General features: G+C 40.5%; 346 protein-coding genes, 3 tRNA genes, 1 rRNA gene and 9 pseudogenes (1 of these 359 running past the window's edge). 158 read left to right on the top strand and 201 right to left on the bottom strand.

The window, feature by feature from the left end; genetic code table 11:
- Nucleotides 1-217 precede the first annotated feature (217 nt).
- The 3 genes from ACE1CI_RS22020 to ACE1CI_RS22010 form a co-directional block, all read right to left on the bottom strand.
- Nucleotides 218-293 (bottom strand) — tRNA-Ala (locus ACE1CI_RS22020).
- Nucleotides 294-310: 17 nt separating this feature from the next.
- Nucleotides 311-384: transfer RNA gene (locus ACE1CI_RS22015), tRNA-Ile, on the bottom strand.
- A gap of 116 nt (nt 385-500) precedes the next feature.
- Nucleotides 501-1,989: ribosomal RNA gene (locus ACE1CI_RS22010) — 16S ribosomal RNA — on the bottom strand.
- 301 nt (nt 1,990-2,290) lie between these two features.
- Here ACE1CI_RS22010 and glyQ point away from each other — a divergent pair.
- The 4 genes from glyQ (at nt 2,291) to ACE1CI_RS21990 (ending at nt 6,184) form a co-directional block, all read left to right on the top strand.
- On the top strand, nt 2,291-3,196 hold the full coding sequence (gene glyQ, locus ACE1CI_RS22005) for a glycine--tRNA ligase subunit alpha (RefSeq protein ID WP_413265269.1): 906 nt from the start codon (nt 2,291-2,293) through the stop codon (nt 3,194-3,196).
- Between the two features lie 75 nt (nt 3,197-3,271).
- Nucleotides 3,272-3,751: a DUF4079 domain-containing protein gene (locus ACE1CI_RS22000; RefSeq protein WP_413265268.1), complete on the top strand. Its 480-nt coding sequence runs from the start codon at nt 3,272-3,274 to the stop codon at nt 3,749-3,751.
- 15 nt (nt 3,752-3,766) lie between these two features.
- A complete protein-coding gene (locus ACE1CI_RS21995) occupies nt 3,767-6,058 on the top strand; it encodes a ComEC/Rec2 family competence protein (protein ID WP_413265267.1) in 2,292 nt (763 codons plus the stop codon).
- Between the two features lie 39 nt (nt 6,059-6,097).
- Nucleotides 6,098-6,184, top strand: a tRNA-Ser gene (locus ACE1CI_RS21990).
- A gap of 107 nt (nt 6,185-6,291) precedes the next feature.
- On the opposite strand, the gene ACE1CI_RS21985 is transcribed toward ACE1CI_RS21990, so the two are convergent.
- A complete protein-coding gene (locus ACE1CI_RS21985) occupies nt 6,292-6,930 on the bottom strand; it encodes a histidine phosphatase family protein (protein WP_413265266.1) in 639 nt (212 codons plus the stop codon).
- 114 nt (nt 6,931-7,044) lie between these two features.
- On the bottom strand, nt 7,045-7,707 hold the full coding sequence (gene purN, locus ACE1CI_RS21980) for a phosphoribosylglycinamide formyltransferase (protein ID WP_413265265.1): 663 nt from the start codon (nt 7,705-7,707) through the stop codon (nt 7,045-7,047).
- Between the two features lie 18 nt (nt 7,708-7,725).
- Between purN and ACE1CI_RS21975 the strand changes: the two genes are divergently transcribed.
- Nucleotides 7,726-8,616 carry a carbohydrate ABC transporter permease gene (locus tag ACE1CI_RS21975; protein WP_413265264.1) on the top strand — a complete coding sequence of 297 codons (891 nt, stop codon included), beginning with the start codon at nt 7,726-7,728 and terminating at the stop codon, nt 8,614-8,616.
- A 37-nt stretch (nt 8,617-8,653) separates the two neighbouring features.
- On the opposite strand, the gene ACE1CI_RS21970 is transcribed toward ACE1CI_RS21975, so the two are convergent.
- From ACE1CI_RS21970 to ACE1CI_RS21925, 10 genes are all read right to left on the bottom strand, one after another.
- The gene (locus ACE1CI_RS21970) at nt 8,654-10,051 is read right to left on the bottom strand and encodes a type IV pilus twitching motility protein PilT (protein ID WP_413265263.1); all 1,398 of its coding nucleotides are present in this window, start codon (nt 10,049-10,051) and stop codon (nt 8,654-8,656) included.
- A 148-nt stretch (nt 10,052-10,199) separates the two neighbouring features.
- The gene (locus ACE1CI_RS21965) at nt 10,200-11,516 is read right to left on the bottom strand and encodes a class I SAM-dependent methyltransferase (RefSeq protein ID WP_413265262.1); all 1,317 of its coding nucleotides are present in this window, start codon (nt 11,514-11,516) and stop codon (nt 10,200-10,202) included.
- A complete protein-coding gene (locus ACE1CI_RS21960; protein WP_459564079.1) occupies nt 11,509-12,429 on the bottom strand; it encodes an SPL family radical SAM protein in 921 nt (306 codons plus the stop codon). Before ACE1CI_RS21960 ends, ACE1CI_RS21965 begins: the two co-directional genes overlap by 8 nt.
- Before the next feature lie 20 nt (nt 12,430-12,449).
- Nucleotides 12,450-14,666 (bottom strand): ATP-binding protein, encoded by a 2,217-nt coding sequence (locus tag ACE1CI_RS21955; protein WP_413265260.1) that lies wholly within the window; start codon nt 14,664-14,666, stop codon nt 12,450-12,452.
- A gap of 204 nt (nt 14,667-14,870) precedes the next feature.
- Nucleotides 14,871-15,626 (bottom strand): urea ABC transporter ATP-binding subunit UrtE, encoded by a 756-nt coding sequence (gene urtE, locus ACE1CI_RS21950; protein WP_413265259.1) that lies wholly within the window; start codon nt 15,624-15,626, stop codon nt 14,871-14,873.
- A 39-nt stretch (nt 15,627-15,665) separates the two neighbouring features.
- Nucleotides 15,666-16,472 carry an urea ABC transporter ATP-binding protein UrtD gene (gene urtD / locus ACE1CI_RS21945; protein ID WP_413265258.1) on the bottom strand — a complete coding sequence of 269 codons (807 nt, stop codon included), beginning with the start codon at nt 16,470-16,472 and terminating at the stop codon, nt 15,666-15,668.
- A gap of 346 nt (nt 16,473-16,818) precedes the next feature.
- Complete coding sequence (urtC, locus tag ACE1CI_RS21940; protein ID WP_413263696.1) at nt 16,819-18,000, bottom strand: urea ABC transporter permease subunit UrtC; 1,182 nt, start codon at nt 17,998-18,000, stop codon at nt 16,819-16,821.
- A gap of 177 nt (nt 18,001-18,177) precedes the next feature.
- Nucleotides 18,178-19,335 carry an urea ABC transporter permease subunit UrtB gene (gene urtB / locus ACE1CI_RS21935; RefSeq protein ID WP_413263695.1) on the bottom strand — a complete coding sequence of 386 codons (1,158 nt, stop codon included), beginning with the start codon at nt 19,333-19,335 and terminating at the stop codon, nt 18,178-18,180.
- 93 nt (nt 19,336-19,428) lie between these two features.
- The gene (urtA, locus tag ACE1CI_RS21930) at nt 19,429-20,769 is read right to left on the bottom strand and encodes an urea ABC transporter substrate-binding protein (RefSeq protein WP_413263694.1); all 1,341 of its coding nucleotides are present in this window, start codon (nt 20,767-20,769) and stop codon (nt 19,429-19,431) included.
- A 159-nt stretch (nt 20,770-20,928) separates the two neighbouring features.
- Nucleotides 20,929-22,725, bottom strand: coding sequence for a hypothetical protein (locus ACE1CI_RS21925; protein ID WP_413263693.1), 1,797 nt, complete (start codon nt 22,723-22,725; stop codon nt 20,929-20,931).
- A 382-nt stretch (nt 22,726-23,107) separates the two neighbouring features.
- Here ACE1CI_RS21925 and rsmA point away from each other — a divergent pair, with 382 nt between their 5' ends.
- Genes rsmA through ACE1CI_RS21910 form a run of 3 tightly spaced genes read left to right on the top strand, consistent with a single transcriptional unit; the run spans nt 23,108 to nt 25,294 of the window.
- Complete coding sequence (gene rsmA, locus ACE1CI_RS21920) at nt 23,108-23,938, top strand: 16S rRNA (adenine(1518)-N(6)/adenine(1519)-N(6))-dimethyltransferase RsmA (protein ID WP_413265603.1); 831 nt, start codon at nt 23,108-23,110, stop codon at nt 23,936-23,938.
- 32 nt (nt 23,939-23,970) lie between these two features.
- Nucleotides 23,971-24,915 carry a 4-(cytidine 5'-diphospho)-2-C-methyl-D-erythritol kinase gene (ispE, locus tag ACE1CI_RS21915; RefSeq protein WP_413265606.1) on the top strand — a complete coding sequence of 315 codons (945 nt, stop codon included), beginning with the start codon at nt 23,971-23,973 and terminating at the stop codon, nt 24,913-24,915.
- Nucleotides 24,916-24,949: 34 nt separating this feature from the next.
- Nucleotides 24,950-25,294, top strand: a complete 345-nt coding sequence (locus tag ACE1CI_RS21910; protein ID WP_413265602.1) for a DUF3082 domain-containing protein — start codon at nt 24,950-24,952, stop codon at nt 25,292-25,294.
- A 55-nt stretch (nt 25,295-25,349) separates the two neighbouring features.
- Here the strand turns inward: ACE1CI_RS21910 and ACE1CI_RS21905 are convergent, their stop codons facing one another.
- Nucleotides 25,350-25,613 (bottom strand): hypothetical protein, encoded by a 264-nt coding sequence (locus ACE1CI_RS21905; RefSeq protein ID WP_413265601.1) that lies wholly within the window; start codon nt 25,611-25,613, stop codon nt 25,350-25,352.
- 451 nt (nt 25,614-26,064) lie between these two features.
- Here ACE1CI_RS21905 and ACE1CI_RS21900 point away from each other — a divergent pair, with 451 nt between their 5' ends.
- On the top strand, nt 26,065-27,747 hold the full coding sequence (locus ACE1CI_RS21900) for an HD domain-containing phosphohydrolase (protein WP_413265600.1): 1,683 nt from the start codon (nt 26,065-26,067) through the stop codon (nt 27,745-27,747).
- Between the two features lie 672 nt (nt 27,748-28,419).
- Nucleotides 28,420-28,644: a DUF2811 domain-containing protein gene (locus ACE1CI_RS21895; RefSeq protein WP_496615692.1), complete on the top strand. Its 225-nt coding sequence runs from the start codon at nt 28,420-28,422 to the stop codon at nt 28,642-28,644.
- Between the two features lie 210 nt (nt 28,645-28,854).
- Here ACE1CI_RS21895 and ACE1CI_RS21890 read toward each other — a convergent pair whose 3' ends face one another.
- Complete coding sequence (locus ACE1CI_RS21890; protein ID WP_413265605.1) at nt 28,855-29,580, bottom strand: response regulator transcription factor; 726 nt, start codon at nt 29,578-29,580, stop codon at nt 28,855-28,857.
- A 103-nt stretch (nt 29,581-29,683) separates the two neighbouring features.
- A complete protein-coding gene (locus tag ACE1CI_RS21885) occupies nt 29,684-30,403 on the bottom strand; it encodes a response regulator transcription factor (RefSeq protein WP_413265598.1) in 720 nt (239 codons plus the stop codon).
- A gap of 367 nt (nt 30,404-30,770) precedes the next feature.
- Between ACE1CI_RS21885 and ACE1CI_RS21880 the strand changes: the two genes are divergently transcribed.
- Nucleotides 30,771-31,379, top strand: a complete 609-nt coding sequence (locus ACE1CI_RS21880; RefSeq protein WP_413265597.1) for a CPP1-like family protein — start codon at nt 30,771-30,773, stop codon at nt 31,377-31,379.
- A gap of 163 nt (nt 31,380-31,542) precedes the next feature.
- Here the strand turns inward: ACE1CI_RS21880 and ACE1CI_RS21875 are convergent, their stop codons facing one another.
- The 3 genes from ACE1CI_RS21875 to ACE1CI_RS21865 form a co-directional block, all read right to left on the bottom strand.
- A complete protein-coding gene (locus ACE1CI_RS21875; RefSeq protein ID WP_413265596.1) occupies nt 31,543-32,244 on the bottom strand; it encodes an HAD family hydrolase in 702 nt (233 codons plus the stop codon).
- Nucleotides 32,245-32,407: 163 nt separating this feature from the next.
- Nucleotides 32,408-33,508 (bottom strand): 4-hydroxyphenylpyruvate dioxygenase, encoded by a 1,101-nt coding sequence (gene hppD / locus ACE1CI_RS21870; RefSeq protein ID WP_413265595.1) that lies wholly within the window; start codon nt 33,506-33,508, stop codon nt 32,408-32,410.
- Between the two features lie 60 nt (nt 33,509-33,568).
- Nucleotides 33,569-34,285 carry an SDR family oxidoreductase gene (locus ACE1CI_RS21865; protein ID WP_413265594.1) on the bottom strand — a complete coding sequence of 239 codons (717 nt, stop codon included), beginning with the start codon at nt 34,283-34,285 and terminating at the stop codon, nt 33,569-33,571.
- Nucleotides 34,286-34,450: 165 nt separating this feature from the next.
- On the opposite strand from ACE1CI_RS21865, the gene ACE1CI_RS21860 reads away from it, so the two are divergent.
- The 4 genes from ACE1CI_RS21860 (at nt 34,451) to ACE1CI_RS21845 (ending at nt 38,257) form a co-directional block, all read left to right on the top strand.
- Nucleotides 34,451-35,518: a D-alanine--D-alanine ligase family protein gene (locus tag ACE1CI_RS21860; protein ID WP_413265593.1), complete on the top strand. Its 1,068-nt coding sequence runs from the start codon at nt 34,451-34,453 to the stop codon at nt 35,516-35,518.
- Between the two features lie 141 nt (nt 35,519-35,659).
- Nucleotides 35,660-36,517: a hypothetical protein gene (locus ACE1CI_RS21855; RefSeq protein WP_496615691.1), complete on the top strand. Its 858-nt coding sequence runs from the start codon at nt 35,660-35,662 to the stop codon at nt 36,515-36,517.
- Nucleotides 36,518-36,795: 278 nt separating this feature from the next.
- Entirely contained in the window at nt 36,796-37,374 is a 579-nt protein-coding gene (locus tag ACE1CI_RS21850) for a peroxiredoxin (RefSeq protein WP_413265591.1), read from the top strand.
- 91 nt (nt 37,375-37,465) lie between these two features.
- On the top strand, nt 37,466-38,257 hold the full coding sequence (locus ACE1CI_RS21845; protein WP_413265590.1) for a sulfite exporter TauE/SafE family protein: 792 nt from the start codon (nt 37,466-37,468) through the stop codon (nt 38,255-38,257).
- A 141-nt stretch (nt 38,258-38,398) separates the two neighbouring features.
- Here ACE1CI_RS21845 and ACE1CI_RS21840 read toward each other — a convergent pair whose 3' ends face one another.
- From ACE1CI_RS21840 to ACE1CI_RS21825, 4 genes are all read right to left on the bottom strand, one after another.
- Nucleotides 38,399-38,590 (bottom strand): type II toxin-antitoxin system RelE family toxin, encoded by a 192-nt coding sequence (locus ACE1CI_RS21840; RefSeq protein WP_459564090.1) that lies wholly within the window; start codon nt 38,588-38,590, stop codon nt 38,399-38,401.
- Between the two features lie 64 nt (nt 38,591-38,654).
- The gene (locus tag ACE1CI_RS21835; protein WP_413265589.1) at nt 38,655-38,867 is read right to left on the bottom strand and encodes a RelB antitoxin-like protein; all 213 of its coding nucleotides are present in this window, start codon (nt 38,865-38,867) and stop codon (nt 38,655-38,657) included.
- A gap of 131 nt (nt 38,868-38,998) precedes the next feature.
- Nucleotides 38,999-39,229 (bottom strand): hypothetical protein, encoded by a 231-nt coding sequence (locus ACE1CI_RS21830; RefSeq protein WP_413265588.1) that lies wholly within the window; start codon nt 39,227-39,229, stop codon nt 38,999-39,001.
- A gap of 126 nt (nt 39,230-39,355) precedes the next feature.
- Complete coding sequence (locus tag ACE1CI_RS21825) at nt 39,356-41,128, bottom strand: S8 family peptidase (protein ID WP_413265587.1); 1,773 nt, start codon at nt 41,126-41,128, stop codon at nt 39,356-39,358.
- A gap of 346 nt (nt 41,129-41,474) precedes the next feature.
- Between ACE1CI_RS21825 and ACE1CI_RS21820 the strand changes: the two genes are divergently transcribed.
- The gene (locus tag ACE1CI_RS21820; protein ID WP_413265586.1) at nt 41,475-41,888 is read left to right on the top strand and encodes a hypothetical protein; all 414 of its coding nucleotides are present in this window, start codon (nt 41,475-41,477) and stop codon (nt 41,886-41,888) included.
- Nucleotides 41,889-41,943: 55 nt separating this feature from the next.
- Here ACE1CI_RS21820 and ACE1CI_RS21815 read toward each other — a convergent pair whose 3' ends face one another.
- The 3 genes from ACE1CI_RS21815 to murD form a co-directional block, all read right to left on the bottom strand.
- Nucleotides 41,944-42,285 (bottom strand): hypothetical protein, encoded by a 342-nt coding sequence (locus ACE1CI_RS21815; protein ID WP_413265585.1) that lies wholly within the window; start codon nt 42,283-42,285, stop codon nt 41,944-41,946.
- 95 nt (nt 42,286-42,380) lie between these two features.
- Complete coding sequence (locus ACE1CI_RS21810; RefSeq protein WP_496615690.1) at nt 42,381-43,952, bottom strand: ATP-binding protein; 1,572 nt, start codon at nt 43,950-43,952, stop codon at nt 42,381-42,383.
- 241 nt (nt 43,953-44,193) lie between these two features.
- Complete coding sequence (murD, locus tag ACE1CI_RS21805) at nt 44,194-45,543, bottom strand: UDP-N-acetylmuramoyl-L-alanine--D-glutamate ligase (protein WP_496615689.1); 1,350 nt, start codon at nt 45,541-45,543, stop codon at nt 44,194-44,196.
- 122 nt (nt 45,544-45,665) lie between these two features.
- Between murD and ACE1CI_RS21800 the strand changes: the two genes are divergently transcribed.
- Entirely contained in the window at nt 45,666-45,920 is a 255-nt protein-coding gene (locus ACE1CI_RS21800; RefSeq protein ID WP_413265582.1) for a hypothetical protein, read from the top strand.
- Between the two features lie 100 nt (nt 45,921-46,020).
- Nucleotides 46,021-46,302, top strand: coding sequence for a hypothetical protein (locus ACE1CI_RS21795; protein ID WP_413265581.1), 282 nt, complete (start codon nt 46,021-46,023; stop codon nt 46,300-46,302).
- Between the two features lie 382 nt (nt 46,303-46,684).
- On the opposite strand, the gene glyS is transcribed toward ACE1CI_RS21795, so the two are convergent.
- Both glyS and ACE1CI_RS21785 read right to left on the bottom strand, forming a co-directional pair.
- Complete coding sequence (gene glyS, locus ACE1CI_RS21790; RefSeq protein WP_413266689.1) at nt 46,685-48,835, bottom strand: glycine--tRNA ligase subunit beta; 2,151 nt, start codon at nt 48,833-48,835, stop codon at nt 46,685-46,687.
- Between the two features lie 176 nt (nt 48,836-49,011).
- A complete protein-coding gene (locus tag ACE1CI_RS21785) occupies nt 49,012-50,379 on the bottom strand; it encodes a TAXI family TRAP transporter solute-binding subunit (RefSeq protein ID WP_413266690.1) in 1,368 nt (455 codons plus the stop codon).
- Nucleotides 50,380-50,520: 141 nt separating this feature from the next.
- On the opposite strand from ACE1CI_RS21785, the gene ACE1CI_RS21780 reads away from it, so the two are divergent.
- Complete coding sequence (locus ACE1CI_RS21780) at nt 50,521-51,720, top strand: pentapeptide repeat-containing protein (RefSeq protein ID WP_413266691.1); 1,200 nt, start codon at nt 50,521-50,523, stop codon at nt 51,718-51,720.
- 113 nt (nt 51,721-51,833) lie between these two features.
- Here the strand turns inward: ACE1CI_RS21780 and ACE1CI_RS21775 are convergent, their stop codons facing one another.
- Both ACE1CI_RS21775 and ACE1CI_RS21770 read right to left on the bottom strand, forming a co-directional pair.
- Complete coding sequence (locus tag ACE1CI_RS21775; protein ID WP_413266692.1) at nt 51,834-52,721, bottom strand: ABC transporter ATP-binding protein; 888 nt, start codon at nt 52,719-52,721, stop codon at nt 51,834-51,836.
- Between the two features lie 80 nt (nt 52,722-52,801).
- The gene (locus ACE1CI_RS21770; RefSeq protein ID WP_459564125.1) at nt 52,802-53,605 is read right to left on the bottom strand and encodes an ABC transporter permease; all 804 of its coding nucleotides are present in this window, start codon (nt 53,603-53,605) and stop codon (nt 52,802-52,804) included.
- A gap of 29 nt (nt 53,606-53,634) precedes the next feature.
- Here ACE1CI_RS21770 and ACE1CI_RS21765 point away from each other — a divergent pair, with 29 nt between their 5' ends.
- Together ACE1CI_RS21765 and ACE1CI_RS21760 are read left to right on the top strand one after the other, a co-directional pair.
- Nucleotides 53,635-55,584 carry an FAD-dependent oxidoreductase gene (locus ACE1CI_RS21765; protein ID WP_413266694.1) on the top strand — a complete coding sequence of 650 codons (1,950 nt, stop codon included), beginning with the start codon at nt 53,635-53,637 and terminating at the stop codon, nt 55,582-55,584.
- Nucleotides 55,585-55,694: 110 nt separating this feature from the next.
- Complete coding sequence (locus tag ACE1CI_RS21760) at nt 55,695-56,753, top strand: aromatic ring-hydroxylating dioxygenase subunit alpha (protein ID WP_413266695.1); 1,059 nt, start codon at nt 55,695-55,697, stop codon at nt 56,751-56,753.
- 227 nt (nt 56,754-56,980) lie between these two features.
- Here ACE1CI_RS21760 and ACE1CI_RS21755 read toward each other — a convergent pair whose 3' ends face one another.
- Nucleotides 56,981-57,628 (bottom strand): Uma2 family endonuclease, encoded by a 648-nt coding sequence (locus ACE1CI_RS21755; protein ID WP_413266696.1) that lies wholly within the window; start codon nt 57,626-57,628, stop codon nt 56,981-56,983.
- 56 nt (nt 57,629-57,684) lie between these two features.
- Between ACE1CI_RS21755 and ACE1CI_RS21750 the strand changes: the two genes are divergently transcribed.
- The 6 genes from ACE1CI_RS21750 to ACE1CI_RS21725 all read left to right on the top strand — a co-directional run bounded on the left by ACE1CI_RS21750 (nt 57,685) and on the right by ACE1CI_RS21725 (nt 59,671).
- Nucleotides 57,685-57,891 (top strand): RelB antitoxin-like protein, encoded by a 207-nt coding sequence (locus ACE1CI_RS21750; RefSeq protein WP_413266697.1) that lies wholly within the window; start codon nt 57,685-57,687, stop codon nt 57,889-57,891.
- A 130-nt stretch (nt 57,892-58,021) separates the two neighbouring features.
- Nucleotides 58,022-58,303: a hypothetical protein gene (locus tag ACE1CI_RS21745; RefSeq protein WP_413266698.1), complete on the top strand. Its 282-nt coding sequence runs from the start codon at nt 58,022-58,024 to the stop codon at nt 58,301-58,303.
- A gap of 17 nt (nt 58,304-58,320) precedes the next feature.
- Complete coding sequence (locus tag ACE1CI_RS21740; protein WP_413266699.1) at nt 58,321-58,665, top strand: helix-turn-helix domain-containing transcriptional regulator; 345 nt, start codon at nt 58,321-58,323, stop codon at nt 58,663-58,665.
- Entirely contained in the window at nt 58,637-58,957 is a 321-nt protein-coding gene (locus ACE1CI_RS21735; protein ID WP_496615688.1) for a transcriptional regulator, read from the top strand. Before ACE1CI_RS21740 ends, ACE1CI_RS21735 begins: the two co-directional genes overlap by 29 nt.
- Nucleotides 58,958-59,022: 65 nt before the next feature.
- Nucleotides 59,023-59,349 carry a type II toxin-antitoxin system RelE/ParE family toxin gene (locus ACE1CI_RS21730; RefSeq protein ID WP_413266701.1) on the top strand — a complete coding sequence of 109 codons (327 nt, stop codon included), beginning with the start codon at nt 59,023-59,025 and terminating at the stop codon, nt 59,347-59,349.
- Between the two features lie 4 nt (nt 59,350-59,353).
- Nucleotides 59,354-59,671 carry a transcriptional regulator gene (locus ACE1CI_RS21725; RefSeq protein ID WP_413266702.1) on the top strand — a complete coding sequence of 106 codons (318 nt, stop codon included), beginning with the start codon at nt 59,354-59,356 and terminating at the stop codon, nt 59,669-59,671.
- 21 nt (nt 59,672-59,692) lie between these two features.
- On the opposite strand, the gene ACE1CI_RS21720 is transcribed toward ACE1CI_RS21725, so the two are convergent.
- The 4 genes from ACE1CI_RS21720 to ACE1CI_RS21705 form a co-directional block, all read right to left on the bottom strand.
- Complete coding sequence (locus ACE1CI_RS21720) at nt 59,693-60,301, bottom strand: hypothetical protein (RefSeq protein WP_413266703.1); 609 nt, start codon at nt 60,299-60,301, stop codon at nt 59,693-59,695.
- A gap of 223 nt (nt 60,302-60,524) precedes the next feature.
- Nucleotides 60,525-61,358, bottom strand: a complete 834-nt coding sequence (thiD, locus tag ACE1CI_RS21715) for a bifunctional hydroxymethylpyrimidine kinase/phosphomethylpyrimidine kinase (RefSeq protein WP_413266704.1) — start codon at nt 61,356-61,358, stop codon at nt 60,525-60,527.
- Between the two features lie 319 nt (nt 61,359-61,677).
- Nucleotides 61,678-62,967, bottom strand: coding sequence for a cell division protein FtsZ (gene ftsZ / locus ACE1CI_RS21710; RefSeq protein WP_459564124.1), 1,290 nt, complete (start codon nt 62,965-62,967; stop codon nt 61,678-61,680).
- A gap of 133 nt (nt 62,968-63,100) precedes the next feature.
- A complete protein-coding gene (locus tag ACE1CI_RS21705) occupies nt 63,101-64,078 on the bottom strand; it encodes a cell division protein FtsQ/DivIB (RefSeq protein ID WP_413266705.1) in 978 nt (325 codons plus the stop codon).
- Nucleotides 64,079-64,429: 351 nt separating this feature from the next.
- Between ACE1CI_RS21705 and ACE1CI_RS21700 the strand changes: the two genes are divergently transcribed.
- Nucleotides 64,430-65,659: an urease accessory protein UreH domain-containing protein gene (locus ACE1CI_RS21700; RefSeq protein WP_413266706.1), complete on the top strand. Its 1,230-nt coding sequence runs from the start codon at nt 64,430-64,432 to the stop codon at nt 65,657-65,659.
- Nucleotides 65,634-66,290 (top strand): hypothetical protein, encoded by a 657-nt coding sequence (locus tag ACE1CI_RS21695; protein WP_413266707.1) that lies wholly within the window; start codon nt 65,634-65,636, stop codon nt 66,288-66,290. The genes ACE1CI_RS21700 and ACE1CI_RS21695 overlap by 26 nt, the downstream gene beginning before the upstream one ends.
- Nucleotides 66,291-66,395: 105 nt before the next feature.
- Here the strand turns inward: ACE1CI_RS21695 and ACE1CI_RS21690 are convergent, their stop codons facing one another.
- From ACE1CI_RS21690 to ACE1CI_RS21675, 4 genes are all read right to left on the bottom strand, one after another.
- Complete coding sequence (locus ACE1CI_RS21690; protein ID WP_413266708.1) at nt 66,396-66,842, bottom strand: orange carotenoid protein N-terminal domain-containing protein; 447 nt, start codon at nt 66,840-66,842, stop codon at nt 66,396-66,398.
- 157 nt (nt 66,843-66,999) lie between these two features.
- Nucleotides 67,000-67,479 carry an orange carotenoid protein N-terminal domain-containing protein gene (locus tag ACE1CI_RS21685; protein ID WP_496615686.1) on the bottom strand — a complete coding sequence of 160 codons (480 nt, stop codon included), beginning with the start codon at nt 67,477-67,479 and terminating at the stop codon, nt 67,000-67,002.
- Between the two features lie 130 nt (nt 67,480-67,609).
- Nucleotides 67,610-68,656 carry a cobalamin biosynthesis protein CobW gene (gene cobW, locus ACE1CI_RS21680; RefSeq protein WP_413266710.1) on the bottom strand — a complete coding sequence of 349 codons (1,047 nt, stop codon included), beginning with the start codon at nt 68,654-68,656 and terminating at the stop codon, nt 67,610-67,612.
- A 114-nt stretch (nt 68,657-68,770) separates the two neighbouring features.
- Nucleotides 68,771-69,478, bottom strand: a complete 708-nt coding sequence (locus tag ACE1CI_RS21675) for a HupE/UreJ family protein (RefSeq protein ID WP_413266711.1) — start codon at nt 69,476-69,478, stop codon at nt 68,771-68,773.
- A gap of 230 nt (nt 69,479-69,708) precedes the next feature.
- Here ACE1CI_RS21675 and ACE1CI_RS21670 point away from each other — a divergent pair, with 230 nt between their 5' ends.
- Both ACE1CI_RS21670 and ACE1CI_RS21665 read left to right on the top strand, forming a co-directional pair.
- Nucleotides 69,709-70,617 (top strand): FecR family protein, encoded by a 909-nt coding sequence (locus ACE1CI_RS21670; RefSeq protein WP_413266712.1) that lies wholly within the window; start codon nt 69,709-69,711, stop codon nt 70,615-70,617.
- 175 nt (nt 70,618-70,792) lie between these two features.
- Complete coding sequence (locus ACE1CI_RS21665) at nt 70,793-72,655, top strand: CHASE2 domain-containing protein (protein WP_413266713.1); 1,863 nt, start codon at nt 70,793-70,795, stop codon at nt 72,653-72,655.
- Nucleotides 72,656-72,720: 65 nt separating this feature from the next.
- On the opposite strand, the gene ACE1CI_RS21660 is transcribed toward ACE1CI_RS21665, so the two are convergent.
- The 17 genes from ACE1CI_RS21660 to ACE1CI_RS21580 all read right to left on the bottom strand — a co-directional run bounded on the left by ACE1CI_RS21660 (nt 72,721) and on the right by ACE1CI_RS21580 (nt 91,009).
- Nucleotides 72,721-73,368 carry an SH3 domain-containing protein gene (locus ACE1CI_RS21660; RefSeq protein ID WP_413266714.1) on the bottom strand — a complete coding sequence of 216 codons (648 nt, stop codon included), beginning with the start codon at nt 73,366-73,368 and terminating at the stop codon, nt 72,721-72,723.
- A gap of 25 nt (nt 73,369-73,393) precedes the next feature.
- On the bottom strand, nt 73,394-74,056 hold the full coding sequence (locus tag ACE1CI_RS21655) for a hypothetical protein (protein WP_413266715.1): 663 nt from the start codon (nt 74,054-74,056) through the stop codon (nt 73,394-73,396).
- A 216-nt stretch (nt 74,057-74,272) separates the two neighbouring features.
- A complete protein-coding gene (locus ACE1CI_RS21650; protein ID WP_413266716.1) occupies nt 74,273-74,596 on the bottom strand; it encodes an antibiotic biosynthesis monooxygenase family protein in 324 nt (107 codons plus the stop codon).
- A gap of 450 nt (nt 74,597-75,046) precedes the next feature.
- Nucleotides 75,047-76,057 carry a dihydroorotate dehydrogenase-like protein gene (locus ACE1CI_RS21645; RefSeq protein WP_413261941.1) on the bottom strand — a complete coding sequence of 337 codons (1,011 nt, stop codon included), beginning with the start codon at nt 76,055-76,057 and terminating at the stop codon, nt 75,047-75,049.
- Between the two features lie 126 nt (nt 76,058-76,183).
- Entirely contained in the window at nt 76,184-79,843 is a 3,660-nt protein-coding gene (gene nifJ, locus ACE1CI_RS21640) for a pyruvate:ferredoxin (flavodoxin) oxidoreductase (RefSeq protein ID WP_413261940.1), read from the bottom strand.
- 783 nt (nt 79,844-80,626) lie between these two features.
- Entirely contained in the window at nt 80,627-81,241 is a 615-nt protein-coding gene (locus ACE1CI_RS21635) for a CP12 domain-containing protein (RefSeq protein WP_413261939.1), read from the bottom strand.
- Between the two features lie 377 nt (nt 81,242-81,618).
- Nucleotides 81,619-82,113, bottom strand: coding sequence for a hydrogenase maturation protease (locus tag ACE1CI_RS21630; RefSeq protein ID WP_413261938.1), 495 nt, complete (start codon nt 82,111-82,113; stop codon nt 81,619-81,621).
- Nucleotides 82,114-82,143: 30 nt separating this feature from the next.
- A complete protein-coding gene (locus tag ACE1CI_RS21625; RefSeq protein ID WP_459563992.1) occupies nt 82,144-83,310 on the bottom strand; it encodes a SpoIIE family protein phosphatase in 1,167 nt (388 codons plus the stop codon).
- The gene (locus tag ACE1CI_RS21620) at nt 83,297-83,815 is read right to left on the bottom strand and encodes a PAS domain-containing protein (RefSeq protein WP_413261936.1); all 519 of its coding nucleotides are present in this window, start codon (nt 83,813-83,815) and stop codon (nt 83,297-83,299) included. The genes ACE1CI_RS21625 and ACE1CI_RS21620 overlap by 14 nt, the downstream gene beginning before the upstream one ends.
- Before the next feature lie 15 nt (nt 83,816-83,830).
- Complete coding sequence (locus ACE1CI_RS21615; protein ID WP_413261935.1) at nt 83,831-84,085, bottom strand: (2Fe-2S) ferredoxin domain-containing protein; 255 nt, start codon at nt 84,083-84,085, stop codon at nt 83,831-83,833.
- Nucleotides 84,086-84,167: 82 nt separating this feature from the next.
- Complete coding sequence (locus tag ACE1CI_RS21610; protein ID WP_459563991.1) at nt 84,168-85,595, bottom strand: Ni/Fe hydrogenase subunit alpha; 1,428 nt, start codon at nt 85,593-85,595, stop codon at nt 84,168-84,170.
- Nucleotides 85,596-85,625: 30 nt separating this feature from the next.
- A complete protein-coding gene (locus tag ACE1CI_RS21605; protein ID WP_413261934.1) occupies nt 85,626-86,204 on the bottom strand; it encodes a thermonuclease family protein in 579 nt (192 codons plus the stop codon).
- A 106-nt stretch (nt 86,205-86,310) separates the two neighbouring features.
- Entirely contained in the window at nt 86,311-86,859 is a 549-nt protein-coding gene (locus ACE1CI_RS21600; protein WP_413261933.1) for an NADH-quinone oxidoreductase subunit B family protein, read from the bottom strand.
- A complete protein-coding gene (gene hoxU / locus ACE1CI_RS21595; protein ID WP_413261932.1) occupies nt 86,847-87,563 on the bottom strand; it encodes a bidirectional hydrogenase complex protein HoxU in 717 nt (238 codons plus the stop codon). Before hoxU ends, ACE1CI_RS21600 begins: the two co-directional genes overlap by 13 nt.
- 61 nt (nt 87,564-87,624) lie before the next feature.
- On the bottom strand, nt 87,625-89,247 hold the full coding sequence (gene nuoF, locus ACE1CI_RS21590) for an NADH-quinone oxidoreductase subunit NuoF (protein WP_413261931.1): 1,623 nt from the start codon (nt 89,245-89,247) through the stop codon (nt 87,625-87,627).
- Nucleotides 89,248-89,291: 44 nt separating this feature from the next.
- Complete coding sequence (gene hoxE, locus ACE1CI_RS21585) at nt 89,292-89,816, bottom strand: bidirectional hydrogenase complex protein HoxE (protein WP_413261930.1); 525 nt, start codon at nt 89,814-89,816, stop codon at nt 89,292-89,294.
- Nucleotides 89,817-90,388: 572 nt separating this feature from the next.
- Entirely contained in the window at nt 90,389-91,009 is a 621-nt protein-coding gene (locus ACE1CI_RS21580; RefSeq protein ID WP_413261929.1) for a L,D-transpeptidase, read from the bottom strand.
- Between the two features lie 651 nt (nt 91,010-91,660).
- On the opposite strand from ACE1CI_RS21580, the gene ACE1CI_RS21575 reads away from it, so the two are divergent.
- The 6 genes and pseudogenes from ACE1CI_RS21575 to ACE1CI_RS21550 all read left to right on the top strand — a co-directional run bounded on the left by ACE1CI_RS21575 (nt 91,661) and on the right by ACE1CI_RS21550 (nt 96,981).
- On the top strand, nt 91,661-92,122 hold the full coding sequence (locus ACE1CI_RS21575) for a hypothetical protein (protein ID WP_413261928.1): 462 nt from the start codon (nt 91,661-91,663) through the stop codon (nt 92,120-92,122).
- A gap of 162 nt (nt 92,123-92,284) precedes the next feature.
- Entirely contained in the window at nt 92,285-93,658 is a 1,374-nt protein-coding gene (locus ACE1CI_RS21570; RefSeq protein WP_413261927.1) for a MurT ligase domain-containing protein, read from the top strand.
- A gap of 17 nt (nt 93,659-93,675) precedes the next feature.
- A complete protein-coding gene (locus ACE1CI_RS21565) occupies nt 93,676-94,239 on the top strand; it encodes an SH3 domain-containing protein (protein ID WP_413261926.1) in 564 nt (187 codons plus the stop codon).
- A 61-nt stretch (nt 94,240-94,300) separates the two neighbouring features.
- On the top strand, nt 94,301-95,347 hold the full coding sequence (locus ACE1CI_RS21560) for a retroviral-like aspartic protease family protein (RefSeq protein WP_413261925.1): 1,047 nt from the start codon (nt 94,301-94,303) through the stop codon (nt 95,345-95,347).
- Nucleotides 95,344-96,151: pseudogene (locus ACE1CI_RS21555) on the top strand (type 1 glutamine amidotransferase). The gene ACE1CI_RS21560 and the pseudogene ACE1CI_RS21555 overlap by 4 nt, the downstream one beginning before the upstream one ends.
- A gap of 344 nt (nt 96,152-96,495) precedes the next feature.
- Nucleotides 96,496-96,981, top strand: a complete 486-nt coding sequence (locus ACE1CI_RS21550) for a DUF29 domain-containing protein (protein WP_413261923.1) — start codon at nt 96,496-96,498, stop codon at nt 96,979-96,981.
- Between the two features lie 59 nt (nt 96,982-97,040).
- On the opposite strand, the gene ACE1CI_RS21545 is transcribed toward ACE1CI_RS21550, so the two are convergent.
- The 10 genes from ACE1CI_RS21545 to ACE1CI_RS21500 all read right to left on the bottom strand — a co-directional run bounded on the left by ACE1CI_RS21545 (nt 97,041) and on the right by ACE1CI_RS21500 (nt 111,688).
- A complete protein-coding gene (locus ACE1CI_RS21545) occupies nt 97,041-97,499 on the bottom strand; it encodes a nitrate reductase associated protein (protein ID WP_413261922.1) in 459 nt (152 codons plus the stop codon).
- Complete coding sequence (locus tag ACE1CI_RS21540; RefSeq protein WP_413261921.1) at nt 97,486-97,962, bottom strand: phosphate-starvation-inducible PsiE family protein; 477 nt, start codon at nt 97,960-97,962, stop codon at nt 97,486-97,488. The genes ACE1CI_RS21545 and ACE1CI_RS21540 overlap by 14 nt, the downstream gene beginning before the upstream one ends.
- A 14-nt stretch (nt 97,963-97,976) precedes the next feature.
- Nucleotides 97,977-100,196 carry a molybdopterin oxidoreductase family protein gene (locus tag ACE1CI_RS21535; protein WP_413261920.1) on the bottom strand — a complete coding sequence of 740 codons (2,220 nt, stop codon included), beginning with the start codon at nt 100,194-100,196 and terminating at the stop codon, nt 97,977-97,979.
- A gap of 116 nt (nt 100,197-100,312) precedes the next feature.
- The gene (locus tag ACE1CI_RS21530; RefSeq protein ID WP_413261919.1) at nt 100,313-101,833 is read right to left on the bottom strand and encodes a NarK family nitrate/nitrite MFS transporter; all 1,521 of its coding nucleotides are present in this window, start codon (nt 101,831-101,833) and stop codon (nt 100,313-100,315) included.
- 118 nt (nt 101,834-101,951) lie between these two features.
- Nucleotides 101,952-103,886 carry a ferredoxin--nitrite reductase gene (locus ACE1CI_RS21525; RefSeq protein ID WP_413261918.1) on the bottom strand — a complete coding sequence of 645 codons (1,935 nt, stop codon included), beginning with the start codon at nt 103,884-103,886 and terminating at the stop codon, nt 101,952-101,954.
- 719 nt (nt 103,887-104,605) lie between these two features.
- Nucleotides 104,606-105,439, bottom strand: a complete 834-nt coding sequence (locus ACE1CI_RS21520) for a nitrate ABC transporter ATP-binding protein (RefSeq protein ID WP_413261917.1) — start codon at nt 105,437-105,439, stop codon at nt 104,606-104,608.
- A gap of 99 nt (nt 105,440-105,538) precedes the next feature.
- Nucleotides 105,539-107,572, bottom strand: coding sequence for an ABC transporter ATP-binding/substrate-binding protein (locus ACE1CI_RS21515; protein WP_413261916.1), 2,034 nt, complete (start codon nt 107,570-107,572; stop codon nt 105,539-105,541).
- Between the two features lie 133 nt (nt 107,573-107,705).
- Nucleotides 107,706-108,548 (bottom strand): nitrate ABC transporter permease, encoded by an 843-nt coding sequence (ntrB, locus tag ACE1CI_RS21510; protein WP_413261915.1) that lies wholly within the window; start codon nt 108,546-108,548, stop codon nt 107,706-107,708.
- A gap of 88 nt (nt 108,549-108,636) precedes the next feature.
- Nucleotides 108,637-110,007: a CmpA/NrtA family ABC transporter substrate-binding protein gene (locus tag ACE1CI_RS21505; protein WP_413261914.1), complete on the bottom strand. Its 1,371-nt coding sequence runs from the start codon at nt 110,005-110,007 to the stop codon at nt 108,637-108,639.
- 133 nt (nt 110,008-110,140) lie between these two features.
- Nucleotides 110,141-111,688, bottom strand: coding sequence for a ferredoxin--nitrite reductase (locus ACE1CI_RS21500; RefSeq protein WP_413261913.1), 1,548 nt, complete (start codon nt 111,686-111,688; stop codon nt 110,141-110,143).
- Between the two features lie 352 nt (nt 111,689-112,040).
- On the opposite strand from ACE1CI_RS21500, the gene ACE1CI_RS21495 reads away from it, so the two are divergent.
- The 6 genes from ACE1CI_RS21495 to ACE1CI_RS21470 all read left to right on the top strand — a co-directional run bounded on the left by ACE1CI_RS21495 (nt 112,041) and on the right by ACE1CI_RS21470 (nt 114,851).
- Nucleotides 112,041-112,358 carry a Mo-dependent nitrogenase C-terminal domain-containing protein gene (locus ACE1CI_RS21495; RefSeq protein WP_413261912.1) on the top strand — a complete coding sequence of 106 codons (318 nt, stop codon included), beginning with the start codon at nt 112,041-112,043 and terminating at the stop codon, nt 112,356-112,358.
- A 47-nt stretch (nt 112,359-112,405) separates the two neighbouring features.
- Nucleotides 112,406-113,623: a HEAT repeat domain-containing protein gene (locus ACE1CI_RS21490; RefSeq protein WP_413261911.1), complete on the top strand. Its 1,218-nt coding sequence runs from the start codon at nt 112,406-112,408 to the stop codon at nt 113,621-113,623.
- 114 nt (nt 113,624-113,737) lie between these two features.
- Entirely contained in the window at nt 113,738-113,884 is a 147-nt protein-coding gene (locus ACE1CI_RS21485) for a type II toxin-antitoxin system VapC family toxin (RefSeq protein WP_413261910.1), read from the top strand.
- Between the two features lie 35 nt (nt 113,885-113,919).
- Nucleotides 113,920-114,300, top strand: a complete 381-nt coding sequence (locus tag ACE1CI_RS21480) for a type II toxin-antitoxin system HicB family antitoxin (protein ID WP_413261909.1) — start codon at nt 113,920-113,922, stop codon at nt 114,298-114,300.
- Between the two features lie 36 nt (nt 114,301-114,336).
- The gene (locus ACE1CI_RS21475; RefSeq protein WP_413261908.1) at nt 114,337-114,684 is read left to right on the top strand and encodes a hypothetical protein; all 348 of its coding nucleotides are present in this window, start codon (nt 114,337-114,339) and stop codon (nt 114,682-114,684) included.
- Complete coding sequence (locus tag ACE1CI_RS21470; protein ID WP_413261907.1) at nt 114,681-114,851, top strand: hypothetical protein; 171 nt, start codon at nt 114,681-114,683, stop codon at nt 114,849-114,851. Before ACE1CI_RS21475 ends, ACE1CI_RS21470 begins: the two co-directional genes overlap by 4 nt.
- Nucleotides 114,852-115,029: 178 nt before the next feature.
- Here the strand turns inward: ACE1CI_RS21470 and ACE1CI_RS21465 are convergent, their stop codons facing one another.
- The 3 genes from ACE1CI_RS21465 to ACE1CI_RS21455 are packed head-to-tail and all read right to left on the bottom strand — an operon-like array spanning nt 115,030 to nt 117,093.
- Nucleotides 115,030-115,575 (bottom strand): hypothetical protein, encoded by a 546-nt coding sequence (locus ACE1CI_RS21465; RefSeq protein WP_413261906.1) that lies wholly within the window; start codon nt 115,573-115,575, stop codon nt 115,030-115,032.
- 2 nt (nt 115,576-115,577) lie between these two features.
- Nucleotides 115,578-116,420 (bottom strand): AAA family ATPase, encoded by an 843-nt coding sequence (locus ACE1CI_RS21460; protein ID WP_413261905.1) that lies wholly within the window; start codon nt 116,418-116,420, stop codon nt 115,578-115,580.
- Nucleotides 116,407-117,093 (bottom strand): hypothetical protein, encoded by a 687-nt coding sequence (locus tag ACE1CI_RS21455; protein ID WP_413261904.1) that lies wholly within the window; start codon nt 117,091-117,093, stop codon nt 116,407-116,409. Before ACE1CI_RS21455 ends, ACE1CI_RS21460 begins: the two co-directional genes overlap by 14 nt.
- 189 nt (nt 117,094-117,282) lie before the next feature.
- On the opposite strand from ACE1CI_RS21455, the gene ACE1CI_RS21450 reads away from it, so the two are divergent.
- Nucleotides 117,283-117,771 (top strand): helix-turn-helix transcriptional regulator, encoded by a 489-nt coding sequence (locus ACE1CI_RS21450; RefSeq protein WP_413261903.1) that lies wholly within the window; start codon nt 117,283-117,285, stop codon nt 117,769-117,771.
- A gap of 183 nt (nt 117,772-117,954) precedes the next feature.
- Here ACE1CI_RS21450 and ACE1CI_RS21445 read toward each other — a convergent pair whose 3' ends face one another.
- The 4 genes from ACE1CI_RS21445 to ACE1CI_RS21430 form a co-directional block, all read right to left on the bottom strand.
- Nucleotides 117,955-118,224, bottom strand: a complete 270-nt coding sequence (locus ACE1CI_RS21445; protein ID WP_413261902.1) for a type II toxin-antitoxin system Phd/YefM family antitoxin — start codon at nt 118,222-118,224, stop codon at nt 117,955-117,957.
- A gap of 121 nt (nt 118,225-118,345) precedes the next feature.
- Complete coding sequence (locus tag ACE1CI_RS21440) at nt 118,346-118,747, bottom strand: hypothetical protein (protein WP_413261901.1); 402 nt, start codon at nt 118,745-118,747, stop codon at nt 118,346-118,348.
- A 19-nt stretch (nt 118,748-118,766) separates the two neighbouring features.
- Nucleotides 118,767-119,198: a restriction endonuclease fold toxin-2 domain-containing protein gene (locus tag ACE1CI_RS21435; RefSeq protein WP_413261900.1), complete on the bottom strand. Its 432-nt coding sequence runs from the start codon at nt 119,196-119,198 to the stop codon at nt 118,767-118,769.
- Nucleotides 119,191-119,643, bottom strand: coding sequence for a type II toxin-antitoxin system ParD family antitoxin (locus tag ACE1CI_RS21430; RefSeq protein ID WP_413261949.1), 453 nt, complete (start codon nt 119,641-119,643; stop codon nt 119,191-119,193). The genes ACE1CI_RS21435 and ACE1CI_RS21430 overlap by 8 nt, the downstream gene beginning before the upstream one ends.
- 178 nt (nt 119,644-119,821) lie before the next feature.
- On the opposite strand from ACE1CI_RS21430, the gene ACE1CI_RS21425 reads away from it, so the two are divergent.
- Nucleotides 119,822-120,067, top strand: coding sequence for a UPF0175 family protein (locus ACE1CI_RS21425; RefSeq protein ID WP_413261899.1), 246 nt, complete (start codon nt 119,822-119,824; stop codon nt 120,065-120,067).
- Entirely contained in the window at nt 120,064-120,549 is a 486-nt protein-coding gene (locus ACE1CI_RS21420) for a PIN domain-containing protein (RefSeq protein ID WP_413261898.1), read from the top strand. Before ACE1CI_RS21425 ends, ACE1CI_RS21420 begins: the two co-directional genes overlap by 4 nt.
- A gap of 191 nt (nt 120,550-120,740) precedes the next feature.
- On the opposite strand, the gene ACE1CI_RS21415 is transcribed toward ACE1CI_RS21420, so the two are convergent.
- Together ACE1CI_RS21415 and ACE1CI_RS21410 are read right to left on the bottom strand one after the other, a co-directional pair.
- A complete protein-coding gene (locus ACE1CI_RS21415) occupies nt 120,741-121,055 on the bottom strand; it encodes a hypothetical protein (RefSeq protein ID WP_496615681.1) in 315 nt (104 codons plus the stop codon).
- A 70-nt stretch (nt 121,056-121,125) separates the two neighbouring features.
- On the bottom strand, nt 121,126-121,506 hold the full coding sequence (locus ACE1CI_RS21410) for a papain fold toxin domain-containing protein (protein ID WP_413261896.1): 381 nt from the start codon (nt 121,504-121,506) through the stop codon (nt 121,126-121,128).
- Between the two features lie 229 nt (nt 121,507-121,735).
- Between ACE1CI_RS21410 and ACE1CI_RS21405 the strand changes: the two genes are divergently transcribed.
- Entirely contained in the window at nt 121,736-122,320 is a 585-nt protein-coding gene (locus ACE1CI_RS21405) for a Uma2 family endonuclease (protein WP_413261895.1), read from the top strand.
- A 174-nt stretch (nt 122,321-122,494) separates the two neighbouring features.
- On the opposite strand, the gene ACE1CI_RS21400 is transcribed toward ACE1CI_RS21405, so the two are convergent.
- From ACE1CI_RS21400 to ACE1CI_RS21390, 3 genes are all read right to left on the bottom strand, one after another.
- The gene (locus ACE1CI_RS21400; RefSeq protein ID WP_193983165.1) at nt 122,495-122,632 is read right to left on the bottom strand and encodes a photosystem II reaction center protein K; all 138 of its coding nucleotides are present in this window, start codon (nt 122,630-122,632) and stop codon (nt 122,495-122,497) included.
- Nucleotides 122,633-122,694: 62 nt separating this feature from the next.
- A complete protein-coding gene (gene tgt, locus ACE1CI_RS21395; protein ID WP_413261894.1) occupies nt 122,695-123,813 on the bottom strand; it encodes a tRNA guanosine(34) transglycosylase Tgt in 1,119 nt (372 codons plus the stop codon).
- Nucleotides 123,810-124,262, bottom strand: a complete 453-nt coding sequence (locus ACE1CI_RS21390) for a hypothetical protein (protein WP_413261893.1) — start codon at nt 124,260-124,262, stop codon at nt 123,810-123,812. The genes tgt and ACE1CI_RS21390 overlap by 4 nt, the downstream gene beginning before the upstream one ends.
- A gap of 508 nt (nt 124,263-124,770) precedes the next feature.
- Between ACE1CI_RS21390 and cobS the strand changes: the two genes are divergently transcribed.
- On the top strand, nt 124,771-125,574 hold the full coding sequence (gene cobS, locus ACE1CI_RS21385) for an adenosylcobinamide-GDP ribazoletransferase (RefSeq protein ID WP_413261892.1): 804 nt from the start codon (nt 124,771-124,773) through the stop codon (nt 125,572-125,574).
- 150 nt (nt 125,575-125,724) lie between these two features.
- Here cobS and ACE1CI_RS21380 read toward each other — a convergent pair whose 3' ends face one another.
- From ACE1CI_RS21380 to ACE1CI_RS21370, 3 genes are all read right to left on the bottom strand, one after another.
- On the bottom strand, nt 125,725-126,174 hold the full coding sequence (locus tag ACE1CI_RS21380) for a PPC domain-containing protein (RefSeq protein ID WP_413261891.1): 450 nt from the start codon (nt 126,172-126,174) through the stop codon (nt 125,725-125,727).
- A gap of 142 nt (nt 126,175-126,316) precedes the next feature.
- Nucleotides 126,317-127,015 (bottom strand): ComF family protein, encoded by a 699-nt coding sequence (locus ACE1CI_RS21375; RefSeq protein WP_413261890.1) that lies wholly within the window; start codon nt 127,013-127,015, stop codon nt 126,317-126,319.
- A complete protein-coding gene (locus ACE1CI_RS21370) occupies nt 127,015-128,049 on the bottom strand; it encodes a tetratricopeptide repeat protein (RefSeq protein WP_413261889.1) in 1,035 nt (344 codons plus the stop codon). Before ACE1CI_RS21370 ends, ACE1CI_RS21375 begins: the two co-directional genes overlap by 1 nt.
- A gap of 435 nt (nt 128,050-128,484) precedes the next feature.
- On the opposite strand from ACE1CI_RS21370, the gene ACE1CI_RS21365 reads away from it, so the two are divergent.
- The 6 genes from ACE1CI_RS21365 (at nt 128,485) to panD (ending at nt 133,347) form a co-directional block, all read left to right on the top strand.
- Nucleotides 128,485-129,906 (top strand): aspartate ammonia-lyase, encoded by a 1,422-nt coding sequence (locus ACE1CI_RS21365; RefSeq protein WP_413261948.1) that lies wholly within the window; start codon nt 128,485-128,487, stop codon nt 129,904-129,906.
- 185 nt (nt 129,907-130,091) lie between these two features.
- Entirely contained in the window at nt 130,092-130,370 is a 279-nt protein-coding gene (locus ACE1CI_RS21360) for a hypothetical protein (RefSeq protein WP_413261888.1), read from the top strand.
- Between the two features lie 274 nt (nt 130,371-130,644).
- Nucleotides 130,645-131,607 (top strand): Npun_F2552 family protein, encoded by a 963-nt coding sequence (locus ACE1CI_RS21355; protein WP_413261887.1) that lies wholly within the window; start codon nt 130,645-130,647, stop codon nt 131,605-131,607.
- Nucleotides 131,608-131,924: 317 nt separating this feature from the next.
- Complete coding sequence (locus ACE1CI_RS21350; protein WP_413261886.1) at nt 131,925-132,107, top strand: TLTLP motif-containing protein; 183 nt, start codon at nt 131,925-131,927, stop codon at nt 132,105-132,107.
- Nucleotides 132,108-132,302: 195 nt separating this feature from the next.
- Complete coding sequence (locus ACE1CI_RS21345; protein ID WP_193984409.1) at nt 132,303-132,812, top strand: inorganic diphosphatase; 510 nt, start codon at nt 132,303-132,305, stop codon at nt 132,810-132,812.
- 139 nt (nt 132,813-132,951) lie between these two features.
- Nucleotides 132,952-133,347 (top strand): aspartate 1-decarboxylase, encoded by a 396-nt coding sequence (gene panD / locus ACE1CI_RS21340; protein ID WP_413261885.1) that lies wholly within the window; start codon nt 132,952-132,954, stop codon nt 133,345-133,347.
- Nucleotides 133,348-133,477: 130 nt separating this feature from the next.
- On the opposite strand, the gene ACE1CI_RS21335 is transcribed toward panD, so the two are convergent.
- The 4 genes from ACE1CI_RS21335 to ACE1CI_RS21320 all read right to left on the bottom strand — a co-directional run bounded on the left by ACE1CI_RS21335 (nt 133,478) and on the right by ACE1CI_RS21320 (nt 136,641).
- Nucleotides 133,478-134,059, bottom strand: a complete 582-nt coding sequence (locus ACE1CI_RS21335) for a molybdenum cofactor guanylyltransferase (protein ID WP_413261884.1) — start codon at nt 134,057-134,059, stop codon at nt 133,478-133,480.
- A 35-nt stretch (nt 134,060-134,094) separates the two neighbouring features.
- Nucleotides 134,095-134,436 (bottom strand): hypothetical protein, encoded by a 342-nt coding sequence (locus tag ACE1CI_RS21330; RefSeq protein ID WP_413261883.1) that lies wholly within the window; start codon nt 134,434-134,436, stop codon nt 134,095-134,097.
- A 27-nt stretch (nt 134,437-134,463) separates the two neighbouring features.
- On the bottom strand, nt 134,464-135,537 hold the full coding sequence (locus ACE1CI_RS21325) for an anthranilate phosphoribosyltransferase family protein (protein ID WP_413261882.1): 1,074 nt from the start codon (nt 135,535-135,537) through the stop codon (nt 134,464-134,466).
- Nucleotides 135,538-135,675: 138 nt separating this feature from the next.
- Nucleotides 135,676-136,641, bottom strand: coding sequence for a LysR family transcriptional regulator (locus ACE1CI_RS21320; RefSeq protein ID WP_413261947.1), 966 nt, complete (start codon nt 136,639-136,641; stop codon nt 135,676-135,678).
- A gap of 323 nt (nt 136,642-136,964) precedes the next feature.
- On the opposite strand from ACE1CI_RS21320, the gene ACE1CI_RS21315 reads away from it, so the two are divergent.
- The gene (locus tag ACE1CI_RS21315) at nt 136,965-137,528 is read left to right on the top strand and encodes an HdeD family acid-resistance protein (RefSeq protein ID WP_413261881.1); all 564 of its coding nucleotides are present in this window, start codon (nt 136,965-136,967) and stop codon (nt 137,526-137,528) included.
- 313 nt (nt 137,529-137,841) lie between these two features.
- On the opposite strand, the gene ACE1CI_RS21310 is transcribed toward ACE1CI_RS21315, so the two are convergent.
- The 6 genes from ACE1CI_RS21310 to ACE1CI_RS21285 form a co-directional block, all read right to left on the bottom strand.
- Nucleotides 137,842-138,417: a TMEM175 family protein gene (locus tag ACE1CI_RS21310; protein WP_413261880.1), complete on the bottom strand. Its 576-nt coding sequence runs from the start codon at nt 138,415-138,417 to the stop codon at nt 137,842-137,844.
- A gap of 69 nt (nt 138,418-138,486) precedes the next feature.
- Entirely contained in the window at nt 138,487-138,657 is a 171-nt protein-coding gene (locus tag ACE1CI_RS21305) for a hypothetical protein (protein ID WP_413261879.1), read from the bottom strand.
- Between the two features lie 375 nt (nt 138,658-139,032).
- On the bottom strand, nt 139,033-139,428 hold the full coding sequence (locus ACE1CI_RS21300) for a type II toxin-antitoxin system HicB family antitoxin (RefSeq protein ID WP_413261878.1): 396 nt from the start codon (nt 139,426-139,428) through the stop codon (nt 139,033-139,035).
- Nucleotides 139,418-139,816, bottom strand: coding sequence for a helix-turn-helix domain-containing transcriptional regulator (locus ACE1CI_RS21295; RefSeq protein ID WP_413261877.1), 399 nt, complete (start codon nt 139,814-139,816; stop codon nt 139,418-139,420). The genes ACE1CI_RS21300 and ACE1CI_RS21295 overlap by 11 nt, the downstream gene beginning before the upstream one ends.
- A gap of 3 nt (nt 139,817-139,819) precedes the next feature.
- Nucleotides 139,820-141,085: a glycosyltransferase gene (locus ACE1CI_RS21290; RefSeq protein WP_413261876.1), complete on the bottom strand. Its 1,266-nt coding sequence runs from the start codon at nt 141,083-141,085 to the stop codon at nt 139,820-139,822.
- Nucleotides 141,086-141,159: 74 nt separating this feature from the next.
- Nucleotides 141,160-143,853 (bottom strand): zinc-dependent metalloprotease, encoded by a 2,694-nt coding sequence (locus tag ACE1CI_RS21285; protein WP_413261875.1) that lies wholly within the window; start codon nt 143,851-143,853, stop codon nt 141,160-141,162.
- A gap of 204 nt (nt 143,854-144,057) precedes the next feature.
- On the opposite strand from ACE1CI_RS21285, the gene ACE1CI_RS21280 reads away from it, so the two are divergent.
- Nucleotides 144,058-144,549, top strand: a complete 492-nt coding sequence (locus ACE1CI_RS21280) for a DinB family protein (protein ID WP_413261874.1) — start codon at nt 144,058-144,060, stop codon at nt 144,547-144,549.
- 80 nt (nt 144,550-144,629) lie between these two features.
- Here the strand turns inward: ACE1CI_RS21280 and ACE1CI_RS21275 are convergent, their stop codons facing one another.
- From ACE1CI_RS21275 to ACE1CI_RS21265, 3 genes and pseudogenes are all read right to left on the bottom strand, one after another.
- Nucleotides 144,630-145,337, bottom strand: a complete 708-nt coding sequence (locus tag ACE1CI_RS21275; protein WP_413261873.1) for an LmeA family phospholipid-binding protein — start codon at nt 145,335-145,337, stop codon at nt 144,630-144,632.
- An 8-nt stretch (nt 145,338-145,345) separates the two neighbouring features.
- Nucleotides 145,346-145,864 carry a DUF29 family protein gene (locus ACE1CI_RS21270; protein ID WP_413261872.1) on the bottom strand — a complete coding sequence of 173 codons (519 nt, stop codon included), beginning with the start codon at nt 145,862-145,864 and terminating at the stop codon, nt 145,346-145,348.
- 96 nt (nt 145,865-145,960) lie between these two features.
- Nucleotides 145,961-147,915, bottom strand: a pseudogene (locus ACE1CI_RS21265) (ABC transporter ATP-binding protein/permease).
- Nucleotides 147,916-147,985: 70 nt separating this feature from the next.
- On the opposite strand from ACE1CI_RS21265, the gene ACE1CI_RS21260 reads away from it, so the two are divergent.
- The gene (locus ACE1CI_RS21260; RefSeq protein ID WP_413261870.1) at nt 147,986-148,366 is read left to right on the top strand and encodes a hypothetical protein; all 381 of its coding nucleotides are present in this window, start codon (nt 147,986-147,988) and stop codon (nt 148,364-148,366) included.
- A gap of 114 nt (nt 148,367-148,480) precedes the next feature.
- Here the strand turns inward: ACE1CI_RS21260 and ACE1CI_RS21255 are convergent, their stop codons facing one another.
- From ACE1CI_RS21255 to ACE1CI_RS21235, 5 genes are all read right to left on the bottom strand, one after another.
- Nucleotides 148,481-148,699, bottom strand: coding sequence for a type II toxin-antitoxin system HicB family antitoxin (locus ACE1CI_RS21255; RefSeq protein ID WP_413261869.1), 219 nt, complete (start codon nt 148,697-148,699; stop codon nt 148,481-148,483).
- Nucleotides 148,696-148,917 carry a type II toxin-antitoxin system HicA family toxin gene (locus ACE1CI_RS21250; protein WP_413261868.1) on the bottom strand — a complete coding sequence of 74 codons (222 nt, stop codon included), beginning with the start codon at nt 148,915-148,917 and terminating at the stop codon, nt 148,696-148,698. Before ACE1CI_RS21250 ends, ACE1CI_RS21255 begins: the two co-directional genes overlap by 4 nt.
- A 156-nt stretch (nt 148,918-149,073) precedes the next feature.
- The gene (locus ACE1CI_RS21245) at nt 149,074-149,589 is read right to left on the bottom strand and encodes a DUF29 family protein (RefSeq protein WP_496615679.1); all 516 of its coding nucleotides are present in this window, start codon (nt 149,587-149,589) and stop codon (nt 149,074-149,076) included.
- A gap of 33 nt (nt 149,590-149,622) precedes the next feature.
- Nucleotides 149,623-150,138, bottom strand: a complete 516-nt coding sequence (locus tag ACE1CI_RS21240; RefSeq protein ID WP_413261866.1) for a DUF29 family protein — start codon at nt 150,136-150,138, stop codon at nt 149,623-149,625.
- A 19-nt stretch (nt 150,139-150,157) separates the two neighbouring features.
- Nucleotides 150,158-150,781, bottom strand: coding sequence for a class I SAM-dependent methyltransferase (locus ACE1CI_RS21235; protein ID WP_413261865.1), 624 nt, complete (start codon nt 150,779-150,781; stop codon nt 150,158-150,160).
- A 111-nt stretch (nt 150,782-150,892) separates the two neighbouring features.
- On the opposite strand from ACE1CI_RS21235, the gene hemH reads away from it, so the two are divergent.
- On the top strand, nt 150,893-152,056 hold the full coding sequence (hemH, locus tag ACE1CI_RS21230; protein ID WP_496615678.1) for a ferrochelatase: 1,164 nt from the start codon (nt 150,893-150,895) through the stop codon (nt 152,054-152,056).
- Nucleotides 152,057-152,148: 92 nt separating this feature from the next.
- On the opposite strand, the gene ACE1CI_RS21225 is transcribed toward hemH, so the two are convergent.
- Nucleotides 152,149-153,798: a cyclic peptide export ABC transporter gene (locus tag ACE1CI_RS21225; protein WP_413261863.1), complete on the bottom strand. Its 1,650-nt coding sequence runs from the start codon at nt 153,796-153,798 to the stop codon at nt 152,149-152,151.
- Between the two features lie 37 nt (nt 153,799-153,835).
- Here ACE1CI_RS21225 and ACE1CI_RS21220 point away from each other — a divergent pair, with 37 nt between their 5' ends.
- On the top strand, nt 153,836-154,843 hold the full coding sequence (locus ACE1CI_RS21220) for a glycosyltransferase (protein ID WP_496615677.1): 1,008 nt from the start codon (nt 153,836-153,838) through the stop codon (nt 154,841-154,843).
- Between the two features lie 71 nt (nt 154,844-154,914).
- Here the strand turns inward: ACE1CI_RS21220 and ACE1CI_RS21215 are convergent, their stop codons facing one another.
- Nucleotides 154,915-156,054 (bottom strand): glycosyltransferase, encoded by a 1,140-nt coding sequence (locus ACE1CI_RS21215; protein WP_413261861.1) that lies wholly within the window; start codon nt 156,052-156,054, stop codon nt 154,915-154,917.
- A gap of 142 nt (nt 156,055-156,196) precedes the next feature.
- On the opposite strand from ACE1CI_RS21215, the gene ACE1CI_RS21210 reads away from it, so the two are divergent.
- Nucleotides 156,197-156,661 (top strand): SitI3 family protein, encoded by a 465-nt coding sequence (locus tag ACE1CI_RS21210; protein ID WP_413261860.1) that lies wholly within the window; start codon nt 156,197-156,199, stop codon nt 156,659-156,661.
- A 77-nt stretch (nt 156,662-156,738) separates the two neighbouring features.
- On the opposite strand, the gene ACE1CI_RS21205 is transcribed toward ACE1CI_RS21210, so the two are convergent.
- Nucleotides 156,739-156,921 (bottom strand): type II toxin-antitoxin system Phd/YefM family antitoxin, encoded by a 183-nt coding sequence (locus tag ACE1CI_RS21205; RefSeq protein WP_413261859.1) that lies wholly within the window; start codon nt 156,919-156,921, stop codon nt 156,739-156,741.
- A 76-nt stretch (nt 156,922-156,997) separates the two neighbouring features.
- Nucleotides 156,998-158,284 (bottom strand): Glu/Leu/Phe/Val family dehydrogenase, encoded by a 1,287-nt coding sequence (locus ACE1CI_RS21200; protein ID WP_413261858.1) that lies wholly within the window; start codon nt 158,282-158,284, stop codon nt 156,998-157,000.
- Nucleotides 158,285-158,578: 294 nt separating this feature from the next.
- Between ACE1CI_RS21200 and ACE1CI_RS21195 the strand changes: the two genes are divergently transcribed.
- On the top strand, nt 158,579-159,154 hold the full coding sequence (locus ACE1CI_RS21195; protein ID WP_413261946.1) for a DUF4126 domain-containing protein: 576 nt from the start codon (nt 158,579-158,581) through the stop codon (nt 159,152-159,154).
- 27 nt (nt 159,155-159,181) lie between these two features.
- On the opposite strand, the pseudogene ACE1CI_RS21190 reads toward ACE1CI_RS21195, so the two are convergent.
- Nucleotides 159,182-159,753, bottom strand: a pseudogene (locus ACE1CI_RS21190) (Uma2 family endonuclease).
- An 88-nt stretch (nt 159,754-159,841) separates the two neighbouring features.
- A complete protein-coding gene (locus ACE1CI_RS21185; RefSeq protein ID WP_413261856.1) occupies nt 159,842-162,220 on the bottom strand; it encodes a dynamin family protein in 2,379 nt (792 codons plus the stop codon).
- A gap of 283 nt (nt 162,221-162,503) precedes the next feature.
- On the opposite strand from ACE1CI_RS21185, the gene ACE1CI_RS21180 reads away from it, so the two are divergent.
- On the top strand, nt 162,504-163,073 hold the full coding sequence (locus ACE1CI_RS21180; RefSeq protein ID WP_413261855.1) for a hypothetical protein: 570 nt from the start codon (nt 162,504-162,506) through the stop codon (nt 163,071-163,073).
- 306 nt (nt 163,074-163,379) lie between these two features.
- The gene (locus ACE1CI_RS21175; RefSeq protein WP_413261854.1) at nt 163,380-165,326 is read left to right on the top strand and encodes an ABC transporter ATP-binding protein; all 1,947 of its coding nucleotides are present in this window, start codon (nt 163,380-163,382) and stop codon (nt 165,324-165,326) included.
- A gap of 245 nt (nt 165,327-165,571) precedes the next feature.
- Here the strand turns inward: ACE1CI_RS21175 and ACE1CI_RS21170 are convergent, their stop codons facing one another.
- The 3 genes and pseudogenes from ACE1CI_RS21170 to ACE1CI_RS21160 all read right to left on the bottom strand — a co-directional run bounded on the left by ACE1CI_RS21170 (nt 165,572) and on the right by ACE1CI_RS21160 (nt 167,457).
- Nucleotides 165,572-166,441: an MBL fold metallo-hydrolase gene (locus tag ACE1CI_RS21170; protein ID WP_413261853.1), complete on the bottom strand. Its 870-nt coding sequence runs from the start codon at nt 166,439-166,441 to the stop codon at nt 165,572-165,574.
- A 12-nt stretch (nt 166,442-166,453) separates the two neighbouring features.
- Nucleotides 166,454-167,192: pseudogene (locus ACE1CI_RS21165) on the bottom strand (WecB/TagA/CpsF family glycosyltransferase).
- Nucleotides 167,193-167,325: 133 nt separating this feature from the next.
- Nucleotides 167,326-167,457: a hypothetical protein gene (locus ACE1CI_RS21160; protein WP_265583098.1), complete on the bottom strand. Its 132-nt coding sequence runs from the start codon at nt 167,455-167,457 to the stop codon at nt 167,326-167,328.
- Nucleotides 167,458-167,785: 328 nt separating this feature from the next.
- On the opposite strand from ACE1CI_RS21160, the gene ACE1CI_RS21155 reads away from it, so the two are divergent.
- The 5 genes from ACE1CI_RS21155 (at nt 167,786) to ACE1CI_RS21135 (ending at nt 173,023) form a co-directional block, all read left to right on the top strand.
- On the top strand, nt 167,786-171,025 hold the full coding sequence (locus ACE1CI_RS21155) for a phosphorylase b kinase regulatory subunit alpha/beta (protein WP_413261945.1): 3,240 nt from the start codon (nt 167,786-167,788) through the stop codon (nt 171,023-171,025).
- Nucleotides 171,022-171,456 (top strand): DUF29 domain-containing protein, encoded by a 435-nt coding sequence (locus tag ACE1CI_RS21150; protein WP_413261851.1) that lies wholly within the window; start codon nt 171,022-171,024, stop codon nt 171,454-171,456. The genes ACE1CI_RS21155 and ACE1CI_RS21150 overlap by 4 nt, the downstream gene beginning before the upstream one ends.
- A gap of 192 nt (nt 171,457-171,648) precedes the next feature.
- Nucleotides 171,649-172,116 carry a helix-turn-helix domain-containing protein gene (locus ACE1CI_RS21145; protein ID WP_413261850.1) on the top strand — a complete coding sequence of 156 codons (468 nt, stop codon included), beginning with the start codon at nt 171,649-171,651 and terminating at the stop codon, nt 172,114-172,116.
- A gap of 1 nt (nt 172,117) precedes the next feature.
- Nucleotides 172,118-172,684, top strand: coding sequence for a VapC50 family PIN domain-containing toxin (locus ACE1CI_RS21140; protein ID WP_413261849.1), 567 nt, complete (start codon nt 172,118-172,120; stop codon nt 172,682-172,684).
- Between the two features lie 63 nt (nt 172,685-172,747).
- Nucleotides 172,748-173,023, top strand: coding sequence for a hypothetical protein (locus ACE1CI_RS21135; protein ID WP_496615676.1), 276 nt, complete (start codon nt 172,748-172,750; stop codon nt 173,021-173,023).
- Nucleotides 173,024-173,051: 28 nt separating this feature from the next.
- Here ACE1CI_RS21135 and ACE1CI_RS21130 read toward each other — a convergent pair whose 3' ends face one another.
- Together ACE1CI_RS21130 and ACE1CI_RS21125 are read right to left on the bottom strand one after the other, a co-directional pair.
- Nucleotides 173,052-173,615 carry a Uma2 family endonuclease gene (locus ACE1CI_RS21130; protein WP_413261847.1) on the bottom strand — a complete coding sequence of 188 codons (564 nt, stop codon included), beginning with the start codon at nt 173,613-173,615 and terminating at the stop codon, nt 173,052-173,054.
- A 103-nt stretch (nt 173,616-173,718) separates the two neighbouring features.
- Complete coding sequence (locus ACE1CI_RS21125; protein WP_413261846.1) at nt 173,719-174,306, bottom strand: 2-hydroxychromene-2-carboxylate isomerase; 588 nt, start codon at nt 174,304-174,306, stop codon at nt 173,719-173,721.
- 170 nt (nt 174,307-174,476) lie between these two features.
- Here ACE1CI_RS21125 and ACE1CI_RS21120 point away from each other — a divergent pair, with 170 nt between their 5' ends.
- The 3 genes from ACE1CI_RS21120 to ACE1CI_RS21110 all read left to right on the top strand — a co-directional run bounded on the left by ACE1CI_RS21120 (nt 174,477) and on the right by ACE1CI_RS21110 (nt 177,890).
- Nucleotides 174,477-175,853 carry a sensor histidine kinase gene (locus ACE1CI_RS21120; RefSeq protein ID WP_413261944.1) on the top strand — a complete coding sequence of 459 codons (1,377 nt, stop codon included), beginning with the start codon at nt 174,477-174,479 and terminating at the stop codon, nt 175,851-175,853.
- A 196-nt stretch (nt 175,854-176,049) separates the two neighbouring features.
- Nucleotides 176,050-176,922 carry a DUF2267 domain-containing protein gene (locus ACE1CI_RS21115; RefSeq protein WP_459563990.1) on the top strand — a complete coding sequence of 291 codons (873 nt, stop codon included), beginning with the start codon at nt 176,050-176,052 and terminating at the stop codon, nt 176,920-176,922.
- Nucleotides 176,923-177,056: 134 nt separating this feature from the next.
- Nucleotides 177,057-177,890, top strand: coding sequence for a hypothetical protein (locus ACE1CI_RS21110; protein ID WP_413261844.1), 834 nt, complete (start codon nt 177,057-177,059; stop codon nt 177,888-177,890).
- Here the strand turns inward: ACE1CI_RS21110 and ACE1CI_RS21105 are convergent.
- Together ACE1CI_RS21105 and ACE1CI_RS21100 are read right to left on the bottom strand one after the other, a co-directional pair.
- Nucleotides 177,887-179,017 (bottom strand): tetratricopeptide repeat protein, encoded by a 1,131-nt coding sequence (locus tag ACE1CI_RS21105; protein WP_496615674.1) that lies wholly within the window; start codon nt 179,015-179,017, stop codon nt 177,887-177,889. The two genes, ACE1CI_RS21110 and ACE1CI_RS21105, sit on opposite strands and share 4 nt — an antisense overlap.
- Nucleotides 179,014-179,664, bottom strand: a complete 651-nt coding sequence (locus ACE1CI_RS21100; protein WP_413261842.1) for an RNA polymerase sigma factor — start codon at nt 179,662-179,664, stop codon at nt 179,014-179,016. The genes ACE1CI_RS21105 and ACE1CI_RS21100 overlap by 4 nt, the downstream gene beginning before the upstream one ends.
- 223 nt (nt 179,665-179,887) lie before the next feature.
- Between ACE1CI_RS21100 and ACE1CI_RS21095 the strand changes: the two genes are divergently transcribed.
- Together ACE1CI_RS21095 and ACE1CI_RS21090 are read left to right on the top strand one after the other, a co-directional pair.
- The gene (locus tag ACE1CI_RS21095; protein ID WP_413261841.1) at nt 179,888-180,487 is read left to right on the top strand and encodes a glyoxalase-like domain protein; all 600 of its coding nucleotides are present in this window, start codon (nt 179,888-179,890) and stop codon (nt 180,485-180,487) included.
- A 368-nt stretch (nt 180,488-180,855) separates the two neighbouring features.
- Nucleotides 180,856-181,407, top strand: coding sequence for a GNAT family N-acetyltransferase (locus ACE1CI_RS21090; protein ID WP_413261840.1), 552 nt, complete (start codon nt 180,856-180,858; stop codon nt 181,405-181,407).
- A 161-nt stretch (nt 181,408-181,568) separates the two neighbouring features.
- On the opposite strand, the gene ACE1CI_RS21085 is transcribed toward ACE1CI_RS21090, so the two are convergent.
- Nucleotides 181,569-181,694 (bottom strand): hypothetical protein, encoded by a 126-nt coding sequence (locus ACE1CI_RS21085; protein ID WP_496615673.1) that lies wholly within the window; start codon nt 181,692-181,694, stop codon nt 181,569-181,571.
- 175 nt (nt 181,695-181,869) lie between these two features.
- Here ACE1CI_RS21085 and ACE1CI_RS21080 point away from each other — a divergent pair, with 175 nt between their 5' ends.
- The 5 genes from ACE1CI_RS21080 to folP all read left to right on the top strand — a co-directional run bounded on the left by ACE1CI_RS21080 (nt 181,870) and on the right by folP (nt 187,647).
- Complete coding sequence (locus ACE1CI_RS21080; RefSeq protein ID WP_496615672.1) at nt 181,870-182,415, top strand: hypothetical protein; 546 nt, start codon at nt 181,870-181,872, stop codon at nt 182,413-182,415.
- Nucleotides 182,416-182,786: 371 nt separating this feature from the next.
- A complete protein-coding gene (locus tag ACE1CI_RS21075; RefSeq protein WP_413261838.1) occupies nt 182,787-184,937 on the top strand; it encodes a polyribonucleotide nucleotidyltransferase in 2,151 nt (716 codons plus the stop codon).
- 196 nt (nt 184,938-185,133) lie between these two features.
- Nucleotides 185,134-185,601, top strand: a complete 468-nt coding sequence (locus ACE1CI_RS21070; RefSeq protein ID WP_413261837.1) for a DUF29 domain-containing protein — start codon at nt 185,134-185,136, stop codon at nt 185,599-185,601.
- A gap of 350 nt (nt 185,602-185,951) precedes the next feature.
- Entirely contained in the window at nt 185,952-186,677 is a 726-nt protein-coding gene (gene tpiA, locus ACE1CI_RS21065) for a triose-phosphate isomerase (RefSeq protein ID WP_413261836.1), read from the top strand.
- Between the two features lie 124 nt (nt 186,678-186,801).
- Nucleotides 186,802-187,647, top strand: a complete 846-nt coding sequence (folP, locus tag ACE1CI_RS21060) for a dihydropteroate synthase (RefSeq protein WP_413261835.1) — start codon at nt 186,802-186,804, stop codon at nt 187,645-187,647.
- On the opposite strand, the gene ACE1CI_RS21055 is transcribed toward folP, so the two are convergent.
- From ACE1CI_RS21055 to aroA, 3 genes are all read right to left on the bottom strand, one after another.
- Nucleotides 187,648-188,448, bottom strand: coding sequence for an SPFH domain-containing protein (locus ACE1CI_RS21055; protein ID WP_413261834.1), 801 nt, complete (start codon nt 188,446-188,448; stop codon nt 187,648-187,650).
- 61 nt (nt 188,449-188,509) lie between these two features.
- On the bottom strand, nt 188,510-190,132 hold the full coding sequence (locus ACE1CI_RS21050; RefSeq protein ID WP_413261833.1) for an alpha/beta hydrolase: 1,623 nt from the start codon (nt 190,130-190,132) through the stop codon (nt 188,510-188,512).
- A gap of 368 nt (nt 190,133-190,500) precedes the next feature.
- Entirely contained in the window at nt 190,501-191,853 is a 1,353-nt protein-coding gene (gene aroA / locus ACE1CI_RS21045; protein ID WP_413261943.1) for a 3-phosphoshikimate 1-carboxyvinyltransferase, read from the bottom strand.
- A 99-nt stretch (nt 191,854-191,952) separates the two neighbouring features.
- Between aroA and ACE1CI_RS21040 the strand changes: the two genes are divergently transcribed.
- Nucleotides 191,953-192,441: a hypothetical protein gene (locus ACE1CI_RS21040; protein WP_413261832.1), complete on the top strand. Its 489-nt coding sequence runs from the start codon at nt 191,953-191,955 to the stop codon at nt 192,439-192,441.
- Nucleotides 192,442-192,568: 127 nt separating this feature from the next.
- Here the strand turns inward: ACE1CI_RS21040 and ACE1CI_RS21035 are convergent, their stop codons facing one another.
- The 4 genes from ACE1CI_RS21035 to ACE1CI_RS21020 form a co-directional block, all read right to left on the bottom strand.
- Nucleotides 192,569-192,958, bottom strand: coding sequence for a hypothetical protein (locus ACE1CI_RS21035; protein ID WP_413261831.1), 390 nt, complete (start codon nt 192,956-192,958; stop codon nt 192,569-192,571).
- 173 nt (nt 192,959-193,131) lie between these two features.
- Nucleotides 193,132-194,274 (bottom strand): DNA replication/repair protein RecF, encoded by a 1,143-nt coding sequence (gene recF, locus ACE1CI_RS21030; RefSeq protein ID WP_413261830.1) that lies wholly within the window; start codon nt 194,272-194,274, stop codon nt 193,132-193,134.
- A 192-nt stretch (nt 194,275-194,466) separates the two neighbouring features.
- Complete coding sequence (locus ACE1CI_RS21025) at nt 194,467-197,244, bottom strand: cation-translocating P-type ATPase (RefSeq protein ID WP_413261942.1); 2,778 nt, start codon at nt 197,242-197,244, stop codon at nt 194,467-194,469.
- Nucleotides 197,245-197,894: 650 nt separating this feature from the next.
- The gene (locus tag ACE1CI_RS21020; RefSeq protein ID WP_413261829.1) at nt 197,895-198,767 is read right to left on the bottom strand and encodes a lipid kinase; all 873 of its coding nucleotides are present in this window, start codon (nt 198,765-198,767) and stop codon (nt 197,895-197,897) included.
- Nucleotides 198,768-199,010: 243 nt separating this feature from the next.
- Between ACE1CI_RS21020 and radC the strand changes: the two genes are divergently transcribed.
- A complete protein-coding gene (radC, locus tag ACE1CI_RS21015; RefSeq protein ID WP_413261828.1) occupies nt 199,011-199,742 on the top strand; it encodes a RadC family protein in 732 nt (243 codons plus the stop codon).
- 447 nt (nt 199,743-200,189) lie between these two features.
- Here radC and ACE1CI_RS21010 read toward each other — a convergent pair whose 3' ends face one another.
- From ACE1CI_RS21010 to ACE1CI_RS21000, 3 genes and pseudogenes are all read right to left on the bottom strand, one after another.
- Complete coding sequence (locus tag ACE1CI_RS21010) at nt 200,190-200,312, bottom strand: hypothetical protein (protein WP_413261827.1); 123 nt, start codon at nt 200,310-200,312, stop codon at nt 200,190-200,192.
- 639 nt (nt 200,313-200,951) lie between these two features.
- A pseudogene (locus ACE1CI_RS21005) lies at nt 200,952-201,152 on the bottom strand (cation efflux transmembrane domain-containing protein); the annotation flags it as partial.
- Nucleotides 201,153-201,186: 34 nt separating this feature from the next.
- Nucleotides 201,187-201,372, bottom strand: a complete 186-nt coding sequence (locus tag ACE1CI_RS21000; RefSeq protein ID WP_413261825.1) for a hypothetical protein — start codon at nt 201,370-201,372, stop codon at nt 201,187-201,189.
- Between ACE1CI_RS21000 and ACE1CI_RS20995 the strand changes: the two genes are divergently transcribed.
- Together ACE1CI_RS20995 and ACE1CI_RS20990 are read left to right on the top strand one after the other, a co-directional pair.
- On the top strand, nt 201,371-201,721 hold the full coding sequence (locus ACE1CI_RS20995) for a hypothetical protein (protein WP_496615669.1): 351 nt from the start codon (nt 201,371-201,373) through the stop codon (nt 201,719-201,721). The genes ACE1CI_RS21000 and ACE1CI_RS20995 overlap by 2 nt on opposite strands.
- Before the next feature lie 64 nt (nt 201,722-201,785).
- Nucleotides 201,786-202,220: a hypothetical protein gene (locus ACE1CI_RS20990; protein ID WP_413261823.1), complete on the top strand. Its 435-nt coding sequence runs from the start codon at nt 201,786-201,788 to the stop codon at nt 202,218-202,220.
- Nucleotide 202,221: 1 nt separating this feature from the next.
- On the opposite strand, the pseudogene ACE1CI_RS20985 reads toward ACE1CI_RS20990, so the two are convergent.
- The 8 genes and pseudogenes from ACE1CI_RS20985 to ACE1CI_RS20950 form a co-directional block, all read right to left on the bottom strand.
- Nucleotides 202,222-202,839, bottom strand: a pseudogene (locus tag ACE1CI_RS20985) (RNA-guided endonuclease InsQ/TnpB family protein); the annotation flags it as partial.
- A 279-nt stretch (nt 202,840-203,118) separates the two neighbouring features.
- The gene (locus ACE1CI_RS20980; protein WP_413261822.1) at nt 203,119-203,358 is read right to left on the bottom strand and encodes a DUF4327 family protein; all 240 of its coding nucleotides are present in this window, start codon (nt 203,356-203,358) and stop codon (nt 203,119-203,121) included.
- 317 nt (nt 203,359-203,675) lie between these two features.
- Complete coding sequence (locus ACE1CI_RS20975) at nt 203,676-205,373, bottom strand: glycoside hydrolase family 3 N-terminal domain-containing protein (RefSeq protein WP_496615667.1); 1,698 nt, start codon at nt 205,371-205,373, stop codon at nt 203,676-203,678.
- Complete coding sequence (gene rbfA, locus ACE1CI_RS20970; protein WP_413261820.1) at nt 205,370-205,807, bottom strand: 30S ribosome-binding factor RbfA; 438 nt, start codon at nt 205,805-205,807, stop codon at nt 205,370-205,372. Before rbfA ends, ACE1CI_RS20975 begins: the two co-directional genes overlap by 4 nt.
- Nucleotides 205,808-205,855: 48 nt before the next feature.
- A complete protein-coding gene (locus ACE1CI_RS20965) occupies nt 205,856-206,062 on the bottom strand; it encodes a DUF751 family protein (protein ID WP_413261819.1) in 207 nt (68 codons plus the stop codon).
- Nucleotides 206,063-206,231: 169 nt separating this feature from the next.
- Entirely contained in the window at nt 206,232-208,859 is a 2,628-nt protein-coding gene (locus tag ACE1CI_RS20960) for a response regulator (RefSeq protein ID WP_496615666.1), read from the bottom strand.
- 168 nt (nt 208,860-209,027) lie between these two features.
- A complete protein-coding gene (locus ACE1CI_RS20955; RefSeq protein ID WP_413261817.1) occupies nt 209,028-209,873 on the bottom strand; it encodes an HD-GYP domain-containing protein in 846 nt (281 codons plus the stop codon).
- On the bottom strand, nt 209,870-210,235 hold the full coding sequence (locus ACE1CI_RS20950) for a response regulator (protein ID WP_413261816.1): 366 nt from the start codon (nt 210,233-210,235) through the stop codon (nt 209,870-209,872). The genes ACE1CI_RS20955 and ACE1CI_RS20950 overlap by 4 nt, the downstream gene beginning before the upstream one ends.
- 488 nt (nt 210,236-210,723) lie before the next feature.
- On the opposite strand from ACE1CI_RS20950, the gene ACE1CI_RS20945 reads away from it, so the two are divergent.
- On the top strand, nt 210,724-211,668 hold the full coding sequence (locus tag ACE1CI_RS20945; RefSeq protein WP_413261815.1) for an AEC family transporter: 945 nt from the start codon (nt 210,724-210,726) through the stop codon (nt 211,666-211,668).
- Here the strand turns inward: ACE1CI_RS20945 and ACE1CI_RS20940 are convergent.
- Complete coding sequence (locus ACE1CI_RS20940) at nt 211,636-212,181, bottom strand: phosphoribosyltransferase (RefSeq protein WP_413261814.1); 546 nt, start codon at nt 212,179-212,181, stop codon at nt 211,636-211,638. The two genes, ACE1CI_RS20945 and ACE1CI_RS20940, sit on opposite strands and share 33 nt — an antisense overlap.
- Nucleotides 212,182-212,267: 86 nt before the next feature.
- Nucleotides 212,268-213,110: an Rpn family recombination-promoting nuclease/putative transposase gene (locus ACE1CI_RS20935; protein ID WP_413261813.1), complete on the bottom strand. Its 843-nt coding sequence runs from the start codon at nt 213,108-213,110 to the stop codon at nt 212,268-212,270.
- A 113-nt stretch (nt 213,111-213,223) separates the two neighbouring features.
- On the opposite strand from ACE1CI_RS20935, the gene ACE1CI_RS20930 reads away from it, so the two are divergent.
- Nucleotides 213,224-214,681: an MFS transporter gene (locus ACE1CI_RS20930; protein ID WP_413261812.1), complete on the top strand. Its 1,458-nt coding sequence runs from the start codon at nt 213,224-213,226 to the stop codon at nt 214,679-214,681.
- A gap of 220 nt (nt 214,682-214,901) precedes the next feature.
- Here ACE1CI_RS20930 and ACE1CI_RS20925 read toward each other — a convergent pair whose 3' ends face one another.
- The gene (locus tag ACE1CI_RS20925) at nt 214,902-217,613 is read right to left on the bottom strand and encodes a sensor histidine kinase (protein ID WP_413265418.1); all 2,712 of its coding nucleotides are present in this window, start codon (nt 217,611-217,613) and stop codon (nt 214,902-214,904) included.
- A gap of 438 nt (nt 217,614-218,051) precedes the next feature.
- Here ACE1CI_RS20925 and ACE1CI_RS20920 point away from each other — a divergent pair, with 438 nt between their 5' ends.
- The gene (locus ACE1CI_RS20920; protein ID WP_413265419.1) at nt 218,052-218,717 is read left to right on the top strand and encodes a HEAT repeat domain-containing protein; all 666 of its coding nucleotides are present in this window, start codon (nt 218,052-218,054) and stop codon (nt 218,715-218,717) included.
- Nucleotides 218,718-218,853: 136 nt separating this feature from the next.
- Nucleotides 218,854-219,414, top strand: a complete 561-nt coding sequence (locus ACE1CI_RS20915) for a phycobiliprotein lyase (protein WP_413265420.1) — start codon at nt 218,854-218,856, stop codon at nt 219,412-219,414.
- A gap of 128 nt (nt 219,415-219,542) precedes the next feature.
- Here the strand turns inward: ACE1CI_RS20915 and ACE1CI_RS20910 are convergent, their stop codons facing one another.
- On the bottom strand, nt 219,543-220,283 hold the full coding sequence (locus ACE1CI_RS20910) for a hypothetical protein (RefSeq protein WP_413265421.1): 741 nt from the start codon (nt 220,281-220,283) through the stop codon (nt 219,543-219,545).
- 316 nt (nt 220,284-220,599) lie between these two features.
- On the opposite strand from ACE1CI_RS20910, the gene ACE1CI_RS20905 reads away from it, so the two are divergent.
- From ACE1CI_RS20905 to nagB, 5 genes are all read left to right on the top strand, one after another.
- A complete protein-coding gene (locus tag ACE1CI_RS20905; RefSeq protein ID WP_496615664.1) occupies nt 220,600-221,901 on the top strand; it encodes an ATP-binding cassette domain-containing protein in 1,302 nt (433 codons plus the stop codon).
- Nucleotides 221,902-222,711 (top strand): ABC transporter permease, encoded by an 810-nt coding sequence (locus tag ACE1CI_RS20900; RefSeq protein ID WP_413265423.1) that lies wholly within the window; start codon nt 221,902-221,904, stop codon nt 222,709-222,711.
- A 46-nt stretch (nt 222,712-222,757) separates the two neighbouring features.
- Nucleotides 222,758-224,362, top strand: a complete 1,605-nt coding sequence (locus ACE1CI_RS20895) for a GldG family protein (RefSeq protein ID WP_413265424.1) — start codon at nt 222,758-222,760, stop codon at nt 224,360-224,362.
- 35 nt (nt 224,363-224,397) lie between these two features.
- Nucleotides 224,398-225,348, top strand: coding sequence for a hypothetical protein (locus ACE1CI_RS20890; RefSeq protein ID WP_413265425.1), 951 nt, complete (start codon nt 224,398-224,400; stop codon nt 225,346-225,348).
- 122 nt (nt 225,349-225,470) lie between these two features.
- On the top strand, nt 225,471-226,271 hold the full coding sequence (gene nagB, locus ACE1CI_RS20885; protein WP_496615663.1) for a glucosamine-6-phosphate deaminase: 801 nt from the start codon (nt 225,471-225,473) through the stop codon (nt 226,269-226,271).
- Nucleotides 226,272-226,296: 25 nt separating this feature from the next.
- On the opposite strand, the gene ACE1CI_RS20880 is transcribed toward nagB, so the two are convergent.
- The 3 genes from ACE1CI_RS20880 to ACE1CI_RS20870 form a co-directional block, all read right to left on the bottom strand.
- Nucleotides 226,297-227,478: a CO2 hydration protein gene (locus ACE1CI_RS20880; RefSeq protein WP_413265427.1), complete on the bottom strand. Its 1,182-nt coding sequence runs from the start codon at nt 227,476-227,478 to the stop codon at nt 226,297-226,299.
- Between the two features lie 95 nt (nt 227,479-227,573).
- Nucleotides 227,574-229,085: an NADH-quinone oxidoreductase subunit M gene (locus ACE1CI_RS20875; RefSeq protein ID WP_413265428.1), complete on the bottom strand. Its 1,512-nt coding sequence runs from the start codon at nt 229,083-229,085 to the stop codon at nt 227,574-227,576.
- Nucleotides 229,086-229,228: 143 nt separating this feature from the next.
- Complete coding sequence (locus ACE1CI_RS20870) at nt 229,229-231,115, bottom strand: NAD(P)H-quinone oxidoreductase subunit F (RefSeq protein WP_413265429.1); 1,887 nt, start codon at nt 231,113-231,115, stop codon at nt 229,229-229,231.
- 288 nt (nt 231,116-231,403) lie between these two features.
- Here ACE1CI_RS20870 and ACE1CI_RS20865 point away from each other — a divergent pair, with 288 nt between their 5' ends.
- From ACE1CI_RS20865 to ACE1CI_RS20820, 10 genes and pseudogenes are all read left to right on the top strand, one after another.
- The gene (locus tag ACE1CI_RS20865) at nt 231,404-231,712 is read left to right on the top strand and encodes a carbon dioxide-concentrating mechanism protein CcmK (RefSeq protein WP_073591589.1); all 309 of its coding nucleotides are present in this window, start codon (nt 231,404-231,406) and stop codon (nt 231,710-231,712) included.
- Nucleotides 231,713-231,834: 122 nt separating this feature from the next.
- Nucleotides 231,835-232,176 carry a carbon dioxide-concentrating mechanism protein CcmK gene (locus ACE1CI_RS20860; RefSeq protein WP_413265430.1) on the top strand — a complete coding sequence of 114 codons (342 nt, stop codon included), beginning with the start codon at nt 231,835-231,837 and terminating at the stop codon, nt 232,174-232,176.
- Nucleotides 232,177-232,179: 3 nt separating this feature from the next.
- Nucleotides 232,180-232,483: pseudogene (gene ccmL / locus ACE1CI_RS20855) on the top strand (beta-carboxysome shell vertex protein CcmL).
- 121 nt (nt 232,484-232,604) lie between these two features.
- Nucleotides 232,605-234,245: a beta-carboxysome scaffolding protein CcmM gene (ccmM, locus tag ACE1CI_RS20850; RefSeq protein WP_413265464.1), complete on the top strand. Its 1,641-nt coding sequence runs from the start codon at nt 232,605-232,607 to the stop codon at nt 234,243-234,245.
- Between the two features lie 119 nt (nt 234,246-234,364).
- The gene (gene ccmN, locus ACE1CI_RS20845) at nt 234,365-235,075 is read left to right on the top strand and encodes a beta-carboxysome scaffolding protein CcmN (protein ID WP_413265432.1); all 711 of its coding nucleotides are present in this window, start codon (nt 234,365-234,367) and stop codon (nt 235,073-235,075) included.
- A gap of 77 nt (nt 235,076-235,152) precedes the next feature.
- Nucleotides 235,153-235,899, top strand: coding sequence for a beta-carboxysome assembly protein CcmO (gene ccmO / locus ACE1CI_RS20840; RefSeq protein WP_413265433.1), 747 nt, complete (start codon nt 235,153-235,155; stop codon nt 235,897-235,899).
- A gap of 265 nt (nt 235,900-236,164) precedes the next feature.
- Nucleotides 236,165-237,094 (top strand): LysR family transcriptional regulator, encoded by a 930-nt coding sequence (locus ACE1CI_RS20835; RefSeq protein WP_413265434.1) that lies wholly within the window; start codon nt 236,165-236,167, stop codon nt 237,092-237,094.
- A gap of 108 nt (nt 237,095-237,202) precedes the next feature.
- Entirely contained in the window at nt 237,203-237,781 is a 579-nt protein-coding gene (locus ACE1CI_RS20830; RefSeq protein WP_413265435.1) for a Uma2 family endonuclease, read from the top strand.
- A gap of 6 nt (nt 237,782-237,787) precedes the next feature.
- Nucleotides 237,788-238,144: an element excision factor XisI family protein gene (locus ACE1CI_RS20825; protein ID WP_496615661.1), complete on the top strand. Its 357-nt coding sequence runs from the start codon at nt 237,788-237,790 to the stop codon at nt 238,142-238,144.
- A 117-nt stretch (nt 238,145-238,261) separates the two neighbouring features.
- Nucleotides 238,262-240,802 carry a DUF8810 domain-containing protein gene (locus ACE1CI_RS20820; protein WP_413265437.1) on the top strand — a complete coding sequence of 847 codons (2,541 nt, stop codon included), beginning with the start codon at nt 238,262-238,264 and terminating at the stop codon, nt 240,800-240,802.
- Here the strand turns inward: ACE1CI_RS20820 and ACE1CI_RS20815 are convergent.
- From ACE1CI_RS20815 to tnpA, 3 genes are all read right to left on the bottom strand, one after another.
- A complete protein-coding gene (locus ACE1CI_RS20815) occupies nt 240,799-241,218 on the bottom strand; it encodes a type II toxin-antitoxin system VapC family toxin (protein ID WP_413265438.1) in 420 nt (139 codons plus the stop codon). The genes ACE1CI_RS20820 and ACE1CI_RS20815 overlap by 4 nt on opposite strands.
- Nucleotides 241,215-241,505 carry a hypothetical protein gene (locus ACE1CI_RS20810; protein ID WP_413265439.1) on the bottom strand — a complete coding sequence of 97 codons (291 nt, stop codon included), beginning with the start codon at nt 241,503-241,505 and terminating at the stop codon, nt 241,215-241,217. Before ACE1CI_RS20810 ends, ACE1CI_RS20815 begins: the two co-directional genes overlap by 4 nt.
- A gap of 64 nt (nt 241,506-241,569) precedes the next feature.
- Complete coding sequence (gene tnpA, locus ACE1CI_RS20805) at nt 241,570-242,016, bottom strand: IS200/IS605 family transposase (protein ID WP_413265440.1); 447 nt, start codon at nt 242,014-242,016, stop codon at nt 241,570-241,572.
- Nucleotides 242,017-242,513: 497 nt separating this feature from the next.
- Between tnpA and ACE1CI_RS20800 the strand changes: the two genes are divergently transcribed.
- The gene (locus ACE1CI_RS20800; RefSeq protein WP_413265441.1) at nt 242,514-243,482 is read left to right on the top strand and encodes a M48 family metallopeptidase; all 969 of its coding nucleotides are present in this window, start codon (nt 242,514-242,516) and stop codon (nt 243,480-243,482) included.
- An 83-nt stretch (nt 243,483-243,565) separates the two neighbouring features.
- The gene (locus tag ACE1CI_RS20795) at nt 243,566-245,155 is read left to right on the top strand and encodes a mucoidy inhibitor MuiA family protein (protein WP_413265442.1); all 1,590 of its coding nucleotides are present in this window, start codon (nt 243,566-243,568) and stop codon (nt 245,153-245,155) included.
- A 184-nt stretch (nt 245,156-245,339) separates the two neighbouring features.
- Here ACE1CI_RS20795 and ACE1CI_RS20790 read toward each other — a convergent pair whose 3' ends face one another.
- The 4 genes from ACE1CI_RS20790 to ispG form a co-directional block, all read right to left on the bottom strand.
- Nucleotides 245,340-245,831 (bottom strand): helix-turn-helix domain-containing protein, encoded by a 492-nt coding sequence (locus ACE1CI_RS20790; protein ID WP_413265443.1) that lies wholly within the window; start codon nt 245,829-245,831, stop codon nt 245,340-245,342.
- A gap of 265 nt (nt 245,832-246,096) precedes the next feature.
- Nucleotides 246,097-248,145, bottom strand: coding sequence for an elongation factor G (locus ACE1CI_RS20785; protein WP_413265444.1), 2,049 nt, complete (start codon nt 248,143-248,145; stop codon nt 246,097-246,099).
- Between the two features lie 411 nt (nt 248,146-248,556).
- A complete protein-coding gene (gene ctpC, locus ACE1CI_RS20780; RefSeq protein ID WP_496615660.1) occupies nt 248,557-249,855 on the bottom strand; it encodes a carboxyl-terminal processing protease CtpC in 1,299 nt (432 codons plus the stop codon).
- Nucleotides 249,856-249,984: 129 nt separating this feature from the next.
- Nucleotides 249,985-251,202 (bottom strand): (E)-4-hydroxy-3-methylbut-2-enyl-diphosphate synthase, encoded by a 1,218-nt coding sequence (gene ispG, locus ACE1CI_RS20775; protein WP_413265446.1) that lies wholly within the window; start codon nt 251,200-251,202, stop codon nt 249,985-249,987.
- Nucleotides 251,203-251,375: 173 nt separating this feature from the next.
- On the opposite strand from ispG, the gene ACE1CI_RS20770 reads away from it, so the two are divergent.
- From ACE1CI_RS20770 to ACE1CI_RS20740, 7 genes are all read left to right on the top strand, one after another.
- A complete protein-coding gene (locus ACE1CI_RS20770; RefSeq protein ID WP_496615659.1) occupies nt 251,376-251,948 on the top strand; it encodes a competence protein CoiA family protein in 573 nt (190 codons plus the stop codon).
- Between the two features lie 16 nt (nt 251,949-251,964).
- The gene (locus tag ACE1CI_RS20765) at nt 251,965-252,609 is read left to right on the top strand and encodes a hypothetical protein (RefSeq protein WP_413265448.1); all 645 of its coding nucleotides are present in this window, start codon (nt 251,965-251,967) and stop codon (nt 252,607-252,609) included.
- 52 nt (nt 252,610-252,661) lie between these two features.
- Entirely contained in the window at nt 252,662-252,889 is a 228-nt protein-coding gene (locus tag ACE1CI_RS20760) for a DUF433 domain-containing protein (protein WP_413265449.1), read from the top strand.
- 2 nt (nt 252,890-252,891) lie between these two features.
- Nucleotides 252,892-253,254 carry a DUF5615 family PIN-like protein gene (locus tag ACE1CI_RS20755; RefSeq protein ID WP_413265450.1) on the top strand — a complete coding sequence of 121 codons (363 nt, stop codon included), beginning with the start codon at nt 252,892-252,894 and terminating at the stop codon, nt 253,252-253,254.
- 123 nt (nt 253,255-253,377) lie between these two features.
- Nucleotides 253,378-253,710 (top strand): DUF433 domain-containing protein, encoded by a 333-nt coding sequence (locus ACE1CI_RS20750; protein WP_413265451.1) that lies wholly within the window; start codon nt 253,378-253,380, stop codon nt 253,708-253,710.
- A 5-nt stretch (nt 253,711-253,715) separates the two neighbouring features.
- Entirely contained in the window at nt 253,716-253,904 is a 189-nt protein-coding gene (locus ACE1CI_RS20745; RefSeq protein WP_413265465.1) for a DUF6888 family protein, read from the top strand.
- Nucleotides 253,891-254,109 carry a DUF6887 family protein gene (locus ACE1CI_RS20740; RefSeq protein ID WP_413265452.1) on the top strand — a complete coding sequence of 73 codons (219 nt, stop codon included), beginning with the start codon at nt 253,891-253,893 and terminating at the stop codon, nt 254,107-254,109. The genes ACE1CI_RS20745 and ACE1CI_RS20740 overlap by 14 nt, the downstream gene beginning before the upstream one ends.
- Before the next feature lie 163 nt (nt 254,110-254,272).
- Here ACE1CI_RS20740 and ACE1CI_RS20735 read toward each other — a convergent pair whose 3' ends face one another.
- Nucleotides 254,273-254,485, bottom strand: coding sequence for a hypothetical protein (locus tag ACE1CI_RS20735; protein ID WP_413265453.1), 213 nt, complete (start codon nt 254,483-254,485; stop codon nt 254,273-254,275).
- Nucleotides 254,486-254,711: 226 nt separating this feature from the next.
- Between ACE1CI_RS20735 and ACE1CI_RS20730 the strand changes: the two genes are divergently transcribed.
- Nucleotides 254,712-255,125 carry a globin family protein gene (locus ACE1CI_RS20730; RefSeq protein WP_413265454.1) on the top strand — a complete coding sequence of 138 codons (414 nt, stop codon included), beginning with the start codon at nt 254,712-254,714 and terminating at the stop codon, nt 255,123-255,125.
- Nucleotides 255,126-255,199: 74 nt separating this feature from the next.
- The gene (locus ACE1CI_RS20725) at nt 255,200-256,612 is read left to right on the top strand and encodes a protein kinase domain-containing protein (protein ID WP_496615658.1); all 1,413 of its coding nucleotides are present in this window, start codon (nt 255,200-255,202) and stop codon (nt 256,610-256,612) included.
- 22 nt (nt 256,613-256,634) lie between these two features.
- Here the strand turns inward: ACE1CI_RS20725 and ACE1CI_RS20720 are convergent, their stop codons facing one another.
- Nucleotides 256,635-257,066, bottom strand: coding sequence for a hypothetical protein (locus ACE1CI_RS20720; protein ID WP_413265456.1), 432 nt, complete (start codon nt 257,064-257,066; stop codon nt 256,635-256,637).
- An 87-nt stretch (nt 257,067-257,153) separates the two neighbouring features.
- Here ACE1CI_RS20720 and ACE1CI_RS20715 point away from each other — a divergent pair, with 87 nt between their 5' ends.
- Nucleotides 257,154-257,561, top strand: coding sequence for a helix-turn-helix domain-containing protein (locus tag ACE1CI_RS20715; protein ID WP_413265457.1), 408 nt, complete (start codon nt 257,154-257,156; stop codon nt 257,559-257,561).
- Nucleotides 257,561-258,955, top strand: a complete 1,395-nt coding sequence (mnmE, locus tag ACE1CI_RS20710; RefSeq protein WP_413265458.1) for a tRNA uridine-5-carboxymethylaminomethyl(34) synthesis GTPase MnmE — start codon at nt 257,561-257,563, stop codon at nt 258,953-258,955. Before ACE1CI_RS20715 ends, mnmE begins: the two co-directional genes overlap by 1 nt.
- Before the next feature lie 28 nt (nt 258,956-258,983).
- Here mnmE and ACE1CI_RS20705 read toward each other — a convergent pair whose 3' ends face one another.
- Nucleotides 258,984-259,352, bottom strand: coding sequence for a response regulator transcription factor (locus ACE1CI_RS20705; RefSeq protein WP_413265459.1), 369 nt, complete (start codon nt 259,350-259,352; stop codon nt 258,984-258,986).
- A gap of 257 nt (nt 259,353-259,609) precedes the next feature.
- The gene (locus ACE1CI_RS20700; RefSeq protein WP_413265460.1) at nt 259,610-261,133 is read right to left on the bottom strand and encodes a SagB/ThcOx family dehydrogenase; all 1,524 of its coding nucleotides are present in this window, start codon (nt 261,131-261,133) and stop codon (nt 259,610-259,612) included.
- Nucleotides 261,134-261,429: 296 nt separating this feature from the next.
- On the opposite strand from ACE1CI_RS20700, the gene ACE1CI_RS20695 reads away from it, so the two are divergent.
- The gene (locus ACE1CI_RS20695; protein WP_413265461.1) at nt 261,430-261,963 is read left to right on the top strand and encodes a pentapeptide repeat-containing protein; all 534 of its coding nucleotides are present in this window, start codon (nt 261,430-261,432) and stop codon (nt 261,961-261,963) included.
- Between the two features lie 24 nt (nt 261,964-261,987).
- Here the strand turns inward: ACE1CI_RS20695 and ACE1CI_RS20690 are convergent, their stop codons facing one another.
- A complete protein-coding gene (locus ACE1CI_RS20690) occupies nt 261,988-263,706 on the bottom strand; it encodes a response regulator (RefSeq protein WP_496615656.1) in 1,719 nt (572 codons plus the stop codon).
- 471 nt (nt 263,707-264,177) lie between these two features.
- Here ACE1CI_RS20690 and ilvC point away from each other — a divergent pair, with 471 nt between their 5' ends.
- Nucleotides 264,178-265,173 carry a ketol-acid reductoisomerase gene (ilvC, locus tag ACE1CI_RS20685; protein ID WP_413265463.1) on the top strand — a complete coding sequence of 332 codons (996 nt, stop codon included), beginning with the start codon at nt 264,178-264,180 and terminating at the stop codon, nt 265,171-265,173.
- Between the two features lie 150 nt (nt 265,174-265,323).
- Here ilvC and ACE1CI_RS20680 read toward each other — a convergent pair whose 3' ends face one another.
- The 4 genes from ACE1CI_RS20680 to ACE1CI_RS20665 all read right to left on the bottom strand — a co-directional run bounded on the left by ACE1CI_RS20680 (nt 265,324) and on the right by ACE1CI_RS20665 (nt 268,066).
- Nucleotides 265,324-265,542, bottom strand: a complete 219-nt coding sequence (locus ACE1CI_RS20680; RefSeq protein ID WP_413266470.1) for a hypothetical protein — start codon at nt 265,540-265,542, stop codon at nt 265,324-265,326.
- An 87-nt stretch (nt 265,543-265,629) separates the two neighbouring features.
- On the bottom strand, nt 265,630-266,205 hold the full coding sequence (locus ACE1CI_RS20675; protein WP_413266469.1) for a pentapeptide repeat-containing protein: 576 nt from the start codon (nt 266,203-266,205) through the stop codon (nt 265,630-265,632).
- Between the two features lie 95 nt (nt 266,206-266,300).
- On the bottom strand, nt 266,301-266,783 hold the full coding sequence (locus ACE1CI_RS20670; RefSeq protein ID WP_413266468.1) for a GNAT family N-acetyltransferase: 483 nt from the start codon (nt 266,781-266,783) through the stop codon (nt 266,301-266,303).
- A gap of 131 nt (nt 266,784-266,914) precedes the next feature.
- Complete coding sequence (locus ACE1CI_RS20665) at nt 266,915-268,066, bottom strand: RpoD/SigA family RNA polymerase sigma factor (RefSeq protein WP_413266467.1); 1,152 nt, start codon at nt 268,064-268,066, stop codon at nt 266,915-266,917.
- Between the two features lie 846 nt (nt 268,067-268,912).
- Here ACE1CI_RS20665 and priA point away from each other — a divergent pair.
- Together priA and ACE1CI_RS20655 are read left to right on the top strand one after the other, a co-directional pair.
- Nucleotides 268,913-271,555, top strand: a complete 2,643-nt coding sequence (priA, locus tag ACE1CI_RS20660) for a primosomal protein N' (protein ID WP_413266466.1) — start codon at nt 268,913-268,915, stop codon at nt 271,553-271,555.
- A 309-nt stretch (nt 271,556-271,864) separates the two neighbouring features.
- Nucleotides 271,865-272,716 (top strand): XDD3 family exosortase-dependent surface protein, encoded by an 852-nt coding sequence (locus tag ACE1CI_RS20655; RefSeq protein WP_413266465.1) that lies wholly within the window; start codon nt 271,865-271,867, stop codon nt 272,714-272,716.
- Nucleotides 272,717-272,984: 268 nt separating this feature from the next.
- Here ACE1CI_RS20655 and ACE1CI_RS20650 read toward each other — a convergent pair whose 3' ends face one another.
- The 4 genes from ACE1CI_RS20650 to ACE1CI_RS20635 form a co-directional block, all read right to left on the bottom strand.
- Complete coding sequence (locus ACE1CI_RS20650; RefSeq protein ID WP_413262205.1) at nt 272,985-273,512, bottom strand: hypothetical protein; 528 nt, start codon at nt 273,510-273,512, stop codon at nt 272,985-272,987.
- A 130-nt stretch (nt 273,513-273,642) separates the two neighbouring features.
- Complete coding sequence (locus ACE1CI_RS20645) at nt 273,643-274,395, bottom strand: tetratricopeptide repeat protein (protein WP_413262204.1); 753 nt, start codon at nt 274,393-274,395, stop codon at nt 273,643-273,645.
- Between the two features lie 84 nt (nt 274,396-274,479).
- Entirely contained in the window at nt 274,480-275,163 is a 684-nt protein-coding gene (locus tag ACE1CI_RS20640) for a response regulator (protein WP_413262203.1), read from the bottom strand.
- Complete coding sequence (locus tag ACE1CI_RS20635) at nt 275,163-276,251, bottom strand: sensor histidine kinase (RefSeq protein ID WP_413262202.1); 1,089 nt, start codon at nt 276,249-276,251, stop codon at nt 275,163-275,165. The genes ACE1CI_RS20640 and ACE1CI_RS20635 overlap by 1 nt, the downstream gene beginning before the upstream one ends.
- 319 nt (nt 276,252-276,570) lie before the next feature.
- On the opposite strand from ACE1CI_RS20635, the gene kdpA reads away from it, so the two are divergent.
- From kdpA to ACE1CI_RS20595, 8 genes are all read left to right on the top strand, one after another.
- On the top strand, nt 276,571-278,256 hold the full coding sequence (kdpA, locus tag ACE1CI_RS20630) for a potassium-transporting ATPase subunit KdpA (RefSeq protein WP_413262201.1): 1,686 nt from the start codon (nt 276,571-276,573) through the stop codon (nt 278,254-278,256).
- A 77-nt stretch (nt 278,257-278,333) separates the two neighbouring features.
- Nucleotides 278,334-280,427, top strand: coding sequence for a potassium-transporting ATPase subunit KdpB (kdpB, locus tag ACE1CI_RS20625; protein WP_413262200.1), 2,094 nt, complete (start codon nt 278,334-278,336; stop codon nt 280,425-280,427).
- Nucleotides 280,428-280,444: 17 nt separating this feature from the next.
- Nucleotides 280,445-280,681: a K(+)-transporting ATPase subunit F gene (gene kdpF, locus ACE1CI_RS20620; protein ID WP_413262199.1), complete on the top strand. Its 237-nt coding sequence runs from the start codon at nt 280,445-280,447 to the stop codon at nt 280,679-280,681.
- 1 nt (nt 280,682) lies between these two features.
- The gene (gene kdpC / locus ACE1CI_RS20615; RefSeq protein WP_413262198.1) at nt 280,683-281,291 is read left to right on the top strand and encodes a K(+)-transporting ATPase subunit C; all 609 of its coding nucleotides are present in this window, start codon (nt 280,683-280,685) and stop codon (nt 281,289-281,291) included.
- Nucleotides 281,288-282,406, top strand: a complete 1,119-nt coding sequence (locus tag ACE1CI_RS20610; RefSeq protein ID WP_413262197.1) for a sensor histidine kinase KdpD — start codon at nt 281,288-281,290, stop codon at nt 282,404-282,406. Before kdpC ends, ACE1CI_RS20610 begins: the two co-directional genes overlap by 4 nt.
- Before the next feature lie 185 nt (nt 282,407-282,591).
- Complete coding sequence (locus tag ACE1CI_RS20605; RefSeq protein WP_413262196.1) at nt 282,592-283,791, top strand: anhydro-N-acetylmuramic acid kinase; 1,200 nt, start codon at nt 282,592-282,594, stop codon at nt 283,789-283,791.
- A 35-nt stretch (nt 283,792-283,826) separates the two neighbouring features.
- Nucleotides 283,827-284,270 carry a hypothetical protein gene (locus ACE1CI_RS20600; protein ID WP_413262195.1) on the top strand — a complete coding sequence of 148 codons (444 nt, stop codon included), beginning with the start codon at nt 283,827-283,829 and terminating at the stop codon, nt 284,268-284,270.
- Nucleotides 284,271-284,870: 600 nt separating this feature from the next.
- Nucleotides 284,871-286,445, top strand: a complete 1,575-nt coding sequence (locus tag ACE1CI_RS20595; RefSeq protein WP_413262194.1) for a serine/threonine-protein kinase — start codon at nt 284,871-284,873, stop codon at nt 286,443-286,445.
- Between the two features lie 359 nt (nt 286,446-286,804).
- On the opposite strand, the gene ACE1CI_RS20590 is transcribed toward ACE1CI_RS20595, so the two are convergent.
- The 5 genes from ACE1CI_RS20590 to ACE1CI_RS20570 form a co-directional block, all read right to left on the bottom strand.
- The gene (locus tag ACE1CI_RS20590) at nt 286,805-287,002 is read right to left on the bottom strand and encodes an NblA/ycf18 family protein (RefSeq protein ID WP_413262193.1); all 198 of its coding nucleotides are present in this window, start codon (nt 287,000-287,002) and stop codon (nt 286,805-286,807) included.
- A 428-nt stretch (nt 287,003-287,430) separates the two neighbouring features.
- Complete coding sequence (locus tag ACE1CI_RS20585; RefSeq protein WP_413262192.1) at nt 287,431-288,171, bottom strand: Stp1/IreP family PP2C-type Ser/Thr phosphatase; 741 nt, start codon at nt 288,169-288,171, stop codon at nt 287,431-287,433.
- A gap of 42 nt (nt 288,172-288,213) precedes the next feature.
- Nucleotides 288,214-289,902: an ABC1 kinase family protein gene (locus ACE1CI_RS20580; RefSeq protein WP_413262206.1), complete on the bottom strand. Its 1,689-nt coding sequence runs from the start codon at nt 289,900-289,902 to the stop codon at nt 288,214-288,216.
- 311 nt (nt 289,903-290,213) lie between these two features.
- Complete coding sequence (locus tag ACE1CI_RS20575) at nt 290,214-290,552, bottom strand: DUF6825 family protein (RefSeq protein WP_413262191.1); 339 nt, start codon at nt 290,550-290,552, stop codon at nt 290,214-290,216.
- 77 nt (nt 290,553-290,629) lie between these two features.
- Complete coding sequence (locus ACE1CI_RS20570) at nt 290,630-291,205, bottom strand: TetR family transcriptional regulator (RefSeq protein WP_496615655.1); 576 nt, start codon at nt 291,203-291,205, stop codon at nt 290,630-290,632.
- Nucleotides 291,206-291,297: 92 nt separating this feature from the next.
- On the opposite strand from ACE1CI_RS20570, the gene ACE1CI_RS20565 reads away from it, so the two are divergent.
- Nucleotides 291,298-291,858: a carboxymuconolactone decarboxylase family protein gene (locus ACE1CI_RS20565; protein ID WP_413262189.1), complete on the top strand. Its 561-nt coding sequence runs from the start codon at nt 291,298-291,300 to the stop codon at nt 291,856-291,858.
- A gap of 90 nt (nt 291,859-291,948) precedes the next feature.
- Here ACE1CI_RS20565 and ACE1CI_RS20560 read toward each other — a convergent pair whose 3' ends face one another.
- The gene (locus ACE1CI_RS20560) at nt 291,949-293,583 is read right to left on the bottom strand and encodes a protein kinase domain-containing protein (RefSeq protein ID WP_496615654.1); all 1,635 of its coding nucleotides are present in this window, start codon (nt 293,581-293,583) and stop codon (nt 291,949-291,951) included.
- Between the two features lie 180 nt (nt 293,584-293,763).
- Here ACE1CI_RS20560 and ACE1CI_RS20555 point away from each other — a divergent pair, with 180 nt between their 5' ends.
- Nucleotides 293,764-295,533 carry an iron uptake porin gene (locus ACE1CI_RS20555; protein WP_413262187.1) on the top strand — a complete coding sequence of 590 codons (1,770 nt, stop codon included), beginning with the start codon at nt 293,764-293,766 and terminating at the stop codon, nt 295,531-295,533.
- Here ACE1CI_RS20555 and ACE1CI_RS20550 read toward each other — a convergent pair.
- The 6 genes from ACE1CI_RS20550 to ACE1CI_RS20525 all read right to left on the bottom strand — a co-directional run bounded on the left by ACE1CI_RS20550 (nt 295,530) and on the right by ACE1CI_RS20525 (nt 299,516).
- A complete protein-coding gene (locus tag ACE1CI_RS20550) occupies nt 295,530-295,652 on the bottom strand; it encodes a hypothetical protein (protein ID WP_413262186.1) in 123 nt (40 codons plus the stop codon). The genes ACE1CI_RS20555 and ACE1CI_RS20550 overlap by 4 nt on opposite strands.
- Before the next feature lie 99 nt (nt 295,653-295,751).
- A complete protein-coding gene (locus tag ACE1CI_RS20545; RefSeq protein ID WP_413262185.1) occupies nt 295,752-296,099 on the bottom strand; it encodes an S-layer protein in 348 nt (115 codons plus the stop codon).
- A gap of 184 nt (nt 296,100-296,283) precedes the next feature.
- Nucleotides 296,284-297,567 carry a pentapeptide repeat-containing protein gene (locus tag ACE1CI_RS20540; RefSeq protein WP_413262184.1) on the bottom strand — a complete coding sequence of 428 codons (1,284 nt, stop codon included), beginning with the start codon at nt 297,565-297,567 and terminating at the stop codon, nt 296,284-296,286.
- Nucleotides 297,568-297,573: 6 nt separating this feature from the next.
- Complete coding sequence (locus ACE1CI_RS20535; protein ID WP_413262183.1) at nt 297,574-297,828, bottom strand: HlyD family efflux transporter periplasmic adaptor subunit; 255 nt, start codon at nt 297,826-297,828, stop codon at nt 297,574-297,576.
- A 156-nt stretch (nt 297,829-297,984) separates the two neighbouring features.
- A complete protein-coding gene (locus tag ACE1CI_RS20530; RefSeq protein WP_413262182.1) occupies nt 297,985-299,145 on the bottom strand; it encodes an NAD(P)/FAD-dependent oxidoreductase in 1,161 nt (386 codons plus the stop codon).
- Between the two features lie 20 nt (nt 299,146-299,165).
- Nucleotides 299,166-299,516, bottom strand: coding sequence for a DUF952 domain-containing protein (locus ACE1CI_RS20525; RefSeq protein ID WP_413262181.1), 351 nt, complete (start codon nt 299,514-299,516; stop codon nt 299,166-299,168).
- A gap of 281 nt (nt 299,517-299,797) precedes the next feature.
- On the opposite strand from ACE1CI_RS20525, the gene ACE1CI_RS20520 reads away from it, so the two are divergent.
- From ACE1CI_RS20520 to ACE1CI_RS20490, 7 genes are all read left to right on the top strand, one after another.
- Nucleotides 299,798-300,040, top strand: a complete 243-nt coding sequence (locus tag ACE1CI_RS20520; protein WP_413262180.1) for a hypothetical protein — start codon at nt 299,798-299,800, stop codon at nt 300,038-300,040.
- Between the two features lie 168 nt (nt 300,041-300,208).
- Nucleotides 300,209-300,604 carry a GFA family protein gene (locus tag ACE1CI_RS20515; RefSeq protein WP_413262179.1) on the top strand — a complete coding sequence of 132 codons (396 nt, stop codon included), beginning with the start codon at nt 300,209-300,211 and terminating at the stop codon, nt 300,602-300,604.
- 60 nt (nt 300,605-300,664) lie between these two features.
- The gene (gene leuB, locus ACE1CI_RS20510) at nt 300,665-301,765 is read left to right on the top strand and encodes a 3-isopropylmalate dehydrogenase (RefSeq protein WP_413262178.1); all 1,101 of its coding nucleotides are present in this window, start codon (nt 300,665-300,667) and stop codon (nt 301,763-301,765) included.
- 79 nt (nt 301,766-301,844) lie between these two features.
- Nucleotides 301,845-302,108, top strand: coding sequence for a hypothetical protein (locus tag ACE1CI_RS20505; RefSeq protein WP_413262177.1), 264 nt, complete (start codon nt 301,845-301,847; stop codon nt 302,106-302,108).
- A 334-nt stretch (nt 302,109-302,442) separates the two neighbouring features.
- Nucleotides 302,443-304,266, top strand: a complete 1,824-nt coding sequence (locus tag ACE1CI_RS20500; protein WP_413262176.1) for a PAS domain S-box protein — start codon at nt 302,443-302,445, stop codon at nt 304,264-304,266.
- A 14-nt stretch (nt 304,267-304,280) separates the two neighbouring features.
- On the top strand, nt 304,281-306,380 hold the full coding sequence (locus tag ACE1CI_RS20495; RefSeq protein WP_413262175.1) for a GGDEF domain-containing response regulator: 2,100 nt from the start codon (nt 304,281-304,283) through the stop codon (nt 306,378-306,380).
- A 3-nt stretch (nt 306,381-306,383) separates the two neighbouring features.
- Entirely contained in the window at nt 306,384-307,205 is an 822-nt protein-coding gene (locus ACE1CI_RS20490; RefSeq protein ID WP_413262174.1) for a prepilin peptidase, read from the top strand.
- Here ACE1CI_RS20490 and ACE1CI_RS20485 read toward each other — a convergent pair.
- Nucleotides 307,202-307,327, bottom strand: coding sequence for a hypothetical protein (locus tag ACE1CI_RS20485; RefSeq protein WP_413262173.1), 126 nt, complete (start codon nt 307,325-307,327; stop codon nt 307,202-307,204). The two genes, ACE1CI_RS20490 and ACE1CI_RS20485, sit on opposite strands and share 4 nt — an antisense overlap.
- Nucleotides 307,328-307,687: 360 nt before the next feature.
- Here ACE1CI_RS20485 and accD point away from each other — a divergent pair, with 360 nt between their 5' ends.
- The 6 genes from accD to ACE1CI_RS20455 all read left to right on the top strand — a co-directional run bounded on the left by accD (nt 307,688) and on the right by ACE1CI_RS20455 (nt 311,911).
- On the top strand, nt 307,688-308,629 hold the full coding sequence (gene accD, locus ACE1CI_RS20480; RefSeq protein ID WP_413262172.1) for an acetyl-CoA carboxylase, carboxyltransferase subunit beta: 942 nt from the start codon (nt 307,688-307,690) through the stop codon (nt 308,627-308,629).
- A 208-nt stretch (nt 308,630-308,837) separates the two neighbouring features.
- Nucleotides 308,838-309,125, top strand: coding sequence for a hypothetical protein (locus tag ACE1CI_RS20475; protein ID WP_413262171.1), 288 nt, complete (start codon nt 308,838-308,840; stop codon nt 309,123-309,125).
- A gap of 117 nt (nt 309,126-309,242) precedes the next feature.
- Nucleotides 309,243-309,734: a photosystem II cytochrome c-550 gene (gene psbV, locus ACE1CI_RS20470; RefSeq protein ID WP_413262170.1), complete on the top strand. Its 492-nt coding sequence runs from the start codon at nt 309,243-309,245 to the stop codon at nt 309,732-309,734.
- A 286-nt stretch (nt 309,735-310,020) separates the two neighbouring features.
- Nucleotides 310,021-310,440: a plastocyanin gene (gene petE / locus ACE1CI_RS20465; RefSeq protein WP_413262169.1), complete on the top strand. Its 420-nt coding sequence runs from the start codon at nt 310,021-310,023 to the stop codon at nt 310,438-310,440.
- A gap of 160 nt (nt 310,441-310,600) precedes the next feature.
- The gene (petJ, locus tag ACE1CI_RS20460) at nt 310,601-310,933 is read left to right on the top strand and encodes a cytochrome c6 PetJ (protein ID WP_413262168.1); all 333 of its coding nucleotides are present in this window, start codon (nt 310,601-310,603) and stop codon (nt 310,931-310,933) included.
- A gap of 264 nt (nt 310,934-311,197) precedes the next feature.
- Complete coding sequence (locus ACE1CI_RS20455; RefSeq protein ID WP_413262167.1) at nt 311,198-311,911, top strand: rhomboid family intramembrane serine protease; 714 nt, start codon at nt 311,198-311,200, stop codon at nt 311,909-311,911.
- Here the strand turns inward: ACE1CI_RS20455 and ACE1CI_RS20450 are convergent.
- The 5 genes from ACE1CI_RS20450 to ACE1CI_RS20430 form a co-directional block, all read right to left on the bottom strand.
- Nucleotides 311,908-314,103: a GumC family protein gene (locus ACE1CI_RS20450; protein WP_413262166.1), complete on the bottom strand. Its 2,196-nt coding sequence runs from the start codon at nt 314,101-314,103 to the stop codon at nt 311,908-311,910. The two genes, ACE1CI_RS20455 and ACE1CI_RS20450, sit on opposite strands and share 4 nt — an antisense overlap.
- 401 nt (nt 314,104-314,504) lie before the next feature.
- A complete protein-coding gene (locus ACE1CI_RS20445) occupies nt 314,505-315,800 on the bottom strand; it encodes a polysaccharide biosynthesis/export family protein (RefSeq protein WP_496615653.1) in 1,296 nt (431 codons plus the stop codon).
- 12 nt (nt 315,801-315,812) lie between these two features.
- Nucleotides 315,813-316,523, bottom strand: coding sequence for a cyanoexosortase B system-associated protein (locus tag ACE1CI_RS20440; protein WP_496615652.1), 711 nt, complete (start codon nt 316,521-316,523; stop codon nt 315,813-315,815).
- Between the two features lie 371 nt (nt 316,524-316,894).
- Complete coding sequence (gene crtB / locus ACE1CI_RS20435; protein WP_413262163.1) at nt 316,895-317,797, bottom strand: cyanoexosortase B; 903 nt, start codon at nt 317,795-317,797, stop codon at nt 316,895-316,897.
- Between the two features lie 153 nt (nt 317,798-317,950).
- Complete coding sequence (locus ACE1CI_RS20430) at nt 317,951-319,096, bottom strand: DegT/DnrJ/EryC1/StrS family aminotransferase (RefSeq protein ID WP_413261152.1); 1,146 nt, start codon at nt 319,094-319,096, stop codon at nt 317,951-317,953.
- Between the two features lie 867 nt (nt 319,097-319,963).
- Between ACE1CI_RS20430 and ACE1CI_RS20425 the strand changes: the two genes are divergently transcribed.
- A complete protein-coding gene (locus ACE1CI_RS20425) occupies nt 319,964-320,932 on the top strand; it encodes a chemotaxis response regulator protein-glutamate methylesterase (protein WP_459563976.1) in 969 nt (322 codons plus the stop codon).
- A gap of 602 nt (nt 320,933-321,534) precedes the next feature.
- Complete coding sequence (locus ACE1CI_RS20420; RefSeq protein WP_413261154.1) at nt 321,535-324,216, top strand: COR domain-containing protein; 2,682 nt, start codon at nt 321,535-321,537, stop codon at nt 324,214-324,216.
- 83 nt (nt 324,217-324,299) lie between these two features.
- On the opposite strand, the gene ACE1CI_RS20415 is transcribed toward ACE1CI_RS20420, so the two are convergent.
- The 3 genes from ACE1CI_RS20415 to ACE1CI_RS20405 all read right to left on the bottom strand — a co-directional run bounded on the left by ACE1CI_RS20415 (nt 324,300) and on the right by ACE1CI_RS20405 (nt 325,000).
- Nucleotides 324,300-324,533: a type II toxin-antitoxin system HicB family antitoxin gene (locus ACE1CI_RS20415; RefSeq protein WP_413261155.1), complete on the bottom strand. Its 234-nt coding sequence runs from the start codon at nt 324,531-324,533 to the stop codon at nt 324,300-324,302.
- The gene (locus ACE1CI_RS20410; RefSeq protein ID WP_413261156.1) at nt 324,533-324,769 is read right to left on the bottom strand and encodes a type II toxin-antitoxin system HicA family toxin; all 237 of its coding nucleotides are present in this window, start codon (nt 324,767-324,769) and stop codon (nt 324,533-324,535) included. Before ACE1CI_RS20410 ends, ACE1CI_RS20415 begins: the two co-directional genes overlap by 1 nt.
- Before the next feature lie 84 nt (nt 324,770-324,853).
- Nucleotides 324,854-325,000: a hypothetical protein gene (locus ACE1CI_RS20405; protein WP_413261157.1), complete on the bottom strand. Its 147-nt coding sequence runs from the start codon at nt 324,998-325,000 to the stop codon at nt 324,854-324,856.
- A gap of 62 nt (nt 325,001-325,062) precedes the next feature.
- Here ACE1CI_RS20405 and ACE1CI_RS20400 point away from each other — a divergent pair, with 62 nt between their 5' ends.
- Both ACE1CI_RS20400 and ACE1CI_RS20395 read left to right on the top strand, forming a co-directional pair.
- On the top strand, nt 325,063-325,290 hold the full coding sequence (locus ACE1CI_RS20400) for a hypothetical protein (RefSeq protein WP_413261158.1): 228 nt from the start codon (nt 325,063-325,065) through the stop codon (nt 325,288-325,290).
- Nucleotides 325,287-325,568, top strand: a complete 282-nt coding sequence (locus ACE1CI_RS20395) for a type II toxin-antitoxin system RelE/ParE family toxin (RefSeq protein WP_413261159.1) — start codon at nt 325,287-325,289, stop codon at nt 325,566-325,568. Before ACE1CI_RS20400 ends, ACE1CI_RS20395 begins: the two co-directional genes overlap by 4 nt.
- Nucleotides 325,569-325,669: 101 nt before the next feature.
- Here ACE1CI_RS20395 and ACE1CI_RS20390 read toward each other — a convergent pair whose 3' ends face one another.
- Nucleotides 325,670-326,149 carry a GNAT family N-acetyltransferase gene (locus ACE1CI_RS20390; protein WP_496615651.1) on the bottom strand — a complete coding sequence of 160 codons (480 nt, stop codon included), beginning with the start codon at nt 326,147-326,149 and terminating at the stop codon, nt 325,670-325,672.
- An 84-nt stretch (nt 326,150-326,233) separates the two neighbouring features.
- Between ACE1CI_RS20390 and ACE1CI_RS20385 the strand changes: the two are divergent.
- A pseudogene (locus ACE1CI_RS20385) lies at nt 326,234-326,554 on the top strand (Uma2 family endonuclease); the annotation flags it as partial.
- Here the strand turns inward: ACE1CI_RS20385 and ACE1CI_RS20380 are convergent.
- Complete coding sequence (locus tag ACE1CI_RS20380) at nt 326,438-326,854, bottom strand: Uma2 family endonuclease (RefSeq protein WP_459563975.1); 417 nt, start codon at nt 326,852-326,854, stop codon at nt 326,438-326,440. The pseudogene ACE1CI_RS20385 and the gene ACE1CI_RS20380 overlap by 117 nt on opposite strands.
- A gap of 111 nt (nt 326,855-326,965) precedes the next feature.
- Nucleotides 326,966-328,099 carry a geranylgeranyl reductase family protein gene (locus tag ACE1CI_RS20375; RefSeq protein WP_413261161.1) on the bottom strand — a complete coding sequence of 378 codons (1,134 nt, stop codon included), beginning with the start codon at nt 328,097-328,099 and terminating at the stop codon, nt 326,966-326,968.
- Between the two features lie 485 nt (nt 328,100-328,584).
- Here ACE1CI_RS20375 and ACE1CI_RS20370 point away from each other — a divergent pair, with 485 nt between their 5' ends.
- Nucleotides 328,585-328,764, top strand: coding sequence for a family 2 glycosyl transferase (locus ACE1CI_RS20370; RefSeq protein ID WP_413261162.1), 180 nt, complete (start codon nt 328,585-328,587; stop codon nt 328,762-328,764).
- 119 nt (nt 328,765-328,883) lie between these two features.
- On the opposite strand, the gene frr is transcribed toward ACE1CI_RS20370, so the two are convergent.
- Nucleotides 328,884-329,432 (bottom strand): ribosome recycling factor, encoded by a 549-nt coding sequence (frr, locus tag ACE1CI_RS20365; RefSeq protein WP_413261163.1) that lies wholly within the window; start codon nt 329,430-329,432, stop codon nt 328,884-328,886.
- Complete coding sequence (gene pyrH, locus ACE1CI_RS20360) at nt 329,419-330,147, bottom strand: UMP kinase (RefSeq protein WP_413261164.1); 729 nt, start codon at nt 330,145-330,147, stop codon at nt 329,419-329,421. The genes frr and pyrH overlap by 14 nt, the downstream gene beginning before the upstream one ends.
- Nucleotides 330,148-330,280: 133 nt before the next feature.
- Here pyrH and ACE1CI_RS20355 point away from each other — a divergent pair, with 133 nt between their 5' ends.
- A complete protein-coding gene (locus ACE1CI_RS20355; protein WP_413261165.1) occupies nt 330,281-331,177 on the top strand; it encodes an alpha/beta fold hydrolase in 897 nt (298 codons plus the stop codon).
- A 129-nt stretch (nt 331,178-331,306) separates the two neighbouring features.
- Here ACE1CI_RS20355 and ACE1CI_RS20350 read toward each other — a convergent pair whose 3' ends face one another.
- The 3 genes from ACE1CI_RS20350 to ACE1CI_RS20340 form a co-directional block, all read right to left on the bottom strand.
- The gene (locus ACE1CI_RS20350) at nt 331,307-332,713 is read right to left on the bottom strand and encodes an LCP family protein (RefSeq protein WP_413261166.1); all 1,407 of its coding nucleotides are present in this window, start codon (nt 332,711-332,713) and stop codon (nt 331,307-331,309) included.
- Between the two features lie 212 nt (nt 332,714-332,925).
- Nucleotides 332,926-333,300, bottom strand: a complete 375-nt coding sequence (locus ACE1CI_RS20345; RefSeq protein WP_413261167.1) for a hypothetical protein — start codon at nt 333,298-333,300, stop codon at nt 332,926-332,928.
- A gap of 266 nt (nt 333,301-333,566) precedes the next feature.
- Complete coding sequence (locus tag ACE1CI_RS20340) at nt 333,567-335,156, bottom strand: S8 family serine peptidase (RefSeq protein ID WP_413261168.1); 1,590 nt, start codon at nt 335,154-335,156, stop codon at nt 333,567-333,569.
- Nucleotides 335,157-335,343: 187 nt separating this feature from the next.
- On the opposite strand from ACE1CI_RS20340, the gene rpe reads away from it, so the two are divergent.
- Nucleotides 335,344-336,045: a ribulose-phosphate 3-epimerase gene (gene rpe / locus ACE1CI_RS20335; protein ID WP_413261169.1), complete on the top strand. Its 702-nt coding sequence runs from the start codon at nt 335,344-335,346 to the stop codon at nt 336,043-336,045.
- Between the two features lie 254 nt (nt 336,046-336,299).
- Here rpe and ACE1CI_RS20330 read toward each other — a convergent pair whose 3' ends face one another.
- Entirely contained in the window at nt 336,300-337,355 is a 1,056-nt protein-coding gene (locus ACE1CI_RS20330; protein WP_413261170.1) for a hypothetical protein, read from the bottom strand.
- Between the two features lie 513 nt (nt 337,356-337,868).
- Between ACE1CI_RS20330 and ACE1CI_RS20325 the strand changes: the two genes are divergently transcribed.
- A complete protein-coding gene (locus ACE1CI_RS20325; RefSeq protein ID WP_413261171.1) occupies nt 337,869-338,807 on the top strand; it encodes a PEP-CTERM sorting domain-containing protein in 939 nt (312 codons plus the stop codon).
- A gap of 73 nt (nt 338,808-338,880) precedes the next feature.
- Here ACE1CI_RS20325 and ACE1CI_RS20320 read toward each other — a convergent pair whose 3' ends face one another.
- The 4 genes from ACE1CI_RS20320 to ACE1CI_RS20305 form a co-directional block, all read right to left on the bottom strand.
- On the bottom strand, nt 338,881-339,018 hold the full coding sequence (locus ACE1CI_RS20320) for a hypothetical protein (RefSeq protein WP_413261172.1): 138 nt from the start codon (nt 339,016-339,018) through the stop codon (nt 338,881-338,883).
- Between the two features lie 55 nt (nt 339,019-339,073).
- Nucleotides 339,074-340,444, bottom strand: coding sequence for a diguanylate cyclase domain-containing protein (locus tag ACE1CI_RS20315; protein WP_413261173.1), 1,371 nt, complete (start codon nt 340,442-340,444; stop codon nt 339,074-339,076).
- Nucleotides 340,434-343,301 (bottom strand): ATP-binding protein, encoded by a 2,868-nt coding sequence (locus tag ACE1CI_RS20310; RefSeq protein ID WP_413261174.1) that lies wholly within the window; start codon nt 343,299-343,301, stop codon nt 340,434-340,436. The genes ACE1CI_RS20315 and ACE1CI_RS20310 overlap by 11 nt, the downstream gene beginning before the upstream one ends.
- A gap of 305 nt (nt 343,302-343,606) precedes the next feature.
- Nucleotides 343,607-344,146, bottom strand: coding sequence for a hypothetical protein (locus tag ACE1CI_RS20305; RefSeq protein WP_413261175.1), 540 nt, complete (start codon nt 344,144-344,146; stop codon nt 343,607-343,609).
- 276 nt (nt 344,147-344,422) lie between these two features.
- Between ACE1CI_RS20305 and ACE1CI_RS20300 the strand changes: the two genes are divergently transcribed.
- The 3 genes and pseudogenes from ACE1CI_RS20300 to ACE1CI_RS20290 form a co-directional block, all read left to right on the top strand.
- Nucleotides 344,423-345,538 (top strand): RNA-guided endonuclease InsQ/TnpB family protein, encoded by a 1,116-nt coding sequence (locus ACE1CI_RS20300; RefSeq protein WP_413261176.1) that lies wholly within the window; start codon nt 344,423-344,425, stop codon nt 345,536-345,538.
- Between the two features lie 601 nt (nt 345,539-346,139).
- A complete protein-coding gene (gene ltrA / locus ACE1CI_RS20295) occupies nt 346,140-348,026 on the top strand; it encodes a group II intron reverse transcriptase/maturase (protein WP_496615642.1) in 1,887 nt (628 codons plus the stop codon).
- A gap of 95 nt (nt 348,027-348,121) precedes the next feature.
- Nucleotides 348,122-348,256 (top strand): annotated as a pseudogene (locus tag ACE1CI_RS20290) (RNA-guided endonuclease TnpB family protein); the annotation flags it as partial.
- Nucleotides 348,257-348,509: 253 nt separating this feature from the next.
- Here ACE1CI_RS20290 and ACE1CI_RS20285 read toward each other — a convergent pair.
- The 3 genes from ACE1CI_RS20285 to ACE1CI_RS20275 form a co-directional block, all read right to left on the bottom strand.
- Nucleotides 348,510-349,034 carry a hypothetical protein gene (locus ACE1CI_RS20285; RefSeq protein WP_413263910.1) on the bottom strand — a complete coding sequence of 175 codons (525 nt, stop codon included), beginning with the start codon at nt 349,032-349,034 and terminating at the stop codon, nt 348,510-348,512.
- 23 nt (nt 349,035-349,057) lie between these two features.
- Complete coding sequence (locus ACE1CI_RS20280; RefSeq protein WP_413263909.1) at nt 349,058-349,492, bottom strand: hypothetical protein; 435 nt, start codon at nt 349,490-349,492, stop codon at nt 349,058-349,060.
- 85 nt (nt 349,493-349,577) lie between these two features.
- On the bottom strand, nt 349,578-349,766 hold the full coding sequence (locus ACE1CI_RS20275) for a CsbD family protein (RefSeq protein WP_413263908.1): 189 nt from the start codon (nt 349,764-349,766) through the stop codon (nt 349,578-349,580).
- A gap of 635 nt (nt 349,767-350,401) precedes the next feature.
- Here ACE1CI_RS20275 and uvrB point away from each other — a divergent pair.
- Nucleotides 350,402-352,399 carry an excinuclease ABC subunit UvrB gene (uvrB, locus tag ACE1CI_RS20270; protein WP_413263907.1) on the top strand — a complete coding sequence of 666 codons (1,998 nt, stop codon included), beginning with the start codon at nt 350,402-350,404 and terminating at the stop codon, nt 352,397-352,399.
- A gap of 50 nt (nt 352,400-352,449) precedes the next feature.
- On the opposite strand, the gene ACE1CI_RS20265 is transcribed toward uvrB, so the two are convergent.
- From ACE1CI_RS20265 to ACE1CI_RS20255, 3 genes are all read right to left on the bottom strand, one after another.
- Entirely contained in the window at nt 352,450-352,869 is a 420-nt protein-coding gene (locus ACE1CI_RS20265; RefSeq protein ID WP_413263906.1) for a hypothetical protein, read from the bottom strand.
- Nucleotides 352,870-352,873: 4 nt separating this feature from the next.
- Entirely contained in the window at nt 352,874-353,212 is a 339-nt protein-coding gene (locus ACE1CI_RS20260) for a hypothetical protein (protein ID WP_413263905.1), read from the bottom strand.
- Nucleotides 353,213-353,273: 61 nt separating this feature from the next.
- Nucleotides 353,274-353,627 carry a hypothetical protein gene (locus ACE1CI_RS20255; protein WP_413263904.1) on the bottom strand — a complete coding sequence of 118 codons (354 nt, stop codon included), beginning with the start codon at nt 353,625-353,627 and terminating at the stop codon, nt 353,274-353,276.
- Nucleotides 353,628-353,784: 157 nt separating this feature from the next.
- Between ACE1CI_RS20255 and ACE1CI_RS20250 the strand changes: the two genes are divergently transcribed.
- Nucleotides 353,785-354,270 carry a helix-turn-helix transcriptional regulator gene (locus tag ACE1CI_RS20250; RefSeq protein WP_413263903.1) on the top strand — a complete coding sequence of 162 codons (486 nt, stop codon included), beginning with the start codon at nt 353,785-353,787 and terminating at the stop codon, nt 354,268-354,270.
- A 43-nt stretch (nt 354,271-354,313) separates the two neighbouring features.
- Nucleotides 354,314-354,637: a DUF433 domain-containing protein gene (locus ACE1CI_RS20245; protein WP_413263902.1), complete on the top strand. Its 324-nt coding sequence runs from the start codon at nt 354,314-354,316 to the stop codon at nt 354,635-354,637.
- A gap of 84 nt (nt 354,638-354,721) precedes the next feature.
- On the opposite strand, the gene ACE1CI_RS20240 is transcribed toward ACE1CI_RS20245, so the two are convergent.
- Nucleotides 354,722-356,065, bottom strand: coding sequence for a cytochrome P450 (locus tag ACE1CI_RS20240; RefSeq protein WP_413263901.1), 1,344 nt, complete (start codon nt 356,063-356,065; stop codon nt 354,722-354,724).
- A 163-nt stretch (nt 356,066-356,228) separates the two neighbouring features.
- Between ACE1CI_RS20240 and ACE1CI_RS20235 the strand changes: the two genes are divergently transcribed.
- Together ACE1CI_RS20235 and ACE1CI_RS20230 are read left to right on the top strand one after the other, a co-directional pair.
- On the top strand, nt 356,229-356,909 hold the full coding sequence (locus ACE1CI_RS20235; protein ID WP_413263900.1) for a Coq4 family protein: 681 nt from the start codon (nt 356,229-356,231) through the stop codon (nt 356,907-356,909).
- 31 nt (nt 356,910-356,940) lie between these two features.
- Nucleotides 356,941-357,157, top strand: partial view of a cytochrome P450 gene (locus tag ACE1CI_RS20230; RefSeq protein ID WP_413263899.1) — the 5' portion only. 1,178 nt of this gene lie beyond the right edge of the window; only the first 217 of its 1,395 coding nucleotides appear in the window; the start codon lies at nt 356,941-356,943; its stop codon lies beyond the right edge, outside the window.

Below are 357,157 nucleotides of genomic sequence, written 5' to 3'. Positions count from 1 at the left end.
TATTGGTAATTATCTACCTGCTATTTGTTTCTTTACTTTCTCTTTTACTATGCAGTTTTCTAGGTTCTCACTGGCTGATGTCGCCAGCATTCTCTCTGGTTTTTCACCCTAAGAGGTGCTAACTTCATCGCATACTCACTTGATCTAGTCTATCATTCTCGCCTTGAGTTGACAAGCTTTTTGACTGACTTTTTTGGTTTCGGTTCAGTACTTTTTTTGGTGGAGGTAAGCGGACTCGAACCGCTGACATCTGCCGTGCAAGGACAGCGCTCTACCAACTGAGCTATACCCCCACAATGCTGTTTTTAGGTGGGCCATCCTGGACTTGAACCAGGGACCTCACCCTTATCAGGGGTGCGCTCTAACCACCTGAGCTAATAGCCCATTCACCCAACCTGAACATAGTTTGAAAGCCTGACCATTCTCGTTCGACCTGGGTTGGACCTGTACTGTGACTTATTTACAAGTTTTCGGTCATCAGTTAGGTTAGGTCTCCCTAAAAAGGAGGTGATCCAGCCACACCTTCCGGTACGGCTACCTTGTTACGACTTCACCCCAGTCATCAGCCCCACCTTCGGCATCTCCTTCCTTTGCAGGTTAGGATAACGACTTCGGGCGTGGCCAACTCCCATGGTGTGACGGGCGGTGTGTACAAGGCCCGGGAACGAATTCACCCCAGTATGCTGACCTGGGATTACTAGCGATTCCGCCTTCATGTAGGCGAGTTGCAGCCTACAATCTGAACTGAGCCACGGTTTATGGGATTAGCTTAACATCGCTGTTTAGCTGCCCTTTGTCCGTAGCATTGTAGTACGTGTGTAGCCCAGGACGTAAGGGGCATGCTGACTTGACGTCATCCCCACCTTCCTCCGGTTTGTCACCGGCAGTCTCTTCAGAGTGCCCAACTGAATGCTGGCAACTAAAGACGAGGGTTGCGCTCGTTGCGGGACTTAACCCAACATCTCACGACACGAGCTGACGACAGCCATGCACCACCTGTGTTCGCGCTCCCGAAGGCACTCCTCCCTTTCAAGAGGATTCGCGACATGTCAAGTCCTGGTAAGGTTCTTCGCGTTGCATCGAATTAAACCACATACTCCACCGCTTGTGCGGGCCCCCGTCAATTCCTTTGAGTTTCACACTTGCGTGCGTACTCCCCAGGCGGGATACTTAACGCGTTGGCTACGGCACTGTGAGGGTCGATACTCACAACACCTAGTATCCATCGTTTACGGCTAGGACTACAGGGGTATCTAATCCCTTTCGCTCCCCTAGCTTTCGTCCTGTGAGTGTCAGTTGTGGTCCAGCAGAGCGCTTTCGCCACCGGTGTTCTTCCCAATCTCTACGCATTTCACCGCTACACTGGGAATTCCCTCTACCCCTACCACACTCTAGCTCTTCAGTTTCCACCGCCCCTCAGTGGTTAAGCCACTGGTTTTAACGGCAGACTTGAAGAGCCACCTACGGACGCTTTACGCCCAATAATTCCGGATAACGCTTGCATCCTCCGTATTACCGCGGCTGCTGGCACGGAGTTAGCCGATGCTGATTCCTCAAGTACCGTCAGATCTTCTTCCTTGAGAAAAGAGGTTTACAACCCAAGAGCCTTCCTCCCTCACGCGGTCTTGCTCCGTCAGGCTTTCGCCCATTGCGGAAAATTCCCCACTGCTGCCTCCCGTAGGAGTCTGGGCCGTGTCTCAGTCCCAGTGTGGCTGGTCATCCTCTCAGACCAGCTACCGATCGTCGCCTTGGTAGGCTCTTACCCTACCAACTAGCTAATCGGACGCGAGCTCATCTTCAGGCAATAAATCTTTCACCTTTCGGCACATCGGGTATTAGCAGCGGTTTCCCTCTGTTGTCCCCATCCTGAAGCTAGATTCTCACGCGTTACTCACCCGTCCGCCACTAGCTCCGAAGAGCCCGTTCGACTTGCATGTGTTAAGCAGACCGCCAGCGTTCATCCTGAGCCAGGATCAAACTCTCCATTTGATTATTTGATTGACTCAATTCGTTTCCAGCTACGCTAGAAACTCTTTATTAATTTCTTTGACGAGCTTGGCTTTTTTTGGCTTTCAAACTATACTTTTTTCTAGGTTCGGGCGCGTCTTGAGTGCTTCACTTGCGCTGGGCTTCCTCTCGACCGCTTTACTAATGTATCAATCCCTAAAGGGTTTGTCAACACTTTTTCTAAACTTTTTTTGGGAAGTCCTCAAAGTCGCATCTGGCGGCAGTTTTAGGGCAAAATGGTTGAGTGGGAGAAACAGTTGAAGTACTCAAGTAAGGACAAGTTGTGAATTTTCAATCAATTATTGCTACTCTGAATCGGTTCTGGAGCGATCGCAATTGTCTAATCGCTCAACCCTACGACATCGAAAAGGGTGCTGGGACAAAGAATCCTCATACTTTTCTCAGGGCACTAGGGCCAGAACCTTGGTCTATTGCTTATGTAGAACCTTGTCGTCGTCCGGGTGATGGACGTTATGGGGAAAATCCAAATCGGTTTCAATATTATTATCAGTATCAAGTTCTAATTAAGCCATCGCCAGATAATATTCAGGAAATTTATCTTGATTCTTTGAGAGCTTTGGGGATTCGCCCGGAAGATCATGATGTGCGGTTTGTGGAGGATAATTGGGAGGATGCGGCAGTAGGTGCTTGGGGGACTGGGTGGGAAGTTTGGTTGGATGGGATGGAAATTACCCAGTTTACTTACTTTCAGCAGTGTGGGGGAATTGATTGTCGTCCAGTTTCGATCGAAATTACTTATGGATTAGAACGGTTAGCGATGTATCTCCAGCAAAAGTCGGCAATCACCGAAATTCAATGGACAGATGAGATTACTTATGGAGATGTGCATCTGCAAGGGGAAATAGAACAGTGTACTTATAACTTTGAAGCTTCTAATCCAGAGTTGCTGTTTACTTTGTTTGGTTTGTATGAACAGGAAGCAGAACAGTTAATTGCTAGAGGATTGGTTCTGCCTAGCTTGGACTATGTTCTAAAGTGTTCTCATACTTTCAATTTGCTGGATGCTAGAGGTGTGATTTCTGTCACTGAAAGAACTCGCTACATTGGCAGAATTCGGAATATGGCAAGACAAGTGGCACAGCTTTATGTGCAACAAAGAGAAAAACTAGGTTTTCCATTGTTGAAGTCACAAACATCTCTGCAAGCACCTGTGGAACTGGTATCTTAATTATTTGGTGAAGCAAGCTGGAAAATTTTGGGGAAAGCTGCTCACTGTTGGTTATTGATGGGATAGTTGGAAAGTATGGCTAATCTGAATGAGCTTTTAGAACCGATCGCAGCACAGTTTAGAGCTTTGGGTATTCCTGAACCGATCGAGCATTGGGGACATCCAGCGATGATGGCGATCGTTATCTTTGTTATGGGTAGCTTCGTCGGGTTAGCAGGATGGCGCGGACGAGTAGTTGCAGATCAAGAAACTGCTCTGAAAAGCCGCTCTGACCATCGTAAACTAGCACCTTGGATGTTTTTATTCTTGGCGCTGGGCTATACTGGAGGACTGTTGTCTTTGGTAATGCAACATAAGCCAATTCTGGAAAGCCCTCATTTTTGGACTGGTTCAATTGTGTTAATTTTGCTGGGCATTAATGGTGCTATTTCTGCCAGTAAGTTTGGGGGTAACAAATCCGCACTTCGCACAATTCATGCTTATCTAGGAAGTGCAGCACTGTGTTTGTTATTTCTTCATGCAGTGTTGGGATTAAAACTGGGTTTGTCCATCTAAAACTAAACTTTTTCCATGAATTCAGCCACTATTGCTTTTATTCTTTGTTTAGCCTATATCGTTGGCTTGCTATCTACAGTATTTCCTTTTCCTTGGGGAGGATTTACTGTACTAATTTTGGGAATTATAGCAACGCTAGTTGTGCCTAGATTGTGGCGCAAAGGGCCGAAACGTTGGATTTGGTTGGTAGCTGGAGTTGTGGGATTAGTAGCAGCTTTATATTTTCAGGCGAGGGTTCCGCGACCTGCAACTAATGATATTAGCCGGGAAACTGGTGCTATCGAACAGTTGGTTACAGTTAGGGGTACGGTGGAAAGTATGCCTCGCCTGACTCGCACGAGAAAGGCACAATTTTGGTTTCAAGCAAGTCAACTCAATGAGGTAATTGGTAAAGATAGCCCAATAGATTTGGGTAAAGAAGTTTCGGGAAAATTGTATGTAACTGTACCTTTACTGCAAGCAACTGGGTTACATCCTAACCAAAGAATTGCGGTTATGGGTAGGTTGTATAGACCTAAGTTAGTTAGTAATCCTGGTGGTTTTGATTTTCGCACTTATTTAGCTCAAGAAGGTGCTTTTGCAGGTTTAGCAGGTCGAAAAGTTGAGTTTTTGACTGAAGAAACAGGGCCGAAAGTTGGTTGGTGGGCAATTAGACAAAGAATTATTCGTGCTCATACTCGCGGTTTAGGGGTTCCTGAAGGGCCTTTGGTGAGTGCGATGGTTTTGGGTAGTCAGTCAGTTAATTTCTATCTGCCTGTGGAGCTTAAGGATCAGTTTACTCGAATTGGTTTGGCTCATACTTTGGCGGCTTCAGGTTTTCAGGTATCGTTAATTTTATATGTGGTTTTGTTGTTGACTAAAGGCTTATCTGTACGATCGCAATTTATCGCCGGAGTAATCGCTTTAGGAATTTTTTTGGCTTTGACTGGGCCACAACCACCTATATTAAGAGCAGTAGTAATGGGAGTTGCGGCTTTAATTGCTCCGTTGCTGCAAAGGAAAATTAATCCTATAGGTTCTTTGTTACTTGCGGCAACTTTTCTACTTTTGTTAAATCCTACTTGGATTTGGGATTTAAGTTTTCAATTAAGTTTTTTGGCAACTTTGGGATTGTTGGTAACAGTACCAGCAATTGTTAAAAGATTGGATTGGATGCCGCCAGTTTTAGCGGCGGCTATTGCTATTCCCATTGCTGCTTCTATTTGGACTTTGCCTTTACAATTGTATGTTTTTAAAATTATTTCTCCTTATAGTATTGCGATTAATATAATTACAACGCCATTTGTAACTATTCTTAGTATTGGTGGTTTTATTAGTGCAATTTTAGGGGTGCTTTGGCCGAGCGCAGGTGGTTCACTTGCTTGGTTCCTTTATTACCCTACTCATTTGTTGATTTCTTTAGTAGAATTCTTTTATGATTTGCCGGGAAATTCGGTTGCGGTAGGGGCAATTTCTCAATATCAACTATTGGTTTTGTATATTTTAATTGCCTTAGTTTGTTTGTTTAGATGGTGGCGAAATTATTGGTGGTTCGCTAGTTTGTTGGCGGTAACTGTGATAGTGATTCCTGTTTGGCAAACGCAAACGGCTTTGTTTCAAGCAACTATTTTAGAAGCTGATAAACAACCTGTTTTAGTAATTCAAGATAAAGGAAAGGTAACTTTAATTAATAGTGGCGATGGGAGTACAGCTAGATACGATATTATTCCTTTTTTACAACATCAAGGAGTGAATCAAATTGATTGGGCGATCGCTACTGATTCTTTAAATGATAAAAGTGGTTGGTTAACTATTCTCGGACATTTACCCATTGCTAACTTCTACAGTAATTCATTTACGGAAAATGGTTCTCCGGGACAAAAAGAAATTCAGCATATTTTGCAAGTACGTCAGGGAAATTATCAACCTTTAATCCTGGGTCAAATTATGACTTTTGCCACTACTTCAGCCCGATTGATTAATGCTGAAGCTCCTATGTTACAACTTTTGATTGATGGAGAAAATTGGTTATTCATTGGAGCAATGAAAGCAGAGGAACAAAAACAATTATTGCTCGCAGAAAAGTTTCCCAAAGTTGATGTATTGTGGACACCCGGAGAACGAATTACAGCAGAATTGTTAAAGGTAGTACAACCAAAAGTAGTGATTGTTTCTGCGGATACGGTTGATTTAGAAACTGAAGCTAATGTTAATCAAGCAAAAATTAAGTTATACATTACTGGTAAAGATGGCGCAGTTCAATGGAAACCCAGTGGGACGTTTGAAACAACTTTGGAATTGACGGAAGGTTATAGTGCTCTGCTCTAAAATTAAGGAAGAATGATATAATAATTTATGCTTACCTGTGGAGAGGTGGCAGAGTGGTTGAATGCGGCGGACTCGAAATTCGCTATGGCGGCAACGTCATCGTGGGTTCAAATCCCACCCTCTCCGTTGATTACCCATAATGTAGAGAGGTGATAGAGACGTTATATATAACGTCTCTACTACAGGGTTTTGGATTAAGGATATTATGGCCGATCGAAGGGACATGATATTCATTAAGTTTCCGCACGAGACTGCAACGCTTGATTGAGGTGAGAGCGATCGCCTAATCTTTGGAGTAATGGCCCATAAGTACTAAACTTCACTACACTCACTGAACCTACTCGTACTTCCATGCGATCGCGATAACGTCCTAAATCAATTCCTAATAGATTACAAAGAAGAATCCGAATCGTGGTTTTATGAGCGACAATCAAAACATTGCCAGTAGAAAATTGCGCTTCAATTTCTGCGATGACTGATATTGCTCGGCTCACTACTTCTACTGCGGTTTCGCCGTCGGTGGGAGGATTCCAAGAAGGTTCGGTCATCCAATTAATGTAATCATCAAGATGATGCTCTCTCACCCAATCTGGTGTGTTTCCTTCCCATTTGCCAAAATCCATCTCTTTGAGCCCTTCTCTCAATTGCATTTCGGCACCGATGGCTGCACATAGGGGTTGAGCCGTTGCGATCGTTCGTTTCCTGGGACTGACATAAATTCCTGCCCAAGGTAAATTTTGATAAGCTGCGGCAAAAGCTTCAGCCATTTGCTTTCCTTCGGAAGTGAGTTCGGGATCGAGACTCCCGCAGTAAGCTCCCGTCTTGGTATAAGGTGTTTCCCCATGTCGGAGAAAATATAATGTCAAAGTCATTGGGCAAAGCTCTTTTAAGTGGAAGAACACTTTAAGAAGACAGTAGGGAAAAAGGCTTTTATGTTCAGCTTTTTACCAGGAGGCGCGATCGCACAACGAGAAAGTAATTTAGCATTACCAATCAGCAGATTGAGCAGCTGCTAAAGCGATTCCAGCTACAATAATTTTGTGTTCCTGTACTTGAATTCGAGAGTGCAAAGTTTCTGGGGTATCATCGGGGAACACGGGAACGGCGGCTTGAATTAAAATTGGGCCACTATCGACTTCTGGTACGGCGATGTGAACTGTGCAACCTGTAATTTGTACGCCAGCGGCTAAGGCTTGTTCAACGCCATGTACACCTTTAAAGCTGGGTAACAAGCTGGGATGAATGTTAATGACTCGTTTGGCGAAAGCATCTAAAAGTGTTGGTGTGACGACGCGCATCCAACCTACCATGACTACCCATTCTACTTGATGCAGGCCCAGTGTTTCGACTATTTGTGCGTCGCAGTCTTCGCGACTTTTAAAGTTACGATGATTGATCAGGACGGCGGGAACTCCCCAACGTTGTGCCCTAGCAACTACTTTGGCTTCGGGATTATTATAAATGACGACTTGGACTTGGGCGTTTAGCTGTTTGTCTGCGATCGCTTGAGCAATAGCTTCAAAATTTGTGCCACTCCCAGAAGCCATGATACCTAATTTTAGGGGTTCACCTTGAATAAAAAGGTTGCTCGGAATCGAGGGTGAAATTAAGCTAGGGGTAGAATCAGCTGATGCGTTGTTGAGAGTCATAGCAAATGGGAGGCAATTTTGCGGCTAAAAATATATGGTAAATCCTGGTTAGACGATGATGCGATCGCTGCATGGATTTTTTTAACTCCAGCACTTATATTACTTGGTGTTTTCATTTTATGGCCGATCATCTATCTGTTTTATCTTAGTTTTACTGCTGGGAATTTTACTGCGGCTGGTGTGCGTTGGGTAGGCGCGAGAAACTACTTGCGCCTGATTCTCACTTCTGACTTTTGGCAAGTCATTGGTAATACTATTTACTTTACTTTAGCTACTGTGATTCCCAGCTTAATTATTCCTTTAGGTTTGGCGGTGTTGTTGAATCGATCGCTGGCGTTAAGAGGAATATTACGCACAGCTTATTTTATTCCTTCTATTACTAGTTTAGTAGCAGCTGGGTTAGGATTCCGTTGGTTATTTCAACCTGATGGGCCTGTTAATAGTTTATTAAATTATTTTGGTGTTAGTCCAATTCCTTGGTTAGGCAGCACTACTTGGGCAATGCCTGTACTAATTCTCTTAAGTATTTGGAAGCAATTGGGTTTTAATTTAGTAGTATTTTTGGCAGGATTACAAGCTATTCCTCTCAATCTTTATGAAGCTGCCCAGTTAGATGGTGCTAATGAATGGCAGCAGTTTTGGCATATTACTTTACCTGGTTTAAAACCTAGTTTAGTCTTTGCTACTGTGACTACGGCAATTTTTACTTTGAGAAGTTTTGAACAAGTTTATGTGATTACAGGTGGTGGACCTTTAAATTCTACTAACTTGTTAGTTTACTATATTTACGACCAAGCTTTTGCTCAATTTGATTTTGGTTATGCGGCAGCTGCGGCTACAGTTTTGTTAGCAGTAACTCTAGTTTTGGTGTATCTGCAATTACGAGTTTGGGGCGAGGAACAGGGGTAGGGGCGATTCATGAATCGCCCCTACTCCTGTTCCCTGTTTAAATTTCTCCGCCACTGAGTAAAATTCTCATTTCGTTGGGTTTATCTGAGGCTTCCATTGCTGTTTCTTCGGTAATTCGACCTTCTAAATAAAGGTTATGAATTGATTGCAACATGGTACACATTCCATCGTAATTTCCTTTTCTCATAATTGATTCTGTTTCTTCTACTTCTCCGCGTTTAATGTAATCTTTGACGGTATCGGTGTTAATTAAAATTTCCTGAATGGGGGCGCGTTTACCGTCAGTAGTTCGCAATAAAGCTTGAGCAATTATTGCGGCTAAGGATTCGGAAAGTTGACTGAGCATTGGCTCTTGTTCGTCTGGTTCATAAAGGTTTAAAATTCTTTCAATGGTTTTAGTGGCGCTGTTGGTGTGTAATGTACCGAATACTAAATGTCCGGTTTGTGCGGCTTTGAGTGCGGTGTTGACGGTGGCTCGATCGCGCATTTCCCCAATTAAAATTACGTCGGGATCTTCTCTTAATGCTGCTTTTAATGCTCGATCGAATTCGGCTGTGTGAATGCCTACTTCTCGCTGACTAATTACAGATTTGCGATCTTCGTGAACAAATTCGATCGGGTCTTCAATGGTAATAATATGTCTCTGCATGGTACGATTAATATAATCTACCATAGCTGCTAAAGTTGTAGATTTACCCGACCCAGTAGGGCCAGTAACTAATACTAATCCTTTGTGGTAATGGCAAATAGTTTGGAATACTTCTGGTAAACCTAATTCTTCAATACTGGGAATTTTTAAGGGAATTAACCGCAACACCATTGCCGAACCTTTGAGGGTTTTAAAAATATTTATTCGCACTCGCGCAAAACCATAACTTGCAGCACCATCAAAATCTAAGGTTTCTTGAAATTGTTTAATTTCTGATTCTGTCAGGATTTCATTCAGCCAATTCATAAATGTAGCTTCATCAGTTACGGGATAATTACTGGCTTCCATTTGTCCGCGATTGCGAAAACGTGGGGCTTTACCTACACATAAATGAATGTCAGAAAAGCCTTTTTCGTAGGCTTGTCGCACCAATTTTTCTAAAGAAACCTTATTTGGCTGAGAATGAGAAATTGGCTGAGAAATTGGCTGAGAAATTGGCTGATTTGCTATTTCAGTTTCGGCTGTTCCTGTTGGGCCTATTTGAACTGATAATTCTAGGCGGTCGTTGTCTAATAAAATTGCTAATTGGTGTTTCCCCGGTTGGTGCAATGCTAAATCAAAACGCCAAGTTCCTTCACTACTAATAGCTGGAGTTGTGACTTTAAATTGATTGTTTATAACTAAGATTAAAGGTTTACCAGCATGGATAGCATCAGCTGTTCCTATTACAGAAAAGCGTTGTAATGGTGGAACTGGTAGGGAGGGGGCTTTAACAATTTTGAACATAGAAGATATTTGATGTGCTAGTTTTTGGTTGTTGTTGGCGATCGGTGTAGATACCCTTTGTTTTATACTGATGAGATTGCAAGTTTAACATATCAGGTTTATGCGTGAAAGTAGATAGTCAAGTAACATGATATCTTGTACTGTAATCTTAGTTGGCACATTGGGCTAAGATTACATAGTCATCTAGTGTGTAGTTAGAGTCAAAATTGAATTTAAAGTAGTGACGCAACAACGGACTCATAAATTTCTGGCAAGCTAAATTTTCTCTAGCAAATTGTCCGAAATTAGCAATTGGTTGTCTGCTATCAGTGGAACTTAAATACTTATACCAAACTAGATTTAATCCTAAATCTGCGACAAATTTTTTAACTACAATTTCTTCTTGTTTAGGAGCTTCACTTGTTAAAACGCTATAAGCCTTAAATAATTTTTTATCCTGAATTATTAACAGGACATAACCATCTTTTTTCAGATTATTGGTAAATATTTGTTGATAAATACTTTGGGATTTGCTTCTAGTTTCTGGATCGTAAAAGAAACAGTGACAAATCACTATAAAATCGAAAAATTTTGGCGGAATTTTTCCCGCTTCTGAATTATAATCAAAAATGTTAGAAGTGTCAAAACGAAAATAAGCATTTGTAGCTGTTTTTTGTTGTTCTATGTACGATCGCCAAAACTGCAATCCGCGATACTGAAAATGCTTTTGCTGCTCCAAAGAATAGTAGCAAATATGTAGAGGATCTAAAGGTAAGTAGCTGCTAATACTCTGTAATAATAAAGCTAATCCATAAGCAATTGTACCAGAACCAGCAGCTATATCAAGGATATTAATTTTAGTAGGTAATAAGCCTACTTTGTAAATGAGAAACCAAGCTAGATAAGCACAATAAACATTATCTAAAAAATACCTCATTAAATAAACATGGGGACTCAGTTCAAATTTATATTGAGGATCTTGTCCAGTTTTCAGCAAATTAATGTCTTCAATTGCGTCTTCAAGCAATAAAGAAAAATTCTTTTTCTCGCTCAATCGGTTAAACTCATCTTTAATAAAATCAGCTAATTTTGCTTCAAATTCATCAAAAATACTCCGATCTATTCCCGTACATTGAAGCATATTTGCATCATGCTCAATTAACTTAAAATCTTTAGACAAAGATTCTATAAATTCTGGTATAGAACTTAATAAACTAGTGGAAAATTGAGAGGAATTTATTTCTAAATCTTCCAGCTTTTGGCGAAATTCGCTTAATTGTCGGTATTGTGCAGCGCTTTGTTGTCGATAAGTACGAAAATTATTCTCGGTCTGTAGCTTATCACGAAATAATTTCTCTATCCCAGTTAACTTTACGCCTGATTTCTCTATTTGGCGTAAAATTTTTTCTGCTTGGTTAGTGTTTCCCTTATATAAAGCTAGACAGAACTTAACAGAACGCCACAAATTAACCATTAAATTAATCATAACCAAATCCTTCTTTACCTTCTTTAATTTCTACTCCACACAGGAGAGAGTTTAGTTTTTCCTTGAATTTTAAATAACTAGTTTTTTCATCATCATACCACCAGGAATACTTTTGTTTAATAGCTAAAGCTTCTTCCCTAGTTCCGGCGACGAGAGAACGTTTACTAGTGGCGTGAAATTCTTGAATTACTATGCGGTCTACAATTTCTAATTTTTTAATAAACTTTATTTGCTCTTCGGGAAAAGTTGGGAGTAAAGGAGTAATAGTAACTGAAAATCTGATTTCGTGATTTTTTCGATAAGGAATATTATGTTTGAGTTTACCAATAGCTTTTAGTCTAGCAGGGATACTTGGCGATCGCGGTTCAAAATCTTTCCTAACTTGTTCGCTGCCAGTGGGAATGCTCAGATTAATTCGTAATTTTTGAAAGTTTTGCAAAATATCAATATCCCTAGTAATCATGGGACTGCGAGTTTGAATTACTAAAGTTGGTTGATATTTAACTAATATTTCTAACAAGCAACGAGTTAGTTTTTCTTTCGATTCAATTGGTTGATAAGGATCGGTGACTGTACTCATGTAAATTATGGGAGGTCTTTGAGGGTTTTTCTCATACCAATTACTTAGTTCTTTTTCTAGAATTTCCGCCGAATTTTGTTTAATAATTACCCAGTTTCCCCAATTCTTTCGCATTTGTGAATTAGGACTAAATGCAGCAGCATAGCAATAACTACAACCGTATTGGCAACCTCGATAAGGATTAAGTGTGAAATCATAGTAATCAATAAACCCTGTGGCTTTGTTCAGGAGTGATTGTGCATTTTTAGCATAAACATTGACATTGCCAAACTTCTCTCGTACAGCGATACTATATTTACCTTTACAGTATCCTTCGTATTGTGTTTTAAATATTTTTAAATTTACCATTTTTTTTAATTACTTTTTATTGGCAAGAAAATTACAAATTCTGTACCCTGTTCAGGGTCAGAATTAACATCTATTGTCCCTCCATGTTTGTCAATAATTTGATAGCAAGCAGAAAGTCCTAACCCAGTACCTTTGCCTACAGGTTTGGTCGTAAAAAAGGGGTCAAATATTCTACTTATAACATTGGGAGGAATTACTGGGCCATTGTTCCAAAATCTAATTTTTGCCCATTCAGCATCTATTTTTTGAGTTTGCACAATAATACTAGGTATAAAATTTGTTGATTTATCTTTTAATTGCTTTTCAATCCCTTCTTTAATAGCATCAATAGCATTGGTAATAATATTCATAAATACTTGATTCATTTGTCTGGGATAACACTCTATTAATGGCAAATAACCATACTGCTTAATTATTTGAATGTCTGGATATGGTTCGCCTAAGTGGAAGCGATTTTGTAAAATTAGCAAAGTGCTATTAATTCCTTCATGCAGGTTAACTAATTTCATTTCGGCTTCATCTAAGCGAGAGAAATTCCGTAAAGCTAGGACGATTTGACTAATGCGATCGGACCCTGACTGCATTGAAGAAATGATTTTAGGCAAGTCAATCATGATAAAATCAAGCTCTATCTCTTGAATATATTTTTCAATGTCTGGATCGTCATAACGTTGCTGATAAAGTTTGACGATATTCAGCAAATCTTGACTATAAGTGCTGACATAACTAAGGTTGGCATGAATAAAGTTAATTGGGTTATTAATTTCATGGGCAACTCCAGCTACTAATTGTCCCAAGCTAGACATTTTTTCAGTTTGAATTAGTTGAGCTTGAGCTTTTTTCAGGTTACTTAAAGCATCAGTTAACTGATCGGCTTTAATTGTTAATTCTGAGTTTAGTAGTTTTAATTGTTCGGAAGCTGTTTGTAATTCTTGATTTTTTCGCCAAATTTCTTGGGTTCGCCGTTCAACTCTTTCTTCTAAAGTTTGACGTGCAATGTCTAATTCTAAAGTGCGTTCTTCTACTCTTTTTTCTAGATTATTAACGAGTGATTTGATAGATTCTGCCATTTCTTGATAAGCGCTGGCTAACTGTCCTAGTTCGCCACCAGCACCCACACCTGGAATAGGGGTATTTAAATCACCTGCGGCTAAGGTTTTGCTCCGTTTCGCTAATTGATTAATTGGTACTCCAATCTGTTTTGCTAATAAGTTGGCTACGGTTATAGAAAGTATAATTGATAAGATTAACCCTATAAAAACTATGCGGGCAAGGGCTAGGTATGCTTGTTGAAAATATTGAGAATTGATTTGGATTTTGACGATCGCAACCAAATTATCTCTAGATTTTAAGGGAGCATAAATAGTATTTTGTCCGATGTGGCGATCGATCTGATATAGAGATTCTCGGTTTTTAATGACAGGTAAAAGTTCTGGAAGTGAGAAATATTGATTTTCCCAATTATTATCATTTTTCTCAATAGAAATGATTGATTGACCATTTAAAGAAATAATTTTTAATTTAGTAGTAGGTTGAGAGAAAGTTAAAAACTTTTCTAACCAAGCTTTGTCTAAAGTTTTACCAATTATTAAACTTCCTTGAGAATTTCCCGAACCATCTGTACGGAAAACGGGAGATACTACTAAAATTATTAACTGCCGATCTGCGATGATGACTAATTCTTGGACTAATTTTCCTTGAACCGTCATAGCGGCAATTTTTTCTTGCAGGATAGGCGATCGCAAAGCTTCTCCTTTTTGCTCTAAAATTTCGCCTTTACTATTTACTACTTGGACAATATCGACACCCGCAGATATTGCCAATGATTCACTAACTTCGGCTTTAATCCAAGGAATGTTTTGCTGAGGAATAGCGTCATATAAATCTGTCCAATAAGCAAAACCTTTAGCCACATCTTGTAATCCTTGAGCAGTAGCAGCTGTGTATCCCCGAAAAGCTAAAACTTGATCGTCAAGTCGTGTTTTTTCTAAATCAATTAAAGGCTGATATACAAATTGCCAAGCTGCACCAAGTAAAAATAAAATTGGTAATAGAGATGCTCCAAAGGTAAAAAACAAAATTTTAGTTTGGAGCCTTTGCAAAATTCTAATTATTTTTATCTTAATCTGCCTATATTTCACTATATGAGTTTCCGCCACTTTTCCGGGAATATGTAAGTACATTTGCTTGGTAGATAGGCAAAGACTGCAATTTAATAACATAATACCAGCCAAGCAAAGCTTGCTGGCAAGACCGTTATCAGGATCTATAAACTCAATTATTACTTTAATAAAACAATTTATGAAAAAAATTCATCAAAAGTTCACAGTAATTATTATTTTTTATTATGTATAAAACATCCTTGTAAATAATAATTATTTATAAAATATTGATGCGAATTTTGATATAATTTACTTATTTTACAATTATACTGCCAAAAACTTTTGAATTACATCTTGGCTGAGTTCGCTAGTGACACCAGAAGCGACAATACCACCTTTTTGCATAGCGTAGTAGCGATCGGCTTGGCGGACAAAGTGTAAGTGTTGCTCAACTAAGAGTACCGAAATCCCTGTAGTTTGCACAATGCGGCGCACAGCGGCTTCAATTTCCAAAATAATCGAAGGTTGAATTCCCTCGGTAGGTTCATCTAATACTAACAGGCGAGGATTTGCCATTAATGCTCTGGCGATCGCTAATTGTTGTTGTTGTCCGCCGCTTAAATCTCCACCCATCCGCCACAGCATTGTCTTTAAAACTGGGAACAATTCAAAAATTTCTTCCCTAATTTTTTCGTTACCTTTTCTCCCTTTTGGTAATGCTTCAAACCCTAGTAATAAATTTTCTTCCACTGTTAAGCGAGGAATAATTTCCCGACCTTGAGGAACATATCCAATTCCCATTTTTGCTCTGCGATCGGGAGTTTTATTAGTAATAGATTCCCCAGCAAAACTTATAGTCCCAGTACGAGGTTTAAGTAACCCCATAATGGTTTTTAATAAAGTAGTTTTCCCAACTCCATTACGCCCAATTAGACAAACCATCTGTCCACTAGGAATGTTGATATCTACATTCCTGAGAATGTGACTTTCTCCGTAATAAACATTTATGCCAGAAACTTGCAGTAAGATTTCTGTAGGGGAGATTGGTTGGGGTGCGATCGCGTTATTTATTGATACCATTTTTGCTAACTCAAATCAAATTTTTCAAATTATAGCTAATCAATCATCAACACTAAATGAAACTTCTTCGACTTCTTCTTCTTTCTCTTCTGGCATTTCCTCTTCTTGTTTACCCAAATAAACTTCAATCACTCGCGAATCATTTTGCACCTCTTCAATATTCCCTTCACATAACACCGTACCTTGATGCAAAACCGTTACCTTATTATTAGCAATTTGCCGCACAAACTCCATATCATGTTCAATCACAATAATCGAATGACTTTCTGCCAAAGCCAACAGTAATTCACCCACATTATAGGTCTCTTCATCAGTCAACCCTGCTGCTGGTTCATCTACCAACAATAAATCTGGCGACTGCGCCACCAACATTCCAATTTCCAACCTTTGCTTTTCTCCATGAGAAAGTAAACCCGCAGAAATATTTGCTTTGCTACTCAAACCAATAGTTTCTAATAAACCCGTAACAGTGCGGTATTCATCACTTGAATTTCGTCGCACTAAAGTAGCGAAAACATTTTTATTGCGGTTACAAGCAAGTTCTAAATTTTCTCTAGGTGTCAGGTTGAGATAAACGCGAGGTGTTTGAAATTTGCGCCCTATTCCCAAACGAGCAATTTCATGTTCGGCAAAACTCCGAATATTTTTACCTTTAAAATATACCTGTCCTTCTGTTGGTTTCGTCTTTCCACTAATCACATCCAAAAAAGTAGTTTTTCCCGCACCATTTGGGCCAATTACTACTCTTAATTCCCCCTGGTTTAAGTTAAACTTCAAGTCTTTCAGCGCCTTAAAGCCACCAAAGCTTACAGTAACATTGTCAATTTCTAAGATTTTCGCGTTCATGGTAATTATTCATCAATCATTGGTCATTTGTAGAAATTTTTCCCATATTTGTAGGATAGGCATCTTGCCTGTCATCTCTGTTGCCTGTCATCTCTGTTGCCTGTCATCTCTGTTGCCTGTCATCTCTGTTGCCTGTCATCTCTGTTGCCTGTCATCTCTGTTGCCTGTCATCTCTGTTGCCTGTCATCTCTGTTGCCTGTCATCTCTGTTGCCTGTCATCTCTGTTGCCTGTCATCTCTGTTGCCTGTCATCTCTGTTGCCTGTCATCTCTGTTGCCTGTCATCTCTGTTGCCTGTCATCTCTGTTGCCTGTCATCTCTGTTGCCTGTCATCTCAATCCCCAGTCCCTATTTCCCAGTTAATTCTTCCCTTTCTTGCTGCACTTCGGGTTCATTTTCTAAACTAGGATAAGTAACAGCTTGCTTTTGCATTCTCAATAATCTTCTAATTTGGTTAATACCTTGAGAACGCCACCAACCAACTAAACCATCAGGTAGCAACATTACTACTAATAAGAATAATGCACCTTGAAAAAATAGCCAAACTTCGGGAAATTGTTCGCTTAACAAACTTCTGGCAAAGTTAACTAAAATTGCGCCGATAATTGCCCCTATTAATGTGGCGCGACCTCCCACTGCTACCCAAATTACCATTTCAATAGAAAAGGCAATATCCATTGCTTTAGGAGAAATTAACCCAGTTTGGACAGTGTACAATGCGCCAGCAATTCCGGCGAGTCCGGCGGAAATTGCAAATACTAAAACTTTAAATCCTGTGGGGTTGTATCCCGAAAAACGCACCCGACTTTCATCATCCCGAATTGCTACGAGTAAGCGTCCAAATCTCCCAGTTGTTAACCAGCGACAAAAGCCATAAGTTAAAGCTAAAAGTATGATTGTCAGTGCGTAAAAAGTGAATTGAGTTTGGGGTGCATTAACTTCAAAACCCAAGAGAGTTTTGTAATTTGTTAAACCATTTGTGCCGTTAAATAGTTTCTGTTGTCCGTTGAAGAAGTTGAAAAAAACGATCGTCGCTGCTTGCGTTAAAATCGAAAAATAAACGCCGCGAATTCGGTTACGAAATACTAAATAACCCAATAATGCTGCTAGCAAAGCTGGGATAATTATTACTGCAATAATAGTCAGAGGAAAAGAGTAAAAAGGTTGCCAAAACCAGGGTAATTCTTGCACGCCGTAAAGACCCATAAATTCTGGTAAACGTCCAGGTTCTAAAGGTGCTAATTGTAGGTGCATTGCTAAGGCATAACCACCCAAAGCAAAGAATACCCCATGACCTAAACTCAGCATTCCTGTGTAACCCCAGATGAGGTCAATTCCCAAAGCGACAATTGCTAAAGCGAGAAAACGTCCGAGTAAACTGACGCGAAATGCTTGTCCGATAACGGTTAGTAAAGGGGGGATGAGAAAGATGGTAATTAGTGCGATCGCACCCACAATTCCCGCTTCTATTAAAATAGACTTGTGTTTAGTAGAACCGGGATTTAACTTAAAACCCTGAAATTTTGGCATTGTATCCTTTGCAGCTACAGGTTCAACAACAGTTTCCTTAACTTGCCAATTTTCTGTTCTTTTCCGCACGCGAGGAAAGTGATAAATCTTCCGACTATTTGACTTATTTTCATTTTCTAGCATTCTCCCCTCCTAACTAATTAACTGACTCTAATTATCCAAAACTTCCCAACACAATTAAGCATCTACCGTGCGACCTTTTTGCGGGAACAAACCAGCCGGACGCACTTGTAAAAAGATAATAATTAAAGCAAATACCATAACTTTTGCCATACTAGTAGTTGCAAAGAAAGCAAACAAATCTGCTAAAGGTGGAATTGGTGATAGTAAAGGTGCTAAAGCATTGGAACCAATAATATAACTAACAGTACCAATTGCCAGTGCTGCCACAATACTACCGACTAATTTTCCGACACCACCAACAACTACCACCATGAATGTATCTACAATATAATTTTGTCCGGTATTTGGTCCGACAGAACCTAACAAACTAATCGCACAACCAGCCACTCCAGCTAAACCCGAACCTAGCGCAAAAGTTAAAGCATCTACTTTTTGAGTGGGAATTCCTAAACAAGAACTCATGCTGCGATTTTGCGTAACGGCGCGAATTCTTAAACCCCATGCTGTACGTTGGAAAAAATAATAAATTCCCGCCACACATAAAATAGTCAGAAAAATGATAAATAACCTCGTATAAGGAAGTCGTAAAGCACCAATATTTAAACCATCCTGTAACCATTTAGGTGCAGTAACGTTAACATTTTGAGCACCAAACCAAGGCTGAGTCACAGCTAATTTGTAGGTTTGGGCTAAAACCACACCTATTACTACCGATATAGCTGCTGATAAAGGTAGTATTATTGTGAAAAATAAGTTGCGAATTCTGTCAAAATCTGGGCGACGAGACACCACCCACCAAGCACCAAAAAACAACAAACAAAATAATGTAAGACCAATTACTAAAACCCAGTTAACACTGCGAACAAATTGTTGCAGTATTAAACTCACACCCCAAGTTGCTAGCAAAGTTTCTAATGGTCTACCGTAAAGAAATCTAACTACACCTTTTTCTAATAATAATCCCACCAAAGCCGTCACTAAAAAAGCCATTGGTATGGCAAAAATAATATATGTTTCAGATAAAGGACTTCCCAACCCCCTGAAAACATTTTGCACCACAAAAGTTGTATAAGCCCCTAGCATAATTAACTCGCCGTGTGCCATATTAATTACGCCCATTAACCCGAAAACTACGGCTAGACCCAATGCCGCAATTAATAAAACTGAGCCAATACTAATTCCGTTAAATATTACATTCAAAAATTCTACCACTGCACCTTTACCTCCAAAAACAAGTTAGATAAATTTCCCTATTCTGAGCCAATAAAATGGGTGAGCCAAGCCCACCCAAAAACAATTTATTTTTTAAGTTTTAACCTGGAATTTTCCTCCTTTGCTGGGGTCAGACCAATCGCAAGAATACCCCTTAGTTTCTGCTACAAACTGATTCCAGGGTATAGGCTTAACAGGTGCGGTGCTAGCAGAGACAATTTTAAACAAGCCATCTTCGCCTACTTCACCAATGCGAACCGTCTTATAAATATGGTGATTAGTGTCCATAGTAACCTTACCCTCTGGCGCAGCTAAAGTTTGTCCTAAAGCTGCTTTTCTCACTGCTTCAATGTCAGTAGTTTTAGCTTGTTCCACTGCTTGTTTCCACAAGTAAACAGCTATATAAGCTGCTTCCATTGGGTCGTTTGTGACTCTATCCGCGCCATATTTAGCTTTGAAAGCTTGAACAAACTTTTGATTTTCTGGTGTATCAACTGTTTGGAAATAATTCCAAGCGGCATAATGACCTTTGAGGTAGTCAACTCCAATGGCTTTGACTTCTTCTTCCGCAATACTAACGGACATAGAAGGATATTTATCTGGTGTCAATCCAGCATCTTTCATTTGTTTGAAAAATGCTACATTACTATCGCCATTGAGCGTATTGTAAATTACTCCACCGTTGGGTAAAGCTTGTTTGATTTTGCTGATAATTTGGGTAACTTCGGTACTACCTAAAGGCAAATAGTCTTCCCCAACAATTTTGCCACCTTTAGCTTGTACTTGCGCTTTAATGATTGTGTTTGCAGTCCGGGGGAAAACGTAATCTGAACCGATTAAGAAAAAGTCTTTTCCTTTATTTTGCAACAGCCAATCTACAGAAGGTTCAATTTGTTGGTTGGGTGCAGCGCCAGTGTAGAAAATGTTGTTGGAACATTCCTGTCCTTCGTATTGCACAGGATACCAAAGCATATGTTTCTTTTCTTCAAAAACTGGCAATACTGCTTTGCGACTAGCAGAAGTCCAACAGCCAAAAATAGTCACCACTTTATCTTGGTCAATTAATTTTTTAGCTTTTTCAGCAAAAGTCGGCCAGTCAGAAGCACCATCTTCAACTATTGGTTGAATTTGTTTGCCTAAAACACCACCAGATTTGTTAATTTCTTCAATTGCTAATTGTTCAGCATCGACAACACTCTTTTCACTAATTGCCATTGTGCCGCTTAAAGAGTGCAAAATTCCTACTTTAATTGTGTCTCCGGTAGCAACTACTGGCGATGCTGTAGGAGTTGTGTTTGCTGCGGGAGTTGTGGCTGCGGGAGTTTGTGTAGTTGAGGTTGTGCTACTACTACCACAAGCTTTCAATAAAATAGTTGTCCCTAATGTGGCAGAACCGTACAAAATAAACTTGCGCCGACTAATTTCTCTGCTCATCCTTTTCGCTCTACTCCTAAAGTTAATCAGTCTATAGATAGGGGTTTCGGTAACTGAAATTTGCTATGTTAGACTGTTTATTTCAGTATTTTAGTATATTTGAATACAAAACTTGTGCGAGTAACAATTTTTTCTAACTCTTAAGAATTTTTTTGTAATTCAAACTAACTCATCAGTTACTACTCGCCGCAAAATCTCTGTTACTTCGGCTGCCATTCTGGAATCAAGTTGTACAGCATTTTTACTTGCACCTCTAAGAGTTAAAGCAAAACTTCTCAATTTAGGTGAATTATTTTCAGTCTGTGAAATTTTATCAATGAATTGTATCAGCATCACATAAACGATTTCGTATCTATTCCTACTATTGCTATAGCCATTTCCCAATTTAGAAATAATTACTGGGGAACTAACAAATTTATCTAATCCTAATTGCTTAATTGCCAAATCAGTATAACGACAGGCATCGGTTCCCATTGCCCTAACCATACATTCTAAACTATTCCATTGGGCATTTGGTAGTTTTATTTCTAAGGGTAGATGTAGATGCCAACCTAACATGGTAATGCAGCGAGTTAAGTCATAAGCGGTGACTAAATTTTCACCGGGAGTACCTTCTAAGGTGCTAGATAATACAACTTTTTTTTGCTTTAAATCGTAAATTTCCGGGCGAGAAAGATAAGGTGATTCACCGTATCCGCCCCGAAATTCTAAGTTTTTGTTTCCGGTAATTTTTTTCACCCAATTTTCTAATCCTTCGCGAGTCTCGAAGCGCTTAAACATAGCTGCTAAGGAATTAGAACTAGCGATGCGATCGCCATAACTAACCACATCCCAGGCTAACTCATAAAATGGTACATCTCTTTTGCGCCGATCGCGATCGCGAATCACACAATTATCAATATCAGTATTGGGTGAATTAGCATTGACTCTAGAGACAACATGGAGAATGGGTAAAATTTTTGTCGCACTCCAAAATTGTCCTTTTGTTAAAGCATTTCTTCCTAACCAATAAGTTAGCAAATTTCCCGTCTCAAAAGTTGCTACACAAACACAAGCTTCTTGAATATCTTCATGCAAAAATTTCAAAGCTTTTTCGTCAATTTTTGGCAGTTCTCCCACTGGCGGATAAGGACTAAATTTTTCGGGCTTTTCCGAATCTTTACCCCCCACATTTTGGCGATAATCTTTAGTTGATAACCGTTCGGGATAATTTTTAATTTCTTCTTTATAGGGAGAAGTTTGTACACCTTGATATAACAAAGCAAGGTTGTCTTTGTTGGCTCCTTTATTCAGCCCAATACTGATAAAATTTTTATAAATCTGCAATCTGTCTTTCGCCTGTTCCAACTGCATTGGCAATTGATTAATTTCAGGGGTTTCTATTTCGGTAAATGGAGCAATTGAATTGCCAGCAATTGCTTGCATAATGGCGTTAGTAACTTTTGTTCTGGCATCATTCATTGCTTTAGCAATTAGTCTTCCTGCCACAACTTTAGCATTGTAGTCATCAGCAGCCAAAAACTCTCCGCCAAATGCGATCGCCCATTTCTCCCAATTATTAACTAACTTCTTTACTTCCTTATCTGCTATTTGCTGACTTTTGAAAATTGCGTAAAAAGCCGCTATTGCTTCCTCATTACTCACGGGATTTGTCGGTGGAGTCACGGGCGCTTGTACTGTTTCACCCGCCAAAGCTAACTTAAGTGTTTCCGCAACTTTAAACTTAGCCTTTTCTATTTCTGAAGCTAGCTTTTTACCAACCAAAATTTTAGCATTATTTTCTGTTGGTTCAAACGATTGACTATCAAAAGCCCTTGCCCACCTCTGCCAATAAACTTTCAATTTTAAACCTGCATCATCAGCCGCAGCTACATCATTATTAAATAACCTGTTAAACTCATTTAATCCGTCACTATTACTAATTGTCGCAGGTTCTAAAATTGGAGAAGTAGACATTAACAGCACCTCTGAACAAGCTATTAGTTAAGATTTTTACCTATTCCTGTAGCGAGCAAATTTGATTGGTAAAAAAGATTGATTTTTGCACCAGGAAGACAGGAAGGACAAGAAGAAAGAGTTTTCGCGATCGCTTTGGGATTGCCATAGCTCAAAAACAATCGCTATATGCCTGTGATACGCTACAATTAAGTAGGTAGATATAAATAAAGTGAAAACTGAGGCGGGCAGGATGCCCACCCCACAAGAAAGCTGTAACTGTTGTGGGGTGGGCATCCTGCCCGCCCCATCCAAACATAACTATTATCACTTTATTTATTTACTCCTACTTAGTATCTTCCCATATTTTTGCACCAGCGAAGCTCCCTAATCTAAAATTATCATGTCATTTCGTCCTCGGAAACAATTTGGGCAACATTGGCTGAAGAGTGAAAAAGCCTTAAATGAAATTGTCAAAGCAGCCCAAATAAGTAAAAGCGATCGCATTTTAGAAATTGGCCCCGGAACAGGCAATTTAACCCGTTATCTTTTACCTTTAGCCGAATCAGTTGTAGCGGTAGAGATCGATCGCGACTTGTGCCAAAATTTAGCTAAAAGCCAGGGAAAAACCGAAAACTTTCTGCTGTTACAAGGAGATATTCTCACCTTAAATTTAGAAGCGCAATTAGAAAACTTTCCTCAATTTCAAAACCCCAATAAAGTAGTTGCCAATATTCCCTACAATATTACCGGGCCAATCCTAGAAAAACTGTTAGGTAAAATAGCTAAACCCGTAACCAAACCAAAAGATTTAATTGTATTATTAGTGCAGAAAGAAGTAGCCCAGAGATTATACGCTCAACCATCATCAAAAGCTTTTGGAGCCTTGTCAGTTAAAGTACAATACTTAGCAGATTGTGAGTTAATATACTCCGTACCAGCCAAAGACTTTTATCCACCGCCAAAAGTAGATTCAGCCGTAGTCAGGCTACATCCGCAAATTCGTTATCCTGCGGAAAATCCCAAATTTTTAGATAACTTAGTCAAACTCGGTTTTGCAGAAAAGCGGAAAATGTTACGAAATAATTTAAAAAGTGTGGTGGAACGCGATCGCTTGACCGAAATACTGGAACAATTAGAAATAAATCCCCAAGTTCGCGCCGAAGACCTCAGCGTGCCACAATGGGTAGAACTAAGCAACAGACTAGCAGTATCCGCAACAGTGGAAACTTAAGCTTTGCCTGCAACCTAGAAACTGTCAAACAAATGCGTTCTTACACCTTAATTGCCCCAGCCAAAATCAATCTTTATCTAGAAATCTTAGGGATGCGCCCCGATGGATATCACGAATTGGCAATGATTATGCAAAGCATAGAATTAGCCGATTATATTGAAATTAATGCCAACGGTACTGACAATATCCGCCTGCATTGTAACCATCCCGAAGTACCATTAGATACCACAAATATCGCCTATCGTGCAGCTAAATTAATGGCAGAACAATTCCCCGAAGCTTTTGCGAAATTCGGTGGAATTGATATTGAAATAGATAAGCGAATTCCCGTTGCTGCTGGGTTAGCAGGAGGTTCCACAAATGGCGCAGCAGTATTAATAGGTTTAGACTTAATGTGGAATTTAGGATTAACCCAATCAGAGTTACAAGAATTAGCAGCATTACTCGGTTCTGATGTACCTTTTTGCATTGCCGGAGGCACAGCAATTGCTACAGGGAGAGGAGAAATATTATCCCCATTACCAGATTTAAATAACCTCTACGTTGTCTTAGCAAAATATCGTAGTTTGGGAGTTTCTACAGCTTGGGCTTATAATACTTACCGGGAAAAATTTGGTAATAGTTATGCCTGTGATACTTCGAGAATGCAAGAACGATCGACCAAACTAAATTCAGGCGCTTTAGTAAGTGCGATCGCTCATAAAGATAGCATAAAAATCGGTCAATCTCTTTACAACGACCTAGAAAAAGTTGTCTTACCAGCCCATCCCCAAGTAGAACAACTACGCCAAGCCTTTCAAAAACAAAATATTTTAGGCACAATGATGTCAGGATCGGGCCCTTCAGTATTCGCCCTCGTTGAATCAGATACCCAAGCCCAAGAGGTAAAAAATTTAGTAGAAAATGACCTGAAAAATCCCGATTTAGACTTCTGGATTACCAAATTACGCCCCGCAGGAATCACCGTAGAAAATTAACTTAATTTGCTCAAAACTTTTCCTTCTTTTAATTATGAACGAACCAACACCCACCGAAAAACCCAATACTTCTGCAACCGAAACCAACACCAACCCACCCAGCATTCTCCGCTGTATAATTGGTGCAATAGTTGCCGCAACAATGGCGATCGGATCTTTCTTTATTAATTCTTCTATTGCTCAATATTTTGTCGATCGTCCAATTCATTCCCCCAACTATCTAGTTGTTAACATTACCTCTGCCGTTCGTACCTTAATTATCGGCATCAGCACCCTAGCAACAGGCGTTTTTAGCTTAATCGCTTTGGGACTTTTAGCCCTAGCCATTCAAGTCACCATCCAACAATTAAAGCAACAAACACCCTCAGCAAAAAACTAAGTTTAATGAAACACCTACGTCTTTTCTGCATGACGTAGGTGAGACAGGATTTCACTTAAACTTTTTCACAAAACTGACTTATGTGCAGTACAGCTTCACCATGATCGGGAATCCAAGCTAACCATGAGTCTGGGGAACACTGACACAACAACAATGCTTCGTCAAAACTGAAAGAACTCGGAACTTCAGAAAGTTTCACCCAGGTAGACGGTTGTAATTCCTGGGTGAACAGATTTTTTTCATTTTCTGTTAACCAATCCCAGGAATAGGAAGGCAAACCTGTACCAACCTGCGACTTACAAATGTCGAGTTTCATCATCCTTCCTCATAATCAAGGTAAACAGTCCATTGCCGAGGCTTTACCAGCCTTCGCTGGAACTGTTTCCCTCAGCCAATGGTCTAAAATCTAATTAATTCTGTATTTAAAGTTACAGAATCTTGGCTAAACAGGTCAAGCAACTGTGTCATAACTTAACATTTGGGCTGTGAGGTGCGATTAATGTTTAATTTTTATAGATAAAAATTCCTGTGATACGGATCTTGTCAACAATCCAAAGAGATAAGATAGGTGTAACAGAGAAGTACTGGGTGCATTTAAAGCGATCGCAAAAAATATTTTGCTGCAATGGTAAAAGCCAGAAACTATTTTGTGTTACAACTAAAAGGATTGCTCAAAATTAGCTAATTTAAAGATTTCAGTCCAACCAATTCAATAAACTTAGAGAGTTTTTTTGAATTGTCAATAGTTCTAAAAGTCAGGGAAAAAATTCATGATATTTCTGAATGGCAAACTTTCTTCCCTCCCACAGCAGGAGAAAATCTTAGAAACTGGCGATCGAATTGAATTAATTGAGCAATTATTGGCAATTGGTACAGCCCTTTCCAGTAGCCAAGATTTAGGAGAATTACTCAATCTTATTTTAACAAAAAGTCGCGAAATTACTTGCTCTGACGCAGGCAGTCTTTATCTTATAGATCAAAAAGATAACATTCCTAAACTAATATTTAAAGCCGCCCAAAATGATTCCCTACCACAGGCAACATTTAAAGAATTTGCCATGCCAATTACTCAAAAGAGTTTGGCTGGATATGTGGCTCTCACGGGAAAAAGTTTAAACTTACCAGATGCTTATCATTTACCTAAAAAAGTTCCTTACCAAATAGACAAAACATTTGATGAGAGTTTTGCTTATCGCACGCGATCGGTTTTAGTTTTACCAATGCAAGACCAAAAAGGAGAAATTATTGGCGTAATTCAACTGATAAATCGCAAAATTAAACGAGATATTGCCATCACATCAGAAAATGCCGATACTGTTATCAAACCCTACTCTAACTGGGAAGAAAGCATAGTCAGAAGTCTCGCTTCTCAAGCCGCCATCTCTATTGAACGCAATCAATTACAAGAAAGCATTCAAAACTTATTTGAAGGATTTGTTAAAGCCTCAGTGCATCTAATTGAACTACGCGATCCCACAACATTTGGTCATTCGGAACGAGTAGCTGAACTCACCGTCCGCTTAAGTGAGGAAGTTAGCTCAATTACTAGTGGTAAGTTTAAAAAAATTTATTTTAACGACTGTCAAATTCAAGAAATTCGCTACGCCGCTTTATTACATGACTTTGGGAAAGTCTGTGTTCCCGAAAGGATTTTACAAAAGCGAAAAAAGCTTTATCCAGAACAACTAGACTTATTGCGCCACCGCTTCGCCCTAGCACAACGTAGCCTAGAATTAGAATGTGCAGAAACTAAATTTAAGCAACTGCTTAACTCTCCATTCCATCGCCATAAACCCAACAATAATCAATTGAATTGTCCTCACTGCGATCGCCTAGAAAAACTTGATACAGAACTAAAATTAAAAATCGCTAAACTTAATAGTTACTGGAAATTATTATTAGAAATTAATGAACCAGAAGCAATTGAAACCAAACAATTTCAGGCATTATCAGAAGAAGCATTGATTGAATTAACAGAGTTATCTGAATATAAATATCGTGACATTGATGGTCAATTAAAACCACTGGTTTCTTTAGAAGAAATGGAACAGTTAATGATTCCAAGAGGAAACCTGACACCGGAAGAAAGAAAAGCGATCGAAGCGCACGTCATCCACACCTACAAATTCCTCGAACAAATTCCTTGGACGAAAGACTTAAGACAAGTACCATTAATCGCCGCCGGACACCACGAAAAATTAGATGGCAGCGGCTATCCTCAAGGTTTAGAAACAGGAGAAATTCCCCTGCAAACTCAAATCCTAACCATAGCCGACATCTACGACGCTTTAACCGCGAGCGATCGACCCTACAAACGCAAACTACCCGTAGAAACCACCCTGCAAATCCTCAAACAAGAAGCCCACAAAGGCAAACTCAACACCGACTTAGTAGAACTCTTCCACCAACGCCAAGTGTTCCAAATCTTAGGTCACACCTTGAGCATTGACTAGTAGGAGCAGAGGGGCTCTTTTGGGCTCTTTTGGGCTCTTTTGGGCTCTTTTGGGCTCTTTTGGGCAGGGGAGCAAGGGAGAATTTAAAACTTAAAACTCTTCCTATCTTCCTAACTCTCTCACTCTCTCACTCTCTGACTCAAAACTTCCCCAACTCTTCCTAACTCTCTGACTCTCTGACTCTCTCACTCAAAACTTCCCTAGTCCCCAATTTTTGCAATTCTTATTCTTAACCAAAATTTTCCCCACAGATTTCACACCGTTTCCACAAACCACTTCCGGTTTTTCCACAATATCCACTTAGTTTTCCACAGGGGAGAACGAACAGATCGGCACTTCCCGTCTAACTGGGGAATTTTCCCAAAGGGAACATAGTAGGGATGCTACACGCAAAATTGGTAAAGGAATGTAACGAAAATTGGCCTGTAAAGCTCATTATTTCGTGAAGCTTAAATTTTAATGCAGGTGTTTGTAACATTTCGCATCATTGACAACCCCTCCCCCCGATCGCAGAAAATGATGCGACCACCATATATTCAACAGCCAATCATCAATAGCCAATTGTCAATAACCAATAACTAGTTGCCAATAAATCTGTAAGTTTTTCACTAACTACCAGCCACCAGCAACTCAAAATATCCGCCTTCGACCCATAACCTATAGAGGAATCCTATGAATACCAACGTTTGTATGCTTGCCGAAATCCCCGAAGCGCTACACGAATCCCTCAAAAGCTACCTAGAAACCCACCCAGACTGGGATCAAGACCGAGTTTTCACCGCCGCCCTCTCACTGTTTCTCCTCCAAAATGGAGACAACCAAAGCCCAGAAGCATCACGCAGCTATCGTCGAGCCGCCCAAGTCTACTTAGAAACCCTCTTCCGCCATTCAGCTTAGTGGAGGTAGGGAGGTAGGGAGGTTAGGGGAGGTAGGGAGGTTAGGGGAGGTAGGGAGGTGGGCCCAGTTGAATAAGTAGTTAGTTAAATTATTTTCCCCCCATCCCTCCATCTCCCCATCTCCCCATCTCCCCATCTCCCCATCTCCCCATCTCCCCATCTCCCCATCCCCCCATCCCCCCATCTCCCCATCTCCGAGAGTCCCCCTGCCCTAATGCTGAGAAGCCTCAGAAATCTCCATCTTGTAACCCACTCCATGCACCGTTTTAATGTACTTAGGTTGACTGGAGTTGCTTTCTATCTTTTTGCGAATTTGACCAATATGAACATCCACAACTCGATCTTCAGCGCCTTCCATTCCGTGATGTTCGTATCCCCAAACTTCTCGCATTAATTCCTTACGTCGCCAAACTCGATTCGGATGGGTTGCCAAAAAATGCAACAAATCGAATTCTAAGGGAGTTAAAGTAATAATTTGGTCATTTAAAGTAACTTCCCGACTCGTCGGATCGATTACCAAATTTTCCAGTACTAAAGCTTGAGATTTAGCAGCAGCATGAGTACTTGGTTCTGCTCGTCGTAATAATGCCTCTACTTGTTTTTCTAAAACCTCAACATAAAAAGGTTTAGTCATATAAGCATCAGCCAATTCCAAACCAGCAATTTGGGATTTAACATCCGTCAAACTGGTTAACAGCATCACCATTACACCCATGCGACTTTTCATCTGTTCGCAGAGTTTGAACCCAATAGTATCTGGCAAAATTACATCCAGAATTACTAAATCTGGTTGAAATTGCTCGAACATTGCCAAAGCTGTCGTACCGTCTATGACCGACTCAATTTGATAGTTTTGTTTACTTTGTTTTAAGAACCTATGAATTAAATTTCTGGTTCCCGGATCATCTTCAACAATAAGTATTTTTTTGGAAGCCACATCAGTTTTCATAGCCATATTAAGTTCTCAAGCAGCACAAGCGAAATTAGCAAGATTTTTAATGAAGGGGCTGGTTGTAGCACCAGCCAGAACCCGAAATTAATTACTGCTGAGATTTATTATTTGCCTCAGTGGTTTCGGGAACCTCAAACTTGTAGCCCACACCCCGAACCGTCTGAATCATCACTGGTTGATTCGAGTCTACTTCTAGTTTTCTCCGAATTTGACCGATATGAACATCAACAACCCGCTGATCTCCTACATATTCATAGTCCCATACAGCTTGGATTAGTTCCGATCGCCGCCAAACTCGTCCTGGATGACTTGCTAAAAAATGTAACAAATCAAATTCTAAAGCTGTCAAAGGCACGCTGGAATTGTTGAGTGTTACTTCACGACGTACAGGATCGATCATTAACTGATCCAATACTATACGTTGCTGTTCTCCAGTAGTTACCGCTCGCTGGCGCTTCAATATCGCTGCTACCCTAACTCCCAACTCTTTTAAGCTGAAAGGTTTGGTTATGTAATCATCTGCACCTTTGGAAAACCCGGTAATTTTATCAGCTTCGTCTCCCCTACTGGTGAGCATTAGCACAAATACACCAGTCCGACTTTGCATTTCTTGACACAGGTTATATCCATTCGCGTCAGGTAAGTTTACGTCTAAAATCACTAAATCTGGATTGAATTGCTCAAATAAAGTCATCGCTGTCTTACCATCAGCCGCCGACTCCATTTGGTACTGTTTACTCAAAAAACGCTGTATTAGGTTCCTGACAGCAGGATCGTCATCAACAACAAGGATTTTGGGGAGAGCCATAGCCACCACTTTACACTGAGAATTAAATACGCAAGATGCAAACCGAAGAAGCAAAAATACTAATTAGGGAGAAGTAATTAAAGCAACTTGGCTGAATATTGATTTCCGATATGAATTGTGTAAGAGCATTTTAGATGATTAGAGGGTTTCATAGTAGTCCACTATTATTCTTCCCTCTATAGCACCACACTAAACCATAGATTAAAATGTTTTCCCATTTCGGTTAACAGGCTAGACTAGTCAACAACTAAATGCTAGCTGCAACCAGCTATATCAGGGGAGAATGTAAGTGATCGTAAAACTACAAGCAGCTTGGAGTGGAGCCAAAGCTGTGGCTAAATGGGATGTCTAGGAGGTTAGGAGGAAAATGAGTGTAGAAAATCCTTACGAGCAACTTGGAATTCCAGAGAATGCTACTTTCGATGAAATTCAAACGGCTCGTAATCGTTTAACCCAAGAGTATAGTAACGACCCGAAACGACAAGAAGCTATTGAGACTGCTTATGATGCCATCTTGATGGAGCGGTTAAGGATGCGTCAGGAAGGTAGAATTCGCGTTCCTGAAGGAATCAGGTTTGCTGAACAACGCTTTTCTCAAGCTCCCCCAAGTGCACCGCCTATCTCGGTAAAGCAGCCTCCGGCTTGGCTGCAAAATTTTCTGGATACTCCTAGTCGAGCAGATGTTTTGTGGACGACGGGTGCTTTTCTGGTTTTGGCTGGGTTGAGTGTTTACTATGCCTCTTTCGCTTTGGCTTTAGGAATATTTGCCAGTCTTTATTTTCTGTCGCGCAAGGAACGTAAGCTAGGGCGATCGGTACTGCTTTCTTTGGCAGGGCTGAGTTTTGGCTTGGTTCTCTGGGGGGTGTTTGCTAGTTTACTGACAACACAAATCAACTCTTTGCCTTTGACAGGAGATACTTTAGCTGCTTGGATCTCTTTTTTGAGTCTTTGGTTGGTAAGTAGTTTTCTCCGTTAAGGCTGTGGCAGGGGGGTAGGGGACGCGGTGACGCGGGGACGCAAAGAAGAAGAGATGAGGTATATGGGGAAACAACTCAAAACAAACAAGCTTTTCCAACTCTCTCCCTAACTCAAAACTCTCCCCACCTCTTAACTGTTTTTTTATTTTCTATATTCAAGGTTTATTGTCTGGCTTTTTTCCTAGATCGATCGAGCAAGTAATCTACTGCTTCGCTGAAATCGTTAACTATGAGGTCGGGATGGAAGGCTTCTAGGGAGGTGCGATCGCGAATTCCACACAAAACACCTATCACCTTAATTCCGTGCGTTTTAGCAGCCACTATGTCGGCTTCAGTGTCACCTACCATCCAAGTATCACTAGCAAGTGGCAGTTTCCCTAATGCTTCTCCCATCAGTATCGGTTTGTCGTCTATATCACGACCTTTGGGGTAATCGTTGCTGAGGCGATAGCAGCGATTTTCGGGGAAAAATCTCCCTAAGTCGAAGCTCTCAAAGGCATAGTCTAATTCTTTCATGCGTCTCATGGTTAACACCACTAAGTCTATTCCCGCCTGTTGGACTTTCTCTAAAGCGGCAATGGCTCCTGGCGCTAATTCGTCATATTTAAAGTAAGGCTGAGTATGGGCGGTTTTTTTCCTTATTTGAGCAAATTCTGCGGCTTGTTGTTCCTCTAAGCCAGAAATCACTCCAATCTCTTTTTCAGGAACTCGCGCTCTTTTTAACTCCCAAAATTGGGTCTTAGTCAAATGATTCACTTTCTGATCCTGACGGCGAGTTTTTTCTAGGCATAGTTCGTAAACTCGATAGTAACGTTCGGAAATGTCCACTATTGGCCCATCGAAGTCAGTAATCAGTCTTAACATAAAATCTCGCTATTGTTAATTTTTTTTAAAGTTTATATTGGGACTGGGAGGAAGAGGTAGGGGGTGGGGAGGTGGGGAGGTGGGGAGGTGGGGAGGTGGGGGGAGTAGAAGAGGTAGTTGAATTGTTTCCTCCTGCTCCTGTGCTCCTGTGCCCCTCTGCTCTTCAAGACTGGCTTCGCTTGATTTGTTCTCTTTCTATTGCTTGAAATAGGGCGCGAAAGTTGCCTTCTCCGAATCCTTGGGCTGGGATTTTTTGACCTTGAATATAACCAAAGCGGCGTTCGATTAATTCAAAGAAAAAGGTAGGTTTTCCGAAAATTGGTTGGGTGAAGATTTGCAGGAGCAAGGGAACTATTTCTGATTGATTGTTGTTACTATCTTGCTGCCAATCGACTAGAATTTGTTGTGCTTGAATTTCTTGTAGTTCTATTGGAGTTAAAGGAATATTTTGTCTGTTTTGTAGCTCCGTGTAGTAATTATGTGGTAATTCTAAAAATTTTAAATTGGTCTTTTTAAAAAATTTAGTTGCTTCTATTAAATTTGAAGTTTGTAAAGCAATATGTTGAATTCCTGACCCTTGGTTAAAGTCTAAGAATTCTTGAATTTGCGAATTTGCTGATGCTGGTTGATTGATGGGAAATTGAACTAATTTGCTGGGGTGAACTAGTACTTGGCTGTGTAATGCTGACCAATCTGTTTGAATGGCAAAGGTTTGTTGACGTTCTAATTCTAGTACTTTTTCGTACCAGTTTACGGCGAGTTCTAATTCGCCAGCTGCTACGTTTAAAACTACGTGATCGATGCCTGTAAATGTGACTGGCGTTGAAGAGTTAGAAGATGATTGGTTTTGATTTTGCCAGTTTTCAATTCTTAATTCCCAGTTTCCTTTACCTTCGATTAATGTATGAGTCAAGTTTCCCCAGGCGGAGATTTTGCCCCATTTAAGTTGGGGTTGTTGAACTATTGGTTGTAACAGCTTTGCGCCGTAATTAATAGCTTTGTCTATTAGTTTTTCGAGGTTTTGAACGCGAAAGGCGACATCGGCTACCCCAGGCGGATGCGATCGCAAAAACTGGGCTACTGGACTTTCCGGTAATAGCGGCGAAGAAAGAAAAAAGCACACTGCTCCATTTTTGACTACTTCTATTAGAGTGTGATTTTGCCATACTCCTCCACCAACAGCTTGAAATCCCATTTGGCGAATAAACCAATTTCGCCATTGTGGTGCATCTTCAACATAGAAATGTATGTGGTCAATTTTCATCCCAGCTTGTCTCTTGTTAATTTCTACCTCACAAAAGATTTATAACAAATGACGATGGGATTAGAAAAATAAATGGCTTTCTGGCTGAATATTAATTTCCATTGGTACTGCTTGCGGTTCAGCAGAAAGGGCAAATAAAATTGCTTCGGCTGCGGTTTGGGCACTGAGCATTTTTGTGCGATCGACCTTTAAACTAATTGTGTCCCAAAAAGGAGTATCCACACCGCCAAAGTAAAATAAGGTGAACTTAATACCGAAACGTTTTAGCTCATCCGCCATACACTTGCTGAAGCCGACTACCCCAAATTTAGCAGCACAATAAGCTGATGCCATTGCCATTGAATGTTTGCCTAAAATGCCGATTACGTTGCAAATATGTCCAGATTTTTGCTCTTTCATGTATTTGGCAGCACTTTGGCAAGTGTAGAAGCTGCCTTTTAAATTTACACTCAGCATAGCCTCTAAATCTTCTGGTGTGAGGTGATTATACTGTTTTAAGATTCCTGCGCCAGCAGCGTTAATTAAAACGTCGATTTTACCAAAGTTGGCGATCGCTTTCTCCATTAAACTTTCTACCTGAGAAGGATTAGTAATATCACAGGTAACTGTTATAATTTTTCCCTTTTGGCTTGAGTCTAAACCAGAAACCAAAGCATTTAATTTCTGGCTGTCTCTAGCTGCTAGTACCAGTTTCGCGCCTTTAGATAACAATTTTTGGGTTACAGCTGCACCGATTCCACCTGTAGCACCAATCACCACAATTACTTTGTCTTGCATATCCTTTACATTTCTTTACATAATATTTATTTTACTGGTTGTTGCAAAGAAAGGGGACAAGAAGATAACTCAAAACTTTCCCAGTACCTAATCCCCAGTCCCCAGTCGCCAATTGCCGCTTTTGTGTTACCCTAGCTGCGATGAGGAGTGTCGGAGGTGTTTGTGATGAAGAAGTTGCGTGTGGGATTGCTGTTTGGTGGTCGTTCTGGGGAACATGAGGTATCGATCGTGTCTGCTTGCGCGATCGCAAAAGGTATACTGGCAGAGGGAAACTCCCAAAAATACGAACTGCTGCCTTTTTACATCCAAAAAGATGGGATTTGGCAAGGTGTGGAAGTTTCCCAACAGGTTTTAGATTCAAAACAGCCTCTACAAACAGCCAATGATTCTGATAGTTTGAAAGCGAATCTTTGGCAGTTTCCGCCACAAGTCACTGAGGTTGATGTTTGGTTTCCGATTCTTCATGGGCCGAATGGGGAAGATGGAACTGTGCAAGGTTTGTTGAGTTTAATGCAAGTTCCTTTTGTGGGAACGGGGGTTTTAGGTTCAGCTGTGGGAATGGATAAAATTGCCATGAAAATGGCTTTTTCCCAAGCGGGATTGCCACAAGTAAAATATATGGCAATTAATCGATCGCAAGTTTGGTCTAATCCTTGTGTTTTTCCCAAGTTGGGCGATGAGATTGAAGCTAAATTAGGTTATCCTTGCTTTGTGAAGCCTGCGAATTTGGGGTCTTCGGTGGGGATTTCCAAAGTGCGATCGCGCTCCGAATTAGAAGTAGCATTAGATAATGCCGCAAGTTATGACCGCCGCATCATTGTAGAAGCTGGAGTAAAAGCGCGAGAAGTTGAATGTGCGGTTTTAGGTAATGATAATCCCCAAGCTTCTGTGGTGGGAGAAATTACTTACGATAGTGATTTTTACGATTACGAAACTAAATATACAGAAGGCAAAGCAGATTTATTTATTCCGGCTAAATTACCTCCAGAAATTACTGCCAAAATTCAAGAAATGGCAATTCAAGCTTTTCAAGCTGTGGATGCGGCTGGTTTGGCTAGGGTAGATTTCTTTTATGTAGAATCGACCGGGGAAGTATTGATTAATGAAATTAATACATTGCCTGGTTTTACATCTACTAGTATGTATCCGCAAATGTGGGCGGCTAGCGGTGTTCCCTTTGCAGAATTGGTCGATCGCCTGATTCAAGCAGCTTTAGAGAGGTTCCAGAAATAAGGAATTTGGGGAAGTAGAAAGACAAATTTTTAACATTAATCGAAAAATGTCTCAGTAATTTCACTGAATTAGTCAAGGAAGCAGAACTCGATCTACAGTTGCCGAGATTTAGTTCCGAGCATACAATTTTGTTTTGAATAGGTGCAACTATCAAAAAGTGGCATGGCAAAAAACCAACTGGCACAGCAGCGATCGCCTGAATTACCTAGATTTAAGAAACCAGGACTGAATCAGCAAGGTAGAAGACCTGTATCACCGATTCAGCGATCGCCGCGATTGAAGAAAACTCCCAAGAAACAGACGATAGATGAACGACGTAAAAGAGTCAATCCAGGACTGTATCAACCTCTTCCCTGGAATCAATTGGCGGTGCAATTAATTCAGAAGCGTCCGCTGCTGCTACTGCTGACTTTTTGTGGTGGAATGCTGATAGCAGCTGGATTAGCACTAATTGGGATGACTTTCCCAGAACAAGGAGGTAAGTTAAAGTATCAACCTACTCCGGCTGCGACTGCGGTAAGTCCTGGGGCCGAAAGTGCGATCGCTACTCCTGAAAGTTTACCTAATCCTACAGCGACGGAAAGTTTACCTAATCCTACACCGACGGCAGAAAATGCACCTGCAACAACAGTAACTCCACAAACCCAACAAAATCCACCATTAGGATTGTATGTGACGATTGGTGCTGGTTGTGCGGTTGGTGGTTGGTTGTTGTACAGAAGACGGTTAAAGCTGGCTGCTAAAATGCGGCGCAAACCGTTGCCAAAATCGCTTGCTAGAGAAATTCAAGGAAAAAGCCCCGGAAAGCAAAATAATACTAAACCTGCCAAAAGAACGGCACCAGGTTCGAGAAAGCCTTTAGTTGCTAAACCAGGGAAAATTCCTGTAGCAGATTCAATTGTCAGATGGCCTAATGGACAGAGTTTACCGCGTAATAGCAACAAATTATTGAAAGATACGACAGCTTCAAGAAGGAAGCAGTCTATCTCTTCTGGTTAACCATTTATGGTAAGCGATCGCTAATCTGAAAGGTAGAGCAAGAAAACGTCTTAATTCAAAACTATACTTTTGCCTTCAAAAAGTCTTTTACGAATTTCTGGATTTTTTTCCTGACCGTTATAGGTTACAGGGGAAGTAAGGAATGGTAGATGCACCCTGATAAGACTAACATCCCTCGGCTGGTTGGGTCGAGGGTTTTTTATTTCCTCTCAATTATTAAAGCAGAGTAAACATCATTAAAATTAATAGTTAGATTCATAGTTTCAGGTGCCAAAGAAATGCAGAATTTTGATGAAGCCCCGAAAGATGTGCTTGTTGAAGTTCCGAAAAACCTTCCTGCACCGATAGATGATGGAGCTTGTAATCATTTGCTTGGACTAACGCTTCCCTCAGTCAACCTTGCTTCAACGAGAGGTAAAGTAGTTAATTTGTCAGAAATTCCCGGTTGGCTGGTCATTTACTGTTATCCTATGACGGGGAAACCTGGAAGAGTTATACCTGACGGCTGGATACAAATTCCTGGTGCAGCGGGTTGCACGCCTCAATCTTGCTCATTTCGCGATCGCTACAGTGAGTTAAAAGCGCTAAACTGTCAAATATTCGGGATGAGTACTCAAAGTACTGAAGATCAATTAGAGGCAGCAGAACGGTTACATTTACCATTTGAGTTATTAAGTGATGCTGCATTCGAGTTTGCTGAAGCACTGCGGTTGCCTATGTTTGAGGTGGAAGGGATGCGCCTTCTCAAGCGAGTCACGCTCATTGTTAAAGACGGAAAAATTGTTAAGTATTTCTATCCTGTTTTCCCGCCTGATAAAAATATTGATGGTGTGCTTTCTTGGTTGCGGCAAATTTGAGTTTTAGGCATAAATCAATTAATGTTGCTGATTACCCCATTTTGCAACCAATTCATAGATAATATTTTTGTCTTAAAATTTGCCAAGTTCGATGCGAAATATTTGGGCGTTTGTGTGGGGCAGTTTGGTTGGTGTGTTGGGGGGATTGATTGGTTTAGGTGGTGCAGAGTTTCGCTTACCGATTCTAGTTGGGGTTTTTAACTACCGCACGCTGCAAGCAATTATTATTAATCTGTTAGTTAGCTTAGTTACAGTTACTTTCTCTTTTATCTTTCGTAGTGGTGCGATCGGGCTAAATAATGTTGTGAGTAACTTGCCTATTATTATCAATATTTTGGCAGGTTCTTTAATTGGTTCTTATTTCGGCGTTCAGTATGCAACTCGAATTAATGAACGAACTTTGAATCGAATTGTGGTAATTTTCTTGATTATAATCAGTTTTATTTTAATCGGGCATGAACTGATTTTCACTACTCAGACTTGGCAACTTCCCAGCATAGTGAAAATTATTGCGAGTTTTTTAGCGGGAATTGTAATTGGCGTATTTAGTAGTATGCTAGGTGTGGCTGGTGGTGAATTGATTATTCCAACGATTATTTTAATTTTTGGGGTTGATATTAAACTGGCTGGAAGTTTGAGTTTAGCTATTAGTATTCCGACTATTTTGATGGGTTTGTTTAAGTACAAAAAACAGAAAAGGTTCGAGGATATTAGTTCAGAGCGATCGTTTATTATTACGATGGGAGCAGGTTCAATTTTAGGGGCATTTATTGGTAGTAATCTTTTGAGATTTGTATCGAGTTCGCTGTTACATATAATTTTGGGGGTAATTCTGCTGATTTCTGCGTTTAAGTTAGCTACGCACAAGAAATCAGCAGTTTAACTTGTTGGGTTTAAGGATCGATCGCCTGAAAAGATTTTACCTCTTTTGTAAAAGAGCCAAATCTTTTCCGCATTGCTTTGATTTTAAATTAGGGTTGGCGATCGCGCAGCCAATAGTACAATTCTAAAAAAGGAATAAAGTTTAAGGAAAAATTCTGTAAATGTCTTTTCGATGAGCTATTCTTTCGCAAATTAAGGTGTTTGTATCTTGTTCAACTGTGATACCAATCCGATAGTCACCCACCCGAATCTTATATTTATCGCTATAACCTTTTAGTTTTTGTAGATATCCTAACTCAAAAGGATTTTCTGATTCCAGTTCTTGAAAAACAATAGGTTAAACACGGTTTTGAATCTCTGTTGGTACGGCAAGTTCTTTCAAGAATCTCTTAGTGTATTCAACTTTCCACATAATTACCCTTTAGGGATTTATAGTATTGTAATGCTTCTTCCTTGGAAAGCCGTTCTTCATTCTCTGATTCTTCTATTAACTTTGCCAAACCGTAATCTTCTAAAATTTCCTCAATTTTTTCAAATTCAGCTATGGGAATTTGCACGGCAATAGGTTGCTGATTTTCGTCTAAAACAATGTTTTTATGGATTTTCAGCATTGTTAGTAATTCGCAATTGTGTAGTTAAATTATAAAGCATTAAGAAAATTCCCTCCGTCTGCGGCGGACAAGGGAAAATATAAAATAATCAAAATCGGGCAACCGTGCGGTTAATTTTTACCTTTTGGGTTTTAAGAGTCGATCGCCTCAAAAGATTTTACTTCTAAAATGGGACCGATCATCGCGAAACTCATCACATCATCGCGGACTTCGCCTTTAACTTCAACTTTTAAGCCATTTTTGAGCATTTCTTTGGGGGAAGCTTGGTAAATTTCGTAGGTTTTACCATCATCAGCGACTAATGCCCAAGCGCCTGTGCCTATGGCTTTACGTTCGATCGTACCTTTAAGAGTGATGCTCATGGTAGTTGGTAGGTGGGTGAGTGAGTGCTCTCCAGATCCCCGACTTCTTGAAGAAGTCGGGGATCTAGTTTAAGTGAGTGCTGCCAGATCCCCGACTTCTTCAAGAAGTCGGGGATCTAGTTTAAGTTATACTGCTGTGCGTTGCTTTTCGTCTTTCATTGCTAAACGGGCGAGTCCGAAGCAGAGTAAGGCGTTGATGATTAGGAAAGTTCGGGCGATCGCACCATCTCCCAACCATAATAAACCCGGATCGACGACTGCACTCACCGCCAAACAAGAAGCGACTCCTAAACTTGAACCAATGGCAAACCATTTCCAGCTAGGATGTCCTAAGAACAAAGCGACTAAAATCACAGGAATTAACACACTAGCCAAAATGGGATTTAACAGCGTTCCTCCAGTAATTGCATTGCCCATTTCGGGAATAGAACTACCCATAACACGGAACGGCCATTGCGGTAAATCGAAGACGTAGAAACCTCGTAAGAAGAAGAGTCCAGAACTACCAAAAATTAAACCACTACCTAGCGACCAACTCCAAATCGGTAAATAGTTCCGCAAAAACCAAGCTAACAGATAAGAACCAAGTACCATTGCAACTTTCGGTAAAAGTGCAACTGCGCCACCATCGATCCAAAAACGCAGGTTGAGATAACCATTTTCTCTTAACCAGCGGAAGAAGTCGCGGAAAGTAATTTGTCCTTTTAAGGCAAGTTTAACTGCACCAGCAGCATCTAAATGTCCTGCGCCAAAATGGTTTAAAGGATCTTCTTGTACTTTACGAACGGACTGTATTAAAACTTCCCGAATTTCATCTGGTGTTTCCACACCGCTAGCTTTCACCAATGCAGCGACAGCAGCAACGTGGGGAGATGCCATACTAGTTCCTTGGAAACCTGCAAACGTGGAAGCGCCTGTTTCAGGATCGATCGTTTCTTGCAAAATTTGACCGTTTTCGCTACCACCAGGGGCGGAAATATCTACACCTGCGCCAAAGTTAGAGTAAGGGGCTTTTTCTCCCGAAGGGCCTGTAGCCGCCACACTGATAACATGAGGATAACGGGCGGGATAAGATGCGGAGTTGCGGCTTTCGTTTCCGGCGGCGGCAACTACTACTACGCCTTTATTGTAAGCATAGTTTACTGCTTCTTCTAATACTTGACTTTCGCCAGCACCACCTAAACTTAAGTTAATCACATCTGCACCGTTGTCGGCTGCAAACCTGATAGCTTCAGCAATATCGGCAACTGTACCACCGCCATAAGCACTTAATACTTTTAGCGGCATAATGCTGGCTTCATAAGCGACACCAGCTACACCATAATTATTATTGGTAGATTGTGCGATCGTACCTGCAACGTGAGTACCATGTCCGTTGTCGTCGGTTGCTTCTTCTTTGTCGTTAACAAAGTCGTAGCCTTTAACAAATTTGGTCTGTTCCAAGTCGGGAACAACGGTAACGCCTGTATCAATAACGGCGACTGTCATTCCTGCGCCTTTAGTTTCTTCCCAAGCTGACTCGACGTTAATGCTGCGTAAGTTCCACTGCTTTACGTAGTCGGGGTCGTTGGGTGCTTCCAAGGTTTTATATTGGTAATTTGGCTCAATAGTTTCGGTTTTTTTGCCAATTTCCGAGTTTCTCAAAGCTTTGAGTAAGTTTTTGTCGCCTTTGACTATATATACGTTGTCTGTGCTAGAAAATTCACTGTTGAGGCGAGGTGAAACTTTGTATTGTTGGGAAATAGTTTCTAAACTTTTAGTAATTTGGGCTGCGGGTATATCTTCCCGAAAGTCCAAAACAATAGAATCGTATGTGCCTTGGTTTGCTAGACCCTTAAAATTAGAGAGTGCCCAAATCAAACCGACGGCAAATAAGCAAATAAACAGAAGCTTTCTCATGTCAAACCGCCAGGAGTAGCGTTAATGTGATCACCAAGATAACTCATGGTGGGGGTGATTGGGGACTGGGGATGACAGGATGACAGGCAAGATGCCTGTCCTACAAGATGCCTGTTCTACAAGATGCCTGTCCTACGGGACTAGGAAATATAGGAATGCTATTTAATTTGTAAAGTCCTCCTTTTCTTCTCTTTTTCTTTCCTTCGCGTCCTTCGCGTCTTTGCGGTTCAAAAAAAATCTTTGTCACAAATCGATAAGATTGCTATAGATTTAAGATTAAAAGGGATCGCAAGAAGAATATAAACTTCTCCCAATCCTCAATCTCCAATCCCCAATCCCTAAAATTATGGAAAGAGGTCTGTTTTGGTTGCCTTTGCTGGCATTATTTATTTGGTTAGCTTGGGCGGGTTGGAATGAATATCAAAAGTTAGAAGCTTACCGTATTTGGGCCCAAAAGTTCGATCGCGCCAAGTATGATATTTATGCGGTGCTTGGGCAAAAGGGTAGCGATCTAACTTGGGGAAAACCGACGCGCAAAGCACCTATAAATTTGCAAACTTTTTCGCTTAAAGATGTAGAAAGTATTCGGGTAATTGTGGACGATCGCGCCTACAATTTAGCCCAACCCCCAGAGAAAGGTGGTACTATTTCTTTGGAATTTCTGTTTTCTAATTCTTCTAATTCCGTGCGAATTCCCTTTACACAACTAGCTTTAGCGGTGCAGTGGGGAAATGCTTTACAGCAAGATTTGTCTGGTTAGTTAATCGATACAAAAAGAGGACTAAAGTTAGGACTTTAGTCCTCACAACGAACTGTTACTGTCCAGTGACTTTTTCTACGATTGATTTGGCTTCTTCAATTATTCCTTTATCTGGTTGAGTTTCTTCGTAAGCTTCTAGGTTTTCTTTGTATTCTTTTTCTAAACCTTTGGGATCGTTAAGGGCATTAATTTCTTCTTCGTAACTTTTTTCCCTGGGGAGTTTTGATGAATTAGAATTGTCAATTTGTGTTTGCATCGGCTGCCTCAGTGTGGGTGCTTCTGCTAAACTTGCTTGAGATGGGAAAAGTACTAAGGCTGATACACTAAGGAAAACTATTAAAGTTGAAACCAAAACTTTGTGCAAGGCTTTCTTTAAGCTATAAATAATATGGCTCATACTAATCGACTCCTAATTTCTTTGTCCAAAATAATAGTATTTTTGATTTAAAAACCTCGCTTCTACCCAAAGATACATTCAAATAGTCTCGAAAATTACAGATTGTTAACTAATGGCAGTTTTACTGTGAAGGTTGCGCCTTTTCCTTCTCCTTCACTTTGGACGTAGATAACTCCGCCATGTAATTCTACGATATGACGGACGATCGCTAATCCCAGCCCTAAACCGCCATACGATCTAGTAGTTGAACCATCAGCTTGACGAAAGCGATCGAACACGAAGGGAAGAAATTCTGGTTTAATACCTATACCTGTATCTATCACTTCAATAATTACGAACTTGAGGAGAGAAGATGCACAAGAATGTTTTTGTTTTTCCGTTGTCTTTTCCCATTCTTCTATTCTCAAGTTTATCTCAATGCTGCCGCCAACTGGTGTAAATTTAATGGCGTTGGATATTAAGTTCCAAATCACTTGTTGTAAGCGATCGCTATCTCCTAAAATTTTATCGTTAACTTGATTTTGGACAAAATTTAGTTGAATTTCTTTGGCAACAATAGATGGTAGAGAAATGTTAATTACTTTCTCTATAATTGTAACGATATCAATTAAGCTAATTTGTAAATGTAGTTTTCCGGTGACAATTTGTGAAACATCAAGGATATCTTCAATTAACTGTTTTTGCGATCTAGCGTTGCGTTCGATTGTTTCTAAAGCTTTAGCGACAATGGTATCACTTAGTTTACCACTCCGCAAGACTTGTGACCAACCAAGGATGGCGTTTAATGGGGTGCGTAATTCATGGGAAACTGTGGTTAAGAAATCATCTTTAATCCGATTTATTTTGGCTAATTCTTCGGCTTGTTTAACTAAGGTTTCTTGCATGAGTTTGCGATCGCTAATTTCTGTAGATATTCCACAAATTCCGTAGGGTATTCCCTCGCAATTATACAGGGGGCATTTTAAAGAAATAACTGTCACAGGTTGAGAGTTAAGTATGGCAAATTCTTCAAATTCTAAAGGCTTTCCCGATTCAATTACTTTTCGATCGTTACAACGATAAGCTGCTGCTGTTTCATCTGGTAAAAAATCATAATCTGTCTTGCCTAAAACTTGTCCCCTAGAAATATTAAAAATAGTTTCGCATTTGTGGTTAAATAATAGATATCTACCATCTAAATCTTTAATATAAATAGCAGTAGGAGAATTTTCTACTATTGTTTGCAACCAGGATTGAGTTTGCCACAATGCTGCTTTTGTTTGCTCAATTTGAGTCATATAATCCAAAGATTGTTGTTGATTTTGCGGTATTTCTACCGTTTTTTTCAAGGTAATTTTGTTTTGTAATAAAGTTAAGGGAGTGATGAATAAAAAACTTTGAATTAAGAAAAGAGAAGCTTGGACAAATTCTTCTCCGCCTAAGAGTAAAGAGTTGATGGGAGGCAGAAAAAAATATACTATTGCCAATCCTGTCAACGCAGTAGCGAAAATAGCAGCTTTTAACCCGCCATACCAAGCAGTAATGATTACGGGAGAGAAAAATAGTACAAAAGCACTTGTTGTCACATCAATTACCTGATTCAGAAAATACATTACTGCCAGAATCAACGCCTCTATTAAAAGAGTGATACCATATAGCTGAAAGCCGGAAAAGGCAATTTTTTGCATAAATCTCTGTATATCAACTATTGTTTTTTAGGCGATACACCCTATGTTTTCCTAAACACAGAGGACTTTTGCATCAATCATAAAGCTGATTTTTTATTTATGCTTCATCTACCCATTGGCGTATGTATTTTACTTGCTTAAAATTCTGTAACAAATTAATTGATTTACGGGAGAATATAGGTCACTCTTTACTACTCTCCCCAAGATTCAAACAGAACAATATTAAATATCTTGAATGAAGTTATTTAAATATTTCTTGACAAATTCGCCGGAAATGGTCGCCTCTTTCTTCAAAACTTGTGTATTGATCGAAGCTAGCACAAGCCGGAGAAAGGAGTACAACTTTAGCCTGATATTGTTTTGCTAGTTCGGCTGATTTAGGAATAGCACGTTCCATTGTTTCGACTATTTCATAATTAGTATAGCCAATTTCATCGAGTCGTTTGGCAAAGGCGTTTGCAGCATCACCAATGAGTAAAACTGCGGCTGTTTTAGCTTTAATCATACTCATCCAGCCTGTGTCATCTCCAGCTTTGGCTTCGCCGCCTGCGATGAGTATTGCTGGGGCCATAACTGCATTTAATCCTACTTCGGCTGCATCATAATTGGTGGCTTTACTATCATTAATAAAGTCAATTCCTTCCCAAGTACAGATGTGTTCTAAACGGTGGGGAACTCCGGGGAAGTTGTTGATGGTTTTGGCGATCGCATCTTTCCCAATCCCCGCCAAACGCGCCGCAGCTACTGCCATTAAAAGGTTTTGGAGATTATGATCTCCCACCATTTTTAAAGCATTAGCTGGAACAATTTTTTCCTCCTCAAAAATCACCCAGTCATCTTCGATATAAGCGCCTTTACCACTAATTAACTCTGCTTTGCCTTTAACATTTGTCCAGTAAGCATTGGCAAAGCGTTTTGGTGCATTATTTTGTAAATAAGGATCGTTTCCGTTAAAAATTTGCTGCTCAGATTGCACTAATAAATGTGCCTTAATGTTAAAGTAATTTTCTAAGGTTTTGTGGCGACTTAGGTGATCGGGAGTAAAAGTTGTCCACACACCAATCCGAGGTGCAACTGATGCGGAAGACTCGATTTGATAGCTGCTAATTTCGGCAATTACCCAATCTGGAGGAGTTTCGGCTAAGGCTAATTCACAAGCAGCAAAACCGATATTACCGCAAGCGGGAGCATTAAATCCAGCCGCTTGAAATATCGCTGCAATTAAAGCGGTAGTAGTAGTTTTGCCGTTAGTTCCGGTAATAGCTACCCAAGGAATATTTCGCAGATATCGCCATGCTAATTCCATTTCGCCGATCGCTTCAATTCCCAATTCTCTGGCGCGGATTAAAATAGCTGCATCCCAAGGAACTCCCGGACTAACTACTATGAGATTGGGTAATTCGGGACTGTCTAATTCTAGGGAATAACCTAATTTAACGTCAATTCCTTCGCTGTTTAACTGTTCTGCTTGCTGTTGTAAGTTGGGGTTGTTGTTGCGATCGCTTACTGTAACTTGCCAACCTACTCTTTTCAGCAGTCTTGCAGCAGCATTTCCCGATCTTCCCAAACCAATGATATGAGCAATAGGCATAAGTTAAAAGGTTATTCCCTGATTTTTCCCGTTTATAATATTACAGCCTAATGCGCTTTTGCAATTCACTCTGTTAAAACTCAAGTGAAAACCTCTAACTTTTTTAGGGATAAGCTGTAACTATGAATACCAAGCGTCCAAAAATTACCCCGATTCTCAGTACCATTTTCCAGCAATTAGCTTTGGTGTTGCTGCTGATTACCTCTGCAAATGGTGTATTAACAGGATGTACAAATCCATTGCAAAAGCAGCCGGAATTAAAGGAAAACTCTTCTGAAGGAAAGTCGGTTAATCAACAACAGCAAAATAAATATGACGACGATGATGATGATGACAAGAAGGAAAAGTCAAAAGGTAAAGGTTCAGATGATGATTAATCAGACTTTTTGCCTACGTCTTAAGACTCTTGGCTGTTGCTATAACCCTGTTTAAATTGAGGAGAAAACCGCTAAGTTTTTTTCAGGATAAGCTGTAACTATGAGTACAAATCATCCAAAGATCGCGCCCATTATCAGTAGCATCTTCCACCTATTTAGTTTAATGTTGCTGCTGAATACTGCTGTAACTGGCGTATTAGCAGGAGAGGCAAATCCATTGTCAAAGCAGCCAGAGTTAAAGGTAAATTCTTCTGAACAAAAGTTAGTAAATCAAGAAAATCGCAACAAAGATGAGGATGACAAGAGAGAAAATTCACGAGGTACAGATGACGATAATGACGATGACAATGACAATGACAATGATGATAAAAATGATGATTAAAAACCGCTGAGACGCAGAGAAGGAAGAGAGAAGAATGTAGAGACGTTTCATGAAACGTCTCTACATTTTTTTGACATAAAAATTAAAGAGGAGTCATCAAGGCAGATTTAGGATTAAGGTAAGTGTAAATAAATAAGTGATAATAGTTATATTTAGATGGGGCGGGCAGGATGCCCACCCCACAAGAAAGTGTAATTTTTGTGGGGCGGGCAGGATGCCCACCCCACAAGAAAGTGTAATTTTTGTGGGGTGGGCAGGATACCCACCCCACAAGTGTAATTCTTGTAGGGCGGGCAGGATGCCCACCCCACAAGAAAGTGTAATTTTTGTGGGGTGGGCATCCTGCCCGCCTTAGTTTTCATTTTTATTTATATCTACCTACTTAACTCTTCACAATCGGGCCAAAATCTGCCAATACTCGCGCATGATTTCGTAATAATCCTAAGAGGTTTAAACGATTGCGGCGAATCTCCATATTTTCATCCATTACTAACACACTTTCAGGCCCATCAAAAAATGTGCTAACTGTGGGTGCAATGTTACTTAAAGCATCTACCAATTGTTGATAATTGCGTTGTGCTTGGGATGCTTTAGTTTGGGGAACTAGTTGGACGATCGCATCATAAAACGCCTGTTCTGATGACTTTTGAAATAACTCAGACTTCACAACCGAAGTAGGTTCTAATTGTTGTTTATCTAAATCTCCTTGTGCTGCTAAACGAGTGGAACGGTTCACAGTTTCGTAAATTTCATCTAACTTCCCATTTTGGCGAATTTGTTGTAAGAAATCAGCCCGATTTCTCACATCTAATAAATCTTGCAAGGCGCGTTCTGTGTATTCTGGATCATTTTCTCCCAAAACCGCATTCACTAAATCGTAATCAATTCCCCTTTCCTCTTGTAATAGGGTGCGAATCCGTTGAATGAAGAAATCTTGCAATTGAGATAGCAATTCAGCCGAGTTTGTTTTAGGGAATTTTACTGCAAAATCAGCTACATTTTGCTCAATTAATTGTTGTAAATTAATTGCTAATTCTGCCGCCCAAGTAATGTTAACGATCGCATTTGCTGCCCGTCGTAAGGCAAAAGGATCGGAAGAACCTGTGGGTAACATTCCTAAGCCGAAAATACCTATTAGGGTGTCTAGGCGATCGCTAATTCCCACCACTTGACCTGTGATAGTTTCCGGCAATTTATCCCCTGCACCACGAGGTAAATAATGCTCAAAAATACCTGTTGCAACTGCTTCAGTTTCCCCACTCGCAGCCGCATATTTTTGCCCCATTACTCCTTGTAATTCTGGGAATTCTCCCACCATTTGAGTAACTAAATCCGCTTTACATAATAAAGCCGATCGCTGAATATTGTTGCTAGTTTCGGAATTTAATTGCAGTTGTTCGGAAATTTGTCCAGCTATCTTTTGAATCCGAGTAACTTTCTCGCGTACCGAACCCAAGTCTTCTTGAAATGTGACTTTTTCCAATTGCGGCAAATAACTTTCTAAAGGCTTCGTAGAGTCAACCTTAAAAAAGTATTGTCCATCAGCTAACCTAGCGCGAATTACCCTTTCATTTCCCCTAGCAATGATATCTGCTTTCGCTGGATCGCCGTTAGAAATGGTGATAAAGTAAGGCAATAACTCTCGATATTCAGCAGTTTTGAAAATCGGGAAATAACGCTGTTGAGTTACCATTACTGTAGTAATTACTTCGGCGGGTAAATTCAAGAAATCTGCATCAAAATTACCAACTACAGCAGTAGGAAACTCTACTAATTCAACAACTTCGGCTAACAAATCGGGATAGATTTCGGCAAAACCATTTTGTTGAGTACCTGCTGTTTGAATTTGTTCGTTAATTTTAGTTTGACGCTGTTCGGGACTAACTAGAACAAAAGCAGATTCTAGGGATTTAACGTAATCTGTAGCGTTGGGAATTGATACAGCTTTGGGATGTAAAACGCGATGTCCTGGGGAAGTGCGATCGCTTTTTACCGTCTCCGAACCATTGACTATTTCAATTGGTAAAACCACATCATCTAATAAAGTAACCAACCAACGAATTGGGCGAGAAAATCTAATATCGCCATCTCCCCAACGCATTAACCGCTTACCTTCTAACTTAGAAATCCATTGGGGAATTAACTGGGTTAAAATCTCCGCTGTAGAACGTCCGGGAATTGTTTTCTGAACAAAAATAAAATCGCCTTTTTCTGTGGGACGAACTTCCAAAGCATCTAATTCTACACCTTGCTTTTTGGCAAAACCTTCTGCTGCCTTCGTTGGTTGACCATCCTTAAAACCCGTTGCTGCTGGTGGCCCTTTTACCTCTTCTACTCTATCAGCTTGCTGGGTGGGCAAACCTTGAATCAAAACAGCGAGACGGCGCGGAGTACCGTAAATATCAATTTTCTGGGAGTTTAAGAATTGTTCCGCCAGAGTGTTGGGAATCATGCTTTGCCATTGCTGGATAGCGCTGGAGACAAAGCTGGCAGGGAGTTCTTCTGTACCGACTTCTAATAGGAAACTAGGCATAGACGGAAATGTTAGTAGACTAGCTAAAACAGTTTATCGCGATTTGATGCCTGAGATTATGTCTGGCTAATCAGCTAACTCAACACCTTGTAGAGACGTTATATATTTGAAGAGACGTTATATATAACGTCTTTACTTTACTTAAATTTAGATAATCGATCGGTAACTTTTCCAGTTTAAGCTGGTATTTTCGGAATGCGATCGCTTTTTTCGTTAGGTACATCCGTTTGATGTGCAATTACATCCCTGGTTGCCTTGTAAGCTTCACTAAGAGTCCGAAAAGATTCTTGGGAAATTTTTTCGTCAATCAAATCTGTAGCAGCTTGAGCAAATACTTTATCCAGTTCTTCTAGACCGACTGTGGCTGGTATTTGCTTTTCTTGTACTGATTTCATTAATCCAATAATAGTAGAAATATGGCGATCGGATTCATTTTTACGCCGTTTTTCTAGCCATGATTTCAATTCCCAAAACCAAGAACCAACTAACAAAGCTACAGTTAAGATTAATGCTAAATAATCGGCATTTTCTTGAATAAAAGAAGGTTGATCTCGCTCGAAATATGCCAGCGAACCTGGATGAATAGGGATACCCGTTCCACCCGTAGTAGTCGGTTGAGTAATACTAGCAACTAAAGGTCGCACATCAGCAAATTCATCGGGAATATTATCAGCAATTTCTTGACGATGACTATCCAAAACTTCGGTAATTTGCCGCACAACTTCACTATCAACTTTGTCGCTGGCTAACAACAGTCTTCGCACAGCAATTGTGGGCAAATTTACATCCGGTATTGCTGGACTACTCCCTTGAAATACACCTTTGGGAATCTCCGCAGGTTCAAATGCTGGATACTTAATTCGCAAAGCAGCAGCCTGATCTAAAGGCAACAACCGGGCATTATATTTCTGCACTAAATCGACAATATTCCGGTTGCCTAGAGCTCGGACTCGAAAGAAAGCATCAGCTTGATTTTGCCGAAAAGCTTCGTCAGATTCTTTGCTGTTATTTCCCACAAAAATAAAGTCTTGTTCTTGCAGTCCATAATGTGCAGCAACTTGGAGAAAAGAGCGATATTGTCCACCCTTTTGCCACAAAGCAATCCGCTTACCTTTAAGGTCAGCAAAATCCTTAATTTCAGAATTTGTCTTAACTGCTAATTGAAAGATATCTGGATACAAAAAAACCACAGTGCGAGCAGAACGTCCAGCCGGAATATCTGCTTGAGCAGTAGCTAATTGTGCCTCTCCTTTCTCCAACTTTTCGATATTTTCCTCTGTTCCTTTAGTTTCTACAACATCAATTTGGATCTTGGGATTTTTGGCTTCTACAACTCGCTCGATCGCTTTACTAAGAATATAACTTTCGCCATCTTTGCTTCCAGCTACTAATGTTAATCGATAGGTTTTAAAGTTATTAGCCACAAAAAACCAAACTAAAGCAGCAATTAACCCAATACTTAAGCATCCCAAGCTCAGGTATATTAAATTAATTGAGGATAGAAAATTTTTAGGGAATTTTTTCTGCATAGGACTTTGATTCACAATACTTTTCCAATACAGGCAATAAGTATAATTTTACCCGCTAAAAATACAGTTTGTCCGATCGCGACTCAAATCGGTTCCTGACAGCAGCTAAACCAAGCCGTATATTTAAGCAAGAGTTAGGCAACAAGGGCGAAAGTCATGGCTAATTGGTTACACAGCACTTTGCTCTGGATGGGGGTAAATGTTTGGAATAGTTGGCGCAAAAATTTTCCACAGGTAGAGCCTGATTTATATGGAATTAATCTCAATGGAGCAAATCTTAAAGGAATCAACTTAAGCGGTGCTAACCTCGGCCCTGCTGGGTTGTTCAGCGCCGATTTAACTGGAGCAGATTTAACTGGAGCATATTTAAATGGAGCCTGTTTAAATCGAGCCAATTTGAGTGAAGCCAATTTAAGCGGGGCATTATTACGTGCTGCCGATCTCACCAGAGCTAACCTTACAGGCGCAAACCTGAGCGGAGCATACCTCAGCAGAGCAGACCTTTCCACTGCATTGCTCAGGGTGGCGAACATGGCAAAAGCAGACTTGACGGGAGCATTTTTGCGCGGCGCATACCTAACAGGCGCAAATCTCCGAGGTGCGTATCTTAGCAGAGCCGACTTTACGGGTACTTATATGCGAGCGGCTAACTTGAGCGAAGCCGATTTAACTGCTGCTGCTTTCAGTGGAGCCGATTTAACTGCTGCTTTTTTAATCCGAACTCAAGCCCTTTATACTAATTTTAATAAAGCCAAATTTACGGGAGCTTGCATTCAAGATTGGAACATTAACAGTGCTACTTTATTAGATGATATTGTTTGCGATCATATTTATCTAGAGTATCATCAACAAGAACGTCGCCCAATTACAGGAGAGTTTGCACCGGGAGAATTTAGTAAGTTATTTCAAAAAGTTTTTGCTACTGTTGATTTAATTTTTCTACATGGTATTGAGTGGCAAGCTTTGTCTCTTGCTTTGGAAAAATTTAATACTGAAATGGTAGGTAATGAAATATCTATCCAAGCAATTGAACAAAGATTAGATGGTGCTTTTATAATTAGGTTTAAAGTTCCTTGTGAGACTAATATAGCTAAAATTGAGAAAGTTTTAAAGTTACAGTATGAACTGGCTTTGCGAGATATTGATAAAGAATACGGTGAACAATTACAAAGCCAATCTGATGATATTGCCATTCATCGCCAACAAGGTGCTAATTTAATGGAAATTGCTAAGACTATGGCTAATAGACCGATCGATCTAAAAAGCCTGACAAATTCTGAAAATTTCCATCTTTCTGAGCCTGAGTTAGAAAGTGAAAATCGGAATAATCATGCTCAGGATTTTAACTTTAATTAGTGGGACTGGGGACTGGGGACTGGGGACTGGGGACAAGGGGAATATAATTGAATTATCTCTTCAACTCTCCCCACCTCCCCACCTCTTCTTCCTAGTCCCTAATCCCCAATCCCCTATTTAGTCACTTCTAGATAGATATGTTCCAAACTGATTGGTTTACGGGAAATGGAAGCAAGGGAAATACCATCGAAAGCAGCAATAATTTCTTTTAATTCTAAAGTTTCTGGGAGCCACAATGCTAATTCATTGCCGTAGCGTCGATGAGGAAAACCTAATTCTGTGGCGCGTGCGATCGCACTTTCCTCATCTTCCGTTTGGATCGTGACTATCTCCTTTGCCGGAATCAATTTCTGTAACTGGGACAAACTTCCTTCCGCCAGAATTCGCCCATTTTTCAAAATCCCAATTCTTTGACAAAGACGTTCGGCTTCATCGAGTAAATGTGTAGTTAACAAAATAGTAATTCCCTGATTTCTCAAATTGCGAATTAACTCCCAAACTTCGTAACGTGCTTCAATATCTAAACCAGTTGTCGGTTCATCTAAAATTAGTAACTTCGGCTGATGTACTAACGCGACTGCAATATTTAAGCGCCGTTTCATGCCACCGCTGAGAGTTTCTACAGGACTAGTTGCGCGATCGAGCAAATTAACAGCCGCTAAACATTTTTCAACTTGTACCTGACGAACTTTTCGCCCTAAACCGTAAATTTGAGCAAAAAAATCCAAGTTTTCTTTACAACTCAAAGTTCGATAAAGTAAATTTTCTTGAGGCGCAACACCAATAATTGATTTATTTTTTTCCGAAACAGGTTGATTGTTAATTTCAATCTTGCCACTATCTGCCTTAAGCAAATTACAGATAATATTAATCGTCGTCGTTTTACCTGCACCATTTGGTCCGAGTAAACCGTAAATTTCGCCCAAATTAATTTGTAAATTCAAATTTTGCAGAACTTGACGCTTCCCGTAAGACTTATTGATATTTTCAATTAACAGCATATTTTCCTTGATTCACTTAGCTTTGCTCAGATCCCCGACTCAGATTCCCGACTTCTTTAAGAAGTCGGGGATCTGGAGATTCATAACCTTCTCTCTACACGCAACATCCGACGATAAGATAACCAACCTGCACCAATCATCAAAATAGCAAACCCAAATAGAAACCAAAAATGGAAAGAAATTTCTGTTAATCCATTGCCATTAGCAGACACACCGAGTAGTGCTTCAGTCATGTGATAAATTGGATTAAATTTAGCCAAGTTTAGCAGAAATTGCGGAAAGATAAAACTGGGAATAAATGCGCCTCCTAAAATCAATAAAGGTACACCAAAAGTTGCTACTAAAGCATTAATATCATCAGCACGACGAGCCAATTGTGTACCGAGAATAAATCCCACACCAACATAAGAGATAATACTGAGTAGAATAATCATTGCTCCCAAAAGGAGAGAGCCGTGAAATTTAGCATTCCAGAAAGAGGCGATCGCATACACCAACAAAGTTTGACCAACACCTATGCAACAGTGAGCGCCGAAAATGCCCAAAAAATAAGAAGTTCCACTCAAAGGAGAGATAAACAAGCGCTTGAGCGTTTGCTGCTCTCGTTCCGCTACTACCGTAGTCACAGTACCTCCCAAGCAGCTAAAAAACAGCGCCGCGCCTACCAAAGTAGTCGGTGCGGCATTTTCAAAAGCCAAAGTAGTCGGTGTCGCATTTTCAAAAGCAAAAGCCATTGACTGTTGAGCGCGTTCTGCAAAAATAAATCCGTTGAGTAAAAGCAGAGCAATGGGAAAAACACTCCAAAAAATCAGGCTACGTCGCCGTCGGAATAATTCGATTAAAATGCGCTGAGTTACAGCCAGCGTTTCCCGCCAATATTTGATCATCATGTGAGGAGTTAGCAAAGTAGTTCATGAATCAATTATCAAGATACGCCCAATTACCGACAATTTCGCGACGTACTTTCATAAAAATGTTCGGTGTCGGTGCAGTTGGTGGTGTAGTAGGGTATTCCCGTTTTTCTAAGCCACAGCCAAGCATTTTTCAACAGGATACCCTCGATTTACCCCGTTGGACAAATAAACCAATTAGCGTCACCGTAGTAGGTGGAGGTTTAGCTGGATTAGCTTGTGCTTACGAATTAAGTCAACGAGGTTTTCAAGTTACGCTATTAGAAAAATCGCCGCAATTAGGAGGAAAAATTGCCAGTTGGCCTATTCAAATAGGCGAAGAAACTTTCATGATGGAACATGGGTTTCACGGCTTTTTCCCCCAATATTATAACCTAAAAAGTTTAGTCAAAGAACTGCAAATAACTGACAATTTTCTGGATTTGAAGTTTTACTCAGTCGTTTATCGAAATGCTAAATATCAACCAGAAGTATTTCGCCCCAGTCATTCGGCTTTTCCCTGGAATATAGTTGATTTAGCTGTGGCTTCTCCTAACCGTTTACGCTGGGGAATTAACCTGACAAAATGGGAACATTGGCAAGTTTTTCGCGCCATTACCGGATTTCAAACTGAGAAAACTTTTCAACGCCTTGATAATATTTCAGTTGCGGAATGGGTAGAAAAAGAATTTCCCCAAGGATTGTATGATTTATACTTCCTTCCCTTTGCGAAATCGAGTTTAAATGCTCCCGACGAGATGAGTGTTGGTGAGTTAATGCAATTTTTCCACTTTTACTTTTTTGGCAATCCTGAAGGTTTAGCTTTTAATGGTACTAAACAGGACATGGGAACAAGTTTAGTTCAACCGATCGCCCAAGCAATTAAAAGTAATAACGGCACAATTATTACAGATGCAACCGTTAAAGAAATTAACGCCTCCCAAGGCAAAATTGATTCCTTAACTTATTATCAAGGTAACAATAGTAACGACGTTCCTTTTTGGGTAAGTCGCAATCAATACATTGCCGATCGCCAAGTAGAATATTTTGGTGCAGGGGATGAAGTTTTTGCTGTTAAAAGTAATAGCAATGAAGCGATTTCCTTAACTTGTACTCACCAAGGTTGTACCGTACAAAAACAGGCAAATGGTGAATTTCACTGTCCTTGTCATGGTGCAGCTTTTGATAAAAATGGTAAAGTTATTAAAGGCCCCGCTCAAAGAGATTTGGCAAAGTATAGAGTTGTCGATCGCAAATCCAATCAACTCCAACTAATCGCCACCACAAACAACTCCAACTTAACCACATCAACTAACACCATTCAAACAGATTACTACGTTTTTGCCACCGACGTTCCCGGAGTTCGTCAATTATTTACCCGCATTAATGGCGACGTTAATGATAAAGTAAAAGCCCAAATCGAAAAACTACCAGTAGCAGATCCATTTGCGGTTTGTCGTTTTTGGTTCGATCGCGATTTCCAGTGGGAACAAAGTTGGTTTACCTCTTTATCCGGTTATCGCCTAACTGATAGTATCACCCTCTATCATCGCATTCAAGACCAATTTATTGAATGGGCAAATAAAACCGGAGGAAGCGTAGTCGAATTACACGCATATTGCTACAAAGAAAAAGAGTTTCCCACTCAAGAAGCATTACTCACAACATTTGAACAAGAACTATACGAAATAGTCCCCGAACTTCAGCAAGCAAACATTCTGCATCGAGAACTAGTAAATCAAAAAAACTTCTCCGGTTATCCTCCGAATAGTTATGCAGAACGTCCCCAAACAACCACCGAAATATCCAACCTTTTATTCGCCGGAGATTGGGTAAAAATGCCCTTCCCCTGTGGTTTAATGGAAAGAGCAATTAGCAGTGGACTACTAGCAGCAAACGAAATTTTGCACCGCCAAGGATTGCAAAAACGCACCCTATTTACAGTCAACCCCGAAGGGTTACTAAAAATTTAAAATCACTCCAGATGAACACAGTAAATATATAAATATTATCTGCGTTCATCTGCGTTTATCTGCATTCATCTGCGTTTAAAAATTTAGCCTTTAATCAGGTTTATAAACTTATGACTTCCCTATCTTCAACCAATAATTTCCAAGACATTCGGAAGTTAGGAATTAATCTCAATCATTGGTATGTCGCTGCTCAAATTAGCGAATTAAAAAGCCAACCTTTAGGCGTTACTTTGTGGAATCAACCAATAGTAATTTACCGAGACAACACAGGTAAAATTCACGCTTTAGAAGATAGATGTCCCCATCGCCAAGTTAAACTAAGTCACGGAAAAGTTATTAATAATCAATTAGAATGCGCTTATCACGGTTGGCGGTTTAATGCTACTGGTGAATGCGCCGAAGTTCCCTATTTAGCAGCAAATCAAAAACTACCCAATTGCAAAATTCGTTGCTATCCTGCGATCGAAAAAGATGGATTTATCTGGGTATTTCCTGGCGATGAAAGCTTATCAAATTTAGTTTCACCTTTAGCATTACCAGAATGGGAACATCTTAATTATATTGTCAGTTATACAGGTTTTGATTGTCCATCTCACTATTCATTTTTAATCGAAAACCTAATGGATATGTATCACGGACATTTGCACCAAGACTTACAAGCTTGGGCAAATCCTGTATTACAACATATTGATGAAGATGATAACAAAGTTCAGGCTCATTATCAAGCCCAAAGCTATTACAAAATCAACAGAGAATGGGCAGTTTTACAGTTATTTATTCCAGCTTTACGACAGTTACATCCTGAACCTTTAGACGTGAGTTATATTTATCCTCATTGGGTAGCAACATTAGGGAATGATTTTAAAATTTGTTGTTTGTTTTGTCCGGTAAGTGAAACAAAAACTCGCGCTTATTTAATCCATTTCACTTCTTTAAATGCCTTTGACAAATTACACATATTACCTGTGGGGTTTCGCCGCTTTGTCAAAAACCTTTCCTTTAATGCAGCCAAAGGTTTGCTTAATAACTTAGTGCGTCAAGATTTAGTGATGATTCAAGAAGAACAACAGTCTTATTTGCAACATCCAGAAAGAAAAAATTATGAATTAAACAAAGCCTTAGTAAGCGTACAAAAACTAATCAGAACCCAAATCGAAAAATCAATATAAATGTAGGGTGCGTTACGCTGCGCTAACGCACCATTCCTGCTAACTGAGATGTTGCACCTGCGTTTTAGCCCGCCTGCGAATCAATTCGCTTTTCTTATAGCTCAAGTCCATTTTAATGGACTAAAAGCTTTTGAATACTAACTATTTAGTCCTCTTTAGAGGAGTTTAGCTACTCGCGGTGCGAATTGATAAGGCAGGCGGATTTTGGGACTGGTGCAAGATCTAAGCTAAGAATTCCCTTGTTCTCTCACCCATTTACGAAACTCTCTCAGCATTCGACTTGTTCCCATTGTCTGACTCATTTCCAGAAAACGGGAAAACTCCTCAATTATGGGAAAATTAGGAAATGTAGGACTGTTTGGAGATTCAAGATATTTCCCTGATTGGAGTAGGTAAATTTGCAGCTTTCCGTTTTCATATCGCCAGATTTCCGGTACTCCTAATGCTTGATATGCACTAACTTGAGTTTTGGAAGTAACATCTATTTCTATGGCTAAATCTGGTGGGGGATCGACTGTTAAATCTATGCGAGTTTTGCCAATCATTTGAGCATAATTTTGAATATAAAAGCAGTTATCAGGTTCAATACCTGCCGCCATGTCCTCTCGCTTGAAAGTTGTCGAACCAAAACATTCTCGATCGATTTCTAGTTCTTCCAACAAAATTTTTACTATGTCACCAATCGTTTCTTTGTTTACCTCATGTTCTGGTAATGGCACCCTAATCTCCAAAGTTCCGTTAAAATAAGCTAATCGAGAAGAACGTTTTTCGCCTAATTCTTCTAAAATTGCCTCAAATTCCTGCCAATTTACATCATGAAATAACACCCGATGTCCCGGCGGTACACCCAGTTGTCGCAATTGTAGAGTTACCATTTTATTGTCCTAAATTATGTTTTATAATGCAATTATACAATTCCTAATTAGCAAGAATGCTGAAAATTTATAAAAACATTGTTTTCGACGAAAATCAGCAACCAATTGCCGTGCAAATTCCCATTGCTGAATTTGAAAAAATTGAAGAGATTTTAGAAGATTACGGTTTGGCAAAGTTAATCAAAGAATCGGAGAATGAAGAAAGACTTTCCAAGGAAGTAGCTTTAAATAAATACAGACACCTTAAAAGCAAGCAATCATAAGGATCTTTTTCTTAATTCATCACACTTATCGCTAAAATCAGCGTAAATTATCCTACTAGAGAATGCAACCCGGTGCTAATATTAAATTTAAACTATAAAAAGAAGTAGTGATATATGGCGAACTCTAGTTGTGATTGGCTTTATCTCAGGTCGTGATTTATCACTTCAGGCAGCTACAGAGTTTTTAACAGCATTAGGTATAAATGTTGGAACTGGTTTTGTTTTACGTGAAGTTGCTAGAGGAGTAGTCAAACTAATACCTGGTTTTGGTAACGTTGTCTCTGCTGGTGTTGCAGGTACAGGTACAAAAATTCTCGGTCAAGCTGCTATTGCATACTTTATTGATGGCACTCCTATTGCAGTTATTAAGGAACAAATGGGTTTAAAAATGTTGCTTCCTAATGATCAATAGTGGACTGCAAAGAAATTATGAAAAACATGAAAATGCCAACGAGTAATAGTTACCGTGAAGATTTGATTCAATTTCTCAAAGATCCAGAACACGCTGCTGGTTATATTGAAGCTATTTTAGAAGAAGAAGATCCTGAACCTGAACTTCTCCGAAATGCACTGAGAAAGGTTATTGAGGCTTGGGCAAAAAGCGATCATCGCCTTTCTCCATCAACAAAACAATTGCATGAAAAGCTCGATCGAATGCTAACCGAAAGTAATGCTACTGAAATTTACACTTTTGTAGAATTACTAAATGCACTAGGTTTTCGATTGGAAGTACAATGTAAAAATTATGAAAAATCTGAAAATGCCGACCAGTGATAGCTACCATAAGTTTCTAATAGAGTCTCTGAAAAATCGTGAAGAAGCTGCTGGTTATATTGAAGTAGTTTTGGAAGAAGGCGGCGATCAACCAGTATTATTGCGAAAGGCAATTAGAAATGTGGTTGAAGCTTGGGAAAGGTGCGATCGCCTTTCTCCATCAACAAAACAGTTGCATGAAAAGCTCGATCGAATACTAACCGAAAGTAATGCTTCAGAAATTTACACTTTTGTAGAATTACTAAATTCACTAGGTTTTCAAGTAACTATTTCACTGAAAGAAACTAAATGAGTTCCCGAGTTTGATATGATGCGATTTTTCGTGAAATCAGACAATTATGGAACTACAATAAAATCATGGAAGCCCAACCAAGGGAAATTCAGCGTTACGTTACACCAGATGGCAAAATTCCTTTTACGGAGTGGTTGAATTCGCTTCGGGATATCAAGGCTCAAATCAAGATACGTGGGAGGCTTGAACGAGTTGCGCTAGGTAATTTAGGAGACTATCGTTCAGTGGGAGAAGGAGTTTTTGAGCTTAGAATTAACTATGGCCCCGGCTACCGAATTTATTTTGGACAAGTAGGATCTATTATTATCCTTCTACTCTGTGGAGGGGATAAAAGCACTCAAGATCAAGACATTAACACAGCTAAGGAATACTGGGCAGAATATAGGAGTTAAGACAATGCTTAAAACTAAAAGTGTTAGTTACCATGAAGATTTGATTCAATTTCTCAAAGATTCTGAACACGCTGCTGGTTATATTGAAGCTATTTTAGAAGAAGAAAATCCTGAACCGGAACTTCTCCGAAATGCACTGAGAAAGGTTATTGAGGCTTGGGAAAGGTGCGATCATCGCCTTTCTCCATCAACAAAACAGTTGCATGAAAAGCTCGATCGAATCCTAACCGAAAGTAATGCTAGCGAAATTTACATTTTCATCGAATTACTAAATGAACTGGGTTTCCAAATTACAATTACACCCAAAGAAACCCAATCCTAACTAGCTAATAGCTACTAAAAATTATCTTTTAATCAAAAGTGGGCGCATAAATAAATAGCCAGCACCAAAAGCGGTGACTACAATTAAAACGATCGCCAAAGTCAACCACCAACCATTAATTTCTGCATTGCGGTCTAACTCACTATTCCGCCGATAACGCCCTTGCGCTTGTTCTGTCACCAATTTTTCTTGAAAAATGGGTATCATAGACTCGCCATCGTCAAAAGCTTCTACTCCCAAAGTGGGGGAATTTGCTGGTGAATTTGGGTAAGGACGTTTATTTAATTGTCGTAGATAAGAAATATCTATCGAATCCGATCGCATTTCTGGATGAATAAAATCCGGCTGACGAATTCCCGGAACCGAAGCATCAGCTACCTGCTTTAGATATAGAGCACAATGAACAACCTTTTCAATTTCCCGGCGCAATTGTTGATTTTGTTCATACAACTGCTGATTTTGGTTATTCAACGATTCCAGCATCACCCTTGTCGCTTGCAACTCGGCTGCTAGTTCGCGATAAATAGAAATTGGTACCGACCGAGCATTATTTCCAGCTGATGTGGGGATATTCTGACCACCATTTCCTGTATTTTGGTGGGGTTGCTTGGGATTGAAATTTGGCATCATAAGTTTTGCTCTAACTTAAAGTTAGGTCAGCCAGAGGCAACCTGTTTAACAGTCTCTCGACTAAGCTTAATTGCTTAGATTTCCACTACGCCTAAGAATAGTCCCACTCAGGATAACATAAGAGCGATCGATTCCATAAATTTGTTTTTATAATTCGAGGGAACAGGGAACGGGGAACAGGTATAAAAAAAGTTCACCGTCTAGGTTTCCACATAACTTTATGTCAATAGCGTTCTGGCGACTGCGATAACAGAGGAAAGAAGTGTCCTACTGGCCCTTGGCCTTTGCCGATACTGAGGGCGTAGTTTAAAGCAGTGGTAACATAATCTTTGGCTAATTGCACGGCGGTTAATAAATCTTTTCCTTGTGCTAGATTAGCGGCGATCGCAGCTGCTAAAGTACAACCAGTGCCATGAGTGTTGGTTGTTTCCACCAGCGATGTAGTTAGAGTTAAAAGCTGCTCACCATCAAACCAAACATCCACACCCCGCAAATCTCCCGACATTCCACCACCTTTGACCAAAACCGCTTTAGCCCCCAGTTTGTGAATGCCTTTAGCCGCTTCCTCCATATCTGCTAAACTTTTAATTTCCAAACCGCCCAGCATTTGCGCCTCGTAACGATTAGGAGTCACAATTTTTGCTTGGGGAATCAACTGCTCGCGCAAACAAACAACCGCAGCATCATCAATTAACTGAGCTCCGGCGCGAGATACCATTACTGGGTCAACTACCAAATTATCAATTTTTAACTCTTTGACTTGTTGAGCTACAGCCTGAATGATCTCCTGATTGAGTAACATTCCAGTTTTTGTAGCTTGCACCCCAATATCAGCCACTACTGCCTGAATCTGAGCCACTACAGCCGCCGCAGGCAAGGCATCAACTCTGTTTACGCCTAAAGTGTTTTGGGCTGTCACACAGGTAATGGCGCTAGTTCCGTGAACGCAGTGAAAGGCAAAAGTCCTTAAATCTGCTTGAATTCCGGCTCCGCCGCCACTATCTGAACCTGCGATCGTCAAAGCTACTGGTACAACCAATGCTGTTTCCTTCGTCATAGCGGAAGAAGTTTCAAGTTGTTGGGGCAGGTCGAGAAACCCAATTCCTTTATGTTTTTCCGTAACTCTCAGCCTGGGTTTTTCCCCTGAGAAATTACCTGCGAAAACTCAAACAAGGCGGTTTCTCGATATTTTTATATTTTGCCATTGCACCCAGAAGCATAACTGAATTCTTGATGCTTACCCTACCAGAAACGGGAATTAACAGGCAATACCAAACCTTACCAACTCAACTACATAACTGTTTACAATTCTCCCAAATCCTGCTACACATCAATCACCGCGCCAGGAGCGTCAGGAGCCTCTCAAAGAAAAGATATTAAGTGTCTCTCTTGGGACGATTTCTGCGGAGAAACTCTGGAATATCTAATCCAGTTTGTTCTAATGGAGGTGGTTGCCTTTCTGGTTCAGGTCTGAGATTAACGGCAGTTGCAGGTTTAACTGGTGGCTGATTTTGTTGCCTTGCAGTTGGGCGTGTTTGCCCAGCCGCTTGTGGCTGCTGAGCTTCCCCACTAAACCCTGTGGCAATTACCGTAATTCTGACTTCTCCTTGCATTTTGTCATCAATCACCGCGCCAAAGATGATGTTAGCGTTGGGATCAACAACGTCGTAGATAATTTCAGCTGCTGCATTCACTTCATGTAAGGTGAGGTCGCTACCACCAGTAATGTTAAATACTACACCTCTTGCGCCTTTGACGGAGGATTCTAGTAAAGGCGAAGAAATGGCTGTAGAAGCAGCTTCGCTAGCCCGTGATTTACCAGAGCCCACACCGATACCCATTAAGGCCGATCCAGCATCTGCCATGATTGCCCGGACATCAGCAAAGTCTACATTTACTAATCCGGGGATAGTGATGATATCGGAGATGCCTTGCACACCTTGACGGAGGATGTCATCGGCGGTGCGAAATGCTTCTTGCAGGGGGGTATTTTCGGGCACTACGGAGAGGATGCGATCGTTGGGGATAATAATCAACGTATCCACCCGACTTTGTAAAGCGGCAATACCTTCTTCTGCTTTATTAATGCGTTGTCGTCCCTCAAAGAAAAAAGGACGAGTTACTACACCTACTGTCAAGGCACCCGCTTCTTTGGCGACATCAGCTACGACTGCTGCTGCACCCGTACCTGTTCCACCACCCATGCCAGCAGTAATAAACACTAAATCTGCGTTACCAACAGCAGCAGTTAGTTCATCACGAGATTCTTCTGCTGCCTTTTGACCAACTGCTGGATTACCACCAGCACCTAAACCACGAGTTAATTTTTGTCCGATTTGCAAGCGTCTGGGGGCAGATGATAAAGCCAGGGCTTGAGCATCGGTGTTAATTGACCAAAATTCTACTCCAGAGAGGTCGCTGGCAATCATGCGGTTGACGGCATTGCTGCCACCGCCACCAACACCTATCACTTTAATTTTGGCTACCCGACTCGGTACGATTTCGCCGCTGCGTGCTTCTTCAGCCATATCTTTGGGTTCGCGAACTTGACCAAACTGAAATCCAGTCATCATATAAGGATTACTAGCATCCATTCCTGGTGCCACCTGTTGTCCCTCTGCTTGGGAAACTTTTTTTGCGAGCCCCTGTCTATTATTAAGAATCATTGGAATCAAAAAATAGTGCCTAAACAACTTTTCAATTCTAGGTAGCTCAAGTCAACTATAGGCTAAGGTGGTTGAAAAACCAATAAATAGTGACAAGCTGATTGATTATATAGCAACTTTTGCTAACCATAGCTTATCGCTGTCTGTTAAGGTTTAGTGTTCGTTTTGAGCGTATCTTTAGGTTTTGCGCCGACTCTGAGTCGAGTTGAGTCGTTGGATATTGTAATTGAACAGCGGGTGAATTGGGGTCGCTTAGGTCAATGTAAGCAACTGGGTGTCCATCAACTTCCTTTGACAAGTGGCGCATTTGGTCTAATACTGCGAGTTGGTCGGCGAACTGAGAACCATATATTCCCAAATGCACGGTACCGATGTCGGTTTTCAGGATTACATTAGCTGGGTTTTGCCAGTCTATTTCAGAAATTTTGACGGGGGAGCGACGCAATACTTGATACATTTCTGCCCAATGGGGTAAATATTTTTGGCGATCGCCAATTATTCGCAGTGTGGGCAGCGGCAGGGGTTGTCCGGCAGAATTGTAGTTTTCTATTGGTATCCAGGTTCCTTTGGCATCTATTAATCCCACTGGTGTTGTTAGAGCTAGTAGAGGTGGGGGAGGGGTTGTTTCCTCTGGTTTACTTGTTTGATTTGAATTTGCTTGATTTGTCAGGGATGGGGTTTGGGAAGTTGGGGGTGTGCTGGGATTTACCGAGACGGCTGTTACCACTGGTTCCCGTTCTTCGACTTTGACCGTTAAACTGGGTGGAAATAGCTGGCGGCTGACTGATGCTTTGGCTATCAGTGCTTGCTTTGTTTCTAGTTGTTGAGCTACTGTTTTTGGCTCGATTCGTAGTAATGACTGGGGATAAGTCAAGGATAGCAAAGAGCGAACTCCTTGGTCGGAAAGAATTTCATTGCCTTCAATGTTGACTTGTTCGGGTTGTTTGATCACCCATACTGGTTGAGTGGCCCCCCAGCCTAATCCACCTGCTAAACTACTAATTGCTAAAATGCGCCAAATTCCACAAACTAGCTGCCGTCTTCTTTGACGACGCAGTGTTTTTCGCCTGTGGGACAATTCTGATGAACTAACCGATAGGATGCTGGTCATACTAATGCCTCGAATGCCTGAAGTAATGCTGCTAATTGATTTGCTGTTGCTGAGTTTTAGTTAGTAACTATTCTGGAGATGGTTTTGATTTTAGGGGTAATGGGGATGGGGAATATTAAAAATTGTGTGAGTTTGGCTATCGATTACTTAATTATTTTGCCATCTATCTGTTGATTGATTTCCTTTCACCGATTTGATGTCAACAGTTCGCTTATATCCCTCGTTTTTAAACGAGGATTTTACGCATCACTCTGATAAGTTTGGCAATAGGGGGATTTTCGATCGACAGCGATCTTCAGCTAAAATCACTTTGATTGTGAGTTTACGAATCTCCGGGAGTTTAAGACCAAAATGCTCGACTTGCTGTTGATGACTGCTTTGGGTTTCTTGGGAAGTTTTGGTCATTGTATCGGGATGTGTGGGCCTTTGAGTGTGGCTTTTTCCCTTTCCCAGAAGCCAAAGCTGGGTGCGAGTTGGCGACAACAATTATATTTTCATAGTTTGCTCAATTTAGGGCGAATTTTGAGCTATGCCTTGGTGGGTGCGACTATTGGGGCTTTTGGTTCGGTTTTGATTGCTAGCGGACAAATGGCGGGAATCGATAGTGTGTTGCGGCGATTTATTGCTGTGTTGACGGGGATCATGTTGATTTGGTTTGGTTTGGCGCAGGTGAAGCCGGATTTTCTGCCTCCGATTCCGATTTTTCACCCTTTGACTCAGGGGAAGTTGCACGATCGCTTAAGTAAAATTATGCTAAACCTCTCTTTCCAAAATCGTTGGTGGACTCCGGCTATTTTGGGGATGGTTTGGGGTTTTATTCCCTGTGGTTTTCTCTATGCTGCCCAAATTAAGGCGGCAGAAACTGGTAATCTTTGGGTTGGTGCAGGGACAATGTTGGCTTTTGGGTTGGGAACTCTGCCGATGATGTTGGGGGTGGGAGTTTCGATTTCTGGTGTGAGTGCGAATCGGCGCTCTCAGTTGTTCCGCATGGGTGGTTGGATTACGATCGCGATCGGTGTTTTAACTTTACTACGCACTGGTGATACGATGATAGACTTCACCAGTCACGGCGCTTTACTATTTTTAATGTTGGCTTTAATTGCTCGTCCAATTAGCAGAATTTGGCCCCATCCTTTGCGATATCGCAGGGCTTTGGGTGTGGGGGCTTTTGTATTAGCTTTAGCTCATGTTGCTCATATTTTAGATCATACTTTGAGTTGGAATGTTTATGCGGTTTCGTTCATGTTGCCTTTGCATCAATTGGGTGTGGTGACGGGCATTGTCGCGTTAATATTAATGATTCCGGCAACGGTGACGAGTTTCGATCGCTTTCAGAAAAATTTAGGCAACCGTTGGCGACAAATTCATTTATTAGCTGTGCCAGCTTTTCTGTTGTGTGCGATTCACGCTGTAGTGATTGGTTCGCATTATTTAGGTGGGTTGCAATGGAGTTGGGAAAATAAGTTTAGAACGGTGATTTTAATATTAGTTAGTGTTAGTGTTTTGTTGGTGCGATCGCGCCAATTTTGGTCAATCTTATCTTTAGAAAAATTCTATGCTGCACCGCTTAAGGCTGAATAAAACTTTGGCGACCATCCTATTTTTCGGATTAGCCATTACTCCGGTTTACGCACATACTGTAAAAGTCGCTGAAGATGTGGGCGGAACTTTACATATTGAACCCAATGATAATCCGAAAGCGGGTGAATCTTCAGAAACTTGGGTAGCGCTAACTCGGAGAGGAGGAAAAATAGTCCCGCTAAAAGATTGTAACTGTAAAATTGAGGTTTACAGTAAACCTCGCACTAAAGCATCTGCTCCTTTGTTAAAACCTGCTTTAAAACCTATTTCAACTTCTCAATATCAAGGCATTCCGGGAGCAGATATTGTATTTCCTAAAGCGGGAAATTACGAAATACAATTAAGCGGCTCTCCGAAAACAAATGCAAATTTTAAACCGTTTAAATTAACTTTCTCGGTGACTGTGGCTGCTGGTAGAACTGTGGCAGCACCAACACCTAGCCCCAAAGCGGTAAATTCGCCAAATCAAACAAATCAAAAGATGCAGAAAAATACCGGAAAAACTGATAAGAATGCTGAATTAAATACAGAGAAAAAACCAGGAATTAATCCAGCATTACCTTTAATTATTACTGGCGCAAGCATCGCCGGAATTGGCATACTTGGGGCAGTTTTGCAAAAGAGAAAATAGGCAGGCAGGGGAGATAGGGAGGTGGGGAGGTAGGGAGGTAGGGGGAGTATTTTTTTCCCATCTCCCCATCCCCCCATCTCCCTATCTCCCTACCTCTACCTTCGGTTAGCCCATTTTGGCAGAGGCGCTACTCATGAAGCTGGTTTGGCTTTCAAAATCGAGTTGTTTAGCTTGATCTAAGACCTTTTGTGCTTCCGAAGAAAGTTGATAATTTGGAGGCATAGGAATGACGCTTTCTTCTTCCATTCCTTGAGCTAACACATACCAAACGCCCAGTCTAGCACGGGGATTTAAAGCGCGATATTCGCGAGTAATTTCGTTGTCTGCTCCGGTAACAATGTCGCGTTGTGCTTGCAGTTGTTCGTCGCGAGACATTTGCTGGATTCTATGAAGAATTGCTTGAGAAAGTTCTAATCCCGCTGTTTTAGGATCTGGGGTAATACCGCCTTTCATTTCTTCGTAAACAAACCACAATACAGCTAATTGATCGTCTGCATTTAAGCGGCGTAAAGAGTCAACGATTTGTTCGACATTAGCTTGAGTATAAGTCATTTGATTCTCCAAAAATTATGTTTGTTGTAACGACTTTAGTCGTTCTTTTTTCTGTGTTTGAACACGCTCAGTGTTCACAACGAACTTGTTTGTTGTGACGACTTTAGTCGTTGCTTTTCCTTTGTTTGAACACGCTCAGTGTTCACAACTAACAGTGCTAAATTCGAGAACCGCCCGCTGGTTCTGTTCCCATTGGTAAAACTGCACCACGCAGGAAATCAATTTGTTCTTGGAAACTTAAGCCTTCAATTCTGCCTAATAAGTCTTTTCCGGTTTGGGGAAGTTCATAGTTAGGAGGCATGGGGATAATAGTAGCGTTCTCCATTCCTTGCGCTAAGAAATACCAGAAAGCTAACTTTGTTTCGGGACTCAAAGAACCATATTCGCGGCTAATTTCAGTGTTAGCTTTGGTGGCGATATCGCGCATTACTTGCAATTGTTCTTGATGGGGAAGTGCTTTAACTTGGTTGAACAAACCTTGAGCAATTTCCGATCCAGAAGCGCCGGGAGCGGCTGGTGTAATTGATTTTCCTAACTTGGTGTAAACGACCCAAAGTAAACCCAGTTGGTCGTCTACATTCAAGTTTTTTAGTGCTTCTTTACCTTGGTCGTAAGCGCTTATATTGCTGACTGTCATTGGTGTTTTGCTGATTGTTAACGAACATTTACATATTGAAACAAACAGCAAGATTAATACCCCTACAAAAGGACAGAGACTTTGCAGGGGATCAAAGAAAAGCAAGTCTTTCTCAAGACAGATGAAGGTATTAAACGGCGATTTTTTGCAGTTCTTTGGTGATTTCTGTGGTTTCTAAATCTCGCCCAATTAGGACTAATTTGGTTTGTCTGGGTTCGGTTTTTTGCCAAGGTCGGTCGTAAAAGTATTCTAAGCGATCGCCAACTCCCTGCAATACTAAACGCATGGGTTTGTTTGGCACGGAAACAAAGCCTTTAATCCGGTAAATCTCTAATTTTTGGACTAGGTTTTGTAATTTTTCTACTAGTGTTTGGGGTTGGAAGTTACCTTCTAAAACAAAGTGAACTGAGTTAATGTTGTCGTCGTGTTCGTGTTCTTCTTCTGTGTCATGGTGACTAGGACGAGTTTCTAAATTATCTTCTACTGCGGCATTAAAACCTAACAATAGTTCTGGATTTATTTCGCCTTGTTTACAAGGAATTAATTTGACAGCAGAACGTAATTGTTGTTTTAACCATTTCTCAACTTGATTTTGAGTTTGGTTGTCTATTTGGTCAACTTTACTGAGTAGTACTAAGTCAGCACAAGCTAATTGGTCTTCAAATAATTCTTCGATCGGTGTTTCATGATCTAAATTGGGATCGGCTTGTCTTTGAGCATTTAAAGCGTTGAGATCGCCGACTAAATTTCCTGAAGCAAGGGCTTGGCAGTCTACTACTGTAACTACACCATCTACGGTAGCACCTGTGCGAATTTCCGGCCAACGGAATGCTTGAATTAAGGGTTTAGGTAAGGCTAATCCTGATGTTTCTATTAAGATACAGTCTAAGTTTTCGCGACGTTTTAATAATTCTTGCATTGTGGGCAAAAATTCTTCTTGAACGGTGCAACAAAGACAACCGTTGGTAAGTTCAACAATGTTGTTATTTACTTGTTCTGGTTCTTCTTCACAAAGTTGGCAGGAACGCAGTAATTCTCCATCGATTCCAAGTTCGCCAAATTCATTGACGATAACGGCGATTTTTCGACCTTGATTATTTTGTAATAAATGGCGAATTAAAGTGGTTTTGCCACTGCCGAGAAATCCGGTAATAACTGTAACAGGGATTTTGTGCATTTTTTTATTATTGATTGATTATTAGTCATTGGTCCTTAGTTCTTGATGAAGAACTACTGATTGATTTTACAACTAACCATTAACGAATCACAAATGACCAATGACTAATGACTATTAACTAACTAAGGAATTCGTGAGGAAGACTACGCCGATCGCGGAAATGGCAAAGCCTGCTAGTCTGAGGGGTGAAATGGTTAAGTTGGTGAATTTTTTAGTTACCAGGTTGCCAATGGTGAGGGCGAGGAGGGCGATCGCAAATTGAATGATGCTAAATCCCAAAAGATAAGCAAATAATGCTGTCATTTCTGCGCCAACAATTGATTCTCCGTAAGCGTATCCGTGAAATAATCCGGCAACAGTAGCTAAGGCAACTAACCAAATTAAATTCAGTTGTTTTTGTGCGGCAAGCAGAACACCAAAAATTATCACTGAACAGGCAATAAAGATTTCGTTTCCTGGTAAGTTAAGTTGCATTAAATGTAGTCCGGTTCCTGCTAAAGAAGCGAACACAAAACCAGCAGGAATTAATACACCTCTGGATAATCCTACGGCTAAAAATCCGATCGCAACGATGAAAGCAAAATGATCTAAGCCAATGATTGGGTGGGCTAAACCTGAGATAAAACCTTCAAAGAAGTTAGCAGGCATTCTCCCGCCCATTGCATGGTGCGCCATTGCTTTTTGGGTGACGCTGAAAAATCCAATTACCACTAAACTAACGATTGAAATAATGCTGAGTTGTGGTGTGAACTTTTGCTGATGCGGAAAGGGAGAAGCTGAAGTGGTAGAAGATTTACAGACTGAAAGGGAGTTTTTGGACATAATCTGTTCCTCACAGAGCGATCGCGAAATCACTGTCGATGGGTATGCTGATTACAGTAGCTACCTAGCGACAGCACCAACAAGCTTCGGTATTTTACCGCACTATTTGTTCTTTAGGAAAGTTTCCACTGGCATTTTTCTTTATAAGTATTGCAAATAGTTTTCTAAGGGTCGTTTGGTGGGGAACTATTATCATTGATTTAACTTCAGTATATTTGTAAATCGAAAAAATGAGGAATCCTGTCAATTGGTTTAGATCATCTAGGGCGGCAATCTTAGCTTTTTTGTTATTAGCAGGTATTTTAGTTGCCGTTTCGCTTCCGGTTTTTGCTGGCGGCCCTCCCAGGCGAAGTCAACAACAAATCAGTCAAGAACGTTTTTTGGAATGTACTGAGGTTAGTGGCGATGTGACTTATTACAAAAATGGTTTTCTCAAGCAAGTACAACGTCAAGCAAAAGTTGGCGATCGCATTTCTAATCCGGGCGAGGGAATTAGAACTGGCGCTAATTCTAGTGCCACTTTAGCAACTGATAATGGAATTGCTAATAGTAGAATGTCGCAAAATTCTAATTTGACTATTAGAAATTTGGGTAGACAACCTAATGGTGCTACTACTACAGAATTAAGGATGAATCAAGGGCAAGTTCGCTCAAAAGTACGCCGTTTTACCAATCCTAGATCTAATTTTACAATTCAAACACCTACTGGGGTTGCTGGTGTAAGAGGGACGGATTTTCTCGTCATAGTTCAGCCAGATGGCGAAACACAAATTATCACTGTTGAAGGGTTAGTGGCAGTCAGTGGAGGAAAGCAAAATCAGGAAGTTACCGAAGAAGTGGGGGCGGGAAATTATGTGATCGTCAGGCCAGGAAATGCACCGACAAAGCCTGCTTCATTTAATGGTGATGCCAGAGTTAGTTTAGAAGTTTTACCAGCACCGGAAACTGGCAAAGTCCGGGTAAGTGGTGTGGTAAATCCGATTAATTCTGTTTTTCTGGAAGGGCAGAGTTTGCCAATTAGTCCTACGGGTGAATTTGAAACTGTTGTTTCTTTCCCTGCACAAGGAGTTCTGAGATTACTGGTGCGTACTCCTTTAGGTGAAGAACAAGTTTATGAGTTGAAACTCCCGGAAAATTAAAGATAATGGACTAAGTTGAAAATGCAAAATAACCAATCAAATTTTGCATTTAATCGTCAGGGTTGCATTGAGATTGCTAATTTAAGATGTGAAATTGCCAATTAATAATATGAGGCGATTTAACATCTTAACTTTAGAATAATCGGGTTTTACCAGCAATTTCAAAGTAGTAATTATGCTATCTAAACAATTAATTTGTGGACTGCGCCGTTACTTTTGCCATAGTTCGCCCTGGCTGACTGGTGCAGCAGCAACAATTATATCTTTGGGAATGTGGCAATTAAATGCTTGGCAACCTCTGGAAAGAGTGGGTTACAAATTGCTATTTCAAATGCGGGAAACGGGGGTTTTACCTCAACAGGAATGGGATAGCAGAATAGTTGTGATTGCGATCGATGAAAAGAGTGTACAGAAATATGGTCAATTTCCTTGGCAACGCGATCGCTATATTCCCCTATTAAATGCTTTACAAAAATCTCGTCCAGCGGCGATTGGATTTGATATTAAATTTGTCGATCGTAGTGATAAAGATGCTGAATTTGCCCAAGCGATCGAGCAAAGTGGTAATGTAGTGTTAGCCAGAGCATGGGACGAGCTAGGAAATCCTTTAGTACCTGTACCAAAATTAAGTGAAGCTGCTAGTAATCAAGGACATATTTCTCGTCAAGTTGATGGGGATGGTATTACTCGTAAAGTGCCAATTTGGATCAATAGTGAAGAATTTTCTATTCCTAGTTTGGGCTTGGCGATGATTGAAGTTTCTAATTTAAATCAGACAAAGAAACCAATTTCTTTACCCCAACCAAGGACATATCTAACTTTCCAAAACATCTGGTTAAATTGGCCGGGAACTGTAGTTTCTTTACTCAATAATTCCCAGCAATCATCTCCACTTACCTATTCTTTTGTAGATGTAGCAGAAGGTAGAATACCTAGTGAAAAATTTACTGATAAATTTGTGTTAATTGGTTTTACTGCCATAGGTTTAACCGATCCATTGCGAACTCCTTACAATACAGAACCGCCTACATCTGGGGTTTACCTCCATGCAGCCGTAATTGATAATTTGCTCAACAAAAGGTGGTTACAAATATTACCAGATATCCAGGAGTTTGGGTTATTACTTTTCTTAGCATTTGCAGCTAGTTGCCTATTTTTTGGAAGTGATTTAAAGACTAGAATAATTCTAATTTTTATCTTACCGATCGCTTGGTTGGCAATAGCAACTTTAGTTTTTGTTTTTTATCAATGGTGGATACCGATCGCCTCACCCATCGGTACAATCTTAATCGCAGCAGTTGGTTTACAATTGCGAGAACAGTATGAAAAACAACAATTAATGAGTTTATTTGCCAAGCACGTTTCGCCGGAAACAGCGGAATTAATTTGGCAGCGCAAAGAAGAAATAATCGAAGATGGAAAACTGCAAGCGCAAGAATTAATAGCTACTGTATTATTTATGGATATTCGGGGATTTACTACTATTTCCGAAAACCTCAAACCGCGAGAATTACTCAGTTGGCTGAATCAATATTTAGATACAATGACTAATTGTATTATGGATCATGGTGGAGTCGTAGATAAATACATCGGAGATGCAATTATGGCGGTTTTTGGTGTGCCTTTTCCTAACACTAAACCAGAGGGAATTCGCCAAGATGCGCTGAATGCGATCGCCGCTTCCGTTGCCATGCACAAACGCTTAAGACAGCTAAATAGACGTTTAAAATCTCAAGGTAAACCTGTAATTGAATTTGGCATTGGGATTCACACAGGAATGCTAATTGCTGGGAGTGTGGGAGGAACAAGACGCTTAAATTATTCCGTAGTTGGAGATACCGTTAATGTAGCATCTCGATTAGAATCAATGAATAAAGAATTAACGGCTGATAAACCATTCAAAATTTTACTAACAGATGAAACTTTTAGTTATGTTAGCGATCGCTACCGAGGAGAACAAGTAAAAACCATACAACTTCGCGGTAGACAACAAGAAACCATGATTTACACTATTTTAGGGATAAAAAAATCAAAATAATTAGACATCTTCAAAAACGATTTTAGAGACGTTGCATGGAACGTCTCTAAATTTTACAAGGGTTGCTAAAATTCCTTACAAAATTGAAGGTTGCCTTTGCTTCCTAACATTCCGTTAGAAACCCAACCCTCAATCGGAGAATTAACTTTAATCCAACTACGTCCATCCTGAATTTTCGTTTCCGGTGGAACTTTGGAAATCTCCACAGTTTGCCCATTTTTTACTCTTCCCACAACGCGAGAATTAGCATCTGCTTCCGCACGAATTACCAAACCATCATCTTTTTGTACCCTTACTTTACGGCAATAAACATCACTAAAAGTTAAACCATTTTTCAGCGCAGTTACAGATTGAGTAAGTTTAAACTTATCATCTTGCCAACAGCCAACTTCTACTGTACCGATGCCGTAGCGATCGACATCATTACTAACTCGAAACCAATAAGTTTGCGACTTTCTTTTCTCGGCATCTGGCGCACCAACTTCCCCAAAACAAGCATTTTCAAACTCCATCATCCCGCCTAAATCGATATGAGAAAGTCCAATCTCGAAATCGGCAGTTTTAATTTTGTCCCAACGTTGCCATAAACTCCAACCAGTTTCAGGTTGATTTTTTGCCCCATTAGGATCGCCTGGTTTAGCATTAACAGGTAAAGCGATCAAAAGTAAAACAGAAGAAAATGCTGCTGCCTTAATTAAAGGTTTTTGGCTCATAAATAGTCTAACTTTCCGCCGCTAACTAAATACTTTGATCTAAATAAACTATCATTTGTTGTATCCGCATCCCTAAAGGTTGCCAATTAGGATTTGATGAAGAGAAAGTGGCATCTCCCATAACTGCTTGATACTGTCGAGGAAAATTTTTCGCTGCATCAGGTGCAGGTGCTACCTGTAAGTTTAATTTGCCTTTATAATTCGATAATTTAGTATTTTCCAGCAAAATTGTGCCGCTATAATCCCAAGCAAGTCCGTAAAGCTGAAACTCACCTAATTGTTTTCTTAATTCGGCAAGGGAAGTGCCTATACCGATGCCTTGAGGCGTTTTCCAAGCTGAACCAAAATCGCGGATAGTAGCAGGTTTAGTACGTTTTGCATCAGTCCAGACTACTGTAAATGAACGTTGTGTACCAAGGTTAACGCGAGTAGCAGCAAATTCCCCGATTCCTTCAGGGCCAGAAATTTTTCTATCTTGTAATGTTGAGGCACCAAATAGTTTAACTAAATCTTGGCGGCTGGTATTTTTAGTAATTGGGCCAACTCTTTCTCCGGGAATTACTAAGGTGTCTTTTAATGGGTTACTTTGGGCAATTGTCAATTGATTTGTTGGGGTTTTAGCTACTGCTAAATAATGGCTTGAGTAACCGATTAGTAATGTTAAGCTGACAATTACAAGGTGTTTCATAGTTTGATTTAATGGGTTTAAGTTTTAGATGTAAAACTCAAGGTTTTTGTTCCCACTATTAAAGATTTTCTTTGAACCGCTCCAGGCGCTCCAGAACGCAGAGGAAAGAGAAGGAGTAGTTTAGAAGTTAAGTTAGAATCGATTGATTAACAATTTAAGTCAAAGAAAATCTGAGACTTTCTTTGACCAAACAAGTTTGTTAATTAAATCAAAATATCACTCTTTTGGTAATATTTCGCTGACAACTTCATAAAAGTCGGTTACTGGCGTAGCAGCAAACAAAGGTGACATTTGTTTCAAAATTTCTTGATAGGCTTCCGATTGATTTTCGCCCATATCTTGTTCGCTTTCCCAAAAGATTATGGCTATACCTTTATCAGTGTTGGGAATTTGTAACAAATATGCGCCCTGGAAACCACGATCGTAAGTAGAGATTGCTTTTTCGTAAAGTTGTTTGGCTTCTTCAAATTTACCAGGTTTGAATTCTCCTACAGCTACGTAGGCAAACTTATGTCGCAAAAAGTCTAGAAATTCTGACATATTCTACTCCTCTTTTTGTGGTCAATGCACAAGGTTTAAGTTTATCTTATAAGTGTAATTTGGTGAAGTGCTGACTGTTAAGAGATTTTTTACCACAGATGTCCGCAGATGAACACAGATGTTTTTTTATTGGTGGCGAAAGCTTTTTTTATAACGCAGATGAACCGCAGATGTTTTTTAGAGATTTTTTGATTTTCGCAAAGGTTTGACTCTTAATTAAAAATAATGTCTTTTGCGTTTCGCTTCTACCTTCTAAGTAGGTGTAAATAAATAAATTGATAATAGTTATATGAGGATGGGGCGGGCAGGATGCCCACCCCACAAGAAAGCTGTAATTCTTGTGGGGTGGGCATCCTGCCCGCCTCAGTTTTCACTTTATTTATATCTACCTACTTATAAGAAATTCCCAGGTTTTTTTAATTGCCTGGGAATTCAAGAAAATCCTAACTATTATGAGAGAGCAATAGCAGGTTTGTAAGTTTGAACTGCCCGCATATATTGGGCGCGTTCAAAGGCTGATTCGTCTGGACAGTTGATTTGACTCATGCTACCAATCATCTGTTTGACTGATTCGTATTCATGTTCAACCATCCAGTGTTTCATTTCGTTTTCAATGTCGCGAATATGGGCAATTCCATGACGCATTAATACTGAACAAATTTGGGTGATTTTTGCTCCTGCCATGAGCATTTTAATCACTTCTTGTCCTTTGTGAATCCCGCCTGTTGCCGCTAATTCTGGGCTAATTCTTCCGTACAAAATCGCTATCCAACGCATCGGTAAACGCATGGCTTGGGGTGTACTTAAAAGAACGTTTGGGCGAACTTCTAATTCGTCAATGTCGATGTCTGGTTGATAGAAACGGTTGAATAAAACCAGTCCATCTGCACCTGCTTCTTCCAGTCGTTTTGCCATGTATGCCATGTTGCTGAAGAAAGGACTTAATTTGACAGCAACGGGAATTGTTACGGCTGATTTTACGGCGCTAACAATGTCAATATAATTTTGTTCGACTTGTGCGCCTGTCATGTGAAAGTCAGTAGGCACATAATAGATGTTTAATTCGAGTGCATCTGCGCCTGCTTGTTGAATTTGACTGGCAAATTCTGTCCATCCGCCAATAGTGCTACCGTTGAGGCTGGCGATAATTGGAATGTCAACCATTTGTTTGGCGCGGCGAATATGATTTAAATATTCTTCTGTGCCAACGTGGAAGATTTCTGGTTCGGGAAAATAGGTCAGTGCTTCGGCAAAAGATTCGGAATGATAAGTTAGATGATGGTCTAATTCTTGGCGTTCTTGCCGAATTTGTTCTTCAAACAAAGAATGCAAAACTACGGCACCTGCACCCGCATCTTCCATTTTTCTAATGTTGTCTACATTCTCGGTGAGGGGTGCTGCGGCTGAAGGTACAATAGGCGATCGCAACGTTAATCCCAAATAATTAGTAGTTAAATCCATTCTATTTCTCCTAATAAAATCAGGCTAGTCTTTAAGTTAGGGACTGGGGACTGGGGACTGGGGAGTAGGATCAATTTTTCAATTATCTCCTCTGCCCCTCTGCCCCTCTGCCCCTCTGCCTTTCAACTAGCTTTTCAACGCTTCGGGTTTTCCGCCTGTTGTTTCTTCGCCTTTGTCGGTACTTTCACTGTTTTTGCTATGACCATTATGACCGCTACCGTTAGTAGTTTGTAATTGACGGGCGGCTAAATATTGGTACATTTCCCAACGAGAATTTACGTCTTGTTGTGCTTCTTGAAGTAGCCGTTTTGCTTGTTCCGGTTTGCTGGCTGTTAGCATCTTAAACCGGGTTTCAGCATACATATATTGCTCGAGCGGAAGTTTCGGCGATCGACTGTCTAATTGCAGCGGATTTTCACCTTTAATTGCTCGTTCTGGATTGTAACGATACAACAGTTTGGCACCAGATTCTACTGCTGCTTTTTGTTGCTGCATACCAGTGGTCATGTTAATACCATGAGCAATACAGTGAGAGTAGGCAATAATTAATGATGGGCCGTCGTAAGCTTCTGCTTCTAAGAATGCTTTCAATGTATGTTCATCTCTTGCGCCCATTGCTACGTTAGCAACATAAACATTGCCGTAAGTCATAGCAATTAAACCGAGGTCTTTCTTAGCAGCAGGTTTACCAGCAGCGGCGAATTTTGCAACAGCACCACGAGGGGTTGCTTTGGACATTTGTCCACCAGTATTTGAGTAAACTTCGGTGTCCAAAACTAAGATATTTACGTTACGTCCGCTAGCAATTACATGGTCTAATCCACCGTAACCAATATCATACGCCCAACCGTCTCCACCGATGATCCAAACACTCTTTTTGACGAGATAATCTGCTAGAGATTTCAGTTGTTTTGCTTTGGCTTTAACGCTGTTATCCGATGTCGAATTAACTACTTCGTCTAAGCGTTGTTTTAAGGCTGCAACTTTTTCTCGTTGTTCCCAAATGTCGGCTTCGTTCTTTTGTTCGTTGTTGAGGATTTCGCTTGCTAAAGTTTCGCCAATTTCGCTGGCTAATTTCTTCAGTAATTCAACGGCAAATTCGGTTTGTTTGTCGATCGATACGCGGAAACCTAAACCAAATTCGGCATTATCTTCAAACAAGGAATTCGACCAAGCTGGGCCACGTCCATCAGCATTTTGTGCCCAAGGTGTTGTCGGTAAGTTACCACCATAAATTGAGGAACAACCTGTGGCGTTGGCAACGATCATGCGATCGCCAAATAACTGACTAACTAATTTCAAGTAAGGTGTTTCACCACAACCGCCGCAAGCACCTGAGAACTCAAACAAAGGTTCTTGCATTTGTTGTTGATTAATCTTGTTCAACTTCAATTCGCGACGGTCAGGATTTGGCAGATTTAAGAAGTAATCCCAATTTTCCCGTTCTGGTTCTCTTAATGGCAATTGTTCTGCCATATTAATCGCTTTCAGTTTGGGTTGAGATTTATTCTTCGCTGGGCAAACATCCACACAAACACCGCAACCTGTACAATCTTCTGGTGCTACTTGAATGGTGAATTTTAAGCCTTTCCAATCGTGGTCTTTAGCGTTGGTACTCTTGAATGTTTCCGGTGCGTTTTCTAATTCGCTTGGTTCGTAAACTTTGCTGCGAATTACGCTGTGTGGACATACCATCACGCACTTACCACATTGCACGCAAACATCGGGGTCCCAAACAGGAATTTCTTCGCAAATATTGCGTTTTTCCCATTTCGATGTTGCTGTGGGATAAGTGCCATCAATTGGCATGGCGCTAACCGGAAGTTCGTCGCCTTTCTTAGCAATAATTTGTCCTAATACTTCGCGTACAAATGCGGGTGCAGTGTCGGGTACAGGGGGACGGATAACTATTTCGCTATCGATTCGATCGGGAACTTTAACTTCAAATAAATTATCCAGACTATTGTCGATCGCTTTCATGTTTTTCTCGACAATTTCTGGCCCTTTCTTACCGTAAGTTTTCTTAACGGATTTCTTGATTTGCGCGATCGCTTCTTCTCTGGGTAACACTCCCGAAAGGGCAAAGAAGCAAACTTGCATTACTGTATTAATCCTTCCTGCCATGCCGCTTTCTCTAGCAACTTTGTTGGCATCGGAAACGAATAATTTCAGTTTCTTGTTGATGATGGTTTCTTGGACAGTTCGAGGTAATTTACTCCAAACTTCTTCCGGCCCAAAAGGACTATTTAACAGGAATGTTGCCCCTGGCTTGGCAATATTCAACATTTCAAACTGTTCTAAAAATCCCCATTGGTGACAAGCTACAAAATTCGCTTGACTAATTAGATAAATTGAGCGAATTGGATTTGGCCCAAAGCGCAAGTGAGATACTGTTACCGAGCCAGATTTCTTCGAGTCGTAAACAAAATAACCTTGGGCGTAGTTTTCTGTTTCTTCGCCAATAATTTTGATCGAGTTTTTGTTCGCGCCAACGGTTCCATCAGCACCTAAACCATAGAATACTGCTCGAACTACGCTATCTGGTTCAATGCTGAATTCTGGATCAAATTCTAAGCTGGTGTGGGTAACGTCGTCGTTAATTCCCACTGTAAAATGATTCTTTGGTTCGGCAACAGCGAGATTATCATATACAGCTTTAATCATCGCTGGGGTGAATTCTTTGGATGATAAACCGTAGCGTCCACCGACTACTTTAATGCCTGTCCGATTTTCTTCGGTTAAAGCAGTAATTACATCTAAATAGAGAGGTTCGCCACCTGCGCCCGGTTCTTTGCAACGGTCTAAAACTGCGATCGATTTAACCGTTTCGGGTAATGCTGCTACTAAGCGCTTGGCATCCAACGGACGATACAATCTAACTTTTAATACACCAACTTTTTGACCTAAATTGTTGAGATAGTCGGCGGTTTCATGGACGGCATCGCAACCAGAACCCATTAAAATAATCACTCTTTCCGCTGCGGGATCGCCGTGATATTCAAACAGTTGATATTGCCGTCCAGTTAGTTTGGCAAAATCATTCATTGCCTTTTCGGTAATGTCTACACAAGCTGTATAAAATGGGTTAACTGTTTCCCTTGCTTGGAAGTAAACGTCGGGGTTTTGTGCAGTTCCACGTAGTACTGGACGATCGGGTGATAATGCTCTTTCGCGATGAGCAAATACTAACTCATCGGGAATTAGCGATCGCATATCATCTTCGGTCAACAATTCTAATTTTTGGACTTCGTGAGAAGTGCGGAATCCGTCGAAGAAATGTAAGAAAGGAATCCGTGATTCTAAACTAGCTGCGGTGGAAATTAAAGCGAAATCATGTGCTTCTTGTACTGATGCGGAACACAACATTGCAAAACCAGTGGAACGCGCTGACATCACATCGCTATGATCGCCAAAAATTGAAAGTCCTTGGGCAGCTAAACTACGGGCAGCAATATGAAATACTGTAGGTGTTAATTCGCCAGCAATTTTATACATATTGGGGATCATTAATAATAATCCCTGAGATGCCGTGAATGTTGTTGTTAACGAGCCCGTTTGTAGCGCCCCGTGAACTGCACCAGCAACGCCACCTTCGCTTTGCATTTCTACTACTGATGGCACTGTTCCCCAAATGTTGGGTTTGTTTTCTGATGTCCACGCATCCGACCATTCTGCCATCGGTGAAGAAGGTGTAATCGGATAAATGGCAATTACTTCATTTAAACGGTAAGCGACATAAGCTACTGCCTCGTTACCGTCGATCGTTGCGTAAGTTCTTGTAGTCATTATCTCAAACCTTTGTTAGCCACTAGGTTTTGCTTGTTTTTTTTTTACAGAATTCCGTTGGTAATTTTTCTCTGCCTAAATTCTGTAATCCTTGTTTATCTTTGGCTAAAATCACCCATATTTTTAGTCACCACACTGTAAGAAACAGGTGATTATTAAGCCTTTATAAAACAACTTTGCAGTTGTTTTTTTTATTGATAAACCTGGTACGAAATCAACCCAATCCTTTACTCATAAGCATTATTGGAGAATTTTTTCTTAGGGTAGTTCCCTTATTCCTCCTTCTTTTATCATCTAACCAAAGATGGATTATGGGCACAACTTTTTAGTATTTTTTAACGCTTATCAAGGTTTGGTAACAATTTATAATATCTACCAAAATAAATATCATCTTTAATCCAGATAGCCGACCTCTTGAAGAATTTGAGTATCTAGAATCATTTGCTACTAATAGCAGCAAAATTTATCAGTGTTTTTTCGGCTACTTCTTAGTTAACAAAACTTAGCCCAAAGCCTTCATGAACCTGATTTTAATGCAGGTACGTTGTTGCGCTTTAGCGCTATCATCAAGAGTGGTAATAACGCAAGTTGCTAGTTATTAATTCTTTCGGAGTTCCCCCCTTGAGTAAGGGGGGTTAGGGGGGATCTTGGGCTGTGATTACTAGGTTTTGATCCCCCCAACCCCCCTTAATAAGGGGGGCTAAGAAAGAGCCAGACTTATAACTAGCAACTTGAGTTAATAAGAACCCTAAAGCGCAACAATATACCCATTATCCAGTCTGATTAGACATCGTACATCCGAGCTTCTACAGCGTCTGGAAATTCCTCGCAATACTTATCAAATGAAGTTTTGTCCAGCTTTCTAGCACGTTGATGAGCAGCTTCTGCTTCGAGTTCTTCTACTATATCCCAAGCAACAGCACATTCTCTAGATTTTGGGCCTTTTTCGGCACAAATAGCACGGGCATTGGCAACTGCTTTTTCAATTTCCTGTTCGAGGAAAGTTTGTTTCGGACGTTCTACAAAGTCGCCTTTGCTGAGAATATCAGTAATGGAAATTATACCCAACAATTCATTTTTAATTACGGGTGCGATGCGAATATTGGTATTAGCAAATAACCGCGCCACATATTCTACACCCAGGTCAGGATTGACTACAACGCAAGGCTTGGTCATAATTTCATAGACGCGCACTTTTTTCGGGTCTACACCAAAAGCTGTTACTTTGTAAACAATATCGCTATCTGTAACTATGCCGTAAGCATCTTGGTCGTGGCGACGTTCCACAATCAAGGTGTGCAACCCTTTTTCTCGCATCAATTTGACTGCTTCCTCTGCTGTCGCCGAACCACGAATAGTGACGACTTCTTGGGTCATAATATCTGATGCTTTTAACATTTTTCTACCTCTTATTCGGACGATCGCCATTAGTAATTATTCCTGAGATATGAGTCTCTTGTCAAAAACTAATGGCTAAAAAATTTAGTAGTAAATTGATGAGTAATGTGTTCTTACAAACAACTACAAAAAGTTACCATTTGCCAACCTGTATGGACAGAAACTTCAGGGATAGTTGTTTGAGGAACTACTCGTTAAATGTTAGCGATCGCTCGTTTAACTTCTTACTTAGATCATAAAGCCGCAGCACAAAGTAAATTACCGACCTTTTCAATAATTAACAATTTGATGCTTGCCTAGTTAATTTGGACGATCGCTATATGATGATGCGATCGCTAAAAACCTAACTGGACAAATTTTGCGGGCATTTTTAAACATTAAACTTCCTGCTGATGAGTTTGCTGAATTAAGATAAATTTAATTTTTTCTAAAGCTTGAGAAACGCCTTGTTCGGCAACTGGAGAAAGAGTTTCTCCCATTTCAAAGTTAACAGCTGGTACGTTAATACACCAAGCATGGGGATGGGAATTGTAAAGGGTTTGGGAGAGGGCGAGAAGCGATCGGGGATCGACATTATGGGTCATGCTTTTTCCCGTTTCTTCTGCTTCTATTGTTAATACTTGCACCTCCTGAACATCGGGTAGTTGACAAGCATCGACAAAAATCACACCGTAAACATCTTTAATTGTCTCTGCTATTTCCGGCGTTAATTGATGCAAAGCTAAAGATTTAACATTTGGTATTCCCCAAGCTTCTACTTCATTGGCAACGCGAGGGCCAATGCCATCATCACTGCGTAGATCGTTGCCGTAACCAATGACAATGAAAGACTTATTTAGAGTCTGTAATATTTCTGAAAGATTAGAATTCATCTTATTAAAAAGGTATTACTAACTCTTATGTTAACAATATTCCACACTAACTTCCTTTTGTTTTGCTTGCAATATTTTTACTAATTCCTCGACTAAACTGCGGCGAATCGAAATGTTTTTAGGCAATAGGGGATTTTGATAAAAATCATTGATTTTTTGTCCCACTAAAAACAAGATAGAATCAGCATCTAAAATTTCTCTGGCTAACATTACTGCGCCATTACTATCTACTGGTATTCTTGATGGATCGCAGTTGCTGTCTCTTAGGAGTTCGATCGCCTTAGAAATTGTTAATATGCCTTCTGTGACTAAATCTATTTCTTTTAATTTGCCGATCGGAGGCAGATCTTTTCGCATTGTCGCAATATCCATTTCAATAGTTTCACCCAGATATTTAGCCACAATATTACCTGTAGTCCCACCACAAATTATCTTCCGCCCGTCAAAATTTAACAGTCTATCTACATAAGTTTTATCTTTAGCTTTTTCCAAAGGTGGACCACTAAATACCATTAAAGGATTTCTCTTCCGCAGATATAACCCCACAAATGTAGCATCATCTCCCATCTTTCCTCGATAAAGAGAATGGGTTTCACTAATTACATGATGGACAATATTTCGGGCTGTATTCACTTGTCTAATAAACAAATCTTCAATATATTTAGAAATACTTTCCCAACCCCAGCCAAAGTTAAGTGTTTCTCCTAACCCAGCGTAAAGTACACCATCACTAACAGCGCCCAAAAAATCGCCCCTTTCCAAATCACCCTCACAAAAGGTAATTTTCTTATCTAAAATTTGTTCTTTCTTTGATTCTAATTGAATCAACTTACCTTTTTTAAAATAGAGAATGGGAGGATTATCAAAATTAATTACTTTAAACTTATTAGTTTCGTGGTCAATTTGAATTACCGTAAATGTAGCATAAGCAATTTTTCTTACCTGACAGATTGGTAAAGTGCCAATTACAGTCTTAATTACCTCTTCAAGTGGCACATCAGCATTCAACATCGTGATCAGAATCTCTGCGGTGAGAGTAGCAAGAATATTTGCTTTTACGCCACTTCCCAAACCATCAGATAACACAATAGTTGTCTTTGTTCCAGTGCGGCGAAATTTGACTTTATCGCCGCAAAGTTCTTCCCCCTTTTTATTTAGACTGAGGTCGCAAATATCCAAAAAATTATCCATCTTCAGAAATCTCCCGTTCTAACATTTTGACTATTTTAAACAAACTAACCTTGGTTTCTGCCGTTGTTTCTCCTAGTAATCCTGCAATTTGTTGGACTACTTTCATTTGATTATCTACCACTTCATTTACTTTAGCTAATGTCTCGCTTTTCAGTTTAATCATTTCTTTTTCGCGATGGATTTCATGGGTAATATCCACCATGATACAAGCGATGAGGTCTTCATCTGGAATGGGAAAGATTACCTCTTTTACATACATATCAAGTTCTGAGTATTCGGTTTCAGGCACTCGAATTACTTGCTTTTTTTCCCATGCTTTTTGGAAATCTTTTACATCATTGAGAACTACTGTTGCTGGTTGACCAATGATGTCCTCTCTGTCTACTTGAAACATTCGGCAAAATGCTGGATTGACCAGAGTAATTTGCATTGCTTGATCGATTACAATTAAACCATTTGGGTCATATTCCCAAAGGAGTTCCCACAGAGTCTTTTCAGTTTTTTTCAACACATCACCGCCTCCTTTCTAAACAATATTTGGCAATATTTCTTCAGTAAATTTTTGCTCAATGTTATCTGGACTAATTTTGATAAATACCTTTTCTCGGAATTTCATGACGATTCCATCACTACAAGTTTCTAAGCAAAAGGAACCTTTTAACTCTACTTTGTCTTCCAAGTGATATTCAGTAATCATACTTTGGAGTTTTGGCAATACTTCATAAACTCCTAATTGATGACAAGCGGAACCCATACAAAGGTATAAATTTTCTTTTTTCATATTTTTTGGGTAATTGGTAGTGGGTAGTGGGTAGTAGGTAATGGGAATATTTTCCAACTACCAACTACCCAATACCTACTACCTAATTACGATAAACTTCGTTAACAACTTTGCCATCTGCGGCGATTAATTCGATATGCAATGGCATTTGTCCGACTGCGTGAGTGGAACAACTTAAGCAAGGATCGAAAGCACGAATTCCTGCTTCTACGCGGTTTAACATTCCTTCGGGAATTTCGTTGCCGTGAATGTAATGTTTGGCAATTTGGGCGACGGTTTTGTTCATCGCTAAATTGTTTTGTCCGGTAGCAATGATCAGGTTAACTTTTTGAATTAAACCGTTTTCATCTACTTGATAATGATGGAATAATGTGCCTCTTGGTGCTTCGCTAACACCAACTGCTTCTAAGTTATTAACACCTGCATCGGCGCGAACTCGACTGGAAACTACGTCGGGATCTTCTACTAATTGTTCGATTTTATCGATCGCAGCCAATATCTCAACCAATCTCGCATAGTGATAAAAGAAGGAAGAATTAGCGGCTTTTCCACCTGCGCGATCGCGAAATTCTAGCAATTCTTTGTCTGCTGCTGGCGTACCAATGTAATCACAAACATTCAGTCTTGCTAATGGCCCTACACGATACATTCCATCAGGATAACCTAAAGGTTTGTAATAGGGAAATTTGAGGTAAGACCAAGTTTCCACTGCTTCACCAATGAAGTCCTTGTAATTATCTTCACTCAGTCCATCAGCAACAACATTGCCTTGACTATCAACAAAACGTAGGTGTCCGTCGTAATGTTCCCACTCGCCATTTTTGCCGACTAAACCCATATATAAAGATGGGAAAAGACCGAAAGCTTGGACTTCTGTTGTGAGATTATCTAGCATCCCTTTAAACAGATTTAAAGCTAATTCTATGGTTTGGCGAGATTCGGGTAAGCGATCGCGAATCCACGTCCTTCCTTCTTCGGAAAGAGGCGATCGCACACCACCAGGAACCGCCCAAGCTGCGTGAATTTTCCTCGCGCCTAACCATTCGATAATTTGTTGTCCAAACTGACGCAAACGAATACCTTTTCTCGCTAATTCTGCATCAGCAGCAATTAAACCAAACACATTTCTAGTTGCGGGATCGCTATCCCATCCTAACAAGAAATCGGGGCTACTGAGATGGAAAAAACTTAAAGCGTGAGACTGAGTAATTTGTGCCAAATTCATCATTCGGCGCAATTTGTCTGCTGCTGGGGGAATCTTAACTGCTAAAATTTTGTCGCCAGTTTTTGCGGAAGCTAACAAGTGACTTACTGGACAAATGCCGCAAATTCTGGCTGTAATTCCTGCCATTTCGCTCATCGGACGACCTTCGCAGAACTTCTCAAAACCGCGAAATTCGACTACATGAAATCGGGCATCATCTACTTCACCAGCATCATCTAAATAAATCGAAATTTTGGCGTGTCCTTCTATGCGCGTAACTGGGTCAATAACTACTGTTTTGGACATAACATCCTCTTGAATCTTTGCTCTACTTGCTTAACTACGACAGGGGTGATTTTCTCTACTTTGTGTCCAAGGTCGTTGGGGATTCCACACTCCTAAACCTACTTTTCTTGCTGATGCTTCTGCACTCAATAAAGCATTGCGAGAACTAGGACAAACATTGAGATGTTTACAATAAGCGACAGCTTTGCCTTCTTTTACCATTTGAATACTTACAGATCTTCCGCCTGTAAATACTTCTGCAACTATGCGATCGCCCGCAGTTGTTTCTGTATCTCTCAAAGTAATATTTGTTCCGCGAGGCAGTAATTCTCCAAGTCGGTTTTTAGCTTGTTGATAGAAAGGATTTTGCCCTCTTTCTGGCGTATCAATGCAGGCAATTCTAATTCTACATTGTTGAGTATTTCCGTTGATTGGTAATCTGCATTGCGCCATTCTTACATCTAGGGTATCGCCATCTATAACGTTAAGAACTGTTGCCGACTGCGTTCTCACAGAAGCTAAGGAAGTGCTGCCCCAAAATTGGCTAGTTATGCCACCGATGAGTAAAAGTAACAGCAAAGTAATTAGACCTTGCCAAAAAAGGTGCTTTTTGTAGTTTTTCCTACTCATAAAAATCCTCTTTTTTTACCCTTTTACTATCAGTGGGCTTTACTTGTCATTCATTTGTCATCTGCCATTAGTCAGAGATTTACCAATGACTAATGACCAATGACAATTAACCAAATTTGAGCATTTCTCGCCCTTCCATTACAGGTTCTTCTCCTCTTAAAAGTGGCTCTAGTGCGGCTTTAATTCTGGGTGCAGAAGGCGGACATCCCGGCAAGAACATATCAACTTTAATTACTTCATGAACGGGACGCACTTTATCAAGTAATTCAGGAACAATACCGGGGAAATTTGGCAATTGTGGAGTTATATCGCCCAATTCCAAATAACAGCGTCTTAACACCGGATCGGTCCCTTTGATCATGTTTCGCATTGCTGGAACGTTAGCTGTAACAGCACAATCACCGAAGGAAACTAAGAATTTAGTTCTTTCTCTAACTTTGAGAATTAACTCTAAATTTTCCTCATTTGCGATCGCACCTTCCACAAAACAAACATCCACATTTTCGGGATATTCTTTAATATCTGAACCGACAGGACTGTAAACCACATCGACTTTTTCGGCTAAATCAATTAACCATTCATCTAAGTCGAGAAAAGACATATGGCAACCAGAACAACCAGCCAACCAAACTGTAGCGAATCTTATCTTGTCCATTGTTTCAACTCCCGTGCGGTAACGATGAAATCTAACTTGCTGCGATCGCGATCCATTTCTCCCACAGTTGCGCCTTTACGGAAGATCGCCCCAGTCGGACAAGCTTCCACACATTTACCGCAACTAGTGCAAGCATCCACCGTGCCCCAAGGTTGATTTAACCCAGTAATCACCTTAGCCGCTGCACCACGAAAACCCACATCCCAAACGTGAGCACCTTCAATTTCATCGCAAACTCTCACGCATCTTGTACACAACACGCAGCGGTTATGATCGATGCCAAACTCATCATGAGAAACATCAACATCGCGTTCCGGGAAACGATAGGGGAAACGAGAATGATCCATCCCCATTTCTATTGCCAAATCCTGCAATTCACAATTCCCATTCGCCACACAAACCGCGCAAACATGATTACCTTCAGAAAACAACATTTCGATAATCATTTTGCGATATTCCTTCAGCTTCGGAGTGTTTGTTTGCACATCCATTCCTTCCGAAACTTCCGTCACACAAGCAGGTAAAAGCCGATTAATTCCTGCAACCTCAACCAAACATAACCGACAAGCACCAATATCAGAAACACCATCCAAATGGCACAAAGTCGGAATTCTAATCCCCGCTTCCTTAGCCGCTTGTAATAACGTCGCGCCCTCTTCGATCGCTATTTCCTTCCCATCAATCTTCAAAGTCTTAACAGACATAAACCCTCCATTTTCTTCTCTGCGCTCTCTGCGTCTTTAGCGGTTCAAACTCTTAAAAACCCTAACCATGAACAGCAACCTTTCCATTAAGAACCCCCTGCTTCAACAAAGCCAAATATTCCTCACGGAAATAGCGCAAAGTGCTCAAAACAGGATTTGGTGCCGACTGACCTAAACCGCACAAACTAGTAAACTTAACCATGTCGCAAAGTTCTTCCAACTTCACCAAATCAAGCTCAGTCGCTTCGCCCTTCAAAATCTTAGTTAAAGCCTGATACATTTGCACCGTACCAGCGCGACAAGGGATACATTTTCCACAAGTTTCGCCCCGACAAAATTCCATATAAAATTGGGCAACTTCCACCATACTTGTCTGTTCATCCATCACCACCATACCGCCAGAACCCATCATCGATCCGACTTTAGCGAGTGATTCATAATCAACAGGAGTATCCAATAAAGAAGCAGGAATACAACCGCCAGAAGGCCCACCTGTTTGCACAGCTTTTACTTCGCCGCCAGGAATTCCGCCGCCCATTTCCTCAACAATTTCGCGCAAAGTAATGCCCATTGGCACTTCAATTAAACCGTTGTTTTTCACTTTCCCAGTGAGAGCAAAAATCTTGGTGCCTTTGCTTTTTTCGGTGCCAATACTTGCGTACCATTCTGCACCTTCGCGGATAATTACGGCGATATTAGCGAAGCTTTCTACGTTATTAATTAAAGTTGGACAATCCCAAAGTCCTGATTGTGCTGGGTAAGGAGGACGAGGGCGAGGATTTCCTCTGCCGCCTTCAATGGATGCAATTAAAGCTGTTTCTTCGCCGCAAACAAATGCACCTGCACCGATGCGAATGCTCACTTTAAAGTCGAAATTTGATTCAAAGATTTGACTGCCTAAAATGCCGTATTTTTTTGCTTGTTTGATGGCAGTTTCTAATCTTTCAATGGCTAAAGGATACTCGGCGCGAACGTAAATGTAACCTTCGCTTGCGCCAACGGCATAAGCTGCGATCGCCATTCCTTCCAAAACTCTGTGGGGGTCGCTTTCTAAGACCGATCGATCCATGAATGCACCGGGATCGCCTTCATCACCATTGCAAACTACATACTTTTGTCCGGGTGGCATTTTCGCCACAGTCGCCCATTTCAAACCTGTAGGATAACCTGCGCCACCTCGACCCCGCAAACCGCTTTTAGTAATTTCTTCTACTACTTGTTGCGGTGTAAAATCATGAATTACTTTATATAGTGATTGATAACCACCAGCAGCGATATATTCTTCTATTTTTTCGGGGTCAATTTTACCGCTAGTTTCCCGCACAATTCTTACTTGACGAGCAAAAAATGGATGTTTTAAATCGCCTTCTGGTGCAGTAGGAATACCACCACCATTTAAAGCATTAATAATACTTTCTGCATCGTTGGGTGTAACTTGTTCGTAAAGTTTTTCTTGGGAGTCAATTTCTACTAATGGGCCATTGCCACAAAAACCCATGCAACCTACGCCGACAACTTGTACGCGATCGCTCATTCCATGCTCTTTAACCGCCGTTTCCAAATTCTTTTTTACACCCATTGAATTGGCAGCACGGCAACCTGTAGAAGTGCAACAATGAACGCGAATTTCCTTCTGATTAGCACGTTCTTTTTCCGCAATTTCTTGCAATTCTGTGATATCCATAGTCGTTAAATCACTTCGTAATTTTTACTTGATTTAATTAGCAATTACCCCGGATTAACATCCCAGCCTTTGATTTTTTCTAGCGCTTCTTCTGGCGTAACTTTACCCGCTACTGTGCCGTCAAAAACTACTGCTGGCGCAATGCCACAAGCACCAATACAACGTGCTGACATCAGCGACATTTGTCCATCTGGAGTTGTTTCGCCTTGATGAATTCCAGTTTTTTGTTCTAGTGCTTCTAAAACTTGTCCGCTACCTTTTACATAACAAGCAGTACCCAAGCAGACTACACAACTATGAGCGCCACTCGGTTTCAAAGAAAATAGATGATAAAATGTGGCAACACCATAGACACGGCTTAAAGGTAACTTCAATCCTCTGGCAATATAGACTAATACATCTTCTTCTAAATAACCAAATGATTCTTGCGCTTTATGTAATACTTCAATTAAGGCATCTTGACGGTATTGATTACGCTTCATCGTAATGTCTAATGCCTTGAAACGCTTATCTCCACTTGGATGTTCTTTTGTTGATTTTTGTGGGTTTTTAGTTGTCGTAGATTGCATAGTTTATATCCTTACGGTTTAGAGCTAGTATCTTTTAACGCTCAAAGCTTTTTTGTAGCTCATAACACATTCAACAATCAAACTCATCTGACTTAATCTTTTCTTTCTTTTTTGTTAGTCAATTGTTTAAGAAAAGATGGATGTTTAGCTGTCTAACTGGGCTTTTACTGTAGGTGAACTTGAGATTGTATGCTTGTGTTGCTCCTGTTCCTATAACTTAACTATCACTTTGGCATCTAACTTTAGTTTTGCATAATTACTTTCATCTGTGCCTATTTAAACAGTATTACTTAATGTTTGTAAATTTTATGTTGTAAATATCAATAATGATTTTCAGTAAATAATAATTTAATGTAGTAAAATAGAGACTTAATAAATTAAGAGTCAGCTTAGTAATATTTCTAAATAAACAACATTTATGTAGTTAAAAACAAACAGCTAAAGACTTGTAGCATAGACGACTTATACAAATAAACCCTGCACTTTAATATAGTACAGGGAAAAGGGAAAACAGATTAGTAATTTTTAATGTCCAGACAAGAGTTACAGATTATAAAGTTCTTGGTTAGAACTTAGTGTTCTACTACTACTGTTGTGCCTACTTGCACTAATTCAAATAAAGCTACTACGTCGCGATTTCGCATTCTCACACAACCGTGAGAAACTGCTTGTCCCATCACCCGTTCATTGGGAGTACCATGAAAACCAATGGTGTTTTTGCCATCAGTCCAAAAACCAATCCATCTCACACCTAAAGGATTATTTGGGCCAGGGGGAAAGACTTTCCCATTCCAAGGATGTTGCCAAGCTGGATCTTTAACCATTTGTATGATTTGGAATTTGCCTGTGGGAGTTTCCCAACCAGGTTTTCCGATCGCAACGGGAAAACTGGTTTTTACCTGATTATCTCGGTAAACATAAACGCGACGTTCTTGTAACTTAATCTTCAACCAAGTATCTTCAACAGGACTAACAGGGGATGGTTGCACAGTACCGGGAGTTTGACTTGGTAATGGAGTTGTGGGTACTGTGTGACTTTCAGGTATGGGCTGACTTTTAGTAAGTTCTACTCCTTTATTCCTGAAGATAGACGCTGTAGCCTGCTGTTGACTCCCGAATGAGAAAAACGTTGTACTAAAGCAGATTAGCAGGAAGCTCTTGGTTAATGCTTCTCCTCTCACCATTTTTTTCATTTGTTATTCCTAGCAAACGATATAACGAGACTTCAGACCTATGTCAGTTTCTCCGTTAGATCTTATAGTATTGTGAAATATCCTCAAAGAAGTAAAGCCTTGTGTCGTAAAGACCAAGGTGTAATATCCTTTTAGAATCCCCCTTGTTTCCCACCAGGGGAGATGTCAACAATCTCGGTTAGCTTTCCACCAAAATGTTCTAGCTTATATGCTAAGAAATTGATTCGCGATCGCTCAATTTATAATTTGCTTGTCATTGATCCCCAACTAAGCTATTGGTTGGAGTAAAACCCTACGAAGTAAAATCGGATATATTTGTCTATGGTTTTATGAACTATTAATGCTTTTTTGGTCAAAGATCCGCTATATTTATGAAGTGGTATTTGCTTTAGTCTAGCTGTTTGCGGTTCTAAATAGAGCTAAAAAAGCCAGGTATTAAAACCTGAACTTCTATCCGTGACCAATGTCTCTAAGTTAACAGTTCCCAAAACAGAAACTACCTCTGGGGATGGGTGAATTGTTAGTAGATATGCTCCGGGTAGCTACGAAGAATCAAGCAAAAGAGTTCTGTCTGTAGCAAATTCGTCTCCAAGTGAGGTTGTAATGGATGTGAGGAAAGTGAACGCATTGATGAGTAGGGGGGTATTGCTATTGCTGACCCTACTAGCAGTGCATCCAGCGATCGCTGCTGAACCACCTAGTACGAAACAACAAAGTCATTGTGACTCCCAACAAGGGCAAAAAGAAAATCGCCTGAAGTTAAACACGGGAGAGAAGCTGATTGGCAGAATAGTCAGCATTGTCGGCGATATAGCTACAATTAAAGCGGAAAATGGTCAATTTGAAGATGTCAGGCTGGATTTGGTGGATGCCGCAGTCCTGCCATTGCGACCGGGAACGCTGGTGGAAGCCACAAGATTACAGTGCGGTTACGAAGTGAGATTGTACAGACCACCAATTGCGGTAACACCGCCGCCACCACCGCCGCCACCGCCGCCGCCGCCGCCACCACCGCCGCCGCCGCCGCCACCACCGCCAGAGGAACCACCACCGCCGCCACCACCACCACCACCGCCGCCACCACCACCGCCGCCAGTTCGCGGTCTTTGGTAATCAGGAGTGGATTTGGTGTACTAAATTCAACAATTGCTTGAGAAGTGATACCGTCAATTAGAAAGGCGGTGTCACTTCTTAGTTTTTGCGGGAATGCCAATCATCTGTAGCAAACTTCAAAAGAAGCGATATAATCCCAACTGAGTTTGTAGGTTTGTAGTAATGACTTTAGTCGATCGCAAGGATGGGGTAGTGAAAATTAATTTGGTGGATCAACTGCGATTGAGTGTGGCGGTTTCAGCTGCAAATACAATTACTTATATAATTCGATCGCTAAAACTAGGTGCAGCGAGTGTTTTACCGGGAGAAATTGCGAGTCGGATTCAACCGCGAATTTTATCTTTGCTGAGTCGCCAAGTGAAGTACGGCGTGATTATGATTGCGGGTACGAATGGGAAAACTACAACTTCGCGGTTGCTGCGAAAGATGTTAGAAAATCAGGGTTGGCGAGTTGTACATAATGAAGCTGGCGCGAATTTAGAAAATGGTTTGGCGACGGCGTTAATTGAACGGACTAATTTGTTTGGTAAGTTAAAGGCAGATTACGCGATTTTAGAAGTTGATGAAAATGTAATTCCCAAGGTTTTACCGAAGATTCAACCGAAGTTTATTTTGTGTTTGAATTTGTTTCGGGATCAGTTGGATCGATATGGGGAAGTTGATACGATTAGTCAACGTTGGTCAAAGGCGATCGCAACTCTACCCCAAGATACAGTAATAATTGCTAACGCTGACGATCCAACTTTATCTCATTTAGGGCAGAATTTACAGCAGAAAGTTCTATTCTTTGGTTTAAGCGAACCGCAATATTATTTAGATGAAATTCCCCACGCGGTAGACTCGATTTATTGTCCAAGTTGCGGTCAATCTTTAAATTATCAAGGGGTTTACCTTTCCCATTTGGGAGATTTTGATTGTCCGAATTGTGGATTTAAAAAGAGCCAAGTTAATATTGATAGTAGCAAATGGCCGCAAATTCTCATCGGACTTTACAATAAATATAATACCCTAGCCGCTACGTTATTAGCACAACAAATCGGCGTTGCAGAAAGCGTAATTTTAGAGACAATTAAAAACTTTCAAGCTGCTTTTGGACGGGCGGAAGAGTTGGAAATTTCGGGTAAGAAAGTGCGGATATTATTAGCTAAAAATCCGGTGGGGATGAATGAGACAATTCGCACGGTGAATGAGATTAAAAAAGCTGGGGGTGCAGCTACTACTTTGATGGTTTTAAACGATCGCATTCCCGATGGTACTGATGTGTCTTGGATTTGGGATGTTGACACAGAAAAGTTAGTGGCATCGGGGGGAAATATTGTGGTTAGTGGCGATCGCGTTTATGATATGGCGTTACGGATTAAGTATAGCCAAACTAACGGGAACAATGGCTGTAAATTGATCGTCAAAGAGGATTTGTCAGAGGCGATCGCTACTGCCTTAGAACATACTCCAGTTGGTGAAACTTTACACATTTTACCAACCTATTCGGCAATGTTGGAAGTGCGAGGATTGCTGACAGGTAAACAAATCCTTTAATTTTTCTAGAGTCTTTTATGAAAATTACGTTGTTGGCTAATCTATTATTAGGTGTTGTCGTCGGTTGGCAAAATCCCAACCTGTTTTTAGTTTCCCAATCTGTACCCACAGCATTACAAAAACAGGTAACATCTAATCAGAAAGCTTGTCAAATTTACGGTTATGTGATCGATAAAGATCCTCAAGGTTTGAATGTCCGCGCCAACCCAAATACTAAGGGAAAAATTTTGGGAAAATTGCCGACAAATACTGATGGAGTGTTAGTTGATGTGATTGCTTCTCAAGGAAATTGGTTAGCAATTAATAAAGCGGAAGATGCAAGTGGGAAAGTAGTTTTTCAAGGCAAAGGTTGGGTTTATGCTTCCAAATTAGGCACTACTACTCGCGGTTATGATAAAAAGAAAGTTTCGGTTTATTCTAGACCCGATCGCGGTAGAAAGGAAATAGGAACAATTCCTTCTAATACGGCAGTAAGATTGTTAGGATGTCAAGGTAAATGGGCGTTTGTTGGTTATCAAAGAGTTCAAGGTTGGTTAGCAGTTGACGATCAATGTGGTAATCCTTTAACTACTTGTTCTTAGTTTTTTGAACCACTCCAGACGCAGAGGACGCAGAGACGAGAAGAGAGAAACTAAGAAAAATATGAGGAAATTAAAGTTATTCATAATTCCATCTGTGTTCATCTGTGTTCATCTGTGTTTCATCTGTGGTTTAATAGAAAATATTTCCGTTTCAGCTATTAATCTGAATCTTAAAACAAGCATTGCACTTTCTAAGTTATCGCAACTAAAAGCGATCGTTCGTCTGCAAAACATGGAATTACCTCCGCCAAAAGTTTCAGGCGAAGCGACTTTACCAATGCGTTTAGTTGCAGGCGGACAAGTGTGGACAATTGACTTAAAATTAGGGGGAAAATCTGGCAGATATTTAGTAGATACAGGTGCAGCAACTTCCATGATTGCAAGTCAATTAAGCAGAGAATTAAATTTAAAAGGAACTGCAATTCCCGGAGAGAGAGTACAATTTGCTGTGGCGGGAAATGACTGCTTAAATATGGATGCTACTTTGCATCGTTTACCAACTATAAATGCTCAAAATGCACAAATTAACGATCTAATGGTTTTAGAATTGTCAAAGGCGGTAATTCCTGATGAATTAACAGGTGTTTTGGGAATGGACTTTTTTAGTCAATTCGATTTAATTATAAATCCCAACAAACAACAATTACAACTTTTGTCGCCTTCTGTGTTACCCACAGCAGAGAAAAATCGCGCAATTCCCCTGCAAGGTAAACTAGGAGTTATGTTAGCAGAAGTGGAAATTAATGGGAAAGGGCCTTTTACCTTTTTAATTGATACTGGCGCGGAAAGTATTTTTATTTCCCAGGAAGTTGCGGATAAATTAGCCGTTGATTCCAGTAAAATGCAAGATATCAGCGTGCAGGGTTTTTGCGGTTTAGAACCTGCGAAATCTCTCACACTTGACCAAGTTAAAATACAAAATTACCAACTAAACAATCTGGAAGCAGTAGTTTTAAATACTTCCGTGTTGAAAGTGCTTGCAGTAGACGGAATTTTAGGGCAGAATTTCTTAAACCAGTTTGTCCAACACTGGCGATTTGAACAATCAGTAAACGGAAAATTTCCCCAAAGAGGTAGTTTAGTTTTAACCCCATTAAAAACACAATGAACAATCAACAGATGGAATTAAAAATTGGCTGGCTTTTATCCAACACTGATGAGTACTTATGGCGATCGCGGAAACGTCATCTGCATTCAACAACGTGCTCAATGGCAGGGATTTAATGTACAAGTAATCCCTCTAGATTTACAAGCATCAGTAACAGAAATTCATCAAGTTGATTTGTTAGTTGGTGGCGGCGCACAAGACAGACAACAAGAAATAGTCATGCGCGATTTAAAAGGTGCCAAAGCAACAGCGTTGCGCGAAAAGATAGAAGCAGGAACACCCGGAGTTTTTACCTGTGGTGCACCACAATTGTTAGGTCATTATTACGAACCTGCGTTAGGTCAAAGAATTGAAGGTTTAGGATTATTTGACTTTGTAAGTAAGCATCCCGGAATTGAAGCAAAACGTTGTATTGGTAACGTAGTTTTTGAAATTACGGCATCGAAATTAGCTGAAGAATTAACCGCAATGTTAGGTAAACCTCCTGTAATTATTGGTTTTGAAAATCATGGCGGAAGGACTTATTTAGGCAAAGTTGAAGCGTTAGGAAAAGTCATCAGCGGTTACGGGAATAATGGCGAAGATGGTATGGAAGGGGCATTTTTTCATAATGCGATCGCCACCTATTCACATGGCCCAGTTTTACCGAAAAATCCCTTTTTAGCCGATTGGTTAGTTAAAACAGCGTTACAACAAAAATATCAGACAAATGTTGAGTTAAAATCATTAGATGACGGGTTAGCAATGCAAGCACGGGAAGCAATGTTTAAAAAGTTAGGAGTTAGCGAATTAGCCGCTTATTAGCCAGGTTCGTTGTAAGCACTTCAGTGCTATTCTGGAGGAAAGAAACGACTAAAGTCGCTACAACAAACCAGGTTCGTTGTAAGCACTTCAGTGCTATTCTGGAGGAAAGAAACGACTGAAGTCGCTACAACAAACCAGGTTCGTTGTGGGCACTTCAGTGCTATTCTGGAGGAAAGAAACGACTAAAGTCGCTACAACAAACCAGGTTCGTTGTGGGCACTTCAGTGCTATTCTGGAGGAAAGAAACGACTAAAGTCGCTACAACAAACCAGGTTCGTTGTAAGCACTTCAGTGCTATTCTGGAGGAAAGAAACGACTAAAGTCGCTACAACAAACCTAATTATATGAACCCACCGCAATTAAGTATCTCTAAATCTTCGGATTTGTACGAAACAGATTTCTATGCTTGGACTATCGAACAAGCAAAATTTTTGCGAGAAGGTATATTGGATAGTTTAGATCTTCCGAATTTAGCTGAGGAGATTGAATCTTTGGGTAAACAAGATCGCAGAGAATTAAGGAACCGTTTAAGAGTTTTAATCGGACATTTGCTGAAGTGGGAATATCAACCAGGTAAACGTTCTAAGAGTTGGTCAAATACTATTTACGAACAACGCTATCAAATTAAACAACTGATAAAAGAGAGTCCTAGCTTAAAACCTTACTTAGAGGAAGCTGTGGTTGAAAGTTACAGCGATGCTTTGGATTTAGCTAGTCGCGAAACTTCCTTAGATGAAAGCCTTTTTCCTCAAGAATGCAGTTACAATTTAGAGCAAATACTAGACAAAGACTTTTTCCCTGGAGAATCAACAGAATCAGAATTAAAGTAACCTGTTTAATTTATATAAAAAATCCCAGTCCCCAATCCCTAGTCCCCAGTCCCCAGTCCCTAAATCAATTTAAACTCTTTCATTGCTGGCAAAAAGTTGTGATTTTCATGGCTGGGACGGCTAAGTTTAATTAAAGCAAAACGCTGTACAGGTGATAAACTTTCCCATTGTTCGATCGCCATATCTACCCCTACTTCCTTGGCTTTTTCTAACACCTCAGAAGGAATGTTCTTATTATCCATCCAAGCTGGATTTTCTTCAATTGGTAATTCGGAAGCGGGTGCGCCAGTTTGTTTAACTACTAATTCTTGGAGAAATTCGCGATAGGTTTTTATTTCATTTGCGGTTGCACAAGGTAAGTCTACCAGTGCTTCTCTTTCTGCCAAGTTAAAATGATTCCAATGTGACAATTTTAACTTGATTCCGCAAGTGTCCAATTTATACCTTACTACCATTGGAATACAGCGCAAAGTATTAACAAAATCTGCCTCGAATTGAAAGAATTTAGTGGTGGTCATGGGAATTCTTATTCATAAAGCGAACTATCAAGAAACTAATTGATAAAGCTAAAATGGCGATCGCCAACCCTATCAATTCTACTCCATCAACTTTATCTAAATCTAAAATAATGATTTTTCTAGCTACAGCAACTAGAGAAGTGATAATAACTAATTCTACCTGAACAGCATGATTTTTCAGGTATGCGGTAATATTTTCTAACAATTCTAAAGCGATTAAAATATTTAAAAAAAAGCCAAAGACTTTAATAACAGTGGTCGTAAAAAAACCTACTGGTTGCTGAAAAAATAAGTCTTGCCATAAATAAACAATTAAGTCTATAACTGAAACTAAAATAACCAATATCATTGCCAAGGAGAGGACTTTGGAGACTAGGCTTTCTATAACTTTAATAAAACCTAGAAACTCCTCATCGCTACTCATACGTTTCGCTTGTTTGGATAAATTCCTGAAAAATCCCATTTTTTACGTCTGCTTTACACAGAAGGTAACGGTGAAAGCATACTAGATTTTGGGGATCTCAGTAAAGTATCAGCAGAGAGATTATCTGCTGTAACCTTTGCCAATTGTACGGCGCAGGCTTTTAATTCTGGTTCAAAGGAAATGGGACAAGCTTCGGGATGGGTTAAAACGTTGGCTTCTGCGTCTTTTGCCCAAAGTGCGCCCCAGTGCATCGGGACGAAGACTGTTCCGGGGGCAATTGCTTGGGTGACTTTGGCGGGAAAACGGGCAACTCCGCGCCGACTCCGTACTTCGACTAATTCTTCATCTTGAATCCCCAATTTTGCGGCATCGCGGGGATGAATTTCGATGAAGGGGTGGGGGTGCATTTGGGTGATTTTCTCAATTCTCCCGGTGCGCGTTTGGGTGTGCCAGTGTCCGTAAAGTCTGCCTACTGTTAAGACTAAGGGATAATCTGGGTCTGGTGGTTCGGCTAGTCCGCGAGAGTGGTATGCTGCAAAGCGGGCGCGTCCGTCGGGGGTGTGGAAACGATGGTCAGTGTAGAGTCGGGCGGGTGCGCCTTCTAGTAGATTACCATCAGCGGGATGAGGCCATTGTTGCGGGCCTTGGGCTTTTAATTTGGCGTGACTTAACCCTGTCATGTCGCAGGGTCGCCCTTTGGTTAATCGGGCGAATTCGGCGTAAACTTCGGCGGAATTAGTAAATTTAAATTGTTCGGTAAAGCCTAAACGTCTGCCAACTTCAGCGAAGATTTCCCAGTCGGCTTTGGTTTCTCCGGGTCGATCGCGAAACGCCGAACAAAGTGTAACTCGCCGTTCCGAATTTGTCATCGTTCCCGTTTTTTCACTCCACTGGGCAGCGGGTAATAAAACATGGGCATAAGCAGCGGTTTCTGTTGGATAATAGGCATCTTGATAGACGGTGAAAGGCGATCGCAACAATGCCTTTTTCGTCCTTTCTAAATCTGGCATACTCACCGCCGGATTTGTTGCCGCAATCCACAAAAATCCTACTTCTCCTGTTTCTAATCCTTCAATCATTCCCCAAGCAGTAAGACCAGGTTTAGCCGCAATTCTTCCAGGGGGAAGTCCCCAAAGTTCTTCAATTTCAGCGCGATGTTGGGGATTTTTCACCATGCGATAACCTGGGAGAATGTGACACAAACCGCCAGCTTCTCTGCCTCCCATTGCATTAGGTTGACCAGTCAAAGAAAAAGGCCCTGCCCCTGGTTTTCCTATTTGTCCGGTCATCAAATGTAAGTTATTAATCGTTTGAACTTTAGCCGTTCCTTCCGAAGATTGATTAACACCCATTGACCACATCGACAACACACTTTTTGACTGTCCCCAATAACGGGCAGCAGTTTCTAAATCTTCCAGTTTAATGCCGCATTTTTTCGCGACATATTCAGGCGGATATTGACTAATTACTTCTGCATAAGCGGGGAAATTTGCCGTACATTCATCGATAAATTGGTGGTCAATGTAACCCCAACGTAACAATAAATGGGCAATTCCATTCATTAAATCTATATCAGTTCCGGGTTTAATTGCTAAGTGTAAATCTGCGGCTTCGGCTGTGGTTGTGTGTCGCGGATCGACGACAATCATTTTGACTTTGCCGTTGCTTTTTTTGTGATATTTCCGCAGACGATTAAATATAATTGGGTGACATTCGGCGGTATTAGTTCCGATTAAAAACGCGCAATCTGTCAATTCTAAATCATCATAACAACAGGGTGGGCCATCGGCACCAAAACTTTGAATATATCCCGATACTGCTGAGGACATACAAAGGCGAGAATTGGCATCAAAATTGTTAGTACCGAGACAGCCTTTGATGAGTTTTTGGGCAACATAATAATCTTCAGTTTGGAATTGCCCGGAACCGTACATACAGATAGCATCTTCGCCTTGAGTGTAGCGAACTGTTTGAATTCTTTTAACTATGGTGTTGAGTGCTTCATCCCAAGTTACACGGCGAAAAGGTTGGTCTAAAGTTTCTCGCATCATGGGATAAAGTAAGCGGTCTTTGTTTAAAGATTCAGCAATTGTTGCACCTTTAACACATACCATACCTTGACTTGAAGGGTGGTTGCGATCGCCTTGTACTTTCCAACTTGGATATCCTTGACTGTCTCTATTTACAGGTTTTCCAGGTTGTGCTGGTGGAGAAACTTCTAAACCGCAGCCTACACCGCAATATGGACAAAGTGTTTTAGTTGAGTCAGTCATAAGCTTTTCGCTGTAATTTGGTAGTTGGTAGTTGGTAGTTGGTAATTGGTAATTGGTAATAAGTAGTTGTACTGTCCTTACCTATTACCTATTAACTATTACCTATTCACCGTTTACTATTCTTCTTCTGGTCTGTAAATTAGTTTGGGAAGAGGTTTAGTTGCTGGCGCTTCTGTTGCTGTTTCTTCAGCGTAGTGTGCAGCAAAAGAACCTTTTGGTTCTTTCAAATAGAAGGCACATAACAGACAACAAACTAGTGCAGAAATTCCCATTGTGGTAAACAAAGTTGGGGCATCAGTTAAGCTAAAAACTGTGAGAAATACCACGCCGCCGAAGTTACCATAAGCGCCAACATTGCCAGAAACTTGTCCGGTAATTTCCTTTTTAATTAGGGGAACTATGCCGTAGGTTGCGCCGCATCCAGCTTGGGCGAAGTAAGCACATAACATGGTAATTGCGATCGCAAATGGAATCGACCAACTAGCATTGATACTATGGGCTAATAAATAACCAATTCCTACTCCACCTGCAATAGCTGTCATTGTCCATTTCCGGCTACCCAATTTGTCAGAAATTAACCCACCGCTAGGACGAGAAACTAAGTTTAAAAACGGGTAACTAGCAGCAATCATTCCAGCCATAACGTGCTCCAAAGAAAAGGTTTTTTCAAAAAACCCAGGTAACATGGAAACCGCTGCTAATTCTGAACCAAAAGTCACTACATAACACAATTCTAACAAAGCAACTTGGCGAAATTCGTAACGTTCAGCAGGTTTATAAGTTTTGTGTCCTTCTAAAAGGTCTTTGTTAACTTCCCAAGCTTTGAAAGTCTGATAAGCAAACAAGAAACCTAATAATAACCAAACAAACACCATTTGTTCCGCATTAAAAAAGTGAATTTTTGGTTGGGCTAACCGCCAAGCTAATAAACCGAGAGCAAAAATTAACCCAAAATTTGATAGAAGCATTGCATAATAACTGCGAACGCTTGTTACTTCCATCGCCCCACTTTTCTTGGGTTTTTTGTAAGTTACTCCAGCCGGAGTGTCTTGCACATTATGATAATAAATCCAGCCATAAATTGCGGCAACTATGCCTGTTAATGCGATCGCTAAACGCCAATTAGTTGCGCCACCACCTAAAAAAGCAGTAGAAAGTGCAATTGTTGGTAAGGCAAATTCTGCACCAAAGGCACCAAAATTACCCCATCCCCCATAAATTCCTTCCGCAATTCCGATTTCTTTAGGTGGGAACCATTCTGACACCATGCGAATCCCAACTACGAACCCTGCGCCAACAATTCCCATTAGCAACCGACTAACGACTAATTGACCAAAATCTTGGGACATTGCTGTTGCCAAACATGGCACAACTGCAAACATTAATAAGGCGGAATAGGTAATGCGAGGGCCAAATTTATCTAGTAACATCCCAATAATAATTCGCGCTGGGATTGTTAAAGCCAAATTACATATTAATAAGGTTTTAATTTGGGCTTCTTCTAGTTGTAATTCTTTCCCGATCGTAGTGGCAAATGGCGCAAAATTGAACCAACAAACAAAAGTTAGAAAAAAGGCAAACCAAGTAAGATGTAATATCTTGTATCGCCCTTTCAAAGACCACATTTCTGTTAACATTGAAAACTTCCTTCAAATCATGCAAGACAAAAAATTAGCAAAATTCTCTCTACCTCGCGTCGCTTTGATTTATTAAGCGAGGCAAATTGAATATTAAACATCGAAAATTGTTCAGTGATTAAGCATCAATCACTACCCGCCCAACGGGGTGAGAAATGCAAGTTAAGATAAAACCTTGCTCTTTTTCGCTATCACTTAAAGCATTGGGTTCGCCTTCGTATTCAACTCCACCTAGTAAAAGTTTTTGTTTGCAGGTGCCACAATTTCCCGATCGACAACTGCTAGGAATCTCAACACCTTCTGCTTCAGCTACTTCTAAGATAAATTGTTCGCTACTAGCATTAACTTCCTTACCTGATTTCGCGAAAGAAATCACCGTTGGTTGTACAGGTTCAGATCTTTTTACCTTTGGTACTTTAACACCTTGAGCATCTGTTTCTTCATCAAAGGTGATGGTAACTTTCTGTTCTTTGACTTCAATTTCGGCAGAATGTTCGGTTGTTGTTGCTATGCCTTCTTTGGGAATAGCCGCAAATTTTTCGCTCAGAATTTCTCGCAAAAGTGGTTTCAAATCTGCACAAGGAATGCCTTTTCTTACACAAGTTCCTAAATGGGCATCTTTACCAACTTTTCCGCCCATATAAAGGTCAACGCCTTCGACAGTTTTCCCATCTTTTCTAACTTTAGTTCCCATCAAACCAATGTCAGCGACTTGGGGTTGTCCGCAAGAATTTGGGCAACCAGTCCAATGAATTCTCACTGGTTTAGTTAGTGTTAATTCAGCATCCAATTCCTTAATCATTGCTAAGGCGCGATTTTTAGTTTCAATCAAGGCAAAACCGCAGAATTGTGCCCCAGTACAAGAGACTAATGCCCGATTTAAAGGTGTTGGATCGATGCTAAATTTTTGCAGAATTGGTTCGGCTAAAAATGCCTCCAATTTGTCATCTGGAATATTGGGTATAAGCAGATTTTCTTCAACTGTGAGGCGAATTTCTCCATTGCCATAAACATCTGCGACTCTGGCAATTTCAAACATATCTGGGGCAAATAAACGCCCGATGGGAATATGTAAACCAACGAAGTTTAATCCGGGTTGTTTTTGTTTGTAAACGCCAATGTGATCGCGTTTTTCCCACTCAATTTCGTCTTTGGCTGCTGCTTCTGCGAGGGGTTTTCCCATTCGGTTTACTACTTCAGTGCGAAATTGCCCTAAACCCATTTCATCAATTAACCACATTAACCGGGCTTTTTGCCGATTGGCGCGTAAACCTTTGTCGCGAAAAAGTTCTAAAATTGCTCTGCACAAAGCGACAACATCAGAAGGAGGAACCCAAGCATTTAAGGGAATCGCAGCATCGCAACGTTTAGCAGAAAAGAAGCCGCCAACTAATACATTAAAGCCAAAAGTTTCGTTTAAAAATGCGGGAATGAAGGCAATGTCGTTGATTTCGGCGTGAATGGAATTGTCGCGGCATCCTGCGATCGCAATATTAAACTTCCGAGGCAAATTCGTAAATTCTGAGTTACCTTCGCCATGATTAGTAATCATGTCTTGCACTTGGAAGCAAAGTTCTCTGGTGTCGAACAATTCATCACCATCAATCCCCGCCACAGGCGATCCGGTAATGTTACGAACGTTATCCATTCCTGATTGCACGCTAGTTAAACCAACGGCTTTCATTTTGCGGAAAATATCCGGTACATCTTCAATCCGAATTCCCCTTAATTGGAGATTTTGTCTGGTAGTAATATCAGCATTTCCATCACTACCATAACGTTGCACAATTTCGCCTAAAACCCGCATTTGATCGCTGTTAATAATGCCGTTTGGTAAGCGCAAACGCATCATGAATTTGCCGGGAGTAACAGGACGGAAGAAGATTCCCAGCCATTTTAAGCGGTGTTCGCGATCGGTTTCATCCATCGCTTCCCAACCAATTCGGGCAAATTCTTCTAATTGTTCCTTGACTGCTAAACCGTCTTTTTCCGCTTTGAATTTTTCAAACTTATTTTGAGTGCTAGTTGTTGGTGGCGTGACAGTACTTGTCATCAGTTATTCCTCCCCTTAATTCCTTTATTTTGCTTCAAATTCGTAAATTAAAACTTTAGTTACTAAGACCTATTTTTCGTTTTATGTTATTCGGCAAATCAGGCTTAGTTTGTAGATTTTGTTACAACTTTCTAGCTTCTGCCTAGTAAATCTATCTTTAGACAGAATGTTTCTTTTGGTGACAGGATATTTCATAAATAAAGGATAGGAAACTGTTGAGTTAGAGAAAGATTTATTTAATTTTGTAAATCTTCTCCTTCTGTTTAAAACCCGCTACATTTCATTAATTTCTGTGATTTCGTAGCCTTATGTTCTTAAGTTTAGAGAATAAACAGAGGTAAACGGTATCTTTAGTAACAAAAAATCTATCTTAATGAATATGTTGCATGAATAAATTGCTGTTTCTACATGATTTGGGGATAGGGGATAGGGGACTGGGGACTGGGTGAGTTTTCCGTTAACTGAGATATTGCACTCCTGGAGGTGGAACCTCCCAAATCCTCGTTCCCAGGTTGAACCTGGGAACGAGTAATGGAGGCTCTGCCTCTTGGTGCAAGATCTCAGTTAAGGAGAAAGTTAGACCAGGATTGACAAGATTTACAGATTGACCAGATTTGTTGATTAATCTTGAACATCATGTAAATCCATCAATCCTGATCCTGTTTTGGGTTAATGAACTTCCCCTAGTCCCCAATCCCCAATCCCCAGTCCCCCAGACCCTACTCAACGTGGGCAAAGCGACGGAAGAGGAAGTCTAGGGCGTAGTTCCGCAATTCGTAATATTGGGGGTCTTCCATGATGCGGGCGCGATCGCGTGGGCGCGGGAAGGGAATATCCATCACTTCGCCAATGTTGGCAGCAGGGCCATTTGTCATCATGACTAAGCGATCGGCAAGGAACAATGCCTCATCAATATCATGGGTAATCATCAATACGGTAGTGCGATGATCTCGCCAAATACTCAATAATTCTTCTTGCAATTCTTCCTTAGTAATTGCATCCAAAGCGCCGAAAGGTTCATCTAAAATTAGGATTTCAGGACGGATCGCTAAAGCGCGGGCGATCGCAACTCTTTGCTTCATTCCACCTGATAGTTGATTCGGGCGTTTGTGGGCAGCTTCGGTTAATCCCACCATTGCCAAATGTTCTTCAACAATTTCGTGTTTTTCCGCTTTAGATTTGTTCGGAAAAGCGGTTTTTACTGCCAAATAAACATTTTCGTAAGCTGTTTTCCAAGGCAAAAGCGCGTAATTTTGGAAAACCATCATGCGATCGGGCCCTGGTTTTGTAATTAAATTTCCCCGCAGCCTAACTTCGCCTTCACTTGGTTTATTAAACCCAGAAACCATGTTTAATAAAGTCGATTTACCGCAACCGGAGTGACCGATAACGCAGACAAATTCTCCTTCATAAACGGTAAAGTTAACATTTTCTAAAACCGGATACAACCCATTAGGAGTAGGGTAAGTTTTGGAAACTTGATCGATCACCAAAAAAGGTTCGCGAGTGATTGTTTCTTGAATTTGAATGCTAGTGTTATTGGCTGTTTGCATGGTTGTTATTTGTTATTGGTCATTTGTTATTGGTCATTTGTCACTTGTCATTTGTCATTTGGAGGAATTATTCACCAATAACCAATGACTCATGACGATTTAAGCTGCTTGGGATTGAGAATCATCAATGATAATTTCTTGAACGCGAATTTCTCGGTGAATGGTCAAGCGTTGTAAATAACCGATCGGATCGTCAGGATTAAACACCATGCGATCGAACAATTCAAAACTTTGGCGATCGGGTTCAATATCCGGCATTCCTACTTGACGCGCCGCTTCACCAAATAAGTCAACTCGACGGACTCTTTCTAAAATTTCAATCCAATTTTTCGGGAAAGGAGTAATACCCCAACGTGCTAATTGAGTAAGAATCCATAGACCTTCAACTCTTCCCGGACAGTTGGTATTATCAAAGTGAAATTGATTGAATCTCGGTAAAAGTTGCGCTGGTTCATCTGTGCCTCGGTTGTAAGCAGTTAAGAAACCGGGGCGGGTATATTCAAGTGCAGATCCAACATATTGAGGACGACAAATTAAGCCTAAAATTTCTTCGCGGTTGCGGCGATCGTCACAATATTCACAAGCTTCTAACAAAGCTTTAACTAAAGCAATGTGAGTCTGAGGATTTTGATTTACCCAGTCTTCACGCATTCCCAAAACTTTCTCTGGATGTCCTGCCCAAATATCTAAATCAGTGGCAATTACATAACCCACTTTTTCGTGAACTGCGCGAGAATTCCAAGGTTCACCCACACAATAACCGTCAATATTTCCTGCTTTCAAATTAGCCACCATTTGCGGTGGAGCAATGGCTGTTAAAGTCATATCTAAGTCAGGATCGATGCCACCGGAAGCTAACCAATAACGCAGCATTAAGTTGTGCATAGAAGCATTATGCACCATACCCATGACATGACTTTTTTGCGGAGTTTCTGCGATCGCTTCTTTTAAATGGGCTAAAGTTCTGACTCCTTGGTCATAGAAACTTTTCTTCAATGTAATAGCATTGCCATTACGACTGAGAACTAAAGCAGTAACAATTGGTACTCCCGTTTCGCCACCTCCTAAAGTCATTGCTAAAGGCATTCCGGCAACCATTTGGGCTGCATCTAAACGGCGAGTAGCAACACCTTGGGCGATCGCTTTCCAACTAGGTTCTCTGACTAATTTGACTTCTTCAAATCCATGTTTTTTGAAGAAACCTTTTTCTTGGGCAACTACTAATGGCGCACAATCTGTTAAGGGAATAAAGCCAATTTCTAAAGTAGTTTTTTCTAAACCATTACTTGAAATAAATGCTTTACCGGAAGCAGGTAATGCTGCTTTTTCTGGCTGTTTGGCTTTCCGTCTTTTATCCCGTTTCTGTTGATTTAAGAAGTAAATCATTTCGTTTCGCATCGAGTAGTAATTGGGATGATTTACGACTTCTAAACGATGGCGAGGGCGGGGAATTCCTACTTCTAAAATTTGCCCAATGTGGGATTCTGGCCCATTGGTTAACATCACAATGCGATCGGACAACAACAAAGCTTCATCCACATCATGAGTTACCATTACGCAGGTAACGTGGCTTTCTTCACAAATTTGCATTAATTGTTCTTGTAAGCCACCCCTAGTTAAAGCATCTAAAGCGCCAAAGGGTTCATCTAATAATAGTAATTTCGGGCGAATTGCTAGGGCACGGGCGATCGCAACTCGTTGTTTCATGCCTCCAGATAATTCACCGGGGCGTTTATCTGCGGCATTTCTTAAACCTACTAAATCAATGTGATGTTGGACAATTTCTTTACGTTCAACCGCAGTTTTATCTTTTAAAACTTTGTTTACTGCCAGGGCGATATTTTGCTGCACAGTTAGCCAAGGTAGCAAAGAATAATTTTGAAATACTACCATGCGATCGGGCCCTGGTTTTGTCACTTCTCGCCCTTCTAAAATGATGCCGCCTTTCGTAGGACGATCTAACCCGGCAATCATATTTAACAGGGTAGATTTACCACAACCAGAATGTCCAATTAAGGAAACAAATTCACCCTGTTTAATTTTTAATTCGATGTTTTTTAAGGCGATGTAGCTGCCGCCATTGGGTAGGGAGAAAATGCGATCGACGTGATCTACTTCAACAAATACTGACATGGTGATTGGTAGTGGGTAGTGGGTAGTTGGTAGTTGGTGATTGGTGATTGGTGACTAGCTAGGGACAAGGGGAAATGTCTTAAATCAAAACTATCTAACTCCCCAAACTATCCCTAACTCAAAACTAAAAACGTTACTTCTGTTCTGCGGGTACAGAAATCGAAGCGATGTAGGCAACGAATCTATCTAGTAATAAACCGACAATGCCCACATAAATTAACGCTAAAATCAGTTGGCTAATTTGCGAATTATTGTAAGCATCCCAGATGAAAAAGCCAATTCCTACGCCACCGACTAACATTTCTGCGGCAACGATCGCTAACCAAGATAAACCAATTCCAATTCTTAAACCTGTGAAAATGTAAGGAACTGTTGCCGGAAAGAGAACATTTAAAAAGTAGTCAAAACCCGAAAGTTGCAAAACTCTGGCGACGTTTCTGTAATCTTGGGGTAATTGTTGAACGCCGACCATTGTGTTAATAATAATCGGCCAAATTGAAGTAATAAAAATTACGAAAATCGCGGAAGGTTCGTTTTGGTTAATTGCAGCTAACGCGATCGGCAACCAAGCTAGAGGCGGAATCGTCCGCAAAACTTGGAAAATTGGGTCTACAGCTTCGTAGAGGAATTTATTTGCGCCAACGACAATCCCAACAAAAACGCCGACAATCGCAGATAAAGAAAAGCCGATCGCTACCCGTTGTAAGCTAGCAATTATTTGTAATCCTAAACCTTTGTCGGTACCACCATTATCAAAAAAAGGATTGATAATGTAAGGGTTAAATGTGTCATTAAAAACTTGAATCGGTCCTGGTAATCCTTTGGAACCGGGAGGACAAAGGAGTTGCCAAATTACTAGAAAAACGATAATTGCAACCAGTGGACGAATAACTTTATTTGAATTCTTGCGCCAAAATTTAGTAAAGCTATTTTGGGAGGGGCGGCGATAAACTGTACCGTTAGTTCTGGATGTCATGCTGTTTCCTGCGATTGGGTAGTTGGTAGTTGGTAGTTGGTAGTTGGTAATGGGTGAATTTTTATTACCCATTACCGAAAATTAGCGATTAAGCTTTCTTAATTGCGAGACTTTTCAAGTATTCTTGAGGGTTTTCTGGGTCGAATTTCACCCCATCAAAGAAGGTTTCAATTCCGCGAGAGGTACTGGTAGGAATTTGGGCTTCGGGAACTGCGATCGCTTTCGCTGCTTCCTTCCACAAATCTTCCCGGTTCACTTTATCAATTAATTGCTTAGTGTTAGTATCAGCCGGAATATATCCCCAGCGAATATTCTCAGTTAAAAACCACAAATCATGACTCTTGTAAGGATAAGAAGCATTATCAGCCCAGAATTTCATTACCAAAGGACTGTTTTGTACAACCGGACGACCATCGCCGTAATCAATATTTCCCTTGGAACGTTCAATAATATCTTTTGCTGGTACACCAGTCCACTTTTTCTGAGAAATAATTTGGCACATTTCTTCTTTATTTTCTGGCTTATCGCACCATTGTTGAGCTTCCAAAACAGCCATTAATAATGCTTTGGTTGCTTTCGGATTTTTATCTACCCATTCTTGGCGCATCGCAAAAGCTTTTTCTGGGTGATCTTTCCACAATTCACCTGTTACTAATGCACTGTAACCTAAACCTTGGTTAACTAATTGCGCGTTCCAAGGTTCACCAACACAAAAAGCTTCCATATTTCCAGTTTTCATATTAGCTACCATTTGCGGTGGTGGTACAGGAATTACGGAAATATCTTGTTCGGGATTAATACCACCAGCAGCTAACCAATAACGCATCCAAAGATCGTGAGTTCCACCAGGGAAAGTAATCGCTGCTTTCAGGTCATTTTTACCAGTAGATTTGGCTTTGCTGAAAGCATCTTTTAACCCTTTGCTATCTAACCCGACTTTAAACTCTTTGTAGCTGTTAGCAATAGAAATTGCTTGTCCGTTAGTATTTAACCGCGCCAAAATGTACATTGGGACTGGCTGTTTAGTTTTGGTTTGTCCCAAAGTCATAAAGTAAGGCATTGGGCTTAAAATATGCGCCCCGTCAATCCCTCCATTGGCAGATCCCGTTTCTAAATTATCGCGAGTTACAGGCCAAGATGCTTGTTTGAGAACTTCCACATCTTTCATGCCATATTTGTCAAAAAATCCCTTTTCTTTGGCAATGATTAAAGGTGCGGAATCAGTTAAAGCAATAAATCCTAATTTAGCAGTTGTAACTTCTGGTGCATCAGCAGAACTTACGTTTGCTGCTGGTACTGCACTTGGCGAAGGATTAGTAGTTGTATTAGTACTTGCTGTGGTATTGGTATTGCTATTCGCAGCGTTATTTGTGCCAGAAGTACAACCATGTACTAATAATGTTCCGGCGGCGGTAATACCTGCGGTGAATAAGAATTTTCTTCTGGAATACTTGGACATTTGCTTTAACTCCGGTGATGATTTGAGTGAGAGAGAGGGAATTTTTTCATGCCAAACTCCGGGCTAGCAAAATTTAGCTAATTTTAATTATTCTTGCTAGAGAGTTTGGTAATTTAAGATGCAAAATTAGAACTTATTTGGAAAATTCTGGCTTGATTTCCGCATCAAAGTGTTTAATTAATAACTCGCGCAATACGGGTTTTAAGTCTTCACAAGGAACACTTTTCCTAATGCAAGTTCCTAAATGGGCATCTTTGCCGACTTTGCCACCCATGTAAATATCTACACCTTCTAAGGTTTGACCGTTTTTTCTGACTTTTGTACCCATTAAACCGATGTCGGCGACTTGAGGTTGTCCGCAGGAATTTGGGCAACCTGTCCAATGAATTCGCACTGGTTTAGAGAGAGTTAATTCAGTGTCTAATTCCTGCATTAACTCAACAGCACGGTTTTTAGTTTCAATGAGTGCGAAGTTACAAAACTGTGCTCCGGTACAGGAAACTGATGCCCTAGTTAATGGTGTAGGATTGATGGCAAATTTTTTGATGATTGGTTCGGTTAAAAATGCCGCTAAACAAGCATCGTTAATGTGAGGAATAATAATGTTTTGTTCAACTGTGAGGCGGATTTCTCCTTTACCGTAAACATCTGCAATTCGGGCAAGTTCCAACATATCTTGGGCAAAAAGTCGCCCGACGGGAATGTGTAGCCCAACGTAATTTAATCCTGGTTGTTTTTGGCGATAAACTCCAATATGATCGCGTTTTTCCCAGATAATTTCGTCTTTTGGCGCGGCTTCTTTGAGGGTTTTTCCGAGTTGTTTTTCAACTTCGCTGCGAAATTTGTCAATTCCCCATTCGTCAATTAACCACATTAATCGGGCTTTTTGACGGTTGGCGCGAAGTCCATTGTCTCGGAAAACTTCCAAGATTGCCCGACACAAGGAAACAACTTCTTCTGGCGTTACCCAAGCATTGAGGGGAATGGCTGCGTCGCAACGTTTGGCGGAGAAAAAACCACCGACTAAGACGTTAAAACCAAAAGTTTCTCCCGAAAATGCCGGAATAAAGGCGATATCGTTGATTTCGGCATGAACCGAGTTGTCCCGACATCCGGCGATCGCAATATTGAACTTCCGAGGTAAATTAGTAAACTCCGGGTTCCCCTCACCTTTGTTGGTAATCATGTCCTGCACTTGCTGGACTAATTCTCTAGTATCGAACAGTTCCTCTGCATCGATTCCGGCTACAGGCGAACCTGTAATATTGCGTACATTATCCATCCCAGATTGTACGCTTGTCAAGCCGACACTTTTCAGTTTATAGAAAATTTCCGGGATGTCTTCCAGGCGAATTCCCCGTAGTTGCAGGTTTTGCCTGGTAGTGATATCAGCGTTACCATCGCTACCATAGCGCTGCACAATCTCCGCAATAACACGCATTTGCACCGCACTAATGATGCCGTGAGGTAAACGCAATCTTAACATAAATTTACCAGGCGTAACAGGGCGGAAAAATACTCCTAACCATTTCAGCCGATAGTCTCGATCGCCTTCCTCCATTGCTTCCCAGCCAATTTTGGCAAAGTCTTCTAGTTGAGCTTTAACTGCTAAACCATCTTTTTCGGACTTAATTTTTTCAAATTTGTTCAGACTCGCCCTTTCTGTGGCTGTAACTACCATTTTCTCTTCCTTTAGTTAGTTGTTTTGGTTTTAGAGTTCATATTTATTAGATTTATGCGGCAACAAATTTTGTTAAGCAATGTTGTCTTCGATTGACTGTTCGTTGTTAATAAGCTATCTGGGCTAAATATGAATTTTCGTATCAATATTTACAAAATTATTTACAAAATGAAACTTTTACATTGCCAAGATGCTTTTTTTACATTGTGAATTGGCGATCGCTCTTACCATGCAAATATCGAATATATGTGATTCGCTTATTACATCGATCGCAGATTAGCGTAACAACCTATACAAAACTTCACTAAAAGGTGACTTACCTTGGGAGCATAAGGACTAGGGAAAAGATTTCATGTTACGTTCTGGTACTTTTGAGAATTCTGCTTTCTATTCACATCAGCAACTTTTCGATAACTTATTGCAGCCTGTTTCACATTGGCTAGAATCTTTAGAAGTGAAAGAAGCAAAAATTGCCCGCTTTCTATGTCGATTAATTCCAGCGCATTGTATATTTGAGCGAGATGTAAAATTATTAGGGCGAACTTTATTCCATATTCCAGCATTTTGTAAGCTGAATCCGTTTTACACACAGTTAATGGAATTGCGTTTTCGGGCTTTATGCTTTTTGGCAGATGAATGTGGCGAAGATGTTTCTCAATATTGCCAATAACTCAGTTTGAAGCATAATTGTTAGCAATTAAAAGGGAGTTTGGGAAATTGGATTTTTTAGCCAAAGCGACGATCGCAGCAGAACAAGAAAATTGGTCATTACTCAACCAATGCTTACAACATTTGCTACAGTCCAAAAGTTTAGTAGCAAGTAATAATCAGCAAATTCTCAATTGGGCTTTAGAGAGTTTAACTTGGGGAGATTTTCAGGAACGTTGGGATGTAGCGAAGATTTTTCCTAGTTTGGGTAAACAAGCGATCGCACCTTTAATCAATATTTTAGAAGATGAAGAAGCCGATGAAGAATTACGCTGGTTTGCAGCGAGAATTTTAGGCGAATTTAATGATTTATCTGTAATTTCCGCTTTGGTCGAACTGTTAAAAAGTTCAGAAAGTGAAGAATTAAGTGCAATGGCGACGACAGCTTTAGCTAATCAGGGAAAAAGTGCAATTACTGCTTTAACAGATTTGTTAGAACAAGAAGAATGGCGACTTTTAGCAGTGCGAGGACTTGCCCATATTCGCACCAAAGAAACAATTACTCCTTTATTATCTGTGGTGAACGACTCAAAAGTATTAGTCAGGGCAATGACAATTGAAGCTTTGGGTAGTTTTCACGATCCGCTAGTTTTACCTGCGCTATTAGAAGCTTTAAAAGATGTAGCAGCGAGTGTGAGAAAGGAAGCGATAATTGCTTTAGGTGTTCGCAGCGATCTAAAAGATCGGTTAAATTTGGTCAGTGTTTTAAAGCCTTTATTGTGGGATTTTAATCTAGAAGTTTGTCAACAAACTGCGATCGCTTTAGGACGTTTGGGAACTGATGAAGCTGCTGAAGCTTTGTTTTCTTTGTGGCAATCAAAAGTCACACCTTTACCTTTACAATTACAAGCAATTCGCGCTTTGGGTTGGGTGGAAACCCCACAGGCGATCGCCTATTTAAAGCAAGTTTTTCTGCAAGATTTTGCTGGTTCCGATCGACAGTTAGATTCTCAATTGTTGATTTGGCAAGAAGTAATTACTGTTTTAGGTCAAGTGCAAGCAGCTAATTTAATTCCATTAGCAACGCAGGTTTTAATTGAATTGTTAAATTCCTCACATCCAGCCATGAATTTTGCAGAAATTCGCCAAAAATTAGCTAATAGTTTAGGTTTATTGGCAGATCCCCAAGCGGTAGATTCTTTGCAATCTTTATTGTCCGATCGAGATACAGTAGTGAGGTTACACGCGATCGCCGCTTTGAAAAAATTGCTTTGTGCGATCGGCTAGGTTTAGAAATTTTTGAGTGATGAACTCTGAGTTTTAAGTGATTTTTTAATTAACCGCAAAGAGCGCAAAGGACGCAAAGAAGCATTGATAGAAATTTGATATGAAGCAGGAGAGTTGGTTAGTGCGATCGCTATTGGTATGCAAGATTTAGGGATTGCAGCGATCGCAATTTCCAGAAATGGAATTTTAGTCACCTGCGATCGTCGAGATTTTGAAAGAATCCCTGGTTTAGTTTTTGAAGATTGGACAGTTTATACTTAATAAAATTATAAAAATTATGGCAGAGGTTTCAAATCATGAAAGCTAATTTATTAAAAGATTATGGGGAAAATCTATCTGAATTAACTTACTCAGTAATAATTGAACAGGAAAAAGAAGGAAACTATAAAGCTACTGTCTGGGGTTTAGCCGATTGTCAAGCAACTGGAAATACAAAGGAAGCGGCGCTAACAAATATTAACCAGCTTTTAACAGCAAGGTTACAAAACGCTGAAATTGTTGTCCAAGAAATGGCTTTACCTAAGTCAGAAAATCCTTGGATAAAGTTTGCGGGAATGTATAAAGATAATCCTCTTTTTAATGATATGCTTTCGGAAATGGAAGCTTATCGACGCGAAGTTGACGAAGAATTAGAGGAATATTACCGGAAAATGGATGGGGAGGATAACAACAAGTGAGTATGATAGATAGTTGTTACCTAAAAATTACTCTAAATGCCTATTCCGCCAGAAATTGAAGCAATTATTAATCGTCTCAACCAAGAATTAAATAGTATTGAACAAAAATCAAGAGAGGGAAGCAACTTAGTCAGAGCAATTTTATCGATTTTCCCAAATAATGCTATAATTATTCAATATTTTGCTTATCTAAACGCTGCCCTACTCTTTGTAGAAACTTCTAGAAGACAAATTCAGATTACGGTTGAGCTAGTATCCCCTGATGATGTAACAGCAACAGAAATTCAAGAAGCTGGCGAAGATTTGGGAAGCATATTGGGACGGGCGTTGGAAACTAAAATAAGGGTGGAAAGGATTATTAATAACTTGGAGGAATTACAATGAAACAATTACCGGATGAAAAGAAACTTCTTGAATTGCTTGAACTTGCCAAAGATTTTGAACAGCAAGCAAGAGAAATGTGTGAATTATCTACAGAAATAGCTTATAAATGGCAACGTCGTCTGGAATCAAGGAGATCGGCAAAGCAGCAAGTAAGTGAGGTTAAGTAGTGGGAAAAAAGAGCGATCGCAAATCACATAAAATTTCTGAGCGATCGCATTAAAATATCAAGAATGAATGCGGGAAATTAGGGAAGGTAGGAGAGAGAAAGTTAGTGAAATTGGGTAGGGTGGTGATGGTGCGATCGCAATTTCCAAAAACGCAATTCTAGTCACCTGCGATACTATGCTAATAGTCTACAAAACGAATAAATACATCAAGTTCAGGGAGTTCTTGGATTTTTTCTGACCATTGTACAGTAGGTTCCTCCGCCCACTTAATTGATCCCCTTGGTGCAAGTCCAAGAGCGCTTCTTACTTCCTTAAGCTTGGCCTCATCAGCGTACACGGATCTTGTGTAAATTACTCCCCATTCTTTAGTCAGTAATTTTTCATTTACAAAATCATTGAATATTATAATAGGTTCATATACTTCCATAGCTGTATCATCTATCCATTTATTATCTATAGCAACTGTCGCTCTCTCGCAAGATAACTGATATTTATATTCATCCCAGTCAACTTGTAGCGTTATCTGTGCCCGACACAACTTTTGAACATCGAAACCATAAATGTTAACTTTTTTTATCCAAGCATTCTCTAATCCCTTCTCTAAGCGTTCTAGTGTTTCAAGAGATATGTCTGTGGTTTTCCGAAGTAGATATCGGAACTGAATCTTGAGTATTGCTAACCTTGCAAATGTTTTAGCTTTACTCCGTGTAACTGTAGTAGCCATTATTACCTCTGCTGCAAATGGTTGACAAGTTGTCCTGATTGAAGGAGTTCTTTACCTGCTTGTAGGAGATGCTCCAATAGAATGTTTGGTATAGTTAAGCTATGCTCACGACCACTAATAATTTCAATAGCTTTTCGATCACCGCCTATTTTTTGAATTTCTTTCCATAGCTGTTCATCTATGAGGATGGTTCTGAGGTGTGAGAAAAAAGCTATTGGCTGAGAATCAAATTCTTTAACTAAAGTCTGACATTCCGCAAAACTAATTTCTGGAAATATGCCAGCAACTATTTGAGTTTTCTCATTTAGTTGTGGTCGCCATTCAAAAGCAGTCATTCTCCCAGCACGAACAAGAGGTTCATACAACTTAGTGAAATCATTGCCAGTTATGATGATTGGAACACGCTTAGTTGTTCTACCTTCCACAGAAGTTGGATAGTCTACTAGGTGCATTAACTCACCAAAAACAGTTTGTCTGTTGATGGTATACTGAACCATTTCTCCCCAAGTTCCTAAGCCTGTGTCTATATCATTGATCAATACAACAGCCGCTTTATACTTTCCTTCTTCAAGGCAATGACTTGCTTTCAAGTATGTATTTCGCACAAGTTTTGCTGGTTCTCCAGCATCACTGCTTTCTAGTTGTCCACCAGATATCAAAAATGCCTTTGCGCCAATTTGGTCTAGAACGCATTCACACTGGTATGTTTTCCCATATCCTGATGGCCCATGAATGCCTAACAAAAGTGGAACACGGCTTATGTCTTGTTTCAAAAGATTTTTAACAATATGAAGAACGATCGCTTGTCTAAAGCGATCAGGGATATGAATATTATTTGTCATCATCTAGATACTCCCCAGCACGGCGACGACGAATTCTCTCATCCATTTCTCTAATTTTTTTTATCAAACGAGTCTCGACTACTTCTTTGCTTTCCTCACCAACAAGTTTTATTACGGTAAAATGCTTCTGAGATGAGGCTTCTTCTGTTGGTGTAGATTTGGAATTTTTTTCCTCTCCTTGCCTTATAGTTTGATTGTCTTCTATTGGCTCGCTAACAGGTTTTAATAAAGTGAAATGCTTTTGGAATGAAGCTTCTTCAGTTGGTGTAGATTTAGAATTTTCTTCCTCCTGATGCTGCGTGGACAACTCCTTTTCTTCTCGCCTTTTGGCTATGATATCGTCTAGTCGTTGCAGCCGCTCTTGTAATTGCTTATTAATATCTCTGTCTTGAAACGGTAGTATCGGCTTTTTGACTGGTTTCGCCAGTTGTATAAAATCACCCGAAACTTTTAAATCCTCATCTCTACCTGACAGAATTTCGATTTCTTCCATTACTTGGCGTACTAGTGTCTTCACGTCTTGATACTTAACAGTAGACTTTTCTTCAAGTATGGCTGCGGCTACCTCTTTTCTAATTTCTGTCTTTCGTACCTCTTTAATCTTGTCACCAATTAAATCAGATATTACTTTAATAAGGACTGTTTTTGCTATATCAAATATTAACGATAACTCCATGTGATAGTTCTCCTGGTTCGCAATATCAGTCCTTGGCAATATTGACATTAGCTTTATTCTTCTTTGAAGCCACACATCGAACACTAGTAAGCTTTGTTACTGATTATAAGCTAACTATGCTTAGATATATCCTGATAAAGATTAGAAACTATGTTAGGATTCCATCAGGAATTTTTGAAATTACCAGCTATGGCATCTAATAATGAGGAATTTGCTCAAGCAGCAAATCACTGGGATCTGGAAACTCTGTACGCAGACTTAGCTTCTATTAAGGGGAAACGTTTAACACCTATGGAAAAGCTACACCTGCGGGGGTTGCTTTGTGGTTATAGTCCCTCTGAGATAGCGGAAAAACTGGGTAAGAATGCTAAGGGAGTCGAAACCGATCTGTGTGCCACTATTTATAAATACGTTAAAAGTTTGCTGGATAAATTTAACGAAAAGATAGAAAACTGGAGAAATATTTCAGAATGGCTTGAGGATGCAGGGTATAAAAGTCGGTCTTCTGCTAAAGTTCCTGTCAGTAGCTTGTTACCAGAAAATAGTGTTGTTAATATAACCAATATCAATATTGAGCAAAATCAATTAGTCATTGTTATTAACTTAAGAATACCAACTTCACAAGGTTCAGAATTGCCAATACCAGAGCTCGACTTAAAAAACGGAACTGATAACTAGGTTTTTGCTTCAATTCAAATGTGCGTAAGGTGAAGTGGCGGCTTTTGTTCGATCGCACACCCTCCCCAATCCTTCAATCAAAGTTCGATCGCACTGAATCATCTCAAATCAAAAATATTAACACGCGATCGCTAGTAGCTTCACGTATATAGAAAGGAGCTAAAAAACTAGTATCTAAGTAAATCAATACCTAGCCTCACTTCGTAGAGTTTGCAAAGTTTCTAAGCTGCTAGTTGTAGCTATTGGTTGACTTTTCCTAAGTTGAGATCTAGATTTCAGCTTCCCCTTAATCTTTCCCCGAACGCTTGAACAATCTATTGATTCTTGATCGATAGTACATAACTTAGCGATCGCCTTTCCTTCACGAGTAATAATTACCTCTTCTCCTTGTTCCACTTGACTGAGAATTTGGCTCAAGCTTGCCTCAAAATCAGCAACAGTTAACTTTATCATCAAATTATCTCCCTTTGCCCATCTCTTTTTATATTGTACGATCGCGTAGCGTGCTCTCTTGCATATCGCACTCCCTCCCCAATCCTTCAACCAAAGTGCGATCGCATATTACCATCTCCCATTACTTCCCACCGCCAACTCTCTCTAAATTAGTACTTTCAAAAGCTGCCAAAATTTCTGACTCTGTTGTTCCTTCCTGTAATTCAATATAGTAATTGTATCCTTGGTCGTAAAAAATTAGCCTCTGACTTTTAGGAACTAAAGAACGAAACCAAATTGCAAATTTAGCACAATTTTCTAAATAGCCCTCTAAACTTATTCCCTGTCCATCTCGGTGTAAAGCTCCATCGAGCTTTAAGCTCTCTCCTGGGATTTGTGTAAACCATTCTATCTGATAATAATCATCAGAGTTATTAACTTCCTGAATTTGAATATTTGACCACTTTTTTAAAATATTGTTAACAAAATCTTCACGATTTATTTTCCAATCTGTTTCTTCTGGCGGAGTTATTAAGTATTCCATTAGTATTTCTCCTCTTGCATTAAGACCTAACAACAACAGAACCAGGGAGCTTATATTTACTCAGCAAACTTTTAAAAAACGGTACGGCTTCTTCAATATTAACAATTACCTGCAATTCCACTACTGGCGTATTAACATCATTAATTACTGCCGCATACCGCCGAAATTCGTTTTCTACATCATTAACTGCCTTAGTACGTATAAAAGGTGGTATGTTTGAATCACTCACATAAGGGCTATTTTTGGGATTTTCCACAAATTTTGCTTCTAGTAATTGCCCCGCTTGAGCATTTATCCCATCAGCCCATATTTGTTCTTCTCCATCCCTCACTTGTACTTCTTCTGAACCGCAATATCTAATTTGAAATTGATAGCGTTGATTATAGCTGGGAGTTGCTCTTTTAGGAAAATCTTTCATCCAGTTTTCAACACTGGTAGTATAGTCATCCATTAGGAGTATAGTCTAAATCTTTACTGTCAAGTTTACGATAATATTCTTCCATTTCTGCGTCGAGTTCCCGACGATAAGCTTCTATGTGAGCTAATACTTCATCAAAGTATGGATTGTCTTTAGCAGCACCAGCAAATCTTAACCAAGGGTTGTCTGCATGGCGAGGTTCAACTTCCAAGGGAATAATTTCTGCTTCAATGCGTCGGATATCTTCTTCAAGTTCAGCAAAAAATTCTTCTCCATCAACTACTTCACCACGTTCTGATGCTTCAATACCTTCTCTGATTTTTGCCTTCAATTCTGCCAAACGTTCTGATTGAGTGCGATCGCGTTCTCTTAATAACCACAAAGCTTCTTCTACTACTTCATCTGCTGATGAATATCTCCCGCTTTTTACCCGTTCATCGATAAATTCTTCTAGCTCTTTTCTTAAGGATACATTTATAAATTGCTCCTAATTTACTCATCTCTTTTTAGTTATAATATCGCATTTTACATTATCAGTTCGATCGCGTAGCGTGCCGTAAGCGTATCGCCCACCCTCCCCCATCCTGTAATCAAAGTGCGATCGCACTAATCCTCAAAACTACTAAAATACATATAAAGCAACAAACTTATCGATTATGACCCTCACCATACCCGATGACATCCTGACAGCAGCAAAAATAACAGAAGAAGAATTAAAACTGGAAATTGCTATTCTTCTCTATCAACAAAAGAAACTCAGCATTGGTAAAGCGCGTCACCTAGCTGGAATGCACTTAATTGAATTCCAGAAAGAACTATCTCGTCGGGAAATCTGCATCAACTACGATGTCGAAGACTTGCAAGCTGATATAGAAACCTTAAAAGAACTAGGATATTTGTGACAGTCGTTAGCAATACTTCTCCCATTACCAACTTAGCAGCAGTAGGACAACTCAACCTGTTGCAACAGCTTTTTGAAACCATTATCATTCCCCAAGCAGTTTATGATGAAATGGCTAGTTTGGGATATTCAGTTCCAGGTACGATCGAAGTGCAAACTTTTCCCTGGATTCAAACTCAACAAGTCACCAATCGCATCCTTGTTACACAGCTTCAGACAGAAATTGATCCGGGTGAATCTGAAGCGATCGCACTTGCTATAGAATTATCAGCAGAACAACTTTTAATAGATGATTATTTGGGTAGAATAGCAGCTTCTCGGTTAGGACTTAAAATAACTGGAATATTAGGAATACTACTCACCTCTAAACGTGAAGGATTAATTTTAGCTGTCAAACCTTTGATGGATGATTTAATTACACAAGCAGGTTTCCGAATTAGCGATCGACTTTATACTAATATTTTGCAAATTGCCGGAGAGTAAAAAAATCTGAAACAAGCGATATCGTTAGCTGCGTATTGTAAGTTAAATAGCTGGTTTCGTTCGCTCGCACTCCATCCCCAATCCTGCAATCAAAGTGCGATCGCATATTACCATCTCTCATTAATTTTTACCGCCAACTCTCTCTAAATTGGCACTTACTCAAAACTCCTAAAATCCCAATTCTTCAACTATTATTTTACTTGAATATACTCATCACCTGTTAAACTTTTCCGGCATTGTCTAAATTCTTCAAATAATTCAAAAAAACTATTTAGTGCTTCCCGCTCATCCTGAGAAAAAAACAAAATTATATTAGCCCAAGATTGAGAAGATTTTATCCCAAATTTTTCCTGAATCCATTCTTGAAATCCATCTAGCGGGTTTTCCACTGTCAAAGGTACGCCAAGCTGGTACTGCGCTACATTATATCCAGATAAAAAAGCTTGAAGACAAACGATTGATGGTCTACCTAAATAAGCAGCTGGTTTCTTTTTGATTTTTTCCAAAATATCACCTAGATAATCCATCGCCGACTTCCTTTCCTTCCGCTTATCAACTATCTAAATTATAAACCAATTAAAACTCTGTTTCTATCACCGTAAATTTGCCATTAAAATCTTCTACCAAAGGCCCGCCAAAACTATTGAGCCATTCTTGTTTAGGAATTCCATCAGGATAGAGGTTGTCAAAAACTGTTTCAACTCTTCCTAATTCATTTTCTATCTGTATAACTATGCCTTGATGAAAACCATTGAGAGCAATTTGTCGATCGCTTCCTATCGGATTAGTAATAATTGCAAAAGGTAATCTATCGGTATTAGTACTAATTTTTATTAATTTACCTTGAATTCCTTCTCTTTGCAAATACCTTTGGATATATTGAGAGCATTCCAGACATTGAAAATTTCTATAGGTTCTAGCAATCTGCCTAATCTCTTCAATTTGCTCCTCAGTCATAGCGATAATTACTTAAAATATCTAAACACATTGTTTCCCTGACTCAGCTTGCTGCATTTCTGTTATCCGCGTTACTTCTAGTAATATAAATGGAACCTGTAGGAATAGCGATCGCAGCTATCATAAAAATACAGAAGTAGGGACACGGCATAATTCAGCTTTTTTTCTGTAACGAGATATATATGATGCCTTGTCCCTACCCTAATTAAAAAACCTCTAAACTTTAACTATGTTTCCCACAATAACTGACAAAGTACATTGGATAACCGCTGACTTGGAACTATTCCCCAATGATGGCAAACGCTATGAAATAATTAATGGAGAATTATTTGTGACAATAGCACCTGACTGGAAGCATCAAGAAGTCTGCGTAAAAATTGCTACTGAGTTAGAAATTTGGTCAACTCAGACTAATAGCGGGAGAACTGCTTTCGCCCCAGGAATTATTTTTACAGATGCAGATAATGTGATTCCTGATGTAGTTTGGGTTAGTAAAGAAAGGTTAGCAGAAATATTAGATGAAGCCGGACATTTAACAGGTGCGCCAGAATTGATTATTGAAGTTCTTTCTCCCGGAGAAAAGCAGGAAAGAAGAGATCGAGAATTAAAATTAAAGCTGTATTCCTCTCAAGGTGTAAGAGAATATTGGATATTCGATCGCCAACAAATCAAAATAGAAATTTATCGTCGGGAAAACGGAATTTTAAGATTAGCTGTTACTTTATATCAAGAAGATAATTTAACTAGTCCTCTTTTACCGGGATTTAGTTGTCCTGTGGGGCGATTATTTAGTAGTGTGATTCAGGTGAGTTAGTGCGTGCGATCGCATATTGAGCAATTTTCAGGTAAGTGAGGTACAAAGAAACCCGGTTTCTTCAAGAAACCGGGTTTCTGGGTGTGGTTTCTCAGTCGCCACCCCAAAAAAATGCGACTACCCGAAAACTCCGAGTAGTCACACAAATCTTTTGAAATCAAACTATTTAACTCTTTATCTAAAACCAACCGCAGCTTGCCAAACGAAAGCCAACAGTAAGAAAAACACGGGGATAATCGGGAGAACATCCACCAGTGGATCGAACGCCGAAAAAGCTTCAGGCAATTTTGCTAGTAAGAGCGCCGCTTCCATCAATTAACCTTCCTTTCCAACACAGTTTTAAGAATTGCCATATATCTTAACATGATAGGGTTCTAAAGAGATGGAGTTGGTGCAAGCCATTGGGCAAAATCTTCTGTAAAGCTACCACGCAAAATCCCTTCTCTAATTCTTTGAGTAAACCGCACTAACTCGGTAATATTGTGAATCGATAGCAGTGTATAAGCTAAAATCTCCCGACTTCGCACCAAATGACAGAGATAGGCGCGAGTGAAGTTCTGACAAGTATAACAATCGCAACTTTCATCCAAAGGCGTGAAATCTTCCCGAAACCGGGCATTTTTTAAATTCCAACGTTCGCCGCCCACCACAACCGTACCATGACGCGCCCAACGAGTCGGAATCACACAATCAAATAAGTCTATACCAGCTGCGATCGCTTGTACCATTTCCCGATAAGTTCCCACCCCCATCAAATAGCGGGGTTTTTCTGCGGGTAACATAGGTGCAGTCGCCCTAACAATCTTTTCTATTAATTCTGGAGGTTCTCCCACACTCACGCCACCGATCGCATAACCTGGAAGATCCAACTGGGTTAATGATACCGCAGCTTCCTGGCGCAAATCTAAAAACACTCCCCCTTGCACAATTCCAAACAACGCCTGATCTTGACGCTGATGAGCACTTATACAACGTTTCAACCAGCGGTAAGTTCTTTCTGTTGCCAATACTACATCTTCTCTGGTTGCTGGATAAGGCGGACATTCATCAAATGCCATAATTACATCCGCCCCTAGCGCATTTTGAATCTGAATAGATTTTTCCGGCGTTAACTCAATGATTCTGCCATCTCGCGGAGAACGGAAAGTCACACCATTTTCTGTTATTTTTCGTAATTCGCTTAAACTAAAAACTTGAAAGCCACCGGAATCAGTTAATATTGGCCCATTCCAAGCCATAAACTTATGCAAACCGCCTGCACCAGCCACAATTTGTTCCCCTGGTTGCAAATGCAGATGATAAGTATTCGCTAAAATCATCTGCGCCCCAGTCGCCTGCAACTGTTTCGGTGTCACAGTTTTTACAGTTGCCAAAGTTCCCACAGGCATAAAGCGGGGCGTTTCTACCTTACCATGAGGTGTCGAAAAAACTCCTGCTCTGGCTTGACTATTAGCACAGCAAGCTTGACAAACAAACGAAAAACTGCTATTCAAAATGTATCTTCACCTTCATCGTCAATCTGGAGATCCCACTTTGCTGAAAGCACTTGATCTACTACAGCTTCCAGGTCAGCAGCATTTAGATTAGCACTAGAATGGTCTTGCAGCAGATTGGTAAGAGGAATCAGTCGTAAACGGCGATGGTCTTGCACTAAATCGAAATAAGATTCACCTTCGGCAGACACTTTTAATTCTAAGTAATCAAAACTATCAACATTGAGGTAAAGTGCATGATTAGCTACCAGAGTGGAGCGTTGCGGATCGGAAAAGACTTCTAGGACATAGCCTTCACCCTGACTTTGTAGATTACCTTCTATCAGATGCAAATAACGAACATGACGCAAATCCATCAGGAGTCGTCGCATATCCAGTTTATTGACTACAATTCCGGTATCTATAATGCAGGGGGCTGGTAGCCGTTTGGAAGATTGCTCGTAACTCATAACCAAAAGCCTCTTATCTAATTCAGTCTTTATCTTGGCAAGGAAGTTGTATAACTCACAACAGGGGTGAAGCCCTACAGCCTTACTGAACTTTTAAAAGATGAACTTTGTCACCGATGCAATTTTAGTGTTGCCGATGGGCATACTAAACTTAGAAGCCAAGAAAATCCTGTTCAGTAACCCAACTAATTAGGTAACAATTGCCTACTACGATCGCTTCGTAGTAGGATTCTTCGTTAGGGATTTCCCTCAGACCTAAATTAGGTGACGAGATCATCTTATCCTAGAATTTTTCCGCAACCCATCATCAGATTTACCGAAATTACCGATCGACTTTTCTCCGTACTATAAAGGGGCAGGGGGGCAGGGGGGCAGGGGGGCAGAGGGGCAGAGGGGCAGAGGAGCACAAAGGAAAACTCAAAACTCAAAACTTACCCAGTCCTCAGTCCCTAGTCCCCAGTCCCCAGTCCCCAATCCCCAATTACCAATGACAAATGACAAATGACAAATGACTAAGAACAAACATTGGACTAAACAGGTGTTGGGATTTTTGCAGCAGCAAACGGCAACGTTAGCGGCTGCGATCGCATTTTATACCTGTTTACCTGTGCCAAATAGTTGGACGTTAGCATTTCGCGGTATCGCCCGTCTTGCACCTTTGATCGGATTGATGATTGGGGGAATACTGGGATTGTTAGATTCTGGCTTGCAGCTGTTGGGAATGCCAGTTTTAACCAAGTCGGTGATAGTAATTTTAGCGGGAATTGGTTTAACAGGTGGTTTGCACCTGGATGGGGCTATGGATACCGCCGATGGACTAGCTACACCCGATCCCAAAAGGCGCTTAGAGGTGATGTCAGATAGTCTGACAGGGGCATTTGGGGCAATGGCTGCGATCGCGATCATTTTACTCAAAACTGCTGCACTGCATGACATTCAATCCCATCGTTGGTTAGCTTTAATGGCAGTAGCAGGTTGGGGACGTTGGGGACAGTTAGTGGCAATTATCTGTTACCCTTACCTTAAGCCCACTGGTAAAGGCGCTATTCATAAAGAATCAAATCTTTCTGCCCGTGACTTGATACCGGGACTGTTGTTACTTTTGAGTTTGAGTGGATTTTTGTTAATTGTAGATAGCGATCGCTGGTTGATGTCAGTGGGAATGGCGTTTGGTGGAAGTGCGATCGCAGTTTTAACAGGTGCTTGGTTTAATTACAAATTAGGCGGTCATACAGGCGATACTTATGGGGCAGTTGTAGAGTGGACAGAAGCTTTGTTACTCTGCCTATTAGCCGGAATCTTTCCCAAATAATTACTTATCAGAAGGCACAAGGCACAAGGGAGAAGGCACAAGGCAGAAGAAAGTTTTGACGATCACCTTGTCCCCTTTTCCTTTTATCTTCCTGAACTATTTCAATTCTCAACCAATAACAAATGACAAATGACCAATGACCAATATCAATTAAATTGGTTTGAGGCGCATTACGCTTAACTTAAAATTACCTCCAGCTGTTTCGCCAAAAGCACGCACCCGAACGATGTAAGTTCCCGAATCTTTAATTCGAGTAAATAACAGTGAGTTTGTGGTTCCATCTGGGCCATCATCATTTTCTACCACAGTTACACCATTTCTCATCAGGGTTACAATGGTGTCAAAATTGTCCGAACTGAGATCGATCGCAATATTATCTCCAGCATTCAACTCTATACTATAGTCTCTAGCAAATCCGCCTTGTCCTGTAGGAATATCTTTTTCGGAGAGCGAATCTGAAACTTCACCGTTAGCTGGTAAAGGAAGGGGGTTGTATAGTTGCTTTTGAGCTTTGACAGTCGGAGCAGTATTTGCCAGAATCAGCAAAGTTGCAGGTAAAACGAGAAAGTAGCTAAAACGAGCTAAAGAATTCTGCATCATGATGAAGCGCAGTAACCTCGCAAAAAAAGCATAAGCTTGTCAATTGTGCCATATAGAAGAAGGCAGAAGGTAAAAGCCAACAGAAGCAATAGTTTCCCCAATTAAGAATGTACTAACCTCAACTTCACTGGCGATATTTTCTTTATCTGAGAGTCAAGGACTGTGCCACAAATTTTTCCGAGGTAGCGATCGCCACTATCCCACAAACTTTAATATTAGATTTACGCAGGGTATCAGCTGCCTCTAGTGCTGTAGCTCCAGTCGTATAAATATCATCTAACAACAACACTTCCGCTTTCGGATGTCGCTGGCGAAAACCTTTCCCAATTTTAAAAGCTCCTACTAGACTTTCTCTTCTTTCAATGGCAGATTTACTATGTAGCGCCTCTGTTTGTGAGATGCGTTCTAAACCATCTTTTTGTAAAGGTATATTAGTTATCTGACAAAAACTTGCTGCTAATAATTCTGCTTGGTTAAAGCCTCGAATTTGCAATTTATTAGGATGCAGGGGAATGGGTACAACAATCAAATTTTTCCCCAAGTTTAACCGAGATTTTAGCCAAGTTTCTCCTAACCAAAAACCTAAAGGTTGAGCTATTTTTGGTTGTTTGTCGTATTTAAGAGCCCACAAAGCTCGTTTTAGGGAACCATTGTAAGTTCCCCAAGGAAAAACGGGGAAATCATTTCCCCAAAACTTTTCCGGTTGAGCTATTTGACAGCGTTTTAATTGTTTTTGACAATAGGTACAAAAATCAGTTGCAGTGGGACGCTGACATAAGGGACATTGGGATTGCTGAAATAAATCTAGCAATCCTTGGTAGCACTGTTTCCAGAATTTCATTAGCTACTCACTAACGTTTCAAAACGCTCATCTTCGCGAATTTTGTCAAAGTCAGGATCTTCTTGAGCTTTGATTTTATACTCATCAGGGTTTAATTGCATAGCTGCTAACAAATTTTCAATTGCTAGTTCTACTTTGCCTTGTTGAGCATAACAACAAGCTTTGTTATATAAAGCTTTGTGTTCATTAGGTTTAAATTCTAGGACTTTGTTGTAAGCTGCGATCGCTTCTTCCAATAAACCTATTTGTGCTAAAGTCAGACCTCGATGAAACCAAGTTTTGTAATCCTCAAAGTCAGCCGCAAAAGTTTTATCAAAAGAAGCCATAGCTTCTTCATGATTACCAATTCTCCAACAAGCTACACCTCGGTTGTACCAAGCTGGATTAGCATCTGGTTTAATTTGTAAAGCTTTGTCAAAACTGACGATCGCTTTTTGATGAGATCCAAAATGACTTAATGTAATACCTCGGTTATACCAACAATTAAAATCATCGGGATTAAATTCTAACGCTCTATCAAAACTATTTAACGCTTCTTCATAGCGACCGACTTTACCCAAAGCAATCCCTAAATTATACCAAGCCCAATAAGCTTGCGGTTGTAATTTTACAGATTGCTCGAAACTCATAATAGCTTTTTGATAATTCCCCAGATCGCTCCAGGTAATACCGCGATTATGCCAGCTATTGGCGGAATCTGGGTTGAATTCTAACGCTATATCGAAACTGTTCAAAGCTTCTTCATGACGATTCAATTTTCCTAGCGCTATCCCCCGGTTATGCCACACCCAGGAGGTATCTGGTTTAATGGCTAAAGCTCTACTAAAACTGATTAGTGCTTCTTCATGGCGACCTAAGTTTCCTAGTGCAAATCCTCGCTGGCAAAGAGCGCTATGATAGTCAGGATCGATGTTTAGGGCAGTATCAAAGCTCATCAGTGCCTCTTCATAGTTTCTTTTCTCGCTTAGACGTAACCCGTGTTGCAAAAAGAATTGGGCTTCTAGTTTGGTTGTTTGGCTCATAAAACTTGTCATCACTCTTCCGGCATATTTGTTCCTTTTTTCTAGAATGCCCAAAATTTGCCGAGGAATCAACAACCAAACAAAGAAAAACTAAATGATACTGAAGAGAATTTTCCGGCTTTATCCTTGATTTAGCTTAGATATCTTACGGATACTAGGGCAGAGGGGCAGGGGAGCAGGGGAGCAGGGGAGCAGGGGGGCAGGGGTGCAGGGGGGCAGGGGTGCAGGGGAGCAGGGGGGCAGGGGTGCAGGGGAGCAGGGGGGCAGGGGTGCAGGGGGGCAAGAAAACTTCTTAACTCAAAACTCAAAACTCAAAACTCAAAACTCAAAACTTCCCCAGTCCCCAGTCCGCGTTAAAGCGTACAAAGCTAATTGATTAGTTCGGTGTCAGACCTGACTATAAAATTAGTAACTATTGTGGAAAAATCAGATTTACAGCAAAGAAAGATGACAGAAATAGATAATGCAGCTTACCGCATAGAAAAGGATTCTATGGGGGAACGGCAAATTCCGGCGGGTGCTTACTATGGAATTCAAACTCTCCGGGCGACGGAAAATTTTCCGATTAGTGGAATTAAACCTTTATCGACTTATGTTGATGCTGGGGTGCTCATCAAGAAGGCAACGGCGATCGCAAATGGCGAACTCGGTTGCATATCTAAGGAAATTAGTCAAGCGATCGTGCAAGCTGCTGATGAGGTTTTATCGGGGAAATTGCGCGATCAGTTTGTGGTGGATGTTTACCAAGCTGGTGCGGGTACTTCCCATCACATGAATATTAACGAAGTGCTGGCAAATCGGGCGTTAGAACTTCTGGGCGACGAAAAGGGTAATTACAAACGCATTAGTCCTAACGATCATGTTAATTACGGTCAATCTACCAATGATGTGATTCCGACGGCAATTAGAATTGGCGGACTTTTGGCGTTGGAAAAAACTCTGTTTCCCGCTTTGTCAGATGCGATCGCAGCATTAGACACCAAAGCCGAACAATTCCAAGATATAGTAAAATCTGGTAGAACTCACCTGCAAGATGCGGTTCCCGTGCGGTTGGGAGAAAATTTCCGCGCTTGGGCACAAATTCTGGCAGATCATTTAGTTCGCATCGAAACTGCTTCAGGAGATTTGGCTTTACTCGGCTTAGGCGGAAGTGCAGCGGGTACGGGATTAAATACTCATCCCCAATATCGCTTTCGAGTAGCGGAAATTCTCTCAGAATTGATTGGCATTCCGTTAAGGACTGCGCCACACTTAATGGCAGCAATGCAGAGTATGGCACCTTTTGTTAATGTTTCTGGGGCGTTGCGGAATTTAGCGCAAGATTTGGTGAAAATTTCCTCTGATTTAAGGTTAATGGATTCGGGGCCAAAAACGGGTTTTAAAGAAATTCAATTACCGCCTGTACAACCGGGTTCTTCGATTATGCCGGGAAAATATAATCCGGTAATGGCGGAAATGATTTCGATGGTGTGTTTTCAGGTGATGGGTTATGATACGGCGATCGCTTTTGCTGCTCAAGCTGGACAATTAGAATTAAATGTGATGATGCCGTTAATTGCCTACGATTTGATTCACAGCATCGAAATTTTGGGTAATGCGATTTCGGCTTTGACGCAACAATGTTTAGTGGGGATTACGGCAAATAGCGATCGATGTTTAGCTTATGCTGAAGGCAGTTTAGCTTTAGTCACCGCTTTAAATACTCACATTGGTTATCTCAACGCCGCTGCTGTCGCTAAAGAATCTTTAGAAACTGGAAAATCTTTGCGCCAAATTGTCTTAGAACGAGGTTTAATGAGTGCAGAAGAGTTAGCGCAAGTATTAGATTTAGAGAAAATGAGTGCTATGCCTGTTAACAATTCTGATTAAAAGTTTTGGGGACTGGGGACTGGGGACTGGGGACTAGGGACTGGGATTACTTACACATTAAGCTTTTCAGAGATTAATCAAGTTTACGATCGCCGTAAGTAATAGATAGCCAATTCTGTTCCCTGTTCCCTGTTCCTTTCCCTCACCCAAATGTCCCAGTTTAGACGTAGTAGGAGAGTTAAAAAATGCACAGTCAGGATAGTTCTATACAAGTAAATTTTCTGTTTCGAGATGGTCATTCAGAATCTTTTAAATTACCTCTATCACCTCAAGAATTTCAACAACAATTAGAAGGTTTGTTAGCTAAACCTTGGTTAACTTTCCATTTGCGCGATCAAACTGTTGTGATTAGTACTGCCCAAATCATGAAAGTGGAAATTAAACCACCTCTCTCCCAACTTGAAGGAGAAGGCATTTTCGCCAATAGCGAACGAGTAACTGCACTCAACAGAGGAGTACGCTAGAATGCAGGGATTGGGGAGCAGGGGAGCAGGGGAGCAGAGGAGCAGGGGGGCAGAGGAGCAAAAGAAAAAATTTATCTTGTTTTCTGTTTCCTGTTTCCCTTTAACCATCTAACAATCTACTTTCGGGCTAATAGCTCAATTTGATTAAAAAACTGAAAGCTAGATACTCAATTCAATTTACTTCTCCCCTGCCCCCCTGCTCCTCTGCCCCCCTGCCCCCCTGCCCCCCTGCTCCTCTGCCCCCCTGCCCCTCTGCCTTTCTTCAGGAGTGATTATGCAACCAACTGTAAGTTTAATTAAGGCTAATTCTTACGAGTTAAAAAGTTTGCGGGAGTCGTTAGAAACACTGTTGGAACCTTTGGGAGGAATGAGGAGTTTTGTTAAGAAGGGCGATCGCGTTTTGCTAAAACCTAATTTACTCACAGGTTCTCGTCCAACTAAAGAATGTGTGACTCGTCCCGAAATTGTTTACTGTGTAGTTCAAATGGTAAGAGAAGCTGGGGGTGAACCTTTTTTAGGTGATAGTCCGGCTTTTGGTAGTGCTTTGGGAGTGGCGAAAGCTAATGGTTATTTGCCATTACTTGAAGAACTAAATGTGCCAATTACTGATTTTAGTGGAAAGCGTTACCAAACTGTTAGCGAACAGTTTAATCACTTGTTACTTTCTCCTGAAGCTATGAATGCAGATGTGGTAATTAACTTGCCTAAGTTAAAATCTCATGTGCAGCTAACTATGACTATGGGAGTGAAAAATTTGTTCGGTTGTGTACCGGGAAAAATGAAAGCTTGGTGGCACACGGAAGCTGGCAAGGATAGTGCTAGATTTGGGCAAATGTTGGTAGAAACTGCCAGAACTATTAATCCTAAATTAACAATTTTAGATGGTATTATCGGTCATGAGGGTAATGGCCCTAGTGGTGGGGAACCTCGCCAGTTAGGGGTTTTGGCTGCTTCGGCTGATGTTTTTGCTTTGGATCGGGCGATCGTGGAAATTGTCAATGTCGATCCTTTGCGTGTGCCTACAGTTGCCGCTTCTATGAGGTTGGGTCTTTGTTCTAATTTAGCAGCGATCGATTTTCCCCTATTACAACCGCAGGATTTAAAGGTGCTCGATTGGAGGTTGCCCGATCGCATGATGCCGATCGATTTTGGCTTACCCCGTGTCCTGAAATCTACCTTTAAACATTTTTACATTCGATTCATCAAGGAACCTTTGGCTGCTTACTCAGGTCGGTAGATTCTGTTGAGTATAAACACCTAAAAATAAAGTTTGTAGAGACATTAAATTTTGTAGAGACGTTGTATACAACGTCTCTACCCCTGGTTAGAAATCGAAAATCTAAAATCGCATCACTTCTGCCAGAAGGCTAATGTTTAGGGAATTTGAGAGCTATCTAAAGTAAATCTTAAGAATGATTTAGGTGCAGATTGTTTTCTAAGAGACAACCTGACTGTGAAGATTAGGTAAAATGTAAATGGGGAATAATATTCCTCAAGTTTTTTTCTTATTCTTTCTGCTGAATTGACCTATAAACTCAGTTCACTTACTACTTTATGAACTCTAGTGACCCTGCTCCTTCCCCTGAACGACCGCCTCAACGGTTGGCAGATATTGTGGGAACAGTCATTGCTTTAATCACCCTGACTTTACCTTTCTTTGTAATTGCACACTACTCTTCAGACAGTGTTGAAGTTTTGCAGCAAATTACATATCCACTACCTAACCAGAAGGAATGATATCAGAGATGCCCCCTTGAGTAAACCTGTTAATGATTAATTTTTGGGGAATTGACCGAAGATGATATCTGGTGTCGGTATTCCCCTAAAATGCTACACGGGGGAGGTGAAATCTATGATTTAGGAACGAGACGTTTCATGAAACGTCTCTACAACCTCTCCCCGTAATTGCTTTAGTTTAGAGGACTTTACACAGTGGACTTATCGCTCATTCCCGCTCAACCGAAATTAGGTTTGATTAACGTTTTGATTGAAATTCCAGCAGGAAGTAAGAATAAGTACGAGTTCGACAAGGATATGCAAGCGTTTGCTTTGGACAGAGTACTTTATTCTTCTGTTCAGTATCCCTACGATTATGGTTTTGTGCCCAATACTTTGGCTGATGATGGCGACCCGCTCGATGGTATGGTAATTATGGATCAGCCTACTTTTCCGGGTTGTGTGATTGCGGCGCGACCGATCGGGATGTTAGAAATGGTCGATGGTGGCGATCGCGATGAGAAAATTCTCTGCGTACCAGACAAAGATCCGCGTTACGCTAATGTAAAATCTCTCAAAGACATTCAACAACACCGTTTGGATGAGATTGCTGAGTTTTTCCAATCGTACAAAAATCTGGAAAAGAAAGAAGTTAAAATCTTGGGTTGGCAAGATGTTGACAAAGTAATGCCTCTAGTTGAAGAGTGCGTCAAAGCCTATAAGTAACTAAAATGGTCATTGGGGATTGGGGATTTGGTGAAGTGGAATGACAGGCAAGATGCCTGTCCTACAGGAATAATAACCAACAACCAATGACCAACAACCAATGACCAACAACCAATGACCAATGAGATAATCTAAATCGATGCAGCGATCGCTTCTTTCGGCCAAAATTCATAATTGCACTCTTACAGATGCAAATATTAATTACATGGGTAGCATTAGTATCGATAAAACTTTATTAGATGCTGCGGGGATATTGCCTTATGAACAGGTGCAAGTAGTTAATATTGCGAATGGGGAAAGGTTTATTACTTATGCTATTAGTGCGCCAGCTAATTCTGGGGCGATCGAATTAAATGGGGCAGCGGCTAGATTGGGTGTTAAGGGCGATCGATTAATTATTATGACTTACGCCCAATTTACTGAGGAAGAATTGAAAAATTACTATCCGACTGTGGTGATGGTAGATCAAAATAACCGCATTTTAGAAGTGCGTCGTTATGTAAATGAATTATTTAAAGATTCGGTAATAGTTTGAATATTATTGGGCGATTGAAATACGTGCTACGCACACGCACTCGCGTTCGCAGCTACACAAAACTTTCTTAACCTGCGGAGGCAGGTTTTGTTTGTATAGCCCTGGACTTTAGTCCTGGGGGCAAAAATAATTAGGATTTTTCAAACTTTAAATCCATTGGTGTATTGCAATTCCACAACATTTCTTGGGAAGCTTGACTAACTGGAATAGTTGCCACTTTTGTCTGTTCTAACCATTTTTGAAACGAGTTACCACCTTGTTGAATAAACTGTTGTAAATTCGGTAAGGCGGAACGGCGATAAAAGGCGCATAAAGGTTCCCATCTTGCTTGTTGATGTGGTACTACAGCTAAATTTTCATCAGAAATTTGCGTTAAATTTGCGATCCAATTTTGCAGGATATTAGTTTGCAGTAAAGGTAAGTCGCAACCTAAGAGTAACACCCATTCTGAGGATATTTTTTCTAGTCCTTCAGCTAATCCTAATAATGGCCCTTGTCCGGGGTGAGTTTCTGTAATAAATTGACATTTTTCGGGGACAATTTTCTGGTATTTTTCCGCCCAAGGTGTGAGAATATAAACTTGCTCACAGCATTGAGTTGCAACTTGGGAAACTCTAGTTAATAAAGGTATGCCATCCCAAGGTATGAGTGCTTTATCTTCACCCATTCTAGTACTGCGACCACCTGCTAAAATTAATGCTGAAATATCCAATGTATAATACCCCCTGAAGCTGAATAATTTAATTTCTAATAAGTAGAACCTTTGGGAATTTTTGACGCTAAATGGTGGCGTTCCTGCAAAAATTCTGACAATAAATCAAAAATCATTTCAAACCCATGAGTTTCATTACTTGAGTAAAGTAGGATAATTTTAGCCCATGAAGCTGAGGTATTAACAGCAAATCTTTTCTGCAACCAAGGTTGAAATTCGTGAAATTCCTTTTCTTCATCACCCAGAGGAATGCCCATATCTTGGCAAGCACGTCTGTAACCGCACAGGAACATAAAAAGGTCGGAAACAGAAGGATAACCAATATACATTCCTGGTCTTGCTTTGATTTTTTGCAGCAGTTGGTAAAGTGATATCATTTATTAAGATGAAAAACCAAATATTTCTTAGGTTTTATAAGCTAGTTGCAAAGCTGCGATCGCACCTCGAATTTCCTCTAACTTTTGAGCAGCATTTTTGTTATTAATCATCTCTTTCGTGATAGCAATTCCTGCTTCCATTGTTGGGCAAATACCGCAATTCCAAAGGTAAAAACCACCGTTCCACATAGCAGATTGCATCATTTCTGATGGTTCACCTTTTAATACTGATTCTATTTGAGTAATTAATTCGTTAGTGGTGGGGGGAAGGGGCGGGTTAATGTTACTAAAACCGTAGTCGTTGTGGGATAAATGTAGGCGTTCTAATTCTGTGTTTTGTTTAATTATGCCGATAATGGCAGTGCGATCGCGCGGCAAATCACAACTCCCTTCTAAACCTTTAATTGTAGTTAAATAATAGGGAAATCCTCTTGTTTCCAAAGCACCACGAAACATATTTTCGGTGGGCGGATGGACAAAACCAGAGATAATATGAGCATCTCCGGCATAAGGACACCAGATTAATTCCATTGTGGCAAAAGGCGGACGTTTGCCAATTTGATCGCGGTAAGTAACTAATCCAGCGGCTAGGGGAAAATGATTAGGTAAGTAAATAAAACCTAATCCGGTACTTTCAAATATTTGCTGAGTTTCTGTTAAGGAAAGTTTTGTCCAATCTATTCCTAAACCTTGCCAAATTTCGATTAAAGGAATGCCTTCTTTGGTGGGCATTCGATCGCCTCCGTGCATAATTACTGGCACTCCGGCAGATGTTAAAATTAAGGCGGTGATTGGATTGATTGGTGCAGTGCGCGATCGCCCATCATAAGGTATTCCCATTACTATCACTGGGGAATTACTGCCTTTTTTCGGTTGTAATTTTGGCCCCAATTCGTAGTAAGCATCCAACATTCCCGCTAATTCTTCTCCTGTGGGGCGCTTGATGCGGTGGGCGATCATAAATGCGCCAATTTGTGCGGGTGTTGCTTCCGCTAACAGCATCATTTTTGTGGCTGCTGCTGCTTCTTGGCGAGTTAAATTTTCTCCGGTATGATTACCGCTTCCTACTTTTTTTAACAGTTCTCTAAAAGCTTTACTCATAATTGTTTTTCGTCATTGGTCATTGGTCATTGGTCATTGGTCATTGGTCATTTGTTTAAGTTTTTGACTAATGAACTTTGAATTAAGATTATATATTACTCTGAAATCATCAGGAATATTTTTTGTTGTTTGTTGAGGTTAGATGGCGATCGCATGAGACAACGGATTTTTAGTACTCGGAGAAGCTACCCCAGCCATTGTATTAGCTGAGTCTATACCAATTATTTTGTGAACTAAACTGCGGAAATGGGCAATGGGGGGAATTTGTAATCGATCGCAAGTTGTGACTAACACTACTTGGCGGTTTAATGTTGGTTGGCTGGTGGGTCTAACTGCTAATGTGGGATCGTAGTGAGCATCAAAAAGGGCGGTTTTTGGCAATAGGGCGATCGCATTGCCTTGGCGTACCATACCGCGAAAAGCATCCAAAGTATTTAATTCTAAAACTGCATTTAAGTTAGCACCTAAACGCTGAAAGTGATCTTGAATTAAGCGTTGCATTCCATAGCCAACTTTAAACACTATTTGCGGGTAATTAGTAATTTCTGTCCAAGGTATTTCTTGGTATTGGGCTAAGGGATGATCTGCTGCCATTAATACTTCAATTGGTTCGGTGTAAAGTGCATCTACTATTAATTCCGGGCTAGCAGTTAAGAAGCGATTATTCATCACAATAGCCACATCTACTAAACCATCTTTGAGCACTTTCAATGCGCGATCGCTTCCCAGAGAAGTTACTCGCAATTGTACCGCTGGGTAGTCTTGGCAAAATTTATGCAAAACAGGGGGTAAGTTGTAAGCACAAATTGAAGGAATAGCTGCTACACAAAGTTCAGGCTGCTTTCCTGTTAATAATTCTGCTAATTCTTGGGTAGCATTTTGCCATTCCTGACAAATTTTTTTGGCGTGAGGTAATAGTTTTTCCCCGCCTAATGTTAGCTTCGCTTGTGTACTCCTGTGAAACAGGGATAAACCTAAGTCTGCTTCTAAGGATTGGATCTGCCGACTGATGGTAGATTGGGTAACGTTACATTTTCGTGCAGCTTGCTGAAAACTGCCCGTTTCTGCGATCGCCAAAAATGCCTGTAATTGCTCTAGGCGCATGATTAATGATGTAGCTTGAATCACATTATGTCATGGAATGACGATAACTCATTTACAATAGCTTTTTAGTAGATTCTGATACAGCTTTGCAAGAGTTTGCCAGGAGATTGGAAAAATCTCTCTGTTGAGTAATTTGCCACTTCTTAGTTCCTTTGGCACCCACTCCGGCAAATTTCATCTTAATTTCATTTTTTATGGTTCACTATTTAATTAAGTTTTCTGTAAAAAGTTAGGTTTATTTTGGTTAGTTGACCTCTTGTTCAAAAGCAAGAATTGTAAGATAATCTCTCTTTATCTACCATGAGGAATCAAGGTGTAAAAATATGACGAATGATACAAGTGGGGAAACCGAGCGCGGTTTGAAAGCTGCCTTGGGTTTGGCGATCGCTTTAGGTATTTTCTTAATTATTCTGGGTGGAATTGCGATCGCTCGTCCATTTTTCGCTACTGTGGCAGCAACTCTTTTCTTGGGACTGTTATTGTTACTTAACGGGATTTTTCAGATAGTTTACTCTTTTCAAACTAATATTCGCGGCAATTTTTGGCTAAAATTTCTCGGTGGTCTGGTCTATTCTGTGGGTGGTTTGTTGATTATGTTCAATCCTCTACCAAGTTTAATAGCCTTAACTTTAGTAGTGGGAGTTTCGATTTTAGTTTCTAGTATTTTCCAAGTAATTTTAGCTTTTGAATTGCGTCCGGCGCGTCACTGGGATTGGGTGCTTTTGAGTGGAGTTTTAGGTATTATTCTCGGCATTTTGATTTGGCATCAATGGCCGGAAAACTCCACTTGGGCAATAGGGTTACTCTTAGGTATTAACCTAATTTTTGATGGGTTATGGATAATTTTATTCTCTTCAGCAGCCCGTAAAGCTTTAAGAGAAGTGTAAGGGGGAAAAGGGCAAGAGGGTCAACCGATTTTAGATTTGCGATTTTAGATTTTAGATTGACTGGGCACTTAAGGGCCAAGAAAAGAAAATTTCATATTTGGGATTTTAGATTTATTCCATCTTGAAAGACGGGGCTTGTACCAAAAAAAAATTCAAAATCTAAAATCTAAAATCTAAAATTATCGGTCAGAGGGGCAGGAAAAGTCCTTATATTCAGAACTCAAAACTCAAACTCTGTTGTTGTTAACCTTTAACCTTTTACCCTTTGCTTTTGCTCTTGTTTCTTTGAAGATTTAGCGCGAATCGATATTTTTTAAGAAGTCAGGATTTTTTCAATGCGGCGATCGGGAATCAGCCACATAATAGCAACTGAAACATACAGCAAGAAAGCCAACCATGTGTTGACAAAAGAAAGCGCAATTCCCAAGGCATAAATCACCATTGATATTTTGCCTTTAAAGTCTCCTCCAATTGCCTTTGCCAAAGTAGAATCTTTACCGTGATGAGCAATCAGAACCCGGCTTAGAATGTAGTAAGCGATCGCAGCACAAAAAAGTACAATGCCATAAGAGGCAACTGGCAAAGCAGCTAAATGGTTCTCGCCTGTCCATCCAGTGACGAAGGGAACGAGTGACAACCAAAACAGCAGATGCAAATTAGCCCACAAAACATTACCATTAACGTGCCGAACTGCCTGTAACAAGTGATGATGATTGTTCCAGTAGATACCAAGATAAATAAAACTAAGAACGTAGCTCAAAAATACGGGAATTAGCGGACGCAACGCAGCTAAATCAGCTTCATGAGGAACTTTCAATTCCAGTACCATAATTGTAATAATAATGGCGAGTACACCATCACTGAAAGCTTCTAATCTTCCTTTACTCATTTTCGCTGGCCTCAAACAAAGTTTGGTTATTTCGTACTGTAGCGTGTTTAGTGCGATCGATGTTTAAAATTATTCTACTGTCCAATCTTCAAAAGTTAAACCAGGGACTCTTTCAAAATCCTGACGATTGCGGGTGACTAAAGTTGCGTTTGGAGGAAATGGCGATCGAGGCAATCCGCAAATCTTGTGTACCAATAGGAATTCTTTGCCTAAGCAATTCTGCATAACAAGTGCTAGCATTGTTGTCAAAATCCAGTAAGGAGATACGTTTAAAATCTTCCAATGTATCGCGTAATTTAGCGTAAGCTAATACCAATTCTTCCCTTGAATTCGATCTTCTAAGTAGGTGCAAATAAATAAAGTGAAAATAGTTATCTATCAATGGGGCGGGCAAGATGCCCACCCCACAAGATTTTCAGCTTTCTTGTGGGGTGGGCTCTCCTAGCCCGCCCTTGTTTTACTTTATTTAGATCTACCTACTTAATACGATTAAGCCGTCCATATACTTGCTCTTCAAAGGTAATAATTGTTGTGGCAATTTCTTCAGGTTTTAGCAAACTAACACGCTGCCTTACCAGTGGATGTCCCTGCTGAAAAAACGAGAAGCAATCGGTATCAAGAATCCACAGGCTCACTCTGCAATTCCTCCGCATCTAGTTGCTGATAATAAGCTTCCATTTCTGCATCGCGTTCCCGGCGAAGGGCTTTGATATCTTCTAGCATTTCATCGAAATAGGGATCGTCTTTATATTTGCCAAAAAATTTCATCCAAGGATGTTCGGGTTTTGGTATTTCAATTTCTAAAGAAACTATTTCGGCTTTTTCTAAACGTGCTGTTAAAAGTTGACGAACATTTGTTAGTGCTTCTTCGCGGGTAGCACCAGTAGCTTTGCAATCTGGTAAACCCCACACTGTCGCACTATATAACCCAGCTTTTATTTCCTCAATTATTACTGAGTAATTTAGCTTGTTCAAAGCTTCTAATTTGTTAGGCAAAGATTCAGTATTCATAGACTTTTTTTTGGGTAACTCTTTCTTTATTGTTTGACTTAATTGTGACTGTAAACTGAAAGCCTAAAGCATCAAGTAAAGCACTGAAGCAATAAATTTCTTCCCCTTTATTTTCCGACAACATTCGGTCAAATTTACCATAGAGAAGTTTAGCTTTTTCTGATAGCTGATTCATTCTCTGATGTGCCTCAACTATATCTTTGAGTGCCAATCGTAAAATTTTTGGCTCTGCCTCTTCTAAGCAAGCCTCAATATAGGCAGCAGCTTCTAGAGGCTCTTGGATAGATTCAATTAATTCATTTTCATAATTTATGCTTCTAACCATCGTCTCTAATCCTGTGTTATTTTGTACTTTAGTTTGTTTAGTGCGATCGATTTTTAAAATCATTTACTAACGTTTTTCGATGTTTTCTACGATCGCAACTGCATTAGCCACCCCATTTTCAGCTTGAATTTTTGCTCCTAAATTTGCCGCACGTTCGCGCATTTTTTCATCTGTCACAGCTTGTTGAATTGCTTGTGTAAGTCGTTCAACAGTCAATTCTTTTCTAGGAATAGGTTCTGTTCCAACTCCTAATTCTGCTACCCGTCGCCCCCAAAAAGGTTGATCTGCAAAGAAAGGAATCACGATCGAAGGAACGCCAGCCCTAATGTTAGCGGCTGTTGTACCCGCCCCACCGTGATGCACAACAGCGGCGACACGCGGGAACAGCCAGGAATGGGGGATCGAGTCTACTAAATAAACGGTGTCGGGTAAATTTTCTTTCCCCAAACCATCCCAGCCAGAGAGTAATATGGCACGTTGTTGAGTCCGCGCCAGTGCTTCTAGGATTAAATCGGTGGTTTCTTCGGGTTTGCGATTGCTCATACTGCCAAAACCGATGTATACGGGAGGGGAACCGCTGTGCAAGAATTCTACCAAGCTTGAGGGGGGAGTCCAATCAGATGGAGAATCCAAAAACCAATAACCAGTGACATGAATATTGTTGCCCCAATCAGATGGTTTGGCGATCGCTGATGGACTGAAACCGTAGAGAATGGGCAAGTTACGCAGGCTAGGGGAATTATATGGGCCCCAAAAAGAGGCAGGGGGTAAGCCAAGAACTTTCTGTCTTGCTAGCTTATCGGCTGTACGAAACCCTTGCCATAGCAACTGTTGGACTAAATGATGGGAAAACCAATTAACGTAACCTCCGAATCTGGATAGGGATTGAGGAAACACAATACCGGGAAAGGCTTTTGTCGGTGTGAAGGGAAAAACAAAAGCTCGAATCAATGGAAGCGCCAACTTCTCTGCTATGGCGATCGCAAGAAACAGCCCCCCGGCACCTGCAATCAGCAAATCCATTCCCTGACAAGCTGCTAAACCTCCTTCTGCCGAATCAACAGCGATGCGTGCAGCTTCTTTGGCAGTGTAGGAGTTAATGGCGAGGAAATTCCCTTTCTCCAAAAGCTCGCGCATTTCTTCGCTTTCTGCAATTTCTTGTACATTACCTTTGACGGGCGAAAACTCTAGTCCAGATGAATTGACTAGCATTTCAAAGTCTTGGTATGTTACTAATCGCACAAGATGACCAGCTTCTTTTAAGCCTTTTCCCAAGGCAACATAAGGTTGAACATCTCCTCGACTTCCCATCGCAATAATAGCAATGTTCATAATTGAGTAGTCCTTTCCTGCGCGATCGTTACTTAATAGTTTAGTTTATGGGAAAAAACTCAGTCCGATCGCGTTTACCGAGATACTAAAGAAGCATTTAAGGTTTTGGTAATGCGATCGCTAACTTCCTCCAAATGAGCAACAGTATAAATATCCACTTGTTCACCTGATTTTTTCATTTTTGCAGAAATCGCTTTTTGTAATTGGCGTAATTCGTACCAAGCGAGTGTTCGCCCATCTTCAGGAACCTCGGTTTTTCTTAACACCATTCCTAGCAAAATGTCTAAATGTTCTCTTTGCAAGGAACGACGAATACTGGAAATTGATATTAGTTCTTCTTTCCCTAAAATTTCTGTCCAAATGCTGTTTTGTAAGGTGTCAAATAATTGGGGAATTGTTAATGCTTCTCCTGGTAAGGTTTTTAGTTCAATGTCTAGTAAACGATGTAGACGATCGCCATCTAAGAGCGATCGCAGAATCGTACTTTGCACGCGCAAGATGCGATCGTGAATTGGATAATCAAGGCGGGATATCGGTACAGGATTTCCCCAATGATTCCAGCGAGAAGGTGCTAATTGATTGAGTAACTGCGGTGAAAAGTTAAAAGCATCTTCCGCAAATATATACTCATTTAAAGTAGCTAAAGCTTGACGTTGTTTTGCCAAAGTTGTGGGTACAAAAGCCCAGTTATTTACATCTAAAGCATAATTGCGTCTAAAAGTTTGCCCACCAATGTAATCTGCAATTAAATTAGCATTGCGGAAATAGTACATTAATATTTTGTCAAAAACCGTCCGTAACTGACTGTAACTTTCTCCTTTGATGGGATAAGTTTTGTCAAGTTTCTGCCACATCAAACGAGCATTATCCATTTGCCATTGGGAATAAACCAACACATCATTACTCATATCCCAGACATTAGCATTAGGATTAATATCCCAGATATCTTCATCAGTAGCATAAGCTAATTCTGGTTGCTGCGAACTGCCAACAAGTTGCTCTAAAAATGGTTTCTCAGCTTCGGGAATAATTGCCCCAATTGATTCAAAATTACTCGGTTTATAACCATACATAATTGCCCATTCATCATAAGGGCCAATTGTAGCCGGAAAATAATCACCTTGCGCTGTTCCCTGTGGTGCTAAATTCACAGGTAAATAATCCATTACGGAACTAACTAAACCTTTGGAATGTGTTATTTCAGTATTGTTTAATTCTTGTGGCGATAACATTGTGCTACCATGAAAATTATGCCGCAAACCTAAAGCATGACCTACTTCATGAGCAATTAAAGAACGTAAATATTGATGCACATATTCCTGCATTTTTTCGTTATCTAACGCGGAATTTGGCAACATTGAAAGTGCGGTTGCGCCAATAGCTGCTTGTAAGGAAGATTCTATTCCGTAACAACGATCGTCTGCTGTAACTTCGGTTTCAGGTTTTGTAAGTTTACAGGAATTTTGATTATTGGAATTTCCTGCGATTAAGGTGCGATATTCTGGTTGTAAAGAACGCACCATATTGGCATCTACGATAATATCTGCATCTAATATTTCCCCAGTTAAAGGGTTAACTCTGGTTGGTGCTTTGGCAAAAAAAGCATCGATCGAATTAAACCAACGAATCGTATTGTAACGTACATCTGCGGGATGCCAATCAGCATCATCTGGCATTTGTCGCACTTGAATAGCATTGAGAAAACCTGCTTTTTCAAATGCTTTATTCCACATTAAAACACCTTCGCGGATAGCGTCTCGATATTCCAAAGGTACGGCGTTTTCAATCCAAAATACGATCGGTTTTTTCGGTGGAGATAAAGGCACATCAGTAACAGCTGGTTCCAAATGCCAGCGATTAATATAACGTACAAAAGATTCGGAGCTATTATAATTTGATAAATCTTGATATGCAGTAATAAAATATCCCACTCTCTCATCAGCAATTCGAGGAATATAACCGTTATTTTCTGGTAATTGAGAAAAACTATAATGTACTTTGAGAGTTAGCGATCGACTATCCGGTAAAGTAATTAAATTCGCTCCTTGATTAGCCGAAAAATTATAAACAGAATTGATTTCGATATTTTCAGAAAAGCTATTAACCGCACCAAAATATGACTTATTTTCTGCCAATTGATAATCGGCAAATAAGGAATTTTTTAATAGGGGAGTTAATCCAGCAAAATCTTGCATTAACAAGTCACCCAAATTAATCAAAATACTTTTCTTATGGGAAGAAATACTAACAATGGGAACTGCATAAAGCACTGAGTCGCTAAATGAACGATTTAATGCTTTTTGTTCTGGTTCACCGGAATTGGCGCGGAAATTGACGTTACGAATTACAAAATGTATGCTGTTATTGACGCGACGGAAGTAGAAGAGAAAGTCTTGCAAAGCAAGTCCGCTATAAATCCCACTTTCGCCAATTCCTGAATCTAATGTTACTGTACCTAAATAGTTTTTGTTTAGCTGTTCTGGCTGAATTTCTAAGTAAATTTGATCGTCTTCTGCACTGCGATAAAGCGTGAATAACCCTTCTAATTTATTTGTGTCTCTCACGACTTCCGAAAATCGCTGAAATTTTTCTAATTTGCTATCTTTGAAAAAAAATTCTGCACTACTGATATTTTCGATCGCAGGTAGTGCATTGAGTTGCTGCAAGTAAAAATTTACTCCTTGGGTTAATAGCAATTGATTATTCCCAAGTAGCAAATTATACAAATAAACAGTGCAGACAGATAATGTTGTCAACCAATGTATCATTGTCGAACATCCTTATTAGGCGGTTGATATGTTTACCAACCGCTTTGTTAATAACAGCTTAACCTTTTTAGTAGCCTAGATCACATGGTATTTTTACGCATGATACAAGGAAAGTATTTTGACAGTCAATAGGCATTTATTAATTTAGGAAATTTTATTAGACTTTTCAAATAAATCCTGTGTATTTTTTTACTAAAAAACAATATGTTACAAAAACACTTTCAAATGCTGGCGCGTTACAATACTCTGGCGAATCGCCGCATCTACGATACTTGTGCGTTGCTTTCGGATGCGGAACTCAAGCGAGTCAGACCTGCATTTTTCAAAAGCATTCATGGTACGCTGAATCATATTATGGTGGGCGATCGCATTTGGTTAACGCGCTTTGCTGGAGAAGAAATCCCTTCTACAGGACTGAATGCAATTTTATATGAAGATTTTGACAAATTAAGTGCAGCAAGAACATTAGAAGATGAACGCATAGAAAAGTTTGCTGCTGGTTTAACCCAGGAGTTTATCAAAGGGACGATTAAATATGTCAATAATCAGGGAAAGTTGTATGAAGATCCGGTTGAGTTGTTAATTACTCACTTTTTTAATCATCAAACTCATCATCGCGGACAAATTCACGATATGCTAACTCAAACGGAAATTGCACCCCCAGTTTTGGATATGCACAGAGTTATTAACCCTTAAAAGATATCGATAATAGGTACGTTGTTGCGCTTCAGCGCTAATAAGAGCGAAGACAGCGCAACAACGTACTTTAACGTACTTTATTGAGATGGAAATTGATCGATGTTGGCGTTAGCTTCTACTGTAACTTTACCTGCTACAATCTCTATTTTTTGAATATTAAAGGTTGTGCCACGATTAGCAAGATCGTTTAAGCTTAAAATATTGCTTACTTGTGCGATCGCTTGATTCACAAACTCTATTGGTGGTTCTTGATTAACAAAATTTTGGTTAATCAGCACAATTGCATTATTATTTTGCTCTATTTGGGGTGTAGTAATACAAGTTCCAGACTCAATTTTTTCCGCATTAATCCAGTTGAAATGAAATGCGATCGCGCCTGCTGTTCCTAAATCGCAATTAACATTTTGAAATTTGTTTCCTTGATGTTTATCGTTAAATAACTTGGTCAATTTGCTATTAAGTGCAGCCGTCAATTGCTCTTGAGAAACAGCAATTCTTAGCTTACCTTCTGAGGGATGTAACAACTCAATTTTGCGGCGAATTATTTTTTGCATATCCACAGCAGAAGCACCAATATCTAACTGAAATTCTGCAACTCTTAAATTGGGTTGCATCAGGAAATTAGACATTTGAATAGTGAGTGCATCCAGTTCACCACGCTTTAATTGTTTGAGATTACATTTAATCCGAACTTGCAGACGTTCTGCGTCTATAAACCTGGACAAAACAAACTCAATAAATTTGTTAACTGCTTGTTCTCTGAAATTAATTCTTTCTTGGTTCACAATCTTAATTATCTCCTTCCTGCTTTCCAATCTTCACCACCTGGAAGTTGAGTTAAATTCTCTGCCACAATAGCAGGCAATTCCTTAACTGAGTAAGAATAAGTCAAAGCTAATAATCTTTCTGCCATTTCGATTACTTGTGCTTTGTTCACCATTTCAGTAAATTCAAATTCATTGTAAATACCGTTAAATGCTTCTAAACTAGCTTCACGAATAGCTTCTTCAAATTCTTCTTCTAGCGTCGATTCCCACTCATCTGCTTTAACATAATAAGAGGTTTTATTATCTTGGAGGTTTAATTTTTTAATTTCTCTGACTGAGTTACGAATTGAATTAGCCCAAGAATTAGTTAATCGTTCTTCGACTTGATTTTTAATCAAATGAATCAACAGAATTTTGAGATATGATTGAATATTTCGCAGAATTGCTTGCTTACTCATTCCCTCTAATTCATCAACAATTGCCAAAGCATCTGCGTAACGTCCCTCAAGGATACTTTTTCTTAAATCTATTAGTTCTTGAGTCATGGGATTTTAGATTGATACTAAAGATGAGTCTGGAATGAGCGATCGCAATTTCTTTGAAAAGTCGATCGCTCCCATCTTAACACTCAATCAAACTAACTAAGTATCGTGAGCAGCATACTCTTCTGCGGAGACAACTCGCCAACCTGACGCACCATCAATTTCTAGTACTTTGTCGTGAAAATTTAACAAACTGGCGCGATGTCCTACGCTGACAAAAGTTGTTTTACCAGTGCGAATTTGTTCGTAAAGTTCAGCCTCATTTTTTAAATCTAAAGCGCTAGTAGCTTCATCTAAAATTGCATAACGAGGTGCAGTTAATAACAACCTAGCGAAAGCTAAACGTTGTTGTTCTCCTAATGAAAGAACCGTTGACCAATCTAACTCAGCATCAAATCCACCAACTCTTTCTGGTAAGTCAGCAAGATTAACTTTAACTAACGCTTCCCGCAGTTTATTTTCGCTGATGTCTCGACTAGTAAAAGGATACAACAATTGATCGCGCAAAGTACCAAGAATCATGTAAGGACGTTGGGGTAAAAATAGCATTTCTTCCAGTTTTGGACGCACTAATTTTCCTGTACCAGAATTCCACAAACCCGCAATGGCGCGAAGTAAAGAACTTTTCCCCGCACCACTGCGTCCCATAATTAATAAACCTTCACCAGGTTCAACATCTAAAGACAAATCTTTTACCAACGTTTTTTGATAATTTGGAGTTTCCAAAGTAACGTGCTCCAAAGCTAAGTGAGAATCAATTGCCATATCAATTGTAGTTGCGCCTTCAGGACGTTCTTTTGTTTTTGTAACCATCGCTTCTTCAAATTCACTTAAACGATTCACCCCAGCAGCAAAAGCACTCAATGATTCAAACTGAGTAACTATCACAGATAAAGCTGATAAAACCTGACCAAAAGCAAGACCTGCTTGAGCAATTGCACCGAAATCTATTTCACCAGCGAAGTATTTGGGAGCAACAACTAAAGAAGGTACAATAATTACAAAATAATTGTAACTTGTGGTAAAGAAATCCAAGTTTCGTTGCCACCAATCAAGATATTAAAATTTTTCAAAACTTCAACAAATCTCTGTTTTACAGAAGCAGATTCTTGAGTTTCACCTCGATAAAATGCAATTGATTCAGCGTTATCGCGAACGTGAACTAAACCATAACGAAAGTCTGCTTCTCGGCGGAGTTGGTTAAAGTTAATTCCAATCAAACGTTTGCCAATTAAAATGGTAGTAACTGTCCCAAAGGTAGCGTATAAAATTAACACCAAGACTAAAGGTACAGAAATTGTCCAGAGGACACCTGTAAAAGCAATCAAATCGATAATGGAACCGAGAATGATTAGTAAGAAAGAAAGGGAAGTGCGAGTAAAGGAACGAATGTCTTCTGAAATTCTTTGGTCAGGGTTGTCAATTTTACTGTTATTGTTGATGTCGTAGTAAGTGCGATCGCCAAAATAATCATCTAAAAACCGATTTGTTAGCCAATCTCGCCAATTTACACCTAGTTTTTCTCGCACATAGCCATAATAAACAACGATCGGTGTTCCCACTACAAAAACACTGGCATAAACAAACAAAAATCGCCAATAAGTAGGCGCATCTTTTTGCGCTAAAGCCGTTTGGAAAAATCTCCCCACATAGCTAATAACTACATTTAAACCGCTGACTGAAAGCGACAGTAAAAGCAGAACAGATAACAAAGCCCAAGGTTGCCAACGCGAAATTAAATTCCGACGATAGATGAAGAAAATAATAATTGGTGCTATCAATGCAGCGACAATTAATAAAATTCCTGGAAAAGCGATCGTCTTACTAATAGTTTGGGCTAAACCTGGGGCGATGCTATTAAAAAATTCGGGAAAGATATAGTGACTACCTAAGCTAACAACGGCTACAGCAACAAACAAAAGTGCTGCGAGAAATACTAACAAAAGTGCTAACAGAATCAAAAAAGTTGCACTAATTCTACCGGAAGTAGGATACCAATAAGGCTGTGCGATCGCGATAAATCGATTCCATAGCTGACGGTCAAAACGATTAATTTGCTCAGATCTTGTCATGTGAATTTCTTAAAATAGATAAAGGGCTATTTGATTAATAGGAGCAAATAAAATGATAAACAAATTTCGTCTACTTTGCTTAATCCTGATTTTATTATTGGTAATTATACCTATTCAGGTAAAAGCTCAAGTATCAGCGGGTCTAGAGTCTCGTCTTGGTAGATTAGAAGCAGAAAATTTTCAAGTGCGATCGCAACTTAGTCGCATAGAATCACAATTAAACCAATCCCAAGGTAGAACTTTATCCAGACCTAATTTAAGCACTCCTGTTCGTCCGCCTACTTCCCCAACAGTTCCTTATCGGGGTAGCACATCTACTTTATCATCCGATCCGCTCTTTCAAAGATTATCTACTTTAGTAATTGAATTAAAGGAACGAATTCAAGCATTAGAAGCAAAAGTCGCTCCTTCTAGAACTCAAAGAAAACCGTAAAAACAAATCTTTTTTCAGTCGCGATTCTCATGGCTGACCAATCAAATATTAACGGCTTTGTACCACAAATAACTGTAGAAGATTAAGTTTAACCGCGCCATAAACATAAAATATTTAAGCCGCAACGGTTGCTGGACTTGGAGGGACTAAACCTTCTTCTTGGCAATAGTCAAGGTAGCTAGCGATCGCTTCTTGAGCATTAGCGATCGCTTCTTCATAAGTTTTCCCATAAGTGCAAGGTTGCATCGCCAATTTAGCAAACTCTGGCAGCGTTACCAAATATAATTGATCCTCTTCTGACCATTGAATTAATATAGTATAGCGGTAATTCATTCCTCTGATTCCTCCGCTGCAATTTTTTCTAACTCTTGAATCGCTTGGTTTAATAGTTTTTCCAAATATAAGGGTGTATCCTCACCGTCTTTAAAAGCAATGGTAATCAAAAGTTGGAGTTGCGGATGTTTCCAGTTTTGATGACTACCTTTGCCGCGCCGCTGGACAAATCCCAATCTAATCAATTCAGCTTTGTATTCCCGAATTTTCCTGGGCATATATGCCTTTACTTAATTTACATAATTTCCCATGAAGTCGCTCCAGTTGATATTTTAGCATTCTGTTGCTTTTTGTGGATGTGCTACAATGCTTTTTCTTAAATCGATTAATTCTTGAGTCATAACTTTTATGATTCCTCCTTTGCCATGTTATTTTTATCTGTTTATCCAATCCTCACCGCCTGGTAACGGAATTAAACTTTCCGTTAAAGCTGTGGGTAATTCTTTGGTTGAATGAGTATAAGTCAAAGCTAATAAAGTTTGAGCAATTTGGATGATTTGCGTTCTATCGACTATTTCTGAAAGTTGGAATTGATTGTAGGTTCCATTGAAGACTTCTTCGCTGGCAAGAGCGATCGCATTCTCCATAATCTCCTCTTCCAATAACTGCTCCCATTCATCCAACTTAACGTAATAGGATGTTTTATTCTCTTTGAGATTCAGTTCTTTAATTTCTACAATAGCAACGCGAATTGAATTAGCCCAAGAACTAGTTAATCGCTGTTCAACTTGATTTTTGATTAAATGAATCAGCAAAATCCGTAAGTAGGATTTTATATTCCGCAAAATTGCCTGTTTGCTCATGCCTTCTAACTCATCTACAATCGCTAAAGCATCGTTGTAACGTCCCTCCAAAATACTTTTTCTTAAATCAATTAATTCTTGAGTCATAACTTTTATAATTCCTCCTTTGCCATGTTATTTTTATCTGTTTATCCAATCCTCACCGCCTGGTAACGGAATTAAACTTTCCGTTAAAGCTGTGGGTAATTCTTTGGCTGAATGAGTATAAGTCAAAGCTAATAAATTTTGACCAATTTGGATTATTTGCGTTCTATCGACTATTTCTGAAAGTTGGAATTGATTGTAGGTTCCATTGAAGACTTCTTCGCTGGCAAGAGCGATCGCATCCTCCACAATCTCCTCTTCCAACAACCGCTCCCATTCATCCAACTTAACGTAATAGGATGTTTTATTATCCTGAAGGTTCAGTTTTTTAATTTCTCGTATAGAAGTACGAATTGAATTAGCCCAAGAACTGGTTAATCGCTGTTCAACTTGATTTTTAATCAAATGAATTACCAAAATACTTAAAAATGATTTGATATTTCGCAAAATCGCCTGTCTACTCATTCCTTCTAACTCATCAACAATAGCCAAAGCATCATCGTAACGTCCATCCAAAATACTTTTTCTTAAATCGATTAACTCTTGAGTCATTTTTAACCCTTCCCTTGGTTCATTTCTTAACTTGAATTACCTGCAAACTTCCACCAGCATACAAACGTTGCTGCAACTTCTGAAAACCAAACTCTTGCAACAACCCAAGCAAATCAGTATTAATTAATTCCCAAGCAGTTTCCGTTTCAAACAACCACATAAATATAGATATCCCAGGCCAAAACAGCGGATTTGTGGGAGCATGAAAATCAACTAAAGTAAAAATTCCCCCTGGTTTTAACACCCGATAAACTTGTTGTAAAATTTGCCTTAACTGTTCGGGTTTCATTTCGTGCATTGCCACACTGGTATGCACCAAATCAAAAGTATTATCTGCAAAAGGCATATCTTCAGCGAAAGCTTCCACATACTCAGCTTCCGGGACATTATTTTTTGCCCGTTGCAAAGATAAAGGAGAAGCATCCAGTCCTACCACATTTTGGGAATATTGCACTAAAACTTGAGTAGCTTGACCGCTACCACAACAAAGATCCAAAATTTTGGTCTGTGAGTTAATACTTAGCCCTTGTAAAGCTAGTTGACGAAATCGCCCTTCGCCACCCACACTCAAAGCAGAGATGCGGGAAATAGTATCGTAAAGCCATTGATACTGGTAACTCCAGTTTCGTAGAATAGTCGCCAAAACCCTTACTCCTGCAAAATTGTGTATTTATTGTTGCTAACTGAAACAATTAAAGCGATATATTGTTAAAATCGGTAACAAATATGAAAACATTAGAAAACTGTAATCGTTATGGGGCGTACTGGGGTATTACTACTTAATTTAGGTGGGCCAGAGCAAATCGATGATGTCCGACCTTTTCTTTTTAACCTATTCTCTGACCCGGAAATTATTCGGTTGCCTTTTCCTTGGTTGCAGAAACCTCTGGCATGGCTAATTTCTAGTTTACGCTCCAAAAAATCACAAGAAAACTACCTGGCGATCGGTGGTGGTTCTCCTTTACGTCAAGTTACCGAAGCGCAAGCAGTAGCTTTACAAGATAACTTAAAGGAAAAAGGACAACCTGTAGGTATTTATATCGGGATGCGTTATTGGCATCCTTTTACTGAGGAAGCGGTGGCGAGGATTAAGCGCGATCGCATCGATGACCTAGTAATCCTACCGCTTTACCCGCAATTTTCCATCAGCACCAGCGGTTCTAGCTTCCGTCTTTTAGAAAAACTCTGGCAAGAAGACCCTTCATTAAACCGAATTAACTACACTGTAGTTCGTTCCTGGTACGAGCAACCCGGTTATCTACAAGCAATGGCGCAGTTGATCGCTGAGGAACTTGACCAATTTTCCAACCCCGACGAAGTTACCATTTTCTTTAGTGCTCACGGCGTTCCCGTTAGTTACGTCGAAGAAGCAGGCGATCCTTATCAGAAAGAAATTGAGGAATGCACAGATTTAATCATGCAAACCTTAAATCGCCCAAATCCCCACGTTTTAGCATATCAAAGTCGGGTTGGCCCTGTGGAATGGTTCAAACCTTACACAGAAGATGCAATTCAAGAACTAGCAGCTGAAGGTGTGAACAATTTATTAGTAGTACCCATTAGCTTTGTTTCTGAACATATTGAAACCCTGCAAGAAATCGACATTGAATATCGAGAAATCGCTGAAGAAGCAGGTATTCATAATTTCCGTCGAGTCCCCGCTTTGAATACTCACCCAGTATTTATTGAAGCTTTAGCAGATTTGGTAGTTGATGCTCTCAACTCTCCGAAAGTACTGCTTTCTGAAGTCACCCAAATGAAGAAGAAAGTGAAAATGTACCCTCAAGAACGTTGGGAATGGGGTTTGACTCCTTCGGCGGAAGTTTGGAATGGACGGTTAGCAATGCTTGGTTTGATCGCTTTATTAATAGAGTTAATCAGCGGTCATGGCCCATTGCATTTAGTAGGATTGTTGTAAAGCTGAATCTAGATCCCCGACTTCTTGAAGAAGTCGGGGATCTGGTTAGATTTAGATCCCCGACTTCTTGAAGAAGTCGGGGCTCTGGTTATTTAAGCAAAAGCACTATCAAAAATTACTTTGCCATAGTCGAGTTTGATAATGCGATCGCCCAATTCAAAATATTGATCGTCGTGACTAATTACTAACACCAATTTACCTTTATTTCGGAGTTTGGGTAAAAACTGCGTGTAAAATAACTCTTTAAAAATTGGGTCTTGATCTGATGCCCATTCATCAAACAGGTAAATTGGTCGATTTTCTAAATAAGCGGTAAGCAATGCTAATCTTTTGCGCTGACCTTGGGAAAGTGCGGTGGTGGAAAGTTTACCATTTTCCACTGTTACTTTGTGGTCAAGTTGCAGTTGACGCAAATATGTTTGGGCGACGGAATCAAGATTATATTGTGCAAATCCTAAAAGTCGATCGAACAAATAAAAGTCAGAAAAAACCACCGAAAAATGCTGACGATACCATTCCCGATTTTGTTGAGTAATTGGTTGATTGTCTAAACAAATTTTGCCAGATTCGGGAATATAAAGTCCGGTAATTAGTTTAGCTAAAGTAGATTTACCGCTACCATTTCCACCAATCAAAAATACAACTTCTCCAGGTTTAAAATTTAGGTTAATTGGGCCAAGGGTAAAGTCTAGATTTTCGCGATCGCTCCCATAAGCATGAGTCACTCCCCGCAATTCTAAAGAATACCAATTCGGTTTAGAATCTTGGTTAGAAGAATCAATCAATGCAGGCGCAACTGGTTCTACTTCCGCATAACTAGCCAAAGCTAAACCTAATACCTCTATTTTCTTTAAAGCTACATCTGCTTTAGTTAATAAAGGCAATTTATTCACAATGAGTTCCATTGGAGAAATCAAATAAGTGAAAGTCAAAACATAAGCTGTGACTGTTTTCGGGTTAATAGTAATGAAATGGGGCAGTAAAAACAATACTGCACCAATGGCAAAGAAAAAGATTAATTTACCCCAACTAGCGTGAACCGCAAACAGAGACAAACCGCGAAAATTATGTCGCCGAAAATTCGCCGCTGTAACTGTTAAATCTTTGACCAAAAAATCTTGACGACGTTGATAATTTAACTTTAATTCCTTGATTCCTTCGGAAATCGTGCGAAAATCACTAAATAGCAAATCCTGTTCTTCACGGGCTAAAGCTAGGATTTGTCTGCCTTTTTTGAAAAACCAGTTGGAACTGTAAATGGCGATCGCTAACAACACCAAAATCATCAGCAAAACTTGCGGCGACAGCCAAGTAATATAAAGTAAACACCCACCGACGATCGCTAAATTAATGCAAATCAAAGGCAAACTAAACACCGCCTGAGAAATTGCCTGCACATCTTCAGTCAAAGTCGCCAGCAATCTTGGTGTCCCTAACTTTTCCAACTGACTCAACTCAGAAGCCAAGATTTGCCGACTCAACTGCAACTGCATTTGGAAGACTGCATCCTGAGCTAACTTAATTAACACCACTTGAGAGAAAATACTCGTCAGCAACACTAGCACCACCAAACCCACAAATCCCCAAGCAAGCACTGATGAGGAAGAGTGACCATTGTTACTGACAGCATTCCCAATCAAGGCTATCAAACCCGCACTACTAGCACCACTGAGAAAACCTGTGACAATAGCCAGAGTGACCATTTTCCAGGAAGAACGCAGAAGAAAATAAATTATATTCATAAGAAATGTTAATTATGTCTGATGGAGAATTTACCTGATGGAGGATTTACAAACACCATTAATGCAGAATCTACCCAGTTTTTCGATCGTCCTCGAAACCGAAAATTTGGCGAACGCTAATCCCAAGGACTTAGCTAAATCTCTGAACTCACTGGCAAATCAGGATATTTCCCCCAAGTTAGCCAACGAAGTCTTGTTGCTTGAAAGTGGCGATACTCCTCCTGAATTACTCCAACAGCTTTGTCAACAGTACCCTTGGATCAAAGTTCACCACACCAACGTCAAGACTAGCTATTACGAAGCCAAAATGTTGGGGGCGGAACTAGTCACAGGGGAAATAGTAGTTTACTGCGATTCTGACTGCATCTACCAAAAAGATTGGCTAAAAAATATACTCTCTTCCTTTACTCAGGGAGATGACATTCAAATCGTAGCTGGAGAAACCATCACTAGAGGCAAAGGCCCTTATGGTACAGCAATGGTTTTGACTTACATTTTTCCCCAATATTCCGAGAAAAAAAGTTTAGCTAAAACATCTCAATACTTTTTGAATAACGTTGCCTTTCGCAGAGATTTTTTGCTGAAACATCCTATTCCTTTAGACTTACCCTTGTATCGTGGCAACTGTGTGATTCATGCTTATCACTTACTTGAGCAAGGTTACACAATTTGGCAACATCCCCAAGCTAAGGCTAATCATGCACCTCCATCTGGAATTTCGCATTTTTTCTGGCGTTTTTTACTGATGGGTCATGATTATTTCTGGCAAAAAACTTTGCTAAAAACCGCTATTTCCACTTCGGGACAATCTTACTCAACTTTAATGTTGGACACCAAAAGTAAACTGCAAGCTTTCTGGGAAAGATTTAGCGGTATGTTAATTAGACAACCCCTAAATTTACTTTACTTGCCTTTTGCTATCCCAATTGTAATTAGTTCTTTAATACTAATTGTAGTGGGTTATCTAATCACTGTGTTTCAGCCCAATTACTTACTTAATACTTATCAGGTAATCCAGGGAGAAGACTTGGTTTTATCGACTTAAGGGAACAGGGAACAGGGAAAATTAATCAGTTCGCTCCATAAAAAAAATCCCAGTCCCCACTCCCCTTTCCATTAACTATCGCCTTGAACAATCAAACCATCTTTTTCAATTTTCAACCATCTGCCACGCCAATATATATGTTGCCCAAAAGCGCCGAGTGTCCAAACAATTAAACTTAAAATATCTCTGACGGGAAGTAACCAAAGCCACAGTAAAAGTTTTGCACAGTTCATGCTAAAGATGGCAATTAGTACTTGAATGTAGCGAATGATAAAAGTTAGTAGGCATAGTGCGATCGCCCAATTTTGCCATCCCGATATGAACAGTAACAAAATACTATATACAGTACCGTAACAAAACACCATACCATAGTATTGTGAACCTCGATTAAACCGAATTGTTCTCGCCCAACGTACCTCTCTTTGAAAGAATGACCAAAAACTTTCGCCAGTTGTATCCGACTCTAAAATATGCCGAGAAAATTCAATTTTATAACCAGCTTCCACTGCTCGTTTAGCTAAATTATAATCTGAACCAATGCGGCTTAAATGTATGCCTCCAAATTCTGCTAAAGTTGATTTACGAGTTGCCATTGTTGGGCCAACAGCAAATTTAAAACCGCGATCGATAACCCCTGAAATTAAGGCCGATGGAATAAAATCAAAACACCGACCAAAAGAGGCTAAAGCTGCTACGATTGTCCGAGGATTTTTGCCGACATATCCACAAGTTACTAAGCCAGTTTTCGGATCTTTAAGCGGAGCAGTGACAATACTAATATATTCAGGAATTACTCGAATATCACTATCAGCAAAGATAATGATTTCATGTTGAGCAGCTTCTAAAAGATAACTTAAATTGCTATCTTTGTAATTGATTCCTCGCGGTTTTAAACCAATTAATAGCTTGACGCGATCGGCATATTTCGCCGCCAACTCTTTTAACAAAGGAACCGCCGTATCTTCCGGGTCTAACACTCCAAAAAGTACTTCATAATTCGGATAATTTTGCTCACAAAATGATGACCAATTCTCCCAGGCTCCCTCATCAATACCACAAACTGGTATCATCAGCGAAACTGGGTCTTCGGAAGTATTTATCACCTGTTCATTAGGCGCAAAAAATTTGAGAGTGCAGATGGCACAGGTGATGTAAAAAGCGATCGAGCCACTAATTAAGATTATCAAGACAATTTGGAAAAACAGCATCATTGGTTACTTTCGCTAATTATGGTAAAGTTTCCATTATAAAGATTACCTGAAAAGTACATTAAGTAGAAAGTAACCCGTAGATAAATACACATAAACCAGAAAAGTTGTTGAAAAAATCCTCAAATTATCCTAAGAGGTAGAAATGGCATTAAACTATGTATTAAACTTGGAAGCTAATATTAAACCAGTAGAAGCTTTGCAGATAATTTCTAAATATCTTGGTCTAAAATGGCACAAAAGAGATAGTTTAACTGGCTCAGGCGTTGTTGTCTACGCAACCCAAAAAAGTCAAATAGGGCAGGAAGTTATTGCCGAAGAGTTTGGTTTTCAACCAAGCATAGTTGTAGATTTCCGTATTAATCCGAAAGATGCTTATGAAGAAGGTAAAGATACTTTAATAAAAGGTACTTTGGACTTACTCGATCGTGTTCAAGGAGATGCTGTTTTGCTATTCAACGGGGAACAACCTGTACTGCGAAGAATCAATGGAAAACTTAGACTCTACTCAGGATGGGAGGCTACATTAATAAATATACTTCACGATCGTAAACTACCTTATGAACTTTATCAGCCACAATCATCTTCAACAAACATCAAAGTTGGGTAAGAAAATCGCCAGTTTCTTGAGTGATTCTACAAAAGTTTCCGTACCCACCATTGACGACTGACTTAGCGCCGCTTCTGCTACTTTACCCAAGCTATATCTTCTAATTCTGTCAAACGTTCGATCAAATGTTGATAGGTATCAAAAGACATTATCACATGGCTGGGTTGCGATCGCGTAGTAAGTACAACTAGCTCTAAACTAGCTTGCTCAAATATTTCCTCTTGTTGATTACAGGCTTCTGCGAGAGTGTAACTACGCATAGGAACAGTTAATTTTGACTTTTTTGTACTATAGCAAACTTTGAGGTAATTGAGATTATTCTTTTTTCTCCTATCTTCAACCATTCACATAATAATCTCTCGTTCCTTTAGTGTTAATCGCTTCCCCTAATCGATTCAATCCATGAATATAAGCAGCAGTTCGCATTGACACACCAAACTCTTGAGAAATTCGCCAAATGTTCTCCGTTTCTTCAATCATTTTTTCTTTCAATCTTTGATTTACTTCACTCAGCGTCCAGTAAAAACCATTGCGATTTTGTACCCATTCAAAATAACTGACGGTGACTCCACCCGCATTCACTAAAATATCGGGAAACACATAAATTCCCTGTTCTTCTAAAATCCGATCGGCCTCTGAAGTAATCGGACCATTTGCCACTTCAAAGATAAACCTAGCTTGAATATTATGGGCGTTTTCTACAGTTATTTGGTTTTCTAAAGCGGCTGGAATTAACAGGTCAACATCTAAAGTTAAAAGTTCCGCATTGGTCAAAACTTGATGTTCCATAATGCTGCAAACTGTACCTTCACAGTAAACAGCTTGCATTCCTTTAATAAACTGTTTACAGCGGCGAATACTGGGAATATCTAACCCTTGTTTGGCATAAATTCCCCCTTGGGAATCACTTACTGCTACTACTTTATAACCAAATTTAGCGAGTAATTCTGCTAATTCTGCGCCTGCATTACCAAATCCTTGAATCGCTACGGTTGTTTCTCTGGGTAAGCGATCGAATTTTGCCATAATATTTTCAATTACATAAAAAGCGCCTGTTGCCGTAGCAGTATTTCGCCCTAAACTTCCGCCGATAGTAACAGGTTTTCCCGTCACAACTGCGGGGGTAATTTGGCGTTGAATGATGCTATATTGATCCATCATCCAACCCATAATCATCGAATTAGTGTAAATATCTGGTGCTAAAATGTCTACATTGGGGCCGATAAAATCTGCGATCGCATTCACATAACCCCGACTCAAACGTTCTAATTCTAACTTCGACAACCTCTTAGGATTCAGCGTTATCCCACCCTTAGCACCACCAAAAGGTAAATTTAAAACCGCACATTTAAACGTCATCCAAAATGCTAAAGATGTTACCTCATCTAACCCAACATTGGGATGATAACGCACACCTCCCTTAGTTGGCCCTCTAGTATCGTCATAACGCACCCGATAACCGGGAAAAATCTTTAAAGACCCATCATCCATTCTGACCGGAATTGATACTTGTAAACTGGCTTTGGCATACTTTAAATGTTCGATCGCATCATCTGAAATAGACACATAATTTAAAGCCTTTTCTAATCTTTGACTAGCATCAGTAAATAAATTTTTATCCATAATGCACTCTTGAGTTGCAATACATATATTGAATCACGAAACTTTATCATTTTGAAGTAAAATTTGGACTTTTGAAAGCTAACTCAGCATTTTTTAGACGAAAAAGCTAGTATCATTTTATTTTAATTAAAAAAGGAATTAAGCTTTTCGACCATTTTTTATAGCTAATTAGTAACATACTTATCCTTTAGCCTACCCATGAATTTATCAACAAAAAAGGTTTACAATGAAGAAACATTAAGCCAAAACTTGTGTTTCCCCTTTTCGGTTAAGAGTACCACCAGAACAGTAAATATGATTGAACTCCTTGCTGCGCTTTCTGCTGCTGCTGCGGTAGGGGTAGGGAGAATTGCCCTACCATTATTATTAATTGGACTTTTGCAAGGGGACAATCTCTGGTCTCGCGTACCGATACTTTCCCAAATTCATCCACAAGTAGTAGTGGGAATACTCACCAGTTGGTCATTATTTGAATTATTTGCTTCCAAAAAACTCATTGGACAGCGCATCCTGCAAATTATTCATCTCCTACTTAGCCCCTTAGTGGGAGCAATTGTTGGCGCATTTGTGGCGCAAAAAGCTAACATTGATGGATGGATGATTGTACTTGTTGGTACGATCGGCGGTTTACTAGCTTTAGTGCTGCAACTTGTACAAACAGGTTGGTTTTTTCGTCTTCGGGGTTTACCCCTTTGGGTAGTTTTTATCCAAGATGGTTTATGTGTAGTCTTAGTGTTACTAGCCTTTGACGCACCCAGACAGGGAGGATTAATTGCCATGATCCTACTTTGGCTGGCAATTCGCAGTTCTGGAGAATGGTATCGTTGGTACAGAAAGCAGAAGCATTCTCCCAAGTATCACCCAGATTAAAGGCAGGCTAGTACAGGCCGAAGATTGTTATCTTTCCAGCAAAATCTGTGAACTGGTGAGATTGAGAACTCCAAACAGTGGAGAGGCGATCGCACTATCTCCTTGATAAACTTTTTCCTCGTACAAACCTTCAACCCATTCGAGCACCGTCACCTTTTGCTGCATCGGATCGACAATCCAATATTCTGCAATACCTCGCGCTGCATACTCCGATCTTTTATAGCGATAATCGCGTTTTTCCTGCCCTGGACTTACGACTTCAACTACTAATAGTGGAGGTGGCATATCCAGTGTAATGGTCGATCGGCGAGCTCCTTCCAATGCCGTCGCCAACTCCTCAGATAATATTATTAGATCGGGAAAGCGTGTCGTTGCCCTTGTACCACTTACTACAATCTCAGTTCCAATTCTTAGGTCCGATAGCTAGGAATTCCTTGGTTCAGGAAAAAGGCAAATAATAGAGATGCTATCCGCTGATTTAAATCGCTTTCTGGAGGCATAGCAACTAACTCTCCATTTTCTAATTCATACAAAGTATCAGTACCATCATCAAACTTCAGATACTCTTCCAAAGTCATTTTCAGGGATGCAATAGTCATGATTGCCCCACCTCCTGCAAAACTGTTCCGGTCTACTTTTTATCTTAACGTCCTGTATTTACACCATGTCTTTTCTATTCCCAGTTTCCTAATCTTTAGACAGGAACTCTTGCATATATTTGAGATAAACATCAGCTTTTTTCACCTGTTCTTTAACTTCAGGAACTAATGAGTTAAGCGATTGAATTAACTTAGTTTTGGCTTCAATAGAAAGCTGTTGATCTACTTGCGCTTGTTTTAAACTATTGCGGTAGTTATTCAAGTAAGCATCCAAATCATTAAAAAAGTCATCAATCCTTTGTTGAAAATCTTCATCCAGATAGTTACTGATTCCTTGTTTAATGTCATTAATCCTTTGGTCAATTAACTTGTTAATCTCATAAATTATTCCTTGCAAAGAAACGGTGTAAAAGTTCTCGGTTTTATGGGGTCTTTTGACTTTCTCGGTAATTTCAAAAGGAACTAACCACATAAAGTGAAAAAACGATCGCTTCGTCCTGACTACTTCACTGTAACCTTGATCGATCGTCCGAGTATGGCGAATTACTAAAGGTTTATTTAAATCAATATAGTAATCCGAATGAAATCTGAGATTAGGCAAAGAAAGATTTAAATGGAAGTTTTCATTCAATCTTTCCCTGGCTCGGTCTATAATTGGTCTGGTTTGATCTTCTAAGAAATTCATCATTTTTTGCCGAGATTCATCAATTACCTGACCAGTATTTTCTTGCACCTTTTCTAATAATAAATCTACTCGGCGCTTGGCATAAGCTACAGCTAATGCAGCAAATTCCTCCGCTTCCCTTAAAGTAGTAAATTCCATCGAACTCAGTCGCTTCGACTCAGTTGCTACTTCTTGTTTTTGTTGCGAGATCCAGTTAGCGAAAATCCTGCCAGTTGTGCCACCTTTCTCGACAAAATCACCAACTTGTTGATCGTCTTGCAGCAGATATGTTTCTACACTCAATTTGCCTTCTTGTTGCAACTTTTCTAAAATACTGTTCAAATTTTCCTGCAAATCACTTTTGATTTGTTCAATTTCTTGTAAACTGTTACGGCAGTTTTCAATACTATCAATATCTTCATCTAATGCCGCCACTTCCCAACGCAGTTTTTCCCCATCTTCATTAATCGCCCGACTGCGTAATTGGGTATCTTCTAAAAGTTCCAGCAGCCGACCTTTAGCGATATTCAAAGAAGAAGTAATACATCTGGGTGCTGCTTCGGTCATTAAAGCATTAACTGCATTAGTTAAAAAGGCATCAAAGCCAGATTTATTCCACAGTTTTTCGGCTTTCTTTTGTAATTGGGCGACTGTAGTTTCTTGTAATTCTTCTTCCCAATCTAAAGGAAAAACATCTTGAGCGAGCGATCGCGCCGTCTTCAACTGCATCACATCCGCACCCGGATTTTGCTGCACTTCTCCCAAAAAATTAGCCGCAGAAAACGCCCATCTTGCCGAAATTTCAAATACGCGATCGTTCTTTTCTCCACCCCCAATACCGAACTCTGCCGCTACAAATTGCCGCACCTGTTCGGGAGTCATATCTCCCTCTTTCCGCTGATCGACCTTATTCACCAAAACATATAAATTATCCTTTCCGCGCAACTCAATTACCCGTTCTACATCCTTTTTAATTTCCTCTTCCGCCTTCGTATTCAACTCCGTAAAATTCAGAACAATTAAAATTACCGAACTCGCCTGTAATTGTTCGGCAACCACATTTACCAGCTTTAAATTTTCCCCCGCTTCATTCGGACCCGGAGTATCCACAATTACCAATTTACCCGCAATATCTGCTTTTTCTGTAATTCCCGATCGATAAAAAGGAGTGTAAATTCTCGGTACATCAATCAGCGATTGCAAAGGATCGGAAAGCGGATCTAAAACACTACAAAGGCGAATAATATCATTCAAAGCCCGTAAACTATTAATAATCGGCAACCGACCAGAAATTTTGCTCTCAATAGCAATTCCCCCCATGCTCTGAATTTTTTCCGGTAACTTTGCCAAATGCGGATATTGCGCCATTCTTTCCTGCACTCGGCTTAAACCTAACTCAGCAATTTTGCGCTGTAAAGCCGCAAAAGTGTCACGAAAAATATCTTGAATCTGCCCAGTCAACATTAAAACAGGCTCTACTAACTGCGGATCAAAAATGATTTCAGTAGGCAAAGTTGTCATTGCTGCATTGCGACTCGGCAATAATTCCTGACCAACAATAGCGTTAATAATCGTAGATTTACCCGCTTTCATCGGCGCAACTATTGCCATTCTCAACTCTAAATCTGAAACATTCCGAGTAGCATCTGCGACTTCTCGTTGAAATTTGGCATACTTTTCACTAGCACTATCCGAACTCAGCGCCGTACTAACACGATGTAATAACGAACTAACTTGTCCTAACAGACCAACTGCATTTGTTTGCAAGCTCTGCATATTAGCTTTTTGTACTTCAGCAACCATGAGACTCACTCCCCAGAAAAGTGTCTAACCGAAAGAAAACAGATTGATTAAAGTTAGATTTTTTATTTTGTCTGAAACTCAACTATATCTAAAAAAACTCCAGTTGTTATCATTAGTTGACGATCGTTTTGCTAAGATGACCCCGAAGAATATTATCTCGGCGCAATCTGCCTCTGGCACAAATGAGGTAACTACTGCGTCTTTCACAAAGACTAGCCTTCTATTAACCTAACAATAGAAGTGCGTGCCTGTAATCTCTAGTTGATTTCTCTGTGGAAACACCATGCGTAACCCGATCCTCAATTTTGCTCGTTTTTCAGGTGCAGTACCAACTTTCAGGAAACTCTTCGTTTCTAGCTTAATTTTGAGCTTGATTGGTACATTTAGCACTAATCTTGATATTTTGCCATCAACAGCACAGCCAACGGCGCAAACCAAACAAGCTACAAACCCCATTAACCAGAGATTGGTGGGAAGTTGGCAAAGCCGAGTTTCTTCGACTCAGAATCTCACTTTTATTTTTGGGCCTGATGGTAAATTATTTATTGTCTTGCCTTCTAGCTCAGACAAAGCTCAAGCTTTACAACTGCGATACCGCGTTGCTTCCACAAGTAGCAAACCGATGCAATTGGATTTGACGACAAGTAACAATAAAACCGCTCAAACTATTTTTGAGTTTACGTCCGACGGTAAACTGCGAGTAGAGCTACAAGGCATTGAAGCGGGAAAACCTAGACCAGCTGCTTTTGGTAAAGGGGCTTTGGTGTTTAATAAAGTTTCTAATAACACTACTTTGCCTGCAAATGCCCAACTTAGACAAAGCGATAACCCGAATAACGTCATGCCTAAGTAAGTTATCACGCTTCATTGCGGGATCAGGGGGGCAAGGGGCTCCAGAAGATAATCAGCTGTTCGCAATAACAGCCAAAAAATCCTGATTTTGACTGTAAATATGGGAAAGCTTGTCTGCCCAGATCCCCGACTTCTTGAAGAAGTCGGGGATCTACAGTGCCCAGATCCCCGACTTCTTGAAGAAGTCGGGGATCTACAGTGCCCAGATCCCCGACTTCTTGAAGAAGTCGGGGATCTACAGTACTTAGTACTACAAATTTGAGCCTTAGCGCTGTTAAGATGTGGTTAATTTTGATGCTTGACTTCCATGACTGACACCGTTCTCGATGTTCGCAACTTGCAAGTTCAGTTCCTCGCCAAAGGTACAGGTAAAACGCCTGTAGTTACGAAAGCTGTTGATGATATTTCTTTTCAGGTAAAACCAGGGCAAACTCTGGGAATTGTTGGCGAATCGGGGTCTGGTAAATCAGTCACTTCCTTAGCTGTCATGGGTTTGGTGCCGAGTCCAAGCAGGGTGTCGGGTGAAATTTGGTTTCAAGATTCAACGGAAGGTGCCGAAGCTGTGAATCTGCTGCAATTGCCGGAACGCAGAAAGCAGCAGTATCGAGGCGGTGAGATTGCCATGATCTTTCAAGAACCGATGAGTTCTTTGAATCCGGTTTATACTATTGGTTTTCAGATTACGGAAGCAATTCAGTTACACCAAAATGTTTCGGAGGCGCAAGCAAGAAGGTTGGCGGTTTCTCTGTTACAAGAGGTGAAGTTGCTTCCTAGCGATCAGGTATTGCAGCAACGTTATTTGGAAATTCAAAGACAAGAAAAACTTAATACTCCTGCTGCTGGAGAGTGGGCGGTTGATATTAGCGAAAGGGAAATTAATCAGTATATTAATCAGCAGAAGTTGGCAATGCTCGATCGCTATCCCCACGAACTTTCCGGGGGTCAAATGCAGCGAGTTATGATTGCTATGGCAATTTCTTGTAATCCCAAAGTGTTGATTGCTGATGAACCGACTACTGCTTTAGATGTGACTGTTCAAGCAACTATTTTGGAACTGTTGCGCGAGTTATGCCGGAGTCGGGGAATGTCGATGATTTTTATTACTCACGACTTGGGCGTAATTGCAGAAATTGCTGATGCTGTGGCTGTGATGTATCGGGGAAAAATTGTTGAATATGGTCTGGTTTGGCAAATTTTTTCCGATCCTAAACATCCTTATACCAAAGGTTTGTTAGCTTGTCGCCCCAAGTTGGAACGCAATATGCGTTATTTGCCAACGGTTTCTGATTTTATGGAAGTGGTGGAAACTGGCGATGGGGAATGGAAAATTGTAGAGAAAACTAAGGATTCAGATCAACAAGCAGGAGTTCCACCCACTCCATTTCCAGTCTCTCGTCCTCAGACACCAGTACACACTTCTGACGCACCAATTTTGTCTGTAAAAAATCTTCAGGTGGGTTTTCCAGTGCGGGGAATGTTTGGCAAAACGAAACGCTATATTATGGCTGTAAATGGCATTTCGTTTGATGTTTATAAGAGTGAAACTTTAGGTTTGGTGGGAGAGTCTGGTTGCGGTAAAACTACTTTAGCCCGGACTTTATTACGCTTAAATGAACCAATGGGCGGTCAGATTTTCTTTGAAGGTCGCGATATTACTAAGTTGACGGGTGCGCCTTTACAAAAGTTGCGTCGGGAGATGCAAATTGTGTTCCAAAATCCGTTTAGTTCTCTCGATCCTCGGATGAAGATTGGGGATGCGGTAATGGAACCTTTGCGGATTCACGAAATAGGTAAAAACGATAAAGAAAGACGCGATCGCGCCGCTTATCTGTTAGAAAAAGTGGGTCTAAATCCTGACTGGATGAAGCGTTACCCTCACGAATTTTCCGGGGGACAAAGGCAAAGAATTTGTATTGCCCGTGCTTTGGCTTTAAATCCCAAGTTTATTATTTGTGATGAGTCTGTTTCGGCTTTGGATGTTTCTGTACAAGCGCAAGTGTTGAATTTGTTAAAGGAAATTCAGCATGAGTTTGGCTTGACTTACATTTTTATTTCCCACGATTTGAGTGTCGTTAAGTTTATGAGCGATCGGATCATGGTAATGAATAGTGGCAAAATCGAAGAAATTGATATTGCCGATATGATTTATCGTCAACCGAAAACAGAATACACTCGTCAGTTAATTAATTCTATTCCTACAGGCAGTTTGGCAAGAATTAAACAGCGGCAGCAACAGCGATCGATCGCAATGTGAAATTGCCCTACGACTAAAGTCGTGGGCTACACAAACAAAACCTGCCTTCGCAGGTTAGAATTAGTCCGCGAAGGCGGACTTTGTTTGTGTAAGTAGGTGTAAATAAATCAAGTGATAATAGTTATCTAAGAATGGGGCGGGCAGGATGCCCACCCCACAAGAGTTACAGCTTTCTTGTGGGGTGGGCATCCTGCCCGCCTTAGTTGTCACTTTCTTGCTCCTGTGCTCCTGTGCCCCTCTGCTCCCTAGCTTTTCATCCAACTAACGCACTTTTCCATCTGCTTTTGCATGGTTTCTTTATCAGCATGATAGCGTCTGCCATGTCCGGGTAATACCCATTCAAACTGATAATTTGCTAATACTTGCATGGACTTAAATAGTTCTGTCCAAGAGTACCAACACTGCTGGCGGAAAGCATACAATTGGTTTAAGGTTTCCGACCAAGCTAAGTGATCGCCTGTGAATAAAAAGCTGTTTTTGTAAAGTAAAACTGTGTGACCTTTGGTGTGTCCGGGAACGGGAATAATTAACAAATCTGGGGCAAATTCAATTGGATCGGTTCCAGAAATTTGAATTTCTACATTACGAGTTCCCGTGCTAATTTCGTCTTTGTGTAAAATGCGATCGCAACCAAAATGTTCTTGAAATTTTTGATGATCTGCTACATCATCTCGGTGAGTTAAATACAGATAACGAATGCCACCCATTGCTTCAAAACGTTTGACAAGGGGTGGAGTAAACCGAGGGGAATCTATCATGATATTCCCTTCGGGGCGAGTAATGAAATAACTGGCAGCAGCAAAAGATTTTTCGGAATGGTAGCCGCAATGGTAAACATTTTCGGCGACTAAAATGGGGAAAGTTTCTTGAATTTCTTTAATATCTGTTGGTTTTTCAACTGTGCCAATGGAAGCAGTGGGACAGGACAATAAAGCCTGGATTGCTTTGACTCTTTCGCTAGAGTTGGCAGGTTGATGATAAACTGCTGATTGTTCTCCTGCTTCATGAAAAACTTCCGGTGCCATCCACCGACAAGTATCGCAGTCAATGCAGGTGCGATCGACATAAAAATCGCCGTTCACATTTTCGGAACGACGTTGGTGGAGATGTGCCATTTTGTAACGTCTTTATTTGCGAGAAAAATTGCTCAATAAAGCTTTCCAAGCAAATTGGGGTAAAGCTAACATTCGCCGCCAGCGCCAAGGTTCTTGGTAAAGCCGATATAGCCATTCTAGATGATTTTCTCGGAACCAAGCGGGGGCACGAGTTTTTGTTCCTGCCCAAATATCTAAACTACCTCCTACTCCGATCCAGATTGCTTTGGGACAGAGGTGGCGATGTTGGGCGATCCAAAGTTCTTGACGGGGTACTCCTAGCCCGACGAAAATTAAACTTGGTTGTTGTTCTTTTAAGGTTTGGTGTAGTTGTTGTTCTTCTTCGGGTGAGAGATAACCGTTTTGAGTGCCTGCGATCGCCAATTTTGGACATTTCTCCTGCCACATTTTGGCTGCTTTAGCTGCAACCCCAGGCGCACCACCAAAGAAAAATACTGGCATTGGTTTACTTAATTGTCCCGCATATAACAGAAGAGTTTCTGCTAACTCAATTCCTGGACAACGCTTCACTTTTTTACCTTTTAACCACAGGTAAAGGACGACTCCAGAACCATCAGGGATGACTAAATCTGCTTGCTGAATAATTTGGGCTAAAGTGGCGTTCTTTTCCGCCTGCATGGTCATTTCTGCATTTAGCGTAATGACGTGCCCGCCTAATTGCTGGTGCAACTGCGCGATTAAGCCAACCTGGGTAATCATCTAATAAGTGTACTGGCAGTCCCAGTACAGAAAAGCTAGGCGTGTTAGTAATGATTTGTTCTTGCACAAACTCTCCTCACGTTCTCTATGCAGCATAGTTTACCTTGACGCTGCATTGATGTGTAGTTCCTCAGATCAAATGCTGATTTGGTTGTTTTATCTTGCTGTTAATAGTTTAGTTATCCTCAAACCGCCTTTTTCACAGAACCGTCAGCATAAAGTTCTAAAGGCACTAACTCTACTTTACCGTTAACTTTGACTTTAGAGTAAACAATTCGCAGAAAAGGTGAATTATTTTTATTGTATTTCGTACACATATCCGTCACCTGCTTTTGCTCTAGGTTGACAACTTTAAAACTTTCTGGGTCTAAGTTGAATTCTGATTTATTCCCTACTTATGTTCTACAAAACTGTTGTTAAAGTTACCGGAAAGAGCCGTTGATTTTTTATAAAGATTGTGCAAAAATTAGCAAAAAAGATTTAAAAATACTAGTCAAATAGTTACTATCTGAAATAAACTGATAAACTAGTAGCAGAAAAACCCATAAATATTAAGCTACACCGTTAAAACAGGGTGTACTTCATACTTTATTAATTAACTTCAAGCCGATCGGCAATTATTTCGCCAAAATCGCCAAAAATATGATGACAAACAAGTTTTCAGAACTGCAAGCACGCTTAGATTATTACTATCAGCAAATTCAAACAGTGATTCTCGATCGGCAAAATCCGATTACAGGATTACTGCCAGCCTCTACAGCCATAAATGCTCATGGAGATTATACAGATGCTTGGGTGAGAGACAATGTTTACAGCATTTTGGCTGTTTGGGGATTAGCATTAGGATATCGCAAGTTAAATGATGACTTTGGACGCAGTTATGAATTAGAACAAAGCGTCGTTAAATTGATGCGGGGACTGTTGTTTTGCATGATGCGTCAGTCTCACAAAGTCGAACGTTTTAAAGAAACTCAATCTCCTTTAGATGCTTTACACGCCAAATACAATACCAACACAGGTGATATTGTGGTTGGTGACGATCAGTGGGGACATTTGCAGTTAGATGCAACTTCGTTGTTTCTGCTGATGTTGGCACAAATGACTGCTTCAGGATTACACATTATTTATACGCTGGATGAGGTGAATTTTGTTCAGAATTTAGTTTATTATATCGGACGGGCTTATCGCACACCAGATTACGGACTTTGGGAAAGAGGCAATAAAATTAATCACGGAAACCCAGAATTAAATGCTAGTTCTGTGGGAATGGCGAAAGCAGCTTTAGAAGCAATTAATGGGGTAGATTTGTTTGGAATTAGAGGAAGTCAAGCTTCAGTAATTCACGTTTTACCTGATGAAATTGCTAGGGCTAGAATTACTTTAAAGTCAATTTTACCAAGGGAATCTAGCTCAAAAGAAGTGGATGCTGCTTTATTGAGTGTAATTAGTTTTCCGGCATTTGCGGTTGAGAACGAACAGTTAGTCGATCGTACTAAAAAGAAAATTATTGACAAATTAGGAGGTCGTTACGGTTGTAAACGTTTCTTGAGAGATGGACATCAAACTGCGATCGAAGATCATACCCGTTTGCATTATGAACCTTGGGAATTAAAGCAGTTTGAAAATATAGAATGTGAATGGCCTTTGTTTTTTACTTATTTATTTTTAGATAGTTTGTTTCGTAGGGATAAGGAACAGGCGCAAGATTATCAACAAAAGTTAGAGAGTTTGTTGGTAGAAAGGGAAGGTTTGCGGTTATTACCAGAACTATATTATGTACCAAAGGATAAGATTGAGGCTGAGCGATCGCACCCCCAAACCCAAACTCGCTTACCTAACGAAAATGTTCCCTTAGTTTGGGCACAAAGTCTGTATTATTTAGGACAGTTATTAAATGAAGGGTTAATTGCGATCGGAGATATCGACCCTTTAGGTAGACATTTGTGTACTGGAAAAGAATCTAAACCTTTAGTGCAAATTGCCCTTTTAGCCGAAGATGAAGACTTACAAATCAAATTAGCAGATTACGGAATTCCCACCCAAACACCCCGACAAGTAGAACCAATTCAAGTGCGTCAAGCAAGTGAATTATCAACAGTTTACACCCAAATTGGACGCAATGATAAGTTAGGTTTAACTGGTCGTCCAGTGCGAAGATTACGCAGTTTAACTACTTCGAGAATTTTCCGAGTTCGCGGAGAAACAATTGTTTTTTTACCCGCATTTTTAGATAGACAACAGTTTTATTTGACATTAGATTATCATTTTCTGCTCGATCAAACTAGAAGCGAATTAGCTTATATTCAGCGGAATTGGATGGAGTTGGGAAGACCAACAATGACCTTATTGTTAACTCATTCCATGCTGGAAACGGGAAGTGAAGCATTGTTAGCATTAATGCAAGAACTAAATTCTGGTTATTGCAATGGCGTGCAGATTAAATTGGGCAATTTGCAACAATTTCTGCAAACATCAGCTAAAGAGAGAATTGATTTTATCCATGATTTTGAATTCACTCAATCTCCGGTTCAGAATACAGCATCAGCTAAGTATTATTTAACTTATAATTCAGAAAAAAACTGGGCTTTGGGTCATACTCAGGAATTCAAATTAGAGTACGAAACTGATACCAGATTCTTGATTAATTGTTTGCGAGATTCGCAAAATATTTACGAACAAGTTGAGTTACTGCAAACATTAACTCGGTTGAAAGGCGTAAATTTCGATACTGGTTTAGGAGGACCAAAACATCCAGTAACAGTAGGAGATTTACTCAAAGAAATTTACGAAAAAGCAGTCAGAGGCGTAGCTAATCAAACGTCTAACGAATCAATAATTCACTGGACGGTAATTCGTCGCGCCGCAGGTTTAAGGGGAATGGTGGACATTGGTTTATCGGATGCAGTGACGGATATTTTAGTGAGACAAAAACAGATTTCTGTGGGTAAAGCTTATAGCGAAGCTTCCTTAATTACTCGCCCAATGTCGCACCATGAAATTGAGGAGAAAATTAAAGAGTTTTGTGGGGAAGATATTCGCGATCGCGTTCTCACCCAAGAAATTCTAATCTATATTGGTTTATTAATCAAGTCAGAACCAGACTTATTTGACGGTTTGCTAACCTTAAGAGTTGGGTATTTAATTCTGTTAATCACCAGTGAATTAGCACAGGAATTAAAAATTACCCAAGACGAAGCGCACGAATATTTAATGACATTAAGCCCCTTTGAAGTAAAAAGTCGCGTGCGTCAAGTAATTGCTGGTTATGAAGACATGAATGAGTTGTTACGTCAACAAGAATCTTTGCACGTCAAACAATCAGAAAAAGATATTGAATGGGTTGTACTTCCTGAAAAAGAAGAAGAATCACAAACGGATAAATGGTTGCAGAAACGTCAAAGAGATGGCGCTTTAAACCGAGTTCCGAAAGATTTTTATCCTCGCGTTTGGCAATTATTGAAACATTGCAAAGGTTTAGTAATTGGGGATAAATTAGAAAGACGCAACCGTTTAGATAGTGAATGGTTGCTGGCAGAAATGACTCCCGGTGAAAAGAATTTTGCTTTGCAAGTTGAGCATTTATTGAATAAAATTGTTGCGCCTGAGTATCGCCAAGTTAACATTGAAACTTTAATGGAATTATCGGCAATTGCAGAACGTAACCCGGATTTAAGAATAGAAGATTACATCGTTTTAGATGTGTTAATTGGTCATGCTGTCAGGTTAGCATTTTTGGAGAAATTTCCTGATAAAAGCGATCGCTATGATGAATATAAAGCAGCTGCTTGGCGGTCTTTTTATGAAACCTCTCCCTATACCTGTGCTACTTTTGTAGTGAAAGCGTTCCGGTTCTTGACTCAGTTTGGAAAAGCGAGTGCAGCATGAGTAAAACTTTGTACGAAACAGATTATTTGAAATGGATTGAAACCACCGTAGCGAAGTTGCGAATGGGGGATTATTCACACATTGATTGGGAAAATTTGATTGAAGAAATTGAGGACATGGGAAAAAGTGAACGCAGGAGTTTAGAAAGTAATCTAACAGTAATTATAACTCACTTACTGAAATGGCAATATCAGCCAGAATTCCGCAGTGGTAGCTGGAGAGGTAGTATTAATGAACATCGTAGACGCATTCGCAAAGCTTTTAAAGAATCTCCTAGCCTTAAGCCTTTTTTGACAGAGGTTTTTGCCGAATGTTATGCGGATGCTGTGGAACAAGCGATCGCAGAAACTGGACTTTCTGTGGGGGTGTTTCCCGAAATTTGTCCTTATAGTTCTGAGGAAGTTTTGAGTAGTGAATTTTTGCCGATTTAGTCCTCTTTAGAGGAGTTTAGCTATAAGAAAAGCGAATTGATAAGGCAGGCGGATTTTGGGACTGGTGCAAGATCTGAAGTAAGTACGAAAACTGCGATCGCTTTTTGAATATTTCGCTTGTTTCGGATATTGCACTTATGTCATTAGTTGTGTTATAGTAGAATTCACTTCTACTTTAGAGAAATAACTATTATGTTGAAGCAAAAAGTGTCTCTTGAATCAGTTTTGCTTGAAGATAAAGATAGAAAATTAATATCACAATTAGAGCAAATTTTAAGCCTTGAACCTTCACAAGTAAAGTTAGTCAGCAGTAACGGAAGAGAGGTTAATATTCCTGATTATCTATTTAAAAAGCTGCGGGATATTGTTCGCTTAATGGCATTAGGTCAAAATGTTTCTCTAATCGCTCAAAATTGCGAATTGACAACACAAGAAGCTGCGGAAATTCTCCATGTATCGCGACCGTTTCTAGTCAAATTACTAGAATCTGGAGAGATTCCTTACATCAAAGTTGGTTCCCATCGAAGGGTAATTTTCCAAGATTTAATGAATTATAAAGAACAGCGGAAAGTGAAACGTCAAAAGGGTTTGCAAGAACTAACTCAATTTCTTCAAGATGAGGGTTTCTACGAGGAAGAAGTCAGGGATATAGAGCAGTAAAATGGTATTTGATTCTGTTGTTCTAGACTCCTGCGTTATCTTTCCGATGCCTCTATGCGATACTCTACTACGTGCTGCTGAAGCTGAACTTTACTGCGTTAAATTTTCCCAAGAAATTCTCGATGGTGCTACTCGCAATCTGGTCAATAAAAATCGCATGACGGAACAGAAAGCAGCGCGTTTTCAGCAAATGATCAAAAACACTTTTCCTGAAGCAATAGTCGAAGTGCCTGAAGAACTCGTAGTGGCGATGAGAAATCATCCAGGCGATCGCCATGTTTTAGCTGCTGCTATAATTGCCAAAGCTGAGATTATTGTCACTGATAATCTTAAACACTTTCCCAAAGAAATTTTAGATCCTTATCAAATAGAAGCACAACATCCTGATGTATTTTTGTCTCAACTTTTCGATAACGATCCAGAATCAATGGTTGAGGTAATTCGACAGCAATCTGACGCTTTAAAAAACCCTCCTCAAACTGTTGTGGAACTTCTGGAGAGATTAGAAAAAAATAATAGAGTACCATCCTTTGTAAGTAAAGTTCGTCTTTACATGAGTTCAGGCTGAAATTCTTTATGAATTACAGGAGTTAAGAAACAACGTACCTGAAAGCGATCGGAGATTTGATAAATGACCAATCCTATCTTTGAAAAATTACTTAAACTCTTAAACAAACTGGAACAAGAAAAAGTCAGCTACACTTTAGCGCATCATCGAGATGAAGCAATTATGGTGACAGTGGCTGTACCTGGAGAAAGATGGGAAGTTGAATTTTTGAATGATGGTCCGGTAGAAGTAGAAAAGTTTGTTAGTAATGGGGAAATTGGGGGAGAAGAAGCACTGGGAGAATTATTTTCTCGTTATTCGGAACAGAATGATTTACAGCTGATACAGAATTTGCAATAAGCAATATTTTATGTGTAAAAATGTAAGTTCACTCTAACAACCAATCAAAAATTTGTCCAACGGTTAACTGTAATTCATTGGCAAAAAATGGTACAGCTAAAATAGCTTCAAATTCATCAAAAACTTCCGGTTGCTGATTAACAAGATAGACAAATATTGTCTGTTCTTGAGGGTCAATTAACCAACCCATTTGTGTTCCATCTTTCAAACATTGCAAAATCTTTTTAGTAACTTTTGTTTGACTTTGTTCGGGTGATAAGATTTCAATTACCCAATCAGGTGCAATGCTAAAAATATTAGCAACTTCGCCATTGCGATCGCGAGGTATTCTTTCCCAAAGAAACACAGATACATCTGGCACTATTGACTTTTCTGCAAAAGTACATCGCAGTTCGGGAAAAGCACGAGCAATTTTTCGGGGTTTTAATACTGCATTAATTACCGAAACTAACTCACCTTGAATTATACTATGTTTTCCTTTTGGCATTGGCTTTTGAATAATTTCTCCATTAATAAACTCACTAGCTGGTTCAGTTTCTGGTAGTGTGAGAAACTCGGCTAATGTTAGAGATTTAGATGGTATTTGTACCATTTTACGATAACCTAAACTATGGGTAATAAGTTAATTGTGTAGTTTTTGGGGAGCGATCGCAATATCGTCATTAGTTTCATTAATTTGATTATGGCAAATTTCCTCAACTCATTAACGCTTTTTCTACTAAAACTAAGCGATCGTTTCCCCAATACATATCATCACCAATAAAGAAAGTAGGCACACCAAAAACGCCTCTTTCTACCGCCGCTTTGTTACGATTTTCTACTTCTTGAAGCACCGCCGGATCGCTAACAGCAGCAGCAACAGCTTCCCCATCTGCGCCAACCTCCGCAGCAAGTTTTCCTAACACTTGTGGATCTTGAATATCTAAATCTTCAACCATATAAGCGCGAAACCCTCTGTAAATAAATTCTGGTAATTTCCCCGACTTTTCTACAGCAATAGCAGCTGCCGCTGCTGCACCGTTGTTAATAAAAAGACGTGATGGGACTTTGAAGGGAACATTATAATATTTAGACCAATCAAAAATATCCTTAACTAAATACTTCCGTTTAGCACCAACATCTTTAGATCCCGGATTACCAGATAATTCAAAAACTCTGTACATATCAATTACTTGATAGACAATGTTGCATTTTGTTCTTTCGATTAATCCCGGAAGTTGCGTAGTTGCAAGGTAAGCAAAAGGACTACCTAAACTGACATATACTTCTAATGTTTTGCTCATAATTTTCCTCTACAAACGACCTCTATAGTAATCTTGTTTGACTCTTAAAATCCTCTTTTTCTTTTCTGGAGCGTCCTCTGCGTCTCTGTGGTTAATCAAATATTTTTAGCTAATTTACCACAAATTATGTAAACTGTAAAATTATCATAGTAATGAGTAAAATTCTATTTATGTTTCAAACAACTCGCCGCCGTTTAGCTATTTGGTACGCAGCAGTAACAGCAGTATTATTACTATTATTTGCAACAGGGGTTTATTTATATGTTCGCAGTACTTTGGTTGAAAGAGTTGATGACACTTTAAATCATGTTGTGGAAGTGGTGGAACGATCGCTAGTAATCGAACCAAACACCACAGAAAAAAAATTCCGAATTAACTTAGAAGCTAGTTTTCGAGATAATGCGGATACTGTAGATGACGATCGCATTGACTTAGAATGGTTTAGTCCCAATGGCGAGTTACTTTGGTCAACATTTTCTGAACCTTTGAATATTCCCATTCATGCTAACCGTACTGGAGAAACAGTCAGAATTGAGAAAAAAATTGACACCAATTCTCCTAATATTATACTTTTGCGCCAAATCACAGAAAGAGTAGAAATTGGTAGACAAGTCATCGGATATTTGCGCGTTAGTCATCCTTGGTTTGAAGTTACTAAACCCAGTCGCCAATTAATTTTAGATTTGAGTTTAGGCATAACTTTTATGGTAATTTGTGTAGCAGCAATTGGTTGGTTGCTTTCCGGTTTAGCAATGGAACCAGTTAGGGAATCTTACCAAAGTTTAAAGCAATTTACCTCTGATGCTTCTCATGAATTGCGAAGTCCGATCGCCATGATTCAAACCAACGTCCAAGTAGCTTTAGCAGATCCAGAATTAGAGTTAGCACCCCATCGCCAACAGTTGAAAGTAATCGAAAGATTAACCCAAAGATTAGGACGTTTGGTAGATGATTTATTATTTTTAGCAAGGCAGGATAGTGGCATTGTACAACCTCGGTTTTCTGCTTGTCCGTTGGATGCTTTGCTAATAGAAGTAGTGGAAGAACAACAGTTAGTCGCACAGGAAAAAAATGTTGAACTTTCCTTAGATTTAAAAGCAGAGATTGGTGGATCGGGAATGGGAAAAAAGTATTTAGAAGAAACTGAAGAAGACTTTTTTAGCCTTTTAGGAGATTGGGATCAATTAGCACGATTGTTTACCAACTTGATCGGTAATGCACTGCAATATACGCCAGCTAAAGGTAAAGTGAAGATAGAATTGCAGCGTATTTTTCGTCGGGGTAGTTTTCCTCAGCTACAAGTAAAAATTATTGATACCGGGATTGGTATTCCTGAAGATGCTTTACCTCATTTATTCGATCGCTTTTATCGCGTAGATCCGGCACGCAGTCGGGGAAAAGTGACAGGTTCGGGTTTAGGATTAGCGATCGCAGCTGCAATTGCTCAAAATCATGATGGCAATATACGCATTGATAGTACTATTAATCAAGGAACAACTGTTACTGTCACCTTACCTCAACAGCGTTTAGAAACATTTAATTCCTAATCAATTATTGGTAATCTTTACTTAATTTTTTTACGAATTTCATCTATCTTAAGTCAGGGATCGACGAAAAATTTTAACAATAAAATGGGTTAAAACAACTCACAAGGGAATGTCTCCTGTGACAGAGGTAATGGGTATCACTCTCATATTAGCCTCAAGGCATGAGTAGAGTGATTAGGAGACGTTTAATAGCAATATGACAATAGGAATAAGAGAGGATGTTGTCTATATAATGCTGAAGAAAATCAGCGAAACTGATAGCAACAACGGGATGCACACAGTTAAGTTCAATGAAGGAGATTTTGTTGGTCGAGAACTCACGCCAGCAGAATTCTTAGGACACTTGGATTACTTAAATCAAAAGCAATATATCAACGCCGAATTTAGCGGCAATGCTTACGGTAATCAGGAAGATGTTCCTGATGCAGTTCATCCCAAAGAAGTCGATGTGCGAATTGCGAATACTTACGGTGCGCCAGATGGCCCCTTGCCTCATTTAATTACTTTTAAAAAGGCAGAATTAACCGAAAAAGGTCGCAAAGCTTTAGAAGAAATGGAGGCACATCCTCCTGAATCTTTAATGAAAGGCCCAGCAGTACCAATTGCTGACAAAGATATGCCTTTCTTGCATAAAGTCATGCTGAAAGGTGGCTTAACTGAACCTTATGATGCCAGAGATTTGACTGAAGTCGTGTATCGAGTCATGCGCGATTTAATGACAACTGATGCAGCAGATCGCGTCGCCGCAGAACTCCACGAAGAAGCAATGCCAACAGAAGATAAAGCGCTGCAAATGGAAATTAGCGACCTGTGGAGAGATACTAATCCTATTGTCGGATTTTTAAGTCGGGTTCGTCCACCTTGGCAAGGTCCCGGCATTTTTAAAATTAACGACGATCGCTTTTTATTCCGCGTCGCTAACGAAGGTGGAATGCCACCAAATGTCGATCGGGAACAAGTCGTTAAAGCGGTATTTTCGGCAACAAAAGATGAATTGTCCCAAGAACGAATTGCAGAAATAGCTGAATGGCTACCTGGAAGAGTTCGCCAGTTGTGGGAAGAAGCATAAAACTGAGATCTTGCACTCCTGAGCAGAGCCTCTATCTTTCGTTACCAGGTTGAACCTGGTAACGAGATGTAGGAGGTAGAACCGACTCTTTTTAAAATACTTTCACTTTATTTAATAAAAACTTGGGGGATAAAATGAATTTACCAAATCGGCAAATTAAAAAACAAATTGGACTAGTAGGAGTGATTTTTAGCAGCTTGCTTTTAGCTTTTCCAGCAGTTGCTCAAATGAGTCCTAGAATGCCTGGAAATATGAACCCTACACCAGAGAATCAAACCCCCGAAAATGATGGGTTATCTCCAGCAGAACGCAGTCGGATGTGTGCGGAATACATTAATAGTACGACTCTTGACAGACAAAATTCATCACCGCTAAATCGGCAAAACCCAACTTCAAGGAATACCAACCAACCAGCTTCTATTTTGGAAACTTTGCCTTCAGGTAGCCTCAGTGAACCGCCTGTTGTTCGTGATGGTAGTATTGCAGGACCCACCGAAAGTCATGCCGAACAAATTTGCTCCAATTACATGATCGAACGTCAACAAAGAGCAAGCAAAGAGTTAAATGTTGCTAACAAACAACTAATTCGGCAAAATAACTATTCTGCACCTAATCAAAGAAGTGTAATCCCAACACCAGAACAGCAACAAGCTGCAACTACTAGCGTTAGTCCAGTTAACGGAGTAGTAAATTTAAGGTTGGTTAATAACTCTGGCGCTGATATCACCTATCAGGTAATTGGTGACACCCAACCTCGTTATTTACGGGGTAACAATAGCGTGACTTTAAGTTCAATAGATACACCCACAACTCTCACTTTTTACCGTCCAGACAGAGGATTTTTAATTGTTACTCCTCAACCTGTTTCTCCCGGAGTTTTAGAAGTGAGATTTAACCCCACCAGCAATTTTAGTTTGGACAAAACTACGATGACTGTACAACCATCAGGTGCAGTTTACTTGAATTAATCATCAACGGGAATTTGAATCAATTCTCCTAACAATTCTGTCACTGCTTGAGTTTCATTTAATTCTTGAGCCAAACAAATTGCCTGATGTTGTACCATTAGCGCTTCCATATTCTTACCTTGTTGTCGGTAAAATTGACTCAACAATTGTAGTGACTTCAATTCTTGGTAGGGATTTTCGGAAGCGCGAGCTATTTTTAAACGTTCTTCCAACAAATCTAAAGTTCGAGTGTAATTTTTCGCGCAATTGTAGGTATTAACTAATCCATCAATAGCGCGAAATTGATTTGGGCGATCGATCGCCAATCGCGCCACTCTCAAAGCCGCACCATAAGCCCTAATCCTATCCCAAAAATTGTCAGTAGCCCGATAAGCATCACCCAAATTATTATAAGTATTTGCCTCTCCCACCGGGTCACTAGCACGACTGCGATAAATCAAAGCCTCCTCATATCTTTTAATCGCTTGATTATAATCTCCTTGATTTGCTGCGACTAAACCCAAATTATTTAAAGATAACCCAATACCAGCCGGACTGTTAGTAGTACGAGCAATAGAAAGTGCTTCATTAAATGTTGTTTTCGCTGCCGAAATATTGCGTTGCTTCAGTAAAAGCGAACCAACATTATTCAAGCCAAAAATTTGCCCTTGCCAATCCCTATTTGCTCTGGTTACTCCTAATCTTTTTCGCAGTGCATCTTCTGCTTGTCGGAATAAACCCAAATCAGCATAAGCTAAACCCAAATAATCATAAGTTCGACCAACCGCCTCTAAATCGCCTATTTCCGAATAAATATTTAGGGCTGTTAACCAATAGGGAATAGCCTTATCTAACAAACCTTTTTGTTGTGCTTGACCTCCTAAACGCACTAAGCGATCGGCTTCGTCCCGACTCTCTCCCTGCGTGCCATTATTAATCCGAATATCCAATTGTTCATTTAGGTCGGCTGCACCTAAAAGCAGAAAGTAAAAAGGCAGAATTAAACAAAGAAAAAAAAGTCTCTTTCGTTTAACTTCCGCCCGCATCTTACGACTTAAAGCTAATCTTTTAGAGGCAAAAACCGTAGACTGAGGTAAAGTTTTCACCCCTTTACTCTTGCCAACTCGCCATTCATCAAGACCTTTCATAGCAAAGATTCCTGCTTTTCTACCGCCCCATCTTCACCTAAATAAATCTCCCGAATATCAGCAGGTAAAGACCGTTGTAACTCTTGCAAACCAGATATTAACAAAGACCTAACCTGATGAGGTGAAACCGTTTCTCCTTCAGTTTGCAAATAAGCAGAAATTCGCGCCTCACTCCAATGGAAAGTTTGCGACATTAAAACAATTAACCTTTGCAAAGGAGGTAAAAAATCTAATGCTTGATGGGTATAACACCACAGAGGCGGAGAAGCAGCTTCCAAAGAATAATGAATGGACTCCACAGGCGGAACATCAGCTTGGTTAATACAAAGCGCCGTAATATTAATTAACCAATTTTGCAGGTTAAAATTTTCCATTCCTGGAACACTTGACCCCCGCAAATCTAATTCCATCATCGCATAATAGATATGTCGCCAAGTCAGAGCAAACAAATAATCAATCTGCACTGGCGAACGTCCAGAGTGGGCAATTAGAGTATAGACGATCGGACTATATCGACAAAAAATAGCCGTAAAATATTTTCCTTCTTCAGGATGGCGTTGGAACAAAGTCAATAGTTCCCGATCGCTGTAATGAGACAGAGACTTGACTTGTGGATGATCGGTTTCAGTAAAATAAGGAATTTGCACAACTTTACCCTTTGGCTAATCAATCAAATCATGAGATTTTACCAGATACTATACTGCTGAAGCGCAAATTTTTAGCTGGGAAATGTTTGTTTTAAATTTTACCTTAATTAACCTTCTATCTCCCCGCCTCCTCACCTCCCCACCTCCCCACCTCCACAAACGCGATCGCACTCCTTCAGGCTTGATAGACTAGAATTACAGATCATTCACCCTTTGTAAATTCATGGTTCTAGCAGTCAACATCATTACTTCTCTGGTTTCTTCCATAACTGATAGCACTTTTTTACTTTCCTTACCTTTCGATGCCTTGTTTTCCACCCAAGGAATCATGGTAATGCTGCTGGTAGCTTACGCAGGTGCAATGTGGATGTTCCTCACCAGCGCCCCCAAAGTACATACAATTATGGTGTCAGACCTTGAGATTGCCCGTAAATTTTATGAAGGTGTCCTAGATTTGCCCGCAGCCGACGTACCTTTGCACTACTATTACAACTACGAGCAAACTATCGGCACTGCTGCGATCGACCCACTTTATAATATGTCAACAGGCCCCAGTCTGACTGCTACTAACAAATTTAATGAATCTGATGGACTGTGGTATCAACTGAAGAAAAATACTCAACTGCACGTCATTTCTGGTGCTAGTTTAGGCGCAAAAAATCGCCAACGTCATGTTTGTTTCGATCGCGAATGTTTAGAACAAGTCTTAATGCGAATTCAAGTTCGAGGTTTGCGATTTAAACTGCGTACAGAAAAACCATTAAACTTCTTAGTAAAAGATTGGGAAGACCGCACAATTGAAATGGCTGAAGTCAATAATTAAGTAGCTGTAAATAAATTAAAGTGATAATAGTTATCTAAGGATGGGGCGGGCTAGGAGAGCCCACCCCACAGGAGGGGCAATTCATGAATTGCCCCTCCTGTGGGGTGGGCATCCTGCCCGCCTTAGTTTTCACTTTATTTATATCTACCTACTTAAGTTGATTTTTTCACTCGTACCACAACCGAAAATTTAATCTGCAAATCGCTATCTTTGGGGTCATTAGAAGCAAGAAAAACATAAACAAGGTTAACTTCTTCAAATTTAATTGTTATATAAATTTGGTTTATTAGGTATACTTAAGCTATCTGTACTTTTACGGAAGTGCAGAAATTAAATAATTTTATTGTTCAGCTATAATACTGGTAATTATGGACAATTTGCCTCAAATAGAAATACCAATTCGGCAAGAACTAAAAACAGGTGAACTAGTAGAATTAGATTGGATGCTACCTCAAGAAACAGAAACAGTCAGAGCATTATTCAATCAAGTAATAATTGAAGGGCAAACTTATCCTCAAGAAAAGCCAGTTTCGGAAGCAGAGTTTGCCGCCTATTGGTTAGTCAAAGATGCCTTTGTAGTGAGAAATATTTCTAATTCTTCGGAAATTTTAGCAGCCTTCTTTTTAAAACCAAATTTCCCAGGACGCTGTAACCATTTTTGCAACGCAGGTTTCATCGTTCATCCAGAGCATAGAGGTAAAGGCATCGGCAGATTTATGGGCGAAAAAATGTTAGAAATTGCCAGATGGCGAGGTTATGCAGCAGTCATGTTTAACCTAGTCTTTGAAACCAACATTGCCTCCCTAAAACTCTGGGAATCATTAGGTTTTAAAACTATTGGGCGCATCCCCGCAGCCGCACATTTAAAAGATGGCAAATTAGTAGATGCCTTAATGTTGTATCGCCAAGTTTCCCATTGAAGAAAACCGCCAAATAATTAAAAAATATAAACCCTCCTGAAGAGGTTTCTCGGAGGGCTTTGTTTCGGTATAGTCTTTTAGGATATTGTCTTTAGCTATCTATTATTATGCTTTAGTCCCAACGTAAGTACATCAGAATTACTGCGTAAATTCGGAAAAAATTAAGCATCTTCATTTACGTATTTTCCTAGATTTCCCTCGTTTCCCCTCGTTCCCACTGGGTTCAACCGGGGAACGAGAGCTAATTTCTGGGCAAAACCCGCCCTTACCAGATATGTATCATTCATTTCGTGAATTGGTATAACCTACAGTTAATAAAGATAAATAAATTTTTCTAACGAAATAGAAACTTTCAATACTTTATATCTATATCTCGTGCTATGACCTTGATGTTATCAGGGTATCTCTTGACTTTCAGTATTGTGAGTCGCAAAGTTCTGCTTACTTTACTATTTAGTTCCGATGATGAAGAAAATGAAAAACAAAAACTTCTGGTTAAACATTGGGATTATTGCTTTGATAGTTTGGTCTACAACACCACTCAAAGCAGAAGCACAAGCGGCATCATCTCTCGTGAATAGAGATTGTCAAAGTGCTACTCCTGGTCGGAATCTCGACTATATTTTAAAGAAGGGAGACAGTTCGATAACTTTAGGAAGAGAAGTTTTGCCTCTATTAGCATATCTTAGCTATGATTACAGTCTATCAGGTGATTACTTTATTCCAGTTGGTAATCCTGTTGAAGTAGTTTGTAACCTTAAAGCCAATTTTCAATCTCTGAAGTTAGTTTTTGGAGTACACAGTGGCAACTCTTTTGCACAGCCAAATAATAAGATCTTATTTGGTGTTTACTTGGACGGTAATTTAGCTGGCACTAAAGAAGTCATAGTTGGCCCCAAACAAGAGTGGACTCTAAATTTACAAGGTGTTAAAAATGTAGCACTAAGAGCAGAGTGCATCAGCGGGAAATGTCCAGGTCTTTATTTTGCAGAAATGTCATTGAGGTAAAAATAGAGTTAGCGTTTTTCCCTTAACTTAATAACAAAAAATATAAACCCCCATAGACAGGGTTCTATGAGGGGTTCGTTTCTGTATAGGACTTTAAAGTTATTAACCTTAGCTATCTATCATTCTCCTTCCATCTCAACGTAAGTACATCAGGACAATTGCGGAAATTGTCGAAAAGTTAGGGAATACTCCTTTAAGTATTTTCCTAGACTTAGTAAGATCAATTCCCCAAAATCCTCTAAAAATCTCCCCACCTCCCCATCTCCCCACCTCCCCACCTCCCCATCTCCCCATCTCCCCAAGTTTCCCCTGAGACCCTGTAACAGTGCTACGATTGCGACAGATAAAGAATTGTGATAGTGAAGGATCGAATGGTAGAGTTAGACAAATCGATATCCTTTGACGGTAGGGATATTAGATTAAAGGTTGGCCTCCTTGCTCCACAGGCTGGTGGTTCCGTTCTTATACAATCTGGTGATACTTGTGTATTGGTGACTGCGACGCGGGCGGCAAGTAGAGAAGGTATCGATTTTCTCCCCTTGTTGGTGGACTACGAAGAGAGACTTTATGCAGCTGGAAGAATTCCCGGTGGTTTTTTGAGAAGGGAAGGTCGTCCACCAGAAAAGGTAACTTTGACAGGTCGGTTGATAGACCGTCCCTTGCGTCCTTTGTTTCCCAGTTGGTTACGGGATGACATTCAAATTGTCGCTACTACCTTGTCAATGGATGAACAAGTGCCACCGGATGTTTTGGCGGTGACTGGTGCTTCCATTGCGGTAATGTTGGCGAAGATCCCGTTTAATGGGCCAATGGCAGCAGTGCGGGTTGGTCTGGTGGGAGATGATTTTATCATTAATCCTACCTACGCAGAAATTGAAGCTGGGGATTTAGATTTAGTGGTTGCGGGTTCCCCAGAAGGCGTGATTATGGTGGAAGCTGGGGCGAACCAATTGCCGGAAGCTGATATTATTGAGGCGATCGATTTTGGTTACGAAGCAGTACTCGACCTAATTGCAGCCCAAAAAGACCTGCTCAAAGAACTGGAAATTGAGCAAGTTCACGAGGAACCACCAGTTACAGATAGTGAATTAGCAAATTATATTCGCGATCGCGCCACCGAACCAATCAAAGAAATCCTCAAGCGGTTTGAGTTCGACAAAAACCAACGGGATGAAGCATTAGACGAAATTAAAGCTGGCATCGAAGCTGGAATAGCCGAACTACCAGAAGAAGACCCCATCAAAGTCGCAATTGCTCAGGATGGTAAAGCCTTGGGCAACGTCTTCAAAGATATTACCAAGAAACTCATGCGCCGTCAGATTGTTGACGAAGGCGTGCGCGTCGATGGTCGTAAACTCGATGAAGTCAGACCAGTTTCTTGTCGCGTCGGAGTCCTACCTCGCCGAGTTCATGGTAGCGGTTTATTCAACCGGGGACTCACCCAAGTCATGTCAATTGTCACCTTGGGTACACCCGGAGACGCGCAAGAACTCGCCGACGACTTGCACCCAGAAGACGAAAAACGCTACCTGCACCATTACAACTTCCCTCCCTACTCGGTTGGCGAAACTAAACCCTTACGTGCCCCTGGAAGAAGAGAAATTGGTCACGGTGCTTTAGCAGAAAGAGCTATTGTCCCTGTTTTACCACCAAAAGATCAATTCCCCTACGTTATTCGCGTAGTTTCGGAAGTGCTTTCTTCTAACGGTTCAACTTCAATGGGTTCCGTTTGTGGTTCCACTTTAGCTTTAATGGATGCTGGAGTTCCGCTGGCAAAACCAGTTAGCGGCGCAGCAATGGGATTAATTAAAGAAGGCGAAGAAGTCCGCATCTTAACAGATATTCAAGGAATAGAAGATTTCTTAGGCGATATGGACTTCAAAGTAGCAGGGACAGATACAGGAATTACCGCCCTGCAAATGGATATGAAAATTAATGGTTTGCCTATAGAAACCATTGCTAAAGCTGTTCACCAAGCACGTCCAGCTAGATTACATATCCTAGAAAAAATGCTGGCTGCTATTGATCAACCACGCAGCGAAATGTCGCCTTTCGCGCCACGTTTACTAATGCTCAAGATCGATCCAGAATTGATTGGTTTAGTAATTGGCCCTGGTGGTAAAACTATTAAAGGCATTACCGAAGAAACTGGTGCCAAAATCGATATTGACGATGATGGTACAGTGACAATTTCGGCAATTGATGTGGAAAAAGCGGAACGCGCCCGTTTAATTGTCCAAGGTTTAACTCGTAAGTTAAATGAAGGCGATGTTTATGTAGGTCGTGTGACTAGAATTATTCCCATTGGTGCTTTTGTGGAATTTTTGCCCGGAAAAGAAGGCATGATTCACATTTCCCAATTAGCAGACTACCGAGTTGGCAAGGTAGAAGATGAAGTGGGAGTTGGCGATGAAGTGATTGTGAAAGTGCGGGAAATTGACAACAAAGGTCGGATCAATTTAACTCGGTTGGGCATTCACCCAGATGAAGCTGCTGCGGCTCGATCGGCAGCAAATCGTTAACTGGTCAACGTAAGATAGAAAGGCGGTTGCTATATTTGGCGATCGCTTCGCAATTTGCGGATATCATAATCTCAAATATCCGCAACATTCACCCCTTTCGGGCAGGGGAGCAGGGGAGCAGGGGAGCAGGGGAGCAGGGGAGCAGGGGAGCAGGGGAGCAGGGGAGCAGAAATTAATATTAAATAGGTTTTTTGTTATGACTGGCAATTTATCAGAAATTGAAAGTAAAACCAGAGAATTATACGAAACTGATTTTTATACATGGACTGTGGAACAAGCAAAGTTTTTGCGAAATGAGGATTGGAATAATTTAGATATTCCTAATTTAGCTGAGGAGATTGAGTCTTTGGGTAAACAAGACCGCAGAGAGTTAAGAAACCGTTTAAGAATTTTAATTGGACATTTGCTGAAGTGGCAATTTCAAGCGAACAAACGTTCTAACAGTTGGTCAAATACTATTGATGAACAACGCTTTCAAATTTTAGGTCTTCTGCAAGAAAGTCCTAGTTTAAAACCTTACTTACCTGATGCCATCAGTGAGGTTTATAAGTACGCGCTTAAGTTAGCTATGAGTGAAACTTCTTTATCTAAAGAAAGTTTTCCCCAAGAAAGTCCTTATAATTTAGAGCAAATATTAGATTTTGAGTTTTTTCCTGGTGAGTAATGATTGCAATCCTAAAAGATTGGTTTTTTTGAACCGCTACAGACGCAGAGGACGCTCCAGAAAAGAAGGAGGAGTTTACAGGTTGATGGAGTGGTAAAGATATTATGACTCAAAATTTATCAGGAATTGAGCCTAAAACTGGCGAATTGTACGAAACTGATTAGAAGAAATATTAAATGCTGAGTTTTTCCCAGGTGAACAACTGGAAAGCGATTCAAATAGCTAAATAGATCATAGATCCCCGACTTCTCCAAGAAGTCGGGGATCTAAACCCAACTAGTTAGCAAAATTGACCCCAGAAGCCTTAAACTGGAGTTTACCCTTATAGTGTTTCTCCCTACAGAGTAACTGTGCGAAAAAAAGTTATCGCTGGCAACTGGAAAATGTACAAAACTCAGGCGGAAACGTCGGAGTTCTTGCTGAATTTCTTACACACCTTAGAAGAAACCCCGGAAGATCGGGAAATTGTTCTGTGTGTTCCTTTTACGGATTTGGGTATTTTATCCAAGAGTTTGCATGGTAGTCGCGTGCAACTGGGTGCCCAAAATGTTCACTGGGAGGAACAAGGCGCTTATACTGGCGAAATTTCTGGCCCTATGCTCACGGAGATTGGCGTAAGATATGTGGTTATCGGTCACAGCGAACGCCGTCAGTATTTCAATGAAACTGATGAAACTGTGAATCTGCGACTGAAAGCAGCACAACGTTATGGTTTGACTCCGATTCTTTGTGTTGGCGAAAGTAAGCAACAAAGAGATGCTCTTGAAACTGAGTCTTTGATTATTAGTCAGTTAGCGAAAGGTTTAGTTGATGTCGATCAAAATAATTTGATTATCGCTTATGAACCGATTTGGGCGATCGGTACTGGCGATACCTGCGAATCGATCGAAGCTAACCGAGTTATTGGTTTAATTCGCTCTCAATTATCTAATCCTGATGTTCCTATTCAGTACGGCGGTTCTGTTAAGCCTAATAATATCGATGAGATTATGGCTCAACCAGAAATTGACGGCGCACTGGTGGGAGGTGCTAGCCTCGAACCTAGCAGTTTTGCACGCATTGTAAATTATCAGTAATGTCCGTTGTCATTGGTCATTAGTCATTAGTCATTGGTGATTAATCTTTTTTTCATAACTAATGATAAATGACAAATAACAAATGACCAATGACAAATAACTAATGACCAATGACAAATAACTAATGACTAATGAGGAATTAACTATTCGCGATCGCACTTTCATCTGGGGAAAACGCACCTATTTAATGGGTGTTCTGAATGTCACCCCAGATAGTTTTAGTGATGGCGGAGATTTCCATAATTTAGATGCGGCTCTTTCCCAGGCAAAATATTTGGTAGAATCTGGTGCAGATATTCTCGATATTGGTGGAGAATCAACTCGTCCTAATTCGGAAAAAGTCTCTTTGTCAGAGGAACTAAATCGAGTTTTACCTGTTATTAAAGCTATTCGTCAAGAATTAAATATTCCGATTTCTGTAGATACGACAAAAGCAGAAGTTGCGAGAGCGGCTGTGATTGCTGGTGCAGATATTGTTAATGATATTTCTGGCGCTACTTTTGACCCGGAAATGTTGCCAACTGTGGCTGATTTGGGTGTACCAATTGTGTTAATGCACATCCGGGGAACACCGCAAACTATGCAAAATTTGACCGATTATCAAGATTTAATTGGGGAGATTTTACAGTTTCTTAAACAGCAAATTAATGCGGCTGTAGCTGCTGGAATTGACGCTGATAAAATTATTATTGACCCTGGTATTGGCTTTGCGAAAAACTATCAGCAAAATTTAGAAATTTTACGCAGATTACCGGAATTTAAAACTTTAAATTGTCCGATTTTAGTGGGAGTATCGCGCAAAAGTTTTATTGGACATATTTTAAATCAACCTGATGCCAAACAAAGAGTTTGGGGAACTGGTGCTGCTTGTTGTGCTGCGATCGCTAATTCTGCCGATATCCTCCGAGTTCATGATGTTAAAGAAATGCGTGATATTTCCTTAGTCGCTGATGCAATATGGCGAGTTTAGTTAAACAGAAGTATTTTTATCATCATCCTTTTTCATTAACTCTGATATGGCTTTGTTTAACGCTCCTGGGTTCATAAACAATATTTTAGAATTCGGACTTTCGCTCAATTTAGTGTTAGCATCTACATATCTTTGAGCTAACAAAAAGCTTAACGCTTCCTTCCCGTCAATCTCTGATTCTTTCAGCGCGTCAGAAACTAACTTTATGTAATGAGCAACTCCCTCCGCTTCATTAATAGATGCTTTTTTTTGAATTTCAGCTGCTCTCTCTTTTTGTAATGAGTCTAACACTGCTTGGACTGGTTTGATTTCCTGAATTTCTACGCGCATTACCTTGACACCCCAATTAACTGTAGCATCATCTAATTCATTTAATAGCGCCTTATTAATGTCCTGTCTATTAGACAAACTATCCCTTAAATCCATGCCACCTATTTTGGAACGTAGCGTCGTCAATACTAAGTTTTCTATTGCTACCTGGAGGTCTTCAATTTCATAATAAGCTCTCTTTACATCCATTATCCTCCAATAGACAACAGCATCAACTTTTATAGAAAAGATATCTTTAGTGATCACCTCTTGTGGATGAATATCTAAAACTTGTTCCCGCATACTTTCTTCCCAAACAATTGTATCCAAAAACGGCACAATAAAGTGTAAACCAGGTTTCAAAGTTCTATGATATTTCCCCAAACGTTCTACTAATGCTTGGAAACCTTGATGAATCAGCTTTGCTGAACTGATTAAATACATAGTAGTCCCAATAATTAGTAAAAGAATCGCCGATATGATAGCTCCCATAATAATTGGTTGTGAGTTTAACTCAAATTTCCCTCCCGTTCCTCTCCTATTTTAACCTTGGTTAATTTTTCTGGGGCTTAGCAGCAAACTTTAACCATTGAGAAATACTTGATGGTAATTCCCTATTTATCCGTAATGCTAATTTAGCAGTAGAAAGAGATTGAGCATAGATTGGGCTTAAAAAAGGTTGGTAAGTAACAGCTTCTGGGGTAAATTGTTTGATGAAAGCTAGACTAACACCCCTGACTAATTGCCGTAAAGGTTCAACTTCTTCTCCTGTACGTTCTCTAAGCAAAGTAATTTGTTGAGTTAAATTTTCGGGACTTCCTACACTTAAATGTGTCGCGCCTACTGCGGTGATCAAATACTTGTTACCTCCGAGTTGCTGAAAGGGTTCTAATTGATGAGTAATTGCTGGGGTAAAAGCGTCTTCTGTACTAGCTAAAGTTATCGTAGGAATTCTGACTTTTCTTAACCCGGTTTCGCCGAAAAGTTGACCCACAACTGGATTCAAAATAATCGCACCAACTATCCGCGAATCTCCTAATTTTGGCACTTTTGACAAATCAGTAGCAGCACATTGCAACCATTCACCAGGAGATTGTAGCAGTGGCACAACTGATTTACAAGTTTGGCGTAATGCAGGTAAATTTAATTCGGCTCCGGCTAAAGCTAAAGCCGTATAACCGCCTAAAGAATGACCTATTACGACAACTTTTTGGGTATTAAATTTGCCTTGTAATTCACCAAAGTTTTGATTTCTTTGTGCTAGTTCATCTAGTAAAAAGCTCACATCTTTTGGTCGATCGACAAACTCTGATGCAGGCATTAAATCCTGTGGTTTATCACTTATTGATGCTTGCAAAACCCAAGTTGCATTACTTCCGGTATGTTCTAATGCTGCTACAGTAATTCCATGCGAAGCTAAATGACGAGCTAAATAGTTTAAAAATCTGCGATCGGCTCCAAAACCATGAGACATTACTACTAACGGCCCTTGGGTATTTTGGGCATAATATAAATCTACTGGAATAAATCTATTTCGCTGGGAATCTCTCAAGTATAAAGTTTGCTGCTCTACTGGTTCTGTACCTAATTCTGCTGGGTTTAAATTAGGATTAAATCTCGGACTAGCAACATCTAATTCTCGCCTTAATAAAGGGCCAAGGGCTTCACTTTGCCAATAAGAAGGGTTAAACTGTAAAGCCAGACCAATTAAAGAAGTAGCTTCAATTGTGACATTTTCGCCGGGAATTGCTCGCAATACTCCAACTAAACTTAACCCATTTGCTTGTCTAGCAGCTAAAGAAACTGCCGCTTGTAAATCTTCAATTTTAGTGTCAGGAAAAGCACTGCCTAAAGTTTTGAGTAGCTGTTTTGACATTGGCGATCGCAACCACTCCTGTAACACTTTATCAGTCATTTGCGGATCGAGTTGCAACCGTTGTGAAAGTAATTCTTGCACTCTAGGAGTAAAAATTACAGACAAAGGTTTAAGATTCCTTGGTAATTCCCCTGTTTTGGCAAAACGTTCTAAATCGGATACACTAATAGATTGTTGAAAAGGCCCTAACTGTAAAGTTAATCTTTCTACTGCTGTCGCTGGTGTTCCTATTCCCCAACTTAACAAGAACCCAAGAAACAGCTGACTCAGACTCAGACGCAACCAAGATAATTTTTTCATCTGATTGAACTTTAGGAGTGTTTGATTTAAGTTCAAATTCTAGGATAATCAATGCTTAGATTTTTGTGTGAATCATTTCAATTCCCGATCGTTGTTCCTACTTGAGTAGGAATAGCGCTAAAGCGCAACAACAAACCTGATTGTTCGTTGTTCCTACTTGAGTAGGAATAGCGCTAAAGCGCTCACAACAAACCTGATTGTTCGTTGTTCCTACTTGAGTAGGAATAGCGCTAAAGCGCTCACAACAAACCTGATTGTTCGTTGTTCCTACTTGAGTAGGAATAGCGCTAAAGCGCTCACAACAAACCTGATTGTTCGTTGTTCCCACTTCAGTGGGAAATAGCGCTGAAGCGCTTACAACGAACGGGTTAATTGCTTTGGCAAATTTGTTGTAAAGTCGAGGTAAAATTTGGGTAAGAGATGGCAGCTGCTTCGGCGCGATTAATGGTAGTAACTCCTTGAGCATTTAAAGCTGCAATTGCTAAACTCATGGCAATTCGGTGATCGGTGTAACTATCAAGCTCAACACCAGTTAAAGGAGTTCCGCCAGTAATTTCTAAACCGTCGGGTAATTCAGTCACTTTTGCTCCCATTTGGTTTAATTGAGATGCCATAACTGCAATACGATCGCTCTCTTTCACCCGTAACTCTTCGGCATTGCGAATTACAGTTGTGCCTTCGGCAAATACGGCAGCTACCGCCAGAATCGGAATTTCATCAATTAATCTGGGAATAATATCCCCGGCAATTTCGCAACTTTTCAATTTGCTATATTTAACTCGTAAATCTGCCACAGGTTCCCCGGCAACAATTCTTTGATTTTCCTGTTGAATATCCGCACCCATCATTTCTAAAACTTCTAAAATTCCGGTGCGAGTGGGGTTAACGCCAACATTTTCCACTAACAATTCTGAACCTGGGACGATCGCACCCGCTACCAACCAAAAAGCAGCGGAACTAATATCTCCCGGTACAATTACTGTTTGTCCTTGCAGTTTCGCGCCACCAAAAACAGTTACACTATTTTGTTCTGGATCTACACTTAATTTTGCCCCAAAAGCTTGCAGCATTCTTTCGCTATGATCGCGTGAAAGTGCAGGTTCAATTACAGTAGTTTCTCCTTCTGCCATTAAACCAGCTAACAGAATGCAAGATTTTACTTGTGCCGAAGCAATGGGAGAATGATAAGTAATCCCTTTCAATTGTTTACCTTGAACCGCTAAAGGTGCTAAAGAAGCGCCTTTGCGTCCCCAAATTTTCGCACCCATCTCTTGCAATGGTTTTACCACACGGGACATCGGACGCGATCGCAAAGAACTATCCCCTGTCACCGTAAAAAATCTCCCCACATGGGAAGCTAAAATTCCTAACATTAACCGCAAAGTTGTCCCTGAATTACCTGCATTCAGGACATCTATTGGTTCTAGCAAATTCCCCAAACCAATACCTTGAACCCGGACTAACTCAGTATTTAACGGGGAAATTTCTGCACCCAAAGCGCGAAAGCTTTCAGCAGTACTGCGCGGATCTTCACCTAAGAGTAATCCTTGAATTTGAGTTTCGCCTTGAGCAAGAGCACCTAACATTAAAGCGCGGTGAGAAATAGATTTATCTCCCGGTATTTGAATTTTGCCAGATAGCGACAACCCAGAGACAGGTTTTTCAATTTCCAAAGATTGCTGATTTTCTATAACTTTTAGCCTGACGAAGGGAACTGACATTGGGATAGACTGGTGGTGGTGGACTGTGATGTTAGATCCTACCCTTTTCTTTGCCCAACTGGGACATTTTTCACTTAGATATTCTCTTTTTCCTCTATTATGCTGACGCATCATCGTAAACCTGTGTGTCTATCCTTAGTTTCTACCGATCTGCCAATTTGGTCGGTAGTGGAAACTTCAGCGACGCTGTACCAAAAAGACCGCCTCCGCTTTCATTTGCTGCTTACAGAACCCGGACTGGGGATGCAACAAAACGCTGATTCATCAGCGATCGATCCCACTCTCCCAACCTCCTCCCCCCGTCTTTTGTGGTTGGAAATTTCTCCTAATCGCGTAATTATGACCATGCAGGGAAATGGCAAATTAAGCTACCGCCATTTTTGGGAACGGGGTGTTTATGGTTTGAGTCGCTATTGGTTAAATAATGATTCCTTAAAAACTAACTGGCAATTGCGCTTGCGTAACTTCACCCGCAGCTTAGTTTTAGAAGGACATCCTTTACCAGAACATCTGCGCCTAGAATACGATTTATGGTCAGAAAAAGTGCAATTAGGTCGCTATATTTTGAATTTGCAAATTCATCATTAATCGCTTATAATTCTTGCAAAAGTCGATATTTCTAGTAAATTCATCTGTGTTTCTCTGTGGATATCTGTGGGAAAAAAACCTGATGGGCAACTTTTGCAAGAAGTTTATTATTAATGAAGGGAGTTTTCTAATTAAATAACTTTAATGCTTGAGCAAAAATTGGTTGCTCGCTCGCGCAAACTTTAACGATCGCTTGCACAAATCGAATCAGTTCTTGGTTAGGAAACAGGTCAAATTTTACAATTTTACTGGCGGGATAATGGCGATCGCCACAACTCATCTCATTAGTTACTCCCGTTCTCAACCCAGGTTCACTTTCCTCCCAGGAAACCACATTTCCTTGCCAAGTAAATTGAAACCAAACAATTTCCTCATTTTCGACCTTAAAGAATACATCAAAGTAGACATCTTTACCCTGAAACCAGAACCTTCCCGGTTCTTTAGTTTTAATGCGATACAGAGACTCTGCGAGTTCTCTAATTTTTTGCTGATCTGTGACAAAGTTTACCATGTTCATGTTTATCAAATTCACACATTAAATTCTTGGTTCAAAAACAGCTAAACTGGGAATAACGGCTATAATCTTTAGTCACGGAAAAGTAATTTACAAAGTGTCTCTCTTAGCACTTGGCGATCGGGCGTTAGCCGATTCATTCCCACTATATTAAATTGTATAGTGCTTCACTCGCATCAAGTATGAAGCTCAAGATGTCCCGCTTCTACATAGAGAATTTGTGAAGCATTCAGCCAAACCGGATCGAAGGCGCTTAAATGAGTAGTAGTGATTAAGGTTTGAAATCGAGCTTGGATAGTTTCCAACAATTGATGTTGACGAGTTAAGTCTAATTCTGCCAAGACATCATCCAATAACAGCAGAGGCGGTTCACCAATCACTTCTTCAATTAATTTTAATTCTGCTAGCTTCAAAGCTAACACCAAAGTCCGCTGCTGTCCTTGAGAGCCATATTGTCTAGCGGGAGTTTGGTTAATAGAAAACGCTACTTCATCCCGATGTGGCCCTACTAATGTAGTACCTTGGAGTTGTTCTGGAATACTTCGTTGTTGAATTTTCTCCAAAAAAGCTTGTTTTAACCATTCTAAATCATCCTTTTCCATCTCCACATTAGGTAAATATTTAATTTCCAATTTTTCTGTACTACCGCTAATAGCTTGATGCCAGTTGTGGGAAATCGGTGCTAACCTTTGTAAAGCTCTGGCTCTACGACGCATCACCCGCACTCCAGCTGTAACTAATTGTGCATCCCATAAAGCTAACTCGGAACGGGAAGCTGTAGAAATAGACCCATCATTGACTATTCCTTGTTCCCGAAATTTTTTTAATAAAGCGTTACGTTGTCTAAGAATTTGATGATATTGCTGTAAAATATGAGCATAAAAAGGCTCTAATTGAATTACTAAAGTATCTAACCAACTGCGGCGATGTTCCGGGCCACCTCTGACCAAATCTAAGTCTAAACTAGAAAATTGAACAGCGTTAATTGTACCCAAAAAATCTATTTGTCGTTTCAGAGCTTCACTACCACGACTAACAGTACGACGACCATTGCGACGGAGGGTTAATGATAAATCAATTTCGCCTGTTTGTCGTTCCAATGTAGCAGCAATTTTCCCCCATTCTGCACCTTCTTTGACTAAATCGCGATCGCGTGTCACCCGATGACTTTTCAGCGTCGAAAGTAACTCCACCGCTTCCAACAAATTAGATTTTCCCTGTGCATTATTACCCACCAAAATAGTCTTTGGTGCACCAAACTCCACACACTGATCTTGATAATTGCGAAATTGAAGTAAGTGTAAATTCTTTAAGTACATTTCTTGGGAGTGGCGACTGGGGACTGGGACGGGGTTAGGGGTTAGGGGTTAGGGGTTAGGGGGTGGGGAGATGGGAAGGTAGGTAGGTAGGAAGAGTTTAGAGTTTTGAGTTAAACTTCCCCATCTGCCCATCCCCCCATCTGCCCATCCCCCCATCTCCCCATCTCCCCATCTCCCCATCTCCCCTGCTCCTTAACGTCTGGTTTTTCCAAACCAGCGGATGAACAGTTTTTCTAGTTCAATCCAGACGAACATTAACATACTGAAACCAAGACAAATCAGTAGTTCTCCTAAGTCTAAAAAGTGAGTACCAAAGAAAGCTCTTAAAGGTGGAACATAGACCAACATCAACTGCAAAATAGTGGTAAAAATCACCGCACCCCAAACGTAGATGTTAGTCAAGGGATTTAATTCAATTGTTAGTTGAGTGTTGGAACGAATGGCGATCGCATGACCCATTTGCGCTAAACAAAGTGTAGTAAACACCATCGTTTTCCAACGCTCAGGATCGCCAGTTCCTTGAGCATGAGTATAAGCCCATTCCATCAGAATAATCGTGAGAATAGCAAAGACAATTCCAACTCTCACCATGTACCAACCTAAACCTCTGGAAAAGATACTTTCACGAGGGTTAAAAGGCGGACGTTTCATCACATTTGGTTCTGCTGGTTCTACCGCCAAAGCTAACGCCGGAACACCATCTGTTACCAAGTTCATCCACAAAATTTGTAGCGGTGATAAAGGTACTCCGCCTGTAGGCAGTAAAATTGGTGCAGCTGCAATTGTCAGAACTTCCCCAATATTTGAACCGAGAATATATTTAATGAAACGACGAATGTTAGTATAAACAACTCGTCCTTCTTCTGTGGCAGCAACAATGGTGGCGAAGTTATCATCTAACAACACCATATCACTAGCTTCTTTACTCACATCAGTACCAGTAATACCCATTGCAATACCGATGTCAGCTTGTTTCAAAGCAGGTGCATCGTTAACACCATCGCCTGTCATTGCCACAAATTTACCGCGATTTTGCAGAGCTTGCACAATTCGCAGTTTGTGTTCGGGAGCAACACGAGCATAAATTGATACTTGATCGACTTCTCGTTCTAATTCCTCTTGGCTAAGTCTTTGTAATTCTTGACCTGTGAGAACCCGATCGCCTTCGTGCGCTATCCCTAAATCATAAGCGATCGCCTTAGCAGTCAACTGATGATCGCCAGTAATCATTACCGGACGAATACCCGCTTGTTTACATTTTGCCACCGCATCGCGCACTTCTGGTCTGGGTGCATCGAGCATCCCCACTAAACCTAACCAAACTAATTCTTGTTCTAATTCATCTTCGGATAATTCTCTTGAAGGTTTGTTGTCCATTGGTTTATAAGCAAACCCTAAAACCCGCAAACCATGCGCCGCCATTTGGTTGTTTTGTTCCAGAATTTCTGTGCGCTGATGTTCTGATAATTGGGCATTTTGCCAACCTTCTAAATAGGAAGTGCAGCGTTGCAAAACTAATTCTGGAGAACCTTTAGAGAATAGGAGATAGTTAGCAGAATTTTCAATCAAAGATTTAGATTCATCTTTGACAATTACACTCATGCGCTTCCGTTCAGAAGAAAAAGGAATTTCTTCCACTCTTGGCATTTGATGGTTAAGGTTTTCTTTTTGGAAATCACCTTTACCCGCTAAAGTTAACAAAGCGCCTTCTGTGGGATCTCCTAAAATTTTCCAGTTTCCATCACTACTTCCCGGTGCATTGTTTGCTTCGCATTGCAACTCAGCATCATTACATTCCACACAGGCAAGTAACAAAGTTTGTAATTCTGGATATTGATTGGCATTTACTGATTTATTGTCTAAGAAAAACTCACCTTTAGGAGTGTAACCTTCGCCAGTAACTTGGAATTTTTGGTTAACTGTTGCTACCTGCTGCACGACCATTTTATTTTGGGTCAAGGTGCCAGTTTTATCGGAACAAATAGTAGTTACCGAACCCAAAGTTTCCACAGCAGGCAATTTACGAATTAAGGCATTACGCCGCACCATGCGCTGAGTTCCTAATGCCAAAGTTACTGTAATTACCGCAGGTAAACCTTCTGGTACTACCGCAACTGCCATACTTAAAGAAACTTCTACTAAAGCAATAAAAGTAGCGAAATTCCAACCTGTGCGGATTAAACCAACTACGATAACTACAACTACTAATACTAGAGAACCAGTAACAAGGGCATTACCCAATTGAGACATTCTTTGTTGTAAAGGAGTGGGTTCACTTTCCACTGCTTGCAACATTTCGGCAATGCGTCCTAGTTCGGTTTTCATTCCAGTATTGGTAACTAGAACTTTGGCGCGTCCTTGGACAACTTCTGTACCTTGAAATACTAGGTTAATGCGATCGCCTAATGCAGTTTCTTCACCTAATTGTAAATCAGCTTGCTTTTCGACAGCGTGTGCTTCTCCGGTTAATGCTGCTTCCCGAATTTGCAAATTTGACTCTTCAATTAATCTGCCATCTGCTGCTACTTGTACTCCTGCTTCTAACAGCATGATATCGCCGGGGACTAATTCTTTAGCGCTAACTTCTAAAGTTCTGCCATCACGAATGATCCGCACTTTTGGCGAAGACATTTTTTTCAAGGCGGCGAGGGCTTTTTCGGCGCGACTTTCTTGTAAATAACCTAATACACCATTGAGAATTACAATTAACAAAATGGCGACCGTATCTTTAAAAGGAACTTCGCCACTCTCTAAATTTCCTTGTTGTAACTTGAAAATATCCAAGAAACCAGAAACAAAAGCTACCCCAATCAGCATTAATAACATAATGTTTTTAAACTGATCGAGGAGAATATCCCAAGAACTACGTCCGGCAGTTTCTTCTAGTTCATTGGGGCCATATTTTTGCAATCTTTCTTTTACTTGTTCGCTAGTTAAACCAGTATTGCGATCGCTATCCAAAAGCCGCAAACTTTTATCAACATCTAAAGTATGCCAAGCTTCACCTACTTCTCTAGCGGCGCTTGCAGTTTTAGCAGTTGCTAATAACTCTCGCTTTTGTTTTTTTCTAGATTGCACAAACCCAGCTAACCAAAAAGCTGCACCCAATATCAAACAAAGTATAGGGAGAAAATTTATTAATTGAGCTAGCCCAGCGTTAATGACAATCCCGCTACCTGGTGAACCTAAAATGCACTGCTGGCTTGTTTTAGCACAATTTATACTTCCCGAAACAAAGGAAGCAATCAATCCTATTAAACCAAACAGTACCGCTGTTAGCAATAAACCCGATCTTTTCACTATTTACCTCTCTGTTTTGAAATGTGACTAGGTTAAAAAATTCCAACTAGTAAGGCATTTCTACATCACGCAGTTGCTTTTGGTTCGGATGAATTTTTTGTTTTTACGGCAAAGTTAGTCAGTTAAATAATCATAGCCAATTTCTTGAGGCGGGGCGAGTATTTGGGGTTTCCAGTTTTGCATATATTAAAGTGTTTAAAGGTCTTAAGGGAGCGAACAAGAAGGACAAAGCCTATAAATATTAATCATAGGGCTTTAATTGGGCGATCGGATGCTTGTCTTGAGGCAAAAAGTTATTGATTGGACAATTTAGCTAAAACCTATGCTTGTGGGACAATTACAGGCAAAGCTTCAGGAATCAGCAGGAACTTAGCCGGAGTATAGGTAATAATCTCACCATCAGTGTTAATAGGGTAAGGTCTGCGAGTATGGATTTCTATTTCCTGACCTTCTAGGGTACGGACACCGGGGAAATTTCCCTGTTTACCCTGCATAATTGCCGGAATTAGCGGAAAAATTTGCCACCAATGCTCAATTTCCAAGCTATAAAGATCCAATTTCCGGTCTTCAATAGTTGCGTTATCATCAACAACCATACCACCACCGTAATAACGCCCGTTACCTACAGCAATTTGGACTGTTCGTACTTGGATCGATCGATCCAAATAGCAAATTTCTGCCTTAAAGGGTCGAGTTCGGTAAATAACTTGTATTGCAGCGATCGCATAAGCTAGCACTCCCCACCGCCGCTTCAAATCATCGCTTAGTTGCTGCGTAATTTGCACGCTTAAGCCTAGACTAGCAACGTTGAAAAAATGTTTGCCATTCACCCAACCTAAATCTATGCGTTTGACTTGACCATTAGCAATAATTTGGCAAGCTTCTGGGATAGATTTCGGAATTCCCAAAGTGCGAGCCAAGTCATTAGCAGTTCCCAGAGGTAAAATACCCAAAGGCAGTTGAGTATCAACTAAACCTTCGATCGCCGCGTTGAGAGTACCATCCCCACCACCAACTATTACCAAGTCAACTTGATGGTGATACTGACGAATCAGGTGCGGTATTTCTCGTGGTTGCGCGGTACTTTCTTCTATAAGATGAAAGTTTTGTTGCAATTGCTCGATTGCCTCAGAGAAGCTTTCTTGACCACGCCGAGAGAAACGATTGACCAATAACAAGGCTCGACGACTCATGAAAATTTGTCAAATTAATTACATATTTTCCAGATCCAGCATATAGTTTTTTCAGAAGATCCCACAATGGAAAACTAAGCAGTCACATATTAAGTAAGGTCTATGAATAGTGGCTGATATCTCAGCAAAAATACGGTAATTCGTCTATCCAGGGAATACTGGCGAAATTACTGGTCATTTTTGCCAAAAAATAGGAGATAACTACATTTAATTACTTCTATTTTCCCAGTTGTGGTGTTATCTATGACCTATTCCTTGAGAGTCGCCGATCTTCCTATTAGTGAACGTCCGCGAGAACGTTTATTAGCTAATGGAGCGAAACATTTGACCACAGCTGAATTGATTGCGATTTTATTAGCTACAGGTCAAGGTGCGGGCAAACTTTCTGCGATCGGGCTAGGTCAACATATTTTGCAACGATTAAGTCAACATGGGCGAGATCCCTTAGTAGTATTACGGGATGTTACCGCAGCTGAATTAATGGCAATTCCCGGTATTGGCCCTGCCAAAGCGACTACAATTTTAGCAGCGATCGAACTGGGAAAAAGAGCATTTGCCACTCGCCCGCAAGAACGTACCTTAATTGATAGTCCCGCTGCTGCCGCTGCCACCCTCAGCCACGAATTAATGTGGCAACCTCAAGAAAGATTCGCTGTCATACTACTAGATATCAAACATCGGTTGTTGGGTACGATCGTTATGACCATCGGTACAGCTACAGAAACATTAGCCCATCCCGGTGAAATTTTCCGCGAAATCCTTCGCCAAGGTGCAACTAGAGTCATTGTGGCACATAATCATCCTTCGGGAAGCATGGAACCAAGTCAAGACGACATTAATTTAACTTCCGAATTATTACAAGGAGCACAATTTTTAAAAGTTCCCGTTTTAGATCACTTAATCATAGGTAACGGCGAATATTTAAGTTTGCGCGAAACTACTAACTTATGGGAACTATATCCCCAACCAGAATAAATTAGGTCAGTTGTGAGGACTTTAGTCCTCTAATTTTCCCTGTTTAACTGAGTAGTTCACTATTTGGCGATACTTTATACCTAATGTATAGGTTATGCTCAATAAATTTTTACAGGTTTGTCAGATGAGTTATGAGTAAAATTGCTCTTTTTTGTAGGTTAAGGAGTAACTTCGATGATGATTTCAGAATTGACCCCATAGATAAATCTGGGTGTTTGAACTAAGGTGAAAAGATTTTTTCTCTCCATGACTTAAGTAAGAGCCGCTGGTTCTGTTTTTGGTTTTAGTCTAGTCAGGCTAGGCGTTATACTTCAGTTGTAGTATTGGTAAGGATGTGATTTAGTTAACAGATGTTCCAGAGTGAGAGCACTGATTACAGAGAATATAAAAGGATGATGTTTTCTTAACTTTTTGTGGAAAACTTACAAAATATCTGTGGAAAAGTAACTAAGTCTGTGGAAAACTACCTGGATTTTCGGGGGAGTCGTATGTAATTCGATCGCTTTTATAAGCAGGCGGTTCCACATGAATCAGAACTCTGACTGGTGCAAATCTGTCTTGCAAGCTCATTAATCGACCTTAATGAGGAACCACAAAGAGGGTTACTTCGTTCCTGATATCCATTGATTTGGTTCTTTAGGGTGTGTCTGTCCACCGGAGGTTTGGAAGGTGCGCTATTTCGGAGGCCGAAACCTAATAGTTCCATACTCTTGTTGGTTGTTCCCAACGCAGGGATGGGTTTTATCCCTAAGCTTATTTTCCCTGCTCCCCTTTTAGCGATGGTTAACGACACTTTGTTTGTTCTACCCCACGAGCTAAACTCGCTTATAAAACCATTGCTTGCAGTAGACGCTTTCAGCTATTGCCGTCTATTCCTGCTTTCATCCCCGCTTTACAGAGTTGATAGTCAGTCTCGTCTGTAGGGGCAACCTATTTCTAGGTTGTTTATGTGCTTTCAACCCCGCACCAGGGCGGTAGGACTTGGTGTTTTCTAGATGGAGTTATGATGATGGTATCCCCTCATCTTTTCTCGTTTCTCCTAACTGTCATTGTTTGTTAGCTCGGTTAGGTTTCCTCACCTACATGGATATCAAGTTGTCATCAGTAGAGGATTTAAGTGCGAACTCAACCTTGGTGGGTTACTCTACTAAAGCCCTCATCCTTAAGTATTGTTACTTATTTCAGAGGAACGAATCGCACCACCCACAAGGGGATGGGGATGAAAGCACGTTCAATAAATAATCCCAACAAATTACTCGAACTATCAACCACACTATGTAACGCATCCGCTAGCAAACTCAGAGAATTTGTTGACCATCCCACCGTTGCTTTCAATGACATCACAAATAAATTTAACAACAGTGTAATTAATAACACTCGTCGCACTTGAGAGCGATTATCTTTAACCATAATTCTCCTGCTAACCGCAGTGAATTCTCTACATCTATTGTAGAACTAAAGCTTGGGCAAAATTACTGAAACTTTTGTCGATCGCTCTTAAATTAACTACCATATTGACATTAATTTCAAATAATCGCACCCAAAATTGGTGAATTTGTCGCCATAATGCTTTGTTAAAGTAACCAAATCTTCTAGCATTAATAATCAACAAGTTAAAATAATCGCCCATGTCATCCTCACCAATTACATTCAACCTGATTGAAGGTTCTGTTTCCTTTAGCTTTACTCCCGCAGCCGCAAATAATTTAAAAGCAGCACTCCAAGAACTCACAGAACGGATGAAAGCTGCCAGCGCTAAAGTTGCCAGTGGCGGTGGTAAAACCAACCCCCAACAGCCAATGGAATATCAATACACTGGTGAAGTATTTCTGGAAATCTTCTGCAACCCCAATATCTGGGCAACTCCCTTTGCAGCTAAAGTCTTAATCACCCTGCGAGATGAGCGAATTCGCCTTTCTACCGAGGCTGAACTAACTCGCGTCATCGAAGATGTCAACCAGTATTTAGAACAGGTTTAATAAATTTTACCCAAAGTATTGTAATATTAGCTCACTTGTTCTAGGGCACTCTTAACTTTTGCCGATGAACTCTGATTCACTGATCCAACTCCTGCAAAATGGGTTTCGCCTCTCTGTAGGCGCAACTGCGGCTTTGATTGAAAGCTTGCAAGACTCGCAAAAGCGAGAAGAATTTCTGGCTAAGTTGATGCACTCAGAACTTAGTGAACTAGCAGCAGAATTGACGAATAAAGGGGAAATTACTGAACAAGAAGCTAGGGAGTTTGTCGATTCTCTTCTTGCACGACAAAATCAACCAAACCAGCAAAATCAAGAAAATCAAGAAAATCAACAAAATACTCAAACGTCAAGTGATGTACCGGGAACATCTGCAACTACCACAACAGATAACCCGGTAGTTTCTCCTAACGTTCAGCAAGAGTTACAAGATCTCACAGCCCAAGTTGCTGCTTTGCGTGCAGAACTAGAAAAGCTGCGATCGTCCAATCCTCAGTCGTGAACTACCCCACCGTATAGACGGATGGGGCTTCTGAATTCACGGGGGAATGCCTCAAGACAGACTTACGCCCACCTTGTGGTCTTACTTCCCCTCCTTCAGCAGCAGTCCTAGTTCCTAAGACCGATAATTGTCTGATGCCTTCGGCTCTTATGTTCTTGCTGGCGTTTTCATCTCTATCGTGATCTGTGCTACAACTTGGGCAAGTCCATTCTCTAACATCTAATGGCATTTGTGACATTTGATAGAGACAATTAGAGCAAGTTTTAGAGCTTGGGAAAAATCGTTCAATCTCAACCAATAAACCCCCTTTTTGTTGGAGTTTATAATCAAGGAAATTGACAAACATTCCCCACGCGACATCAGATATGGCTTTAGCTAAGTTGTGATTACGAACCATACCCAAGACATTTAAATTTTCAACAACTACTACTTGGTTATCATTAACGATTTTCCGGGATAACTTATGTAGAAAATCTTGACGGGCATTGCTTATTCGTTCGTGAACTTTAGCTACAAGCTTTCGTGCTTTTTCTCTCTTATTACTCCCTTTTTTCTTCCGAGCTAATTTAGCCTGTTTGCGGGCTAAATTTTTCTCATGTTTTTTGATGTGTCTAGGATGGTCAACTATGGTTTACAGTAAATATTGTAGCACTCTGATAACAGAAAGTAGAGGCTACGCCGTTTATTTATTGGTCGGGCATTCATCCCCACCCTATAGACGGATGGGGAATTCTGCCCGACTTTTGAGTTAAAAGCAAACCAGGTAGCTGGAACCAAATCTAAAATTGTTCAGTTAGCTTTTTGTTGCTAAATTCTCCAGTTAGTGAAAACAAACAAACCAAATGGCTAAAAAAGTATTACTAAAATTCTCCGAAAAACGGGTTAACTAAAGTCAGTTTTAGTCGTTTTCCCATTCTTCATGTCCCATTAAATCTCCGATGCGATCGCGCAGCAAAAAGTTACTCTTCTCTAACTCACTTTCTACCCAAGCCCACTCACGGGCGGGAATATACTGACACAGGTTGTAAATAGGCTGTTGACGGCTGATAACACCCTTTTGCACAAGACGACGTGCTTCTTCCTTAATCACGTCTAGAGAGTACTGTACTGGTGTGGGAGAGATTATATTCACGCTCATTGTTATTCACTCTTCGGCTAGGAGGACTAGAAATAAATCGTTGTCAAAGCAGATAGTTTGTAGTTCGCTATACTAAACGATTTTCATTTTTACGCTAACTGCTATCTTAATATATTAATAGATGTAAAAAAAGTCATCAAACCTTGACAATCATGATTCCCTGACTTTAGTAGTTTCAAGAGAAACCGCCTGACTCCAGAGTATGCCCATCTGATTAGGAAATCATAAGCTTTAGGTAATGACTTCGTTAAGCGATCGACCCAAGCAAACCAGCCGAAAATGTGAGTTTGCCGCCTGGGTTCTAGAAGTGAAAATTACTATTTCATGGCAGGATTATGGGGAAAAAGCAATTGCAGCGCGATCGCTTGTGCAGCCGGAATCTGCCCAAAAGAAGAGATACAAGGGATTTCCGGGGGTAGAAAAGGCAGGAATTGATTTTTGAGATAGGGACTCCCATAAATTACCAAAGCTTGCAGTTCACCATTGGTTAACAATGTTTTAAACCAATCTTCAACTACCTGTGTTAGACCTGCACTACCGCGAAACGGATTACCGCGAATGAAGATTTGCAGCAGCGTTGGTTGCACCTCGCCGCTAGGAGTTACAGGCAAATTGCTACGGGAATCGCCCAACTGCGTCCGATAACCCAACTGCTGAGGAATCGTCACAGCGGGAGCTTGGCGAGAAAGATATTTACAGTCCAAAAGATCGTCCACCAGGATTAAGTTTCGTAAATTAATCAGTTTTTCTAGTCTTAAAGGCAGAACTCCAAAAGCTTGAGTAGAATCCCGCAAAATTTTATCCACCGTCTCAAAAGCCGCAGGTTGAGCGATTTGGTAAAGGGGACTGGGGGTTAGGGGGTAGGGGTTAGGGAAAAACTCCCCTGCTCCCCTGCTCCCCTGCTCCCCTGCTCCCCTGCTCCCCTGCTCCCCTGCTCCCCTGCTCCTCTGCTCCCCTGCTCCCCTGCTCCCGAAAACCTTCTCCTTCGCTTGCCAAATCCGCTCCACAGAGGCGCGAATCCTTTCCGGGGGGATGCGTCCAGAGGTGACGGCATCACAGATAGCTCCAATGGCGGTTTCTGCATCTTGTGGCATTAACAAAATATCTACGCCAGCTTCTACGGCTAAAACTGCTGTTTCCTCAGCACCGTAGCGATTAGTAATGGCACCCATGACTAAAGCATCGGTGACAATTAAACCTGCAAATCCTAACTTGTGGCGTAATTGCTCAGTTAAAATTTTGTGGGATAAGGTTGCTGGGAGGTTTTCATCCCAGGCGGGGATTAACAGATGGGCGCTCATTACGGCATCTACACCTGTGGCGATCGCACTAACAAAAGGCGCTAACTCAATTTCTGCTAACCTTTCCTCAGAATGGGGAATCAACGGTAATTCCAGATGGGAATCTACAGATGTATCACCATGACCGGGAAAATGCTTAGCAACCGTTAAAGCAGGGTAATTTTTAGCACCTTTAATAAAAGCCGCACTTAGTTGAGCCACAATTTCAGGAGTTTCGCCAAAAGCGCGGATGTTAATCACTGGGTTATCAGGATTATTATTCACATCTACGACTGGTGCGAGTACCCAATTAATCCCAACTGCTAAAGCTTCCTGAGCAATAATTGCGCCCATTTGCTCGGCGTAGAGTAAAGCTCGATCGAGGTTTTTTTGAGCAACTGCGCTTAATGCCATTGGTGGAGGGAACCAAGTGGCGGTGGAAAAACGTTGACCTACGCCTTCTTCAATATCAGCGGCGACGAGGAGGGGAATTTTTGCCCAGCTTTGTAATTGTTGCGATCGCAAACTCAATTCTGCCGCACTTCCCCCCAGCAAAATAACACCGCCAACACCCAAATCAGAAATTAAATGCTGGAGGAAGGCGGCTCTAGGTTCCCATTGGGGATACTTAATTTCATGGTCGAACAGATAGCCGGAAGCTCGGACTACGATCGTTTGGGCTACCTGTTCTCTTAAAGAAAGACTATCAATTTCGGGCAATTGAGAAGATTTCAAGCTGACTCGTCCTCTTCCTCTGCCGAAACTACATAATCTTCGTAATCATCATCCTCTGAGTCTGGGAAATTGCTCTGGAGTCGATCTTTGCCGATCTGGTTGAGCAAGGATAAGATGCGATCGCCACGTTCGAGCGATCGATCTTCCACAAACAACACTTCTGGAGTCCGACGCAGACGCACTCTTTGACCTAATTCGCTGCGAACATAACCAGTTGCAGCTTTTAGTCCCGCCATTGTCTCAGCTTTCGCTTCTTCTGAACCGTAAATGCTAACAAAGATTTTCGCGTGTTGGAGGTCGCCGGAAACATCAACATCTGTAACGCTGACCATTCCTGCACCCACGCGATCGTCTTTAATGTCGTTCAATAGCATTAGACTGACTTCCCGTTTAATTAATGCGCCCACGCGGGAAACCCGACGACTCGTAGCCATAATAATCCGCTGCCTTCAGACAGTATGAGTAATGCTTTACAATCCTAGCTAAACCGAACTCAAGCCTAACATCGCTCTCAGGGTTAAAGTGACAAAGGTTAATGCTGCCACAACAAAGCCAAAAAGTGCGATCGCCGTAACCGGACGCTTGAATAATGGTTCTAACCACCCAAAGGTATTCACGAATACGCCTAGAATGATGGTTACAAAATAACGCGGGTAACGAGAGATATTCTCCCAAAATCCTTCAAACATTTGTCAACAACCTAATTGAGCGGTTTAGAAAGACTGCTTTTCTACTGGTAACATCTCTGGGCCAGTTTAGACAAGCCTCAAACTTAAGATCCCCGACTTCTTCAAGAAGTCGGGGATCTGTTTACTCAAACTTAAGATCCCCGACTTCTTCAAGAAGTCGGGGATCTGTTTAACTGAGAGTTTCTTGAACTATCTTAGTTAATGCTTCTAAAGAGGCATCTTGTTTTTCGACTAAAGTAGCCATTCTCCTTTGAATGTAAGCTTTTTCTTCAGGCGATAATTGAGCTCCCGTAACTACTAAAACTGGTAAGTTTAATGCTTGTTTGTTTGTTCTTAGCTGTCTAAGTACCTCAAAACCATCAACTTCTGGCATCAGTAAATCTAAGATTAATAAATCTGGCATCTGTTGTTTTATTTTTTCTAAAGCTTCTTTGCCATTTGTCGCTTCGCAAAAGTCAAGGTTGGGTATGGCGCTGAGGTATTCCTGAATTTGCTGACGAGAATTCTTATCATCATCGGCAATCAAAATGCTTTTACCAGATGGTTGCGGTAAATAATATTTCACCATTTGTAATAATAAATCTGGTGCGATCGGTTTAGCTAAATAATCAGCCCCTCTTAAAGCTAATCCTCTGATATTTGGTTCAGTTATAGTAACAATCCAGACAGGTACAGAGATTAAGTGGCGAGTGCTTTTAATCGCAATTAAAAAGTCCCATCCATCCAGCTTGCCTGGGAGAAGAATATCTAAAAATATCAAGCGAGGTAAATTTTTTCGTAAGATTTCCAACCCTCGATCGGCAAATGTGGATATGACAACACTAAAACCAATTTCTTCTAAACTATCTTTCAATAGTTGGGAAAATGCCGCATCATCTTCTAAAATTAAAACATCGATCGTTGTTGCTTCTTCTGATTCAAGGCTTACAGATTTTTGGACGGCTTTTGGTAATGAAAAATAAAATTTGCTCCCTTCACCTACGACACTTTCTAACCAAATATGACCTCCGTGAGCCTCGACAATTTCTTTAACGATCGCCAATCCTAATCCTGTACCGCCAATTTTTCTAGTACTAGCATTGTCTACCCGATAAAATTTAGTAAATAATTTATCTTGGGCTTCTGGAGGTATGCCCATGCCTCGATCGGCTACAGTAACAACTACTTCTGTCTCTCGTTCTGCAACTGATATATTTACTTCTCCGCCATTGGGAGAATACTTAATAGCGTTAGAAATTAGATTAGAGAGAATTTGGCGAATGCGATCGCTATCTCCCTTCACCGGACTCACAAATAAAGGAGCATTAACATTTAATTTATGTTGGTTAGTATTATGAGCAAACAAAGCTACACTTTCTCTGATTAAAGTTAAAATATTTAAAGCCTCAAACACATAGTTTTGCTTGCCCGACTCCATGCGTTGAATATCTAAAAAATCATCAATTAAATTATTCAACCGTTTACTTTCATCATAAATAATAGTTAAATATTGGCGTTGTTTTTCAATTGTATACTCCCTTTTTAATAACAATTCGCTAAACCCGCGCAAACTCGTAAGTGGTGTGCGTAATTCATGATTAACAGTGGAAATAAACTCATCTTTTAAGCGTTCAATTTCTTTTCTTTCGGTATTATCCCGCCCAACACAAAAAATTAGTTGTTCTGTTTCTGACCACACAGCAGACCAAACCATATCTATAAGTGTACCATCTTTACGTACACAGCTATTTTCTAACCCTATAGCTTCTTTACCAGAGAGCACTTGAGCCAAAATTTCCTGCGTTTTTTCTCTATATTCTGGCGCAACTAATTCACTAAAATCACTACCAATTAACTCTTCTGCTTTATATCCCCATAACTTGATGCAAGCGGGGCTAATTTCGGCAAATTTACCTGCTGTATTAACTGAACAAATCACATCTAAAGAATTTTCAATTAAGGCTTTTTCTTTTTTCGCCGCTTCCGCAATTATTAGATTAGCTTCCCGCAATTGAGCTTCTCTTCGAGCAATCTGTTCTGCTGTAGAATGCAGAGTTTTATCTAGTTTGCTAATCTCATCTCTCCCTGGAATAAAACCTATCAATGGTTGTTCTTCTGCTAGCCGTTTAGCATTATCTTGTAACTGTTTGACTCGATTAACAATTCCCAAGCTGTAGAGGTAATTTGCAGTAAATCCACCTGCTACACCAATAATACCAGCAACCCAAATTACCCCCATTGCTAAACGTTCTAAATTCTCTAGTCTTTGTTTCCTTTCTACCAATAACTTTTCTTCTACTTGATTGAATATAGCTAACTCTTCACGGATAGTATCCATCAAGTATTTTCCTTGACTAAAACCTGGTAATATAATCGCTTCCTTTTGTGTTTGGGCGTTACTTACCAATAATTTGAAATTGCTGTTTAAAACGGTTTTCCTCTGCTCAATTAACTTTTTCAGCTTCTGATGTCTTTCTAGTTGGCTAGGATTATCACTAACCAAATTTGCCAGTCGATCGACCGCCGGAGAAATTTGGGTAAAAGATTGTTTATAAGGTTCTAGAAACTTCTGTTGTTTAGTTAAAGCATAACCACGCACAGCAGTTTCAGAATTTAATAGTAAATTGAAAATTCTGTTTGTTTGTTGGCGCACTTCGTAAGTATGCTCTACCCAGTATTGTGCTTCGGTAACTTGCTGTTGTAAATAAGCAAAAACAATTAATGATGTGACTAAACAAGTTACTGGAATAGAAATTACTGCCGCCCCTTTGTAAGGCAGTCTTCTATTGTACCAAAAGTTAGAAAGATGTTGAAACACTGTTTTTAATAAATATGTTTTTTTGCCAGTTTTCACCAAATCTCTGGGTGAGTTTGTCCCTATTTTAGAAGAACAATTACTCGATTAATTTTGTATCTATCTTAAGGATGATTTGGGGTATTCATGATAATAGTTGATTAGCCCTAATCTCTTGGTTAGCTTGGCTGTTTATTCATCGGTAAAGCGATCGCAAATCGCCGCCAACTCTTGATGCAAATCCCCAAATAACTCCAAAAGCTGAGGAGCGAAATGTTCTGGTTTAGTGCGTCCGTCACCTTTGAGCATGATATCTAAAGTTTTTTCATGATCGAAAGCAGGTTTATAGGGGCGTTGACTGCGTAGTGCATCATACACATCTGCCACCATCACGATTCTACCAACTAAAGGTATTTCTTCGGCTTTTAATCCTTGGGGATAACCAGTTCCATCCCATTTTTCATGATGATTCAGAGCAATCTCTTTACCCATTTGTAATAACGGGGAATCAGAAGCTTCTAACAAACTAGCACCAATTTTAGGATGTTGCATCATCAATTGCCTTTCTTCGGCATTTAATGGCCCTGCTTTTAACAAAATTGCATCAGGTATGCCAATTTTACCGATATCGTGCATAGTTGCTGCTTTAGCTAGCACTTCTGCATCAGCTTTCTTCCACCCTAAATTTATTGCCATTAATTGAGAGTAACGGCTGATACGTTGGATATGATTCCCTGTTTCTTCATCTTTGTATTTTGAAGCTAAACCTAAGCGAAAAACCATGTCACAGTAAGCTTTTTCCAATTGCGCTGCTTTTTGTTTACTTGCGCTCAAAGCAACTTTCAAATCTTTAGCGTAAGCTTGTAATTGCGAGTTGACTGCTACTAACTTTTGATTATTTTCCTTTTCAGATTTCCGCAGTTGGTTAAAGTCATTAGCGTAGCGAAGTAATTGAGAATTAGCGGCTGCTAGTTGGCGGCTAATTTCCGCACAGGGTTTTATTACTTGATGAATTGTGGTTTTAATAAAATCGCTCATGAGAGAATATCCTCAACTAAATTGATTAGTTCTAATGGACTAAATGGCTTAGTTAAATAATGATCCACTCCTGCTGCTTTGCCAATTTCAATATCTCTTTGCTGAGTTCTGGCGGTTAACATAACGATCGGGCGATCGCTAAACTTGGGATTAGCCCGCAGTTGTTTACAAACCGTAATCCCATCAATTTCTGGCATCATATTATCTAGCAAAAATAAGTCGGGGTTGACTTGTTCTGCCAGTTCTAGCACTTCTCTTCCATCTTCTGCTTCATAAATTTTGTAATTCTCATCTTCTAAGGTAGTGCGTACCAACAATCTTAATGGCAGTTCATCGTCTGCAATTAGAATTATTTTTGTCATTAAACTTACCTTAAACTAGTAACTGTATGATTTGAACTTTTATTAAAAACCTCCCGTAGTAAATTAACTTAACTTCTGGCATTTTTCAACAAAAGCTACATACAAAAATAACATAATTGTAAATTATGGCACAAGAGGGAGGATTTTCTAGTATTAGTAAGCCTTACTATTGATTATTACCAAATCAGGTTATATTAGTTTAGTGTTCGTAATATTAATTGACTATACTTTCCAAAAATAATTATTTTAATCCAGATTTTTGCCAGAAAACTGGAGAAAAAGTGCTGACATTCATGGCTGATAATCAGTAATTTGGTAGCAAAAATAGCAGCGAAATTCTCAGAGACTTCTCTAATAGCATTAATTTTCTTAAACTTCAGCGCTCTGACGCGCTGATTTATTTTACATACTGGAAATTTTTAAAACATATTACGCACGATCGACAAAAGCATCTTTAGAATTTGGACATAGTTAACTGAGTAATCAAGATGAACAGCCCAGGAATTAAACTTCTGGAACTATATATTCCCCTCTTAGGAGGCGTACTTTTAGGATGGTTCCTTGGACGCATCCTCCCGAAAAAATCACCAATTTATTTAGGAAAATTTCTGTTTTGGATTGGCGCACCCATTGGTATTTTTGGCTTTTTGCGCCGTGCCAATTTATCTGGGCCAGTATGGATTGCGCCTTTAGTATCTTGGACAGCTATTTTATTAGGAGCCGGACTAGCTTGGACTTGGCTGAAAATTAATCAACATCTGGGAAAATTGCCGAAAAATGCGACCAACAAACCGAACCAAGGCAGCTTTCTCCTAGCATCAATGGTGGGAAATACGGGTTATTTAGGTTATCCTGTCACCCTGGCTTTACTGGGACAACAATACTTTGGTTGGGCATTATTTTACGACCTTTTAGGCAGCATGGTAGGTACTTATGGTTTCGGTGTTGCCTTAGCTGCGCGTTTTGGTATGGGAGCCACCAGCTACAAACAAATAGCCATTGCTGTAATTAAAAATCCTGGTTTGTGGAGTTTAGTCTTGGGACTTGCTTGGCGAAAACAACCGTTACCTGATGTGATAGAACTAATTCTGCAAATTATTGCTTGGACAGTAGTAGCTTTGTCTTTAGTGCTGATTGGGATGCGGTTAAGTCAACTAACTTCTTTGCGGGGATTGTCGCAAATCTCTGTTAGTTTGTGCATTAAAATGCTGTTAGTCCCTCTAGTTCTGGGCTTATGTCTAACAATGCTGGGGATGACTGGCTCTCCCCGGCTTGTTATGGTACTGCAAATGTCAATGCCGCCAGCTTTTGCCACGCTAATTTTAGCTGAAGCTTACAATCTCGATCGCGAATTAGCCGTAACTGGAATTGCCATTGGCTGTACAGGACTTTTCTTTACCTTACCCCTGTGGCTCTGGCTGTTTGGAGTTTAACTCCACACTATAATTAGTAGCTAACTGAGTTAAATCCATATTCTCGTAACACTCAAATGGCTGATGCACCCAAGGATTATCTGGTAAATAATCTACGTAATAATCTGGTGCGATCGTAGAGCAATCCTTATACCAAAGTACAGCTGTGCGAATTTCTTTTACTTGCTCGCTAAAATTCTGCTCCAGCCAAATCACACTCTGTTCTAAAGTCACTCCCGAATCAACTAAGTCATCTACTAACAAAATATGACTACCTAAATCGGAAGTAGTCATGGTAATGTGACTGGAAAAAGTTAAAGCTCCCCGCACTCGGTTGTCTGTGCCACCATAAGAGGTAGCCGCTAAAATTGCTAAAGGTAAGCCATAAATTCGCGAAAGAGTATCCCCAATTCGCAATCCACCCCTAGCAAGGCAGACAATTTGGTTAAATTTCCAGTTGGACTGATAGATTTTTACAGCCAACTTTTCAATATTAGTGTGGTAGTCTGACCAAGAAACGTAAAGATCGGACATATAAGGGGTTGTGATTTATACTCTGAAGTTAATTAAATAGCATACAACCTAACTCCTTTTAACCCAACCTACAATTTATCCTTTAATTAATTTTGTTGGGCTTGTGCGATCGTCGCTTCCACTTCAGCTAGAGGCAAGTCTAAGACTGTAGCAATTTCTTCTGTAGTTAATCCCCGACTAACCATTCTCAGGATTGCGGCTTTTTCTCGCTGTTTAGCTTCTTGTGCTTCAGTTTGTGCTTTAGTTATTTCTGCTTGTGCTTCTGCTTGTACCTCAGCCTGAATCTCTTGATAAAACCGGGTTTTCTTTAAGTCACTCAGGTTAAACATGGCGGCTATTTCCTCTCTGGATTTTTGGGGTAATTTGTAAACAATGATAATTTCTAGTAAGTCGATAAAACTCTCTCTAACTGAGATATTGGGTATTTCGCTGCGGACTTGTGCAGCTAATTCTCTAGCCAAATCGGGGGCTGTATTTTCTGGTTCAACGATCAATTTTAGTAGTTTTATCGGTAGAGATGCTGTTTCTGGGGTACTCAGTTCATTGAGGTAAATCCGGGTGATGTTAGGGAGTGCCAGCATTTCCTGAAAATGAATGTTACTTTCTCTTTCAGTTTGGCGATTTGGGTAAATTACTACTAACTGCCAAGGATGCTGCGGTTGGTATTGTCGGAGATAGATGAATAGTTCGGCAAATAGCCGATAGTAGAGATTTGGATCTGGTTGAAATTGAACTTCTACAATGTAGAAAGGTAGTTGAGGGTCTGCAATAATTGGCAGAAACAAACCATCTAGGCGAAAGGCTAATTGTTTGACTTCTTGGGAGGTAAATTGGTATTGGGTTGTCGTTTCGGCGGGTATGTCTAGGAGGGCGAAGAATATAAAGGGGAATTCTTGGAATATTCTGTAAAATAGGCTATCGGTTTTCATGGATTAAATTAAATTTCAACATTATGTCTTTTCCGGTTAGTTTGGTTGGTTTTATTGTAAAATTTTAGCGCTGAAGCGCAACAACGTACTTTTTTCTAATATACAATTAAGTGATGCAAGACCCATCTGACGATTTTGCCCATGAAACGCCTGATAGTGAAAAGCTGAATCTGAGTACTCAACTCGCTTTTGGTGCGGGTGATATGGGTGCAGCAATTACAGCTAATATCGGGGTATTTTTCACTGCCATTTTTTTGACTGATGTGGCTGGTTTGAACCCTGGTTTAGCAGGTTTGGTGCTGTTGGTTGGTAAAATTTGGGATGCGATTAACGATCCAATTGTGGGGGTACTGAGCGATCGAACTAAGTCCAGATTGGGGCGGCGTTTGCCTTGGATGCTTTATGGGGCGATTCCTTTTGGGATTACGTTTTTTTTACAGTGGATTGTGCCTTTTGGTGGTGATAGTGCTAATAATCAGTGGGGGCTGTTTTGGTATTACGTAATAGTTTCGATTTTGTTTAATGCGTTTTATACGGTGGTTAATTTGCCTTATACGGCGTTAACTCCCGAACTAACTTCGGATTATGATGAACGCACTAAGTTAAATAGTTTTCGATTTGGTTTTTCTATTGGTGGAAGTATTGTTTCTTCTTTTGTTGTATTGCTGATTCAGAAATTGATTCCTGATAGTCAAGATAAAATTGCTACAGACAGAATTGAATATTTAGTAGTTGGGTTGGTTTGTGCCGTAATTTCAGTTTTACCAACTTATTGGTGTATTTGGGGAGTTCGCGATCGCGTTTTGGCGGTAGCTTCCCAAAATCCCGTAATTGAAGAACCTGTTTCTGTACCTTTGTGGCAACAATTAAAAATAGTTTTAAGTAATGTGCCGTTTTTATATGTAATTGGCATTTATCTTTGTTCTTGGTTAGCTGTGCAATTAACAGCGGCAATTATTCCCTATTTTGTAGCTTCTTGGATGCGATTGCCAAAAGATTTTATTATCCTGGTAATTATCGCTGTTCAATTAACTGCAATGCCAATGTTATTTGTGTGGAGTGCTATTAGTCAGCGAGTGGGAAAAAGAGGCGTTTATTTTATGGGTATGGGTTTATGGATTATTGCCCAAGCTGGTTTATTTTTCTTACAGCCAAATCAAGTACCTTTAATGTTTGTCTTGGCAATCATGGCTGGTTTTGGTGTTTCCACTGCTTATTTAATTCCTTGGTCAATGTTACCAGATGTGATTGAATTGGATGAGTTAAAAACTGGGCAACGTCGGGAGGGTATTTATTATAGTTTTGTGGTGTTGTTGCAAAAGGTTTGTTTGGCGATCGCAGTTTTCCTAGTTTTAAAAAGTTTGGATTGGGCAGGATATTTAAAACCTATAGCTAACAATCCTCCGCCAGTTCAACCAGACGCAGTGTTGTTTGCTATTCGGTTTGCGATCGGTCCTTTGCCCACTTTAGCTTTAATTTTTGGGTTAATTTTAACTTATTTTTACCCAATTACTCGCGAAGTTCACGCAGAAATTTTGCTCAAACTTAGAGAAAGAAAGATGAGTAAGTAGGTAGATATAAATAAAGTGAAAACTGAGGCGGGCAGGATGCCCACCCCACAAGAATTACAGCTTTCTTGTGGGGTGGGCATCCTGCCCGCCCCATCCTCATATAACTATTATCACTTTATTTATTTACACCTACTTACAAAAGATTAAAATCTTGGTTCGTTGTAACGACTTTAGTCGTTTTTTGCTTGGCTGGAACGACTGAAGTCGTCACAACTAACCTTTACTGTTTGGTTGGTAATTTAACAAAGAAAGTAGTCCAACCAGCTTGACTTTCTACTCTAATATTGCCGTGCATTTGTTCGACTAATTTTTTCACTAAGGCAAGCCCTAAACCTGTACCGCCTTGTTTCCAAAGGTCAGATTTTGGCACTCGATAAAACTTTTTAAATACATTGGGTAACTCTTCGGCGGGAATTTCTGCTTGGTTAGTTACAGTAAAGGAAATAATTTCAGTAACAGGTGGTTGACTCTTTTCAAAGATTAAATCTTTTGACTCTGTTTCTGGTTCTGATGTTGATTGAGTGCTTTCTTCTTGAGAGACATTGAGAATTATTTTGCCTCCAGAAGATGTGTATTTGCAAGCGTTATTTAGTAGTTCAGCGACTATTCGCCCTAAACCTGCGCGATCGGTAACTAGTACGGGTATGTCAAGCGCCACTTGGGTTTGTAAAATTTGACCTCGTTCTTGGGCGCGACTAATAAATGGTTCGACAATTCCCGGTAGCCATTCGGGAAGGTTGATCGCTTCTTCTAGGGAAATAGGATAGGATGCTGCTTCTAATCTTTGTAAGTCTAATAAGTCATTAATTAGTTCAGTCTCGCGGTTACATTCTGATTGCAAAATTTGTAAGTAACGTTGTTGGCGATCGCCTGGTGGGGTAATTTTCAGCATTTGAATTGCCATTTTCATGTTCGCCATTGGGGTTCGCAATTCATGGGAAACTGTGCTTAAAAAGTCATCTTTGAGTTGATTAAGTTTGGCTAGTTGTTCTACTTGACTTTGTGCTGCTTGGTAAAGTCTGGCTTGACGAATGGCGATCGCACATTGATTTGCTACCTGTTGTACTAAGCGAATTTCTATTTCGCTAAAACCATAATCCTGATGATTAACTAACCACAAATCCCCTAATACTCCTTGATTATCTACAATTGGACAAGCTAACATTGCCACTCGTCCTCTTTCGGGATTAATCGGAATTGAACAAAATTGAAAGTACTGTTTTTGCAATAATTGATTGTCGTACAGTTCCGGGAAATTTGCCATTTGTGCCACTCTACCTTTGTATTGTGGCCCACAAATTACGTGCTCAAAACAGATTGTAGATGTGCCTTTTTCTAGATCGTAAACTGAAGCGTTGCAGGAATTCATGCCTAGTCCAATGGCTAATTCTGTGACTGCTGTTTGTAAGATTTGATTTTCATCTAAGCTATCGCGGACTTTATCAGTAATTCGTTTTAAACTTGCTTCAAATTCCAAAGCTTTTTCTAATTCAGCCGTGCGTTCTTGTACTTGTATTTCTAAATCTTCGTTCAGTTTTTTTATTTGTTGATAAAGTTCTGACTGTTCGATCGCGATCGCCATTTTCACCGCTAATTGTTGCAACGATTCTATTTCAAATGGTTGCCAATGTCTTGGTTCCGAACAATTATGAGCGCACAACAAACCCCATAATTTATTATTAAATACAATTGGAACAATTAATTTGGCGCGAATTTCTAAACTTTTCAATATTTCTAAGTGACAATGGCTGAGATTTGCTTGGTAAATATCATCTGTTGCCGTGATATATCCTTTTTGATATTTTTCTACATACTTGGTTTTAAAACAGTGATCTCTCAAAGTTATACCCAGTATTGATGCACAATTTGCTGCCACTGATTCTACAACAAATTGCCCATCCCCGTTCTCATCTACCTGATAAATACTAACTCTTTCTACTTGTAAAAAGCTGCGAACTTCTTCTACTGCTTGCCCTAAAATTTCATCTATTTTCAAAGACTGGCGAATGCGTTCATGAATCATTCCCAGCAGTCTTTCGCGTTCTGTTTGTTGACGCAGTGCTTCCTCGGCTTGTTTACGTTCAGTGATATCTTGTGCTGCACCGTAAACAATTAGCGATCGATCTTCATCTTCACAATACACTGGTTGTCTATAGTCACGCAACCAACGAATTTCCCCTTCTTTAGTAATAATTCGATATTCACTAATATCTGATTGCCAACACAACAATTTTTGCACACTTTCTAAATACTGAGGCAAATCTTCGGGATGAATTAAACTTTGCCAACCTCCCCTGTTTGCCATTTCTTCGCAGCTATATCCGGTAATCCGACTCACTGCACCCGTCATCCAATCTGTTTTAAAATTACTATCACTATCTATCTTGGCAGCATAAGCAAAATCGGAAATTAATTCTGACACAATGCGGTAACGATCTTCATTTTTAGCTAGCTGTGCTTTTTTTGTTTGATGACGTTCTGTAGCATCGGAAACTAAGACAAAGCCTTTAACTTCGCCTTTATCATCTTTAATTGGGGAAATGGAGATTTCTATCCAAAGTTTACTACCATTTCGTCTTTTGGCAAAAAGCTCTCCTTTCCAACAACCAACTCTTATTAATTGTTCTATTATTTCTTGTGCTTGCTGCCCAGTCTCGTCTGCTAATGTCATTTCATATATATTTTTCCCCTTTACTTCTGAGGCTGTCCATTGATAGAGCGTTTCTGCATAGCGGTTCCAATAAGTAATTTTACTATCCCTATCTGTAGCAATAACGGCACAATTTATATGCGCCAGTAGTGATGCAGGGAAATTTATATCCATTTCTGCTTGGGGCTGCATTTGTCCTGTCAGTAAAATGGGTAAGGCTGCTTGCTCAACTCCATGAGCCAAGCGATGTTCGCATAAACTATTAAATCCTTCTGTTTCCATACTTCAATACTTTATCCCTGATTTAGACTATCCTTTCTTCGGTGTGTCATCAAATCAGATTAGACCTAATGATATTAGAAATGTTAACATTTCCCTATTCCTGTCTATTGGATAACTTTTACCTTACAGATGTCAATAGTAATTTTTCTGAAAAATACTCAAGGCTGGTTACTACGTTTACTGCTTCTATTTATTTTCCGTTGCGAATAGGTTGAGGCGAGCCGAAAAGTTAAATTAAGGATTTGAGATTATCAAAGGCTTTCCCGCCATATTTAAGCTATTTAACCTGAAAGTGGGGAATTTTTGCTTAAATAGTCGATCGCTCTCCTGACTTAGGCTATGTTTCTCTTTCTAAGAGCTAGTTCTCCTGTTGGTTTGTAGCATAAATCCGGGGCTAAATAAGTTATATTACGAAATGTAAAGGCAATTTTCACAAAGATGAGTAATTTTAGGTTAGAACAAATTTCTGCTCAGCTTGATAGTGATTCTTCACGCGATCGAATGCTAGCGTTAGCGTCGTTGCGGGATGTACCAGCGAACGAAGCAGTACCCTTAATTAAAAAAGTTTTGGATGATGAAAATCTGCAAATTCGCTCAATGGCAGTATTTGCTTTAGGCTTGAAGCAAACTGAAGAATGCTACCCGATACTAGTAAAATTACTGGAGAGCGATCCAGACTACGGAATTCGTGCGGATGCAGCGGGTGCGTTAGGTTACTTGGAAGATGGGCGGGCATTTGAACCGCTTTCCCGTGCTTTTTACGAAGACACAGATTGGTTAGTGCGTTTCAGTGCGGCAGTTTCGTTAGGAAACCTGAAAGATCCAAGGGCTTACGAAATTTTAGCTCAGGCGCTAGAATCTGACGAAGTGGTATTGCAACAAGCTGCGATCGCAGCTTTAGGAGAAATCAAAGCCACACAAGCAGTCGATCAGATTTTAAAATTTGCTCAATCTCCAGATTGGTTGGTCAGACAAAGATTAGCCGAAGCATTAGGTCATCTTCCCCATCCTAAAAGCATTCCCGCACTTAAATATCTGGAAAAAGATCCTCACTCCCAAGTTTCCCAAGCCGCAACTATTTCTTTGCAACGCTTAGGAGAGTAGAAAGTTTTGAGTTGTGAGTCTTAAGTTAATCAACTTCCCCTTGTCCCAAGAGTCCCCTTGTCCCCAGTCTCCAGAACCAAAATCGCTTAAAATTGGGATTAGTCAGGTTTAAAAACGCGCTTTGTTAATTTGATTCATGGACATTAAAGAATTCTTTGAAATGAGTGCGGGTAAGTGGTTTTCCCAACGCACTAGTCACCATTTGGCATTTAAACAATCAGAAAGTGGCAAATCAGACATCAGAATTGAAATGCTACCAGCCAACGATCCAGAAGTGATCAAACTATGCCAAGAGCATGAAATTGACCCTAGTTTAGCTTGGGGCGGTGCGAGAGTCAGTTGGGACGGCACAATGGAATGGGATCAAGAAAAACACACTGGTTCTTCTGTGTTAGTACCAATTCCCGATCCCGATAAACCTGGTGAAGGCAAATTATTGCGCGATGTTGGTTACGCGGAAAAAGCGGGAGTTGCCGGACGCTACATTATGAGTAGTGACGGCGCAATGACGCTAATTACCGAATATGAAACCATGTACTCTGAAGAACGTATTTGGTTTGCTAGCCCTAACTTACGCCTTCGCACCAGCACTTTAAAACGCTTCGGCGGCTTCAGCATGGCTTCTTTTTGCTCAGAAATTCGCTTAGGCGTTACTAGTGCTCCCGCTGCTGCTAATGCGGCACAAGTGAACAGTTAAGCTTTAGGGGCTCTCGGTGTTCTCGGTGCAGGGGAGAAAAAGAGGAAAAATGTACGTCCTTTAAACTAAAATTGTCAGCTGACTCAAGCTACTTATCCCGCACCGAGAACTCCGAGAGTCCCCTGTCTTCAGATTTGTTGCTGTTGCTGATTGATTAGTTCTTGATGTTGGAGAGCTAGGGCTTTGAGTTTGGTGAATAAGTCGGGGAAGGGGTAGGTGTCGGTGAAGCGATCGCTAGAATAATCACTAAAGTTTTCACTACTAGAAATATTTTCCTCCTCTGTAATCATGGTTTGATACTCGTCGTCGAAGTTACTTGTTTGGGGGGTTTGAGTGGCGCTACAACATGAGTCGGGTTGAGTTTCTTCGGTTTCGGTTTCTATTACTGGCAGAGTTGGTTTTGCTGAAGGTGGGCGAGACTGAGCAAACATCTCAAAAGGTTGGGAAATAGGGAGAGAATTTTCCTCTGGTTCTAATTCCGAATCAGAATTGACAGGTGGCTCAGTTGATGATGTCATGGGAGCAGCGGTATTGCTGACACCAGTGGAGAATATCTGTGTCAGTTCCGGGGGTAATTTGCTGCAAATTAAGTTTTCAAACTCATAGTTGAAATGATAAAGGGTTTGGTTGCGCCTGTGCCAAATATTTAATATTTGCTCTACGGAAACCGCTTTGTAGCGTCCTTGGTAAAGTGCTTCAATTACTGCTAGACGCAACCAATTACCGGGGTAATAGTTTAGCCAATTTTCTACTAATTCACCGGGTTGGTAGCCCCTTAAGTCAAAATAGTAGTTACCCAACAGCCAAGCTGCGACTTGTGCTGCTGCGTCATTGTTATTTCCTATAGAGCTTTTGCCTTGTTCGCTCATTAGCTATTAGTTAGGTTTGGTGGGGAAATGAATCAGGGCTCAGAATAAGTTGCACCCTAAAGTGTCCAGTCCTAATCTTGTAGAATAGGTCTTTGGCTTGCTCCCTCTTTTGATTAAGGTGATAACTGTTGTAAGTTTCAGTGGCAACAATGTCAAGTAATTGACATACATCTGCCATTTGCTCGCCACAGAATCGCCGTAAAGTTTGTCAAGGAGGATCTGCGATCGTTGTACAATGCTCAAGCTGTTTTTAGTGTATTTTGTGCAAACGATTGTTTAGTGTAAACGGGATTGGCAACTTCCTGGAGTAAGTTAAATGATTGAAGTGGAAAATTTGACCAAAATCTATGGCTCATCCCCAGCTATCCAGGATGTCTCTTTTGCGGTAGAACCGGGAGAAATAGTCGGGTTTTTGGGGCCAAATGGAGCCGGAAAAACAACTACAATGCGGATTTTGGCGGGTTATTTACCTGCGACGAGTGGCACGGCGCGGATTGCGGGGTATGATGTCCATGAGGATTCGATGGCTGTGCGGCAAAGGATTGGTTATTTGCCGGAATTACCACCGCTCTATCCTGATATGACGGTGGAGGGGTTTCTTTATTTTGTGTCGCGGATTAAGGGTGTGCCAGCTGGCGATCGCGCTGGTAAAGTAAATTCAGCCATCAAACGTTGCAATCTGGAAGAAAAACGCCTGGTTTTAATTCGCAAGCTTTCTAAGGGTTTTCGTCAAAGAGTGGGGATTGCTCAAGCGATCGTTCATGACCCACCTGCTTTAATTTTAGATGAACCAACGGTCGGTTTAGACCCGCGACAAATTATCGAAATGCGGAATTTAATTAAGAGTTTGGCTGGCAGTCACACCATCATTCTTTCTACCCACATTTTGCCAGAAGTGAGTATGACTTGCAGCCGAGTCACAATTATTAATCGCGGTAAAATTGTCGCTACTAATACCCCGGAAAACTTAGAGGCAAATTTAGTTGGTGGCACAGGTTACGAGTTGGAAATTGAAGGAGAGCAAGAAATTATTTTAGAAAGGTTGCGCTTGCTTTCGGGAGTAAGTTTGGTAGAATCTTTGCCAGTAAGTAGCGGAATGTTCTTACCAAAAAATCGCGGTCTTTATCGAGTAGTTTCAGCACCAGGAGAGGAAATTGGTAGGGAAATTGCAGCGGCTTTAGTTGGTTCTGGTTTGGGTTTGTATGAAATGCGTCGGACTCGTGCTAGCTTGGAACAAGTTTTCTTGAAATTAACGACTTCAGAGAAAATTAGTAGCAGTGAAGCTGTAAGCAAAATCTCAGAAATTCCTGAGTCGGAAAATCAAGAAGAAGTGACAAATTTAACCCAAGAAAATGCGATCGATGATTCAGCAGTAGTGACTGATTTAGAGTCGGAAAATCAAGAAGAAGTGACAAATTTAACCCAATACAATCAAGTTGATGAGCCAGCATTAGTGACCGATTTAGAGTCGGAAAATCAAGAAGAAGTAACAAATTTAACTCAAGAAAATCCGATCGATGAGTCATCAGTAGTGACTCAATTTGAGTCAGAGAAAACAGAAGTTGCTGAATCAGAATCAGTGACAGAAGATGCAGAGAACAAGGAGGAGGAAGGATAAATGCAGGTGATTTTAGCGAATATTATGGCTATTTATCGCAGAGAATTACAAAGCTATTTTGCTTCTCCTTTAGCTTATGCGATCGCCTGTGTGTTCTGGATTATTTCTGGATTAATGTTTGTTTATATTCTCCTCGATCCGCAACAAGGTTTAATTGCTCAAGTTGCTTTTCGTGACCAACAATTGGGAGCAAATGCACCGCCAGTAGATTTACCTTATACTTTTCAACAGTTATTTTTGGGTAACGTCATGAGTTCCCTGGCATTGTTTGTGTTACCGATGCTTTCAATGGGACTTTATGCAGAAGAACGCAAACGGGGTACATTGGAATTGTTAGCAACTTCGCCAATTACTAATTGGTCAGTAGCAGTGGGGAAATTGTTAGGCGCATTGACATTTTTTATTTTTATGATTTCGCCTTTGTGGTTGTATCAGGCGATCGCTTTTAGCAGTTCAACTCCCCCAGTTAAACCAACTATACCAATGATGGGATTTTTGGCATTAATCTTACTCGCCGCCAGCGTTTTATCCTTGGGAATGTTTATTTCTTCGCTGACAGATAGCACTTTATTAGCAGCAGTTTTTACCTTTGTCTTAATTATGTCCTTGTGGATTTTGGACTTAATTGGTAAAAGTATCAGTGGGCCAGTTGGCGCAGCTTTAACTCATTTATCTTTGTTGACCCATTTTAGTATTTTAGTTCAAGGGATTATTGATACTAGCAGCATAATTTTATTTGCTAGTTACATCATACTAGGAGTGTTTTTAACTGCTCAGTCAGTGGATACATTCCGGTTCCAAAGATCCTAAAAAGTCGGGGATGAAAATTTGTCCTATTTACCAAAATTAGCAGCAAATGAAAACCTTCAAATCTAGTAAGAAATCTACAAAATACCTTTTGTTTGTCGGGTTATTCCTGCTATTTATGGGGTTGTCAGCTATGGCAGTAATTGGCAACTGGGAACCCATAAGTTTAGGAATAATAATTAGTGGAATAGTTGCCATTGGCATTTGGATAGTATTACAAGGAAATAACGATTTAACTTCGCCAGGACAAGCATTTTGGGGTAAACGTTCCACCCAAGCAGGGACTAATGCGGCATTTGCAATGTTAGCATTTGTGGTAATTTTGGGGTTAATTAACTTTTTAGGAAATCGCTACAATTATCGATTAGATTTAACTGAAAATAACTTATTTACTTTATCACCAGAAAGTCAACAATTAGTGAGGAATTTGAATCAACCTGTCAAGCTGTGGATTTTTGATCAAACTCAGTCTCCCCAAGATAAAGAATTGTTGGAAAATTATCGCCGCCAAGGAGCAAATTTTAGCTTTGAATATGTAGATCCGAATAATAACCCAGGACTAGCGAAAAAGTTCGGAGTAAAGGATGTAGGTGAGGTTTATTTAGAAGCTGGTGAAAAGCGCCAATATTTGCAAAGAGTGAGAGAAGCAGAACCGCTTACAGAACAAACAATTACTAATGCTATTCAACAGATTAAAAGCGCTAATACTGCAAAAGTCTACTTTTTACAAGGTCATGGAGAAAGGTCCCCAGAAACAAAAGAAGGCAGTTTATCGGAGGCGGTACAAGCTTTAAAAGATAAAAATTTTCAAGTAGAATCATTAAAGTTAGCAGAAACTAAAGAAGTACCCAAAGATGCAGCTTTAGTAGTAATAGCTGCACCGCAACAAGCACTTTTTGAGGCGGAAGTAACCGCTTTAAAAGAGTATCAAAAACGTGGAGGAAACTTACTGGTAACAGTAGATAAAAACACTAAGTCTTCTGGGTTAGAACCAATTTTACAAGATTGGGGAATCGGAATAGACGATCGCATAGTAGTCAATGATTCGGAGTTTCAAGTATCAGCTTTAGGCAAAACAGCTGCTTTAGTTAGTAGTTATGGGAATCATCCAATTACCCAAGGATTTCAAAATCGTTATTCATTTTACCCTTCTGCTAGAGCAATCGATGTGGTAAAACTTATAGAAAATGTGAAATCAACCCCTTTACTGTTAACTTCCGAACAAAGTTGGGCAGAAAGTAACCCAGATAAAATAGAATTTAATGCAGAAAGCGATCGACAGGGGCCATTAATTTTAGGAATTGCTTTATCTCGACCCATTGAATCTGCAACGCCGCAATCATCTCCAACTCCAAAACCAGAAAATAAATCAGATAAACCATTACAAGAAACTCGAATGGTGGTATTAGGAAATACTGATTTTGCCGTCGATGGTTTATTCTCCCAACAAATCAACGGAGATGTATTTTTAAACTCGATTAGTTGGTTAAGTCAACAAGACGATCGATTACTTTCCATTAGTCCTAAAGAACCGAAAAACCGCCGCCTTAACATCACAACTTTACAAGCTAGTTTCTTATCTTGGTTGTCAATAATAATTGTACCTTTTCTAGGGTTGTTAATAGCTGGATTTCTGTGGTGGCGGCGACGTTAGCAGTAGCAGTCAACGATAAGGAGAGAGAATGTAGAATGAAATTTCAAAAATCTACTTTGGTTTTGATGTTAGTTGCCTTAATGTTTGGCGGTATTGTTTATATTTGGGAAGTCGAAGGTAGACCGGGAAGAGAAGCAGCAAAACTCCGGGAAAACCGCATCTTTGATTTTGCCGAAAACGATGTACAAAATGTAGTTTTGAAAACCAAAGAATACAAGCTACAATTCGATCGCGTAAAACCGCAAGCAGGTAGCACTTCTTCTGAACCTAAATGGACAGTTAAAGTGTTAGAAAAGTATCAAACTGCTGAAACTAAAACTCCTGAACCTGCCGCAGAAACCAAAGATCCAGAAACTAAAACTCCTGAAGCTGCCGCAGAAACCAAAGATCCAGAAACTAAAACTCTTGAACCTGCCGCAGAAACCAAAGATCCAGAAACTAAAACTCCTGAATCTTCAGAAACACCGAGAAGGAGAAGAAGATCTCGCCCAAAAACCGAACTTCCCGAAGATTTAGCCTTAGCTTTTTGGCAATTAATGCCGAGTCAAAAAGATGAAGTAAAACTATTAACTGAAATGCCAGCAAATGAAGCTTATGTAGCTTTTTTACTTAATGAATTAGCTACGGGAAAAAGCGATCGCATAATTGCAGATCCCCGCATTGAAGATGGCATAGATAAACCTTTAGCTACTGTAGAAGTCACTTTAAATAACGGCAAAAAACATCAACTAATTTTGGGTAATCTTAACTATAACAATACAGCTTTATATGCCGTTGCCGATCCACCCTCACAATTAACAAAATCCTTAGATATCCTGTTAGTACCGATAAATTTCCAGAATGCGGTAAATCGTCCATTATCCGAATGGAAACAACAAGAAATTGGGCCAACTCCTACAACTCCTACACCGGAAGCATCAACAGAAGAATCGAAAAAAGAGTCGCCTTCACCAACAAAAGAAAAACCCCGCCAAAGAAGAAACTGAATCTAGATCCCTCTAGATCCCCGACTTCTTCTGTGAAGTCGGGGATCTGAATCTAGATCCCCGACTTCTTCTGTGAAGTCGGGGATCTGGGTAAAAACACAGATGTAATTAGGTACTTAATTATGCAATTAGTTATTTGTGAATCTCCCGAAGGTGTTGCCAATTGGTCAGCAAATTATGTGAAACAACGCATCAACAAATTTCAACCTACAGCTGATAAACCCTTCGTGTTGGGTTTACCTACAGGAAGTACACCTTTAAAAATGTACCAAAAGTTAATTGAATTTCACCGCCAAGGAGATTTAAGCTTTAAAAATGTGGTGACTTTTAACATGGATGAATATGTCGGGTTAGCAGAAGATCATCCCCAAAGTTACCATTATTATATGTATCAAAACTTTTTTAATCACATTGATATTCCCAGAGAAAACATTCATCTTCTCAACGGAAATACTGAAGATGTTGCAGTGGAATGTCAAAATTACGAGGATAAAATTAAGGTTTATGGTGGGATTGAATTATTTATTGGTGGCATGGGTGAAGATGGACATATCGCTTTTAATGAACCCTGTTCCTCTTTAGAATCTCGGACAAGATTAAAAACTTTGACTTACAGCACTTTGTTAGCAAATGCGCGGTTTTTCGATCGAGATATTAACCAAGTTCCGAAATCTGCTTTAACCGTAGGCGTAGGGACAATTTTAGATGCTTTTGAAGTGATGATTTTAGTTCAAGGTTATCATAAAGCGATCGCCCTACACCACGCCATAGAACAAGGAGTAAATCATTTTTGGACTGTTTCCGCCTTACAATTACATCCTCGAAGCATTATCGTTTGTGATGAAGATGCAACTTTGGAATTGAAGGTGAAAACAGTTAAATATTTCCAAGAATTAGAACGAGATAATCCTACTTTCAATTAGGAACACGCTCAGTGTTCACAACGGACTATTTAGAGTCGATAATTTCTGATTTGTTACCGTACAAAGAGGCATTTGGATCGCTATTGGCAACCATCAAACGAGAAGTTAAAAATCGATCCATCCAACCTTCTAAATACTTCTGATTAGCTTTTTGTTCTGTCGGATCGGTTGTATCCAAAGGATAAGGTGCTAAACCTAAAATTGCTGCTGTTGTCACACAAAACATGGACTTTTGGAAGCTGATACAAATTTGCACTCGCAAATCATCTTCTTTACGCTTAGTTTTTTTGTAAACATTATGCAGGTAATCTGGAAGAAAATGCCGCATATCTTGCATTAACAAAGTCGGTGGTATTCCCGCACCTCCAATGGGTAAAGGATCTGCATATAACGCCCCATATTCAAACCTACTTTGATCCGGGGAAATTTGATATGCTTGAGCATTATAAGAAACCGTTCCTGGAAAAGGAGTTCCTCGGAAGAAAACAGCTTCCACATAGGGAACAGCTGTATCCATCAAGAAGGTTAAACCGACAGATTTCGGGATAATTTCATACACTTGTTTATCAATTGTAACCGCGTAAGTAATTGGTTTATTTGCCGCTGCTACTAAACCTTTTAAAATGTGATCTACTACTTCGGGAATGGTGGTAATTTTACCTCGATCGTAGAGATCGGACATGGTGAGAAAAATCTCTGCCATCACATTCCAAAATTGCCCCAAAGCGCTGTAATAAGCTTGTTGGCGCACTTGTTCTAACAGAAATTCGGGAAATAAGCGATCGACTAATCGAATCGGCAAAATACTTTTAATTTTTGCATCAATAGCTTTTCTCGCCCTTTCCTGAAATTCTGGAGTATCTAAATATTTATCTAACCCGCCGCCCCCATGCCACATCATGGTTTTCATGCAATATTCGGCGTATTCAAAATTTATTCTGTCATGCCACCAATGACGCAATAATTTGGGTAAATTAATGTCGCCATCAAAGTATTTAAAAAATGGGAAAAGCTCTAAAAATTGATTGTCTGCAATGTAAATAAGATTTTTTTGATAAGCATCTAACACTACACCATAACTTTTGAGAATCCCTACAACTTCCAATACATTCTCCGGTGTATCGACCAATAAAGCATCGCCGGATTTTAAGCGATCGATGTAAACTTTTAAGGGATGAGTTTTAGTTTTAAAATTGGTAGTTTTCATGTTTAACTCCTGAATCTTAAAGATATTTTATTTATGATTTGCTATTGAGTAGAGAACTTAAAAATGATTTAACTCCTCTACCCAATATTTATATTTTAAGGAATTTTGGTTTCAGAAACACTGACCGCAGGAATAATTTTGACGATCGCAGGTTCTGGATTAATCATCGCCGTTGTCGTTGCTTCTGTCCACCGACCCAACCAATCTGGTACAATTCCGAAAATTATGATAATTCCTGCCAAAATAGCAGCGGGTATTCTTTCAGACCATTGTACTTGAGGTAAGTCTAAAACCTTTTCCGAAAGGCGACCAAAAAACACTCGGTTCACCAAAAGTAAGAAGTAAACCGAAGTCAAACCTGTTCCAATCATACAAAGCAAAGTTGCAATTGGAAATACTTCATAACTACCTCGGAAAATCAAAAATTCCGAAATAAAACCTAGCATTCCTGGAATACCAGCACTCGCCATTACCCCAACAATCATCAAAGTTCCAATTATCGGTAAACCTCTTTCTGGGTTCAATAAACCGCAAAGCAAATTAATATCACGAGTTCCGGTTTTTTTGTAAACTACGCCAACTACAATAAATAGCAAAGCGGAGATTAAACCGTGACTAATCATTTGGTATAAACAACCCAACAAACTTAAAGGTGTAGCAGCGGCGCTAGCTAAAAGAATGTAGCCCATGTGCGCGATCGAACTATAAGCTACCATCTTTTTCATATCAGTTTGTGCGATCGCCGTAAACGCCCCATAAAGCACACTCACCACCGCCCAAATAGCTAAACTAGGCGCTAAAGTTTGCCAAGCTTCCGGGAACAAACTTAACCCAAACCGCAGCAAACCATAAGTTCCCAACTTCAACAATACACCCGCCAATAATACAGAAATTGGAGTCGAAGCTTCTACGTGGGCATCAGGTAGCCAAGTATGCAAAGGTACCAGGGGAATTTTAATCCCAAAAGCCACTAAAATAGTTCCCAAAAGTAACAATTGAGTGCCTAACGGTAAGTGATGAGTGCGTAAAGGTTCGTAAGCAAAACTGGAAGAACCACTAAACCAAACCACACCCAAAAACGCTGCTAGTAATAAAATTCCCGAAACAGTTGTATAAAGCAAAAATTTAATTGCTGCATAGCCTCGTCGCGCACCTCCCCAAATCGCAATTAAGAAATAAAGGGGAACAAGTTCTAACTCATAGAACAAGAAAAATAGCAGCAAATCTTGAGACAAGAAAGCCCCTGTAACACCAGCATTTAACAACAACACTAGAGAGTAATAAAATCTCGATCTAGTAATGTTTTCATCTGTAATGTAGATAGCCAAACAAGTCAATAAACTATTCAGAACTAGCAAAGGCAAAGACAACCCATCAACACCCAGACTGTAGTTAAGCCCCAAGCTATCAATCCAAGGTAAAAACTCGATAAACTGCTGAGAATTATTTCCTGGATTAAACTGAATTGCTATTAATAACGACCAAATCAAAGCAGCAAAACTAATTGCGAAACTAATTTTGCGTGTAAATTTCGCTGAGATATTTCCGGGCAAAAAAGCTATAATCGCCGCACCTAATATCGGCACCCAAATTAACGCACTAAGCATTTATCCTGTTTTTCTCCTTAGTTGGTCATAAGTCATTTGTCATAAGTCATTTGTCATAAGTCATAAGTCATTTGTTGTTTAACTTAACAATTGACTTACTTTTTCAGTTACCAATGACCAATGACCAATGACTAATAACTAGTTTATCCATTTAACGCCAGCACTAATCTTTCTAAAATTTCTCTAAATGTTGCCTGATCGAACAGCCAAATCATCAAGAAACCGAAAAAGCTAACTCCCACTAAGATAGTCAGCAAATAAAATTGAGATTTACCAGAGATACTGTATTTGAGACTTTCCCCGCTAAAAATTGTGGCTAAACCAACTAAGTTAACCAAACCATCAATTACATAGCGATCGATCGCATTACTTAACCGCGAAATTTGGCTAACAGCAAACACCACACTTAAACGATACACTTTCTCCAAGTAAAAGTCGTAAGCCAAAAAATCTTGCAGAAATCGCAAAGGAGATCTAGTCGATCTAGACCAATTTCTTGGCAGATTAATAATTCCTCCCAAAACTATGCCAACTAACCCCGAAAAACACAATAGTAAAAGAGCAGTTTGATTCACATAAGCCCATCCAGGTAGCAGAGACAACCGCTGCATCATCACCGGAACTAACAAAGTAACAATACTCAAAGAAACCATTGGCACTGCCATTTGCCAAGGAACTTCCGGGGCACGACGAGTTTTTGCTTGAGTTTTGCCTAAAAATACTAACCGAAAAACACGGGTTAAATTAACCGCACTTAAGCAATTAACCAACAACACAACTACTACTAAAAATGGTCTTTCTGTCCAGAAATCATCCATTCCCAAACGCAAAGCCCAAAAACCGCCTAAAGGCAATAATCCCACTAAACCCGCACTACCCACCACAAAAGCCGTAGTCGTTGCAGGCATTTTCGGCCCTAAACCGCCCATTTCGGTGAGGTTCTGCCCATTAGTGGTGAGAACAATGGAACCAACGCTCATGAATAATAAAGCTTTAGCGATCGCATGAGCAAACAACAAAATCAAAGCAAAACCAGTCCACTGCGTCCCCACAGCAATAAACACCAAACCCAAATAAGCACTCGTCGAATGACACAAAGCCCGCTTAATGTCAATTTGCGCCATTGCCACCAAAGAAGCGCCCACAGCCGTCACCGCCCCAATCACAATCAAAGCATTCAAAGCCACAGGCGAAACATTCAACACAGGCTGAAGTTTAATTAGAATATAAGCCCCACAAGCCACCACCACCGAATTTCGCAAAATCGAAGCTGGATTTGGCCCTTCCATCGCCTCATCCAACCACAAATTCAGCGGGAACTGAGCACATTTACCCGTAGGGCCTGCAATTAAAGCTAAACCTAGTAAAGTAGCCACCACAGGATTTAAATTTGCCGTTTCCGCCCAATCATACAAATCAGGGAAATTTAAACTACCTGCCATCGTTGCCAGTACTACCACACCCATTAGCAGCAGCACATCTCCCACCCGCTTAGTCAAAAAAGCATCTCTGGCTGCTGTCACCACCAAAGGTTGGGCATACCAAAAACCAACTAGCAAATAGGTAGAAAGGGTGAGAATTTCCAACAAAGCATAACTGAGAAACAGCGAATTACTAATGGCTAACCCACTCATTGCCGCTTCAAAAAAGCCCATCAGCGTAAAGAAACGCGCCATTGCCCAGTCTTTTTCCATATATCCCAAGGCAAACATCTGAGCCATAAAACTCAGACCTGTGATTAACTCCATTGCCCCAACTGTTACCGAAGAGATTTCCAAGGCAAAGGATAAATCTAGACCTGCGGCTTGAAACCAGTGAAATACGATCGCCACTGGTTCCTGATTCCAAGTTAGCCTGAAGATCACCGAGCCATGTACAAAAGCCAGCACAGTCATCAACAAATTAAAGTAAGCAGCTGGTCGAGGGCCTGTACGCCGGATCATCCCAGTTGACCAAGGTATAGTCAACACAGACCCAATCAATCCATATATCGGTACCCACCAACTTGTTTCTAAGAGTAACTGAGTCATCTAAAATAATCCTTTAAATTTTTTAATATTATCCATTACTCCGCACAGCTATTGGGGAAAAATCCCAAATGTACTCTTCCCCAGCTAATGTTAAGTTTTTTTAATATAACTCATTAATAAATATCATTTTAATTAATATTGTCAAGGGTACCATACTTCTCTATTCTTAATATTGGAAATGCTAAAGAAAATATTTGCTTTAGCTGTAAAAAAAATAGCAACCCCCGTCAAAAAATTACTCAGTACTGCCTAGCAAGAGTACTTACGCTTATCCGGTAGGAGATAGAAATGCCAATTGCTGTTGGAATGATTGAAACTAAAGGCTTTCCGGCTGTCGTGGAAGCAGCAGATGCTATGGTTAAAGCCGCCCGTGTTACATTAGTAGGTTATGAAAAAATCGGTAGCGCCAGAGTGACAGTAATCGTGCGCGGCGACGTTTCGGAAGTACAAGCCTCCGTTTCTGCTGGTATAGAAGCAGCGAAGCGAGTGAATGGAGGTGAAGTAGTTTCCACTCACATCATTGCTCGTCCCCACGAAAACTTGGAGTACGTTTTACCGATTCGTTACACCGAAGCGGTTGAACAGTTCCGAACTTAAGTAGTCATTTGTCATCTGTCATTAGTAATTTGTAAAAATCTTCACCAATGACTAATGACCAATAACCAATGACCAATCAGATTGTTTGCAAGTAAAGATTATTTAACTAAGGAATAAAACCAATGGCAATTGCAGTAGGAATGATTGAAACTCTCGGCTTCCCCGCCGTTGTAGAAGCAGCAGACGCGATGGTTAAAGCTGCCCGTGTAACTCTAGTTGGTTATGAAAAGATCGGTAGTGGTCGGGTAACAGTTATCGTTAGAGGCGATGTTTCGGAAGTGCAAGCTTCTGTCGCTGCTGGTATTGACTCAGTGAAGCGGGTAAATGGTGGTCAAGTTTTATCCACCCACATCATTGCCCGTCCCCATGAAAACTTAGAATATGTATTACCGATTCGTTACACCGAAGCAGTAGAACAGTTCCGGGAAAGCGTGAGCGGCATTCGCCCATATAACAGACCATAGAAAATGCAAATAGCCAAAGTTCGTGGCACAGTTGTCAGTACCCAAAAAGACCCCTCTCTACGGGGAGCAAAGTTACTCTTATTGCAATTTGTAGATGAGGAAGGCAAGCTACTTCCGGGCTACGAGGTAGCAGCAGATATTGTGGGGGCTGGGCTGGATGAGTGGGTACTCGTAAACCGGGGGTAGTGCTGCCCGCATTGCTTCGGGTAATGAGACTCGCCCACTCGATGCTTTGGTGGTGGCGATTATTGACACGATAAATATCGACAATCGCCTGATTTACAGCAAAAAAGACCAAGACCGTTAGTGCGGTTATTGGTAGTCATTAGTCATTAGTCATTAGTCATTGGTAAAGAGTGAACAAATGACCAATGACAAATGACAAATGACAAATCATGTTCGTTCTTCAGTTCAGAGGTATTCCCGTTATGGTAGTCCGCAGCATTGCTGCCCCGCCAACCCCTTGGTCGCGAAGCTTGGCTGAGCCAAAAATACATGAAACTGCTTATGTACATTCCTTTTCTAACATCATTGGGGATGTATACATTGGTGCGAATGTTTTGATTGCGCCTCACACTTCGATCCGGGCAGATGAAGGTACTCCTTTTTACATTGGAGACAGTACCAATATTCAAGATGGTGTGGTAATTCATGGTTTAGAGCAAGGTCGAGTGGTTGGGGATGACCAAAAAAGCTACTCGGTGTGGATCGGGAAGAATTGTTCGATCGCTCACATGGCTTTGATTCACGGCCCTGCTTATGTGGGAGATGATTGTTTTATAGGCTTTCGCTCCACTATTTTCAACGCCAGGGTGGGTCATGGCTGCATTGTGATGATGCACGCTTTGATTCAGGATGTGGAAGTTCCACCGGGGAAATATATCCCTTCTGGATCGGTGATTACCAATCAACAACAGGCCGATCGCTTGCCAGACGTGCAAGCATCTGATATGGAATTTGCTCATCACGTAGTCGGAATCAACGAAGCTTTGCGGACGGGATATCGCTGCGCTGCGGATATCGCTTGTCTGACCAATCTACGGGATGAACAAGTTGACTCACAAGCAAGTAAAGGATCTAGTAACGGCAACGGTCAGGTGAAAAGTATGCGTTTAAGTTCAGATGTCCACGAACAAGTGCGTCAAATGCTGGCTCAAGGCTATCGCATTAGCACCGAGCACGCTGATGAACGGCGTTTCCGTACCAGTTCTTGGAATAGCGGTGCGGCAATTACAGCGAATCGGGAATCGGATGTAATTTCCGCTTTAGAATCAAGTTTAGATGAGTATTCTGGGGAATATGTTCGCTTAATTGGGATTGACCCGAAAGCGAAGCGACGGGTAGTAGAAACAATTATTCAACGTCCTAATGGCAAAGCGCCCCAAGCAAGTAAGCCAACTGCGTTTAAGTCAGCTGCTCCTAGCAGTAGCTATACAGCAAGTTCTAGTTCTGGGCTGGGTAGTGAAGTAGTCGATCGCGTGCGTAATCTGTTAGCTCAAGGCTACCGCATTGGTACCGAACACGCAGACGAACGCCGTTTCCGTACAAGTTCTTGGCATAGCTGCTCTCCGATCGACAGCAACAGAGAAGCTGAAGTAGTCTCAGCATTGGAAGGCTGTATCGAAAGTCACGCTGGAGAATATGTCCGCTTAATCGGCATCGATCCAAAAGCCAAGCGCCGTGTATTGGAAATGATTATTCAACGTCCCAACGGTAAAGCACCTGCTCAAACAGCTAAGGCTGTAACTACTAGCAGTAACTACTCTAACGGTAGTGGAACTGCTAAAGCTAGCAGTGTGGCAACTTCTAGCTTAAGTCGGGATGTGGTTGAACAACTAAAAAATCTGCTGGCACAAGGACATCGTGTAGGTATGGAATATGCCGATCAGCGGCGTTTCCGCACTAGTTCTTGGCAAAGTTGCGCCCCCATTCAATCAAATAGCGAACGGGATGTAATCGCAGCAATAGAAGCTTGCCTCAACGAGCATAAAGGCGAATACGTGCGCTTGATTGGCATTGATTCCAAAGCGAAGCGGCGTGTGTTGGAACAAGTGATCCAAAAGCCCTAATTTGGGGACTGGGAACAAGGAGACAAGGGGACAAGGGGACAAGGAGACAATAAATTCTCCCCTGCCCCTCTGCCCCCCTGCCCCCCTGCTTTATATAAGCTGAAGAGGTTAAATTTCTAATGTATTCGCCGCCACTGCAACCGCTTTGTAATCCGCAATCTTACGTAAGTGGCGATGTAACGATCGATCCCAGTGCAGTCATCGGACCCGGTGTTTTGCTAGCCGCAGAACCTAATAGCCGGATTGTGATTGCCGCTGGTGTTTGTATCGGTATGGGGACAATTATTCATGCTCAACAGGGCAGTTTGGAAGTTGAGACGGGAGCCGTTTTAGGTGCGGGTGTGTTGGTGGTAGGTGCGGGTAAAATTGGGGCAAATGCTTGTGTTGGTTCTTGTACGACTGTTTTGTATAGTTCGATCGAGCCTAAGCAAGTGATATCTTTCGGTTCTTTGATCGGAGATAAAAGTCGCTCAACTGTGGATGTGACAACGATCGAAGTAGGGGCGATTGATGAATCGCCAACACCTCCTGAAGTTAAAACCGATCCTAAACCTGAATCACCTGTTACGCCTACCCCAGAAAATCACGACTTGAGTGTAGAGAGTGAACCGCTAGAACCGGAAAAAACTACTAATAATGGTCAGGTTTCCGAAGCTACTAGCCCACCTCAACCTCAACCTCAACCGCAAGCAACTCAGCTGGAAGTGGAAATCCCAACTAATGCCTCAGTGCAAGTTTACGGACAACTACACTTGAATCGGCTACTGTTGACACTTTTTCCCCATAATCAATCATTTAAGCCACCAGATCAGGACGGGAAGGCTGAATAGTTGTTAGTTTTTAGGTGTTAGTCTTTAAATTTTCTGAGGATTAACGACTGACGACTAGCAACTACAGGGAGGTTAAAATGCGATTTCAGGGAGCGAACGGACAAGAAGATTTCCGGGATATGGCTTTAGGACTGGTATCAACTGGCAGTTTTCCTGCCATTGTGGGCTGCGCGGATATGATGCTCAAATCTGCGGGGGTAGCTTTGGTAGGTTACGAAAAGATTGGTGGTGGTCAATGTACTGCGATCGTCCGAGGTAGGATTTCTGATGTCCGTTTGGCTGTGGAAGCTGGGGCTGAGACTGCGGAAAAGTTTGGTCAGTTACTCTCTAAATTGGTAATTGCTAGACCTTTACCTAATTTAGAAGTGGTGTTGCCGATCGGTCATCGCTTATCCCAGTTATCCCAATCCAACGGTCACAGCCGTTTAAGCAATCAAGCCATTGGGTTGCTAGAAACTAGAGGTTTTCCGGCGATGGTAGGTGCTTGTGATGCCATGTTGAAAGCTGCTGATGTTCAACTGGCATCTTATGAGAAAATTGGTGCAGGGCTTTGTACAGCAATTATCCGGGGTACGGTGGCTAACGTGGCTATGGCTGTGGAAGCTGGAATGTACGAGGCGGAACGCATCGGAGATTTAAACGCTGTGATGGTGATTCCTCGACCTCTGGATGATTTGGAACAAACTTTGCCAGTAGCAAGTTGCTGGATCGAAAAACCTCAACCTGTAATGTTACCCGTCGCTGTAAAAGAAACCGAGAAAGAGTTACTTCAATTACCTGATTTAGCTAAATTACCTATTCCCGTCCCAGAAGAAGTTGAATGAGGCAAGAAATAAAAGCGCTGCACTTCAGAAGCATGATTCTTGTGGGAGGACTTATCAGTGTTTGGTGTTAACCGAGCACTTGGGAGTATAAGTTCAGGCAGCCCGCCAATATTTCATGTCCATGTTGTGCAACGCCTTGTGGAAGATGTCTTACGCTCTTGCCGGTGAACTCATCATAGCCGGAACTTTACATAATGAAAAGTCATTGTTTTTAATAATTATGATAGACTATAATCTATAATTTGCGGTTTCAGGAGAGTGGCTCTTGAAGCATACTACACTTCATCAGCTAAAAGTATTTGAAGCGGCGGCTCGTCACGGGAGTTTTACCCGCGCCGCTGAAGAGTTGTTTTTGACTCAACCTACTGTTTCCATGCAGGTAAAACAGCTGTCTAAAGCTGTTGGTTTACCGCTATTTGAACAGGTGGGTAAGCGTTTGTATTTGACGGAGGCGGGGAGAGAGTTACTGGCAACTTGTCGGGAAATTTTCGATCGCATTGCCCAGTTTGAAATGACTGTGGCAAATTTGAAGGGAGTCAAACAAGGTCTTTTAAGATTAGCGGTGGTGACGACTGCTAAATATGTTGTACCACGTTTGTTGGGCCCTTTTTGCCAGCGTTATCCGGGAATTGATGTGTCGCTGCAAGTGACTAATCATGAAATTCTGATGGAAAGGTTTTCCCAGAATCAAGATGATTTGTATATTCTTAGCCAAACACCAGATCATCTAGATATGAAAGTTCATCCATTTCTAGAAAATCCTTTGGTGGTTTTGGCACCGAGAAGTCATCATTTAGCTAATCAGAAAAATATTACTTTAGCTGATATTGCTAATGAACCTTTTATTATGCGGGAACCGGGTTCTGGTACGCGCCAAGCTGTACAAAAAATGTTTGAAAAGGAAGGTTTGGGTTTAAAAGTTAAGTTAGAACTGGGAAGTAATGAGGCGATTAAACAAGCAATTGCTGGTGGTTTGGGGATATCTGTTTTATCGAGTCATACTTTAGCTTTAGAAGGTGCAACTAGTCAATTAACTATTTTAGATGTCCAGGGTTTTCCGATCGCGAGACATTGGTATGTGGTGTATCCTGCGGGAAAACAATTGTCAGTTGTGGCGCGGACATTTTTTGAGTATTTAGTTAATGAAGGCAAGCAGGTTTTGGACGAAACTTCGACTTTAAAGGTGACGGTTTAGAGGTTTTTTGTTCATTTTTTCCCACAGGTTGAAACCAGGGGCTATACAAACAAAGTCCGCCTACGCGGACTAAATATTAAATTATACAAATTAAAGGGTTGTTAGCTGATGAATGCTGTAATTTTGCATATTCCGCCAGTAGCGAAGCTAACTGATGAACAATTTTACGAAATTTGTCAGGCGAATCGAGATTTTAGGTTTGAGCGTAGTGCGATCGGAGAATTAATTATTATGCCCCCAACTGGCGGAGGAACGGGAAGAAGTAATCTCAAAGTTTCCCAGCAATTAGGAAATTGGTCTGATGTTGATGGTACAGGTGTTGCTTTTGATTCTTCAACGGGGTATAGGTTGCCTAATGGGGCGGATCGATCGCCTGATGCTGCGTGGATTACTTTAGAAAAATGGAACACTTTAACAGCGGAAGAACAAGAGAAGTTTTTACCTTTTGCACCTGATTTTGTAGTTGAATTACGTTCTCCCAGTGATGCTTTACAACCATTGCGAGATAAGATGCAGGAGTATATAGAAAATGGTACAAGGTTGGGGTGGTTAATTAATCGGAAAGATCGACAAGTGGAGATTTATCGTCGGGGTAGAGAGAAGGAAGTTTTAGATAATCCTGTTAGCTTGTCTGGGGAAAATGTTTTGCCTGGTTTTGTGTTGAATTTGGCAGTTGTTTGGGGGTGAGGTTCAATGGTTGTGGAGCAATACCGTCAATATATTCGACAACTACTTTCGGAACGTGCCCAACGTGCTGCAAAGCAAAGAAACACACCAGAATATGAGGTACAAACTGTTTTTGATACAGAGCAAGATCATTATCAATTACTATATGTTGGTTGGCGAGGAAATAAACGCGATTTTGGTTGTATTCTGCATATTGATATCAAGGATGGAAAAATCTGGATTCAGCACGATGGTACGGAAGAAGGATTTGCTAATCGATTGGTTGAAATGGGTGTTCCTAAACAAGATATTGTTTTAGCATTTCATGAACCGGAAATAAGAGAATATACAGGTTTTGGTACAGGTACTTCTGTCACTTATTAATTTGGGTATTGCCTATATGCTAAAGCCTAGAATAAAGAAAAATAATAATTTACTTAGATTCTTAGCTACACTTATATGTAACACTAAGAACAGAGTCTTGATTTTTACAGAAATATTATGACTGACTCTGCTGCATATCGGCTTTTTCACGGCAAAACTTTTAATACAGCACTGCGTAATTTTAGCTTTCCCGCAGATTTTGAGACACGCCACCAGAAAATTAAACAATGGATTACTGCATTAGAAAAAGGCACACTTGAGGAAGTTAAAGAAGTTTCGTTGCATGGCAGTTTTCTTAATGATATATTCCAAGAAGTATTAGGTTATTGTTCGATTATTCAAGGTGGCGGTAAAGCTTGGGAAATTCATTCGGAGTTAACTATATCAGATGGTGGTGGTTCTGCGGATGGTGCGATCGGCTTTTTTACAGCAAGTGAGAAAAAGCAAGGTAAAGTAAAATTACAAGGGAAAGTAGTTGCGCCAATTGAATTAAAAGCAGCGAGAATTGACCTTGATAGACCGACACCAGGACGTAAAGAAACACCTGTCGAACAAGGTTGGCGCTATGCTAATTATACTCCTGAATGTCGCTGGATTATAGTATCTAATTATCGAGAGTTAAGGTTATATCAAACAAACAAAACTCCTGCCTATTATGAAAAATTTCTCCTTACTGAACTAGCAGAAATAGAAGCATTCAAAAGATTTTATTTTCTCCTTTGTCGGAATAATTTTTTGCCGAATCAGCAGGACAAACAGACAATTTCGGTAATTGATGAACTGTTGATAAAGTCAAATGAAGCGAAAGAGGAGATTACTAAAAAACTCTACGAAGAATACAAAGCTGTTCGGCTAAATATTGTTAAACATTTTCGGTTTACTGGGGCGAAAGATTTACCCGAACGAGATAGTTTATTAATTGAGAAAGCGCAAAAAACCTTAGACAGAGTTCTATTTATTGCTTTTTGCGAAAGTCGGGGTTTATTACCCAGCAAAACCTTAAGTAATGCTCACGATCACAAAGATATTTATAATCCTCGATCGATTTGGGAGAATTATAAAAGTGTATTTCGTTGGGTTGACAAAGGAAATGAACACCCGCCTATTCCTGGTTATAACGGCGGTTTATTTCAGCATGACGAAATACTTGATGAACAATTAAGTGTTACTGATTTACTTTGTTCTCAATTGAAACAATTAACTAGATTTGATTTTGAAACAGATGTTTCTGTAGATATTTTAGGGCATATTTTTGAGCAATCAGTTACCGATTTGGAAGAACTGAAAGCTGAGGCAGCTGGACAGGAGTATAATCAGAAAAAAGGTAAACGGAAAACACAGGGAGTTTTTTATACTCCAGCATTTGTTACTCAGTATATTGTAGAAGTTGCTCTCGGTGGATATCTGAATCGTAAAGAACAGGAAATCCGGCAACATTTTCAATTAGAACAAATTCCCCAACGCGCTACTAAGAAACAAAGAGAAACAGAAATTAAGTTTTGGGAAACTTACCGAGATGAAGTTTTGAAAAAAACGCGAGTTATCGATCCTGCTTGTGGTTCTGGGGCGTTTTTAATCGCTGCTTTTGATTATTTATCACGGCAATATGAACGAGTAAATGAGGCTTTGGCTGTTTTACGAGGTGGTCAAAGAAGCATATTTGATTTGAATAAAACTATGAAGCCTTATCGAGGTATTTTAACAGGTTTTAATGAAGCTTTTTTGATTGACGAAGCTACTAAAAATAAACTTGTTCTAGCTGATTCTAAATCTGCTGAAATTATTAAGCCTTATTTGCGGGGTCAAGATATTAAACGCTGGACACCAGAATGGCAAAATTTGTGGATGATTTTTGTTGGTTGGGATTGCCCAATCAATAACTATCCATCTGTTCTATACTGGCTAGAAAAACATAAAAATGCTTTATCAAGTCGCCCGGAAGTAAAACAAGGTCGTTTTCCTTGGTATGCGTTAAGTCGGTATGCTTCCGAATACTGGCAGCTGTTTGAAAAGCCCAAAGTTATTTATCAAGTTATTCAAACTTTGCCACAATACGCATTTGATGATTCTGGTGCGTATGGAAACGATAAAACTTTTATTCTTTCAAATACTGATTTATGTTTACTAGGTTGGCTAAATTCTCCGCTTATCTGGTGGTATAGCCATCGAATTTTCACAAAAATGCTATCAGGTGCTATTAGTCCAATGGGATATTTATTTGAAACCTTGCCTATTGCCCCACCCACAGACGAAATCCGCAACGAAGTAGAACCCATTGTCAGCCGCTTAATTGAAATTACCAAAGCTAACCAAGAAGCTTTTCGTGATGTCTTAGACTGGTTAAAAGTAGAGTATAAAATTGATAAACCAGGACAGAAACTAGAAGATTTTGCCAGTCTTGATTGTGATGAATTTATTGCAGAAGTTAAGAAACGCAAACCCAAAACATCTGGTGGATTAAATCCAACGGCACTGAAAGCAATTCGGGAAGTTTACAATGATTATGCACCAAAGATTCAAATTCGTCGCTCAGAAGCGTTAACCTTAGAACATCGTCTTTCTGATTTAGTAAATCAAGCTTATGGATTGACGGAAGAAGAGATTGATTTAATGTGGAGAACTGCGCCGCCAAGAATGCCGATTTCTCGAATTAATTAAGGAGAGTTTGTTAATTCTTGAATCAACTGTGTAGGTGTTAAAATTCGAGGGGTAGAAACTGGAAAATCTGCTGCATCACGAGTTACAATGGCATCAAGTTGATTTATCCTAGCAACACTATATTGAATTGCATCTTCAAAATCTCTAAAATTGGCAGTTAAAGCCATTGAAATTGCATCTTGATCCACAGTAGCTACTTGACAAACAGAAGCTAATCTATTTAAAAAAGTGAGTGTCCAATCTCGACCTCTTTGTTTACGAATAATATAATAAAGGTCGCTAAAAGTTGACGCTGAAACATAGCCTTCTAGTTGTCCAGCTTCAATGAATGAAAAAATGCGATCGCTGTCGTCATAGAAAGGCTGTCGCTCAAAAGCTATATCTACAATTACATTAGTATCTAGTAAAATTTTCAAAGGTTATGTTTCTCCTTCAAATATTCCCATTTAGCTTGTTCTGGATCAAAATCAGAAGGTACAGGGGGAGCATTTTCTAACAAGTCTCTGAATGCCTTAGTTCTGTATTCTACCTTCTTTTTAGGTATTTCAGCTTCCACTTCGAGTGTTGCCTCTGTAGCATTATCAATTTTCGCCACCGTTTGCAAAACGATGATTTCCACATCACCTGGCGGCATTTTAACAGATTCCGTAACTGCTAAGTTACCTGCATCATCAACTTTTCCTTTGAGTTTGTAAGCTTGCATAGTATTCTCCGATCGCTATATTGATAGATTAGCCTAAAAAAATAGTTGTGAGTAAGTTTATCGCTCAAATATTATTATCGCCTAATTTCGAGCCATCATCTTCATCGGTTTCTCGTTCTAAAGCAGCAATAATTGTTCCTTGTAAATGGTGTTCTTTCTGATTTTTCACATAAGCGATCGCTTCATTTAATTGCTTACGTCCCAAAGAAAAGATACCATAGCCACGTTGCCAAGAAAATTTAGCTTCTGAAGCCATTAAAAACTGATTCATTTGATGGGAACTGCTACCTTTGATTTGTTGAACAAAATCTGCGATCGAGAGATTAGGAGGAATAGAAACTACTAAATGAATGTGGTCTTCTGTACCGCCAATAGCATGAACAATACAGCGAAGTGAATCAGCTTTACCAACGATATAATTGTAAAGGTCAGGCTCTCTTTTTGAAGTGATTAGCGGCTGACGTTCTTTTGTTGCCCAAACTAGGTGATAATAAAGCCGCCAAAGAGCCATAAAAATCCCTTTTTTTTATTTACATTGGCATGATTTTATAGCCTTTTGGTAATATTGGGCAAGCAACACTCAAATCCGCAGACACAGATCATTGATTATCCATCAGACTCGCCTGGAAATCAATTTCCAGGCTAATAGCCCAACTCCGTTAAAACGGACTAAAATTCCCCAGATGATTCAGTCCGTTTCAACGGACTTTCGCTATTAGCCTGCGAATTGATAAGGCAGGCGGGATTGATTTGCATCCGGGGGATTGATTCGCACACACAGATCGTTGGTGATCCATCCGACTCGCCTGGAAATCAATTTCCAGGCTAATAGCCCAACTCCGTTAAAACGGACTAAATTTTCCCAGATGATTCAGTCCGTTTCAACGGACTTTCGCTATTAGCCTGCGAATTGATAAGGCAGGCGGGATTGATTCGCAGACGGGGGATTCATCCGCAGACACACCATAATATAAATAGCTATTACCCAAGAAAATCAAAACTGTTAATATGCCAACTTATAAAGGAATCTCCAGTGAAGCATTTCGTCATCCGCTCGATCGCGAAGCCGAACAAACTCTCCGCAATTTACCTGGCTTCGATCTTGTCGCTAGTAAATTTGTCGAGTTTCTCTACGAACGTCCCCAATTTGTTTATCATCTGGGTAACAGCATTCAAGTTGGGCCAAGGCAATATTCTACCATTTATCAAATGTTTCGCGAATGTGTCAAAGATTTAGATATTTACCCGGAACCAGCTATATTTATTAGTCAATATCCTTTAGCTAATGCTTATGCTTTAGGTCAAGAACATCCTTCAATTGTACTAAATTCGGCACTTTTAGATTTGATGAGCGAAGCTGAAATCAAATCGGTAATTGCCCATGAGTTAGGACATATTAAATGCGGTCATACTATCTTAACCCAAATGGCACTTTGGGCGATTAGTACGGCTTCGTTTATTGGCGAAATGACTTTTGGTTTAGGAAATTTGATTAGTGGTGGTTTAATTTATGCTTTTTATGAGTGGAAAAGACGATCGGAATTGTCAGCCGATCGCGCAGCACTATTACTAACTGATGAACTTAATCCCGTATTAATGTCAATGATGAAATTAGCTGGTGGTAGCCTCAAATATGGCAATGAATGCAGTCTACCGGAATTTATTCAACAATCCCAAAGATATCAGAATTTAGATGAAGATGGACTGAATCAAGTTTATAAATTCTTGCTTTATAATAACCTAGCTCAAGGTGTATTCTTGAGCCATCCTTTTTTAGTCGAACGCATTAGTCACTTACAACAATGGTCTGGATCTGAGGAGTATCGCCAAATTCGTAACGGTAATTATCAAAAATCTGCCGCCGAAGGTGCAGTTGATGTAAAAGCGGAAACACCGACAAGTCAAGAGGAAATTTTGCGCCGTCAAATAGAGGAGTTGCAAAAAGAGATCGATCGCATTAAAAAGAAACCTCAGTAAAGGGTAATGGGTAGTTGGTAGTTGGTAATGGGAATAATAATTTAGCTCTTGCCAACTATTCTATTACCAAGGACGAATGACAAATGACAAATGAGTGTAAAATTTGTGAAGTAACTGTTTATGATAACCAAGCTTTAGTTACTAGGCGGGGTAAGTTTAGTTTAAAGGGTGGACAGCAGGAGATTGCGATCGCCAATCTACCCCTAACAGTTAATACTGATTCTGTAACTGCAAGATGTTTGGGTAACACAGAAGTACAATTATTGGCAGTGCGTACAGAACGGATATTTGCTAATGAATCATTACAGCAAAGAACCAATCAACTCTTAGGAAAAATTCGCCAATTAGAAGAACAAAGACGCTTTCTAGAAGATAAAATAAACTCAGTCCAATTACAACAGCTTTTTATTCAAAATTTTAGCGAGAGATCTGTAGACAGATTCACGAGTAATTTAACTTCTGAACCAATTAATCTTAACGAAGTTCAAGAATTACTTGACTTCCTGGGTAAATCTTATCAAAATTATGCCCAAAGCATTTCTGAAAATGAAAAGCAATTCACAGAAATAGAAAAGCGTTTAGAAATATTAAATCAACAATTAAAACAATTACAGCAGCCTGTTTCTAAACAAATTCACAGCAGTGTTAACATTGTCATTACCTTAGAAACACCTTTTTCTAAAGATTGTGAATTAGAAATTAGTTATCTTGTCAGTCAGGTTAATTGGACACCATTTTATGATTTACTAAGTAATAGCGATCGAAAGCAAATAAATCTTACTTGTTTAGCAGAAATTAGGCAGAAAACTGGAGAAGATTGGACAGATGTTAATCTCACTCTTTCCACAGCTAAACCAACTTTAGTTACTCAACCATTAAAATTAGAACCTTGGTATATCACTGGTTGTAAGCTTCCATCTTGTTCGCAGAAAAATCTCCAAACTAATGATGATTTTGCTGAGTTAGAAGCTTTATTAGCAGAAGAGAATGATACTGCCAAAAAACAAGATTTAGTGCGATTACAGAAACTAGTCGATCGCACAACTAAATCTACAGGTGTAGTTACATTTAACCTCGATAAAAATTACAATATTATCTCAGATGGTACACCCCATAGAGTTACTGTTTTGCATAAAAATTTACTTTGTCGCACAGAATATGTTGCCATACCTCGACAAATGAGTTTTGCTTACTTAGAAGCAACAGTTACTAACAGTACAAATTTAACTTTCTTACCAGGGAAAGCTAATATCTTTTTTGATAATGCTTTAATTGGCACTACTGAATTAGAAAACATTGCACCTGAACAAGAGTTTAAATTAAATTTGGGGATTGACCAAAGTTTAAAAATTGAGCAGGATTTAGTAGAACGAAATATCGAAATAATTGGTAACTATCGTCGCACTACTTATGGTTATAAATTGACAGTGCTTAATTTAAAAACGGAAAAGGTTAAGCTGAGATTGATTGTCCAATTGCCTGTTAGTCGCGATGAGAAAGTCAAAGTTAGGTTGCTTAGTACAAAGCCAGAAATTCATCTAGGAGAAATCGGACAATTAGAATGGTTACTCAATTTAAAAGCCAAGGGAAAACGGCAATTTAAGCAGGAGGTTTATTATCAGTTTACTATTGAGCATTCTACTGAAATTACGGTGGAAAGTTTAGATATTTAGTTTTTTATTTTATCGGCGTTCTTAAATTTATAAATATCAGAGTGCAAAAACCTTGCCCTTTTTCAGGGAAATTGTAGGGACACGGCATTCAATAGATAACGCAGGAGTTGCAAATGTTAATTATGCCGTGTCCCTACCCTCACCTTTTTTTTATTTTAGGCGATCGCATTTCACCCTAACAGCATCAATCCTCTAAATCTACTTGTTTAACCTCATCCAAAGTTAACCCTAGTGCTTCTGCAATTTGTTCATCACTCAAGCCAAACTGCCTTAACTTACTGACTGTTTCCATCTTCGTTTGATATTGTAATTGCTGAAAGTTAGGAGTCTGAGGCTGATTTTTATCAGAAGTAGTAGTTTTATCAGAGCAAATATTTATGTAACCAATTATATTACTATCACCAAAACTAATATTTAGATTTCCTTGCCGTTCGAGGACTGATTTAAGATTACCTTTATCAACTGGTTCACCAAAAGCATCAGATAAAAGTTGTAAAAGTTCATAACCCATATCTTTAACATGACCTTCACTACAACGACAGGTATCTGCAATTTCAGAATATTTTTGTCGCTTCAGCGTTCCCTCAATAATTGCACGTTGCAAATCATTTAAATGTTTGCCTGTCTTGGTGTAAACAACATCATCTACAAACTGCAATACCTCTTTAATGTCCATGAGTATGGCTGCAAGAGAACTGTGCTTATTTTATCCGACTTTATCCGTCCAAATCCGACTAGCGTAGCAGAGTGAGTAAGATTCCGTCTTTTTCCGCTTTTCAGAGTTTGGCGATCGGTCTACTATCGGAAAGTAGCACAAGCTTTCACCATAAACCCCTGAAAACCGATCGCATAACATCCAGTTTCCAGGGGTACAATCTTCTTGGTAAAGCCCGATATTTCTGAATTTAAAAACGCAGATGAATATCGGACTTGGCTAGAAATTATTTGCTGTTACCGTTACCATTACCATTACTTGCCACAACTTTTTCGGCAACTTTATCTGGTACTTCTTGCAAATGGTCATATTTCCAATCAAAGAAACCTACGCCCATTGTCAGACTGCGTAACTCAATAATAAAGTCACGCATTTCCGCTTGTGGCAAATAAGCAGAAATTTTATCCCAACCTTTCCAGCCATCTTTTGCTTCATAACCTAACACTTGTCCCCGTCGTCCGGTGAGCAATTGCATGGCTTTTGAAGTAAAATCTTTGGGAGTGGAAATGTCAATTGCGGTAATAGGTTCTAACAAAACAGGTTGACACTGAGGTAGTCCTTCCTGCATTGCTAAACGTGCAGCTTGTTTAAAAGCTTGTTCCGAACTATCTACCGTGTGATAAGAACCATTGATTAACGTTACCGCTAAATCAACAACTGGGAAACCTAATGGCCCATGTGCCAAATATTCTCGCACACCAGTTTCTACACCTGGAATATATTGCCGGGGAACTACTCCACCGACAATTTTTTCATCGAAGTTGAAACCTTCGCCACGACTTAAAGGTTTAATATCCAAGTAAACATCGCCAAATTGTCCATGTCCGCCGCTTTGGTGTTTGTAGCGTCCATGTACGGAATTAGCAGGTTTGCGGATGGTTTCTTTGTAGGGAACTTGCGGTAAATGTGTTGCCATTGGCAAGTTATACTTGCGACGCAGACGGTCTAAGGCTATTTGCAGGTGAATATCGCCTTGTCCCCAAAGGATGACTTCGCGGGTGTCGCCATGTTGTTCCCAAGCTAAAGAGGGGTCTTCTTCAATTAACTTGGCAAAAGCCGTACTAATTTTTACTTCATCGTTGCGTTTTTCCGCAGTCACCGCTAAAGCATAAACCGGAGTCAATTGTTCCGCTTTGGGTAATTCTGACTCCGGTTGTCCGCTGTTAGTTGAGAGGGTATCGCCCGTTTTTATGCCCTCTAACCTGCCAATAGCGACAATTTCTCCTGCTTTAGCTTCTTGGACTCCCGTTTGTTGTTGTCCTGTGAGACGATATAAACCACCTGCACGCACGCCGTTGAGGGTTGTACCATCAGTAATAGTGCCTTGCCAAACTCTAACTAAGGAAAGTTTGCCACCTTGGGGAGTGAAGTAAGTTTTCAATACTTGGGCTAGGGGTACGTCGCCTTTGAGGGAAATACCGCGCCGTTCTTTGATGATGTCTGGTTCTGGGGCTTCGCGCAATAGGGCTTGTAGTAAGGGTCGCACGCCAAAGTCTTTTTCGGCAACTCCTAAGAATACTGGCACAATTAAGTCTGCGCCTAATTCCATTTTCAGGTCGGCGACTATTTCTTCTTGAGGCGGTTCAATTTCTTCGAGGAGTTCTTCGAGTAGGCGATCGTCAAAGTTAGCCAACTCTTCTAACATTTCTGCCCTGGCAGCGTGTTCCTGTTCTTTGAGTTCTTCCGGGAAGGGTACGGGGTCAGCTGGCGCACCGGGATGATAATGATAAGCTTGTTCTGTTACTAAGTCGATAAAACCGATCAGGTTTTCTCCTTGACCGATCGGATATTGATGCGGAACTAAAGGACGACTAGAAACAGCTTTTAGGGCGTGCAGTACGTCCATGAAGTTGTTGTTCGCCCGATCCATTTTGTTGATGAAGACTAGGTGAGGAATTTCCCAGTCGTCGAGGAATTTGAAGAGGGGGGCGAGGGTGAGGACGCGATCGCACACTGGTTCACAAACTACCACTGCTGCGTCTACACCTATTAAAGCGTTACAGGTTTCTTGAGCAAATTCTACGGAACCTGGACAATCTAAAAATGTAAAGTTTATGCCTTCGTATTGTGTGTTTGCTACTGATACTTCCACGCTCATTTGGCGATCGCGTGCTTCAGCAGAACTATCTCCCACTGTGTTTTTATCTTTGATACTGCCTTTGCGCGAAATCGCACCTGTAACGAATAATAAACTTTCTAGCAAGCTAGTTTTACCGCTTAAATAAGGGCCAACGATCGCGACATTCCGGCAGTTAGAAACAACTTTTTCGTTCATAAAATCCTCCTTTACGACTGCCCTTTTACTTGATCCCTATAGCAGTCGCATCTACTAACGTTTGCAATTGTTCTGTTGAGTTTTAGGTTTTAGACCTAACTAAAATCCAAAGGAAATCTAAAATTTTTTTTGCCCAGTTGTCCTTAAATAAATCTCCTATCTGTGAAGTTACCTCGGATTTCATCTGAGGTTAACCCCTATTTAACACACTGTCACAAAAAGCTAGTTTTGCTTTATATTTAGGTTGAACAAATATGAATATTTGAAAACATTTCTCTATATTTACAATCATAAAAAAAAGGGACTGGGGATTAGGGACTGGGGACTAGGAAAGTTTTGAGTTAAGAAATTTTCTTGCCCCTCTGCCCCTCTGCCCCTCTGCCCCCCTGCTCAAGAGCTCCCCCTGCACAATTATTGCTGCGAAGAAGTAGTCGCTGGACGAGATCCTCCGTTACGTTTGGCGATTTGTTGTTGCAAAATTTCCACTCCTTTGGCATATTGGGGATCTTGCAAGGTGCCAATTGCGTCGCGGTTCTTCACCAATTGTTGCTTTTGCGCGTCGGAAAGTTCAATCACCACGTTAGGAGCAATTCCGGCGTGATTAATGTCTCTACCGCTGGGGGTGAAGTACTTAGCAATAGTTACTGCTAGTCCCGATCCATCTCCCAAGGGTCTGACCGATTGTACTAAACCTTTACCAAAGGTTTTTGTCCCTACCAAAACGGCGCGATTATTATCTTGCAGTGCTCCTGAGAGAATTTCGCTGGCACTAGCAGATCCACCATCAACCAAAATCACCAATGGTTTATCGGTTAATTGGCGATGGTTGGCTTTTTGCCGTTCGCTTTCGCCTTGGCGATCGACTGTAGAGACGATCGAGCCTTCTTTCAACCACATCCGAGCAATATCAATACTGGAATAGAGTAACCCACCTGGGTTAGAACGTAAATCCAAAATATAACCAGCAACGCCTTGTTTTTCTAAAGCCTGAATCGCTGCACGCATTTCTGGTGCTGAGTTGGCGCTAAACTGGTTCAAACGAATATAACCCACTCCGCCTGGTGCATCTTTACGAGCGTTGAAACGTACTGGGTGAATTTCAATCCGTTCCCGTTTCAGTTTAAAGGTTTGTTCTTGATTCTTCCGCTTAATAGTGAGGTTCACTTCTGAACCTACAGGGCCTCGAATCAAGTTAACCACATCGTTGACACTCATCCCAGTAGTATTCTTGCCATCAATCTTGACGATTTCATCTTTGGCAAGCACCCCAGCTTTAGCAGCTGGTGTACCTTCAATGGGAGAAATTACAACGATTTTCTTAGTATCTTCATCCTGAGTTAACTGGATACCCACACCTGTCAATTCCCCAGAGGTATCGATTTGCATACTCTTAAACTCTTGGGGGTCCATAAACCGGGTGTAGGGATCGTCCAGCTTTTTGAGCATTTCCCGGATTGCTTTGTAGGCATCTTCTTGTGAAGCGTAAGTCCGGCTCAGGTATTCGTTACGGATGGTTTGCCAATCTACTTGGTTAAAAGTGCCATCTACATAATTGCGATCGACAATCTGCCAAACTTCATCGACAAGTTCTTTAGGACTTTCTCTGAAAAACGCTTGACTGGAGAGATGAATACCAGCGCCTGTGACAGCAACAGTGGTTAATACCGCTGCTGTCGCACCTAAAAAGAGACCTTTTCTAGTTATTGTCATACTGTTCTTACTGAGCCGGAGGGAAAAAACTGTTCTGCAAATTACGCCCAATTTAGCACAGGCTTTTTAAGTAAAAGTTCAGTGCTTATGACTATTTTGCGAATGGCATATTGACAAGTCATACGGTGATTAAGGATCGACCCAACGACCGTCTGCTTTTATTAAGTTTATTAGCTCCTCCACACCTTGAGTCTCTGGGACTTTTTTAATCTCTTCTCTGCCACGATACAGAGAAATAAAACCGGGCTGTTTTCCTACATAACCGTAATCGGCATCTGCCATTTCTCCAGGGCCATTGACAATACAACCCATTACTGCTATGTCCAAACCAGTCAGGTGTTTGGTGGCTTCTCGCACTTTATGCAACACTTCTTCGAGGTTGAACAAGGTACGACCGCAGGAAGGACAGGCGACATATTCGACCATCGTTTTCCTAAGTCCCAAAGCCTGAAGAATACTATAGCAGACAGGAATCTCTTTTTCAGGTGCTTCGGTGAGGGAAACCCGAATTGTGTCACCAATGCCGTCAGCTAAAAGTGTGGCAATCCCCGCCGTAGACTTGATTCTGCCATATTCCCCATCCCCGGCTTCGGTAACTCCCAAATGTAGAGGGTAGTCCATTCCCAGTTCATCCATCCGCTTTGCCATGAGGCGATAAGCAGCAATCATCACGGGTACGCGAGAAGCTTTCAGGGAAATGACTAAGTTACGGAAATCGAGTGATTCACAAATGCGAAGGAATTCGATCGCAGATTCTACCATCCCCTCCGGTGTATCACCGTAAGTAAACAGCATTCTTTCAGCAAGCGAACCATGATTAACCCCGATTCGCATCGCCTTACCTTGATCGCGCAAAGAAACCACCAAAGGTTCTAAAGTTTCGCGGATTTTATCTCCAATTTCGTCAAATTCGCTTTGAGTAAATTCGCTTCTATCCGGTCTAGGTTTTTCAAACACATATAATCCCGGATTAATCCGCACTTTGTCCACATATTTGGCGACTTCCAGGGCAATTTTCATCCCATTGTGGTGAACATCAGCGACTAAAGGCACATCTTGGTAAGTTTCCCGGAGTTTTTGCTTAATTTCGCCAACTGCTTTAGCATGACCGACACTAGGAACAGTAACGCGCACAATTTCGCAGCCAATCTCATGCAAGCGACGAATTGCGGCAACTGAGCCATCAATATCCATCGTGTCTTCATTAATCATCGACTGTACCACCACCGGGTAGCCCCCGCCAATGGTAACGTCAGCGACTTTCACCGGACGAGTTTTGCGCCGTTTGATTACGGTGTCAAATTCTGATTGACTGGTAGAAGTAGCGGGATTGGGCAGTGTTTGCATAACCTGTTCTTTACTTTGCTGTTCCTCTCTGTTCTTCAGGTTGCCACAGAAGGGGACAGTTTTGCTAAGTATCAGCATTAAAGTAAGATTACTCCTCATGTTGAGTATGACACGATATTGCTGAGCGGATTGAGAGCGAGAATCCTGACATAAAGCTAACTACAGGTGTGACCATGCCGTTGATTGCCAAAATCGCAACCACTAACGAACGAGTAGACATTACAAAATTGAAAAATCCCCGTGCCGAACTGAAGGCAGATGACTTAGTTTGTCAGCTTTGTGGTAGTCCGATGATTATTAAGCAGGGGATGATCAAAAAACCTCACTTCGCCCACAAAGCTGAATGTACAAGCGATTACCAAAGCCATCCAGAAAGTGCCGAACATCTTGCAGGGAAACAATTAATAGCAAAAACTCTTAAGGCAGAACTGCCAGAGTACAGCCTTGCTGAAATAGAATATGAGTTTCCTATTCCTGAAGTGAGGCGGATTGCGGATGTTGTAGCAAAGTTTCCTAACGGCCGGATAGTTGCTCACGAGTGCCAACTAGCTTCAATCACAGTTGAAGAACTTGAAAAACGAACCAAGGATTACTTATATGCAGGAATTGACGTTGTTTGGTGGCTTGGCAAAGCTGCAAATACCAAATCCAATATCGATTGGTGTCACTCAAAGTTTGGATTTGCCCTCATACTCAATTACCAGCAATTGTCCGCCTACGCTCAAGGAAGTAAAGAGGGAATTTAATTGGGTATATTCTAGGTTGCGTGAAGGTTATTGGTACGACAAGCAAAACCATGAACAACATTACTTAACACCTAATCTATCCATAGCTAACTTAAGATTGTTAAAAGAGTTAAGCGAACGAGAACCTACTGCAAAAGTTATAGAGACTCTATATATTTTTTGCTGCCTTTACATTCAAAATGATAAATGGCAGAGATTTGAGCAAAATATTGGGCAGTATGAACTTGCTATCTTAGATAAGTTGATCAAGTCTTGTGTTGATCGTTTTGGAAGCTCTGTCAGGAAGTTTGAATTAGGGATTCAATATTATTATGAAGTTGATTGTGGCTCGGCTCCTGGTAATTCTGCTTGGCTGCACTACACCAAGAATTTAATGCTTAACCGATGTCTAGAGATCTGGCCATGTATTAAGCTAGATCAAATTAAGCGAGGGCTGGCACTGCAAAAGTCTGGTGAAGCTTCCGTAAAAGGTCATATTGGATCGCTCAACGCTAAAAAAGCTATAAATAAACAGGAGTATGCTGCTCAGGAGTCTTGGATTGTGGTAAACCGGGAAGCACTTAAGCGCAGACGTTGTGAACTTCTACCGGAAAGTGGCATTGAGGCTGCAAGAAGAAGGGCGCATCAATGGCAGTCGAAACGTACAGAAACAGCAGTTTAATGCCTGAATTTTGCCCAATCAAACTTATCTAAACAAAAACCTAATCAAAGATATGAACGATCGCGTGATCATCAACCCTAAAATTCAACATGGCAAACCAGTTATCAAGGGAACAAGAGTTCCGATTACTCGGATAATTGGCGGACTGGCATCTGGAATGACTAAAGAAGAAGTGATGCAAGAATATGAAGTGAGTGAAGCGGACATTTTAGCTGCTCTGAGTTACGCTGCGGAATTGATCGAAAAAGAGCAATTCCACTTACTTCCTGCTAGAGGCTAAAAATGAGATTTTTAATTGATGAGGATATGCCTCGTTCAACAGGTAACTTGTTGCGGCAATATGGTCACGAAGCTGTTGATATGCGTGATATTGGTTTGCGAAGTGCTGAAGATTCTCAGGTCGCTGAATATGCTCAAAGTCAAGGATTATGCCTAATAACAGGGGATTTTGATTTTGCAGATATTCGTAATTATCCTCCATCAGAATATGCTGGCATTGTGGTAATTTCTGTACCGGGTGATTGTTCTGCTAAATTTCTTTTAAATTTAGTAGAATCGTTTTTACAACAAGATGAAATCGTAATTCAATCACCTGGTAAATTGATAATCGTTGAACCTGGTCGTGTACGAGTACGAGTAGATTAAGAGTGCCCTTAATTGCACAAATGGAGAGTTTGCTGATGAGCCAAATTAAGAAAGGTAAAATGCGATCGCAATCCTGTATCAACTATTTGCTAATATTTAAAGACAAATATTTCCATTTCGCTTATGACATTAGCAATTGTAGCTGAAAAAGCACCTCTGCATATTACTGCTGATGGTGTAGTTCGAGTAGGCAAAACTCGCGTAACCTTGGACACTGTAGTTGCTGTTTTCAAACAAGGAGCGACTACAGAAGAAATTGTTTACCGTTATCCATCTCTGAAACTTGCTGATGTATATGCGACTATTGCCTTCTATCTCAACCATCAAGATGAAGTTGAAGCATATTTACAGCAACGACAGCAGCAAGCTCAAGACATTCGTAAAATGAATAAAGCGAGGTTTGACCAGCAGGGATTGCGTGATAGATTGCTGAATGTAGCTAGGTGTGGTGAGTGACTAGAATGCCTACTGCTAAACAGTTGGAAACTTTATATCGCGTCTGCTATCAACTGACTTACACCATGCTTCAGCCCATACATCTTATTTGCGTCGATAACCGAACTGGTAATGTCTACATATTGGCTGGGTATGACGAGGAAATAGAGTTTCAAATTATCCCAAATGGAGAGTTTGCTGATGAGCCAAATTAACTATGATTCAATGTCTAAGAATGAGTTGAAACAGTATTTTCTTAAGCATCGTGAAGATCAAGATGCTTTGCAAGCCTATTTAGATCGAATTAATCAACGTCCACTGAAAATTATTGCTAGCCCTGATGATCCTGATTTCGATCAGAAGGTTCAAGCAGCTATTCGTCGAAAGTTAGAAGCGGCGAGGAATAAAAGTAGCCAATAGTCATAATGATTGGTCAGTTACAGTTAATATTGATAAATAATCAACGCAATCATGAAAATATTAAGGTAAATTGAAAATCTAAAATTGAATTAGCGATCGCACACCTCCCCCCAACTCCCCACCAAAATGTAAAATGGTAAAATGCGATCGCCAAAAATTTCAACTATTTTGATTCGGGAAAATCGGGAATTACCCATTGGGGTGGCTGGGACATTTTTTTTCTTAAAGCAGCTTCGGCAATTTCGTGCATTCTATCTAACGAGACATCGTTGATAAACTGTGATGCGGAGGCAACGTATTCCTTATTCGGACATTTGTCACCCAAAACACAGCCATTAACGCAGGCTTCCGCGCAATTGATAGTTGTAGCTTCCATGTTCTCCTTCCTTGAGTTCCATTTTTCATTAACCACGATACAAGGCTGTGATTAAATGAAAATTTCTTTTACAAATTGTAATACATAAACTTATTATTGCGATCGCACTCAGGAAAGGCTTAAACTTCAGACATAATTGGGGCTAATATTTGGTATTTGGCAAATTTGCGGATTATGATTGAGCAGTACCAGCCATTTTTTAGCTAATTGACACTTAGGAGCAACAATGGCTTTGCAAGTAGAAGTTTTACAAGAAACTTTCCAACAGATTAAAGAACAAACTGATGAGTTCGCCATCAGTTTCTATGACAACCTGTTTCATGATTATCCCCAAATTCAGCCTTTGTTTGCGCGGACAAATATGATCGAACAACGCAAGCACTTAGTCCGCGCTTTAATGTTAACTATAGAAAATATTCGCGATAGCGAAACGGTGAATGATGCTTTAAAGCAACTGGGTGCGCGTCATGTAGAATATGGAGCGTTGCAAGAATATTATCCTGATTTCTGCGCTGCTTTATTGAAAACTTTTGAATTATACTTGGGAGAAAAGTGGACAGCAGAGGTAAAGCAAGCTTGGATAGAAGCTTTTGCAGCGATATCTGAAATAATGTTAAAAGGTGCAGAGAAAATAGCTTGACAAAGTAGTGTTTTTTGTCAATTGATGAGTTAAAATCTCTTAAACTTCCCTGTTGTGTTTCTTGACTCGTAAGAATGTCTAACTCTTCACCTCTGACTGTTGGCTCAATGCTAGAAAATCGTTATGAAATTGTCCGCGAGTTGGGACAAGGCGGCTTTGGACGTACTTACTTAGCGAGGGATATTAACCGTTACCTAGAACCTTGTGTTTTGAAAGAATTTGCTCCCCAAATTCAAGGTGCTAATGAGTTACAAAAAGCCGAAGAGTTATTTGAACGAGAAGCAAGTGTCCTTTATAAGTTGCAGCATTCCCAAATTCCGAATTTTCGGGAGTTATTACGATCGCACTTAAACGGCAAACAATCGCTATTTTTAGTTCAAGATTATATCGAAGGTGAGAGTTACGCGCAAGTTTTAAAACAGCGCTGTTTGAGTGAGGCGGAAGTTGTTGAATTACTGCGGCAAATTTTGCCAGTGTTAGAATACATTCACTCTCAAGGTGTGGTACATCGGGATATTTCACCGGAAAATTTGATGCTGCGTAGTGCGGATAAAATGCCAGTTTTAATCGATTTTGGGGGTGTGAAACAAGCGGCGACAACTGCTGTTTCTAAGGCGACTGGACGAGCTTTAGTTACTTTGTTGGGTAAGGAAGGTTACGCACCACCGGAACAAATTCGCCAGGGAAAAGCTTTTCCTAGCAGTGATTTGTATGCTTTGGCGGTGACGGTTTTGGTGTTACTATCTGGTAAAGAACCAAAGGAACTTTATGATAATTCTAAAGCTGTTTGGTGTTGGCGACAATACATTAGTGTGAGTCCAGAATTGGGGAGAATTTTAGATAAGTGTTTGGCTTATCGAGCTAGCGATCGCTATCAGTCAGCCAGAGAAGTTTTGCAGCTTTTACCAGCTATTACTAATCCTAATCCTCAGCCTATTGTTAATCCTAATCCTCCTCCTGTGACTGCTGGTAATCCCCATATTTCCCAAATGCAAACCCTTAATTTTGTCGGGCGTAGTTGGAAAAGTAATGTTACTCAAGTTATTGCTAATGTAGGCAAAACTATTGTTAATTTACCTGCTAAAAAGCTGTTTGGAGACAAGTTTTTAGTCAATAGTTTGAAAGTAAGTGCAGTTGTAGTTGTGGGAGTTGGGGCTTGGAATTTTGCTCAAGCTGGGTTATTAAATTTGCCAACAAAAATATCTTTTCCTAATTTACCTAATTTACCTAATTTACCTAATTTACCTAATGATAATGCAACTTTATCTAAAACTGAATTGGAGCGTCAAGCGGAAATTATGCGGCGCAGTAAGGCTTTAGGAGTGAAGAATTTTTATCCGCAAGTCGATCGCCTATTTTACGCCAAATATCCGCAACTAAAAGGACGTGCTTTAACCGAAAAACCAGAGGATGCTAAATATCGTCAGCGTTGGTATGATATTGCAGAGGAATTATTAGAGCAATTAGAAAGGGAAAAATCTATTTGATTAATACAACCTTGGCAATTTATTAGGCGATTTTTAAGGTAGTTTGCAATTGATACCAATGAGTTCTTAAACTGTGCCAAATTTGATTTGCCATTGCTGGAGGATAGAAAAATTTGCTCAATTCGTATTCGATGCGATCGCCTAAAGCCTCCCAATCACTGAGGTTTTTACAGCTATCTATCAGGTTTTCTACTGCATTTAACCAACGTTCAAATATCCGATAACTGAAAAATGAACAGCAAATTTTTCCGTTGATATTCCAATAAGATATACATATCTGATGTCGGAGACAGCGGATTTTCTTTACTTCTTTAATGGGAACACCAAACTCTTTGAGCGCTTTCTCGGCTTCTGCTTTGGAAATTAACCATTTGAGCGGGTTGATTTTACCAGCAGTAATTAAACTTTGACCTTTTAGGTAGTATTTCCTGTTCTGGCTATGGTAACGAAACATGATGCCTTCTCCCTGGTTTTTTCACCGAAAAAGTTGGATTAATTCCTAGTCGGGTAAACTTTTTACCTAATTTATATTGTATACGATATGCAGCAAAAAATCAAGAGTAACAGTGACTTACAATTGCAAATGAATGATGTAATTTTGCGGCGATTAACAGTGGGCAAAAGTCAAGTGCAGCAAACTTTAGGAAGATATCGATTCAACTCGGAAGGCGTAATGCTTGTAGGAGAGATCCTTCGCAATGCTAGAGAAGCAAAAGGCTGGAGTCTCCAAGATTTGCAGGCTGTTTGCGGCTTACCTGCTAGTACGGCTAATGGTATTGAGAATGGATTTGTGACAAAAATTCAAGCTGACACCCTAGAAACGTTGCGGGTAGCTTTGGAGCCGCCAAATCCCAATACGGGAAAGACTTATACACTCGGCGAGTTGTACGATTTAATGCTGGTGAGGGAAGAAATCTCTGGTAGTGCCAAAGGCAAAAAACAAAGGTGATGTCACAGACATTAGCAACGAGTGGGACGATCGCAGCTATTGCCACAGCGATTGTTCCCCAACAAGGTAGCGTGGGAATTGTGCGAGTTTCGGGAACGGAAGCAATAGCGATCGCGCAACAACTTTTTCATGCACCCGGTAAGCAAAAATGGGAAACTCATCGTATCCTTTATGGTTATATTCGCCATCCCCAAACACAACAATTAATTGATGAAGCGCTACTTTTAATTATGCAAGCGCCTCGTTCTTTCACGCGAGAAGATGTTGTCGAATTCCACTGTCACGGGGGAATTATGGCAGTGCAACAAGTATTACAATTGTGTATTGAACAAGGTGCTTCCTTAGCGCAACCGGGAGAATTTACCCTGCGAGCTTTTCTAAATGGCAGAATTGATTTAACCCAAGCGGAAAGTATTGCAGATTTAGTCGGTGCAAAGTCGCCGCAAGCTGCACAAACGGCTTTAGCTGGGTTACAAGGAAAGTTAAGAGAACCAATTGGGCAATTACGAATTACTTGTTTAGATATTTTGGCAGAAATTGAAGCCAGAATCGATTTTGAGGAAGATTTACCACCATTAAATGAGGAAAATATTGCCGCACAAATTGCCGCAGTTACCGCCAAAGTGCAAGAAATTTTAGCAACTGCCGATCGCGGAGAATTGTTGCGAACTGGGATTAAAGTGGCAATTGTCGGTCGTCCCAATGTGGGAAAATCTAGTTTATTAAATGCTTGGAGTAGAAGCGATCGCGCCATTGTCACCGAACTACCGGGAACTACCAGAGATGTTGTCGAATCTCAATTAGTTGTTGGCGGAATACCTGTGCAAGTTTTAGACACTGCGGGAATCAGGGAAACTAACGATATTGTAGAGAAGATTGGGGTTGAGCGATCGCGTCGTGCAGCAGAAGCAGCTGATTTAATTTTACTTACAATAGATGCTCAAATTGGTTGGACAGAAGCAGAAGCAGAAATTTACCAACAAGTCAAAACTCGTCCGGTAATTTTAGTAATTAATAAAATCGATTTAATTACAGAAAATCAAAAGCAAAATCTCTTAGCTGAAATTCCCCATTTTCAATTTCAAGTTTACACTGCCGCCGCACATAACCAAGGAATTGAAGAATTAGAAACAGCGATTTTAGCAGTAATTAATGCTGGTAAAGTGCAAGCTGCCGATCTAGATTTAGCAGTTAACCAAAGGCAGGCAGCAGCCCTGACAAGAGCAAAAACTTCCTTAGAACAAGTCTTAACTACTATTGCTGAACAATTACCCTTGGACTTTTGGACAATTGACTTGCGCGGAGCAATTCAAGCATTAGGAGAAATTACTGGAGAGGAAGTCACAGAATCAGTACTCGATCGCATTTTCAGCCGCTTTTGTATTGGTAAATAGTAAATTCATCCCATTACCAACTACCAAATTAAGAAGGCCGTAATAATTGTCTTACTGTTCCTACCAATTCTTGCGGATGGAAAGGTTTAGCAATGTAGGCATCTGCACCGTTTTTCATACCCCAATAGCGATCGAACTCCTCTTTCTTCGCCGAACACATCACCACAACTAAATTCTGTGTTTTCGTATTACTTTTGAGACGACGGCAAACCTCGTAACCATTCATTCGTGGCATTATGATGTCCAAAACCACTAGATCGGGAGGATTTCCGTCAATTTGTTCCAGCGCTTCGACACCATCACTAGCCACACTAACTTTTAGCCCCATTTTGATGAGCAACTCAGAGATCATTTCTCGTTGAGCTTTATTGTCTTCCACAACTAGAACTGTAGCCATAGATTGTTACCTAAATTGTTTAGTTCAGGCACGTAAAAGGTAAGAGTGTTGTGTATCTAGCGTAACATTACTTTTTTTAAGATCAAATCAACCACATCCTTACCCTTATACTTCTTATTATCACACTTCATCTAATCTAAGCAAATTTCCAGTTGACAGATAGCTAATAGTTAGATATACAGCAGGGTGGCATCTTTAACTCAAAACTCTACTAGGGACTAGTCCCTAGTCCCTAGTCCCTAGTCCCTAGTCCCCAATTATCTGGGACGACCTAAAGTAGTGATATACAAGACTGCTTCATCAGTGGGGATGCCCAGGACTTCGTTTACTTGATCGTCGAAGAAGCCGCCGATGCCGCTGACACCTAAGTTGAGGCGAATTGCGGCGAGATTGAGTTTTTGCCCTAAATGTCCGGCATCTATGTGTAGGTAGCGGTAGACGCGATCGCCATATTTTGCCACTGCGGTTCTTAAATCAGCTGTGTGGAACAGTACTGCTGCAGCATCTCTGCCTAATTCCTGTTGTAAACACAAATAATGCAATTCTTGTCGGAAGTTTTTAAAGCGAATTTGCCGCAATTCTTGAGCTTTGGGAGCGTAATAATAACAGCCTTCTTCTAACCCATCTACGCCTGATACAGCAATAAAGGTTTGAATTAAACTTAAGTCAAAATAATCAGGTGTTATGTCAAAATCTTGGGCGATGTAATTTTGGGGTTGATAAGTGAAATCCAATAAAGCTTTCAGTTCATTTAATGTTAAGTTAGCACCGTTATAAGCACGGGTAGAACGTCGCCGCAACATTGTATTTTCTAGTAATTCTTGATTTTCCCCCCAGTCTATTGGTTCAGTAACGGTACTCACTTTTAAGCAAAAAGGAAAATTATATTTATCTTCTAAAGATGGCTGATTAATAACTGCTGTTTTTTCCGGTTCGGCAGAAATTTCCGTCGCTTCATGGAAGTATCTGATTAATTCGCCATCAGGAATTTGGGGATAGTTTGTATCAATTCGCGAGGGTAATGCTGTTGCTGCTAGGGGTAGGTTTTGTTGGGGATCTAGTAAGTCTGCTAAAGGAATTACGGTAGTTGTTCCTTCTTGTTCGGAATCAATGTAAAGTAGTTCGTTGAGTGCGCGATCGTTAAATCCACCAATTAAATGTGGACGATAATCAGTCAGTGCGCCAGCTAATTCAAGATTGCCTAATAAATGTCCCGTGTCTAAATAAATTCTCCGGTAAGCTCGGTCTTGGTAACGCCAAGCTGAACGATAAAATATTGCTGTGGTGACGATCGCTAATTGCGTATTATTTAACGCAGGATGCCAAAAGCACGCAGCTTGCAATTGGGTCCAAACTTGGTTTGACCAAAATTGCATTAATGAATGAGTTTTTGGCTGATAATTGTACAATCCTGCGGGTAGTAATGGTGTCCCCCGCGATATTAAATAAACTTCCGCTGGATACAAACCACCCGCAGAAGGAGCCGCTCTTAAATATACTGGCTCTCCCGTGATTGTCAACATTTTAGCGGTTAAACCATAACTGCAAAATAGCAAGCGCGATAACCTTCTCCACCAAATATCTTCTGCGGAGTTGGTAATTGTTTCTGATTTTTCTGTAAGATAGGGCTTCAGGTCAAAAGAGATGCCCAGTCTGTATTCTTTGAAAGGTGTAGGCTGGCGTGACCAATCTAACCCCTGACTCTTGGTTGCTATGGTTTTAGGGTCATATTTGGTTCGCTCATGGTAGTGCTGAGCGATCGAAATTTTTCCTGTGGTCATACCAGTTTTCTTTCTCTTCGGCTTCGCTTTTGATTTTGGCACTAAGATGCTTAAAAGTGTTATCTCTAAAGATACAAAGGCTATAAGCATTAAATAGGTAAAATGTCAACTATAATGTTAGCTTTCGGATGTCAAATCATTTTGCTTTCTTCAGGAGCAACCCATCCAAATCTAAAAAAAATATTAGGAAATCTATAAATTTCGTTACAATAGCTTAAATTTAAAATTTGATTAAGCATAAATACTCAACAATCAATTCATCAACTTAGTGGTGTAGTGACAGCATTAAAACCAAGATGCAGCATTTAAGCGCAGAGGAATTACTAGCTCAATATGCTAGCGGGAAAAGGGATTTTGCACAAATTAATTTAATTAAAGTTGATTTGTTTGAAGCAAACTTATCGGAAGTTAATCTTAATCAAAGCAATCTTCAAGAAGTTTATTTACCTTACGCAGACTTAAGTCAAGCTAATCTTTGCCAAGCACAAATGGAAGCAGCACAATTAAGTGATGCTAAACTCAATCAAGCGGATTTATCTGCGGCTAATTTACAGAATGCTAATCTTTCTAGAGCTAGTTTACGTTACGCTAATTTACAAGGTGCTGATTTGTCTGGTGCTAATTTACAAGGCGCGGATTTGCATAATGCCGATCTCAGTTTTGCGGATTTAAGATATGCTGATTTAACTGGCGCTAATTTAGAAGAAGCCAAATTAGATTCGGCGCAACTTACTGGTAGTAATTTTTATCGCGCCAAAAAGGTAGATTTCTCGAAGGCGAAGTACGATCGCACTACTATTTTTCCCGATGGATATCGCCGAGATACTTAACCTAATTGGAGAAAAATATTGCTTTTAGCGATGGGGAATAGATAACAGCCATGAATATTCCACACGGTTATAGTATTGGGAGAGGAGTGATTCAATTTTAGCGACTCCCAGGGGTTTAATTAGGTATTCATTAGCGCCAGAGGCTAAACAACGTTCGCGTTCACCTTTTACGGATTTTGAGGTGAGCATTATTACTGGTATATCAGCTAAATCTTTTGGCGATCGCAGCCTTTTTAATAACTCTAAACCCGACTGCTCATCGGCTAAATTAACATCTAAAAAGATTAATCCCGGCTTAATTAGCCGCACCTGCTCCAAAAAACTGACGCTGCTTGATAAATACTCTACTGGGTAGTTCAAAACTTTTAAGTAATTCTGCAAAACAATCGCAGTTTTATCTTCATCTTCTACCAGTAAAATTGGTCGCTTTTGCGGTAACTCTTCCTCTATAATTAAAAGTTGTTCCTTACCATTAGCAGAAATTTCTTCTCTTTCTTGGTATTGGTAGGAATTATATGAGAAATTTCTTAAGCATAAATCTGGAAGATAAATAGTAAATTTGCTCCCCACTCCTAGCTGAGATTCTACAGTTAAATCTCCTCCATGTAGTTGAGCAAAACGACGAGTTAAAACCAAGCCTAAACCAGTTCCCTGATATTGACGATTCAGTTTACTATCTAGTTGAGAGAAAGGTTGAAACAGCGCCGACATATCTTCGGAAGCAATGCCAATTCCTGTGTCAGCGACAGTAAAGGAAGTTCCTTTTGGTTCTTTTTTGACGATTAAGGTTACTTGTCCTTTAGGAGTAAATTTGATCGCATTGGAAAGCAAATTTAGTAACATTTGGCAAAGGCGACGTTGATCGGCAATAAAATGACTGACTTGCGGATCGATTTCACTTTTTAATGTCAAGCCTTGACTTTTAGCTCTTTCTTGGACAATAGATAAGCAGTAATAGCATAATTCTCTAATTTCCACACTTTCCAGCATTAATTCTTCTTTACCCGCTTCAATTTTAGCTAAGTCGAGGATATCGTTAATTAATGACAGTAAATGTTCCCCACTGGTATAAATGCAGTTCATATACTCATTTTGTTTGGGGTTCAGTTTTCCATAAAACTCTTGCTGGAGCATTTGGGATAAACCCAAAATAGAGTTTAATGGAGTGCGTAATTCATGACTCATGTTAGCTAAAAATTCACTTTTAGCACGATTAGCTGCTTCGGCTTCTAACTTGGCTCTTTCTAATTCTTCTGTGCGCTGTTTAACTAACTGTTCTAAGCGTTCATAACTGACTTCTTTATATTCTGTCATCTCTGAACCATTAATTCCTAAGTTTTGTTTTCCATTTTTAGCAGGTAATTTCCGATTTTTTGCTTGGAGTTCACGAGTTACGATCGGCAATAACCTTGCTAAATTATCTGCGATTAAACAATCATTTGCTCCCGCTTTGAGCGCAGTTACTATCATGTCTTCATTGCGCTCTTTTAAGAAAACAATAACGGGTAAATCTAACCCTTTCATCCTAATTAGCTGCAACACAACCAACGCATTAAAGTTGGGTAACGAATAATCAGCAATTACCAGATCCCACTCTGGTTTTTCTAAAGCTGCGTTCATGGCTTTAGGTGTTTTTACGATTGTGAAAAATAGGGTGTAACCACCACGTTTTAGTTCATTAGCTAACAAGTTAGCACTCTCTTCCGAGTTTTGAATCAGTAAAATACGTAGTGGCATATTCATATAGTTTCTTGATGTTAGTATGACTTGTTAATTCCAGAACACTCATCGCAGTTTCCCCTGTAAAAGATTTAAGTGTAAACTATTCTTACTTAAACTTCCCAAGCCTTGAATTTTTAATTTGTAAGTAGCTGGGTAAATTTTTATAAGTTTACTAGTTTCATAGATTTGACAAGTAGTGATGGTATCCCGATCGCTAATGAGAGTACCATACTTCCTTCCCTAATATATGTTGTGAATATTACAACCCTGCTCAATCTTAAAGAGAAATTAAAAAAGCCAACTTTCCTTAACATAAGTAAGCAAATTTATTTACTTTTGAACTTTCTTGAAGCTTACCTTGGTTGTGCAACTAACCAATCCTTAAATTAATCAAAGGTTTTCCTTTAGCGGCAATCTCGGTTTTATAGATTTGACATGGTATGATGAAAAGTTTGCACATCATTAGTCAGTTTAAAATCAGGAGTTACCCTTATGGCTCGGATGTACTATGATTCTGATGCCAATTTAGATTTATTGGCAAATAAAACGGTAGCGATTATCGGTTATGGTTCTCAAGGTCACGCTCACGCTTTAAATCTTAAGGATAGTGGCGTTAACGTAATTGTTGGATTGTATCCTGGTAGCAAGTCGGCAACTAAAGCCAAAGAAGCGGGATTGGAAGTTTACGACGTAGCCGAAGCTGCTCAAAAAGCCGACTGGATTATGATCCTACTGCCAGATGAAGTGCAAAAAAGTGTCTATAAAAACGAAATTGAACCCAATTTGACAGAAGGTAAAGTCCTGTTGTTCGCTCATGGTTTCAATATCCACTTTGCTCAAGTTGTACCACCTGCGAATGTAGATGTGGTGATGGTAGCACCCAAAGGCCCAGGACATTTGGTAAGACGGACTTACGAACAGGGAGAAGGTGTTCCTTGTTTGTTTGCAGTGTATCAGAATGCTAGCGGTCAGGCACGCGATCGCGCAATGGCGTATGCTAAAGGCATCGGTGGTACTCGCGCCGGAATTTTGGAAACTACCTTCCGCGAAGAAACCGAAACCGACTTATTTGGCGAACAAGTTGTCCTCTGTGGCGGTTTGAGTGCCTTAATTAAATCAGGTTTTGAAACCTTAGTCGCTGCTGGATATCAACCAGAACTCGCTTACTTTGAATGCTTGCACGAAGTCAAATTAATTGTTGACTTAATCGTAGAAGGCGGTTTAGCGAAAATGCGCGATAGCATTTCTAACACCGCTGAATATGGCGATTTAACTCGTGGTCCCCGTATTGTCACGGACGAAACTCGCGCCGAAATGCGGAAAATTCTCCAAGAAATTCAATCTGGACAGTTTGCTAGAGAATTTGTGCTAGAAAATCAAGCTGGTAAACCTGGTTTTACCGCTATGCGTCGTCGGGAAGCTGAACACCACATTGAGGAAGTTGGCAAAGACTTACGCGCCATGTTTAGTTGGCTGAAGAAGGACTAATTTTCGAGCCGGGGAGATGGGGAGATGGGGAGATGGGGGGATGGGGGGATGGGGGGATGGGGAAGATCGTTGAATTACCTCTTCAACTTTCCCTAACCCCTAACCCCTAACCCCTAACCCCTAACCCCTCCCCAATCCCCTCCTCCCCAATCACTGCCCTCCTTGTTCCTGTTTTTCAATGGCTCTTTCAGTGCGTTCGTAAGGATTTTTTGGTTGTTTTTTGGGAAACAAACCCAGCATAAAGTTGTTGATTGTGGTTCGAGTTTGTAAGCTGGCATTACTGACGGGTGGGAAGGGAATGCGATCGCCCAGCAGGACAAACAGCAAAAATAGTACAATCAGCAGGGGAAACTTACCTTTGGATAACATAACAATAAATTAACTATTTAGTTAATCAAATCTCTTAATTCTATTTTTCCCAACCCTCTAACGAAAGAAGCTATTTTTTTGCTTGATTTAAGGGTGAAGTTTGCCGTCAGGCATTTTGGCTTCTTGAAAGTTAGCCCCTTCTACATTAGCGCATCCCAGCACGTTTAAACTGATGGCGGCTGCGCGATCGCTAGCTTTAACATTTAAGCCCAAGTTAGCATTCCGAGGATCGTCATTTGTAGGCGTAGTTCCTAATTTAAAGCCTAAAGAACCTCCATCATTGTTCGCTCTTAACCTCAAACTAATCCCAACACAACCTAAATCAGCACGTTCTAAATTAGCTTTGGTGAAGTTGGCTCTTTTTAAGTTAGCATTTCCCAGTTTTGCGCCTTCTAAGTTAGCACCTTCTAGGTTAGCGCCTTCCAAGTTCACGCCGCTTAAGTCGGCTCCCTGTAAATTAGCATTTCTCAAGTCACATCCGGGACATTCTCTAGTTTCCAGCAATTTTTCTACTCGCTTTTGAGTGTTTAAAAAGGAAATATAGAAATATGATGCAGTTCCCGCAGCTAAGAAAAATATCAAAACGGTGAGATGCTTGAATTTCATGACTAAATTAGAAGCTGCTTTGGCTTCTTCAATCAAGTAGTTGATCTTTACTACCAAAGTTCCAACTTCCGATCCGGAATTTTTACATTTACTTAAGTAAAAACTCCCCTTAGATCCCCGACTTCTTCAAGAAGTCGGGGATCTAAGGGGATCTAGGTAGCTGCTAATTTAGAAAGATTCTCACCTGTGACGCGACAAATTCGCCAGTCTGGTAACACATCTGCACCCATACGTTGATAAAAGCCGATCGCAGGTTCATTCCAATCTAATACGCTCCATTCTAAGCGACCGCAATCCCTTTCTACTGCTAATTTGGCTACATGAATTAGTAATGCTTTGCCAATACCTTGGTGACGGTATTCTGGTAACACAAATATATCTTCTAAATATATTCCGGGTTTAGTCAAAAAGGTAGAATAGTTAGGAAAAAACAAAGCAAATCCTACTGCTTTGCCATCTAGTTCAGCTAATATTGCTTCGGCGTAAATGCGATCGCCAAATAAGTGAGATTCTAAAGAAGCAACATTCCCTGTGACTGCATGAGATAACTTTTCGTATTCAGCCAAACCTTTAATTAATTGGAATATAGTTGGCACATCTTCGGGAGTTGTCGATCGCAAAATCAAATTTGTCATTGGTGGTTGGTCTTATGTCATTAGTTAATTCAAACTATTCCCAAGCACCACATATTTTAGCAGAGAGTAGTCAGATGAATCTAGAAGATCCCCGACTTCTTCAAGAAGTCGGGGATCTGAGTAGCTGGATATTATTTCAACCAACTTTTTAGCCGTTGAGCGATTTGAGGACGGCGTAATTTTCGCATCGCTTTACTTTGAATTTGGCGCACTCGTTCGCGGGATAAATTGTACAAATTACCCACTTCTTCTAAAGTGCAAGGTTCACTGGTTGTTAAACCATAACGCAGGGAAATGACATCTTTTTCTCTTGGTGTGAGCACATCACCCAACACTGACCAAATTTCCTGACGTAACATTGTATCATTCATTTGTTCTTCAGGAGATTGGGTATCGCTATCTTCTAACAAATCCACTAATTCTGTATCTTCTTCTCTCCCAACTCTGTGGTTTAAAGAAAGCGATCGCCTCCGCAACTGTTGTAACTGATGCAGATGTTCCAGGGAAATTTCTAAAGCTTTAGCTACTTCTGCTTCTGTGGGGTTTCTTCGCAACTGTTGCTTTAATTCCCGTTGAATTTTCTTTAGTTTATTGAGTTTTTCGACAATATGAATTGGTAGACGAACAGTTCTGGCATCATTGGCGATCGCTCTCGTAATCGCTTGGCGAATCCACCAGTAAGCATAAGTAGAAAACTTATAACCTTTATCGGGATCAAACTTTTCTGTAGCTCTGTTTAACCCCATAGCACCTTCTTGGATTAAATCTAAGAATTGCACTCCTCGATTTAAATAGCGTTTGGCGATCGACACTACTAATCGCAGATTCGAGCGAATCATTTTCCGTTTCGCCACTTTTCCTTGATACAAACGCTGCTCTAACTGACGTTCTGTTAATCCCAGTTTCGCTGCTATCTCTGATACCGTTGGATGCTTACCTAATTCTTGGTGTAAACTTCTTTGTATTTCTTCTACAGTTACTAAGAATTGCACCCGCTTTGCTAAATCCACTTCCTCTTTTGGTTTTAGTAGAGGATACCGCGCCATTTCCTTAAAGAAAGCCCCTACCGAGTCATCGGAGTTCATCTTATGATAACCCGATGTCGGATAAGACTCTAAATCCTCAACTTCACTTGTTTCCTCGGCGGTAGAAAGTTCAACTTCACTATTAACCAAATCAACCTCGGAAGGCTCGATATTGATATCGGTTTCTACATCAATATCTACATTACTACTGACTGTTAATGGTTGGGTTTCGGACAAATCTAACTGGGTGATATTCATAAGCAAGCTCTTTTTGTAATTATGTTAAACTCACAGTCTTAGAACCAGCGTTTCCTTTAATACATTCCACTCATATATCTACACAAATTGCCCCCTGATGATCAACGAAACTGCTTGGATTTCTTTAGAAAAATTTAAGATTTTGTCTTTTCGACCATTCTAGTCCGGTCAACTCAATCTTGGCAGGTTTTGTACTTTTTGCTTGGGAAACGTGGTGCAAATTGAGGAACACTTTATTAGACTACCGCAAGTGTTTTTTTTCATTGTTTTCCCAGCTACAAAATAACAACGCGAAACCCTTTGATTGAGATAATACTTTGTTACGCTTGTGACAATAGTTTCTCTGTAACCATATTGCTGAACTGCTCAACAAAACTTTGTAAAACTTTTCGATTTCGATTACAGCATCTCATGTAACATAGAACTTTGCTCTCTATCAATGGGTGTAAAATTCCTGTCTTGCCAAAGTAAGAAAGTATTTTCTGTTCTGGGATTTACTATGGTTAAGAAATTGTAGAGAGAGTTTGTTCTCTATTGAAAAAAACTGTCACAAGGTAGATAAGTTAGACAAAAAGCCAAAATCAGGAAATTATATGGATGAGCTAAATTGATGGTGAAATTGCCGTTTATTTAGGCTGAAAATAAATTTTTAGGACTTAGGCAAACAACCCGGTTGCTGGGCGAAATCATAGGTTTAGATGAGCTAGGTTAAGGCTGCAAACCAGGTTTTTGACTCTGGCTGTGTAAGTCTTGGTTTTTAACCATCAAAATCAGCCCTTAGCTCGGTAGAATAAACTGGATAAGTATCGATCGCCCCCCCAAACCAAGTATTCGGTGTTTCACAGTATGTCTAGTTCCCGGAAGCAGTTTTCCCCGACATTAGCCTCCCCAAAAGCAACTTATGAAACTACCATGCCGAAAAATAGATGGGTAGAGGTATTGGTAGATTCTCCAGCAACGCAGGAAGAGTCACAAAATCAAAAGTTGTATACATACAGATTGCCAGGGGATTTAGAAGTAAAACCTGGGGATATTTTGAGCGTGCCATTCGGGGCGCAGGTGTTGGGCGCGATCGCCATTCGGTTACTCGAACACCCACCAGCTAATTTAGCAATCGAGAAAATACGGGATGTTGAAGAAGTTGTCACCTCCGGGTTTTTCCCTACTAACTACTGGGAATTACTGAAAAAGGTTTCTACGTATTATTACACACCCCTGATGCAAGTAGTGCGGGCAGCCCTACCTCCGGGATTACTGACGCGATCGCAAAGACGCATCCGCCTGAAACCCGAAGCGATTCCCCCTGGTGCGACAAGCTTCCTCAACCTTTCGGCGCGACAAATTCTAGAGCTATTGCAAAATGCCAAAACCGGAGATTACACTTGGCAGTATCTTCAGTCCAAAGTCAGAGGCGGAAAACAAGGACTGCGAGAATTACTCAAACGAGGTTGGGTAGAAAGTTATTTAGAAACACCCAGACACGCCCAACCAAAACAAAAACAAGCTGTTACCCTAATAGCAGAGATTGACCAAATCGATCTCACACCCCGGCAAGTGGAAATTTTGAGCATATTGCAGCGTCAGGGTGGAGAATTGTGGCTCAATGAATTATTGCAGCTTTGTAAAGCCAGCGCCACAACCCTGAAAGCATTGGAACAAAAGGGCTATATTACAATTCAGTATCGGGAAATATTGCGATCGCTCCCTGAACCAGAACAAGCACCCGACAGAGCAAAAGTGTTAACCGTTGAACAAGCAGCAGCTTTGGAGACGATCAACAACTTACAAGGATTCGCCCAAGTCTTATTACATGGCGTGACAGGTTCCGGGAAAACAGAGGTATACTTGCAAGCGATCGCCCCAATTTTAGAACAAGGAAAATCCGCCTTAGTTTTAGTTCCAGAAATCGGATTAACGCCACAACTAACCGATCGATTTCGCGCCCGTTTCGGAAGCAAAGTTTGCGTTTATCACAGCGCCCTTTCCGAAGGCGAACGTTACGACACCTGGCGACAAATGTTAGCAGGCGAACCTCAAGTAGTCATCGGTACTCGTTCTGCCGTCTTCGCCCCCCTACCCAAACTAGGTTTGATCGTCCTCGACGAAGAACACGACAGCAGCTTCAAACAAACCTCCAGAACACCAACCTATCACGCCCGCAACGTCGCCTTATGGCGTGCAGAACTAATCGACTGTCCCATTATCTTAGGTTCTGCAACTCCCTCGTTGGAAACTTGGATCGAAGTCAGGGGAGCAGAGGGGCAGAGGGGCAGAGGGGCAGAGGGGCAGAGGGGCAGAGGGGCAGAGGAGAATAATTCGATAACTGGTTCCATCCCCCTATCTCCCCACCCCCCCACTTCTTCCCAGTCCCCAGTCCCTAGTCCCCATTCCCCCAAATATTACCTTTCCCTTTCCGAACGCATCCAATCTCGACCATTACCACCTGTGGAAGTTGTGGATATGCGTCAAGAGTTGCGCGAGGGGAATAAGTCTATTTTTAGTCGATCGCTCCAAGAAGCTTTAGAACAATTACAAGAGCAACGTAAACAGGGAATTTTATTCATTCACCGTCGAGGACACAGCACCTTTGTCTCCTGTCGCAGTTGTGGATATGTCATAGAATGTCCTAATTGCGATGTATCTTTGTCCTATCATCACATAGAAGAAAGAGCACCAGAAATTTTACGCTGTCATTACTGCAATTTCATCCGTTCTCATCCCGAAAATTGCCCAGAATGTAGTTCTCCCTATTTAAAATTCTTTGGTAGCGGAACGCAAAAAGTCGCAGAAGAATTAAGAAAGTTATATCCTGAATTGCGAATTATTCGTTTTGACAGTGACACCACTCGCACTAAGGGATCGCATCGAACTTTATTAACACAATTTGCCAATGGTGAAGCTGACTTATTAGTGGGAACTCAAATGCTCACCAAAGGTTTAGATATTTCCCAAGTTACTTTAGTGGGAATAGTCGCCGCTGATGGTTTATTGCATTTATCCGATTATCGAGCTACAGAAAGAACATTTCAAACCTTAACCCAAGTAGCAGGTCGCGCAGGTCGAGGCGACGATCCCGGTCGAGTAATTCTGCAAACTTACACCCCCGAACATTCGGTAATTCAAGCTGTTAAAAACCATGATTTTCAGTCATTTATTCAGACAGAATTACCCCAAAGAGCCGAATTAAATTATCCTCCTTATGGGCGGTTAATTCTCATTCAATTAAACAGTATGAATTCCGTAGAAGTTCAAGAAGCAGCCCAAATGTTAGCAGGTTGGTTGCGTCCCCCAGGAAATAATAATAGCTATGAAATTTTGGGGCCTGCACCCGCTAGTATTATGCGAATAGCTAATCGATTTTATTGGCAAATTCTCCTCAAATTACCAGCAAATAGAATTGTAGAATTGCCTAATTTTAACGACTTGCGCGAGTTATGCCCAAAATCAGTTAGTTTGACGATCGACGTTGACCCGATAAATATGATTTGATTGGCGATTAAAGACCCAGAAGAAGAAGACGCAACCACGCAACTACCGAAAGACAGAGATATTAGTTCTCTTTCTTCCCCTTTTCCCTGGAGTCAGCCTGCTCCCCTAAAGTTTATTTTTTTTTAATTATTACTGACTTGCTAAAAACCCCGATTTTTGCTGGCAGAGTACAGGCAAATAAGTTGCAATTCTGGCAGCAAAAGATTTATTTTACCCTTAATATAAAAAAAGTCAATCTGTCTTTAGCAAGTTGTCAATGGGAAAAGTAAATTTATATATCTAGCTAAATAAAAAAATTAGGACAAATAAATGAACTCTCGCGTTGCCTCAACCTTACTTAAAACGTTCGTTGCCAGTATTGGTATTATTTCCTTCACCGGACAAGCAGCAAACGCCGGAGTTTTAACGAATGGAACAATAATCAATACATTTATAGAATGTCTTAATGATGGAATTGCTCTTGAAGTTGGCAGCAGTCCAGCCCAGAATGGTTGGTATTATGCTACAGACTCTAGTAATGATGGTTCTGGTGGCCCAGTATATGAAATCTACGGCATGGGGATTAAGGAAACTGAGTCTAGCATTATGGTGGCGCTAAGAGCCAATATGCCCTTAAGGGGAAATAATACCAGCGGCGCTGCTGACAGAAATATTGGATGGGGCGATATGTTCTTCAATTTTTCCGGGTTAAACTTTATGGATGCGATGAATCAGGGTCAGCTGTTTGGTGTTCGTTTTGCTGGGACTAATGATTCTGGAGTTTCGCAAGTTGGGTTATACAGTGGTGTTATTGCCAAAAGTGTTACAGCAGAAAATTCAGGTTACGCTAGCATCAACGCTTATAACAACAGCATGGGTTCCAGGGTTGGTTTAGGTGATTTAGCTCCTAATACTAATTATTTTGACAAAACTAAGAGTTTAAACGCGATCGCAGCTGGAACTTTCTTAAGCGGAATTAACTTTCTTAATAATACTCAATTGACTGCGGCTGGGTTTAATTTAAGTAAGTTTGGTGGTAGTCAAACAATAGCGTTCTCCATCGATAAGTTTAGTCTTCCGGGCGCATCTGTACCAGAACCTTCAGCAATTTTTGGTTTAGCAGCTATTGGCGCATTTGTTTTTGCTAGCAAGTTAGGTCAACAGCGTGCGATCGGCTCATAAACTCTACAATAAATTTTGTCCGATCGATTCGGTGTTTGTTGTAGCGACTTTAGTCGTACTAAGTAGGTGCAAATAAATAAAGTGAAAATAGTTATCTATCAATGGGGCGGGCAAGATGCCCACCCCACAAGATTTTCAGCTTTTTTGTGGGGTGGGCATCTTGCCCGCCCTTGTTTTACTTTATTTAGATCTACCTACTTATACCTAAATCAAATGACTAAAGTCATTACAACAAACCCAGTTAATTACGAGTGATTACTCGACATAATTAAGCGGGACAAACAGAAGCATTTGTTCCGTTTGGTTTTACTTGTTGATAAGTTAGGCTAAATCGTCCAACTTTACCCGGAGTTGCACTAGTTACTAGTAAGTTATAAGTGCCAGTTGTCGGTAATTTTGTGGTGATGACTGCATCGATCGCATTTTCCTGTTTAGGTTGTCGATCGACGATCTGACCATTAGGAGCATAGAGAATCAGCGCCGGATTAATTAATAATGGATTGACCTGTGAAATATTGCTAGGTCTTTGAGTTGGATTACCTGCAACTAAACTAATCCGAATTAGTCGATCTTTTTGCCCATTCAACAAGTACTTTTGAAACCGTCTGCCCTGAAATTGATAATCACTTGATGAGATTCTACCTTGAATAGTTTTGTCACATGGTAAGCGGGTAGAATTGGAAATTTTCGCCGGAGATGGAAGTTGACTTTGGGCAATTAGAACTTGAGTGTTATTAGTTTGTTTCGGAATTAAGGCTTGAGCAAAACCATCAGGAAAGAAAAGCGGATTACTCAAGATTGTTAAACAAAAACCCAAAAGACAACAACCCAGATATACGCTTAATTTGGCAAGGTAACTTCTTTGCAACTTTTCTGCCACCTCTTAATTTTCCCGGTCAGTTTCTTAGAGTCAACTTATCAATTTTTTAAGCAACGCCTGTGGGACTACTCCACAAACGTTGGATCATGCGATCGATCTCCTCTGCTGCTTCTTCTTTTCCTTGGGACTTAAACAAATCTCTGGCTTTTTTAAAGGCTTCGATCGCTCCTTCTTTTTGACCCGAACGATTCATAATTAAACCTAAGTTAGCGTAAGCTTCAGCAAAGTCTGGCTGAATGCGAATCGTTTCTTCCCACTGTTTAATAGCTGCTACTACATTTCCTTGCTGGGCTAGGACGTTGCCTAAATTGTAATGGGCTTTGGCGTAGTTGGGATTAATTTTAATTGCTGCTTTATACTCTTTTTCGGCACCGATATAATCTTCTTGTTGTACTAGCATATTGCCCAGGTTATAATGAGCTTCTGCCATCTTTGGTTGAATAGTTAGGGCTTTTCGATAAGCTGCCATCGCTTCAGAATCTTTACCTTGAGTTGCTAAAGCTACTCCCATATTCAAATGCGCTGCTGCTAACTGGGGATTCAAATTTAGGGCTTTTTGGTATTGAGCGATCGCTTCTGACAATTTCCCTTGCTGTTGCAAAGAAATCCCCTGTTCGTAGTAATCTTGAGCTTGTTCTTTATTTTGTGAAACTTGAGCAACTACACTCTCAATTGTTGACCCATTTGTTCCCTGTTTGAGCAAACTTGATTCGGATAACGCTGGTGCAGGATTACTTAAAGTGATGCCAGTAACAGCAGCAGTCAACAGATTGATGAAAAAATAAGTGTTTTTAATCATTGACATAAACTGGAAAGTGTGTATTAGGAGCGTTAGCTGCTTTTTGCAGATTAAGACTTATGATATCGTCATCGAAAAGAAAAGCTAGTGATTTGGCAAAAGTTCTGCGGCGACTAAATCTTTCTGAATCGCTAAAACTGCGGCTTGAGTGCGATCGCGGACTTCTAATTTTTGTAAAATTGCATGAACATGGACTCTGACTGTGCCAATTGTAATGTAGAGTAGTTCAGCAATTTCCTGGTTACTTTTTCCTGCTGCTATCAACGCCAAAATTTCCTGTTCCCGACGAGTCAGGGGATTGGTTAAAACTTCTGTTGATTTAGCATCAGTTGGAGGATTTGCAGCAAAGGCGGCACGAATTTCGGCTGTAACGGTTTGATCCCACCAAGAAGCACCTGCGGCGACAGAACGCAGCGCTAAAATTAAAACTTCTGCTTCAATTCCTTTGAGACAATATCCTTGAGCACCTGCGGCAATTAAGCGTTCGATTAAAGGTTTTTGGGAATGGGAAGTTAAAACTAAAATCGGCAATTGCGAGTGTTGTTCTTTGATGCGACGACAAGCTTCCACACCCCCAATTCCCGGTAATCCCACATCTAAGAGTACGACATCTAAGGGATATTGATTTGCTAATTCTACAGCCGTTTCACCGTCAGTTGCTTCTGCTACTATTTCTATTCCTGGTTCCTGTTGCAAGCGCATATACAAACCCAGGCGAAATAATTCATCATCCTCGACTAAAAGTATCCGCAAAGGTGCAGCTTTCATTACGAATTCTCAGAAATTGCTGGAGAAGTTGAGAGTCGAAAACCAAACAAAGCGCCAGAAGGAGAAAGGTTTTCTGCCCAAATTGTACCGCCATGTGCGGCAATAATTTGCCGACTTAGATATAAGCCTAACCCAGAACCTTGACTTTGGCGATCGCTACTTCCTTGGTAAAATCGCTCAAACAAGTGAACAAGTTCATCCATTGGTATTCCTTGTCCACTATCTAAAATTTTCACGACTTGTTGATGGGAATCACTTTCTAAAATCACGTTTATTTTCCCGCCACGAGGAGAATGATTAATGGCATTAACTAATAGATTAGTAAATACTCGCTGTAATTGTAAAGCATCTCCATTTACCCACAAGTTTTGGCGAAAATTTGATGCACCATAATTAAGTGTAATATGCACGCGCCGCGAAGCCGCTAATTCTGTCAAAGTAGCGATTACTTCTTCAACTAACGATCCCAAATTGACTGTTGCTAGTTGCAGTTTTAACCCTTCAGAATCGTAGTGATAAATATCTAAGAGAGTTTGGACTAATTGCAGCGTTGATTGATGAGAACGGATCATCATTTCTAAGACTTTACGTTGAGCAAAACTACATTCGCCAAATTGCCCCCTTTGAAAAGATTTAATTGTTTCAATTGCCCCCAAAAGGGGAGTTTTTAAATCATGAGTCAGCGTAGAAACAAAATCTTCTCGCATACTAGCTAGTCGTTCTTGGTAACGTAATTTTGCTTGCTGATTAGCAATAGCTTCTTCATAATGACGAATGCGATCGCTCAACCACCCCGTTACCAAAAGTGCCAATACTGCAATTAATCGATTTGCCACTGTTGGTAGAGAAAAATCGTAGTCAGGAATGAATAAATTTACCAATGTTAATGCCGAAGCTGCTAAAGTTACTTGTAAATTTGCTTTTCTTCCTAAACGGTAATTAGTTAATAAAATTGGCCCTGTATAAAGGTAGCCAAATACATATTCCGAGGGTGTGGCATATTCTAAGGCGATGACGATCGCAAATGCGATCGCAATCATCACCCAAGTATTTCTGCGATCGTTCTTAGTAAAAACAGCTGCTTTCATCGTTCTATAGGTAAATTGTAGGGTGCGTTAGTAACGCACCATTCCCAATATTTAGCACCTTTCCCAAGCTCATTATTATATTAACTTAAAACCTCCAACAAAATTTCACCTATACTTCCAGATATAGATCCGTTTATAACTCCAAATATAGGTAAAAACTGTAAGCTATTTAAAAATATATAGACGCAAAATATATAAACCATAATAACCACACCCAAACAAATTTATATCACCGATCTGATGTAACCAATCCCCAAATAAACCAAAATGATTGTATAAATTCACCTTAGCTAAGTTAACTACATTTTGGTAAATATTTATGTGGCAAGGATTTGTACAAATTGCATTAACTCTCGTCATTATAATCATCATTACCCCCTTTTTTGGACGCTACATGGCGCAAGTATATTTAGGCAAAAAAACCTTTTTAGAACCTATAACCTCCCCAGTAGAAAAACTAATTTATAACCTCAGTGGCATCGCTTACCCAACAGAAATGACAGGTTGGCAATATATAAAAGCCCTACTTTATAGCAACCTGTTCATGGGGATTTTCGTTTACTTAATCTTCCTGTTACAAGGAGTGTTGCCCCTAAATCCTACAAACTTAAGCGCACCTAGTTGGGATTTAGCATTGCATACAACAATCTCATTTCTAACTAACACAGACCAACAGCATTATTCCGGCGAAACAACCTTAACATACCTCAGCCAGACAGTGGCTATTACTTTTTTAATGTTCACTTCTGCGGCAACAGGATTAGCAGTTGGGATTGCCTTTGTTCGTGGATTAACAGGCAGACCATTAGGCAACTTTTACGTTGATTTAATTAAATCGATCGCTCGAATTTTACTACCCATTTCTTTAGTAGGGGCATTGCTATTACTCATTTTAGGTGTACCAGAAACCTTAGCAGGGCCAGCTACAGCTACTACTTTAGAAGGTAACATTCAAGTAATAGCCAGAGGGCCAGTAGCCCACTTTGAAATTATTAAACAATTAGGAGAAAATGGCGGCGGATTTTTTGGCATTAACTCTGCCCATCCCTTTGAAAATCCTAATACTTTAACTAATTTAATAGAAATCATAGCCATGCTGAGTATTCCCGCAGCGTTGATTTACACTTACGGGATATTCGCTAATAACACAAAACAAGCTTGGTTACTGTTTTGGATGGTATTTGCTATCTTTGTTTTCCTAATTGGAATTAGCGCCATTGGTGAATATCAAGGCAACCCCTTAGTGAATACCCTTTTAGGTGGACAACAACCAAATTTAGAAGGAAAAGAAGTGAGATTTGGTTGGGTAGAAACCGCACTTTGGGCAATAGCAACCACAGGAACTATGTGTGGGGCAGTTAACGGAATGCACGATTCTTTAATGCCTCCTGGTGGTTTTTCCACTCTGTTCAATTTGTTTTTACAAATCATTTGGGGAGGTCAAGGAACGGGTACAGCTTACCTTTTTGTTTTCCTGATTTTATCTGTATTTGTCACCGGGTTAATGGTCGGACGCACACCAGAGTTTTTAGGGAGAAAAATTGAGAAACGAGAAATTGTGTTAGCTAGTGTTATTCTCCTAATTCACCCGATTTTAGTGTTAATTCCCAGTGCAATTACTTTAGCTTTCCCCACTACTTTAGCTGGAATTAGTAATCCTGGTTTTCACGGCATTTCTCAAGTAGTTTATGAATATGCTTCAGCAACAGCTAATAACGGTTCTGGTTTTGAAGGCTTAGGAGACAATACTTTGTGGTGGAATTTGAGTGCTATTGTCAGCCTTTTAGGAGGACGTTACATTCCAATTATTGCGCTTTTGTTATTAGCAGATAACATGAAAAACAAACAACCAGTACCAGAAACTACGGGTACTTTAAGAACTGACACAGTTTTATTTACTAGTGTGACAGCTGGCGTAATTTTGATTTTAGGTGCTTTAACATTCTTTCCAATTTTAGCACTGGGTCCGATCGCAGAAGGTTTCCAACTAGCTAAAGGAATTTAGATCCCCTTAGATCCCCGACTTCTTGAAGAAGTCGGGGATCTGGAATCGCATTACAAATAAAAAAGGACTTTTAACCAATGGCAAAAACTACTTCTAAACCCAGACGTACACCCCAAGGCAGAAGAGACTCGCGCCGCCACACACCAAAAGTAGATACTAAAGGGATTTATCAAAGGGCAATTCGCGATTCTTTTGTTAAACTTGACCCTCGCGTACAAGTAAGAAATCCGGTGATGTTTGTAGTTTGGATTGGAACAATTATCACCGCTTTATTAACGATTAATCCTTATTTGTTTGGCAATGTACCTGGGGAAAACTTGCGGTTTTTCAATGGTTTAATTACGGTAATTTTGTTTTTCACATTAGTCTTTGCCAACTTCGCAGAAGCAGTTGCCGAAGGCAGAGGAAAAGCTCAAGCCGATGCCCTACGTTCTACCAAATCAGATACAGTTGCGAAAAAACTTTCTCCTGATGGCAAAGTTCAAGAAGTAAGTTCTACTACTTTGCGTCGAGGCGATATTGTTAAAGTAATTGCTGGTGATATTATTCCCGCTGATGGAGAAGTCATTTCCGGTGTTGCTTCTGTAGATGAATCAGCAATTACCGGAGAATCTGCACCAGTTTTAAAAGAACCTGGTTCTGATATTGCTAGTTCTGTTACAGGCGGCACAAAAATTATTTCCGATGAACTAACAATTAGAGTAACAGCTGACCCTGGAAAAGGTTTTATTGATAGAATGATTGCCTTAGTAGAAGGCGCAGAACGTAGCAAAACACCAAATGAAATTGCTTTAACAGTTTTACTAGCAGTTTTAACTCAAGTATTTCTCATCGTCGTAGCAACCCTTCCTCCTGTTGCTAATTATGTAAAAAATCCGGTCAGCGTAGCGATTTTAATTGCCCTTTTAGTAGCATTAATTCCGACTACAATTGGCGGTTTGTTGAGTGCGATCGGGATTGCTGGAATGGATAGAGTTGCCCAATTTAATGTAGTTGCCACTTCGGGAAGGGCGGTAGAAGCTTGCGGCGATGTTAATACTTTAGTATTAGATAAAACCGGAACAATTACTTTAGGAAATCGCTTGGCAGAAGAGTTTATTCCTGTTAATGATCATTCCGTACAAGATGTTGCTGGTGTCGCCTTAGCTGCTAGTATTTTTGATGAAACACCGGAAGGAAAATCAATAGTAAGATTAGCAGAAAAATTGGGTGCTAAAGTAGATTTCGATCGCACCCAAGCCGAAGGAATTGAATTCTCCGCCAAAACTCGTATGAGTGGTACAGATTTACCAGATGGTAGAGAAATCAGAAAGGGTGCGGTAGATGCAATTAAAGGATTTGTGCGTTCTCGTGGCGGCAAATTAGCAGCAGATTTAGACCAAGCTTATGAAAGAGTTTCTCGCCTCGGTGGTACACCTTTAGCTGTTTGTCAAAATGGCGATATTTACGGAATTATTTATCTCAAAGACATCATTAAACCCGGAATTCGGGAAAGATTTGAACAACTAAGACGCATGGGTGTTCGTACAGTTATGTTAACCGGAGATAACCGAATTACTGCTTCCGTAATTGCCCAAGAAGCGGGTGTCGATGACTTTATTGCCGAAGCAACTCCTGAAGACAAAATTGCTGTAATTCAAAGGGAACAAGCTGAGGGAAAATTAGTAGCAATGACGGGAGATGGTACTAATGATGCGCCAGCTTTAGCCCAAGCAAATGTCGGTTTAGCAATGAATTCTGGAACTCAAGCGGCGAAAGAAGCGGCGAATATGGTTGATTTAGATTCTGACCCTACAAAGTTAATTGATTTGGTGACAATTGGCAAACAATTATTAATTACTCGCGGGGCTTTAACCACTTTTTCTGTTGCTAATGATATCGCCAAATATTTCGCAATTCTGCCAGTAATTTTTGCAGCGGCGGGTTTACAAAGTCTGAATATTATGGGGTTAGCAAGTACTCAGTCTGCGGTATTATCGGCATTAATTTATAACGCTCTAATTATTCCAGTTTTAATTCCTTTAGCACTGAGGGGAGTAAAGTTTAGACCTTTGACTGCTAATCAACTTTTGCAACGTAATATTTTGCTTTATGGTGTGGGCGGAGTTGTTGCACCTTTTATCGCAATTAAAGTTATTGATGTTTTGATTTCTGTGGTGGGTTTAGCTTAAAAATAATAGAGGTAAAAATGATGAATTTACCAGCATTTATTGAGTTGGCACAGATACAGTTACGCAGAAGACCTTGGTCAAGTTTAATCTTTTTAGGAATGTGCTTGAACCTAATAATTGCTCCTGCTGTTTATGCGGCAGCTGGTGGGGAAATTGAGCGAAGTTCGGCTTGGGCGATCGGTCTATTAGGTTTATTAACTTTAGGTCTTTCTATTTATCTATTTGTTGTCATTTTTCAACCGGAGCGTTTTTAAAATGATTAGAGAAACTTTGCGAGCAATTCGTGTTACTTTGGTATTGTGGATCTTAACAGCTATCCTTTATCCAGCAGTTATGTTAATAGTAGGTTTATTACCACCTCTGCAATATCAAGCTAATGGTAGCATTATTAGTAATGCCCAAGGACAGGTGATTGGTTCAGCTTTGATTGGTCAACCTTTTACTTCAGAAAGATACTTTTGGAGTCGCCCTAGTACTACAAATTACAGTAGTTTTACCAAACAAGAATTTGAGCCAACGAAGCCAGAAAATATTACCCAAAGAACTGGTACTTCTGGTGCTAGTAATTTGGCTCCTAGTAATCCCGATTTAATTAAAAGAATTGAACCAAAAATCAATCGTTTGAAACAAATTGGGATTCCACCAACAGCAGATTTAGTTTATACTTCTGGCTCTAGTTTAGATCCTCATATTAGTGTAGAATCAGCTAAAGCTCAGATTGCTAGAGTGGCAAAAGTGCGATCGCTAAATCCCAACCAAGTAGAAATTTTAGTAACTAAAAATATCGACGGCAGATTTTTAGGCATTTTTGGAGAACCAGGAGTCAATGTATTAAAATTAAATCTGGCATTGGATAATTTATGATTCATTCCAGTGAGATTTTTTATCAATCTAATTCCCAGCGTCGGGGCAAACATAAAATATATATTGGTATGGCTCCCGGCGTTGGTAAAACTTACCGAATGTTAGAAGAAGCTCATCAAATAAAATCAGAAGGAATTGATGTTGTAATTGGATTATTAGAAACTCATGGGCGGGAAGAAACTGCGGAAAAAGCGATCGGTTTAGAAGTAGTTTCCGCCAAACAAATTATTCATAATGGCGTGACTTTAAAAGAAATGGATACAGATGCCATTATTGCTCGTCAGCCACAATTAGTCTTAGTTGATGAATTAGCTCATACCAATGTACCAGGCTCATTAAGAGAAAAAAGATATCAAGATGTAGAAATGATTTTAGCAGCCGGAATTAATGTTAATTCTACGCTTAATATTCAACATTTAGAAAGCCTTAATGACTTAGTTGCCAAAATTACTGGTATAGTTGTTAGGGAGCGAATTCCCGATCGCATTTTAGACGAAGCAGACGAAGTAGTAGTTATCGATGTCACCCCAGAAACCTTACAAGAAAGATTAAAAGAAGGCAAGATTTACGCCCCAGATAAAATTGAACAAGCTTTACATAATTTCTTTAAACGTCGTCACTTAGTCGCCTTAAGAGAATTAGCTTTAAGAGAAGTAGCCGATAACATCGAACAAGATGCCGTTACCGCCAGTCCAACTGATAGATATTGCAGCGTTCATGAACGAGTTCTAGTTTGCATTTCCACCTATCCTAACTCAATTCAATTATTACGAAGAGGCGCAAGAATCGCCACTCAATTACACGCCCGTCTTTATGCTTTATTTGTAACTCCACCAGACCGTTTTTTAACTAAAGAAGAAAGTATACATATAGAAACTTGTGAAAATATTTGTCGTCAATTTAATGGTATATTTTTACGAGTAACCAGCACAGATGTTGCTCAAGCGATCGCAGACACCGCCCACAAATATCTCATTACCCAAGTCGTCTTAGGACAATCACAAAAATCTCGTTGGGAACTATTCTGGCGCGGTTCCCTAGTGCAAAAATTAGTCAGATATCTCAAAGAAGTAGATTTGCACGTCATCGCTACCCAACAAACCAAATCTAAATAAGCCGTAAAAGGAATCTACCAAGTCTAGTTTAGTTCGCCCTTTCTTCTTCTTTCTTCGTGTCCTAAAACGCTATCGCGTTTCACTTCGCTATCGTCCCTTCGTGGTTCCCAAAAAAAATGTGGAATCAACCCGGATTTAGTGTTAATGTTCCATAATAATTAATTGGTTAACTTACTCATTACCAAATGACCAGAGTAATAGGTTTAATAAGTGGTACATCAGTAGATGGAATCGATGCCGCATTAGTAGAAATTTCCGGCACAGAACTTGACCTGAAAATTGAACTGTTGGCTGGGGAAACATACCCCTATCCGCCTGCATTAAGAGAAAAAATTTTAGCAGTTTGTGCTAACTCGGCTATTTCTATGGCAGAATTAGCTCAATTAGATGATACGATCGCCCAAGTCTTCGCCCAAGCCGCCCAAAACATTCAAACAAACCACCCAAAAGCCGAACTAATAGGCTCACACGGACAAACAGTATACCATCGCCCACCCAATATCCCCGGAAGCAGCACTAGTTTAGGATACAGTCTGCAATTAGGTCGGGGAGAAGTAATTGCTCAGTTAACTGGAATAAACACCATAAGTAACTTTCGCGTAGCAGACATCGCCTGTGGCGGACAAGGTGCGCCCTTAGTATCCCGCATCGATGCCTTCCTTTTGAGCCATCCCACCGAACATCGCTGCATACAAAACATCGGAGGGATTGGAAATGTAACCTATTTACCACCTCGCAGTCAAGAAAATTGGTTACAATCAGTCTGCGGTTGGGACACAGGCCCCGGAAACTCGCTTTTAGATTTAGCAGTGCAGTATTTAACAGCTGGGAGCAAAACCTACGACAAAAATGGTGAATGGGCGGCTAGTGGTACACCTTGTATTCCCTTAGTCAAACGCTGGCTAAAACAGCCATTTTTCCAAGAACCACCTCCTAAATCTACAGGTAGAGAATTGTTTGGCGTAGATTACTTGCAAAACTGTTTAGCAGATATTAAAGAATATGAACTAAGTTCGGGTGATTTTCTGGCAACCTTGACCGAACTTACCGTCGCCTCAATAGTACAGAGTTACCGCAACTTCTTGCCAAAAATGCCAGATAGAGTGTTAATTTGTGGTGGAGGTAGTCGAAATCATTACTTAAAGAAACGCTTGGAAACCAATTTAAACCAAAACTCAGAAACAAAAATCCCTGTTCTCACCACAGATGAAGTTGGTATGAGTGCAGACTATAAAGAAGCGATCGCATTCGCTGTATTAGCCTATTGGCGAAATCAGGGAATAGCTGGTAATCTTACGCAGGTGACAGGTGCCCAAAAAGAAGTAACTTTGGGGAATATTCACCTTGTTACCAATGGACTGCGTGTTAGCATAGAGTCCTTATAATCGAGCAGTGAGCAATCGTAGCAAGGGATAGAAGCGTGGCTCACACCTTTCTGTTAGAGTCTGGGCGCTGGACGTTACAAGGAAACTGGCTTGAACGTAACGGAATGCCTATTATTGTTAAAGGGAAAACCTTGGTAGCGTGGCGAGAAAACTGGTTCACGATGGTGACTCAGTTAATGTTTCCTGAGAGCGATCGGGAAAACATCACCTTTCAGTACCGGGGACGTTTAGATCTTGGGGAACGCCAGTATACATTCGTATTGCAGCATAATTTATTAGGGCGCGTCGAAGGTGAAGGCTGGATCGCCCCAGAATCGATCGTCCAACGATACTGGGTATTAGGCGATCGACAACGCCGCAGCGGTTTTGAAACCATGCACCAAATAACCGACAACCGATACTATATGTCCAGCAGCATTCTAGCTGGACATTACTTAACTAGTATGATGGAAGTCACATTAGAGCGTCAGCCAGAATAGAATTATTCTTGATAGTCAACAATTGTGATGATTTGGTCAAATCAAGAGAATTTTCCCTTTGATGTGAGGTTTAGTAACCAAAGCATCACCTATTTAACTCACGGATAGTTTGAAACTTAACAAAGCAAAGGTTAGATTTTGAAAAGGAGGTCAGCACTCTCCAACTTTTTTGGAGAACCAAGAAAATAGGTATTGTTTTATTGACTAGCCCGGTACCCATTTTGACCGTTAACTTCATCAATGATTCGGTATCCTATTTTCTAATATCTAGATAAATTAAGTGAATAGGCACCTTGCTACTAGCAGCTAGGGTAATTCCTTCTAGCCAATTTAGCCGGAAAAAGCCTACTTACAAGTACAGTTTATCCCTCTGTCTCATGGCGCTGACCCGTAAATGATGCCATCGCCAAAGGCAGGTATTTCATGAAAGTTAAGGGGAAGTAAGGCTACTATCTAGCGGGGTAAAAGGCATTTTTCTATCTGAGAAATCGAGGTAATTTCCCGATGTTATGAAGATAGAAGAACCAAAAAACAGTTCATACCCAACTGACCTGCTCTTATATTTCATTAACGCTCCTTTTTGAGCGGAGCTTTATCAAAATGACAGATCCAAAAGACCCAAATATTGGTCGCTTACTTGATGGTCGTTATCAGCTGATGGAGTTGATAGGGACAGGCGCTATGGGTCGGGTTTATCTGGCTAATGACACATTGTTGGGAGGAGTCCCCGTCGCCGTTAAATTCCTGTCATTAGGAATTCAAAATCAAAAACTGCGATTGCGCGAGCGATTTGAACAAGAAGCCCGAACCTGTGCCCTTTTAGGTCAAAAAAGTTTACATATTGTCCGCGTCACAGATTATGGCGTGGACGAAAACAGCACGCCATTTTACGTAATGGAATATCTACAGGGAGAAAGTCTTAGTGATGTAATTCGTGCTCAAGCCTTGCCTTTACCCAAATTCCTCAGCTTAGCGCGACAAATCTGCTTAGGATTACAATGTGCTCATAACGGCATCCCTGTTGAAGGACAAATCTGCTCAATTATTCACCGGGATATCAAACCCAGCAACATATTAGTAATCCAAGACCCCAGTCTAGGACAATTAGTAAAAATTCTCGACTTTGGCATTGCCAAACTACGTCAAGCCGATAGCGACCAAACTAATTATTATTTAGGAACTCTGGCTTACTCTTCCCCAGAACAAATGGAGGGTAAGGAACTAGACAACCGCTCAGATATTTACAGTCTCGGTGTCTTAATGTTTGAAATGCTCACCGGAAAAATGCCATTACAGGCAGAAACCCACTCTTTTGGAGGTTGGTATAAGGTTCATCACTTCCAGAAACCACGCTCTTTCGATTCCACCAATCCTAACTTAAAAGTGCCAAAAGCTCTAGAAAGTTTAATCATAAGTTGTTTGGCAAAAACACCCAACGAACGTCCTCAGTCAGTAGCACATATTCTGAAAACCTTAGAACCTTTAGAGCAGAAGTATAGTACAGGTAGGCAAATTGGTCAAGGTATTGGGAGAAAACTTTCGGAAATCTCCCAAGTACACCAAGCAAAAATGCTGAACATACCTTCGGCTTCACCAAAGGAAATGGAGCAGTTGGCGAGAATGCAAACTTGGCCTCCAGATAAGCCGCAAGCAGAAATTGTCTTCCCCAATACTTTGGGTAATGGTAAGCAGAAGTTAGCTACTCTCTGGGTAATGCTGAAGAAGTCGGACATTCAACAGCGTATGGTTTGCAAGCGTTATAACCAATTCTTGTTTTCCATGACTCCTCATCCGATGCTGCTGTGGATTACGGCACTTTACACTCGTGCGGCTGGTGCTAGGTGGTTACGTTGTTATTTGGATATGAAAACCCCTCAAGGTGAGGAGATTACTAAACTTTTGGGGGACACAGGTCGATATTTGGTGTTGTTATTTCCTTTGGAGGAGCCAAAACACTGTATTCATGTACTCAGCGTGAGTATTGCTCCTAGCCAATGCCAATTACTACAACAGTGGTCACAAACTAGCCAGGGGTTGATCTCGGCGGGCTCTCCAAAAATGAGTAAAGAGTTGCTTCATAATCAGTTTGAAAGGATTAAGCCGCAAATGTTGATGAAACTAGAATCTAGTTCTTCTTTAGGTCATCTGGATGACAAATTAGAGAGAAAAAGTTAAATTAACAGGTTTGCTGGCGGAAAATATGCCGATTTGGGGGAAAACTAGGCTTCCGTTCCCCCATAAAGTTTTTTATTGATAATTTAGTCAAATTAATTTGTTTTAGCCTCATGGCCTTGATGGGAAATTGGCATGAGTTCTGGTGACAAGCAAGGCCAATTATGGGAAAGAATTGATTGTGGAGCGCTCGCGTGAGTTGGAAAGTAGTTCAGTTAGTTTCTAGTAGTACTCAGAAGCTTTTTCACTAGTGAGTTCTTCTTTGAATTTTGGGTTAATCGTTTAGTTGACGCCCCATCATCCCCAGCTTCTTTCCCCAAGGAACAAAGCAAGAGAAGGAGGTCGCCGACTGCGACGATTCTCTATTCAAAATGTGGACTTGGTTCTAAGCCCCACTGGTGCTTGAGTAGATGTTTGTAGGTCGCTTCTCTGTAAATCATTTGCTCGTAGAGCTTCATCAGGAAGTCTTGTGCTTGTTCAAGGCTCATTTGTTGTACTTGGGTTTGGAAGGAACGAATATTGAATTGCTGTTCTAGAGAAAGTTCGATAGGTTGATTCATGACTAACTCCTAAGAAAGAGAATAAGTGTGCTGACTTTAGAAGTCTTTATCCCATACAGTTTGAGCAGATGCGGTAGATTGCTTTCTACCTTATATTACAGAATATAACAATAATTTGACAAATTGCTCATACTGCTGTGGATGTATACTTCTATAATCAAAAGGAGGATAAGCGTTTCCGGGCACTTCCTTAGCGCTTAATGGTATTTTTAGCAAGTACTTACAAGAAAAATTGCTCAGTATGAACAAAAACCCTGGGTAGAATTACTTATTTAGTTGAAAAAATTTTATTTGCTTTCCAGGCAGCTGAGACTGGAAAGGGCAACAGAAGCGGGATAGAAAGCCATCGATATGCTAAATCAACTGGATGTATATATTGCTTCATCCAGATCCGATCGCATAAAGCATTTCAATTTTTCTGGTTTTGCTTAAGATTCCTGACCCAGAGAATCTTCGATCGCCACAATCACCACAGTAATATTGTCTCTGCCGCCATTCTCTTTAGCTGCTTCTACCAGAGCAGTGGCAGCTTTGTCACATAAAGGATACTCTAAGAGCTTGGCAATGGCTGATTCTGAGACTTCTTCTGTGAGTCCGTCGCTGCATAAGAGTAGGCGATCGTCCTTTTGGACATCCAGGGTGTGAATTTCTACCTTAGCTAAATCTTCCCTGCCCAAACATTGGGATAACATATGTCGCCAAGGGTGAGTTTTCGCTTGTCTGGGGGTCAAATCTCCCGCTTTCATAGCTCTGGCGACCCAGGTATGGTCTTCGGTGATTTGCTTCAATTTTGAGGAACGCAGACGATAGAGGCGCGAATCACCTACATGAGCTACCCAAGGACACTGTTCTCGAAACACTAGTACCACTGCGGTCGTTCCCATATCTGACCGTTCTGGGTGTTTGCCTTGGTCGTCTAAAATTGCCTGATTTGCTTGATAGAACGCTGCTTCTAAAAGGCTTACCGAATCTTGCTCGGAATTCCAATGTTCATCCAGATAGGACTGGATAGCTTTAGTAGCAATCCAACTTGCCTCTTGACCACCCGCGTGTCCGCCCATCCCATCAGCGACGATAAAAAATCGTCCTTGTGGGTCGATGTAATAAGCATCTTGGTTTACCTGGCGTACCAGTCCGGGGTCAGAGACACCTTCAAAGCTACTTTTCATACCCTTGGTAATATACCAACAAAATGAGTAACAAAATCAAATTTAGAACATTCTTTCATAGCGGTCTAAGCGTCGTAGCAACCGAATTAAGGCTATGGACACTATCACTGCTACTACAGCAGCAACGATCGCTAGACCTACCTTATCATGAACAAATAAGATAGTGGCAGAAATAGTAAAAGCACTTATTATTAGTCCGTAAGTCGTACCCATTTGGGTGCCATTAATCCGACGCAAGATCCGGTCTGTTTCTGTGGAGCGGACGCGCACACGAATATCGCCTCGCTCTAGTTTCTCCAGTGTATCCTCAATTCGCAAAGGTAGACCAAGGGCGGTGCTGCTAACTTGTGCAGCTTGACGACCGAGTTCTCCTAATATGCTGTTTGTCGGATCGAAACCATTTCCTTCGCTCATAAGCTGCATTGTGAAAGGTTGAGCAACTTCCATAAAATTAAATTCGGGGTCTAAGCCTTTACCAACTCCTTCCAAGGTAGAAAAGGCTCGCATGACAAAGGTAAAGGTGGCGGGAAAACGAAAGGGCTGATCGTAGGCTATTTCGTATAGGTCATCTGCGATCGCATTTACCGACTGGTTTTCAAACGGCTTATCCATGAAGTTATCCAGCATATACTGGATCGATCGCCGTACTGGGCCCATGTCATCGGTAGGAGATAGAGCACCGAGTTTAACTAGGGAATTCATGACGCGATCGCCATCTTTAGAAGCAATGCCAAACAGCGTTTCCATCAACTGTTCCCGCACGTTGGTTTCTATTTTCCCCATCATGCCGAAGTCGTAGAAAATCAAAGCTCCATCAGCATTAACAGCGATGTTACCAGGGTGAGGATCGGCGTGGAAAAAGCCGTAATTGAGTAATTGTTGTAAATAAGCTTTTGCACCCAATTGAGCTAATATTTTCCGATCCAATCCTGCTGTTTCTATTGCTTCATAATGGCTTATTTTAATTCCCGGTAGATACTCCAGAGTTACCACTCTTGGTGAAGTATAACGCCAATAAACGCGAGGTACTTTTACCCAATCAGCATTGCGAAAGTTCCGCCGAAAAGTATCAGCATTGCGCCCTTCATTTAGGTAATCAATTTCAAGCCACAAAATGCGACAACACTCTTCATAAATCCCTAACCAATCTCGACCACGACCCCAATTAGGATGATTTTGAAAGTAACGAGTGATGCCTTTAAGAATTTCTAAATCGATCGTAAACAGCTTCACTAAACCCGGGCGCTGTACCTTCACTACTACCTCTTCGCCGGAGTGTAGTTGCGCTTTGTGTACTTGTCCCAAACTAGCTGCTGCTAAAGGAATCGGGTCAAAACTGCGGTAGAGTTCCGGGACTTTTTTGCCTAAATCCTGCTCGATAATTGCTTCTACTTGTCCATAACTAAAAGCGGGTACTTTATCTTGCAGTTTGCTGAGTTCTTCTACATATTCGCTGGGGAATAAATCAGCCCGAGTCGAGAACAATTGCCCAACTTTAATAAAAGTTGGCCCTAAATCGAGGAAAGTGTCTCGAATCCAGATGGCTTGTTTTTTTCGTCTGGCAGCTTTTTTGGCATCAGTCATTCCCCCTGGATAACTCCAGGGTTTACTGTCTAGCCATAATTCAAACATGAGGGTGAGAACGAAACCCCAAATGTCCAAGAAACGGCGTTGACGAGAGTAATTTTCTCGATTCCAACGGTAGGCTTTATCTTTGTACGGTTTTCCCATATTCCAAGACCTGCCTGATACCTTTGGGAGGGCAACTCCTTCGCCTGGGGAAAGTTTTTCTGATTGTGGGCGATCGCTATATCGCTTCGGCATGGGATGGTAAGGCAGGACAGATACTCGCGTTTACAGCTTTACTTAACTTAATAAATCAAGAAAAAATTTCCTTGACCTATGATTAACGTGCAGCCAGTTTAGCTGCCGTCTCTTCTCTATACTATACAGACTAAAGCGGTTAGCGGGAAAAGCTCAAAAGAGAGAAACTTCTCACCTTTCTAGTAAGATTACTGTATTCCCACAAGTCCTTTCCCACTTTAGACAGAACGATTGATGCGATATCGCTGCAATTCGGCGCGTAATTCGGCAACTTCGGCTCTGAGTTCATCAATCATCGCTTGCAGGTCTTGTTCTTTATTTGGTGCAGAACTATAGGGAGAAGTATAGCCACTAGTCCGCCCCTGCATGGACAATTCTTCTTCTCTTCTTGCCCTTTCTAAAACTTGTTCCGTAAATTGGCGCAAGTTTTCCCTTTGTTCGGCATCAAATTTGCCGACTTCGCTCATCAAGTTAGTCAGAGCGTACTCTAGTTGCTGGTTAAGGGTTTCGGCAACTGCTCTGCCCACGAAAAAAGCTTGAATCAGAGGATTACTCATGGAAAATTTCGCTCCTTGATAACCGACTGAATTATAACGCGCTCGGAGGAGGAGCGGGGACGCGAAGGCGTTTTCAATTAATCACCTACATTCGCATCAATTAAAACTGATAAAGCTGTTTGGGCAAAGGTTGCCCCTTCTGGTGATTGTTCGATCGTTGCCATTAAGCTTGCGCCACCGATCAGCAGCAAATACTGTCGCGAAAAAAAGTCTGGGTTTTTTACACCTGCCTCTGCTGCTAATCGCATGACGATCTGGCGAATGGACTCTCGTAAATCGATCGAAACCTGATGGGTTTTGTGGGAAGCATCAGCAATTTCCAGAACCGCATTGATGAAGGGGCAGCCGCGAAAGTTGGGACTTGCATACCATTCTCGCAGCACGTCGAAGGTAGATAATAACCGCTCTTTGGGTGTATTGCCGCGCTCGGATACTGCTGTTTCAAACCAATGTATCCATTGAGCAGCACGATACTTCATCACTTCTTCAATCAATAAATCTTTTGAGGGAAACCAGCGATAGAGCGTCCGTTTCGCCACCCCCGATTCTGCAATCACTTCGTTAATGCCCACATACTGAATGCCCTTTTTATAGAACAATTCCGACGCAGTTTCGAGAATTTGTTGTCGAGCTTGACTAGATTGGGTACTCATCTGGAGTAGACAAGTTTGTCTGTTTTACTCTACAATACCATTTTAATAGGTAGACAGAATGGTCTACTTAGTATTTTTGGAGGTAAATGTTAATGGACTTCCCGATTTACACGATCGATACCGCTCCTGAAGCGTCCAAAGCGGCGTTAGCTCAGGCGAAAGCAACATTTGGCTTTATTCCGAATCTAGAAGGCATTTTCGCCCAAGCGCCATCTCTCTTAAAAGGCTCGATGGCATTGTGGGACTTATTTGAAGCCACCAGTTTCACGCCCATTGAGCAGCAGGTGATTTACCTAACCGCAAATTATGAACACGAATGTCATTACTGCATGGCGGCTCATTCTGGTTTAGCTAAGATGATTGGCATGACGGCTGACGATATTCATGCACTACGGAATGGAATACCGTTGAGCGATCGCAAATTACAAGCATTGCGGCAATTCACCCAACGCATGATTCAAGCGCGAGGTTGGGTAGAAGATAGTGAGATCGAAGCATTTTTAAGAGCGGGTTATACCCAACAGCAAGTGCTGGAAGTCATCCTTGGCATTGCAATTAAGATCATGCACAATTACACGAATCATATTGCCAGAACGCCCCTGGACAAACCGTTTCAACCTTATGTTTGGTCAAAGCCTACGGTGAGAGTGTAGGTAGCATTCGAGCTAGTACAAGAAGGCTCCAGGGCACAAAGGAAGAAGGCTTTTAGTTCGACTTTAGCAGCAATCGTGTCAACAGCCTCTTCACAACTTCGTGTCTCCACCTTCCTGTGTTCCCTGTGTTCCCTGAGTTTCCTGTGTTTCCTGTGTTTCCTGTGTTTCCTGTGTCTCCGCCTCTTTGCGTCTTTGCGTCCCCGTTTCCTCAGTGGCGGGGATAGGGGGCATTATTTGGACGGCTGGAGATGGAGAAGGTTCGGTTTGCGATTGATTTTGATTATTTGTAGTTACGGAATTGGTAGTTGGTGTGGGTTGGGTTTGGGGTGGGGAATTTGTTTCTGGGGTGGTTGAGGTGTTGGAATTGGGAGAGGAGTTGGGATCGATCGTTGTTGCTTCTGGTGGGTTGGAGTTGGGGGTTTCTGTGGTGGTTTGGGGTGGGGGTGTGGTTTGGCGGTAGCTGCGTACAGGCTGCTCTTTGGGCTGTTCAGAACGGACTCGGCGGCGAGGGCGTTGTGGGGTAGGTTGTGCTTCGACTACAGGTGTTTGTTGTGTGTTTCTTGTAGTTGATGAATTTGAATTTCTTCGAGGTTGTGAGTTTTTAGGTTGAGGGTTTTCTGGGGTTGCTTCTGGTTCGGGGGTGGGTGTAATCGTAGGTTCTGCGGTGGGCCAATTTTGGGTGGGGGGGAAGGACTGTGGGCGCTGGATGATGGTTCCGCCATTGCTGAAGCGGAGGGCTAAACCGATTGTCATTCCGACTAAGGCGGCGATCGATGCGGTAATAGCTAATGATTTGAATTTGGGATTTTGGAAGATTGAGGGAAGGGCTACTTTTTGACGAACCGGGTTGCCGATCGCACTATCCGGCATTATAGTTTCGGTGACGCTATCTAGGGCCGGATCGTTTTCCGTTTCTGTGTCTGGCAGTAGGGATAACCAATTTTCTATGGTTGACGGGCGTTTGGCGGCTTCCATTTCCATCCCCCGCAAAATTGCTTGTTCTGTTTGGCGGTTAATGTTGGGGTTGAGTTGGCTAGGATTAGGAAGAGAAATGCGATCGCGCAATGCAGATGCTACTGGTGGTTGTCCTGTCAGCAAAAAATAAAGCGTCGCAGCTAAAGCATAAACATCTGTAGCTGGACTACGGCGAGCTTGTGGTAAATATTGTTCTATAGGTGCATATCCGGCTGACAATACGCCTGTATGAGTTTGGGTAACTCCAGGGGTAAATTCGCGGGCAATCCCAAAATCAATCAAGATTACTGTTTGAGTCCCTTCGCGCCGAATAATATTTTGGGGTTTGACATCTCGGTGCAGTAACCCGTTGTTGTGAACTACCTTTAAAGCTGAACCAATTTGACGGATGTAGTGGATCGCTTGTGCTTCTACCAAAGGCTTTCCGGGAGCAACTAATTCGGCTAGGGTCAAGCCTGGAATATAATCCATGACAATGAAAGACCGCCCATCTTCCTCAAAAAAGTCTAGCACTCGCACAATGTTGGGGTGCAGACATTTGGCAAGTCTTTGGGCTTCGGCAACAAATTGTTGCTCAAATCGCTCGAAATACCCTTCTCGGCGCAGTTCTTCGTTCAGGGTTTTGATGACAACTGTCTGTCCTAGATAGTTGTGGGTAGCTTTGTAGGTGATGCCAAATCCTCCCTGACCAATAGCGCCATCTAGGACGTACTTGCCATTTTGTAGGACTTTACCAGCAGTTATGTTCATGGAGCAACTGACGCAACTTCAAAGTATGCCAGCTTTCCATCATAAGCTACTCTTTGGCATTTGCTCCCTCAGTATTATGCCAGTATCAGATAAAACAGTTTTTGGCTGAATTTTACTATTAGGTATATCTAGGTTTGTTAGTATCTTATGTTTTACTAGCTTTTTTTGGTGTGAGGAGAAATGAGTAAATTTTTGTGGCATTGGTTAGTTAGTCCCACGATTTTGGTTGCTAGCGGGTTAATGTCTTGGGGTGCCTTCGCCGCAGAGGTGGCAGACAATGGAAGAGATCGGCATGAAGAGGCGATCGTAGTTGCTCAAGTTTCTGATTCAGGAGACACCAGCCAAACTGCAACTAATTCTCTAGACTTTTCCGAAGTAGATCAAGTAACATCTGTTTCCCAATTGCGCGATGTTCAACCCACAGATTGGGCTTTTCAAGCATTACAATCTTTGGTGGAACGTTACGGTTGTATTGAAGGTTATCCCGATCGAACTTATCGTGGTAATCGAGCATTGACTCGTTATGAATTCGCCGCTGGATTAAATAGTTGCTTGGATCGAATTCAAGAATTAATTGCTACTTTACCTCAAGGTGTTAGTCGTGAAGATTTAGATCGTTTGCAAAGATTACAAGAAGAATTTGCTTCGGAATTAGCAACTTTGCGCGGTCGTGTAGATGCTTTAGAAGCCAGAGTTAATGAAGTAGAAGCAAATCAATTTTCAACTACTACTAAACTTCGGGGGTTTGTTGCTTTTAATGTTAGCACAGCTTCGATCGCTGGAGATAATGTCAAAGTTGAAGGTTTTAGTGGCCCTCCAGCTAACGCCATGCGCGATCCTGTGACTAATCGCCCAATGGTTAGAAGAGCAACTAGTCCCAATACTACCTTAAGTGGATTAGCATGGTTAACCTTGAATACTTCTTTTAATGGCAGAGATTCTTTAGTCACTAAATTAGTAACTGGAAATGGTGATTCACCAATCAACCAATTACTTTCTGCGGGTTTATATAACACTGCTGGTACACCATTTTTCGATCAAACTGCTGGTGTATTTCCCAATGAAGTTGTCCTTCAGGAATTGTACTATAGTTTTCCTGTCGCTAACAACCTACGAGTTACTTTTGGGCCGAGAATTAACTGGTATCTTCACTTTGATTTTAACCCTTTCACTCTGCCTACTACAGGTGCTAATAGTTTTAATGAAATTAATAGCACTACTCTTACTTCTACCAAGCGGGGTGGAGGTGCAATTGTCGAGTGGAATATCTCGAAAAACTTTGAATTTCGCACCGGATATTTAGTCGAAAATATTGAGTTTATTCCTGGTGTACGTCCTGCTGCCGATCCTAACAGAGGTTTGTTTAATGGTGCAGATACCATCACGGCTGAGTTGACTTTTAAACCTGCATCAACGGCTAATATTCGTCTACTTTATCAGCGTTCTAATTTAGCCAGAAACTTTCGCGGACAAATTTCTTTTCAGCCAATTTTAGGAGTAGCTGATGATGGTTTTGGTGGCAGAGTTCATGATGCTACTGCTGATACTTTTGGGATAAACTTTGATTGGTTAATTACCAAAGGTTTTGGTATTTTTGGACGTTATTACTATTCCAGTACCAACATCGATCCGATTAATCCAAGACTCCCTGATGGGAATATTAATGCCCAAAATATCCAAGCTGGTTTAGCTTTTCCTGACTTAGCGAAAAAAGGTGCTTTAGCAACTCTAACTTTTGTCATTCCCTTTGATGTTCTGGAAGGTCGGAGATTTTTAGTTGCTGGCGGTGGCAATGGCGGAACTCAATACGAAATTGGTGCAACTTACTTTTTTCCCCTGAGCACCAATATTAGCATTGTGCCTTCTTTATATGTGATTGGGAATATCAACAATTTCGATGATAACCCGACAGTTTTTGTTGGTAACTTACAAACCCAATTCCGCTTTTAAAGTCTCACTTCAAAATCGTCAGGACTTACGCAAAGCCTAATTCCTTCGGGTGCGTTAATGCTAATGTAACGCACCATTCTAATTCCTTCGGGTGCGTTAATGCTAATGTAACGCACCATTCCAACATATTTAGGGTTAGTGCATAAGTCCCGATCGTTTGTTGTGAAGACTTTAGTCTTCTATTCTGGGAAGGACTGAAGTCCTCACAACGAACTTTTTTAGAAGGAAATGTTTGGTGGGGTGGGATTATTTTGATAGTTGGGTGTAGTTGTTTGTACTCTGCGTCTTTGATTATTTCTAATTGTTTCGATTGCTTCTGGTGGGGTGTTAGGACCGATCGCACCACAGTAATATAAGTTCATCACAGCTTTAAATGCCCAATCATTTGGTGATAAGTCTCGAAAGGGAATGGGCAAACTTTCTGGTCTACCTTGGACACAAGCATTAATTATTTGATCTTCGGTAACTTGTGCTGTGGTTTGAGGTGCGTTAGTTTGGGCTAAGGCGGGTAGTGCTAAACTCAAGAAAGTGAACAGGGCGGAAGTTGTGATTTTTAAGGTTTTCATGGTTTTAGGGACTGGGGATTGGGGACTAGGGACTGGGGATTGGGGATTGGGAATCCTTGTGGACTTACGCATTGACAAATCAGGCTATACTCAGATCTTGCAGCAATGGAGGTAGAACCTCCTTTCACCTCGTTCCCTGGTTGAAGTGCTGACAACAAATTTTATTTTCTGTTCTACGATTTCGCTAATAGTTAACAATTTGAATTGCTAATATCGAATCGCCAACTCTAGCAAGGTTAAGTTTTTCTACCCCATAAAAGCAAGTGCGAGTTAGATTTACTTTTCTCAAATCTGTGTTTTTTAGTCTGGCTCTTGTGAAATCAACATCAGTTAAGTTAGCGTTGTAAAAACTGGTTCCACCAGTTGCAGCAAAGGCAACCGCAATCGAACGAATCCACGCATCCACAGGGTTTCCTTGAATAGCACGCCAGCCGCGATAAACAAACACCAAAACAAATAAACAACTGACGGCGAAGGGGATGGCGATGTCCAAGGGGAAGGCGGTGGCGTAGGGGGAGCCGCCGAAGGCGGAGAATAACAAGTAGATCAAGGCGGAGAAGCCGACGGGGATGGACAAGGCCACGACGTAGGCTAAGGCGACGGGGACAGCCACAGCGATAGCCATCGCTGTGGCTGTGGACAAGGCCACGGCCAGGGCGTAGGTGATGTTGATGAAGATGATGACGATGGCGAAGGGGAAGGCGGCGAAGGCGAAGGGGACAGCGGCAGCGACGGCGAAGGCGACGGCGAAGGCGAAGGGGAAGACCGCGAAGGCGAAGGGGACAGCGAAGGCGAAGGCGACAGCGACGGCGAAGGCGAAGGGGAAGGCGGCGAAGGCGACGGGGACGGTGGCGAAGGTGTTGGTGACGACGAAGGCGAAGGCGAAGGCGAAGGCGAAGGCGACGGCTCTGGCGACGGGGACGGAGAAGGGGACGGCTAAGGCGACGGCGAAGGGGACGACGACGGCGACGGGGACAGCGACGGGGACGGCGACGAAGGCTTTGCCCAAGGCGAGGGCTAAGCGGACGGCGACGGCGAAGGCGACGGCGACGGCGAAGGGGACGGCGACGAGAGCCGAGTTAATTCCTCGATAAATACATAAAGAAATAAAAACTAAAACAATGAATAAGTTTATCCAATCAGTAATGACTCCCTTGGAATTCTTTATTGCTCCTATTAAGCCTCCGATTAACAGAACTAAGGATGATGCAAAAAAACTTGAAAACACCAAAATAACTAAACAAGCGCAGAACAAAGCGATCGCCCACCCCTTAGTCAGTCCTGCTTGTGCGCCAATAAAGTTAGCGCCAGTTAAGTTAGCTTTAGCAAAGTTAGTTCCCCTAATATCCGCCTCCGAAAAGTCTGCACCTGACAAATCATATCCCTGGAAAGATTCACCTCGAATATTTATACCTTGAAAGTTTCTTTGCCCTTCTGCATACCGTCTTAGCACTTCTTTAGCTTTCATATTCTGTCAGTGTCCTTCTACTACTCCGTAATCTGGGAATGGATAGGCATAAAATTTTAGTTTAACGGGCATTCCTTGATGCAAAAATCCACTTTCGGAAATAGGCATTTGTGCTTTGAATACAAGAACGGCTTCTTTGGGGGCAATTTGAGCGATCGCTTGCCCAGTTTGTACTATAGTTCCAGCCCGTTGAATCGGAAACTGAAAAATTGTTCCCTCAACTGGTGCGCTAATTAATCGCTGATTTAACTGAAATTTCAAGGATTGAATTTGGCTTTCGCTAGCAGTTTTATTAGTAGGGTGCGTCAGACAGTAACATTTGAGGTAATGAATATGTTTTTGAGGTTCTGACGCACCCTACAGACTACCAAATTAATGACTAGCCAGGGAACCAGATTTGGTTTTAGTTTCAGTTTTTTACGATAGTTTTAGTTGATTAATAATAGAATCCTCTTCAATTTGTGCCTTAGCAAAACGTTTTGCTAATGGGGGAACAAACACTAAAGGATTACTAAAACCGGAGAAAATATGAATGCCTGTAAAATTGGGAATTTCCCCAACAACAGGTAATCGGTTATGACTAAATGCTACTAAACAATGATGCCAGGTTCCTGGTAAGTTTGCCAATTTGGGCAGAATTTTTCCTACTTGAGTACGTAGATCGGTTTCGCTGGTTGTCCGATCGATTTTAGCATGGCGATCGCTCAAAGTCCGGCTAATTTGTCCGATGATAATTCTGCCATTTTTAAATTGAATCGCACCCGGATCTAAAATATAAGGAACTATCTCTGTTTCTGGTTGTTCCCAAAGATGTTCAACTTCCAATTTTGTAGACTCTGCTTCTAGTTGAAACCGTTTTAGTTGTGCTGGCATAATTAAAGTTTGTAACTCGATATCAACCGGAGGAATTTCGATTAATTCAGCATGGGTAAAATATACTCTAGTGTTGATTCCCGCAGCTTTTAGTAAACTGCGACTAACTCCCCCAGCACAAACTACAACATTAGCACTTTGGTAAGTTTCATTTGCCGTTTTTACTCCCAAAATTCGCTGCTTTTCCTGAAGGAAACCCAAAACTTCAGCTATTTGGATTTCTCCGCCTAAGTGAATCATAGCTTGAGTGTAAGCTTGGACGGTTAATTCTGGGTTAATATGTCCATGTTTAACTGTTAAAACCCCACTGATAGAGTCAGGATTTAATAAAGGTTCGACTTCACAAGCTTCTTTGGTATTTAGTAGTTTTGGCACAATAGCAAAATGACTGTAAGCAGAGGCAATTTTTTCGGGATCTTCAGTGGTATCAATTGTTAAAATTAGGTCTAATTCCCGAAACTCTGTATCAGTTTCTAACTCTTCAGATAAAATGCGATTATGGGCGATTCCTTCGGCGCAAAGTTGCCGAGTTAGTTCCGTTGTTCCTGACCAATATGCTAAACCTCCATAACTGTAACGAGTAGCATTTTGTGGCTTAACTTCTTTCTCTAAAAGTAGCACAGAAAAGCCTACTTTTGCGAGTTCGTAACCTAATGCTGCACCTGTGATTCCGCCGCCAACGACAATCCAATCGTATGTTTTCATTTGCCAAGTTTACCCAGTAGTTAAAGATTTAATTTAGCAAGTTCTGCGGGTAATTTAAAGTTGCCGTTGGTATCTGGGGGAAATGCGATCGCATCAATTACAGCATCAATATTTAACGCCCCATAAATATGCGGAAATTTTTCCTCGCCTACCGCTTCGTATTTAATCTCAGCTGGCACTTTTTCTGATTCAATACAAAGTAAAACTAATCCAGTTTGATTAGCAAAAAATTTGTTAGCAGTTCTCTCAATTTGTTGTATAGTTGAACAATGGATAAAACCTTCTGTATCTAACGTATTGTTATAGTAAATTCCCGTAAGTTTCGCCTGTTCCCATTGGGATTCTTGCGTAATGTGTAAAATAATGCTCAACTAACTATCCTCCATATTAAGTAGTTTTTTTCTCAGAGATCAACTAAGCTTAACCTGAATATAAATTATACATAACCTTAGTGCGAAAAAATAGAAAAGAAAAGCAATGAATACCGACACCTCTTTGGGACTTACGCAAAAAACGCAGTGCTGTTACCTGTTTACTAAATAAGAGTTCCGGTAAGCAGTTAACGGTTGCCACCTATTTTTTCAAGGGTAAAGCGTAAGTCCTATTCATGTTTTTTCTTTTTAGCACTTGTAAAGGGTATTTTTGATTAATTATGAGTGGCTTTTCTGAAGAGAAATGGCAAAGGATTAAGTCTCTAGCTGCTAGATTGCAAGCAATTAAAAATTTATTGGATGCTTTTAGTAGAGAAATAAGTAATCAACCATTTGCGGAAGAGTTGCAACCAATAAAAAGGCAATTGGAAGCAGATTTTGAAAAAAGTTTAGATGAGTTATTGAAATTAATTGATAATCCGAATACTAGTAATGGCAATAATAGCGAAGTGAATAATCATTAGAGTTTTGGAGAACTGCGAAAATTTGGATTTTTTAACCACAGATATCCACAGATGATCGCAGATGATCGCAGATGGAAAGAAAAGATTAATTAATAAAACAATTGAATGCTTTAGACTGCTAAAAAGCTAAACTAGAAAGTAGATCGAGAAGGTTAGGAGTATTTCCTTATGACAGCAGAAGCAGGAGAAGCTGTTACCTATCAAGGTGGGTGTCACTGTGGCGCGGTGCGTTTTCAGGTGGTGGTGGATGAACACGAAGCAACAGATTGTAATTGTTCAATCTGTAAAAAGAAGGGTTTTTTGCATTTAATAGTTCCCAAGGAACAGTTTACGCTGTTGCAGGGGGAGGATGCTTTAACGACTTATACTTTTAATACGGGAGTAGCGAAACATCTGTTTTGCCGAATTTGTGGGATTCATTCTTTTTATATTCCCCGATCGCACCCCGATGGCATAGATGTAAATGTGCATTGTTTGGATGAAAATGTCCTATCTCGGTTTCGCATTGTTCCTTTCGATGGGGCAAATTGGGAACAAAATATAAATAAACTGCTTGAAAAATAGGAATTCGGTAACAATTAAATGCCAAAATAAATATTCTGCAATTTCAGACTCGAAACACTCATGGTACAATCACAAAGATACCGAATTACGCTTTTACCGGGTGATGGTATTGGCCCGGAAATAATGGCTGTTACAGTAGATGTATTAAAAGCAGTAGGTCAGCAATTAGATCTCACCTTTGAATTTCAACAAGCAAAAATCGGTGGTGCTGCTATTGATGATACAGGCGATCCGTTACCGCCCTCTACATTAGAAATTTGTCGCAACAGTGATGCCGTTTTACTTGCCGCTATTGGGGGTTGGAAGTGGGATAATTTACCTTCTCAGCAACGTCCCGAACGCGGACTTTTAGGATTAAGGGCGGGATTAGGTTTGTTTGCTAATCTGCGTCCTGCGAAAATTTTACCCCAATTAATTGACGCTTCCACATTAAAAAAAGAAGTGGTGGATGGCGTGGATATTATGGTGGTGAGAGAACTAACTGGGGGAATTTATTTCGGTCAACCGAAGGGAATTTTTCCTACTGAAAGCGGGGAAAAACGGGGTGTAAATACAATGGCTTATACTGAAAGCGAGATCGATCGCATCGGTAAAGTTGCCTTTGAAACTGCTCAAAAACGTGGTGGTAAACTTTGCTCAGTCGATAAAGCAAATGTGTTAGAAGTATCGCAGTTGTGGCGCGATCGTATTACCAAATTAGCCCCAGAATATCCCGATGTGGAATTATCCCATCTTTATGTAGACAATGCTGCCATGCAGTTAGTTCGCGCCCCGAAACAATTCGACACAATTGTTACCGGAAATTTATTTGGCGACATTCTTTCCGATGCAGCGGCAATGTTAACAGGTAGTATTGGTATGTTACCTTCTGCCAGTTTAGGTGCTAGTGGGCCGGGAGTTTTTGAACCAGTGCATGGATCTGCCCCTGACATTGCTGGTCAAGATAAGGCAAATCCTTTAGCACAGGTACTTAGCGCCGCTATGATGCTGCGTTATGGACTCAACCAACCCCTCGCTGCCGATCGAATTGAGCAAGCGGTATTACAAGTCCTCGACAAAGGCTATCGCACAGGCGATATCATGTCAGAAGGAATGCAACTTTTGGGCTGTCGAGGTATGGGAGATGCCCTACTGACAGAACTAGAAAACCTCCAATCTTAATCTTCCTTGTGTTAATTGGCAGCTATTAATCTCAGCTGCCGCAGCACCTAACAAATCCAAGAAAAAACGGGATAAAACTGTGGTACAAGCTGGAAAACAACAGGTAGAAGTTAACATTAGTTCAGCAAATGTTCCGACTTTAGCTGACCCAGGTATACTGAAAGCTGCTCGTAACATTTATCGCGTCTATTACGAAGTACATCCTAACGTTTCACAGCGTCCTTTGGGTGTGGTAATTAATCGGATCAATTATCGAGGTAAGCTGATTTTTTCTCAAAAATTCGTTCTCCTCCCCACAGAATGTTTTGTGCCATTTAATGAGATTGAATCGGAATTATATTAACCTACTGACTCACTGATTGTTTAAAGTATAACTTACCTCTGTAAGTGTGAACAAATAAGTATCAGTGGTTGCCTGAGCAAAATTAGGCAAACATTTACTTTTCGGAAATTCTTTGGTTTTTAGATTAGCTCGGTTCGGTTGACTGAAATAACCGCTTAAGAGCTTCAGCCTCCTAATTTAATGTGATATATACTATTAAATTTAGAAATAAAACTTTGCTAATCCGGTTTAGTTATTTTATATATTTTATACATTTATTATTGATAATAAATTCTTATCTTAAAGAAATATCATAGTATTGTTCAGAATTTACCAGAAATTAGTTTACTGAACGATGGAACCGAAACAGACAGAAGAAGCACTCAAGGAAAGTGAAGCACGTTTTCGCAATGCTTTTGATTATGCTGCCATTGGTATGGCAATAGTAGGGTTAGAGGGAGAATGGTTAAAAGTTAATCGTTCTATATGTGAAATTGTTGGTTACTCAGAGTCAGAATTACTGAATACTACTTTTCAAGCAATTACTCACCCTGATGATTTAGAGAAAGATGTCAATTTGATGCAGCAATTATTGGCTGGGGAAATTCGTTATTATCACCTGGAAAAACGTTACATTCACAAATTAGGATATACAGTATGGATTCTTTTAAGTGGTTCTTTAGTTAGGGATACAGAAGGAAAACCTTTATATTTTATTTCCCAAATTCAAGATATTACAGAACGTAAGTTAGCCGAGGAAAAATTGCGCTTAAGTGAGGAACGTTTACACTTAGCGTTAGAAGCTTCGGGGGAGGGTTTGTGGGATTGGAATATTGTTACTGGAGAGCTTTACTTCAGTCCGCAATGGCTGAAAATGTTAGGTTATGAGGTAGCAGAATTAGCATATCACGTTAGTACTTGGGAAAGTCTAATTCATCCCGAAGATCGAGCTTGGGTGATGGATAAACTAAATGCTCATTTAAAGGATGATTCACTTCCTTATAAATTTGATTATCGGTTAAAAACTAAGTCTGGTGAGTGGAAATGGATTGCTAATTATGGCAAAGTTGTCATTTGCGATCGCAATGGGATGCCTTTGCGAATGACGGGTACTCATCGGGATATTAGCGATCGTAAACAAGCAGAATTAGCTCTTGTTTATAGTCGAGATCTCAAAGAAGCTATATTTAATGAATCTACTGATGCTATTTTCCTAGTTGACAATGAAACTTTATTAAATGTAGATTGTAATCAGCGAGCCGTAGAACTGTTTGAAGTAGATAGTAAAAATGAATTACTGAATATAGAAGGACAAAGTTTGCAAAAGTACCAATTTACAGATTCCGAATTAACCAGTATTGTCGAAGAAATTAGAACTCACGGTTTTTGGAGCCGAGAACAGGAATATGTGACTAAAAAAGGTAGAGTATTTTGGGGTAACTTCGCAACTAAACAAATTAAAGTAGCAGGTAAAATTTTTAATTTAGGGAGAGTTACAGATATTACTAGCCGGAAACAAGCAGATGATAAAATAAGAGCTTCTTTAAAAGAAAAGGAAGTATTACTTAGGGAAATTCATCATCGAGTCAAAAATAATTTACAAGTAATTTACAGTTTGCTAAATTTACAATCTAAGTATATTAAAGAAGAAGCAATTTTAGAAATCTTCAAAGAGTGTAAAAATCGTGTCAGAGCAATGGCAATGATTCATGAACAACTTTATATTTCTAAAAATATGTCCCAAATTCAATTAAATAACTATATTAAGAACTTGGCTCAAGAATTATTTCGTTCCTATAAATTACCAGATAGTCTAATTACTTTATGTACTGAATTGGATGAAAATATTTTCTTAGATACTGATTTGGCAGTTTCTTGCGGTTTAATAATTAATGAATTGATTTCTAATTGTTTAAAATATGCTTTTCCTCAAGGAAGAAAAGGAGAAGTAAAAGTAAAAGCAAAATTAAATTCAAACAATCAACTAGCCTTGATAATTAGTGATAATGGCATAGGATTACCACCCCAATTTGATTTAAAGACATTAAAACATTTAGGGTTAAGAATAGTTCAGGTTTTATCTCAACAAATAGGAGGTGAGTTTAAATATGAAAGTACCAATCAAGGTACAGAATTCAAAATTCTGCTAAATTACAATTTAACCAATGCTCAAGCATGACAAATAATTTAAACATGGAACCAGCAAAAATTTTAGTAGTAGAAGATGAAGGAATTGTCGCTATAGATTTGCAAACTACTTTGGAAGATTTGGGATATATAGTGACAGCAGTTGTTGATTCAGGGGAAATGGCAATTGAAAAAGCCAAAGAAACTCAACCTGATTTAGCATTAATGGATATTAGGTTAGCTGGTGAACTTGATGGCATACAAGCAGCTGAGATAATTCGATCGGAATTTGATATCCCGGTAATCTATTTAACAGCTTATGCAGACAAAGAAACCTTAAAACGTGCGCGGTTAACATTGCCATTTGGTTACTTAATTAAGCCTTTTGAAGAAAGAGAATTGCAAACTACGATCGAAATGGCATTGTATAAACATCAGATAGAAATGCAGTTAAGAGAAAACACCCAATGGTTTACAGCTATACTTAAAAGTATCGGTGATGCAGTAATTGCTAACGATCGTAAAGCTTGTGTTACTTTTATGAACCCGATCGCAGAAAGTTTAACTGGTTGGCAGCAAGAAGAAGCACTTGGTAAAAATTTGTTAGAAGTTTTTCAGGTAATTAATGAAATCGATCGCACTCCCATTGAGCTTCCTTTGAGAGAAACATTAGAAGCAGGTATTACTGTTAACTTACCACCCCAAAGTTTACTAGTGGCAAAAGATGGTAAAATAGTGCCGATTGGAGATAGTGCTGCACCAATCAAAGATAATAAAGGTAGAATTAAAGGTACAGTCTTCGTTTTTCGAGATATTTCTGCACAAAAACAAGCTGAAGCCAAATTATCTTATCAAGCATTTCACGATTCCCTAACAAATTTACCAAATCGAGCTTTATTTTTGGCTCAATTAAAACAAGCAACCGAGCAAGCAAAACAGCGAGAAAATTACTTATTTGCGGTATTATTTTTAGATATCGATCGGTTTAAAGTAGTTAATGATAGCTTAGGACATACTATCGGAGATCAACTGCTAATTGCGATCGCATCTCGGCTCAAAAATTGCTTAACCACTATTGACATGGTTGCTCGTTTAGGTGGAGATGAATTTGCTATCCTCTTAGAAAATGTCCCAGATCTTCAAACTGTTTGTGGCATTGCTAACCGCCTAATTAGAGAATTAAATCTGCCTTTTATTGTCCAAGATTACGAAGTATTTGCTAATGTCAGTATCGGCATTGTTATGAGTTCTGAAACTTTTGATGGTATAGAATCTTTGCTTTGCAATGCTGACATTGCTATGTATCGCGCTAAAAGATTTGGGGGGTCTCGTTATCAAGTATACGACAGATCTATGCACGCTCAAGTTGTAGCACAGTTACAATTAGAAACTGATATCCGTAGAGCAATTGAACGGCAAGAATTTGTAGTTTACTATCAGCCAATTGTTTCATTAATCAATTACAAAATTGTCGGTTTTGAGGCTTTAGTGCGTTGGCAACATCCGCAACGTGGTTTAATAAATCCTGGAGAATTTATCACTTTAGCAGAAGAAACTGGATTAATAGTACAAATTGATTGGTTGGTAATGCGTCAAGCTTGCCAACAAATGAAATTATGGCAAGAGCAAATACCAATGGCGGAATCTTTAACACTGTCGGTAAACCTTTCCGGTAAACAATTCGCTCAAGCAAATTTAGTTGAACAAATTACCCGAATTTTACAAACTACTAAATTAAACCCAAATTTTTTAAAGTTGGAAATTACCGAAAGCGCCATTATTGAAAATGCGGAATCTGCGATCGCCGTACTTCAACAATTAAGAGACTTAGGGATTAAAGTTCATATAGATGACTTTGGTACTGGTTATTCTTCTTTAAGTTATCTGCATCGCTTTCCCAGCAATACCCTGAAAATCGATCGCTCTTTCATCACCAGCATCGATCGGGATACTAACAGTTTAGAAATTTCCAAAGCCATTGTAATTTTAGCTCACAACTTAGGCATAGAAGCTATTGCCGAAGGAATAGAAACCTTACAACAGCTAGCAAAACTCCGCGAATTACATTGTGAATATGGACAAGGCTACCTTTTCTCTGCACCCTTAGATAAAGAAGCAGCAACCAACTTAATTAAGTCATTAAAACAAAACTTACCAGGAGAATGAAAAGTGGATATTTTAATAGAACTATCTCTCAATATATTTGTGTTTTTCTTAGGTTCATGTTTTGGTAGCTTCCTCAATGTAGTCATCTACCGAATACCAGCAGAATTATCCTTACTTTATCCACCTTCTCGCTGCCCTAAATGCTTAAACCAATTAAAACCTTATGATAACGTTCCGGTTTTTGGTTGGTTATGGTTGCGGGGGCGCTGTCGCTATTGTCGCAGCCAAATTTCTCCCCGCTATCCTTTAGTAGAAACTGCTACCGGAATCTTATTTTTGTTGGTTTTTTGGCAGTTCGGTTTTTCCTTACAAACTCTTGCTTATTGGGCATTTTTATGCTGGTTATTAGCCCTAGCTTTAATTGATTTAGATACCATGACTTTGCCCAATTCCCTAACTCAATCAGGTTTAATTATTGGTTTACTGTTTCAATTTTTACTCGGTTTTTTGCCCAATTCCAACTTAACCCAAGGAATTAATCAGTTAATGGCAGGTATAGTAGGCGCGGTTTTAGGAATTTGGATATTTGATGTGATTATTATTGTAGGCTCAATGATCTTTGGGCAAGCCGCAATGGGGGGTGGAGATGCCAAATTAGCCTCTATGATGGGAGCTTGGTTAGGTTGGAAGTATCTATTATTAGCTGGGTTTTTGGCTTGCTTAATCGGATCGTTTGTGGGTGGAGGAGCGATCGCTCTTGGTTTACTAAGCCGACGACAAGCTATGCCCTTTGGCCCTTACTTGGCATTGGGGGCAGCAATAACTGTTTTCTTAGGCGAATTAATTTTAGCAACCTATTTAAAAGTATTTTTTCCCTTGGGCTAGGAATTAGCTTGAGTTTGTTGACTCGGCACATGATTGTGTATAACCACAATCCACTTACCTGTCTTTGGATCGCGATAAGTAGTAAATGGATTCGGCTTTAAGCACTTGTCGTAAATCTTCATCTGTTTATAGTCTCCCAATGGTAACTATGAAATATATTCTACTTTGACGCAGATTTCTAGTAGCGTGATTACTAGCAAGGAAACAATGTGACTTTTCCGTTGTTTAAATGTAATTTATATCACACAGTAAGTGTGATTTGCTACTGGCATTAGCATCAAATATACTAAAATCAGCTGATTTTGCCTAGAGGTTGTGTTATAATTGGCAAATGCCGAAAAATAAGGCAGGAAAAAACAGGCTGAGAATCCTCCGTTCTTTGGTTGAAGCAGGAAAGAAATAGATGCTCATCCATCTAAGATCAAGTTTCCAAAGCAGTTTAAAGTGATGATATTCTGACTTAGTTAAAAAAAACTATTTTCATGTCTCTATTTGATTGGTTTGCAAATCGGAAGAAATCCAACAGCCCCATTAGTCGAGAACGGCAAGAAAGAGAAATTGCCGACGGACTATGGACAAAGTGTGAAGCTTGTGGTGTAGTGGCTTATACCAAAGACCTGAGAGCTAATCAGATGGTTTGTCGGGACTGTGGTCATCACATCAGAATTTACAGCAATGAACGCATCCGTCAGTTGATAGATAATAATACTTGGATGCCGATGGATGAGGGAGTGCGTCCTACCGATCCGCTGCAATTTCGCGATCGCAAAACTTATCGCGATCGACTGCGAGACACCCAAGAAAAAACGAGTTTAGTCGATGCAGTCAATACTGGAGTTGGACTACTCGAAGGCGAAAGAGTCGCCTTGGGAGTAATGGACTTCCGGTTTATGGGTGGCAGTATGGGTTCAGTAGTCGGTGAAAAACTGACCCGTTTGATTGAAAGAGGTACACTCGAACGCCTACCCGTAATCATCATTTGTGCCTCTGGTGGAGCCAGAATGCAAGAAGGAATGTTGAGCTTAATGCAAATGGCGAAAATCTCAGGAGCCCTAGAACGTCATAGAGAAGCGAAACTGCTCTACATTCCCGTATTAACTCACCCAACAACTGGAGGCGTAACCGCCAGTTTTGCCATGCTAGGAGATATTATTCTGGCAGAACCACAAGCGACGATCGGCTTTGCAGGTAAAAGAGTGATCGAGCAAACCTTAAGAGAAAAATTACCAGAAGGTTTCCAAACCTCTGAGTATTTGTTACAGCACGGTTTCGTAGATGCGATCGTCCCTAGAACCAACCTCAAATCCACTCTAGCCCAACTAATTCGCCTCCACCGTCCCCAACTAACCACCCATCACGTCACCCGTTCAGGAGTCATAAACGTCGGTACAGAACGCTACGTACCAGTCCCCAGTCCAGAGTAAAACCTCTCTAGAAAGGCTTCCAGGCTCCAAGGAAAAGAAGGGCAAAGGGAAAAGTTTTCATTTCCCCTAGTCCCCTAGTCCCCTAGTCCCCTAGTCCCCTAGTCCCCTAGTCCCCTTGTCCAAACTGGAACTTTTAATTCTGCCTCAGAAAAGGTGCCGCTCAGTGGCATCATTATGAGAGAGACTCAATCTTTTGTAAAAAACCAGTATGGGTTTTGCTAATCTTTCGATAGCCGAAATCGCAGCAGACTACGACACATCTGTTACAGAAGTGTTCCAAATTTGCGATCGATTAGGCATTCCTTACAAAAACCCCCAGACTCGATTAGCTCTGGAGGATGCGAAGGCAATCATTTCCGAAATTATGGCTCATAGTCAAGGCTCAGGCACTAACCAGCAGGAAGATTTATTCTCGGACAACCAGAATACAACTTCTTTAGTAGGTGAAGTTGCTCCTGGGACACCTGCTGAGCCAGATTCATCTAGTAAACCCTAAGAATTGGTATGCTGAGCTTCTGTGCTCAACTGTTGAAGTAATACAGTTTTGGCATTCACAAAGATTGAGTCCCTAAATAGATTACAATCACGCTCGCCTTATTGTTTTGGGAGAACAATGCTAAAAAGATACTTCTGGCTTGCTGTGGCTACCCTAATCTTCACCTTTCAAATGATGGTGGGTAGTGCTTTTGCCACTGAACTCGATGTAGAAACCCGTACAGTTGCTAAGAATGCTCAGGGTGATACGATCGTACTGACCCCGAAACAGGTAGAGAAAGGCAAACGCCTGTTTAATGCGGTCTGCTCTCAATGTCACAATGGTGGGATTACCAAAACTGACCCGAACGTAGGTCTAGAACCAGAAGCCTTGGCTTTGGCAACCCCACCCCGTGACAATATCGAAAGTTTGGTGGATTATATGAAAGATCCCACCAGCTACGATGGGGAAATTTCGATCGCAGAAATTCACCCAAGCATGAAGAGTAGTGACATTTTCTCAGAAATGCGAGACCTTACAGATGAGGATCTCAAAGCGATCGCTGGTCACATTCTAATTCAACCAAAAATTGTCGGCGTTAAATGGGGCGGTGGCAAAATCTATTACTAAAGCCGCTTTCCATTAGAGTAAAAAAACCAAAATCAAAAGTCAAAAGAAAGAGAAAATATTTCTCATTAGCTTTTTCTTTTGGCTTTACCCCCTCCGGGGAAAGCTCAGGTTAAATCCCTAAATTAATCGGCATTTGGTAAAGATTTTTTCTGTCTGGCTAACCAGAATTCCAGACTCATCTGTTAAAATCGCTGGCAAAATTTAAGATTATTCCAGCAATATTGTCCACTTGCTTGGTATTTTAATTTAAGGAAACCAAGTTCAATGGTAGTCTCAGGAGAAGATTATGAAATTTATGTCTGCAATTTGGCGGCGCTTGAGTTTAGCATTATTGACTGTGGTATTAGTCGCCAGTAGCTTCGTGTTGATGACCACCCCCGCAGCTGCGGATACCGTCACCATCAAAATGGGCGCAGATAATGGAATGCTAAAGTTTGAGCCATCTAAAGTGACTATCAAACCAGGAGACACTGTAGAGTGGGTAAACAACAAAGTTCCTCCCCACAACGTAGTTTTCGATCCCGTTAAAAACCCTGCTAAGAGTGCAACTTTAGCAAAATCCCTCTCTAACACAAAATTGGCAATGAAACCAGGTGACAAAATTACAGCAACATTTCCTGCTGATGCTCCTGCTGGTGAGTACACCTACTTCTGCCAACCTCACCAAGGTGCAGGTATGATTGGCAAAATTACTGTTCAACCATAGTAGTTTCAGCCATTAACTTACTTTGCCTGCTAGTAGCAAAGACGGCAAACTCTGTGCTTCTCTATGGTTCACTTTCAGTAAAGCATTTGTCAGAAGCACAAAATGTTCTTGGGCAATAATTTTACAGCTTGCTGAGTCGGTTGAGTCAAGGAGAAGCACTTTGAAAAAATTAGTCACAGTCCTATTGCTAACCATAGCAGTATTGACTTTTGCTTTTAGTCGTCCTGCACTAGCAGGAGATGCAACGATCGGGTCGAAAATCTTTAGTGCTAATTGTGCTGCCTGTCATTTAGGTGGAAGCAATGTAATTATGGCTAATAAAACCCTGAAGAAAGAAGCTTTAGAGAAATACAATATGAATTCTCTAAAAGGTATTATTAATCAGGTAAAGAAAGGCAAAAACGCTATGCCCGCTTTTGGTGGTCGTCTTTCCGATCAACAAATTGAAGATGTAGCGACTTATGTACTACAGCAAGCCAAAAATGGTTGGTAGAACGTTGGTCATTTAGCTTAATTTGGTTAGCAAATTTACAGAAATTTTATTTGAGGCAGTAGCCTTTTCCCTTAGTTTGGTTTTTCCTTCTAAGGGATATTTTTTAGTTTTATTAGGAAATAGGGAACAGGAAAAGAGAAAACTTGGGTGTAGCTCTCAAGATTGAGAAATGCTATCCCATTCCATTACTCACCTGAAGTTAGAAGACAGTACCGCAAAAGGTGGGATATCCTTCAGATAAATGTTTGTAAAGGAAAAGTAACAATGGTACCCCTTCGGGATGAGAATCCGACTGTAATCACTCCTTATGTGACTTATGGACTGATTATTGCTAATATTCTGGCTTTTGTATATGAATTGAGTTTACCACCGCAACAACTACAAACCTTTTTTCATATAGCAGCAGTAGTACCAAGAGAACTGAGTGCTAGTTTTGCTGGTGTGGCAACAAATCAACCGTTGCCAGAATGGACAACATTAATTACTTCTCAATTCCTCCATGCAGGTTTTGCTCATTTAATTGGGAATATGTTGTTTCTCTGGATCTTTGGTAACAATGTAGAAGAAGCTTTAGGTCATGTCAAGTTTCTCATTTTCTATTTAACTTGTGGGGTATTAGCAGGATTGGCGCAGTGGTTTTTTGCCAGGGAGTCGGGGATTCCGTCTTTGGGTGCGTCAGGTGCGATCGCCGGAGTTTTAGGAGCCTACATTCTCAAATATCCCAATGCTAGAATTCTCACATTTTTTGGATATTTCTTATTTTATGTTCCGGCTTTCTTCTTCTTGGGTCTTTGGTTTGTCCAACAAGCATTTTACGGTATTGCTAGTTTACAAGCTCCCGCAAATGTCGGTATGGAAAGCGGGGGAATCGCTTACTGGGCACACGCTGGCGGCTTTGTTTTTGGCGCAATTTTAGCACCCATTTTAGGTTTATTTGCGAATCAATCCCGCAATCAATCTAACTTTGAACAGTTTTAATTTGTTGGTACTTTGACTTCTTGCTGTTCCTCTTGGTTTGTTAAAGTTTGGCTTTCTGGTTCTGTCACCATTAATTTTTGTTCTGTGAATAGAGGAGTTTTGGCGATCGCAATGTCAGTACCATTAATAATGCCACCCAATAAAGTGATATCTTCCGATTCATTTAATTGCTCAGCTGCTTCGGCGAACATACTTTCTACGGTGTAGCCCGGTCGAGCCACTAGTATAATGCCATCAGTCATTGGTTCTAATACTAAGGCATCATTGCAAAGACTTAAAGCCGGAGCATCAATAAACACCATATCAAAACGACCGCGCACATCTTCTAATAAACGACGAAACTCACTGGATTCTAGGATAGCTGCTGGTTGTTGTACTGGCCCTGGACTTGGTGCTAAGTATAAGTTTTCTACCTCTGGCACCAACCGGATACAGTCACTCCAGTTGCCGTAGTAACGCAGAGGTTCGATCGAGGCATCGGGATCGGGTGCGACTTTGAGACTTCTGGCGAGGGATGACGATCGCAGATCCGCCTCGACAATCAAAGTCCGCTTACCTGCTCTTGCAGAAGTAATAGCCAAATTATAAGCACTGACGCTCTTTCCTTCTTCATTAGTAACACTTGTTAACAAAATTACCTTCACTGGCTCTTCACTAGCACGACGCAAATTAGTCCGTAACCGTTCATAAGGCTCCAGATAAGGCGAATGAGCATCTAAAATAATCGGTGTTTCTCCTAACTCTGAATCTGGTAAGGCGATCGCCACATAAGGCAAAATTCCCAACACAGCTATATCCCGTTGCCCCATTGCGGCGCGGATATCTTCCATTGTTTGGAATATGCCACCCAGAGAACCCAAAAGGAAAATAATTGCCCCACCGACGACTATTCCTACCAAACCTCCAGCCCCAATAATAATAATCGGATTCGAGGTTTCTTTGGCTAATTTGCTAACTTGAGCTTCTCCCTCTGGAATCCAACTACTCACAGTCTCCGCTTCTGCTGTTTGAGCATCCGCCAAACTTGCTTGCATTTGGCTGTAGACATTTTGCTTAAGCTGCAACTTTTCCTGTAACCTTGCTTGCTCTAACTGCTTGTTAGGAATAGTAGCGTACTCCCTTCTTAACCTTTGTTCTTCCTGCATTAAAGCCTTTTGTTGCTGTACCCAGGTTTCTCTTTGAGTTTGCAAGCCTACCAATTGATTTGCCAATGTTTGCCTAGCCGGATCGAGATTACTATCTTGACGAACTTCATTAGCACTTTTGAGTGGTGCTGCCATACCGTTACCACCAATCACTTCCGCAGCACGCTGTCTGAGCAATTCTTCATAAGATTGGATCTGTTTGCGAAGCTGAATAATATTTGGATGTTTTGGTCGCAAATCTTTCTTGAGAATTTCCAGCTGAGATTCTGCTTGGTAAATTTGCACTCGCAGATTCGCAATAATCGGGTCAGCACTGAGAGCAGAAGAGGCGTAAGCTTGGTCTGGGTTTAATCCTAACCTCTGTTGCAAACTCGCTATTTGCGTATCAATACCTTGTAATTGAAGTTGTAATGCTGACTGCTGTCCTTGGGTAGCCAAAATCGATTGCACTAAACTACCATTCTTAGCGGCTAATAAAACAGAACCTTCTCGTTTAGTATATTGCTCTAAATTCCGTTCTGCTTCTCTTAGTTCCTTTTCTACAAGAGGTAAACGTTTGTTAATCTCGCTAATAATTGCCGTTAAGCGAGTCGTATTAATTTTACGGCTAAACTTACTTGCCTGTTCTAGTACATTGTTAACTACAGCTTGAGCCCGTTTTTCATCTGTATCGGTGTACCTAACAATTATTCTAGGCGGTGGTGGCGTTTCACCTCTGGCTACTGTGGGTCTAGATACGCTGACATCTAGTTTTTTTACTAATTGTTTAAGCTCTACTTTTGTCTGCTGCGCCACTGTTGTAATTACATCGTTATTTTTGATCAATTTTGGGGTGGCTACTGGCTGTTGAATGTCGGTTGCTGTTTTAGAAAAAACTACGGTTGGGGGATTAGTAACCAATGTTCCTTCGGCCTGGTATTCTGTTGGTGGTACTGGTTGTTTAGCGACGACAAAGGATGCTCCGGTAACTAACACAGCTGCGGCTAATCCAGTCCATTTATGTTGATTAAAGGCGATGATGTAACGTTTAACAATTGGTAAAGTCATAATCAATTGGTGGTTTATTTAAAGATTTTTCTCTTGGTTATTTCTAGTTGTTAATCTACTAACTATTATTTCTATATTATCTTTGACATCTCCACCGGTTGGAAACGCGGGGGATTCAAAAATGTCTTTGACGAACATGGTAAACAGCACAATTAATCAAACTATTGGCCTGTTTACATTGGTCTATCCAGAAATTATTTTCTTGTTGTGTAAATTTAGCTTTAATGGGGAGTGTTTTGTACAATTGTTGTTCACCTCCTGCTATTGATTATAAACTAAATCAAAATGCAAAAAATCAAGATAAACAATAGGTTTTAACCTGTCAGGTCGGGTTTCATCTCCTCGCTTAAAAGCGAGAGGATGAAACCCGACCGTATTATTTTGATAGTATTGCGTATCTTTTAGTTGCCATTGTTGCCACCTCCGGGGCGGAACAGATTGGTAGCATTATCGGTTAATTCTTGGAAGAACAGAAGAAATCCTAATATATCGCGGAAAGGTTGGGTAAAGATGTTGAGGGCAAAGGTAATTCTGCCTACTAGGTTGCGACCAACGACTATGACATCATTATCTTGGAGTGGAATATTTTGAGAAGCGTCGCCAAAGAGGGCGCGTCTAGCATTGAGTTCTCGAACGATCGCTCTTCCTCTTTCTCGATCGAACCGAATCACAGCTACACTATCTATGTCTGTACCTTGTAGAGAGACACCAGCCGCAGTGAAGGCATCTAAGAAGGTACTGCCATTGGCAACAGCAAGATTGCCTACTGTTTGGTTGGGATAACTTAAAATCCGAATATTAATAGTTGGCTGAACTAAGTTGGAAGTGGCTACTAGTTGACGATTGTAATTTTGGTCGCCTCCTACTTGCAGTCTGGGCACGATTACGGCATCGCCATCTTCTAAACGTAAGTCAGGAATCGGTTCTCCGGCTACTAAGGGAGTAAACAAATCTACTCTTTGTTCAATAAAAGAACCATCTACCAAAAAACGGCGAATCAGCACTTGTCGTAAGTCGGTTTGAGTGGTGCTACCTCCTGCTGTGAGTAAGGCGGTGGAAACGCGGGATAAACCGCCAACCAGACCATAAAGACCAGGGCGGACTACTTCACCAGTTACGGAGATTTGTACGGGACGTTGTGTTGCTAATCCGACGGTGACTACAGGATCGATGACAAATTGATTGTAAGCGGCACGAATTTTTTCTGTGACTTCTTCTATAGTTAGTCCTCCCACTGAGAGATTTCCGGCTAGTGGTAGGATGATATTTCCTTCTGGCCCTACTGCTGCTTGGACGCTGAGTTCGGGAAATCTGGGTACTGCGATCGACAATACATCTCCTGGACCTAAACGATAAGGTCTAAACTGGGGATTAGGTCGAAAGGGTTGGGGTGTCTCCTGAAGTTCAAAGGGAACTACTGGTATGGTGATCGGTGCTTGGGGAGTCAAGGGAGTAACCGATGGTTGTACCCTTTGGGTTTGATTTTGACCTAGCAACAATCGCTGGGATAAGGTGAGACGAAATCTTTGTTCTCTATTTCCTGTTAAAAGTTCCCTGTTCCCTATTACTGTTTCTCTTCCCCAGCTTTTTTGCCCCAGCCACAGAATAGAACTAGCGGTAAGCAATAAGGTACTGCTGGTGTGAATTCCCAGTATAGAGACGGCTTTGAACTGTTGGCGAAAGAAAACTCCTTTCATGTTTGCAAAATTTTAATTTTTATTTTTTTGCAATGAACTGGACATGAGTGCAGTTTGCACGGCTTGACCCAAAGATTTAGCTTGGGGTAATACTGGTTCGATGTCACCCAGAGGTTCGATAGGGATTTGGATGCTAACGGCGACCCAAGGAACGCGCTTTCCTTGCCATTGGGCGATTTGGTCTGACCAAAACCAACTGGCTGGGTCTGGGCTTCCTCCTGAATACCAAGCGTACCATTGTAATACAGCAAAAGTTTGTTGGCGATTCCAACCGCGAAAGTATTTAGCTTTGACTGTGGTTGGTTGTGCATTTTGGTCATTTGGGGGTATGGTAAACTCTACTGTACGATCGCGATCGGTTTGCCAACGTTGAAATCCTTTAACATCAACCCATTGCACCTGCGGTTGATCTTTATCATCTTTTTGCGGACGTAGCAAGAGAATAGCAGTAGTTTGGGGGTCGATTTGCACTTCTTGGTATAACCATTTTTCCCGACTGACTGGTACTTCTTTGCTGATTTTGCTTTGCCATCCCGGAATTTCTAGCCCTTTTTTGCGGATTTCTCTCATTTGAGAAATTGTTGTCACTGGTAATGGTTTTTCCCAAGACCAATGTTTTTGCAAGTATCCGGGAACTGCTCCTACTAAAAGTACAATTATCAGGAATAGGAGCAGAATAATTTGGTTTAGTTTAATATTTTGTTTCGCGAGTTTCATCAACATGGGTAAGAGAAAGTTTTGAATTTTGAGTGAGAGAGTTTTGAGTTTTGAGTGAGAGAGTTTTGAGTTAGGGAGAGTTGCGAGAGTTTTGAGTTTTGAGTGAGAGAGTTTTGAGTGAGAGAGTTTTGAGTTAGGGATATTTGGGATATTTGGGAGAGTTTTGAGTGAGAGAGTTTTGAGTTAGGGATATTTGGGATATTTGGGATATTTGGGAGAGTTTTGAGTGAGAGAGTTTTGAGTTAGGGAGATTTGAGAGAGTTTTGAGTTAGGGAGAGTTGGGAGAGTTGGGAGAGTTTTGAGTGAGAGAGTTAGGGAGAGTTGGGAGAGTTTTGAGTTAGGGAGAGTTGGGAGGTTTTGAGTTATTACCTTGTTACCTACGAATCAGAGTTATTAGTAATTTCTGGTTCATCAGAGTCAATGGGAAAGTATTTTTCCATGCTATTGATTAGTAAGACTAATAGACCTAGCATACAGGCGGAGTAGATATCACCACCGCTACCTTCATGTAACCATTTAAAGCCTTGTTCGTTACCTGTGCCGTGAAAATATGTTAGCAGTGTATTGCGGATAATGTTGGCGATGACGCTGATTAAGGCGGCGCTGATTAAAAAGATGATGCTGCGAGTGCGCGATCGCCAAACTCCTGTCCAATAAAGTAACATTAAACCTACATACAAACTGGTAAATAGCATTTTCAATCCAGCACAGTGAGGTGCTACTTCCACAATTTGCCCACTTACATATAAGTTGATTTCTTCTACCAATACTGGAATGCCAAATTGTGTCAAAATAAACCCAGCAACCGCAGCGATAAAGCTTTGTAATGGTAAGGCATAAGGTTCAATTAAGTAGGGAATTTGATTAGGAGTGGCTAACAGCACAAACACTAATGGAAATGCTTGTAACTTTAATCCAGGAATACCTTTTAACCACAAACAAATTCCCGCTAAAATTAGTGGAAATGATAAGTTAACAAAGTCAGTTAAACCACTGACATAAAAGATGCCACCGATAATTATAAATCCGGCTGCTAAAGGATGAAAATTATCTGGTAAACGATGCCATTTTTTGCGATTTAACCAGGCTATATAAGCAGCAAAAGGTAAACCAATTAAGCCATGACTAAAATATTCATGAATAATGCCGATATCTTTTTTTAGCCAGCCTTCGTACCAGTGCCATAATAACGGTACATACATCAGTGCCAAAACAGTTGATATGGCAATTACTACTAAATTATTCTCAATTTTATGGCGAAGTGTTAGCTTAGTTTGCATAACTTTTTATTAGTCATTTGTTGTTAGTTGTTCGGAAAATTGGTAAAGGTACGTTGTTGCGCTGTCTTCGCTATAGTTTAGCGAAGACAGCGCAACAACGTACCTTGAAAATGCTTGTTTGTGTTGTGACACGCAGCTTTAGTCCTATACTAATTAGCTAGCACCCAATAATTGCTCGATCGCTTCTACAACTTGCTTAACTTGATTTTGGCTCAATCCTGGATACATTGGCAAGGAGAGAATTTCTTTGGCGAGTTTTTCAGCAACGGGAAAATCTCCTTCTTGATACCCTAAATGTTGATAAGCAGGTTGCAGATGGCAAGGTACAGGATAATGAATCCCTGTTTGAATGCCCATATCTGCTAATTTAGTTTGTAAGGTTTCTCGATCGACAGGGCAGTTTTCTGTAATCCGAACTACATAGAGATGATAAATATGTCCGGTTTCACTGTGATTTTGAATCGGTATAATTCCTTTGTTTTGTAGTGGCGTGAAGAGTGAATCGTATTCTTTAGCTGCTGTGTTACGTTGTAAATTCCACTGGTTTAAATGTGGCAATTTAACATTAAGTACGGCGGCTTGAATAGTATCAAGACGGCTGTTAGTACCATATTCTGTATGAATGTATTTTTGTGGTGCTCCGTAGTTGCGTAATGATCGCAATTTCTGCGCTACATCGGCATCATTAGTAACAACTATGCCGCCATCTCCGACTCCGCCTAAATTTTTACTCGGATAAAAGCTAAAAGCGGCTGCTTTACCAATACTTCCGGCGATATAACTTTCTCTTTGGGCTAAATGTGCTTGGGCGGCATCTTCAAAAATTAGCAGATTATGAGCAGCTGCGAAATCTTTTAATTGTTGCGGCGAAACCATTTGACCGTAGAGATGTACTGGTAAAATGGCTTTGGTTTTGGGTGTAATGGCTTTCTCGGCAGCTTTCAGGTCAATTAAAGCAGTTTCGGGGTCACAATCCACTAAAATTGGGGTGGCTTGGGCATGAACTACGCCGATTAAGGTAGCAATAAAAGTGTTGCCTGGTAAGATTACTTCATCGCCAGGATTGATGCCAGATGCTTGTAATCCTAGTGCGATCGCATCTGTTCCACAAGCTACTCCAACAGCATATTTTACACCGCAGGCTGTAGCAAAGGCTGTTTCAAATTCTGCTACGGCTTTTCCTAAAACGAAATCTCCTTTCTGGAGTACACTTTGGATCGCCTGTTCGATTTGACTTTGAATCGGTTGATGTTGCAGAGTTAAGTCTACAAAAGGAATTTTGACTGCGGTGTTAACCATAATTTACTTCAGGGCTTAACAATAGTTAGGTGTTAAAAAGCCACCTAATTTAGTTATCGGCTATCTTGGTGATTTTGCCCACTGGGAAATAGTAAAGAGTTGCTAAAACAGTTTGTTAATTTTTGCTAATGCTGCACCAGCATAGATTAATAAACATTTAATATATCTACCAAGTTTAAAAAGCTATGAATTATTTGCTACCCATTGCCGTCAATATCACTGCTCTTTATGACCTTTGACTGCTCAGGTTGTTAGTATGGTTTGACAAGTAATGGCTAAATTACCGTGAGTATTTGTGGCAGATTTAAACAAGTAACTAGTATTTTTTCGGATGACGTTTAGCGATCGGATTCTCAATTTACTGTTAATTTAATTCTCTAAGCTAAGTAACCTAAGAGCTTGCCTTAGACGCAAAAATGTTTTTTCAAAAAATAAAACAATTGCGTCTATTTAGGAGAAAAAAAGAGATTCCATATTGTGAAGTTATGGTATTGTTAGATATAGATAAATATCTTATCTACTAATGGCAGGAGAGCCATAAATGTCAAGTTACCTTATTTAAATGCTGAACAGCTGAAAATTTATATTATAAAAATCTCTCATGCAATGTTCATTGATTAAGAGACTTTTGATAGTCTTTGTGACGATCGCATTTACGATCGGTTTATCGTCAATAAATCACTCTTCAGCAACTCAAACCACTCAAGCGACTCCAGCTATTCCAGCAGCTACCGGGAACCAACCAAAGACTTGTGTAGTGGGAGTTTATTTGACATCCATAGGGGACTTTAACCCGGCAGAAAAGTCGTTTGCGGCGACTTTCTGGATTTGGAGTGTCTGTCCAACCAGTGATTTGAAACCTTTGAAATCATTGGAAGTTATCAAGTTCCAGAATACAAAGTTGCTTGGGTAGCGAAGGATGGCGCAGAAGCAGTTACCCGATGTCGCAACGATCCGCCAGATTTGGTATTAATGGATTTGATCATGCCTAATATGGATGGCGTAGAAGCGACAAAGCAGATTATGCAGCAGTCGCCCTGTGCAATTTTAATCGTCACTGCTGATGTGGAACGTAATGCCGGAAAAGTCTTTGAAGCAATGGGTTACGGTGCGTTGGATGCTGTAAATACGCCTGTTTTTGGAATGAAAGGTAATGTGCCAACTGAACAGCCACTTTTAGCTAAAATTACTACGATTCGCAAATTAATCAAACCAACGACTACCATCCAGTCACGCGCAACAGTTTCCTCAGTTTCGCAACCTGCAAGCGTACCTTTAACTGTACCAGAATTGATTGCGATCGGTTCTTCTACAGGTGGCCCGAAAGTGTTAGCAACTATCCTCTCGCGGTTGCCTGCTAATTTCCGCTGTGCGATCGTGATTGTACAGCACGTCGATCGACAATTTGCTAGTGGATTAGTAGATTGGTTGGCACAACAAACTCCGTTAAAGGTAAAATTGGCTGCTGTAGGCGATCGACCTGAAAAAGGAATAGTTTTAGTTGCTGGAACGAACGATCATTTAAGCTTGCGTCCCGACTTAAGTTTACACTATATTAAAGAGCCAGTTAATTATCCTTACCGCCCCTCAGTAGATGTATTTTTCAAAAGTTTAGCTACACATTGGAAACGCAAAGCAACTGCTGTTTTATTAACAGGAATGGGAAGAGATGGCGGAGAAGGTTTATCAATTTTACGCCGTGCAGGATGGCATACGATCGCCCAAGATGAACAAAGTTGTGTAGTTTATGGAATGCCCAAAGCAGCTGTGGAATTAGGTGCTGCGATCGAAATTCTCAATCCCGAAGAAATTGCCAAGAAGCTGTTAGTTATTTAAGAGAATTGGCAATTAATTGGTATTTTTAGGGCGAAAAATTTCTGCTAACTCCTCTTTCGCTTAAAAGGCAACGTAAATCGAAGCTCAATAGTAGAATTTTCAGACATCAATCTCATTCCATAATTCAGATATAGGGAAAGTTTGCCTTGCTTTTGTTTGGCGAAGTGAATCCTTTAAGTCTTCCAAAATTTTGGTTCAATAAAATGTATCAACCGCTACTTTGTACACCAAACATCCGGGAGAGCCAGGTTGTTCCTGGTAAGTTGTGTATGGTATCCAACTACGACTTCATAACCTGAACTAGTTTTTTAAGGGAGATTTCATAACATATTCTACCTTTGTCTCTATTCTGGAAAGTTTAATGTTCACTACAAATCTTGTAACTTTTACCCATTAACCTTTACAGCCGTTTTATCCTGATCTCCTTGACTCTCTTATAAGCCAAATCTATCACATCTTTTACGGAAGAGCCATGTTCGCAATGAAGATTAGATTAAGTAGGGTTGGTCAGCGGGTTAACATTTGTGATGAGTGTAAAAATCTGATGTCTGATGCACGCTACAACTGCCATTTAAAGATATTTAGTGACGGGTAACTGAAAAATGATTAGTGACGAGATTCGCCAAAGAATTCAACAGGTTAAGGAACAACGCCTCACTGAATTAGATTTGAGGAGTTCATGGAACACACCTGATGAGGAAAAATTAACCGAAATTCCGACCGAGGTGTTTGAGTTGGAGTGGTTGGAAAAGTTGAATTTAACTAACAACAAACTAAGAAGCGTACCAGAAGGAATCACTCATCTTACCAATTTATCCGTACTTGATTTATGTCTCAACCAACTAACAAGCGTACCAGAATCCATCACCCGTCTCACCAATTTATCCGTACTTTATCTAACTGACAACCAACTAAAAAGTGTACCAGAATCGCTCACCCGTCTCATCAATTTATCCGAACTTTATTTGATGGGCAACCGACTAACAAGCGTACCAGAAACTATCACTCGTCTCACCAATTTATCCAAACTTGCTTTAGGTTACAATCAACTAACAAGCGTACCAGAAGCTATCACTCGTCTCACCAATTTATCCGTACTTGATTTAAGACGAAACCAACTAACAAGCGTACCAGAAGCTATCACCCGTTTCACCAATTTATCCGTACTTGATTTAAGACGAAACCAACTAACAAGCGTACCAGAAGCTATCACCCGTCTCACCAATTTATCCGTACTTTATTTAAGTGACAACCAACTAACAAGCGTACCAGAAGCTATCACCCGTCTCACCAATTTATCCATACTTGATTTAAGTGACAACCCCCTCGAAGATCCCCCACTTGAAATTGCCAAACAAGGTATTAACGCTATCCGCGAATACTTCCGTCAAAAGCAAGCAGGACAAGACACCCTTTACGAAGCCAAATTAATCATTATTGGCGAAGGAGGAGCGGGAAAAACTACCCTCGCCAGAAAAATCCAAAATCCTAATTCACCCTTACCAAAACCAGATGAATCAACCCAAGGCGTTGACGTGCAACAATGGCATTTTCCCCTCGAAAATGGCTCAGACTTTCGCGTAAATATTTGGGACTTTGGCGGACAGGAAATTTACCACGCCACCCACCAATTTTTCCTCACCAAACGTTCCCTCTATCTCTTAGTAGCCGATAGTCGAAAAGAACACCCCCATCTCGACTATTGGTTAAATGTGGTAGAACTATTGAGTGATAGTAGTCCCCTCATAATTATTAAAAACGAAATTAACGATCGACCCGTCCGAATTGATGAATCCCAACTGCGGGGACGGTTTGAAAATTTCAAAGCCAGCTTTGCCACTAATTTTGGCACTCAGCGAAGCAGAGAGGAAGTAGAAAATATTATCAAATCCATCAAGTATCATATTAGCCAACTTCCCCACATTGGCAATAAATTCCCCAAAACTTGGACAAAAATCCGCCACATCTTAGAACAGGATAACCGCAATTATATTACCCTCGATGAATATTTCCAGATCTGCAACAACAATGGCGTTACGGTAAGTCGAGAAAACCCCGTAGATGGACGCTTAACACTCAGTCAATTTTTACACGATTTGGGTATAATTCTCCACTTCCAAGACGACAAAAAATCCTTATTATATAAAACGATAATTCTTAAACCCAACTGGGGAACCGATGCGGTTTATAAAGTCCTCGATAGCAATACAGTCAAGCGAAATTTAGGGCAATTTACGGATAGAGATCTCAGCCAAATTTGGCAAGATTCCCAATACAAGAATATGCAGGGTGAATTATTAGAATTGATGATGAAATTCAAACTCTGCTATCCCCTGAATAACAGAAAAGATGTTTATATTGCTCCCCAATTATTAGATTCCAATCCACCCGAATACCAATGGAATCCCAGCGATAACTTATTTCTGCGTTATGAATATGACTTTATGCCCAAAGGCATTTTAACCCGCTTCATTGTCGAAATGCACCACTATATTGACGAACCGAAAGTCTGGCGCAGTGGCGTAATTTTAAAACGGGATCATACCTTTGCTGAACTTATCGAAACTTACGACAGGCGCGAAATTAAGATTCGCTTATCTGGAACAAACAAACGCGGATTTTTAGAAGTAATTGCCGATAAATTAGACGAAATTCATCGTAGTTACGAACGATTGAAAGTTAAAAAGATGATTCCCTGTAATTGTTCCGCCTGTAAAGATAGCCAAAATCCTCATTTTTACAATCTTGAGAAATTACGCCAATACCTAGCTCACAACGAACAAATGATTAAATGTGACGAACCGCCCTTTAAAGAAGTTAACGTTCTTAGTTTAATTGATGATACAATTGGGAAAGACAAGCTGACAGAACGGGAATCAAATAGTATTTATAACATTTCAGGCTCACAAGTTCAAATAAATCAAGTTTCAGGCTCACAAGCTCAAATAAATCAAGGAACAAGTGCAATGGAAGAAAATCAAAACAAACCGATTAGAGTTAAAAGTGCGTGGGCGAATGGCTCATTTTATCTCTTCGTTTTTGTGGTTGTAGTAGCAGGAATAGGCTTTTTAGGAAATCAATTAGCATTCCCGGCTTTTTGTGTAGTGGTGATAAGTGGCATTTTATTTGTTCCCATCATTGGTGCATTACAACTTAAGCAGGATGAACGCTTACAAGATGAGAGTTTTTTAGAATTAATGAAAATGGTTATAGGTCAATTACCGTTAATTGGCGATGTTTTAGGTAAGGTTTTAAATCCAAGTAATAAATCTGAGAATGAGTAAGGTATGTAGTTGGGCTTTAGCCCTCTTATTAAACCTGGCTTAAGAGGGCTAAAGCCCAACTACGTACCTTTAGATTCGCACTATCAAGCAGAATAGGCTTTTTTACGCGCAGGCGCAACGGGAATTTCTTTTCCCTTTTCTTGATAATCTTCTTTCACCAATTCCCAAGCTTCTTTCAATTCCTCCAAAGCTTGTTGAGGCGTATCACCGAAAGCGGAGATATTAGGCATTTCTTGCAAATGCGCTAACCAATCTCCTTGTTCATCAACGTATAAATTAATCGTAAATCCATCAAAATTATAGCCATTTAAACTCATTATTCTTCTACCTCTTGATATTCAAAAAATTGCTGAACTTGATAGACTTTTGCTTTCCCATCTTTGCGGGGTTGAATTGGTAAAGGTTGACCTTTCGGTGAATACCATAACCGATGGCTACCTTTTTGGCGACTAAACACCCATCCATTCTGGCTTAGGAGAGTTTCAAATTCATCAAAAGTAAGGTTTTCTGGGCTATTTTTAGCTTTCTCCCATAGCTTTTCTTTTTTGCTCATAATATTATTATAATCGGTATAAAATCACAAAAAGCTAAATGTAAAGCTTTAATCGAAGTATCAGCATCCAAATGTAACAGAGGACTAGACATTGTAAGTTGATTCCAAAGCTACTTCAGATGCGATCGCTAAAGTTTGTACCCGTACACCAGTCCCTTTTACGATCGGTACTGACAAACCGCTAGCACCACGATGATAAGTAATGTTAGGAAATGCCGGATTGTTATTCATTGACAACTTTAGAAAATTTCCTCTAAAATTAGATTGAATAATACCAACTTAATATAAAAACCATGACAGAACCAAATGTCAAAACCTCAACTTTTCAGCAAGCAATTGACGTTATAGAAGCTTTATCTTTGGAAGACCAGGAGATTCTGATAGATATTATCCAAAAACGCATCAAAGAACAAAAAAGAAAACAACTGTTGCAAGATATCGCTGAAGTTGAAGCTGAGTATGCAGAAGGAAACGTAAAATTCGGGACAGTGGATGATTTCTTAGCGGAGTTAGACAAGTGAAAAAAATAACTTGGACTCCTAAATCAATCCGCAATTTTAAGAGTTTAGTTCGTCGAAATCCACAACTGCGACTTCTGATAGAGGAAACTTTACGAATACTAGCTTCAGATCCATTTTCCCCTACTTTGCGGACTCATAAACTTCAAGGGGACTTATCTAATGTATGGTCTTGTTCCATTGACTATAATTATCGTATTCTGTTTAAATTTGTCGAAGATTCCGATGGAGAAAATGCAATTTTATTAATCAAAATTGGCGACCACGATGAAGTTTATTAGATGACTCTTTTGTAGTATTTACTGGAAATGCGTTGGCGTAGCCTGCCATGATTAAAAGTAAGGGTCATTTTTCCAGTTGTCTTTGTCATATTCCCCGTGAGTTAAAACGTATTTAAATTTAATCCCATCTCATTAGTAGGTAAAAAACCTAAAGCTGAGTAGACAGGTTTTCCTGATGGTGAAGCGTGTAAAATAGCTCTCGTACAGTCTTTAGATTTAAGATATTCTAACGCCTTATTGGTTAGATGTTTGGCGATTCCTTGACGGCGATATTCGGGTTCAACATACACTCCCCAAATATAGCCATACTTGCGATATTCTGCGGTCAGAATATGAGGATATAAACCTGAAAATAACTGACAGCCTACCGAACCAACAACTCGCCCATTTAATTCTGCCACAAAAGCTTGATAGCTGAGTTCTTGGCGAGCGCGATCGATAAATTCCAGCGTAATTTTCAGCCAGTCAGACTCGATAAAATTAGCCGAAACATCATTATCTCGCCACAATTGATAAAAATGTTCGGCAATCAGAGTATCTTCCGCTAGCAAAGCTTCTCTTATATACAATACATTCTCCAAAAGCCAAAAACCTCTCTTCGATCGTTGGATTAATTTTACTGGGTTTCTTGCTCACTTATTTATCCCGACAGCGATGGTCAACCAATGTCAGATAATACTAAACAATTCCGCTGGATTGTCACTATCAAAGAAAACTTAGAAATTTTGTTTGCTAATAATCCAGAAGTATTTGTTGCAGGGGATTTGCTTTGGTATCCAGTTGAAGGTGACAATAAAACCCGTGTAGCACCTGATGCAATGGTAGTGTTTGGTAGACCGAAAGGAGACAGAGGTTCCTACAAACAATGGTTAGAAAATAACATTCCTCCCCAAGTGGTGTTTGAAATTTTGTCTCCAAGCAACACAATCAAAGAAATGTCCAAAAAAATGCTCTTTTATCAACAGTATGGAGTAGAAGAATATTATTGTTAAAGCCTCCCATCTTTCATTACTTACCCAACTCACATCAGGAGAACGAACCGCACCATTAGGCAAAGTAAAACCTGTGGATGAGTCAAAACCAATACCCAGTCCTGTTTGTTGTATCCAGACACCAAGTTGGGCAACGAGACCAAAATTTTGCTTACCTGTCCAAGGATATGTCGGTGGCATAATAATAATTTCTCCGGTAGTGGTACGTTCTAGCCGTAAGTCTTGATTTGCTTGGCAGAGTTCGATAAAACCTTGAGCATCAAGATGAGGAATAGTTAGTACGATCGCATCCATAAGCCACCAAAGAAAACTATTAAATTCGCCACCTTAATTTTAGATACCAAAGCGAGATCCCCGACTTCTCCAAGAAGTCGGGGATCTATGGGGATCTATTTACCTCAATTTTTAACGTCCCATTCCCGGAATTAAACCAGAACTTAAGCGTTTTACTGCTTTACCAGCAACATCGCTATAACGCTGTTCTCCGCACAAGATTTTCACCATTGTTTGAGTTGCAGCTGGACGCTTCACACCAATGTTGTAAGCTACTTTGGGCACACGGTAAAATACACCCGCTAAACGTTGCGCCCACACCATATCACTGCCCCATTCTTGGTTCACAATTTCACTGTATTCTTCTAGGGCATTGATATTGCCGCCAATAGCTTGATCGATCGCCTCCGCTGCTTTCACCCCAGTAAAAATTGACGGACGAATGCCTTCAGCAGTAAACGGATCGACCACACAAGCAGCTTCCCCAGCTAACAAAGCATTTTGGGTATGCAATTTTTGATGACCATCCCACAAAGCTAGAGGATGACCAAATTGCTTACAGCTTTTCACATCCACACCGAAAAGTGTGCCGTATTCCGACAGAATACCCTTAAAATCTTGCTGTTCGCCGCCTTGGAACGTTCCAACACCGATCGAATAACCGTTTGCTTTCGGAAAGTTCCAGATGTAGCCATTCTTCACCATCCCGAACTCAAAATGAATTTTCGGTTCCGCTTCTACCGGATTAGTTGTTTCTGCCTCTAGGGCCCCAGCTAAACGTCTTTTCCGTTCCTTAAAGCCCAACCATTTCCCCATTGGCCCTTTTGCACCATCGGCAGCAATCAGGTAGCGACCTTCCACTGGGCCATTAGCCGTGTTTACTTGCCAGCGATCGCTTTTAAATTCAATTCCCGTTACTTCAGTATTATCACGTAGTTCTGCGCCCTGTTTTTGTGCTTGTTGAACCAGAAAATGGTCGAAGATATCCCGACGTACCATCCAGATAGCTTCCGAACCTTCAATTTTTGCCTCCACAGGATCTTCCATTTTCCATGTGTAGCAAAGCGTACTTACTCTTAAGGAAATTGCCGGAGCAAAATCAAAATCAAACCATTGTGCGATCGCCGGAGAAACGCCACCACCACAAGGTTTGTACCGAGGTAGGCTTTCCTTTTCCAAAATTAAAACCGACCTACCACGCTTTGCTAAATGATACGCCGCAGTTCCACCTGCTGGGCCAGCACCGACAATAATGCAATCAAACATAGCGCAAAAATTAGCTCCTCAATTAGCTAGGGATATGAATTTTGACCAACTTCCCAGGTCATCCTCTCGATCGGAGTTTAACAGGATTTTATTTGTGATTGCCACTTTATTTACTTAAACATCTTGAGGGATAGTTTCTACATAATTCGCATTTTTTCTGATTCTCCTAGAAATTACTGAACGTGAATAACAGGGCTTTGTATCCAGGAAGGGTGAGACCCTCTGTAATTTCAAATAGAATATAATTACTTACTTATACTGATTACAAATTTTCTGTGAAGAGCCTAGTATTGGTTATAAAGTTTTTGTAAAGCAAGGAGTTAATAGTTGATTGATTCGCTCAAAAAAATCGCCTTGACTCAAAAAAAAAGCATTTAAACAATTTAAATTTCAAATTTCAAAATCGGGCAACTAACTATTGATAAACAGATAAAATTGCTCGAACCCTCCCCTGCCCCCCTGCCCCTTTATTTGAGGATAAAAAGATGACTTGGGACGTTTGTATTCGCTACTCCAACGGAAAGGAAAAAGTACTCCGCTCTTACAGAAATCGGGAAAAAGCTCTGCGTTGTGTAGATGCAATATACAACACCTGGGGCTATCCACTACACTTAGCTTATATTGTGCGTGCAGGTGATGCCCAACAGATGTTTCAGACCGCCTAGTGCCAGAAAGCCCCAAGGAAAGAAGGGATGTACACTCAGCTTTTCCAGTTGTTTTTAACTGTATAGTTATTTCTGCTCCAAAGGCACTAGCTCTAATTGTTAGTAGCTAGGAAGTGGCCTTAGACTGTGGTAATATCTTTCTCCTTCTCTTTGAGTAATTCTTCAACTTTGGCAATATATTTGTCAGTCAATTTCTGAACTTTATCTTGGTTATCTTTAGCTTCATCCTCAGATAATTCGCCACTCTTTTCTTGCTTACGAATCGAATCAACAGCATCGCGCCGGATATTGCGAATCGAGACTTTGCCTTCTTCAGCGTATTTAGCAGCTAACTTGACCAATTCTTTGCGGCGATCGCTTGTCAGTGGTGGAATATTCAAGCGAATTAGCGAACCATCATTATTAGGAGTCAAGCCAATATCTGACAGAGAAATAGCTTTTTCAATCAGATTCAAACTTGAGCGATCGAAAGGTTGAATAGTAATCGTACTAGCATCGGGAGTATTGATACTCGCCAGAGATTTTAAAGCTGTTGGTGCGCCGTAATACTCAACCATCACTTTATCCAAAAGCGAAGCATTAGCGCGTCCAGTGCGGATGGTGTTGAAAGATCGTTGAGTTGCTTCAACAGCCTTGTGCATGTGGTCTTCAACTTCAGGTAACTTCATATAATCCTCCCACGATGGTACCGATTTGTTCTCCTGTCACAGCCCGACGAATATTTCCCCGAACCCCCAGGTCAAATACAATAATCGGAATATTGTTTTCTTTACAAAGGGCGATCGCAGTACTATCCATCACTCGTAGGTCTTGAGTCAAAACGTGAGTGTAGTTCAAAGTATGATAGCGACGAGCTTGAGGATTGATATATGGATCTGAATCGTAAATCCCGTCAACTTTAGTGGCTTTAAAAATCACATCAGCATTGATTTCCGCTGCTCTGAGGGCAGCTGTAGTATCAGTAGTGAAGAAAGGATTTCCCGAACCTGCACCAAAAATCACCACTCGTCCTTTTTCCAAGTGACGAATAGCGCGTCTACGGATATAAGGTTCTGCGACTTCCTGCATCGCGATCGCACTTTGCACCCGCGTTGGGACATTAATCTGTTCCAACGCATCCTGCAAAGTCATCGCATTCATCACCGTAGCAATCATGCCAATATAATCTGCTGTGGCCCGATCCATGCCTCGTGCCGCCCCTTTCACGCCTCGAAAGATGTTGCCACCACCGACGACAATCGCTACTTGTACCCCTGTGCTGACGACTTCTGCCACTTCAGAGGCGATTTCCTGAACGACTTGGGGATCGATGCCATAGCCGAGATCGCCCATGAGGGCTTCACCGCTCAGCTTCAGTAAAATCCGCTGGTATGCTGTACCCATGAAATGACTTATGGTTGCAATTAAAAATAGTATCCAATTAAAGATAACAGCACAAGTGACATTTTGGGTGTGAAGTATTTATGTAATTGAAGTGTTCACAATAGAGAAAGTGACTGCTTTGTGAAATAATTTCATGACTAGCTCTATTTCCAGAAAAACTGCTACAACTCAAACTTGGACTTGGCGAGGTTTTCCCATCTGTTACCAAGCACAAGGCAACTACGGGCCTGCTATGGTTTTAGTACATGGATTTGGGGCTTCTTGGGCGCATTGGCGGCAAAATATTCCCGAACTGGCGCAAAATGCGCGAGTTTTTGCCATTGACTTAATTGGTTTTGGGGGTTCGGCGAAACCTGCGCCGGGAAAGGAAATAAACTATACTTTTGAAACTTGGGCGCAGCAAATCGGTGATTTTTGTCGAGAAGTGGTAGGTGAACCAGCTTTTTTGGTAGGAAATTCGATCGGCTGTATAGTAGCAATGCAAGCGGCTGTAGACTTTCCCGAAATGGTTAAAGGGGTAGCACTGCTCAATTGTTCTTTACGATTGTTGCACGATCGCAAACGCGCCACCCTACCCTGGCACCGTCGTTCTGGTGCTCCCATTGTCCAAAAAATCTTAGCATTCAGATTAATCGGGCAATTATTCTTTAGTCAAATCGCCAAACCAAAAGTAGTCAGGAAAATTCTCCTGCAAGCTTACAAACGTCCCGAAGCAGTCACCGACGAACTAGTAGATATGTTAATGGCACCAGCCTTAGATCCCGGCGCAGTAGATGTATTTTTAGCATTTACTCGCTATTCTACAGGGCCATTACCAGAAGATTTGTTACCAATTTTGCCTTGTTCTGCAATAATTTTATGGGGAACAGATGACCCTTGGGAACCGATCGATCTAGGAAGAGAATTAGCCAAATTCCCCCAAGTAGAAAAGTTTATTCCTTTAGAAGGTTTAGGTCATTGTCCCCAAGATGAAGCGCCAGAAGTAGTCAATCCAATTTTAATTGATTGGATTTGCCAAAAAACCAATTGATTGTCATCGCTCGTTTGTTCATTGTCATTGGTCATTGGTCATTTGTTATTCCTCATTTCTGATTGGGATAATTTTTTATTGACCAATGACCAATAACCAATAACCAATGACCAATGACCAATCAGTAAATTACTGAGATGATTTTTGTTGTTGTACCCAATCTGTGCCAATAAAAATAGTAATATCGGAGTTGAGGTAGCCAGTACTTTCTACACGCACTTCACCAAATTCCAATGCTTGACGTATAGCTTCAGCTGCTTTGCTATCGCCTTTTTGAGCGACAATGCGTGTTTCGCCCAAAGTTTCTGTCCAAGGTTCAGTAACTTTAACATTTCGATAGCCAGCTTTTCGCAACTTTCTTACTAAAGCATTCACTGAATCTGTATTACCCGTGCTGTCTTTAATAGCTATTTTTACACTAGTAAAATCACTCTGGCGACTAGTTTTTGATTCAGATTCATTAGGAGGATCTAAATATTGACTAACTAATTGAGAAATTGCTCTGCGATTAGGCAACCAATAGCTAGCATCATATTCTCCTTCGTTACTAAACTCTCCTGGTACTAATAACATTTGAGCATCAGAACGATTCATTTTCACACCAAAACCTACTAAGGCAACTAATTCTTCAACGGATAGGTTAGTGTCAATGTGAGATTGAATTACCCGGAGAATTTCTGGTAATCTAGCTAAAGTTACGGGATTAAGAGCTTGTTCCATTAATGCTCTCATGACCATTTGTTGCCGTTGTACTCGACCAATATCTCCGAGTTTGTCTTGGCGGAAGCGGAGCAAGTTTTGGGTTTGAGCACCGTCGAGGTGTTGTTTTCCGGCTTTGAAATTGATGTAAAGGTGTTGGGTTTGGTCGGTATATTTCATGTCGTAAGGTACATGAATAGTGACACCACCTAAAGCATCGATCAGTTTTTCTACCCCTTGGACGTTGATGCGGACATAGCGATCGATCCTAATACCTCCGAGTAGATTGCTCACAGTTTTCGCACTCAGCGCCGGACCACCATGAACATTAGCCGCATTAATTTTAGTGACACCTACTCCTTCTACAAAAGTGCGCGTATCACGAGGTACAGAAAGGATAATTAGCTTTTTGGTTTGCGGATTAAACCGCAATAAAAGCATCGTATCGGATAAACCTTCAAAAGAGTTGAGTACAGGTTCGTATCCTCCCAAAGCTGGGTCTGGTTTTTCTCCCAAATCTGAAGGTAAAACTTTAATTCCCAGAACTAAAATATTTACAGGTCGGGTTAACTCTGGCAACTTGAGGTTAGTTGTAGAGATGTTGCCGCTCGAAAATACCGCTGCTTCTTCTGGGCTCAGACGAGTCTGCATTAACGGTGTTGTCGAAAGCGATACTGCCAGCAAAGCTCCTGCGGTTGCCGACAGCATTGCTACACCAGTTAAGCTAAATCCTAGCCATAGCCAACGTAGCTGACTAATTTTAGATGGCTGTGAGCCAATGTTCTGGACAGTTTCTTGCCTTTGAGAGAATAAATTGGAAATTTTTGTAGTTGGCACTAGCTTCCTCACACACGAAAAATTGGCTGTCTTTAAAGTTACTCACACCTGACGATGGAAATAATCATACAAGTATCTACTACTGGGGAGTGCAAAGCTCCGGGTTATAAATTTTATCAGTAGTAGTTTGAGGTAGAGTAGCGATAGGTGCTACACACAGGCAACGCCAACGCATAATCCCGATCGTGATTTTCAAATTGTTAGGTTGGACATTAAGGTAGATATTTACGAACTACCCGTTTGGAGATGCGTGTAATCCCAGGTAAGCGCAAAGATTGGCGCTGCCACAACCGGAACATTAACCAAGTACTCACCACAAAGTAACCAGAAGTAAATAAGCTATTGGTTACTAACAGAGGCAGTTTCCAGGATTCAGTTGTATCTGCTCCGGCTGCCAATAAAATGTAACCCAAGAGCCAAGCAAAAGCTAGAGTGACAGATAATCTACTTGCTGCCATTTCCTCTCGACTACCTTGGCGGCAGTACAATGTCCAAAGGGACGGAAAAACGCCAAACACAGGTATTAAGTACAAAAACAACTTTAATTGCTTCAAGTCAGAATTTTCAAAAGGATTAGTTTTTCTCATATTTTTGGTGATTAGTGATTAGGGGTTGGGGGTTAGGGGTTGGGGGTTAGGGGTTGGGGGTTGGGGAGGTCGGGAGGTGGGGGGGTAGGGAGGTCGGGAGGTGGGGGGGTGGGGAGGTCGGGAGGTGGGGAGAGTTCTTAGCTTCGTTTTTTGAGTTTTGAGTTAAACTTCCCCATCCCCCCATCCCCCCATCCCCCCATCCCCCCATCTCCCCATCCCCCCATCTCCCCATCCCCCCATCTCCCCATCTCCCCATCTCCCCATCTCTACTTAGCGGGTACAGTCCACCAAGCTAGGGCGTAGGATTGAGTAGGTTCGTTGACTTGTTTGCGGTTTTGGACGCGAATTTTGTAACGACCTGTTTTAGGTATGGGACAGAAGATGTGTTCTGTGCTATCAGTTTCGCTGATGGAAGCGCAGGTGTAGGCGGTGGTGTCGTTACTGTCAGCGGGGATGAGGAAAAGGTCGAGGTTGTTTAAACCTTGGTCTTTAAAAGTTTCCCCAATATCATATTGCCCATTTTTGTTGGTATCGTTTAACTGGACTAAACGATTCCACACTAAAGTTAAAGAAACGTAGCTTCCTTGTTGTAAGGGTTTTTCTAGTACGTAGTCTACAGAGGCGTTAGTGTCTACTTTGTGGTAATCCCAACCTATTTCGGGGATATTTTGGGATGGTTTCCACTGTCCGCCTTTAAATTGTTGATAGGCGCGGTAAGCGTTCAGCTGACCTGTACCCATTTGCATATCTAGGGGAATTTTGGCATCTTTGTAAGCGTCGGATTCTAGCCAAGTCCGGTTGCCTTTGTCGGTGATGGTTTTACCCATGCCCAAGAGTAAACCGTCGCCTTTGTCTTTGAGTTTGTCGGTGGAGTTTAGTAATACAGCTTTGGTGACTTGGTGACGACGGGAGTCGAGACTCCAGTTAGGTTGTTTGGTACGCAGTTGGCGATCGCCAAATTCTTGCAACAAAGCTACTGTGGCAGTAACATGAGGTGTTGCTAAACTGGTGCCGCTCACTTTTTGGACTGTGCCTTCAATACTCAATACGTTAATATCATGTCCGGGTGCGACTAAACCAATGGCACGCCGAGGGCCTAAGTTAATTTCTCTTCCCGCCAGACGACGCACAATGCCAGCAGCACTATCCCCAATGTTGGCAAAGTCTACTTTAGAAAAAACTCCTTTGACACGCTTGGTAAAGGCGACGTTAATGCCGTTAAAGTTATCTGTGGGAATGGGAATGCCGCCTCGTCCTTGATTTCCAGCAATTAAGTAAAGTACATCATGCGTCTGAGCAGACCAGTCGATACACTGAGTTAACAGGGCATTACCATCTAAAACTGCTTGGGGACGGGGATCTCTTTCTAATGATTCGCCAAAACTGAAGTTAATCGCACGGAGATCTCCGCCATTCTGTTGGGCGAGATATTGGGAGGCGAGACATTCTTCTGGTTGTCCGCCTTTGTCCATTGAACCAATAGCCGAAGAATACAATCTTGCCCCAGGCGCAACACCGGGAAATGCTTTGGCGTTACTAATCATCATTCCCGCAACGCTGTAGGCGTGGGGATCTACATCAGTATCAGTTTTTGCTGGATTGTCGCGCCAGAATACTCGCGTTACTTGAACTAATGTGGGATTTCGATTTGCTGCTTTGTCTATGCCGAAGAGTCCGGGACGACCGATTTCTACTTGTCCGATCGCAATTTTCCGACCAATCAAATTGTAGGGATCGCTCTGAAGCCGGATCGCATCAATACCAGTTTCTCCAATTGAGGAGCCGTCTAAGGCTAGGGCTGTGACACTTATGCAGCTAGCACTTAAACCGAAAATAATCCACGCCTTTTTTTTCATCTGTTGCCGCACCAACAAGTCTATGTAATTTTAGATTTTAGATTTTAGATTTTGGATTTGCTCTACTTTGTGGGTGCAGGATTGGGAAGTAAGACGCAAACATCAAAAATTGGGCAACTAGATGAGAGTTTGTCACATTTTGTTAAAATGCTTACAACGCAGGACGCTCCGAGAGGATTTTTCACAGATGACCCAAACGCACAAGCCAATTGTTGTTGCTCCCTCAATCTTATCAGCGGATTTTAGCCGTCTGGGAGAGGAGATTCGCGCCGTAGATGCTGCTGGCGCTGATTGGATTCACGTTGATGTGATGGATGGTCGGTTTGTTCCGAATATTACGATCGGTCCATTAATTGTGGAGGCGGTTCGCCCACATACCCAAAAGCCTTTGGATGTGCATTTGATGATTGTGGAACCGGAAAAGTATGTAGAACAGTTTGCTAAGGCGGGTGCTGATATTATCTCGGTTCACGCTGAACATAATGCTTCTCCGCATTTGCACCGCACTTTGGGTCAAATTAAAGAGTTAGGTAAGCAAGCTGGTGTGGTTCTTAATCCTTCGACTCCTTTAGAGTTAATTGAATATGTGCTGGATCTTTGCGATTTGGTACTGATTATGAGTGTTAACCCTGGTTTTGGTGGTCAAAGTTTTATTCCGGGTGTGATTCCCAAAATTCAAAAGTTACGTCAAATGTGTGATGAACGGGGTTTAGATCCTTGGATTGAGGTTGATGGTGGTTTGAAGGGTAATAATACATGGCAGGTTTTGGAAGCTGGGGCGAATGCGATCGTTGCTGGTTCTGCTGTGTTTAATGCCAAGGATTATGCTGAAGCGATTTCTGGGATTCGCAATAGTAAGCGTCCGACTCCTGAATTAGCAAAGGTTTAAGTTTTAACTTAAAAAATCAATAGTTAAAAATTTTCTAGTTTTGGCTAGCTGTCGAGAAATTGCAGCTAGCTTTTTATTATCAAGTTTCGCTAAATTTGGCTAGTTTGGCTCTCCGGTACTAAGTAGGTAGATCTAAATAAAGTAAAACAAGGGCGGGCAAGATGCCCACCCCACAAGAAAGCTGAAAATCTTGTGGGGTGGGCATCTTGCCCGACCCATTGATAGATAACTATTTTCACTTTATTTATTTACACCTACTTAGCTGTAATTAGATTAATCAAAAAATCATATATTGGCTTCAGCAGTTTATCAGTTTGAGATTTAAAAAAATCCCTATATATAGAAGCTGTATTTCTGAGCGCATTTCCTAGCATGGCTGTTTTATATTTATTTTTAGGAAAAGTGCTAAACCAAAGGACATCATGTTGAGTGGCTATCAAAAATTTCGTAAAAACGAATTCTTCAATTTCTTTAATTTCTTTTTCTAATCCAACCAACTCATTATAAAAATTTGGATAATCATCACATAGTTCAAGATAAGCTAAGTTTAGTTGTTGCTTAGATATTTGGTGACGGGTATTTCTTCTGATGCTTTGAAGCTGTTTCCATAAATAGTCTCTGGTCTTAATTATATCAAAATGTTCAGCTAAAACTTCGCTGGTTTTGACAAAACAAGGCTGAATATCTTCATAATACAACAAATAAAGCTCTATTAATCCTTGGAGTTGAGCTTGAGTTTTAGCAGCACCACTTCTAAGCTTAAAAGTTGCTATTTTCGAGTTGTCTGCTCGATTGACCTGTTCTAGTTTTCCTTCTAATTCTTGAATTTTTAGGTTAGCTTCTTCTAGCAAGGATTCTAATTCTTGAACTTTTTGGTAGAGATTAGAGGGGCTGTTATAATTTTCCTCAGATTTGATTTTTTCTGGTTGACGACGCTGCCATTCCCGATCGAATTGTTGCAGGTTCAATTCTTTATTTTTTCGTTCATGCCAAAGCTTGAGTGTAAAATGCCACTGTTCTGACCCTCTTTTATTGAGACGATGATCTTCGAGAATTCCTAAAAAATGTTCAAGGCGTTTGAGCGCTTCCTTTATTTGTACTTTTGTTAACCGACTACCGGGGACTAAAGTTGTCAATACTTCAAGGCATCTCACGTTAGTGTGGACAATCAGCCAGTTCTCTGTCTGCCAATTGGCCTTAATTTGGAGATATTCTATACTCTCCAGTTCCTTGTTGGCGTAAGCCAGGATTACTGCTAGAAGGCGTTTAGTTTGCTTTTTAGCTAGTGGGCCATAGCTAGTTCTTGGCATTGATGGTTTCTCACAATTCTCAGAGTGTTTGTTAAGTTACGTCAGATGAGGAGCAATATCAATCCGCTCAGAGCGACCTTTTTCCTCCCCTGCTCCCTTTTTCCTGCTTTTCTTAACAGCTAACTTTCTAGTTAATCCTGATAGCCTTGTTTACCCTGATGATTTCGAGATTGGGAGCAGCATTTACAGGTTCGTCGATGCTTTGGTTCCCTGTCGGTCTTGAATGTTAGCTGGATGTAATCTCATGATATTAAGGATGACTTTGTATTGTCATCAGTAAGATCAAATGCGATCGCTCCTCACTTTATGAAACTTTACAAATCCGCTCTAAAAAGTTAGGGGAATTACCTAACTCGTGCAATTACCCTAACTAGCTCTACAGAGATTAGACAAGGGTTCTAGCTGCTAGAGATTGCTGTTTGCTTGAGGGAAATTCCCTCAATTATTTTAATGGGTAGTCACTCAAAGTTAGTAACTAGGTCAAATTAAAAAATTGAAAAGGAGAAACTCAAAATGAAGGATAAACACCATAGTGCATTTAATCTAAAAAAATCAGTCTTGGCAACCACAATTTTTTTCCCGTTGCTGACAATTACAACGTTATTATCAGGACATCCTAGCCAAGCTTTTACCCTGAATAACTCTGAGGGTAAAATAGAATTTTCCTCAAATAGTCTGGAAGCTTCCTCGCCCATCCCAGTATTTGGTAATAGATTACCAAATGAACTTCGGAGTCCCGGTCGAGATTATCCCACAATGGCTATAGACTTTGAGCCGCCTGCTCAAACGAATACAGGGGTTCTTCAACCACCTCTAAGCGATGTCTGGAACGATCCTCTTCATCGTGGTACTGCAAGCATAAGCCTTCAGGCTATTACTTTTCCCACGCTTGCAGGAATAATTTGGGACAATCTCGAACTTACGGACTTTGTTGGCGATCAATTAGCTGCTCGTAACTCATCTTATGGGAAAGCAACTTTTACAACCACCGTATCTGGACTTTACAACACTTTTGAATTTCTCAATGTAGATGGATCTATCGATCTTAGTCAGCCAGATGCGTGGGTTGTCGGTTCTTTAAAAGCTAAGATTAATGGAGTAGATATAGACCCTATAGTATTTGGTTTTGATGGCGCTGGTAGAGGTAGAAAAGACTTCATTACAGCAAATACTGTGGCTATTATGTCTGCTGGAATGGATAGTTTTTCCACTCAAGGGTTTAGCTGGTTTGATACTCCTGGATTTCTTAAAGAAGGAGATGCAGTTACTATAGAAGGTACTTTTACTTGTGCTGCATATAACGGAACGTGCAATCCAAAAAATTTCGGATTTAGAAACCAACAAGTTCCCGAACCATCAACAATTCTGGGCTTAGGCATAGTTACGGGATTTGCAGCGTTGCTCAAGAAAGCTACCTCAAAAAAACAACCCTATCAATCTTTTAGTAATTGAAATAGGAATAAGCAAAAATAGCGATCGCCTATCCCATTTTGAAGGAATCAGAAAAGGCGATCGCCTTTTTCCTCTATTTACTCTTTCGTGCGGATGTCAAGACTGTTTCGGTTAAGTTTAGTAAACTAAGCGCGATCGCTGAATCTTTGGAGTAATTTAATTCGTGGTGATAGTTTTTAATTTTGTAGCGATCGCTAATCATTCTAATCATTAATTAGCTCTGTGGAAATCTCAATAAAGGAGCTTTTGGCAGCATTTTGTCAAATTTAAAAGTTTACACTAAAGCGATCGCGCCCCTGTTCTTTAGCATCGTACAAAGCTTTATCTGCGAGTCCTACTAACTTATCAGGTGAAATTTCTAACTTAGGTATAACTGAGGAAATACCCAAACTAACTGTAACAAATTCCTTCACGTTTGATTGTGCATGGGGAATTGCCAAATCGTGAACTACTTGTTGAATGCTTTGTGCTACTTTTACACCTCCTTCTAAAGTTGTATTTGGCAGCAGTATGGCAAATTCTTCTCCTCCGTAACGTGCTACTAAATCTGCTGGACGACGGATTACTTTTTGTAATGTTTGCGCTATTTTAAATAAACAATCGTCACCTGCAAGATGACCATAGTAATCATTAAAAGATTTGAATTTATCAACGTCCAATAAAATGAGTGTTAACGGCTGTTTTTCCCGCGTGAGGCGTTTCCATTCTTCTTGCAGCCGTGCATCGAAGCAGCGACGGTTAGCTACCTGAGTTAAACCATCCTGATTTACTAATTCTTCTAGTTTTTGATTGGCTTCTTTGAGAGCCAATTCTATATTTTTACGTTCTGTAATATCACGAATAGTAATAGAAAAACCATCACCTAACTTTACTGCTACAAAATGATACCAACAAGAGTCTCCTGATTCATAGTAAAAATCCCGTTGTAGAGGATTTCCTGTTTCCACCACTTCAACTAAGCTATTAAATAGTTCTGGGTCTATATTCATCAACAATTTTCTGAGCATTAATTTACCAATCATCTCTTCACGGGTGCGTTGAAAAGCTCTCGAAATTACTGGGTTGACAACTAAACAACGAAAATCTTCAATATCTCCGGTTTCGGGATTACGAACAGCTTGCAATGCCGCAATCCCATCGAGTGAACTATTCAAAATACTAGCAAGTAAAGCTCTCGATTGATAAAGTACTTCTTCTGCTTCTCTGCGTTTAATATTTTCTATTTCTAGAAGTTTTTGCTGGCGTTGAATAGTTAACTGACTTTCTAGACGGGCTACGACTTCTTCAATTTGAAAGGGTTTGGTAATGTAGTCTACAGCCCCTAAATTAAAGCCCGTTACTTTGTCGAAAACGTCATCTAATGCACTAATAAAAATAACGGGAATGCTGCGTAAAGTCGCATCGGCTTTGAGAGTCTTACAAACTTCATAACCATCCATTTCTGGCATTTTTATATCTAAAAGGATGACATCTGGGGACTTCACTTTTATGGTTTTTAGTGCCATCCGCCCATTGGTGACGCTGCGAACAGTGTAGCCGAGTTTGAGGAGTGCTTCACTTAGTAATTGTAGATTTTCTAACAGGTCATCTACTATGAGAATGTTACCTTTATTTTCGCTTTCAAAATCAGGGTTCATCGGTTATTAGGGGTTCAACTACATCAACTATATGTTCAAATTGAAATTGACGGGAAAGTTTTGTTAATGATTGGATTAAAATAGTTTCCGTTTGGGGAATTTGTTCTACTAGTTGTAAGACTTGGTTGGTGTTAGCTTCTAGTGCGGCTTTATATAAATGATTAATCCATTCTTGAGACATACAGGTTAGTTGTGTTGATGTCAAAACTGTTTTGGTTAAGTTTTCTGATGTCGCTAGTGGTGTTTCTGCATAGATATATTTGACTCCTAAGTGTTTAGCTAGGATGTCGAAAATAGTGTGTTCGACAAATGGTTTACGAACAAAGTCATCACATCCAGCGGAAAGTACGATCGCTCTCTCTTCTTCTAACACGCTGGCAGTTACAGCAATCACCGCAGTTGCATTACCTTTAGTAGTGGATTTAATCTGTTTTGTAGCTTCGTAACCGTCCATCACAGACATTCTCATATCCATGAAAATTAAATGGGGTTCCCATTCATCCCAAATGGCGATCGCTTCGATCCCATTACTAGCTTCTTTAAGTTCAAATCCCAAAGGAGCGAGCAGTTTAATTAATAATTGGCGATTAATTACTTTATCATCTACTATGAGAATTTTATAGGTTGGTTGATTGGGTGCGAGTCCTAAAACTTTGGGATGTGCTTCCAGCAGATTAGTAACTGCTTGTTGACTCAGTTTGGCTTGAATATAAAATTGGAAAGTTGTGCCTTTTCCTAATTCGCTTTCGACGGTAATATCTCCACCCATTAGTTGGATAAATTTACGACTTATTGCTAAACCTAAACCCGTTCCTTCTTGCATTTCTTTTCCGGCTTGGGCTTGGCTAAAGGCATCAAATAGTTTGGGTAGTTCCCCAGGTGCGATTCCGACTCCGGTATCCCGAATCCGAAAATGGAGATGAAAAACATCTGCGGTTTCTTGCTCTCCGAGAAAGACATTAAGAGTAACTTGACCAACAGAAGTAAATTTGATGGCATTGCTGAGTAAATTAATTAAAACTTGCCGCAATTTTACTTCATCAGTGCAGATATAGCGGGGGACATTTTCTGTACGCTGAAAGAGCAACTTTAAGCCAGCATTAGTAGCGCGTAAATGCAGCATATCTTCCAAATCATCAAGCAAGCAATGGAGATCAAAATTTTTAGTATTGAGGGTGGTTTTGCCTGCTTCTATTTTCGATAAATCAAGAACATTATTAATTAATGTTAGTAAGTACTCGCCACTGCGATAGATAATTGCGGCATTTTCCAATTGGTCAGCAGGAAAGTTTTTGGCACGTAACATCAATTGAGAAAAGCCGAGAATAGCATTAAGGGGCGATCGCAATTCGTGGCTCATATTGGCAATAAATATACTTTTTGCTTGATTGGCAATTTCGGCTTTTTCTTTGGCAATGATTAACTCTGCTGTGCGTTCCTGTACTCTGTTTTCTAAAGTTTCAAAAGAGTTTTGTAACTCTTTTGCCATCACATTAAAAGATGCAGCGAGATTTTCCACCTCAGTAATACCTTGGTTTTGGGCAATGTGAATAAATGGATTTTCCTCGGTGTCTAAATTATGTAAATCACCGTTAGTAATTGCCTGAGTTGCTCGATTTAAGCGGAGAATTGGATTAGTAATCCATCGAGCGGTAACAATACCAATGCCTGTGGCTACCAGGAGAGTAATAGCACAAAATAAAACTGTTAATTTAGCATTTTTCTGAATTTGTTCCATAAAATCTGACTCTGGTACTACCGTGACCACTAGCCAATCTAATCCATAATCATTTTTGTAGGAAATTATGTTTAAAAAATAGTGATTGCCGTTCATATAAAATTTTAATGTTTGCGGCACTGGCAGGGTTTGAAAATCATGATGAAACTTTTGATTTAAATACTGGTAAGAACTTTTGATTGCAGGATTAGACAATTGATTAGCCGTTATTCTTTTAAATTTTAGAGTTCCCGGCTGAGATATCCCGTTTAAGTCTGATTTACCTGATACAAAATAAGATGCTTGTGCGGTGGAATTAGCAATCAGCAGCCCATTGCGCTCCATAATATAAATACCTCCGTGTTGCCCGACTTTTAAATTACGCAAAAAGTCACCCAATTGATTGAGACTAATATTGACCGAGAAAACACCTAATAATTTTTGTGACTTATCATAAACAGGGGTGTACGCATTTAGCACTAAGAGATTGGTGCCACCAATCTGAAACGGTTGGCTCCAACCTGATTTCCTTCTGGCAACTGCTTGGCGATACCAAGGGCGATCGCGCACATCATTCTTTACAGTAGTCTCGACAAGGCGAATCAAATCGCCTTGCTCGTTAATACTATAGGATCTGATTATGGAAGGGTTTTTTGGATCGGAAAGGCTTGCGTCAAAGGGTAACTCTTGTGGTTGAAGATAAGTCGAGATCCCATAGTCTCTGGGACTTACCCGATGACTGAGGCGAAAATCTCCTTGAGGAGTTGCGAATAAAAAAGTTGTCAGGCTTGGAGTCTGTCGATGTTGCAAGATCAGATAGCGGTGCAATTGGTCAAGGTTTTGTAAATTGATCGCTCCGGCATTGAGTGCCGCTATGTGGCGTTGGTTTGCTTGATGGGCAGTCTGCAAATAACGCTTCAGTTCTTCGTTGACTTGCTGCCCAGTATTTTCCATCAATTGTTTGGCAATGTGTTCTACCTCCTCCTGTCCACTGCGATAGGACAAATAGCCCACTAATCCCACAGCCCCGACAATTTGCAAAACAAAGGGGACGATTAACACTAATCTCAGGGGGATTTGTAGCGTTTTTTGGGGTTTGTTAGGGCGTTGGCGTAGCCTCTTTGAAGGAGAATTACTCATCGTGGGTTATTAACGATCGCAACCTGCTGAAAGCACGATCGCTTTTTCTTCTTTTAATACAATAATCTCAGGGGGATTCGTCGAGTTTTTTGGGGTTTATTGGCGCGATCGCTAATCATAAATTATCAAGGATTCGGCTAAGCTAACCAGCTATTTAAATTCATTTAATTTAGATATACAGACGTTAATATGTATATCTGAAAAATCAGGTGACAAATTAATAATTTGAGCAATTAAACCGCAAAAAAACCCAGTTTCAAGGTGAAACCGGGAACAATCTAAAAGAGAGGATGTTAGGTTGCAATCTAATCGAGATAACCCATAAGATTGCCAGCATCCTGATCTTCATTGTCAGCAACGGGACGATTTCCAGAAAAAACAACGGTTTCGGAAATGTGCAGATTACTAGCCATAATAGGACGCATTCCAGAGGAGTTCATCATTTCAGCAACTTTCAAAGTGCTAACGCCAATAGGACGCATTCCAGAGGAGTTCATCATTTCAGCGACTTGAAAATCACTGATGCCAACGGGACGCATTCCAGAGGAGTTAATCATTTCAGCAATTTTTAAATCGCTGGCGACGATCGGACGTATTCCAGAAGAATTGATGGTTTCCCGAACTACCAACCCAGTTGCAGAAATTGGACGGGTGGTAATAGCAGCTGACTCTTGATTTTTTCCAGCAACCGCTAGTTTGGTTGAAGTTTCTGATTCCATATTTGGGGTTTCACCTTCTTTTTGCTCTGTAGCTGTTTTTTTTCCATTGACTTTAGCGGTTTTGTCGCTGTCAATGCCGTTGGTTTTGCCATTATCATTTGCTTTGGCTGTACTGGTAGCGCTCATAACCTAACTCCTCTAAATTATTAAGGGACTTTGCTTATATTGGGGGAAAATCTAAACCACAGATTTTTACTTTAGATCTGAGTTTAGTTCAAAAAATATTATAAAGCTATAAATATCTTTAATTGTGAAGTATAAATAAATTTATCTCAATGGAGCAAGAAGACTCCCGTGGAGAGCGTAGCTTGGCGACCAACGTTCCTCAGATTGAGCGCAGCGAATCCTTACCATTCCATTAAATGTATGTTAAGATATAGAAAACTGAGCTTTTGGAATGTAATGTTTAAGGCGTTTAAATACAGAATCTACCCAACAACCAAGCAAAGAGACTTACTGGTTAAGTCTTTTGGTTGTTGCCGTTGGTTCTACAATTACAGCCTTAACTTAACAACCGAAACTTACAAAAAGACTGGGAAGGGATTAAGTAGAAATGAAATAATCAAACTGCTCCCACAACTCAAGAAAGAGTATGAGTGGTTAACAGAAGCACCTTCCCAAGTTCTGCAACAGGTAGCCTTAGACTTGTCGAGTGGTTTTCTCAACTTCTTTGAAAAAAGAGCAAAGTATCCTAATTTCAAGAAGAAGCATCAAAGACAGTCAATTAGATTCCCTCAAGGGATGAAGCTAAGTGGTGACTATTTAACACTCCCTAAACTGGGAAAAGTTTACTGTAAAGTATCGAGAATTCCAGAGGGTGAGTTTAAATCTGTCACAGTTTCAATGACTCCGGCGGGTGAATTTTATGCTAGTTGTTTGTTTGATGACGGGAAAGACTTGCCGGAACCAATTAAAGATGGTAAAGCGGTAGGAATTGATTTAGGTATTACTCACTTTGCCATTACTTCAGATGGGACTAAACACGGTAATCCTAAATACTACCGTAAGCATGAAAAAAAGCTGGCTAAGTACCTTCATAAATTAGCTTCTAAACAGAAAGGTTCAAGTAACCGCAACAAAGCTAGAAAAAGAGTAGCCAAAGTACATCAGAAAATCACTAGATGTAGGGAAGATTTTCTCCACAAACTAAGTCGTAAATTAGTAGACGAGAACCAAGTCATAGTGGTAGAGAATCTAGCAGTGAAAAACATGATACGCAATCATAAATTAGCTAAGTCTATAGCTGATTTAGGATGGGGACAGTTCTGTACTATGTTGAAATATAAAACGGAATGGGACGGAAAAATCTACATAGAGGTGGATAGGTTTTTCCCTAGTTCCAAGACTTGTAATCACTGTTTACATCAAATTGGCGAACTACCTTTAGATGTTAGGAGTTGGCAATGTCCTAAATGTGGAACTCTACACGACAGGGATATTAACGCGGCTCAAAAGTGCGATTCGTTTAGTCAAAACCGAGAAATCGGGGGACGACTAGCAGTATCAAGTAACCAATAGGTTGAGAAGCACTTAAATCCTTGGTACTGACAACTTCATAACCTTGTGAGTGAAGGCAAGTATCCTAGAAAGCCAAAGTCTCATCCCGAAGACACATCGGTGAAAGCACACAAAGCGCGATATTTGTATCGCGTCCCCCCAGGTAGCGACTAGCCATCAATCCTGGAAGCGGGGGTGAAAGCGGAAAGGTGCTGACAGCCTAAAAGTCAGTTCCCCGTGAGCAAGTCCTTATGGATAACGAAAGTGAAGATGTGTCAGAACCACCGTTACGGCGAACCAGTGAAATCAGGCTGATACACTGGGAGTCCCAAAAGGGCAAAGAATAGGGTAATAGGAGGATTTTTGTCGGTCTACTAAGTGTCACCCGAAAACTCGGTGGAGAGCATCATCATAAAAGGACAAACCAAAGGTTATGAGGAACGAAGTAACCCATTTGATTACTCTCATCCAAGGTCGATTGAATGAGTAGTCAGCTAAGACGAAACCTCTAGGAAACTAGGTAACAAATGGGAGAGATTGAGTCAGAAGCGAATGCCCTATCTAACAGTAGGGATATGCTGACAGACTCACGGTGAAATAGAAGGTAGGGGTACAAGTAGCAATGAAAAAGGCTAAAGCCCGACAATCAGATAAAGATTGGTTGAGGATAGTATGGACATCGGATATACCTAATCAAGCCTGCGAAAACCCAACAGTTACCTGGAGGGATATCCAATGGAAGAAATTAGAACGTCAGGTGTTTAAGTTACAAAAGCGCATCTACCAAGCGTCTCGTCGTGGTGATGTCAGAACAACTCGCGGACTCCAAAAGCTGTTGATGAAGTCCCAGGTTGCAAAACTGCTAGCGGTGCGTAGAGTAACCCAGGATAACCAGGGAAAGAAAACGGCGGGAGTGGACGGGATTAAAAGCCTGACCCCAAAGCAACGTTTTGAACTGGCAAAACAATTAAGACTGGGTTCAAAGGTCAAACCAACTCGGAGAGTATGGATACCAAAACCGGGAACGGAGGAAAAAAGACCTTTGGGAATACCTACCATGAAAGACCGAGCATTGCAGGCGCTTGTCAAAATGGTACTAGAACCAGAATGGGAAGCACGTTTTGAACCTAACTCATACGGGTTCCGACCAGGGCGCTCATGCCAAGATGCTATCGATGCAATATTTCTAGCGATAAAGCAAAAAACTAAATTCGTGCTAGATGCGGATATAGCCAAATGTTTCGATAGAATCGACCACGAACAACTACTACGAAAAACCAATACCTTCCCAACCCTACGGAAACAAATCCGAGCATGGCTAAAAGCTGGAGTGATGGAAGGAAAACAGTTGTTCCCAACATCTGAGGGTACACCACAAGGCGGAGTTATATCCCCCCTGCTGGCTAACATCGCCCTTCACGGGATGGAAAACGCAATCATGGAAGCGGCAGATAATTTCGATATGAAACGTCCTGACGGCACACAATTAAGCAAGAGGGATAAAAGAAAGTCTGTTAGCCTGATTCGTTATGCCGATGACTTCGTTATCCTCCACGAAGACATAACCATTGTCCAACGATGTAAAGAGATAATCTCTGAGTGGTTAAAAGGCATGGGTTTGGAATTAAAGCCAAGTAAAACCCGATTAGCTCACACCCTGAAAGAATATGAATCCGAAAAACCGGGTTTTAACTTTTTAGGGTACAACATCAGACAACACCCCACTGGAAAATATACCAGTGGACGAGTCAAAGGGAAACTACTAGGCTTTAAAACAATCATCACCCCAAGTAAGGAAAGCCAGAAAAGACACTACAAAGAGGTTGCAGAAGTAATTGACAAACATAGAGGGGTAAACCAAGCTGCTCTCATAAAAAGCTTAAACCCAATCATCAGAGGATGGAGCAATTACTACTCAACAGTAGTTAGTCAAAAGGTGTTTGAAAAACTCGACCACCTGATAATCTGGAAATTACTTAAATGGGCAAAACATCGCCATAGAAATAAGGGCAGAAAGTGGAATGTCCAACGATACTTTCAAACCATTGGCGGTGATAACTGGGTATTCGCAACCAGGCAAGAAGGAACCAATCCTCTGCGGTTACTAAAACATAGTTCCACAACAATTAAACGCTATGTAAAAGTCAAAGGCGAAGCGTCACCTTATGACGGAAACCTGGTTTATTGGAGTTCCAGAATGGGAGAACACCCTGAAATGCCAAGTAGAATCTCAACCCTACTGAAGCGACAAAAAGGGAAGTGTACCCACTGCGGATTGTTCTTCAAAGATGAAGATGTAATGGAAATAGACCATATCATCCCCAAATCGAAAGGTGGAAAGGATGAATATAAAAACTGGCAACTTCTTCATCGGCATTGTCATGATACGAAAACTATCTTTGATGGTATTTCAGGCAATAAATCTGACTGTAAAAGTGTCAAGCCAAAGCCGCCAGTTAACTCAGAAATTAAATGGGTTAACGATATGTTGGTAATGACGTTTGTTTGACAAACACTATTTCGCTGAGGAGCCGTATGATGCGAAAGTATCAAGTACGGTTTTGGAGAGCAACGGCTCTCGTGAGAGAGTCGTTGACTTTAATTATCCGAGATGAAGGTTTACGAATGTTAGAGGTAGGGCATACCTCGGTAGCTTCTGGAGAACGAGTCAGACCAAGCAAAGGCACTGCTTTTGTAAGGCATCATTCTGTGAAGGAAGAATCTCACAGCACTGCGTAGCGCAGTGCTGTGAGAGTGTCAAATATGTGAATTTATGTTAATTAAAATCCTGCGACTGAAGTCGTGGTTACACAAACAAAGTCTGCCTTCGCGGACTGGACGAGCAAAGAAAGGGATTATTTAACGGGATTTGGGATGATAGCTCAATAGTGGTGAATATGGTATTTAATCAAAAAAAAGCGACCTAGCTGTTGCCAGATCGTCTCGATCCCTCTTGTTCTTGCTCTCAAACGAGTATGGGTGATGCAGAGTTTTAGGAACGGCGATTGTTTAACCACTTAGCGGCGACGATACCGAGAACGCCAACAACTAAGGGGTTGCTGAGGAATTTCATGATTCCGGGTTTTTCGGCTAAAACGTCGCGGAAAATATCAGGGTGAGAGTGATAAGCGAAAGAAGCTAATTTGGCAACGTCGTCTGCACTCATGCGACTAGCGTGGTGGGTGGAAAGTCCCAATTGTTGCTCTAATTGCCGATCGCTCAATCCCCGTTCTTTTAACTTTTTGAGAAATTCTTTGGCTACATCGTCGCGTTCGTTGGGTTTAATTTGGGCGATCGCATTTCTCAATTCCGGTTCCAATTGGGTGGGGGGAATGCGATCGTGTTGCAAAGATTGACCAAATAATTGGCGACGTTCATCTACTGTAGAACGTTGAGCAAAATCATCAAAATTTTCGTATTCTCTGGAAGGATCGCTAGGTACATCCTTCATCGATTCAACATTACCTTGAGCCAAATCATTCATGACTTGACGTTTATATTCATCGCTGGTTGCCATTATCTTTTTTCTCCATTTATAAATTACGATTCATAGCGAATCTGCTGCGACTGCTGATCGTATTTACCAGTCAAAATCAGTTTTTTATCGGGTGCGTAAACTAAAACTGTTAAATCCTGATTGGGGAAATTTTTGTGAAAACCTTGAAGTAAAGAACTTGCTAAAGGTCTAACTTCATTCGGTTTAACTTGAGGCGTAATTACCACACCCAATTTATTGTTGTCACGCACATAAGCATCCTTGACTAATCCTTTGCTTTGGCGGACTACCCAATCACCAAATTGTTGACCAGAAGTTGTCGAACCTCGTTCGATTTGGTTGTAGGGAGCACTACTATTTGCAGGTAGTTGAGGTCTTTGTGTAGCTACTGAACTGCCACTACAAGCAGTGGTAATGGTCAGGATTAATGCTAAAGTTAGAGCCGTGAGAATTTGACGGCTTTTTTGTAAAAATTGCAAGGTTTTTCCCTCCTTTCACAGCAGGTGTTTCAATGATTAAAAAGGTCTAGATGTAATTTTTCCAGACCTTTTTTTAGGTTAAGTTTTAAGCGCGATCGATCACTTCTTTTGCTTTATCTTTCAGGTCTTCACCAGCATGACGAGCTTGTGCTTCAGCTTGTTTTGCTTTGCCTTCAGCTTTATCTTGGGGATCGCCAGTGACGTTACCGATTGCTTCTTGTGCTTTACCTTCTAAGTTTTTGCCTGTGGCTTTTGCTCTATCTTCTAAACTCATGATAACTTCCTCTCTTTTACTGAATTTTACACAGATTAACTATTAAGTTATTCTGTTTTCTTTGCTACACTTTTAATCTAGGAATAATTCGGCAAATAAACCTCTGACCGAGGGTATATTATTAAGTTGTTAATTCTGATACTCATGGCTTATGCTTTAAGAGGTAGATGTTAGAATTTAAATTGTTTAAACCGCAGAGACGCTCCAGGACGCAGAGAGAAAAGAGATAATTTTTGGATTCGTTAATTAAGGGTAGTAATGCAAGTTGCTAGTTACAAGTCTAGTTCTTTCTTAGCCCCCCTTATTAAGGGGGGTTGGGGGGATCTAAACCTAGTAATCACAGCCTTTAGATCCCCCCTAACCCCCCTTACAAAGGGGGGAACCAGCGGAAGCTTCGCTATTAACTTCACGGGGGGTTGGGGGGATATAAACCTAATAATCACAGCCTTTAGATCCCCCCTAACCCCCCTTACAAAGGGGGGAACCAGCGGAAGCTTCGCTATTAACTTCACGGGGAAACTCCGAAAGAATTAATAACTAGCAACTTGCGTTAGTAGTGAAGAATAAATTAAATAGTTTTTGGGAAATTTAAATAAGTAGAAGATAAAATAAAAGAGTAAGTGGTAGAAATATTTATGAGCCAATTTAATCTGCAAGCCAAGTTTCAGCCAATGGGAGATCAGCCACAAGCGATCGCTGATTTAAGCAAGTATATTTTAGCTGGTCATCGTTACCAAACCTTGCTAGGTGGAACCGGAACAGGCAAAACTTTTACTGTTGCTTCCACGATTGAAAAAGTCGGGAAACCTACTTTAGTTTTAGCACATAACAAAACTTTGGCGGCACAGTTGTGTAACGAGTTACGAGAGTTTTTTCCAGAAAATGCAGTTGAGTACTTTGTCAGTTACTACGATTACTATCAACCAGAAGCTTACATTCCCGTTACTGATACTTACATCGAAAAAACTGCCGCCATTAATGACGAAATTGATATGTTGCGTCACTCAGCAACGAGGTCACTTTTTGAACGCAAAGATGTAATTGTAGTCGCTTCAATTAGCTGCATTTACGGTTTAGGAATTCCTTCGGAATATCTAAAAGCTGCAATTCCTTTTCGCGTTGGACAAGAAATAAATCAAAGGCAAGTTTTACGGGATTTAGCCTCAGTTCAATATAACCGAAACGATACGGAAATTAGCAGGGGACGTTTCCGAGTTCGGGGAGATGTGTTAGAAATTGGCCCTGCTTATGAAGATCGAATTATTCGGGTAGAATTCTTTGGTGATGAAGTTGATGCAATTCGATATGTTGACCCGGTAACAGGGGAAATTCTCCAAAGTTTGGAAGCGATAAATGTTTATCCGGCGCGTCACTTTGTCACACCCGATGAGAAATTGGAAGCTGCTTGTAATGCGATCGAAGATGAATTAAAAGCACAATTAGCCGAATTAGAAAAAGCTGGAAAATTATTAGAAGCGCAAAGATTAGATCAGCGAACTCGCTACGATTTAGAAATGTTGCGAGAAGTAGGATATTGCAACGGCGTAGAAAATTACTCCCGACATTTAGCCGGAAGATTTCCCGGAGAACCGCCAGAATGTTTAATTGATTATTTCCCGAAAGATTGGCTATTAGTAATTGATGAATCTCACGTTACTGTTCCACAAATTCGGGGAATGTATAATGGCGACCAAGCACGAAAAAAGGTGTTAATTGAACATGGTTTTCGCCTTCCCAGTGCAGCGGATAATCGCCCTTTGAAAGCAGAAGAATTTTGGCAAAAAGTTAATCAGTGCGTGTTTGTTTCTGCAACTCCAGGAAATTGGGAAGTTGAGATTTCCGAAAATCGCATTGTCGAACAAATAATTAGACCAACGGGAGTACTAGATCCTGAAGTTTTTGTCCGTCCAACTGAGGGGCAAATTGATGATTTGTTGGGCGAAATTAAAGACCGAGTGAAGCTGCAAGAACGGGTTTTAGTGACAACTTTAACCAAGCGAATGGCAGAAGATTTGACCGAGTATTTGCAAGAAAGAGGAATTAGAGTTCGTTACTTGCACTCAGAAATCCAATCAATTGAAAGAATTGAGATTTTGCAGGATTTAAGAAAGGGTGATTATGATGTTTTGATTGGGGTGAATTTGTTGCGGGAAGGTTTGGATTTGCCAGAAGTTTCTTTGGTGGCAATTTTAGATGCAGATAAAGAGGGTTTCTTAAGGGCGGAACGTTCTTTAATTCAAACAATTGGAAGGGCGGCGCGTCACGTTCGGGGACAGGCAATTTTGTATGCAGATAATTTAACTGATAGCATGGCAAAAGCGATCGAAGAAACCGAAAGAAGACGCGGAATTCAAATGGCATATAACAAAATGCACAACATTACACCGCAACCAATTATCAAAAAGTCAGGAAATTCGATTTTGGCTTTTTTAGAAGTTTCCCGCAGATTAAATTCACAACAGTTGGAAACTGCATATCAACAGTCAGATGATTTATCTTTAGAAGAGGTTCCAGAGTTGATTACGCAGTTAGAAATGCAAATGAAAGATGCAGCGAAAAAGCTAGAATTTGAGGAAGCGGCTAAGTTGCGCGATCGCATCAAACATCTACGCGATAAACTGATTGGGCATTAAGACGTAGGGTGCGTTAGCGCTAGCGTAACGCACCGCACCAGCTATATAAGTTAAGAAGCCTCAACCATGAGTATTTTTTTGTCGTACATCTTTTTTAAAAGCTCCCTATCTTTTAAGTATTCTTCGCTGGTTTCTTGGGATCGATCGCTACTTTTCAATTTATTAGACATTTGCAAAATCATCTCCTCAATAACTTTCCAGAGATCTTCAGTAACCAAGTAACATCTGGAGTTTGGATGTAGGAGATTTTTAGCACCTGTACCTAATAATTTTTCAAACTTTGGATCATCAGCGCTAAGATAAAGACTGATTTCTTCTATCGGTTCAAAAAACGAATCATAAGTGATTTCATCAATGCCTAGTTTTGATTTAAGCTCTTCTTTTAACTTCCTCAAAATAGTTTCAATGTCAGAGCTTTCGATGAATTGAGGATCGTACTTAATTCGGTAAAAGTGAAGACTTTGCCCCATATTTTTACTTCCTGGCTTGCTTAACGTATGCAACTAATTCCGGTAAGCTATTTACTTTTTCTAAAGCTCTAATCAGCCTATCTACTGAATCACAATCATAATATTGTATATCTACGCCAGGACAATCTTCTTTTAGCTTTTCTAAGATTGCTTTATTACTGCTGTCAAGACGATTAACAGGAAATACATAACGAAATCCACTAGGTTGCTGACGTTTCAATAAATTTTTAGCGTCTCTTGTCCAACTTTTCAGACTGTTCTCGTTGAGAGGGCCATCTTTCTTTTCGGGAGAAGATTTGCACTCATAAATGTAATTTCCATCTTTAAAATATTTTGGTTCCATTTGATTGCTCTCAATGCTATGTAAACTTTGCTAAAATTTGGTGGTGTCTGTTCAGGAAAAATTAAGCTGCTCTTCTACGGAAATAAGCATTAACAGTAAATTCATTACCTAATTTGCTAACTCGACTATGTTGTGAAATAGCAATAATTTCACCATTTAATAATCCTCGAATTAAGTCATCTGCTTTTGTAGACAAAGCTACAAAATCTGTGCAGCGTTCGTTATCTTTTAAATTATCTACGTAATCAACACCGGGTTTCATTCCAAACTGTTGCATTAAATCTGTCATAAGAGATTTAAACGTTTTATCAATAGTTGTCCCTTTTTGAAAAGGGTTTAATTCTTTCCAGTCTGGCAACATTTCCAGTGCTTGACTTAAAGCTTTTTTAATCCCATTAATTCCAAATGTTGACATAGATAACCTCAGTTAGTATGTATTAGCTTTGCTTGGTAGTAACTTTTATAACCTTGCTTCTTCTAGAGTAAGCTAGTTAAACCTCAGCTGTTACTAAGCCAAGGCTGTAAATTAAGCTAGGATTTGGCTAGGAAAAATTTTCTGAAGAAGCTTTGTTATGCCATCTACTAACGAACAATTTACCGAAGCGGCTAACCGCTGGGACTTGGAGACGCTATATACAGATTTAGCCTCGGCTAAAGGAAAGCGCCTGACACCCACTGAGAAACTGCACCTGCGGGGCTTGCTTTGCGGTTACAGTCCTGCTGAAATGGCTCAAATACTCCATAAAAGCATTAAGGGTGTTGAAAGCGAAGTATGTACTACTTTGTATCCTTATGTAAAAAATCTTTTGGGTAAGTGTAATGAAAAAGTGGAGAACTGGCGAAATATTTGTGAATGGCTTGAGGAAGCTGGTTATAAATCTAATTTGTATCCTCAACAATTCAATAATTCCATACCTGTTGATATTTTAGGAAAAATTGCTAATATAAAAGTTGAAAAAGATAAAATAACCATTGAAATTGATCTGCGACAAGCAAACCAACCATCTTCAGAAACACCAAAGCAAGAGCTAGATTTTGACAATAATCATAACAATTAGATTTTTGCAACTATAATTAACTGTATAAGATAAGATTATTACTATGCAAACTAACGTAAACATTGGAACATTGATAAGTAGTTCTCCAAAAATACATGGAGGATGCCCAATTATTGCCGGAACAGGAGTTACTGTCAGGCGTATTGCTGCTGATTATAAAATGGGATTGACTGCCGAGGAAATTGTTAAAGAAATTCCTCATTTAACTCTGGCGCAGGTTTATGCAGCATTAGCTTATTATCATGCTAATCAAGCAGAAATCGAGGCTGATTTGGGGTTTCAACAGGCAGAAGCAGAGAGATTAGAAGCTGAATATTGGGTTTGCGATCGCATCAAACATCTACGCGATAAACTGATTGGGCATTAGATAATTTGGGGGCGATCGCACAACCATTTGCGCGATCGATCCATTCGGCTTAAATTTTGTGGAATGGTGCGTTACTAACGCACCCTACTTTTTATTTTTGATTACCATTCTTACACCACCTTTTGGCCCTAATGTAAATCCGCGACGAATCGGTTTAACGGGAGTTTTGTCTGCTAGAGATAGCTGCCAATTTGCCAAAATTGTTGCTAGAACAATCTTCATTTCATAAGGTGCTAAGGCAATCCCAATACAGCGACGAGTACCACCGCCAAAGGGGAAAAATTCATAAGGGGAAAATTGCTTTTCTAAAAAGCGTTCTGGTTTAAATTTTTCTGGTTCTGGGTATAAGTCTTTCCGACGATGAGTTAAGTAAATACAAGGGGCAAGTGATGTACCTGGTTCAAATTCCTTACCCATAATTTTTACAGGAGACTGAGCAACTCTACCAAAGGTAATAAAAAGAATCGGATAAATTCGCAGAGTTTCATTGCAAATTGCTGTTAAATATGGGAGTTTAGCAATTAGATTTGGATCGGGATTTTCTCCTAAACTATCAATTTCATGCAACAATTTATCAAGTACTCCCGGAACATGATGAATTGAGTATAATGCCCAAGCTAAAGAAGTAGCTGTCGTTTCATGTCCTGCCACCAAAAGAGTTAGTAATTCATCATGTAATTCAGCATCAGTCATCGGATTTCCAGCTTCATCTTTGGCTGACATTAGCAGCGAAAGAATATCCTTTCGTGATGGATCGAAATTTGCTCGCCGTTCGTGAATTTCTGCCATCAAAAGTTCGGTAATTTGTGACTGGCGACGGAGGAATTTACTCCAAGGACTCCAAGTACCTAAATCTTTTTGTAATTGGGGAAAGAACAGTAGGGCAGAGTTAAGGGGAGAACTGATATTATCGAGCATTTCACTTAAAAGATGCCGTAATTCTCGATCGCGTTCTCCTTCCTCTAAACCAAAAACTGCTCGTAAAATCACCCGCAAAGTAATTTCTTGCATGACATCTCGGACAATTAAAGTTTGTCCAATTTGCCAATCTTTGGTGACTGCTAAGGTAATATTTCTAATTAATTCTCCGTAGCTGCGAATGTTTTCTCCATGAAAGGGAGGCAATAATAGCTGACGTTCTCGTTTGTGGCGATCGCCATCCATCAAAAATAAAGAATTTTGTCCCGCCAAAGGTCTAGCTAATTCATTGGCATGACCGCTGGCAAACTGTTTATAATCAGCAGTGAAAACTTCTTTTATTGCTTGTGGGTTGGTTAAAAATACGATCGGGCGACAATTTGTACCTACCCGTAAAGTGAACATATCACCATAACGTTGAGCACAGTCATCCATTAATCCTAATGGGTCAGCTATCCATTGAAATAATTGCACGATTCCAGGAGTTTTCGGACCTTGTGGTAGTTTCATGGTAAATTTAGTTTGAGAATCTTAAATCTTGCTATAAATTAGCAGTTATTTCCCATTATATACTCAGGAATTAGGTAAGATTGTAGAGCAAAAAGATAGGGATAATGGTGATAAAATTTACTAGTTACAATCCATAAATTGAAAGTACAACGAGGAGCAGGAAATGCCGATTTTAGAGAACTGGAAACAGCAGTGGCACAGCTTGGTATTGGGATACCATTTTATGCAGTTGGTAAAAGCTCCCTATGGAGATTTTGCCAAAATTGGGCGACTGTCTCAGGAAATTAATGATACTTACGGTATGAAGTTGGTAGCAGAATTTCTCTCGCGCTATCCCCAAGGAAAAAAAGCATTGCAAGAACGATCACGCCTGGGTAATGTAAACCTGCAAGAACTGCATCAATTACCGGAAAATACTTTAGGATATGCTTATGCCAATCAGATGATTACTAATGGTTTTACGCCTCCTCCAGTTCGAGCGATCGCAGACGATCCTTTTTCATTTATTGCCGCTCATATAACTGAAACTCATGACATCTGGCACGTAGTAACGGGATGTCCGACAAATAAAGCTGGAGAGATTAAATTAGAGGCATTTTATGTAGCACAGATTCATCCTTCTCGTTTTTGGATTGCATTACTGGCGAAAAACTTGTTAAAAACTGCGCTGGAAGAAATAGAACTTTGCGAACAACATTTCGATGCGTTAACCCAAGGTTGGTTATTAGGAAAACAGGCAGAACCTTTGTTTGGTATTCAATGGAATCATCTGTGGGAAATGCCTCTGGAAGAATTGCGTACTCAGTTAAAGCTTAATTCTCAGTTTTCATTTAACTTAGTTTAACATTGATAAAAAGATTGGGATATTAACACAAATGTCTGGACTTAAACTACCTGATGGCCCCCGGACTCCCGCCTCGATCCAAACTTTCCAGTGGTTAAGTGACCCTCTCGGATATATGGAAGACTGTGCTCAACGCTATGGTGAGATCTTCACCCTGCGGATTGGGCCAGTTTTTAGTCCGCAAGTATTGATTAGTAATCCCCAGGCGATTCAGAAGGTTTTTAGCACCGATCCAAAACAGTTGGACT

The sequence above is a fragment of the Floridaenema flaviceps BLCC-F50 genome, from assembly GCF_041929275.2.
Classification (GTDB): domain Bacteria; phylum Cyanobacteriota; class Cyanobacteriia; order Cyanobacteriales; family Aerosakkonemataceae; genus Floridanema; species Floridanema flaviceps.
This window is presented reverse-complemented; position numbering and strand designations above follow the sequence as displayed.

Coding starts and splice junctions, on each gene's coding strand:
- ACE1CI_RS20795 (WP_413265442.1), top strand. CDS start 243,566: ATGACAAATGAGTGTAAAATTTGTGAAGTAACTGTTTATGATAACCAA.
- ACE1CI_RS20720 (WP_413265456.1), bottom strand. CDS start 257,066: ATGTTTCGTTACCATAGCCAGAACAGGAAATACTACCTAAAAGGTCAA.
- ACE1CI_RS21120 (WP_413261944.1), top strand. CDS start 174,477: ATGTTTCAAACAACTCGCCGCCGTTTAGCTATTTGGTACGCAGCAGTA.
- ACE1CI_RS20515 (WP_413262179.1), top strand. CDS start 300,209: ATGACAGCAGAAGCAGGAGAAGCTGTTACCTATCAAGGTGGGTGTCAC.
- ACE1CI_RS20565 (WP_413262189.1), top strand. CDS start 291,298: ATGGACTTCCCGATTTACACGATCGATACCGCTCCTGAAGCGTCCAAA.
- ACE1CI_RS21130 (WP_413261847.1), bottom strand. CDS start 173,615: ATGGTACAAATACCATCTAAATCTCTAACATTAGCCGAGTTTCTCACA.
- ACE1CI_RS21350 (WP_413261886.1), top strand. CDS start 131,925: ATGAACTCTAGTGACCCTGCTCCTTCCCCTGAACGACCGCCTCAACGG.
- ccmN (WP_413265432.1), top strand. CDS start 234,365: ATGTATTCGCCGCCACTGCAACCGCTTTGTAATCCGCAATCTTACGTA.
- ACE1CI_RS20880 (WP_413265427.1), bottom strand. CDS start 227,478: ATGAAAACTACCAATTTTAAAACTAAAACTCATCCCTTAAAAGTTTAC.
- urtA (WP_413263694.1), bottom strand. CDS start 20,769: ATGAGCAGAGAAATTAGTCGGCGCAAGTTTATTTTGTACGGTTCTGCC.
- ACE1CI_RS20900 (WP_413265423.1), top strand. CDS start 221,902: ATGCAGGTGATTTTAGCGAATATTATGGCTATTTATCGCAGAGAATTA.
- thiD (WP_413266704.1), bottom strand. CDS start 61,358: ATGACGAAGGAAACAGCATTGGTTGTACCAGTAGCTTTGACGATCGCA.
- ACE1CI_RS20955 (WP_413261817.1), bottom strand. CDS start 209,873: ATGAGCGATTTTATTAAAACCACAATTCATCAAGTAATAAAACCCTGT.
- ftsZ (WP_459564124.1), bottom strand. CDS start 62,967: ATGATTCTTAATAATAGACAGGGGCTCGCAAAAAAAGTTTCCCAAGCA.
- nifJ (WP_413261940.1), bottom strand. CDS start 79,843: ATGACTACAAGAACTTACGCAACGATCGACGGTAACGAGGCAGTAGCT.
- ACE1CI_RS20250 (WP_413263903.1), top strand. CDS start 353,785: ATGCCATCTACTAACGAACAATTTACCGAAGCGGCTAACCGCTGGGAC.
- ACE1CI_RS20790 (WP_413265443.1), bottom strand. CDS start 245,831: ATGGACATTAAAGAGGTATTGCAGTTTGTAGATGATGTTGTTTACACC.
- hoxU (WP_413261932.1), bottom strand. CDS start 87,563: ATGTCTGTTAAGACTTTGAAGATTGATGGGAAGGAAATAGCGATCGAA.
- ACE1CI_RS21125 (WP_413261846.1), bottom strand. CDS start 174,306: ATGAGCAAAACATTAGAAGTATATGTCAGTTTAGGTAGTCCTTTTGCT.
- ACE1CI_RS21080 (WP_496615672.1), top strand. CDS start 181,870: ATGATGAAGAAAATGAAAAACAAAAACTTCTGGTTAAACATTGGGATT.
- ACE1CI_RS20945 (WP_413261815.1), top strand. CDS start 210,724: ATGAACAGCCCAGGAATTAAACTTCTGGAACTATATATTCCCCTCTTA.
- ACE1CI_RS21110 (WP_413261844.1), top strand. CDS start 177,057: ATGAATTTACCAAATCGGCAAATTAAAAAACAAATTGGACTAGTAGGA.
- aroA (WP_413261943.1), bottom strand. CDS start 191,853: ATGTCAGTTCCCTTCGTCAGGCTAAAAGTTATAGAAAATCAGCAATCT.
- ACE1CI_RS20430 (WP_413261152.1), bottom strand. CDS start 319,096: ATGGTTAACACCGCAGTCAAAATTCCTTTTGTAGACTTAACTCTGCAA.
- ACE1CI_RS21560 (WP_413261925.1), top strand. CDS start 94,301: ATGAGGAAATTAAAGTTATTCATAATTCCATCTGTGTTCATCTGTGTT.
- ACE1CI_RS20605 (WP_413262196.1), top strand. CDS start 282,592: ATGACCAGAGTAATAGGTTTAATAAGTGGTACATCAGTAGATGGAATC.
- folP (WP_413261835.1), top strand. CDS start 186,802: ATGACTAATGAGGAATTAACTATTCGCGATCGCACTTTCATCTGGGGA.
- ACE1CI_RS21985 (WP_413265266.1), bottom strand. CDS start 6,930: ATGACTTTGACATTATATTTTCTCCGACATGGGGAAACACCTTATACC.
- ACE1CI_RS21105 (WP_496615674.1), bottom strand. CDS start 179,017: ATGAAAGGTCTTGATGAATGGCGAGTTGGCAAGAGTAAAGGGGTGAAA.
- ACE1CI_RS21020 (WP_413261829.1), bottom strand. CDS start 198,767: ATGAGTCGTCGAGCCTTGTTATTGGTCAATCGTTTCTCTCGGCGTGGT.
- ACE1CI_RS21565 (WP_413261926.1), top strand. CDS start 93,676: ATGAAAATTACGTTGTTGGCTAATCTATTATTAGGTGTTGTCGTCGGT.
- ACE1CI_RS20980 (WP_413261822.1), bottom strand. CDS start 203,358: ATGAGCGTGAATATAATCTCTCCCACACCAGTACAGTACTCTCTAGAC.
- ACE1CI_RS21635 (WP_413261939.1), bottom strand. CDS start 81,241: ATGTTAAAAGCATCAGATATTATGACCCAAGAAGTCGTCACTATTCGT.
- hoxE (WP_413261930.1), bottom strand. CDS start 89,816: ATGCAATCTACGACAACTAAAAACCCACAAAAATCAACAAAAGAACAT.
- ACE1CI_RS21600 (WP_413261933.1), bottom strand. CDS start 86,859: ATGGACAAGATAAGATTCGCTACAGTTTGGTTGGCTGGTTGTTCTGGT.
- ACE1CI_RS20785 (WP_413265444.1), bottom strand. CDS start 248,145: ATGAACGAAAAAGTTGTTTCTAACTGCCGGAATGTCGCGATCGTTGGC.
- ACE1CI_RS20705 (WP_413265459.1), bottom strand. CDS start 259,352: ATGGCTACAGTTCTAGTTGTGGAAGACAATAAAGCTCAACGAGAAATG.
- accD (WP_413262172.1), top strand. CDS start 307,688: ATGTCTCTATTTGATTGGTTTGCAAATCGGAAGAAATCCAACAGCCCC.
- rpe (WP_413261169.1), top strand. CDS start 335,344: ATGACCCAAACGCACAAGCCAATTGTTGTTGCTCCCTCAATCTTATCA.
- ACE1CI_RS21825 (WP_413265587.1), bottom strand. CDS start 41,128: ATGAGAAAGCTTCTGTTTATTTGCTTATTTGCCGTCGGTTTGATTTGG.
- ACE1CI_RS21210 (WP_413261860.1), top strand. CDS start 156,197: ATGGCATTAAACTATGTATTAAACTTGGAAGCTAATATTAAACCAGTA.
- frr (WP_413261163.1), bottom strand. CDS start 329,432: ATGAAGTTACCTGAAGTTGAAGACCACATGCACAAGGCTGTTGAAGCA.
- ACE1CI_RS21280 (WP_413261874.1), top strand. CDS start 144,058: ATGTTACAAAAACACTTTCAAATGCTGGCGCGTTACAATACTCTGGCG.
- ACE1CI_RS21850 (WP_413265591.1), top strand. CDS start 36,796: ATGCAGAATTTTGATGAAGCCCCGAAAGATGTGCTTGTTGAAGTTCCG.
- ACE1CI_RS20750 (WP_413265451.1), top strand. CDS start 253,378: ATGACATTAGCAATTGTAGCTGAAAAAGCACCTCTGCATATTACTGCT.
- ACE1CI_RS21310 (WP_413261880.1), bottom strand. CDS start 138,417: ATGAGTAAAGGAAGATTAGAAGCTTTCAGTGATGGTGTACTCGCCATT.
- ccmM (WP_413265464.1), top strand. CDS start 232,605: ATGGTAGTCCGCAGCATTGCTGCCCCGCCAACCCCTTGGTCGCGAAGC.
- ACE1CI_RS21720 (WP_413266703.1), bottom strand. CDS start 60,301: ATGATGCCAAATTTCAATCCCAAGCAACCCCACCAAAATACAGGAAAT.
- ACE1CI_RS20865 (WP_073591589.1), top strand. CDS start 231,404: ATGCCAATTGCTGTTGGAATGATTGAAACTAAAGGCTTTCCGGCTGTC.
- ACE1CI_RS21460 (WP_413261905.1), bottom strand. CDS start 116,420: ATGATGACAAATAATATTCATATCCCTGATCGCTTTAGACAAGCGATC.
- ACE1CI_RS21695 (WP_413266707.1), top strand. CDS start 65,634: ATGCTGCACCGCTTAAGGCTGAATAAAACTTTGGCGACCATCCTATTT.
- ACE1CI_RS20560 (WP_496615654.1), bottom strand. CDS start 293,583: ATGAACATAACTGCTGGTAAAGTCCTACAAAATGGCAAGTACGTCCTA.
- ACE1CI_RS21760 (WP_413266695.1), top strand. CDS start 55,695: ATGACTTCCCTATCTTCAACCAATAATTTCCAAGACATTCGGAAGTTA.
- ACE1CI_RS21700 (WP_413266706.1), top strand. CDS start 64,430: ATGCTCGACTTGCTGTTGATGACTGCTTTGGGTTTCTTGGGAAGTTTT.
- ACE1CI_RS21305 (WP_413261879.1), bottom strand. CDS start 138,657: ATGCTAGCACTTGTTATGCAGAATTGCTTAGGCAAAGAATTCCTATTG.
- ACE1CI_RS21645 (WP_413261941.1), bottom strand. CDS start 76,057: ATGGATTTAACTACTAATTATTTGGGATTAACGTTGCGATCGCCTATT.
- ACE1CI_RS20375 (WP_413261161.1), bottom strand. CDS start 328,099: ATGTTTGATTGCATTATTGTCGGTGCTGGCCCAGCAGGTGGAACTGCG.
- ACE1CI_RS21775 (WP_413266692.1), bottom strand. CDS start 52,721: ATGCTGTTAATTGAAAATATCAATAAGTCTTACGGGAAGCGTCAAGTT.
- ACE1CI_RS21820 (WP_413265586.1), top strand. CDS start 41,475: ATGGAAAGAGGTCTGTTTTGGTTGCCTTTGCTGGCATTATTTATTTGG.
- ACE1CI_RS20965 (WP_413261819.1), bottom strand. CDS start 206,062: ATGTTTGAAGGATTTTGGGAGAATATCTCTCGTTACCCGCGTTATTTT.
- ACE1CI_RS21330 (WP_413261883.1), bottom strand. CDS start 134,436: ATGATATCACTTTACCAACTGCTGCAAAAAATCAAAGCAAGACCAGGA.
- ACE1CI_RS20735 (WP_413265453.1), bottom strand. CDS start 254,485: ATGGAAGCTACAACTATCAATTGCGCGGAAGCCTGCGTTAATGGCTGT.
- ACE1CI_RS21925 (WP_413263693.1), bottom strand. CDS start 22,725: ATGTCTACTTCTCCAATTTTAGAACCTGCGACAATTAGTAATAGTGAC.
- ACE1CI_RS20305 (WP_413261175.1), bottom strand. CDS start 344,146: ATGAGCGCTACCAGTACAGCCAAAGCAAATGATAATGGCAAAACCAAC.
- ACE1CI_RS21040 (WP_413261832.1), top strand. CDS start 191,953: ATGCTGACGCATCATCGTAAACCTGTGTGTCTATCCTTAGTTTCTACC.
- pyrH (WP_413261164.1), bottom strand. CDS start 330,147: ATGGGTACAGCATACCAGCGGATTTTACTGAAGCTGAGCGGTGAAGCC.
- ACE1CI_RS20730 (WP_413265454.1), top strand. CDS start 254,712: ATGGCTTTGCAAGTAGAAGTTTTACAAGAAACTTTCCAACAGATTAAA.
- ACE1CI_RS21765 (WP_413266694.1), top strand. CDS start 53,635: ATGAATCAATTATCAAGATACGCCCAATTACCGACAATTTCGCGACGT.
- ACE1CI_RS20405 (WP_413261157.1), bottom strand. CDS start 325,000: ATGAATAACAATCCGGCATTTCCTAACATTACTTATCATCGTGGTGCT.
- ACE1CI_RS20760 (WP_413265449.1), top strand. CDS start 252,662: ATGAACGATCGCGTGATCATCAACCCTAAAATTCAACATGGCAAACCA.
- ACE1CI_RS21405 (WP_413261895.1), top strand. CDS start 121,736: ATGTTTCCCACAATAACTGACAAAGTACATTGGATAACCGCTGACTTG.
- ACE1CI_RS20260 (WP_413263905.1), bottom strand. CDS start 353,212: ATGGAACCAAAATATTTTAAAGATGGAAATTACATTTATGAGTGCAAA.
- ACE1CI_RS20590 (WP_413262193.1), bottom strand. CDS start 287,002: ATGAATCAACCTATCGAACTTTCTCTAGAACAGCAATTCAATATTCGT.
- ACE1CI_RS21070 (WP_413261837.1), top strand. CDS start 185,134: ATGACTGGCAATTTATCAGAAATTGAAAGTAAAACCAGAGAATTATAC.
- ACE1CI_RS20355 (WP_413261165.1), top strand. CDS start 330,281: ATGACTAGCTCTATTTCCAGAAAAACTGCTACAACTCAAACTTGGACT.
- ACE1CI_RS20810 (WP_413265439.1), bottom strand. CDS start 241,505: ATGCAAGCTTACAAACTCAAAGGAAAAGTTGATGATGCAGGTAACTTA.
- ACE1CI_RS21425 (WP_413261899.1), top strand. CDS start 119,822: ATGACCCTCACCATACCCGATGACATCCTGACAGCAGCAAAAATAACA.
- ACE1CI_RS20715 (WP_413265457.1), top strand. CDS start 257,154: ATGCAGCAAAAAATCAAGAGTAACAGTGACTTACAATTGCAAATGAAT.
- crtB (WP_413262163.1), bottom strand. CDS start 317,797: ATGCAAACTAAGCTAACACTTCGCCATAAAATTGAGAATAATTTAGTA.
- ACE1CI_RS20345 (WP_413261167.1), bottom strand. CDS start 333,300: ATGAGAAAAACTAATCCTTTTGAAAATTCTGACTTGAAGCAATTAAAG.
- ACE1CI_RS21500 (WP_413261913.1), bottom strand. CDS start 111,688: ATGGTAGTTACAGCCACAGAAAGGGCGAGTCTGAACAAATTTGAAAAA.
- ACE1CI_RS21455 (WP_413261904.1), bottom strand. CDS start 117,093: ATGGAGTTATCGTTAATATTTGATATAGCAAAAACAGTCCTTATTAAA.
- ACE1CI_RS20670 (WP_413266468.1), bottom strand. CDS start 266,783: ATGACAAATTTGATTTTGCGATCGACAACTCCCGAAGATGTGCCAACT.
- priA (WP_413266466.1), top strand. CDS start 268,913: ATGTCTAGTTCCCGGAAGCAGTTTTCCCCGACATTAGCCTCCCCAAAA.
- ACE1CI_RS21365 (WP_413261948.1), top strand. CDS start 128,485: ATGACAGAAATAGATAATGCAGCTTACCGCATAGAAAAGGATTCTATG.
- ACE1CI_RS21530 (WP_413261919.1), bottom strand. CDS start 101,833: ATGTTAACAGAAATGTGGTCTTTGAAAGGGCGATACAAGATATTACAT.
- ACE1CI_RS20930 (WP_413261812.1), top strand. CDS start 213,224: ATGCAAGACCCATCTGACGATTTTGCCCATGAAACGCCTGATAGTGAA.
- ACE1CI_RS20725 (WP_496615658.1), top strand. CDS start 255,200: ATGTCTAACTCTTCACCTCTGACTGTTGGCTCAATGCTAGAAAATCGT.
- ACE1CI_RS21155 (WP_413261945.1), top strand. CDS start 167,786: ATGACAAACAAGTTTTCAGAACTGCAAGCACGCTTAGATTATTACTAT.
- mnmE (WP_413265458.1), top strand. CDS start 257,561: ATGTCACAGACATTAGCAACGAGTGGGACGATCGCAGCTATTGCCACA.
- purN (WP_413265265.1), bottom strand. CDS start 7,707: ATGACTCTCAACAACGCATCAGCTGATTCTACCCCTAGCTTAATTTCA.
- ACE1CI_RS21495 (WP_413261912.1), top strand. CDS start 112,041: ATGTTACGTTCTGGTACTTTTGAGAATTCTGCTTTCTATTCACATCAG.
- ACE1CI_RS20520 (WP_413262180.1), top strand. CDS start 299,798: ATGAGTGGCTTTTCTGAAGAGAAATGGCAAAGGATTAAGTCTCTAGCT.
- ACE1CI_RS21570 (WP_413261927.1), top strand. CDS start 92,285: ATGACTTTAGTCGATCGCAAGGATGGGGTAGTGAAAATTAATTTGGTG.
- ACE1CI_RS21965 (WP_413265262.1), bottom strand. CDS start 11,516: ATGATTAATTTAATGGTTAATTTGTGGCGTTCTGTTAAGTTCTGTCTA.
- ACE1CI_RS21245 (WP_496615679.1), bottom strand. CDS start 149,589: ATGACTCAAGAATTAATTGATTTAAGAAAAAGTATTTTGGAGGGACGT.
- nuoF (WP_413261931.1), bottom strand. CDS start 89,247: ATGGATATCACAGAATTGCAAGAAATTGCGGAAAAAGAACGTGCTAAT.
- ACE1CI_RS20915 (WP_413265420.1), top strand. CDS start 218,854: ATGGACATTAAAGAATTCTTTGAAATGAGTGCGGGTAAGTGGTTTTCC.
- ACE1CI_RS21845 (WP_413265590.1), top strand. CDS start 37,466: ATGCGAAATATTTGGGCGTTTGTGTGGGGCAGTTTGGTTGGTGTGTTG.
- ACE1CI_RS20310 (WP_413261174.1), bottom strand. CDS start 343,301: ATGAGTAATTCTCCTTCAAAGAGGCTACGCCAACGCCCTAACAAACCC.
- ACE1CI_RS20755 (WP_413265450.1), top strand. CDS start 252,892: ATGAGATTTTTAATTGATGAGGATATGCCTCGTTCAACAGGTAACTTG.
- ACE1CI_RS21185 (WP_413261856.1), bottom strand. CDS start 162,220: ATGGTTGCTGAAGTACAAAAAGCTAATATGCAGAGCTTGCAAACAAAT.
- ctpC (WP_496615660.1), bottom strand. CDS start 249,855: ATGACAATAACTAGAAAAGGTCTCTTTTTAGGTGCGACAGCAGCGGTA.
- ACE1CI_RS20245 (WP_413263902.1), top strand. CDS start 354,314: ATGCAAACTAACGTAAACATTGGAACATTGATAAGTAGTTCTCCAAAA.
- ACE1CI_RS21670 (WP_413266712.1), top strand. CDS start 69,709: ATGAGGAATCCTGTCAATTGGTTTAGATCATCTAGGGCGGCAATCTTA.
- ACE1CI_RS21750 (WP_413266697.1), top strand. CDS start 57,685: ATGCTGAAAATTTATAAAAACATTGTTTTCGACGAAAATCAGCAACCA.
- ACE1CI_RS20420 (WP_413261154.1), top strand. CDS start 321,535: ATGATTAGTGACGAGATTCGCCAAAGAATTCAACAGGTTAAGGAACAA.
- ACE1CI_RS21445 (WP_413261902.1), bottom strand. CDS start 118,224: ATGATAAAGTTAACTGTTGCTGATTTTGAGGCAAGCTTGAGCCAAATT.
- ACE1CI_RS21035 (WP_413261831.1), bottom strand. CDS start 192,958: ATGAACATGGTAAACTTTGTCACAGATCAGCAAAAAATTAGAGAACTC.
- ACE1CI_RS21795 (WP_413265581.1), top strand. CDS start 46,021: ATGAGTACAAATCATCCAAAGATCGCGCCCATTATCAGTAGCATCTTC.
- ACE1CI_RS20875 (WP_413265428.1), bottom strand. CDS start 229,085: ATGCTTAGTGCGTTAATTTGGGTGCCGATATTAGGTGCGGCGATTATA.
- ACE1CI_RS21315 (WP_413261881.1), top strand. CDS start 136,965: ATGACGAATGATACAAGTGGGGAAACCGAGCGCGGTTTGAAAGCTGCC.
- ACE1CI_RS21515 (WP_413261916.1), bottom strand. CDS start 107,572: ATGTCAGTATTTGTTGAAGTAGATCACGTCGATCGCATTTTCTCCCTA.
- ACE1CI_RS21135 (WP_496615676.1), top strand. CDS start 172,748: ATGACCAATCCTATCTTTGAAAAATTACTTAAACTCTTAAACAAACTG.
- ACE1CI_RS20665 (WP_413266467.1), bottom strand. CDS start 268,066: ATGAATATCACCCAGTTAGATTTGTCCGAAACCCAACCATTAACAGTC.
- ACE1CI_RS20400 (WP_413261158.1), top strand. CDS start 325,063: ATGACAGAACCAAATGTCAAAACCTCAACTTTTCAGCAAGCAATTGAC.
- tnpA (WP_413265440.1), bottom strand. CDS start 242,016: ATGGCTCTTTGGCGGCTTTATTATCACCTAGTTTGGGCAACAAAAGAA.
- ispG (WP_413265446.1), bottom strand. CDS start 251,202: ATGCAAACACTGCCCAATCCCGCTACTTCTACCAGTCAATCAGAATTT.
- ACE1CI_RS20255 (WP_413263904.1), bottom strand. CDS start 353,627: ATGTCAACATTTGGAATTAATGGGATTAAAAAAGCTTTAAGTCAAGCA.
- ACE1CI_RS21320 (WP_413261947.1), bottom strand. CDS start 136,641: ATGCGCCTAGAGCAATTACAGGCATTTTTGGCGATCGCAGAAACGGGC.
- ACE1CI_RS21270 (WP_413261872.1), bottom strand. CDS start 145,864: ATGACTCAAGAACTAATAGATTTAAGAAAAAGTATCCTTGAGGGACGT.
- ACE1CI_RS20690 (WP_496615656.1), bottom strand. CDS start 263,706: ATGAATATGCCACTACGTATTTTACTGATTCAAAACTCGGAAGAGAGT.
- ACE1CI_RS20265 (WP_413263906.1), bottom strand. CDS start 352,869: ATGGGGCAAAGTCTTCACTTTTACCGAATTAAGTACGATCCTCAATTC.
- ACE1CI_RS21905 (WP_413265601.1), bottom strand. CDS start 25,613: ATGATGAAACTCGACATTTGTAAGTCGCAGGTTGGTACAGGTTTGCCT.
- ACE1CI_RS21650 (WP_413266716.1), bottom strand. CDS start 74,596: ATGTCAGAATTTCTAGACTTTTTGCGACATAAGTTTGCCTACGTAGCT.
- ACE1CI_RS21450 (WP_413261903.1), top strand. CDS start 117,283: ATGGCATCTAATAATGAGGAATTTGCTCAAGCAGCAAATCACTGGGAT.
- ACE1CI_RS20380 (WP_459563975.1), bottom strand. CDS start 326,854: ATGGATGCGATCGTACTAACTATTCCTCATCTTGATGCTCAAGGTTTT.
- ACE1CI_RS20545 (WP_413262185.1), bottom strand. CDS start 296,099: ATGAAAACCTTAAAAATCACAACTTCCGCCCTGTTCACTTTCTTGAGT.
- ACE1CI_RS20320 (WP_413261172.1), bottom strand. CDS start 339,018: ATGATTAGAATGATTAGCGATCGCTACAAAATTAAAAACTATCACCAC.
- ACE1CI_RS20995 (WP_496615669.1), top strand. CDS start 201,371: ATGTCATCCTCACCAATTACATTCAACCTGATTGAAGGTTCTGTTTCC.
- ACE1CI_RS20585 (WP_413262192.1), bottom strand. CDS start 288,171: ATGAAAAGTAGCTTTGAAGGTGTCTCTGACCCCGGACTGGTACGCCAG.
- ACE1CI_RS20695 (WP_413265461.1), top strand. CDS start 261,430: ATGCAGCATTTAAGCGCAGAGGAATTACTAGCTCAATATGCTAGCGGG.
- ACE1CI_RS21690 (WP_413266708.1), bottom strand. CDS start 66,842: ATGACTTATACTCAAGCTAATGTCGAACAAATCGTTGACTCTTTACGC.
- ACE1CI_RS21730 (WP_413266701.1), top strand. CDS start 59,023: ATGGAAGCCCAACCAAGGGAAATTCAGCGTTACGTTACACCAGATGGC.
- ACE1CI_RS20540 (WP_413262184.1), bottom strand. CDS start 297,567: ATGAAAGCTAAAGAAGTGCTAAGACGGTATGCAGAAGGGCAAAGAAAC.
- ACE1CI_RS21160 (WP_265583098.1), bottom strand. CDS start 167,457: ATGTGTACGAAATACAATAAAAATAATTCACCTTTTCTGCGAATTGTT.
- ACE1CI_RS21375 (WP_413261890.1), bottom strand. CDS start 127,015: ATGAAATTCTGGAAACAGTGCTACCAAGGATTGCTAGATTTATTTCAG.
- ACE1CI_RS20935 (WP_413261813.1), bottom strand. CDS start 213,110: ATGAAAACCGATAGCCTATTTTACAGAATATTCCAAGAATTCCCCTTT.
- ACE1CI_RS21910 (WP_413265602.1), top strand. CDS start 24,950: ATGAACGAACCAACACCCACCGAAAAACCCAATACTTCTGCAACCGAA.
- ACE1CI_RS21435 (WP_413261900.1), bottom strand. CDS start 119,198: ATGGATGACTATACTACCAGTGTTGAAAACTGGATGAAAGATTTTCCT.
- panD (WP_413261885.1), top strand. CDS start 132,952: ATGCAGCGATCGCTTCTTTCGGCCAAAATTCATAATTGCACTCTTACA.
- ACE1CI_RS21865 (WP_413265594.1), bottom strand. CDS start 34,285: ATGCAAGACAAAGTAATTGTGGTGATTGGTGCTACAGGTGGAATCGGT.
- ACE1CI_RS21660 (WP_413266714.1), bottom strand. CDS start 73,368: ATGAGCCAAAAACCTTTAATTAAGGCAGCAGCATTTTCTTCTGTTTTA.
- ACE1CI_RS20895 (WP_413265424.1), top strand. CDS start 222,758: ATGAAAACCTTCAAATCTAGTAAGAAATCTACAAAATACCTTTTGTTT.
- ACE1CI_RS20440 (WP_496615652.1), bottom strand. CDS start 316,523: ATGTTGATGAAACTCGCGAAACAAAATATTAAACTAAACCAAATTATT.
- urtD (WP_413265258.1), bottom strand. CDS start 16,472: ATGAACGCGAAAATCTTAGAAATTGACAATGTTACTGTAAGCTTTGGT.
- ACE1CI_RS20555 (WP_413262187.1), top strand. CDS start 293,764: ATGAGTAAATTTTTGTGGCATTGGTTAGTTAGTCCCACGATTTTGGTT.
- ACE1CI_RS20580 (WP_413262206.1), bottom strand. CDS start 289,902: ATGGGAAAACCGTACAAAGATAAAGCCTACCGTTGGAATCGAGAAAAT.
- ACE1CI_RS21535 (WP_413261920.1), bottom strand. CDS start 100,196: ATGACTGACTCAACTAAAACACTTTGTCCATATTGCGGTGTAGGCTGC.
- ACE1CI_RS21540 (WP_413261921.1), bottom strand. CDS start 97,962: ATGGGATTTTTCAGGAATTTATCCAAACAAGCGAAACGTATGAGTAGC.
- ilvC (WP_413265463.1), top strand. CDS start 264,178: ATGGCTCGGATGTACTATGATTCTGATGCCAATTTAGATTTATTGGCA.
- ACE1CI_RS21815 (WP_413265585.1), bottom strand. CDS start 42,285: ATGAGCCATATTATTTATAGCTTAAAGAAAGCCTTGCACAAAGTTTTG.
- ACE1CI_RS21610 (WP_459563991.1), bottom strand. CDS start 85,595: ATGTCCAAAACAGTAGTTATTGACCCAGTTACGCGCATAGAAGGACAC.
- ACE1CI_RS21175 (WP_413261854.1), top strand. CDS start 163,380: ATGACTGACACCGTTCTCGATGTTCGCAACTTGCAAGTTCAGTTCCTC.
- ACE1CI_RS21195 (WP_413261946.1), top strand. CDS start 158,579: ATGATTGAACTCCTTGCTGCGCTTTCTGCTGCTGCTGCGGTAGGGGTA.
- ACE1CI_RS20950 (WP_413261816.1), bottom strand. CDS start 210,235: ATGACAAAAATAATTCTAATTGCAGACGATGAACTGCCATTAAGATTG.
- ACE1CI_RS21295 (WP_413261877.1), bottom strand. CDS start 139,816: ATGATTTTAAAAATCGATCGCACTAAACAAACTAAAGTACAAAATAAC.
- ACE1CI_RS20500 (WP_413262176.1), top strand. CDS start 302,443: ATGGAACCGAAACAGACAGAAGAAGCACTCAAGGAAAGTGAAGCACGT.
- kdpB (WP_413262200.1), top strand. CDS start 278,334: ATGGCAAAAACTACTTCTAAACCCAGACGTACACCCCAAGGCAGAAGA.
- ACE1CI_RS21325 (WP_413261882.1), bottom strand. CDS start 135,537: ATGAGTAAAGCTTTTAGAGAACTGTTAAAAAAAGTAGGAAGCGGTAAT.
- ACE1CI_RS21220 (WP_496615677.1), top strand. CDS start 153,836: ATGGAGGATTTACAAACACCATTAATGCAGAATCTACCCAGTTTTTCG.
- ACE1CI_RS21050 (WP_413261833.1), bottom strand. CDS start 190,132: ATGAAAAAATTATCTTGGTTGCGTCTGAGTCTGAGTCAGCTGTTTCTT.
- ACE1CI_RS20300 (WP_413261176.1), top strand. CDS start 344,423: ATGTTTAAGGCGTTTAAATACAGAATCTACCCAACAACCAAGCAAAGA.
- ACE1CI_RS21410 (WP_413261896.1), bottom strand. CDS start 121,506: ATGACTGAGGAGCAAATTGAAGAGATTAGGCAGATTGCTAGAACCTAT.
- kdpF (WP_413262199.1), top strand. CDS start 280,445: ATGATGAATTTACCAGCATTTATTGAGTTGGCACAGATACAGTTACGC.
- ACE1CI_RS21665 (WP_413266713.1), top strand. CDS start 70,793: ATGCTATCTAAACAATTAATTTGTGGACTGCGCCGTTACTTTTGCCAT.
- ACE1CI_RS20315 (WP_413261173.1), bottom strand. CDS start 340,444: ATGAACCCTGATTTTGAAAGCGAAAATAAAGGTAACATTCTCATAGTA.
- ACE1CI_RS20645 (WP_413262204.1), bottom strand. CDS start 274,395: ATGATTAAAAACACTTATTTTTTCATCAATCTGTTGACTGCTGCTGTT.
- hppD (WP_413265595.1), bottom strand. CDS start 33,508: ATGAAAATTGACCACATACATTTCTATGTTGAAGATGCACCACAATGG.
- ACE1CI_RS20370 (WP_413261162.1), top strand. CDS start 328,585: ATGACTTGGGACGTTTGTATTCGCTACTCCAACGGAAAGGAAAAAGTA.
- ACE1CI_RS21995 (WP_413265267.1), top strand. CDS start 3,767: ATGAATTCAGCCACTATTGCTTTTATTCTTTGTTTAGCCTATATCGTT.
- ACE1CI_RS20860 (WP_413265430.1), top strand. CDS start 231,835: ATGGCAATTGCAGTAGGAATGATTGAAACTCTCGGCTTCCCCGCCGTT.
- cobS (WP_413261892.1), top strand. CDS start 124,771: ATGACTAAGAACAAACATTGGACTAAACAGGTGTTGGGATTTTTGCAG.
- ACE1CI_RS21470 (WP_413261907.1), top strand. CDS start 114,681: ATGAAACAATTACCGGATGAAAAGAAACTTCTTGAATTGCTTGAACTT.
- ACE1CI_RS20905 (WP_496615664.1), top strand. CDS start 220,600: ATGATTGAAGTGGAAAATTTGACCAAAATCTATGGCTCATCCCCAGCT.
- ACE1CI_RS21835 (WP_413265589.1), bottom strand. CDS start 38,867: ATGCTGAAAATCCATAAAAACATTGTTTTAGACGAAAATCAGCAACCT.
- ACE1CI_RS21150 (WP_413261851.1), top strand. CDS start 171,022: ATGAGTAAAACTTTGTACGAAACAGATTATTTGAAATGGATTGAAACC.
- ACE1CI_RS21630 (WP_413261938.1), bottom strand. CDS start 82,113: ATGAATTCTAATCTTTCAGAAATATTACAGACTCTAAATAAGTCTTTC.
- ACE1CI_RS21810 (WP_496615690.1), bottom strand. CDS start 43,952: ATGCAAAAAATTGCCTTTTCCGGCTTTCAGCTATATGGTATCACTCTT.
- ACE1CI_RS20940 (WP_413261814.1), bottom strand. CDS start 212,181: ATGTCCGATCTTTACGTTTCTTGGTCAGACTACCACACTAATATTGAA.
- ACE1CI_RS21085 (WP_496615673.1), bottom strand. CDS start 181,694: ATGAATGATACATATCTGGTAAGGGCGGGTTTTGCCCAGAAATTAGCT.
- ACE1CI_RS21830 (WP_413265588.1), bottom strand. CDS start 39,229: ATGAGCATCACTCTTAAAGGTACGATCGAACGTAAAGCCATAGGCACA.
- ACE1CI_RS21520 (WP_413261917.1), bottom strand. CDS start 105,439: ATGCAAACAGCCAATAACACTAGCATTCAAATTCAAGAAACAATCACT.
- ACE1CI_RS21675 (WP_413266711.1), bottom strand. CDS start 69,478: ATGTCCAAAAACTCCCTTTCAGTCTGTAAATCTTCTACCACTTCAGCT.
- ACE1CI_RS21360 (WP_413261888.1), top strand. CDS start 130,092: ATGCACAGTCAGGATAGTTCTATACAAGTAAATTTTCTGTTTCGAGAT.
- ACE1CI_RS20825 (WP_496615661.1), top strand. CDS start 237,788: ATGGTTGTGGAGCAATACCGTCAATATATTCGACAACTACTTTCGGAA.
- ACE1CI_RS21895 (WP_496615692.1), top strand. CDS start 28,420: ATGAATACCAACGTTTGTATGCTTGCCGAAATCCCCGAAGCGCTACAC.
- ACE1CI_RS21200 (WP_413261858.1), bottom strand. CDS start 158,284: ATGGATAAAAATTTATTTACTGATGCTAGTCAAAGATTAGAAAAGGCT.
- ACE1CI_RS20475 (WP_413262171.1), top strand. CDS start 308,838: ATGGGTTTTGCTAATCTTTCGATAGCCGAAATCGCAGCAGACTACGAC.
- ACE1CI_RS22000 (WP_413265268.1), top strand. CDS start 3,272: ATGGCTAATCTGAATGAGCTTTTAGAACCGATCGCAGCACAGTTTAGA.
- cobW (WP_413266710.1), bottom strand. CDS start 68,656: ATGCACAAAATCCCTGTTACAGTTATTACCGGATTTCTCGGCAGTGGC.
- ACE1CI_RS21250 (WP_413261868.1), bottom strand. CDS start 148,917: ATGCCCAGGAAAATTCGGGAATACAAAGCTGAATTGATTAGATTGGGA.
- ACE1CI_RS21205 (WP_413261859.1), bottom strand. CDS start 156,921: ATGCGTAGTTACACTCTCGCAGAAGCCTGTAATCAACAAGAGGAAATA.
- ACE1CI_RS20635 (WP_413262202.1), bottom strand. CDS start 276,251: ATGAAAGCAGCTGTTTTTACTAAGAACGATCGCAGAAATACTTGGGTG.
- ACE1CI_RS21115 (WP_459563990.1), top strand. CDS start 176,050: ATGACAATAGGAATAAGAGAGGATGTTGTCTATATAATGCTGAAGAAA.
- ACE1CI_RS21440 (WP_413261901.1), bottom strand. CDS start 118,747: ATGGAATACTTAATAACTCCGCCAGAAGAAACAGATTGGAAAATAAAT.
- rsmA (WP_413265603.1), top strand. CDS start 23,108: ATGTCATTTCGTCCTCGGAAACAATTTGGGCAACATTGGCTGAAGAGT.
- ACE1CI_RS21370 (WP_413261889.1), bottom strand. CDS start 128,049: ATGACAAGTTTTATGAGCCAAACAACCAAACTAGAAGCCCAATTCTTT.
- ACE1CI_RS21215 (WP_413261861.1), bottom strand. CDS start 156,054: ATGATGCTGTTTTTCCAAATTGTCTTGATAATCTTAATTAGTGGCTCG.
- nagB (WP_496615663.1), top strand. CDS start 225,471: ATGCAATTAGTTATTTGTGAATCTCCCGAAGGTGTTGCCAATTGGTCA.
- ntrB (WP_413261915.1), bottom strand. CDS start 108,548: ATGACATCCAGAACTAACGGTACAGTTTATCGCCGCCCCTCCCAAAAT.
- ACE1CI_RS20990 (WP_413261823.1), top strand. CDS start 201,786: ATGAACTCTGATTCACTGATCCAACTCCTGCAAAATGGGTTTCGCCTC.
- ACE1CI_RS20740 (WP_413265452.1), top strand. CDS start 253,891: ATGAGCCAAATTAACTATGATTCAATGTCTAAGAATGAGTTGAAACAG.
- ACE1CI_RS21170 (WP_413261853.1), bottom strand. CDS start 166,441: ATGGCACATCTCCACCAACGTCGTTCCGAAAATGTGAACGGCGATTTT.
- ACE1CI_RS20485 (WP_413262173.1), bottom strand. CDS start 307,327: ATGAAGATTTACGACAAGTGCTTAAAGCCGAATCCATTTACTACTTAT.
- ACE1CI_RS21290 (WP_413261876.1), bottom strand. CDS start 141,085: ATGAACATTGCTATTATTGCGATGGGAAGTCGAGGAGATGTTCAACCT.
- ACE1CI_RS21655 (WP_413266715.1), bottom strand. CDS start 74,056: ATGAAACACCTTGTAATTGTCAGCTTAACATTACTAATCGGTTACTCA.
- recF (WP_413261830.1), bottom strand. CDS start 194,274: ATGTACTTAAAGAATTTACACTTACTTCAATTTCGCAATTATCAAGAT.
- rbfA (WP_413261820.1), bottom strand. CDS start 205,807: ATGGCTACGAGTCGTCGGGTTTCCCGCGTGGGCGCATTAATTAAACGG.
- ACE1CI_RS20330 (WP_413261170.1), bottom strand. CDS start 337,355: ATGCCAAGAACTAGCTATGGCCCACTAGCTAAAAAGCAAACTAAACGC.
- ACE1CI_RS20450 (WP_413262166.1), bottom strand. CDS start 314,103: ATGACTTTACCAATTGTTAAACGTTACATCATCGCCTTTAATCAACAT.
- ACE1CI_RS20575 (WP_413262191.1), bottom strand. CDS start 290,552: ATGAGTAATCCTCTGATTCAAGCTTTTTTCGTGGGCAGAGCAGTTGCC.
- ACE1CI_RS20495 (WP_413262175.1), top strand. CDS start 304,281: ATGGAACCAGCAAAAATTTTAGTAGTAGAAGATGAAGGAATTGTCGCT.
- ACE1CI_RS21240 (WP_413261866.1), bottom strand. CDS start 150,138: ATGACTCAAGAGTTAATCGATTTAAGAAAAAGTATTTTGGATGGACGT.
- ACE1CI_RS21970 (WP_413265263.1), bottom strand. CDS start 10,051: ATGTTCAAAATTGTTAAAGCCCCCTCCCTACCAGTTCCACCATTACAA.
- ACE1CI_RS21055 (WP_413261834.1), bottom strand. CDS start 188,448: ATGGGAGCTATCATATCGGCGATTCTTTTACTAATTATTGGGACTACT.
- kdpC (WP_413262198.1), top strand. CDS start 280,683: ATGATTAGAGAAACTTTGCGAGCAATTCGTGTTACTTTGGTATTGTGG.
- ACE1CI_RS20550 (WP_413262186.1), bottom strand. CDS start 295,652: ATGGTGCGTTACATTAGCATTAACGCACCCGAAGGAATTAGAATGGTG.
- ACE1CI_RS20680 (WP_413266470.1), bottom strand. CDS start 265,542: ATGTTATCCAAAGGTAAGTTTCCCCTGCTGATTGTACTATTTTTGCTG.
- ACE1CI_RS20830 (WP_413265435.1), top strand. CDS start 237,203: ATGAATGCTGTAATTTTGCATATTCCGCCAGTAGCGAAGCTAACTGAT.
- ACE1CI_RS20640 (WP_413262203.1), bottom strand. CDS start 275,163: ATGAAAGCTGCACCTTTGCGGATACTTTTAGTCGAGGATGATGAATTA.
- ACE1CI_RS21955 (WP_413265260.1), bottom strand. CDS start 14,666: ATGTTATTAAATTGCAGTCTTTGCCTATCTACCAAGCAAATGTACTTA.
- psbV (WP_413262170.1), top strand. CDS start 309,243: ATGCTAAAAAGATACTTCTGGCTTGCTGTGGCTACCCTAATCTTCACC.
- ACE1CI_RS20340 (WP_413261168.1), bottom strand. CDS start 335,156: ATGAAAAAAAAGGCGTGGATTATTTTCGGTTTAAGTGCTAGCTGCATA.
- glyS (WP_413266689.1), bottom strand. CDS start 48,835: ATGCCTAGTTTCCTATTAGAAGTCGGTACAGAAGAACTCCCTGCCAGC.
- ACE1CI_RS21075 (WP_413261838.1), top strand. CDS start 182,787: ATGGTAGAGTTAGACAAATCGATATCCTTTGACGGTAGGGATATTAGA.
- ACE1CI_RS21875 (WP_413265596.1), bottom strand. CDS start 32,244: ATGTTAAGACTGATTACTGACTTCGATGGGCCAATAGTGGACATTTCC.
- ACE1CI_RS21090 (WP_413261840.1), top strand. CDS start 180,856: ATGGACAATTTGCCTCAAATAGAAATACCAATTCGGCAAGAACTAAAA.
- ltrA (WP_496615642.1), top strand. CDS start 346,140: ATGAAAAAGGCTAAAGCCCGACAATCAGATAAAGATTGGTTGAGGATA.
- ACE1CI_RS20745 (WP_413265465.1), top strand. CDS start 253,716: ATGCCTACTGCTAAACAGTTGGAAACTTTATATCGCGTCTGCTATCAA.
- ACE1CI_RS20890 (WP_413265425.1), top strand. CDS start 224,398: ATGAAATTTCAAAAATCTACTTTGGTTTTGATGTTAGTTGCCTTAATG.
- ACE1CI_RS21605 (WP_413261934.1), bottom strand. CDS start 86,204: ATGAGTAGGAAAAACTACAAAAAGCACCTTTTTTGGCAAGGTCTAATT.
- ACE1CI_RS21860 (WP_413265593.1), top strand. CDS start 34,451: ATGAAGAAGTTGCGTGTGGGATTGCTGTTTGGTGGTCGTTCTGGGGAA.
- ACE1CI_RS20570 (WP_496615655.1), bottom strand. CDS start 291,205: ATGAGTACCCAATCTAGTCAAGCTCGACAACAAATTCTCGAAACTGCG.
- ACE1CI_RS21260 (WP_413261870.1), top strand. CDS start 147,986: ATGATAAACAAATTTCGTCTACTTTGCTTAATCCTGATTTTATTATTG.
- ACE1CI_RS21180 (WP_413261855.1), top strand. CDS start 162,504: ATGCGTAACCCGATCCTCAATTTTGCTCGTTTTTCAGGTGCAGTACCA.
- ACE1CI_RS21615 (WP_413261935.1), bottom strand. CDS start 84,085: ATGAAAAAAGAAAATTTATACCTTTGTATGGGTTCCGCTTGTCATCAA.
- ACE1CI_RS20925 (WP_413265418.1), bottom strand. CDS start 217,613: ATGGAAACAGAAGGATTTAATAGTTTATGCGAACATCGCTTGGCTCAT.
- ACE1CI_RS21300 (WP_413261878.1), bottom strand. CDS start 139,428: ATGAATACTGAATCTTTGCCTAACAAATTAGAAGCTTTGAACAAGCTA.
- ACE1CI_RS21095 (WP_413261841.1), top strand. CDS start 179,888: ATGGTTCTAGCAGTCAACATCATTACTTCTCTGGTTTCTTCCATAACT.
- ACE1CI_RS21705 (WP_413266705.1), bottom strand. CDS start 64,078: ATGACCAGCATCCTATCGGTTAGTTCATCAGAATTGTCCCACAGGCGA.
- ACE1CI_RS20595 (WP_413262194.1), top strand. CDS start 284,871: ATGACAGATCCAAAAGACCCAAATATTGGTCGCTTACTTGATGGTCGT.
- ACE1CI_RS21755 (WP_413266696.1), bottom strand. CDS start 57,628: ATGGTAACTCTACAATTGCGACAACTGGGTGTACCGCCGGGACATCGG.
- ACE1CI_RS20445 (WP_496615653.1), bottom strand. CDS start 315,800: ATGAAAGGAGTTTTCTTTCGCCAACAGTTCAAAGCCGTCTCTATACTG.
- ACE1CI_RS20410 (WP_413261156.1), bottom strand. CDS start 324,769: ATGAGCAAAAAAGAAAAGCTATGGGAGAAAGCTAAAAATAGCCCAGAA.
- ACE1CI_RS21355 (WP_413261887.1), top strand. CDS start 130,645: ATGCAACCAACTGTAAGTTTAATTAAGGCTAATTCTTACGAGTTAAAA.
- ACE1CI_RS20325 (WP_413261171.1), top strand. CDS start 337,869: ATGAAGGATAAACACCATAGTGCATTTAATCTAAAAAAATCAGTCTTG.
- ACE1CI_RS20610 (WP_413262197.1), top strand. CDS start 281,288: ATGATTCATTCCAGTGAGATTTTTTATCAATCTAATTCCCAGCGTCGG.
- ACE1CI_RS20655 (WP_413266465.1), top strand. CDS start 271,865: ATGAACTCTCGCGTTGCCTCAACCTTACTTAAAACGTTCGTTGCCAGT.
- hemH (WP_496615678.1), top strand. CDS start 150,893: ATGGGGCGTACTGGGGTATTACTACTTAATTTAGGTGGGCCAGAGCAA.
- ACE1CI_RS21400 (WP_193983165.1), bottom strand. CDS start 122,632: ATGGAAGCGGCGCTCTTACTAGCAAAATTGCCTGAAGCTTTTTCGGCG.
- ACE1CI_RS21285 (WP_413261875.1), bottom strand. CDS start 143,853: ATGATACATTGGTTGACAACATTATCTGTCTGCACTGTTTATTTGTAT.
- ACE1CI_RS20910 (WP_413265421.1), bottom strand. CDS start 220,283: ATGAGCGAACAAGGCAAAAGCTCTATAGGAAATAACAATGACGCAGCA.
- ACE1CI_RS21550 (WP_413261923.1), top strand. CDS start 96,496: ATGAACCCACCGCAATTAAGTATCTCTAAATCTTCGGATTTGTACGAA.
- ACE1CI_RS20415 (WP_413261155.1), bottom strand. CDS start 324,533: ATGAGTTTAAATGGCTATAATTTTGATGGATTTACGATTAATTTATAC.
- ACE1CI_RS21780 (WP_413266691.1), top strand. CDS start 50,521: ATGGCTAATTGGTTACACAGCACTTTGCTCTGGATGGGGGTAAATGTT.
- ccmO (WP_413265433.1), top strand. CDS start 235,153: ATGCGATTTCAGGGAGCGAACGGACAAGAAGATTTCCGGGATATGGCT.
- ACE1CI_RS20235 (WP_413263900.1), top strand. CDS start 356,229: ATGCCGATTTTAGAGAACTGGAAACAGCAGTGGCACAGCTTGGTATTG.
- ACE1CI_RS21140 (WP_413261849.1), top strand. CDS start 172,118: ATGGTATTTGATTCTGTTGTTCTAGACTCCTGCGTTATCTTTCCGATG.
- ACE1CI_RS20530 (WP_413262182.1), bottom strand. CDS start 299,145: ATGAAAACATACGATTGGATTGTCGTTGGCGGCGGAATCACAGGTGCA.
- ACE1CI_RS20920 (WP_413265419.1), top strand. CDS start 218,052: ATGAGTAATTTTAGGTTAGAACAAATTTCTGCTCAGCTTGATAGTGAT.
- ACE1CI_RS21900 (WP_413265600.1), top strand. CDS start 26,065: ATGATATTTCTGAATGGCAAACTTTCTTCCCTCCCACAGCAGGAGAAA.
- ACE1CI_RS21880 (WP_413265597.1), top strand. CDS start 30,771: ATGAGTGTAGAAAATCCTTACGAGCAACTTGGAATTCCAGAGAATGCT.
- ACE1CI_RS21000 (WP_413261825.1), bottom strand. CDS start 201,372: ATGGGCGATTATTTTAACTTGTTGATTATTAATGCTAGAAGATTTGGT.
- ACE1CI_RS21475 (WP_413261908.1), top strand. CDS start 114,337: ATGCCTATTCCGCCAGAAATTGAAGCAATTATTAATCGTCTCAACCAA.
- ACE1CI_RS20275 (WP_413263908.1), bottom strand. CDS start 349,766: ATGAGTTTAGAAGATAGAGCAAAAGCCACAGGCAAAAACTTAGAAGGT.
- ACE1CI_RS21255 (WP_413261869.1), bottom strand. CDS start 148,699: ATGAATTACCGCTATACTATATTAATTCAATGGTCAGAAGAGGATCAA.
- ACE1CI_RS21390 (WP_413261893.1), bottom strand. CDS start 124,262: ATGAGTTACGAGCAATCTTCCAAACGGCTACCAGCCCCCTGCATTATA.
- kdpA (WP_413262201.1), top strand. CDS start 276,571: ATGTGGCAAGGATTTGTACAAATTGCATTAACTCTCGTCATTATAATC.
- petE (WP_413262169.1), top strand. CDS start 310,021: ATGAAATTTATGTCTGCAATTTGGCGGCGCTTGAGTTTAGCATTATTG.
- ACE1CI_RS20455 (WP_413262167.1), top strand. CDS start 311,198: ATGGTACCCCTTCGGGATGAGAATCCGACTGTAATCACTCCTTATGTG.
- ACE1CI_RS20285 (WP_413263910.1), bottom strand. CDS start 349,034: ATGGCAACCAGCGATGAATATAAACGTCAAGTCATGAATGATTTGGCT.
- ACE1CI_RS21010 (WP_413261827.1), bottom strand. CDS start 200,312: ATGAGCTTGCAAGACAGATTTGCACCAGTCAGAGTTCTGATTCATGTG.
- ACE1CI_RS20800 (WP_413265441.1), top strand. CDS start 242,514: ATGCCAACTTATAAAGGAATCTCCAGTGAAGCATTTCGTCATCCGCTC.
- ACE1CI_RS21145 (WP_413261850.1), top strand. CDS start 171,649: ATGTTGAAGCAAAAAGTGTCTCTTGAATCAGTTTTGCTTGAAGATAAA.
- ACE1CI_RS21735 (WP_496615688.1), top strand. CDS start 58,637: ATGAAAAATCTGAAAATGCCGACCAGTGATAGCTACCATAAGTTTCTA.
- ACE1CI_RS21225 (WP_413261863.1), bottom strand. CDS start 153,798: ATGAATATAATTTATTTTCTTCTGCGTTCTTCCTGGAAAATGGTCACT.
- ACE1CI_RS21480 (WP_413261909.1), top strand. CDS start 113,920: ATGAAAGCTAATTTATTAAAAGATTATGGGGAAAATCTATCTGAATTA.
- ACE1CI_RS20240 (WP_413263901.1), bottom strand. CDS start 356,065: ATGAAACTACCACAAGGTCCGAAAACTCCTGGAATCGTGCAATTATTT.
- ACE1CI_RS21505 (WP_413261914.1), bottom strand. CDS start 110,007: ATGTCCAAGTATTCCAGAAGAAAATTCTTATTCACCGCAGGTATTACC.
- ACE1CI_RS20820 (WP_413265437.1), top strand. CDS start 238,262: ATGACTGACTCTGCTGCATATCGGCTTTTTCACGGCAAAACTTTTAAT.
- ACE1CI_RS21525 (WP_413261918.1), bottom strand. CDS start 103,886: ATGACAAGTACTGTCACGCCACCAACAACTAGCACTCAAAATAAGTTT.
- ispE (WP_413265606.1), top strand. CDS start 23,971: ATGCGTTCTTACACCTTAATTGCCCCAGCCAAAATCAATCTTTATCTA.
- ACE1CI_RS21465 (WP_413261906.1), bottom strand. CDS start 115,575: ATGGCTACTACAGTTACACGGAGTAAAGCTAAAACATTTGCAAGGTTA.
- uvrB (WP_413263907.1), top strand. CDS start 350,402: ATGAGCCAATTTAATCTGCAAGCCAAGTTTCAGCCAATGGGAGATCAG.
- ACE1CI_RS21580 (WP_413261929.1), bottom strand. CDS start 91,009: ATGAAAAAAATGGTGAGAGGAGAAGCATTAACCAAGAGCTTCCTGCTA.
- ACE1CI_RS21800 (WP_413265582.1), top strand. CDS start 45,666: ATGAATACCAAGCGTCCAAAAATTACCCCGATTCTCAGTACCATTTTC.
- murD (WP_496615689.1), bottom strand. CDS start 45,543: ATGCCTATTGCTCATATCATTGGTTTGGGAAGATCGGGAAATGCTGCT.
- ACE1CI_RS20770 (WP_496615659.1), top strand. CDS start 251,376: ATGCCGTTGATTGCCAAAATCGCAACCACTAACGAACGAGTAGACATT.
- ACE1CI_RS20870 (WP_413265429.1), bottom strand. CDS start 231,115: ATGACTCAGTTACTCTTAGAAACAAGTTGGTGGGTACCGATATATGGA.
- ACE1CI_RS21545 (WP_413261922.1), bottom strand. CDS start 97,499: ATGACCACCACTAAATTCTTTCAATTCGAGGCAGATTTTGTTAATACT.
- ACE1CI_RS20700 (WP_413265460.1), bottom strand. CDS start 261,133: ATGACCACAGGAAAAATTTCGATCGCTCAGCACTACCATGAGCGAACC.
- leuB (WP_413262178.1), top strand. CDS start 300,665: ATGGTACAATCACAAAGATACCGAATTACGCTTTTACCGGGTGATGGT.
- radC (WP_413261828.1), top strand. CDS start 199,011: ATGACCTATTCCTTGAGAGTCGCCGATCTTCCTATTAGTGAACGTCCG.
- ACE1CI_RS21885 (WP_413265598.1), bottom strand. CDS start 30,403: ATGGCTCTCCCCAAAATCCTTGTTGTTGATGACGATCCTGCTGTCAGG.
- urtE (WP_413265259.1), bottom strand. CDS start 15,626: ATGGTATCAATAAATAACGCGATCGCACCCCAACCAATCTCCCCTACA.
- ACE1CI_RS21380 (WP_413261891.1), bottom strand. CDS start 126,174: ATGATGCAGAATTCTTTAGCTCGTTTTAGCTACTTTCTCGTTTTACCT.
- urtC (WP_413263696.1), bottom strand. CDS start 18,000: ATGCCAAAATTTCAGGGTTTTAAGTTAAATCCCGGTTCTACTAAACAC.
- ACE1CI_RS21725 (WP_413266702.1), top strand. CDS start 59,354: ATGCTTAAAACTAAAAGTGTTAGTTACCATGAAGATTTGATTCAATTT.
- ACE1CI_RS21685 (WP_496615686.1), bottom strand. CDS start 67,479: ATGACAGTCAGCAATATAAGCGCTTACGACCAAGGTAAAGAAGCACTA.
- ACE1CI_RS21740 (WP_413266699.1), top strand. CDS start 58,321: ATGAAAAACATGAAAATGCCAACGAGTAATAGTTACCGTGAAGATTTG.